The following is a 456,811-nucleotide window of genomic DNA, read 5'->3' on the forward strand; positions in this document are numbered from 1 at the left end:
CGCTACCTGACCCGTCGGGGCAAAGGGTTGGGCGTGCGCCTGGGAGTCAAGACGACAGGCTGCTCAGGGCTTGCCTACAAGCTCGAATATGTGGACGAGAGCGAGCCTGAGGACATCGTGTTCGAGAACCACGGTGTCAAGGTGCTGATCGACCCCAAGAGCCTGGCCTACATTGACGGCACTGAGCTGGACTTCGTGCGTGAAGGCCTGAACGAAGGTTTCAAGTTCAACAACCCCAACGAGCGGGACCGCTGCGGTTGCGGGGAGAGCTTCCGCGTCTGATCGCCCTTCGTTGATGTCACACCAAACCGCCAACGCGCTCTGTGCTGGCGGTTTTTTCTTGGATTTCTCTCTCGCCCCTGCGCATGAACCTGCAATCTGACGACTTCGAACTGTTTGGCCTCGCGCGCCGCTTTGCGCAGGAGCGCAGCGCCATCGACGCGCGCTGGAAGGATCTGCAGCGCGAGGCCCACCCCGACAAGTTTACCGCCCAGGGCGCTGCGGCACAGCGTGTGGCCATGCAATGGTCGGTACGCATCAACGAGGCGTACCAGCGGCTGAAGGACCCGATGCGCCGCGCCGCCTATCTGTGCGAACTGCACGGGACGCCCATCCGTGCCGAAGACAACACCGCCATGCCCGCTGCCTTTCTGATGCAGCAAATGGAGTGGCGCGAGGCGCTGGAAGACGCCCGCGCAGACAGCGAGCTGGACGCGTTGGATGATGAGGTGGCGCAAGCCCGCCGTGCCACGCTGGCGCAGTGCGAGCAACTCATCGACCAGCAGCAGGACTATGCAGGCGCAGCCCGCCAGGTCAGAGCCCTCATGTTCATTGCGCGATTTGCCGACGACATTGAGCGTCGCCGAGAGCAACTGGGACAATAGGGTGATTTTGTATTCCCAAAGGGCTCCCTCGCGTGTTGATGCGATGGCGGGCTCCACCACGTAGAGATCCGAAATTTCATGGCGCTTCTGCAGATTTCCGAACCTGGCCAATCTCCCGACCCGCACCAGCGGCGCATCGCAGTGGGCATTGACCTGGGTACCACCCATTCTTTGGTCGCAGCGGTGCGCAATGGTGTGTCCGAATGCCTTCCCGATGCCCAGGGCCGGGTGCTGCTGCCATCGGTGGTGCGCTACCTTGCCAACGGCGGGCGTCAGATCGGCTATGACGCCGTGGCGGCGCAAGCCCAGGATGCACGCAACACCATCGCCTCGGCCAAACGCTTCATGGGGCGTGGCCTGAAAGACGTGGCAGAGGCAGGAAAGTTGCCGTACGACTTTGTGGTCGCCAACGACGCTGGCGCGGGCGGCATGGTCAGTCTTGCTACGGTGGATGGCAACAAGTCACCCGTCGAGATCAGCGCCGAGATCCTCGCCACGCTGCGCTACCGGGCCGAAGACACCTTCAACGACGATCTCTACGGCGCGGTGATCACCGTGCCCGCGTACTTTGACGACGCCCAGCGCCAGGCCACCAAGGATGCGGCCAAGCTCGCGGGCATCAACCTGCTGCGTCTCATCAACGAGCCCACGGCGGCAGCGATTGCCTACGGCCTGGACAACGCCAGCGAGGGCGTCTACGCCGTGTATGACCTGGGTGGGGGTACGTTTGATATTTCCATCCTGCGCCTGACGAAGGGGGTGTTCGAGGTGATCGCCACGGGCGGCGACTCTGCCCTCGGGGGCGATGACTACGACGCCGCGCTGGCAGAGTGGGTACTGCAACAGGTGGGGCAACAGGCGGTCACGCCTGCCGACAAGTCGGCCGTGCGCATGGCGGCGCGCCAATGCAAAGAGGCGCTGACCGCTACTGATTTAGTAGCGTTCAAGGCAGATTTATCTAGCGCTTTCGTGCAGTTTGACGTCAAACGCTCGGATTTTGATGCCGTGACCGCCGATCTGACCGCCCGCTCCATGGCGGCTGTGCGCCGTGCCCTGCGCGATGCGCATCTGGCGCGCGATGAGGTGCAGGGTGTGGTCATGGTGGGCGGCTCCACCCGCATGCCGCAGGTGCAACGGGCCGTCGCGGATTTCTTCGGCAAGGAACCGTTGACCAATCTGAACCCGGACGAAGTGGTGGCTCTAGGGGCGGCCATCCAGGCCAACCAGCTGGCAGGTAACAACACCGCAGGTGACCTGCTGCTGCTGGATGTGATTCCGCTGTCTCTGGGCATCGAGACCATGGGCGGCTTGGTGGAGCGCATCGTCTCGCGCAACGAGACCATTCCCACCGCCAAGGCGCAGGACTTCACCACCTACAAGGATGGACAGACTGCTTTGGCCATCCATGTGGTTCAGGGCGAGCGCGATTTGGTGCAGGACTGCCGCAGCCTGGCGCGCTTTGAGTTGCGCGGTATTCCCCCCATGGCGGCAGGGGCTGCTCGCATCCGTGTGACCTTCACGGTCGATGCCGATGGCCTGCTGAGCGTGGCCGCCAAGGAGCAGGGCAGTGGGGTGGAGGCGCGCATTGATGTGAAACCGTCGTATGGCCTCACGGACGACGAAATAGCGCGCATGCTGCAGGACGGCTTTGCCACGGCTGCGCAAGACATGAAGGCCCGTGCCGTGGTCGAGGCCCGTGTGGACGCCGACCGCATGTTGATTGCTACGCAAAGCGCACTGGATGCGGATGGTGACGTGCTCAGCCCCAAGGAGCGGGCCGCCATCGACGCCCTGATGGTGGCCCTGCGCCACCAGCGCGACAGCGACGATGCAGCGGCTATCGAGGCCGCCACGGAAGCCCTGGCCAAGGGCACCGAAGCTTTCGCAGCCCAGCGCATGAACCGCGGTATCCAGCAGGCCCTGGCCGGCAAGAACGTCGCAAGCCTGTGATGCGCCCCTGCGCATCCCTCTGAACAAGAAGAAAACACCCCATGCCCGTCATCAAGATCCTTCCCCATCCCGAATACTGCCCTGCAGGCACCGAAATCACTGCGCCTGCAGGCACCTCGATCTGCGAAGCCCTGCTGGACAACCACATCAACATCGAGCACGCCTGCGACATGAGCTGCGCGTGCACCACCTGCCACGTCATCGTGCGCCAGGGGTTGAATTCGCTGAATGCGGCAGAAGAAGAGGAAGAAGACTTGCTGGACCGTGCCTGGGGCCTGGAGCCGCAGTCGCGCCTGTCGTGTCAGGCCATCCTGGCGCAGACCGATCTGGTGGTCGAAATTCCGAAGTACACGATCAACCACGCCAAGGAAAACCACTGATGTCCCGGCAAATTGTTCTGGACACGGAGACCACCGGCCTTTCGGCCGAGGGGGGTGACCGCATCATTGAACTGGGTTGTGTGGAGCTGCTCAACCGCAAGCTGACTGGTAACAATCTGCACCTGTACTTCAACCCGGGCCGTGACAGCCATGAAGATGCGCTGAAGGTGCACGGCATCAGCAATGAGTTTCTGAAGGACAAGCCCAAGTTTGCGGATGTGGTGGATGACATCCTGCAGTACCTGCAGGGCGCCGAGATCATCATCCACAACGCAGCGTTCGACGTGGGCTTCCTCAACAAGGAGCTGGAGCTGGTGGGGCGCCCGGCGTTTGGCACTTATGTGCAGAGCGTGACCGACACGCTGGCCATGGCCAAGGAGATGTACCCGGGAAAGCGCAATTCGCTGGACGCCCTGTGCGACCGCCTGGGCGTGGACAACTCGGGCCGGACGCTGCATGGTGCCTTGCTCGACGCCGAGTTGCTGGCCGATGTGTACATCAACCTCACACGCGGGCAGGACGCCCTGTTGATCACCGATGACGGCCATGACAGTGCCGACGGTGTGAAGGTGGCTGCCATTGATTTGCGTGGCCTTGCGCTGCCCGTGCTGCGGGCGAGCGAGCAGGAGCAGGCGGCGCATGCCGAGGTGCTCACACAGATCGACAAGGCCAGCGGTGGCAAAACAATTTGGAGAACTCTCCAATCGGCCTAAAAAGCTGTGCCATAATAGAAGGCTGTCGCAGCGACAAGGGTGATTAGCTCAGCGGTAGAGCACTGCCTTCACACGGCAGGGGTCACATGTTCGATCCATGTATCACCCACCAGTTGCTGCCAGACTTTTCGCAGCGGTATCTTTCTCCAAGGTGCTTGCGACGGGTGATTAGCTCAGCGGTAGAGCACTGCCTTCACACGGCAGGGGTCACATGTTCGATCCATGTATCACCCACCAATTTGAAAATCCCTGCAGGTTATTGACCTGCAGGGATTTTTTCTTTTTCGGTTCAAAACGGCCCTGCAGACCGCAAAACCGTCGTAGGGATCGATGATGGAGCTTTGCGGGGGGCTGGCGCGCTACATTTGTCCCTCGTACCTGCAACGCAGCATCCATGATCACCTTCCACAATCCCTTGCACCAGGGGCATGCGCCCGTCCACGAATTCTTCCGTGGCGAACGCGTGCCGTGTTTTGAAAAGCCCGCACGGGTGGACTATGTGGAGGAGGCCCTGCGTGCACGCGGCCACGCCATGGTGGCTCCTGATGTGAATTGCAGTGCCGTGCTGGAGCAAGTGCATGCACCGCGCTACCTGGCCTTTCTGCAGACCGCGTGGCAACAATGGCTGGCGCTGGACCCCGGCAACGCTGCGGTACAACCCTTTCCTTCGGTGTGGCCAGTGCGCACGCTGCGCAGCGATGTGGAGCCCGACAACTTCGTAGCGCGCCTCGGTCTGTATTCGATGGACAACGGCACCCCTATGGCGGCAGGCACCTGGGCCGCAGCCAAGGCCGGGGCGGACGCGGCGGCCAGCGCAGCGGCTCGCGTAGCGCAAGGCACGCGTGCCGCGTTTTGCTGCACACGGCCGCCAGGACACCATGCGGGCCCGGACTTCATGGGCGGCTATTGCTTTTTGAACAACGCCGCCGTGGCCGCACAGACCCTGCGCAACCAGGGCGCCCAGCGTGTGGCAGTGCTGGATGTGGACTACCACCATGGCAACGGCACGCAGAGCATCTTTTACGACCGCAGCGATGTGCTGTTTATCAGCATCCACGGCGACCCGCGCACGGAGTACCCCTTTTACCTGGGCCACGCCGATGAGACGGGCGAGGGGGTTGGCGGCGGTTTCAACCTCAATCTGCCTTTGCCCGCCGGCACCAGCGCGGCGACCTGGTTCGAAGCGTTGGAGAAGGCTTGCGCCCGCATCGCGGAGCACCGCGCCGATGGGCTGGTGATATCGCTGGGGCTGGATGCCTTCGAGGGCGATCCCATCTCGCGGTTTGCACTGGCTTCGTCAGATTTCACGCGCCTGGGCGAGCGGCTGGCGCGGCTCGGTCTGCCCACGGTGTTCGTGCTGGAGGGCGGTTATGCGGCGGCCGAACTGGGTACCAATGCCGTCAACGTGCTCGATGGTTTTGAACAGGCTGACCCGTCACTCGCCAGGTGAGGCATGGAGACACACGGATGATCGATACGGTGGATTGTGTGGTGGTGGGCGCGGGTGTGGTGGGGCTGGCAGTGGCCCGCGCGCTGGCGCTGCAGGGTAGGGAGGTGATGGTGCTGGAAGCGGCAGACGCCATCGGCACTGGCACCAGTTCGCGTAACAGCGAGGTGATTCACGCGGGGCTGTACTACCCCGCAGGGTCGCTCAAGGCCCGCCTGTGCGTGCGGGGCAAGGAATTGCTCTATGCCTACTGCGCGGAGCGCGGCGTGCCCCACCGCCGTTGCGGCAAGTTATTGGTGGCAACCTCTGCGGCGCAGCTGGACAGCCTGGAAGGCATCCAGGCGCGCGCCTGTGCCAACGGGGTGCTGGACCTACAACGCCTCAGCCGCGAAGAAGCCCTGGCACTGGAGCCCGCGCTGGCCTGCGTGGGGGCCTTGCACTCGCCCAGCACCGGCATCGTCGATAGCCATGCGCTCATGCTGGCGCTGCAAGGCGATCTGGAGCACGCGGGCGGCATTGTGGCACTGAATTCGACGCTAGCGCTAGCATCTATTGGTTCTGGTGCTATTGATTTGGAAGCGCTGGACGGAACGCGCCTGTGCGCTCGCACCGTGGTGAATGCCGCTGGGCTGCACGCCCCTGCACTGGCTACGCGATTTGCCGGTCTGGCCCCGCAGCATGTGCCCAAGGCGTTTTATGCCAAGGGCAACTATTTCACGTTGATGGGCAAGGCGCCTTTCAGCCGGCTGATTTACCCGGTGCCCGAGGCGGCTGGTTTGGGGGTGCACCTCACGCTGGACCTGGGCGGACAAGCCAAGTTTGGCCCGGACGTGCAGTGGGTGGATTCGCCTGACGATCTGCAGGTGGACCCCGCGCGCGGCGATGCCTTTTATGCCGAAGTGCGGAAATACTGGCCTGGTTTGCAAGATGGCGCTCTGGCGCCCGGCTATGCAGGCATGCGCCCCAAGGTCCACGGGCCGGATGCACCGGCGGCGGATTTTGTCATTCAAGGCCCCTCCGTGCATGGGGTGGCGGGGCTGGTCAACCTGTTTGGCATCGAGTCGCCCGGCTTGACAAGTGCCCTTGCCATTGCGGAGCATGTGGCTAAGCTGGTTTGATCTGCGGCAAGCCATTTGCAATCAGTAACCTCTTGCGTCCCCGTCCTACGAGGGGTTTCTGCGCGGATGGCTAAGATGAAGTTCAGTCCTCCACGTTGGCGTGCGGGATTTCCCATCACTTTTGGCACTACACAGAAAGGCTTGTATGACTGCTTCTGACACCACGACCACCCAGGGCGAACTGGAAAAGCTGGTTTCCGATCTGCGGGGGCTGTTGGCCAACAAGGATCTGGACGCAGTGCCCGAAATCAAGTTGCTTCGCCAGCGCCTGGACGACGGCATGCACAACGTGCGTGAATCTGCCGTTCGCGCCGCCCAGGATGCAGCACGCCAGGCCAAGGAAGCTGCATTGGCGGCTGACCGTTATGCCCATGACGAACCGTGGCGTGTGGCAGGTGCGGCGCTGGCTGTGGGCGCGTTGGTCGGTTTCCTACTGGCGCGCCGTTGATTGCCACTGATCCCTCGTCCCTTATGACGGCACAGCACAAAGGCGACAAGACATGAATTGGCTCTCGCTGCTGGGGCTGGAGGGCTTGGCCGCCCGCTGGCGCGCCAACCTTATCGAAGGCGCCATTGCCGCCGAAGACCGCATGGACCTGGCCCGCCTTGAATGGGCGGACCTTAAGCAGCGCCTTCAGCAATTGCTGGTGCTCACCATTCTGGTGGCCGGGCTCACGGTGGTGGCGCTCATCATGGTGTCGTTCGCCGTGCTGGTGCACTTTTGGGACTCGCCACAGCGCACGCTGGTGGCATGGCTGGTGGCTGGCGGGTGGGCTGCTGGCTGGGCGGCTGCCACGGTCTCGTTGGTGTCTGTGGCCCAACGTGCGGGCAGTGGTTTTGCACTGACGCGGCGAGAGCTGGCTCAGGATTGGCGTGACATCAAGGAGCGCTTGTGAGTACCCCACTTCCCACCACTACGTTGCAGACTGCGCCTGTGGCGCGGACTACCCCCACCGTGGAGCAGCAGCGCGTGCTCGACCGTATCGAACTGCAGCGTGAGCGGCTGCGTGCCCGCCGCGTAGCCCGCGCCCAGGCCCGCGCGCTCGCGGAGCAGGCTGGAGGCCCCACGGGCGGTGAGGACGCTTCGCTGGCACTGCGCGCCGCCCGGTTTGCGCGGGAGCATCCGCTGGCGGTGGCCGCCATGGCGGGCGTTGCACTGGTGGCTGGCCCGCGCAGACTGATTCGGTGGGCGGGTATTGTGCTGCCGATGGTGATGCGCCTGCGCCGCTGAACATGGCTGCGGGACAGGCCAGTAGCCCGGCTTGCCCGTTAGAAAAAGCAAAACGGAGCCCTGTCATCAGCGGCTCCTTTTTTCATGTGTCAGGCTTTGCGGCCCTCCAGGTCAGCGCAACGCCTTGATGGCTTCGGCGGCTTTTGCAACGAGCGCCGGGCCTTCGTAGATCAGGCCTGTGTAGATCTGCACGACATCCGCGCCTGCGCGAATCTTGCTCACGGCGTCGTCAGCGCTCAGGATGCCGCCCACACCAATGATGGGGAAGCCGCTGCCCAATGCGGCGCGCAGTTGCCGAATGACCTGGTTGCTGGCTTCCAGCACTGGAGCGCCGCTCAGCCCTCCCGTCTCTTCCGCATGGCGCATGCCCTGCACTGCGGTGCGGCTGATGGTGGTGTTGGTGGCGATCACGCCGTCCATGCCGTGGCGCTGCAGCGTCGCAGCGATGACGGCCACCTGGGCTTCGTCCAAGTCGGGGGCAATCTTCACAAAGACCGGAACGCGCCGCTGGTGCTGGGTGGCCAGGGCCTCACGCCGCTCGGCGATGGCGCCTAGCAGGGCATCCAGAGCGGCGTCGTTTTGCAGCGCACGCAGGTTCTGGGTGTTGGGCGAGCTGATGTTGACCGTGACGTAGTCGGCATGGGGGTACACACCCTCCAGGCAGATCAGGTAGTCGCTGGTGGCGTTATCGATGGGCGTGGTGGCGTTCTTGCCGATGTTCAGGCCAAGCAGCATGGGGCGCTGCTGGCGGGTCTGCTTGCGAAACTGCGCCTGCTGCACATTGCGCAAAAAGGCTTCCAGGCCTTCGTTGTTGAAGCCAAGGCGGTTGATGAGGGCGCGGGCCTCGGGCAGACGGAACATGCGTGGCTTGGGGTTGCCTGGCTGCGCCTTGGGGGTTACGGTGCCCACTTCCACAAAGCCGAAACCCATGGCCCCCAGCGCGTCGATGCAGCGTGCATTCTTGTCCAGCCCCGCCGCCATGCCCACGCGGTTGGGAAATTGCAGCCCCGCCAGGGTAATAGGGTCGTTCACCGTTTCGTTGCACCAGGCCCACTGCAGCGGCGTGCGCTGCCCGCGCGCGAGCATGTCCATGGTGAGTTCGTGGGCGGCCTCGGCATCCATGCCGAAGAGAAAGGGGCGGGTGAGGGCGTAGGGGATGAGGGACATGGAGGGATAATTCAGGATTACCCCCGATTTTCTCCCATGACGACCACCACTCCCCTGACCCAAGACGAACTCAAGACCCTGGTAGGCCAAGCCGCGCTGCAATACGTGGTGCCTGGCGAGATTGTGGGGGTGGGCACCGGCTCCACCGTGAACAAGTTCATTGATGCCCTGGCGGGCATGAAGGACCAGATCAAGGGCGCGGTGTCCAGCTCCGTAGCCAGCACGGAGCGCCTGAAGGCACTGGGCATTGCCGTGTTCGATGCCAACGAAGTGTCTTCACTGTCCGTCTATATCGACGGCGCCGACGAAATCGACGGCCAGGGCCACATGGTCAAGGGCGGCGGTGCTGCATTGACCCGCGAGAAGATCGTGGCAGCTCTGGCCGAACGCTTTGTGTGTATCGCAGACGAATCCAAGTTGGTGAAGGCTCTGGGCCAGTTTCCGTTGCCAGTGGAAGTGATCCCGATGGCTGCCAACCACATTGCGCGCCGTTTTGCGTCCATGGGTGGACAGGCCAGCCTGCGCCTCAAGGACGGACAGCCGCTGGTGACCGACAACGGCCAGCACATTCTGGACGTGAAGGGCCTGTCCATCACCGATCCGCTGGCGTTTGAATCCGAGATCAACCAATGGCCTGGCGTGGTGACCGTGGGGGTGTTTGCCCACCAGAAGGCGTCCGTGTGCTTGCTCGGCACGGCGCAGGGGGTGAAGACTACCGCCTATTGACGATTAGGGCGGTGGCTTGAGCACTCCCAAGCCCACTGTCTTTTGATGCAAAGTCAATGCAAAAGGGGCCTGTCAAGGCCCCTTTTTGCTGGGTGAACAAATGGTCTCACCACAGGTGGCTGCTATATGGCCCTGTCAGAACCGGATGCCTGCCGGATTGCTCGGCGTGGGACCATCATTCGCCGGTGGTGGTGGCGTGGGCCGCGCAGGAGCTTTTTGAGCGGCCGCTGGTGCCGCTTCTACCGGCTTAGCCGCGACCAGTGGTGCGGGCGCTGGCTGGCGATAGTTGCTGGGCAACTGAGATTGTTTGGGGTAGCCCGCCGCGTCGAGGTACTGGATCCACTCGGCGTCAGAAAAACCCACCAACTGTTGACCCCCGATGGTGCCAAAGGGCAGGCTGGAATTGCCGCTCAAGCGCTGTAGTGCCGCGATGTCTTCATTGCTGACCACAGTGCGTTCGGTGTAAGGCACACCGCGTGACGTGAGCAGGTTGCGCAAGCTGCCGCAGGGCGCGCAGTCGCTGCCGGTGTAGATGGTCACCGGGTACCGGTTGGCAATCTGCCGCAGTTCGTAGGGCAACGCTCCGTTGGCAGTCGCAGGGCTTGCCGGGGCGGCACTGCTGCGCGCTGGCTGGGCAGTAGCCTCGGCAGGGGGGCGGTCCGAAAAGGTCACCTTGCCATCCGGACCGACGATGCGATAGACCGCCTGCGCCTGAGCACCTACAGATGCCAAGGCCAACAACAAGGAGGCAGCTGCAGCAGGAGCGAACTTAAGACGGGGCATGTGGGTTCTCCTCATTCGTGTGGGCTGTGTTTGTTGTGGGGCAGTCTGCGGTTTGTTCGGTCTAAGCCTCAGGCGGTCAGCTCTTCTGCCATCCCCTGGTGGCGCAGCAGGGCATCCAGGCTGGGTTCTCGTCCACGGAAGGCTTTGAAGGATTCCATGGCGGGGCGGCTGCCACCCGCTTCCAGGATGGCCTCTCGGTAGCGCCGTCCCGTTTCGGTACTGGGCAAGCCATCGCTGCCAGCGGTTTCTTCAAAGGCGGCGTAGGCATCGGCGCTGAGCACTTCGGCCCACTTGTAGCTGTAATAGCCGGCCGCGTAGCCACCCGCAAAGATGTGGCTGAAGGTGTGGGCCGTGCGGCTGAAGGCGGGCGGCTGCAATACAGCCACCTCTTGCCGCACCTGGGTCAGCAGGGGCATGAAGTCCTGGGCCGGGTCGTGCTCGGTGTGCAGCAGCATGTCGAACAGCGCGAACTCAATCTGGCGCAGCGTCTGCATGCCGCTCTGGAAGTTCTTGGCGGCGATCATCTTGTCGAACAACGCGCGCGGCAGCGGCTCACCAGTGTCCACATGGGCGGTCATGTGCCGCAGCACATCCCATTCCCAGCAGAAGTTTTCCATGAACTGGCTGGGCAGCTCCACGGCGTCCCATTCCACCCCGCCAATGCCGGAGACATCGCGTTCGTTCACCTGGGTCAGCATGTGATGCAGTCCATGACCAAACTCGTGGAACAGCGTGATCACGTCGTCATGCGTCAACAGGGGTGGCTTGCCGTCCACACCGTCCGCAAAGTTGCAGACCAGGTGGGCGATGGGCGTTTGCAACACACCTGTGTCGGGGCGCTGCCAACGCGTGCGCACGTCATCCATCCAGGCGCCGCCCCGTTTCCCGGTGCGGGCGGGCTGATCGAGATAGAACTGACCCACCAGTTGGCCGTTGCGCTCGATGCGATAGAACTCCACCGCAGGGTGCCACACCGGAGCCGCGTCGCGGCGGATGGACACCTCAAACAGCGTCTCAATGATCTTGAACAGGCCTGCCAGCACCTTGGGGGCTGTGAAGTACGCCTTGAGTTCCTGCTCGCTGAAGGCGTAGCGGGCTTCCTTGAGCTTTTCAGAGATGTAGGGCCAGTCCCAGGGCTGCGGGTTGGTCAGACCCAGGTGTTCTGCGGCGAAAGCGCGCAGATCGGCCACGTCCTTCTCCGCATAGGGACGGGCGCGGCGGGCGAGGTCGCGCAGGAACTGGATGACTTCGGCGGGGGACTGGGCCATCTTGGGCACGACAGACACTTCGCCAAAGTTGGCATAGCCCAGCAATTGGGCTTCTTCCCGGCGCAAGGCCAGGATTTCGCCGATCAGCGCCGTGTTGTCGAACTTCTGGCCATCGCCCTCGGCCTGATCTGAGGCCCGAGTGACATAGGCGCGGTACAGCTTGGCACGCAGATCGCTGCGGGTGGCAAATTGCATCACCGGCAGGTAGCAAGGCATCTTCAGGGTGAGCTTGTAGCCTGGCTTGCCTTCCGCCTGCGCGGCCGCCAGAGCGGCTTGCTGCACATCGGCAGGTACACCATCCAGTTCTTCGGCGGTGGCGTAGTAGGCAAAGGCGTCGGTGGCGTCGAGCGCGTTCTCGCTGAACTTCTGGCTCAGCTCGGCCTGGCGTTCCTGGATCTGAGCGAACCGCTCTTTGGCGGCTCCGGTCAGTTCGGCGCCGCTGAGCACGAAGTTGCGCACCGCGTTGCGGTGGGCTTGGCGCTGCTCGGACGTCAGGGTGGCGGGGTCGATGGCCTTGTACTTGGCGTACAGGCGTTCGTCGGCGCCCAGGCGGGTCCAGAACTCGGTGACGCGGGGCAGGGCGGCGTTGTAGGCGGCGCGCAGCTCCGGCGTGTCCGCCACGCTGTTGAGGTGGCTGACGGCTCCCCAGGCGCGTCCGAGCTGTTCGGTGGCTACGTCCAGCACCTTGGCGATGGCGTCCCAGCGGGCAGGAAAGTCGGGCGCCGTGACGGTCTCCAGGGCCTGGTTGGCACGCTCCAGCAGCACATCAACCGCAGGGGCGACATCCTGCGGGGTGATGCGATCAAAGGCGGGGAGGTCGGAGAAGTCGAGGAGGGCGTTGCTCATGCGGGGTTAGATGGCGCCAGGCGGCGCAGGTTCAAGTTGCAAAGCGGCTGGCGTCTTCCCCGGGCGCTGTCAGCGCGCGGCGGTCCGCTCAGCGGCTTCGATGGTGTTCACCAACAGCATGGTAATGGTCATGGGTCCAACCCCGCCAGGGACGGGGGTGATCCAGCCTGCCACTTCCTTGACGCCGTCAAAGTCCACATCGCCACAGAGCTTGCCTTCATCATTGCGATTCATACCTACATCAATCACCACGGCGCCGGGCTTGACCATGTCGGCGGTCAGCACGTTGCGCTTGCCCACTGCGGCCACGATCACGTCGGCCTGCAGTGTTTGTGCCTTCAGGTCCTGCGTGGCACTGTGGCAGATGGTGACGGTGGCGTTCTGGCCGAGCAGCATGAGCGCCATAGGCTTGCCCACGATGTTGCTTCGGCCGATGACTACGGCGTGTTTGCCCTTGAGGCTGTAGCCGATGCTCTCCAGCATCTTCATGCAACCGTAAGGCGTGCAGGGCCAGAAGCCGGGCATGCCGGTCATGAGCGCACCCGCACTGGCAATGTGAAAGCCGTCCACATCCTTGGCGGGTGAGATGGCTTCGATGACCTTTTGCGCATCGATATGCTTGGGCAACGGCAGCTGCACCAGGATGCCGTGGATGGCCGGGTCGTTGTTGAGCGCTTCCACGCGGGCCAGCAGTGCGGCCTCGGTCATGTCGGCTTCGTACTTCTCGAGCACCGAGTGCAGGCCGCTGTCTTCGCAGGCCTTGACCTTGTTGCGCACATAGACCTGGCTGGCCTGGTTGTCACCCACCAGAACTACAGCGAGCCCAGGCGTCACGCCACGGGTTTTCAGCGCCGCAGCGCGTTGCGCCACCTCGCTGCGAAGTTGGCGAGAAAGGGCGTTGCCGTCGATGAGTTGGGCTGTCATGTCAGAAATACAAGTCAAAATGGCCGGTAGCGCTAGTGGAACATGCGCTGATAGCTATCAAAATAAGAGCGATCAGCCCTTGGGCGCGTTCTGTCCCAGGGCGATCTTGAGCAGGTCTGCCACAGTGTTGGCGTTGAGCTTTTCCATGATGTTGGCGCGGTGCGCCTCCACCGTCTTGATGCTGATGCCCAGGTCGTCGGCAATCTGCTTGTTCAGGCGTCCCGCCACGATGCGTTCAAGCACCTGCGCTTCGCGGCTGGTGAGCTTGGAGAGTAGGGCGTCGCGGCTGGCGGCCTGCTGATAACCGGCGAAGCTTTCGCGGGCGTGGTCCAGCATGCGTTCCACCAAGCCCACTAGCTCTTCTTCGTCAAAGGGCTTTTGGATGAAGTCCAGCGCACCCTTCTTCATGGTGTTCACGGCCATGGGTACGTCGCCGTGGCCGGTGATGAAGACGATGGGCAGCGGGGATTTACGCTCGATCAGGCGGTCCTGCAGCTCCAGGCCCGTCATGCCGCCCATGCGGATGTCCACGATCAGGCATGCCACTTCGCGCGGGTCGTAGCGTGACAGGAATGTCTCGGCCGAATCAAAGCAGCGCACCCGGTAGTCCTTGCCTTCCAGCAGCCACTGCAGGGAATCGCGAACTGCTTCGTCGTCGTCCACAACGTAAACAGTGCCTTTTTTCGGAATCAAGCTCATGCAACAGTCCTTGGGTTTTGTTCGTTTGCTACTGAATTTGTAGTGGCATCAGCAGGCTTGGCAAGCGGCAGCCAGAAGGAGAACCTGCAGCCTGTAACCTCCGAGCCATTGTAGAGGTTCTCCGCCTGCATCCGGCCCTGGTGCGACTCGACGATGCTGCGGCACAAATTGAGGCCCATGCCCATGCCTTCCTGCTTGGTGGAGAAGAAGGCTTCGAACAAGCGCTCCAGCACTTCCGGGGCCAGGCCCTTGCCGGTGTCCTGCACCGAGAACTCGACCACCTGGCGGTCATCGATCTGCTTGGGCACCACACGCAGTTCCACGCTGCGGTTGGGGGCCGGGCGGTCGGCGTGCTGGATGGCTTCGGCGCCGTTCTTCATCAGGTTGACCAGCACCTGCTCGATCAGGATGGTGTCGGCCATCACCTGCGGCAGGCGCGCGGCGACATAGTGCGTCAGGCGCACGTTGTGCCGGCGCAGTTCGATGTCGGCCAGTTCCACAGCTTCGTTGACCATCGAATGCACATCGGCCAGCGCGCGGTTGGGCTCGCTCTTTTTCACGAACGAGCGGATGCGCTGGATGATCTGACCCGCGCGCTGCGCTTGGTGGGCCGTCTTTTGCAAGGCCGTGAGCAGGGCCTCTTCGGTGAGCTGGCCGCTCTGGATGCGCGAGACCATGCCGCTGCAGTAGTTGTTGATGGCGGTGAGCGGCTGGTTGAGCTCGTGCGCCACGCTCGATGCCATTTCGCCCATGGTGATGAGGCGGCTGACCGACTGGGCGCGCTCAGCCTGTCGCTGTGCTTGCTCTTCAGCCAATCGGCGCGGGGTGATGTCCGTGGCAATCACCATCTGGGCCAGGCGGCCGTCCACCCAGTTCAGATAGCGCGAGCGCACTTCCAGCCACTTGCCCAGGTCGGGCAGGTAGATTTCGGCGTTTTCGCTGCGGGCGCTGGTCAGCGTGTCGGTGGGCAGGCCCATCAGGCCGTCCTCATCGTCCATACCGCTTTGCTCCTTGCCCGCCACCGGCACCACGCCGGCCTGAGCCACCAGCTGCAGATGTCCGCCGGTTTGTGAACCAAACCACTGGCGGTAGAGCTTGTTGGCGAACAGCAGTTCTTCGCTGCCCAGGGGGGCCACAGACACCGAGGCGTCCAGCGACTCCAGCACGATGGTGAAGCGCTCGTGCGACGCCGACAGTTGTTCGCGGATACGGTTGGGCTCGGTGATGTCGGTCATCGACGTCATCCAGCCCGTTTGCTGGCCATGGGCATCGATCAGGGGTGACACATAAAGGCGTGCGTCGAACAGCGTCCCGCTCTTGCGCTTGACGCGTACCTGGAAGCCGCCCGCCATGGTGTTGCCCCGCAGCTCGTCGCGCAGCTTGGCCTGCAGGGTTTCGTGGTCGGCCTCAGGCCAGTAGGGGAAGGGGGCCTTCAGGCCCACCAGCTCTTCCGCGCTCCAGCCCGTCATCTGGCAAAACGCGGCATTCACGTAACTGATGCGGCCTTCCATGTCGAGGGCGCGCATGCCGGTGAGGATGGAGTTTTCCATCGCCCGGCGGAAGTTGGTTTCGGCTACCAGGGCCTCTTGCGCCTGCATTCGGCGGCGGGTGTGGCGCCAGGTCGCGATCAGCATCCAGGCGGTCATGGCGCTCAGCGTCCCCACCAGCCAGAACAGGCCGCTGCCCACCACGCCGAGCGACGTGCGGTAAGCCTGCGCGCGCAGCACCAGGCCGTTGCCGACGGGAGAGACGGGCACCTCATACTCGTTGGCCTTGGGTGTCCAGGGCAACAACTGCGTGGCCTTGTTGCGCGGGCCCAGCGGCGTGCCCGCCAGCACCTGGTTCTTGCTGTCGAGCAGGGTCACTGCATAGCGCGCCAGCACTTCGGTGGGGGTGCCATAGCGCAGCAGGCTGTCGATGGAGTACTCACCCAGCACCACGCCGCTGAACTTGCCCTGGTTGTTGAGGGGCACCTGCAGCTGCAGCAGCGGGGCGGCGTCGCCCGTGGTGGCTGCCGGCTGGGCGTACACGGGTTGCTGCAGGTCCCGCGCCAGGCCAAAGGTGTCGGCCGTTTCTCCTGGCTTGAGCACTTCACCTGCAATGCGCAACTCGCCACTGGCCAGCGTGGGGGCGGCCTGACTCGCGCGGATACGTCGGCGGTCGTCGATCCAGGTGATGGCCTGCAGTTCCGGGTACTGGCTGATCAGCGCTTCGGCGCGGCTGATGAACTCGGCCTTGCCGAGGTCCTGGTTGGAGAGGTCGCGCGCGATGCGCATGAGCTGCTCTTGCCGTTCCAGCAGGCGCAGGCGCACCCGCTGCTGTGCGTATTCCACGTCACGCCGCAGGGCTTCTTGCTCGCGCTCGGCCTCTTCTGCGCGCAAATACCAGAACGCCGCCACGATGGCCGCCAGAAACATCAGCACCGCCGCCAGCGGGGCCAGTGCGGCAAACCGGTCTTGCCGGGTGGGCGACAAGCCGCGCCACCACTTGCGCCACCAGCGAATGGGCGCAGCCACGGTCGGGGCCGCGGGGGAGGGGGCGGTGGGCATCGAATCCATGCGTGGAGTGTAGAGGAGCCCTGGCGGGGTCCCAGTCTGCTGGGTCATGTGCATTTGCAGCAAATTATTGCAATATGAAATGCATAGGCACCATTTGAAATTGCGAAAAAATATGCGAAACTAGAGCCAACGTACTAAATTGCTGCCACACCTACAGGAGACAAAGCATGTCAGCTCAGCCCGACCCTCAGGCCGGTTTCGGCGTCGGTTCCGATACCGACCAGCAAGAGACCCGTGAATGGATGGACGCGCTGTCCGCCGTCATCGACAAGGAGGGCCCGGAGCGCGCCCACTTCCTGTTGGAACAACTTCTTGAACACGCCCGCCAGAGCAGCATCGATCTGCCGTTCTCCGCCAACACGGGCTACGTCAACACCATCGAGCCTGAAAAAGAGGCCCATTGCCCCGGCAACATCGCCATCGAAAAGCGCCTGCGCGCCTACATGCGCTGGAACGCCATGGCCATGGTGGTGCGCGCCAACCGCCTGAATCCTGCCGATGGCGGCGACCTGGGCGGCCACATCGGTTCGTTTGCTTCGGTGGCAAGCATGTTTGGCGCCGGTTTCAACCATTTCTGGCATGCCGAGAGCGAAGGCCATGGCGGCGACCTGCTCTACATCCAGGGCCACAGCGCCCCCGGCATCTATGCCCGTGCCTACCTCGAAGGCCGCCTGACCGAAGAGCAACTCGATAGCTTCCGCCAGGAAGTCGATGGCAAGGGCCTGTCCAGCTACCCGCATCCCAAGCTGATGCCCGAGTTCTGGCAGTTCCCCACGGTGTCCATGGGCCTGGGCCCGCTGATGGCCATCTATCAGGCGCGCTTCCTCAAGTACCTGCACGCCCGTGGCATCGCCAACACCGAAAACCGAAAGGTCTGGGTGTTCTGCGGCGACGGCGAAATGGACGAGCCCGAATCCCTGGGCGCGATCGGCCTGGCCGCGCGTGAAAACCTCGACAACCTGGTCTTCGTCATCAACTGCAACTTGCAGCGCCTGGACGGCCCGGTGCGTGGCAACGGCAAGATCGTGCAAGAACTCGAAGGCGAGTTCCGTGGCGCGGGCTGGAACGTGATCAAGCTGCTGTGGGGCAATGGCTGGGACGAGCTGCTGCGCCGCGACAAGAGCGGCAAGCTCAAGCAGCTGATGATGGAAACGCTGGACGGCGACTACCAGGCCATGAAGGCCAATGACGGCGCCTTTGTCCGCAAGAACTTCTTCGGCAAGTACCCTGAAACCCTCAAGCTCGTCGAGCACATGACCGACGAAGAGGTGTTTGAGCTGCGCCGTGGTGGCCATGAACCCGCCAAGGTGTACGCAGCCTTCCACGCCGCCAACGAGCACAAGAACCAGCCCACCGTGCTGCTGGTCAAGACCGTCAAGGGCTATGGCATGGGCAAGGCCGGTGAAGGCAAGAACACCGTGCACCAGACCAAGAAGCTGTCGGACGAAGACATCAAGTACATCCGCGACCGCTTCAACATCCCGATCCCTGACAGCCAGTTGGCCGAGATCCCGTACTACAAGCCCGCCGACGACACGCCGGAAATGCAGTACCTGCACGAGCGTCGCAAGGCCCTGGGCGGCTACCTGCCGCACCGCCGCGTAAAGGCTGACGAGAGCTTTACCGTGCCCGCGCTGGACACCTTCAAGGCCATCTTGGAGCCCACGGCCGAAGGCCGCGAAATCTCCACAACCCAGGCCTATGTGCGCTTCATCACGCAACTGCTGCGCGACCAGGCCCTGGGCCCGCGCGTGGTGCCCATCCTGGTGGATGAGGCGCGTACCTTCGGTATGGAAGGCCTGTTCCGCCAGATCGGCATCTACAACCCCAAGGGCCAGATGTACACCCCGGTCGACCGCGACCAGGTGATGTACTACAAGGAAGACAAGGCCGGCCAGATCCTGCAGGAAGGCATCAACGAAGCCGGCGGCATGGCCAGCTGGATCGCTGCCGCCACCAGCTACAGCACGAACAACCGAATCATGGTGCCGTTCTACGTGTACTACTCCATGTTCGGCTTCCAGCGCATTGGCGACCTGGCCTGGGCGGCGGGTGACATGCAGGCGCGTGGCTTCCTCTTGGGCGGCACTTCGGGCCGTACCACGCTGAACGGTGAAGGTCTGCAGCACGAAGATGGTCATAGCCACATCCTGGCCAACACCATCCCCAACTGCGTGAGCTACGACCCCACCTTTGCCCACGAAGTCGCAGTGATCATGCACCGTGGCCTCAAGCGCATGGTCGAGCAGCAAGAGAACGTCTTCTACTACATCACGCTGCTCAACGAGAACTACAGCATGCCGGGCCTCACGGCGGGTACCGAAGAGCAGATCATCAAGGGCATGTACCTGTGCAAGCCCGGCGCCGAAGGCGACAAGCGCGTGCAGCTGCTGGGCTCGGGCACCATCTTGCGTGAATCGCTGGCCGCGCAAACCCTGCTGGCCGCCGACTGGGGCGTGCAGGCCGACGTGTGGAGCTGCCCGAGCTTCAACGAACTGACCCGCGAAGGCCAGGACGTGGACCGCTGGAACCTGCTGCACCCGCTGGAAACACCCCGCGTGCCCTTCGTGGCGCAGCAGCTGGGCACCAGCACCGGCCCTGTGGTCGCATCCACCGACTACATGAAGGCCTATGCCGAGCAGATCCGTCCCTTTGTACCCAAGGGCCGCAATTACAAGGTGCTGGGCACCGACGGCTTTGGCCGCAGCGACTTCCGCAGCAAGCTGCGCGAGCACTTCGAGGTGAACCGCCACTACATCGTCGTGGCCGCCCTCAAGGCACTGAGCGAAGACGGCGTGCTGCCCGCCACCAAGGTGGCCGAGGCGATTGCCAAGTACGGCATCAATGCTGACAAGATCAACCCGCTCTACGCATAAAACGAACGGAGACAGAACAATGGCATTGGTCAACATTCAAGTCCCGGACATCGGGGACTTCGACGAAGTGGGCGTGATCGAGCTGCTGGTCAAGGTGGGCGACACCGTGAAGGCCGAGCAGTCGCTCATCACCGTCGAATCCGACAAGGCATCGATGGAGATCCCCTCCAGCCATGCGGGCGTGGTCAAGGAACTCAAGATTGCGCTGGGCGACAAGGTCAAGCAGGGCTCTGTGATTGCGGTGGTGGAGTCCGCTGAGGCAGGCGCTGCGGCAGCTCCGGCCGCTGCACCGGCTCCTGCCGCGGCTGCTCCCGCGCCCGCCCCAGTGGCGGCGCCAGCACCAGCCCCGGCAGCTGCGGCCCCTGCGGCTGCAGGCCCGATCGAAGTGCGCGTGCCCGACATCGGCGACTTCAAGGATGTCGCCGTCATCGAGATGCTGGTCAAGGTCGGTGACACCATCAAGGTCGAACAATCCCTGTTCACCGTCGAATCCGACAAGGCCTCCATGGAGATCCCATCGCCCGCCGCGGGCGTGCTCAAGGAACTCAAGGTCAAGATCGGTGACACCGTCAACATCGGTGATCTGGTCGCTGTGCTCGAAGGCGCTGCCACCGCAGCGGCCCCGGCCCCGGCGGCAGCTCCCGCACCCATTGCGGCCGCTGCACCGGCGCCAGCCCCTGTGGCGGTGGCTGCCCCTGCAGTGGCTGTAGCCGCAGCAGCGCCCGCCGCTGCCGCAGCCTCGGTGCCCGCCCACCAGCCCGGCACCCCTACGGCAGGCCTGCCCCATGCATCGCCTTCGGTGCGCAAGTTCGCCCGCGAATTGGGTGTGCCCATCGACGAAGTCAAGGGCACCGGCCCCAAGGGCCGCATCACGCAAGACGACGTGGCTGCCTTCACCAAGCAAGTGATGGCAGGCGCCGTGCAGACCAAGGCCCAGGCGGCCAAGGCGCCCTCGGCAGCAGCCGGTGGCTCCGGCGTGGGTCTGGACCTGCTGCCCTGGCCCAAGGTGGACTTCACCAAGTTCGGCCCGGTGGAGCGCAAGGATCTCTCGCGCATCAAGAAGATCAGCGGCGCCAACCTGCACCGCAACTGGGTCGTCATCCCGCACGTCACCAACCACGACGACGCGGACATCACCGACCTCGAAGCCTTCCGCGTGCAGTTCAACAAGGAGAACGAGAAGAGTGGCGTCAAGGTCACCATGCTCGCCTTCATGATCAAGGCCGCCGTGGCCGCACTCAAGAAGTTCCCCGAGTTCAACAGTTCGCTCGACGGCGACCAGCTGGTGCTGAAGAACTACTTCCACATCGGCTTTGCGGCCGACACGCCCAACGGCCTCGTGGTGCCCGTCATCCGCGACGCCGACAAGAAGGGCATCGTCCAGATCTCGCAAGAGATGGGTGACCTGGCCAAGAAGGCGCGTGACGGCAAGCTGGGCCCAGCCGACATGACCGGCGGCTGCTTCTCCATCAGCTCGCTGGGCGGCATTGGTGGCCGTTATTTCACGCCCATCATCAACGCGCCGGAAGTCGCCATCATGGGCGTGTGCAAGAGCAGCCTGGAGCCCAAGTGGGACGGCAAGCAGTTCGCCCCGCGCCTGATGCTGCCGCTGTCGCTCAGCTGGGACCACCGCGTGATCGACGGCGCTGCCGCCGCACGCTTCAACGTGTACTTTGCCTCGCTGCTGGCGGACTTCCGCCGCATCGTGATGTAACGAAAGGCCAATACACACCATGGCAATCATCGACATCAAGGTGCCCGACATCGGCGACTTCGCCGAAGTGGCCATCATCGAAGTGCTGGTCAAGCCCGGCGACACCATCAAGGCCGAGCAGAGCCTGATCACCGTGGAGTCCGACAAGGCCTCCATGGAGATCCCCTCCAGCCACGCAGGCGTGGTCAAGGAGCTGAAAGTGAAGCTCGGCGACAAGGTCGCCGAAGGCTCGGTGGTGCTGACGCTGGAAGTGCAGGGCGCAGGTGCGGCAGCCCCAGCCCCTGCAGCCGCCCCAGCGCCTGCCGCTTCTGAGCAAAAAGCGGCTCCAGCGCCTGTGCCGCAAGCGCAAGCAGCTATCAATCCGGTAGCATCCAGCTTTGCAGGCTCCGCCGATCTGGACTGCGACGTGCTCGTGCTCGGCGGCGGCCCCGGCGGCTATAGCGCAGCCTTCCGCGCGGCCGACCTGGGCCTCAAGGTCGTCATCGTCGAGCGCTACGCCACCCTGGGCGGCGTGTGCCTGAACGTGGGCTGCATCCCGTCCAAGGCGCTGCTGCACGTGGCAGCCGTCATGGACGAAGTCAGCCACATGGCCGACTTGGGCGTGGACTTTGGCGCCCCCGCCGTCAACATCGACAAGCTGCGCGGTCACAAAGAGAAGGTCATCGGCAAGCTCACCGGTGGCTTGGCCGCCATGGCCAAGATGCGCAAGGTGACCACCGTGCGTGGCTACGGTGCTTTTGTCGGCGCCAACCATCTCGAAGTGGAAGAAACCACCGGCACCGGCCAGGAGAAGACGGGCACCAAGAAGGTCATCGCCTTCAAGAAGGCCATCATCGCCGCCGGCAGCCAGGCCGTGCGCCTGCCCTTCATGCCCAACGACCCGCGCGTGGTCGATTCCACCGGCGCCCTGGCGCTCAAGGAAGTGCCCAAGCGCATGCTCATCCTGGGCGGCGGCATCATCGGCCTGGAAATGGGCACCGTCTACAGCACCCTGGGCGCACGCCTCGATGTGGTGGAAATGATGGACGGCCTGATGCAGGGCGCCGATCGCGACCTGGTCAAGATCTGGCAGAAGATGAACGCCAAGCGCTTCGACAACATCATGTTGAAGACGAAAACCGTCGGCGCCGAGGCCACACCCGAAGGCATCAAGGTCACCTTCGCGCCAGCGGAAGAGGGCGGTACCGCCCCCGAGCCGCAGGTGTATGACCTGGTGCTGCAGGCCGTGGGCCGCACGCCCAACGGCAAGAAGATTGCCGCCGAAAAGGCTGGAGTGGCTGTGACGGACCGTGGCTTTATCAATGTCGATATCCAGATGCGCACCAACGTGCCGCACATCTTCGCCATCGGCGACATCGTGGGCCAGCCCATGCTGGCGCACAAGGCGGTGCATGAGGCGCATGTGGCGGCAGAAGTCATCGCCGGCGAACTGCAAGGCAACAAGGAGCTTTCATCCGCCGCCTTCAACGCCCGTGTGATCCCGAGCGTGGCCTACACCGACCCCGAAGTGGCCTGGGTGGGCCTCACCGAAGACCAGGCCAAGGCGCAAGGCATCAAGGTCAAGAAGGGCCTGTTCCCCTGGACGGCCTCAGGCCGCGCCATCGCCAATGGCCGCGACGAGGGCTACACCAAGCTGCTGTTCGACGATTCCCCCGAGGCCCACGGCCACGGCAAGATCTTGGGCGGCGGCATCGTGGGTACCCACGCGGGTGACATGATTGGTGAGATTGCCCTGGCCATCGAGATGGGCGCCGACGCAGTGGACATCGGCAAGACCATCCACCCGCACCCCACGCTGGGCGAGAGCATCGGCATGGCGGCGGAGATTGCGCATGGTTCCTGCACGGATGTGCCACCGCAAAAGAAGTGAGCCGATGAGCTGCTGAAAATGCTACTGATTCAGTAGCTGGCCGCGCAGATTCCGTAAGGGCTGCGCGGCTTTTTTATTGCTGATGTGGGAATGCTCCTTCGCTATGGCCTGCACTGTAGCTACGCCAGCAGCGCTTGCACCGCAGCCCGCGCCTTGCCCGTGAGGCGTTGCGCAGCCAGCACTTGGCGCACGTTATCGGGCAGGGGCAGGTGGTGGGCCAGTTGCAGCTCAAGCATCAACTCCAGCAGCGGTGCGCAGTCTTTGCGCGGGGCCTCGGGTTGGGTGATGGCCATGGCGCACAGCAGGGGGTACACCCCCAGTGGCAGACTGGCATGGCTTTGGGCCACGGCGGCCAGGCTTTTGGCCAGGCGCGGGCCTTTGGGCAGTGGCGTGGCCCATAGCGCAGCCAGCAGTTCAGCCAGTGCCTGCACGCTGACCCGGCCTTGCAGCAAGCACTGGGCCGTGGCGTCTATGGCCAGGGCGGTTTGCCCTGGCTCTTTGCCAGCAAGGGCCGCGCAGATCATCAACTGGCCCATGGGCGTGAGCGGGTCGGTGGATTGCAGCAGCACGTCCAGGTAGGCGCGGTTTTGCCAGCAGGCTTCAGACCAATCCAGGTTGTTGCCTAGCGCGAGCGCTCCTTGGGCGTAGAAGGCATCCAGCGCGCAGGGGCGCAGCCATGCGAGGCAGTGAATGACAGCGGCATCGCGTTCCTCGTAGCACTGCTCGTACGTGAGGAGTCTGTCCGTCAGCGCGTTGGATACATCGCTCCCTGCCACAGATGTCGAGGGGTGCTCGGCCACTGCAGGGTTTGCGTGCACATGCAGATCGTGAAACACATACTCCTCGCCTCTGCTGCTGACTGACCATCGCAAATCCAGCCCGGCTGCGGCGGGTGCCGTGCTTTGTGCCGCACCTTGGGCTGGGGGGCAGCGCATGTGCGCCAGTGCCAGGTCGTCCGCTTGCGGCAGTGCCCTCGCCTGCGCGTAGAGCGCCAGCCGCTCTTGCAGAGCCTGTGGGCTGACTAGGCCCCCCTGATGGGTGGGGGCAGACAGAGTCGGCAGGCCACGCCCTTGCTGCGCCAGTGCCACAAGGCTGCGGGCGCGCCAGGCCACAAAGTTGGCATTGCTGGCCCACAGGCCAGTGGCGGGGGCTTGGTCCAGCGGTGGCTGCACCGCTTGGCCCAACGCGCAGGCCATCAGTTGGGCCAGGGCAAACGGCAGGGGCTTGTCTCGCCAGGTGAATCGCTTGGCGCGCTTGTGCAGCGCTGCAAACGCTGTGTGCTCGCTGGCAGGCAGGGGGGCCATGCGCACCAGGGCATCGGCTGCGCGTTCCCAGGCTTGCATGTCGGCGGGGTTTTCGAAGGAGTAGGCGAGGGTGTCTATTAGCTCTGCCAGCGTGGTGATGGGCGGGATGGATCGGCTGGGGTCTAGTGGATCAGCCGCTTGGTCGGGCGGTACAAAGGCTTTGGGCGCATTCGCCATTACGGGCGGGGGCGTGCTAGCGGGGGCTTTGTCTGCCGCTTTACCGCTCCCACTGAGCAGTGCTTTTAACGCAGCCTGGTTGGAGGCTGCTACCAGTGGCACATAAGCGCTGGCTGCGTCCTGGCCGTCGCTGTCCAGCCCCCAGCGCTTGAGGCAGGCCAGCACTTTCTTTTGCACATCGGCAGCGCTGTGCGCAAGCGCAGGCACGGCCTGGGCGCTCACGCCGTGGGCGGCTGCGGGGTCGGCCTTGGCGATCTGGTCCAGCAGATCCAGCGCGGCCAGCACATGGGCCTTGGTGGCCGAGTTGAGCACGGGCTGCAGGGCGTCCTGCAGAGATTGCTGACTCACCACTCCGGCCTGGTACAGCTCAGCCACGGCTTGCACCGCCAGGGTGACGGTGGGCGCAATGCGGCTGTGGCACAGGGCAAGGTAGCGGTCGGCATACGGGGCCATTTCTGCCGCGCTGGGAGCCAGGCTGGCGTGAAAGCGCGAGAACCAGCCGGATTTGAACTGCGGCCAGTCACAAGCGAGGGCGCCCAGGGTTTTGTCCAGCAACTGGTCGCGGGTGTACACGCCGCGCTCGCACAGCGTCAAAAACGCAGTGCTCCAGTGCAGTGCGGGGTCATGGCAATACTTTTCTACGGCGGCAAAGCTGGTGTCTGATGCGCCCTCACGCTCAAACAGGCGCAGCAGCACGCTCGCCAAGCCGGGGTCGGCATCCACATGCTGCAGCACCAGGTTGCTCTCCTGGCGCAGGTCGCCAAAGAACAGGCTGTCCAGGTATTCATCGGTATCGGGCCGGGGAATCAACCCCGCCACCACGGCTCGTTGCAAGTGCCTGCGGCGCTCCCATTCGTTGTCGCCGCGAATCTGGCTTTGCAGTGCCTGCCCCTGGGGCAGATGTGGCTTGTAGCGCTGCTGGAAGGCGGTGATGTCCTGGATACCGATGTGCATCCAGTAGTCGGCCAGCGGCAGTTCAGCGTTGCACATGAAACGGGCCATGTCCACCGCCCGAAACAGGCGGTTGGCGTGCGCGGGTTCGCAGGCATCGACCCAGGTTTTGCCGTCGGGTGCGCGTTTGCGAATCAGCTTCCAGCGCTCGAACAGCATGGCTTGCACACCGGGCAAAGTAGCGGCTTTTTCTGTGGCAGACATTGCATCAACCAGATCCATCACTCCGGTGATATCCCCCGCCAGAAGGCGGAGGCCCAGTGGGGTGCGGTAAAAGTCTTTGTTTAGTGTGTCATCCATGATCGTTTCCCCCTCGTGTGTGCAACGCAGCGGCCTGGGCTGCCAGCACATGTTTGCATGGCCCGCGCTCGCCCTGATGCTTGCCAAACCAGGGGCAGGTGCAGCGCAAGGTGCCGCTTTGCTCGCGCACGTGGTAGTGCACGTCGCCGCTGTGTACCAGGGCTTCCAAGGGGTTGGTGCTGCGCAGTTGCACCGCCCCGGCATCCAGCAAGGCGCGGGCATCAGCCAGCCGCGGGTTCAGGTCTTCCAGCAAGTCGGGTTCAAAAGGCAGCTCGCGGTGGAAGTAGGCGGCATGCGCCAGGTCATATCCCACCAGCCCCATGGCACCCAGCACCTGCAATGAGCGCTCGACCGCGGTGCCCGGCCAGCCCAGCAGTTGCGCCAGCGTGTCGCTGGGCAACACGTCTTGCCAGTGCAGTTGCGCACGCAAGGTGGATACCGCGTATTGCCCGCCCTGCTGCACCAGCGCATGCAGCGCCTGCCCCTCGCCCGAGAAGCCGCGCCACACTTCGGCGCTGAGCACCAGCGTCAGGCGCATGCTGCCAAAGTCCACGCACCAGGCGCTGGCCTGGCCTTGCGGGTCGGCGTACACGCTCAGGGTGCGCGCCTGGGGCAGCAGGGCTTCCAGAATGCGAAGGCGGCTGCTGTCGGTAAAGCGCACACCTCCTGCGCTGGGTTGTGCCGTGGTGCGCAACCCCTGCGGACCGCCCACCACCCACAGCGGCGTTTTGCTGGTGGGTGCCTTGGGCAGGCTGCGCAAAAAGCGCAGCGCAGGCACAGCATCCACCTGCAGCACCCGCTGCATGGCGGCTTGGTAGGCTTGCACGGCAACCATGCTGCGCAGCCAGCGCAGGGGCAAGTCCACTTTTTTCTCCAGCACCTGGCTGCCGCCAGAGCGCATGGCAAATTCAGAGCGCCCCACGGAAAGGGCCAGACCGTCAGCGTCACGCACACGGGCCAGCGCGGCACGCATGGGGGCATTGAAATCCACGTTGGTGGTGCCCTTGCCCACGATGTCGCCAGCGTACGAGGCAGGCTCCAGATCCACACGGATATAGGTGCTGCAGCAGCCCGAGAACCCCTCCAGCCGCAACATGCCTGCCCCTGCGGTGACCACCGGGTCGGCCAGAGCCACAGCTTTCGCCACCGTGTTGGGTGGGGTGAAAAACCGTGACCCGACCAGCAGATGCACCGCGCTGAGCAGTTGGGCGGCAAGGTGCGGCTGGTGCAAGCGCCCTTCAAAAAAATGAGGATGCTCTACCGCACCGGGCGAGGAGGTTGCCAGCCGAAGCTGGGGCGCGGCGTGCAGATCCACCGCCGAGGGTTCGGCATAGCGGTAGGTGTGCGCAAAGTGGGTCATGCCGAGCATTGTCTACACATGGACTACAAACCGACGGATGGTCCTGCGCCGCGTCCATCTGTCCATCTGATGACCCAGATCATGCTTGTGGTTCAACCATGTCTCGAAGTCCATCAACCTCGGCAAAATGGGTTGCCTCGAAAAAAGCAATCCATCGCCGGAAGGTTGATTCCGCCCAAAAGTGCAGGTGCCGTGACCTGAACGCCCGAACCTCACCATGGCCGTCAAGAAGTTTCCGAAAGCTCCCGCCCATCCTGAGCGGATATGTTGGGGTTGCAATCTCTACTGCCCGGCCAAGGACATGCGCTGCGGCAATGGATCTGACCGTACACAGCACCCTGCGGAGCTGTTTGGCGAAGATTGGGAGGAGTGGGGCTTGGGGGCTGAACCTGAACCTTCATCACCTCCCCACGAGGGCGAGGCGACTCCATATCGTGCGCCTGACCGATAGGCGTTCATTCAGGCCTGTCAGCCCCCTGCCTTGGTGCCCATAGCCAAGGCGCCGCGTGCGCTGCAAAGACCCATTCAAAAGTCGTGGAAAATAGAGGGCTTGCTCTCGCCGCCCGCAGAGCAGCGCCCCTACGGCCTTCTAACCCTTTTGCTCCCCTGAGCCTGTCCATGTCAGACGTCAACTCCTCCAAGATCTCTGTCGAGAAAATCGGCGGCACTTCCATGACCGCCTTTGGCGATGTGTTGCGCCACATCGTGCTGCACGACCCCAAGCGCATTAACGGCCGGATCTATGTGGTGTCCGCCTACTCGGGCGTGACGAACCAGCTGCTGGAGCACAAGAAGACGGGCGAGCGCGGCATCTACGCCCTGTTTGCCGAAGGCAAGGGTTACCAGGATGCGTTGACGCAGCTGGCTGCCAGCCTGAAAAAGCTCAACGCCGGCTATGCCGACCTGGGGCTGCCGCTGGATGTGGCCGATGCCTTTATTGACCAGCGCATTGCCCAGGCACGCGAATATCTGAACGCCATGCAGCACGTGCTGGCCAGCGGCTACCTGAGCCGCAAGGACGTGCTGCTCGCGGCGCGTGAAGTGCTGGCCTCGATTGGCGAGTCGCACAGCGCGTTCAACTCCGTCGAGATCCTCAAGGCCAATGGCGTCAATGCACTGCTGATGGACCTGGCCGGTTTTGACGACAACGAAGCCTGGACGATTGACGAGCGCATTGCCAACAGCTTCAAGGGCCTGGACCTGAGCGACAAGGTGGTGGTGGCCACGGGCTACACCAAAGGCACCGAGGGCATCATGCGCGAGTTCGACCGGGGCTACTCCGAGGTCACCTTTAGCAAGATCGCCGTGGAAGTTCGCCCCGCCGAGGCTGTGATCCACAAGGAATTCCACCTGTCGTCCGCCGACCCCAACCTCGTGGGGCTGGAAAACGCCATTGTGGTGGGCGCCACCAACTACGACGTGGCCGACCAGCTGGCCGACGTGGGCATGGAAGCCATCCACCCCAAGGCCGCCAAGCCCATGGAGCTGGCCGGCATCCCGATCCGCCTGAAAAACACCTTTGAGCCCGACCACCCCGGCACGCTCATCACCAAGGACTTTGTGGGCGAGCGCGCGCGCGTCGAGATCGTGACCGGCACCGACAAGGTCACGCTGATCGAAATCCACGACCCCAGCATGGTGGGTACCGTGGGCTTTGATGCGGGCCTGATGAACGTGTTCTGCAAGCACGATGTGAGCTACATTCTCAAGGCGACCAACGCCAACTCCATCGCCCATCTGGTGTGGGACAACCAGGTCACACCCGAGCTGGTGGCCGAGCTGCAGAAGGACTACCAGGTCGTGACGATCAAGCCCAGCGCGATCGTGTGCACCATTGGCTCCAACATCGGCATCCCTGGCGTGCTGGCCAAGGCCGCGCAGGCGCTGGCCGATGCGCGCGTCAACGTGAACTGTGTGTCCCAAACCCTGCGCCAGGTGAACATGCAGTTCGTGATCGAACGCGAGGACTACAAGACCGCGATCAAGGCGTTGAACATGGCGCTGTGCGTGAACTCGGGGACCCCGGTTCCTCGCGTGTGATGGGATGGCGGTGGGCGTGCCTGCCGCTCTGCTTTTCTCTCGGGCCTTCGCGCAAGGCCTGCCCAGTAGCCCGCCATGTGCGGGCTTTTTATCGCCTGGATATTTCCGTCAGCCCGCGCCCAGCAGTCTTTCGAAAAGGTCCGTTCCGCCCATCTGCCCCCCCTTGAGCATCAGCTCCAGCCCGTGGCGCGATGGGTCTGTACTGTGCGCGCGGCTCAGCGTGACCCCGGGGCAGACCGTGGTGTGGTACGACAGCCCCCACAGATGCAGTGCCTGCACGGCGTGGCTGGAGGTGTCGCCCCCCGCAATGCCAACGCGCCGCAGCGGCGTGCCGTTGTCGGCCTGCGCCTGCACCACGCGGGCGACCAGGGCCGCACTGGCGGGGGCGACGGCCGCTGAAGCACCACCGGACGGGGCAGAAGCGCCGTCCGTGGGCCCGGTGTAGGCCAGCACGTGATGGCCCTGCTGCAGCCTGGCGCATATTGCGCGTTGGGCGGCCTGGGCGTAGTCGGTGTCATGGGTCAGCCGGTGCGCGTCCACCGGGATGCGCTGATAAGACGTTGCGGCCTGGACCTGTGCCGCTGTGATGGGTGACAGGCTGCCCGCCCAGGCGAACACGGGGCTGGGCGATGGTGCCAAGGCAGGGGCAGGTGGGCTGACCTGCGCCCCCCAGCACGCGATCAACGCCTGGGCCACGGAGCTGGGCCCCACGGCGAGCAGGCGGGCGCGCTGGGCTTGCTGCCACAGCAGGCGCCCCACGCTGACCAGCTGGTCTGCACTGGTCAGGTCCAGCAGCGTAGGCACGAATGGCGTGTCGGACACCCCGGGCACAGCGGTCGCGCCATGGCCCGGCAGGGTGTTCAGAGAGCCGGGCAAGGCGTCTGCTTCGTACAGCGGGTAATGCAGTGCCGTGATGCCTTGCAAACCCTGCTGCGCCAGGTGCACCCGCAAGTCGGCTTCTGCCATGGGGGTCACCGGGTGCCGGTGCATCGTCGGGTGCCGGTCAATGCGGTAGACGGTTCCCCCCGTGCCGGCTGCGGCAAACAGGTTGCTGAATGCGCAGTATCTGCCCAGGCTGGGCTGGCCGCCGAGGATGGGCACCCAGCGGTTGTCCACGCTGGGGTGAAGTGTTTCGATGGCGCAGGCGATGTTGCCGACATGCGGAGCGCTGTCGAAGGTGGAGCACACCTTGTAGTGCAAAACGGTGGGCGCGATCTGCCTGAAAAAACGGGCCACGGGTGCCAGTTCTGCGCGCATGGCCTCGGGCGGCATGGCGCGTGCGGCGCCCGCAATGCCCACAGCGTCTAGCCGCCCGGCCGCTGCCAGGGCCTCGGCGCTGGGCACGCCCAGGAACAGCATCGAGCGCAGACCCGCCTGGGCCAGCACGGCCAGCGTGTCGGTGGCACCGGTGAAGTCGTCGCCATACCAGCCGAACAAGGGGGCCGTGGTCGTCATGGTTTCGTCACTTCTTGCCGAAGAATTCGATGGCCCGGCGCAGCTCTGGCGCGTGTGCAGCGCGCTCCGCCAGGGTTTCGTTTTTCTGCACCGCGTCCCAAGCCTGCTGCAGGCTGGCCACGCCAGCGGCCGCGCCATCGGGGTGGGCTAGAATGCCGCCACCGGACATGAACAGCAGGTCGTTGCTGCGCACGCTGTCCCAGGTGGCGGGCGCGGTGCCGGCCCATTGGCCGTTGGAGAAGGCGGGCAGCACGCGGTCGTCCAGCCCTTCGCACAGCGGGGCCAGGGTGTCGTGGGCGGACTCGATCACTTCCTCATCGGTTTGCGAGAACTTGCCCTGCAGACCGTGCACGTGCATGTGGTCCACACCCGCCAGGCGCCACAGCGTCTGCCAGGCGTTGAACGAAAACCCCAGCAGCGGGTGGCGCGACAGGGCGCCGTAGCCATTGCGGTGGCCGTGCAAGGCCAGCTGTGTGTGGCGGCGCAGGGTCTGCACTGCGGAGTAGCCGCACCAGTTCAGGCTGACCATCACACAGCTGCCACCCTCGGCGGCAATCAGATCGGCATGGCGGCGCATGGCATCGGTTTCGTCGGTGATGTTGAACGCCACCATCACGAGCTTGCCGGTCTTGTCCTGGTGGGCCCGCACACGGCGCATCACGGATTTCACGCGGTCGGCCAGCGGGGCGTGCACCGGGTTGGCGCACACCTCGTCATCCTTGATGAAGTCCACCCCAGCGGCGCACAGGCGGCCCGCCAGTTCACCGGTTTCTTCTGCCGATAAACCCACGTTGGGTTTGATGATGGTGCCGATGAGCGGGCGGCCCTGCACGCCGGTCAGCGCGCGTGTGCCTGCAATACCTTGGCGGGGCATATCAAACTGCTCGCGGTAGGCGCGCGGCAGTTTCATCGACTCCAGTCGCAGGCCGGTGACCTCGCCCAGGTCGAACAGGTTGCCCGACACCGTGGCCGCCAGCGTCGGCAGATTGGCGCCGATGTTGCCGCACGGAAAGCTCACGCGCAGCCGGGCGCGCTGCCAGGTCTGCGGCGTGCCGAACATGCCGCGCCGCTGCATCCAGCCGTTGGGCAGCGAGGGAGTGGGCGCCACGTCCAGCAGCTCGATGGATTCGACCGTGGCGCGGGCGCGTTCGCGCAGCGCATCGGTCTCGCCCTCCACCCGGGTGAAGGTGCCACACGATTGCTCGCCCGCCAGCACCTCGGCCACGTGGGCGGGGTCCAGCGGGGTTTCGATCAGGTAGGTGGCTTCAAAGCGGTCTGGGGACATGGGCGGAATGCACTATGGTTTTGATAGCTGCTAGCGCTTTATCAATAAGCGCTAGAGGGCTATTTGGCTCGAAATCAGATCTTGGAGAGGTCTGGGAAGGGCCGCACCGGGTCGGTCTTGCCGTCCCAGGTTTCGGACTCGGCGCGGATCAGGTCGAACATGCGGCCTTTGGGGCCGGCCACTTCCGACAGCTCGATCACCGTGCCGGGGTGGTATTCGGTGTCGAAGTACACAAACCGGCCCTTTTCGCCCACCTCGCCACTCATCACCGCCTTGAAGCCCTGGGCGGTCAGGCGCGCCAAGTCCGCGTCGTAGTCGCTGGTCCAGTAAGCCACGTGCTGCAGCCCGGTGCGCCCGGCCTGCAAAAAGTCGCGGTACATCGAGGGCACGTCGTTGCGGGTCTGGATCAGCTCGACCTGCACGTAGCCCGAGTTGGCCAGCGCCACCGAGTTGTGCGGCTCGTACGACGTGCCCCGGTAAACGTAGTTCTTGATCGGAACCTTGGGGTTGTAGAACCAGGGGCCCACGCCCAGGGTCTTGCTCCAGTAGTCCATGGCGGCTTCGATGTCGTGGACCACATAGCCCAGCTGGCGGATGGCGCCGAAATGACGGCTCATAGAAATTCCTTTAGTGGTGATGCGGTGATGCGTCAGGGCAGGGCAGCGCTGAGCGGGGGCATTGCCCACCGCCCGTCACTCGCCTTTGCCTACGGTGCAGCGCTTACTTGGCGCCGTCGATGATTTCTTTGGGGATCGGCACGCCCGCGTACTTCAGGTGGATGTCGTTGAGCTTCCCGTTGGTCAGGTTGGTCTTGATCCAGCCGTTGACGGCTTTCATCAGCTCGGGTTGGCCCTTGCGCATGGCCATGCCCAGCTGGTAGGACTGCAGGATGAACTTGGTCTCGAACTCGCGGGCGGGGTTCTTCTTGGCAATGGCCGCGATGATGGGCGGCGTGATGGCCACGATGTCGGCCTGGCCCGTGGCGGCAGCGGTGATGGAGGCGGATTCATCGTCAAAGCGCACCACCTTGGCCTGCGGCGCGCGCTCGGTCAGGATCTTGTCCTGCGGGCCGCCGCGCGTCACGGCCACGGTCTTGCCGGCCAGGTCGTCGATGCTGGTGAGCTTGAGGCTCTTGGGCGCGCCCACGGCCGCCTGGATGGCGCCGTAGGGCATGGAGAAGTCCACGGCCTTCTGGCGCTCGGGCGTGATGGAGAGCGACGAGATGATCAGGTCCACCTTGTTCGACAGCAGGTTGGGGATGCGCGCGGAGTTGGTGGTGTTGACGATCTCCAGCGTCAGGCCCAGGTCCTTGGCCAGCAACTCGGCCGCTTCCACGTCCGAGCCCACGGGCTTCATCTTCTCGTCCACATAGCCATAGAACGGCGCGCCAAAGTCGATGCCCACGCGCAGTTTGCCTGCGGACTTGATCTCGGCCAGGTCTGCCATGGCGGGCAGGCACAGGGCGGCTGCGGCGGTGGCGAGCAGGGCGCCGCGCAGGATGCGGGTGCGGGAAGCGGTCATGTGAAATGTCTCCTAGTGGTTTTTGGCAAGGGAATCAAAAAAGAAACGGATCACAGCCCGTGCGACAGAAAGTCGCGCAGCTCGGCCGTTTGCGGGTTCTTCAGCATGCCGCCGGGGCCTGTCTCCCAGACCTTGCCCTCGTGCATGTAGATCACGGTGTCGGCCACGCGCGCAGCAAATTCCATTTCGTGGGTGACCAGCACCATGGTCATGCCGCCCTGGGCTAGCGATTCGATGACGCGCAGCACCTCGCCGGTAAGCTGTGGGTCCAGCGCCGAGGTCACCTCGTCGAACAGCATGACCTGTGGCTCCATGGCCAGCGACCGGGCAATGGCCACGCGCTGCTGCTGGCCGCCCGATAGCTGCTCGGGGTAGGCCTGCGCCTTGTCGGCCAGGCCCACCTGCTGCAGGGTGCGTGCGGCAATGGCACGCGCCTGGGCGGCGGGCAGGTTCTTGACGGCCTTGGGTGCCAGCGTGATGTTCTGCTCCACCGTGAGGTGCGGGAACAGGTTGTAGCTCTGGAACACGATGCCCACGTCCTGGCGCAGCTGGCGCAGGTCGATGGCCGGGTCGTGCACCGCGTGGCCGCACACGTGGATGGTGCCGCTGTCGATGATCTCCAGCCGGTCGATGCAGCGCAGCGCCGTGCTTTTGCCCGACCCGCTCTTGCCAATGATGGCCACGACCTGGCCCTTGGGAATGGAAAACGACACGCCCTTGAGCACCTGGTTGCTGCCAAAGCGCTTGTGCACATCCTTCAGCTCAACGACGGTGGGCGCAGGCGAAGCCGCTGGCTGGGAGGGTTGCGCGGCAGCGTCTCGGGCGAGGTTCATGGTGTCTTCTCGTTTCATGCGGTGGTCACAGAAGGGGTGGCTGTGCCACGGTTTCCAAACTGCTGGCGCTGCTCCAGCTTGCGGCTCCAGACCGACAGCGGGTAGCACATCGCGAAGTACACGATGGCAATCAGCAGGTACACGGTGAACGGCTGGAAGATGGAGTTGTTGATGAGCTGCCCGGCACGCACCAGCTCGATGAACCCCACGATGGACGCGAGCGATGTGTTCTTGACGATCTGCACCATGAAGCCCACCGTGGGCGGGGTGGCAATGCGCACCGCCTGGGGCAGCACCACCAGCCGCATGCGCTGGGTGCGCGACAGGGCCAGGCATTCGGCCGCCTCCCACTGCGTGCGCGGCACCGATTCGATGCAGCCGCGCCAGATCTCGCCCAGGTAGGCGCTGACGTAAACAATCATCGCGATGCTGGCGGCCACGATGGCGGGCAGCTCCAGCCCCATGATGGACAGGCCGAAGTAGCACAGGAACAGCACCACCAGCAGCGGCGTGCCCTGGATGATCTGGATCCACGCAATGGTGGCCCAGCGCACCGCCTTGATGGGGCTGACGCGGCACAGCGCAATCACGCCCCCGGCAAGCCCGCCGCCCAGAAAGGCGATCAGCGACAGGCCGATGGTCCACAGCGCGCCGAACAGCAGGTACTGCAGGTGGTAGGCATTCAGTCCACCGTCGATCATTTGGCGCTCCTCAGTTTGCGTTGGCGCGTGAACACGATCTGGCCAAACAGCCACAGCCCGGCACGCATCAGCAGCGACAGCACCAGGTAGGCCACGGCGACCAGGATGTAGGCCTCGAAGGGGCGGAAGGTTTCAGACTGCACGCGGGCCGCGATGGCCGTGAGCTCCTCCACCGAGATCTGCGAGGTGATGGACGAGGCCAGCATCAGCAGCACGAACTGGCTGGTGAGCGCCGGGTAGACCTTCTCCATGGCAGGACGCAGCACCACATGCCAGTACACCTGCCGCCGCGTCAGGCCCAGGCATTCGGCGGCCTCGATCTGGCCCTTGTGGATGGAGTCCATGCCGGCGCGCATGATTTCGCAGGTATAGGCCGCCACGTTGATCACCAGCGTCAGCAACGCCGCCGCAAACGCAGGCACCTTCCAGCCCAGGCTGGCGAGGCCAAAGAACACCAGGAACACCTGCACCAGCAGCGGCGTGTTGCGCAGCACTTCCACGTAGGCGCCACAGGCCTTGGCCACCCAAGGGGTGTGGCCGCGCCGGCCAATGGCCAGAAGCGTGCCGCCGACAAAGCCGAAGACGGTGGCCGGGAAGGACAGCAGGATGGTCATCCAAGCCCCTTGCAGAAACTGGGGCCAGTTCGCCAGCACGCTGGCAAAGTCGAATTCGTATTGCATGGAGCCGCAGCAGCGATCTAGCCCAGGCGGGCGGTGCAGGGCGAACGTCGGCGGAAGGAAGAAGGGCTATCAGGCATGGACTTGTCTCCTGTGCAGTCGGTCTGTGCCGCCGCAATCTAGGGTTTGTACTGATCGAATTTGATGCCTTTCGGCACCGAAGCTGCAGTGATACTATCCGCAGAATTCATCAAATACCAGCAAACAAGATGATGGATTTTGATTGGTTTTTATGTCCAAACACCCCCGCATCCCCGATATCGCCAAGTTGTCCGGCGTCTCCACCGCCACGGTGGACCGGGTGCTCAACCAGCGCGCGGGCGTACGCAGTGCCACCGTGCAGCGCGTGATGCAGGCGGCCATCAACCTGGGGTATTTGCCGCAGGCAGAGGCGCACGCCACGCTGCAGGCCCAGCCACAGCCCCTGCGTTTGATGGTTCTGATCCCCGAAGGCAGCAACCGCTTTTTGCAGATGCTGGGTGACGTGATCGGCTACGCGCAGGAGCACTGGGCACCGTTCAACGTGCGCTGCCAGGCGGCCTACATCGAGAGCTTCAACCCAGATGCTTTGGCCAAAGCGCTACTGCACCATGGCAAGCGCTGCGACGGCATTGCCTTCATGGCGCTGGAGCACCCCGTGGTGCGTGAAGCCGTGGCCCAACTGGCCGATCAAGGTGTGCCCACCGTCACGCTGATCTCGGACCTGTCGAGCTCGCGCCGGGCGGCCTATGTGGGCCTGGACAACCGCGCCGCGGGCCGCACCGCGGGCTACCTCATTGCCCGCTTCATGGGCCCGCTGGCGCACAGCCGCAACGCCCGCGTGGCGATGATCGTGGGCTCGCTGCGCTACCGCGCGCATGAGGAGCGCGAGGCAGGCTTTCTGCACTTGTTCGAAGAACAATTCCCTTTGGTGCAGGTGGTGGGCGTGCGCGAGGGCCAGGACGACGCCGAGCGCAACTACCAGCAGGCGCGCAGCCTGCTGGAGCAGCACCCGGACCTGGCCGGCATCTACAACATCGGTGGCGGCGCCGAAGGCATCGGCCGCGCCCTCAAGGAGGCTGGGTTGGAGCACAAAGTCGTCTTCATCGGCCACGGCCTCACGCCGGACACCCGCGCGCTGCTGATCGACGGCACCATGGATGCGGTCATCACGCAGAACCCGCTTGGCGCGGTGATGAACTGCGTGCGCATCTTTGCCAACCTGCGGGACGGGCGGGACGCCACGAGCGGTGTGGAGGCCACGCGCAGCCAAGTCATTTTTCGGGAAAACCTGCCCTAGCCAGTCTGGCCGATGGCGGGCCTACATTGCAGGCTTGGCAGCCTTCGGCAAGGGTGTCGGTGCGCTGCGGCGCCCGATCAGCATCACCCCCGCGAGCACCAGCGCCGCACCACCCATCTGCCACCAGGTCAACGGTTCATCCAGCAGCCAGACGCCAAAAAAGATCGTCAGGATGGGGCCTAGCGTGCCGATGAGCGCGGTCTTGGAGGCGCCAATGCGGCGGATGGCGGCAGAGGTCATGAACACGGGCAACACCGTGGAGAATACAGCCATGCCCAGCGCATGCAGGTAGACCGGCGCGGGCTGCACCAGCGCACCCGCAGGCTGCGACACCACAAAATGCAGCAGCGTGGCGCCCGTGGAGACCAGCATGGCCAGCGCTGTGAAGCGCGCCGCGCCCATGCGGCGTATGGCCGGCTCGCTGCCTGCCTGGTAGAACGCATACGACACGGCCGAGCCAAACACAAACCCTGCGCCCACCAACACGGCGTGCGAATCGCCCGCCACATGCAGGTCGTGTGCAAAGGCCAAGCCGATGCCCGCGTAGGACAACAACAGTGCACCCAGCTCCCGGCGAGATGCCCGCTTGCCCATGAAGAGCACGCCGATCACGATGGTGAGCGTGGGGTAGGTGAAGAGGATCAGCCGCTCCAGGCTGGCGGTGATGTACTGCAGGCCGATGAAGTCGAGAATGCTCGCGCCGTAGTAGCCCAGCAGGCCCAGTGCCACGATGGCCAGCCAGTCGCGCCCCGCCAGCGGGGCCAGGTTGCGGCTGGCGCGCCAGCCCACCCAGGCGAACACGGGCACCGAAAACGCCATGCGCAGGCACAGCAGGGTGACGGAGTCCACCGGCGCAGGCTGGGGTACGGCATAGGCCAGCTTCACAAAGATGGCTTTGAACGAGAAACCCAGCGCCGCGAGGATGGCGAGGGCGAGACCAAGGCGTTCGGAGGACCAGTTTTTCCAGGGCATGTGTCGGGTTGGCGCTTTTCGTACGGTTATGCCGAACGATTTGCGTACTTTGTATCGGGATGGTTGGCATCCTGCCTTTGAATGCTGCAAGGCACAATTGCTGATCCAGCAACCATGCGTTCGTTACTGACGAACGCCAGGGGCCCGCTTTGAACTACGACCTCACCGACCTGCGCCTGTTTGTCGCCATTGCCGAAGAGCGCAACCTCACACGCGGCGCCGCGCGTGCCTACCTGGCGCCGTCGTCGGCCAGCCACCGGCTGCGGCGGCTGGAGGAGGCGCTGAACACCTCGCTGTTTGAGCGCCAGACGCGCGGCGTGGCGCTGACCCGCGCGGGCGAGGCCCTGCTGCGCAACGCCCGCCAGGTGCTGGCCAGCATCGAGCAAATGCATGCCAACCTCTCCCCCTTTGCCACCGGCATTCGCGGCCATGTGAGCCTGTGGGCCAACACGCATGCCACCCACACCTTTTTGCCGGCTGACCTGGCGGAATTCCTCAAGCGGCACCCCCAGGTCAGCGTGAGCCTGGAAGAGCGCACCAGCGCCGAGATTGTGGTGGCGGTGGCCAGCGGCGAGATCGAGGTGGGTGTGCTGGCCGACAGTGGCACGGGCGCGGGTGTGGAGTTGTCACCCTACCGGCAGGACCGCCTGGTGCTCATCGTGCCCGCAGGCCATGCACTGGCAGGGCGTGGCCGCGTGGGCTTTGCCGAGGTGCTGGACCAGGCCTTTGTGATGCTGCACGCGGGCTCGGCCATCCACACCTTCACGACCAATGCCGCCGCCGCGCTGGGGCGGCACCTGGATGTGCGCATTCAGGTGCGCAGCTTCGAGGCCGTGTGCCGCATGGTGGGCGCGGGCGTGGGCATCGGCCTGGTGCCCCGGGGTGCGGCCCTGCAGGTGGCGGGCCTGAGCGAGCCGCCGGTGCTGGTCGAGCTGGGCGAGCCCTGGGCGCAGCGCGACCTGCAGATTTGCGTGCGCAATGGGACCGTTCTGACCGGCTTCGCCGCAGCCCTGGTCGCGCACCTGCGCCAGGGCGGTGGCGCCGCTGCTGCCTGATTGCCTGTTTGCAGGATCAGCCTGCGGCAATCTCTACCTTGGCCCCACCGGCCTGCAGCTTTTTGCGCAGCGCCTGTGGCGTGGCGGCGGGCACCACCAACGCGGCCAGTTCGCGCAAGGGGGCCACGCTGAACGGCGATGCCGTACCCAGCTTGTCGAGGGAGGCCAGCACCACTGTCTCTGCCGCCCGCTGGTGCAGGGCGCGCTTGACGGCGGCTTCCTCGAAGTCTCCCGTGGTCAGGCCGGCCTCGGCATGCACACCGGTCACGCCCATCAGGTACAGGTCGGCCCGCAACTGGCCTGCGGCCTCGACCACGCTGGCCCCCACATTCACCATCGAGTGGCGGAACAAGCGCCCCCCCAGCACCAGCACCTCCACTTGCGTGTGCGTAGCCAGCGCCACGGCCACGGCCGGGCTGTGCGTGACCACGGTGGCGCGCAAGTCCAGCGGCAGGTGCTGCACCACCTGCAGCGATGTGGTGCCTCCGTCCACGATCACGACCTGGCCGGGCAACACCAGCGCGGCCCCGGCGCGGCCCAGGGCGCGCTTGTCATCGGGGGCCAGCTGCTCACGCGCCTGCAGATTGCCCATGGCGGCCGAGGCGGGCAGGGCGCCGCCGTGCACACGCTGCAAGCGGCCCTCGGCCGCCAGCTCGCGCAGGTCACGCCGTACGGTGTCTTCCGAGATCCCCAGCTCCTCGCTGAAGGCCTTGGCCACGATCTGGCCGTCTTGCTGAAGTCGAGCCAGCAGCAGCTGTTTGCGTTGGGTGGTCAGCATGAAGGGTTAAATCCGGTGATTGCACGAAGTTGCATGTTTGTGCATGATATTGCGTAAATCAATCTTGTCAAAACCATGTACTTACCACCAGACCACACTGCCTTCCTGCAGGCGCCCGCCGTATGTCACCACCCAAGCCGGCCAAAAGGGAGCCTTGCATGAGCCGCGCCGTGCCCGATGTCCCCATCGCCGAGCTGAACGCCCGCACCGAGCATGTGAAGCTGCTGGATGTGCAAGTGCTCTCCGACAACTGGTATGTGCTGCGCAATGTCACCTGCTCACTGCGCAGGCGCGATGGCCATTGGCAGACGATGAGTCGCGAGGCCTATGACCGGGGCAACGGCGCCGCGCTGCTGTTGTTCGACCCGCGCCGCAGCACCGTTGTGCTCACGCGCCAGTTTCGGCTGCCCGCTTTTCTCAACGGCTGCGTTGACGGTTTGCTGATCGAGACCTGTGCGGGCCTGCTCGACGGCGACGACCCCGAAACCTGTATCCGCCGCGAGGCCGAGGAAGAAACCGGCTACCGCGTGCGCCAGCCGCGCAAGGTGTTTGAGGCGTACATGAGCCCAGGCTCGGTGACGGAGAAGCTGCACCTGTTCGTGGCCGAATACGAGCCCGGCGACCGCATCCGCAGCGGCGGTGGGCTGGAGGGGGAGGGTGAAGACATCGAGGTGATCGAGATGCCGCTGGCCGACGCCCTGGCGGGCATTGCCAACGGCACGATTCAGGACGGCAAGACCATCATGCTGCTGCAACATGTGGCCTTGGAGCTGCGAGGCACCGCCCTGTAAAAAGGCGGCGCCCGCAGGTCATCAGGGCCGCACCAGCCGCAGTGGCTCGCCCACCCGGGCCTTCACCATGTCGTCGCGGTGGAAGGGCAGGGTGTGCCAGCGCTTGGCCGAGAACTCGCGCATCTGGTCGTTGGCGTGGGGAGATGCGGGGTTGGTGGACTGGCCGTAGGTCAGGATGGCCTGGGCCACCGGGCCCTTGGCGTCGAAGGTCACGGTCTGCACATAGCTGGTGCCGTAGTCGATGCGCAGGCCTGCCTTGTTGATGGGCGCGGGTTCCTGGCGGCCCAGGTTGTTGAGCACGCCTTCAAACTCCTCGCCGCCGTGCAGCGCAATCGCTTCTTCGGTGATGGCGGGGCGTTGCACGCTGCCCAGCGTAGCGTCGAGCGTGTAGCCGCTGGCGCGGATGGCCTTGACGGCGCCGTCCAGCGCCTCCCACACCTTGGCAGCGGTGGTGGCGTCGTCCATCTTCAGGCCTGCCGGGGTGGCCACGGGTTGCGCAGGGTCGAAGGGCACGCGGTGCACGCCGGGGATGTTGCGCGCGGTGCGCCAGAACTCGCGGAACACATGGGCGCCGCGGGCATCGACGTTGTTGCGGCGGTCCCAACCCTTGAGGGCGGCGCAGCCGTCGCGGGATTCGGCTGTGGGCGCCTTGTCGCAGGCGGCCAGCAGGTCGGGCACCACCACCTGAGCCATGAAGTTGCGGTTCTCAAACAACTGGCCCTGAATGGCCTGCAGCGTGACCTTGCCCCGGCCGAGCATTTCAGGAATCTCGGCCAGCCCGGCGCGGGTGCGTGGCCGGGTCAGGCTGGCGTCGCCCACCAGGGGCGAGATGCCCTCAAACTTTTGGCCGGGGTGGGTGTAGACAAAGCTGTCGTTGCTGTTGTGCACCCAGTCGGTGCGGAAGGCCACCGGCATGCGGCCGATGGGGATGAGCCCCGGCACGGGTGATGCGCTGTCGCGGCGCCAATCGCAGTCGGCGCGTGATCCGTTCAGCACCACCAAGCCGGCTGCGGCGCGCAGTGCGGCGGCGGGCTGGCTGGGGGCGCAACGGACGAGTTGGGCGGCGTCCACGTCGGGCACCACGCTCACGTCGGCATACATGGCCTGGCCGCTGCGGTCGGCCGCCAGGGTGTTCACCCAGGGCAGGCCCAGGTTGGCGTGGGCCTTGTGCAGGTCTTGTACCGAGCGGGCGCGGGCAAAGGCCAGGGCTGCGTCCATCATGCGGGTGTTGCCGGTGTTGGCGTCACGCAGGGCGTAGGCGGTCTTGGCGTTCCAGGTCAGGCCCGCGCGGGGCACCACCACCAGCGGGCCCCAGCGGGTGGACCACACGGCGTGCTCCCGCATCTGCAGCTTGCCGTCCGGGCCGGGGACCTGGGCGCTGATCTTGCGGGCGGTCATCTTCTCGGGCTTGCCGTCCACCAGGTAGGTGGTGGGGTCGCCTTCGACCAGCGTCACTTCGTAGAACGTAAAGCGCTTGCCGGTGGACACCGTGTGCGACCAGGCCACGTCCTTGTTGAAGCCGATGGAGACCATCGGGTAGGTGCCGATGCCCACGCCCATCACGTCCATCTGGCCGGGGATGGTGAGGTGCATTTCATAGAAGCGGTTGGGGCCGCTCCACGGGAAGTGCGGGTTGCCCAGCAGCATGCCGCTGCCGTTGGCCGTCACATCCTTGCCAAAGGCCCAGGCGTTGGAGCCCAGGGGCGAGTCGAGCAGGCCCACGTCGCGCAGCGCCTGCGCGGCATCGGCCAGGTTCACTGCAGAGGCGGGCGCCTGCGCCGCCTTGGCGGCGGGCGGCTGGGCGCCCAGCATGCCGTCGGCCAGCGCGGCAATACCGGCCTGCACGGCCACCACCTCGGCCATGCGGCGGTATTGGGCCATGGTCATGGGTTGTATCCACGGCTTGCCCCGGCAGGCCTCGGGCAGGGTGGCGGCGTTGTCGGCCAGAAACCGGTTGTAGCCCGCCACATAGCCGCGCGCCAGGGCCTGCGTTTCGGCACTGGTCTTGGCCCACGCGCGCTCCAGCATGGCGTCGTCCATGTGGGCGGCCATGAACAGGTCGATCTGCGCGTTGGGGATGTAGCGGCGGCCCAGCAGTCCGATGGTCTGCGCGCCGAAGGTGCTGCTGCGCTGGCCGCGTGCGGTGACAAGCTGGTCTGCCGTCATGCAGACGTTGTCTTGCGCGTAGGCGTACGCCACGCCGTAGGCCAGGGATTCGGGGTCGTTGGCGGTGATGTGCGGGATGCCGTAGGTGGTGCGCTCAATGGCCACGCTGCGGTCTGTGCCTGCCGCGCCTGGCTGGCTGGCGCAGCCCGCCAGAAAGAGGGCGGCGCAGGCTGCAGCCAGGGTGGTCAGGGCCATGGAAAGGCTGCGGTGGGTTGAGGGTTCGTGCATGGGTGGGTGTCTCCGTTTGTGTGGGCTCGCAACGCAGGCAATGGCTGCGGGGCGCTGTCGTCGCACGGTCATGCTACTGCCCGGTAACACTGTCAAGCAGTGGTGGTTTGGCCACAAAGGGTGGCAAGATCGCCATCATGCTCATTGCCAAAACTGCACTGCCGTCCTGCCTGAACGTGGGCATCCTCTGGGGACACGGCAGCATTGCCAGCACCGCCGCCGCTGCAGTGGACGCCCTGCGCGCCATGAACATGCTGGCGGCGATGCGCCCCGGGGGCGCGCAGCCCGTGGTGCGCTGGTTCTGGCTGCGCATGCCCCAGGAGCGCGATGCCGCCCCGCCGCCGGTGCCCGGCGCAGACCTGGGCCCTGAGGCACTGGATGTGGTCGTCATCCCCGGCTGGCTGGTCCCCACCGGGCCGCAATTGCGCGAGATCAGTCAACGCTACAGCCAGCACTTTGGCGCCATGCTGCGGGGCCACCTGCAGCGGGGCGGGCTGGTGGCGGCGCTGTTCAACGGGTCCAGCCTGCTGGCGCACTGTGGCCTGCTGGCGGGGCGGAAGGCGGCGTTGCCCTGGGTGTTTGCACCGTCCATCGTGCTGCAGTCCAGCGAGAGCGGCGCCAAGACTGCCGATGTGGCGGAAGTGATCTGGCAGCGGGAGCGAACCTGGCAGCGCGATGGCGCCCTGTGGACCACGGCCTCGCTGCAAGACACCCCGGCGGCGATGCTGGACCTGCTGGCCCAGACACCGGCGGCCGAGCTGGCGCAGGCCGCATCGCACGCGCTGCTGTTCGACCCCCAGCGCCAGCTGACCGCCACTACGGCCATGGAGACCCCCACGGGCCACCCCCTGGCTGCGGGCGCGCTGGAGCAGGCGCGGCGCTGGCTGCAGGACCACCGCAACGAGCCATACAGCCTGGAGGCCACGGCCCGCGCCGCCGCCACCAGCCCACGCACCTTGCTGCGCTGGTTTGCCCAGGTGCATGGCGAAACACCGCAGGACTACCTGCACCGGCTGCGCATTGCCCAGGCCCAGGCGCTGCTGCAGACCACCTACCTCACGGTGGACGACGTGGCGCAGCAATGCGGCTACAACGACACGGGCAGTTTTCGTAAGGTGTTCACCCGCGTGGCGGAGGTGACGCCAGGGGCCTACCGCCAGCGCTTCAAGCTGCGCACATCGCGCAAGCAGTGGCTGGGGCGGCAAGGGCTGCCTGGTGACGAAGGGTCGGTGTAGGCAGGCCGACGGCATTCGCTGTCGCTGGTGGGTGTTTGCGCCAGCGCCGGCGGCGATAATGCTGTATTGCTATTGAATCAATAGCTGCTCAGGCATGATTTACTAGCGCTTGGTGCCGTTTTGATTCTCAAACTGTTTTTTGCCGCCATTCTTCTTCATGCAAGCCCTGCTCGACGCCATTGCCGCCATGCCCCTGCCCACCGACGCCCAGCGCGTCTTCCACGGCCGGGGTGGTTTGTTTCCGGGCTGCGAGCAGTGGGTGCTGGACGCGTACCCGCCGGTGCTGGTGCTGACCAGCTTTGCGCCAGCCAGCGAAGCCGAACTGGAGACCATTGGCGCTGCGCTGCAGGTGCGCTGGTCTCAAATTGCACCTGCGGGCGAGCCGCTGAACTGGGTGTTCCAGCATCGGGGCGAGGCCCTGCGCATTGAAGGGCGCAGCGAAACGCGCCTGATGGCCGGTGCCGTGCCCGACCCGCATGTGGTCACTGAAGCGGGCGTGCGCTACCGCGTGCATGTGCTGCGCGGCCAGAACCACGGCCTGTTCCTGGACATGGCCGCGGGCCGCCGCTGGGTGCACGACTACGCCGCCGCGCGTAGCCAGGACCGCTACGGCCTCAAGGTGCTGAACTTGTTTGCCTACACCTGTGCTTTTTCTGTGGTGGCGCTGCAGGCTGGCGCCAAACAAGTGGTCAATGTGGACATGAGCCATGGCGCCATTGGCATCGGACAGCAGAACCACCAGCTCAACGGCATCACCTCGGGCGCCACCTTTCTGCCGCACGACATCTTCAGCAGCTGGGGCAAGATCAACCGCAGTGGGCCCTACGGCCTGGTCATCGTGGACCCGCCCAGCTACCAGAAAGGCAGCTTTGTCGCCACCAAGGACTACGCCCGCCTGATGCGCCGTCTGCCCGACCTGCTGGCCCCTGGCGGCCACGCGCTGCTGTGCCTCAATGCGCCCGAACTGGGTCTGGCCTTTTTGCAGGACCAGATGCAGGAGCTGGCGCCTGATCTGCGGTTTGTGGAGCGTGTGGCCAATCCACCTGTGTTTGCCGATGTGGATCCGCAGCGCGCGCTGAAGGTGCTGGTGTACCAAGCGCCTGAACTGGCGGCGGCAGCCTAAGAGCGGCTGACAAAACTCAGCGAAGCGGTTCTGGCTAGGCGCTGTGTCGCAGGCAGTACGAGCAGTACGACAAGACACAGCAACGACGCTAGAAGAGTCTTGTTAGCCGCTCTAAAACACCCCCATCCCCAGCCCCGCCGCCATGGCCTCACCCAGCGCGCGGCAGCGCTCCAGGTCGGCCGCTGCAATCTGCTTGAGGGCCAGAATGGCCTCGGGCGTTTGCGCGTGGGTGCAGACGATCAGTGGGTCTGCCACAGGCCGCAGGCGCCAGCCGGTGGCAATCCGTGCGATCTGGCGGGCTGCGTTGGTGCCGTCGCTGCCAGCGCAGACCAGGCTGGCATAGGGGCGGCCATTGATCCGGTCGAGTGCGCCGTAGTAGGTGCGGTCAAAAAAGTCCTTGAGCAGCCCGCTAACAGCCGCCAGGTTTTCAGGCGTGGCAAACAGGTAGCCATCGGCAGCCAATACATCGGCTACCTGGGCCTCGGGTGCAGGCAAGAGCCTTACTGCCACCCCGCTGTCAGCCGCCTGGGCGCCAGCAAAGGCGGCCTCCACCATCTGGCGGGTGCCGCCGGTGTGGGAGTGGTAGACGATCAGCAGGGTTTTGGTGGCGTGCATGGCGCCAGCATAGAGGACATGCATGCGGGTTTCTCCCCGCGCTGCTTTGCGCCACACTGCGTATGCGGCGCAGGGTTCGCTGACAGAATGGAGGCGTTCTGCATCCTGCATTTTCCGATTCCATGCGTCTGACTTCCTCCGTGTCCCGCTGGCTGCACACCACGCGAGCGCGCCTGACCCTGCTGTTTGGCGGCACTGCAGTGGCAACCGGCCTGGCGGTGGGCTTGCTGGCCGACGAGTTGTTGACGCGCCAGCTCACGGACCTCAGCGGGCAGTCGCTCATGAACTCCAGCCAGCCGATTGCGCTGGCACTGGCCCAGGGCATGCAAGAGCGGGAGCGCGAGATTTCGCTGCTGAGCCACCTGCCCATGCTGACCCAGGGGTCGGGTTACGACCCGCAACTGCAGGCCCACCTGGAGCAGATCCGGCAGTCCTATCCGTTCTATTCATGGATCGGTGTGACCGACACCCAGGGCGTGGTACAGGTGGCGACGGGCAACCTGCTGCAGGGCCAGGATGTGTCCCAGCGGCCCTGGTTTGGCGCGGGCGGCCAGGGCCCCTACGTGGGCGATGCGCACGACGCGGTGCTGCTGGACAAGCTGCTGCGCTCGCCGGGCAGCCAGGTGCCATTGCGCTTCATGGACTATGCCTCGCCGGTGCGTGGTCAGGACTCGGCCTTCAAGGGCGTGATTGCGGCCCATGTGAACTGGGCCTGGGTGCAGGACATCATCCAGCGCGCCAGCCCGGCCTCGCCCCTGGCGAGTGGGCTGGAGGTCATGCTGGTCAACAAGGACGGCGTGATCAACACCGAAGGTGCGGTGGATCAGCCCCGTGCGTCCTTGCCCATCCTGCCGGAGCCCGGCGCTTTCCGCGTGATGTCGTGGGGCGGTGCGTCCCCGCAGCCGTACCTGACGGCGGTGGTGTCGGTGCGCGCGCAGACCGCCACCGACCTGGGCTGGCTGCTGGTCACGCGGCAGCCGCTGGAGATGGCCCTGCAGCCCATCAGCCGCCTGCACACCCTGCTGGCACTGTTGCTGGGACTGATGGCAGCGTTGCTCGCCGGGCTGGCCTACGCGGTGGCACGGCGATTCAGCCAGCCGCTGGAGCGCCTGGCCAAGGCCGCCCAAGAGGTGCAGGCCACCGGGCAAGTGGCCGCGCTCCATGTCGATGTGAAGACGCTGGAGTTTCAGCACCTGCGTTCGGCCCTGGAGAACATGGCGCAAGGCCTGCTGGAGGGGCGTGCCGCGCTGCAAAGCGCCAATGCCGTGCTGGAGCACCGTGTGGCCGAGCGCACGCAGGCCCTGCACCAGAGCGAGCAGCGGTATCTCTCCATACTGGAAGACCAGACCGAGATGATTTGCCGGTTTGACGCCAGCAACCGCATGACCTTTGTGAACGAGGCGTTCTGCCGGCTGTTCCACCTGCGCCGCGACGAGGTCGTGGGCCAGGTGTGGGCGCCCATCGTGCACCCGGACGACCTGTCCATGGTCACGCGGGCGCTGCAGGGCGTCAGCCCCGCGCAGCCCCTGGTGGTGGTGGAAAACCGCGTGGTGGCGGGCGATGGCGCCATCCGCTGGTGCCAATTCAGCAACCGGGCGCTCTATGACGACGACGGCCAGTTGGTGGAGTGGCAGTCGGTAGGGCGCGACGTGACCGAGCGCCGCCAGCTCGAAGCCGAACTGGCGCAGGCCTCCGAGCGGTTCCAGGACCTGTACGACAACGCGCCCTGCGGGTACTACGCGCTCGACCGCCAGGGCAAGTACGTGCACCTGAACCTGCTGACCCTGCAATGGCTGGGTCTGCCGCGCGAGGAGGTGATTGGCAAGCTGGGGCCGGCTGACTTTTTCGACGACGAAGGCAAGGCACTGTTTGCATCGTGTTTCCCGGTGTTCTTGCAGAACGGCAAGATCGGCCCGCTGGAGTTCAACCTGTGCGGCCGGGGTGGCGAGCAACGTCGGGTGAGCGTGTCGTCCACCGCCATCCTCAATGCGCAAGGGGACTACGTGATGAGCCGCTCCATCATGTACGACGTGAGCGAGCTGCACGCCGCGCGCCAGCAGCTGCACACCCTGAACCTGGAACAGCAGGCGATGCTGGACAACGACCTGATCGGCATTGCCAAGGTCAAGGACCGTGTCATCGTCTGGCGCAACCCCGCGCTGGAGCGCATCTTTGGCTATGCGCCCGGCACCCTGCAGGGGCGCACGACCGAAGAGATGTACGTGGACCAGGAGGACTTTCTGGCCTTTGGCCGCGACGCCTATGCGGTGCTGGCCTCCGGCCAGCACTACCGGCAGCAGCGCCGCATGCGCAAGGTCACGGGCGAGATCGTGTGGATCGACGTCAACGGGGTGTTGCTGGAGGGGCAGGGCGAATCGCTGTGGCTCATGCAGGACATCACGGCCATGAAGCAGTACCAGGAGCAGGTGGAGCACATCGCGTTCCATGATGCGCTCACCCACCTGCCCAACCGGCTGCTGCTGGCCGACCGCATGACCCAGGCCTTTGCGCTGAGCGACCGCACCCAGACCCTGGCAGCGGTGTGTTATTTCGACCTCAACGGTTTCAAGCCCATCAATGACCGTTACGGGCACGACATGGGCGACGAGGTGCTCAAGATCACCGGCCGCCGCCTGCTGGAGCAGGTGCGGGGCAACGACACGGCCGCCCGCATCGGGGGGGATGAGTTTGTTCTGGTGCTCACCGCCGTGAAGGACCCGGCCGAGGTGGACCAGGCGCTGTGCCGGGTGATGGCGGCCATTGAACAACCCATTGACCTGGGCGGGGGCCGCGTGGTCCGTGTGTCAGCAGCCGTGGGGACGGCGCTTTACCCCCGCGACGGCACCACGAGCTTCGAGCTGCTGCGTGCGGCGGACCAGGCCATGTACGCCGACAAGGGGCATGTGTCGGCCGAGCGCAGCTTGTGACCTTTCCTGGGCCCCACTGCACCAATACCTATCAGTCGCCCTGCATCAGCACCCCAGTGATGTAGTCCCACTCAGACGCCTCCACCGGCGTGATCGACAGGCGGCTGCCCTTTTGCAGCACCCGCATGTCCGCCAGTGCCGGGTGGGCGCGCAGCTCGGCCAGGCTGATCAGTCGCGTCTTGCGAACGGCCTGCACGTCCAGCAACAGCCAACGAGGGTTGTCTGCCGGGGACTTGGGGTCGTGGTAAGGCGATGTGGGGTCGAACTGGGTGGGGTCTGCGCGGGTGCCGCTGGCCACGCGGGCCAGGCCGGCAATGCCGGGCTCGGGGCAGCTGGAGTGATAGAACAGCACCCCGTCACCCACTTGCATCGCATCGCGCATGAAGTTGCGGGCCTGGTAGTTGCGCACGCCTGTCCAGGGCACAGTCGCGCCTGGCGCGGCCAGAGCGTCGTCGATGGAGCACTCGTCCGGCTCGGACTTCATGAGCCAGAACTGGGCGGGCCGAGCGCTGGGGGCGATGCTGGAGAGGGAAGGGGCAGTGACCATGCACGCATTCTGTCAAAGATGGAGCGGGTAATGGCAGGTGGCGGCGGGTCTGGAGGTGCTGCTGACGAATGGTGTTTGCTATACAAGTGATAGCTATTTGGGCATGTTCGACTAGCGCTTGTGGCCCAAAACACCACAAAAGACCCGTAAGCCCATCGCATGGGGCCCGCCACCCGCACAGGCAGATTGCGCAGTGCTGGAGCGCGCCGCAGAATCTGGCATGGCGAGGTTCGTAGCCTCCGTCTGCCGGCAGGTAGCCACTCACTCGGCATTCTCAGCCCGCCAGTTGGCAGCCTTTTCTTACGCCCGTTCATTCATGGCCAGACACTCATCCACACCCGCCGCGCAACGTACCCCCAGCTCGGTTGCAGGCAAGACCCAGCGCGCCGGCGGCTGGCTGCTGGGCCTGTTTGCCCTGCCATTTGCAGCCGTGGGCGTGGGCATGCTGCTGCTCAGCGTGCTGCCTACGTTGTACGACTGGGCGCGCATGCAGTGGTGGCAACCAGTTCCGGCCACGTTGGAGGCGGCACGCCTGGAGACCAGCCGCAGCAGCAAATCCAGCTCCTACACCGTCAAGGCCAGCTACCGCTACCAGGTAGCGGGGCGTGAGTACCAGGGGGACCGCGTCGCGATCAGTGGTGGGGGTGACAACGTGGGCGATTTTCAGGAAGCGCTGGGTGCGCGGCTGGAACAGGCGTTGCGCGATGGCGCGCCGGTCCAGGTGTGGGTCAGTCCGTCCGACCCGTCGGAGGCCGTCATTGACCGCAGCCTGCGGCCCGGCCTGCTGGCCCTGAAGATGGTGTTTGTGGTGGTGTTTGGCGGCGTGGGCGTGGGTCTGCTGGTGCATGTGCTGCGCCCCACCCGCGCCGCGCAGGGCAGTGCGGGCAGCAGCGGCCAGCCGCTAACGGCGGGCATGCCCGGGCGGGTGGAGCGCATACCCGGCGGGGTGGCCATGTACTTTCCGGCCGGCCGGTGGTGGGGACTCAAGCTGGCGCTGGCAGTGATGGGGGCCGTGTTTCTGACGGTCGGGGCGCTGGTGCCCTGGGAGCAGGAGTCCTCCGGCGAGGTCGGGCCGTGGCTGTTTCGCCTGCTGTTTGGCGGTGTGGGCGGTTTGGTGCTGCTGGGCAGTTTCTACGCCCTGGCCAACAGCCTGCGTGTGCAGCTGGACCACAACGGCCTGCGCACCGAGCGGCGTCTGCTGGGCCTGATGCTGCGCTGGCACCAGGTGCCCCCGCACGACATTGCCCGGCTGCGGGTGGTGGAGAGCTACACGGTGGAGAGCAACAGCAGACGCGACGTTTACTACCGCATCACAGCCGAGCTGCGGGGCGGGCGGCAGCTCACCATCGCCCAGGACCTGAAGGGGCGCGCCCAGGCCGACAAGCTGCTGGCGTCCATTGGCAGCTGGACCGGCTACGCCACGCGCTGAGTGCTGTGGTGCCGCTGAGACGACCTCAACCGGCCTTTCTGAAGGTGAGGTTGATGCGGTGCGCACCCGTCGACGGGTGGTGCGCCTCGGGCAAGGGCAGCACCCCATGAAAGCGCAACCGCGCCGGTCCGCCCCACACCACCACATCGCCGTGCAGCAGCGCAATGCGGCGGGTCTTGTCCGCCCGCTGCGCGCCGCCCCACAGAAACACCGCCGGAACGCCCAGCGACACGGACACGATGGGATGGGCGTAGTTGCCTTCGTCGCGGTCCTGGTGCAATGACAGGCGCGTGCCGGGGGCATAGCGGTTGATGAGGCAGGCATCGGGCGCAAAACCGGCGAAGCCAGCCGTTTCAGCTGCTTCGAGCGCCAGCTGGCGAAACAGCTGCGGCATGGCGGGCCAGGCCTGGCCGGTCTGCGGGTCGACAGGGTCATAGCGGTAGCCGCTGCGGTCACTCACCCAGCCCAGCGCGCCGCAGTTGGTCATGGCCACCGACATGGTCAGGCCGCCAGGGGTCACCAGGTGCCTGAAAGGCGCCTGGGAGGTGACCTGCTGCACCGCAGCCAGCAAGTCCGCCGCCTGCGCCAGCGCAAAGCCGCGCAGCACCAGGGCGCCGGGCTCCAGCACCTCGGGTGGCCGGGCGGGCTGGGGTGGGTCGTCGAACAGGCTGGCGGTCATGGCATCTGTCATCTTTGGTGAGGGGCTGCCTGCAACGGCTTTGGCGGTGACAACCTCATTCAGCATCATGAAAGATGATGCCCAGCGTGTGCCGCTGCCCGCTGCGCAAGCGGCTCACGCCATGGCGCATCTGCACGCGGTAGGGCCCGCGCGTGCCCTGCACGGGGCGGTGGTGCACGGCAAACACCACGGCGTCGCCGCGCGATAGCGGCACCACCTCGGCGCGTGACTGCATGCGTGGGCGCTGTTCGGTCAGCACGAACTCGCCGCCGGAGAAGTCGCGCCCCGGCTCCGACAGCAGGATGGCCACCTGCAGCGGAAACACATGCTCGCCGTACAGATCCTGGTGCAGGCAGTTGTAGTCGCCCGGCCCGTACTGCAGCAGCAGCGGGGTGGGGCGCACCTGGCCGGCGGCGTGGCAACGGGCGATGAAGTCGGCATGCTGCGCGGGGTAGCGCACGCCGATGCCCATCGCGGCGTTCCACTGGTTGGCGATGGTGGCCAGATGCTGGTACAGCGCCTCGCGCAGACCCGCCACCCGGTCAGGCAGCGGGTAGCTGAAGTACCGGTATTCACCCTGGCCAAAGCCGTGGCGTTGCATGACCACGCGGCTGCGAAACGTGCCCTCTGGCGCGTGCCCGTACATCCGGGCCAGCGCTGCGCATTCGGTGGCGTCCAGCAGTTGGTGCAGCACGGCATTGCCATGCTGGTGCAGGGCGTCGGTGGTGCTTTGCCAATCGATAGCGGCCGCGCGTTGGTGCCACAGGCCGTCCGCTGGCGTGCCGGATGTTGAAAGAGTCGAAAGAGTCGCCAAGCTCATGCCACCTTCTCCGCCGGCAGCGGGGCCGCCTCTACGTCGGACTCGCGCGCCAGCAGGGCACGTTTGCGCTCCACGCCCCAGCGGTAGCCCGACAGCGCGCCATCGCTCTTCACCACCCGGTGGCAGGGAATGGCCACTGCCAGCCCATTGGCCGCACAGGCCTGGGCCACGGCCCGCACGGCCTTGGGGCTGCCAATGCGCTGCGCCACCTCGGCGTAGCTGGCCGTCTGCCCGGCCGGGATGGCCTGCAGCACCCGCCACACCCGCTGCTGGAACGCGGTGCCGCGCACATCCAGCGGCAGGTTCAGCCCCAGGCCGGGCGCCTCGACAAACGCCACCACCTGCGCCACCAGGGCTTCAAATGCGGCGTCGCCGCCGATCAGGCGGGCCTGCGCAAACCGATCCTGCAGCTCGCGCAGCAGCGCATCGGGGTCGTCGCCCAGCAAGATTGCGCAGATGCCCCGGTCGCTCTGCGCCACCAGAATCGCGCCCAGCGAGCACTGGCCGATGGCAAAGCGGATGTCTTGCGACGCACCCCGCGCACGGTACTGGCTGGGCCGCATGCCCAGCACCTGGGCAGACTGTTCGTAAAACCGGCTGCTGGACTGATAGCCCGCGCCATAGATCGCGTCCGTCACCGAGTCCGTGGTCGGGCTGTCGAGCGCACTGCGCAGCCGTTGCGCACGCTGGGCCACTGCATAGGCTTTGGGGGTGAGGCCCGTGGCCTGTTTGAAGATGCGGTGCAGGTGCGAGGCACTCAGGCCCACACGTGCTGCCAGTGCATCGAGGGTGGGTGCCTCACCGGGCGCGGCGCTTTCGATGATGCGGCAGGCTTCCGTCACCAGCGCCGCGTGGTGCGACAGCGCGGTGGCCTGGCGCGGCTTGCAGCGCTGGCAGGGGCGAAACCCGGCGCGCTCCGCATCGTCGCAACTGGCATGGAACAGCACGTTCTCTGGCCGGGGTGTGCGCGACGCGCAGCTGGGGCGGCAGTACACGCCCGTGGTCTGCACCGAGTACCAGAACGTTCCATCGGCCCCAGTGCTGCGCGCCACCACCGCCGCCCAGCGCGGGTCGGCCTGGGTAGCGGCTGCCTGCGCGGCTTTGGTGTTGAGGCGGCGGCGGGTGGGCATGGGGGTGCTGCGGGGCAGAAAGGTGGACACGTTCATCATGGTGCACGGCTCACAAGGTGGGTTGCAATGCCATGCACTCTAGGGACGGAGGCCGTGGGGCGCACTCCGAAGCTTGCTTTTGAATTCTGCGCTTTTGCGCAAGGCTCCCCGCACGGATGAATTTGCTCACTTATTGATAGCTGCCAGCGCATGATTTACTAGCGCTGCAAGGTAAAAATGCCCAAAACTCAGGTTTCAGGTGGCTGCAGCGGCCGGGGCCGCCGTTTGCCCGTGCCACCCCAGCGCAGCGCGTCTTCGCCGGGGATGCCCAGCGGGTTGTTGGCCGGTTCGGCCAGGGGCGCGAGCAGCGCGTGCAGGTCGGCCTCGCTGAACTTGACTGCGCCTTCGGCATCGTGCCCCAGCACGCCCTGGGCCAGCGCGGCCTTGCGGGCCTGCAGCTCCAGCATGCGCTCCTCAATGCTGCCTTCCACCACCAGCTTGTAGACGAACACCGGCTGGTCCTGCCCGATGCGGTGGGCGCGGGCGGTGGCCTGTTCTTCGACGGCGGGGTTCCACCAGGGGTCCAGGTGGATCACGGTGTCGGCGGCCGTGAGGTTCAGGCCCAGGCCCCCGGCCTTGAGGCTGACCAGCAGGATGGGGGCGCTGGTTGCGTCCTGCGCCTGGAACTGCCGCACCACCGCGCCACGCTGGCGGGGTGGCGTCTGGCCTGTGAGGGTGAGGTAGGGCAGGGCCAGGGTGTCGAGCAGCTCGGCCGCCAGCGCCAGCATTTCGGTGAATTGCGAGAACACCAGCACGCGGCGGCCTTCATCGACCAGGGCGGGCAGCAGATCGGCCAGCAGATCGAGCTTGGCGCGTTCCATCGAGTGCGCCGTTTTCGTGGTGCCTTTGACGAGGCGTGGATCGCAGCAGACCTGGCGCAGTTTCAGCAGGGCATCGAGGATGGCGATTTGCGAGCCTTCAAAACCCTGCCGCTCCAGCGCACGGCGCACCTGTTTGTCGGCCGTGGTGCGCACGGCCTCGTACAGCTCGCGCTGCTTGCCTTGCAACTGCACGCGCAGGATGGTTTCGGTGCGTGGTGGCAGTTCGGTGGCAACGTCCTGCTTGCGGCGGCGCAGGATGAAGGGGCGCACGCGCTGCGACAGCAGCTGGGCGCGCAGGGTTTCGCCGTTTTCTTCGATGGGCTTGCGCCAGCGGGCGTTGAAGCTGCGCACATCACCCAAAAAGCCGGGCATCAAAAAGTCGAACTGCGCCCACAGCTCGCCCAGGTGGTTCTCCAGCGGCGTGCCGGTCAGGCACAGCAGGTGCGGGGCCTGCAGCTTGCGCAGGGCGCGGGCGCTGCGGCTGCCGGCGTTCTTCACCATCTGGGCTTCGTCCAGGATCAGCAGGTGAAAGGGCTGCGCGGCCAGTGCCTCCACATCACGCCACAGCAGCGGGTAGGTGGTCAGCACCAGGTCGTGGTCGGCGATGTGCCGGTAGCGTTTGCCGCGGTCGGCGCCATGCAGGGCCAGCACGCGCAGGCTGGGCACCATGCGCGCGGCCTCGGCCTGCCAGTTGAAGAGCAGCGAGGTGGGTAGCACCACCAGCGCCGGGCGGGTCAAACGCCCGGCCTCTTTTTCGGTCAGCACGTGGGCCAGCGCCTGTGCGGTTTTGCCCAGGCCCATGTCGTCGGCCAGGATGCCTCCCAGGCCCTGGGCGCGCAGGTATTGCAGCCAGGCCAGCCCTTCGAGCTGGTAGGGGCGCAACTGCACCTGCAGGCCCTGCGGTGCGGCCACCGGTTGGGGTGTGCCGATAGAGCGCAGGCGCTTGGCGAGGTGTGCCAAACCCACATCGCCCTGCAATTGCCAGTCGTTATTCCAGCCGTTCACCGTGCCCACGCGGTGCGCCAACACCAGCCCGGCGCGCAGGGCCTCGATGCGGCGGGCCTCCCAGGCGCCCAGGCGCAGCGGGTCGCCATCCTTCAGCTGTTTGCGGGTGGGGTCGGTCAGCAGGTCCACCATGGCGCCTACGATGGCCTTGAGCGGCCCGGCGGGCGCCTCGATGCGCTTGCCGCCGGGCGCACGCAGCGAAATGATGGCGATGTCGTCGATCGCGGCCATCTGCCGCGCGTTGAGCCAGCGGGCGTCGCGCCGCAGCAGGTCGGCCAGCATGGGGGCCAGGTCCAGCGTCTGCCCGTCGATCTCGATGCCCAGGCTCAGCAGCCAGGCGCCCTCGCGCTCGGGCAGCATGAGCTTTTGCACGGGGCGCTCGCGCGGGGCCAGCGGCCCGTCCACTTCCTTGCCCAGCAGTTCGCCGGTGTCGGGGGCGATCAGCAGCTTCCAGCGCTGCACGGGCACGCTTTCGTGCGCAAAGCCGGGGTGCACCACCACGCTCCAGCCTTCGGTGCGCAACTGGGGAACCACATCGGCCCAGAAGTCGCCGAAGTGCGCCTCTTGTGCCAGGGTCCACACAGGGCCCAGCGTGGCAGCGGCTGCGCGGTGGCGCCACTGCAGGCTTTTGGGGTCCACGGGGGTCAGGCCCAGGTCCCATACACGGTCCATGGCATCGGCCTCGGCCGCCAGGTTGCGCTGCATGCGCACCATCGGGCCACCGGTGTCGAACAGGTCTTGCACCGGGGCCGGGCGGGCGTTGAGGATGGAGGTGGGAGCGGGCGTCTGCCAGGTGGCGCCGCTGTCGGTGCGGTAGGTCCAGTCGATCTGCACCAGCGTCACGCTGTCACCGCGCGGGCCCAGCTTGCCCTGGGGCGCCATGCCCAGCAGGCCGTCGCCCCGGCCCAGGGTCATGAGGGTGATGCGTGGGCGGAAGTGGCCGGGGACAACGCCGTCGGGTGTGTCGGGTGTGTCGGGTGTGTCGGGTGTGTCGGGTGTGTCGGGTGTGTCGGGCGCCGCGCTGTGGCCCGGCCGGTGCCCGCCATCGCCCCGCAGCTGGGCCATGACCTGCGCGGCCTCGGCATCGGTCAGCGGGGGTAACTGCTGCAGGGCGGCGCTGTCAGCCCGGTTGCGCAGGGCCTGGGCCCATTGCGCGACCACGTGGGCACGGCCTGCAGGGGGCGTGGGTGGAACGGGCAACGGCGGCAAGCTGGGCATGGGCTGGCATTGTGCCCATGCGCAGTGCGGCGCTGGACGCTAAGCGCTGCGTTGGGTGCCCAGCGCCAGCGCAAACAGCTCGTTGCGAAAGTGGATGCCCAGGCGGCTGAACGCGCGGTTGCGGTAGGTTTTGACGGTGGGCAGGCTCAGGCCCAGGTCGCAGGCAATGCCTTCCTGCGTCATGCCTTGCAGCAGGCGGGCGCACACGTCCAGCTCGCGCTCGGTCAGCCCTGGGTGGGCGCGCAGCAGGCGTTCGCGCAGCGCAGGCAGGCTGTGGGACAGCGCGGGCACCGTGGCCTGCGCCGAGGGCTGCAGTGCGGGTTGCAGCACGCCGGGACGCTGTGCCAAGGCGATGTGTTTGCGGGTCAGCGCCAGCAGCACCGGGGCCATGCCCTCAAAGTCGCTGATCTGCCGGTCCTGAAACGGCTTTTGGTGCTGGTGGCGGTAGAAGTTGACGGCGAAGACCGAGCCATCGCTCTCGTGTTCCACCACCGACACCCGCTCGGCCACGCCATGGGCTTCGTACACGCGGGCGCGGTGTTCTGCGTCCACCTCGGGCGCGGTCAGGTGGCACAACTGGGTGGGTGCTTCGGCGGGGGCGGCTTCGTCCAGCGAGCGGCCCCAGGTGCGGTCGGTGCGGTAGGGGCCCGAGAGGTAGGCCCACCAGCAGTCCTGCGTGGTATCGGGAATGCCGTAACTGGCCGACATGAACAAGGTGGGTTTGCAATGGCGCCCGGTGCGGTACACCGACCACGACGCTGCGGGCAGCACGGGGGCCAGCTCTTGCAGCATGCCGCAGGCAAACCCGTCGTCGCCCAGCTGGTGAACCATGGCGCCCAGGGCCGAGCCCGTGAGGTTGGGCGTGGGGGCAATGCCGCTGCCCGAGGTGCTTGCAGGGAGCCAATGCCTCATGAATTGCGCGGGGTGTGCCGGGTGGGCGTTGTCATGGCTGTCATCTTCAGGGATGACAGGGGTCAAGCACCACGGGATTTACGCTAGGTGCAACCCCGCAAGCAGGCTGGGTGCAAGCCGTCCAGCATGCGCCATCCCCTTGCCAGACACCCGAAAGATGGAGCCCATGACCGAACCCGTGCCCTTTGTGGAACCCCGTTTGCGATTTTTTGCCGACCTGCGCGTGGAGGTGGGCGTGCCCCAGGAGGTAGGCCGCACCGTGCACGGCCTGCGCCGGCTCATCCCCATCCTGGGCGGGAAGGCCCAGGGCGACGGCTGGCAGGCCCGGGTGATGCCTGGCGGGGCGGATTTTCAGCTCATCGTGAGCGACACCCTGGCCGAGCTGGACGCGCGCTACACGCTGGAGGCGGATGGCGGCGACCTGATCTATGTGCAAAACCGCGCCGTGCGGTCCGGCCCGCCCGAGCTGATGGCCCGCCTGGTGCGTGGAGAGGTGGTGGACCCGGCACAGATCTACTTTCGCTGCAGCCCCCAGTTCGAGACAGCGTCTCCTGCGCTGCGATGGATTGGCGAGCGCATGTTCACCGGCACCGGGGCGCGGTTCCCGGACGCCGTGGCCATGCGGTTCTGGGAGCTGATGTAGCCGCACCGCAGTCCTGCTATTCCTTTTTTTGATGACCGACAGCACACAACAACACCCTGGAGACCTTGTCATGACCTCTTTTTCCACGCTCACCCGCACCTTGTCTCGTGGACTCTCCCGCCGCCATGCCCTGCGCAGCGTCTGCCTGGCAGCTACGGTGGTGGCGGGCCTGGCCCCTGCCACCGGCGCCCTGGCGCAGACGGCGGGCTACCCCAACAAGCCGGTGCGCATCATCGTAGGCTTTCCGGCGGGCACGGGGCCGGACATCGTGGCGCGGCTGCTGGCGCAAAAGCTGTCGGAAGGCTGGGGCAACCTGGGCGTGATCGTGGACAACAAGCCCGGCGCCGGTGGCCTGATTGCTGCGACCGAGGCCGCACGCGCCGCCCCCGATGGCTACACGCTGATGCTGGGCGAAACCGGCCAGCTCAGCATTGCGCCCAGCAGCTACAACAAGCTGCCATACGACCCGCAAAAGGATTTTGCGCCCGTGAGCCAGGTGGTCACCGCTGACTTTGCGTTGCTGGTCAACCCGCAAAAGGTGCCGTCGCGCAATGTGAAGGACTTTGTGGCCTGGACCCAGCAACAAAAGGGCCTGTTCCTGGCCACCTTTGGCGCGGGCACGCCGGGTCACTTCGGCGCCTTCATGTTTGGCGAGGCGGTCAAGCTCAAGCCCGAACCCGTGCACTACAAGAACACCACCGATGCGCTGGGCGGCCTGTTCAGCGGTGATGTGCAGGGCGTGTTTGCCAGCGTGGGCCTGGCCGCGCCCAACGTGAAGGCCGGCAAGCTGGTGGCGCTGGGCACCACAGGCGGTACCCGGTCCAACGCGCTGCCCGACGTGCCCACCATCAAGGAGCAGGGCTACCCCAGCCTGGAGTTCAACTCGTGGTTTGGCATCGTGGCCCCTTCCAAGACGCCCCCCGAGATCGTCGCCAAGCTGAGCGCCGACATCATCAAGGCCGTGCAGTCGCCCGAGGGCAAGGCCAAGATGGAAGAGGCCGGTTTCCGCGTAACGGGCACCAACCGCGAAGAGTTCGCCCGCATCATCGCGGCCGACACGGTGACCTGGGGCAAGGCCGTGGCCGCCACGGGCTTCAAGGCCGACTGAGTCGGTACGGGCCCGTTATCAAAGGGCGCAAAGCCCTGCGATAGCAGCAAGGCCCTTCGCCCTCCAAAAAATCTGCGCACCTTCTTCTGCGACGCCCTGACGGCCGTCGCCGGGCATTCCTGCGCCGATGGTTCAACCCCACAAGACCGATTCACCGAGGAGACCACCATGCCATCCCTGTCATTGGACACCCCCATCGCGCAACGCGTTGCGCTGCCCGCCGCCATGCTGCTGCCGTTATTGCTCAGTGCCTGCGGCGGCGGCAACGCTGTACTGGTGACCGAGAGCGCCAACCCGGCCGCCGCTTGCGCCGCATTGAGCACCAACGCGCAGCTCAGCAACACCAACTTGTCCACCAGCTATGTGCCGCCGGGCACGCGCCGCCCCGGTGGCGCTGCCACGGGCGACTTTTTGCCCGGGCATTGTGTGGTCACGGGGGCCATCAACCCGCGTGTGGGTGTGGATGGCAAGAACTATGCGATCGGCTTTCAGTTGAGCCTGCCCGACCGCTGGAACGGACGCTTTCTGTTCATCGGCGGAGGCGGCAACGACGGCATCCTGCGCGACACCTCGCTCAGCTCTAGCATTTCGGGCGGCACACCGTCGCCGCTGGGGCAGGGCTTTGCGGTGGTGTCCACCGATGCAGGCCATACCGGCACCAGCGCCAGCTTTGGCGCCGACCCGCAGGCGCGCACCGACCATGCCTACAACTCTTACGACAAGACGGCCGTGGCCTCCAAGTCGCTCATCAGCACGCGCTACGGCCGCAAACCGGACTACTCCTACTTCTCGGGCTGCTCAGGCGGTGGGCGCCAGGGCATGATGTTCTCGCAGCGGTTCCCAGACTACTTTGACGGCATCACCGCCGGAGCGCCCGCCATGCGCGTGTCCAGCGGCGCCACCGTCGCCGCGATGTGGAACACCATCCAGTTCAACGCGATTGCACCGCAGGATGCCAGTGGCAACCGCATCCTCTCCAAGGCCTTCAGCAACAGCGACCTCAAACTGGTGGCCACTGCAGTCAATGCCACCTGCGACGCCGCCGACGGCGTGGTGGACGGCCTGGCCCAGAACGTCAACGCCTGCAAGGCGTTTGACCCCAGCGTGCTGCAATGCACGGGCGGCAAGACCGACAGCTGCCTGTCGTCCGCCCAGGTGGGTGCGCTCAAGAGCGTGTTCGCCGGGCCCCGCAACTCCGTCGGCAAGGCGCTGTATACAGGCCAGCCTTGGGATGCCGGACTGGCGGCTCCCGGTTGGCGGTCCTGGACGCTGGGTAACTCGACCACGGCCACCCCCGACGCACGCTACATCACACTGATGGTGGATGCCCTGGTCAACGAGTTCTTCACACCGCCGGATCTCTCGTTCAACCCGCTGGCCTTCAACTTTGATACCGACCCTGCACGCATGGCCGCGTACTCTGCCGTCTACGACACCTATGCCGACGACAAACTGGCGGCCTACAAGCAGCGCGGCGGCAAGCTGCTGTTCATCCACGGCATGTCTGACCCGATCTTCTCGGCGTTTGACACGGTGGACTACTACGAACGTCTGGCGGCCAACAACGGGGGTGTGGCGGCGACGCAGAGCTTTGCGCGGACCTTCCTGGTGCCCGGCATGAACCACTGCTCGGGCGGTCCGGCCACCGACAACTTTGACTCGATCCAGACCATGGTGGACTGGGTGGAGAAGGGCATCGCACCGCAAAGCATTGCGGCCAAGGCGCTGCCCACCAACACCGACTTCCCCAACCGCACGCGTCCGCTGTGCCCCTACCCGCAGTTTGCCAAGTACAAGGGCTCGGGCAGTGTGGAAGATGCCAGCAGCTTTGTCTGCTCGGCGAGTTGACGCGCAGCCGGTACGGCGTCGCTACGAAGAAAAAAGGGCCCCAGGGCCCTTTATTCTTGTTGCCATCGGGCTCGGGGAGTCAGTGTTTCACCGCAGAGGCTGACGCCGGCGGCGGCAAGCGCAGTTGGGCCTGCTGCACCACACGGATGCAGTCACGCAGATGCTGCTCGCCCAGGTAGCGCAGGGTGGCGTAGCCGATGGTGGCCGCCACCGCCTGGCCTGCCAGGGGCACGTATTTGGCGACCTGCTTGGTGCTGAGGCGCAGCCCTACGGTCTGGGTGGCCCGCAAGACCAGCTCGCGGGTGATCAGCTTGCCGATGAGCACCGACCCCACCAAGCCCACCGCCTTTTGCACTTGCTCCCGCTTTTTGGGGTCCAGCTGGTCGATCTGCTCGGCTGTGAGGCCGAACTCAGCGTTGATCTGGGGGATCAGGCGGGAGAGCAGGGCGGCATCCACCGCCCAGTCCAGCCCCGGCACAGGCACCACACTGGCGGCTGCTGCCACCACCGCGCGGCGGTGCAGCAGCTTGCGCGCGCGGCGCACGGCCGCAGCCAGTTCAGGGTCTCCGGCAGCCATTTGCAGTGAGGTGGGCATGGGTGGCAATTTGAAAGAAGGTGGGTGGACGAATGTGGGTGTCTAAGAACAGGTTCTAAGCGTAAATGTGGGCAGCTCAGCGCGTTTTATAAAGTCTCAAGACTTGCCCTTGACCAGGCCATACACCACCAGCAGGGCGACGGCTCCAAGCACCGAGGCAATCCAGCCAGCGCTGTCCCCTTGCGCATACCAACCCAGGGCCATACCGACGTAGCTGGCAAGAAAAGAGCCTGCAATACCCAGCAGCGCCGTCATGATCCAGCCCAGCTTGTCGTCCCCGGGTTTGACGGCCCGGGCGATCAGGCCCACCACCAAACCAATCAGCAACATCCCCAGCAATGACAGCATGTTTTTCCCCTTGATAGTTGGTTCAGACGATGGAGTCACTTTACAGATCGGGCAGTCCAAATGCTGTCGGACAATGCCCCCTGTCAGCGTCCCGCCGGCAGGGATGTGGTGGGAGATGCGGCCGCCGAGGGATGCAAGGGGCGGTCAAAAAGGCAGCGATCAAAGCGGTAAGCGTGCAATTCCATCCCCGATATCTGGTGGTCGGTGCGTGAGCACACGTAGCGCCCAGTGGGCAGGCTGGTCCAGGCCGCCTCGGTGAGCAGGATCTCGTTGGCCATGGCAATGTCTTCGCCCAGTTTGCAGGCGCAGTTCATTTCGGGACCAAACAGGTCTTCGCGTGCAATCACCAGAGTGGGGCCAAAGCCAATGCCTGCGCTCACGTTCAGCGCCCGCTCGGGGGGGAGTACGGTGTTCATGGCGCTCAGGGCGCGCAGGGTGTCCAGGGCGGCCTCGAGCGCTTGCTCGGGCGTGGCGAAGACTGCAAACAGGTTGTCGGCCTCCTGCTTGATGACCTCGCCGCCGTTGCCCTCGATGGCCGGCCGCGCCGCCTGCTCCATCTGGTGGATCATCGCCAGGAAATGGATGATGCCGTGGCTCTGGGTGATGCGTGAGAAGCCGCACATGTCCAGCACCAGAATGGCCACGCTGCGCACAAACGCCTGTTCAATCGCGGCATCAATAACGCCGGTGCCGCTGGCAGGCATCTGGTTGCGCTCAGACAGCAGGCGCCTTAGATAGCCCTTGTCATGTGCAGCCGCTGCGTCGGGTGGCAGTGCGGGAGAGTGGTTCATGGCAATGCTCTGTGGGTGGTGTCCGACATGGTAGCGCGGCCGGTACTGGCGCTGAGCAGGTCACGCACGGGACTACAGTGGGGCATGCAAAGGGTGGTGGGTGCATGTCGCAATTGCAACCGCCGCAGACTTCATCAAGACAGAAAGGTGTACCGACCATGCTCACTTCGTCCTCCACTCCCCTCATCTCTGGCTCCGTCGCATCGGCCGGGGCCCTGCGCCGGTCATGGAGCCGATGGGTGGCGCGTCCGGCAGCCGTATTGTTGTCGGCCCTGGCCTTGGGCGGTGCGCTGTCGTTACCGGCCGCTGCGCAGTCCCAAAGCGACGAGGCCTCGCTGGCGCGGGGTGCTGTGCCTGACACCACCCCACAGCAGCGTTACCAGTCTGCGATTCGCGAAGCGGGTGGCGGGCTCAAGGTGAGCCTGGAGGAGTGCCGTGCCATGCCGACGGCTGAACGCAAGGGGTGTGAATCCGAGGCCCGGGCGCGCTATCAGGCCGATATGGCAGCTGCCAAGGCACTGCTGCGGGGCGATCCGTCTGCTGGGCCCGTCAATGTGACGGGTGGCCCGATCCGCAGCACGGAGACGGTGTACGTGGTCAAGCCTTGATCCCCACGGCTTGCTAGTGGAGCTAGCCGGGAGCGTTTCAGGGGTTACTTCTGCGCTTGGGGTGCCTGAGCGCTCTCGACACCCTCGCCGGGGGTCACGCGGCGAGCACCGTTGAAGCGGCGCGCCCAGTAGGCGATGCTCATGTCCTCCACCCGGATCTCAGAGCCGCTGCGGGGCGAGTGGATGAACTTGCCGTCCCCCACGTAGATGCCCACGTGGCTGAAGTTGCGGCGCATGGTGTTGAAAAACACCAGATCGCCGGGTTGGAGTTCTTTCTTGTCGATGACCTGGGTGGCGGCCGCCTGCTGATCGGCACGGCGGGGCAACAGCAGGCCCACGGTCTGTTCGTAGATGGCGCGCACAAAGCCGCTGCAGTCAAAACCGGTTTCGGCACTGTTGCCGCCGCGCTTGTAGGGTACGCCCAAAAAGCCCATGGCGTTGACCACCAGGTCACCCGCGTGGCCTGCCACGGTCTGGGCTTTGTCTGCCACCTTGTGGCTCACGTCTTCAAGTCGGGTGAGAAGCCCTTTGTCCGCGAGCAAGCGGTCCATATCGTCAGAATTGGTGCCCTGGGGCGCAGCATGCGCTGCGCTGGCGCAGGCAAGGATGAGGGTGCATAACCATCTGGACATGGGGGCGAAGGGTAACACGATATGGTTATTTATAAAAAATAATCGTTTTTACAAGCTGTTGATTTCATTCAGATAAATCGGTGGTTCCAGCCTTTTCACAGGCACCTGCAGCTCGCAAGATGTGCGCCAGATGGGGGCTGTACCGCGCTGGTGCAGGACGTAAAGCATGGCCCGGGAATACAAGGAGGTTGAAGGCATGGGTTGGACACCAAATCGGCCGGTAGCGCTGGTACGCAAAGCCCAGATAGCTCTGTTTTTGATAGTGACGGGCGCGCAGACCGTCACCCATGCCCAAAATGCGCCCGCCCCTGTGCCATCGGTGTCGCTGGTGCCCGTTGCCACCGGTCTCGTGCATCCCTGGGCGGTGGCCTTTTTGCCCGGCGGGCAGTTTTTGGTGACTGAGCGCCCGGGACGCCTGCGCGTGGTCAGTGCCACGGGACAGGTGGGGCCTGCGCTGGCAGGGGCGCCGCCGGTGGCAGCGGGTGGGCAGGGCGGCCTGCTGGACGTGGTGGCCGACAACGACTTTGCCCGCACCCGCCGTATCTACTTCTGTTTTGCCGAGCCCGCCGTCGGTGGCACGGCGGGCAACAGCACGGCGGTGGCGCGCGCCACCCTGTCGGCAGATGCCAGCAGCCTGCAGGACGTGCGCATCATCTTCAGACAGCGGCCCAAGGTCGAGAGCGCGCTGCACTTTGGCTGCCGCATTGCCCAGGCCAGTGATGGCAACCTGTTTGTGGCGTTGGGCGAGCGCTACCACCGCAAGGACGACGCCCAAAAGCTCGACAACCACCATGGCAAGGTCATCCGCATCACCCCAGACGGGGCAGCGCCGCCCGACAACCCCTACGTGAAACAGCCCGGCGCGTTGCCCGAAATCTGGAGCTACGGCCACCGCAACCCCCAGGGCGCCACCATGGGCCCTGACGGCAAGCTGTGGATGCACGAACATGGCCCGCAGGGCGGCGACGAAATCAATCTGCCCCAGCCTGGGCGCAACTACGGCTGGCCGGTGATCACCTACGGTGAGAACTATGGCGGCGGCAAGATGGGCGAAGGCACAGCGCGCGCAGGCATGGAACAGCCGCTGCACCAGTGGACACCTTCCATCGCCCCCTCGGGCATGGCGTTCCTGACCAGCACGCGCTACGGCACGGCGTGGCAGGGCAGCCTGTTTGTCGGGTCGCTCAAGTTTGGCGCCCTGCACCGGCTGGAGTTGGCGGGTGGCAAGGTGCAGAAGGAAGAGCGGCTGTTGCAAGGCAATGGCGAGCGCATCCGTGACGTGCGCCAGGGTCCCGACGGCCTGCTGTACCTGCTGACCGACAGCCCGCAAGGGCGCTTGCTGCGGTTGCAGCCTGCTGCGGCGCCGTGACCGGTTTTGCTTGACGCACATCAAGCAAGCCCGGAGATGAGAGCCCGACCCCGCTCACCCGGGGTGATCCCGCAGCCGGGGAGTGCTTTTTCGGTATAGGCTGGTGCAATGCACGCTGAGACCACCCCCTCGTCCCCTTCCGCTCCCTCTGTCAACCCGGGCGTCGCCTCGGCCGACCCCGCAGGCACGCAGCCCCGCTCCCAGCTGGCCTTGCGCCGCGTGGCCATCGACACCTGGCGCGAGAACGTCGCCTACCTGCACCGCGACTGCGCCGTATATCGTGCCGAGGGCTTCCAGGCCCTGTCCAAGATCGAGGTGCGCGCCAACGGACGCCGCATTCTGGCCACGGTCAACGTGGTGGACGACCTCGCCATCGTGGGCTGCAATGAACTGGGCCTGTCGGAAGACGCGTTTGCCCAGCTGGGCGTGGACAACGGCCACACCGTGTCGGTGGCCCAGGCCGAGCCGCCCGAGTCCATGGGTGCGCTGTTCCGCAAGATCGCCAGCGAGCGCCTCACGCGCGAGGACTTTGGCGCCATCGTGCGCGACATTGCCGACCACCGGTATTCCAAGATCGAACTCACCGCCTTTGTGGTGGCGTGCCACCGCAGCGAGCTGGACCGGGAAGAGGTTTTCTTTTTGACCGACGCCATGGTGAACAGCGGACGGCGCCTGGACTGGCACGAACCGCTGGTGGTGGACAAGCACTGCATCGGTGGTATCCCTGGCAACCGCACCACCATGCTGGTCGTGCCCATCGTGGCGGCGCACGGCATGTTGTGCCCCAAGACCTCGTCGCGCGCCATCACCTCGCCCGCTGGCACGGCCGACACCATGGAGGTGCTGGCCAAGGTGGAGCTGCCGCTGGAGCAACTGGCCGACATCGTGCGCGACTACCGGGGCTGCCTGGCCTGGGGCGGCACCGCCAACCTGTCGCCCGCGGATGATGTGCTGATTTCGGTGGAGCGGCCACTCTCCATTGACTCGGCCGGGCAAATGGTGGCTTCCATCCTGTCCAAAAAGGTGGCGGCCGGTGCCACGCACCTGGTGCTGGACATTCCCATCGGCCCCACGGCCAAGGTGCGCTCCATGCCCGACGCACAGCGTCTGCGCCGCCTGTTTGAATATGTGGCGCGGCGCATGGGCCTGTCGCTGGACGTGGTCATCACCGATGGCCGCCAGCCCGTGGGCAACGGCGTGGGCCCGGTGCTGGAGGCGCGCGACGTGATGCGCGTGCTGCAGAACGACCCGCGCGCGCCCGACGACCTGCGGCAGAAGGCACTGCGCCTGGCCGGGCGACTGATCGAGTGCGACCCCGATGTGCGCGGCGGCGACGGCTATGCGATCGCGCGCGATATCCTCGACTCGGGCAGGGCGCTGGCGCGCATGAACGCCATCATCGCCGCCCAGGGCAGCACGGGGTTCGACCACAATCACCCGGCGCTGGGTGCGCTGACGCTGGACGTGGTGGCACCCGCCTGCGGGGTGGTGGCGGGCATCGACAACTACCAGATCGCCCGCGTGGCCCGCCTGGCCGGTGCGCCCAAGGTGCCGGGCGCCGGGGTGGACCTGATGCACAAGCTGGGCGACACCGTGGCCGCTGGCGAGCTGCTGTACCGCGTGCATGCCAGCTACCCGGCCGACCTGGAGTTTGCGCGCCACGCGTGCGAACGCGACAGCGGCTATCGGCTGGGCACGGCCGACGAGGTGCCGCGCGTGTTTGTGGAGTTCTGACCATGTCTGCGTCACAAGCCTCCTGTCTGCTGTACTTTGACGATGAAGAAGCGCCCGCCTTGCGCCTGAGGCAGGCTGCGGGCCTGCCCGCCCAGGCCATCGAGCGCCACCGCTTCCCCGATGGCGAGCTCAAGCTGCGCCTGCCAGTGGACGACACGGGCCGCCTGCCGCCCCGCGCCGTGCTGCTGCGCAGCCTGCACCAGCCCAATGAAAAACTGGTGGAACTGCTGCTGGCCGCCCGTACCGCCCGCAGCCTGGGTGTGCAGCGCCTCACATTGGTAGCGCCGTACCTGGCGTATATGCGGCAGGACATCGCCTTCCAACCCGGCGAGGCCGTGAGCCAGCAGGTGGTGGGCGGGTTTCTGGCCGGGCTGTTCGACGCCGTCATCACCGTGGACCCGCACCTGCACCGCATCGACCGGCTGGAGCAGGCCATCCCTGTGCCGCAGGCCGTGGTGCTCAGCGGCGCCGAGCCGCTGGCCGACCTGATCGCTGAGCGCCGTCCGAATGCGCTGCTGGTGGGGCCCGACAGCGAATCCGCCCAGTGGATCGCCCAGGCCGCCGCCCGCCACGGCTTTGACCATGCCGTGTGCACCAAGGTGCGCCATGGCGACCGCAATGTCGCTATAGAGTTGCCCGCCCTCAACGCCCAAGGCCGGGCCGTGTTGCTGCTGGACGACATGGCCAGCACCGGCCGCACGCTGGCGCTGGCCGCCCGGCTGCTGCTGCAGGCGGGCGCCGCCTCGGTGGATGTGGCCGTGACGCATGCGTTGTTTGCGGGCGATGCGCTGCAGGCGCTTCGCGACGCCGGGGTGGGGGAGGTCTGGAGCACGGACTGCATTCCGCACCCGAGCAACGCGGTGGCGATGGCCGGACCGCTGGCGGGGGCACTGCGGTCGGTCCTGGCTGTGTAACCGGCGCCGCCGGGCACCGCCGGGCTGCGACAATGCGCCATTCCCCTGCGCCCCGTCCCGGCCAGCGCATTCCAGAACACGCACACGATCGAACACACCATGCTGCTTGACGCCACCGAATCCCAACTCGTCCTGGTCGATTACCAGGAGCGCCTGATGCCCGCCATCCACGAAGGCCCCGCCGTGCTGGCCAACGCCCGCCGCCTGGCCGAGATCGCCCGCATGCTGGACGTGCCCGTGTGGGGCACCGAGCAAAACCCCTCGCGCCTGGGAGCCAACGACGCCGCACTGCGCGCCCTGTGCCAGAAGACCCTGGCCAAGATGCACTTCAGTGCCGCCGAAGAAGGCCTGGGCGAATGGCTGCGCCCACCGGCCAAGCCCCAGGGCGGCAACGCACGCAGCCTGCCCAAACACTTGCAAAAGCCCGCACCGCTGGCGGCAGAGCGCGGCACCATCGTGATTGCCGGGTGCGAGGCCCATGTCTGCCTGCTGCAGACCGCGCTGGACCTGATCGACGACGAGTTTGAAGTGTGGGTGGTGACCGACGCCTGCGGCTCGCGCACCGAACGCAACCGCGACGCCGCCTTCGACCGCCTGGCCGGCGCAGGCGCTGAGCTGGTGACCACCGAGATGGTGGCGTTTGAATGGCTCGGCAGCTGCGAGCACCCGGCGTTCAAGGACGTGCTGGGGCTGATCAAATAATCAGTTTTGAGCCAAATTGGCTGCTAGCGCTTGATATTCAAGCGCTGGCAGCTATCAAAATCATAGTGATTGGAGTGAGTTTCGGTCAGGCGAAGTAGGGCACGGCCACTTTGACCAGCAACCCCACCACCGCACAGCCGCCCAGCAGCGGCATGACGCCCAGCTTGAAGCGGAAAAGCGCCACCAGCGCCCCCACGGCGATGACGGCCGATACGGCGTCAAAGCGGCCGCCAAAGCCCTGCGGCCACAGCAGGTGGTAGGCAAAAAACAGCGCCAGGTTCAGGATCACGCCCACCACAGCAGCCGTGATGGCCGACAGCGGCGCGGTGAATCCCAGCTTGCCGTGCGTGGCCTCCACCAGCGGGCCGCCCGCCAGGATAAAGATGAACGAGGGCAAAAAGGTCACAAAGGTCACGACCGCGGCCGCCGCCACGGCGCCTGCAAAGAGGGCGTCCGGCCCCCACACCTGCTGCAGCCAGCCGCCCACAAAACCCACAAACGCCACCACCATGATCAGCGGGCCGGGCGTGGTCTCGCCCAGGGCCAGACCATCGATCATTTGCGGGCCGCTGAGCCACTGGTAGTGCTCCACCGCGCCCTGATACACATAGGGCAACACAGCATAGGCGCCGCCAAAAGTGAGCATGGCCGCCTTGGTGAAGAACCAGCCCATCTGCGTGAGCGTGCCTTGCCAGCCCTGCGTAGCCACCAGCAGGCCCATGGCCGCCAGCCACAGCCCCAGCCCCGCCAACAATACCTTGACCAGGTGGACGCGGGAGAAGCGCGCATGGGTGGGCGTTGGCGTGTCGTCATCGATCAGGGCCGGGCCATAGCCCTGGTGGGCGTTGGCATGGCCGCCCCCCAGCGCAAACACGGCGGGCCAGCGCTGCGCGCCAAAGTAGCCGATCAGCCCGGCCGCCAGCACGATGGCCGGGAAGGGCGTGTCGAACGCAAAGATGGCCACAAACGACGCGGCAGCAATGCCCCACATCCAGCCGTTCTTGAGCGCGCGGGTGCCGATGCGGTGCGCCGCATGCAGCACCAGCGCCGTCACGGCGGGCTTGATGCCGTAGAAGATGCCCGCCACCACGGGCACATCCCCAAAGCGCAGATACACCCACGACAGCCCGATCAGGATGAACAACGAGGGCAGCACAAACAGCGCCCCTGCCACGATGCCGCCCCAGGTGCGGTGCATGAGCCAGCCGATGTAGGTGGCCAGCTGCTGCGCCTCGGGGCCGGGCAGCAGCATGCAGTAGTTGAGGGCGTGCAAGAAGCGGTTTTCGCTGATCCAGCGGCGCCGCTCCACCAGCTCGGCGTGCATGATGGCGATCTGGCCAGCCGGCCCGCCAAAGCTGATGAACCCGAGCTTGAGCCAGAACCAAAAGGCTTCGCGGAAAGGGACGGAGGTGGGGGCAGGGGACTGCGCTGTTTGCATGGCCCCGGAGTGTGACAGGCCGATGTGACGCTTGCCGACATATCCGTATTCCAACGGCACTTGGAACCCTGTGGGCAGAGAACAGGGTCCGCCACGTCAGTTTGCCGCAAGCCCGTCATGAATAATTATGAATTCAAAACCTGCTGTCCTGGCAGGGCGAGAGAGATGCCGAGGAGACACCCACAATGACCGCACACAGCACCTACGCCGACTTCTACCGCCAGTCCATCGACCACCGCGACACCTTCTGGAGCGAGCAGGCGAAGCTGATCGACTGGAAGACGCCGCCCCAGCAGGTGTGCGACTACAGCAACCCGCCGTTTGCCAAATGGTTTGTGGGCGGCACCACCAACCTGTGCCACAACGCGGTCGACCGGCACCTGCCCACGCGCGCCAGCCAGGCGGCGCTGGTGGCCATCTCGACCGAAACCGACACCGAGCGCAGCTACAGCTTTGCCGAACTGCACGCCGAGGTGCAGCGCATGGCGGCCGTGCTGCTGTCGCTGGGCGTGAAGAAGGGCGACCGCGTGCTCATCTACATGCCCATGATTGCCGAGGCCGCGTTTGCCATGCTGGCCTGCGTGCGCATTGGCGCGCTGCATTCGGTGGTGTTTGGCGGCTTCGCCTCGGGCTCGCTGGCCTCGCGCATCGAAGACGCCGAGCCAGTGGCCGTGGTCAGCGCCGATGCCGGGTCGCGCGGCGGCAAGGTGGTGCCCTACAAGCCGCTGCTGGACGAGGCCATTGCGCTGTCCAAACACAAGCCCGCGGCGGTGCTGATGGTGAACCGAGGCCTGGCGCCCATGCACCTGCAGGCGGGCCGCGACCATGAATGGGCGCCGCTGCGCGAGCAGCACCTGCACACCGTGGTGCCCTGCGAATGGGTCGAATCCACCCACCCCAGCTACACGCTGTACACCAGCGGCACCACCGGCAAGCCCAAGGGCGTGCAGCGCGACACGGGCGGCTACACCGTGGCGCTGGCGGCGAGCATGAAGCACATCTTTGATGCCAAGGCGGGCGATGAGGTTTTCACCGCCGGGCCGCCCCAAGGTGAAAACGCGGCCCCCTTGGGGGGCAGCGACCCGCGCGAGCGGCGGAGCGTGGGGGTCTTTTTCGCCACCAGCGACATCGGCTGGGTGGTGGGCCACAGCTACATTGTTTACGGCCCGCTGATCGCGGGCATGACCACCATCATGTACGAAGGCCTGCCCACGCGGCCCGACGCGGGCGTGTGGTGGAGCATTGTCGAGAAGTACCAAGTCACGCACATGTTCTCGGCCCCCACGGCGGTGCGGGTGCTGAAAAAGCAGGACCCAGCCTACCTCGCCAAATACAACGTCAAAAGCCTCAAGGCCCTGTGGCTGGCGGGCGAGCCGCTGGACGAGCCCACTGCCCAGTGGATCAGCGACGCGCTGCAGGTGCCCATCATCGACAACTACTGGCAGACCGAAACCGGCTGGCCCATTCTGACCCTGGCCAATGGCGTGGAAAAACAAACCACACGTTTCGGCAGCCCGGGCAAGGCCATGTACGGCTACGGCGTGAAGCTGATCGATGAGGCCACGGGTGAGGAACTGACAGGCCCCAACCAGAAAGGCGTGGTCGCCATCGAAGGCCCGCTGCCTCCCGGCTGCATGCAGACCGTGTGGCGCGACGACGCGCGCTTTGTGAACACGTACTGGAAGAGCATTCCCGGCCGGCTGATCTACAGCACGTTCGACTGGGGCATCCGCGATGCGGACGGCTACCACTTCATCCTGGGCCGCACTGACGACGTGATCAACGTGGCCGGCCACCGCCTGGGCACGCGCGAGATCGAGGAGAGCATTGCCTCCCACCCCAATATCGCCGAAGTGGCGGTGGTGGGCGTGGCCGACAGCCTCAAGGGCCAGGTGGCCATGGCGTTTGCCGTGGTGCGCGACGCCTCGGGCCTGACCGATGACGCCGCACGCCTCAAGCTCGAAGGCGAGGTGATGAAGCAGGTGGATCACCAGCTGGGCGCCGTGGCGCGACCGTCGCGCGTGTACTTCGTGACCGTGCTGCCCAAGACCCGCAGCGGCAAGCTGCTGCGCCGCGCCCTGCAGGCCGTGGCCGAGCGGCGCGACCCGGGCGACCTGACGACGATGGAAGACCCGGCTGCGCTGCAACAGGTGAAGGACCTGGTGGGCTGATTTCAACTCACCGCCGACCAGCAGGGCGGGCGCCGTGCTGGTCCTACCGAGTCACTGCGGTGGCTTGGCCACAAACGCCTGTTTGCCGTGCCGGTCAAACCCCGCTTGCTCGTAAAAATGCAGGGTGTGTTCGTCCTTGCGGCCCGTCATCAGCATGACCTTGTAGCAGCGCTCCCGCCAGGCATGTGCCAGGGTGTGCTGCAGCAGCGCGTGCCCCCAGCCCTGATTGCGATGGGCCGAGTGCGTCACCACGTTCTCGATGACGCCATAGGGGCGGCAGGCGCGCGTGAGGTTGGGGATGACGGTCAGCGTGCAGGACGAAACCAACTGGCCTTGATCCCACCCTCCAAAGTACCGAATGCGTGGGTTGGCGAGCGCCTCAGTCCATACGGCTTGCACCTCGGGTCCAGAGGGCAGCGGGTCGTCATGCTCGTGCAGGTGGGTGTACAGGCCAAGCAGAGGGGCAAGGTCTTCGGCGCGGAGTTCGCGGATGTTCAAGGCCAGCCTCCAGGGGACGAAGAGAATGCTTGGTTACTACCAAAATCATAGCTTCCGGCGCATATGGCACTAGCGCTTGGCAACGATTTCAGTGTTTTCAAATGGGCCGGTTGCGCTGCCACCCTGCAGGGGGCTGCCAATGGGGTGTCCAGCCGATGAAGTCCTCCAGCGGCATGGGCCGGGCGATGCAGTAGCCCTGCGCCTGCAAACAGCCCAGCTGCAGCAGCATCTGCCCCTGTTCGACGGTTTCCACCCCCTCGGCAATCACCCGGTAGCCGAACGAGCGGGCCAGGCCGATCACGCCCTGAACGATGGCCAGGTCGCCGGGGTCACCCATCATGCCGTGCACAAAGCTCTGGTCGATCTTGAGCGTGTCCATGGGCAGGCGGCGCAGGTAGGTCAGCGACGAGTAGCCGGTGCCAAAGTCGTCCAGTGCCACCGTCACGCCCATGGCGCGCAGGGCGTTCAGGGTGTCGGCCACGGCGCTCAGGTCGTACAGGGCGGCGCTTTCGGTGATCTCGATCTCGACCAGGTGCGCGGGCACGCGGGGGTGCCGCGCCAGGCAACCGGCCACCCAGTCGGCAAAGCCTGGCTGCTGCAGGTGCTGGGCGGCAATGTTGATGCTCAGCGGCATGGGCATGCCCCGATCCTGCAACTGCTCCAGCACCGTGAGTGCCGCCTCAGCCACCCATTCGCCAAAGCCGATCTCCAGATCGGTGCCCTCCAGCAGCGGCAAGAATTCGCCCGGTGGCACCAGGCCCCGCTCGGGGTGTAGCCAGCGCGAGAGCACTTCGGCGCCTACCACTGTGCCGCTGCGCATGTCCACCTTGGGTTGCAGGTACAGGGTGAACTGGGCTTGCGCCAGCGCCTCGCGCAGGTAGTGCCCCTGGGCGCGCAGCAGTTGCACGGCGCGCTCCTGGGCGGCGTCGAACTGGTGAAAACGGTTGCGCCCGGCCTGCTTCGCGGCATACATGGCCTGGTCGGCATGGCGCAGCAGGGTGTCGGCGTCGGCGTCGTCCTGCGGGAAGATGGTGTAGCCAATGCTGGCCGTGACGACCACGCGCTCGGTGTCCAGCGTGTAAGGGGCCGAGACGCTTTCCATCACGCGGCCCAGAATGCGCTCGCAGTCGGCCACCGACTCCAGCCCGGGCATCAGGATCACGAACTCGTCGCCCCCCAGCCGGGCCACCGTGTCCACCGGCTGCAGTGCGCGCGTGAGCCGGCCGCCCACCACCACCAGCAGGCGGTCGCCCGCGCCGTGGCCCAGGCGGTCGTTCACGGGCTTGAAACCGTCCAGGTCCAGGTAGGCCACGCCCAGCTGCTTGCCGGTGTCACGGGCCTGGGCCATGCATTCCTGCAGCTTGCGCGCCAGCAGCACGCGGTTGGGCAGGCCGGTGAGGGCGTCGTACAGCGCCAGGCGCTGCAGCATGACCTCTTGCTCGCGCTGTGGGGTCACGTCGATGGCCACACCCAGCATGCGGGCTGGCCGGCCTTGCTCGTCAAAGCCGACGATCTTGCCCAGGTTGCGCACCCAGCGCACCGGTTCGCTCGGCTGGTTCAGCCGCCAGGTGGCGTCGAACGGTGTGCCCAGGTGGGCGGTGTGGCGCGACAGCTCGGCGGTGATGCGGTCGATGTCGTCCGGGGCGATGGCCGTGGTCCATTGCACGGCCGCCGTGGTGTCGCCGGTCGCCGCCAGCCCGCGCATGGCGCGCCAGCGGCGGTCGCCTGTGACCAGGCCGGTCTGCAGGTCCCAGTCCCACAGGCCCAGCGAAGCGGCGGAGATGGTGAGCGACAGCAGGGCCTCGCGTTCACGCACCTGTACCTCGTTGCGCTTGCGGTCGGTGATGTCGTGCACCGAGAACAGCCAGCAGGGCTCGCCGTCGAACTCGGTGGCACGCATCGATTGCAGCACCGTGCGTCGGGGGCCATTGCGCACGTTCAGCGTCACTTCGTAGTCGCTGAGGTGGCCGGTCTGGCTGACCTGCTCCATCAGGCGTTGGCGGTCTTCGGCCGTGAAGATGCCCAGCTCCACGGCGGTGCGGCCAATGGCTTGCTCGCGGGGAATGCCCAGCATGTCGACCCAGGCGGGGTTGATGTCCACATAGCGGCCGTCGCTGCGGTGCGACAGGCCCATGGGGTAGGGCATGAGGTGGAAGATGCGGGAGAAGCGCTCCTCGGACTGGCGCAGGCGCTGGTCGGCGCGCTTGGCCTCGTCGATGTCCTGCATCACGCCGCGCACCTTGACCACGCGGCCGTTCTCGATTACCGGTTCGCCGCTTGCGCGCACCCACAGCAGATGGCCGTCGGCGTGATAGACCTCCATCTCCATGCTCCACTCGGTGCGCGAACGGATGCTCTGGCGGAATTTTTCGCGCAGCGCCTCGCGGTACTGCGGGGCCACATGGCGGTCGATGTAGTCGCTGGGCGGCGGCTGGTTGGGGGACAGGCCGTGGATGTCAAAACACACGTCCGACCAGTACACCAGTCCGCGCCCGCGCTCGTCCTCCCACGCGCCCAGCCGGGCCAGGCGGCCGGCTTGCTGCAACTGGTGGTACAGCGCCCGAAGTTCGTCGCTGGTGCGTTGGGCTTCGGTCATGTCGTGGAAAACGAAAACAAAGCAGTTTTCGCCATTCACAAGCACAGAGCGTGCCGACATCAGGCCCGGCACCTGCACCCCTTTGCTTTGCGCGACCAGGGGCAACCGGTCCACCTTGCCCTCGCGCTGGTAGGTCTCCAGCAGCCGCTTGCGCTCGTGCTCGTTGGCCCAGATCTGCAGCTCTGACGAGGTGCGGCCCAGAACCTCCTCGCGCCTGAAGCCCAGCAGCTCGCAGAACGCCGGGTTCACGTCGATGTAGCGCCCGTCGGCAATGCGGGTGATGCCTGCCGGGTCGGGCAGCGTTTGGTAGAAGGTAGTGTATTTGGCCTCGGCAGATTGCAGCGCCTCCTCGGCCTCCCGGTGGGCGGTGATGTCCACGTCCATGCCGATCAGGCTGGCCGGGCGGCCCTGGGCGTCGCGCTTGGCAACGGTGCCGCGCGACATCAGCCAGCGCCAACGGCCCTGGGTGTCCATCACGCGGAACTCGGCCTCGTAGCTTTCCTCCAGCCCGTCCATGGCGCGCGCCAGCTTGGCGGCATTGCGTTCGGCGTCCAGCGGGTGTCGCCGGGCGTACCAGCGTTGCCAGAGGTCGGGCGACTGCATGTCGGCACTGGTGATGCCATAGGCCTCGTAAAACCGGCCGTCACACGAAAACTGGCGCTCCACCACATCCCACTGCCAGCGGCCGCCCCCCAGGGCGTCCAGCGCCAGGCGCAGCTGGTGCTCTTGCTGGCCCAGCGTCTGCTGGATCTCGCTGCGCGCCAGCTCGGCGCGGGAGCGGGCGGCGATCACCAGCCAGCCAATCCCCAGCATCAACACCCCGGCGCCGTGGTGCCAGTGCAGGTTGCTGGTGCCTTCGGGGGCCGTGCCGGTGGCCGTGGTGAACAGCGACACCACCAGCGGCAGCGTGAGGGTCAGGCCCGCCAGCGGTGCCCAGTCGGGCCAGGCCCAGCGCCTGCCCAGGCTGCGCCAACCCCAGCCAGTGGCCAGTGCGCCCCCCAGAACGGAGGTGGCGGGCCAGGCGGCCGAAGTGTCGGTCCAGAGGGCGGCCTGCAAGGCCAGCAGGGCGGTGATGGCCGCCGCCGGCACGCCAAAGAACAGCGCCATGAACGCCGTGGCAGTGGGGTAGGCCACGATGTGCAGCTCTGGCGCGTTCCAGCGCAGGGCCTCAAAGGCGGCGATGGAGACCAGCCCACCCGCCACTCCGAGCAGGATCAGCGTGCGCCGGGAAGGGTGCAGCGACTCTTGTGGTGACAGCCAGACCGGCACCAGCAGCAGCAGCATGAGGGCCGTGCCTGCCAGCAGCGTGTTGTTACCCATGGCGTTTTCCTTGGGAGGCCTGGTGCCGCGAACACGCCTTGAAGGGGGCTGCAGGGGCGCTAACGACGGGCGGGCGACCCTGCGGGAGGAGCGGGGGCATTTCGCGACCCGTGTCGCATGGGGCTTTCCTCAGAAAGCGTGCACCCGATAAAAAAACCATGTGTCAAGTTTAGGCCTGTTCTGAGGCGGCCCGGGCGGGACGCAGTGTCCTGATAAGTCCGGTTGACAACAAGGTGCCACACACGATCACCAGCGCGCAGCCCACCATCCATGGCGTGATGCTCTCGCCCAGGAACAGCGTGCCATACAGCACGGCAAACACGGGGGTGATGAACGTGACGGCCAGCGCCCGGCTGGGGCCAGCGTGCTCGATCAGGCGGAAGTACAGGATGTAGGCAATGCCGGTGCACAGCACGGCAATGGCCAGAATGGCCGCCCAGGCGCGTACACCGGGCATCTGCGCCGGCCACAGCCACAGCGTGGGCAAGGCCAGGCCCAGCGCGGCGCCCAGCTGGCTGCCGGCTGCCGTGGCCAGCGGCGGCAGGCCCGACAGGTGGCGCCGTGCAAAACTGGCCGACACGCCATAGAACGCCGACGCCAGCAGGCAGGCCGCAATCGCCCAGTGGGCATCGTCGGTCTTGAACCCGGTGCCGGCAGGTGCGCGCCAGGCCAGCAGGGCCACGCCCACAAAACCCAGGGCCAGCCCCACCCAGCGCAGGCGGTTGATGCGGTCGCCCAGCCACACCCAGGCGATCAGCGCACCAAACAGCGGCACCGTGGCGTTGAGGATCGAGGTCAGGCCCGTGGCGATGTGCAGCACCGCCCAGGAAAACAGCGAGAACGGAATCGCCGAATTGATGACCCCCGCAAACAGGATGGGCCGCCAGTGCTGGCGCAGCGCAGGCCAGTGGCCCTGGCGCAGCATGATGGGCCACAGGAACACCGTGGCCAGCGCCACCCGCAGGCCAGCGGTGGGCAGGGGGCCAAAGTCCGACGCGCCCAGGCGCATGAACAGGAACGACGCGCCCCACAGTGCGGCCAGCAGGATGAATTCACCGATCCAGGTGGAGACGGGCCGGGTGGCGGGGCTATTCATGCAGTGGCTTTCATGGGAGGGGCGGCAGCGGCAAAAAGGGGTGCATTCTCCAGTGTCAGCAAAGCCCTCTTGCGATCGAGGCCGCCCGCGTAGCCTGTCAGGCTGCCATCGGCCCCCAGCACGCGGTGGCAGGGCACCACCACGCTCAGCGGGTTGCGGCCTACCGCCGCGCCCACGGCCCGCACGGCGCTGGGGTTGCCCAGTTGGCGGCCCAGCGCGCCGTAGCTGGTGGTCTGGCCCCGGCCAATCTGCAGCAGCGCGCGCCACACGGATTGCTGGAATGCCGTGCCGCCCGACAGATCCAGCGGCAGGTCGAAGTGCTGGCGCTCTCCGGCCAGGTACTGCTGCAGCTGGTGCGCGGCCTCTTGCAGCACGGGGTGATTGCCTAGCACCAAAGCCCAGGCGCTAGGGCCGTGCAGTTGGGCGGTGGGCTCGTGGCGCTGGCCTTCAAACCATACGCCCGACAAGCCGGTGGGGGAGGCGGCCAGCCGCACGGGCCCTAGCTGGGTGTCGGCCCGTGCCTGCACGGTGAGGGGGTGAAACTGCATGTTGAGAAGTCGCTAGAGAGTGATGAGTGCGTTTTGGGGCGAAATCGGCACCATGCGCTAGTGCCTATTGCCTGAGGTGCTATGGTTTTAATAGTTTCTGGGCGTCTGCAGGTGCAGGCGTGCCGGCACCGCTGCTGCCGGCGGCCCAGGCGCGCAGCACCGCATAGCTGCGCCAGGGGCGCCAGGCTTGCGAGGCTTCTTGCGCCGCGCGTGCCGGGTTTTTGTGCTGCTGCACCCCCAGCGCTTTGTGCAGCGCCACGTCACCGGCCGGAAAGGCGTCGGGCCAGCGCAGCACCCGCATGGCGATGTACTGCGCCGTCCAGTCGCCAATGCCGGGCAGGGCGCACAGGGCAGCAGTAGTGCTGGGCACGTCGGCGCCCGCATGCAGGGCCAGGGCGCCGCTGTCCACCGCGCGGGCCAGCGCCACAATGGCCGCCTGCCGTTGGCGCACGATGCCCAGCTGGCCCAGCGTGTCGCCATCGGCGCGGGCCAGGGTGGCTGCGGTGGGAAACAGCCGGTGCAGTTCAGGCCAGGGCGTGGCGATGGGCTCGCCCAGCCGCTCCACCAGCCGCTGGCCCAGCGTGCGCGCGGCTGCCACGGTGATCTGCTGGCCCAGCACAGCGCGCACGGCCAGTTCAAAGCCGTCAAACGCGCCGGGCACGCGCAGGCCGTCGCCGTCCGGGAAGTACGGGTGCAGCACGGCGTTGATGGCCGCCGGGTCGGCGTCCAGGTCCAGCATGGCACGCACGCGGCGGATGACGAGCGGCAGCACGGGGTACAGGCTGTCGCTGGTTTGCAGCAGCACCTGGTGGCGCGCCAGGTCAAAGCGGGCGCTGAACCAGCCGGTGGTTTCCGTAGGGAGGCCTGCGCTGCCCGATGCCGGATGCTGCAGGCGCACTGTGCGGCGCAAGGTGGCCTCCTGGGGCAGCACCCATTCCACCCCGTGGAACTGGCGCCGCTCAAAAAACGCCAGCAGCGCTGCCACATCGAACGGTGGCCGCCACGCCAGGCGCAGCGTGCTGCTGGCTCCAGGTCCGTCTGCGCGGACGGGCGCCGCTCCACGGCGGCGCAGTTGTGTGGGGTTGAGGCCATAGTGGCCCACAAAGGCTGCATTGAACCGCCGCACGCTGGCAAACCCACTGGCCAGTGCCACCTGCGTCACGGGCATCGCGGTGTCGGTGAGCAGCTGCTTGGCCGTGAGTAGTCGCCGCGTCTGCAGGTATTGCAGTGGCGATACGCCCAGGGCGGCTTCAAAAATGCGGCGCAGGTGCCGGTCGCTCACGCCCAGCCGCTCGGCCAGGCGGGCCACGGTGGCGCTGCCCTCGCCGGGGGCGGCCGGTGTGGGCCAGAGGTCGGGGGCATCCAGCAGGCGCACGGCCTGCTGCACCAGGATGCCGCTGGCGTCTTGCACCGACCACGCCATCGCCTGGGGGGCCAGCTCGGGCCGGCAGCGCAGGCAGGGGCGAAACCCGGCGCTTTCGGCCTGCGCTGCCAGCGCAAAAAACTGGCAGTTCTCGCGTCGGGGCGTGCGCACGGCGCAAACCGGGCGGCAATAGATGCCGGTGGAGGTCACGCCGGTGAAAAAATGCCCGTCAAACCGCGCATCGCGCGCCTGCAGCGCCAGGTAGCGGCCTTCGTCGGCCGCCGGGTCGGCGGTGGGATTGGAGGGCAGGGTGGGGGTCATGGGCCAGATCATAGGAGCCTGGTGCCAGGCCACTGGCCGTTTTCGGACCTGTGCCTTGGGCGGGTGTGGGGCTGGCGCCTGCGGCATCGACTGACAAATACCGGCGGGGCCGCCGCCTACAATGCAGCGGACTTTTCAACCCCATCACGAAAGGCCCCCCTGCGTGCAACCGACCCCCGCCATCTTCAAAGCCTATGACATCCGCGGCATCGTGCCGTCCACCCTGAACGAAGACGTGGCCCTGGGCCTGGGCCGGGCCTTTGGCACGGCAGCCCGTGCAGAAGGGCAGACCACCGTGGCGGTGGGGCGGGATGGCCGCCTGTCCGGCCCCGCGATGTCGGCGGCGCTGATCCAGGGGCTGGTGGAGGCGGGCATCGAGGTGATCGACGTGGGCCTGGTCACCACACCGCTGCTCTACTTTGCGGCCAGCACGCTGTGCACCAGTGGTATCCAGGTCACCGGCAGCCACAACCCCAAGGACTACAACGGCTTCAAGATGGTGCTAAACGGCCGCGCCATCTATGGCGACGAGATCCAGGCCCTGCGCCGCACCATGGAGCAGGAAAGCTGGCAGCTGGTGCCCGGCGGCTCGGTGCGCCATGTGGATGTGCTGCCCGCGTACCGCGAACGCATTGTGGGCGATGTGAAGCTGGCCCGCCCCCTCAAGATCGTGGTGGACTGCGGCAACGGCATTGCAGGCGCCTCGGCGCCCGCCATCTTCCGAGCTCTGGGCTGCGAGGTGACCGAGCTGTACTCCGAGGTGGACGGCAACTTCCCCAACCACCATCCCGACCCCAGCAAGCCCGAAAACCTGCGCGACCTGATCGAGGCCCTCAAGACCAGCGACGCCGAACTGGGCTTGGCCTTTGACGGCGACGGCGACCGCCTGGGCATCGTCACCAAAGACGGCACCAACATCTTCCCCGACCGCCAGATGATGCTGTTTGCGCAAGACGTGCTCTCGCGCGTGCCGGGTGGCGAAATCATCTTCGACGTGAAGTGCACCCAGCGTCTTGCACCCGCGATTGCGGCGGCTGGTGGCGTGCCGGTGATGTTCAAGACCGGCCATTCGCTGATCAAGGCGCGCATGAAGGAGACAAACTCTCCCCTGGGCGGCGAGATGAGCGGCCACATCTTCTTCAAGGAGCGCTGGTACGGCTTTGACGACGGCACCTATGCCGGCTGCCGCCTGCTGGAGATCTTGAGCAGGAGTGACGACCCCAGCGGCGTGCTGAACGCGCTGCCCACCAGCTTCTCCACCCCCGAGCTGAACGTAGCCTGCGCCGAGGGTGAACCGCACCGCCTGACGGCCGAACTGCAGGCCCTCGCGGCCGAAACCTTTGCCGCCCCCGCCTCCATCAGCACCATCGATGGCCTGCGCGTGGACTGGCCCGACGGCTTTGGCCTGATCCGCGCCAGCAACACCACGCCTGTGCTGGTGCTGCGCTTTGAGGGCCACACCCCCGAAGCCCTGGCCCGCATCGAGGCTGCCATGCTGGCTCTGCTGCACCGGGTCAAACCCGACGCCCATGTGGGCGCGGCCAGCCACTGACATTGCCTCCTGCACGCCCGATGCTTTCGCTCTCCACCCCCCTGTGTGTCGCCGCCGCCCAGACGCCGTCGGCGCCTGGCGATCTTCAGCGCAACCTGCAAACGCACCTGGCCTTCGTGCGGGCCGCTGCCCATCAGGGCGTGCAACTGCTGCAGTTCCCGGAGCTGTCGCTCATCGGCTACGAGCCTTCGCTCATGGCCGACCATGTGCTGACGGCCGACCACCCCGTGCTGGCAGCGTTGCGCCAGGCGGCCCAGAGCCATGGCATGGCGCTGGTGGTGGGTGCTCCGGCAGCACCGGTGGAGCCAGGCACACTGCCCGCCATTGGAGCCTGGCTGCTGGGGCCGGATGGCAGCGTGGCGCTGTACCGCAAGCGCCATCTGCACGACAGCGAAGAACAATTTGCCAGCGCGGGCTCGGACGACGCACAGGTGCAGCTGGTGGCGGGCGAGCCCACGGCACTGGCCGTGTGCGCCGACATCACCCACCCCGAGCATGCCCAGGCCGCCCGAGGCGCTGGCGCAGCGCTGTATGCAGCGGGCGTGCTGATTTCTGAGAAGGCCTACGCAGCGGAATCGGCCATGCTGGAAGGCTACGCGCGCGACCACGACATGGCCGTACTCGCGGCCAACTACAGCGGCACGTCCGGTGGCTACGTGAGTGCGGGGCGCAGCGCCTTCTGGGCGCCCGGTGGCCGCTGTGTGGTGGCTGCGCCGGATGACGCGCCCTGCATCGTCTGGGCTGCGCGCAGCGACAGCGGCTGGGCGGGTGGTGTGCTCAGCGTGTCTGTGCCCGCATGAACGTCGCGCGGGCTCTGTATTCGCTGCTGACCTGGAGCGCGCAGCCGCTGCTGCGCCGCAAGCTGCGCCGCCGTGCGGTGGCCGAGCCAGGGTACGCCCACGCGGTGGGCGAGCGCTTTGGCCGCTACCCGGCCCCCATCGACAGCCTGATGCCCCACAGCAGCACCGACCCGCTGGGCCGGTTTGTGTGGGTGCATGCGGTGTCGCTGGGCGAAACCCGGGCCGCCGCCATCTTGCTGGCTCAATTGCGCGAACAGCTGCCGGGCATGCGCCTGCTGCTCACCCACGGCACCGCCACGGGGCGGGCCGAGGGCGAAAAGCTGCTGCTGCCCGGTGACGTGCAGGTGTGGCAGCCCTGGGACACGCCGGGTGCGGTGGGGCGGTTTCTGCGCAAGTTCCGCCCGGCCATCGGCATCCTGATGGAAACCGAGGTGTGGCCGAACCTGGTGGCGGGCTGCCGGCAACGGCGCATTCCGCTGGTGCTGGCGAATGCACGCTTCAACGAGACATCGCTGCGCAAGGCTCAGCGCCTGTCGGCCCTGGCGCGACCCGCCTACGCAGGGCTCGCGGCCGTCTGGGCCCAGACCCAGGAGGACGCCACGCGGCTCGCAGCCATCGGTGCGCCGGTGCGTGGCGTGCTGGGCAACCTCAAGTTCGACGTGGTGCCCGACGCACAACTGCTGGAGCGGGGCCGCGACTGGCGCACCCGCACCGGCCGCCCCGTGGTCTTGCTGGCCAGCAGCCGCGAGGGCGAAGAGGCCATGTGGCTGGAGCAGATCCAGAAAATACGACAAAAATCGCCCCAAGCGCTAGTGGATCATGCCTCGGCAGCTATCAATAGTGAAGTGTCTGGCGATGATCTACCCCCCGTGCAATGGCTCATCGTGCCGCGCCACCCGCAGCGGTTTGACGAGGTGCACCAATTGCTGCAGCGCGCAGGCCTGTCGGTGTCGCGCCGCAGCACCTGGGCCGCAGCGCCCGGGAGGGCTGACGTGTGGCTGGGAGACTCCATCGGCGAAATGGCGCTGTATTACGGCTTGGCCGATGTGGCCTTGCTGGGTGGGAGTTTTGCACCGCTGGGCGGCCAGAACCTGATCGAGGCGGCCGCCTGCGGTTGCCCCGTGGTGCTGGGCCCGCACACCTTCAACTTTGCCGAGGCGGCCGAGCTGGCGTGCGCGGCAGGTGCTGCACAGCGGGTGCCTGACCTGGCGCAAGGGACAGCGGAAGCTGCAGCGCTGGCAGGGGATGCCCGCGCGCACGAAGAAGCCAGCGAGCGGGCTACCCGCTTTGCCGCCACGCACCGAGGGGCTGCGCAGGCCACAGCGCGTGCGATCGTGGCGATGGTGCAGCCCGAGGGCGGCCTGCACTAGGCTTCAGCAGCAGTTCACGCACCGGATGCACCCCGGCGCGGGGCGCAAGGCCCTATTACTTGGCCAGCAGTGCGTTGACCGCTTCGATGTCCTGCTGCGACAGCGTGCCCGCCGCCTGGCGCAGCTTGAGGCCGCCCAGCAGCACGTTGTAGCGGGCCTGGGCCAGGTCACGCTTGGTCTGATAGAGCTGGCTTTGGGCGTTGAGCACGTCGATGTTGATCCGCACACCCACCTGGTAGCCCAGCTTGTTCGCGTCCAGCGCGCTCTGGCTGGAGGCTTCGGCCGCTTCCAGGGCCTGCACCTGGCCCTGGCCGGACTGCACGCCGTAGAACGCGGCGCGCGTGGCCTGGGCCACGTTGCGGCGGGCGGTCTCCAGGTCGGCCTCGGCCTTGGTTTCGAGGGCCAGGGTTTCCTTCACGCGGTTTTGCACGGCAAAGCCGGCAAACAGGGGCAGGTTCAGCGCCACGCCCACGCTGGCGGCATTGCTGCGGGCCGTGACGCCGGGCGAGGTGATGGTGCCGTGCAGGTTGCGCGTGACGTTGTAGCCCGCCTGCAGGTCCACCGTGGGCAGGTGGCCGGTTTCGGCCTTTTTGGTTTCCAGTCGCGCAATATCCAGGGCAATGGCAGCCTGGCGCACGCCGGGCTGCTGGTCGCGGGCGGTGTCCACCCAGGTGGTGAGGTTGTCAGGCACCACGCTGGGCAGTTGCACGGGCAGGGCCAGGGGCAGGGGCTTGGTGCCGGTGATGCCGACCAGCTGGTCCAGCGCCAGGCGTTTCACGCGCAGGTCGTTTTCGGCAGCGATCTCCTGGGCAATCACCAGGTCGTAGCGGGCCTGGGCCTCACGCGAATCGGTCACCGTGGTGGTGCCGACTTCAAAATTGCGCTTGGCAGCGGCCAGTTGCTCGGACACGGCGGCCTTTTGGGCCTGCACAAAGGTGAGGGTGTCTTGCGCCGCCAGTACATCAAAGTAGGCTTGGCTCACCCGCACCAGCAGGTCTTGCGTGGCTGCGTCCAGCTGCGCCTGGGCCACGTCCACGCCGCGCTGGCCTTGCTCCAGCGTGATGCGGTTGGCGGGGCGGTACAGCGGCTGCGAGGCGTTGATGCCCACCGTCTGCGCCGTACCGGTGTTCTCGATCTTGGGTTTGCTCAGCTCCACGTTGGAGCGGGTAAGGCCCCCGGTCAGTGCTGCCGAAGGCAGCAGGCCGGCGCGGGCCTGGTCGGCCTTGCGGGCCGCGGCATCCAGCTGCGCACGCGCCGATTGCCAGGCCGTGTCATAGGTACGGGCGGATTCCACCAGCTCCAGCAGGCTCTGCGCCTGGGCGGGCGCAAACAGCGCTGCGCCCAGCGCCAGGGACAGGATGGACAGGGACAGGGGCCTAAACGGTGTCATCGGGGGGTCCTTCGGAAGAGTCTGCGAATCGAATCAGGGCGGGCAACGGCGGGCAGCATGGGGCCACAAGCTGAAAAGTGCGGTCCATCCAACCCCATGGCATCAGTAGCGCGGCACGGCCGGGTCGCTTTCGTGCGACCAGGCGTCGATGCCACCGGTGATATTGGCCAGATGCTCGAACCCGTGGTGCTGCAAGAACGAGGCCACGCGCAGGCTGCGGGCGCCGTGGTGGCACAGGCAGGCGATGGGACGCGCGGGGTCCAGCTCAGCCAGGCGCGCGGGCAACTCGCCCATGGGGATGGCCACCAGCTCGAACCCGTCGGCGCGCACACTGGCGGTCTGCAGCTCCCAGGGCTCACGCACGTCCAGCACCAGGGGCCGGCTGCCTTCCGGCGCGGAGGCAAACCAGGCAGACAGCTGGGCGGGGCGGACGTGATCGATCATGCAAAACTCCGAAGACAACCGAAGGGCAGGGGGTCAGAACGTGAAGCCAGAGGGCTCAGGGAAGTTCGCCAGGCGCGGCGCGATGGTGTCCCACGGCGATGTGGTCTCAAAGCGGTCGCCGGTGCGGCGGGTAACGGTGAAACGCATCACGGGCTCGCTGCCCACGATGGCGCCCAGGCGGCCACCGTCGCGCAGCAGGGCCAGCAGGTGGCTGGGCACTTCGGCCACGGAGCCGCTGAGCACGATCACGTCGAACGGGCCATCCGGGATGGCGTCGCGGGCACCGTCGCCCTGGCGCACGTCGGCGTTTTGCACACCGGCATCGCGCAGGTTCTCACGGGCCATTTCAGCCAGTTCTGCGTTGATTTCGAGCGACACCACGCGCTCTGCGCGCGCGGCCAGCAGGGCGGCCATGTAGCCCGAGCCTGCGCCGATTTCGAGCACGCGGTCGGTGGGCAAAACCCGCAGGTCTTGCAGGATGCGCGCCTCCACGCGGGGCTGCAGCATGCTGTGGCCCTTGCGGACGGCCTCTTCGGCGTCATTGCCCAGCAGCGGGACTTCAATGTCCATGAAGGCCATGCTGCGGTAGGCCGGGGGCACAAAGTCTTCGCGGCGCACCACGGCCAGCAGGTCCAGCACGTCGGCATCGAGCACGTTCCAGGGGCGGATCTGCTGCTCGATCATGTTGTAGCGGGCCTGGGCGACGGGGTCGCTAATGTTGGCGGACGTGTTCAGGGGCAGGTTCATGGGATTTCTCCGTGGGGCAGATGCAAGGCCGATCGGGACGATCAGGACAAACCTTCGATTTTAGGCGCTGCCGGGGCGCGTCCCATCTTGCGAAGGGCCCACTGGGCCAAGTCGTCCATGTAGCAATACACCACCGGCACCACCACCAGGGTCAACAGGGAAGAAGTAATCACGCCGCCAATCACCGCCTGGCCCATGGGCGCGCGCTGTTCCGAGCCTTCGGACAGCGCAAACGCCAGGGGCACCATGCCGAAGATCATGGCCAGCGTGGTCATGAGGATGGGGCGCAGCCGCACGCGCGCGGCCAGCAGCAGGGCTTCGGCGCGGGGCAAGCCGGGCACGGTCTGGCCCTGGTCGTTCACGTGCTCCTCGCGAGCGCGGATCGCAAAGTCCACCAACAAGATGGCGTTCTTGGTCACCAGGCCCATCAGCATCACCACCCCGATGATCGAGAACATCGACAGCGTGGAGCGGAACATCAGCAGCGCCAGCACCACGCCGATCAGCGTGAGCGGCAGCGAGGTCATGAGCGCCAGCGGCTGCAGGAAGCTCTTGAACTGGCTGGCCAGGATCATGTAGATGAAGATGATGGCCATGGCCAGCGCCGAGATGGCGTAGCCAAACGATTCGGCCATGTTCTTGGTGGAACCGCCAAACTGGTAGCGATAGCCGGGCGGGAAGGTCACGGTCTCCAGCGCCTTCTTGATGTCGTTCGACACTTCACCCGCCGAGCGCTGGGACACGTTGGCGTTCACCGCCACTTCGCGGGTCAGGTCGCGCCGGTTGATCTGGTTGGCGCCGGTGGATTCGGTGACGCTGGCGACCTGGTTCAGGCGCACGATGCGGGTGGTACCGTCGGCGGCGGCCAGGGCAAAGGGCAGGCGCTCCAGGTCGGCCGGGGTGGTGCGGGCCTCCGGCGCCAGGCGCACGTTCACGTCATAGGTCTGGTCGTCGGGTGCGCGCCAGTTACCCACGGTGGTGCCTGCCACCAGCGTGCGCAGCGACGCCGCCATGGGCGCTACCGACAGCCCCAGGTCCGACGCCACTTCGCGCTTCACATCCAGCGCAATCACGGGCTTGTCGGGCTTGGCACTGGTGTCCAGGTCCACCAGGCCCGGGATGCCGCGGATCTTCTCGGTAACGATTTTGGTCAGACGCTCGAGCTCGCGCAGGTCAGGCCCCTGCAGCGAGAACTCCACCTGCTTCTGTCCGCCCACTGCATCCAGCAGCCCCACATGGGTCACGGTGATGCCGGGCACGGTCTTGAGGCGTTCGCGCAGCACGTCCGACATCTGGTCCACGCTGCGGCTGCGGTCCTTGCGGTCCACCAGCCGCACATAGATGCTGGCGTACATCTTGCCCTGGGCGTTGCCGGTGTTGATGGTGGACAGCGTGTAGCGCACCTCGGGCATCTCGCGCAGGATGGCTTCCACCTGCTTGGCCTTCGCTTCGGTGGCTTCGAGCGACGAACCCACAGGGGTGTAGAAGTTCAGCGTGGTTTCCGAAAAGTCGGCCTTGGGCACGAACTCGGTGCCCAGCAGCGGCACCATGACCACGCTCAACACGAACACCACCAGCGCGATCACCATGGTGGCCAGCTTGTGCACCAGCGACCAGCGCAGGATGTGCTGGTAGCCCTCGGCCAGCGCATCGGTGGCGCGGTCAAACCAGCCGGTGACGCGGCCAATGGTCTTGTCGTAGAAGGTGACGGGCGCCGTCTTGTGGCCGTGCGCATGGATGCTGGGGTCGTGCCACACGCTCGACAGCATGGGGTCGAGCGTGAAGCTCACAAACATCGAGATCATCACCGCCGCGACGATGGTGATGCCGAACTCGTGGAAGAACTTGCCGATGATGCCGCCCATGAAGCCGATGGGCATGAACACCGCCACGATGGACAGCGTGGTGGCCAGCACCGCCAGGCCGATCTCCTGCGTGCCGTCCATGGCTGCCGCGTAGGCACCTTTGCCCATCTGCACGTGGCGCACGATGTTCTCGCGCACCACGATGGCATCGTCGATCAGCAGGCCCACGCACAGGCTCAATGCCATCAGCGTGATCATGTTGATGGTGAAGCCGAACATGTTCATGAACAGGAACGTGCCGATCAGCGCGATGGGCAGGGTCAGCCCCGTGATGACAGTGGAACGCCAGGAATTCAGGAACAAAAACACGATGAGCACCGTGAGGATGGCCCCCTCGATCAGCGTCTGGCGCACGTTGTTCACCGCCACGCGGATGGGGCGGGCACTATCGCCAATGGTTTCGAGCCGCACGCCGGGCGGCAGTTGGTTCTTCAGTTCCACCACGGCGGCGTTCAGGCCATCGACCACCTCGATGGTGTTCTCGCCCTGCGACTTTTGCACCGACAGCAGCAGCGTGCGCTGGCCGTTGTAAAGCGCCAGGCTTTCCACCTCCTGCGCGCCGTCGTTCACGCGGGCGACCTGGTCCAGGCGCACCGGCGCTCCGTTCTTGCGGGCGACGATGATCTTGCCGAAGTCCTCGGGCCGCTCCATGCGCGCGTCGATCTGCACCACGCGTTCCTGCGCCAGCGACCGGATCGCGCCCACGGGCAGGTCCTGGTTCTCGTTGCGCACGGCATTGGCCACCTGGTCGGGCGTCACGCCAAAGGCCTCTAGCGCCTGCGGATTCAGGTAGATATTGATCTCGCGCTTGGTGGCGCCCACCAGGTTCACCGCGCCCACGCCACGCACGTTCTCCAGGCGTTTCTTCAAGATCTGCTCGGCCCAGGTGGTCAGCTCCACCGCGCTGCGGTCCGATTTTTCGTCGGGCAACACGGCCAGGGACCACACGGCGCGGCTAGCCGGGTCAAAGCGCAGCACGCGTGGCTCCTTGACCTCGGTGCGCAGCAAGGGGCGCACGGTGGCCACCTTCTCGCGTACGTCCTCCGCGGCCTTGCGGCCGTCGATGTGGAGCTGGAACTCGATGATGACGACTGCCGTGCCTTCATAACTGCGGGAGGTGAGGGCGTTGATGCCGGCAATCGAGTTGACGCCTTCTTCGATCTTCTTGGTGACCTCGCTCTCGACGATTTCAGGCGATGCGCCGGGGTAGTCCACAGTAACCACTACGACGGGGAAGTCGATATTGGGGAACTGATCGACCTTGAGACGCTGGTACGAGAACAGGCCCAGCACGACGATGGCGAGCATCACCATCGTGGCGAACACGGGGTTTTTGAGGCTGACTTTGGTGAACCACATGGCGAGTCAGCCCGCTCAGGGTGTCGTGCGCGAGGCAGCTTGCGCGGGCGCAGGCGCAGAGGCCTGGGGCACGACAGCGGCCTGCGCTGCGGTCACGGGCGTGCCTTCGCGCAGCGAGCCCATGCGGCCCGCAATGACGGTGGTGCCCACGGTCACGCCATCCACCGCCACCAGGGTCTGTCCGTTGACCACGGCGCGGGCGCCGGTCTGCACCGGTGCATAGGCCACGCGGCCGTCCTTGACGGTCTGCAGGTAGGGGGCGGGCTTGTCGGTGCGCACAGCGTCCAGCGGCACGGTCAACACCTGGGCGCTGCCGGTGGTCAGCAGGCCTTGCACAAACAGGCCCTGGCGCAGGCTGGCGCTCTGGGACGGCTGGTCTACCCGCAGATAGACCGGCACCGTGCGGCTGCCCGCCTGCGCGCTGGGGTTGATGCGCACCACCGTCGCTTTCACCGGGGTTGCAGCGCCTTCCACCGTCAGTTGGGCCTTCTGGCCCACGCGCACGGCCAGCGAATCGGCGGGGGTGAGAAGGGCTTCGAGTTCCAGGCGGGACAGGTCCACCACTTCAATGATGCGGGCGTCCACAGGCACCCGCTCGCCCGGCTGGGCAAGGCGCTGCGCGACCAGGCCGCTGATCGGGCTCTTGAGCACGGTGTCCTCCAGCGCCTTGCGCGCCACGTCAGCAGCCGACACAGCGGCCTGGTAGCTGGACTGGGCGGCCTCCAGGCTGGCCTGCGAAGTGACCAGCGCGGTGGCGGAGATAAAGCCCTGGTCCACCAGCGCGCGGTTGTTGTTGTACTGCCGCTGGTTGATGTCCACCTGCGACTTGGCGGCATCGGCTTGCTGCTGGGCCTGGCGCAGCCGCGCACGGGCTTCAGTGGGGTCGATTCGTGCCACTTCCTGGCCCGCCTTGACGGTATCGCCTTCGCGCAAGGTCAGGCCCTGCAGCTCTCCCGCCACACGGACCTTCACCATGGCCGAATCCACCGCCCGCAAAGAGCCCGACACCGGCACCCCCAACGAGAGCTGGGAGGACTGCACGGTGACCACCTCATCGGCAGCCAGTTGCAGCGGTGCCTCGGCGCGCTGGGTAGATGCCTCGGCCAACGCCTTTTGCTGCGCCTGCCGCGCCGCCATGGCCCGCCACACGCCACCACCGAGCAGCACGACAACGATGGCCGCAGCCATCCAGGGAATCCAGCGTTTCATGGTCAGGAGGTGCGCGAGCGCTTGGCGGAGGGGGTGAGAGAAGAGGGGAAGGGCTGTTCGCCAGCCGACGGATCGTGACTGGCGCTTGTGCCGGCGGATGCCTCAGGGCGCACACACAGGCCGTGGAGGATGTTGTCCGCCTGGGTCTCGATGTACTGCTCGGGCGTCATCTCCATCGAGTCGGGCACGCAGGCGCCCAGCGAGTGTTTCCACAGCGTCAAAAAGATCATGGGCGCCAGCACCAGGTACACCGCGTAGTCCAGGTTCACCGGGCGGAACTCGCCCCGGGCAATGCCCCGCTCCAGGATGCGGCGGACCAGCGCCTGGCCGGGAAGGATGACCTCTTGCTGATAGAACTGGGCGATTTCGGGGAAGTTTTGTGCTTCGCTCAGCATCAGCTTGGTGATGCCGGATGCCTTGGTGGCGCCGATGCGCTCCCACCAGACCTGATAGCAATACCGCAGCACCTCGCTGGTGGTGCCCACAAAGCTTTCCAGCTCGTTGTTCCATTCGGCAAAGCGCCCGGCGATGTTCTCGCGCACCACGGCCTTGAAGAGTTCTTCCTTGCTGGGGAAGTACAGAAACAACGTGCCTTTGGACACTCCGGCGCGCGCCGCCACCTCGTCCACCCGTGTGGCGGCAAACCCCTTCTCGACAAACAGGTCGAGTGCGGCCTCCAGCAGCTCTCCCGGGCGGGCTTCCTTGCGGCGCTCGCGTTTGGTGCTGGTCGTGGCAGTGGAGGTTGGGGGGGGAGTGGTCAAACCGGCTATTTTTAATGACTGACTGGTTAGTAATGTAGCCAATGCCTGTAAGAGCGTCAATGCGGCCGTGCCCTGTGCCGCCAAAAAAGGCGCGTGTTGGGTGTCGAAGCGCCGTTGGCTGGCACGGCGGTTGCGTGCACTCGGTGCTGTGCACCGGCAACGCAAATGTCCTCAGCATGGCAAATTTCACTCCTAAATGTCTTATTGACAGGACATTAGAACTATTCCTAATATGACCTCCATGCCGTCCAACAACCTGCCACTCCCCAAGTACCACCAGATCTATCTGGTGCTGCGCGAGCAGTTGCAGGAGGGCCGGTTTGCCGATGGCCTGCCGGGCGAGCTGGCGCTGATGCGGCAGTTCGCCGTAGCGCGTGTGACGGTGCGCCGCGCGCTGGAGCTGCTGGAGGGCGAGGGCATGATCTCCCGCGAGCCCGGCCGGGGCACCCGGCCGGTCCCCCCCGCTGCGACCCACGCAAACGACGCAGGTGGCGACGGCGAAAACAGCCGGGCGCACCTGACCGGCCTGCTCGAGAACCTGGTCAGCATGGGCCTACGCACCTCCGTCAAGGTGCTGGATGTGGATACCGTTACCGCGTCCCGCGCGGTGGCCGGGGCGCTGAACATCGCAGTCGGCGATGCCGTGCAAAAAGCGGTGCGCGTTCGTAGCACCAAAGAGGGGCCGCTGTCGCATATCACCACCTATGTCCCTGCCGACATAGCGCGCCAGTTTGGGCGGCGTGAGCTGGCACGCAAACCCATTCTGGTGCTGCTTGAAGAATCCGGCGTCAAGGTAGGCCGCGCGCACCAGACTATTTCGGCCAAGCTGGCCGATGCCGTGGTGGCCAGGCACCTGGATGTCTCGGTGGGATCGGCGCTGCTGGCCGTGCGCCGCCTCATTTACGACGACCAGGAGCGCCCGGTGCAATGGCTGCACGGGTTGTACCGGCCAGACCGCTACGAATATGAAATGCAGCTGTCCCGCGTGGGCAGCATCGATGCCAAGGTCTGGGTCAGCAAAGAGCTGTCGGCCCAGTTCCACTGAATTCCATCCCCCACCTCAACCCTACCTACCTGCCAGGAGAATGCCCATGAGTACTCGCCGCCATTTCATGACCCAGTCGGCTGCCGCCGCGTCGGCACTGGCCTTCCCACTGGTGGGCGGTGCCCAGGCCAAGTCCGTCAAGGTGGGGGTGCTGCACCCCGTGACCGGGGCATTGGCCTATTCGGGCCAGCAATGCCGTGAAGGCGCGATGATGGCCATCGAGGACATCAACAAGGCGGGCGGCATCAAGGCCCTGGGCGGTGCCAAGCTCGAAGCGCTGCTGGGCGACGCGCAGTCGCAGCCCCAGCCCGGTGCCGCCGAGGTCGAGAAGATGAATGAAGCGGGCGTTTCAGCCGTGGTGGGGGCGTTTGCCTCGGCCATCTGCCTGGCCACCACGCAGGCCGCCGCCAAATACAACCTGCCCCACATCGTGGATGTGGGTGTGGCCGACCAGATCGTGGAACGGGGCCTGAAGAACACCTTCCGTTTTGGCCCGGGCTACAAGAAGTGCACTGAAACCGCCATGGCCAACCTGCATGTGCTGAACACCGCAGCCGGCAAGCCCGCCAAGACGGTGATGATCATCCACGAGGAATCGCTGTTTGGCTCAGGCACTGCCCAGCTGCTGTCGCGCGAACTGCCGGGCTACGGCTACGAAGTCAAGGAGGTCATCAAGCACGCCAATCCCACGCGCGATTTCAACAACATCGTGCTGCGCATGAAGGCGGTGAACCCGGACATCGTCATCCCCGCCAACTACTACAACGAATACGCGCTGCTGGTGCGCACCATGCAGCAGCAAAAGGTCACGCCCAAGGCCATCTATTCGGTGCTGGGCGGTGCGGCGTCGAGCTACAAGTTCGTCAAGGAGTTTCCGGACGCAGCCAACGGCATCATCGACTGCAACCACTGGTTCAACCCCAAGGACAAGCGCGCGCAGGACCTCAAGAAGCGCGTCGAGGCCAAGGGCCTGTTCTTCAGCTACGAGCTGTTCATGACTTACACCTCGATGTGGCTGCTGGCCGATGCGCTGGAGCGTGCCAAGTCGGCAGACCGCGCGGCGCTGATCGACGCACTGGAAAAGAGCACCTTTGCCGATCACATCATGCCGTACGGCCCCACCAAGTTCGTGGCCGGGCAGAACCAGGGCGCCCAGCCGCTCATGACCCAGGTGCTGAACAAGGACATCAAGGTCATCATCCCGCGTGACTACCGCGAAGCGGACCCACTCTTCCCGCTGAAGGCCTGACACCCACCACTTTTAAGCCTTGATGACGGGGGCTGCGGGGCGCCTCATACCGAGGCGCCAGGCCGCGCCTTTGCCTGAATGGCGCCCATTCCCTCCATGTTCGACCTCAGCATTCTCTTTCCGTCGGTCCTCAACGGCCTGACCACGGGCGCGGTGTATGCCCTCATCGCGCTCGGGCTCACGCTGATCTACGGCGTGCTGCACATCATCAACTTCGCGCATGGCGCGTCGCTGATGTTGGCGCTGTACGCGGTGTACCTGCTCAAGCAGCACTTCGGGCTGGACCCCTATCTGGCGCTGCCCATCCTTGTGCCGGGCATGTTTGCCCTGGGTTATGCGCTGCAGCGCCTGGTCATCAACCGCGCCAGCCATGGCAAGGACGAAAACATCCTGCTCGTCACGCTGGGCATTTCCATCGTGATGGAAAACCTCGCGCTGTTGTTCTTCAAATCCGACACACGCACCATCGACACGGCCTACACCCTCACCACCGTGGCGGTGGGTCCCGCCATGATCGCCTTGCCCAAGCTGGTCGCCTTTGCTGGTGCCCTGGTGGTGTCGGCCGTGCTGCTGTGGATCGTGGGCCGCACCGACCTGGGCCGCGCCATTCGCGCCGTGGCCAAGGAGAAGCACGGCGCCAAGCTCATGGGCATCAACGTGGACCATGTGTATGCCATGAGCTTTGGCATTGGCCTGGCCTGCCTGGGTGCTGCCGCCTGCTTTCTGCTGCCCGCGTATTACGTGAACCCCCAGGTCGGCAGCGGCTTTGTGCTGGTGGCGTTCACCATCGTGGTGCTGGGCGGCATGGGCAGCTTCACCGGCGCGCTGGTGGGCGGTCTGCTGATCGGCGTGGTGGAGTCGCTGGGCGGCCTGTACCTGGGTGAATCACTGGGTCAGATCGGCATCTTTGCCATCTTTATCGCAGTGTTGCTGTTCCGCCCGCAGGGCTTGTTTGGAGCCAAGGCATGAAGCAGCTTGCAAGCATTGGATTGTTTGTCGTCGTCGTGGCGGCCATCGCCGCGTTTTCCGATTCCGGCGTGTTGCTCAACTTCGTGATGATGTCGCTCTACGCGGCGCTGCTGGCGCAGGCGTGGAACATCCTCGGGGGCTTTGGCGGGCAGTTCTCGTTCGGGCACGCACTGTTCTTCGGAACGGGCGCCTACATCCAGGCCATTGCCCAGATGCAAGGGGGCATCAACCCCTGGATCGCATTGCCTATGGCGGTGGCTGGCAGCGCGCTGGTGGGGCTGTTCGTGGGCGGGCTGTCGTTCCGCTATGGGCTCAAGGGCTCGTACTTTGCGCTGGTCACGCTGGCTTTTGCCGAGGTGTTTCGCATTCTGGCGCTGTCGGTGCCGTTCACCGGGGCGGGCGTGGGGCTGATGCTGCCGCTCAAGGAGTCGCTTGGCAACATGCAGTTCGGCTCGCGCAAAGGCTTTGTCTTCCTGATCCTGGCGCTGGTCACGCTGGCGCTGCTGGTCAGCTGGTGGCTCAAGAACTCGCGCTTTGGCGCCTGGCTGCAGGCCGTGCGCGACAACGAAGACGCGGCGCGCGCCATTGGCGTGAATCCTTTCAACGTGAAGATGGGCGCTATCGCATTGTCGGGCGGTTTCATGGGCGCAGCCGGGGCGTTCTATGTGCAGGTGTTCCAGTACATCGACCCGGGCATTGCCTACGGTTCTGTCACGTCGGTGGAGGCCCTGGTGGCCGCCATCGTGGGTGGCATCGGCACCGTCTGGGGTCCTGTGCTGGGTGCGCTGGTGCTGCACATCCTGGCCGACGTCACGCGCAACCTGTTCGGCCAACTGCCGGGCATCAACATGGTGATTTACGGCGTGGTGCTGGTGCTCATCGTGATGTTCTTGCCCCGTGGCATTGCGGGCATCGGGCAGTCGGTGGTGGCGGTGTGGAAACGTTCGGGAGGCCGTCATGGCAAATGACCTGTTGCAGCTCAGCGGGCTGAGCAAATCCTTCGGCGGCCTGAAAGCCGTGCAAAACGTGAGCCTGGCGGTGCCAGAAGGTTCGCTGACCGCGCTGATCGGGCCTAACGGCGCGGGCAAAACCACGCTCTTCGCCCTCATGTCGGGCTTTGTGCGGCCCGACACAGGCACCGTGCGCTTTGCGGGCCAGGACATTACCGGCCAGGCCCCGCACCTCAACGCCCGACTGGGCATGACGCGCACCTTCCAGATCGTGCAGCCATTCGCAGCGCAGACCGTGCGTGAAAACATTGCCGTGGGCGCCCACCTCAAGGAGCCCAATCGCCGTGCCGCCCTGGAGTTGGCCAGCGAAGTCGCAGCCCGTGTAGGCCTGGCCCCGCAGCTGGACAAACCCGCGGCCGACCTCACGGTAGCCGGCCGCAAGCGCCTGGAGCTGGCGCGCGCCCTGGCCACCCGGCCGCGCCTGCTGCTGCTCGATGAAGTGCTGGCCGGCCTCAACCCCCAGGAGATTGCCGAGATGATTCCCGTGGTGCGCGGCATTGCCGATGGTGGCGTGACCGTGTTGATGATCGAACACGTCATGCAGGCCGTGATGAACCTGGCCGAGCATGTGTGGGTGCTGGCCCAGGGCCAGCTCATCGCGCAGGGCAACCCCGCGCAGGTCACCTCGGACGAGCGCGTGATCGAGGCCTATCTGGGCCACGGCACCGCCGCCCGTTTGCGCGCCGCCGCACCGCAGGAGGCTGCATGAGCACCTCTCCCTTGCTGGAAATCACCGGCTTGCGCGGCGGCTACGGCCGGGTGGAAGTGCTGCGGGGTGTGGATCTGCAGGTGCTGCCTGGCGAAACCGTGGCGCTGCTGGGCAGCAACGGTGCCGGAAAGTCCACGCTCAACAACGTGGTCTGCGGCATCTACAAGGCCTGGGCGGGCAAGGTGGTGTTTGATGGGGTTGACCTCAGCGGCGCCCACTACACCGAGGTCGTAAAGGCCGGCCTGATCCAGGTGCCCGAAGGCCGCAAGATCTTCCCCAACCTGAGCGTGATGGAAAACCTGGCGCTCGGCAGCTTCACCCGGGCCCGCGAGCGCCGGGCGGAGAACATCGACAAGGTGTTTGCCACCTTTCCGCGTCTGAAGGAGCGCACCCTGCAGCTCGCCGGCACCATGAGCGGTGGCGAGCAGCAGATGCTGGCCATTGGCCGCGGAATGATGGCCGAGCCGCGCCTGCTCATCCTCGACGAGCCTTCGCTGGGCCTGTCGCCCCTGCTGGTCGAAGAGATGTTTGGCCTGATCCGGCAGCTTCGCTCCACCGGGCTCGCCGTGATGCTGGTGGAGCAGAACGTGGGCCAGTCCCTCGAAATCGCCGACCGCGCCTACGTGATGGAGAACGGAAGCATCCGCTTCTCGGGCGCCCCCGCCGACTTGCTGCGCAGCGACGACCTGCGCAGGGCATACCTAGGGCTGTGATGCCTTCGCCCACCCCACAAGACAACGCACTACAGGATTGGAGACACACGCCATGACATCACGCCGTCACCTCTTGGTTGCACTGGGCACCGCGCCCGCCCTGTGGCAGGGCCCGCTGGCGCTCGCCCAAAGCAACTCCCCCATCCGCATCCTGGTGGGTGCCCCGGCCGGTGGCTCCACCGACACGTTGGCGCGCACCCTGGCCATCGAAATGGGCCGTCTGCTGGGCCGCACCGTCATTGTCGAGAACCGGCCTGGCGCGGGCGGCAACATCGCGGCCGACGCGGTGGCCAAGGCCGCGCCCGATGGCAACACCCTGCTGATGAGCTTCACCAGCCATGCCATCAACGCCAGTCTGTACAAGACCCTGCCGTTCGACCCCATCAAGGACTTCACTCCGCTCACCTGCGTGGCGACCTCGCCCTCGGTGCTGGTGGCCAACCCCGCTGTGCCCGCCAAGGATGTGCGCGAGCTGATCGCCCTGGCCAAGGCCAAGCCCGGCAAGCTCAACTTTGCCATCGGCGCCGTGGGCTCGTCCCTGCACCTTGCGGGGGACGCGTTCAAGATGCAGTCGGGTGCTTACATCGTGAACATTCCGTACCGGGGCACCGCGCCCGCGCTGCAGGATGTGCTGGCCGGGCAGGTGGAGCTGATGTTTGCCGCCGTGGGCAACGCCCAGGCGCAGATCCGCGCAGGCAAGCTCAAGGCGCTGGGGGTGACCAGTGCGCAGCGCCTGCCAGCCTTCCCGGATGTGCCCGCGATTGCCGAGGTGCTACCCGGCTATGAGTCCAGTGCCTGGTTCGGGCTGTTCGGCCCGGGGCAGATGAACCCGGAGCTGGCCAGGCGCATCAGCGACGCCGCGCGCCAGGCCATCGCCTCGCCCGATGTGAAGCGGCGCCTGGAGCACGAAGGTGCCGTGCCCGTAGGCAACAGCCCCGAGGAGTTTGCGCGTTTTGTGCATGCCGAGATTCCGCGCTGGGCCAAGGTGGTGCAGTTTTCCGGAGCCAAGCCCGAATGAGCCTCCCACTCAGCCCCCCGAGCACGCTAGCGCAGAAGCTCGTGGCCCGCGCCAGTGGCCGCGACCGCGTCACGCCCGGCGAGATCGTCAATTGCCGCGTCGATCTGGCCATGTTCCACGACTCGTCCGGCCCACGCCGGCTCAAGCCCATGCTGGAAGAGCTGGGCGCCCAGATCTGGGACAAGCGCCGCGTGGTCTTGGTGATGGACCACTACCTGCCCGAGCGCGACGACGAATCCCGCCGCATCGTGCGCATCGCCCGCGACTGGGCGCGCGAGCAGGATTTGCCCCATGTGTACGACGGCCAGGGCATCTGCCATGTGGTGGTGCCCCAGCACGGCCACATCCGCCCCGGCATGTTCTGCGTGGGCGGCGACTCGCATTCGCCCACGGGCGGCGCGTTTGGCGCCTACATGTTTGGCATCGGCAGCACCGAGATGCTGGGCGTAGTGGTCACCGGTGAGATCTGGCTGCGCGTGCCCCATACCCTGCAAATGCACTGGAGCGGCCAGCTGGCTGCGGGCGTGACCGCCAAGGACATGATGCTGCACATGATTGGCCGCTTTGGCATGAACGGCGGCCAGTACCAGGCCGTGGAATTTGCCGGACCCGCCGTGCAGGCGCTGGGCATGCAAGAGCGCATGACCCTGTCCAACATGAGCGCCGAGCTGGGCGCACAGGCCGGGCTGATTGCCCCCGACAACACCACCCGCGACTGGCTGCGGGCTGCGGGTGTGCCCGATGCAGATCTGCAGGGGCTGGATGCCTGGCGCACGGACGAAGGCGCTGACCTGACGCGCCACACCTTCGACGCCACCACACTCACGCCCCAGGTCGCCGCCCCGCACAGCCCCGCCAATGCCGCACCCGTGGCGCAGCATGCGGGGCAGGGCATCGATGTGGCCTACATCGGCGCCTGTACTGGCGCCAAGCTGGACGACTTGCGCGCCGCCGCCAGCGTACTGCGTGGAAAGCAGGTAGCCCCTGGCGTGCGCCTGATGGTGGCGCCCGCCAGCCAGCGCGACCAGGCCGCCGCCCAGGCCGAAGGCGTGCTGCAGGTGCTGCAGGACGCAGGGGCCGAGCTGTTTCCCACCACCTGTGGGGCCTGCGCGGGCTATGGCGACACGGTGGGCGACGCCACCAACGTTATCTCCAGCACGGCGCGCAATTTCAAGGGCCGCATGGGCTCGCCCACAGCGCAGGTGTACTTGGCCTCGCCGTACACCGTTGCGGCGTCGGCGCTGCGTGGCTGCATTACTGACCCCCGAGAGGTGCTGGCATGACGAGTATCCACCGCGTCTGGAAGTTGGGTGCCGACATCGACACCGACGTGCTGGCACCCGGCCACGCCATGAAGCACGGCATCGACGTGCTGGCGCGCCATTGCCTCGAATCCGTGCGCCCCGACTTTGTGGCGGGCGTGCGCAAAGGCGATGTGATCGTGGCTGGGCCCAACTTTGGCATTGGCTCGTCGCGCGAGCAGGCGGCTGCCGTGCTGGTGCGCCTGGGCGTGGCGGCGGTGATTGCGCCGTCGTTCAGTGGCCTCTACTTTCGCAACGCATTCAACCTGGGCCTGCTGCTGCTGACCTGCCCCGAGGGTGACGCCATCGAGGAGGGGGAGGGCATCACCCTGAACGAACAAACACCTTCGGTCACCACCGCCCACGGGCGTGTGCTGGCCTGCGACCCGATTCCCCCGTTTCTTTTGGACATGGTGCGTGCCGGTGGGCTGATGAACCAGCTGCGCGCCCGCTTTGGCAAGGAGCCCCTGCATGGCTGAACACACCCCCACCCCGCCGCCCATGGACCCAGTCATGGACCCGGTCACTCTGGCCGTGCTGCGCGGTCGGCTGGAACAGATCGCCGACGAGATGGACGCCACGCTGTATCGCAGCGCGTTCAATCCCATCATTGCCGAGGCGCACGACGCCTGCCACGGCCTGTACGACGCCACCACGGGCGACACGCTGGTGCAAGGCAAGTCCGGTCTGCCGGTGTTTGTGGGTGCCATGGCGTTTGCCGTGCGTGCGGCCATGCGGGCGGCGGGCGAGCGCGGCGGCATCACGGCGGGGGATACCTGGCTGTTCAACGACCCCTACGAGGGCGGCACCCACGCCAACGACTTCAAGCTGGTGCGCCCGTTCTTCCGCAACGGGCAGCTGTTCTGCTTCTTGGCATCGGCCGCGCACTGGCACGACGTGGGCGGCAACGTGCCCGGCAACTACAACCCGGCCGCCACCGAGTGCTGGCAAGAAGCGGTGCAGATCCCACCCGTGCGCATCGTGCGGGGCGGTGTGTTCGACGACGACGTGCTCGCCATCCTCAAGGCCAACACCCGCCTGCCCGACAGCCTGTGGGGCGACCTGAACGGCCAGCTGGCCGCGCTGGATCTGGGCGAGCGCCGCCTGCACGACCTGCTGGACCAGTATGGCGATGCCCAGGTGCAGCAGGCCATGGGTGAGCTGCGCACGCGTGCCGTCAAGCTCATGCAGTCGCATATTGCGGCGCTGCCGGACGGGCGCTACAGCTTCAGCGACATTCTGGACAACGACGGCGTGAAGGACGAGCCGCTGACCATCGCGCTCGACATGACCGTGCAGGGCGACCGCCTCACGCTCGACTTCTCGCGCACCTCGCCGCAGTGCGCGGGGCCGGTCAATATCTCGCGCGCCACGGCCATTGCGGCGTGCTATGTGGCGCTCAAACACTTGTTCCCTGATGTACCTGCCAATGCGGGTGTGCTCGATGCCGTGGACTTTGTGCTGCCCGAGGGCCTGGTCATCAGCGCCGCGCGCCCGCGCCCCGTGGGTGGCTACACCGAGACCATCCTGCGCATGATCGATGTGATCTTCAGCGCTACCGCGCAAGCTGACCCCAAACGCGCCATGGCCCAGGCCTACGGCACGATCAACGCGCTGTCCATCGCCGGGCTGCGCACCGATGCCGCGCGCAAGGGCCAACGCTGGGTGATGTTCAGCTTCTTCGGCGGCGGCCACGGCGGCCACAGCGATGGCGATGGCATGAGCCACGGCAACGCGCCCATCTCCACCGCCACCATCCCGCCGCTCGAAATCCTGGAGGCGGCGTACCCCGTGCGCTTCACGCAGTGGGCGTTGCGGCCCGATTCGGGCGGTGACGGCCAGCACCGGGGTGGCCTGGGCGCCATCTATGAGATTGAGCTGCTGGAACAAGACGCCGAGGTCTTCATATTTGGCGAGCGCGGCAAGGCCGCACCGCAAGGCATTGCGGGCGGTAGCGCCGGTTCCATGAACGTCTTCAGCTATGAAAACGATAGTGAATGGAAGCAGCCACCCATGCGCTCCAAGATGATTGGCATCCGCCTGAAGCAGGGCGAGCGCGTGCGCTTGGAGACCCCCGGTGGCGGTGGCTACGGTGCCCCGGCTGCGCGGGATGCGGCAGCGCGTGAGAAGGATCTGGCGATGGGCTATGTGAGCGCCCCCGCCGTAATGAAAGGCAAGGCATGAGCAGCGGCAAGGTTTCGGACAAGGCTTTGAACGAGGCATCCTATGTGGTGGGCGTGGACGTGGGCGGCACCTTCACTGACCTGTTTGTGCTGGATGAGCGCGACGGCAGCGCCCGCATCGTCAAGGTGCCCAGCACCCGGGGTGAGGAGGCGCGCGGCTTCATGAACGGCGTGGCGCGCGTGGCCGACTCGGCCGGGCAGATCGCCACCATCGTGCACGGCACCACCGTAGGCACCAATGCGCTGCTGGAGCGCAAGGTGGCGCGCACCGGCATCATCACCACGCGCGGCTTTCGCGACGTGCTGGAGATGCGCCGCCGCGACCGGCCCCAGACCTGGGGCCTGCGCGGCAGCTTCGAGCCCATCGTGCCGCGTAACCTGCGGCTGGAGGTGGACGAACGCGTGTTGGCCGACGGCACGGTGCACACACCGGTGGATGTGGAGCAGGTCAAGGCCCAGGCCCGCGCGCTGCTGGCGGCGGGCTGCGAGGCCGTCTGCGTGTTCTTCATCAACACCTACGCCAACCCTGCCAACGAGCAGGCCGCCGTGGCCGCCGTGCGCAGCGTGTGGCCCAACCCGCATGTGACGGCCGCCAGCGAGGTGCTGCCCGAAATCCGCGAGTTCGAGCGCTGCTCCACCGCCACGCTCAATGCATCCCTGCAACCCGTGGTGGGCAGCTACCTGGAGCGGCTGGAAGGCGACCTGCGCACGCAGGGCTTTGGCGGCGAGCTGCTCATCGTTCAAAGCAACGGCGGCGTGATGTCGCGCCAGACGGCCTGCGATGTGCCGGTGCGCACCGCGCTCTCGGGCCCGGCGGCGGGCGTGATTGCCTGCGCGGCCATTGCACGTGCGGCAGGCTTCCCCGATGTGATTACCGGCGACATGGGCGGCACCTCGTTCGACGTGTCGCTGGTGGCCAAGGGCGAGGCGGCGTTGGCCGCACAGACGGCCATTGAATTTGGCATGGTCGTGCGCTCGCCCATGATCCAGATCGAGACCATTGGCGCGGGTGGTGGCTCGATTGCCTCGGTGGATGCCAGCGGCATGCTGCAGGTGGGCCCCGAGTCGGCCGGTAGCATCCCCGGCCCGGCCTGCTATGGCCGGGGCAACACCCGGCCCACGGTCACCGATGCCAACGTGCTGCTGGGCCGTATCGCCGCCGACCGGCCCCTGGGCGGTGGCCTGCTGGCCGCCATGGACGCGCAAAAGTCGCGCGACGCCATCGAGACCCATGTGGCCCGACCCCTGGGCCTGGATGTGATGGCAGCCGCCGAAGCCATCCTCACGGTGGCCAACGCCAAGATGGCGGGCGCTGTGCGCGTGGTGTCCATCGAGCGCGGGCACGACCCGCGCCAGTTTGCCTACATGCCCTTTGGCGGCGGCGGCGCACTGCATGTGTGCGCCATGATGCGCGAGGTGGGCGTGGGCACGGGCATCGTGCCGCGCTACCCCGGCGTCACCTCCGCCCTGGGCTGTGTGATGGCTGACATGCGCCACGACGCGGTGCAGACGCTGAACAAACCCCTGGTCGACCTGGACGTGGCCGACCTGCGCCAGCGCGTGGCCACACTCGCAGCCACCTGCCAGCAGCGCCTGGACTCAGCGGGCGTGAAGTTTGTGGAGGTGCAGGAGGTCATTGCGCTCGACATGCTTTACGCCGGGCAGACACACACCGTGCAGGTGCCTGTGGCTGCCGATGCGCTGAGCCACGAGGGCATCCGCGCCGCATTCGAGGCCGCCTACCGCGCCGCCTTCGGCCGTGTGCTCGACGGCATTGCCGTGCGGGTGATGAACCTGCGCTACGCCCGTGTCGGCGTGCGCCCCAAGTTCGACCTGACGGTGCTGGCCCCGCAGACCACCACCGTGAACCCATCGCTGGGCGTGCAGCGCGTGTTCCACGCCGGCCGCTGGTGGGACGCTGCGCGCCACGCACGCCTGGACCTGCCCGTGGGCACCCGCATCGACGGCCCGGCCATCCTGGAGCAGCCTGACACCACCGTGTGGCTGGAGCCTGGCTTCAGCGCCACGGTGGATCCACTGGGCAATCTGCTGGTGCGGGCCGGGGAGGGGACGGCATGAGCCACAACACGATCGACCCGCGCCACACCGCGCTGGTCATCATCGACCTGCAAAACGACTTTCTGGCGCCGGATGGCGCCTATGCACGCGGCGGCGCGGTGAGCGCAGCCGCCCAGGCCCTGCCGCCCCGGGTGGCAGCGGTGGCCAAGGCGCTCAAGGCGGCAGGCGGCATGGTGGTGGGCAGCCAGTTCACCCTGTGGCCCGATGCGCAGGGCGAACCCATGGTGTCGCCCCACCTCAAGGCCTTGCGCCCGTTCCTGCGCCGTGGCGACTTTGCGCCTGGCAGCCCGGGCCAGGCCCATGTGGCCGAGATCGCACCGTGGGTGGACGTGTCGGTGTGCAAGGTGGCGTATTCGGCCTTCTTCAACACCCAGCTCGACTGGGTGCTGCGCCGCGCGGGCATCACCACCGTGGCGGTGTGCGGCATCGTCACCAACGGGGGCGTGGCCAGCACGGTGCGCGATGCGCACATGCGCGACTACCAGACGCTGGTGCTGGCCGACGGCTGCGCGGCCTTCAAGCAGGAAGTGCACGACACCTCGCTGGCCGACATGGCCAACGTGGCCCAGGTGCTGACATGCGCCGACTTTGCGGCCGCCGTGACTGCTGCTGTTGCGGCCCCTTCCGCAGGAATGCGTCAATGAGCACGCCCCGCATCTGCCATGCCGAGCACCTGCCCGGCACCGTGGCGCAAGACGCCCATGTGCCGGTGCTCATCGTGGGTGGCGGCGCCTGTGGGCTGACTGCGGCGCTGATGCTGCACGACGCCGGTGTGGACTGCGCCGTGCTGGAGCGCGACGCCACGCCGCTGGGCTCATCCGCTCTGTCATCCGGCTTTATCCCTGCGCCCGGCACGCAGGCGCAGCGCGCGGCGGGCATTGACGACAGCCCGGAGCGGTTTGCCACCGACATCAGCGCCAAGGCCAAGGGCAGGGCGGCGCCACACCTGGTGAAGGCTTACGCCCAGGCCATTGGCCCGGCGCTGGATGCACTGCAAGCGCGCCACGGCCTGCAGTGGCAGGTGCTGGATGGATTTCTGTACCCCGGCCACAGCGTGCGCCGCATGCACGCCACGCCCGAGAAAACCGGCGTGGGCCTGATGGGCCGCCTGGCCAACGCGGTGACAGCGGCGGACATTCCGCTGATCACCGAAGCCACCGTGCGTGAGCTGTGGGTCAACGCCCAGCAGCGCGTGATCGGCGTGGGCTACGAGCGGCCCGACGGCACGCTGGAGCACCTGGCCTGCGACGCACTCATCCTGGCCTGCAACGGCTTTGGCGGTAACCCGGCCATGGTGCGCGAGTTGCTGCCCGAGATGCGCGACGCGCTGTTCGCCGGCCACACCGGCAACGACGGCAGCGCCATCGCCTGGGGCCGAGAGTTGGGGGCGCGACTGGCCGACCTGGGCGGCTACCAGGGCCACGGCTCCTGGGCCATTCCGCAGGGCGCGCTGATCTCGTGGGCGTTGATGATGGAAGGCGGCATCCAGGTCAATGCGCTGGGCGAGCGCTTTCACGACGAGACACAGGGCTACTCCGAAGCCTCGGTGCATGTGCTGGCGCAACCGGGCGGCGTGGCGTGGAATGTGTTCGATGCGCCCATCCTCGCATTGGCGCGCAGCTTTCCGGACTTTGTCGATGCCGAGGCGGCCGGTGCCGTCAAGCACTGCGACAGCGTGCAGGCACTGGCGGCCACCATTAGCTGCGAAGAATCAAAATTGATAGCTACTCTCGCAAGCCTGACGGGCGGTGGTGGCCAAAATGAGGCAAATCACCGCACTTTTACCCGTCCACTGCAGGCACCGTTCTGCGCCGTCAAGGTGACCGGCGCGCTGTTCCATACCCAGGGCGGGCTGGACATCGACGCCCAGTGCCGCGTGCTCAGCCAGCACGGCCAGCCATTGCCCAATCTGCTGGCCGCAGGCGGCGCCGCGCGGGGCGTGTCGGGCGACGCGGTCTGGGGCTACCTCTCCGGCAACGGCCTGCTCAGCGCCGTGGCTGGTGGCTACATCGCTGCGCACACGGCGGCCGAACTGACCCGCCAGAAAGTTTGAAGACATGACCGCCTCATCGTTGAAAGAACGCCTTCACCAACCCCGCGCCATCCTGGCCCCCGGCGTGTACGACGCCCTGAGCGCCCTGGTGGCCGAGCAGGCGGGCTTCGAGGCGCTGTACCTCTCGGGCGCCTCCATTGCCTACACGCGTCTGGGCCGCTCCGACGTGGGCCTGACCACCTACACCGAGGTGGAAGACACCCTGGCCCGCATCACCGAGCGCGTGCGCACGCCCGTCATCGTCGATGCCGACACCGGCTTTGGCAACGCACTCAACACCCAGCGCACCGTGCGTGGCTTTGAGCGCGCAGGCGCGGCCATGATCCAGATCGAAGACCAGGGCTTTCCCAAGCGCTGCGGCCACTTGGATGGCAAGACGGTGGTGCCGGTGGCCGAAATGCGCGGCAAGCTCCACGCCGCGCTGGACGCGCGCCGCAGCGCCCACACGCTGATCCTGGCCCGCACCGACGCGCTGGCCGTCGAGGGCATCGACGCAGCCTTCGACCGCGCCGAGGCGTACCTGGAATGTGGCGTGGACGCGCTCTTCATCGAGGCCCTGCGCACCCCCGAGCAAATGGACGCCGCCTGCCAGCGTTTTGCCCACCGCATCCCGCTGCTGGCCAATATGGTCGAGGGTGGCAAGACACCGATCCAGAGCGCAGCCGAGCTCCAGCAACGCGGCTTTCGCATCGTGATCTTTCCGGGCGGCACGGCCCGCGCCGTGGCGCACACGCTGCAGGGCTACTACGCCAGCCTGCACACGCACCAGACCACGGCGCCATTTAAGGACCGGATGATGGACTTTGACGGCCTGAATGCGCTGATCGGCACGCCCGAGCTGATGGCGCAAGGGCGCCAGTACGAGTAATTCCGCTTCTAAGAGCGGCTAACAAAACTCAGCGAAGCGGTTCTGGCTAGGCGCTGTGTCGCAGGCAGTACGAGCAGTACGACAAGACACAGCAACGACGCCACAAGAGTTTTGTTAGCCGCTCTAAATCATCCGTGTCGTTGTTGCTTCGCCTTGCCGTGCTACAGCACTATCTGCGGCTTCGCGCCTAGACACGAATGATTTGGAAACGGAATAGCCGCCAAGCCGCACAGAGCCAATGCCCCCGCCCGCACTGCGGCGGGTGAGGGCGCGTACCATGCCTGCAACGTTCTTCCCCCGAACTGCATGGAGACCCACATGGCCCACAACCCACAAACCATCACCCTCGGCGGCGGCTGCTTCTGGTGCACTGAAGCCGTGTTCGACCGCGTGCGCGGCATCACTGACGTGGAAAGCGGCTACACCAACGGCCACACCATCAACCCCACCTACGAGCAGATCTGCCAGGGCGACACAGGCCACGCCGAGGTGGTGCGCCTGACGTTCGACGCCGACGAGATCAGCCTGGAAGAAATCCTGGAAATCTTCTTCCACACCCACGACCCGACCACCCTCAACCGCCAGGGCAACGATGTGGGCACGCAGTACCGCAGCGGCATCTACTACGACAACCCCGAACACGGCGAGATCGCCAACGCCATGATCCGCCAGATGTCACAAGACAAGCTGTTTGGCGCTGCCATCACCACCGAGGTGAAGCCACTGCAAAACTACAGCACGGCCGAGGCCTACCACCAGGACTACTTTGCCAACCACCCCAATGCGGGCTACTGCGCGTTTGTGGTGGGGCCGAAGGTGGAGAAGTTCAGGAAGACGTTTGCGCGGTATTTGAAGGGCTGACGCTGCGACGCAGAAGACCACCAGGGGCGGCATCTGGATCTTGATCTGTGGGTTCACCGATGGGTGGGTGAGCAAATTCCTCGGGGTGGACGCTTCGTGCGGGCATAATGCAACCCGATTGCGTTATGCGCAGTTCATCCGCACCACCCATGCCAATACCGTCCCCTCAACGTCTCCAGTCCTGGTCGCTTCCTCCCGGTATGCGCGCCACCCGCGCCACCAGGGCGTTGGCGGCGGTGTACCAAGCCCGGCCGGACGCAGCCCTGTCAGAGCCCGAGGTTGAGACGGCCCTGGCCCAAGCAGGTGTTGCCGTCAACAAGGTCACCGTCTACCGCATGCTCGACCGTTTTGCTGCCGCTGGGCTGCTGCACAAGCAGGTGGATGCCGGCCGTGTAACGCGCTACGCGCTGGCGCCGCAGGGGGAAGAAGGCGCCGCACCGCGCTTTGAATGCGACGACTGCCATCGCCAGTTCCGCCTGTCGCAGGGTTCGGCCAAGGTGCAAAAGGCCCTCCAGCAGGTGCTGCAGGCGCTGGCCACTGCAGGACATGAGAGTCTGGCAGTGGACGTTGCCGTGCACGGACGCTGTGCCGACTGTGCGCACCCGGCAGAGGGCGCCGCCGCATGATCCGCACGCGGGGGCTCTCCTACACCTATGCCACGGGCGGCGCGGCGCCACTGCGCTTTCCGGATGTGGACCTGCGCCAGGGCGGCACGCTGCTGCTGCGGGGGCGCTCGGGCACCGGCAAATCCACCTGGCTGGCGCTGATGGCGGGGCTGCGCGGTGCCAGCGGAGGTGACCTGTTTGTGGCGGGCACCCAGCTGGGCATGCAACGCGGGGCGGAGATCGATGCCTGGCGTGCCCGCAACATTGGCTTTCTGCCGCAAAAGCTGTACCTCAGCAGCGCACTCACCGTGGCGGACAACCTGGCGCTGGCGTACTTTGCGGCCGGGCTGCCGCGCGACGATGCGGCGATCCAGCGCGCCCTGGCGCAGGTGGGGGTCTCCGAGTTGGCCGCGCGCAAGCCGCATCAGCTTTCGGGCGGGCAGGCGCAGCGCGTGGCGCTGGCGCGGGCCGTGCTGCTGGCGCCGCAGGTGCTGCTGGCCGATGAGCCCACGGCCAGCCTGGACGACGAGGCAGCTGCGGATGCGCTGGCGTTGCTGCAGCAGAGCGCCGCCGTCTGCGATGCCAGCCTGGTGATTGCCACGCATGACCAGCGTGTGGTGCCCGCCCTGGCGGGTGTCCAGACCCTCGATTTGAATGAAATCGGCACGGAGCGCCGGTTGAATATGCCTGAGCAGCTATGAATTCAGGAGTATTCAAGCTCGCTCGCCTGTCCTGGCGTTACCTCTGGTCCCGCCCGCTGGCGGCCGTGCTCAACCTGCTGGTGCTCACGCTGGGCCTGGCCGCCATCACGCTGGTGCTGCTGGTGGCCACGCAGCTCGACAAGGCGTTCGAGCGCGACCTGAGCGGCATCGACCTGGTGGTGGGCGCCAAGGGAAGCCCTTTGCAGCTGATCCTGGCGGGCGTGTTCCACATCGACGTGCCCACGGGCAACATCCCGCTGCAAGAGGTGCAGACGCTGCAGAAGAACCCACTGGTGGCGCAGGTCATCCCGCTCAGCCTGGGTGACAGCTACCAGGGCTTTCGCATCGTGGGCACCACGCCGGACTACATCACGCACTACGCGGCCACGCTGGCCGAAGGCGCGCTGTGGCAGCAGCCCATGGACGCGGTGCTGGGCGCCAGCGTGGCGCGCGGCATTGTCAAGGCCAGCCACGCAGGTGCGCCGCTGGTCGGCGCCACCTTCATCGGCAGCCATGGCCTGGGTGGAGGAGGGCATGCGCACGGCGACCACCCCTATCGCGTGAGCGGCGTGCTCGCGCCCTGCGGCTGTGTGCTGGACCGGCTGATCCTGACCAGCACCGAATCCGTCTGGATGGTGCACGAGACCGCCACGGCCAACGATGCCGAAGACCTGGAAATTCTGAAGGAAGAGCGCGAGGTGACTGTGGCGCTGGTGCACTATCGCACGCCCATGGCGGCCATCACGCTGCCGCGCCTGATCAACGGCGGCACCTCAATGCAGGCGGCGGCGCCTGCCATCGAGGTCACGCGCCTGCTGCGCCTGCTGGGCGTGGGCGCCGACGTGTTGCGGGCCTTTGGCGGCGTGCTGCTGGCCGTGGCAGCTCTCAGTGTGTTCATCGCCTTGTGGAATGCCGTGCGCGAGCGCCGCGCTGACCTGGCCATGCTGCGCATGCTGGGCGCACCCCCGGGCCGCGTGGCCGGGCTGGTGCTGTGGGAGTCGCTGTGGCTGGCCGCGCTCGCGTCCATCCTGGGGCTGCTGCTGGGCCACGGCCTGGCGCAGGCCCTGGGCTGGGCTTTGCAGGCGCAAGGGTTGCTGCCGGTGACGGGCTGGATCTGGCTGTCCGCCGAAGTCGGGGTGCCGCTGCTGGCCGCCGGCGTGGCGGCCTTGGCGGCGCTGCTGCCCGCCATGCAGGCCTACCGTACCGATGTGGCCGACTTGTTGAGCCAGCCCTGATGCGGTCCCCGAGTTCTGACCTCCATAAACCCTCTAGCCACTCAACCTGAAAGTCTTTCCATGAAAAAACTTTTCGCTGCTCTCGCCCTGGCCCCCATGCTGCTCGCAGGTGCCCTGGCCCACGCGCAAGCCCACAACGACAAGGACACCCAGGAAGACATCGCCCGCCACCGTGCCATGGCTGCTGCCCACGAGGCCGCCGCCAAGTGCCTGGAGTCCGGCAAGGGCCACGACCAGTGCCAGAAAGACCTGCAGGCGGCGTGCAAGAACCTGGCCATCGGAAAATACTGCGGCATGAAACACGCACACTGAGCGCCTGTTTTTTTGATGCTCGTTCGCCCGGAGTCCCCGCCATGTCCTGCACCTTGAAACCCTTGCCCATCCCCGGCCTGATGGCTCGCGTGGCTTGTATTGCCGCCGCGCTGGTTCTGGCAAGCGGTGCGCACGCGCAGCAAGGCAGCGCCACCAAGCCCGCGCCGGGCGCTTTTGAGCGCGCCAAGGAAGGCGCGGCCGCAGCGCCAGTGCTGTCGTCGCCCCTGCCTGCGGGCGCTGGCACCGCCGTGCCAGCGGGGTCGGGTGCGGGCTACCACAGCCCCAACAGCCCGATTGCCCCGCTGCCCCAGCGCAATGACGTGGTGCCCTGGTCGGTGCTGACCGACCTGAGCAAAAAGACCACCAAGGACGGCATCCTGCCCGTGTTCAACGACGCCCAGAAGGGCATGGACAAGACCACGCAGCGCATCCAGGGCTTCATGGTGCCGCTGGACGCCAAGCCGACGCAGACGCACTTCATCCTCACCTCCGTGCCGCTGACCTGCTCGTTCTGCACGCCGGGCGGGCCCGAGAGCATGGTCGAGGTCAAGGCCAAGACGCCCGTGCGCTATTCGCTGGAGCCTGTGGTGGTCGAGGGCAAGTTCACCGTGCTGCCCAATGACCCCTATGGCCTGTACTACCGCGTGGTGGACGCTGTGCCGGTGAAATAATCGACGGCTTTTGCCCGCTGCAGCCTCTGCCGCAATCCTTTTCCCTTTCGTTCCTGACGTGACCCGCGCGCTTCTTCGTCCCCAGTACCTGCCGTCCGCCGCCCTGCGCAGCGCGGTGATGCGGCGCGTGGCGTTGGCGTGGCTGCTGCTGGCCCTGGTGGTAGTGCCCACGCTGGGGCGGCTGCACCAGGTGGTGCACGGAGGTGCGCTGGACCAGGCCCATGCCGGGCTGCTGGCCGCGCCGTCGTCGCTGCCCGGGCAGCCGACGTGGGCCCCAGCCCCCACTGCGCGGCCCGCTGCCACACCCGGCCACGGTCTGTGGCTCCCCTATCTGCTGGCCCACCACGCGCCGGTGGACTGCCTGTTGCTCGACCAACTGGCGCTGGGCGACGCATTGCAGGCCGCCCCGCTGGCGCTGCCCGTGGCCGATGCGCCACTGCCGCCCGCCATACACGCGGCGGGGCGAGCGAGCACACCCCACATTGCGCTGTTCCACGCGCGCGGCCCGCCGGTCGCCTGACGCGCAGCGCACCTCTAGGGACCCTCTGCACGAATCAAGCGGCAAGTGGGCGCAGCGGATCGGGAAGGGCAGCAAGGCGCAAAACGCAGCAATAGCGGTAGCTATTGCGAGTATTTGCAACGCGGCAGACCGCCCGAGCCCGCTGATGCACACGGCGCGCTGATTTGTGCAGAGGGTCCCTAGCCCCACCTTCTCAGCCGGCGTAACCGCTGTGTGCCTTGCAGGGCAACGCGGCGGTGTTGTGCCTGCTGGCGCAGGGCGCGGTATGCAAGCCGCTGTATGCAGGCCGATTTGGCGGCTGCCAGCGGCCGTACCACGGCGCGCAGCCCATCATTACTCCTGTTTTCATAGCTGCGAGCGCATATTTCACTATCGCTTGCAGCGGTTTTATTCATCAACCCGCGCCCAGGGCGCGGGTCGGCATGCGCAGGCGCGCTGGCACCGCCAGCGCCGCGCATGCCTTGTTGCAGGCCACCACCATGACCCACACGTTTTCTACCCACCGCTTTGTTTCCCGCCGCGCCCGTCCGGCCCTCCACCCCGTGGCCCTGGCAACCCTGCTGGCGTTGTCTGGCACCAGCGTTGCCACCCATGCGCAGACTGCGCCTTCGCCCGCTGCGGCGGCGGATGCCGCACCCAGCCTGCCTGCTGTCACCGTGTCGGCCAGCGGCCTGCAACTGGGCGCCAGCGACATGACCACCCCCGCCACCGTGCTGGAAGGCGATGAACTGGTGCGCCGCCGCGAGGCCACGCTGGGTGAAACGCTGAACAGCGAGCCAGGCATCACCAGCAGCCACTTTGGCGCCGGTGCCAGCCGACCCATCATCCGCGGCATGGACGGCCCGCGCGTCAAGGTGCTGAGCGATGGCGCCGAGCTGCATGACGCCTCCACCATCAGCCCCGACCACGCGGTGGTGTCCGAGCCGCTGCTGGCCACGCAGATCGAGGTGCTGCGCGGTCCCTCGGCCCTGGTCTATGGCAACGGCGCCGTGGGCGGCGTGGTCAACGTGCTGGACGGCAAGGTGCCCACCGCCATTCCGCAAAAGGGCTACGAAGGCAGCGCCGAGCTGCGCGCCAACTCGGGGGCGGGCGAGGGCGCCGGGGCCTTTTCGCTGACCGGCGGTGCGGGCAACCTCGCCGTGCATGTGGAAGGCGTGGCGCGGGATGCGGGCGACTACCGCGTGGGCAAGGGCTGGTCGGGCGGCAGCAAGGTGCTGGGCAGCTTCAACCGTACGGACACCGGCAGCGTGGGCCTGTCGTGGGTGGGCGACCAGGGCTACCTGGGGGCCGCCTACACCCGCCAGACCGCTAAATACGGCCTGCCTGGCCACAACCACAGCTTTGACGGCTGCCACACCCATGGCGACCACCTGCACTGCGGCGCCCACGCGGACGACGAAGCCGACGGCCATGACCACGACCATGACGCAGCGGCCGGCGATGTGCCGGTGGTGGACCTGCGCAGCGAACGCTTTGACGTACGGGGCGAGCTGCGCAACCCGTTTGCCGGCTTCTCGGCACTGCGGCTGCGCGCGGGTGTCACCGACTACAAACACGACGAAGTCGAAGACGGCGCCATCAGCACGACCTTCAAGAACAAGGCCTACGACACACGCGTGGAGCTGCAGCACGAGCCCATCGGGGGCTTCAAGGGCGTGATCGGCCTGCAGACCTCGCAGCGCAAGTTCAGCGCCGAGGGCGAGGAGGCCTATGTGCAGCCCACCGTGACCCGCAAGACAGGCCTCTTCGTGCTGGAGGAGTACCGCTGGAACGACTGGCGCTTTGAAGCCGCCCTGCGCCACGACCGCCAGACGGCCGAGGCCCAGACCAGCGGCATCGAGCGCAGCCACAACGGCACGTCGGCATCGCTGGGCGCGGTGTGGAAGTTCACGCCCGGCTACCAGGTGGGCACCTCGTTCACCCGCGCCAGCCGCGCCCCGTCGGCCGAAGAGCTGTACGCCCAGGGCCTGCACATGGCCACCAGCACGTATGAACGCGGCAATGCCGATCTGCGCTCCGAAATCTCGCAGAACATCGATGTCAGCCTGAAGAAGACCAGTGGCGACACCACCTTTGGCGTGAGCATCTTCCGCAACCGCATCAACAACTACATCTACGGCCGCACCCTGGACGAGCTGGATGGGCTGCAGCTGCTGCAGTACAGCCAGGCCGACGCCACCTTCACCGGCGTTGAAGGCCAGGTGCGCCAGCGCCTCACGCGCAATCTGGGCATCACTTTGTTTGGTGACACCGTGCGCGCCAAGCTGGACGGCGGTGGCCTGCTGCCGCGCATCCCGGCCACCCGCGCCGGTGTGCGGCTGGACGCCAACTGGCAGGCGTGGGAAGGGCAGGTGGAATGGGTGCAGGTGGCCCGCCAGAACCGCGTGGCCGACTTTGAAACCGCCACGCCCGGCTACGGCATGCTGAACCTGGGCGTGAGCTACAACGGCCAGTTCAGCAGCGGCACGCCCTGGCAGGTGTACCTGAAGGCCAACAATCTGACGGACCGCCTGGCCTATGCACACACCTCGTTCATCAAGACCGCTGCGCCGCTGATGGGCCGCAACATCACGCTGGGGGTGAAGGTGGCGTTCTGACAGTTGATGCCGTCGTGACGTGCGTGAGCCAGCGCGGGGGAGGGCGTTGCTGGCTCACGAACCTCCAGGCTCCTAACCAGCCGGACCAGGGAGGACTTGGATGCATGCCATACTTGGTTCACATGGTTGATTTTCCGATCCGTGAAGGCGCCGTTGCCTGAGTCCCCGTGATCGCGCACGCCCGATGCTGGAACGGGATTGACTGCCCGGCAGGCCGCCCCAAGTCGGCTGCGCGACACGTGAAGGACTTGTTCATCGCGGCCCTGCATGTCTCTGACCTGTTTTGCGATACCCCTGCATGCCCACCACTCCCGCGCCGTCCGCAAACCTGTTGCAACTGCTCCCCGAGGCGGTGGTGCAGACCGATGCGCTGTGGGAGATCACCTATCTGAACCCGGCGTGGCACAAGCTCACCGGCCATTCAGTGGAAGCCGCTCTGGGCAGGTCTTTGCTGGAGTTCGTGCATCCCGATGACATTGGCACCATGCGCTCAGGCATGCCGGTGTTCCGCCTGCGCTTTGCCGACGGGGACTACCGCTGGGTGCGTCTGCAGTTTCACCCAGAGACGGATGCGGCAGAGCGGGTGATCAGCCGCCAGGGTGTCCTGATCGAGATCACCGAGGTCACCGAGCAGGTGCTGGTGGAGGTGCGCCAGCGCTTTTTGCGCTTGCTGGAAACCATTGACGGTGTGGTGTGGGAGGCTGAAATTGGCGTGGGCAACACGTTTCTGAGCCCGCAGGTCGAACGCTTGTTCGGCTACTCCGTCGAGGAGTGGCGGGCCGACCCGGGCTTCTGGCGGGCGCATGTGCATCCCGATGATCTGGAGGAGGCCCTGCGCATCGACGATGCCGCTTACAACGCCACGCACAGCCATGCCTACGAGATGAGCTACCGGCTGATTGCCAAGTCGGGCAAGGTCGTGTGGGTACGTGACCTGTGCCGCGCGGTGGTCGAGTTGGGTCGACCGAACCGCATGATCGGCCTGATGATCGACGTCACCCAGCAGAAGAACACCGAAATCGAGTTGGTGCGCTCCGAAAACCGCTATTCGCTGGCGACGCGCGGCTCCAATGACGGCATCTGGTATTGGGACTTGCGCACGGACACCCTGCATGTGTCAGGGCGCTTTCTCCAGATCGTCGGGCTGGGGAGCCGCGATCATGTGTATGAGGGCGGCTGGCGCTTTCTGGAGCAACTCATCGACCGCGAGGATCGCGCTCGTGTGCAGGAAGCCTACAGCAGGCACCTGTCCGGAAACAGCGCGAAATTTTCGGTGGACTTCCGCGCGTTCCACGGAGCGGGGCGGCTGGTATGGGTCAATTGGCGCGGGCTCGCCGAGTTTGAAGACGGCGTTGCGGTGCGCATGGCGGGCTCGTTGAGCGATCTGGCCGAGCGTGGCAGCTCCTACGATGCGCTGACCAACTTGCCTGGTCGGCCATTGTTCCGCGACCGCCTTGCACAACTGATCACGCTGCACCAGGGCGACGGGGTGAACGGGGATGGAGTGCCCACGCGCGGTGGGGCCACGATGTTCGCTGTGCTGCTGCTGGACCTCAACGGGTTCAAGGCGGTCAATGACTGCTACGGACACCATGTGGGCGACCAGCTCTTACAGCAGGTGGCGCGGAGGCTCGAATCCTGCGTGCGGTCGGTGGATCTGGTCGCCCGCATGAGCGGCGACGAGTTCAATGTGCTGTTGGAGTCCATTGACCCCGCCGAAGCCAGCCAACGCGCCCAGCAGATTGCCGCCGCGCTTGCTGCGCCCTATGTGATTGGCGAACACACCGTGATCAGTGGCGCGAGTATCGGGTTGGTCAGCAGCGCGTCCAGGCTGGCGACGGTGGACGACTACCTGCGCGCGGCAGACACTGCCATGTACCGGGCCAAAAGTCAGTCACTCGGCGTGTGCGTTTTTCAGTAAGGCGCCGTATCCAGGCGCAGCTGCGGCGGTTAGTGGCTGGATCAGGGAACAATCGCCACCGATTTGACCTGTGCCCACACCGCGCTGCCGGGCGCCACGCCCAGCGCGTGCAAGGCCCGGTGGGTGACCCGCGCCAGCAAAAATGACTCGCCACAGCGCAGCCGCACCAGCGCTTGCGAGGGGTGCGCGTCGGGCGCGATGGAGTCGATCACACAGGGCAGGTGGTTCTGGATGCTCGTCTGCATGGGCTCCTGCACCGTCAGGCTCACGTCGCGGGCCAGCACGCGCAGCCGCACTGTCTGGCCCACAGGCAGGCCGCTGTCGCGCAGCCACATGGCGCCACCCGCAAAGCCCACGCGCGCCAGGTGCCAAGTAGTGTCCCGATCCAGCACCTGGCCGCGCAGCAGCGCGCCCGCGTCGTCGCCCAGCACCACCGGCAGTTGCACGGACGACATCACCTGGTCCACCGGCCCGGCGGCCTTCACCTGGCCTCCGTCCAGCACTACCAGGTGGTCGGCCAGCCGCGCCAGCTCGTCGGCGGAGTGCGTGACATACAGCATTGGGATGTGCAGCTCATCGCGCAGGCGCTCCAGCCAGGGCAGGATCTCCTGGCGCCGCGCCAGGTCGAGAGCGGCCATGGGTTCGTCCAGCAGCAGCAGGTGGGGGGAGGTTGCCAGGGCACGGGCAATGGCCACCCGCTGGCGCTCGCCGCCCGAGAGCTGACCCGGCCGGCGTTGCAGCAGGCGACTGATGCCCAGCAGCTCGATGGCGGCCTGCAGCGTGGCCTCCGCCTGCGCAGACCGGGCGCGCTTGAGGCCATACCGCAGGTTGCCCAGTACGTCCAGATGCTCGAACAAGCTGGCCTCCTGGAACACATACCCCAGCGCCCGCTGGTGTGTGGGCAAAAACACCTGGGCAGCATCGTCTTGCCACACCTCGCCGGCCACGGTCACCAGGCCAGGGCGTGCGCGCTCCAGCCCCGCCACACAGCGCAGCACGCTGGTCTTGCCCGAGCCCGATGCGCCGAACAGCACCGTGATGCCGCTGGCAGGCACGTGCAAGTCCACATCCAGTTCAAAGTCGGCGCGCGGCAGCGCGAGCCGGATGCGCAGGTCGCCGGGCGCACTCATGGCAGCACCCGCGAGCCACGGTTCTTGAGCAGCGCCAGACACAGCAGCACCACGAACGAGAACAGCACCATGCCGCCCGCCAGCCAGTGCGCCTGGGCGTATTCCATGGCCTCCACATGGCCGTAGATCTGGGTGGAGACCACCCGTGTCTTGCCCGGGATGTTGCCGCCAATCATCAGCACCACGCCAAACTCCCCCACCGTGTGGGCAAAACTCAGGATGGCTGCGGTGAGCAGGCCGGTGCGGGCCTGCGGCAACGCGACCGTGAAAAACGCATCCACCGGGCTGGCCCGCAAGGTGGCGGCCACCTCCATCGGGCGGCGGCCCATGGACTCGAAAGCGTGCTGCAGCGGCTGCACCGCAAATGGCATCGAAAACACCACCGAGCCCATCACCAACCCCGTAAAAGTGAACGACAGCAGGCCCCAGCCCATGGCCTGCGTGAACTGCCCCAGCGGCCCGGCGGGCCCCATGGCCACCAGCAGGTAAAAGCCGAGCACCGATGGTGGCAACACCAGCGGCAGGGTCATAAAGGCGCCCACTGGCCCCTTCCACCAGGACTGCGTTTGCGACAGCCACCAGGCCAGCGGCGTGGCGATCAGCAGCAGCACGAGGGTGGTGAGGGTGGCGAGCTGCAGGGTCAGCCAGACGGCTTGCAGTGCTTCAGGGCCCAGGGGCATGGAGGACAACGGCGGTGGCGGGGATGGGTGTGAGTATCTCAGTGCTCATAGCCATAGCCACGGATCACCGCCTGCGCCTTGTCACCCTTGAGATATTGCAGCAACGCGGCCGCCGCGGCATTGCCCTGGCCCTTATTCAGCAGCACGGCGTCCTGGCGCAGAGGGGAGTAGAGCGTTGCAGGGACAGCCCACACCGAGCCCTCCACCAGGCGGCCATCGGCCATCACCTGCGACAGGGCGACAAAGCCGAGCTGTGCGTTCTGGGTGGCGACGAACTGGTGCGTCTGGGCAATGTTCTCGCCCTGCACAAACTTGGGCCGCAGGGTGTTCAGCACGCCCAGATGGGTCATCACTTCCACGGCGGCGGCTCCGTAGGGGGCGAGCTTGGGGTCGGCCAGCGCGATCTTGTCGAAGGTGCCAGATTTGAGCACCTGGCCCTGGGCATCCACCAGGCCGGGCTGCTTGCTCCACAGGGCCAGCTTGCCCATGGCGTAGGTAAAGCGGCTGGCATCGACCGCCAGTCCTTCCTTGGCGAGCTTGGCCGGGGTTTCATCGTCGGCGGACAGAAGCACGTCAAACGGCGCGCCGTTCTTGATCTGCGCATAGAGCCGCCCGGTGGAGCCAAAAGCCAGCGTGGCCTTGTGGCCGGTGTCCTGCTCGAACAGGTTGGCAATCTTTTGCATCGGGGCCGTGAAGTTGGCCGCCACGGCCACCGACACCTCGCCCGCATGGGCCGAAAGCGCCACCGTCAAGCATGCAGCCAGGGACAACAGGAAACGCTTCACGATGACCTCGCTATTCTTCAATGGAATAGCGGGACTGTAGCATGGCCGGCGCTCCGCTATTCCACTGATGAACAGCGATGACGCAAGCACCTGCATCGCGCAGTTAACATGCCCGCATGAGCAATTCTTCCCTGCCCCTGGCGGATGTGCTGGGCCACGAGGTCACGGACAAACGCATCGACATCCTGCGCCGCATCGGCGAGGTGGGCTCCATTTCCGAGGCGGCGCGGGGCGCGGGCGTGAGCTACAAGGCCGCCTGGCAGGCGCTGGAGACGCTGACCAACCTGGCCGGCGTGCCGCTGGTGGAGAAAGTGGTGGGCGGCACCGGCGGCGGCGGTGCTGGGCTCACCCCCGCTGGCCAGCGGGTGCTGCAGGCCGCCCATGCGCTGGCCGCTGCGCGCCAGCAGGTGCTGAGCCAATTGAAGAGTGACGACGATGCAGCGACCGGCCGCGCCGCACTGGCGCTGCGCACCAGCATGCGCAACCAGTTTCCTTGCACCGTGGGCAAGGTGCGGTCCGTGGGCGGGCAAGTGCATGCGCAGCTGCTGCTGGCGGATGGACAGGCGCTGCACGCATCCATCACCCGGGTCAGCGCGCAGTTGCTGGGTTTGAAGGCTGGGCTGGGTGTGCTGGCGCTGTGCAAGGCAACAGCGGTTCAAGTAGCCCCAGACCGCGCCAGTCCGGCAGGCAATGCCTTGGCCGGGGTGGTGCGGAGCGTGGCCCGGGGCACTGCCCCCGAGGTGGTGCTGCAGCTGCCCAGCGGCATCCAGCTGGTGGGCTTTGCTGCTGCAGGAGTCAAGGTTCGAACCGGCCAGCAGGCCACCGCGGTTTTTGACGAATCCAGCATCGTCATCGCTGCGACTTCTTGAGGGTTGACCGCCCTCCAGCGCATTGGACAAGCAGGCCCGCGGGCCCCGCTACCGGCTGCGGTCGCCGTCGCGTACGGATTCGATGGCGCCGTTGTAGATGCGAACCACCCCCAGAAAGGTGCCTGGCCCCCGGTCGTACGTCCACTCTTCCATGGGCACACACTGGTTGGCCAGCACCGCTGCGGGGCTGCCGGGGCGGAAGGGCGTCACCACCCAACCCAGCTGCAGCATGGACACGCACACGCCCTGGCGGTAGATGGGGTCACCACATTTCTGGAGCAGGGTCACGGGAGAGTCGCCTTTGCCCACCAGCGAACCATTGCAGCGCAGGGACTGCGAGGCCTGGGCCGGCAGCACCGTGCACAGGGCCAGTGCGGTTGCCAGCAGTTGCAAGGTCTTTCGGCAAGTGCCTGACAGCGCGGGCTGGGTCAAAAGTGATCTCATGGCGGCGGATTCCAAAAGGCTGGACCTCACTGTACAGCGGCCCGCCGCAGAAGGACGAACCCGCCTTTCGCTTCGCTTTCATCGCCTGTCCGTAGAAGCACAGTGGCCCGGGCGTGCCGCAGGCGGCATGATCGGGGGATGAAACTGTTGTTGGTCGAGGACGATTTTGATCTGGCTGGCGCCCTGAGCCGCAGCCTGGTGGCGCGTGGGTTCGAGGTGTTGTGCTGTGCCGATGGCAAGGAGGCGCTGGCGGCAGCGCGGCGCACTGCGTTTGACGTGATCACGCTCGACTTGTCGCTGCCAGGCCTGGACGGGCTGGAGGTGCTGCGGCGCCTGCGCGATGGCGGCAGCACCACGCCGGTACTGGCATTGACGGCCCGCGCGGCGGTCACGGACCGGGTGGCGGGTCTGGAGGCCGGAGCCGACGACTACCTGGCCAAGCCGTTTGACCTGGACGAACTGGTGGCGCGGCTGCGGGCCCTCACGCGCCGCGTGGGGCGCGACGGGCAGTTGCGCTGCGGGGCGCTGTACCGCGAGCCGGGCAGCGGCGTGTTCTACAACGATGCCTTGCCGCTGGAGTTGTCGCAGCGGGAGTCCGAACTGCTGCGGCTGCTGATGTCGCGCGTGGATCGGGTGGTCAGCAAGGAAGAGCTGCGCACCCAGGTGTTTGCCAACACGGACGAGCAGGTGCAAGCCGATGCGGTGGAAGTGGTGGTGCACCGGCTGCGCAAGAAGCTGGTGGGCACCAACGCCGAGATCGTGACCTTGCGCGGCGTGGGCTACCTGCTGTGCGACGCCGACAGCATGGCCGCCCACAAGACGGACAAAGCCGAAAAATCCGACAAAGGCGGGGTGGCCCGGTGACGCTGCGCTGGTGGCAGCAGCGGCCTTGGAGGCCGTGTGGCGGCTCGTTGCAGCGGTGGCTGCTGGTGGGCTGGTTGGTGCCGCTGTGGGCGCTGGTGGCCGTGATCTGCGCGGTGCAATGGGCCTACCAGGCGCAGCATGACGCCGCTGCGCAGGACGAGGCCCTGCGCCAGGCGCTGGCGCATTGGCCTGCTGATCTATCAGTAGACCCGGCCACATCGTTGTCTGCCCAGCCAGCGCCCGGCGTCTGGTACCGCGAGAGCAATCTGGACGGCGAACGCCTGACGGGCAGCGCCGACCTGCCGCGTGTGCCCCCCACCGAGGCGGTACGTGACCCGGGTGCGGTGCACTTCTACCTGGCGCAGGTGGGCGACCGGCTGGTGCGGGTGGCCGTGACCTTGTACCAGCCCACCGTGGCGACGGGCAGGCAAGCTGCAGCTGCGCCCGTGGTGCGCCAGGTGGCGCGCCCGCTGGGCGAGCGCCTGCCCGGTGCGCGCAGCCTGCTGGGCGGTGGCTCGGGCCTGTGGTGGGTGCTTCTGCTGGCACTGGCGATGACCGCCGTGGCGGTGCTGCTGGCGCGGGCGGCGTCGGGATGGCTGCAGCATGCCGATGTGTCGCTGATGCGGCCGCTGAGCACCGACGCTGCGGTCACGGCAGAGCGCATCTACGAAGGCCCGTCAGAACTCGCGCCCGCCGTGCAGCATTTTGCCGAGCTGCAACACAGCCAGAGCCGCTGGATCGAGGAGCAGCGGCGCTTTCTGGCCGATGCCACCCACCAGTTGCGCACCCCCATGGCCGTGCTGCGCACCCAGCTGCAGGCCGCCATGGCGGGCGACATGCTGGTAGGCGATGCGCTGCAGCAGATGCTGCACACCGTGGACCGCGCCTCGGGCCTGGCCAACCAGTTGCTCAGCCTGAGCAAGGTGGAACAGCTCAAGCGCATGGGGGAGCTGCCCAGCGTAGACCTGAACGCGATTGCCCGCGAGGCCGTGATGGAGCTGGCACCGCTGATTGCGGCCAAGCGGCTCGATTTTGCGCTGGAGGGCCCCGATACGCTGTGGGCACCCGGCGACGCGGCGCTGCTGGGCGAGCTGATGCGCAACCTGCTGGCCAACGCCATCCACCACACGCCCATCCACGGGCGGCTGGGGGTGCTGCTGCGCGACAGCACGGGGCGGCGCGAGGTGCTGGTGTGGGACGAGGGTCCCGGCATCGATGACGCTGTGCGGCAGCGATTGTTCCAGCCGTTTTCGGCTGGGCAGGGCGGGGTGGGGCTGGGGTTGTCGATTTGCCGGCAGATTGCCGAAGCGATGGGCGCGCAGGTCACGCTGTTCAACCGCATGGACGCGGGGCAGGTCATCGGCGTGGATGCCGTCGTGGCATGGGAAGAATGAGATGCCCGTGACGCCCCCCTCCGAGACACCTGCCGCGCATGGCATCGAGTTCCGGGATGTCAGCAAGCGGTACGGCTCATCGCCCGACGCTCCACTGGTGGTAGACCACATCAGCTTCAGCGTGCCGCGCGGCACGCTCACCACCATCCTCGGGCCGTCGGGCTGCGGCAAGACGACCACGCTGCGCCTGATTGCCGGGCTCGAATCGCCCACATCGGGTCGCATCTTCATCGACGGGCAGGATGTGACCCCCCTCGGCCCGGCGCAGCGCAACGTGAGCCTGGTGTTCCAGAACTACGCGCTGTTTCCGCACATGAATGTCATCGACAACGTGGTCTACGGCCTGCATTTGTCGGGCCTGGGCAAACAGCAGGTGCGCGACAAGGCGCGCGCCATGCTCGACACCGTGGGCCTGCACGGCCTGGACCAGCGCAGGCCGCATGAGCTGTCGGGCGGGCAGCAGCAGCGCGTGGCGCTGGCCCGCGCGCTGGCGCTGGAGCCCGCCGTGCTGCTGTTCGACGAACCCCTGTCCAACCTGGACGCCCGCCTGCGCCGCGCGATGCGCGAGGAGATTCGCGCCCTGCAGCAGCGCCTGAAGCTCACTGTGGCCTATGTCACCCACGACCAGTCCGAGGCCCTCGCCGTCAGCGACCAGATCGTGGTGATGGACCGGGGCGCTATCGCCCAACGCGGCGCGCCCAGCGCGCTGTACGAGCAACCCACGTCCGAGTTTGTGGCCGGTTTCATGGGCGAGGCCATGCTGTTCGCAGCCCAGAACCACGCGCCCAGCCCGGGCAGCACCGCAGACACCGGGTATGCGCAGCTGGGCCCGCTGCGCGTACCGTCACCCGCCGCGCTGCCTACAGGCCCGGTCAAGATCGCCGTGCGCCCGGAGGCCTGGGTGATTGGCCCGGCCACATCGGCAGGCCTTGCCGCGCGGGTCATCCGCTGCACCTACCTGGGCAGCGTCATGGAATACACGTTTGCCAGCGCCCTGGGCGCCATTTTTGTGGTGTCGCCCCTGGTGGAGTTGCCGCTGGATGTGGGTGCCCCGGTCAGCCTGACGCTGGCAGACCATGGCGTATCCGTGGTGGCTGGATAAGGCGCGCGGCATTTGCCTGGTATGCGCACTGCATGCACCACACCGCTTTGTTAACCCCCTTTTTGATGAGCCATGCCTCTGGACTACACCGTCGCTGTTTTTGACCTGGACAACTGCCTGATGGATGCGCGGGCGGTGGGCCCCTTGTTCGAGCCCGCATTCGAGGCTGTGCGGCAGGCCAACCAGGGCGCGCTGAGCCCGCAGGCCCTGGACCAGGCGCTGCAGGCTTGCTGGTTCACTGCGTTCGACCTGGTGGCCCAGCGCCACCATTTCACTCCCGCGATGCGTGCGGCCGGGTGGCAGCAGTTCAGCCAGATGAAGGCCAGGCCGCCGCTGCAGGGCTATGCCGACATCGACCTGCTGCCTCGCATTCCGTTGCGGCGCTACCTGGTCACCAGCGGCTTTCGGCGCCTGCAGGACAGCAAGATCGATGCACTGGGGATCCGGCCCTGGTTCGAGCAGGTGCTCATCGACGCAATTGACGCACCACCCACCGGTGCCGGGCACGGCAAGCAGGACCTCTTTGAACAGATCCTGACCCGCGAGGGTTGTACGCCCCGCCAGATGCTGGTGGTGGGCGACAACCCCTTGTCCGAGCTGGCGGCCGGGCGCGCGCTGGGGGCCACCACCGTCCAGACCGTGCGGCCAGGTGTCGAGCCCTGGCCTCTGGCAGACCACCGGGTGGAGGGGCTGCAAGGGCTGCTGGCCCTGCTGTCGGCGGACGCGCCGGTCGCCGCAGCAGATACGCCCCCAGCGGGTGCAGACCAGAGGATTTGAAAGAAATCGGCGTCAAGCGCTAGTGGAATATGCGCTGATAGCTATTGAATATGTAGCAAATAATGGCTGTGCGGCGAGCGCACCACGCCGAATCGGCAGAGATGATGGGAGACAATCGGCGCCCACCCTTGCCGATCTGGCGCACTTTTCTCCGTGAACTCTCCTGTCTTCACCTCGCTGATCCCCGTCATCCTGTTCATTGCCATCGGCTTTTATGTGGGGCGGCGTGGCTGGATACGTGCCGAGTCCGTCAAAGACTTGGCCAACCTCGTGTTCATGGTGCTCACGCCCGCGCTGCTGTTCCGCACCATGAGCACGGTACACCTGGAAGACCTCAACTTCGGCCCCGTGGGCATCTACTTTGTGGCGTTTGGCGTGGTCTACGCTGCCACGCTGGCGGTGCAGGGCTTCAACACGCTGGGCGCCGCGCGGGCGCTGGCCAACACCTTCAGCAACACGCTGATGATCGGCGTGCCGCTGGTGGGCCTGGTGTTTGGCGATGCAGGGCTGGTCACGCTGTTCACCCTGATCTCGGTGCATTCGCTCATCCTGCTGACTGCGGCCACGGTGGTGTTCGAGCTGGCGGCCGCGCGCGAACACGCCGGGCGCCCGGGCGGCGTGCAGCAGCCCATGTGGCGCACCGTGCTGCAGGCCATCCGCAACGGCATCGTGCACCCCGTGCCTTTGCCCATCATTGCGGGTCTGCTGTTTGCACAGACGGGACTGGTGGTGCCCGAGGTGGTGGGCAAGCCCCTGCAGCTGCTGGGCCAGGCGCTGGGGCCGATTGCGCTGCTGCTGGTGGGGGTGACGCTGGCATTCACCAAGGTTGGCCACCAGTTCAAGGCTGCACTGCGCATTGCGCTGGTGAAATGTGTGGTGCACCCGCTGGTGCTGGCCAGCATGGGCTGGGCGCTGGGCCTGTCGGGCATGCCGCTGGCCGTGATGATCGTGGCAGCATCGCTGCCCGTGGGGGCCAACGTTTTCTTGTTCTCCCAGCGCTACCGCGTGGCAGAAGAAGAGGTGACCGCCAGCGTGGCGGTGTCCACCGCGCTGGGGTTGGTGACGATGCCAGTGGTGATTGTGGCGGTGACGCGATGGGTGGCGGGCTGAGCCGGCGGCCGCGACTCAGGGCGCCAGCCGCTCCCGTACCCAGTCGCTGCCATCGAGGCGGTAGCGCAGCCGGTCATGCAGACGGCTCTTGCGCCCCTGCCAGAACTCCCACTGGTCGGGCTTGAGGCGGTAGCCGCCCCAGTGCGGCGGGCGGGGTGGCTTGAGCATGAATTGCGCCCCGTACTTGGCCGCATTGGCCACCAGCACGCCCCGGCCTGCAATGACTTGGCTTTGGGGGCTGGCCCAGGCGCCGATGCGCGAATCCAGGGGGCGGCTGTGGAAGTATTCGTCGCTTTCCTCGTCGCTGACCTTCTCCACCACGCCTTCGATACGCACCACCCGCTCCAGCTCCACCCAGTGAAACTGCAGCGCTGCAAACGGGTTGCCCGCAATCTGGCGGCCCTTGCGGCTGTCGTAGTTGGTAAACCAGACAATGCCGCGCTCGTCATAACCCTTGATGAGCACGATGCGTGTGCTGGGCCGCAGGTCGCTGCCCACGGTGGCCAGGGTCATGGCATTGGGCTCGGGCACTTCGGCGCTGATGGCTTCCTTGAGCCACTGGTCAAACTGCTGCAGGGGGGCGGCGTGCGAGGCGTCTTCGTTGAGTTCGGCGCGCTCGTAGCTCTTGCGGAGGTCGGCGATGGAGTTCGTGGTCATGGTCACGATTGTGCATCCCCCGTACGGTGTCGCTTTGCGCCAGGACATGTGCAGTGGGTTTTGATAGTGGTCGAATTTGTATTCGTTTATATTCCTGGTTCCGATGAAACCCAAAGACGACGAGAAACAGCGCGCCATTGCCCAGGCCACCTTTGAACTGGTGGCCCAGCGCGGCCTGAGCGGCCTGACCCTGGCCGACATTGCCCGGGCAGCGGGTGTGGCCACGAGCACCCTGTACGTGTACTACCCGTCCAAGGACGAACTGATCAGCCAGCTGTACCAGGATGCCAAGACCGTGACGGCCGCGCGCATCATGGACGGGATAGAACTTGGCATGCCCTACCGCGCACGGGTGCGCCGCGCCTGGGGCAATCTGCTGCGCCATCGGCTGGATCAATACGCCGAGGTGGTGTTCCAGGAGCAGTACTACAACTCGCCCTGGTTCACCCAGGGCAACCGCGAATTTTCGACCCGGCTGATGGCAGGTTTTTTCGCGCTGATGGAAGAAGGCCAGCAGCAGGAGATCCTCAAGGCCGTGCCCATTCCGCTGCTCACGGCCAGCCTGGTGGGCTCGGTGCGGGAGACCGGCAACCTGATCCGCACCCAGGTGCTGCCCGATGACGAGGCCGTGCACCAAATGGCGTTTGGCCTGTGCTGGGACGCCATCAAGGCGTAAATCGTGCCGCTGCAGAAACTCGAATTTTGCGGTTTAATCGAATAGTTATTCTCTTAAAACAACAAAGCGGCTTGATGTCTGCCCGCGCCGCCCTACCGATTGCGCTGTGCTTTTGAGCGCTGACCTTCATCCCAAGGAGTCCCACGATGCCCACCCTCAATATCAACGGCAAAGACACGGCCGTGGATGCCGACGAATCCACCCCCATCCTCTGGGCCCTGCGCGACACGCTGGGCATGACCGGCACCAAGTTTGGCTGCGGCCAGGCGCTGTGCGGTGCGTGCACCGTGCACCTGAACGGCGCGCCGGTGCGGTCCTGCATCACGCCCATCTCTGCGGCGGCAGGCCAGAAGATCACCACCATTGAAGCCATTGCCGCCGACGACAAGGTGGGCAAGGCAGTGCACGCCGCCTGGGTCAAGCACGACGTGGCCCAGTGCGGCTACTGCCAGAGCGGCCAGATCATGAGCGCCACCTCGCTGCTCAAGGGCAAGAAGAAGCCCTCCGACGCCGACATCGACGCTGCCATGGCCGGCAACGTGTGCCGCTGCGGCACCTACGTGCGCATCCGCGCCGCTATCCACGACGCTGCCAAGACCCTGGCCTGATTGAAGGAGACCACCATGCACTTCGAACCCCATGCCCTGCAGGGCCAGGCACAACATTTCATGCCAAAACACCTCCAAGCGCTAGTGGATAAAGCGCAGGGCGCTATGAATTCAGGAGCTTTTGATGCGTCGGAAGGTGTGGCTCGCCGCACCTTCCTCAAGGTGTCGGCTGCCTCGGGCTTTGCGCTGGGCGCGTTTCCCCTGGTGTCTGCTGCTCAGGGCGCAGCCTCTGCGGCCCCAGCTGGCCTCAAGCCGCACGAACAGCCCTCCGCCTTTGTGCGCATCGATGCCGATGGCACCGTCACCGTCACCATCAATCGCCTGGACTTTGGCCAGGGCGTGCAAACCGGCCTCCCCATGATCCTGGCCGAGGAACTGGATGCCGACTGGAGCAAGGTGCGCAGCGTGCACGGCGACGCCAATCCGGCCTATGCCGACCCCGCATTTGGAATGCACCTCACCGGCGGCTCCAACTCCATCAAGAACTCGTACACCCAGTACCGCGAGCTGGGCGCTCGCACCCGGGCCATGCTGGTTTCGGCGGCGGCCGCCCAGTGGGGAGTGGACGCGTCGGCCCTGCGCACCAGCAACGGCTTTGTGGTCGGCCCCGGTGGCAAGAAGCTGGGCTACGGTGCGCTGGCCGAAGCCGCCATGAAGCAGCCCGTGCCTGAAAAGGTCGCACTCAAGGACCCCAAGCAATTCCGCCTGATCGGCAAACCCACCGGGCGGCTGGATGCCAAGGCCAAGTCGAGCGGCCAGCAGGACTACGGCATTGACGTGCGCCTGCCCGGCATGTTGACGGCCGTGGTGGCCCGCCCGCCCGTGTTTGGTGCCAAGGTAAAGTCCCTGGACGACAGCGCTGCCAAAGCCATCAAGGGCGTGAAGGCCGTGCTGCGCGTACCCACCGACCGGGGCGGCGAGGGCGTTGCCATCGTGGCCGACGGCTACTGGCCCGCCAAGCAGGGGCGCGACGCCCTCAAGGTGGAATGGGACACCAGCGCGGTCACCAAGCCCGACACCGCCGCGCTGCTGGCGCAGTACCGCGAACTGGCCGCCAAGCCAGGCAATGTGGCCATGCAGGCCGACATGGCGCCGCTGGCGGGTGCACCCCACAAGATCAGTGCCGAGTTCGTCTTCCCGTACCTGGCGCACGCGCCCATGGAGCCACTCAACTGCACCGTGAAGCTGGACGGCGACAAGGCGGAACTCTGGATGGGTACGCAAATGCCCGGCCTGGACGCGATGGCCGCCGCCAAGACGCTGGGCCTGCAGCCGCAGAACGTGAAGGTGAACACGCAGATGGCCGGTGGCGGCTTTGGCCGCCGCGCCATTCCCACCAGCGACTACGTGGTAGAGGCCTGCGGCGTAGCCAAGGCCGCGCGCACTGCAGGCATCACCGCGCCGGTGCGCACGCTGTGGAGCCGCGAGGACGACATCAAGGGCGGCTACTACCGCCCCATGCACGTGCACCGCGCCGAGATCGGCTTTGACGCCAAGGGCAAGATCCTGGCGTGGGACCACACCATCGTCGGCCAGTCCATCACCAAGGGCTCGCCGTTCGAGGCCTTCATGATCAAGAACGGCATTGACGCCACGGCCATCGAGGGCATGAAAGAGCCGTACGACGTGCCCATGAAGCTGTCGGTGCACCACCCGGATGTGAACGTGCCGGTGCTGTGGTGGCGCAGCGTGGGTTCCACCCACACGGCCTACGCCATGGAGACCCTGATCGACGAAGTGGCCCGCACCACCAAGCAAGACCCCGTGGCCTACCGCCTGGCCCTGATGGGCGACAAGCACCCGCGCCACAAGGCGGCGCTGCAACTGGCCGTCGCCCAGTCGGGCTACGGCAAGAGGAAACTGGCCGCAGGCCGCGCCTGGGGCGTGGCAGTGCACGAGTCGTTCGAGTCGGTGGTGGCGTATGTGGTCGAGGCCTCCGTCAAAGACGGAACGCCCAAGCTGCATAGCATCACCGCGGGCGTGCATTGCAACCTGGTGGTCAACCCCAAGAGCGTGGAAGCCCAGGTGCAAGGCGCCGCGCTGATGGGCCTGGGCACCTGCCTGCCCGGAGCCGCCATCACGCTCAAGGACGGTGTGGTGGAGCAGAGCAACTTCGGTGACTACGCCGTGCCCCGCATCACCGACATGCCGCAGGTGACGGTGCACATCGTGCCCAGCGCCGATCCGCCAAAGGGCATGGGCGAACCCGGCCTGCCACCGCTGGCTCCGGCGTTTGCCAATGCCATCGCGCAGATCACGGGCAAGACGCCGCGCGAGCTGCCGTTCAAGTTGGCTTGATAAGCTTGTTGGAATGAGAGCGCCGGGTTTGGGAAAGCCTGGCGCTTTTTTTATGACCTATCCATCTGCTTCAGGTTGGTGTCCACCATGGCATTGCTCTGGCTTTTTTTAGCGCGCAGCTTTCGGCCTAGCTCTAGCGGCAGAGAAATGACTGCAATGCACCCAATACCATCATTGAATGGGGCGTTGGAGACAACCAGAATTAAACGGCCATTTGCCTCCAATGCGGCGTTGATGCACTAATTGGCTTCAATGGTCCACCCGATGACGTGTGATTGAGGACTACTCGCGCACGCGCCTTCGGCGAGGATTTAGCTTCAGCTTTGGGCCCTGAGCGGTCTCTCAGTTGCGTGCCTCAAAGCGATCATTGAAAGATGCGTGTGAATTGCCTTGGGATGTTTGGTAGCCTAAGTGACCGGTACAGGTCCCCCCCATGACTTGACCTGGAGCCATTCAAGGCCGAATAAAACTATTCATTAGAGTTGCAAAAATTGTCCCCAAAGAACATGTCCAAATGACAATTTTCATCTGCAAGCAGGGCAAGCCTTCGTATTTTTTGCAGAACCGAGACAGGTATTTGAGGACACTTTCGTTTTCGTTTTGCAGCGGATATCGCACGAGCAGTATCAACAACCAGACTACAAGGATGGCAACAAAAATTAATAGTCCAAAGTGTTCAAGAAATAACTTCATCTCGGCCAGTGCAAGGGTGTGTGCGGGATATTTCGTGTAGAGCAAAGACAAACAGAGGTCACGGTCTACTTTGATTGAACAAGCAATCCACTACCGGCACAACTTTTAATTTGCAGCACGAGGAGGGGCGTGGAACAGAATGGGTCCCTCACTATATGGCTGTGATCAGCAAGAGCTGACTGCGACTGGAGTTTGTTAGCTGCAGACGGTCAGAGCGAAAGCGTTCGCTGTCCGGGGCTGAGGTGGCCGGGCATTGTTACGCGGCAGAGAGTTCGTTTCACGCTGGACGTTTTCACATCTAGATGGTCTACGCCGTTGCACTGTCTTGCCCGTCGTTGTTTAAGGTCTGCTTTCACCTGCCGACACTGACTGTTCCTGGCCGATAGTACGCATTTGTTTACCGTCACTGAATGACTGCAACACAGCTATAGCGGTTTCCCACCTCTCTCAACACCTTTGTAATCTGGAAAATGAAGACGCTTCAACCGCCGTGCTTGGAAAACATGCAAATCGGAGCAGAACCCATGGCCGATTCTGTTTTTAGACTGTGGAGATTATTTTGACGATCATCGCCCGTTGTGCGCGGTCGCCGATGGTGGGTGTTAAGCCGTGGGCTTGGCGCGCTCAATACTTTAGTTCTACCCCCAGATCGCCGAGTTTTTTCGCAAAAGAGTCCCTGCGTTTTGCAGCCTTTGCCGCCGTTTCTGTGGCGGCTTGGATTGCCTTGGGGCCCTTCTTCGCTGCCGCTTGGATCAGCCCGAATTTGTGAGCGGCATCTGCCTCGGCCCGCCTGAATGTGGCAATCAGTTCTGCATGTGCAATGGGTGGATTCACGGTAGACCCTCTATCAATCAGCGTTGTGATTATTCACTTTTGACGTTGGTGCGGAGCAAGGCCGTTCTCAGTTCGCGAGTGGCAGGTTTCGCTAGATCCACCTTCTGCACTGCCAGATCGAACGAAGAGCCTGGCTTGATGCTGGTGGGCAGTATTTTTTTGGCTGGCAGCTTGGCTGGGTAGGTGCCTTTACCCGGACACATGCGAACGGAAAACCCGAATTCTTCGAGCAGGCCTTTTGCATACAGCTCTGCCAACTGGTGAAACGATACGAAGGTGGAGCGTTTCCCGTCTTTGAGTCCGGGCTGGCTGACGTCGCGAACGAGCTCGAATTTGCCCAGCGAATCCCGCTGCGTATCGGTAAACGGGTGCAGCAAGAAAGTCTGGCGAACGCCATCCTTTTTAGACACCAAAGTGTGCTCGACGGTTATATCGGTTAGCAGCATATTTTTTCTATCTCCGCGAGTTGCGGTTTGCACGGCCACATCAGCAGGCGAGCCTCACCCGAAGTCGCTGATTTTGTTTTCAACCCCCGTTACCGGGGTGCGCAATGCGTGCAAAAATCACCCGAGGGGCGAGGACTTTAACTGAAGGGCCGCCCATGGCAGTTCCCTAGTGCACGGCAAACAAACCGCTTCGGGCCCAAAACTGCCTGCCAATGGTGGTCGAGTGAAGACCTTAAATCAGCGTAAGTCCGTCCGTGGCGCTGCAGTCCATTCCTATTGAATGAAAAGTGCTGCCAGCGCTTTGCAGATAAGCGCTGATAGCTATGAATTTTGAAGTGATCAACAAGGGGCGTTGGCGGCGCTGCCGTCACTTCATTTCAAACTGCGCTGATGGCACTTTGCGCGCTAGGAACCCACTGAGAAGTCTGTGCCGCAGTCCCTCAGCGTGTCCGCCGGTCCATGAGATGCTCTGGCCCCAGCGCTGCGCAGGTGGTAGCGCCCAGCATCGCCAGGTTGCGGTCCACCTCGGCGCGCAATAGATCAATGGCCGCTGTTACGCCCGCCTCGCCGTCCACTGCAGCGGCGTAGTTGAAGGGCCTCCCCACAAACACTGCCTGCGCGCCCAGTGCCAGGGCCTTGATCACGTCAGTGCCGCGGCGGATGCTGCCATCCAGCATCACCGTCATGCCGCTGCCCGCCTGCTCGACAATGGCGGGCAGCACGCGCAGCGGTGCCACCGCACCGTCGAGCTGGCGGCCGCCGTGGTTGCTGACGATGATGCCGTCCACCCCGTGCTGGCGTGCGAGGGCGGCGTCCTGCGGGCTGAGAATGCCCTTGACCACCAGCGGGCCGCGCCACTGGCGGCGGATGTGGGCGATGTGGCTCCAGTCAAAGTGGTCGCGTGCCGCAAAGTCGCGCTGCACGCGCGACGACAGGATGGGCGCGCCGCGCTCGGCAAACGAGTTTTCAAAATGCGGCATGCCGTGGCGTGCCAGCGTGCGCAGCAGCGTGCCCGCCAGCCAGCGCGGGCGCACCAGGCCGTCCCACGCCAGGCGCAGACTGGGGCGCAGCGGGGTAGAGAAGCCCGCGCGGATGTTGTTCTCGCGGTTGCCCGCCACAGGGATGTCTACCGTCACCACGAGGGTCTGCACGCCTGCAGCAATTACGCGCCACAGCAAGGCGTCGATGCGCTCGGGAGTGCCGGGCAGATAGGCCTGGAACCAGGTGCCGGGGGCGGCGGCCATGATTTCTTCAAGCCGGATGAGGGAACTGCCGCTCTGCACGGCCGGGATGCCCGCCGCTGCCGCCGCACGGGCCAGCACGATGTCGCCACGGTAGGCCGAGAGCGCCGCTATGCCCATGGGCGCGATGCCGAAGGGGCTGGCGTAGCGCTGCCCGAACAATGTAACGCTCTGGTCGCGCTCGGCCACGTTGCGCAGCACTCGGGGGACAAGGGCGATCTCGCGGAACGCCTGGCGGTTGCCGTCCAGCGCCTGGTTGTCCTCCGCTGCCCCGGCCACGTAGCCAAAGATAGGGCGGGGCAGCACGCGGCGGGCGGCGGCTTCGAAGTCGTCCAGCGAGAGCAGATCGGCCGTGCGGCCGCTGCGGCGCGTGCCGTTGAAAGCGCCCCAGGCGTTGGGGGCGGGTGGCTGGGGTGTGGAGGAGGGGGTGGACATGGCGTGGTTCCAAGCAAGAGCAGACGGGGCTGGAAAGCAGTGTCCTGAAATCGCAATAATCAAGAAAGCGAATTTATTACGAATGATTTGTTCGCCAAATTGAAAATATATTCATGACATGACCCTCAAACAGCTCGAAGCCTTCTACTGGGCCGCCACCTGCAGCAGCTTTGCCATGGCGGCCGAGCGGGTGCACCTGTCGGTGTCGTCCCTGTCCAAGCGGATTGCCGAGCTGGAGGCCTCGCTGGGTCAGGTGCTGTTTGACCGCGCCGGGCACCGCGCCGCGTTGACGGAGGCGGGCACACGGCTGCTGCCGCTGGCGGGTGGGTTGCTGCAGCAGGCAGACCGTTTGCAGCAGGAGATGGGCAGCACCACTGGCCTGCGCGGCCCCTGCCGACTCGGGGTGGGCGAACTGACGGCAATCACCTGGCTGCCTCGTTTGGTCGCGGCCCTGGCAGCGGCGCACCCGGCGCTGGAAGTGTCTGTGCATGTGGATGTGGGCGCTGCCCTTGCGGAGCGGCTGGACAAGGGCGAGCTGGATGTGGCGGTGATTGCAGGCCCCGCCAGCCGCAGCGCGCTGACGTCAGTGCCGTTGGCGCATGCGCGCTTTGCCTGGTGCGCAGGCCCCGCGGTGGCGCGCGGCCTGCACCAGATGGATGCCGACGCTGTGCAGTCGCACCCTCTGGTGACCCTGCCGCAGGGCTCGGGGGTGACCCATCTGATCGACGACTGGCTGCGACAGGCCGATGTGCGCCCGCCGCGCCGACTGGTGTGCAACCACTGGGGCGCGATTGTGGGCTTGCTGGCACAGGGCAGCGGCATTGGCTTGCTGCCCGAGGGCTGGGCGCAAGCCCTGTGCGAACGGGGCGTTCTGCAGCTGCTGACCAGCCCGGTGCCCCTGGGCTCGCTAGGCTACGCGCTGCACAGTCGGCGGGACGACCTGCGGCCCCTGGTGGGTATGCTGCACGGCATGGCGGCGCAGCACGCGGATTTCACGGGGGGGAGTGGCGCTTTCTGACGGCCTGATGGGCGGATGGCGGCCCTAGAATCGCGCCGACTGCAAGCCGCAGCCGCCGGTCCCCGGAACCTGTTCAAGCGCAACCCCATGCTCCAACCAAACTCGCTCCCCGTCGTTCTGGTGCTGGCCTCGGGCCGGGGAGCGCGTTTTGCCGCATCCGGCGGTGCGGTGCACAAGCTGCGTGCGCCCTTGGGGGCAAAAACCGTGCTGGAGCACACCCTGGATGCCGTACGCGCCAGCGGCCTGCCTTGGCACCTGGAAGACGCAGGCCACCCAGGCATGGGCGATTCCATTGCCGCCGCAGTGCGAGCCACGGCCGATGCGCCCGGCTGGCTGGTATTGCCTGGAGATTTGCCGCTGATCCGCCCGGAGACGTTATGCACCATGGCCGCCGCGCTGGCAGACCCGGACTGCGCCGTTGCCATGCCGGTGTACAAGGGCGAGCGCGGTCACCCTGTGGGATTTGCTGCCGCATGTTTACCCAGCCTGCTGGCGCTGACCGGCGAGCAGGGCGCCGCCAGCGTGGTGCGTGCGCAGGCGCAGCAGGGCAGGGTACGGCAGGTGGAGGTGGATGACCAAGGCACGGTGACCGACATAGACACCGTGCAAGACCTCGAGCGCGCCGCGCGGTTGCTGGCGACGCGCAGGTAGCGACGGCGAAGGCCGCTTTCCCTTTCTTTTACTTGGACGCGATCACCGCACAGGCCAGGCGCGGGCCTGCGTTGCCGGTGGGCTGGGTCTGGTAATCGTCGGGGTCACGGTGAACGATCAGGCCTTTGCCGACGATGTCGGTGGTCGGACCGCCCACACTGATGGATTTCGACACAAAGCTGAACGCGGCCACGCCGTACTTGTCGGCCTTGAGGCTGGGCAGGTCGCCGGTGTGGTGTTCGGCAGCGCCGTGGGCACCGTGGGGTTTGGCGGTGGGATTGAAATGTCCGCCGGTGCTCATGCCGTCGCCGCTGCTGCAGTCACCCTTTTCGTGGACGTGAAAGCCATGCTCTGCGCCCGGCTTGAGGCCACGCACCTCGCCAGACACCTGAACGCCATCACCCGTCTGCACGAACGTGACCGTGCCGTTGGCGGTATTGCCACGGGTGGGCTCCAACTTGGCGGTGGCGCGGTTGCCGGACAGATGGGAGGCACAACCCACCAGCGCCACAGCAGCCAGGGAACACAGTGCAAAAGCAAAACGAATCTTCATGACTCAAACTCCTCGGTGCGAATGAATGAACGCGGGATTGAACCCGATACAAAGGCGCAGTCTCGCAAGCCACTGCCCGCGAGTCCAGAAAAATGTGCACTATGACTCTTTTTGGGCCAGCGCGATCAACCGGGCCAGCGCCCGGTCATGGATGCCGTGCTTTCGCAACTCGTCATAAGTGGCCTGGGCGTAGTCCCGCGTGGTGCCGTAGCGCCCGCAGGCCTCATCAAAGATGCGGCGGTATTCATGGTCGGGCAGCTCGCCGGTGTGGTTGGGGCTTTTGCGCGACAGGGTGAACGCCAGCGCACTCACCGGCCCCTGGGGCGTGTGGCAGGTGAGCCAGCGCGGGTCATACACGCCGGTAGGCATCTCGCGCTGCCACAGGTTGATCATCACCTGCCGCGCATGGGCCTTGTCTATGCGGAACACCATGCCCCTGCAGCTGCCGCCCGACAGCATGCCGAATACGAGGCCCGGGCACTCCGGCGTGCCCCGGTTGATGCGGCTCCACATCTTCAGCGCCCGGTGCCAGCCGTGCACCTTGGCGGGGCGGCGCTCGGCATAGTCAAAATCCGGCCGCCAGATGAGCGAGCCATAGCCAAAGATCCACAGGTCCTGATGGCCGCCCCATTCCTGGAGGGCATGCTCCAGCATGGGCGCCGGGTCTCGCAGTGGGGCGGGCAGATTCGTCATGGCTTCACTCTACAATCGAAAGCTTTGCTGCAATCGGCCAGGGCCTTGTTTTCGCACTCTCTGCAGGGCCGGCCAACCACTTTTTTCATCACTACAGGGATCCTTCATGTCCAGCTCTGACGACGATAGCCAAGAACGTTTTGCCCTCGGTTTTCTCTTTGCACTGATTGCGTTGGTGATCTCCGTGGTGGTGGGCACCGTGGTGGTCAAGCGTCTGGGTGCTAAGGCCCCGGCACAGCCCGCAGCGGTGGTTGTGGACGCTGCTCCGGCCGCGCCGGTTGCCGTCGAAGAAGATGTTGCCAGCGTGCGCGTTGAAAACGGTGTGGTGAAGTTCTACTTTGCCACCGCCAAGGCCGAACTGGCCGCAGGCGCCAACGAAGCTCTGGCCGATGTAGTCAAGGGTGTGGCCGAAGGCAAGAAGGCTGTCATTTCCGGCTTCCACGACGCGACGGGCGACGCCGCCCTGAACGCGGAGCTGGCCAAGCAACGCGCAGTGGCCGTGGCCGAAGCGCTCAAGGCCTTGGGCGTGACTGAAGACAAGGTGGAGCTGAAAAAGCCCGAAGAAACCACCGCAACCGGCAGCAACGCCGAAGCACGGCGTGTGGAAGTGACGCTTGGCGCCCTGTAAGCGCTGCCTGTGTCCCCAACAAAAAACCCGGCAGTGCCGGGTTTTTTGTTGTCTAAATGGCCGCTTGCGCTAGTGGAACATGCGCAAGCAGCTATCTATTTGATAGTGGAAGTTACCGCAGCCCCTGCTGGCCGCCTGCGCCCTCGGCGCGCTGGATCAACTCGATCTTGTAGCCGTCGGGGTCGGTCACAAACGCGATCACCGTGGTGCCGCCCTTGACCGGGCCGGGTTCGCGCGTCACGTTGCCGCCCGCCGCCTTGATCTTCTCGCACGCTGCATACGCATCGGGCACACCCAGGGCAATGTGGCCGTAGGCGGTGCCCATGTCGTAGCTTTCCACACCCCAGTTGTAGGTCAGCTCGATCTCGGCCTGGCCGGGGTTGCCGCCCTCAAAGCCCAGAAAGGCCAGCGAGTATTTGTACTCGGGGTTTTCGGACTGGCGCAGCAGCTGCATGCCCAGAACCTTGGTGTAGAAATCAATCGAGCGTTGAAGATTGCCAACGCGCAGCATCGTGTGGAGGAATTTCATCCCTTCGATTGTGCAGGCAAGTCAAAAACCAGGCAGGTGGTGGTGGCGTGGGCGTACAGCGTACCGTCTGGCCCTACCAGGCGCGCCTCGGCCGTGGCCAGCTGGCGCCCGCAGTGGATCACGCGGCCCTCGGCACGCACCCGCTGCACCTTGGGCGTGATCGCCCTGACCAAGTTGATGCCCAGCTCGGCCGTGGTGTAGCCGCGCCCGGGCTCCATGCGGGTGTGGATGGAGCAGCCCAGGGCCGAATCAAGCAGGGTGGCAAACCAGCCGCCATGCACTGTGCCCATGGGGTTCAGGTGCTCCAGACGCGGAGTGCCTTGGAAGATCGCTGTGCCTTCGCCCACTTCGACGATCAAGAAGTCCAGCGTCTTGGCAATGGCCGCGTAGGGCAGCTCGCCGCGCAGCATGGCCTGCATTTGCTGCAGGCCGTTCAGGTGGGCAATCTGCTCGCGGGTGGCCACGCCCGGGCCGGGGCCTGCATCCAGCGTCGCGAGGATGTCGCGCTCCTGCGCCAGCCAGTGTTCGAGGTGATTGTTGGAGGTCATGGTGTGTCCGGGTTGTTGATGGGGGCGAAACTTTTAGATTGCATATGCAATTATTGCAGATACAATTAAAAGCATGCAAGCCAAACCGTCCACCCTGGCCCCCCTGCTGCCGCAGGGCTGCACCAACTTCAAGCTGCGCCAACTCATGCGCCGCGTCGCCAACCACTACGACGCCGAAATGGCGAAGTGCGGGCTCAAGACTACGCAGTATTCACTGCTGTCCCATGTGCTCAAGCTGGGTCCGATCCGCCCGGGTGACCTCGCCACCGAGATGAAGATGGATGCCTCCACGCTCACGCGCAACCTGCGCCCCCTGGTCGATGCAGGTTGGGTGACGCTGAAGGCAGGCATGGACGCACGCAGCCGCCTGGTGCACATCACCGATGCAGGCCGCGACAAACGCGCGGAGGCGCAGCGCCACTGGAAGGCCGCGCAACTTGCGCTGAATGAAGCGCTGGGTGTGGAACGCGTGATGGCGCTGCATGCACTGGTGGACGACTCACTCGATTTGCTGGCAGCGCTGCCAACGCAGGAGGCAGGGCATGACGAATAACACGACACCTCAAACCGCAGCCAGGTCTGCCGCGCCACTGGCCCTGTGGCTGGTTCTGCTGGCCGCAGCAGGCACCTTTGCGATGACGATGGGCACGCGCCAGACCATGGGCCTGTTCCTGTCCGCGCTCAACACCTCCACCGGATTGGGCATTGGCAGCATCAGCCTGGCGTTTGCGTTTGGGCAGCTGTGGTGGGGCCTGACCCAGCCGTTCGCGGGGGCTGTGGCAGACCGCATAGGCACGGGCCGTGTGATCTTGCTGGGCGTGGCGCTGGTGGCGCTGGGCACCTTCATCACGCCGTATATGACGACCACGGCTGGGCTGATCTTTGCGATTGGCGTGCTGGCTGCCGGCGGCGCGGGCATGGCGGGACCATCCGTGCTGATGGCGGCCACTGCGCGGTTGGTGCCGCTGCAAAAGCGCGGACTGGCCAGCGGCATCGTCAACGCGGGCGGCTCGTTCGGTCAGTTTGTCATGGCGCCCATCGCCATCAGCCTGACGGCCGCCGTGGGCTGGGCCAGTGCCATGCAATGGCTGGGCGTGCTGGTGCTGCTGGCGCTGCCGGCGGTGTGGGTGCTCAAGGGCAACTCCAACGCGTTGGCGGCGCAGGCGGCTGCTGCGTCCGGCCAGAAGGCGCTGACCGCGCGCGAGGCCATTGCCCAGGCGCTGGCCACGCCCAGCTACCGGTATCTGGCGGCGGGTTTTCTGGTCTGCGGCTTCCATGTGGCCTTCCTGGCTACGCACTTGCCCGGCGTGATTGCGGCCTGTGGACTGTCGCCGGAGATAGGCGGCTGGTCGCTGGCGGTGATTGGGCTGTTCAACATCGTGGGCAGCCTGGCCATGGGCTGGGCGGTGGGGCGCTGGCGCATGAAGTCGCTGCTGTCGCTGCTGTACGCGGTGCGTGGCCTGGCGGTGCTGATCTTCCTGTTTGCACCCAAGACGCCCGCCGTGGTGCTGATCTTCGCCGCCGTCATGGGCATCACGTTCCTGTCCACGGTACCCCCCACAGCCGGACTGGTCGCCAAGATGTTTGGCACAGCCAACATGGCCATGCTGTTCGGCATCGTGATGCTGTCGCACCAGGTGGGCGGCTTCCTGGGTGCGTACCTGGGCGGGAGCGTGTTCCAGGCCACCGGCAGCTATGACTGGGTCTGGTACATCGACATCGTGCTGGCCCTGGGCGCAGCGCTGGTCAACCTGCCTATCCGTGAAGCACGCCTAGCCCGGCCCGCCGCCACGGCCGCCTGAACGAACCAACACCCCCTCTCCAAGAAAGCCATCGACATGACGCAGTCCCCGGCCAGCCACGCCTCGACAACCACAAAGCCCCCGATCTACCTGGAAGACCTGGCGGTGGGCGACCAGTTCACCAGCGGCGAACACACCATGGACGAGGCGCAGATCACCAGTTTTGCCGCGCAGTTCGACCCGCAGCCCTTTCACCTGGACGACGCCGCAGCCCGTGACACGCTGTTTGGCGGCCTGGCTGCCAGCGGCTGGCACACGGCGGCCGTGACCATGCGCTTGCAGGTGACGAGCGGTCTGCCCATTGCGGGCGGCATCATCGGCGCAGGCGGCGAGCTGACCTGGCCCCGGCCCACACGCGCCACCGATGTGCTGCATGTGGTGAGCGAGGTGGTGCAGATCCAGCCCTCCAAGTCCAAGCCCGACCGGGGCATGGTCACGGTGCGCAGCGAAACCCGCAACCAGCACGGCGATGTGCTGCAGCTGTCTACCGTGCGCATCGTGGTGCCACGCCGGCCTGCAGCCGGTGGGGCAGGGGCCTGATGTGACCGAGGCCCTGAACCCGCGCACCCGCATGCTGCTGGAGGCGCCCATTGCGCCCACCTTGCTGCGGCTGGCCGCGCCCAACGTGCTGGTGATGCTGGCGCAGGCGGGCGTCGGGCTGATCGAGACCTACTTTGTCGGCCAGCTGGGCACCGATGCGCTGGCGGGCATGGCGCTGGTGTTTCCGGTCGTCATGCTGATGCAGATGACCTCGGCGGGCGCCATGGGCGGCGGCATTGCTTCTGCCATAGCACGCGCCCTGGGCGCAAGGCGGCGGGACGATGCCGACGCGCTGGTGCTGCATGCGCTGGCCATTGCGGCGGTGTTTTCGATGGTCTTTACCGTGGGCGTGGTGGGAGGAGGGCGCTGGCTCTACACCCGCATGGGCGGCACGGGCGACGCGCTGGATGCGGCGCTGGTCTATTCCAACTGGGTGTTTGCGGGCGCGTTTCTAGTCTGGCTGTTCAACACGCTGTCGGCCGTGATCCGGGGCACGGGCAACATGACTGTGCCAGCCTACGTCACGGTGCTGGGCGCGTTTGTACTGGTGCCGCTTTCGCCACTGTTCATCTTTGGCTGGGGCCCCATGCCGGGCCTGGGGATTGCCGGTGGCGCCATTGCGCTGATGGCGTATTACCTGATCGGCAGCGCAGTGCTGGCCGCATACCTGTGGTCGCCGCGCAGCCTGCTGCGGCCGTCGCTGGCGCACATCCGGTTTCGTTGGGTGCTGTTCAAAGACATCCTGCGGGTGGGTCTGGTGGGCACGGTGTCTACCGTCGCCACCAATCTGGCGATTGGCGTCACGACCGCATTGGTGGGTGGTTTTGGCACAGCGGCCATCGCGGGATACGGCACCGCATCGCGGCTGGAATACCTGCTGGTTCCGTTGGTGTTTGGCCTGGGCGCGCCGCTGGTGGCCATGGTCGGCACATGTATCGGCGCTGGCCAGCGCGAGCGCGCTTTGCGCGCCACCTGGATTGGCGCGGCCATGGCGTTTGTGATGGCCGAGGCGATTGGCCTGTGGGCGGCAGCCTTTCCCAACGCGTGGCTGTCCCTGTTCAACAGCGACCCCGCCATGCTGGAAGCGGGTGCGCTGTATCTGCGCACCGTCGGCCCCGTGTACGGTTTCTTCGGCCTGGGCCTGGTGCTGTACTTTGCCTCGCAAGGGGCAGGGCGCCTCCTCTGGCCAGTGATCGGCAACATCGTGCGCCTGGCGGTGGCTGTCACCGGCGGCTGGCTGGCGCTGCGCTGGGGCGGTGGACTGGCCGCCGTGTTTGCAGCGCAGGGGGCGGCGCTGGTGCTTTACGGCTTGGTCAACGCCTGGGCGATTGCTGGCGGCGCCTGGTTCGGTCCGGTGGGCTGGCCGCGCAGTACCACCCGGCTGCTGCAGCGCATGCCACAGGTCTGAAAGTGATGAAAACAGCTGCTAGCGCCAGTGAATCATGCGCTGGCAGCTATCAAAACAGGAGTGGCCAGAAGTGCGTCAGACCGGCACGGTGTAGTTGAGCGTCATGCGCCCGCCGTCCACAGTAACGATCTCGCCGGTCACATAGCTGGCCGCATCGCTGGCCAACCAGGCCACCACATCGGCAATCTCGGACGGCTCGCCCAGCCGCTTCATGGGCGTGCGGCTCATGATCTTGTTCTTGGCCTCATCGCTGGTCAGCACGGCCTTGGCGGCCAGCTCGGTGGCGATGGTGCCCGGCGCCACCGCGTTCACGCGGATGTTCTTGTCGGCCAATGCCAGCGCCATCACCCGCGTGAGCTGGTTCACGCCGCCTTTGCTCACGTTGTAGCTGGAGATATTGGGAATGGTCAGCACACCGTTGACCGAGCTCATGTTCACGATCGAACCGCCTCCCGATACCACCATGGCCCGCGCCACCGCCTGGCCGACCAGGAACGAGCCCTTGAGGTTGACCCGCAGCACCGCGTCAAAGTCGGCCTCGGTCACATCCAGAAAGTCTGCCGCACGAAAGATGCCCGCGTTGTTCACCAGCACGTCGATGCGCCCATGGGCCGCCAGGGTCTGGGCCACCAGTGCATCCACCTGCGATTTATCGCCCACATCGCAGCGCACATACAGCGCGCCCAGCTCCTGTGCCAGCGCCTGGCCACGCGCATCGTCCACGTCGACGATCACCGGCTTGGCGCCTTCGGCCGCAAAGCGGCGGACACAGGCCTCGCCAATGCCTTGGGCACCGCCGGTGACGATACAGACGCGATCACGAAGGCCGAAGTGGATGTGAGATGTGGAGGGGGTTTGTGTGGGCAGTGTCATGGGCGATGATGGTAGCGGCATGGACGGATGACAGAGGCCAGAGCGTCCAGATTGAGCGATGAGATACAGTCGTGGGACTCACCATTTAGTAGATAAATTCTGTAGTACTGGATTCGTGTTGCTTTTGAATTTCCTTAGGAAAAGAGGTCAATCGGGTTTTGTGATCGTTGCATATGTGTTCGGCGCTCCGGCGTTGCACTTCAAAAGCAACGCTGAAGCTGGCGCTAGGCTCGGTCTGAACGGTTTCTCCCAATGTCTGTTGCATTTCAGTGCGGCAGCTGCCTTCTGACCAATCACCGATAAGTCTTCAATTGATCGCTTCTGAAGCTGCCGGACTACCCATGGTTGTGACATTCCCGAGCAGGCTGCCGTTGCGGTCGGAGTGTTGCGAAGACACTCCCGTACTAGCAAAAATGCACTCCTATCGGAAGGTTTTTTGTTGGTGGAAATCGTTCTGCAAATAGCCGCAAAAAAACGCGAGGGGCCAGAGCTTTCGGTTGAGATCGAAAATTGAACGGTGCTCCAATCAGGCTACGTTTTATTCGACCGTACTACTCCTGCTGTGAATGATTTGTTCTCTTGGCCTGCCCCTAAGCGCCGGGCATCTGTGCTGGCAATAACGCTGGCCAGCGTTGCTTCCCTGAATCTTTCTTGGGCGCGGCTTCCGCAGTTCGACAGTTCGGCTCTGCTCACACCCGAGCCCACTTCATTTGCACAGTGCCCGCAATTCTTCGCAAATGAAACACCACCGGCTATCACCCACCGACCGCAGTTGCGTGAGCTTTGTTATCAGGCTTTTGCAGTTTTGCATTCGGGCAATAGCAAGACACCGGTGTTTGTAGCTCAGAGGCTGAATCGCGAGATGCTCGAAGGGGGAAATGAGAAACGGGCCAAGCGCTTCTTTGCGGACGCACGGTTGCCGAGCGGTGAGCGGGCGGAGCTGGAGGACTACAAGAACTCAGGCTACAGCCGCGGGCACATGGCGCCTGCCGGCGACATGACCACGCCCGCTGCGATGGCTCAGAGCTTCAGCTTGGCAAACATGGTTCCACAGAATGCCCAGCACAACGGTGGCGCTTGGAACAAGATCGAACAGGACACCCGGCACTATGTGAAGCGGGCCAAGGGGGATGTGTTTGTGATCACAGGACCAGTGTTCACGGATGCGGCGCCGCGCATTGGAGCCAATGGGGTGAAGGTTCCGACCTATCTGTTCAAGCTGGTGTACGACGCGACCACTCTGAGAGCCTGGGCTCACTGGCAAGAGAATCGCGAGGGCGAAACGGTGGGCCAACCAATCAGCTACCAGGAACTGGTGAAAAGGACGGGAGTGGAGCTTTTGCCAAGAAGTCCATTGCAGCGTTGACGTTGAATCAGTGTTGAGGACAGCCCTTGACACTGTGACTGCTTCAGACTGGTTGCGGACGACCGCCGCCAAGTTTGTGAATGGCCGCAATGTTTATCAACAGTCACTCGCACCTACGGTGTCCAGAGGACGGCAGCGCCGCCCATACAAGTCTCTCACCAGGGCGGAGCCTGCGGGATGTCACATTCAACTTGAGAACCAGAGAAACATGCCATCGACTTGCATACGCCGGCGACCTCTTGCGAATAAGGTATCAATCCAAATCGCCGTCATCTGCAAGGCGCGAACGCACCATCCGCAGTAAGCGTCGCCCCTTTTTGCATGGTTGATCGCAGTCGGTGAGGTAAACAAGCGCTGGGTGCCCGCGCTGCTGATGTGAAACATTGACTTTGTTCGATGAGCCAACACGCGGAACACCCTCTGCTGCGTGCGCCTTTGACTTCGCGAGCACATCAGCCGAAGCACTGGTCCGGTGGCGACAAAAAAGATATCAAGAAAGTTTGTGTTCATTGGAATACCAGCCCGGCGCTCACCGTCTACCCACATGAAGGAACCTGAAGGTCCCTCCGCTGGCCCCACCTCAACGACGCTTTCCAATCTCAGGATCAACCATGTTCAAGACCCTCGTACTTGCCGCCACCGCCTTGACTCTCGCCGCTGGCAGCGTCTCTGCCGCCCCTCTCGACGACGCCCGCACGCACTTTCAGGCCATCGCCTCGGGTGATACGCAGATCGTCATGCGCGCTTACGCCGACCAGGCTCAGCTGAACTGGGTGGGCGGTCCGCTGGATGGTACGTATGCCACCACAGAGAGCATCCGCGCCACCTGGGAGAAGTTTGGCAAAGCGGTTGGCCCCTTGAAACTCACCGTGGGCCAGATCGACGAGTCGGCCAACCCCAAGGGATCCACCGTGTCCGCCAACGTGGTGTTTGAGGGAAAGATGCCCATCAAGGTGCGCTATGTGCTGACCTTCCGCGAAGGCAAGATCGTCAGCGAAACCTGGCAGATCGACCCCAAGCTGGCCGTGGCCGCAGCCTACTGACATGGCAGACAAGTCATCAGCTTGACGAACCGCCAACGACTGCCATGAAACACCCCACCTCCTTGGCCAGCGTGCTTGTTGCAACGGCATCGCTCATGGCTCCGCTTGCGCAGGCGATGACAGCCGGCCCACCGGCCACGCTGGTCGGTGTCGGACTGGTCGATGGAAAGGGCCAGCCGTTCTGCGCCTGTCAGGCTGTTCAAAAGCCTGGTGAGCGCGCCAATGACCACTTCAAGGTCATGTGGCAAATCGTCGTGGAGTGACACCTGGCGATACCTCCAGAGCCCGCTGCGACCCAATTGGACTGCGCCGATGCACGAAGACACCCAATTCCTGGCCTGGCTGCCGCGCCTGCGCCGCTACGCGAGAGCGCTGGCGGGCAACCGCGAGGACGCCGACGATTTGGTGCAGGACACCCTGGAGCGGGCATGGACCAAGGCAGACAGGTGGCGCGGCGTGTCCGACATGCGCGCCTGGCTATTCAGCATGATGCACAACTTGTACGTCGATGGCGTGCGTCGGCCCAAGCTCAGCACCGTGACGATGGACGAAGACACCCCCGAGGTGCCTTTGGCACCCACACAAGGCGATCGGCTGGCGGTGCTCGACCTGCAGGCCGCGCTCGATCTGTTGCCTGTGGAGCAGAAAGAGGTTCTGTTGCTGGTCGCGCTGGAAGACATGGCCTACGCCGATGTGGCACTGACGCTGGGCATTCCCATCGGCACGGTCATGTCGCGCCTGTCGCGTGGCCGCGAGCGCTTGCGCGGGGTGATGGAAGGCCGTTCTGAGCCGGTGCGCTTGAAGGTTGTCAAATGAATCATCGAAGGGCTCGCCATGAACGCTGAACTTCCCCCGTCCACCAACGCGCCGGTCACCGAAGCCGAACTGCAAGCCTTCGTCGACGGCCAACTGCCCCCAGCCCGCAAACTTGACATTGAAAGCTACCTGGCGACCCGGCCCGCAGAGGCGCTGCGGCTTGAGGCCTATCGGGCGCAGAAGCGCGGACTGCATGCCTTGTTCGACCCTGTGCTGAACGAGCCGTTGCCACAACGCCTGCGGGCGTCTGCCCGACCTCGCATCGCCTCTCAAACCCCTTGGTACCTGCAACGCCTGGTCGCCGGGCTGGCCATTGCGGTCGTCAGTGGCGCGGCGGGGTGGGGACTGCGCGGCGGTTTGCCGACGTCTGGCACAGGCGACTCAGCGCAGCTGGCTGCGGTGACGGCGACGCCAGGTGCAGTCACGCGGGCGTCGACCAACGAATTCACGCAACGTGCCGCGGTGGCCCACGCGGTGTACAGCCCAGATGCCCGGCGCGCGGTCGAGATCGACGCAGCGAACGAGGACCAATTGGTGGCCTGGTTGTCCAAACGCATGGGCGCACCGATGAAGCCACCCCATTTGCAGGCCCAGGGCTACACGTTGGAGGGTGGGCGCTTGTTGCCGGGCGGGCAGGGGCCGGTGGCGCAGTTCATGTACCGCAACGAGGGGGGCAACAAGCTCACGCTGTATGTGTCCAACGACGTCGGTGACATTGGAAGTGCCGGTGGATGGAGCCCGGCGGTAAGAGCTGAACCAACCAATGACACCGCCGCCTTCCGTTTTGCTCAAGAGGGCGCAATCAACGTCTTCTACTGGGTCGACGGACCGTTTGGCTACGCGCTGTCATCCGATGCCGACCGCAGTGTGTTGGCCCGGGTGTCGACCGAGGTGTACCGGCAGTTAGGCGTCTCTCGCTGAGGGGCCCTGAGGCCAGCCCGGTGCTGCCGTTGTTTGCTTGCGGCATGGAATCAAACGCGGCGCAGCGCGCTCTTGATCGTTTAGGCGCTGTTACACCACCTTCGTTTTCTTCAAGGTACTGCCCACGCAAGGGCAGACCGTCTTGTTTTCTGTCTTGCTCTTCTGCAACCCATCAACTCAAAGGCATCCATGAGTACCCAACGCCGCGACATCCTCAAGTTTTCCCTGGCAGCGGCCACCGCCGCAGCGTTGCCCGCCGGCCCGAGCCTGGCCCAGGCCCAGACCCCGACGCCCGCACCAACACCAGCAACAACGCTGGCGCCCGGCACAGCGGGCAGCAACATCGACCCGCGTGACCGCGTCTTCATCACCAACGAAGACTCCAACACCTTGGTGGTCATCGACCCCAAGACCAACACCGTCGAGTCGACGATCAACCTGACCAGCTTTGACGAAGACCCTCGTCCCCCGTTTCGCTTTGTGACGGCCGGCGTGGCGCCAACGCACGCGGCGATGGTCCACAAGCCGCTGTACCACGGCTGTATCGATGCGCACGGCGCGGTGCCGTCGCCCGATGGCCGGTTGCTGGCCACCAGCGGGCGCGGCTCCAGCAACATTTATCTGATCGACGCCGAGCAGCGCCGCGTCATCGGCAACACACCCAACCCTGCGTCTGGGCCCACCACCAACCCCGAGCGCCTGAGTAGTGGCCTGCTGCTGGGCCGCGAACCGCACGAGCCCACTTTCACGCGCAACGGCCGCGAGCTGTGGGTCACGCTGCGCGGTGAAGACCGCATTGCCATCGTCGGCGTCGATCGTGCCGTTCGCCAGCTCAAGGGGGCCGACAGCCCGGGCTCCAGCGCGGTTCGCCAATACCTGCCCACGCTGAGCGGCCCGGCGCAGGTGTGGTTCAACCGTGAGGGTACGTTGGCCTTTGTGGCCAGCCAGAAGGTGTCGAAGATCGACGTGTTCCGCGTCAACCCCGGCGCGGATGGCCACAGCCAACCGCAGCGGCTGACCACGCTGGACATCAGCGCACAGGACAAACCCGGCTTCACGCCCTTCATGAAGACCACACCCGACGGTGCCGAGGTGTGGTTCTCGCACAAGCTGGCTGATGCGGTGTCTTGCCGCTCGACGCAGGGTGGCTTCGACCTGATCGACACCGTGCCACTCGGCATGGGCGCTCGGCCCAACCACGTTGAGTTCGTGCGCAATGCGCGCGGCAGCGTGGTCTATGCCAGCCTGGCGCGCATCGACGATGGTGGCCCCGGCGGCGTGGCGTCGAGCCCGATCGCCATCATCGACCGCAGCGCTCCGGGCGGACAGCGCAAGGTGGTGGGCACCTTCTCCAGCCGTGGCCGCGAGTCGCACGGGTTGTGGACCAACCCCGAGAACACGCTGCTGTATGTGGCCCACGAACAGGACGAGCTGCCCGGCACGCCCAACGCGGGCCAGACCGTGTGCAGTGCATTTGATGTGAGCGACCCGCTGCGCCCGACCTTCATTGCGCAGATCCCCCTGGGCAATCTGACGCTGCCCTCTGGCGCGCTGCGCAACAAAAAGAGCATCAACCTCGTCTACGTGCGTGTGGGCGAGAAGGGCCAGACGGCATGAGCGGCGCGCACACCAGCCACGGCGCCAGCGCCGCGCACACCAGCGCATTCCAGCGGGATATGGACGAATCGATGGCCCGCATGATGCAGGCCATGCACAGCCCGGGCTACGCAGGCCAGGCCGACCAGGACTTTCTGGCGATGATGATTCCGCACCACGCCGGCGCTGTGGACATGGCGCGGCTGGTGTTGCAGCATGGGCGCGATCCTGTCACCCGGCAGTTGGCCGAGGAAATCATTGCCGGGCAGACGGTGGAGATCCAGAGCATGCAACGCCGACTGCACACCCTGCAGCAGCGCACAGCCAAAGGTGCGGAAGCGGAATTTCCGTCGCTGGGTGGGACGCGGGGGCCTTGATCGACAGCCCTAGGGAAAGTACCGATGAGCGCCACGGAATGAACCAAGCCACGCAGCGCTCTTGATCACCATGCTGTTCCAGTCTGCCGAGTCCCGCTATAACCAATGGGTGCGTGAGCACTACCGTTTTTTGCTGCGCAGTGCGTGGGCGCTCACTGGTTCGCGCGCCATTGCCGAAGACGTGGTGCAAGACTGTTTTGCCAACGCCTGGAAGCACCGGGAGCAACTGCGCGACGCTGCGCTGGCACGGGCTTGGCTCTTTCAGATCATGCGCCGCGCCGCCTTTCGCCAGGCCGCACCCAGCATGCAGTCGCTGGACGATGAAGAGCAGCCCGAGCAAGCGGCGCCCGACGCGGGGCTGGACGACAAACTCGATGTCGTCAAGGCGCTCGCGCGCCTGGCGCCCATCCACCGCGAGGTGCTGGTGCTGTTTTATTTCGACGACATGCCCACCGCCCAGATGGCCGAGGCGCTGGAGATCGCGCCCGGCACGGTGTTGTCGCGCCTAGCCCGTGCGCGCGACGCTTTGAAGCTGGCCATGGGGGTACCTGCGACACCCAAGGCCGATGTCAACGTTACCCCGTTTCGCAGGACCAAGACATGAGCCCCGATACCGACGCGCCTTTCCTGCCCGACAGCGAATTCGATTTGCGCGCGCGCGCCGAGTTGGCGATCGCCTTCGAGGCCAGCGACGCACCGGCACACCTGTACCGAAAGCCGCAGCCGCTGCTGGCGCGACGCGGCTTGCAGCGTTTTCTGGCTGCGCTTTTGCTGGCCGGTGGCACCAGCGGCGGGGTGCTAGCCGTGCGACCGCCAGCGATGGTGCGCGACGCGATCGACCACGAATACCACGAGCGCAGCTTGCGGGGCAGTTTCATGGAGCAGCGCCAGTTGCTCATGCACCTGGGCATGCGGGACGCCAACGTGGTGCCCGGGTTTCCCCAACTCATGCGGCCATGCGATATCGAAGGTCACCTCGCTTACCACCTCACCACGTTCTTCGAGAAGGGCGGCATGGTGACGGTGTATGCCTTTGACCAGCCTGTGGACCTGCGCGAGGCCAGCGGCTGGTGGAGCAACGTGCACTGGAAGGTGATCCGCTCGCGCGAGGGCAAGCCCTTGTTGCTGGTGGCCCAGAAAAAGAAGGCACTGGCGGTCGCGCAGACGGCACTGCAGGCACCTCCCGTGTCCGGGCCAGGCTGAGGCACCGCGTCCCTGTCAACGAATCAACCGCGCACCCCTTTCACCCCAACCGGCGCACGACGCCCAACCACCGGAGACCCCAGAAATGAACCAACAACCCACCTCGCTCCCCCGGCGCCACCTGCTGGCCGGCAGCGGCGCTGCTTTGGCTGCCGTTGGTCTGGCCAGCTTTGGCCGCACCGCAGCCGCTGCTGGTGAGGCCGCGCCCGTCGCCGTGGCCGGTGCTGCCAAGCCTCTGCCAGCGTACGTGGGCTGGAAGGACCCGGCCAGCCTGATCGTGCACAGCAGCACCACCATTGAGACCAAGCGCAGTGTGTTCGGCACCAGCGTAATCACGCCGTCCGAGCAGCTCTACATCCGCAACAACCTGCCCGCGCCCGACGCCTCGATCCTGGGCAACCGCGATGCCTGGGAGATCAACATCGAGGGGGTGAAGAACCCGCGCAAACTCACGCTGGGCGACCTCAAGCGCATGGGCATCGAGACCACGGCAATGGTGTTGCAATGCTCTGGCAACGGACGCGGCTACTTCCCCAACAAGCCCAGTGGAACGCCTTGGCAAGTGGGCGCAGCAGGCTGTGTGGTGTGGAGCGGTGTGCCGGTGCGCTGGGTGGTGGATGCCCTGGGCGGCGTGGAGGCCGGCATGGCCTACCTCACCGGCACAGGCGGCGAAAAACTCCCCGATGGACTGGACCCCAAGAGCGTGATCGTGGAACGCTCGGTGCCTGCTGCCGCACTCGCCGATGCCCTGCTGGCCTGGGAAATGAACGGTGTGCCGATTTCGCTGGCCCACGGCGGCCCACTGCGCTTGATCGTGCCGGGTTACACGGGCGTGAACAACATCAAGTACGTCAAACGCCTGGCCTTCACCGCTCAGGAGACCGACGCACGCATCATGTCGCACGGCTACCGCATTTCACCGCCCGGCGCGAAGGGCGACCCGTCGCAGCCATCGGTGCAGGAAATGACGGTGAAGTCGTGGATCAACGGTCCCGGCACGGACGGCGCCCCGCTTAAAGCGGGTGACACACAGATCCATGGCGTGGCGTTTGGCGGCATGAACGCGGTGGCCAAGGTCGAGGTTTCTCTGGACGGCGGAAAAACCTGGCAGCTCGCGCGCATGGTGGGGCCCGACCTCGGCCGCTTTGCGTGGCGGCAGTTTGTTTTTGCGGCACGCCTGCCGGCGGGCCAGTTCACCCTGGCGAGCCGAGCCACCGACACCGCAGGCAACGTGCAGCCCGAACAACGCATGGAAAACGCGGGCGGCTACAACAACACCAGCTGGGCCGACCACGCCGTGAAAGTGAGCGTGGCATGAAGCGCACAATCCAAAAACACGCGTTGGTCGCTGCCCTGTTGTCGTTGGCATTCACAGTGCTGCCCGTGCACGCCGCCGACGATGCCGCGCAACTTCAACAAGGCAAGGTGTTGTTCGGCCAAGGCGCGGTGCCTGCCTGCGCCCTGTGCCATGCGCTCAAGGACGCGGGAGCCGAAGGCGCCGTGGGCCCCAGCCTGGACGAGCTCAAGCCCGATGCCAAGCGCGTGGCCACCGCGCTGCGCAATGGCATTGGGCAGATGCCGTCCTACAACGGCAAACTCAGTGATGTGCAAATTGCCGCCCTGGCGGCCTACGTGGCCAAGGCTTCGGGTGGATCAAAGTGATGGCTGGTTGGCCACAGCGCTGTTGCGCCAACTGACAAAAAGGACGGGATCACCTGCAAACAGCGATCCCGACTGAGTGGCTGACCCAGGGCGGGTCAGCCACTCACCATCACTTGCCTGGTTTGATGTCGGGGACCACCATCCAGCCAGCCCCCATCATCACAACCGCCGGGAACTTCTCGCCGGCCTAAGTCTTGCCCAGCATGGCCTTGTGCTCGCGGTAAACCATCAACGCTGGCGACACGCCCAGGTGATTGATCGCACCATGCTTGATGCTGCTGCAGTCTTGCTCGTCGAGCTTGCAGATCTCTGCACGCTGTTGTCAACTCTCTAGCAATGTCAACTGCGCGCCTGAAACCTGTCTCTGCGCATTACCACGATGCATGAATAGGAAAGATCGCAATCCGGCACGCCAAGGGCATTCACGTTGAAAACTCGAACGGCAGCAACCGCTGCTGAGCGGTCTCCGCGGTACGGCTAGTTCACTCTTACGCTCGCGCCACCGGCACATCCTCCCACCGCGTCGTGTACTGCGGCGTGCGCCTCTCTTGCTTCATCCCCCAGTCTTTGCCCTTGTTGGTGCCCCCCGTGGCGCCTGAATGCACGGTGCCCTTGCCGTAGCGGTGATTGAGCGTATCCAGCGCCACCATCAGCTGGGTGCGATCCCGGTGGTCTTCATCCTCCAGATCCAACTCGCCCTGCAGCACGCTGCCCGGCATCAGGTCCAGCAGCATCACCCCGGCCTTGGCCATCTTGAAGCCGGGCTCATAGATGCGCCGCATGCCAGCGGATGCGGCCCACACCAGCTTGCCGGTGTCGGCCGTCGGACGGCGCAGTGGTACCACGATGCTGCGGTTGAACCGGGGCCCGGGCCGGAACGGCGAGGTGTGGCAAAACACCAGCAGTTGGCTGGCCAGACTGCCTTGCTTGCGCAATTTCTCGGCCGCACGGCTGGCAAACTCGCTCACGGCCTCCACCAGCGGCGGCAGCTCGGTCACTGCCTGGCCGAATGCCCGCGTGCAGGCAATTTCCTTTTTGGGTGCTGGTGCATCGTCCAGGTCAATGCATTGCATGCCCTGCAGCTCGCGCACGGTGCGCTCCAGCACCACGCTCCAGCGCCTGCGCACCGTGGCCGGGTCCAGACGCGTCAGGTCCAGCACGGTATGCACACCACCTTCATGCAGCTGCGCCGCGATCTTGCGGCCCACGCCCCAGACTTCTTCCACCAGCGTGGCGGCCAGAACATCGTCCAGGTCCTGGGCGGGCAGGGCGGTCAGGTTGCACACCTGGGCCAGCTCGGCCGGGTAGCTGCCCGGTTTGCGCTCTGCCGTCTTGGCGATGTGGTTGGCCAGCTTCGCCAGCGTCTTGGTGTGACCGATTCCGATCCCGCAAGGTATGCCGGCCCACTGGTGGATACGGGCGCGGATGGCGTGGCTGCGGGAGGTCAAGTCGCCCCGCATACCCTGCAGCCCGATGAACGACTCATCGATGCTGTAAATCTCCTGCGAGGGCCCCAAGCCCGCCGCTAGGCTCATCATGCGGTTGCTCATGTCGCCGTACAGCGTGAAGTTGGCACTCAATGCCACCAGCCCGTGGGTCTCTTCCATGTGCCGAATCTGGAACCACGGCGCCCCCATCTTGATGCCCAGGGCCTTGGCCTCATTACTGCGGGCGATGGCGCAGCCGTCGTTGTTGCTCAGCACCACCACCGGGCGGCCGTTCAGGCTGGGTCGGAACACCCGCTCACAGCTCACGTAGAAGTTGTTGCCATCCACCAGCGCATACATGCCGGCCTCCGTCCATCAGATCAGGTGAGAAACAGCTTCACGCACCCACTCACCACGCCCCACACCTCAATGGTCTGGCTGTCGCGGGGGATGATGTCGGGATAGGTGGGGTTGGCGGCGCGCAGCTTGATGCGGCCGGCGCGCTGGTACAGATACTTCACAGTGCATTCGCCGTCCACAATGGCCACGACGATGCTGTTGTGCTTGGGCTTGATCGCACGGTCCACGGCGATGATGCTGCCGTCCTCTATGCCCGCGTCGCGCATCGAATCGCCCCGCACGCGCCAGAAGTAGGTGGCCTGGGGGTGCTTTACCAGCAGCTGCATGATGTCCAGCCGCTCCACCACGAAGTCATCGGCAGGCGATGGAAACCCCGCGCGCACGCTCACCCCGCATAGAGGCAAGGCCAGTGACTGCGCCGCCGTGTCGTACGGCACAGGTAGCGGGGAATTCCAAATACTGTACATATTTACAGTATAGCTCCCTGCTGCCAGAATGTTGCCATGTGTACCTACTACGAGGTCCCGGGCCGTGAGCAGCTGGTGCTGCACTTCGGTGACGTGCCCGAGGAAGAATGGCGCGACAAGATGAGCCCGCTCTACCGTGGGCCGTTCCTGTGGGCCAAGGGCGGGGCAGGGCGCGAGCTGGTGGTGGGCCAGTGGGGCATGATCCCGCCGCACTCTAAAACACACATCCCCACCGGCAAGGACGGCAAACGCATGAGCACCGTCAACGCCCGCCGCGAAGGCATGGCCAAGTCATGGACCTACGGCGGCCCTTGGCGCAAGGGACAGCGCTGCATCATCCCGGCGCAGCGGTACGTCGAACCCTACTGGGGCATCGGCAAGCACATCCCCTGGCAGTTCGAGCGCGCCGATGGCGAGCCCTGGGGCCTGGCGGGCCTGTGGAGCGAGTGGACCGACCCGGCCACGGGCGAGGTGCTACCCAGCTACTCCATGATCACGCAGAACTGCGACGACGTGCCGGTGCTAAATCTGATGCACCGGCCTGACCCCAAGCGCGCGCCCGACAAGCAGGATAAGCGCACGGTGGTGCCGCTGGAAAAGGGGGATTGGGATAGCTGGCTGCGCGGCACTATCGAACAGGCCGAGGCGCTGATCAAGGCTCCGCCGCTGAAGCTGTTTGTGCACCGGGCAAAGGATCCGACGCAACATCTGGAACTACCCGTTGGGCTTGTATGAGGTGTTTAAACGGGTGAACGCCCGGAAACGAAAAAACCGGCTTGCGCCGGCTTTTCCCCCGAGCAGCAGGTGGTCGAGCCACACAGCCATCACGGGGCAGTTGTTGCTAAAGATGTACCACATCAGCATCCTGCTTCCGTTGCAGTTTGGCCATTGCGCCTGCCGTTGAACCGCCTTTCCGCTTGCCATACCATCGGGGAAAGGCGCTGCATGACTACCACTCCTCAATTCGACAGCTACTTCTTTGGCGATGATCTCCTGACGGATGCACGTCGGGGCGTTGCCGAAGCCGTTGCGCAAACCCGTGCTGCGGGACTAAAGGTCGAAGGCTACGCAAGCCATCTCGAGCGACCTGATGCGGAAATAGGATCGTTGGGCACCCAGCCAAAGACGCACAACAAACCGGTTCTAGATGGCTCAGAGCAAGTTTGAGCGAGTCCACCAAACGGCGACGCTCAGCACTTCTTGAACTCCCCGTTTATTTCATTGAGCGAGGTTCTCCTCGCAGGGGGATGCCGAGCGGGCCACATCGAATTTCTTCCAACGGCAGCGTAGGGACGAGCGACCCTCACTTATTGAAATTCAACACCGAATTGACTTCAGCCATGATCGCTTCCATGAACCTTGGGGACAAGTCGGAGCTGCCACCGTTGGCGTAGCTCAGGATAAGGAGGGTCAGCGGATGCAATTCGAGCACGCCGGCGAGATCGTCCACTTTGTTCAAGGTCGGGCTCTTGAGGCCACGTTCCAAACTGCTTACATAGGTACGGCTCGATACAAGGCCAAAGTCTTCTTGAGAAAGGCCGCGTGAGTTTCGAGCGTTCCGCAGTCCCGCCGCGAAGTTATTCCTGTTGGGATGGATGTGTTTCATCCACTCCGATTAATTCGCCATGAAACCTATGGGACTACAATCTATAGGGTTCATTTTGAGACTTCGGGACAATAAAAATGCGCGCACCCACCGGCATAAGCCGGCTCGAAATGTTCAAGGCCGAGGTGACCGACAATGGCGCGGAAGCATGCCTCCCTCATGCACTGAGTACCCGTTGGCTTAGTGAGTTGGCTCAATCGACGGGATCGATGTTGGAGGGTAATGCAGCCGATTCTGAGGGTGATCTCGCGCTCGCTGCTGTTCTTAGCATCCTCGAGGCAAAGGGGTATATGGACCAGTTCCTTCAATCCAGCGAAGACGTCCAAGCAAAAATACTTGCCGACTATGAGTTAGAGCTTGCTCTAGAGCTGATGCACAGATGTACTGACATACGCTACGAAGCAGCGACACTTGAAACTATCTTCACCAATCGAGAATTGGTCACATGGCGCCACGGGGATACGCATGAAGCCGACCTTAGTGATCTACCCCGCGTGGGTTGACGCCCTGACGGCAACTGTAGAAGAGGGCGGGATCCTGTCCTACTGATCGTTGCCCACGAAGGTTGGCGAGAGCGAGCCTTCACGGGCAAGCCGGTCTCGAATATCCGCATATTGCTTATAGAAGCGCTGAAGCTTGGCTGTCCCACCGATCTCTGCCACAGCGTGAATCATGGCAAGGTGGCTGGCTATACGAGCAGCTTCATTCGACTCGAGTTCGCGTACGCGCTCCAGCGCTTGCCCGAGCTTGTCAGCTGCGACTGCGGTCCCAGATTTTTGTACCTGACCAAGTACCTTGCGCAGCTGTTTTTGCCGGGCTTGGTACTGCTCCAGCAACTGTCTTCGTTCCGGATGGCGGGTGATGCCAGAGGCATCTCGGATTGAGGTGTGAAGACGGGTGACGGCTCTGGCCGTCACATCTTCATTGCGGGATAGCAAGCCCTCCAAAACACTGATCAGCTCGGTGTGAGACGGGTCGAGAGTCCTACGTGCCACTAAGAACGCTCCTTCCTGATGGGGACTTTGACAGGTCAACACCGTCGGGAAAAACCTGACTACCTGGTGCAGTGGAGAGAAGCCTCTCCACTCCCTCTAACCGAACCTTTGCATGAGCAATCTGATTGTCACGTCCTACGGTACTGGCGGGACGGGCCTGTGCGGCCTCCATTGCAATCTTGAGTTTGCCGTGTAAGGCAAGAAGGTTTCGTCGGTTTGCAGGAAGGTCGGTCGCCGAAAGGTGAAGGCAGCCGGAGAAACACTCAAGATGTTTGGGGCAAGGGTCAACCGTAAACGAGTTCAGGCAGTGCCCATACGGTGTCGAATGGAAGCCATCGGCTTCCGCCGCAAGAAAGAGGAGGGCGGGCTCATCGCCTTCCTCCTGCAGTATGCGTTTGAACTCTCGGACGATAGGCCCTTGGGCACGACCTGCCTGGATCATCTTGGCGACTGTCGCAGCTTTGGAGTCTCCCAAAAATTCCTCCCAGGCGCCAGGCAGTTCAAGCTGATCCATTTCCTCGGCTAGGCTGCGGTGATCGTATTCGTAGCTTTGGGCAACGCTGCGGCGGTTGAACCTCTTGGTGATGATGGTGTCGGCGATGCCGAGCCTGAAGAGTTCTGAGTTCTGTAGGTGTCGAAATGAATGCGTCTTGAGCTTGAGTTGGCGATCTTCCTCGCTTCGACCGTAGACCTGGAAGAGCGAAAAGCGGTCGGTGCGGCTTTCATCGCCCAGGGCAGCCTGGAGAAGCGCTTCATCAGCCACCCCGACAGAGAAAGTCATCGCTGGATGAAGGATGGTATCGCCGCGCCCTGCACCCACTGCGCGCTTTGGCAAAAGGAATAGCATTTCCCATGGAGCGAGCTTCGTGCCGTTGTCCAACGTAAAAGGGGAGAGATCTGAGACTTTGGTAGGCACTGAGTTGTAGATGAACGACTCGACATCAGATATCCGCAGAAACTTATTCTGCACTCCACGCCCCGTAGCGGGATAGCCGATGCCATCTCTGAGAACAAGACCTGAGGCTCTGTTCTCCTGCGAAAAGTACCGGCTCACAGCAGCCGACAGTACGGTCTCCTTCCGTATCGAAGACGCAAGCTCTTGTAGATCCGACAAGTCCCACGACTGTCGATAACGCTCAACGCACTCCCGGACAGCGTACGAAGGCTTACCGGCCCACATTGGGTTTCCGGTGAGTCGGACGTACATTTCGACTGCGTTAACCAGTTGATCAGGCCGGTACATAGGAAAAAGGCGCCCTGTCTCATACTGTGCTTTCAGCGTGGCTCGCAAGGGGCTTGTCCAAGTCGCGACTTGTGCGAGAGTGCGTTCGAAATCATCGCGAAATAGATCAGGGACAAATTGCGTGGTTTCGTAGAGCGACTGAGTACCTTGCTTTTCTGCGAAGTGCCGGACCATCAAGGCCTCGCTGATACCCCCACTTTCGCCCGCGGGGCGTCCCTGCGTGTCCAGGTAAGTCCTTACGCGCCTCCAATCAAGGGGCAGTAGCGCGACCTCACCGACACGCATGCCTGTGAACAACAGCACTTTGACCATGGCAAAGCGGATCGCGTCGTTCAAGGTCTTTGGCTTCTCCGTGAACACTATGCGAACCAACTCCCAAAACGCCCTCTGCTCTGGCAGCTTTTGCTCAGCTTTGCGCTCTGAAAGAGTCCTGGCCAATCTGTCGTGCGTCAGATAGAACTTCGAGTGCTTCTCTTTCTGTTGTCTTGTGCGCTTGACTAAGCCCATCAAAGGGCAGGCATCGGCTAAGTGCAGTCGGTCCACCACCGTGCTCATAATTGCTTGAAGAACGATGGACGTCCCTTTGGCCGGCTGGCGCGCGTCTGCCAACTCGCAAGTCAGCTGCAAATCTTCAACGGTCACTTGCCAAGGCTCTTTGTCAGCAATAGCAGCTAAAAAACGAATCGCCAAGGAAGCAGCCGTGACGAACGGAATACTCTTTTTTCGGACAAGCAGGTATTCAAGCACCACAGCTTTCAGGAAGTCCTGCCACTCGGAAGAGATAGGACCGTCCGGACGCCGCGGCGTATCAGGAATGCGGGCAGCAATGTCGGAAAGTCCAGCGGGGTACAGGCTGAAGGTACGTAGAGCGGCAGTCCTCGGGCGCCCGTCCTTGGTAATTTCACGTAGATCCCAAGCCGTGCCAGGCAGGGCAATACCTCTGTCATCTAAAGGTATTACCCACGTAATTCCGTTCTGTGCTGCCAGCTCTTTCATCGCCCCAACGAAGGAGTCAAAGTTGTTGTTTCGTTCTAAGTCGGGAAGCGCACGATGCTCAAGTGAATAAGCCTTACTTCCCATCATTGCCCTCCAATTGATGGATAACGCCTTTTACTTCCTCGATAGCTTGACGAAGCTGCAGGTACGCTGGGGATTTCTCATCGCCTTCACCCGCGGTTCGGAATTTGTTCACAACACTCCGGAAGTCCTTTAGGACTTGTTCGTGAAGTGCAAGGTCTCGCACCGGCATAAACTTCGTGCAGCCATAGCAGGCAGTTACAGGGTTGTAAGGACATGAGGGCTGGCCGGTCTTGCAACCACCGATACCGGCTATTGGAATGCCATGAGGCACGCCTGCAATTTGCTGCTCCCCCTTGAGGTGCGCAAGCTCTTCATCAGAAATGAATCGATGGTCAGCAATTTTGGCTAGGGTTTGGAAAGTTTCGGATAGACCCAGCGCCTTGTTGACCAATTCAGCTTGGTTTGCTGAGGCTCGGAAGTACACAAGACCGGTCGTGAGCCTGGTATGTCCAAGCGCTGCCGCAACTTCTTCTTGGCTGGCACCCGCGTCCACCATGCGCTGGACCATCGAGTGACGTAGATCGTATGCAACTCTTCCCCGGCCGGGCAATATGACGTCTAGCTTTGAGATGAGCGAGGCACTGAGTGCCATTCGATTCTGAAACCCGAAGAAGTAGGCCGAACTGGGTGCATCGGACAGAAGCCCGTAGGTTGCAACTAACAAAGGCGCCCACTCCCGTTTGACCTTACGCAGCAGTGGAAGACGCGAAGCCTGGACGTCCTGTTGTTTAAGCGTTCGAAAGGTGAGGTAAACCGAGGGCAAGCCGCTTTCCTTGCTGACCCGAATTTCGCAGTCACGCTTGCGCAAAGTTCCCAGCTGCTTTGGACGCATACCGAACTGATACGAGCAGACTACTAGGGCCGCAATCCGAATGTCTGACCCAACCAGGGTCGTGACTGAGGCCGCTGCCTGGTCGATCCAGCGAACCAGCGCTACCTCCTCCTCGATTTCTAGGAAGCAATCTCCGGACCGCACCGCAGCGTAGACGTCTTTATGAGGAGACGGCAGCGTTGACACAAGTGCTTGATACCGGTGAGCCCAAGACCCGAAACCTACCAAGCAAAAAAAAGAGATGAATCGCTTGAAAACATTTATTGATTCGTAAGGCAAATCTGTAGTCAATGCCGGCCACTTTGCGCGCAACGCGACGGGTTCTGAGACCGCTGCGACTACAAGGGAGCTCTCAGGAATAACGCGTAAGCCCTTGTAGTAAGTGGCAACCGTAGCGGGCGCATAGTCCACAAGCGAGGTCAGCAGGAAAAGGCGAATCAGCGGCCGTACGCGCTCTCCGAAGGCCGCGAAATTCAGCATAACGTGACCCCCCGCATCGGCCAGCTCCACGCGTGAATGGGCCTCGTCGGTGTTCACAGAACACATTTTTTCGGAGTAATCATCCTCATAAACGATTACACGTGGGGGCAATGGAAGCCGAGCCACTTCTGCAGAGAAGTACTCATCCGAGCTCCACTGAGAGAGCGTGTGTGGCAAATTACTCATTGGGGCAAGCTCCGGAGTAGGGCAAGTCGGTCGTCGAGTTTGTCGTTCCAACTCTCGTTCAACTGTTCATCCAGTGCTGCTTTTGCGTAGTGGAGGGGCATGGTTGATCCCTTGGACCAGCCAAAAAAGCTCCGAAGATTCATCATCGCTTTGTCGGTGGGAACGTCAGCCGCTTGCATTTGGCGCATGCGAACCACCGCGCAGGTGTGTCGTAAAGAGTGAGGTCGCAGTCTGTCAGACCCGGTGAAGTCCAAGAGCTCAGCGCGTGCTCGGGCTGACAGCGCCTCTGTAAGCGGGTCAAATCCCTTGTTCACGGCGGCGAGCGAAAGCGGTAAACCCCGGACACTGCTCAGAAAGAACCCGTGGTCGACCCGACCCCTGTAGTTTTCAGAATACGTCTGGAACACTTCTGCGGTCTGGCGTGCGACCGGAATCGTGCGAATGGAAGCCTGTGTCTTGATGCCGGGGGCGTTTGCACGCGGGTCCTCTTCAGTTTCAACATTTCTGACCGAAAGCCTGAAGCTCAAGTCTCGCGTGCGCGGATGCCTCTCTGCTTTCAAGAAATCAGCAGGCAGTAACAGCGCCTCACCTCGTCGCAGTCCTTGAAAAAGCATGAGCGACACGACCGCAAGCATCCGCCACTGGGTCGCTTCCGACCGATAAGGATTAGTCGGGGACCCAGGTTGAAGAGCGTCTAAAAGCTCAGATACCACGCTTCGCGGTAGCGCTTTAGGCCTGAAGGTTTTCTTCGGTCGGTACGGGCGCAAACCCAAATAGAGGTTGTCTAAATGATTGACGCGGCCCATGACGGCCTCAAGCGGGTTGGCCTTGGCGGGGTTTTTTTCGAGCCGCATCAAGGTGTCTCTCACGAAGTGAAAGGCGGTGTTCCAACGGTTCAGAGTCGAGCCGTTAGGGTGCGGAACGTTTCGAAGCTTGACAAAGAAGGACTCCAGCAAGCTGCCGAGCGTGACCAAGTCCATGGCGCTCAGTGCATCGTCAAGATTCTGACCATGCTCTTCGACGTGCACGTACAACGCATTGATATGCGCCAGCTTCTGACCCAATGTTGAAGGAGCCAAGTCTGCTTCCCTAAACATTGACCACACGCTTGCCCAGAACCTGGGCATTGAAGCATCGTCAACCAGCGCTGGTCCAAGAGGAGTCTGTTTTATTAGCATCTAAAGCAACACGTTTACTACATAGTACGCGAACGATGTTGCGTTTCGGGGCTCGATAGAACAACACGCTCCAATAGTAGTCTTTTTAGATACGATGTATATTATGTAAAATATCAAATCTGCTTTCCAAGGGGCCTCTGCAGATCGGTGCTCCGTTTCAACGTCCCCCATTCCTCGCTGCACTAGATAGCCGCCGCCGGATCCCCGTACCGCGCCACCATGCTGCCAGCCCGCCTTGCGAATTCAAACGCAGCATGGGTACTCAAAAAGATCCGTCCCTCCAGCCGCTGGCCAAGTTCTGTGCCCCGCAAACGGTCAAGCACGGGTCCTTTCACCTCGGACAGCAATAACGCCGCCCCTCGCTGGGCCAGGCTCCGCTCCAGATCGGTCAGTACGCCCAATGCAGTCGTGTCGATCTGGTTGATGGCTGAGCACACCAGAAGCACGTGGCGCGTATCCGGTTGAGCGGCTACCAATTCCTCCACACGGTCCAGCAAAGCGTCCGAATTGGCGAAATACAGGCTTTCATCCACACGCACCGCAATCAGGCCGGACTCTGTGGTCACCGAGTGACGGGTCACGTTGCGAAAGTGCTCCGTGCCTGGCACGCGCCCCACCACCGCAATGTGCGGATGGCTGCTGCGCCACACCAATGTGCCGAGCGACAACGCCACTCCCATCAAAATGCCGACTTCCACGCCAAAAGCGACCACACCTCCTGCAGTGGCCAGCAAGGCCATGGCGTCGGCCTTGTCGTAGTGCCAGGCCTCGCGCAGTGTCTCCACATCGATCAGGGACACGACTGCCACGATGATGGTGGCTGCCAGCACGGCATGGGGAAGATAGTGAAACAGCCCCGTCAGTGCGGCAATCACCACACCCATCAGCACTGCAGAAATGACACCTGCCAGAGGCGTATTGGCCCCGGCCGCAAAATTGACGACCGAGCGCGCAAAGCCGCCCGTGACGGGGAAACCACCCGATAGTGCACTGGCAACGTTGGCAGCCCCCAGGCCCAGGAGTTCCCGGTTGGGCTGAATGCGCTGCTGACGCTTGAGCGCCAGCGATTGTGCCACCGACACGCTTTCCACAAAGCCCACCAGCGAGATCAACAGCGCAGGCAACCACAGCGAGCCCACAGATGCCATCGAAACCGCCGGCAACCCGAGCTGCGGCAGGCCTTGGGGAACCGTGCCCACAATGCTGACCCCCGCCGTCTGGTCCCAGCGCATGGCGGCGACCAAGGCGGTGGACACCATCACAGCGAGCATGGGCGCCAGCTTGGATGCGATATCCGCCAGGCGCGGACTGGCACCCAGGCGAACCAGCCATGGGGACAAGGACTTTCGCGCCAGCACCAGAAACAACACGCTGCCCGCACCAATCCCCAGCGTGACGAGGTTGGTCCCAGGCGCGGCGTGGATCAGCTGAACCACGGTATCAAAGACATCGGCGCCGCCCGCCTTCACGCCCAGCAGGTGCTTGATCTGCCCCACAGCAATGAGCACAGCCGAGCCAGAGATAAAACCGCTGATGACCGGATGGCTCAGAAAATGGGCCAGAAAACCCAGTCGCAAGACCCCAAACAGCAGCAACATGCCCCCGGACAGCAGCGACAGCAGCATGGCCAGCGACACGTAGGCGGGCGAACCAGCGGCGGCCAGGGGCTGCAGGGCGCTCGCCGTCATGAGCGAAGCCACTGCCACCGGGCCCACGGCCAGCGTCATGCTGGACCCCAGCGCGGCATAGGCAATGATCGGCAGGATGCTGGCGTACAAGCCCACCTCGGGTGGCAAGCCCGCCAGCAGCGCGTAGGCCAGGCTCTGCGGGATCAGCATCACTGTCACGATCACGCCGGCGACCATGTCGCCGGAGAGCCAGGACTTCTGGTAGTTGCGCACCCAGCCGGGGATGAAGTTCATGAGGGTTCCCGGGTGATCAGGACGCTTCGGCGTCCAAGTCCTGCGCCAGCCCAAACAGCTGTGCAGACCGGGCGCCTGAACGGCAAAACGCCAACAGGGGCTTGGGGGCAGCGATCAAGACCTTGTGCATGGCCTGCACCTGTTCTGGCGTGATGGAGCCACTGACCACGGGCAGATACACATACTGCAGCCCGGCCACTGTGGCAGCGCGCTCCATTTCAGGGCTGGTGGGCTGTGCGCCCCCCCCCTCCCCGTCCGGCCGGTTGTTGATGATGGTCTTGAAGCCCTGCTGGGCCAAAGAGGCAAAGTCCGTGGTGGCCAGCTGCGGCGACACAGCGAAGTCAGGGGTCAGGGCAATGATCTGCAGCGGCATATCAGCGGCCTCCGGTCTGTGTGGTTGGGGTACCGTGGGACATGCGCTCGGCCAGTTCAAACAGCCACATGCCCGCCAGCATGGCGATCACAAACACGATGGCTTTGGGCTGGCCCGCACCCGCCGAAACGATGGCTGGCCCCGGGCAAAACCCGGCGATGCCCCAGCCCGCGCCAAAGATGAGGCTTCCGACCACCAGACGGCGATCAATGTCGCGCGACGTGGGCAGGTGCATGGCGCCGCCCAGGAAACTGGTGGTCCGCTTCTTGGCCACGGCGAAGGCAAAGACGCCCACCGCAATGGCTCCGCCCATCACAAACGCCAGCGATGGGTCCCACAAGCCGGCCAGATCCAGAAAGCCCAGCACCTTGCCCGGGTCGGTCATGCCCGACACGATCAGGCCCAGTCCAAAGATCAGGCCCACCACAAACTCCGAAATACGATTTTTCATAGCGATCAAAGCTCCGATGAATGGGGATGCGTTCAGGCCAGCACGTGCCGGATGAGGAAGACGGTGACGAACCCTGCCCCCATGAAGGCTAGGGTGGCCACCAGGGACCGGGGCGACATGCGCGAGAGTCCGCACACGCCGTGGCCACTGGTGCAGCCCGATCCGTAACGGGTGCCGACACCCACCAGCAGGCCGGCGATCACCACCATGCCCCAGGTCGCATCAATGCGCGGCTGCGTGGGGCCGACCACCAGCCAGTAAAGGCCAGGCGCCACCAACATGCCCAGCACAAAAGCCAGGCGCCAGCCCATGTCGCCCGCGCGGGGGCGCAGCAGCCCTCCCACAATGCCGCTGATGCCCAGGATGCGCCCGTTGAGCAGCACAAAAAGCGCCGAGGCAAGGCCCAGCAAAACGCCACCGGCCAGGGCAGCCCAAGGGGTGAAATGGGTCCAATCGATCAGCATGGTTTGCTCTCCTGCGCAGGGCCACAAAATTGTTCAAACAGAACGTTCATCACCGCCAGGGCCTGGGGGCTGGCGATCTCGTAATAGATGTTTTTGCCTTCGCGGCGGGTGTTGACGAGGCCCTCCTCGCGCAATACGCCCAGCTGCTGCGACAAGGTGGGCTGGGAGATGCCGACCAACTCCTCCAGCTCGCCCACCCGCTTTTCGCCCTGCGTCAGCTGGCACAGCAGCAGCAGGCGGTCGGGATTGGACAAAACCTTCATCAAGCGGCAAGCGCTGTCGGCAGACCTGCGCAAGGCTTCCAGGTCCATTTGTGCTTCTGCGTGCATGGTGGCGCTCTCCTTTTCAAATTCGATGTTGATATTCTATTGACTAACAATCTATCTGTCAATAAACTATCAACATCGAAATTAAATACGGAGCCCTTCGATGAAACCCCAGATAGAAGCCTTCTTTGATGACGCCACCTGGACGGTGAGCTATGTGGTGTTCGATCAGCCTGGCGGCCACTGCGCGGTGGTGGATTCGGTGCTGGACTACGACCCGAAGTCGGGCCGCACCCGCACACGGTCTGCCGACAAGATCATCGCGTTTGTGCAAGGTCAGGGATTGACGGTGCAATGGATTCTGGAAACCCATGCCCACGCAGACCATTTGTCGGCAGCACATTACCTTCGCGACAAGCTGGGCGGAAAGATCGCCATTGGCGCGTCCATCACGCAGGTGCAGGACGTGTTCAAGAAGGTCTTTCATCTGGAGCCCGAGTTCCGTCCGGATGGCAGCCAGTTCGACCAGCTGCTGCACGACAACGAGGTGTTCCACATCGGCCAGCTGCAGGCCCAGGCGCTGGCAGTGCCCGGCCATACCCCCGCATGTATGGCGTACCAAGTCGGTGACGCCGTGTTTGTGGGCGACACCCTGTTCATGCCCGACGTGGGCACAGCGCGCTGCGACTTCCCCGGCGGCAATGCCCACACGCTGTACCAATCGGTGCGCAAATTGCTCAGTCTGCCGGCGGAAACCCGCCTGTTCATGTGCCACGACTACCCCCCGGCAGGGCGCGCCGTGGCGTGGCAAACCACCGTTGCCGACCAGCGGGCCAAGAACATCCATGTGCACGACGGAGTGAGCGAAGAGGCCTTTGTAGCGCTGCGCACCCAGCGCGACGCGACGCTGGAGATGCCCGTGCTGATCCTGCCCTCGGTGCAGGTCAACATCCGTGCGGGGGAAATGCCGCCGCCGGAAGCCAACGGCGTGACCTATCTCAAGATTCCCGTCAACGCGCTGTGACACGCTGCCGCATCCGCACCACCCTACCCACCGCAGGAACGCTGACATGAAAACAGCCCACGATCTCGTCACCGCCGCCAAGGCCCTGGTACAGGAGGTCCCACTGGACCAGGCAGACGAAGCCATCCGCACCGCCGACGTGCTGATCGATGTGCGAGAGGCGGACGAATACCAGGCAGGACACATCCCGGGCGCGATTCACGCATCGCGCGGGGTGCTGGAGTTCCGCCTCAGCAGCACACCCGAACTCAGCGCGCGTGACCTCAAGGTGGTGCTGTACTGCAAGACCAGCGGCCGGGCCGCACTGGCCGCGCGCGCCATGCACGACATGGGCTATCTGCAGGTGCAGTCCATCGCCGGCGGCTTTGACGCCTGGGTGGCTGCAGGCAAGCCTGTCGCGGCGCCTGCGTCCCCCTCATTCGACTGACCGGGCAGCGAGCGCATTCCGCGTTCGCTGCGCTTGTGCAAGCAGGGCCCATCCCGGGCCACAACCTCAGAGCAAGGAAATCATCATGAACATCAACGTAGGAACCGTGGACCGCGTGCTGCGCGTCTTGGCAGGCCTGGTCCTGATCGCACTGGCCGCCACCGGCACGGTGGGCTGGTGGGGATGGCTGGGCGTGGTGCCACTGGCCACCGGCCTGTTTCGCTTCTGCCCGGCTTACACGCTGCTTGGCATCAACACCTGTCCCATGAAGAAATAAACCGCCGACAGGCGCCGGCACACGCAGAGTCCGGTGCCCTCAAGGCACCAGCAAGGAACCATTCCATGAGTACGTTCGACCACACCAGCCTGATCCAGGGCATCAACGAAAGCCTGGCCACCTTCCGCAAGGCCCAGCCTGACGCCATGCGGGGCTTCGCGCAGCTTGCGCAGGCCTCGATGGCGGAAGGGGCGTTGACCAGCAAGCACAAGGAGCTGATTGCCCTGGCCATCGGTGTCACCCAGCGCTGCTCCGGGTGCATAGGTTTTCATGTCAAGGCGCTGCAAAAGCTCGGTGCTACCCGCGCAGAGCTGGAAGAAATGCTGGCTGTGTGCGTTTACATGGGCGGCGGCCCGGCACTCATGTACACGGCCGAGGCCCTGAAGGCCTGGGACACCATGGCTGCCGCAAGCGCCCCCGCCGCAGCCTGACGCAGCGGCCCTGCCATCCGTCCGCCGTCGTCGCGCGCTCGACAGCCCGGCGGGCCATCCGTCCAACCGCTGGCGATAAATCGGTTTACATTTTGGGCATCTATCCGCGAGACTGTTGCCAAAACAGGAGGGGGGTGTCCATGCAATCTCATTGTCGTCATGGGTTGGAACGGGTGTTGTCCAAGGCATGGGCCGCAGGGATCATCGGCGCGGCATTGCTGGCCGCGAGCAACGTGCTGGCGCTGGAGCCACCCACCGGCCCCGTCATCCTCACCATCGACGGCGCCATCACGCAGACCAACCGGGGCCCGCAGGCGCAGTTCGACATGAAGATGCTGGAGAAGCTGCCGCAGCACAGCTTCTCCACCCAAACCCCCTGGTACCCCAGCGCCGTCACTTTCACAGGCCCCCTGCTCCGCGATGTGCTGGCAGCAGTGGGTGCCAAGGGCACCAAGATCACGGCAGTGGCCCTCAATGACTACAAGACGGAGATACCGGCCGACGACGCCACCAAGCACGACGTGATCGTGGCGCGCCTGATGAACAACCGGCCCATGCCCATCCGCGAAAAAGGCCCGCTGTTCATCGTGTACCCGTTTGATACCAAGGCCGAGTTGCGCAGCGAGCTGTACTACAACCGGGCGGCCTGGCAGCTCAACGCACTGCACATCCGGTAGTAGCCCTCCCCGCCCCGGCCCACCCGTATGCTGCGCAGCCAACACATCCTGCGGCTCATCATTGCGGGGCTGGTGTTGGCCTATGTGGCCATAGCGGCGGTGCAATACAGCCAGTACCGCAGTGTTGAAGCCGTCATGCGGCGCGGTGATGTGAATGCGCTGTGGTCGTTCTTGCAGCTCAATGTGGAGTATGAAAAGCTCGACCACGCGCTGCACCAGTTCGAGCTGGACCCCACCAGCATCACGATGGACAAGCTGGAGCTGCGCTACGACCTGTTCCTGAGCCGGTTCAGCGCGCTGGAAAGCGGCACCTCGCGCACGCTGATGCAGGACGAGCCCATCTACAGCACTGCGCTGGCCGCCCTGCAGCGGTTTGTGGCAGCAGGCGACAGCTACTTTGGCGCCAGTGTCGACGCCACCTCCAGCCAGACCAACATGCGGCGCCTGCGCATCGAGCTGGATGGCTTGCGCGAGACGGTGCAAGAGCTGTCGCTCAGCGCTTCGCGCGTGTCGGCCCTGCTGGGCGACTCGCGCAACGCCGAGGTCAAGCACCAGACCTTGCTGACCACCGGGCTCACCGCCTTCCAGGCGCTGCTCACGTTTTTGCTCGCTTTTGCCATGGCGCGGCAGTTCTTACAGCGCGAAAAGGCCACGGCCCAGGCCATGGCAGCGCAGAGCGAGCTGGTCGAGGCCCTCAAACGCAACGAGGAGGTGCTGGAGGCGCGTGTGGCGGAGCGCACGGTGGAGCTGCAAAAGGTCAACGCGGCCCTGCGCGAACATGAGGACGAGCTGGAGATTGCCCGCGCCCGCGCGGAGGACGCATCGCAGATGAAGTCGGACTTCCTGGCCAACATGAGCCATGAGATCCGCACCCCGATGAACGCAGTGATCGGCATGAGCCACCTGGCCCTGGGCACAGACCTCACGCCGCGCCAGCGCGACTACGTCGAAAAGATCCAGCGCTCTGGCCAGCACTTGCTGGGCCTGATCAACGACATCCTCGACTTCAGCAAGATCGAAGCCGGCAAGCTCGAAGTCGAGGTCGTGGACTTTGACCTGCGCGGCGTGCTGGACAACGTGGCCAACCTAGTCAGCGACAAATGCGCCCACAAGGGCCTGGAGCTGCTGTTCGATGTGGACCCGGCCCTGCCCGATGACCTGCGCGGCGATCCGCTGCGCCTGGGACAGATCCTGGTGAACTACGCCAACAACGCGGTCAAGTTCACCGACACGGGGGAAATCATCGTGCGCGTCACCGAGACCTCGCGCGACGACACCGGTGTGCTGCTGCGCTTTGAGGTGCAGGACACCGGCATCGGCCTGACGACCGAGCAGCAGTCGCGGCTGTTCCGGTCGTTCGAGCAGGCCGACACCTCTACCACGCGCAAATACGGCGGCACCGGGCTGGGGTTGGCCATCTCCAAGAAGCTGGCCGGGCTGATGGGGGGCGAAGTGGGGGTACAAAGCCAGCCGGGGGCCGGCAGCACGTTCTGGTTTACCGCCCGTCTGGGGCTGGGCAACCCCAGCCATGCGCCCCTGCTGCCCACGCCCGACCTGCGCGGGCGGCATGTGCTGGTGGTGGACGACAGCGAGCAGGCCCGGCACATCCTGGGCGAGATGCTGGCCCGCATGAGCTTTACGGTCACCACGGCCTCTTCCGGAGAGGAGGCCGTGGCCCAGGCCCGCGCTGCCGAACAGGCCGGCCGCCCCTGCGAGATCGCGTTTGTGGACTGGAAGATGCCCGGCATAGACGGGTTTGACACCCACCGCGCGCTCGCCCAGCTGCTTCACCCACCCCACACGGTCATCGTGACCGCTGCAGGCCGCGACGACGTGCAAAGCGAGCTAGAACGCGCCGGGCTGCAACTGATGCTGTCCAAGCCCGTCAGCCCCTCGCAACTGTTTGACGCCGCCATGCAGGCACTGGGCGGACAGGCCTGGTCGTCCGACGGGCGTGCCGCACAGGCACCTCGGCGCGCTGCACACCTTTCTGCCATTGCGGGTGCACGGGTGCTGCTGGTGGACGACAACGACCTGAACCAGCAGGTGGGTGCCGAGCTGCTGAGCGGCGCGGGCTTGGTCGTGGATGTGGCCCAGAACGGGCAGGTGGCGCTGGACATGCTCGCCCAAACCCCTTACGACCTGGTGCTGATGGACATGCAAATGCCCGTGATGGACGGCCTGACCGCCACCCGGCACCTGCGCCAAAACCCCGCCTGGGCCCAGTTGCCCGTGCTGGCCATGACAGCCAACGCCATGAGCCGCGACCGCGACCTGTGCCTGGAGGCGGGCATGAACGGCCACTTGGCCAAACCCATCGACCCGGACGAACTGTTTGCCGCGCTGCTGCAATGGATTGCCCCAAGGGCCACCGGCGCGGCTGCGGCAGACCGCCTCAACGCCGAACTTCAAGGGCAGCCAGCGGGTGACGCAGATAACCCGCAAGCACCGCCCCACACCGCCCCCGCGCCTTCTGCCGATGACGCATTGCGCCGCATCCCAGGGCTGGATGTGACCGCCGGCCTGCGGCGCGTGCTGGACAAACGCCCCGCGTACGAGGGCCTGCTGCGCAAGTTTGTGGCGGGGCAAGCACATGCCGTACAGGCCACGCGCACGGCCCTGGCCGCCGGGCAGCACGACGAAGCCCAGCGCGCCATGCACACACTCAAAGGCACAGCCGGCACCATCGGCGCCAGTGCACTCGCTGCCCTGGCGCAACAGGCGGAAGAAGCCATCGCCCAGAAGACCTCACCCGAACTGACAGAGCCATTGCTGGAGCCCGTGGAAGCAGCATGCCGGGCACTGGTCACAGCGCTGCAGCAAGCCCTGCCCGCAGACGAAGTTGCTGACGCGGACACTGGTCCTGGCCTACAGATCGACGCATCGGCTGCGCGTGCACTGGTGGCGCAGCTCGACGCCCTGCTGTCAGACGACGATTCCGACGCCATCGAAATCTTCAAGGACTCCGCGCCCGCCCTGCAAACCCTGCTCGGGCCCGCGTATGGCCAGATGAAGCGGTCGCTGGACAGCTATGACTTTGTGGAGGCACTGGCCATACTGCGGCAGGCCCCCATCGCACACCATGATTACAAGGAGGACCCGGTTCATGAATAGCCCATTCGCACCCAGCGGCAAATGCACGGTGCTGGTCGTAGACGATACGCCCGACAACCTCTCGCTGATGAGCGACCTCCTGCGCACCGACTACAAGGTCAAACTCGCGCCCAGTGGTGAGCGTGCGCTGCAGATCGTGGCAGGCGACAGCAAGCCCGATCTGATCCTGCTGGACATCATGATGCCGGACATGGACGGCTACGAGGTACTGCGCCGCCTGCAGTTCAACCCCGACACTGAAGACATCCCCGTGATCTTCCTCACCGCCATGAGCGCGGCCGAGGACGAGAGCATTGGCCTGGAGCTGGGTGCGGTGGATTACATCACCAAGCCCATCAACCCCGCCATCGTGATGGCACGGGTGCGCAACCACCTGCAGCTCAAGCGCGCGCGCGACTTTCTGGCCCAGCACAACCATTTTCTGGAGCAAGAGGTGGCCAACCGCACGCGCGCCATGGCCGAGCTGCAGGACGCCACCATCCGCGCCATGGCCTCACTGGCCGAAACGCGGGACAACGAAACCGGCAACCACATCCGGCGCACACAGCACTACATGGAGACGCTGGCCCGCCACCTGCAAAACCACCCGCGCTTCAAGGACGAGCTGACCGACGACGCCATCGAGACCATCTTCAAGTCCGCCCCGCTGCACGACATTGGCAAGGTGGGCATCCCGGACCGCATCCTGCTCAAGCCCGGCAAGCTCACGCCGGAAGAGTTCGAGATCATGAAGACGCACACCACCCTGGGGCGCGACGCCATCATCGCGGCCGAGACGGGCACCACACAGGACAACCCGTTCTTCCGGTACGCCAAGGAGATCGCCTACAGCCACCAGGAGAAATGGGACGGCTCAGGCTACCCCGAGGGCCTGGTGGGCAACACCATCCCGCTGTCTGCGCGGCTGATGGCCGTGGCCGATGTGTATGACGCACTGATCTCCGAACGCGTCTACAAGCCCGCCTACTCCCACGAGCAGGCAGTAGAGATCATCCGCGACGGCCGGGGCAGCCACTTCGACCCTGACATGGTCGATGCCTTCCTGACCTTGTCCGAGGAGTTCCGGCGCATCGCCCAGCAGTTTGCCGACGCCGAACCCGCGCGGCTGGCCGAGGTGGACCGCCTGGCCGCCGATCTGCCCATGGAACGCATCGAACTGACTTCGCGCGAAGAGCCGCTCTGAGTGGCTGTGCACTGCGCGGGGGGCCTCAAGCGCTGTGGCTGTGCCCGTCCAAAACGGTGGTCGTTGTGCGATGCCCGTTTAGCCCCAGCTTGGCCAGCAGTTGCACATCGGCATCCACATCGGGGTTGCCCGTCACCAGCAGCTTGTCGCCATAAAAGATGGAATTGGCCCCGGCCATGAAGCACAGCGCCTGCACCGCTTCACCCATCTGCTGGCGCCCGGCCGACAGGCGCACGCGCGCCTTGGGCATGGTGATGCGGGCCACCGCAATCACGCGCACGAAGTCAAATGGGTCGATAGGTTCGCTGTCGGCCAACGGCGTGCCGGGCACGCGCACCAGGCTGTTGATGGGCACCGACTCGGGGTACGGCTGCAGGTTGGCCAGCTGCGCAATCAGGCCCGCACGGTGCACCGGCGCCTCGCCCATGCCCACAATGCCACCGCAGCACACGCTGATGCCCGCGTTGCGCACGTTCTGCAGCGTGTCCAGCCGGTCCTGGTAAGCGCGTGTGCTCACCACGTCGGTGTAGTACTCGGGCGCGGTGTCCAGGTTGTGGTTGTAGTAATCCAGCCCCGCGTCTTTGAGCGCCTGCGCCTGGTGCGATTCGAGCATCCCCAGCGTGGCGCAGGTCTGCAAGCCCAGGCCCTTCACCGCACCAATCAGCGCGCTAACTTTTTCAATGTCGCGGTCCTTGGGCGCACGCCAAGCGGCGCCCATGCAAAAGCGCGTGGCGCCAGCGTCCTTGGCGGCCTGGGCGGCACGCACCACCTCCTCCACTTCCATGAGTTTTTCGGCTTTCACGCCCGTGTCGAACTCGGCCGCCTGCGGGCAGTAGCCACAGTTTTCAGGGCAGCCACCGGTCTTTACCGACAGCAGCGTGGCCAGTTCGATGTCGCCTGCAGGCCAGTGCTGGCGGTGCACGGTTTGCGCCTCAAACAGCAGGTCCATCAAGGGCTTATCGAGCAGCCCCTGGAGGGCCTCGACCGACCACTCACCCTGCACGGTCGGCGCAGGGACGGGGCGATGGATCTGGATGGGCTGGGGGGCGGATGGGGTTGCATTGGCCATGGGTGGATTCCTTTCGAGAGCCTGCTGCTGCAAGCACCAGGGATTGCATCAGCGATCACATAAAGCGCCACATCACGGTGTTCCAAAGAGCCGCCCTGCGTCGCTATCGCCATGATTTTGAAGGAGATTTTGGTGCAATTGCCCTCAACATGGTCACAAAAGGTGCCACTGTTTCTAGGCCCGTAACTGCCCCGATCTTTCCGGACAAAAACGCAGAAAAAGGCGGCCGTTGGCCGCTGTAGAGCGCACGTTCAAACGGCGGCAAAAACCGCCCGCACAACATGCTTCCAACGGGCGGCTTTGGCTTTCATCTTGCAGCAGGGGCCCGCTTGCGCGGCCCGAAGTTAGACCAAGTTAGATGCGGGCCGGGCCCGGCTCGGACCGCGCTCTGACCACAGCGCCCGCAACCAGGCACGCCAAAGCCAGCCCGTCAGCCACCACAACGCGCTGCAAATGCGTGTTGAAGCCGCCGGTGGACCACGCCAGCAGCAGGAACGAGAGAACACTGACCGCGCCCACAGTCAGCCCCAGCCACTGGTAGGCAGGCTTGAACGCCGCCCCCATGCAGATACCACCCACAATGCCAAACAGCACGGCACGGTGGCGCAACAGGATGAGGGTGTTCGGATCAGAAGGGGTCGTGCCGTAGAGGCTGGCCAGTGGCGCAGCGCCGAACACGCCGAGCAACGGAATCAGGTGGATGGCACCTGCGACCAGCAGGGCCAGAGAAGCAATCTTTTTCATGGGCAGGCGACACCAAAGACAAGGTGCCGCTGTTGTAGCCCCCGTCGGGGTTGGCGACCATGACGTGCCCGGTCATGGACGCCGCGCGGTTCAGCGCCCCAGCATCTGCTCCAGCGCCTCGCGGATGGCGCGGGGCTTGTTGACCCCATCGTCGATTGCAGAGCATGTGGGGCTGCGCTCTACCTCCGGGCCGCTGGTGCCGACCCGAGCGAACAGGCGTTCGCAGTCGCAACGCAGCGTGGCCAGCGTCTTGCGAGACCGCTGGTGTTTCACTTCCGCCACCCAGCAGCGGTCTGCGCAGCCGCAGGACCGGTACTGCAAGGTTTCCCCCGCCCTGCCCCAATCGAGCGGATAGGCGCCAGTGCCGCCTGCGGCTCCGGCCCCTTGCCCTGCCAGCGCCAACACGAGCGCACACACCCTGGTGCCGACCCGAAGCGCACGCTGCAGTGAAAACACGGAATGCACGGGAGTTGGCGATCGCGCCGTTCAGCCCAGCGCCGCAATCACATCCGCCGGGGCCTGCACCAGCTCGATCAGCACGCCCTCACCGGCAATCGGAAACTCGTCATTGCTCTTGGGGTGCAAAAACGTGATGTCGTAGCCCGCAGCGCCCTTGCGGATGCCACCGGGGGCAAAGCGCACGCCCTTGGCGGTGAGCCATTCCACAGCCTTGGGCAGGTCGTCGATCCACAGGCCAATGTGGTTGAGCGGCGTGGTGTGCACGGCTGGCTTTTTCTCGATGTCCAGCGGCTGCATGATGTCCACCTCCACTTTGAAGGCGCCCTTGCCCATGGCCAGGATGTCTTCGTCCACGTTCTCGCGCTCGCTCTGGAAGGTGCCGGTCTGCTCCAGGCCCAGCATGTCCACCCACAGCGTCTTCATCCGCTGTTTGTCGGTGCCGCCAATGGCGACCTGCTGGATGCCCAGGACCTTGAAGGGGCGTGGGGTCATGCTCATGATTACTCCTGATTTGATAGCTGCCAGCGCATATTCCTCTAGCGCTATCGGCCAAAAAGACTAAAAAAGGGGCGCAAGGCCCCTCCAGATGGGCTGTCGGGCCCTTGGGATCACTGGAATTCCAGGATCACCTGATCGACCGCCAGCGACTCGCCCTTGCCCGCCACGATCTTGCCCACCACGCCGTCCTGCGCGGCGAAGAGGATGTTCTCCATCTTCATGGCTTCGATCACAGCCAGCTTCTCGCCCGCCTGCACCTTCTGGCCGGGCTGCACCGCCACATCTACCAGCAAACCGGGCATGGGCGAGAGCAGGAACTTGGACAGGTCTGGCGGCGCCTTGAAGGGCATCAGCTTGTGCAGGCGGGCGCCCAGCGGCGACAGCACCAGCGCGTCGATCTGCGTACCGTTGTGTGCAATGCGCAGCGCGAGCGGGTTCTTGCCCACACCGCGCTCCACCTGGGCGGTGAAGCCCTGGCCGTTGCATGCGCCCTGCACCCGGATCTGACCCAGCGTAGCGTTGCTACTGATCTGATAGCTGTTGCCGCCTACAGAGACTGAGCTAGAGCCCGATTTGTCTTCAAAGTCAGAGACCGTGACTTCGTGGTGCTGGTTCTGCCCTTCGGCGCCCAGCGTCACCACCACAAACTGCTCGCCTACCTTCACCTCGTGGCCGGCCAGCTGACCGCTGATGCCCGAGGCGCGTGCGCGGTAGCGGCGGTTCATGTAGGCGGCCAGTGCCACCAGGAACAGCGGGTCGCTGTGCGGCACGTCTTCGGCGTGGAAGCCCTTGCCGTAGTTCTCGGCAATGAAGCCGGTGTTGAAGTCGCCCGTGACAAACTTGGGGTGCGCCAGCAGCGCGGCCTGGAACGGGATGTTGCTGCTGATGCCGCGAATCACAAAGCCGTTGAGCGCAGCGCGCATCTTTGCAATCGCGTCATTACGGTCCGTGCCGTGCACGATGAGCTTGGCGATCATCGAGTCGTAATACATCGGAATCTCACCGCCCTCGTACACGCCCGTGTCCACCCGCACGCCCAGCTTCTTGCTGGTGTCGGACTGGAACATGCTCTCCTCCGGCGGCTGAAAGCGCACCAGGCGGCCGGTGGACGGCAGGAAGTTGCGGAAGGGGTCTTCGGCGTTGATGCGGCACTCGATGGCCCAGCCGTCGCGTTTCACATCCGCTTGGCTCAAAGGCAGCTTCTCGCCTGCGGCCACGCGGATCATCAGCTCCACCAGGTCCAGGCCGGTGATGCATTCCGTTACCGGGTGCTCCACCTGCAGGCGGGTGTTCATTTCGAGGAAGTAGAAATCCTGGTCCTTGCCGACCACAAATTCCACGGTACCTGCAGACTGGTACTTCACGGCCTTGGCCAGCGCCACGGCCTGCTCACCCATGGCCTTGCGCGTGGCGTCGCTGATGAAGGGCGACGGTGCCTCTTCAATCACCTTCTGGTGGCGGCGCTGGATGGAGCACTCGCGCTCATTCAGATAGATCACATTGCCGTGGCTGTCGCCCAGCACCTGGATCTCGATATGGCGCGGCTCCTGCACAAACTTCTCGATGAAGATGCGGTCGTCGCCAAAGCTGTTGCGGGCTTCGTTCTGGCAACTGGCAAAGCCTTCAAACGCTTCCTTGTCGTTGTAGGCCACGCGCAGGCCCTTGCCACCACCGCCGGCCGAGGCCTTGATCATCACAGGGTAGCCAATGCCCTTGGCGATCTCCACCGCCTGCTCAGGGCCCGCGATGGCGTCGTTGTAGCCAGGGATGGTGTTGACCTTGGCCTCGTTGGCCAGCTTCTTGGACGCGATCTTGTCGCCCATGGCCGCAATCGAATGCGCCTTGGGGCCGATGAAGGCAATGCCTTCGTCCTCGCAGCGCTTGGCAAAGGCTTCGTTTTCAGAGAGGAAGCCATAGCCGGGGTGCACGGCTTGCGCGCCGGTCTGCTTGCAGGCGGCAATGATCTTGTCAGCCAGCAGGTACGACTCGCGCGAGGGCGCAGCGCCAATGTGCACGGCCTCGTCGGCCAGCTTGACGTGGCGGGCTTCCTTGTCGGCGTCGGAATAGACGGCCACTGTCTTGATGCCCATCTTGCGGGCAGTAGCGATGACGCGGCAGGCGATTTCGCCACGGTTGGCGATCAGGATTTTCGTAAACATGTTCTTATGCTCCTTGTCCGCTCACAGTGGGATGTTGCCGTGCTTGCGCCATGGGTTTTCCAGCTTCTTGTCGCGCAGCATCACCAGCGACCGGCAGATGCGCTTGCGTGTCTCATGCGGCAGGATCACGTCGTCGATAAAGCCGCGTGCACCGGCGACAAACGGGTTGGCAAAGCGCTGCTTGTATTCCGCCTCGCGCGCGGCCAGCTTCACGGGGTCGTTCTTGTCTTCGCGGAAGATGATTTCCACCGCGCCCTTGGCGCCCATCACCGCAATCTCGGCGTTGGGCCAGGCCAGGTTAACGTCGCCGCGCAGGTGTTTGGAGCTCATCACGTCGTACGCGCCGCCGTAGGCCTTGCGGGTGATGACGGTGATCTTGGGCACCGTGCACTCGGCGTATGCGTACAGCAGCTTGGCGCCGTGCTTGATGATGCCGCCGTATTCCTGGCTGGTGCCGGGCATGAAGCCGGGCACGTCCACAAAGGTGACCACGGGGATGTTGAACGCATCGCAGAAGCGCACAAAGCGCGCAGCCTTGATGGAGCTCTTGATGTCCAGGCAGCCGGCCAGCACCAGCGGCTGGTTGGCCACGATGCCCACGGTCTGGCCTTCCATGCGGGCAAAGCCGATGATGATGTTCTTGGCGTACTCGGGCTGCAGCTCGAAAAAGTCCCCATCGTCCACCGTCTTGAGGATCAGCTCCTTCATGTCGTAGGGCTTGTTGGGGTTCTCGGGCACCAGGGTGTCCAGGCTCAGGTCCATGCGGTCGGCCGGGTCGTTGCTGGGGCGCACCGGGGCCTTTTCGCGGTTGTTGAGCGGCAGGTAGTTGTACAGGCGGCGCAGCATCATCAGCGCTTCCACGTCGTTCTCAAACGCCATGTCGGCCACACCACTCTTGGTGGTGTGTGTCACGGCGCCGCCCAGTTCTTCGGCCGTCACTTCTTCGTGCGTCACGGTCTTCACAACTTCCGGGCCGGTCACGAACATGTAGCTCGAATCCTTGACCATGAAGATGAAGTCCGTCATAGCGGGCGAGTACACGGCGCCACCGGCGCTCGGGCCCATGATCATGCTGATTTGCGGAATCACGCCGCTGGCCAGCACGTTCTTCTGGAACACGTCGGCATAACCGCCCAGGGACGCCACGCCTTCCTGGATGCGCGCACCGCCCGAGTCGTTGAGGCCGATAACCGGCGCACCAACCTTCATGGCCTGGTCCATCACCTTGCAGATTTTTTCGGCATGCGTTTCGCTGAGCGCGCCGCCGAACACGGTGAAGTCCTGGCTGAAAACGAACACCAAGCGGCCGTTGATCATGCCGTAGCCCGTCACCACACCGTCGCCGGGGATCTTGTTGTCCTCCATGCCAAAGTCGGTGCAGCGGTGTTCGACGAACATGTCCCACTCCTCGAACGTGCCGTCGTCCAGCAGCAGCTCGATGCGCTCGCGCGCGGTGAGCTTGCCCTTGGCGTGCTGCGCATCAATGCGCTTTTGCCCGCCGCCCAGGCGTGCCAGCGCACGCTTTTTCTCCAGTTGATCCAGGATGTCTTGCATGGTCGTCCTTTGGTGAATGGGTTGGTGTCTACTATTTATTTGATAGCTACCAGCGCATGATTGGATTGCGCTTGGAGCAGATTTCGTGCTGCAGTGGATGCCGCAATGCGCCCGGCGGCCACATCAGCCTGCATCTGGGGCAGCAGCTCTTTGACCTGCGGGTGCTGGCGAAACGCGAGCTTGAGGCCCGCGTCGATGCGCTCCCACATCCACGCCAGCGCCTGCTTCTCGCGCCGCGTGGCCAGGCGGCCGTTGGCGGTTTGTAGCTGCCGGAACTGCGTGACGGCGGCCCAGAAGCTGTCCACGCCCTGCCCCAGCAGCGCGCTGATCTGCACGACCTTGGAGTGCCACAGCGTCTCGTCGTGGTGTGCGTTCTCGGGGTTGCCGTGTTGGCTAAGCAGGCGCAGGCTCGACGTGATCTGCGCCTCGGCCCGCGTGGCGGCGTTCTTGTCGATGTCGGCCTTGTTGATGACCACCAAGTCGGCAATCTCCATCACGCCCTTCTTGATGGCCTGCAGGTCGTCGCCCGCATTGGGCAGCTGCATCAGCACAAACATGTCCGTCATGCCCGCCACCGCAATCTCGCTCTGGCCCACGCCCACGGTCTCGACGATGACCACGTCGTAGCCTGCGGCCTCGCAGACCAGCATGGCCTCGCGCGTCTTCTCTGCGACTCCGCCCAGCGTGCCGCTGCTGGGGCTGGGGCGGATGTAGGCCTTTTCGTGCACCGACAGGTGTTCCATGCGCGTCTTGTCGCCCAGGATGGAGCCGCCCGAGACGGTGCTGGAGGGGTCGATGGTGAGCACGGCCACGCGGTGTCCCTGGCCGATGAGGTACAGGCCCAGGGCCTCGATGAAGGTGGATTTGCCGACACCGGGCACGCCGCTGATGCCGAGGCGGAACGCCTTGCCCGTGTGCGGGAGCAGCTGGGTCAGCAGCTCATCGGCCTGCGCGCGGTGGTCCACCCGCGTCGATTCGAGCAGGGTGATGGCTTTGGACATGGCGCGGCGTTGCACCGCCGCCGTGCCATGCACCACCCCCTCCAAAAGCGCCGCAGGGGTCACGCCACCGCCTTGCGAATCTGCTCCAGCACATCCTTCGCGCTGGCCGGGATGGGGGTGCCAGGGCCGTAGATGCCCTTCACGCCAGCTTCGTACAAGTGCTCATAGTCCTGCGCCGGAATCACACCACCCACAAACACGATGATGTCGTCCGCGCCCTGGTCCTTGAGCGACTGGATGATGGCGGGCACCAGCGTCTTGTGGCCCGCAGCCAGCGTACTCACGCCCACGGCGTGCACGTCGTTTTCGATGGCCTGGCGAGCGCATTCCTCAGGCGTCTGGAACAGCGGGCCCATGTCCACGTCAAAGCCCAGGTCGGCAAACGCGGTGGCCACCACCTTGGCGCCCCGGTCGTGTCCGTCCTGGCCCAGCTTGGCGATCATCACGCGGGGGCGGCGGCCCTGCTCTTCGGCAAAAGCGTTGATTTCGGTCTTGAGTTTGTCCCAGCCTTCGGCCGAGTCATAAGCAGCTGCGTACACGCCGGTCACCTTTTGTGTGTCGGCGCGGTGGCGCCCGTAAACCTTTTCCAGGGCATCGCTCACCTCGCCCACCGTCGCGCGCAGGCGCACAGCCTGGATGGACAAGTCGAGCAGGTTGCCTTCGCCGCTCTCCGCTGCTGCAGTCAGGGCGTCCAGCGCAGCCTGCACCTTGGCAGCGTCGCGGGTGGCCTTGATCTTTTGCAGGCGAGCGATCTGGCCGTCGCGCACCTTCATGTTGTCGATCTGCAGGATATCGACCGGGTCTTCCTTGGCCAGCTTGTATTTGTTGACGCCGACGATCACGTCCTTGCCGCTGTCGATGCGTGCCTGCTTCTCCGCCGCAGCGGCTTCGATCTTCAGCTTGGCCCAGCCGCTGTCCACGGCCTGGGTCATGCCGCCCATGGCTTCAACCTCTTCAATGATCTTCCAGGCGGCGTCGGCCATGTCCTGGGTCAGCTTCTCCATCATGTAGCTGCCGGCCCAGGGGTCGATCACGTTGGTGATGTGGGTCTCTTCCTGGATGATGAGCTGCGTGTTGCGCGCGATGCGGGCGGAAAACTCGGTGGGCAGAGCAATGGCTTCGTCAAAGCTGTTGGTGTGCAGGCTTTGCGTGCCACCAAACACGGCCGCCATGGCCTCGATGGTGGTGCGCACCACGTTGTTGTAGGGGTCCTGCTCGGTCAGGCTCCAGCCGCTGGTCTGGCAGTGGGTGCGCAGCATCAGGCTCTTGGGGTTCTTGGCGCCTGTGGCCTTCATGATGCGACACCACAGCAGGCGCGCGGCGCGCATCTTGGCGACTTCGAGGTAGAAGTTCATGCCAATGGCCCAGAAGAAGCTCAGGCGCCCGGCGAATTCGTCCACATCCATGCCCTTGGCGATGGCGGTCTTCACATATTCCTTGCCATCGGCCAGGGTGAAGGCCAGTTCCAGTGCCTGGTTGGCCCCGGCTTCCTGCATGTGGTAGCCGCTGATGGAGATCGAGTTGAACTTCGGCATGTTCTTGGCCGTGTACTCGATGATGTCGCCAATGATCTTCATCGACGGCTTGGGCGGGTAGATGTAGGTGTTGCGCACCATGAACTCTTTCAGAATGTCGTTCTGAATGGTTCCGGAGAGCTTGTCTTGCGAGACGCCCTGCTCTTCCGCCGCCACCACATAGCCCGCCAGCACGGGCAGCACGGCGCCGTTCATGGTCATCGACACGGACACCTTGTCGAGCGGAATCTGGTCGAACAGGATCTTCATGTCCTCGACCGAATCAATCGCCACACCGGCCTTGCCCACATCGCCCGTCACGCGCGGATGGTCGCTGTCGTAGCCCCGATGGGTGGCCAAGTCAAACGCCACCGAAACGCCCTGCCCGCCTGCGGCCAGGGCCTTGCGGTAGAAGGCGTTGGATTCTTCAGCGGTCGAAAAGCCTGCGTATTGGCGAATGGTCCACGGCCGCACGGCATACATGGTGGCCTGGGGGCCGCGCAGGTAGGGTTCAAAACCCGGCAGCGTGTTGGCATAAGGCAGGCTGGCCGTGTCTTCGGCGGTGTACAGCGGCTTGACGGTGATGCCATCGGGCGTGACCCAGTTGAGGGCGCTGACATCGCCCCCCGGTGCCGACTTGGCTGCGGCCTTGGCCCAGGCTTCCAGCGAAGACGCGGCGAACTCTGGGGCGTTGTTGGTGGGTTTGTCACTCATGGCAAAAGCTACTCCGAAGATGGCATGGGGGCGTCCAACACGGCGCACAGGCGGTGACCGCACAGGTGCAGTGGTGTGGCGGCGAGTTTACATCATTCATAATTATTGATTCAAAATATTCCGCCCAGCTTACAATCCACCCCATGTCTGCCCTCACCCTTACTCCCCGCGCGCTCTACGAAGAAGTGGCCGAGCAATTGCGCCAGCGCATCTTCCGGCGCGAACTGGAGCCGGGCAGCTGGATTGACGAACTCAAGATTGCCGAAGAATTCGGCATCAGCCGCACGCCCCTGCGCGAGGCGCTGAAGGTGCTGGCCGCTGAAGGCCTGGTCACGATGAAGGTGCGCCGTGGCGCCTATGTGACGGAGATGAGTGAAAAAGACCTGCGCGACGTGTACCACCTGCTCAGCCTGCTGGAAAGCGACGCCGCAGGCGTGGTGGCCGAGCGCGCCACCGACGCCCAGCTGAAAACGCTGCAAGACTTGCACGCCGAGCTGGAAGCCGCCGTGGCCGACCGCGAGAAGTTCTTTGCCATCAACGAACGCTTTCACATGCACCTGCTGGAGATGGCCGACAACCGCTGGCGCAGCCAGATGGTGGCTGACCTGCGCAAGGTGATGAAGCTCAACCGCCACAACTCGCTGTTCAAACAAGGGCGCATTGAAGACTCGCTGGGTGAGCACCGCGCCATCCTGGCCGCCATGGTGGCGCGCGACGCCAAGGCCACGGTCAAGGCCATGCAGGCGCACTTTGCGCAGGGGCTGGAAGCAGCGACCTGAGGTGCTGCGGGCCGTGCTGACCCGTACCCACGCGTCCACGATCATTCCGCAAACAGGAACGCACCATTTGCAACACATGGGGTGATCGCACACGGCCCGGCCCAGGTTGCGCTCGTTATCATCCCCCGGGTTTCCACCGAGGCCGTGGCGCCGCACGCCACAGCAGCCTCCACCGCCGAGTTTGATGACCTCTACCCCCGCCGATATCGCCAGCGTGCAAACGCTGCCCCAGCTCCTGGCCTACCGCGCCGCCCGTACTCCCCAGGCCGAGGCCTACCGTGCGTTTGACTCCTCCCGCCAAGCCTGGGCCAGCCTCACCTGGGCGCAGACCGCAGAGCGCGTGAACACCTGGGCCCAGGCCCTCGCCGCCATGCAGCTGCCACCGGCCGCGCGCGTGGCCATCTTGCTGCCCAACGGCCTGCATGCCATGTGCGCCGACCAGGCCACGCTGGCCACTGGTGGCGTGCCCGTGCCGCTGCACGCCATCGACAACCCGGGCAGCATCGCCTACATCCTGGCCGACTGCGAGGCCTCGATGCTCATCGTGAGCCAGGCCGAGCAGTGGGAAAAGATCCGCGCCGTGGGCACGCCGTTCCCAGCCCTGCGCGCAGTGGTGATTACCGATGACGACGACGCTTTCAAGCCCACCCCGGCGTCTATCGACAGCCCGGCAGTGGGCTCGCTCGCGCAGTGGCTGACGGGGGCGGGGCAAACGGGCGCACCTACAACCCGCATGGGCCCGCAGGCCGATGACCTGGCCGCCATCGTCTACACCTCAGGCACCACCGGCAAACCCAAGGGCGTGATGCTGACCCATCGCAACGTGGTCAGCGACGTGAAAGCCGTGCTGGAGCGCATTGCTCCCACGGTGGACGACGTGTTCCTGTCGTTCCTGCCGCTGTCGCACACCTTTGAACGCACGGGCGGCTACTACCTGCCGATTGCTGCAGGCAGTTGTGTGGCCTATGCGCGCTCGGTGGCCCAACTGGCGGAAGATCTGAAAACCATACGCCCCACTGTGCTGGTGTCGGTGCCGCGCATTTACGAGCGCATCCACGCCAAGCTCATCGAAAAGCTCTCGCCCACCCCGTGGAAGATGCAGCTCTACGAAGCCGCGCAGAACAAGGGCTGGGCCCGGTTTTGTGCCGCACAGCGCCTGCCCGCCCCCACGCCGGACGCCAGCAGCCAGGCCGCAGGCTGGATGGCCGCCCTGCCCTGGCCGGTGCTGCAGGCCCTGGTGGCCAAGCCGTTACTGGCCCAGTTTGGCGGCCGCGTGCGTGTGGCGGTGAGTGGAGGCGCCCCGCTGTCGCCCACCATTGCCAAGTGTTTTCTGGGTCTGGGGCTGCCGCTGATCCAGGGCTACGGCATGACAGAGACCGCACCCGTGGTGTCGGTCAACGCACTAGACGACAACGACCCCGCCTGCGTAGGCAAGGCCCTGCCCGGTGTGGAGGTGCGCATTGGCGACAACCACGAGCTGCAGGTGCGTGGTCCCATTGTGATGAAGGGCTACTGGAAGCGGCCAGAAGACACGGCCAAGATCCTGAGCCCCGACGGCTGGCTGGGCACGGGCGACCAGGCCGACATCGTGAACGGCCGCATTTACATCAAGGGCCGCATCAAGGAAATCATCGTCACCTCGACCGGTGAAAAGGTGCCCCCCGGCGACCTGGAACTGGCCCTGCTGGCCGACCCGCTGCTGGAACAAGCCTTTGTGGTGGGCGAAAACCGCCCCTTCATCGCCTGCGTGGCCGTGCTGAACGCAGGCGAGTGGCAGCGCCTGGCCGCCGACCTGGGCCTGAACCCCCAGGCGGCGGACAGCCTGAACCACCCCAGCGTGCACCGCGCCGTGCTGGCGCGCATCGAAAAGAACACCGCCAGTTTTGCCCGCTATGCCGTGCCGCGCACGGTGCATCTGACGCTCGATCCATGGACGATTGAAAACACCTTCATGACCCCCACGCTCAAGCTCAAGCGCAACAACCTGATGGCGCACTTTGCCGAGGCGATTGAGGGCATGTACCAAAAGCCGGGGCGTTGAGCCAGTCAAGACGGGCTCAGTGCACCAGCTCGCCTTCCCGCGCGTAGGCGGAACCAAAGCGGTTGGCCAGAAAGTCCGCAAGCACCACGGACTCCTGCCCGACAAAGCCCTGCTGCGGCAACTTGCCTTGCGCCACCAGGTCCAGCGCCGTGCAGATGCCTGCGGCCGTGGTGAGCTGGATGGCGCTGAGCCGGTGCCCCGCCACCTCGGTGCCCACGATGTGGGCGGAATACGAATCCTGCACCAGCCGCCCGCCTTTGAGGCCTGACGCAGTGGCAAACACCACAATCACGTCCTGATCGGTGGTGGGGATGGCGGTTTCGAGAATGTCCTTGAGCAGATCGCGCCGGTCGCGCAAGCGCAGGTCATTCAGTAGCAGCTTGAGGATGGCGTTGTGGCCCGGGTAGCGGATGGACTGGTAGTCCACCTGCCGCGCCTTGCCCGCCAAGGTTTCTGTCAGCGTGCCCAGCCCGCCCGAGGTATTGAAGGCCTCGTATTCCACACCGTCCAGCGCAAAAGTCTCCAACCCCTCCAGCGCGGGCACCGTGGTGCGCACGCCGTCCACGATGGCCTCGCAGGGGTTGCAGTATTCGTTGATGAGGCCTTCGGTGCTCCAGGTCAGGTTGTAGCGCAGGGCACCCTGCGGGTAGCGGGGTAGCGCGCCTACGCGCATGCGCAGCGTGTGCAGGGTGTCAAAACGCCGGACCAGGTCGTTGCCCACGATGCCGATGAAGCCCGGCGCCAGGCCGCACTGGGGCATGAGCACGCTGCGTGCGTTGGCGGCCAGCGCGCGGATGGCCTGGGTGCTGGCCACATCTTCGGTCAGGTCAAAGTAATGCACGCCGGCGCTGGCGCACAACGTGGCCAAGGGCACAGCGCGGTGGAAGGGCAGTGCGTTGAGTACGGCAAAGCGGCCGTCGATGGCGGCTTGCAGACTGGCGTCGTCCACAGTCAACCTGGTGGAGATACCCAGCGCCGCCACCTCGGCCAGGCGAGCCGGGTCACGGTCTGCCACCAGGATGTCGTAGTCGCCGGACTGCTGCAGCAAGAGCGCCATCGCAAAGCCGATGTTGCCCGCCCCCAGGACGGTAATGGCGCGGCGGGCGGCGGAGTTCGAGGTAGTGGCAAAGGTGGTCATGGCAGCGCTCCCGGTAGTGCTCGCCACATGCAGCGACGAGGTGTTGGTGATGCCTTGATGCTAGGCAGCAGCACTGTCAATGTGTAGCTCTCAAAACGTCGAAAGTAGCTGTTTGTTTTGCCATAACGACGAATATGATAGGCGTTATGACTTTTCGAACGAAGCACCCATGACACAGCCCCTGGATGACACCGACCGGCAAGTGCTCAGCCTGTTGCAGGCCAACGCGCGCGAGGGCACGGCCCAGCTCGCCCGCAAGCTGGGGCTGGCCCGCACCACCGTGGTGGCGCGCATTGCGCGGCTGGAGCGTTCCGGGGTGGTCGCGGGCTATGGGGTGCGGCTGGGTCAGCGGCTAGACGCCACCACCGTGCGCGCCTGGTGCAGCATCAGCGTGCTGCCCAAGACAGCGCCCGCCGTGTTGCGCGCGCTGGAGGCGATGGTAGAGGTCGAAGAGGTGTCGGCCGTGAGCGGGCCGTTTGACTACCTGGTGTTCTTGCGTTGCACCAGCCACGAGCAGCTCGATACCCTGCTCGACAAGGTGGGCCAACTGGACGGCGTCCACCAGACGCAGACCAGCATCGTGCTCAGCCGCAAGATCGACCGGCGCAGTATTGGGTGACATCCCCCTGAGCGGCTGCGCCGCTTCCCCCTTCTCTCGATTCGCTGCACGAATCGGGAAGGGGGACGGTGCCCTCGCTGCGGGGCGGCCCTTTGCTCGGCCCCCTGGCTTGGGCCACGCCAGTCACGATCAGCGCGCCCGTAAAGGCGCTTGGATGCTCTTCTTCTTGAAGCACCCAGAGCTTATTCAACAGGCGCTAGGCTGCAGATCGCTCAGGCCTCGAACTGCGTCGGATTCTTGCCCCGGATGGGCGTGTAAAACGCCTTGATGCTCGCCATGTCGCGCTCCACATCGCCCGTGGGCTCAAACACCGGACCCAGCCCGCCGACCTTGCGGCCGTAGTCCACAAACGCCAGCACGATGGGAACACCCGCCTGCTGGGCGATGAAGTAAAAGCCCGTCTTCCAGTGCCGCGTCTTGCCCCGCGTGCCTTCGGGCGGCACGATGAGCTGCATGGGGCCGTCGGCATCGCGCATGGCCTGGGCCGAGCTGGCGACCAGGTTGTTGGCCTGGCTGCGGTCCACCGGTATGCCGCCCAGCCAGCGCATCACCCCGCCAAACGGCGCCTTGAACAGGCTGTGTTTGCCCATCCAGTACACCCGCAGTCGCAGCGAAAACGCGAGCATCAGCGTGTACGGCAGGTCCCAGTTGCTGGTGTGCGGCGCGGCGATCAGAACGCTTTTGGCAGCATGGGCGGGCAAGGCGCCTTCCACCTTCCAGCCGGTGACGTGCAGCGTAAAGCGGGAAAAAGCGCGCAGGAGCGTGTTGACAACCGGCGTGTCAAAAATGGTGTGGTGCATGGGAAACGGGTGACAGAACGGGGCCTGGAGCGCTGGAGCGGGTGAAAAACCCGGGCTGTGCAGGCATCGAAAGCGCCGCGAGTATCGCTGATCAGGGCAATGCCCCGCCTTGACGCAAGGCAAATGACCGTCGCCATCACATCCTTTCGCCCCATGCCAGGCGCTATTGTTGTGATAGCTGTTAGGGCAATAAAAATAGGGGCTAACGGGTGTTAGCGCCAAGTTTTCGGTAGCAGCGACTGCCATGCCAAATAAAGCTGGCGTTTGCACCCCACAGGTCCAGAATCCGCCCCCAGCAGGCCCGTGTTCTCACTGCCGCCCCATGCTGCAAGCCCAGCGCCCCACCACCCCGCCCTACCGCGACCGCAAGCGGTACGCATGGCTGCTGTCGCTGGTGGTGCCCTGCACCGTGGGCGTAGGCCCGGCGTTGATGGCCTGGACGGGCGATCCGCTGGCGCTGTGGGCGCCGGTGGCCTTTTTCTACCTCGTCGCTCCGTTGCTGGACTGGCTGCTGGGCGTGGACCAGAGCAACCCGCCCGAATCCGCCGTGCCTGCATTGGAAAACGACCGGTACTACCGCCGCATCACCTTTTTGCTGGTGCCGGTGCTGTGGGCGGCCTTCCTCTTCAGCGCCTGGTGGGTGGCCACGCAGCCCCTGCCCTGGCATGGCGTGCTGGCGATGGTGCTGACCACGGGCACCGTGGGCGGGTTCTGCATCAACCTGGGGCATGAGCTGGGCCACAAGAACACGGCGCTGGAGCGCTGGCTGGCCAAGCTGGTGCTGGCGCCCACGGCCTATGGACACTTCTTCATCGAACACAACCGGGGCCACCACCGCGACGTGGCCACCCCGGCCGACCCGGCCTCGTCGCGCATGGGCGAGTCCATCTACCGCTTTGTGCTGCGCGAGATGCCCGGCGCCGCACGCCGCGCCTGGGCGCTGGAGAAAGACCGCCTGGCCCGCCAGCACCTGCCGCTGCTTACATGGCACAACGAGATCCTGCAGCCCGCGCTCATCACGGCGCTGCTGTGGGCCGGGCTGGCGCTGTGGCTGGGTGTGGCGATCCTGCCGTTTTTGCTGGCGGCGTCGTTCTGGGCCAACTTTCAACTGACCTCGGCCAACTATGTCGAGCACTACGGGCTGCTGCGCCGCAAGGACGCCAGCGGCCGCTACGAACCTTGCCGCCCCCAGCATTCGTGGAACAGCAACCATGTGTTCTCCAACTGGGCCCTGTTCCATCTGCAGCGGCACTCCGACCACCACGCCCACCCGCTGCGCCGCTACCAGTCGCTGCGCCACTTTGACGAGGTGCCGCAACTGCCCATCGGCTACTTCGGCATGTTCACGCTGGCCTATGTGCCGCCCCTGTGGCGCCGTGTGATGGACCCGCGCCTGCTGGCCCAAGTGGGCCACGATGCCGCCCACATCAACATCGACCCGCGCCTGCGGGCCGCGATCGTGCGGAAATACGGGTTGCGCGACCTGGGTTAGGACAGCTGGACGGGGTGGCGACCGTTCACAGGACGTCGGCTGAGCCAGACACCTCGGCCCTTGCACTTCATTATTGATATCACGCAGCGCAATCAGCACTAGCGCCTGCATCTGTTTTGACTCAAAAACCTCCTGCGACACCTATAGCGCAGCCAGTGGGATAATCCTGGGCTCGCACCTGCAGCCCCGCAGCGCCCCCGACCAGAGAGGCCGCTCTGCTGCAGACCTTCCCTCCCCGCCTTCGCTGTTTGCCCGTGGAAACCACCCTGAGCCCCTGGCGCATGTCCATCGCCCCCATGATGGATTGGACTGATCGCCACTGCCGTTACTTTCACCGGCTGCTGACCCGCCAGACCCTGCTGTACACCGAGATGGTGAATGCGGGGGGCATTCTGTATGGCGGCACCGAGCGCCACCTGCGCTTCAACGCCGAAGAGCACCCCGTGGCCCTGCAGCTGGGCGGCAACGAGCCCGACAAACTGGCCCAGGCCGCCAGGCTGGGTGAGGAATGGGGTTACGACGAAATCAACCTGAACTGCGGCTGCCCCAGCGATCGCGTACAGCGCGGCGCCTTTGGCGCCAGCCTGATGAAGGCCCCCCAGCTGGTGGCCGACTGCGTGAAGGCCATGAAGGACGTGGTAAGCGTGCCCGTCACCGTCAAGCACCGCATCGGCATCGACAAGGTGGAGGACTACGGCTTTGTGCGCGACTTCATCGGCACCGTGGCCGAGGCGGGCTGCATCGTGTTCATCGTGCATGCGCGCAACGCGTGGCTGCAGGGCTTGAGCCCGAAGGAAAACCGCGACATCCCTCCCCTGCGCTACGAGGTGGTGCACCGCCTGAAGGCCGAGTTTCCGCAGTTCACCATCGCCATCAACGGCGGCATCACCACCGATGACGTGGTGCAGGAGCAGTTGCAACACCTGGACGGCGTGATGATCGGCCGCGAGGCGTATCACAACCCCTGGTGGCTGGCGCGCTGGGACCAGCTTTACTACGGCGGCGCTCCCTGCCCCCTGACCCGCGAGGAAGTGGAACTGGCCATGGTCGAGTACATGGAGCGCGAAGCCGCGCAGCATGGCACCCCCTGGCCCCACATCGCCCGCCACATGCTGGGCCTGCGCCACAGCCTGCCCGGCGCCCGCATCTGGCGCCAGGTGTGGAGCAACCATCTGCTCAAGGACCGCCCCGCGCGGGAGGTGCATGCGCTGGCAATGCAGGCCTATGCAAGTGGAACGTCCGAGGCAGAAGCCGCTCACGCGCAACCGGCGTTGTCGGTCTGAACTGAATCATCGACTGGTCGGAGCTGTAACGCAGGCGGTTATGAGCAAACGTGCGAATAGTCCGTCCACAGTGCAGGTGTGTTTGCGCCCGCCCGTCGCGGCTGATGGCTCACGGCTTGTTGCACTGGCCCAGCACAGCAGCACGCTGCACGCGCCTTGGACTTCGGCCCCTTCAACCCCGGAAGCGTTTGCCAGCGATCTCGCACAAATGAACCTGCCCACGCACCGGGCGATGTTGGTGTGTACGCCGGACCAGCATGATGACAGTGAGCAGATCGCAGGGGTCTTCAACCTTTCCCAGATCGTGATGGGCGACTTTTGCAGCGCCTACCTGGGCTATTACGTCTTTGCAGGGTTTGAGCGCCGGGGGCTGATGGGCGTGGGTTTGCGGCATCTGTTGCGCTATGCCTTTGGCACTCTGAAGTTGCACCGGCTGGAAGCCAACATCCAGCCCGGCAATGAAGCGTCCATCGCGCTGGTGCGCAGCTGCGGATTTCAGCAAGAAGGGTTTTCGCCCCGCTACCTCAAGATCAATGGCCGCTGGCGCGACCATGAGCGCTGGGCCATCGTGGCCGATTGAGTCAGAGAAGTTGTCTGCGCTCGCCAGACCTCCGTTACAGGGTGTCCACTGTCAAGATGACCGGGACTCCAACCGCGCCACCCACGCCGCCAGCGGCTCCGGCCGACCGAACAGGTAGCCCTGCAGGCACTCGCACTGGCTCTCAACGAGAAAATCGGCCTGGGCGCGTGTCTCCACCCCCTCGGCCACGACGCGCAGGTTGAGGTGGCGGGCCACCGAGATGATGGACTGCACGATGGCCGTGTCGTTGGGGTCGTCGGGCGTGTCGTCCACAAAGCTCTTGTCGATCTTCAGCTCGTAGAGCGGGAGCCGCTTGAGGTAGGCCAGGCTCGAATAGCCGGTGCCAAAGTCGTCGATGGAAAAGCGCACACCCAGCTGCACGATCTCGGTCATGCGGGCGATGGTGTCGTCCAGGTCTTCGATCAGCAGGCTTTCGGTCACCTCCAGGATCAGCAGGGCCGGGTTGGCGCCGGTGTGAGCCAGGATGTGGCGCACGCGCTCGACAAAGTCGTCCTGGCGAAACTGCCGCTCGCTCACGTTGACCGAGAGCGACAGCGCGTGTCCTGCCCCCTGCAGGCGCGCCAGGGTCTCGCAGGCCTGCTGGATCATCCAGTCGCCCATGCGCAGGATCAGGCCCGAGGCCTCGGCAATGGGGATGAAGCGGCTGGGCGGGACGTTGCCGCGCACGGGGTGGTCCCAGCGCATCAGCAGCTCGCCGCCCATCACGTTGCCGGCCGCATCCACCTGGTTTTGCACAAAGGCCGCCAGTTGGCCCAGCGCCTGCGCTTTTTTCAGGTCCTGCTCCAGCGCTAGGCGCTCCTGCACGTCGGCCTGCATGGCGGCTTCATAAAAGCGGATGCGGTTGCGGCCTAGATCCTTGGCACGGTACATGGCCGTGTCGGCCTCGCGCAGCAGGTCTTCCACACCCTCTCCCCGCTTGGGGAAAAGCGTGATGCCGATGCTGCCGGTGGTGCTGTAGAGGTGGGTGTCGATGGTGTACGGCGCCTCCAGCGCGGTACGCATTTCTTCGGCCACCAGCAGCGCGGCGCGCCCGGCGGACTCCATGTCCGACGCCACGTTGTGCACCAGCACCACAAACTCGTCCCCACCCAGGCGCGCCACGGTGTCGCCCGGGCGTTGCAATTGCGTGAGCCGCTGGGCCACCTGCATGAGCAGCATGTCGCCCACCGTGTGCCCCCGCGCATCGTTGATCTGCTTGAAATTGTCTAGGTCGATGTAGAGCACGGCCCCCACCTGGGCGGCCTTTTGCGCGTTGGCCAGCGCGTGTTCCATGCGGTCCAGCAGCATGCGCCGGTTGGGCAGGCCGGTGAGCGCATCAAAGTAGGCCAGCTGGTGTGAGCGCGCCTCGGCTTGCTTGCGCTCGGTGATGTCGCGCGACAGTGCGATGAACCGGGGTTCGTCGCCAGGCGCGGCACTCTCCTTCCGCGCAATCGACAACTCAAACCAGTGGGTCACGCCGCCCAGCTCCAGCCGGAACTGGTGGCCTGACGAATACCCGGTGTGGTGTGCCGCTTGCAGCGCCGCATGGCAGCCGGCAGCGGCCTCGGGCGGCACCACATCGCGCAGCAGTCGGCCCAGAAACATCTCGGGCGGCACCGTCAGCTCTCCCGATCGGGCCGAACGGTAGTGGTGAATGCAGCCATCCAGCCCCAGCTCGAACAGCAGATCAGGAATGGCGCTGAGCGTGCTTTCGAGGTCGTCGCGGGTGGCGCGCAGTTCGGCCGTCATGTCCCGCGCCAAGGCCACGGCACGCTCGCGCCCCGTGGCAAGCAGCCAGGTGAACCAAGCCAGGATCAGGCTCAGCACCGTGCCCAGCAGTGCCACCGGGTGGTGTCCATCGTCCTGAAAGCGCTGCACAAAGCCAGGCTGGGGCGCCATCTGCAAGGTCCAGCGCCGCCCTCCCAGCTCCAGCTCGCGACGCGCCTGCAGAGGCTGCCCACCCGCCCCCAGGGCCGGCGCCTTCAGGTTGCTGAACAGCTGCACACCTGCGGCGGCACCGGCGTCTCCAGCGATGGCAACGGGGGACACGGCACCCGCGCCCGGGGTGCTGTCGATGATCTGCAGGCCGATGTCGGCGTCAAATTCACGGGACATGCCGTGGATCACATCCTCCATGCGAAACGGCGCCGACACCCAGCCCGCCAGCCCTTGCCGCCTGCCCTCCACCGTGCCGTTGTCAGCGTCGGCGCGGTACAAGGGCATGTACATCACCAACCCCGGAGCTGCGTTTTGCATCAGGGTCAGCCGCCCCGACAGCGCCAGCGCTCCGGTGTCGCGGGCCCGGTCCAGCGCCTCCTTGGCGGGTGGAAGGGTCAGCACATCAAAGCCCAGGGCCTTGAGATTGGGGCCCTCCAGCGGTTCGATGTGGGTGATGGGGGCCATCAGTGCGCGCTCGCCGGGCGGGCGCACCGCATATTGGTCGAAGCCCCGCTGGCGCATGTCCTCCAGGTGGGCGTTCAGCGCATTGCCGGGGAACCGCAGGATCAGCGACACCCCCTGCAGCCCGGGCCGGGTGGCCTGCAACTGCAGCGCACTCACATAGGCCTGGAACTCAGCGCGGTCGATGCGCTCCGAGCCTTCAAAGTAGCCTTTGACCCCGCGCAGCACCACCTCGTAGGTCGCCATGCGGTCCTTGAGGTTGTAGGCGATCTGGTCGGCCGCCACCTCAAAGTTCTGCTCGCGCTTGGCCCGCGTGTTCTTCTCTTCGCTCTGCCAGTACAGAAAGGTCAGGCCCAAGGTCAGCAGCGCAATCAGCGGGGGCAGCACCACGGGCAACCAACGGTGGTTGCTCGTGCCAGCCACCCCGTCGGGCGCCCACGCCACCGGCCCCTGCGGTGCAGGCGCATCGGTGTGCGGAGCGGGTTCTGGTGTCATGGCATCCTGGGTGGTGGAGGCGCGTCGGCGGTACACAGGCTGTGGACCCGAGGGGCTGCACCATTATGAGCATCTGTCCTGCGCCGAAAAGGGGCATTTGCGCGCAAACTGCACACTGCTTGCGAACGCTGCACGGCTATGCTCGCACCCGCTGTGCGGCAGTCCCGTGCCTGCGCACCAGCTCTCACCAATCAACCCGGCAACACTCAACCCAAAGGCCTGGCATGGCATCGCTTGATTTCGATCTGGAGGAATCCCAATTTCGCAGCTGGTATGCGGCGCAAGCCGTAGCGCTGGAAGACGCCTGCGCAGCGCTCACGGCGCGCGTGGCGACCGTGGTGACCCAGGCGGGCGGCGTGGACATCACTAAGGTCGAGGGCCGGGTGAAGGATGTGGATGAATGCGTGCGCAAGTTCGTGCGCAAGTACCGGCCTGCGCTGGAAGAAAGCAACACGCCCTACGACATTCAGGCCTACATCACCGACCTGATCGGCGTGCGCGTGGTGTGCCTGTATGAAGACGAGCTGGAAAAGATCGCCCAGATCGTGCGTGCCCATTTCGCGGTCATTGATGTGACCGACAAGGTGTCGGCGGTGGAGAGCACCGAGGCGTCGTTTGGCTACAAGGGGCTGCACCTGGACCTGCGGCTGAGTGTGGCCGAACGCGACCTGCCGGAGCATGCGGCGTATGCCCAGTGGCCCTTCGAGCTGCAGGTGCGCACCATCATCCAGGACTCGTGGAGCGTGCTGGACCACAAGATCAAGTACAAAAAATCCATCCCGGGGCAGCTCAAGCGGCGCATCAACGTGCTGTCGGCCCTGTTCGAACTGGCCGACCGGGAGTTCCGCCAGATCCGCGATGCCACAGCGGCAGAACTGCTGCAGGCCCCGGACGAAACTGCCGAACCCGCACCCGACGCGGCCGCGGATTTGCAGGCCCCAGCCCGCGCTGCAGCCCCCAGCAGCGAGCTCAACGCCTTCACCTTCCTGAAAATCGCCACGCATTTCTTCAAGGACTTCGAGTTTGAACCGTCCAAGGTGGATGGTTTTGTGGACGACATCCAGGCCTGGTCGGCGGGCATGACGCGCGCCCGATTCAACAGCCTGATGCGGGAGACGATTGGCGTGGTCAAGCGCTACAAGCAGCACTTTGAAGACCAGAACCCCCAGGCCAGCTTCAACCCCTACACGGTGATCCGGCACTGTCTGTACCTGAGTAACAAGACCGCCTTCCGCCCCGCGCTGCGCAATTCGGCCCGCGAGTCGTTCGAGGCGTGGCTGAACGACAACGCAGAGTCCTAGCTGCAGGGATAAAGCCAAAATGGGCGCAAGCGCTAGTGTGTATTGCGCTAGCTGCTATCAATTTTGATGGCTATGGAGTGAGGTATGGCAGGTCCCTGAGGCACCACTGCACTGAAACGGGGCCCAGGATGGTTTGTCGCAAAGGCGACTAGACATTGGTGGTTTTACTCCATGCGCTTGTTACCAAGTGCTGCTATATTGCACTGCAACAAAACGGAGTTTCGCCCCATGCTGTACCACCTCTACGAAACGCAGCGCTCCTTGATGGAGCCCTTCACAGATTTTGCGCAGGCGGCTTCCAAGTTGTTCAGCAACCCGGTCTCGCCGCTGAGCCAGACCTCGGTGGCCCAGCGCATGGCCGCCGGCTACGACCTGCTCTACCGCCTGGGCAAGGATTACGAAAAACCTGCTTTCGACATCCACACGGTCGATGTGGACGGCATTGGCGTCGCCATCCATGAGCGGATCGAGGTGGACAAGCCGTTTTGCGAACTGCGCCGCTTCAAGCGCTTTTCGGACGACCCCGCCACGCTGACCAAGCTCAAGGGCCAGCCCGTGGTGCTCATCGTGGCGCCGCTTTCGGGCCACTACGCCACGCTGCTGCGCGACACCGTGCGCACCATGCTCAAGGACCACAAGGTCTACATCACCGACTGGAAAAACGCTCGCCTGGTGCCGCTGTCGGAGGGTGAGTTCCACCTCGACGACTACGTCAACTATGTGCAGGACTTCATCCGCCATCTGCAAGGCATCTACGGCAACTGCCACGTGATCAGCGTCTGCCAGCCCACGGTGCCGGTGCTGGCTGCTGTGTCGCTGATGGCCAGCCGCGGCGAGAAGACGCCCCTGACCATGACCATGATGGGTGGCCCCATCGACGCCCGCAAGTCGCCCACGGCGGTGAACAACCTGGCCACCAACCGCAGCTACGAATGGTTTGAGAACAACGTGATCTACCGCGTGCCGGAGAAATTCCCTGGCGCCGGCCGCCGCGTGTACCCTGGCTTTTTGCAGTACACCGGCTTTGTGGCCATGAACCCGGACCGCCATGCGTCCAGCCACTACGACTACTTCAAGAACCTGATCAAGGGCGACGACGCCAGCGCCGAGGCCCACCGCAAGTTCTACGACGAGTACAACGCCGTGCTGGACATGGATGCGGACTATTACCTCGAAACCATCCAGACCGTATTCCAGGACTACAAGCTGGTGAATGGCACCTGGGATGTGCGCTCCCCCGCCGGCAAGCTGGAACGCGTGCGCCCCCAGGACATCAAGACCACCGCCCTGTTCACGGTGGAAGGCGAGCTGGACGATATCTCTGGCTCGGGCCAGACCGAAGCCGCCCACGACCTGTGCAGCGGCATCGTGCGCAAGGAGCAGCGCCACCTGGAGGCCAAGGGCGCAGGCCACTACGGCATCTTCAGCGGCCGCCGCTGGCGCGACATCGTGTACCCCAAGGTGCGCGCCTTCATCCTGGAACACGAACTCCCCGCCAAGCCCGTGGCTTCGACTGCAGCCCCGGCAGCGCCCAAGCTCGCCAGCCCCTCGCCCGCCCCCGCCAAGGTGGCGCCGGTAGCCAAAACCACCACGGCCAAAGCACACAAAGCAGCCGCCAAGCCTGCGCCAGCCCGTGCTGCGTCCAAGTCCGCCGGTGCCACGGCGGTGGCCACACGCTGGGTACAACCGGCAGCCACCCCCACGGGGGCCGCCCAGGAGCCCACTGCCGACCTGAGCACGGCGCAGACCAGCGCTACGGCGGCGCCGTCCACCCGCAGTAGCGGCAAGAGCAAGGCGCGCAAGGCTTGAGCCACCCCGCTTCTGCCAGCACCGCCCCAGCCCACGCTGCCTTCACTGACCTCGCAGCGCGGATCGACGCCGCCCTGCCCCAGACGCAGTGCACGCGCTGCGGCTACCCCGACTGTGCAAGCTATGCGCAGGCCATCGCCCAGGGCGAGGCTGCCATCAACCAGTGCCCCCCCGGGGGCGCTGAAGGTGTCGCGCGCCTCGCCGCCATCACGGGCCACGCCGTGGTGCCTTTGAGTGCCGACCACGGCGTGGAGGGACCACGCACGGTGGCTTTCATTGACGAAGCGTGGTGCATTGGCTGCACCTTGTGCATCAAGGCCTGCCCCACCGATGCCATCGTGGGCTCCCACAAGAAAATGCACACCGTCATCGAGCCCTACTGCACAGGGTGCGAGCTGTGCATCCCCGTTTGCCCCGTGGACTGCATCCAGCTCGACAACGCTAGCGGTGGCGCGACCGGGTGGGCCGCATGGTCTGATGCATTGGCACTTCAAGCCAAGCAGCGCTACCAGCAACACCGCCAGCGGGTGCCGCTGGAAGATGCAGAGGAAGATGGATTCGGTGCGCAGGCCGATTCCACAACAACCGCCTTGTCATCAACCGCCTTATCGCGCCCGGCGGCCACTGCCGTGGCTGCTGAGGGCATGGAAGCTCGCAAGGCGGCCATTGCCGCCGCCATGGAGCGCGCGCGCCAGCTGCGTGAAAAAGGGTCGCGCTGAAAGCGACACCCTAAAAGCGACACCCAGGTCGCTGGATCAGCGGTAGCCTGTCTGCGGATTACCGTGCGGCCAGTGACTTGTACACGCCGCAGCCCACGTACCAATCGCCCACGCGGCTCACGTAAGACATCTTGGTTTGCACCGCACCGGTGGCCGGGTTGGTGATGTCGTACTCCACCCACCCTGGGGCGCGGTCCGCCTGCGTCACGATGTCGCTCACCAGCCGGTCGCCTGCAATGCCGGGGATGTCCTGCACGCGAGTACCCACCTTGGCCTGGTTGCCACCAAAGGCCAGGTAGGTGCCGCCAGCATCCAGCACAAACACATACATGTCGCGATCATGGTAGGGCTGCGTCTTGTCGGTGATGCTGCGCAGAAACTGGTCGCGCGAGGTGGTCTTGTGCAGCGCCACTGCCTTGTTCACCAGCGCCACCGCCTCGTCGGCCGTACCCTGCTGCAGCCGGAACGCCGCCACTGCCTGGGACAGGGTGGAGGCGCGGTGCTCCAGCGCCTCAGCCTGCGAAACGGCGTGGCCCACCATCTGGGCGTTGTGCTGCGTGATCTGGTCGAGCTGCTGCACGGCAGAACTGACCTCGCTCAAGCCCGTGCTTTGCTCGGCGCTGGAGCCGGAGATCTCGGTCATGCTGGCCGCCACACTGCGAATGCCGCTGGCCATGTTGGCGATGCCTTCGCCAGCCGACCGGATGAGACCCGCGCTGGCCTCCACCTGGTTGACCGAGGCGCCGATCAGTTCACGGATCTCGCGCGCCGCGTCGCCCGAACGCTTGGCCAGCGTACGCACCTCACCCGCCACCACGGCAAAGCCTCGGCCCTGCTCACCGGCCCGGGCGGCCTCCACCGCAGCGTTCAGGGCCAGGATATTGGTTTGAAACGCAATGCTGTCGATGACACCGATGATTTCGGTCATGCGGCGCGCGCTTTGCTGGATGGCCTCCACCGACTGCACGGCACGCGCCATGGCCTCGGCCCCGCTGTCGGCGGCCTTGCGCACCTCGGCGGCACGGGCATCGGCGCTGCGCGCGGTCTGCGCGTTGTTCTGCACGGCCGACGAAAGCTGCTCCACGCTGGCAGCCGTCTGTTCTAGATTGGCGGCTTGTTGTTCGGTGCGTTCAGCCAGGGAGCGGTTGCCTTGCGCCAGGCTTTGCCCCGCATGGGCCACCAATGCCGCGTTACTGCGAATGTCCGCCACCATGGAGGAGAGCGTGAGCACCATCCGGTCGAGCGACTGGGCCATGGACCCGACCTCGTCCCGTCCGTTGACACCCGCACGGGCCGACAAGTCGCCCCGCGTGGTCTGCTCCATCGCATGCGCCACGCTCTGCAGGTCGGAGACCAGCCCCATATACAAAGCGCACAGGGCATAAAGAACCACGGCACCGACCAGCATCACAGCCCACCACGGGGCATCCATGGCGGCCATCGCCAGGGCGCCCGCCATCAACACACCCAGCGTGATCAGTTTGCCCGGCAGGTGCCACCTGCGCATCCACCAGAGTCCGGGGCGCAGCGGTAGGAATCCAGACATCTTGTCTCCGTTATCGTTTTTGAAAGGGAGCCATGCTAGGTGTCCGCTCTTACGTCGGATTGACAACCCCATCCGGCGCGCGCGGGGCCCGCCTCAGCGCATTGCCCTGCCCATTGCCATGGCGTGGACGACACCTGGCACCACGCCTTGGGCGCACGCCCTTCGCCCATAATGTCGCTCCATGAATCCCCTGCTCTCCCATCTCCAGCCCTACCCCTTCGAGCGGCTGCGGCAACTCTTTGCGGGAGTCACCCCCCCGGCGGCCTACAGCCCCATCAGCCTGGGCATGGGTGAGCCACGCCATACTACACCGCAGTTCATCAAAGATGCACTCAGTAACAACCTGGGCGGACTGGCCAGTTACCCAGCCACCGCAGGCGAACCCAAGCTGCGCGAGGCCTTCACACAATGGATACAACAGCGCTATGCGCTGACCCTGGACCCGGGCAGCCAGGTGCTGCCGGTCAACGGTTCGCGCGAGGCACTGTTTGCGTTCGCGCAGACCATCATTGATCCCTCCCAAGGCCAGCCGTTGGTCGTCTGCCCCAATCCGTTCTATCAAATCTACGAAGGTGCCGCCCTGCTGGCAGGTGCCCAGCCGTACTACGCGGCCAGCGATCCCAGCCGCAACTTTGCGGTGAACTGGGACGCCGTGCCCGAGGCTGTGTGGCAACGCACACAGCTGCTCTTCGTCTGCTCGCCCGGCAACCCCACGGGCGCCGTGATGCCGCTCAGCGAGTGGAAGAAGCTGTTTGAGCTGAGCGACCGATACGGCTTCGTGATTGCCTCGGACGAGTGCTACAGCGAAATTTATTTCCGCGACGAACCGCCGCTGGGTGGCCTGCAGGCGGCGGCGCAACTGGGGCGTGGCCACTTCAAGAACCTGATCTCTTTCACCAGCCTCTCCAAGCGCAGCAACGTGCCCGGCATGCGCAGCGGCTTTGTGGCTGGCGATGCCGCGCTGATCAAGTCCTTCTTGCTCTACCGCACCTACCACGGCAGCGCCATGAGCCCCATCGTGCAGGCTGCCAGCATCGCCGCCTGGAGCGATGAAAAGCATGTGGTCGAAAACCGGGCGCTGTACCGCAAAAAGTTTGCTCAGGTCACGCCACTGCTGGCCGGTGTGATGGAAGTCGCCCTGCCCGACGCCGGTTTCTACCTGTGGGCCAAGGTGCCGGAAGCCCTTGGCATGGACGATGCCGAGTTCGCGCGCGCCCTGCTGGCTCAATACAATGTGACGGTGCTGCCCGGCAGCTACCTGGCCCGCGAGGCCCAGGGGAGCAACCCCGGCGCCCAGCGCGTGCGCATGGCCCTGGTGGCCGAAGCCGAAGAATGCGTGGAAGCCGCGCTGCGCATCGTGCAATTCATCCAATCCCGTACTGCCTGATCTGATCGACAACAACATGACCCAACAACTCCAAACCCTCATCGACAACGCCTGGGAAAACCGCGCCAGCCTCTCGCCCGCCGCCGCCCCCAAGGAGATCCAGGACGCCGTCGAGCACGTGATTGCCGAGCTGAACAACGGCAAGCTGCGTGTCGCCACCCGCGAAGGCGTGGGCCAGTGGACCGTGCACCAGTGGATCAAGAAGGCCGTGCTGCTGTCCTTCCGCCTGAAGGACAACGAAGTCGTCAAGGCTGGTGACCTGGGCTTTTACGACAAGGTACAGACCAAGTTTGCCCATCTGTCCGAAGAAGAAATGAAGGCCACCGGCGTGCGCGTGGTGCCGCCTGCTGTGGCCCGCCGTGGCAGCTTCATCGCCAAGGGCGCGATCCTGATGCCCTCGTACGTGAACATCGGCGCCTACGTGGGCGAAGGCACCATGGTCGACACCTGGGCCACCGTGGGCTCGTGCGCACAGATCGGCGCGGGCGTGCACTTGTCCGGCGGCGTGGGCATTGGCGGCGTGCTGGAGCCTCTGCAGGCCGGCCCCACCATCATTGAAGACAACTGCTTCATCGGTGCCCGTTCCGAGGTCGTCGAAGGCGTGGTGGTGGAAGAGAATTCCGTGCTGGGCATGGGCGTGTACCTGGGCCAGAGCACCCCGATCTTCAACCGCGCCACCGGCGAAATCAGCTATGGCCGCGTGCCTTCGGGCTCGGTGGTGGTAAGCGGCAACCTGCCCAAGACCGCCGCCAACGGCGCACCTTACAGCATGTACGCTGCCATCATCGTCAAGCAGGTGGACGCGCAAACTCGCTCCAAGACCAGCATCAACGACCTGCTGCGCGACTGATTGCGCTGCATGAGCGCGGCCTGATGGGCCGCCTTGCCGACAGAGACTGACAACAAGAGGGAAACACCATGAGCACGATGGAACGAATTCTTCGCCTGATGGCAGAGAAAAAGGCCTCCGACGTCTATCTGTCGGCCAACGCCCCCGCGCTGATCAAGATCAACGGCGAGTGCGTGCCCATCAACAACCAGATCCTGCCGCCCGACGCACCGCGCAACCTGCTGTCTGAAGTGGTCCCCCCGGACCGCATCGAAGAGCTGGAAGAAACCGGCGAACTCAACATGGGTGTGCCGCTCAGCGGTGTAGGGCGCTTCCGGGTCAGCGCCATGCGCCAGCGCGGCAGCTACGCGGTCGTGATCCGCTTCATCTCGCAGCAGATCCCCGAGTTCGACACCTTGGGTCTGCCCCCGGTGATGCGCGAGCTCATCATGGAAAAGCGCGGCCTCATCCTGATGGTGGGCGCTACGGGCTCTGGCAAGAGCACCTCGCTGGCGTCGATGATCGACACCCGCAACGAGGCGCTGACAGGCCACATCCTCACCATCGAGGACCCGGTCGAGTACCAGTTCAAGAACAAGAAGTCCATCGTCAACCAGCGCGAAATCGGCAGCGATACCCAGTCCCTGCAAACCGCCCTGAAGAACGCGCTGCGCCAGGCGCCCGACGTGATCCTGATCGGCGAAATCCGCGATCGCGAAACCATGTCGGCCGCCATTGCGTACGCGCAGTCGGGCCACCTGTGCCTGGCCACGCTGCACGGCAACAACAGCTACCACGCGCTCAACCGTATCCTGAGCTTCTACCCGGTCGAGGTGCGCCCCACCATGCTGGGCGACCTGGCATCGGCCCTCAAGGCCGTGGTGTCGCAGCGCCTGGTGCGCAAGACCGACGGCGGTCGGGTGCCTGCGGTCGAGGTCATGCTCAACACCAAGCTGGTGTCCGATCTCATCGAAAAAGGCGACTTCTCGGGCGTGCGCGAAGCCATGGAGAAATCCATGGCCGAAGGATCGCAGACCTTCGAAGAAGCGCTGGCCCGCCTCATCATGGACGCGCAGATCGACCGCAAGGAAGGCATGGCCTATGCCGATTCGCCCACCAACCTGATGTGGCGCCTGCAAAACGACTTTTCCCTGGCTGCCAATGCCGCCAAGGCCCAGAAAGAAGCACGCGATGCCCCCGACGATACACCGTCGTTCACCGAGATCGTGCTGGACGTTAAGCCGGCGGCATGATGTGACGCCGCACGAAGCGGCCTGCGGAACCCTTCCTCAAGGGGACGCCGTGCTCGGTGCCGAGCGTCTCTCGCACGGCGGCCCTTGCCCGGGCTGCGTCGTGTCGCTCCCCGTCTCCATGATCGCAGCGTGGCTGCGTGTCTCCATTTCCTGATTCTCATCCCATGTCCCGAACCCTGCACCTGGCCGAACAGCTCATCTCTCTGCCTTCCATCACACCGGAGGACGCCGGTTGCCTGGACCTGCTGGCCGAGCGGCTCGCCCCGCTCGGGTTTGTGTGCGAACGCCTGGACAGTGGCCCCGCCGACTTCCGCGTCAGCAATTTGTGGGCAAAGCGGCCAGTAGCGCAGGTGAATCATGCCTCAGCAGCTATCAAAACCGTAGTATTCGCGGGGCACACCGATGTCGTCCCCGCCGGTCCATTGGCCCAATGGAGCAGCGACCCGTTCGTGCCCACCCACAAGGACGGCAAGCTCTATGGCCGGGGTGCCAGCGACATGAAGACGTCTATTGCCGCCTTCGTGGTTGCAGTGGAAGAGTTCCTGGCCGCCACGCCGGCCCCGCTGATCGAGCTGGCATTTCTGCTGACCAGCGACGAGGAAGGTCCCTCCGTCGATGGCACCAAGGTCGTGGTGGAACAGCTCAAGGCGCGCGGCGAAAAACTCGATTACTGCATCGTGGGCGAACCCACCTCCGTCGAGAAAACCGGAGACATGATCAAGAACGGACGGCGCGGCACCCTGAGCGGCAAGCTCAGCGTGCGTGGTATCCAAGGCCACATTGCCTATCCGCAGCTGGCCCGCAACCCCATCCACCAGGCCCTGCCCGCGCTGACAGAGTTGGCATCCACTGTGTGGGACAACGGCAATGCATTCTTTCCGCCCACCAGCTGGCAAATCAGCAACATGCATGGCGGCACGGGCGCGACCAACGTGATCCCCGGGGAAGTGGTGATCGACTTCAATTTCCGCTTTTCGACCGAATCGACGGCAGAGGGCCTGCAGCAGCGCGTGCACGCCGTGCTCGACCGCCATGGCCTGGAATACGACCTGCGTTGGACGCTCGGCGGCCAGCCCTTCCTTACGACGCCCGGCGAGCTGGTGGGTGCTGTGCAGCAGGCCATCGCGACCGAGACAGGCATCACCACGGAACTGTCCACCACCGGAGGCACCAGCGACGGCCGTTTCATTGCGCAGATCTGCCCCCAGGTGATCGAACTGGGCCCCCCCAACGCCACGATCCACAAGATCGACGAGCATGTGGTGGTGGCCGATATCGAGCCGCTCAAGAACATTTACCGCCGCACGCTGGAGAATCTGAATGCAGCGGCAAGGGCTGGCGCATGAGCACCGTTCTGGAACTGATTGAGTCCGTCGCTGCTCGCCTGGATGCAGCCAAGGTAGCTTTTGGGCATGGCACCACCAACGCCTTCGATGAAGCAGCCTGGCTGGTGCTTTGGGCTCTGGGCCTGCCGCTGGATGAGCTTGACAGTGTTGAAGCCGTGCTCGTCACGGGTGAGCAGCGTGACGAAGTAGAGGCGCTTCTGAACGAACGAATCGCTACGCGCAAACCCGTTGCTTACCTCACCAATGAAGCCTGGCTCCAGGGCGTGCCCTTTTATGTGGACGAACGCGCCATCGTGCCTCGCAGCTTCATTGCTGAGCTGCTGGTGGACGGCAGCGTGGACGATTTCCTGAGCGACCGCACACGCCGGGTGCTGGATTTGTGCACGGGCAACGGCAGCCTGGCTGTGCTGGGGGCCATGGCCTGGCCCGAAGTCGAAGTGACCGGTGCCGACATCTCGGCCGACGCCCTGGCCGTGGCCCGCATCAACGTGGACAAACACGGTCTGCAGGACCGCATCACCTTGCAGTTGTCCGATGGACTGAGCGCCCTGCCCGGCCCTTGGGACCTGATTCTGTGCAACCCGCCCTATGTCAATGCCGACAGCATGGCCGCGCTGCCCAGCGAATACCGGGCTGAGCCCGAACTGGCTTTGGCGGGTGGCAAGGATGGCATGGACTTTGTGCGCCAGTTGTTTGCCGCAGCCCCCGACTGTATGACTGAGGACGCCGTCATCATTCTGGAGATCGGCAACGAGCGGGCGTACTTTGAGGCGGCATTTCCGCAACTACCGGTTTTCTGGTTGGAAACCAGTGCGGGAGAAGACCAGGTTTTGCTGGTAACGCGATCAGCGCTCATCGCAACCCCAATGTAGTGAGAATAGTTACAGATGGCACTCTTTTCTTTAAAAGAAAACTTTTCAGCACTCTGGAATAATGAACGACAAAATAATATCGACCTGCTCCGAGCAATCGCTGTTATCTCCGTTTTTATCCACCACGCACAACATGCATATGGTGGAAATTTCCCTTTTCTAGGTGACTACGGAGGGCAATTTGGACCTCAACTATTCTTTTTAATCAGCGGCTACCTAATTAGCGCAAGCTGCCAGAAACATTCGCTTCGCGACTATGCAATTCATCGAATTTTTAGAATTATGCCAGCATATCTGGCATTTTTCATAATAATTGGAATTATCACAAATACAGTCAATCTGCGCAGCATTCTTGAATTCCCTTGGCGTTTTTTTGCCAACCTGATTCTGTTACAGCAGCTATTTCCATCTGCGCTACTGACGTTCGATGTGCTACATGTAACATGGACACTAACAGTAGAAGTAATTTGGTATGTGTTAGCCCCCTTGCTTTTTTGGAAACAGCCTAAACTGCGTTTTTCCATTGTTTTTCTAAGCATATTTATTTCTACAGTATGGTCTCTTTTGGCAAGCCTGCGCCTCCTCGATGGACTATATCCGGAAATTATCAAATCCAATCCAGGATACTCTTATTTATTCATTGGAAATAATTTTCTTTCTCAATTTTGTTTTTTTGTTTTCGGAGCATGGCTCCAATCTCAGAAAAATGCACTATCCCAATGGAATCCATTAGCAGCATTGACATTTTTTTTGTTGATATTCATATTAAAACCTTATTACATGATTTTCAATCCGATCTTTATAACAGGTATCGGATTGACGTTTTTAATGCTGGGCGCCATCAATAGCGCCCCCATCAAAAATAGATTTATCTTTCTTATTTCCGAAACCTCATACTCAATATACTTATGTCACTTCCCAATAATTCTTTGGGTGCGCCATGGGATGGGGTTAGAGTCTGTGCAAGGCGTATTGGTTTCCATTCTTCTCACAATGACAGTCTCGGCAATAAGTTACCTGTGCATCGAGAAACCAGGCATGCGCCTAGGGCGTCGAATCGCTGAAAATCACCATCGTTCTCTGGCGTAAAAAATTTACTTAATTACGCTATCAAATAACGCAGTCCCGGGTGCTTAATTTACCCAAATAGTTATGATCACCCTCAAAAACGTTACCCTGCGCCGAGGCACGAAAGTCGTGCTCGACAGCGTGTCCACAACCATCAACCCTGGCGAAAACGTCGGGCTTGTGGGGCGCAATGGCGCAGGCAAATCCAGCCTGTTTGCGCTGCTCAGTGGCAAGCTGCACGAAGACGGCGGAGACTTTCACATCCCGTCGAGCTGGCGCATGGCCGAGGTCGCACAGAATATGCCCGAGACCGATCAATCCGCCACCAACTTTGTGCTGGAAGGCGACACGCGTCTGGCCGAGGTGCAGCGCCGGCTGGCCGAGGCTGAAGCCAGCGACGATGGCATGGCCATTGCCCATGCGTATTCCGACCTACACGATGCTGGCGCCCACGATGCCGTGGCCCGCGCCCAGGCGCTTATACTGGGGTTGGGTTTTCGGGTGAGCGAACTCGACCAGCCCGTCAACAGCTTTTCGGGTGGCTGGCGCATGCGCCTGCAATTGGCACGTGCGCTGATGTGCCCCAGCGATTTGCTGCTGCTGGACGAGCCTACCAACCACTTGGATCTGGATGCGCTTGTCTGGCTCGAAGCCTGGCTCAAGCGCTATGCAGGCACCATGATCGTGATCAGCCACGACCGCGAGTTTTTGGACGCGATAACCAACGTCACCCTGCAAATCCAGCAAGGCGAATTGAACCGCTACGGTGGTAACTACAGCAAGTTCGAAGAACTGCGCGCCCAGCAACTGGAGTTGCAGCAAGCCAGCTTTGCCAAACAGCAGGAAAAGATGGCGCATCTGCAGAAGTTCATCGACCGCTTCAAGGCCAAAGCCAGCAAGGCCAAGCAGGCGCAAAGCCGTGTCAAGCAACTTGAACGCATGGAGAAAATCGGACCTGTGCTGGCCGAGGCCGAATTCACTTTCGAGTTCAAGGAGCCAGCCAACCTGCCCAATCCGATGCTTGCCATCAGCGATGCGTCGTTTGGCTATGTGGACGAAGAAGGTACGCCCACCACCATTCTCTCGGGCGTCAACCGATCCGTGCTGGCTGAGCAGCGCATCGGTATTCTGGGTGCCAACGGACAGGGCAAGTCCACGCTGGTCAAGACCATTGCGCGCACCATGAAGCCGCTCGCGGGCAGCATCACGGAGGGCAAGGGGCTGAACATCGGGTACTTTGCGCAGCAAGAGCTCGATGTGCTGCGCCCCAGTGAAAACCCGCTGGAGCACATGATCCGTCTGGCCAAGGAGCTAGGGCCGGATGCCAAACAGCCGAGCCGTGAGCAGGATCTGCGCAGCTACCTGGGCAGCTTCAACTTCACCGGCGATATGGTCAAACAGGCCGTGGGCACCATGAGCGGTGGTGAAAAGGCGCGCCTGGTTCTGGCCATGATCGTCTGGCAGCGCCCCAACCTGCTGCTGCTCGACGAGCCTACCAACCACCTGGACTTGGCCACCCGCGAGGCGTTGGCCATGGCGCTCAACGACTTCGACGGCACCGTCATGCTGGTCAGCCACGACCGTGCACTGCTGCGCTCGGTGTGCGAGGACTTCTGGATGGTGGGCCGGGGCGTGGTCGGCCCGTTCGACGGAGACCTCGACGACTACCAGCGGTACCTGCTTGAAGAATCCAAGCGCCTGCGCGAAGAAGCACGGCTGGCCGAGCAGGCACAACAACAGGCCTCACAGGCTCCTGTTGCAGCCCCAGCCGTCGCACAGCCAACGTTGGCACCTTCTTCCGTGGCTGCGCCCCCACCTGCGCCCTCTTCCACCCCAGCACGCGACGGACGAGAGCAACGCAAGCTGGATGCCCAGACCCGTCAACAACTGGCCGAAAAGACCCGCCCGCTCAAAAAAGAGCTGGAGCAGATCGACAAGCGCCTGGCGGCCTTGAGTGCAGAACGCACCGCATTGGAGCAAAAACTGACGGAAACCCTGCCTCCCGCAGAGATCGCCGAATGCGGCCGACGCCTGAAAGCCGGGAGCGACGAAACGGAAAAACTGGAGGAGCGCTGGCTGGAAATTTCTTCTGCGCTCGAAGAAATTTCAGCGGCTTCTGTGGGATGAAGGTGTAAAGTCCTGTAAGTTTCTGCTGGAATTTTCAGGAATTTACCAAGCCATATATGAATGTATAGCTATAAAAAATGTAGCTATTTTTTGGACCAATCTACAGACTATTGCGGTTGCATTTTTTTGCGAAAGGCTGTCAACGAACCATGGACGGGCCGCGTTGTTGGTACATCACAGGAGTTTTCCACCATGAATACCACCGCAATCTTGTCCGCTTGGCCCGAAGACGAACGCGATCGCAAGCGCGCTCCCGCCCGCTTCTGAAGGCGCTGCAGCCCAGCCTCTGTTGTGCATAACGATGCCGCCGCGCAGCACATAACAAGCATAAACCGTACCAGAACAGGAAAAATGCAGGGGCCTACATAAACTCCGCATTTTTCAGACGGCCCTAGCAAGGTCAGATCCATCGATCGGCAGTCCTTGCAAAGCCCAACAAAAAACCCCGCGAAAGCGGGGTTTTTTGTTGGCTCAAGAGAAATGTGCCACTCTCAGCCCATGTGCAGGCCACCATTGACCGAGAAGTCTGCACCCGTGGCGTACCCGCCCTCTTCCGAGGCCAGCCAGGCGATGATCGAGGCAATTTCGCTCGGTTCGCCCAGGCGCTTGACCGGGACGGTGGCAACGATCTTCTCCAGCACATCCGGGCGGATCGCCTTGACCATGTCTGTGCCGATGTAGCCGGGGCTGACGGTGTTGACGGTGACACCCTTGGTGGCCAACTCTTGCGCCAGGGCCATCGAGAACCCGTGCATGCCCGCCTTGGCTGCGGAATAGTTGGTTTGACCTGCCTGGCCTTTTTCGCCGTTGACCGAACTGATGTTGATGATGCGACCCCAGCCTTTTTCCACCATGTCCGACACCACTTGTTTGGTGACGTTGAACATGCTGTTGAGATTGGTTTCGATCACGGCGTCCCAGTCTTCGCGGGACATCTTGAGGAACATGCGGTCGCGCGTGATGCCGGCGTTGTTCACCAGCACGTCGATGGTGCCGTGCTCTGCCTTGGTCTTGCCGAAGGCCTCCACGGTGGAATCCCAATCACCCACGTTACCGACGGATGCATAAAAGGTGTAGCCCAGTGCCTTTTGCTCGGCCAGCCACTTGGCGTGGTCCCGTGTCGGGCCGCAACCAGCGATGACCTTGAAACCTTCCTTGTGCAGGCGCTGGCAAATGGCGGTACCGATGCCTCCCATGCCACCGGTGACATACGCGACTTTCTGGCTCATGTGATTTCTCCTTGTTAGTGATTGGCTCAGGACCCACTCTACCGAAGAAATTGGGCGCTGCCGTGAAGGAAAACACTGAAGCCCTTTCCTTTTTGACATATCCGCATGCGTCACACCATTGACGCAAGACAAGCTTAACGATGGGTCACAGGAATGGTGCCTTCAGATGCACCAAAACCAGGCAGTCACAAAGCGTCTATTGAATGTTGTGCAGAAGAAAGACGCCCCCCGGAGGGAGCCGCTAGTGAGTAGGCGACTAGGCGTGCCGTGGCGCCAGCGGCAAGGATTCCCACCCCGGTTTGGCGAACAGATAGCCTTGCTGGTAGCGGACGCCCAGCGATCTAAGGTAGGCCGACTCTGCTGGGGTCTCAATGCCCTCGGCCACTATGTCGATGGACAAACGCTGGCATACCAGCACGATGCCGCACACAATCGCCTGACGCACCGGGTCCTGGTCGATGTTGCGAATCAGCTCCATGTCGATCTTGAGCACATGGGGCTGGAATTGAACCAACATGTTCAGCCCCGCATAGCCCGCACCAAAGTCGTCGATGGCCGTGATGAGGCCCTGGCGCCGGTATTCATTGAAGATGGACTTGAGGTGGGCGCCGCTGGTGACCTGCTCGCCCTCGGTCACCTCGAACATGATGCGGCTGTGCGGAAAGTCGAACTCCTCAGCCGCTTCCATGGTGGCGCGGATGCATGTCTCGGGTCGGTACACCGCATTGGGCAGAAAATTGATGCTCAGTCGGCAGTCTGGCAAGCTCGCCAGCCCAAGGCGCGACGCGAGTTCAATCGCCTTGACGCGGCAGGCTTGGTCAAACCGGTAGCGGTTGGTGTCATCCACCCACGACAGCACCGTCCCGGCCGACTCGCCCTCCACACCGCGTACCAGCGCTTCGTAGGCGAACGGACGATCCAACTCCAGATCCATGATGGGCTGGAACGCCATCGTGAAGTCGAACGGAAGCTGCGTCTTGTCACGACAGGATTGGCAGCCCATGGGTTCGAAGGGTTGGGCAAAAATGGTCACTGTCATGGCCAAACATGGTAACGCATCATTACAAACTTGCGGTCTGATGGTGCCGGTGCAGGGACAGCGTTTTTCGAGGCGCGCCGGTCTGGATCTGAGGGTGGTGATTCAGAGAAGGCTCTCTTAGACGCGATACAACACCCTCTGTAATTGGCTGCTAGAAACAACCAACAAAAAAAGGCCGCATGGACATGCGGCCTTTTGAGGCGGGGGTAGGTGGCACCTTCGATCAATGCATCGTCGGAACTACTCAGCTATCCCAAGCTGACGCTTAACGCTCAACCGCTAGCGACACGCCCATGCCGCCACCGATGCACAGCGCGGCCAGGCCCTTCTTGGCGTCACGGCGCTGCATTTCGTGCAGCAGCGTGACCAGAATGCGGCAGCCCGACGCGCCGATGGGGTGGCCGATGGCGATGGCGCCTCCGTTCACGTTGACCTTGGCGGGGTCAATGGCCAGTTCCTTGTTCACAGCGCAGGCCTGTGCGGCGAAGGCTTCGTTCAGCTCGAACAGGTCCACATCGGCGGCGTTCCAGCCTGCGCGCTGCAAGGCCTTGCGCGAGGCCGGCACGGGGCCCATGCCCATGGTGGCAGGGTCCAGGCCGCTGGTGCCAAAAGCGGCGATGCGCGCCAGGGGCTTGAGGCCAAGGGCCGCTGCCTTCTTGGCGCTCATCACCACCACAGCGGCGGCGCCATCGTTCAGGCCCGATGCGTTGCCCGCCGTCACGCTGCCCGCCTTGTCGAAAGCGGGGCGCAGGCCGGCCAGGGCTTCGGCATTGGTCTTGCGGTTGAGGTATTCGTCGGTGTTGAAGAGGATCGGGTCGCCCTTCTTTTGCGCCAGGCTCACACCGACGATTTCATCGACGAACTTGCCGGCATCCTGCGCTGCAGCGGCCTTTTGCTGGCTGGCCAAAGCCAGTGCGTCTTGCATGTCGCGGGTGATGCCGTACTGCTTGGCCACGTTTTCTGCCGTGATGCCCATGTGGTACTGGTTGTACACGTCCCACAGGCCGTCCACGATCATGGTGTCCACCAGCTTCCAGTCGCCCATGCGCTGACCGTCGCGCGAGTTGGGCAGCACGTGCGGCGCCAGGCTCATGCTTTCCTGGCCACCAGCCACGACGATCTCGCTGTCACCCCAGGCCACGGCCTGGGCGGCGAGCATCACGGCCTTGAGGCCGGAGCCGCACACCGCATTGATGGTGAGTGCGGGGGTTTCCTTGGCCACGCCTGCTTTCATCGAAGCCTGGCGCGCTGGGTTCTGGCCCACGCCCGCTGCCAGCACCTGGCCCATGATGACTTCGCCAATCTGGTCGGACGAGAGGCCTGCGCGGGCGATGGCTTCGCGGATCACGATGGCGCCGAGGTCGGCCGCGGGCGTCTTGGCCAGCGAGCCACCAAACTTGCCCACAGGGGTGCGAGTGGCCGAAACGATGACGATGTCTTCCATGGAATGTCCTTGTAGTGGTGAGTGGTGGTTCAGTGATTCTCGCAGCGACAAAAGTCAGGACTTTTGCGTATCAGGCTTTCTGCTTGACGTAGCGGCCGGGCGCGGGCTCGATGGCCTTGAATTTGGTGCCTTTGCCATAGGCCTTGGGCGCTGCAATCTGTTTGCCCGCATGGCTCTTGAGCCAGCCCGACCAGTCGGTCCACCAGCTGCCGGGGTGCTCGGTAGCGCCGTCCAGCCATTGGTCGAGCGTGCCGGGAAACTTGCCGTCGGCGCGAATCCAGTGGCTGCGCTTGCCCTTGGCGGGTGGATTGATCACGCCAGCAATGTGGCCTGACGCGCCCATCACAAAACGCTTCTTGCCTGGCAGCACCTGGGTGGACGCATAAGCGGCCGTGGCGGGAACGATGTGGTCTTCGCGCGAGCCATAGATGTAGACCGGCAAATCGAGATTGCCCAGGTCCAGCTTTTCGCCGCACACCGTGAGCTTGCCTGGTTTGACTAGGTTGTTCTCCAGATAAAAATTGCGCAGGTACCAGGCGTAGAACGGGCCGGGCAGGTTGGTGCTGTCGCTGTTCCAGTACAGCAGGTCAAACGGCGGCGGCGTTTCGCCCTTGAGGTAGTTGCCCACCACGTAGTTCCAGACCAGATCGTTGGGGCGCAAGAAGCTGAAGGTGGACGCCAGGTCCTGTCCCTTCATCAACCCGCCATGGCCCATCTGCATCTCGCGGAACTTGACGAAGGCCTCGTCGATGAACACATCGAGGATGCCGGTGTCGCTGAAGTCGATCAGCGTGGTAAGAAAGGTGGCACTGGCCACGGGCTCGTCGCCACGCGCCGCCAGCACAGCCAGCGCGTTGCTGAGGATGGTGCCCCCCACGCAAAAACCCAGCGCGTTGATCTGCTCGGCGCCGGTGATGTTCTGCACCACGTCAATGGCGGCCATGGCGCCGTCTTCCACGTAGTCGTCCCAGGTCTTGTGGGCCAGGCTGTCGTCGGGGTTGCGCCAGCTCACCACAAAGGTGCGGTGGCCTTGTTCGACGGCGTAGCGGATCAGCGAGTTTTCGGGCTGCAGGTCGAGGATGTAGAACTTGTTGATGCAGGGCGGCACCAGCAAAAACGGCCGCTCGTACACCTTGGCCGTGAGGGGCTTGTATTCGAGCAGCTGGAACAGTTCGTTCTCGTACACCACCGCGCCTTCGGTGGTGGCCACATTGCGGCCCACCTCGAACAGGCTTTCGTCGGTCATCGACACATGGCCCTGCGTGATGTCGTGCAGCAGGTTCTGCATGCCCTTGGCAATGCTCTCGCCCTTGGTTTCGATGGCTTTCTTCTGCGCTTCGGCATTGAAGGCGAGGAAGTTGCTGGGCGCCATGGCGGCCATCCACTGCTCCACGCCAAAGCGGATGCGGGCCTTGGTTTTTTCGTCGGCCTCGACCGCCTCGGCCAGGCCCATCAGCGTGCGGGCGTTGAGCAGGTAGGCAGCCGCAGAAAACGCCGCCACCGGGTTGCTGGCCCAGCCTTCGCCAGCAAAACGCTTGTCTTTGACCTCCGGGGTGCCCTGCAGGCCCTGGGCCCACAGCTCCTGCGCTTCCTTGAGGTATTGCTGCTGCAATGCCTGCAGCTTGGTCTGCGACAGCTTCAGGGGCGCTGCGGCAGGTACCTGCGCCCCCAGGTCCAGTTTCTGAAACGATTGCAGCGCCTGCGACCAGCTTTGCCCGAAAATCTGCTGGAACTGCTGGGCGCTCTCGGCCCAGGGTGATTCAGAAGTCATGCTCATTCCTCAATGGTTGGTCGCTCGCAGCGGCTGGGGCCTGATTTTTGTTTCGCGGGTTCATTGTTGCCCACCCCATGGGGCATGGCAACGAATTCAACGCTTTCAGTGCACACAAATCAATGTACCTCATCGTCATCGCCTGGACCTACGTCACGCTCATGATGGCGGTGGCCGAGGCCACCAGTCCACAGGGCACTGTGCTGGGCGCCGTCATCACGTTCGCGTTGTATGGCCTGCTGCCCATGGGCATTCTGGTCTACATCCTGGGCACGCCGTCGCGCAAGCGCAAGATCAAGGCGCGAGAGGCGGCCGAACAGGCCGCGTATGACGCGGAACAGGCCGCAGCTCTCATGGCCGATGCGGGTGCCGAACCCGCAACGTCAGCCGCGCCAGATGCAGGCGGCAAAACGCCCGCTGCCGCCGAAGGCAGCGCTGTCGCGGCGGTGCGAAAAGAACCGTGAGACCTGCGTGACGGTACACCACGGTGCGGTGCTGTCATTGCCGTAGATGGCGGTGATGCCCATGGCTTGCAGACGCAACCGGGCCAGCCCTGCCAGATCGCACAGGTACTTGCCCGGAGCATCGGGCCGGGCTACAAAGCACCGAGCAGCCGCAGGGCCCAGGGCACCCGGGGCGTCGCAGAACGCGGCACGCACCTCCGCCCCGACCTCGAAAGCTGTGGGGCCGATGCAGGGGCCCAACCAGGCCAGCGTGTGGGCAGCAAGCTCTGAAGTGACCAGAGAGGCTGGCGCCGACGCTCCGTTTTTGATAGCTACCGAGGCATGACGCACTAGCGCTTCATGGCAAAAATGCTTGAAAACCGATTCCAGCACGCCCTGCCCCGCGTGCCCGGCCAGTCCGCGCCAGCCGGCGTGGGCCGCAGCCACCACCAGGCCTGAGCGGTGCGCCAGCAACACGGGCAAGCAGTCGGCCACCATGATGGTGCAGACGGCGCCGGGTGCGCTGGCCACGCAGGCGTCAGCTTCTGTCCCGTCGGGGGTACCTACATCGAGCAGCGCCACGCCATCGCCATGCACCTGGTTCAAGAACACTGCACGCGCGCCCGGGGTGGTGGATTGCAAGGCGGACTGCACGATCTGCCGGTTGGCGGCCACCGCCTGTGGATCGTCGCCCACATGGGCGCCCAGGTTCAACTCGTCGTACGGTGCGTGGCTCACTCCGCCCGCGCGCGCGGTGCACAGCGCATGCACACCGGGCGGTGCAGGCCAGTCGGGTACCAGCCAGTCTGCGTGCTGGCCCTGTACCGACGATGCCACAGCCGTCACGCTTCGTTGTCCGGGCAGGCCGAGGGCTGCGCCTGCTGGAACGCGGGCAGTGCCATGCAGGCATCGAACGCGCTCATGGTGCGCGGCAGGCCATCCAGGCTGACCTTGAAGCGCTGGGCATTGAAGATCTGCGGCACCAAGCAGCAGTCGGCCAGTGTGGGCGTGTCGCCCCAGCACAGCACCGAGGGCGCCATGCCCTGCGCAGCGCGCTCTTGCGCCAGCAGGTCAAGCTGCCGCTCAAACGCCTCCAGCCCACTGCGCACCCAGTGGTGGTACCAGGCGTTCTTGGCATCCTCGTCCACCTTCAGTTCATGTACCAGGTACTTGAGCACACGCAGGTTGTTGATGGGGTGGATTTCGCACGCCACCATCTGGGCCAGTGCGCGCACCCGGGCCCGCGCCAACGGGGTGGCGGGGAGCAAGGCAGGCGTGGGATGGGTTTCGTCCAGGTATTCGATGATGGCCATGGACTGCGACAGCGCCGTGCCGCCATCGGTCACCAGCGTGGGCACCAGCGCGTCCCCGATGCGACCCGCGTAATCGGGCGCCCTGTGCTCGCCCTTGACCAGATGCACGGGCATGTAGTCGTAGGGCAGGCCCTTAAGCTGCAGCGCAATGCGCACGCGGAACGAGGCAGAGGAGCGGAAGTAGTTGTAGAGCTGCATGGCGGAGCGGTGCCTGGAGTCGGTCAAACAAGAAATTAAGCCCGTGCGGCATGGCGCCGACAGACCAGAGAAAGAGTGCGCCCGGCGGCCAAGGGCATCCCCGTCAGGCGCCCGAGGTGCCCGCCGGATCCTGGTGGTTGTAGACGACTTTGGAGAGCAGCACCATCAGGTCGGCGCTTTCCTGGGCGGTGAGCGGTGCCGTGAGGCGTTCCTGCACGCGCTGGGCGGCGTCGCGCATCTGCAGGGCGGCCACTTCGCCTTCGGGCGTGATCCACAGCAGCTTGCGGCGGCGGTCGCGGGTGTCGGGCTCGCGGCGGATCCATCCGCGCTTTTCCAGGCGCCCGATCACCGAGCCGGACGTGGCCGCATCGAACGCCACGCGGGCGGCCAGGGTGACCTGGTCCTCGCCCGGCTGGGCCAGCAGCTCGTGCAGGATGGCGAACTGCACCGGCGTCACGTCAAATCCGGCCGTCTCTTCCATGAAAAGTGCCACGGTCCGCTGGTGGGCGCGGCGCACCAGGTGGCCCGGCGTGTTGTGGAAATCGAAGCTCTTTGCCATGGGCGCGAGTGTAGCGCCCCCCAGCAGAGGGCCTGCGCCCATGGCACACTGCCACACTGCGGCGCGCACGGTACTGCGCGCGGTTTTTTGACAGCATTCCCAGAACCATTGAAAGGCAGACATGAGCTACGTGTTTCCTCCAGCCCCCGTGGTCAGCGTGCCCGTGGTGGGCAGCGGCGAACGGTTTCCGGTACATCGCATTTACTGCGTGGGCCGCAACTACGAAGAACACGCCAAGGAGATGGGCTTCACCGGCCGTGAGCCACCCTTCTTCTTCCTCAAGCCTGCGGATGCCATCGTGGTCGTCAACGCAGGCGAAACCGGGCAGCTGCCCTACCCCAGCCTCACGGCCAACCTGCACCACGAGATCGAGCTGGTGGTGGCCATTGGCAAGGGCGGCAAGAACATCCAGGCTGCTGACGCTTTCAGCCACATTTTTGGCTACGCCGTGGGCCTCGACATGACCCGCCGCGACCTGCAGAACGACATGAAGAAGCAGGGCCGCCCCTGGTGCATCGGCAAGGGCTTTGACGCCAGCGCGCCCATCGGCCCCATCACCCCGGCAGCGCAGGCAGGTGACGTGGCCAACGCGCCCATCTGGCTGCAGGTCAACGGCGCAGACCGCCAGCGCAGCACCGTGACCCAGCTGATCTGGAACATTGCCGAGACCATCGAGCACCTGTCGGCCGCGTGGGAGCTGCAGCCCGGCGACCTGATCTATACCGGCACCCCCGAAGGTGTGGGCGCCGTGGTGCGTGGCGATACGCTCGAAGGCGGCGTGGGCGGCCTCACGCCTTTGCGCCTGACCGTGGTCTGAGCACCACCGGGCGGCCCTGCCGCCCGGCCAGGCGAACGCAATGCTACGATTTTCATAGCTGGTAGCGCATATTGCACTAGCGCTACCAGCCCATTTGACCCTCAAACCCCTGCATGACCTACCGCAGCCCCATCAAACATTGCCGCGCCTGTGGCACCGCCGTGGTGTACCGCCTGCCGGACGACGGCGACACCAAGCAGCGCGCAGTGTGCCCCGCCTGCAACACGGTGCACTACGAAAACCCACTCAATGTGGTGGGCACGGTGCCTGCGCTGCCCGATGGCCGCATCCTGCTGTGCAAACGCAATATCGAACCCCGGTGGGGCAAATGGACGCTGCCCGCAGGCTTCATGGAACTGGACGAAACGACGGCCCAGGGCGCTGCGCGCGAGACCGATGAGGAAGCCGGTGCGCAGATCGAGATCGGCCCCCTGTTTAGCCTGCTGAACGTGCGCCGCGTGGGCCAGGTGCACCTGTTCTACCGCGCCACGCTGCTGAGCGACCAGTTCAACCCGGGCTACGAAACCATCGAGGCCCGGCTGTTTGCTGAAGACGAGGTACCCTGGGACGAGTTGGCGTTCCGCACCGTCAAGGAAACGCTAGAGTGCTACTTTGCCGACCGGAAGGCAGGCACCATGGGCATGCACTTCATCGACATCGAATAGGCGCCACCATGACGGTTGCCACCTCCACCGCATCGCTTGCCTCTACCCCCCAGGCCAGCACACCACCCGATGGCCTGCCCGCCTACCGCCTGCTCACGGGCCCCGATGACGCCAGCTTCTGCCGCCGCGTGAGCGACGCTCTGGCGCTGGGCTATCGGCTGTATGGCTCTCCGGCGGCCACCTTCAACGGGCAGACCGTGATCGTTGCTCAGGCCATCGTGTGGCCGGGCGTGGTGGACTGACAAGGGCCTGGTCGCCGGACGTCATCCGGCGGCGTGCAAAACCCGCGCTACGCCCACTCATTCGCCCCCCACCCGCTCCTCTGCGGGCACCGGTGGCGACACCGAGCCCGGTTGGTCGGTAGTGACCGGCGGCAAACCGCCCGCACCCGCAGGCCGGGGCGGCATGCCGGGCACCGGGGCCTGCTGCGGGTCGGTACGGAACAGCCCCCGGATCCAGTCGCGCATGGTGCTGAGCGAGCTGTCGGGCGGTGGCGGTGGGCTGGTGTCAAACTCGTCCACAAACCGGTCGTTGCCGTCGATCACCTTGTTGCGGATGGCCTGCTGCATGAACTCGCCCACCATGGGCAACGCACTGCGCGCGCCCTGCCCCCAGTAGTCGCTGCGCAGCGTGATGCGCCCGTCGTTGAAGCCGGCCCATGCGCCTGCCACCACACGGGTGTGCATCAGGATGAACCAGCCATCGGTGTTGTCTTGTGTGGTGCCGGTCTTGCCCGCCACGTCGGCCTGGATGCCATACCGCGTGCGGATGGCCGTGGCCGTGCCCCGGTCCACGGCACCGCGCATGGTGTTGCGCAGGGTCTGGGCAGCCCGGGGCTGGAAGACCTCTTCCGGCACAGGCTTGGCAAAGGTCTCCAGTACCTTGCCGTGGCGGTCTTCGATGCTGGTGATGAGCACGGGCTCCACATAGCGGCCCAGGTTCACAATGCTGCTGTAGGCCGAGATCATCTCCTTGAGCGTGACCGGGCTGGTGCCCAGCGCGAGGGACGGAACCTCCTCCAGCTTGGACTGCCGCACGCCCAGGGCGCGTGCCACTTCGGCCACGCGGGCCGGGCCCACCTGCTGCATCACCTGCGCGGTGATGGTGTTCTTGGACAGCGCGAGGCCATCGGCCAGCGTCATGGGCTGGTCGCTGGGCGGGCCGCCATCGGTGGGACGCCAGACGCGGCCGCCGCCCAGCGGGATTTCGACGGCGGTATCCATCAACGTGTCTTGGGGCGTGGCACCGTTGGCAAACGCAGCGCCATACACAAACGGCTTGAAGGTAGAGCCCGGCTGGCGGCGCGCTGCCTGCACGTGGTCAAACGGGTCTTGCGCAAAGTCGCGGCTGCCCACCCAGGCCAGCACATGGCCGGTGACCGGGTCTTGCGCCAGAAAGCCCGCCTGCACACGCGTTTTTTCGGCGCGCAGCTTGGCCATGAAGGAGGCGTCATCCATCAGCGCCTTCAGGGCGTCGTCAGGGGTGTCGCCCTTGTCCACGGCCGCGCGGTATTCGGCGCTCTCGCGCACCAGGGTCTGCACCAGCTCGTTCTTGGGGCCCCAGCCGTTGCGCTGCGACCAGGCCGTGTCCGCCACGCCTTGCAATTGGCGGCCCTGCCGTGCCACCGCCTGGTTGGCATAGGCCTGCAGGCGCGAGTCGATGGTGGTGCGGATCACCAGGCCGTCCGAATACAGGCTGTAGCCCTTGCTGTCGGCCCAGTCGATGAGCTGCTTGCGCAGCTGGATCGCAAAGTGCGGCGCCGGGCCCATCACCTCCGTCTGGCGTTCAAAGTTGATGCGCAGGGGGCGTTTTTGCAGTGTCTCGAACTGCTTGGCATCGAGCTTGCCCCGCTTGACCATCTGCGACAGCACCGTGTTGCGGCGGGCTTGCGCGCGCTCGGGGTTGAGCACCGGGTTGTAGTAGGCCGTGCCCTTGAGCATGCCAATCAGCGTGGCGCTCTCCAGCACATTGAGCTTGTCGGCCGACTTGTCGAAATAGGTGCGCGCGGCCATCTCGATGCCGTAGGCGTTGTAGAGAAACGGCACGGTGTTGAGGTAGGTCTCCAGGATTTCGTCCTTGGAATACGACGCCTCGATCTTGAGGGCGGTGATCGCCTCCTTGAGCTTGCGCGTGAGCGTGCGCGAGCGCCCGATTTCCTCCGGGAACAGGTTGCGCGCCAGTTGCTGGGTGATGGTGGAGCCGCCCTGCGGGTCGCCGCGCAGCGTCAGCACGACCGACGACGCCGTGCGCCGCCAGTCCAGCCCGAAGTGCTTGTAAAAGCGGTGGTCCTCGGTCGCTATCAGCGCATCAATCACGCTGGGCGAGATCTGGTTCAGCTCCACCCACTCGCGGTTGGCCCAGCGGTATTCGGCCAGCAGCTTGCCGTCGGCCGACATGAGCTGCGCCGGCAGCTCGCTCTTGGCCTTGCGGATGTCGCTGATACCGGGGGTGAAAGGCACGAGCGCCAGCGTGAACACCAGCAGCGCAGCGGGCACCGCCACCACCGTCCACAACAGCAGGCGCCGCACGGGCCGGGGAACCCAGGCCAACAGGCCCGCCATGCGGGCCCGGAAAGAAAGCAGCCACTTGTGCATCAATGAATCGCCGGGAAATAAGGGGTCGCTTCAGGACCGCCCCACCAGGGGCCGGTCAGGAAGGAAAAAGGGGATGGAGAACGCAAAAGCAGAGTCGGGCATGGTGCACCGTGCTCCGTCAGACACCTTGGCCTGACAACAGTTCCAGCATGCCGGCTTCGTCCAGCACGGGCACGCCCAGTTCCTGGGCCTTGACCAGCTTGCTGCCGGCTTCTTCGCCCGCCACCACGTAACTGGTCTTCTTACTGACGGAGCCGGCCACCTTGGCGCCTGCGGCTTCGAGCATGTCCTTGGCCGCGTCGCGGCTCAGGGTGGGCAAGGTACCGGTCAGCACCACCGTCTTGCCCGCCAGGATCTGCGGGGCACGCTCGGCCACCGGGCCTTCGGGCCAGGTCACGCCGCAGGCACGCAGCTGCTCGACCACTTCGCGGTTGTGCGGCTGTTCAAAGAAGGTGCGGATGGCCTTGGCCACGATGGGGCCCACGTCGTTGACGGCCAGCAGCTGCTCTTCCGTCGCATCCATGATGGCGTCGAGCACTCCAAAATGCCGCGCCAGGTCCTTGGCCGTGGCCTCGCCCACATGGCGGATGCCCAGGGCAAACAAGAAGCGCGGCAGCGTGGTCTGCTTGGATTTTTCGAGCGCCGCCAGCACGTTCTGGGCCGATTTCTCGGCCATGCGCTCCAGCGCAATCAGCGAGGTCAGGCCCAGTCGGTACAGGTCGGGCAGTGTGCGGATCACGTTGGCATCCACCAGCTGGTCCACCAGCTTGTCGCCCAGGCCCTCGATGTCCATGGCGCGGCGTGCGGCAAAGTGCAGGATCGCCTCCTTGCGCTGCGCGGCGCAGAACAGGCCGCCGGTGCAGCGGTGGTTGGCCTCGCCCTTTTCGCGCACCACGGCGCTGCCGCACACAGGGCAGGCTGTGGGCATGCGGAAGTTGGGCACATAGCCCGACCTTTGCCCGGGCATCACACCCACCACCTCGGGGATCACATCGCCCGCACGGCGCACGATGACGGTGTCACCCACGCGCACGCCCTTCTTGCGGATCTCGAACAGGTTGTGCAGCGTGGCGTTGGTCACGGTGACCCCGCCCACAAACACCGGCGCCAAGCGTGCCACAGGCGTGATCTTGCCGGTGCGGCCCACCTGCACGTCGATGCCTTCGATCTTGGTGGCCATCTCCTGCGCCGGGTACTTGTGCGCCACGGCCCAGCGCGGTTCGCGGGTCTTGAAGCCCAGGTCGCGCTGCAGCTGCAGGGAGTTGACCTTGTAGACGACGCCGTCGATGTCGTACGGCAGCGCATCCCGGCTCGCGCCCACTTGTTGGTGAAATGCTACCAATTCAGTAGCACCTACCGCAATCTGTACCTGCGCTGCGACCGGAAATCCCCAAGATTTCAGCGTCTGCAGCATCTCGTAGTGCGTGCGAAACACCGGCCCGCCCTCGGCAGGCGGCGTGATCGCGCCCAGGCCGTAGGCAAAAAAACTCAGGGGCCGCTGGGCGGTGATGTTGGAGTCGAGCTGGCGCACAGCGCCTGCGGCGGCATTGCGCGGGTTCACAAAGGTCTTGCCGCCCTGCTCCCGCTGGCGCTCGTTGAGGGCGTCGAAGTCAGCACGGCGCATGTAGACCTCGCCACGCACCTCTAGCAGCGGCGGCACGCCTTCTGGCAAGGTCAGCGGGATCTGGCGGATCGTGCGAATGTTGTGGGTCACTTCCTCGCCCACCTCGCCATCGCCCCGCGTGGCAGCCTGCACCAGGCGGCCGTTTTCGTAGCGCAGGCTCATGGCCAGCCCGTCGAACTTGGGCTCGGCCACGTATTCGATGGCAGGGTCGGCATCACTCAGGCCCAGCTCGCGCCGCACGCGCGCATCAAACGCCTGGGCGCCCGTGGCTTCGGTGTCGGTTTCGGTGTGGATGCTGAGCATGGGCACCGTGTGGCGCACGGGGGCCAGGCCCTCCATCACCGCACCAATCACGCGCTGCGTGGGCGAATCGGGGGTGACCAGATCGGGGTGCGCGGCTTCGAGCGCCTGCAGCTCGCGGAACACGCGGTCGTATTCGGCGTCGGGCACGGTGGGCTCGTCCAGCACGTAGTACTGGTGGGCCCACTGGTTGAGCTGGTCCCGCAGTGCTTTGATTTTGATAGCTGGCTGCGCTTGATCCACGGGCGCTGGGGCCGAAAAAAAATCCAAACTCTCGGTCATGGCCGCACCAGCGCTCAGCTGAACAGGCGCCGCGCCAGCACCGACCCTGCCGACAGATCCCGCCCATCGAGCTGGTCGTACAGCAGCTCCAGGTCGGCGGCAATTGGGTCCATGGCCATCGCTGGCAGCGGGGTGCCGTTCTGGTCGCAGAGCACGCCGTCCATGGCCTGGCACAGGGCGGCGGCCACGTCGCGCAGGCGGGCAAAGGGCTGCTCGGTGCGGTGGACCTGGGCGACGTCCAGGCTCAGGGTGATGTCGCGGATGGCGGACTGGTCCGGGTCGTCGGCCAAGGCGGCCTGGGTGTCGTAGCCCAGCGTGAGCAAGGGCGGCAGGCCCTGGGTGCTGGCAGGCAGCACCAAGCGGCCGGGCATGGCGCCGGGCACAAAGCCCAGGCGGGCGGCATTCTGCTGCACATAGCCGGGGCTCCACGCGGCCTGGCGGGCCCGCAGCATGAACATGAGCTGGGCATCGTGGTCGCTGGCGAACTGGTCCAGTTCACGGGCGCGGGCCACTTCCTGCAGCATGTCGGGGAAGTCGGGGGCAGCGTTGATGGCGTCGGCAAAGGCCTGGGCCTTCATCACGAATTCGGAGAACTCGATCTCGTTGAGCGCGCCCATGCGGTTGGCCAGTTGCACGCCCGCCTGGAAGGACTGGTAGCGCTGGCCGGGGGCCGGGGTTTCCCACTGCTGGGTGGCTTCGTTCAGGCCTTCAATGGCAAAGGGCTTGCTGCCTGCGCGGCGGGTGGGCGGCAGCGCGGCCAGGGCCGCGTCGCCGGACACCACTTGCTCGGGCTGTAGCGAGGCGATCACATCGATGAGCGGGTCCAGCCCCGGGCGGCGCTCGGGCGAAAACGGCGGCACGGGCAGTTGCAGGGCGTCGCCCGCGTCCACGGTGTGTTCCGACGGCTCCGGTCCTCGGTCCAGGCCGTGGAACTCGCCGGGGGGCATCGCACCGGCCGCGCCTGCATCAAAGCCGGGCTCTTGGCGCAATGCGGGTTCTGCCGCATGTTCACTGTCTTGGGGCAAGGCGCGCTTGGGCGCGTTGCGGCGCGAGGTCCAGGTGTTGTAGGCCACGATCAGGGCCAGCACCAGGCCACCGATGATGGCCAGACTCAGTTGCAATGTGCTCATGTTTGAATGAATGGGTTCAAGCGTCCACCATCGACAAAGCGGACTCCATGTCCACCGCCACGATGCGCGACACGCCCTGCTCCTGCATGGTCACGCCGATCAGTTGCTCGGCCATTTCCATCGCGATCTTGTTGTGGCTGATGAACAAAAACTGCGTGCCCTTGCTCATGCTGGACACCAGCTTGGCATAACGTTCGGTGTTGGCGTCGTCCAGCGGCGCGTCCACCTCGTCCAGCAGGCAGAACGGCGCGGGGTTGAGCTGGAAGATGGCGAACACCAGCGCAATAGCCGTCAGCGCCTTTTCGCCGCCTGACAGCAGGTGGATGGTCTGGTTCTTCTTGCCGGGCGGCTGCGCCATCACCTGCACGCCAGAGTCCAGGATTTCGTCGCCGGTGATGATGAGCTTGGCCTGGCCGCCGCCGAACAGCTCGGGGAACATGCGGCCAAAGTGCGCGTTCACGGTGTCGAAGGTGCCCGAGAGCAGCTGGCGCGTTTCGCCGTCGATCTTGCGGATCGCGTCTTCCAGCGTGTTCATGGCCTCGGTGAGGTCGGCGGTCTGCGCATCGAGGAACACCTTGCGCTCGCTGGCCAGCTTGAGTTCATCCAGCGCGGCCAGGTTGACGGCGCCCAGCGCCGTGATCTCACGGTGCAGGCGGTCGATTTCGCTCTGCAGGCCGCCGATGCGCACATTGCCCTCCTCGATGGAGTGCGCCACGGCTTCCAGATCGGCCTGGGCGTCTTGCAGCAAAGTGGTGTACTGCTCCAGGCCCAGGCGCGCGGCCTGTTCCTTGAGCTGGAATTCGGTGATGCGCTGGCGCAGCGGGTCGAGCGCGCGCTCCAGCTGCATGCGGCGCTCGTCGCTGGCGCGCAGCTTGGTGGTCAGGTCGTCGTATTCGCTGCGCTGGGCGGCCAAAGCCTTCTCGCGCTCCATTTTGAGTTCCAACGCGGCCTGCAGGCCGCCTTGCGCTGCGGCATCCGACAGGCGGGCAAGCTCATCGCGCGCACGCTGCTCTTCGTCGGCCAGGGCCTTGGCTTGCTGGGTAGCGGTTTCGATGGAGCGGTTGAGCTCGGCGCGGCGCGCCTCCAGGCTGCGCTGCGAGAACGTGGCCTCTTGCGCCTGGCGCTCCAGCGTGCGCTGCTGCTCGCGGCAGGCGGCCAGCTTGCGCTCCGCCTCGATGACCTTGTCGCCCAGCTGGGCTTCGCGCTCCTGGCTGTCGGCCAGTTGCATGTCCAACTCTTCAAAGCGGGCCTCGGCGGCCACGCGGCGCTCTTGCAGGTCGGCCAACTGGGCTTCAACCTCGGCCAGGTCGCCGTCGATCTGTGCGCTGCGGGCGCGGGTCTGCTCGGCGAGTTGCGTGAGGCGCAGGGTCTCGACCTGCAGCTCGTGCGCACGGCTCTGGGCCTCGGTCGCTTCGCGGCGGGCGGACACCAGGCGCTGCGAGGCGTCGGCATAGGCTGCCTCAGCGCGGACCAGGGCGGTGCGCGATTCTTCGGCGATCAGGGCCTGCGCGCGCAGTTCCTTTTCAAGGTGCTCGATCTCTTGCGCGCGGGCCAACATGCCGGACTGCTCAGAGTCCTGCGCATAAAAGCTCACGCTATGGGCGCTGACGGCATGGCCCGTGGGCACAAACACCGTCTCCCCAGGTTGCAGCTGGCTGCGGCGGGCCAGGGCTTCGTCCAGCGTGGGGGCGGTGTAGCACCCCTGCAGCCAGTCGGTGAGCACGGCGCGCAGGCCCGCATCATTCAGGCGCAGCAGATCGGACAGGCGCTGGTGCTGGGACGGCGCTTCGGGCTGGCCGGCTGCAGGCGCGCTGTAAAAGGCCAGGCGCGCTGGGGGCGCATCGTTGCCGCCGGAGCCCAGAAAACCGCGCACCATGTCCAGGCGCCCTACTTCCAGTGCCGCCAGGCGCTCGCGCAGTGCGGCTTCGAGAGCGTTTTCCCAGCCCTTTTCGATGTGGATGCGGCTCCACAAACCTTGCAGTCCGTCGAGGCCATGCTTGGCCAGCCAAGGGCGCAGCTTGCCGTCGGTCTTGACCTTTTCCTGCAGGGCCTTCAGGGCCTCCATGCGGGCCGACAGCTCGGCCTGGCGCGCACTTTCGGCGTTCACCGCCTGCTGGCGGGCACGGCGGTCTTCGTCCAGCTGGGGCACGGACTCCTGCAGTTCGTACAACCGTGCCTCGGTGGTTTCGGCAATCTCCTGCGCTTCTTCGAGTTGCTCGCGCAGGTTGGTCAGGCGGGCTTCGTCGGGTGCGGCCAGCGCGTTGCGGTCGGTGCGCAGGCGTTCAAAGCGGGCGTCCAGCTGGCGGCTTTGCTCGTCAAAGCTGCGCTGCTCGGCGGCCAGCACGCCAATCTGCTGCTGTACCTGCACGACGCTGCTGCGCTGCTCGGCCGTGCGGGCCTGGGCCTGGCGCAGGGCTTCTTCCAGGTCGGGCAGCTGCATGGCCTGCTCTTCGACCTGGGCGGCGAGCAGTTCGGCGCGCTCTTCGGCGTCCACACCGGCACCGGCCAGGTTTTCCAGCTCCACATCCGCATCTTCCTTGCGGGCCTGCCACTGGGCGATCTGCTCGGCCAGCTGCACCAGGCGTTGCTCCACGCGCTGGCGGCCTTCGACCACGTAGCGGATCTCGGCTTCGAGCTTGCCGACCTCGGCCGTGGCTTCATACAGCTTGCCCTGGGCCTGGTTGACCTGGTCGCCCGCAGCATAGTGGGCCTGGCGGATCGTTTCGAGGTCAGACTCGACCGCGCGTAGGTCGGCCATGCGCGATTCGAGGTCGTTCACAGCCTGCAGGCCATCCAGGCGCACCTTGTTCTGCTGCTCTTCGGCCTCGGCCCGCTTCAAAAACCACAGCTGGTGCTGCTTGAGCGTCGCGTCTGCATGCAGGGTGTTGTACTTGGCAGCCACTTCGGCCTGCTTTTCGAGCTTTTCGAGGTTGGCGTTCAGCTCGCGCAGGATGTCTTCCACCCGCGTGAGGTTTTCGCGCGTGTCCGACAAGCGGTTTTCGGTCTCGCGGCGGCGCTCTTTGTATTTGGAAACACCGGCGGCCTCTTCGAGGAACAGTCGCAGTTCCTCGGGGCGGCTTTCGATGATGCGGCTGATGGTGCCCTGGCCGATGATGGCGTAGGCGCGGGGCCCGAGGCCCGTGCCCAGAAACACGTCCTGCACGTCGCGGCGGCGCACGGGCTGGTTGTTCAGAAAGTAGCTGCTGGTGCCATCGCGGGTGAGCACGCGGCGCACCGCGATTTCGCCAAACTGGCCCCACTGGCCGCCCGCGCGATGGTCGGAGTTGTCAAACACCAGTTCCACACTGGCGCGGCTGGCCTGCTTGCGGGTGGTGGTGCCGCTGAAGATCACGTCCTGCATGCTCTCGCCGCGCAGCTCGCTGGCCTTGCTTTCGCCCAGCACCCAGCGCACCGCGTCCATGATGTTGGACTTGCCGCAGCCATTCGGTCCCACCACGCCAACCAGTTGCCCGGGCAGCATGAAATTGGTGGGTTCAGCGAACGACTTGAAGCCGGAGAGCTTGATCGAGGTAAGACGCACGGATCAGAAGGCGGATAAATGCAGGAGGGACGCGGCGGTCAACCAGGGCACCGGTGCGCAGTCCCGGCGTACAACACACCGGCAGGGCCGGGTGTGGGCAAGGCCGGAATGATACCGCGCCGCCTGCCTGGCCCTGGCGCTCAAGGGCCGCTGGAGGCGCCCGCAGGCCGGTTGGCACCAAAAATCCAGCCAAATCGGCCTGATGCGCTAGTGCAATATGGCTTTATTGCTATCGATTTTGATAGCCGAAGGCGACGACCATCAAGGCAGCACACACACCTGGTTACGCCCGCCCGACTTGGCCTTGAACAGGGCCTCGTCCGCGCGGGCCACTGCCTGGGGCAGGTGCTGCAGCGCGGAGATCTCGCACGCGCCAATGGACACGGTGAGCTGCTCGGGCTCGGTGATGTCCTCCACCGCGCGGCGCAGCTTTTCGGCCACCTTCAGCGCGTCGGGCAGTGCGGTCTGGGGCAGGCAGACCAGAAACTCCTCGCCGCCCCAGCGAATGATCTCGTCGCCGCGCCGCAGGGCATCGGTCAGCACCCTGGCCACTGCCTGCAGGGCTTTATCGCCCGCATCGTGGCCAAAGCGGTCGTTGATGCTCTTGAAACGGTCCAGGTCCATCAGCAGAATCGACGAAGCGGGCTCGAACAGGGAGGCCCGGTACACACGCCGGTCGATCAGGTCCACAGCGTGGCGGTTCAGCAGCCCGGTCAGCGCGTCGTGGTACGCGGCGCGCTGCAGCTCCTGGCGCTCGGCGGCCACGGTCATGAGTGAGCCAAACAGCTCGGCCAGCCCCGCAAACAGGCTCTCGCCGACTTCGTCAAAGTAGCCATCACGGTCGGCATACAGCACAAAGATGCCGCTGTAGCCATTGAAGGTGGAGGCAATGGGCAAGGCCAGCACGTGGTATATGCCGTGGTGGCGTGCCGCGTCGCGCCAGGGGCCAAATGGGGACAGCTGCGACACCGTGAAAGGGCCCGCAGACTTGCCCTCCAGCGTGGTGAAGGCAGGGCCGATGCGGGTGAGCAGGTTGCGCTCGATGTTCAGCGACTCGGCATAGGCGGCGGCTGGGCCTGCGTACACCTGCGGGCGGATGGTATGTGTGTCGGTGGGGCCAAACCAGGTCCAGGCCAGGCGGATGTGGCTGGTGACATCCACGATGGCCTGGCACACCCCGCGGATGATCTCCAGCTCGCTGCGCCCCAGGATCAGCTTGGCAGAGCGCTTGAGCAGCATCTCCGCAATCACCGAGCGCTCGCGCTGTGCGTCAAAGCCTTGCGGCAATGGCACGGATGCGGGAGGTGAAGGCTTTTTGAAGAACATGGAGGCGGTGGCGATCAAGCGCCCGCATCATAGGTCGCGCAGCCAGCCTGCGAATGCAAAGGGTCTACGGCGTCGCGTTGCCACCCGCCCCCTTCTCTGGCCCCACACGCCCGGGCCCGGCGCAGGGCCCACGCCATCAATGGCCTCCATCCAGGTTGCCATCCAGTGCACCGTTCGTGCGGCGGACCAGTGCCTCGAACTCGGCCACGGCCACAGGCGGGCTGAGCAGGAAGCCCTGCCATGCATGGCAGTGATGGCGTTCCAGAAACTCGCGCTGCGCCTCGGTTTCCACGCCCTCCGCGATCACGCGCAGGCCCAGGCTGGTGCCCAGGGCCACCACCGTGCGTGCGATGGCGGCGTCGTTGGGGTCGGTGAGCACGTCGCGCACAAAGCTCTGGTCGATCTTGAGCTGATCCAACGGCAGGCGCTTGAGGTAGCTGAGCGATGAATAACCGGTGCCAAAGTCGTCCAGCGAAAAGCCCACGCCGTAGCCTCGCAGCTGGCCCATCTTGTCGATGGTGTCTTCCACGTCCTGCAGCAGCAGGCCTTCGGTCATCTCCAGCTTGAGCTGGTGGCCGTCGGCCCCCGCCCCCGCGAGTGCGGCGAGCACCTGGGCTACAAAGCCCGTCTGGTGGAACTGCCGAGGACTCACGTTGACTGCCAGGCTCAGCGTGGCCAGGTCGGGCTGCTGGGCCCACGCGGCCAGGCGGCGGCAGGCCGCCTGCAGCACCCATTCGCCCAGCGGCAGGATCAGGCCGGTTTCTTCGGCCAGCGGGATGAAATGCGCGGGCGAGATGAAGCCGTCGCGCGGGTGCCGCCAGCGCAGCAGGGCCTCGGCGCCGATGATGCGGCCGTGGTCGATCTGGGGCTGGTAGTACAGCTCGAACTGGCCCTGGGCCAGGCCCACGCGCATGTCCAACTCTAGCGTAGCGCGGGCGCTGACCACGGCCTGCATCTGGGGGTCATAAAAGCGCAAGGTGTCGCGCCCCGCATTCTTGGCCTGATACAGCGCCAGGTCAGCGCGCTTGAGCAGTTCATCCACCGTCTCGCGTGTGCCGCTGTAAATGGTGACGCCCATGCTCAGCGAGCTGTGGTGCGCGTCGCCGTCGATCTGGTACGGCTCGCGCAGCACGCCCAAGATGCGCTGGCCCACGTCTTCGGCGCGTGCAGCGGCCTCTTCAGGGCTGTCGCCCAGGTCTTCCAGCACCACCACAAATTCGTCGCCGCCCTGGCGGGCCACGGTGTCGTCCTCGTGCACACAACTGCGCAGGCGGTGCGCCACCTGCAGCAGCAAGGCATCGCCCCGGTCGTGGCCCCGGGTTTCGTTCACCGTCTTGAAGTTGTCCAGGTCCAGCATCAGCAATGCTCCGCTGCGCTGGTGGCGCGCACTGGTGGCCAGCGCCTGCTGCAGACGGTCCATCAGCAGACGGCGGTTGGGCAGGCGGGTGAGCGGGTCGTAGTAGGCCAGCTGGTTGATCTCTTCCTCGGCAGCCTTGCGCTCGCTCAGGTCCTGCATGGTGATCAGGCGCCCGCCTTCGACAAAGATGCCTGAGATCTCCACCGGCTTGTATTTGCCGTCAGCGCAGCGAATGGTGTATTCGGCCAGCGGGATGATGCCCTGGTGCGAGGTATCCAGCAGCCGCTGGCGGATGGCCTCCCGCTCGGTGGCGTCGGGGTAGGCGCGCTGCCACCAGGTGTTGGTGTCGGGCACTTCCTCCTGCGTGTAGCCGCAGATCTGCACATAGCGCGCGTTGCGAAAGCTGATCAGACCGTCGTCCTGCACCAGGCACAGGCCCATGGGCAGGCGCTCCAGGATGCTGCGCAGGCGTTGCTCGTTGGCGCGCAGGTTTTCTTCCATGCGCTTGCGGCCGGTGATGTCCTGCACCACGGCAATGTGGTACCCAGGGGCAGAGCCCGAGGCCCACATGGACGACACGGTAAGGTCGCCCCAGACCTCGTGTCCATCCCTGTGAATGTAGCGTTTTTCCAGCCGGTATTCGGGGACATCCCCATTTTGTAAACGCCTGGCCTGGGCGAGGTCTGCCGCCACGTCGTCGGGATGGGTGAGGCTCTGAAAGGTCATGCCCACCAATTCCTGAGGGCCGTAGCCCAGGATGTCGGCGTAGCGCTGGTTGACGCGCACGAACTGGCCCGTGTCCGAGTCCACCTGCGCGACCCCCACCGTGGTCTGGTTGAAAAGCGCCCGAAAGCGCTCCTCGCTCTCGCGCCGCGCCTCGTCGGACAGCTGGGCACGCACCAGCGCCAACGTGCGCTGGCGCACCAGCAGGGCCACGGTGGACGCCAGCAGCAGCGACACCAGCGCCGCAGCCAGCCCGGCCAGCCAGGGCAAGCGGGTTTCAGAAGGAGTGAGGAACGAGCGGGTGGGGTAGAAGGTGAGCTGCCAGCGCCGGTCGTGCACCACCAGCATACGCACCAGGGGTCGAGCCTCCGGCAGGCCAGGGGCTGTCTGCTCCAGCAAGGGGCGCACGGTGTTGTCACCGGAGTTGGGGCGCACGGGGCCCAGGTCATCCATGGAGACCGCAATCCCGTTCAGAAACCCTTGGCTGCCCAGCCCCTGCACCAAGTCATACACCCGCAGCGTGGAGGCCACCGCCCCCACAAACCGCTGCTCGGCTGCACCAGCCGTGGGGTCGAACACCGGCACACGGATGACGATGCCCGCTCGGTGCGAGGATTCCTGCAGCAGGTCGAACGGGGCGGACACCACGGTCTGCCCGCTGTCGCGGCTGTAGCGCATCGCCGCCAAGTTGGTGGGCTGTGCGCTGATGTCCAGCCCCAGCACGCCCTCGTTGCCAAACATCGGCCAGAGGTATTCGGCCACAAAGTATTCGGGACGCTCACCGGGGGGGTGGATCTTGAACTGGGGCAAGCCTTCGGGGGACAGCGAAGTGTCGGCCCGCACCCGGGCCTCGTAGGCCTCGCGCTCGGGACCGGGCACCCAGCGTGTGAAGGACAGGTTGCGCACACCGGGGTACCGCTGGCCCACCTCCATCTCGCTGGCCGCGCGCTCAAAATCCAGGCGCGACAAGCGCGGGTTGGCGGTGAAAAGGCCCCGCAGCCCATTGACCACCTCGGTATGGCCTGCGATGCGCTGGCTCAGTGCGTCGGAAAACGCCCTGGTTTCCTGTGTGAAGCGGGCCTCCTCAATCTGGGCCATCGACGCAGCTTGGTGCTGCGCCAGCCACAAACTGAGCACCAGGCCCAAGGCAGCCACCCCAATGCCCGCCACCCAATGCCGATAACGGCTTTGGGGCGACTGCGCAGCCAGCGGGGAGGGATGGAAAGAAGTCAGAGACGCACCTTTGCGTTACCAGCCCCCAATGGGGCCGGAGGCCATGCAAGTTGCGCAGGATAGCGGCAATCCAGCCCCTGTGGAGCCAACATTTGGTTACGGCGAAAAATTTAAGAAAAAAGTGCCTCCAGCGCCACAGTGGCATGCCTGACAAGCTATGAATTGATGAGCATATTTCATAGTCCACGCACCCACGGGTTTACCCGATGGCTGCGCCCGTGGCCACCGGGTACGGCGCAAACCGGCTGTGGTTTTCGTTCACATCCAGCGCCCGTCCGATGGGCGGAAACGCGCGCTGCGGGCAGGCGTCGCGCTCGCACACCTTGCAGCCCATGCCGATCGGTACGGCGGCCTCGGGGCGTGCCAAGTCCAGCCCGCGCGAGTACACCAGCTGCGGCGCGTGGCGGATGTCGCAGCCCAGCGCCACCGAGAACTCCTTGCCCGGCACGCCCCACCCGCCCCCGCTGCGCGACACGGTGCGCGCCACCCACAGGTAAGCCCGCCCGTCCGGCATGCGCGCCACCTGCGGCACGATGCGCCCGGGCTGGGCAAAGGCCTCGTACACGTTCCACAGCGGGCAGGTGCCGCCGATCTTGCTGAAGTGGAAATGTGTGGCCGACTGCCGCTTGCTGATGTTGCCCGCGCGGTCCACGCGGATGAAGAAGAACGGCACGCCGCGTGCGCTGGGCCGCTGCAGGGTGGACAGGCGGTGGCACACGGTCTCGAAACCCACGCCAAACTGCTGTCCCAGACGGTCGATGTCGTAGTGGTGGGCCTCGGCCGCCTGCAAAAAGGCGGTGTAGGGCAATACCAGCGCCCCTGCAAAGTAGTTGGCCAGGCCAATGCGCGCCAGTGACCGGGCCTGGTCGCTGGACAAACCCGCGCCAGCGGCCAGGCGTTGCAGCTCGGCGCCCTGCTCCAGAAACGCCAGCTGCGTTGCCATCTGAAAAGCCCGCTGCCCCCGCTCCAGCCCGGCTGCGAGCTGCAGCACGCCGGTTTCGGACTGGAACACCCGCTGCGCCTGCCCCGGCAGGTCGGCCACGTCCACCACCCGCACGCCGTGGGCGGCCAGCAGGCGCCGGGCCAGCGCCTCGTCGGCACGGCCGGGCAGCAGGCCCCAGGCGGCGGCGCACTGCTCGGCAGCGTCGTCCAGCTCGGCAATGTGGTTCTGGCGCGCGAAGAAGAAGTCGCGCACTTCTTCATAGGCCATGGGCGGGTGGTGGGCCACGGCACCCTCCCCGTCCCGGTCGTTGCCCAGGGCGGCCAGGCGTTCGAGCGCCTGGCGGTGCCGCTGGTGCAGCGCAAGCAGCGTGCGCGCCACGGCGGGCATGCCAGCGGCCAGCTCTCGGATCTCGGCGAGCGACACGACATCGCCCGCGCCCTCCCCGCCCACACCCGCAGGCAGGTCGGCCAGCACCTCACGCAGGCCGGTGATGAGGCGCGCCTCGTCGTCGTCAGAGAACCGCTGCACATCCACGCCGAACACGGCGTTGATCTTGAGCAGCACAGGCACAGTGAGCGGGCGCTGGTTCTGCTCCAGCTGGTTCAGGTAGCTGGCCGACAGGTCCAGCGCACGCGCCAGCGCCACCTGGGTCATGCCGCGTTCTTCGCGCAGGCGGCGCAGGCGCACGCCCATGAAGGTTTTTTTCATCGTTTCTTTCGCTCTCCGGCCGCGCCATTCGTTCGCAAAACCAATCTGCAAATAATTCGCAAACTTTGCAAATTGCAGACACCACCTTCGCAATCATTCGCCAATTCAGTCCTTACAGAGGGGTGCCATTGTGCGTAAATTGCGAAGCATGACAACCCCTCAAGGCACCGTCGAACTGACGGAAATCGTCTTCCCCGCCGAAGCCAACCACTACGGCACGCTGTTTGGCGGCAACGCCCTGCAGCTCATGGCCAAGGCGGCGTTTCTGGCTGCGCGCGGTGCCGCAGCGCGCGACGTGGTGATGGCGGGCGTGACCGATGTGCGTTTTCTGGCCCCCGTGCCCGTGGGCCATGTGCTCACGCTGCGCGCCTGGGTCACCCGCATAGGGCGCAGTTCGCTCACCGTGTGCGTGACTGGCCTGGCCGCCACGCTGGGCTCGCCACCCGATGAGGTGCTGAAGGGAATTTTTGAAATGGTGGCGGTGGATGGCAAAGGCCGCCCCGCTGCCATCACCAGCGCATATGCAAACCAGGAGACCGCATGACCACCACCGTTGAAACCCCGGGCTTCAAGCCCAAAAAGTCCGTCGCGCTCTCGGGCGTGACCGCCGGCAACACTGCCCTGTGCACCGTCGGCCGCACGGGCAACGACCTGCACTACCGGGGCTACGACATCCTGGACATTGCCGAGGTCTGCGAGTTTGAAGAAATCGCCCACCTGCTGGTGCACGGCAAGCTGCCCACACGTGCCGAGCTGCGTGCCTACAAGGCCAAGCTCAAGGCCTTGCGCGGCCTGCCTCTGTCGGTAAAGCAGGCGCTGGAACAACTGCCCGCCGCCAGCCACCCCATGGACGTGATGCGCACGGGGGTCTCGGCGCTGGGCTGCGCGCTGCCTGAAAAGGACGACCACAACCTGCCCGGCGCACGTGACATTGCCGACCGGTTGATGGCATCACTGGGCTCCATGCTGCTCTACTGGTACCACTGGGCCAGCTCGGGCCGCCGCATCGAGGTGGAGACCGATGACGACTCCATCGGTGCGCACTTTTTGCACCTGCTGCACGGCACCCCGCCCAGCGCGGCCTGGGAGCGCGCCATGCACACCTCGCTCAACCTGTATGCCGAGCATGAGTTCAATGCCAGCACCTTCACGGCCCGCGTGGTGGCCGGCACAGGCAGCGACATGTATTCCGCCATCACCGGCGCCATCGGTGCGCTGCGCGGCCCCAAGCATGGCGGTGCCAACGAGGTGGCCTTCGAAATCCAGAAGCGCTACGACAGCCCCGACGAGGCCGAGACCGACATCCGCCGCCGTGTGGAGGCCAAGGAGGTCGTGATCGGCTTCGGTCACCCGGTCTACACCGTGAGCGACCCGCGCAACGTCGTCATCAAGGGCGTGGCTCGCAGCCTGTCGCACGAGGCGGGCAGCACCAAGATGTTCGACATTGCCGAGCGGCTGGAATCGGTGATGTGGGAGGTGAAAAAGATGTTTCCCAACCTCGACTGGTTCAGCGCCGTGAGCTACCACATGATGGGCGTGCCCACTGCCATGTTCACACCGCTGTTCGTCATTGCACGCACCAGCGGCTGGGCGGCGCACATCATTGAGCAGCGCATCGACAACAAGATCATCCGGCCGAGCGCGAACTACACCGGGCCCGAAGACCTGGCGTTTGTGCCGATCCAAGACCGCAAGTAAAACAACGCCCCCAGCCCCACGCCCCACGCCCATGAACACCCTGTATCGCAAGCCACTGCCCGGCACGCAGCTGGACTACTTCGACGCCCGCGCCGCTGTCGAGGACCTGCAAACCGGCGCCTGGGCCACCCTGCCCTACACCGCCCGCGTCCACGCCGAAAACATCGTGCGCCGCGCCGACCCCGCCACCGTCAACGACTGCCTGCGCCAGCTCATCGAGCGCAAGCGCGACCGCGACTTTCCCTGGTACCCCGCGCGCGTGGTGTGCCACGACATCCTGGGCCAGACGGCGCTGGTGGACCTGGCGGGCCTGCGCGATGCGATTGCCAAGGAGGGCGGCGACCCGGCCCAGGTGAACCCTGTGGTGCCGGTGCAGCTCATCGTGGACCATTCACTGGCCGTGGAATGTGGCGGGTTCGACCCCGAGGCGTTTGCCAAGAACCGCGCCATTGAAGACCGCCGCAACGAAGACCGCTTTCACTTCATCGAGTGGACGAAAAAAGCCTTTGCCAACGTGGATGTGATCCCGGCGGGGAACGGGATCATGCACCAGATCAATCTGGAAAAAATGTCGCCCGTGGTCCATGCCGACCGGGGCGTGGCCTACCCCGACACCTGCGTAGGCACCGACAGCCACACCCCGCATGTGGATGCGCTGGGCGTGATCGCCATCGGCGTGGGCGGACTGGAGGCCGAGAACGTGATGCTGGGCCGCGCATCGATGATGCGGCTGCCCGAGATGGTGGGCGTGGAGCTGACCGGCCAGCGCCAGGACGGCATCACCGCCACCGATGTGGTGCTGGCGCTCACCGAGTTTCTGCGCAAAGCCAAGGTGGTGGGCGCGTACCTGGAGTTCTTTGGCGAAGGCGCCGCCAAGCTCACCATTGGCGACCGCGCCACCATCTCCAACATGGCGCCGGAATATGGCGCCACGGCGGCGCTGTTCGGCATTGATGAACAAACGCTGGACTACCTGCGGCTGACCGGCCGCGAGGCCAGCCAGATCAAGCTGGTCGAAACCTATGCCAAAACCGCAGGTTTGTGGGCCGATGCGCTCGCGGGCGCCATGTACGACCGTACCCTGCGCTTTGACCTGTCTACCGTGGTGCGCAACCTGGCGGGCCCCTCCAACCCACATGCGCGCGTGGCCACGTCCGACCTGGCCGCCCGGGGTATTGCAGGCCCCTGGGCCCTGCCGTCGCCGGGCGAAGGCATGATGCCCGATGGCGCCGTGGTCATCGCTGCCATCACCAGCTGCACCAACACCAGCAACCCGCGCAACGTGATCGCGGCCGCGCTGCTGGCGCGCAATGCCAACCGGCTGGGCCTCACACGCAAGCCCTGGGTCAAGACCTCACTCGCGCCCGGGTCCCGCGCGGTGGAGCTGTATTTGAAGGAAGCCGGTTTGCTGACCGATCTGGAGGCGCTGGGCTTTGGCATCGTCGCCTTTGCCTGCACCACCTGCAACGGCATGAGCGGTGCGCTGGACCCAGCCATCCAGCAGGAGATCATCGACCGCGACCTGTACGCCACTGCCGTGCTCTCGGGCAACCGCAACTTCGACGGGCGCATCCACCCGTACGCCAAGCAGGCGTTCCTGGCCTCGCCGCCCCTGGTCGTGGCCTATGCGATTGCGGGCACGGTGCGGTTTGACATTGAAAAGGATGTGCTGGCGGTGGTGGATGGCCAGCCTATCCGGCTCAAGGACCTGTGGCCCAGCGATGAAGAAATCGACGCCGTGGTGAAGGCCGCCGTGAAACCCGCACACTACCGCGCCGTGTACGAGCCCATGTTCGCCATCCGGCACGACGATGGCCCGCGCGTGTCGCCGCAATACGACTGGCGGCCACAGTCCACCTACATCCGCCGCCCGCCCTACTGGGACACCGAGGGCATCGGCGCGCTGGCCGCCCACCCGCGCACCTTGCAGGGTATGCGCCCGCTGGCCATCCTGCCCGACAACATCACCACCGACCACCTCTCACCGTCCAACGCCATCCTGCCCGGCAGCGCGGCGGGCGAATACCTGGCGCGCATGGGCGTGCCGGAGGAGGACTTCAACTCCTACGCCACCCACCGGGGCGACCACCTCACCGCCCTGCGCGCCACGTTTGCCAACCCGCAGCTGGTCAATGAAATGGCCGTGGTTAATGGCAAGGTTCAAAAAGGCTCGCTGGCCCGCGTGGAGCCCGAGGGCCAGGTGATGCGCATGTGGGAGGCGATCGAAACCTACCTGCACCGCCGCCAGCCGCTCATCATCATTGCGGGCGCCGACTACGGCCAGGGCTCCAGCCGCGACTGGGCCGCCAAGGGCGTGCGGCTGGCGGGGGTGGAGGTGGTGGTGGCCGAAGGCTTTGAGCGCATCCACCGCACCAACCTGATCGGCATGGGGGTGCTGCCGCTGGAGTTTGGGGCAGGGGTCAACCGCACGACGCTGGGGCTGGATGGGACGGAGGTGTATGGCGTGGAGGGAGGCATGCAACCCCGTGCTGAACTCACCCTGGTCATCCGCCGCAAGAATGGTGAGGTCACCCGGGTGCCCATGACATGCCGCCTAGACACGGCCGAAGAGGTCTCCATCTACCAGGCGGGCGGCGTGCTGCAGCGCTTTGCGCAAGACTTTCTTGCCAAGAATACAGAACAAAAACAGGCTCTGGCACACGCCTAGTAAGCGCCATACGCTATCAAATTTGATATTTCTCCATGAGCATCTCCGCCGCACCACAGATTCGCATCCCCGCCACCTACCTGCGCGGCGGCACCAGCAAGGGCGTGTTCTTCTGCCTGGACGACCTGCCCGCCCCCGCCCAGCAACCCGGCCCGGCGCGCGACGCCCTGCTGCTGCGCGTGCTGGGCAGCCCCGACCCGTATGGCAAGCAGATCGACGGCATGGGCAATGCGTCTTCCAGCACCAGCAAGGCGGTGATCCTGTCGCGCAGCACGCGGCCGGGGCACGACGTGGACTATCTGTTTGGCCAGGTGTCCATCGACCAGCCCTTCGTAGACTGGAGCGGCAACTGCGGCAACCTCTCGGCGGCGGTGGGGCCCTGCGCCATCCACATGGGGCTGATCGATGCGGCGCGCCTTCCGCAAGACGGCACCTTTCCGGTTCGCATCTGGCAGGCCAACATCGGCAAGACCATCGTGGCGCATGTGCCCATGGCCCACGGACAGGTGCAGGAGACGGGCGACTTCGAGCTGGACGGCGTGACCTTTGCTGCGGCCGAGGTGGCGCTGGAGTTCATGGACCCGGCGGACGATGGGGAAGAAGGCGGCGCGATGTTCCCCACCGGCAATGTGGTGGACACGCTCGAAGTACCCGGCGTCGGCAGCTTTGCCGCCACGCTGATCAACGCGGGCATCCCCACCATCTTTCTCAACGCACAGGAGCTGGGCTACACCGGCACCGAGCTGCAAGGCGCAATCAATGGCGATGCGGCGGCACTCGCGCGCTTCGAGGCCATCCGCGCCCATGGCGCCTTGCGCATGGGGCTGATCCAGCAACTGAGCGCGGCCGCCACCCGCCAGCACACGCCCAAGATCGCGTTCGTCGCGCCGCCTGCAAGCTACACCACCGCCAGCGGCAAAACCATTGACGCCAAAGACATCGACCTGCTGGTGCGTGCGCTCTCCATGGGCCAGTTGCACCACGCCATGATGGGCACAGCGGCGGTGGCCATCGGCACCGCCGCCGCCATTCCGGGCACGCTGGTCAACCTGGCGGCGGGCGGTGGCGTGCGCAGCAGCGTGCGGTTTGGCCACCCCTCGGGCACCCTGCGCGTGGGGGCCGAGGCGGCGCAACTCAACGGCCAGTGGAAGGTGACCAAGGCCCTCATGAGCCGCAGCGCCCGCATCCTGATGGAAGGCTGGGTGCGTGTGCCTGCGGACACTTTTAAAGCAAAAATGGCCTGAAGCGCTAGTGATTCATGCGCCAGCAGCTATCAAATATATAGCTACTCAATTCACCGACCACAACATGAATACCAAACAACAACTCAAGACGCTGTCCCAGGCCCGCCGGGGCGTCATCGTGCCCGGCGCCTTCAACGCCCTCTCCGCCCGCGTGGTGGCCGACCTGGGCTTTGAAGCCCTTTACGTGACCGGCGCAGGCGTGACCAACATGTGGTTCGGCCTGCCCGACCAGGCCTTCATGGGCCTCACCGACATTGCCGACCACACGGCGCGCATCCGCGACGCGGTGGACCTGCCACTCATCGTCGACGCCGACACCGGCTTTGGCAACGCGCTCAACACCTACCATGCGGTGCGGGTGCTGGAGCGCGCGGGGGCCGACTGCATCCAACTCGAAGACCAGGTCAGCCCCAAGCGCTGCGGGCATTTCAACGGCAAGGATGTGATCGGCACCGACGAGATGCTGGGCAAGATCAAGGCGGCCGTGGACGCACGCCGCGACGCAGGCACCCTCATCCTGGCCCGCACCGACGCCTGCGCCACCCAGGGCTTCGAGGCTGCCGTGGAGCGCGCCCGGCGGTTTGAGGAGGCTGGCGCCGACATCCTGTTTGTCGAAGCTGTCACCACCCTCGACGAGATCCGCGCCCTGCCCCAGCGGCTGGCAGCGCCACAGCTGATGAACATGGTGATTGGCGGTAAGACTCCCATCACCAGTGCCGACGAGCTTGCCACCCTGGGCTATGGCCTGGTGCTGTATGCCAATGCGGCGCTGCAGGGCGCGGTGGCTGGCATGCAAAAGGCGCTGACGGTGCTGCGCGACCACCAGCGCATCGACGAAGACCCCGCCCTGGTGGCACCCTTTGCCGAACGCCAGCGGCTGGTGCGCAAGGCCGACTGGGATGCGCTGGAGGCCCAATACTCCAGCGGCAGGCCATAGAGCCGCAAGCGGTACGAATGGTGCAGACGGTTTAAACCAAGCAAACACTTGTCTCGTTTTTGCATTCGAGACAGCACAAGCGGATGGCCCGGAGCACAATGAGCAATTCCGTTACACCGTGCACGCCGCCTGATGCAAAGCATTTCTTCACTGAACCTGGCGAACTTGTTGCTGGACGCCGTCTGCATCGTTCAAACAGACAGCACGATCGTGTTTGTCAGTGCCGCGTTCGAACGCATCTTTGGTTACAAGCCCGAGGAAGTCATTGGCAAGCGCATGCTGGACATGGTGCACCCCGACGACCTGCCCGCCACGCAACGCCAGGCCCAGAGCGTGACCCAGGGCGAGCTGCAGCTGCAGTTTGAAAACCGCTATGTGCGCAAGGACGGCTCCATTGCCCACATCCGCTGGACAGCACGCTGGTTGCCCGACAGGCAAGTCCGGCTGGCCGTGGCCCATGACATCACGGAGCGCAAGGCCGCAGAGTCGATGCAGGCGGTGATCTACGCCATCTCCGAAGCCGCGCACACCACGCACAACCTGCAGGCGCTGTTCCAGCACATCCACCAGATCGTGGGCGGGCTGTTGCCAGCCACCAATTTTGCGGTGGCTCTGTATGACGCGCTGAGCGACCGGCTCAGCTTTCCGTACCACGTCAACGAGTACCTGCCAGCACCTGCGACGATGGCCCTGGCCGACGACGCCCGCTATGCCGAGGTGATCCGCGGCGGTGCCACCCTGCTGCTGACGCCGGATGCGCCCATGGCACACGCCCTTGGTGGCGAGCACCAACCCTTGTACTGGCTGGGCGTACCCTTGCAGACGCAGCGCGGGCCGCTGGGCGCGCTGGTACTGCAAAGCTATACCGAGCAAGGCCGCTACACCGACAAGGACAAGGAGCTACTGCAGTTCGTCTCCACCCAGGTCGCGGCCGCCATTGAACGCAAACAGATGTATGAGCGCCTGGAGCACATGGCGCAGTACGACCAGCTCACGCACCTGCCCAACCGCCAGCTGTTTCTGGACCGGCTCAAGACAGCCCTGGCGCGCGCGCGGCGCGAGCAGACGCTGCTGTCGCTGCTTTTCATTGACCTGGACCGCTTCAAGGAAGTGAACGACACCCTGGGCCACGCCATGGGCGACCTGCTTCTGCAGCGGGTGGCACAGCGGCTGCTCGAATGCGTGCGTGCATCCGACACCGTGGCGCGGCTGGGGGGCGACGAATTTGTGGTGCTGCTCGAAGGCGGCCAGGCCCGCGAGCATGCGAGTGCAGCGGCCCACAAGATCCTCGCGGCCTTTGGGCAGGACTTTGACCTGGAAGGCCAGCGCCTGTACATCCAGCCCAGCATCGGCGTGGCCATCTACCCCGAGCATGGCGGAGAAGAACACCGCCTGCTGGGCCATGCCGACGAGGCCATGTACCTGTCCAAGCGCAACGGCGGCAATCAGGTGCGGGTGGCGCTGGCGCCCTTGTGCTCCTGATACGCATGAAGCCCCCGACGCACAGGGACCGAACCGTGCAGCCGCCGTCCACGCCCGCGAGTAGCGCCTCTTTCAACGGGCAGCCCCAAGGTGTCAAAGCCGTCATGCTGCAGCTCGCCGTGCGCTTGGGCCTGACTGCCGTGGCCGTGCCAGTGGCGCTCGCGGTGACGCTGCTGCTCTATCCGGTGTGGTCATGGCTGGAGCGCACCACGGGCATCGAAAGCGTGGGCCACAGCGGGCCCGCCGGTTGGTGCTACCTGGCAGTCTGGGTGCCGATGGCTGCAGCCCTGCTTCTGCCTCCGCTGTGGAGGCTGGTGCTGGCACTTTGGCGTGGAGTTGAAGGCCCCGCGAACACCCCCCACTGAGCGCCTCCTGCAGGCCCTGAGGGCAACACCCAACCAGCCCCTGTCTCTGTGCATCCCTGGAACGCAGAGACTTAATCACCAGCGCCTTAGGGGTTCTTGAGCGCAGGCCGGTCGCCCCCAGCGGATCGTCGCACAATGCGGCCTTGCATCCGCAGGCCCTCGGCCGGATGCTCCGGCCCCTCTCCCGGCCCCTTCATCCCACCCGGCGCGCAGCGCCGCACACCCATGCTCTACAACGCCCTGAAGCTTGTCCATGTCTTGTCCATCATCGTGTGGGTGGGGGGCATGGTGTTCGCCCATTTCTTTTTGCGCCCCGCCGCGCAGTCGCTGGAGCCGCCGCAGCGCGTGCGGCTGATGCATGACGTGCTGAAGCGCTTTTTTGCGGCCGTCACTGCCGCTGTGGTGCTGGTGCTGGGTAGCGGCCTGTGGATGATCGGCCGCGCGGCCAAGCAGGCCGTGCAGACGGGCGGCGTGTTCTCCATGCCGCTGGACTGGACCATCATGGCCACGCTGGGCCTGGTGATGATCGCCATCTTTGGCCATATCCGCTTTGCACTGTTCCGGCGCCTACAGCGTGCCGTAGCGGCCTCAGACTGGCCCAGCGGCGCCAAGGCCCTGGGCAGCATCCGCAGCTGGGTGGGCGTGAACCTGGCGCTGGGTGTGGTGATCGTTGTGGTCACCCTGCTGGTCTAGCACCACCTGGCCCTCGCTCGCATTTCGTATTGATTGGATGGGCACGCAGGCTGCCGCCCCGCGCGGTAGTGCATACCGCGTGGCCCCAGGAGTTTTGACGTTGTTCCGTTTTTTCGAAAGCCGACTTCCCCCCTACCCCGCTGCCGAGCCGCACTTGCCGCCCAAGGCCTTCTTGGCCTTTGTGTGGGACTGCACCCGGGGCCTGCGGGGCTACGTGGCCGCCATGGCAGGCCTGTCTGCAGCCATTGCCATATACGAAGCCTTGTTGTTTGCGGTGCTGGGCGTGGTGGTGGACTGGATCTCCACCTCCGCGTCTCCGAGCACGCTGTGGGCCGAACGCAAAGCGGCGCTGATCGGCATCACCGTGCTGCTGCTGGCGTCGGTGGTGCTGGTCGCCTGGCAGACCAGCATCAAGCACCAGGTGCTGGCCATCAACTTTCCGCTGCGCCTGCGCTGGAACTTCCATCGCCTGATGCTGGGACAGAGCATGGCGTTCTATGCCGACGAGTTTGCGGGCCGCATCACCACCAAGATCATGCAGACCGCGCTGGCCGTGCGCGACATGATCTTCACCACCACCGACGTGGTGATCGGCATGGGCATCTACCTGGTCACCATCCTCGTGCTGCTGGCCGGGTTTGACGCGCGGCTGCTGCTGCCGTTTGCCGCGTGGATGGTGGCTTACGGCCTGGCCTGCTGGTACTTTGTGCCACGCCTGGGCCAGGTGGGCAAGCAGCAGGCCGATGCGCGCTCGGTGATGACCGGACGCATCACCGATGCGTACACCAACATCGCCACCGTCAAGCTCTTCTCGCACACGCGGCGCGAATCCGAATTCGCCCGTGCCGCCATGGACGCATTCAAGCTCACCGGCTACGCGCAGATGCGGCTGGTGAGCCTGTTCGAGATCGTCAACCAGCTGCTGGTGGTGGCCATGATTCTCGGCGCCTGCGGCACCGCCCTGTGGCTGTGGTCTGCGGGCGAGGTGGGTGCGGGCGCCGTGGCCGCCGTCACGGCCATGACACTGCGCGTGTCGGGCCACGCCCACTGGGTGATGTGGGAGATGACCACCCTGTTTGAAAGCGTGGGCACCATCCAGGACGGCATCAACACGCTGACCCGACCACGCACCGTGGTGGATGCCCCCGATGCCAAACCCCTGGTCGTGACCCAGGGCGAGGTGCGCTTTGAAGACATGAGCTTTGCCTACGGCAGCGGCCCCGACGCGCGCCCGGTCATCGATCGCCTCAACCTCACCATCCGCCCCGGCGAAAAGATCGGCCTGATTGGCCGGTCGGGCGCGGGCAAGTCCACGCTGGTCAACCTGCTGCTGCGCTTTCACGACGTGCAGTCCGGCCGCATCCTCATCGACGGACAGGACATTGCCCATGTCACGCAAGACAGCCTGCGCCGCCACATCGGCATGGTCACGCAAGACACCTCGCTGCTGCACCGGTCCATGCGCGACAACATCCTGTACGGCCGCCCCGATGCCAGCGAGACCGACCTGCACCAGGCGGCCGAGCGTGCCGAAGCGGCCGACTTCATCGCCACCCTCACCGACTTGCAGGGCCGCACCGGCTACGACGCCCATGTGGGCGAGCGCGGCGTGAAGCTCTCGGGCGGCCAGCGCCAGCGTGTGGCCATTGCACGCGTGATGCTGAAAGACGCGCCCATCCTGCTGCTGGACGAAGCCACCAGCGCGCTCGACTCCGAGGTGGAAGCCGCGATCCAGCAAAGCCTGGACGGCCTGATGAAGGGCAAGACCGTGATCGCCATCGCCCACCGCCTGTCCACCATCGCCGCCATGGACCGCCTCATCGTGATGGACGCGGGGCGCATTGTGGAAGAAGGCACGCACGCCCAGCTGCTGGGCCAGGGCGGCGTGTATGCCCGCCTGTGGGGGCACCAGAGCGGCGGGTTCCTGGGCGAATCTGAAGAGGACTGAGCCCTCAGAGGCAGACAGGCCTCCAGCCGCATGGGCGACACGCTGTCGCGCACGCGGCTGTGCCCCGGGTGTGTTGTCCCTACGGTGGCGGGTTTCAACCACCGGATGGAATCGCACCGATGATCAAAGTCACCGCCGTCTACCGCTGGCGTGAAGGCGCCACCTTCAACCACGACTACTACCACTCCGAGCACATGCGCATCGCCCGCGCGGCACTGCAGCCGCTGGGCCTGGTGCGGCTGGAAAGCGACCGCGTTCTCTACCCCGGCGAGCCGCGCCCAGGCCAGATCGTGGCGCTGACCAACGCGTTCTTCAGCGACCTGAAGCAGGCCCAGACGGCCGCCAAAGCGACGATGGCTGAGCTGTCAGCAGACATCCCCAACTACACCAACATCCAGCCCGATTCGTACTTTGCACAAGTGCTTGAGCACCCTGTAACCGCCTGACGGCCTCGCGGGTTTGCGGTGGGCGACCCACCCCTACCCACGTTCACGCAAGGCCTTGAACAGCAGGCCCAGGCACACGCCCATGCCCAGCAAGGGGATGGCGGCCAGCACCGCCACCACGGCACGCGCCAGGGGCGACCAGTCAAAGTCGCGCGCCGTGCGCCACGCGCCCAGCGCGGCGATCAGGCCCAGCACCAGCATGCCCATGCGGAAGCTGGCTCCGGGTTTGAAGAAAGCCATCAGCAATGCCCCGTTGGCCACACCAATGCACAGTGCCGCATGGCCCAGGTGCCATGCAAACGTGGAGGTGGAGCGTCCATAGCGGGCATCTTCATGGGCATCGCCCTCGTCGCCCTCGTCTTCCTCTTCGCTGTGATGCGTCGGGCCTGTGCGGCTGCGCGATGGGCTGGGCGCCTGCGAACGCGGAGTTTGTAGCTCTGGCGGCCTGGCTGTAGCTGGCGACGGTGGGGCGCCATCGCCCCGCCCCCACTCGCCTGCGGACAGACCCGCCGCTGCCGCTGCGCCCACCACCCGCGCGGCCGCCCCACCAGGAGCCTGAAGACTCGGGGCGAGTCCACGCTCTTGCAGCACGGCGCGCAGCCGCCCCGGCTCGCGCAGCGCCATCACCAGCGCCCGCACGGGCCCTTGCTCCTGTGGCTTGATGCGCATGTCGGCCACCTGCATGGTGGTGCCCCGTGTGTTGGCCAGCATGAACAGCGCCTTGGCCACCAGCGCGTCCTTGGGGCCGCCCTTGCCGCTTTCGACAAAGGTTCCCAGGTTGTAGGTGGCGTCGGCGTGGCCCGCCTCGGCCGCCTGGGCATACCAGGCGCGGGCCTGGGCCAGATTCACGGGGCTGCCATAGCGGCCGTGCTCGTCGCTGGTGCCCAGGTGAAAAGCCGCGTGCGGGTCCCCTTCGCGGGCGTACCAGGCTGGCAGGTCGCGCAGGGGGTTGCCAGTCCACACCAGGGGTGCTGCGGCACCTGACGTGGACGCAGCCGCAGAAGCCGCAGCCATGGGCGCCAGGCTGAGGCCGCCGGGCGATTCAGAGGCCTCCTGGGCCTGTTTCTTTTGCTGCACCCGCTGCCGCTGCTCTTGCGCAGCGGCGTTCCACTTGGCGGCTTGCTGCGCATCCGCCGGTCCACCCCAGCCGCGCTCGAACATCACGGCCAAAAGGCGTTTGGCGGGTTCATGGTCCCAGTTCGCCGCGCGCTGGCACCAGGAGCGTGCGTTCTCAAAGTTCGGTTGCTCCCAGCCGATCACGGTCTCCAGCGCCTGCAGAAACGCGGCCACCTCGTGGCCCTGGGCCGCTGCGGGCTCCAGTGCGTCTGCCGCTTCGATGCGCTTGCGCGAGTACAAGGCCAGTTGCTCGCTGCGGGCCACGGCGTCATCCACCGCCTTGCGCTCTTCGTCCACGATCTGCAGCAGTGGCTCGCCCGGGGCGGCCTTCAGCCGGGCCATCAGGGCCTGGATGCGGGCCTTGGCCTTGTCCGGAAAGCGCTCGTAGAAGGCTTGGGCGTCCTTGCGGTTCTCCGCATCATGCGCGCCCATGAGCTGTAGCGCAGCCGCCAGATCGAAATGCCTGCGCTGGCCCATGGTGCCAAATCGCAAGGCCCGGCCCAGGGCATACAGCGCATGCGGGTTGCCCCGCGCGGCCCAACGCCGGTACTCGGCCCAGGCCCTGGCGTCATCGCCTGCCTGCCGCGCCCGTGCCGCGTGGCGCACCTGCAGATCGGGCTCTTCCGGGGCATCGCCGTTGGCCAGGTAGTGCACGCCACTTTGCGGGTCATACAGGTTCAGGCCCAGGCGGGCCGCCTGCTCCCAGCCATCGTCAAACGGTGGCCCCCAGTCCGGAAAGCGGGTGTGGATGCCCACGCCAAAGGTCGGATCGGTGATGTCAGGGCCGCCCAAGTAAATGTCCCAGAACCCGGGAAAGCGCGGCTCGACGGCCTGGGCCCACGCTGCGTACTTGGGGTTCATCGGCACCTGGGGGCCTGCCTCCACGCGCTCGTACTGCGCGTCCGCCTCGGCCTTGGTCGTGGGCCATGGCCAATCGGCGGGCTTTTCCCAGATCTGGATGGTGTAGCTCACGAATCCCTCCTCGGATGCCGCTCCGATGCGGCTTGTTGTGGGTGTTGACGTTCGTCAATTGCGAGCGAATTCTAGAAGCGCACCCCGCTCGCCTGCATCGCAGGCACTTCTCTGTTTTGTCCAGTGATGTGCCTGCACCACACCCGGATGACGCTCCCGCTTTTTGGGTAAAAATGGGCTGTAGCGCTGGTATTTCATGCCCAATTAGCTCTTCTTTTTATAGCAAACCATGTCCACACCACCCCTTTCCGCCATGGCCCTTGCCATGCCTGTGCCCACCGGCGAGCAGCTCAAGGCCGCGCGCGTTGCGGCCGGGCTCAGCCAGGCGCAAGCCGCCGAACTCATGGGCTACCCGCTGCAGACTGGCAGCCGGGGCGGCGTGCAGTCGCGCACCTGGCAGGCGCTGGAGAGCATGACCGACGAGCGCAACATGCAGGGGCCGGTGTTTGCGATGTTTTTGTTGCTCACCGGACAGCATCCCGATCTCGTGCTCGCGCCACGTTCTCCGTCGGCGGACACCCCTGCAAACGCACCTGCACCCGGCCCGCAATAAAAAAGGCGGAACGGCCCGAAGGCTGTTCCGCCAAGTCTTTACAGGGAGCAAAAGGGGTCAGCGGGCGATCAATCCACCTTGATGTTGGCCGCCTTGATGACCTGGGCCCACTTGTCCACTTCGGCTTTCTGGAACGTGGCGATCTGGGCCACGCTCATGTCGGCGGGCTCCATGCCAAACCCCTTGAGTCGGGTCTGCATGTCGGGCTGGGCGAGGATCTTGCGGATCTCGTCATGCAAGCGGCTCACCACCGGGGTGGGCGTACCCGCCGGCACAAAAATCGCCTGCCAGGACTGCACCTCGAAGTCCTTGAGTTCGGCCACACCCGACTCCGCCACCGTGGGCACGTCGGACATGGAGGCCAGGCGCTTGGGCGACGTGACGGCAATGGCGCGCAGCTTGCCGCTCTGGATGTGGGGTGCAGCGACCACCGTGGTGTCAAACATCATGTCCACCTGGCCGCTGATCACGTCCTGGATCGCGGGGCCGCTGCCCTTGTAGGGAATGTGCGTGAACTTCACGCCCGACTTGTAGGCCAGCAGTTCCACCGCCAGATGCTGCGAACTGCCCGTACCGGCGGATGCAGAGGACAGGCCACCCTGCTTCCCCTTGGCGGCCGTCAGCACGTCCTTCAGAGTTTTGTAGGGACTGGCGGCGGACACCACCAGCACCACCGGGTTGGTGCCGATCAGCGTGACGGGGCTGAACGACTTGATGGGGTCGTAGCCCAGCTTGGGGTACAGGCTGATGTTGATGGCATGCGAGCTGACGGTGCCGCCCAGCAGCGTGTAGCCGTCCGGGGCCGAGCGCGCGGCCGCCTCCGAGCCGATGCTGCCTGCGGCGCCGCCCTTGTTCTCCACCACCACCGTGGTGCCCAGGGCTGTGCCCAGTTGCTGGCCGATCAGGCGAGCCAGGGTGTCGGTGGTGCCACCGGCGGCAAAGGGCACCACGTAGCTGATGGGTTTGCCGGTGGGCCAGGTGGTCTGGGCCATGGCGGGCAGCGCCATCAGCGCGCCTGCGGCTGCCAGGGCGACGGATTGGACCAGGGTTCTGCGTTGCATGTGTTTGTCTCCTTGGGGTAATGAAAAAAAAGGGCGATCTCAGGGCATGTCGACGATCTCGATCCAGTTGGGGTTCTTGCCCACTGGAACGCGGGTGGGTGCGCCGGGCAGGCCCGTGGCTGCGTCGACGGGGTGCAGGGCGACGTGGTGTGAATCCTGCCCCGCCGCGATCAGGAAGCGACCCGATGCGTCCACCGCAAAACCGCGCGGCGTCTTTTCGGTGGGCACCTGCCCCAGCGGTTGCAGCTGCCCCGTGGCGGCATCGACGCGAAACGTGCTCAGCGTGCTGGAGGTGCGCTCCGACGCATACAGCGTGCGGCCGTCGGGCGACAGGTGAATGTCGGCGGCCCAAGGCTTGCCGGTAAAACCTGCTGGCAATGTGGTGGTGCGCTGCAGCGGGCGCAGGGTGCCGCGCTCTTTGTCGTAGGCCATCACATGCAGGGCAGCATCCAGCTCGTCCAGCAAGTACAGGTGGCGCTGGTCGCGGCTCCAGACAAAATGGCGGGGGCCGGATTTTTCGGGCGCGACCGGCGTCAATGCAGGCTCGTGGGCGGTGAGCTTGCCTGTCTCGGCATCGAACTTCCAGGCCGAGAGGTGGTCCCCACCCAGGCTGGTAGCCAAGACATAGCGGTTGGCGGCATCCGCATGGATGGCATGCGCGTTGGGCGCGGTGGGGATGAGTTGCTGCACCGCCCCCACCACGCCATCCTTGCCAATGCTGTTGACCGTGATCTTGTGTCCGGGGTAGGAGGCTGCGAACAGCCAGCGCCCGGTGGCGTCGGTGTCGATATTGGCCATGCTGTCGGCCAACGGCGCCTCGCCCAGCTTGCGCAGCTTGCCACTCACCGGGTCAATGGCCAGGCTGACCACCCGAAACGGCTGTGAGCGCAATGCCACGTAGAGCACGCGCTTGTCCGGGCTGACAGCCATGGGCATGGCGGTGCCCCCCACTGCCATGGTGTCCACGGGCTTGAGCGTTCCGGCCGTGCGGTCCAGCTCCAGCACCGAGACATCCTGGCTGTCTGCGTTGGCCACGTACACCCACGTGGCGGCCTGCGCCGCCTGGGCGCCCAACACGGCAGCGACGGCCAGCGCCACGGGCGCGGCCCGGCGATGGATGCGGAATGGGAGGGTCATGCAATGTCCTTTGAGAGTGGCCGCACAGCGGCTGCCAAGCGCGCTGGCCATCGTGGTTGCTGGGGTTCGCTGCCTTGCTGGAGGCCACTTGGAGCGTGGTGAAACCGCTCGGGATTGCTCATTTGTGATATGTCGTCATACAACAAGGTTGGCATTCTGACCCAGGACAAACAGAGATGGAGAAAGGGATTACCCGAAGTGGCGCATGGACCAAAACGCCCGTAGATTGGCCTATCGGGGAGATTTACAGCCCAAAAATCTCAGTACAAACCCTGAAATTCCGTTGAATATGCCCACAACCCACGAGCAAGGGATTGTGTTTCCTTGAACCTGGTTGTACGATGACTAACAACATAAACACACGGAGACCTTCCATGAGCCTGCAACGTCGCGCAATTCTTCTGGCCTGCACCGCCGCTCTGGCTGCGGCATCCGCCACGGCCCAAACCGCTGACTGGCCCACCAAGACCTTGCGCATCGTGGTGCCCTACCCACCAGGCGGCAGCTCGGACATCATTGCGCGCTCCATCAGCCAGGCGCTGTCCGAGTCACTCAAGCAAAGCGTGATCGTCGAGAACAAACCCGGCGCCAATGGCAACCTGGGCGCCGACTTTGTGGCCAAGGCCGAGCCCGATGGCTACACCATGCTGCTGTGCGATGTGGGTGCACTGGCCATCAGCCCCTCGGTCTACACCAAGCTGTCGTTCGACCCGTCCAAAGACCTGCGCGGTGTGACCATGCTGGCCTACTCGCCCCACCTGCTGGTGGTGCACCCTTCGGTGCCGGTGAACAACCTCAAGGAGTTGATCGCCTACTCCAAGAAGAACGAGCTGAACTTTGCCGTGACGGCCACAGGTAGCGCCCCGCACCTGGCCGGCGTTGCACTGGAGCGCGCCAGCGGTGCACGTTGGCAGTACATCCCCTACAAGGGCGGCGTCACCGCCATCCAGGACACCGTGGCAGGCCAGACCCAGGTGCTGATGAACGGCATGCTGGCCACCCTGCCCCAGGTACAAAACGGCAAGCTCAAGGTGCTGGGCGTTTCCAAATCCACCCGCATGCCGCTGATCGGTGACGTGCCCACCATTGCCGAGCAAGGCGTAGCGGGCTACGAATCCGGCACCTGGCAAGGCGTGCTGCTGCCACGCGGCACGCCCGATGCCGTCGTGCAAAAGCTTAACAAGGCACTCATCACCGCCATCCGCGCGCCCGAGATCCGCTCGCGCCTGGCCGGCCAGGGCGCCGAAGTGGTGACCATGACCTCCTCCGAACAGGACCAGTTCTTCACCAAGGAACGCGCGCGCTGGGCCAGCGTGGTGAAGGCCGCCAACATCAAGCTCGACTGAGCGCCAAGCACACCCGTTTCATTCACATTTCTCTCCCGCTGCACTGATCATGACCCCTCAAGAACTCAAAACCATCATGGGCTCCGGCCTGCTCTCGTTCCCCATCACCGACTTCGACGAGCAAGGCAATTTCCGCCCCAAAACCTACATCGAGCGCCTGGAGTGGCTCGCCCCTTACGGTGCCAGCGCTCTGTTTGCCGCCGGTGGCACGGGTGAATACTTCTCTCTCTCGGGCCCCGAGTACAGCGAGGTCATCAAGACGGCGGTGGAGACCTGCCGGGGCAAGGTGCCGATCATTGCCGGCGCCGGTGGCCCCACCCGCACGGCCATTGCCCATGCACAAGAGGCCGAGCGTTTGGGCGCCCACGGCATCCTGCTGCTGCCGCATTACCTGACCGAAGCCGGGCAGGAAGGTCTGATCGCCCATGTGGAGCAGGTCTGCAAGAGCGTGAAGTTCGGTGTGATCGTCTACAACCGTGACCGCACCAAGCTCACGGCCGAGTCCCTGGCCATCCTGGCCGAGCGTTGTCCGAACCTGGTGGGGTTCAAGGATGGGGTGGGCAATATCGAGACCATGTCTTCCATCTACATGAAGCTGGGGGACCGCTTCTCGTACCTGGGCGGTCTGCCCACGGCGGAGGTGTATGCCGCTGCCTACAAGGCGCTGGGCACGCCGGTGTATTCGTCGGCGGTGTTCAACTTCATCCCCAAGACGGCGATGGAGTTCTACAAGGCGGTGGCCAGCGATGACACGGCCACGCAGCACCGGCTGCTCAAGTCGTTCTTCATGCCGTACCTGGCCATCCGCAACCGGGTGGAGGGCTATGGCGTGTCGATCATCAAGGCGGGGGCGCGCATCGTGGGCCATGACGGTGGGCCGGTGCGAGCACCGCTGGTGGACCTCAAGCCCAGCGAGATGGAAGAGCTCAAGGCGCTGATTGACGAGCTCGGGCCGCAGTAAGAACCGGCTGATTAAGGGCCTTTTCAGGGCCTGGTTTTCCAGGCCCTCTTTGTTTTCCAGTCCAAACCAGCACCCCGGGCCCGGCCGTGCACAGGCCCAGGGGCAGTCCTGGCACGCCCATTCCCAAACCATCAACACAACAACGGAGACAGACAAGATGTTCAAGAAAATCATTCTGGCCACAGCCGCCGCCGTCACCCTTGCCGCGCTCGCAGGTTGCGCCACCGGCGCTGTGTCCACCGGTTCCTCGGCATCGGCCGAGCAAGCTGTGGCAGCCGCCGCAGAAAAGCTGCGCGTGGCCATGATCGACCCTACGCCTGCGGCGCTGACGGCCTTGGTGGCCGACGACCTGAGCTACGGCCACTCCGGCGGCCGCGTGGACACCAAGGACAGCTTCATCGGTGACCTGATCGCCGGCAAGTCCGACTTTGTGACCATTGCCATCACCGACCAGAGCATCAAGGTCGTGGGCAACACCGCCATCGTGCGCCACACCCTCACGGCCGACACCAACGACTCGGGCAAGCCCGGCAAGGTGCAGATCAAGATCCTGGGCGTGTGGCAACAGCAAGGCGGCCAGTGGAAACTGCTGGCCCGCCAGGCTGTGCGCGTTGCGGCTTGATGTAAACACATTGGGGCGGCCGTGTGCCGCCCTTCGTATTTTTGGCACTGTTGCCCCACGAAACCATGACCACAGCCACCCGCCACCGCCTCCTGCAAATCGGCCGCCTGCCCCTCCCTGCACTGGAGGCCGAACTGGCGGCCCGGTACGACGTCACCTGCCTGGCAGACCAGGCCGATCCGCCTGCCTTTTTGGCGGCGCGCGGTACGGAGTTCACCGGAGTGGTAACCACTGCGGCCATTGGCCTGAAGGGCGAAGTCATCGCAGCCCTGCCCCGCCTTCAGGTCATCAGCAGCTTTGGCGTGGGTTTTGATGCACTGGACATTGATGCAGCCACTGCGCGCGGCGTGCAGGTGGGCTACACGCCGGGCGTGCTCAACGACTGCGTGGCCGACATGGCGTTTGCGCTGATGCTGGATGTGTCACGCCTCTTGGCCGCCAGCGACCGTTTTGTGCGCCGTGGCGAATGGCCGAAGACCCGGTATGCGCTGGGCACCCGCGTGTCGGGCAAGCGCCTGGGCATCGTGGGCATGGGCCGCATCGGCCAGGCCGTGGCCGAGCGCGCGAGCGGCTTTCGCATGGATGTGGGGTACCACAACCGCCGTCCGGCGCTGGATTGCGCACTGCCCTACTTCGAGTCGGTGACCGCGCTGGCGCAGTGGGCCGACTACCTCGTGCTCACCGTGGCCGGCGGCGCTGCGACGCGCCACCTCGTCAACCGCGATGTGCTGGAGGCCTTGGGCCCCCACGGCTATCTCATCAATGTGGCGCGGGGCAGTGTGGTGGACGAGGCGGCACTGACCGACGCGCTGGCCGAGCGCCGCATTGCCGGTGCCGGGCTGGACGTGTTCGAGAACGAACCCACCGTGCCCGCCGCGCTGATGGCGCTGGACAACGTGGTGCTGACACCGCACACCGCCAGCGCCACACACGAAACCCGCCGCGCCATGGCCGACCTGGTGCTGGAGAACCTGGAATCCTTCTTTGCAACCGGCGCCGTGCGGACGCCGGTGCCGGGCACGCCGGGCGCCTGAGCCGACCACTGCGCCCTGCGTAACGCTGCCCTCACAGGGAGGGCATGGGGCAGCTCAGCGTGTCACTTCACGCGGTCGCGTGAGATGTCCATGATCATGCGCGTGGCGAGGTACAGGCGCGGCACGATGGTGTTGAGCTGCACGTACTCCGCATCGTTGGAGTGCGCGCCGTAGCCCGACAGGCCCATGCCCTCCACCACTGCGCCCTTGGTCTTGAGCGCGGCAAACGCTGCATCGGTGCCGCCGCCCGTGGCTTTCTCCACCACGTTGAGCGACATGCCGAGCTCCTGATAAATCACCTTGCCGTAGCCCGCCACGCGGCGGGATGCGTCGTTCGCCTCCAGAGGCGGGCGGCGCACTTCAAACTTCACATCCACCTTGGAGGCAGGCAGCAGTTTGCTCTTGACCTTCTCTTGCAGGCTCTTCTCCAGCCCGTCAAAGTCCGCCACACGCAGCGCACGCGCATCGGCCTGGGCGGTGGCCTCGGCCGGGATCACGTTGCGGTTGGTGCCGGCCTTCGACACCGTCCAGTTCAGCTTGAGCCCTTCGTCGGTCTTGGACAAATCCTTCATCTGCAGCAGCTGGTGCGACAGCTCATACAGCGCGTTCACGCCATCCTCGGGCTTGGCTCCGGCGTGCGATGCCTTGCCCTGCACCGTAAGGTAAGCCGCCCCAATGCCGCTGGTGGCCAGGCGCAGCGTGCCGTCGGTGCCGCCGCCTTCGAACGACAACACCACGTCCTGCTCGGACGCCACACGAGTGATGGTGCTGCGCCAGCCGGGCGAGCTGATTTCCTCATCGCCGTTGATCAGCACGGTGAGCGTGCCGTAGTCCTTGAAATTGAGCTTTTGCAGCAGGGCCACGGTGTGGATGATGAGCGCGATGCCCTGCTTGTCGTCCGAGATGCCCAGGCCATAGGCCTTGTCGCCATCGATGCGAAACGGCTGGCCTTTGAGCATGCCCTTCAGGTACACGGTGTCCATGTGCGCGATGAGCATGATCTTCTTGCTGCCCGTGCCCTTGAACACGGCCTGCACAGCGGGGCCCACCTTCTCCGGGGTGTCGTCCAGGCGGTAGATATCGCTGGTCTGCAGCACATCCACCGTGCCGCCCAGTTGCTTGAGCTGGCCAGCAATGCGCTCGGCAATCTGGTTCAGCCCCTCGATGTCCTTGCTGCCCGACTCGATGTGCACCAGGTCACGCAGGGTGTCGAGCAGGGGTTGCTGTTCCTTCTGGGCCAGCGCATGGACATCGGCCACGGGCGCGGCCTGGGCCACGGCGGCGGCAAATGCCAGCGCCAGCGAGGCCATCAGGGGGCGGACAAAAGAAGGGACTGAATGCGGACGGTGCAGCGAGTGGTGCATGGTGCAAAGGCTCGGTGAAGGGATGAGGAAGGCCATTATGGAGTCTTGCAACGTCGATTTCAAACAACAAGTTTTTCTGCAATATCTCAACCAGACTCATCCCGTTGGCGCAAACACCTCGGGGCCCAGCCGCGACTTGCGGCCCCGGGGTTCAAACAGCCACATGCCATACAGCGGCAGAGACTCCGCCAGCCGAAGCGGCACCACCAGCGTGGACGCACCGCCCAGCAACGCAGGGTGCGGTACAACAGCCAGTAGGTCGGATTGCGCCACCAGGTGCAGCAGGCTGGCAAAGTCGGGGCAGCGCACGGACATTTTGGGGGCCGACATGCGGCGCACCCGGTGCGCTTCCGTCAACACATCCACCGGCCCGCTGACACTGGGCCCCACACAGGCCCACGCAGCGCCCTGCAGTTGCACCAGCGACTGGGCCCGGGCCAAAGGGTGGCCTTTGCGTGCATAGACCTGGGGGTGCAGCTCGTACAGGGGGCGCTCCACCACGTCGGGGTGCGCAAACTTGCGCGGCTTGGGGGCGATGACCGCATCAAAACGCCGCTGCAGCAGGCCTTCTAGCAAACTGCCCTCATCCGCCGTCGCCATCTCCAGGGAGCGCCGGGCGTTGGGCAAACACCAGCTGGCATACAGCAGCGGGCCGCAGACCAGCGCTGCTGAAGACGTGAGCCCCACCCGCAGCCGATGGCGGTCTGGCGCAGCCACCGAAGCGCGGGGCAGCGCCTCCACCCCTTGTGCCAGCGGCAGCGCCTGCGCGGCCACGGCCCGGGCCAGGTCGGTGGGCACATGGCGGCGCCCTTCGCGAACCACCAAAGGCTGCGCAAAGTGGGCTTGCAGTGCTTTCATGCCGTGGCTGATCGCGGGCTGCGACACGCCGCAGGCCTTGGCCGCCAAGGCAAACGAGCCTTGCTCGACGACCGCATGGAGGTATTGCAGATAGCGCAGATACATAAACAGCTCTTATGTATAAGCCGCCATTGTCTCTTGTCGCGCGGCGCGGACTTGGCGAAGCTACGCACTCCACTCCACGACCTTTGCAACGCCGCGTATGAGCCCTACCCCCATCGACACCGTCCGCACCTACCTCGCCCACTTGCACGCCAGCCACACTGATGGGCTGATCGCCTGCTTTGAAGACGATGGCGTGGTGCACTCGCCCTTTCTGGGCACCATGCGCGCGAGCGACTTTTTCAAAAAGCTCGCCCAGGCCTCCAGCGGCAGCGTGATCACGGTGCTGGATCTGTTTGCCTCCGCGCAGCCCAGCCAGGATGGATCGGTGCGCGTGGCGGCCTACTTCCGCTACGACTGGACCTTGAACGACGGCCGCGAGGTGACCTTCACCTGCGTGGATGTGTTCACGTTCGACGCGGGCAGCACCCGCATCCGCGACATGAACATCGTCTACGACACCCACCCGCTGCGCGAAGAGGTGGGCGACAAGTACGCGCCTGATCCGGTCACAGCAACTCCACGCCCTTGAGCGTGACGAAACTCGTCTCGCGCGTCACCTGCACAAAGTCCTGCAGGTACGGCTTGGCCGACAGGCTGGGCAGGCAGGCAGCATGCAGCTCGCCGCGCAGACCTTTGTCACCAGACCCCGCCACGATGGGCCGCGCCGTCACATACCCCCGGTCCAGGTAGCTCTGCACCGCCCACAGCGGCAGCGCCGCCACGCCGCGCCCGCTGGCCACCAGCTGCAGCATGGCCACCGTCAGCTCGGTGGTGCGGCGCGGGGGGCGCACACCGGCGGGCTCCAGCACCTGGCGGATCAGGTCCAGCATTTCGTCGGGCACGGGGTAGGTGATGATGGTCTGGTCGGCAAAGTCCTGCGCCACCAGGTGTGGCCGGGCCACCAGCGGGTGCGTGTTGGCCAGCAGCGCGCGGATCTCAAAGCCGAACAGCGCGTGGTAGTCCACGCCCGCCTCGTCGGCATCCACCTCCGACACGATGGCCACATCGGCCCGGCCCTGGTGCAGCAGTCCCACCGGGTCGGCGTGAAAGCCGCTCACGATGTCCAGCTCCACCTCGGGCCAGCGGGTGCGGAAAGCGTCCATGGCGGGCATCAGCCAGTCAAAGCAGGTGTGGCATTCCACCGCAATGCGCATCTGCCCGCCCTGCCCCAGCACCAGGCGGGCGATGTCGCGCTCGGCCCCTTCCACTTGCGGCAGCACGGCGTCGGCCAGCGCCAGCAGACGTTCGCCCACGGCGGTGAACTGGGGCGGCACCGATTTGCGCTCGAACAGCGGTTGGCCATAGCGGTCTTCCAACAGCTTGATCTGGTGCGACAGCGCCGACTGCGTGAGGTTGAGCAACTGCGCGGCCCGCACCAGGCTGCCGCTGTCGCGCAGGGCGACCAGCGTGCGCAGGTGGCGCACTTCCAGGATCGACTGGTTCATTATTAATATTCAAGTTGATCGACTAAAACTTTCGTTTGAATAATAAACGAGCCCGCGCGACCATCGGTGCCTTCATTGCATTGCTCCATTCAGAAGAAGGAAATCACCATGTCGCTCGCCGCAGTTTCGGTAACCGCCACCACCCGCCGCCCCGTGCTCACGCACACCCTGGGCTTTCCGCGCATGGGGGCGCAGCGCGAACTGAAATTCGCGCTCGAATCCTTCTGGCGGGGCGACAGCACCGAAGCCGAGCTGCAGTCCACCGCCGCCCAGCTGCGCCAGCAACACTGGCAGGCGCAGGCCGATGCGGGCCTGGGCTATGTCACGGTGGGCGACTTTGCGCTGTACGACCATGTGGCCAACCACATCCAGCTGCTGGGCTGCGAGCCCGCGCGTTTTGGCTTTGATGCCCACGCGCCCGAGCTGGCCCGCTACTTTGCGATGGCGCGGGGCGTGTCGGCCCAAGCCGCCGACGATCACGCGGGCTGCAGCGCCGGTTGCACTGCAAAGCACACCACCGGCCAACCCGCGCTGGAGATGACCAAGTGGTTCGACACCAACTACCACTACCTCGTGCCCGAGTTCAGCGCCCACACGCAATTCCACCTGGCCAGCGAGCGCCTGTTTGCCGAAGTGGCCGAGGCCCAGGCGCTGGGCCACCGCGTCAAGGCCGTGCTGCTGGGGCCGCTGAGCTTTTTGTGGCTGGGCAAATCCAAGACGACCGGTTTTGACCGCTTCAGCCTGCTGGAGCAGTTGCTGCCGGTGTACGAAACCGTGCTGGCGCGCCTGAAAGCCCAGGGCGTGGAATGGGTGCAGATCGACGAGCCCATCCTGGGCCTGGACCTGCCCGATGCGTGGCGCCATGCCTTTGAGCCCAGCTACTGGCAGCTGGCCCGCAGTGCGCCCAAGCTGCTACTGGCCACCTACTTCTCGCCGCTGGCCGAAAACCTGCGCCTGGCCTGCCAGCTGCCTGTGGCGGGCCTGCATGTGGATGCCGTGCGCGCGCCCGACGAGCTGGTGGGCGTGGCTGACTGGCTGCCCTCGCATAAGGTGCTGTCGGTGGGCATCGTGGACGGCCGCAACATCTGGCGCGCCGACCTGGATGGGGCACTGCAAAAGCTGCGCCCCGTGGCCGACAAACACCAGGGCGAGCTGTGGCTGGCGCCATCGTGCTCGCTGCTGCATGTGCCGTTCAGCCTGCAGGCCGAAACGCAGCTGGATGCCGAGGTGAAGTCCTGGTTGGCGTTTGCGGTGGAGAAATTGGACGAACTGCGCGTTCTGTCTACCGCCTTGTCGCAGTGCGAAGCGGCCGTGGACGACGAACTGCACGCCGCCCGCACCGCCCTGGCCGCGCGCCGCGCCAGCCCGCGTGTGCACCGCGCCACCGTGGCCGCCCGCATTGCCGCCGCCGCGCCGGGCGCCGACCAGCGCGCCAGCGCCTTCCCCGCGCGGCAAAAAGCCCAGCGCGCGCGCCTCAAGCTGCCGCTGCTGCCCACCACCACGATCGGCTCGTTCCCACAGACGGCAGAGATCCGCGCAGCACGCGCCGCCTTCAAGCGCGGTGCGCTCGACGCTACGCACTACCAACAGAAGATGGAAGCGGAAATTGCCCTGGCCGTGCGCAAGCAGGAAGCGCTGGGCATTGACGTGCTGGTGCACGGCGAGGCCGAGCGCAACGACATGGTCGAATACTTCGGCGAGCAGCTCGACGGCTTTGCCTTCACCGCCAACGGCTGGGTGCAGAGCTATGGCTCGCGCTGCGTGAAGCCGCCCATCATCTACGGCGACGTGGCCCGCCCCACGCCCATGACGGTGGCCTGGACGCAGTACGCGCAGAGCCTCACCGCCAAACCCATGAAAGGCATGCTCACCGGCCCCATCACCATCCTGCAATGGAGCTTCGTGCGCGACGACCAGCCCCGCGCCACCACGGCCGACCAGATCGCCTGGGCCATCCGCGACGAGGTGCGCGACCTCGAAGCCGCCGGCATCGCCATCATCCAGATCGACGAGCCCGCCATCCGTGAAGGGCTGCCGCTGCGCCGCGCGGGGTGGAAGAGCTACCTGGAGCGCGCCACGCGCGCCTTCCGCATCAGCGCCAGCGGCGTGCGCAACGATACGCAGATCCACACCCACATGTGCTACAGCGAGTTCAACGACATCCTGCCCGCCATCGCGGCCATGGACGCGGATGTGATCACGATTGAGACGAGCCGGTCGGACATGGAGCTGCTACAAGCGTTCGGTGCAAGCGCCACAGGTGGCGCGGGCGACTTCAAGTACCCCAACGAGATCGGCCCCGGCGTGTACGACATCCACTCGCCCCGTGTGCCCGGAGTGCAGGAGATGGCCGCACTGCTGGAAAAAGCCGCCGAGGTGGTGCCCGTGGAGCACCTGTGGGTGAACCCCGACTGCGGCCTCAAGACCCGGGGCTGGCCCGAGACCGAAGCCGCCCTGCGCCACATGGTGCAGGCCGCGCAGGAAGTGCGTGAGCGGTTGCTGGAAGAAGCGGCGCTGGCCTGACCGATCCCCGGCTCAGCCGGCAGCGCGCTTCATCTCGGCCAACTTGACCAGCACCTGCAGCGCGTGGTTCAGCGGCGTCGGCACCCCCAGTGCGGCGCCGCGCTTGACCACATAACCGTTCAGGTGGTCGATCTCGGTGGGTTTGCCCCGCGCCAGGTCCTGCGCGGTGGACGAATACTGGCTGGGCATGGTGCTGGCAATGCCACGCACCGCCGCCTGCACATCGCCCGGAATCGTCACCCCATCGGCCGCTGCCACCGCCAGGCATTCGGCCACGATGTCGGCAATCACCTGCGTCACGCCGGGCACCTGCACCAGCGGGCCATAGGGCTGCTGCGACAGGGCCGACAGCGCGTTGTAGGCGCTGTTGAGCACCAGCTTGGCCCAGAGCGCACCGCGCACGTTGTCTGACACCTGGGTAGGGATGCCCGCTGCCGTGAGCTGGCGGGCCACCTCGTCGCTGCGTGGCGAAGGTGCAATCACCAGCTCGCCCCGGCCATGGTGCACCACATGCCCTGGGCCGCCCATGGCGGTGGCGACATACACCACGGCGGCGGCCACGGGGGTGCAGGCGTCCAGCACCGCGCGCACGCGTTCGTCGTTGTCCACGCCGTTCTGCAAGGTCAGCACCAGCGCGCCGGGCGCGAGGTGGGGGCATATCTGCTGCGCCGCGTCTTCCGAGTCGGACGACTTCACGCAGAACAGCACCACGTCCGCGCCGTGCACCGCGCTGGCCTCGGTGCTGGCCGCCAGGGGCACCTGCACGTCCATCGCCGCCGTCTGCAGCCGCAGGCCGTGGTCACGCACCGCCAGCACATGGGCGGGCCGCCCGATGAGCGTGACGGCATGGCCCGCGCGGGCCAGCAGGGCACCAAAGTAACAGCCCACGGCGCCCGCGCCCATCACAGCAAAACGCAAGGGCGGGCAAATGTCCGAGGCGGTGGGCAGGGAGACAGAGGAATCAGCGGCAGCGGTCATGGCGGTGTCCCGGTGGGCAAGGTACGGAAGGGTCGAACAGCGAGGCGCCCCACTATATCGGTGACGGCCTGAGCTCCAAATATCAAGGCTTTTTGGATTGATGCGCTAGTCGAACATGCCTCGAAAGCTATCAAATACGTAGCAAACTGACTGTGCGTGAGATTGATCGCAGGGGCGCGCTTCGGTCGCATGCGCGAATTCCGGCACCGCAAACCGCCATCCGTTACACCCCGTCCGTGGGCCCCGCCCCAGCCCAAAGGCCCCTTTTCGGTGTCAGGAATTTAATCAATGCAAAGACAATAATTGTCTAGTCAATTAAATTCCTCACCCATGTCAGCCCCCCCCAAACCCAGCCAAGCCCCCGCGTTCTACAACGCCGAGCACTACGACCCCAGCAAGCTGGTGCCCGAAAACAGCGTCGGCTACCTGATGCGCAAGGTGATGTCGTCCATCCGCACGCAGGCCGATGCCCAGCTGTCGTTGCACGACCTGACCTACGCCCAGTGGCTGCCGCTGTTCAAGTTGTCGCTGTGCGAGACCGCCACCGTGGCCACCCTGGCGCGGGACCTGGAGACCGACCCGGCCTCCATGACCCGGTCGCTTGACCGCATGGAAGCCAAGGGTCTGGTGGTGCGGGAGCGCTCCACCGTGGACCGCCGCGTCGTGCAGCTCAAGCTCACGGCCGAAGGCCAGCGCATTGCAGCCCTGGTGCCCCCCGTGCTGGCCGATGTGCTCAACGGCCACCTCAGCGACTTCAGCCATGACGAGTGGCAGCTTCTGCTGTCCATGCTGCGCCGCATGCTGGCCAACGGCGAAGCGCTGCGCCAGCAGACCCCCTCACCCACCGAACCCGCAGCCGGTTGATCCCGCCCTGTTGCCCTGCCCCTGGAGATTTCCGTGACCGCCACTGCCCCAACTCCCCTGTCCACCCGCTCCGCCCTCGCCGCCCATCTGGCGGTGTCGGCAGTTGCCCTGGCCGCCGCGCTGCTGCTGGTGGGCTGCGCCAACCCAGGCCCGGCACACACGCCAATCGCGCAAACCACCCCGGCCGCCGCTGGTCTGACCGCCGCCACCACCGACGTGGTGGCCACCAGCCAGTGGTGGAAAGCTCTGGGTGACGAGCAGCTCAACACCCTGATCGACACCGCCCTGCAAGGCAACCCCAGCCTGGCCGTGAGCCGCGCCCGCCTGGAGCAAGCCGTGGCCCTGAGCCAGGTGCGTGAGGCCGCAAACGGCCCCCAAGCCACACTGGGCGTGGACGCCACCCGCCAGCGCTACACCGCCAACGGGCTGGTGCCCGCCCCCATCGCCGGCAACACCTACAACAGCGGCACCGTGCAAGCCACACTGAGCTGGTCGCCCGACTTCTTCGGCCAGCACGCCGCCGAGCTGCAGGCCGCCCTGGGCCAGGCCCGCGCCGCGCAGGCCGATGCAGCCGCCGCCGCCAACACCCTGGCCGCCCAGGTGGGCCGCAGCTATGTGGCCCTGGCCCGGCTGGTGGCCCAGCGCGACGTGGCCCAACGTGCGCTGGAACAGCGTGAAGAACAACGCAAGCTCACGCAAGAGCGCACCGCAGCAGGCCTGGACAGCCAGGTCGAACTGACCCAGGCCCAGGCCGCCGTGCCCGATGCCCGCACACAAATCGAAGCGCTGGACGAACAGATCACCCTGGGCCGCCGCCAGCTGGCCGTGCTGACCGGCCAGGCGCCCGACGCCCTGCCCCAGCTCACGCCCCGCCTTGCAGCCCTGCAACCCACCGCCGTGCCCGAGGTGCTGGGCGCCGACCTGCTGGGCCGCCGCCCCGATGTGGTGGCCGCCCGTTGGCGCGTGGAGGCGGCAACGCAAGGCGTGAACAGCGCGCGCAGCGAGTTCTATCCCAACATCAACATCGGTGCGTTCATCGGCCTGAACTCGCTGGGGCTGGACCGGCTGTTCAACGGCAGCTCCCGCCAGATGGGCTTGACACCCGCACTGCGCCTGCCGATCTTTGACGGCGGCCGCCTGCGCGCCCAGCTGGGCGGCCGCGCGGCCGAGCTGGATGCCGCCATCGCCCAGTACAACGGCGCCGTGCTCGATGCGGTGAAGGAAGCCGGCGACGCCGTGGCCTCCATCCAGTCGCTCACCCGCCAGCAGGCCTTGCAGGACGAAGCCGTGGCCAGTGCTGAAAAGGCCTACCGCTTTGCGCAGGAGCGCTACCGCGCGGGCCTGGGCAACTACCTGGTGGTGCTATCCACCGAAAGCCAGGTGCTGGCCCAGCGCCGCCTGGCCGTGGACCTGCGCGCGCGCCAGCTCGACACCCGCCTGGTGCTGATGAAGGCCCTGGGGGGCGGCTGGACCGACGACACGGCCGTGCTGCACACCGCCGCCGCACACTGACCGGCCCAGAACGCCACACCGCCCTCTTCAAAAACACATAACAACACATTCCTGAAAGACCATTGCCATGACCGCTAAGAGCGAACCCCTCACCGCCAACGAGTCCAACACCGCCCGCCGCCGGGGCCTCACCCTGATTGCTGCCGCCGTCGCGCTGGTGGCCATTGGCTGGGGCGGCTGGCACTGGGCCAATGGCCGCCATGTCGAGACCACCGACAACGCCTACGTGGCGGGCAACGTGGTGCAGATCACGCCGCAAATCGGCGGCACCGTGGTGTCCATCGGCGCGGACGACACCGACTTTGTGAAGGCCGGCCAGTTGCTGGTCAAGCTGGACCCCGCTGACGCCCGCGTGGCGCTGGAACAGGCCGAGGCCCAGCTGGCGCAGACGGTGCGCGAAGTGCGCACCCTGTACGCCAACAACTCCACGCTGAAGGCGCAGGTCAGCCTGCGCAGCGCTGACCTGGCCCGCGCCCAGGCCGATGCTGCCCGCGCGCAAGACGACGTGAACCGCCGCACCCCGCTGATGGCCAGCGGTGCCGTGGGCAAGGAAGAGTTCCAACACGCCACCGCGCAGTTAGCCGCCGCCAAGAGCACCGTGGCCGCCGCCCAGTCGGCTGTGCTGGCCGCACAAGAACAACTGGCCGCCAGCCAGACACAGACAGAAGGCACCTCGGTCGAGCAGCACCCCAATGTGCAGCGCGCCTCGGCCCGCGTGCGCGAGGCCTACCTGGCCGTGCAGCGTGCCCAGCTGGTCGCCCCGCTGGACGGCCACGTGGCCAAGCGCGGCGTGCAAGTGGGCCAGCGTGTGCAGGCCGGCGCCCCGCTGATGACGCTGGTGCCGCTGAACGACCTGTGGGTGGACGCGAACTTCAAGGAAAGCCAGCTCAAGACCCTGCGCATCGGCCAGACCGCCGAACTGGAAGCCGACGTGTACGGCACCAAGGTCACGTACCACGGCACGGTGACCGGGCTGGGCGCAGGCACTGGCGCTGCCTTTGCGCTGCTGCCCGCACAGAACGCCACGGGCAACTGGATCAAGGTGGTGCAGCGCGTGCCCGTGCGCATTGCGCTCGACCCCAAGGAAGTGGCAGAGCACCCGCTGCGCGTGGGCCTGTCGATGGAAGTCAAGGTGGACACCGCCGACCAGAGCGGCAAGACGCTGGCCGACACCCAGCGCACCACCCCCGTGGCCGCCACCGCCGTGTTTGACGAGCAGTTCAAGGCCGCCGACGACGAAGTGGCGCACATCATTGCCGCCAACCTGGGCCGCAGTGGCAAGTCCGCCGTGGCGGTGGCATCGCCCAAGGTGGGTAGCCAGCAGGCTGTGCAGGCCGTGCAAGCCCAGAAGCACGCATCAGCCCCCGTGCAACCTGCAGTGCAAGCCCCCGTGGTGCAGTGAGCGGGGTTGACCGAGCATGACTGCCGCCAACCCCACTGCTGACGCCGCAGGCCAGGCCCCCGCTCCGGCGGCGCCTGCTGCGGTGTCGCCCCCTGCGGCGCCACCCGGCCCGCCCGCTGCCTATCCGCCACTGCAGGGCACCGCCTTGCTGCTGGGCACGCTGTCCCTGTCGCTGGCCACGTTCATGAACGTGCTGGACTCGTCCATCGCCAACGTCTCCATCCCCGCCATTGCCGGCGACCTGGGCGTGAGCCCCGGCCAGGGCACCTGGGTCATCACCAGCTTTGGTGTGGCCAATGCGATCTCGGTGCCGCTCACCGGCTGGCTCACGCAGCGCTTTGGCGCGGTGCGCCTGTTCACCATGAGCGTGCTGCTGTTCGTGCTCACGTCCTGGCTGTGCGGCTTTGCGTCCTCGCTGGAGATGCTGGTCTTCTTCCGCGTGCTGCAGGGCCTAGTCGCCGGGCCGATGATTCCACTCAGCCAGACGCTGCTGCTGGCCAGCTACCCGCGTGCCTTGGCGGGCACGGCGCTGGCGCTGTGGGGCGTGACCACGCTGGTCGCGCCGGTGGTGGGGCCGCTCTTGGGCGGGTGGATCACCGACAACATCTCCTGGCCGTGGATCTTCTACATCAACGTGCCCGTGGGCCTGCTGGCCGGGGTGCTGACCTGGGGCATCTACCGCAAGCGCGAGACCCCCATCCGCAAGCTGCCGATTGACACCGTGGGCCTGAGCCTGCTGGTGCTGTGGGTGGGCGCGCTGCAACTCATGCTCGACAAGGGCAAGGAGCTGGACTGGTTTGCCTCGGGCGAGATCATCACCCTGTGTGTGGTGGCTGTGGTGGCGTTTGCCGTGTTCCTGGTGTGGGAGCTGACCGAGAAGCATCCGGTGGTGGACCTGAAACTCTTCAAGGGCCGCAACTTCACCTTTGGCGCGCTGGCGCTGTCGGTGGCCTACGCGCTATTCTTCGGCAACGTGGTGCTGCTACCGCTGTGGCTGCAGCAGTGGATGGGCTACACCGCCACCTCGGCCGGCATGGCGCTGGCGCCGGTGGGTGTGTTTGCCATCCTGCTCACACCGCTGGTGGGCCGCAAGGTCGGCCAGTGGGACCCGCGCCGCATGGCCACCGGGGCGTTCATTGTGTTCAGCACGGTGCTGTGGATGCGTTCGCAGTTCACGGTGCAGACGGACTTCATCCACATCCTGATCCCCACGCTGCTGCAGGGTGCGGCCATGGCGTTCTTCTTCATCCCGCTGACCACGCTGACGCTGGCCGGTGTGTCGCCGGACCGCATCCCGGCGGCGGCAGGGTTGTCGAACTTCGTGCGGATCACCGCCGGGGCCATGGGCACCTCGATTGCCACGACGCTGTGGGAAAGCCGCGCCGCCATGCACCACGCCCACCTGACTGAGGGGCTGGTGCAAGGCCAGGGCGTGTTTGCCCAGACGCTGGACGGCTTGATGGCCTCGGGCCTCACGCAAATGCAGGCGCTGGCGCAGATCAACCGGCTGATCGACCAGCAGGCCTTCACCCGCGCGGCCAACGACATCTTCCTGGGCTCGGCGGGCTTGTTCCTGCTGCTCATCGGGCTGATCTGGCTGACCAAACGCCCGGCGCGCACCGGCGGCGCGGGCGCGGCAGACGCTGCGGGCGCCCACTGAGCCCGTCCGCCGCGTGGCACGGCCTCGCGGCGGACACCTCAGACCAAAACGGCCGCAAGCGCTAGGGGATTATGCGCTGGTAGCTATCATTTTTGACATGGCGGCGCAGTGAGCCAGCGGGGCCGCGCCCCGCTGCAGTCCGCGCATCCCACAGCCGGTGTCGGAAATCCCTGACCGCGCGGCGGGCGCGGCACCTGCGGGCAGTTCGCGGGGTGCACCCCAACAATGCACTCACCGCAAACCACTCCAACAAGGAACTGCCATGTCACTCTCGCTGATTCTTCTGATCGTTCTGATCCTCATCCTGGTCGGCGCGCTGCCCACCTGGGGCCACAGCCGCTCGTGGGGCTACGGGCCCAGCGGCGGGATTGGCCTGGTGGTGCTGATCCTGGTGATCCTGCTGCTGATGGGACGGATATGACGGGTATCTGAACTCCCGGTACACGCCACACAGCGTCTGCCCAGGGGAAGTTTTCAAATGCACACAAGGGCCCTTTCGAGGGCCCTTTGTTTTGGGCGCTTTGTAGGGAGCGCGAGGTCTTGGGGCTACCCAGCCTCGGCCAGAAACGCCTAAATGATCAATTTGCAGCAAAGAGACAACCAAATTGATAATATTGCCCTTTTTAATCATTTATTTGATATAAACGATAAATACACAGCATCACCGCATCGCCCCAGACCATGCCTTTTGACGCCTCCCCCGTCCGCAACATGCGGCAGGTTCAGATTCGCCTGCTACAGGGGATCCTGCTGGCCAATGTGGGTTTTGAGCTGCTGTTGCTGGCGGTGGGCGCGACCGGGCTGGTCGTCACGCCTGGATCATGGACCCTCGCATTGGGCGGAAGCACCGCCTTCATGTTGGCGCTGTGGTGGGCACTGCGCCGCTGGCCGCAGGTGTATGGTCCCGTGGCGCTCATCCAGACCCTGATCGGGACGGCACTGTTCACCTATGCCCTGTGGCAACCCCTGGGGCATGAGCTGCGCGCCGTGTGGTTTCTGATTGGAGTGGGGGCTGCCTATCTGCTTCTGGGGCGGGCCGCCGGCGTTGGCTACACTGTGCTGACCTTGGCGTTGGTGCTGGGTAGCAACGGCATGCAGGGTGCACCGTACTCGCGGCACGCACTCATCATCTTCACGCTGGCACTGTCGCTCAGCAGTGTTTGCTTCTACGTATTTGTGGGTGAAGCGCTGCGCCTGTACCAGCACCTGTCCGAGCGGGACCAGCAGTACACCTTGCTGACCGAGGGCGCCGAAGAAGTCATCTGGCGGATCAACCCCGACATGACGGTGGCGTATGTAAGCCCCGCCGACGAACGGGCGCGCGGCGTACCCGCCCGCGACATTATCGGAAGGTCCATCTTCAAAGCCCTGACGCCCGAGGGAGCCGAATCACTCCGACAGGCTGTGCGCGAGCGGCGGCAACTGCTGACATTGCCCATGCGCTGTGCCAATGGCAGCGTGCGCTGGTTCGAGATGTCCAGCCGCCTGTACCGCGACGCTTCGGGCCAGCCCGCCGGTTACCACAGCATTGGCCGCGACGTGACCGCCCGGCGGGAGCTGGAGCAGGCACTGCAGGCCGAGCGCGAGCACCTGGAGGCCCGGGTCAAGGAGCGAACGGCGGCGTTGTCGGTCGCCAAAGAGGCGGCCGAGGCCGCGCTCAACACCAAGCGGGTCTTTCTGGCGAACATCGGGCACGAGTTGCGTACGCCCATGACCCTGATCCTGGGCATGACCGAGCTGGTGCGCAACCGCACGCAGGACGAACGCCTGAAGCCCATCCTGAACAACGTGATGGATGCGGCCACAGGACTCACGCGCATGCTCAACGACCTGATCGACCTGGCCGCGCTGGAAACACGCCAGGTGGCATTTCAGTTCGCGCCCCTGTCGCTGCCGGAGCTGGCGGCCGATGCCTTGCAGCTGCTGGAGCCGCAGGCGCGCCAAAAGGGGCTGCAAATGTTCATGACCATCGACGGCGAGGGCAGTACGGCCCGCCACGTGGGCGATGTAGACCGGATCCAGCAAGTGCTGGTGAACCTGCTGGATAACGCCGTGAAGTTCAGCCCTTCAGGCGCTATCCGCCTGGCCCTGGACACCGAGCAGGACACGCCGGACTCCACCGTATGGCGTCTGCGCGTCACTGACGAGGGCATCGGGATTGCGGCGGGCGATCAGCATCGCATCTTCACCCTGTTCGAGCAGGTGGACGGATCGACCACCCGCAGCTTCGAGGGCGCCGGGCTGGGGTTGGCGCTGTGCAAACGCCTGGTCGAGGGCATGGGCGGCAGCCTGGGTGTGGAGAGCGAGCCGGGCAAAGGCAGCAGCTTCTGGGTGTTGCTGCCGCTGCCCAAAGTGACCTGAGCGAGCCGGAACCCTGCAGTGCTGAGGGGCCGGTCAAGCAGTGTGCGTGCGCCGCTCGGCCAGGCCAAACGCTGACGACAGGGCAGCAAACTCGTCCTTGGCCACGGTGCCATCGGCGTTGCCCGCACGGTCCATCACCTGCAGCACGGCCTGCGCAAACGGGTCGTTGCCTGCCTGCTGGCCCTTGGTGCGCGCCAGACTCTTGAGGAATTCATCGCGGGTGATGACGCCGTCCTTGTCGGCGTCAAAGCCTGCGGTGATCTGCTGCTTCTGGTCGTCGGTGGCGCCAAAGCGCGTGAGCAGCGCCTGGAAATCGTCCTTGGACACCGCACCCGCTGCACGGCCACCGGGCTGTGCCGCTGTGGTCTGGCCCGATGAACGCCCCACGGCGTTCACCGTGCCCGCAGATGTCCCTTGAGTGGCCAGCACGCCCTGCCCCGCCATGCCCGCCAGCGTCTGCGCCTCGGGGCTGAGCGTGACCACAGCCGAGGGCTCGGGCGGCGCCGCCTCCCCCCCACGCCGCACAGACGCCTTGCCCGCGCCGCTGGAGGCTGCATTGAAAATCATCGACGCCACCGATGCGAGGCCAGAAATGAGAGGGGACATCGTCTTGAACTCCTGTAAGGCCACTGATTCCGGGACCACGTGCGTTCAGAGTCCCTAAGGTCACCCAAAGCCATGAGGGTAAGCGTCTACCGCTCAAAAAAAGGGCGGATCAGCACGGGCTAAGGGCGGTATTTCGACGCGTAACGCCCCCATCTAGCGTTGGACGAGGAGACCTCTGCACCGTCAAGATGGTTCAAATTCGCCACTGAGCGATCCCACCTGTTCGCCTTGGTGATGCAGCGTCGCAGCCTCGCGATTCTGCCCACGTACTTGCCCTCGATCATGCGGATGAAAGCCAGCAAGCCAGGCTGTGCTGGCTACTACTTCTGTACGGTAAAACAGCAGTCAGTCGGAGCCCCTTTAGCTCATAGTGTCGCACCGAATAGCCAGACGGTCATCCTGCCCCTCGGCAGACAAACTAAGATGCAGTATGGACGATGCAGCCCGCATGGCCATCGCCAAGGCACGGCCACCAAACACTGTCGGCCAAGGATTTAATGATTGGGCCGGCGGCGCACATAGCACCACGCGGATCTCGGAAGTGCAATTCCGAGCGAAACTCCACGCGGTGTTGGCAATACTTCATGCTTGCGCTCTAGCGCATATCTCGCTCCCAACGCTTGGCCCCCGGAGCCAAGCCCTGGAGTCAGACAAGCGTGGGCCTAAGGTTGTGCTGTGCTGCCTGAAGCTACCAGGCGCCTTTAGACCAGCAACGTAGGCGCCGGCAGGCCCACAAGGGTGACGTTCTGGGTGGTCGTCTGCATGTAACTGCTCAGTTCCACGAACACATCGTCGGCTGGCTGTATCAGCCCGGCGGCAACCTGGTATGCCGTGTCGCCGATCTTCAGCACTTCAATGCTACGCAATGTGTCCACATCGCCCGTCAGCTTGTTGCGGATCAGCACTTCATAGGTGCCTGCGCTCACATTGCGGTGCAAGGCAGCCTGAAAGTCGGTCACTGCGCCCATGTAGACGGCAATGTCGTTGCCTGCCCCGCCATCCAGCACATCATTGCCGCCGCCACCTATCAGTACGTCGTCACCTGCGCCCCCCAGCAGCGTATCGTCGCCAGAGTTGGGAGCCCAGCCGGTCTCACCCAGGGTCTGGTCCACCAGTTGAGTGTTTCCGGATGCGTCGGTGATACGGTTGGCGTTGGTGGCTGAGCGTGCAAGAACCAGCCAGATGTCCGACCAAGTGCCGCCGCCCAAGAGGTAGTTGACTCCCTGGCTCACCAGTGAGCTGGTGGCGCTACCGCTGCCCAACACATGGTTGATCACGGCAACCATCTGGCTTTCGAGCGATTGCGCAGTGACTCCGCTGGTACGAACCCACAGCGCATGGGCCATTTCACCCAGCTGTGCACTGGTGTAGCTGCCGTCGGCCAGTGCGCCCATTTCAGCCAGTGTAGGCAGGCGGTCCATCAGTGCCTTGACCAGCAGGGCAACATCCTTGGCGGTGTCGTAGTGGTCATACACCCAGGCAAAGCGGGAATCAGAGATGAGGCCCATGCCATTTGGCGTGGTCCATACTCCCGAGACAGTGATTCCGGCGCTGTCAGCCAGCGTTGTGCTGATGGGAGTGAAGCCTATCTTGAGTTGCCCTTGAGGCGTAAGCTGGAAAGTCCAGCGACCTGCATCGCTAGCACCGCCCTGCAGCAGGTCGTTGCCGTCGCCACCGTTCACCGTGTCGTTGCCGACGCCACCCACAACCCAATCATTGCCCTCGTCACCATAGAGCTTGTCGGCACCACCGTTGGATCCCACCACATCATCACCTGCCCCGCCGTGCAGGACGTCGTCTTCAGGGCCGAGCACAATGAACTGTGAGCTTCCATCGCCAATCACATAGTTCGCGCCACTTCCCCCTACAACCTTCGCGGGGCCAATGATGATGGCGAATTCCACGTTATCTAGCTGAAGGATTGTGCCTGCGGGTAATTGGCGAGCATCCACGACCAGCGCTTCTTGCCGATTGGGGTGCGCCGGGTCGTTTTCGCCAGTGCCCGTAGTTCCGGTGATCTTGATGGGACCGCTGTTTGGGGTGACAGTGCCGTTGAAGGTGATGGACCGAACTGTGACTTGGCGGGCATCGCTGACCCCAAGGATGAATGAGTCGATGCCGTCTTGAATGATGGAGTCGAGCGGAGAGCTGCTCCCGCTCCGAGCCTTGGCGAAGTCGATGAGCTGCTGGCGCAGCGAGATGTTGCCACCGCTGCTGCCCTCAGCCGTCATGCCGAGGCCAGCTGGCAGGCCCACCATCACCAAGGGCTCTCTGCCACTCAACACCAACGGAATGTCGGCCAGCGGCGAGGTAGTGTCTGTATCCAGCCGGTTGGCGGCAACCGGTGTGACTGTCAGTGTGGTGGTAGTGACGCCGTCGCTGCCTGTGCTGGTTGTGGAAATGACCGTAGCGCCATCCACTATCTGCGGTGTTGGTGCTGGATTAGGCGCCGGCGCTGGCACAGGAACATTGTTGGTAACGGTGGCTGCAGGGCTGATGCTAGCCGCATCGTTTCCGGCAGTGTCCTGTAATGCATTTGCGTCGTTGCCTCCTGTGGGGTCGTTGTAGGTCACGGTCACGGTCTCGCCGTTCGCTACCGCTGAAGCCAAGGTCAGCTCAACCTTGTTGCCATTGACGGCAACGCCCGTCACCCCCCGCGCCGAACCGCCGACCAAAACACTGAAAGCACCTATAGCCGCGCTGGTGTTAGACAAGATTTCATCGTAGGTCAGAATGACCTTGCTGCCGTCGGCACTGGTTGCAGCGCTTTGGAAAGCGGGGGCCATCGTGTCCTGCACAGTCAGCACAACGTCGTTGCCGTCACCCCCGACGTAGCTGATACGTACCGTGTAAACGTTACCCAAAGTCTGGAAGGTGGCGCCTTCCGCCAGCCCGCTGAAGGTGCCGACCACGGCGTCGTTGCTGTCGTTCTGAATCACCGTGAAGCTGTCACCCGCCGCTGCCGAGTAGCCGACGGTCGCCGTGAGAACCGTACCCGCTATCAGGTTCACGGTGCCGATTACATCTAACTGGTCGTAATTCGCTCCAGCCGTGGTCCCATTCAGGTCAAACCAACTTATGGCACCGCTGTTGAGGGTCAGATTGCCCGAGAGCGTCAATTTTCCTGCGCTATTGGCCAACGCGCCAGGCGTCAGGGTCCCCCTAACATCCAGGCCCGCCGCAGTCAGGGAGCCAGAGCCACCGATCGCGCCCGAATTCACCGTGACCGTCTTGGTTGCAGCCAAACCCAACAAGCCATTGACCCAGAAGCTGCCGCCATTGACATCCACACTGAAATCTTCCGAGCTGCAGGTACCCGTGAAATAGAGATTGCCTGTGCCACTCAGGCCCAAGACACCGCCATTCCCGCTGATGTTGCCTGATAACGTCAAACCATCGACATGGTTTATGGTGGCGTTTCCACTGACTGCTACGGCATTGTCAATGGTGGTTGCAGAAGTCACGTTCAGCGTCGTTCCCGCACTCAGCATCACGCTGCCAGTGCCTAGATTACTGTCACCTGTAACACTCAAGGTGCCCCCCGATACCGTGGTCACCCCGCTGTACAAGTTCGCGCCGGAAAGCGTCAGCGTGCCACTTCCCTGCTTGACGAGACCGCCCGTACCGCTGATGGTCCCGGAGAAGCTGGTGCTGGCGTTGCCGCTGGTGGTCAGAGTACTGGCTCCCAGGGATACCGCGCCGGCACCGGCCAGTGAACCGATGGTTTCGCTGGCATTGAGCGCCAGGGTGGCGCCGCTGGCCACCGTCACGGCCGTACTGTTGGCTACCGCCGCGCCACCGCTGAGCGCCAGGGTGCCGGCCGACACCGCGATGGCCCCAGTGTTAGTGTTGGTGCCCGAGAGCGTCAGTGTGCCCGCGCCCGTTTTGGCAAGGGCCCCACTCCCCGCCATCACACTGGAAAAGGCGACATCATTGGCATTGCTGATAGTCGAAGAGCCAATCAGGTTGACGTCCTGGCTAAGCGTCACCCCGCTGCCATTGATTTGCAGGGTAGTGCTGGACAAGATCAGCGCTCCCGACCCCAAGTTGCTTCCGTTATTGATCTCCACCACCCCGCTGCTGAGGGTGCTTGTCCCCGTGTAGGTGTTGGTCCCGGTGAAGATCATCCGGCTGTTAGGCCCCGGATTGGGAGTGATCGCCAAGTTGCGGCTCCCACCGCTCTCGGTGATGTTGCCGCTGAAGGTGACGATGCAGTTGCCCGCCGCGCCATTGATGACCGTGGCGTTGCCGGCCAGCACGATATCGTTGGTGGCGGTCATGGTTCCGACACCAAGGAAGCCCAGGGAGGCCCCGCTGGCCAGCACGATCTGACCCGTCCCCAGAGCCGTGGCCGAGTTGGCGACCAGGTAGCCAGCATCGACAGTCTGTGTGCCGCTCTGCGAGTTATTGCCGTACAGGGATAGAAAATAGGTCGAGCCGTTCTTGGTGATGACACCCGATCCACTGACATTACCCTTGAGGTTGATGTTATTGGACGCGGCGGTGAAAGTTGCACCGCTACCGCCGATCACCACATCGCTGCCCAGCGTGATCTGGTCGGCGCCCGCAGCGGTGGTCACGGTGGCGCCGTCCAGAGTCAGCGTACCCGTGCCGATGTGATTCACGGCGGCGCCGGCATTGGTGATAGAGCCACTGCTGTTGAGCGTGCCCGAGAGCGTGAGGGTGCCATTCGGGGCCTTGTTGAAGGTGGCCCCGGCGCTGCCGATCACGATAGCATTGGACAGTGTCTGTGCAGCCGCATTCGTGTCGGCCAGCGTGGCGCCATCCAGGGTCAGGGTACCGGAGGACAGGTGCCCGGGATCGGAGACGCGTAGCGTGCCACCATTCACGGTGATCGCGCCACTCATGCTGGCATTGTTACCAGTGTTGGCCAACACCAAGGCTCCCGCCCCCGTCTTACTCAGAGTACCGGCGCCCGCGAGCAGGCTGGAGATCGTGATCGTTCCCCCTGCGGTGTTGTGAAGGGTGAGGTTCTTGCTGCCATTGACGCTTAACGTGCTCCCTGTCAGGTTGAAACCATTGCCCGCCGTGGCATCCACCGTGACGCTATCCGTGACCGACAAGTCACCAGCCAGTGTCATCACGCCAGTGAAGCCGCTGGACAGCAGCAACGTGTCCGATCCCGTCTGGCTATTGGCAATGGCCACCGCTTCGCTAAAGCTCACGCCATCGCTCACATCGACCAAAGCACTATCGGTGGTATTGGTTACATAGACATTGCTGCTCGCAACCGTGACATCCGCGGTCGCACTCCCCGCACCATCAGAGAGCGTGAAGCGCACCGTCTCGTTACCTGCTGGCGTGTCGTTGCGGTAGGTGATGCTGCGGAGCACCGACTGGACCAGCAAGCTTGTCGCCGCCGTACCGGAACTGTTGAAGTTTATGTTGAGCACGCCACCCGAGTTGGAGAAAGTCGCGAAGGTCTGGCCGCCGGACTGCAGATTGCCGCCGCTGACCGTGAAGCCCGCAGCATTGAAGCCGAAGCTGTCGGCGGACCAGGCCGCACCCTGGCGCTGCACCGTAAGGCTGGCGCCTGCCCAGTCGCCGTGCCCCCCGTTGAGGGCGGAGAACTCGGCATCCAGAACTATGGCATTGCCGAAGACATCCAGCACAACGGTATTGCCCACGCCGGCCCAGGCAACCGTGTCGCCGCCGAGGTTGCCCATCTGCGGCGCACTGCTGAATCCGCTCACCCCGATGCCGTTGCCCATGGTGTCGGCGATCACGACCGCCGGGTCGGCGCCGGCATTCCAGTCCTCGCCGGCACCGAGGTTGTAAACCGTGCTGTCCACCGAGGTCGACCCATTCTGATTGAGCAGAGCATTGACGGCCGCCTTGTCGGTGGCGCTGAGCGTCAAGGTGAAGCTGGTGCTCGAGCTGATGTCGACATTGGCCGTATCCGTCAGCGTGTAGGTCGCGCCGCCCTCGCCCGTCAGCACGAACTTGTTGGCAACAATGTCGTTGTTGGCCCAGACCAGGGACTTGAAGCCCGTGCCGCTCACTGCCAGTGCGCCGGTCGTCGCGTTGTAGGTGGCCCCGGTGATGGCGGGCACGGAGACGTTGCCGACCGTGACGGGGTTGGTGGTGTCCGAGGTGTTGGTGTCGGCGACGACGCTGTTCCAGTCGTCTGCGGCGGTCAGGTTGTAGGTGCTGCCGCCGGTCGACGTTGTGCCGTTGCGGTTGAAGGCGGGCTCGATGGCAGCCTGGTCCGCCGCATTGAGCGTGATGGAGAAGGAAGTCGCGCTGGTGACCTCGACATTGGACGAGGTCAGCGTGCGCGTGACACCGCCGTCGCCGGTCAACATCAGCTTGGAGACCGTGATGTCGTTGTTGGCGCCGATGCTGCCAACCAAGTTGGTGCCGGTGACGGTCAGCACATGGGTGCTGGCGTCGTAGGTAGCCGAAGTGAGGGCGGGGGCGGTGACGTTGCTTACCGTCACGCCGTTGCCGGTCAGGTCGGACGACGCGCTGGCCGTGCTGTCCCAGTTGGCCGCGGCGGCCAGGTTGAAGACGGTGCCGCTGACGGCCGAGGTGCCATTGCGGTTGAGCAGGCCGTTGACCGCCAGCTTGTCCGCCGCATTCAGGGTAATGCTGAAGGCCGAGCTGCTGCTACTCGTCGTGTTGGGCGAGGTGAGCGTATAACTCTGGCCGCCCTGCCCGGTCAGCGTGAGCTTGCTGGCGTCGATGGCGTCCCCGACGCCCATGGCGCTCCCGGTCACCGACAGCACGCCGGTGCCGGCGTCATAGCTGGCGCTGTCGATAGAGGGCGTCGCGGGCGAGACGTTGATGTCGTCGATCTCCGGCGTGGAGGCACCGCTCCAGGAGAAGCGGATCTCGTCGACGCTGCTGAAGCTGCTGTCGAAAGTAAGCTGTCCCCAGGGGCCCGCCCCGACGTCCGTGTTGGCCGAAAAGCTGATGTGCCCGGCGCTGTCGCTGCTGGTCAGATTGACCACTTCGCCGGACACGACCAGCGAGCCATTGCGGTAGGCGCTGATCGTGACCGAGGAGGCGCTCAGCCCCGAGCTGCCGAGGACGAAGGAATTCAGCTGGAAGTCCGTGCCGTCCGTGGACTTCATGACGAAATTGCTCAGAGCATCGCCATCGAAGTTCCAAATGAAGGAACGATCAGAGCCCCCGCCGTCGGTGTTGATCGAAGTTGTCCATTCGCTCTGGTTGGGCGTGACCATGCGGCTGGAAGCACCCGCAGCTGTAAAGGTCCAGCCATGGATGGATACGCTGGTGGAGGCGACGTCGACCAAGCCGGCGCTGTCGAAGTTCTCGTAGTTGATGGCCAGCAGGCTGTTGTAGTGCACAACGGCGGAAGCATCAAAAACCGGAAGGGCCTCGATGGTCCCCACCTGGGTCTCCAGAGTCCAATTGCCTCCCAAGCGCGTAGACCCTGTCAAATCGGTGGATGCCGCGACATCGGCGTCTGTCAGTCCCGCCAGGGTGCGCACAAACTCCAGCCCTACCTCTCCCCGCGAAAGGTCGCAGGCATAAACCAGCATGTCGCCATCGGCTGTGAGCCCTTTGCCCAAGGCCGCCAGCGCAGCCTGGGTGTCGGGGCGTTCCAGCGTCGCCTGATTCAGCAGGGTGTTTCCTAGCCACAATTGGCCAGCGCTGCCATGGGCCACCACGTGCACAGCCGCTACGTCGCCGCGCTCTCCCAAGGCTGCACGCATCTGTGCCAGTCCATCTTCATCGGCATGCAGATAAACCACTTCGGTACCCGGCTGGAGGCCGTGAAGCAAAGTTACAGCGTCTTGCACGCGGCCGTCCACGAAGAGAATTTCGCGGAATGTGTTGGTGGATGGACTCCCCATAGTTTTCCCTTTTTGATTCGTTTTTTGAGCAAAAGTGTGCTAACTAATCAGAGAGCAAGGCAACTTTTGCGAGGCATACAGCCTAGGCTAAAGAAACATGCTACAGGCGAAGTACACCGCACTCTGTTCAGCCGCCCGGACTATTCCGACCACGCCATAGGACCCGACGCGAGGTGCGAACACAGCAGCCGCCTAGCAAGCAACGTGGGTGTCAGAGGCCCGCGTGGCCTCGAGCTAAGCGCCCAGACCTGATCAGGAGTTGTTGCTCCAAGGCCTGCGAGCCGCCCTGAGGTGGCAGATTTCTGTGGTGCCATTCAGAAAATTAACGTGAAAACCAACGCCGAATCACATCAGCGGCATAAGGCATCAAATGTGAAACCGAGAGTGAAAGTTAACAATTTGAAGCTGCGGTTTTACCCAAAGATTTATCACTTGTCACGTTTTGCTTTTGCACACACCCTGCGCTCGCCGCACCATCGCAAAACACCTAAGAAGGTCTGATACCAAGGGAGAAATGGCAGCAATCCCTTCAAGCAATCGCTTACTGAGCAGCCCCATAGTCTCTGCAGCTCTGTCGCTCATCTGTCCTGCTGATAATCAGGCCCGAAGGCGACAAATTCACCCTGCAGTTGCCCGGCGCACTGCCCTTCGCAGTGCAATACAGCCCCCTGCATGATGCGTCCGATGCCCTTGCGTTGCAGCATGCGCGCAAAGGGCTGCCATAGCCGGGCGGCTGGCGCCAGCGCCACGGCCGTGAAGCTGCCGTCAATCGGCATGAGGTAGTCCATGGTGTTGCGCTGGATCACCAGCCGGCTGCCCAGCCCCTCGGCCTTGAGCCCCAGGTGCAGCATGGACCAGGCCGCCAGAATGGCCATCGCCGAGGCACTGCCCCCAAACACGGTCTAGCGGTGGTTGATAGTGGGTGCCAGGGGCGCGCTCAGCACCACTTGCTGCAGCGATGCCTCCACCACGGTCACCTGCATGGCTTGGTACAGGGGAATGTGTTGGTGCAGGTAGGTTTGCAGTTCTGAAGGAGTCACAGGATTTTCCAGCGAAAAATGCCAGGCGCTGACCTTATCAAAACGCCGCACAGCGTCCACCATGGCGCAGCGCAGCCCTCAAAGATTGAATATCTCAGCCCCAACGGGGCGGCTTCAGAAGCCCGGGTCGCGGTGAATGATGTGGGCGACCTCAGCTCTTCCGTGCACCAGCCAGTGCCGCAGGTGCGCCGCCAGAAATGCAGGCCGCACATCAATGCCCTCCAGCTCGTCCGGCCCGAACCACGCAAACTCCAGCGCGCGCGAACCTTCGACGCCCGCATAGGCCCCCGGGCGCGACAACAACAGGCTTCCGGGCAACGGAGTAGCGTGCAGATACAGCCCGATCTCGTGGTACGCGGTGCCAGCGTACGTGAAGAAGTTTTCCACCACGCAGGCCAGCGCGCCGGGCTCCACGAGCTGGCCCAGCTCTTCCTGCAGTTCACGGACCAGGGCTTGTGCCGCAGTCTCCCCCGCCTCGATGCCACCGCCGGGCAACGCCCAGAAAGTGTCGCCCACCACCCGGTGCAGCAGCACGCGGCCTTCGCTCTGGATCAGCGCCGCTGCGCGTTGACGCACTTGAAACGGGCTGGGATGCGGCATGGGGTTCAAGACTCAGATCCCGATGGGTTCTTCACTGCCATCTTTTCCCCTCCGATATCAATCCAAAATGGCCTGTAGTGCTTATATTCAAAGCGCAAACAGCTATTAATACAGTAGCAAAAGCAGTTCACTGTCCATCCGCAGGCGGCAATAGCAACCCTTGCTGCGCCGCCACCGCTTCGCGCAAAAACGCCCACGTGGCCTGCATACGGGCCACGTGCTTGTTGTCGCCGGGCATGGACATCCAGAAGGTGCGCTGAAACCGTGCCACCCCGGGCAGCACGGGCACCAGCGACGGGTCTTGCGCCGCCACAAAGGCGGGCAGCACGGCCAGCCCCGCCCCCACGCGGGCGGCTTCGTACTGGGCCAGGATGCTGGTGCTGCGCAGCGCGAAGTGCGCGGGGCGGTGCAGCTCGTCCAGGATTTGCAGCTCCTTGCTGAACAGCAGGTCGTCCACGTAGCTGATAAAGGTGTGGCCCCGCAGGTCGTCGGGCGTGTGGATGGGGGCATGGCGCTGCAGGTAGCTGCGCGCTCCATACAGTTGCAGCACGTAGTCGGTGAGCTTGACAACCACCACCGCACCGCGCGCCGGCCGTTCCAGCGAGATGACGATGTCCGCCTCGCGGCGCGACAGGTGCACCAGCCGGGGCAGCGCCAGCAGGTCCACCACCAGGCCAGGGTGGTCCAGCGCAAACCGGGCCAGCTGCGGCGCCAGGATCAGGTTGCCGAAGCCCTCGGTGGTGCCAATGCGCACCAGGCCGTGCAAGCCCTGGCGCACGCCGGGTGTGGCGTTTTCCACAGCCAGAAAGGCGGCCTCCATGGCCTCGACCTGGGGCAGCAGTGCGCGCCCGGCCTCGGTCAGCCGGTGGCCGCCGGCCTCGCGCGCAAACAAGGCAGAGCCCACCTGCTTTTCGAGCGCCTGCAGGCGGCGCGCCACCGTGGTGTGGTCTACGGCCAGGCGGCGCGCGGCCCCTACCAGCGTGCCGGCGCGGGCCAGTTCCAGAAAGTAGCGCAGGTTGTCCCAGTCCATGGCGTCACCGGGCGCGCCGTGCAGCACGTCCGTCCAGCGGCTCGCTGGGCGCCCGGCTGAGCGCGTTGTTGCCCCGCACCAGCGTGCGCAGCATGTCCATGAACACCGCGCGCTGCTCGGGCGCCAGGGGTTCGAGCATGCGCTCCTGCGCACGCAGCATGCCGGGCTCCACCTCTTCCAGCACACGCTGGCCTTCGGGCGTGAGGGTCAGCAGCCGCACGCGCCGGTCTTCAGGGTGGGCGTTGCGCTGCATCAGCCCGCGCGACTCCAGCCGGTCAATCACGCTGCCAATGGTGGAAGTGTCAAAACCAATGGTGCGCGCCAGCGTGCGCTGGTCGATGCCGGGCTCGCGCCCCACGGCATACAGCGCGGCGTATTGCACAGGGGTGATGCCCGTGGCCTGGGTCTCCTCCAGAAACACGGCCACCGCAATCTGCTGCAGGCGACGGATATGGAAACCGGGAAGGTTGTCGATCTCTACGGACATGAATCTAGGGTTTCTACCGATCTTGATGCGGATCATTTTAGGTCCTACACTAATTATCAGTGTACTTTTGATATGTACACGACTTATTGATCCACGTCAGTGGCACAACGGATCGAGACAGCGGCAATGACAGTTTTGAACACTCCCACAGCACCCGTCCTGGTCGCTGGCGGTGGCATCGGCGGCGTGGCGGCGGCCCTGGCCCTGGCGCGCCAGGGCTATGCGGTCAAGGTGCTGGAGCAGGCCCCGCAGCTCGGCGAGATCGGCGCGGGCATCCAGCTGGGCCCCAACGCCTTTGCCGCGTTTGACGCCCTGGGCATTGGCGAGCTGGCACGGGCCCGCGCGGTCTACACCGACGAAATGGTGATGCACGACGCGCTGGACGAACGCCTGATCGGCCGCATCCCCACGGGCGAGGCTTTTCGCCAGCGCTTTGGCAACCCGTACGCCGTAATCCACCGCGCGGACATCCACACCTCGTTGTTGGAAGGGGCCAAAGCGCACGGCAACATCGAGACACTGACCGGCACGCGCATCGAGCGCGTGGAACAAACCGGCGACACCGTCACGGTGTACGACCAGCACGGCGTGGCACACCAGGGCCAGGCCCTGATTGGTGCGGATGGCGTGAAGTCCGTCGTGCGCCAGCAATACGTCGGCGATGCTGCCCGCGTGTCGGGCCATGTGGTGTACCGCGCCGTGGTGGAAAAGAACGACTTCCCCGAAGACCTGCGCTGGAACGCCGCAAGCATCTGGGTCGGCCCCAACTACCACCTGGTGCACTACCCGCTGCGTGGCGGCGAGCAGTACAACGTGGTCGTGACCTTCCACAGCCGCGAGCAGGAAGAATGGGGCGTGCGCGAGGGCAGCCGCGAAGAGGTGCAGAGCTACTACCGCGACTGCTGCCCGCGCGCCCACCAGCTGATCGACATGCCCAAGAGCTGGAAACGCTGGGCCACCGCCGACCGCGAGCCCATCGGCCAGTGGACGTTTGGCCGTGCCACCTTGCTGGGCGATGCCGCCCACCCCACCCTGCAGTACCTGGCCCAGGGCGCCTGCATGGCGCTGGAAGACGCGGTGACGCTGGGCGAGGCTCTCAAGCGCTGCCAACACGACTTCCCCCAGGCGCTGTCGCTGTACGAGCGCTCCCGCATTGCCCGCACGGCACGCGTGGTGCTGTCGGCACGCGAAATGGGCCGCATCTTTCACGCCCAGGGCGTGGAGCGCCTGGTGCGCAACGACCTCTGGAAGGGCCGCAGCCCCGAGCGCTTTTACGACGCGATGGAGTGGCTGTATGGCTGGAAGGTCGACAACTGCCTGGCCGACTGAGCCAGCCGGGCGCCCTGCCCCATCGATCTTCCCCCCTCCCCCACATTCAACCCAAGGAATTCCCATGAGCGCGATGGATCCCGTACCGTCCCCCGTTCGCCTGACCGCCGTGGCGGCCCACGGCCAGCCCGAGCCCACCCCCGCGCTGGAGCAGCTGTACCGCGGCTTTGAGCAGGAAATGCTGGTGCCGCTGTGGACGCAGATCGGCGACCTGATGCCCCCCCATCCGCAGAGCAAGGCCAGCGCCCACCTGTGGCGGTGGGACCGGCTGGTGCCACTGGCCGATGAAGCCGGTCGCATCGTGCCCGTGGGGCGCGGGGGCGAGCGCCGGGCCATCGCCCTGGCCAACCCATCCCTGGGCGGCAGACCATTTGCCACACCCACGCTGTGGGCGGCCATCCAGTACCTGATGCCGGGCGAAGACGCGCCCGAACACCGCCATACACAGCACGCGTTCCGCTTCATCGTGGAGGGCGAAGGGGTGTGGACCGTGGTCAATGGCGACTCGGTGCGCATGTCGCGCGGCGACTTCCTGCCCCAGGGCGGGTGGAACTGGCACGCCCACCACAACGCGGCCGACAAGCCCATGGCCTGGATCGACGGGCTGGACATTCCGTTCGCCTACTACACCGAGTCCCAGTTCTTCGAGGTGGGGCGCGACGCCATCAGCCCGGCAGAGCGCATCACGCCGGCGCTCTCGCGCTCCGAGCGCCTGTGGGCGCATCCAGGCCTGCGCCCGGTGTCGCAACTGCAGGACCAGCCCGTCACACCCATGCTGGCGTACCGGTGGGTGGACACCGACAAGGCCCTCAACGAACAACTGGCGCTGGAAGCCGAGGGCCACCCCGCCACGCTGAGCCCCGGCCACGCCGCAGTGCGTTACACCAACCCCACCAATGGCCGCGACGTGCTGCCCACCATCCGCTGCGAGATGCACCGCGTGCGCAGCGGCGCCACCACCCGCACGCGCCGCGAGGTGGGTTCGTCCGTGTTCCAGGTGTTTGACGGCCAGGGCACCGTGAAGGTGGGAGACCACCAGTGGCAGGTGCGCCGTGGGGACATGTTTGTGGTGCCGTCCTGGCAACCCTTCACGGCCCAGTGCGATGCCGGCCAGCCCTCGCTGGATCTGTTCCGCTTCAGCGACACACCGATTTTTGAGGCCGTGCATGCCTGGCGCGAACAAATCGAGCCTGCCTGACAACAACCCCGCCCCATTCATTCCTTGCAGCGTCTGCCCGCCCACGCGGGTGGGCCCTGTACTCCTCTTTGACCGGAAGCCCCGATGACTGCTACCTCTTACCTCTGGACCCCACCGCCTGTTCAATCGCTGCCAGTGCGCGGCAGCGCGCAGCGCCTGCCCATCCACCGCCTGTTCTTTGTGGGCCGCAACTACCACGCGCACGCCGTCGAAATGGGCCGCCCCGTGGACAAAAGCGTGGAGCGCCCCTTCTACTTCACCAAGGCGCCCCAGACGCTGACCGAATCAGGCGCCACAGTGGCCTACCCGCCCGAGACGCAGAACTACCACTTCGAGATGGAACTGGTCGTGGCGATTGGCAAGGCCGGGTTCCGCATCCCGGCCGAGCAGGCGCATGAGTACATCTACGGCTACGCCTGCGGCCTCGACATGACCCGCCGCGACCTGCAACTGGTGGCGCGCGACAAGGGCCGCCCCTGGGACCTGGGCAAGGACGTGGAGCAATCCTCCGTGGCCAGCGAGGTCGTGCCCATGCCAGGCCAGGTGATCGAGTCCGGCGTGATCGAGCTGTCGATCAACGGCGCGGTCAAGCAGCAGTCCAACGTGGACAAGCTGATCTGGAACATCCGCGAGATCATTGCTGACCTCTCGCTGTTCTACCACCTGCAGCCCGGCGACCTGATCTACACCGGCACGCCCGAAGGCGTGGGCGCCGTGGTGCCCGGCGACCACATCACCGGCCGCGTGGAGGGAGTGGGCGAAATCGCGCTGACCGTGGGCCAACCCGCATAAACCGAGGACCGCCCCATGAAGCTCTACAGCTTTTTCCGCAGCGGCACCTCGCACCGCCTGCGCATCGCACTCCACCTCAAGGGCCTCACGCCCGACTACGTGCCCGTGGACCTGCGCGTGGACGAGCAGGCACAGGCAATGTTCAAGGCCATCAACCCGCAAGGCCTGGTGCCTGCGCTGGAGATCGACAACGGCCAGGTGCTGATCCAGTCACCCGCCATCATTGAATGGCTGGAAGAGCGCTATCCCACGCCCCCACTGCTGCCTGCCGACCCACTGGCCCGCGCCCAGGTGCGCGCACTGGCTGCCATCGTGGGCTGCGATGTGCACCCCATCAACAACCGCCGCATCCTGCAAACCCTGCGCAAGCAGTTCGGCGCGGACGAGGCCGCCATCAACGCCTGGTGCGCCACCTGGATCACCGCCGGTTTTGACGCCATCGAAGCCCTGTTGGCCCAAGACACCACGCGCGGCAGCTACTGCTATGGCGGCACGCCCAGCCTGGCCGATGTGTACCTGATTCCGCAGGTCGAAAGCGCCCGCCGCTTTGGCGTGGACATGGCCGCCTGGCCGCTCATCCGCGCGGTGGACGCCGCCTGCGCCGAGCTGCCCGCCTTTGCCAGCGCCGCCCCTGCGGCTCAGCCAGACGCCTGACGCTGCCACGGCACCGCAGACACCACCGTCACACCCGCATTCATCACTACAACCAGGAGACAAACCATGCCCGCCTTCCCATCCGCCACTTCGGCGCCCCACCACCATGCCACCCTGGCCCCGCAGCGCGGCCTGCGCCGCCGTGCGCTCACCACCGCAGCACTGCTGCTGGGCGGCGCCAGCGCCACCGGCCTGGCCTGGGCCCAGGGCAGCGCGCCCGCCTTTCCCAACAAGCCGGTCACCGTGGTCACCGCCTTCGCCGTCGGCAGCGGCCCCGATGCGGTGCTGCGCCTGGTGGCCAACAAGCTGTCGGTGGCTTGGAAGCAAAGCGTGACGGTGGACAACCGCCCCGGCGGCGGCGGCTTCATCGCCATCGAAGCCGCGCGCCGCGGCGCCCCCGACGGACACACCCTGCTGCAGCTGGACAGCGAACACCTGTCCGCCCTGCCCCACCTCTACAAGCAACGCAACTTCCAGACGTTACAGGTCTTCGACCCGGTGGCGCCGCTGTTCCGCACACCGTTCCTGGTTGCGGTGCCCACGCAGTCCCCCTGGAAGAACATGGGCGACCTGATTGCGGCTGCCAAGAAGGGCCAGGGCGCGGTGAGCTACGGCTCGTGGGGCGTGGGCAGCCCCGGCCACCTGGGCGGTGAGTGGCTGGACCTGGTGGACGGCACACAAATGACCCATGTGCCGTTCCGCGAGGTCAGCCAACTGTTCACCTCGGTTGCCAATGGCGACCCGGCCTGGAGCCTGGCCAGCATTCCCTCCAGCCAGGGCATCTACAAGGCCGGCAAGATCCGCTACCTGGCCGTGGCGGGCCCACGCCGCATTGCGCAACTGCCCGACGTGCCCACCCTGGCCGAGGCCGGTGGCCCCGCGCAGGTGGATGTGAACTCGTTCGTGTCCCTGCTGGCCGTCAAAGGCGTTCCTGCACCGGTGCGCGCCCAGATCCACGCTGATGTGCTGAAGGTGCTGCAAGAACCCGAGGTGCGCGAGAAATTCAACACCTTTGCGTTCGAGCCCCTGTCGTGGTCGGTCGAAGAAATCCAGCGCCAGGCCGGAGTCAAGTCCGAGCAGTACAAGCTACTGATCCAGAAAGCCAATATCAGCCTGGAATGACGGCCAGGGGCACTGCGCCTGCACAACCTGCCGAATGACTCTCGCGCCCGCCTGGGGCCTTGCACCGTATATGCGGGCAAGGCCCCGGGCGGGCGCTGTGCCGTGAGGCCAGCGCAAGCAGGTTGGCGATGTGCAAATATGCAAAAACAAAGTGCAATTTTCTCTATTGCACCAGCAATTTCGCACAGCTAACATGGCGCAGTTCGAGGCACCTTGCCGCACCCCTGCACGCATTTTTTCCAGGAGACACACACCCATGAACGCACCTACTTCCCAGGCCGTGCTGGCCCCCACCGTCAAGCTGTTGATCGGCGGCCAGTTCGTCGAATCCAAGACCACCGAATGGCGCGATGTGGTGAACCCAGCCACGCAAGAGGTGCTGGCCCGCGTGCCCTTTGCCACGCAGGACGAAATCAATGCCGCCGTGGCCTCGGCCAAGGAAGCGTTCAAAACCTGGAAGAAGACCCCCATCGGCACCCGCGCCCGCATCTTCCTCAAATACCAGCAGCTCATCCGCGAAAACATGGCCGAGTTGGCCGCCATCCTCACGGCCGAACAGGGCAAGACCCTGCCGGACGCCGAAGGCGACGTGTTCCGTGGCCTCGAAGTGGTCGAACACGCTGCCAGCATCGGCAACCTGCAACTGGGCGAGCTGGCCAACAACGTGGCCGGCGGCGTGGACACCTACACCCTGCTGCAGCCCCTGGGCGTATGCGCAGGCATCACCCCCTTCAACTTCCCCGCCATGATCCCGCTGTGGATGTTCCCCATGGCGATTGCCACGGGCAACACCTTCGTGCTCAAGCCCTCCGAGCAAGACCCCATGGTGACCATGCGCCTGTGCGAACTGGCGCTCGAAGCCGGCATCCCCCCTGGCGTGCTGAACGTGGTGCACGGCGGCGAAATGGCCGTGAACGCCATCTGCGACCACAAGGACATCAAGGCCATCAGCTTTGTGGGCTCCACCAAGGTGGGCACGCACGTGTACAACCGCGCCAGCCTGAACGGCAAGCGCGTGCAATGCATGATGGGTGCCAAGAACCACGCCATCGTGATGCCCGATGCCAACAAGGAACAAACCCTGAACGCCCTGGCCGGTGCCGCCTTTGGCGCTGCAGGTCAGCGCTGCATGGCGCTGTCGGTGGTGGTGCTGGTGGGCGAGGCACAAAAGTGGATTCCCGAGCTGGTCGAGAAGGCCAAGACGCTCAAGGTGAGCGCTGGTGTGGAAAAGGGCACCGACGTGGGCCCGGTCGTGTCGTGTGCCGCGCTGTCGCGTGTGGAAGGCCTGATCGAGCGTGGCATTGCCGACGGCGCCAAGCTGGAACTGGACGGCCGCAAGCCCCAGGTGGCCGGCTACGAAAAGGGCAACTTTGTGGGTCCCACGGTGTTCAGCGGCGTCAAACCCGGCATGGCCATCTACGACCAGGAAATCTTTGGCCCCGTGCTGTGCCTGTCGGCCGCTGCCGACATTGACGAAGCCATCGAGTTCATCAACAGCAACCCCAACGGCAACGGCACCGCCATCTTCACCCAGTCGGGTGCGGCGGCGCGCAAGTTCCAGGAAGAGATCGACGTGGGCCAGGTCGGCATCAACGTGCCAATCCCTGTGCCAGTGCCGCTGTTCTCGTTCTCGGGCTCGCGCGCTTCCAAGCTGGGCGACCTGGGGCCCTACGGCAAGCAGGTCGTGCTGTTCTACACGCAGACCAAGACCGTGACGGCGCGCTGGTTTGATGACAGCACCATCTCGCATGGTGTGAACACGACGATTAGTCTGAAGTAACCCCCTGAGCGGCTGCGCCGCTTCCCCCTTTCTCTGCATCGCTGCGCGATGCGGAAGGGGGACGCCACCCGTGCGGCGGGGCGGCCCTTGCACGGTGGCACTGGCTTTGGGCCGCGCCAGTCATGACCACTGTGGTCGATGGTAAAAGAGGGGAATGCAATTTTTCAAGACGAAGAAGCGGGTATTGGCAATGGTCTTCAGCCTCGGTGCTGTTTGCGTGATGCTGATGAGTGCCGATGCCCACTCTCAGGCTGGTGCGGCCTGCAAGCCCGGTGGTACCGTGGAAGAAACCAACGCCTGCGCCGTGCAAGCCTTCCAGGCGGCCGATACGGAGATCGCCGTCCTCTACGGCGACGTGATGCGCGCGCTGTCGGCCCACGAGCGGCCCCAGCTGCGGCAGGAGCACACCGCCTGGCAGCGCGAGCGCACCACGCGCTGCAAGCAGGCCCAGCGCAGCAATGAATCACAACCCCAATGGCCGCGCCTGTACCACGAGTGCCTCACGGCCGAAACCCAGGCGCGCCGCAAAGGCCTGATGCGCTGGCTGACGCTGGACCACCCGTCCGCCAAGCCCTGAGCAAGGCCCCCAGAACAACAAAAAGCCAAGAGACAGAACACCATGGACTTTGAACTCACCGAAGAACAACGCGCCTTTGCCCAGACTGCGCGCGACTTTGCCCAGGCAGAGCTGGCACCCCACGCCGCGCACTGGGACGAAGAAGGCATCTTCCCCAAAGAAGCCATCGTCAAGGCGGGCGAGCTGGGCTTTTGTGGCCTGTACGCGCCCGAAGCCGCCGGTGGCCTCGCCCTGCCCCGGCTGGACGCCACCCTGGTCTTTGAAGAAATGGCGGCCGTGGACCCCAGCACCACCGCCTTCATCACCATCCACAACATGGCCACCTGGATGCTGGGCACCTGGGCCACACCCGCCGTGCGCGACCACTGGGGCCCGCTGCTCACCACTGGCGAAAAGCTCGCCAGCTACTGCCTGACCGAGCCCGGCGCGGGCTCCGACGCCGCCTCGCTCAAGACCCGCGCCGAGCTGGCGGGCAACGAATACGTCATCAACGGCAGCAAGGCCTTCATCAGCGGCGCAGGCAGCACCGACGTGCTGGTGCTCATGGCCCGCACGGGCGATGCGCAATCGGGCGCCAGCGGCATCAGCGCCTTTGCCGTGCCCGCCGACACACCCGGCATCAGCTACGGCAAGAAGGAACAGAAGATGGGCTGGAACAGCCAGCCCACGCGCACCATCAGCTTTGACAACGTGCGCATCCCTGCCGAAAACCTGCTGGGCCGCGAAGGCGAAGGCTTCAAGATCGCGATGAAGGGCCTGGACGGCGGCCGCATCAACATCGCCACCTGCTCGGTGGGCGCGGCCCAAGGCGCGCTCAACGCCGCCCAGCAGTACATGCAAGACCGCAAGCAGTTCGGCAAACCCATCGCCAGCTTCCAAGCGCTGCAGTTCAAGCTGGCCGACATGGCGACCGAACTCGTGGCCGCGCGCCAGATGGTGCGCCTGGCCGCCAGCAAGCTGGACGCTGGGGCACGCGACGCATCCACCTACTGCGCCATGGCCAAGCGTTTTGCCACCGACGCGGGCTTCACCGTCATCAACGATGCCCTTCAACTGCACGGCGGCTACGGCTACATCCGCGAATACCCGCTGGAGCGCCTGCTGCGCGACGCACGCGTGCACCAGATCCTGGAAGGCACCAACGAAATCATGCGCGTGATCATTGCGCGGCGCATGCTGGATGGGGATGCCACCGAGGCCATCCGGTAGCTACAAAATTCATAGCTATTCAGGCGTATTCCACTAGCGCTACCGGCATTTTTTGCTCTCACCATGCCCGCCCGCCCGCTGTCTGACGAAACCCTGCACCTGATCGACGCCGTGCGCACTGCGCTCGCGCACCGCAGCGATGTGGAGGAGCGTGCCCTGTTTGGAACGCACGCCTTCTTCGTGGACGGCAAGATGTGCGTCGCCGTCAAGGGCGAAGAGCTGCTGGTGCGTTTGCCGCCGGAGCGGCACGGCGAGTTGCAGGAGATGCAGAACACGCGCGAACTCTCTCCGGGCGGTGGGATGAAGGGCTACTTCTGGGTGGAGCCCAACGGCTTTTCCACTCGGGCGCAGTGGAGCTTCTGGATCGACGAAGCACTGGCCTACAACCCGCACGCCAAGGCGTCACTGCCCAAGAAAAAAAGGGATGCCGCCAAAGCCCGGCCAGCTACTGCCAAGAAAGTCGCAGCAACAGGTACGCGCGCGACAAGCGCTACCGCCAAGACCGCCAAGCCCCCTGCCAAAAAGCCCGCAGCCAAGAAGCACAGCATCTTCGAAGCCGACGACTGACTTGCCCCTACACCCCCACCCGGAGCCCCACCATGCCCCTTCGCATCGTCCGCCTTGGCACCCCGCGCGCCGCCGGGGAAGGCACCCGCATCGGCACCGTGCGCCGCCCGCCGCGTGGCGTGCCCAAGGCCGAGTTCGCCAGCCGCGACTACTACGACGTGTGGTACCCCCTGCTCTCCCCCAGCGCCGACCTCATGACCCAGGGCCAGCAGGTGCCCACCGGCCAAGAAGGCGACAAGGCGTGGGAGGCATTCGCCAAACAGTTCCGCAAAGAACTGGCCCAGCCCGAGGCAAGCCGCACGCTCGATTTGCTGGCCGCGCTGTCGCACCACAGCGCAATGTCGCTGGGCTGCTACTGCGAGGACGAGGCCCGCTGCCACCGGTCGGTGCTGCGCGCCGAGCTGGCGGGCCGCGGAGCAGACATCACCGATTGATTTCAGATGTTTTTTGGCTCAAGCGCTAGATGAATATGCGTTGGTAGCTATCAAATTCATACCAAACCCGAACCCCTTTTCTTTCACCATCACAACGACATCCAGGAGCAACACAGCATGAAAATCGCATTCATCGGCCTCGGCAACATGGGCGGCCCCATGGCACACAACCTGCACAAGGCAGGCCACGAAGTGCGCGCGTTTGACCTCTCGCAACCCGCCCGCGACAAGCTGGCCGCAGACGGCGTGCCCATCGCCGCCGACGCGAAGGCGGCAGTCGCAGGCGCCGAAGTCGTCATCAGCATGCTGCCCGCCAGCCAGCATGTGGAAGGCCTGTTCCTCGGCGCGGGCGAGCTGCTGGCCCAGTTGCCTGCGGGCACGCTGATCATCGACTGCTCCACCATCGCAGCCGCCACCTCCCGCAAAGTGGCCGAGGCCGCCAAGGCCAAGGGTGTGGCCTTTATCGACGCGCCCGTGTCGGGCGGCACCGGCGGCGCCATCGCAGGCACCTTGACCTTCATGGTGGGCGGCGACGCTGCCGACCTGGAACGCGCCCGCCCCGTGCTCGAAAAAATGGGTGCCAACATCTTCCACGCAGGCAGCGTGGGCGCAGGCCAAACAGCCAAGATCTGCAACAACATGCTGCTGGGCATTTTGATGGCAGGCACCAGCGAAGCCATCGCCCTGGGCGTCGCCAACGGCCTAGACCCCAAGGTGCTGAGCGAAATCATGCGCCGCAGCTCGGGCGGCAACTGGGCGCTGGAGAAGTACAACCCCTTCCCTGGCGTGATGGAAACCGCGCCTGCGAGCAAGGGCTACGCGGGGGGGTTTGGGACGGACCTGATGCTCAAGGACCTGGGCTTGGCGCAGGAGAACGCGATGGCGGTGAAGGCCGCCACGCCGCTGGGTGGCATGGCGCGCAATTTGTATGCGGCGCACAGCCTGGCGGGCCACGGCGCGCTGGACTTCTCCAGCATCATCAAGATGGTGCAAAAAGGCTGAAAGCAAATACGCTGAGGACCGAGGACTAGGGGCGCTGCTGATCTTTGCGGCCCCCTCATCCACCGAAGGCCTCACGCTGCACCCACCATGCCGACTTGCAGGTCGGCATTTTTTTGACCGCTATTTCGCCAGCAGGGTCTGGAGGAACTGCGCCTCAAACACCTCAGCAGGCACCGGCTTGCTCAGCAGGTACCCCTGGATCTCGTCGCAACCCAGCAGCGCCAGATGCCGGGACTGGTCCTCGGTCTCCACCCCTTCGGCCACTACCTTGAGGCCCAGCGAGTGCCCCAGGTTGACGATGGTGGACACCAGCGCCACGCCCTGCGGGCCTGAGGCCATGTTCAGGATGAAGGACCGGTCGATCTTGAGCGTGTCCACCGGCAGTTTGGCCAGGTAGCTCAGTGACGAGAAACCTGTGCCGAAGTCGTCGATGGCGATGGTGATGCCCATCTCGCGCAGCGCATGCAGGCTGGCGGTGCTGTGCTGCACATCGTCCATGACCATGCTTTCGGTGATCTCCAGCTCCAGCCCTGCGGCCGCCCCTGCGTCGTGGGCCACGGCGTCGCGCACCTCGGCAATGAAGCCCCGGTGCCGCAGCTGCAAGAACGACACATTGACGGCGACCCGCAGCGGCGCCAGCCCCGCCTGGCGCCAGCGCAGGTTGTCGGCCAGGGCCTGGCGCAGCGCCCAGCGGCCCACCTCGTAGATCAGGCCGGTTTCTTCCAGAATGGGGATGAACTGCGCGGGCGGCACCAGCCCCCGGCGGGGGTCGTTCCAGCGGATCAGGGCCTCGGCCCCGGCGATGGCGCCCGTGGCCAGGTGCTGCTTGGGCTGGTAATGCAGCACGAACTGGCCCTGCTCCAGCGCGTCGCGCAGGCGCCCCTCCAGGCTCAAGGCTTCGGCCACGCGGGTGTTCATCTCCGAGGTGTAGAACAACAGGCTGTCGGCCGAGGCTTTGGCCTTGTTGAGGGCTGCCTCAGCGTTGCGCAGCAGGGTTTCTGCATCGGCACCATCCATGGGGTACAGCGCGACACCGGCTTTGGCGGCCATGCGCAGCTCGGTGCCGCCCAGCACAAAGGGCGCATCAAAACAGGCGCGCATCAGGCCATCCAATGCCAGCGCCACCGAGCCCGCATCCCGCGCGTCGGTCACGGCGATGCCAAAGCTGTTGACGCCAATGCGCGCCACGTCGTACGCGTCGCCCGCCGCCTGCTGCAGCCGCTGCGCCACCTGCTTGAGCAGTTCGTCGCCCTCCTGGCGTCCCAGGGTGTCGTTGACAAAGCGAAACCGGCTGATGTCCATGAGCCCCATGCCGAGCAGCGTCTTGGCGCCTTCGCGTGGCCGCAGGTGCTGGCCGCTGCGCTCCAGGAACAGGGTGCGGTTGGGCAGGCCGGTGATGTCGTCGTAGTACGCCAGGTAGTTCAGCCGCTCTTCCTTGTCGAGGTGGTCCATGGCAAAGCCGATGTCCCCCGCCAGCTCGGTCAGCAGGTGCATCTCGTCATCGTCAAAGAACCCGGCTTCGTCGGCAAACAGGGCGATCACGCCGACCACCTCGTGCGCCACCAACAGGGGCAACACGGCCATCGACGCCACGCCGCGCGCGGCCAGCTCCTGGGGGACGAGGATGCGCGGGTCGTTCTGAATGTCCTCACACACCACGGACTGCCGGGTGCGCACCACGCTGGCGCTCAGGCTTTCGCCCTCTCTCGGGGTTTCGCTCAGCCACAATCGGCGACGCACATGCATGAGGAACTCCGCCCCGGCCCCGGCAAGCGCTACCGGCACCACCTCTTGCAGGGCGTGGTCCACGCGACCGATCCAGGCGATCTTGAACTGGCCGTGCTCCACCGCAATGCGGCAGGCCTCGCGGAACAGCTCGTCGCGCTGGCGCACCCGCACGATCAGGGTGTTGATGCCGCTGAGCACGGCATACACGCGGTTCAGCCGCTTGATGCGCCGCTCGGCGTCGCGGCGTGCCGTGATGTCCTCACCCAGGGCCGCCACCCCCGTCACCTGCCCACCCACGGAGCGCAGCACCGTGTTGTTCCAGTGCACCAGGCGCCGCTCGCCAGACCGGGTCAGGATCTCGTTGTCGTAGTGCCAGGCCGACGGCCGGTCGGCCAGCACGTCGGCAAAGACGCTGCGCACATCGCCCATCTCGGGCGGCACGAACAGATCGAACCAGTTGCGGCCAAACACTTCGTCGCGCTGCCAGCCCGTCAGCCGCAGCAGGTAGTCGTTGCAGTAGGTGATGCGGCCTTCACAGTCCAGCATCAGCGAGATCATCTCGACTTTGTCGAGCATGTCGTTGAAGCGGCGGTCGCTTTCGTGCAGTTCTTCTTCGGCGCGCTTTTCCTTGGTGATGTCCTGGATGGTGTTGAACCAGCGGCCCAGCTCGCCCCGGCCCGCTTCGTCCTCCAGGGGCTCCATCACCTGGCGCAGGTACAGCGGCTGGCCGTCGCCACGCACCACGCGGTAGGTAAAGTCCATGCGCGCGCCCTGGTGCGCCGCCTGCAGCGCGTGGCGGCGGAACATGTCGCGGTCATCGGGGTGCACCAGCGCCAGCCAGTCGCGGGCCGAGCGGGGCATGGCGCTCTCGTCCAGCCCCAGCATGTCAGGCAAGGTGTCCAGCCAGCTCTCAAAGGCGCCGTCAGGCCCGCTGATGACGTGGGATATCTTGGCCAGCGCCTGGGCCCTGCGCAGGCTGGCCTTGTTGGCGCGCAGGGCATCCACAGCCCGCTGGCGCTCTTGCACCTGCACCTGCAGTTGCTCGGCGTGCTGCTGGATCTCCTGGTACAGGCTGCCGTTTTCGTAGATGCGGCCCACTTGCGCGCCCAGGATGGCCAGGACTTTTTCATCGTCGGCGCTGAAGGCGTCCGCCCCCTGTTTGTTGGCCAAGCACAGCCAGCCGTAGGAGAACGACAGCGACACGATGGGCGCAATCACTGCCGTGTGCACCGGGGGATATCCTGCGGGCAAGCCCAGCGCCACGGGGTCACCCCCTGCATTAACAAGGCGGTGCGGCCGGCGTTCCGCCCGCAGCTGGCCCAGCAGCCCGTGCGACACCACGGGCAGATCAACAGGCCCGTTCTGCAGGGCCGGGTCCATGCCGCTGGTGCAGGTGATGGCGCCGTCGCTGTGCTTGCGCACCACGCACAGCACGGCGTACTGCGCGCCCACCAGCTCGCGGGCGCCACGGCACACATTGGCCAGCAGCACCTGCGGGTCGCGCTCTGAGGCCAGCTGCAGGTTCAGGTCGGTCAGTGCGGACAGGCGTCGGTTCATGGCTGCCAGCTCGGCCACGTTGCCGGTGAGCTTGTCCGTCATCAGCTGCAGGTGGCGGGTCTGAAAGCTGTGCTCCAGCGCCACCGAGGGCTGGTGGCGGATCTGCGTGAGCGCCTGTTGGATGGCCGCCAGAATGTCTTGCGGCTCGCAGGGCTTGAACAGCACCTGGGTCACGCCGCAGGCCTCGGCCAGACGCAGGGCTTCTTCCTCCTGGTAGTGCGCGCTGCAAAAGATCACCTGCGTGGCCGCCAGGCCATGGTCGGAGCGCAGTTGCCGCACGAACTCAAAGCCGTCCATGGTCGGCATCAGGATGTCGGAGATCACCAGGTCCGGCCGCTCGGCACGGACCAGGGCCAGCGCCTCGGCGCCATCGGCCGCCTCCAGCGCCTGGTGGCCGCTGTGCCCGATGAGCGTGACCACCAGCGCGCGGTTGGCGGGGAGGTCATCAACGACGAGGATCTTTGCCATGCTGTACGTGCTGGGGATTCAACCTGATTGAGGGGGTGTTTGCCGGGCACTGGCCAAAAACGCCTCGATCTGCTGCACAAAGGTTTCGGGCGTGATGGGCTTGGACAGGTGTTCATTAAAACCGACTTCGAGGGCCTTCTCACGGTCGCCCGGCATCGAGAAGGCCGTCACCGCGACCAGAGGCACCACCCGCCAGCGCGGGCTGGACCGCAGGCCCCGGGCCACTTCGTAGCCGTTCATCACGGGCATCTGCAGATCACACAGCACAATGTCCGGCCTCTCGGCCAGCGCCAGGTCCAGCCCCACGGCACCGTTCTCGGCGGCCAGCACCCGGTGGCCGGCAGCTTCGAGCAGATAGGTGACCAGCATGCGACTGGCGTCATCGTCTTCGATGACCAGAACGGTGGCGGGATGGGTGGTGGTGGTCGTCATGCCACATGCTCCGGCAATTGCAGGGTGAAGGTGCTGCCCAGGCCCTCGGTGCTGTCAAAACCCAGCGTGCCACCCAGGGCCTCGGCCAGCTTGCGGCTCAGGTGCAGGCCCAGGCCCGTGCCCTCGTGGTGGCGGCGGTCTGCACTTTCTACCCGCGAAAACGCCTCGAACAGGCGGGGCTGCTCCTGCAGCGGTATGCCCGGGCCGGTGTCCTGCACACGCAGTTGCACCGCGCGGCCGGTGGGCAGCTGCAAATCCTGCAGCACCACATCCACCCGCCCCTGTTGCGTGAACTTGATGGCGTTACCCACGAGGTTGATGAGAATCTGACTGAGCGCGCGCCGGTCGGTGAGCAGCAAGACATCGACCGGCGGCGTGTGCACCGCAAAAGCCAGGCCCTTGCGCCGTGCCTCCATTTCCAGTGTCGCAGACACTTCTTCGATCAGGGTCTTGCAGTCCACGGGCTCCAGGTTCAGCGTGACCTTGTTGGCGCTGAGCTTGGCCACATCCAGCAGATCGTTGATGAGCGACAGCAGGTGCTTGGCGCCCGTCTGCACGATGCGCAGCTGCTTGTCCTGCTCGGCATTCAGCGGCCCGGGCAGCTTCATGAGCAACGTGCCGGTGAAGCCGATGATGGCGTTGAGGGGCGTGCGCAGCTCGTGGGACATGCTGGCCAGAAAACGGTCTTTCACCAGGGCCGCGTTCTCCAGCTCCAGGTTCTTGTCACGCAGCACCTGCTCGATGCGCTTGCGCTCGGTCACATCGCGGATGGCGCTGGAGACAAACAGACCCTCCTCCGTCTCCAGCGGGCTCAGGCTGATCTCGACCGGGAACTCGCTGCCGTCCTTGCGCAGGCCGTGCAGCTCCAGCCCTGCCCCCATGGAGCGGGTGCGGGGTTCGGCAAAAAAATTGCGCCGGTGGTCAGGGTGTCGGGCGCTGAAGCGCTGGGGCACGAGCAACTCGATGGGCTGGCCCAGCAACTCGTCGCGGCTCCAGCCGAACAGTTTCACCGCCTGCGAGTTGACGAGGACGATGTGCCCTTCGCGGTTGACGATGACCATGGCGTCGGGCGCGGCCTCCAGCAGGTCCTTGAACTTCTGGTCCGCACGCTTGCGGTCGGTGATGTCGCGGATGGCACTCATCACCATGGTGCCCTCTTCGGTGTCGATAGGGCTCAGGCTGATCTCGACCGGAAACTCTCCACCATCCTTGCGCAGGCCGTGCAGCTCCAGCCCCGCGCCCATGGTGCGGGTGCGCGGCTGTCCGAAAAACCCGCTGCGGTGGCCCAGGTGGGCGCCGCGGTAACGGTGGGGCAGCAACACCTCCACCGCCTGCCCCAGCAGTTCAGCACGGGGATAGCCAAACACCCGCTCGGCCTGGGAGTTGACGAGCACGATGCGCCCGGTCACGTTGACCATCACGATCGCATCGGGGGTGGATTCGAGCAGATCGCGAAACCGCGCCTCCAGCAGCTTGGCGTCGCGCTGCACCTTGAGCTGTGTGACATCCTTCTTGCTCGACAGGAAGTACAACACCTGACCACTGGCATCGCGCACGGCCTTGGTCGATACATTGACATGCACCAGCGAGCCGTCCTTGCGACGGCGCACCGCCTCTTGCACCGAGGTACCCAGGCGCAAGGCCTCGGCTCGGAAAAGGTCCTCTTCGTGCGCGCGGCCCTGGGGCACGATGAGGTCGAGGACGGAGCGCCCCTGCACTTCGGCCTGCGAATACCCAAAGATCAGCTCGGCCGCAGGGTTCCACTCCAGCACCACGCCCTGGGACGACAGCACCAGCAATGCATCGGGGTTTTGCTCCCAGTACGCGGCAGAAAATTCAGTCGCCATGCAGCCCTCTCGCTCCGGGTGGGGCTGCATCGCAGTGCTGGCTGTGCCTGGGTGCGCCCTGCGTTGGCCCCGGTGTCGGTGTTTTTGGTGTGGGTGGTGAGGGCACACAGCACTTTCACCATGCTATGTACTCAAGCCACCCCTCGCCGCATTGCGTTGCCCCAGCTCCAAGACAGCAGGGGACAACGCAATGCGGCGAGAGCGCTGAACCATATTAGGGGGGAACGCGGCAAAACTCCAACACTGAAGTGCCAATACTGCAACCCGCAGCGATCCACGGCAAAGCGCAACAGCCATGCCCCAAACGGAAAGCCCCCGAACCCATCAAGGATCGGGGGCATCAACACGTCACCGGCCGCCCCGTGTGGGTGGCGGCGCTGTGCGGTCTTACATGTTGTCGATCATGACCTGTCCGAACCCGGAGCAGCTCACCTGGGTGGCGCCTTCCATCAGGCGGGCAAAGTCGTAGGTCACCTTCTTGGAGGCGATCGACTTTTCCAGCGAGCTGATGATCAGGTCGGCAGCAGCGGTCCAGCCCATGTGGCGCAGCATCATCTCGGCCGAGAGGATCTCGGAGCCGGGGTTCACGTAGTCCTTGCCCGCGTACTTGGGCGCGGTGCCGTGGGTGGCTTCAAAACAGGCCACCGAGTCGGACATGTTGGCGCCAGGGGCAATGCCGATGCCGCCCACCTGCGCGGCCAGCGCGTCAGAAATGTAGTCACCATTCAGGTTCAGCGTGGCCACGACTGAATACTCCGCCGGGCGCAGCAGGATCTGCTGCAGGAAGGCATCGGCGATGCTGTCCTTGATGGTGATTTCCTTGCCGTTCTTGGGGTTCTTGAGGCGGCACCAGGGGCCGCCGTCGATGAGTTCAGCACCGAATTCTTTCTGCGCCAAGGCATAGGCCCAGTCGCGGAAGCCGCCTTCGGTGTACTTCATGATGTTGCCCTTGTGCACGATGGTCACGCTGGGCTTGTCGTTGTCGATGGCGTACTGGATGGCCTTGCGCACCAGACGCTCCGTGCCCTCGATGGAGACGGGCTTCACACCCAGACCGGACGTGTTGGGGAAGCGAATCTTCTTGACCCCCATCTCTTCCTGCAGGAACTTGATGAGCTTCTTGGCCTTGTCGGACTCGGCTTCAAATTCGATGCCGGCGTAGATGTCTTCCGAGTTCTCGCGGAAGATGACCATGTTGGTCTTTTCAGGCTCCTTCAGCGGCGAGGGCACGCCCTTGAAATACTGCACGGGGCGCAGGCACACATACAGGTCCAGCTCCTGGCGCAGCGCCACGTTCAACGAGCGGATGCCGCCGCCCACGGGCGTGGTCAGCGGCCCCTTGATGGAGACCACGTACTCGCGCAGTACCTGCAGGGTTTCGTCGGGCAGCCACACATCGGGGCCATAGACCTTGGTGGACTTTTCGCCTGCGTACACCTCCATCCAGTGGATCTTTTTCTTGCCGCCGTAGGCCTTGGCCACGGCAGCGTCGACCACCTTGATCATGACAGGCGTGATGTCGAGGCCGGTGCCATCGCCTTCGATGAAGGGGATGATGGGCTCATCCGGCACATTCAGGGACATGTCGGCGTTGACGGTGATTTTCTGGCCTGCAGCAGGCACCACGATGTGCTGGTAGGTGGTCATGGGTGGGGAGTCTCCGGTATGCGCCGAGTCTGATTCGGTCGATGAGGGGCAAAGCGAGGAAAAGAGGCACCGCCACAGGCGTGGCAGTGTGGTTTCAAACCATTCTAATGACAAAAAATTTCGTCGAAGACCCTGTCAACGGGCCGCGCGCTGCTATCGTTGCGAATGGAGCCGTACGGAATTCGTCCGGCCCTTCAACCTTCGTTCACACTGGAAACGGCATATATGAAAAAACTCCTCGCTGTCCTCGTGGCCGGTCTGTTCACTGCTGGTGCTTTTGCACAGGCACCCGCAGCCGCCCCTGCCACCACCGCTCCCGCCGCCGCTCCCATGACGGCCCAGGCAGCAGCACCGGCCACCAAAAAGGTCGCCAAGAAAAAGACCGCCAAAAAGGTCGCCAAGAAGAAAACCGCCCACAAGGCAGCCTGAAACAGCTTTGCAAGGCCTGACGTACCTGCCACCAGGTCCTCGGGCCTTCACTGATTCAAAATCGCCCGCTTCTGCGGGCGTTTTCTTTGGTGGCGCAGACGCCCTGCGCACCGCTTGAACTTTTCGCGACCGCTGCAGTCCGTCCCTTGCGCAGTTGCCGCCCTTCGTGTTGTCTTTTTTGCCAGAAAGCCCCGCCCATGACCGCCTCACGCGCCCTCCCAGCCTTCCCGCTCGCCGCCCTGCGCGGGGCGACCGGTGTTCCAAGCCGCGCCCGCCGCGCCGTCGGGGCCTGGGGGGTTTGGCTGGCGGCATGTGCACTGGCCGCGCCCGCTGGGGTCGCCCAAGCGCAGGAAGGCCCCCAGATGAACCTGCGGCGCGTGGAACTAACCGCCGGCATGCACCGCATCGATGCCCAGGTCGCCCTCACCCCGCAGGAGCGCCAGACGGGCCTGATGTACCGCAAGGAAATGCCCGCGCACGAGGGCATGCTGTTTGTGTTTGAACAGCCCTCGCAGCAGTGCTTCTGGATGAAGAACACCTTGCTGCCGCTCACGGCGGCCTTCATTGCCGATGACGGCACCATCGTGAACCTGGAGGACATGAAGCCCCAGACACTGGATTCGCACTGTTCGGCCAAGCCCGTGCGCTACGTGCTGGAGATGAACCAAGGCTGGTTTGCCAAGAAGGGCATCAAGGCGGGGGCGAAACTCGGCGGGACCCCGTTTGCCCGGCAGTAATGCTCATGGCCGCTAACGCTATACTTTCAATAGCATCACAGGCATGATTCACTAGCGCATCCGGCCAAAAAGGTTTCAACTTTTCTGTAGCGCAACAAAAAACGGCCCGAGGGCCGTTTTTTGTTGTCAGTGCGATGTGGACAGAGCTCCACAACGCGACTGCCTGGAGCGATCAGGCGAAGTTGGCTTCAGCAAACTTCCAGTTCACCAGCTTGTCGAGGAAGGTTTCGACGAACTTCGGACGCATGTTGCGGTAGTCGATGTAGTACGCGTGTTCCCACACGTCCACCGTCAGCAGGGCCTTGTCGGCGGTGGTCAGGGGCGTGCCAGCGGCACCGGTGTTCACGATGTCCACACTGCCGTCGGCCTTCTTCACCAGCCAGGTCCAGCCCGAACCGAAGTTGCCCACGGCGGACTTCACAAAGGCTTCCTTGAAGGCGGCGTAGCTGCCCCACTTGGCGTTGATGGCGGCAGCCAGCGCGCCGGAGGGCTCACCGCCACCTTGGGGGGCCATGCAGTTCCAGAAGAACGTGTGGTTCCAGATTTGCGCGGCGTTGTTGTAGATGCCGCCGCTCGACTTCTTGACGATCTCTTCGAGCGTCATGGATTCGAACTCGGTGCCCTTTTGCAGGTTGTTGAGGTTCACCACGTAGGCGTTGTGGTGCTTGCCGTGGTGGTACTCCAGGGTTTCCTGGCTGTAGTGCGGGGCCAGGGCGTCGATGGCGTAGGGCAACGGGGGAAGGGTGTGTTCCATGGTGGTGTTTCCTCGTGGTTTGAAATTCTGGAATGCCGTCTGCAACGCGGGCTTTCCTGAGCAATGCAGTCGGACACAGCGCGAAGGGGGCATTGTAGGAACATCAGGTGACCTGTGCAGCATGTGGGCTCCCGGATTCCGCCCGCAGCGCCACAAACCGCCCATGTCCTACAGGCGGGCTGCCAGCCGCCCACCGTCCTGCACGATCCGGTTACAAAAGCCGGGGCTGCGACACCGTCACATCCACAGCCCCATCGGCCAGCGTGGCCCGCAGTGCGTCGCCCGGCTGGGCCTGGCGGATGCTGGTGACGGCCTGGCCGCTGGTGTCGGTCAGCAGCGCATAACCGCGCTGCAGCACCAGGCGCGGGTCCAGCAATTCCAGTCGCAGGGCGGTACGCTCCAGCCGCTCGGCGTTCTGCGCCACGCTGCGTTGCAGAGCCTGGGGCAATTGGGCCTCCAGCGCTTGTTGGCGCTGCGCCAGGCGCTGCATTTTCAGGAGCACCCCATGGCGCATGCGCTGCGCAAGGCGCGCCAGTTGCAACTGCTGGCGCGCCACCAGGCCCGAGGGGCGTCCCAGGCGGGCGGCGGCCTGGTCCAGGCGCTGGTGACGGGTATCGAGCTGGCGCTGCACGCCATCGCTGAGGCGGCCTGCGAGCAACTCCAGCGCTCCCAGCCAGACTTCGCGCGGCTGGGCCACCAGCTCGGCCGCCGCCGTGGGCGTGGGAGCGCGCAGGTCGGCGCAAAAGTCGGCGATGGTGAAATCCGTCTCGTGCCCCACCCCGCTGACCAGGGGCACCGGGCTTTGCACGATGGTGCGGGCCAGTTGCTCGTCGTTGAAGGCCCACAGGTCCTCGATGGAGCCGCCCCCACGCACTAGCAGAATCACGTCAATGGGTGGATTGGGATTCGAATCACCCCCCTGCGCCCGCCCCGCTTGCGCGAGCAGATACAGTTTTGATAGCGCCGCAATGATCGACGCCGGGGCGGCCACACCTTGCACCTGCGCGGGCACCAGCACCACCGGAATGTGCGGCACCCGGCGGCGCAACGCCGTCACCACATCGTGCAGCGCGGCCGCACCCGCCGATGTGACCAGGCCAATGCCGCGCGGCTGCAACGGCAGCGGGCGCTTGCGCGCCGTGTCGAACAGGCCTTCGGCGTCGAGCTGCGCCTTGAGGCGCAGGAACTGCTCGAACAGCGCGCCCTGCCCCGCACGCTGCATGCTCTCCACGATGAACTGCAGATCGCCCCGCGCCTCGTACACACCGAGGCGCCCGCGCACCTCCACCAATTCGCCATCGCGCGGCGAAAAGTCAAGCAGCGTGGCTGCGCGGCGGAACATGGCGCAGCGCAACTGCCCGTTGGCGTCCTTGATCGAAAAATAACAATGACCGCTGGACGCGCGCGAGAAGCCCGTGATCTCCCCGCGCACCGCGACAGGATTGAAGCGCGCCTCCAGAGCGTCAGCAATGGCGCGGCACAGCGCGCCAACTTCCCAGATACGGGGCGCCGCTGCTGGGCTTGAGCGGTCAAACATGAGAAATGGCGCGCGTTGGCGTGGCGCCCCCCATGCGAGTACTCCACAGTTTCGGGCCAGCGGGAGCCGCCTTAAAGCCAGACACCCCAATCGGCCGCAAAACACGAGAACACGTGCAAGCTGTTGATTTATATATGTTTTTCATTGCACAATTTTTCATCAATCTGTTGCAAGCACGGCGCGGAGCCACTTTGCGGGGCTGCGGATGTGGGTTGCCCACAAAGTTATCCACAGTTTTTGTGGGTGAGCGCAACGAGGGGAAGCATGCGCGATAACGTAACGGTTTGTGACGCAGTGGCCGCCACAAGCTGGGCCATAATCGCCGATTGCTTTCATCTGCGCGGAGAGAGATTTGCTGTCCATCATACAAGCCGCAGGCTGGCCCATCTGGCCCCTGATCGCGTGTTCCGTCCTGGGACTGGCACTGATTTTTGAACGTTTTCTGGCCCTGAAAACGGCCCGCGTGGCCCCCCCAAAACTTCTCGACGAAGCCATCACGGTGTCGTCCAAGGCCCTGCCCACCCCCGATGTGGTGAACCAGCTTGCCCAGAACTCGGCCCTGGGCGAAGTGCTGGCCAGCGGTCTGCGCACCCTCAACAGCAACCCCCAGTGCAGCGAAACCGACCTGCGCGCCGCGATGGAAGGTACAGGCCGCGCAGTGGCTCACCGGCTGGAGAAGTACCTGTCGGCCCTGGCCACCATCGCCTCGGCCGCGCCGCTGCTGGGCCTGCTGGGCACCGTCATCGGCATGATCGAGATCTTTGGTTCGCAAGCCGGCGGCGGCGGTGTGGGCCAGGCCATGGGCGGTGGCAACCCGGCACAGCTGGCACATGGCATCTCGATTGCGCTCTACAACACAGCATTTGGCCTGATCGTGGCCATCCCTTCGCTGATCTTCTGGCGCTACTTCCGGGCCCGCGTGGACGCGTATCTGCTCACGCTGGAACTGGCATCGGAGCAGTTCGTTCGCCACATCCTGCGCCTGCGCAAAGCCAAATAAGCGCCATGAACTTTCGCCCCCGCGCCAAGGATGAGCCCGAGATCAACCTGATCCCGTTCATCGACGTGCTGCTGGTGATCCTCATCTTTTTGATGCTCACCACCACCTACAGCAAGTTCACGGAGCTGCAGCTCACCCTGCCCGTGGCCGATGCCGAGCAACAGCGCGACCACCCCAAGGAAGTGATCGTGTCGGTGGCCGCAGACGGCCGCTACGCCGTCAACAAGACCGGCGTGGAAGGCAAGAGCGTGGATGCCATCGCCCAGGCGCTGCGCACCGCCGCCACCGCAGGCCGCGACAGCGTAGTCATCATCAGCGCCGACGCCATGTCGCCGCACCAGTCCGTGGTCACCGTGATGGAGGCCGCGCGCCGCGTGGGCCTCACGCAGATCACGTTCGCCACGCAGTCGTCCGCGTCGGGCCGCGCGGCCAGCCGCTGACGGGAATGGCCGCTTCCGGGCCGCAGCCGCCCCGGGCTTCGGCCCCGCAAGCCCCTCCGCCCTCCTCTGCCACGGCCGAACAGCGGCTGCAGAACATCTGGCAGTCCCGGGGTCCAGCGGCGTGGGCGCTCTGGCCCGTCTCTCTCATGTATGGCGCCTTGGTGGCCCTGCGCCGCTGGCTGTACCGCCGGGGCTGGCTTCGGTCCGAGCACCCGGGCCGCCCTGTCATCGTGGTGGGCAATGTGATTGCCGGAGGCGCCGGTAAGACCCCGGTGGTCATCGCACTCGTCAAACACCTGCAGGCGCGTGGTCTGCGCCCGGGCGTGATCTCGCGCGGCTACGGTCGCAGCACACATGACTGCCGTGCCGTGCAACCCGACAGCCCTGCCAGCGAGGTGGGCGACGAGCCGGCCTTGATTGCCCGCAGCGTAGCGGGGGGCGGCACGGTACCCGTGTTTGTGGCCCCACGGCGCATCACCGCCGCACGCGCGTTGCTGGCAGCCCAACCCGATACCGATGTGATCGTCTGCGATGACGGCTTGCAGCACCTCGCACTGCGGCGGGACCTGGAGATCTGCATCTTCAACGACCAAGGCATCGGCAACGGCTTTCTGCTGCCCGCAGGCCCGCTGCGGGAGCCCTGGCCCCGCCCCGTGGACATGGTGCTGCATGCAGGCAGCGCACCGCCGCGCGGCACCACAGCGCCGGCATTTGCCCTCCAACGCAGCCTGGCGCCCTATGCCGTGCAATCGGACGGCCACCACGTGCCACTGGCACAACTGCAAGGGCAGCCCCTGCATGCGGTGGCCGCTGTGGCCCGACCCGCCGAGTTCTTTGCCATGTTGCGCACCCAGCGCCTGACGCTGGAGCACACCGAGGCCTTACCCGATCACTATGATTTTTATAGCTGGCAGCGCATATCCGACCAGCGCTTACGGCTAGTTTGCACAGAAAAGGACGCGGTGAAGCTCTGGACGCGCCATCCGGACGCTCTGGCCGTGCCGCTGGCCACGCAGTTGGACCCGCGCTTTTTTGTTGCCCTGGATGACTGGCTGAACCAGATCAATCCCAGCCCAGGAGGCAAGAAGCCGCCGCTATCATCTGCCCCTGCCTGAACGAACCCACCCGGAAAGCTCCTCCCCCATGGACCCCAAACTGCTTGAACTGCTGGTCTGCCCCGTCACCAAAGGCCCTTTGACGTATGACCGCGAGGCTCAGGAACTCGTCTCGCGCAGCGCGCGGCTGGCCTACCCGGTGCGCGACGGAATCCCGGTGCTGCTGGAGAACGAAGCCCGCCCCCTGACCGACGAGGAACTGGAGCAGTGAGCGCCCCCGTAGTCCCCGCAGCCAACAACCCCTTTACCGTGCTGATACCGGCACGCATGGCGTCGAGCCGCTTGCCCGACAAGCCCCTGGCCGACATTGCGGGCCTGCCCATGGTGGTGCGCGTGGCCCAGCGTGCTGCGCAGAGCGCCGCAGTCCGCGTGGTGGTGGCTGCAGACGACGCCCGCATCCTGCAAGCCTGCGCAGCCCATGGTGTGGATGCCGTCATGACCCGCGCCGACCACGCCAGCGGCAGTGACCGGCTGGCCGAGGCCTGCACACAACTGGGGCTGCAGGGTGACGATATCGTTGTCAACGTGCAGGGCGACGAGCCCCTGATAGACCCCGCGCTCATCAATGCAGTGGCCGCCCTGCTGCAAGATCGAGATGGTCAATACGGCCAGCGCCCTGGAGCCAGCATGGGCACCGCCGCCCATACCATCGCGTCCCTGGCCGACTACACCAACCCCAACGTGGTGAAGGTGGTGCTGGACGCGCGGGGCCTGGCCCATTACTTCAGCCGCGCGCCCATCCCTTTTGGGCGCGACCATGCCGGCACGACCTGGTGGCAGGGTGCAGCACAGGCCGCCCAGCCCGGCGTGAAGGCACTGCAAGGCTTTGCACCGCTACGCCACGTGGGGATCTACAGCTATCGCGCGGGGTTTCTGCGGGAGTTTCCACAATTGGCGCCTGCGCCGACCGAGGCCATCGAGGCGCTGGAACAGCTCCGTGCACTGTGGCACGGCCACCGCATCGCCGTTCACCTGGCAGACGCGGCGCCGGGCCCTGGCGTGGACACGCCAGAGGACCTGGAGCGGGTTCGCGCGCTGTTTCGCTGACAGTTTTCAGGCGCCAACGATCCGCATTGGCATGCATGTTGGATGCATCCGGGGTCGCACAGATGACCCTTGCAGCGCTCCCATGGAGGCACCGACCTAGAAACGGTCACCCATGTAAGTCCGCGCAAGGTGGTCACATGCTATCCTCAACTGTAACGAGAGCACCGCATCCCGGGCGCACAGAACGGCTACAGGCGCCCTTCGAACGTCCCCGCCAGCGGCGCCACCCGATTTCTAACCTTCGAGGACATCCATGAGACTGATTCTGTTGGGCGCGCCTGGCGCCGGAAAGGGCACGCAAGCCACATTCATCTGCCAGAAGTACGGCATCCCCCAGATCTCCACCGGCGACATGCTGCGTGCCGCCGTCAAGGCTGGCACCCCCTTGGGCCTGCAGGCCAAGGCCGTGATGGACTCGGGCGCCCTGGTCAGCGACGACATCATCATCGGTCTCGTCAAGGAGCGCATCACGCAGCCAGACTGCGCCAACGGCTTCCTGTTTGACGGCTTCCCCCGCACCATTCCCCAGGCCGACGCCATGAAGGCAGCTGGCGTCAAGCTCGACTACGTGCTCGAAATCGATGTGCCCTTTGACGCCATCATCGAACGCATGAGCGGCCGCCGCTCGCACCCGGCCAGCGGCCGGACCTACCACGTCAAGTTCAACCCACCCAAGGTCGAAGGCAAGGATGACGTGACCGGTGAAGAACTGATCCAGCGCGAAGACGACAAGGAAGAAACCGTCAAGAAGCGCCTGCAGGTCTACAGCGACCAGACGCGCCCCCTGGTGGATTACTACAGCAACTGGGCCAAGGCTGAACCCGCCGCAGCGCCCAAGTACCGCGCCATCAGTGGTACGGGCAGCGTGGACGAGATCACCGCACGCGCGCTGCAGGCGCTGGCCAGCTGATGCAATGAACCAAGGGCCAAGATCCGCCTGACGCACGTTGGGCGCTCAAGGCTCCTGAAAGCGACGCACTGCACCAGGGCGTCGCTTTTTTCATGGGCCACCCTGCCGCACGGTGGCCGCGACAGCCGCCCGCTGCGGGCACATGCCTGGGCTCAGGCGGGGCTGGATCGCAGGCCGTAGGCCTTGCCGTCCACAAACAGGTATTCGGCGCGCAGCACTGCCTCGCCCTTTTCGTCCCGCAGGCCAAAGCCCACCACAGACACGGCCGTACCCGGCTTGATCTCTGGCACCTGCCAGGCCTGCATACGGGTCAACGGAGCCAGCTCAACCTCCCAGACGCGGTCCTTGCGGGTGGGCAGCACGGTTTTGGCCAGCAGTGCGCGCCCGTCCACCGGCGCGGTCTGTGCAGGCACAGGCCGCTGGGAAAGATCTGGAGGCAAACGGAGCGCAGCGGGCAATTCCAGCTCCAGCTCCGCATGCGGGTTTTGCCACCGTACTTTGCGCGCCGTGCCCTCCAGATACAGCGGTCGGTCCGCATCAAAACTGCTCCAGCCGTGATGCGCGTGTGCCCCCAAAGGCAAGGCACTCGCGGCGATCAGCACATGACGACGTTGCAAGCCCATAAAGACTCCCGTAGGAATAAAACCCGCTTCAAGGGGTCATATCAAAGGTACGCAATCCAGCGGCCACAGGCCACCACCGACAGCCAGATCACGGTGGACACCAGCATCTGCACGCGCGCCAACCCGTCCAGGCATGCAAGCGAACCGCGTGCATGAAACCACGCCGCGTTGCAGCCCGCAAGCATTAACAACAGCATCTTCAAGGTGAAGGCGCGGTTGCTGAGCAGCTCTGCAGGCTGGGTGGCAAACATCAGCAGCCCCGACGCTGCGGCCAATCCGAAGCCGCACAGCGCCACAGTGAGACTCAGCCGCGCGAGGTCTTTCACCGGCAGTGCCACACCACGTCCGAAGACCCGCAACTCCAGCAGCACCAGATTGCCCAGCAGCAACGCAATACCGATGATATGGACGACCTCCAGCGCGGGGTAAGCCCAGGCGTGTGTCTTGAGTGCGGTGAACACGGCTGCCGGCCCTTTTTAGATCAATGCATCCGCAGCAAATCCAGCATCAGGGCAACCCGCGCCTTGACCGGCGACAGGCCCTGCGAGGCGGGCAGCGCGTCCCCCGGCTTGGGCAGCACCTGCCCCTCCGCGCAGCGGGTGGAGCGCACCACCCGCACCCCGGCGTTCTGCGCGCGCACCAAAGCGGCCTCCAGATCGTGGTGAATCGTGCCATTGCCGGTGCAGGCCACCACCAGGCCCTGCACGCCCTCTCGCACCAGCGCATCCACCGCCCTGCCCGATGCCCCGGCATGATTCATGACGATTTCCACCCACGGCCAGGCAGCAGCATTAACTATATTATTGATAGCACCATCGGCATTTTCTACCTGCACCGCCGGGCTATTGCATGCCCAACGGACTACCCCCTCTTCCACCCAACCCAAAGGTCCAGCATCCCCCGAGCTGAAGGCATTGACGCGGTAAGGATGCACCTTTTGCACATACCGTGCGCCATGCACTTCACCCGCCGCAACAGCCAGCACACCGGTGGCACCTGGCACCAATACAGTTGCCACCGCGTCCAGCAGGTTCTGGGGGCCATCGGGGGTCAAGGCTGTGGCAGGCCGCATCGCGCAGGTCAGCACCACGGGTTTGGCGGCGTCCAGCACTTCGTGCAAGAACCACGCTGTTTCTTCCAGGGTGTCCGTGCCGTGGGTGATGACCACCCCCCTCACCTCCGAGTCATTCAGATGGTGGGCGCAACGCAATGCCAGCGTGCGCCACACCTCACTATCCATGTCCTTGCTGTCGATCTGCGCAACTTGCTCTGCAACCAAGGCGCCGCCTGCCAGAGCCTGCAGACCGGGCACGGCCGTCAGCAGTTGTTCCACGCCCACCTGCGCGGCGGTGTAGCCAATGTTGTCCCCCGCTTGGGCCGAGGTGCCCGCAATCGTGCCACCGGTGCCCAAAACCACAATTTTTTGCCCACTCACTTGCATACTCCGAAAAACTGGTGAAAAATACAGTTACTGGATTAAAAAACAGTTGTTCATCACTGTAACCGCCTGCACCGGAAACCACCATGCTCGACAACCCCAAACTCACCGCCCGCCAGCAGCAGATTCTGGATCTCATCCAGACCGCTATCGCACGCACCGGCGCGCCTCCCACCCGCGCAGAAATCGCGGCCGAGCTGGGTTTCAAGTCAGCCAACGCGGCAGAAGAACACCTTCAGGCTCTTGCCCGTAAAGGGGTGATTGAGCTGGTCAGCGGCACCTCACGGGGCATCCGCCTGCGCGGCGACACGGTGCGCTCCATCAACGCCGCGCGCGGCAGCCAGTTCAGCCTGCCCATCCCGGGCCTGTCGCAACTGGTCTTGCCTTTGGTAGGCCGGGTGGCTGCGGGGTCGCCCATTCTCGCGCAGGAACATGTAGACCAGACCTACAGCGTAGAAAACAGCCTCTTCCAGCACAAGCCCGATTACCTGCTCAAGGTGCGGGGCATGTCGATGCGTGACGCGGGCATCATGGATGGCGATTTGCTGGCCGTTCAATCCACCCGCGAAGCCCGCAACGGCCAGATCATCGTCGCCCGCCTGGGTGACGACGTCACTGTCAAGCGCCTTCGCCGTACCGCCAACGCCATTGAGTTGTTGCCCGAGAACCCCGACTATCCCGTGATCGTGGTGCAGCCGGGTGAGCCCTTTGAGATCGAAGGCCTGGCAGTGGGCCTTATCCGCAACACCATGCTGATGTAGCACGCGCTCAGGGGCCGCACCGTGGGTGGCGGGCGTTTGGTGGACAGATTCTGGTCAGTACACCAGCCCTGCGATGCGGGTCCCGTTGAGTGCCAACAACTTCCAAGCTATGTGTGATGAATCGGCGGAGCAGTTGCCTGCACCGCAGGGGACAGTCTCACGCTGCTTTTGAGAGATCCGGTACTCAGCCACTTTGCAATCCTGCCTATGTTCAACCCCCGACTTTCGGAGTTTTCACATGGGAATTGCTTTGTTCACCCTTTCTGCCCTGCAGAGCCCTGTTCGCAGCCTCAAAAAGCTGTTTGCCAGTGCGGAGCTAGCGTCTGCAGACAAGACGACCCTACCGGAGCAAGCAGAGACAAGAGAGTCCACTGAATTTGGGAATGCATCGCCCTTTATTTCCCAAAGACGGGCTGCAGACGTTGCAACACTTCATCGTGCTGAACAGCACCAAGGACAACGTGCTCCTCGCGGGAACTGGCCTTTTACGGCCAAACCACCTGCACGAGCGCCAGAAAGCCCTGCCCGTTTGCCCGACACGCAGCGCTCTTTTCTGCCAACACACATGGGCGGCAGCAAACGGCAAGCTTTCCTATCAGCGGTGGGTACGGCTTCCTGCGGCCCACGAACAACCAAAGTGCTGCGCCGGGCTTCTGACGCCGCAGGTACCGGACGCCTGGTGATTGCAGGCCGCATGGCAGATGTCTGCGCAGAGCTGGACCGTTTGGCGGCATCCGAGGCTGTCAGGGCCTGATTTACTGGACATTGCGAGCGGCCTAAGGTGGAAAACGCTACCTAATACCGCCCACGATGACGGCCTCCCCTTCACGTTAAGGAGCTAACTCCGATGAGGTGGTGTGAGGATTGCACCCAAAGCTTCAAGGCTGGTGCTGAGCCTTACCCGATCTTGATCGACACAAAACACTGACGCCAGCCTGCGCCAATCGTGCGGTCGTGCGGTCGTGCGGTCGTGCGGTCGTGCGGAGTAATAAGGCCATTTCTGGTTTTTCCGCAGCACTCCGTCACCAAAAACTGGAGGCTTTGGCATGCCCACAGGGCTTGGGGGGCTCTTCTCCGCGCCCACCAAGGCACAATGTCGGGATGAACATTGTGATCCTCGACGATTACCAGGATGCAGTGCGCAAGCTGCATTGCGCATCGCGGCTCGACGCATACACCGCCAAGGTCTACACCAACACGGTCAAGGGGCTGGGGCAGCTTTCGGTGCGTCTCAAAGATGCAGACATCATCGTGCTGATCCGTGAACGGACCCAGATCACGCGCCAATTGGTAGAGAAGCTCCCTCGGCTCAAGCTCATCGCACAGACCGGCAAGATTGGCAGCCACATTGATGTGGCGGCATGTACCGAGCGCGGCATTGCCGTGGCAGAGGGAGTTGGGTCCCCGGTTGCACCGGCTGAGCTGACCTGGGCCCTGGTGATGGCCTCCATGCGCCGGCTGCCCCAGTACATCTCCAACCTCAAACATGGCGCCTGGCAGCAGTCTGGTCTCAAGACCGCCTCGATGCCCGCCAACTTCGGGATTGGCAACGTGCTGAGGGGCAAGACCCTGGGCATCTGGGGCTATGGCCGCATTGGACAACTGGTGGCTGGGTACGGACGCGCGTTTGGCATGAACGTGCGCGTCTGGGGTCGAGAGGCATCGCGTGCGCAGGCGTTGACAGACGGCTACCAGGCAGCGGCCACACGGGAAGAGTTCTTCTCGCAATGCGACGTGATCTCTTTGCACCTGCGCCTGAACGACGAGACGCGCGGCATCATCTCGCTCGAAGACCTTTCGTGCATGAAGCCCACTTCGCTGCTGGTCAATACATCACGCGCAGAGCTGATCGAGCCAGACGCACTGATCGCGGCCCTCAATCGGGGTCGCCCAGGCTTGGCAGCGGTGGATGTGTTCGAGAGCGAACCCATCCTGCAGGGTCACGCCCTGCTCCGCCTGGAAAATTGCATTTGCACACCACACATTGGGTATGTCGAGCAGGACAGCTACGAGCTCTACTTTGGTGCAGCGTTTGACAACGTGGTGAATTTCATCAAAGGCACACCCACCAACATCGTGAACCCGGGCTCATTACAGGTGAGACGCTAGCGGCTGTCGGTCATCCACCAGCTCCAATTACGCGACTGGCTGTTGTACCTCACAACAAAAAGGCTTCCCGAGGGAAGCCGTTTTTGATGGCCGCGGGGCATCGAAATGCCCCACAGCAGCAAGCCACACTCAATTACAGAGGTGTCTTCTTGCCGTCCTTGTAGACGTACAGCGTGATGGCTGGGTTCTTCATTTCGCCGTTGGGCTCGAAGGCGATGGTGGAGGTCACGCCCTTGAAGTTGGCCTTGGCCAGTTCGTTCACGTACACCTTGGGGTCCACGGAATTGGCGCGCTTCATGGCGTCGACCAGCAGGAACGTGGCGTCATAGGTGTAGGGGCTGTACACCTGGAACTGGCCAGGGTACTTGGCGTCGTACTTGGCCTTCCAGGCGGTGCCGCCAGGCATCTTGGCCAGCGAGGAGCCGCCTTCAGCGCAGATCACGTTGGCCAGGGTCTTGGCGCCAGCAGCCAGCTTGGCGATTTCAGACGTGCAAACGCCGTCACCACCGAAGTACTTGACGTTGGCCATGCCCAGTTGCTCCATCTGGCGCAGCATGGGGCCGGCTTGAGGGTCCATGCCGCCGTAGAAGATGGCGTCGGGGTTCTTGGCCTTGATGGCGGTCAAGATGGCCATGAAGTCGGTGGCCTTGTCGGTCGTGAACTGCTCGTCCACCACCTTCATGCCCTTGGCCGTAGCGGTCTTCTTGAACACGTCGGCAACGCCTTGGCCGTAAGCCGTACGGTCATCGATGATCGCAACGGTCTTGAGCTTCAGCGTGTCCACTGCGTAGAACGCCAGACCAGCGCCGAGGGCGTTGTCGTTGGCGATGATACGGAACGTGGTCTTGTAGCCAGGCTTGGTCAGGTTGGGGTTGGTTGCAGCGCCCGTCACCATGGGGATGCCGCAATCGTTGTACACCTTGGAGGCGGGAATCGTGGTACCGGAGTTGAGGTGGCCGACAACGCCAACGACCTTGGAGTCGCACAGCTTTTGTGCAGCAGCAGTGCCCTGCTTTGGATCGGCAGCGTCATCTTCAGCTTGCAGCTCGAATTTGATCTTCTTGCCGCCGATGGTGACGCCTTGAGCGTTCAGCTCTTCAATGGCCATGCGGGCGCCATTTTCGTTGTCCTTGCCGTAGTGGGCTTGGGCGCCGGAAACCGGAGCCACGTGGCCGATCTTGACCACCTGCTCTTGTGCAGAGGCCACACCAGCAACAGCCGCGATAGCAGCAACCACGGTCAGTTTCAACTTCAATTGCATATCAAATCTCCAGTAAAGATAAACGCTGAGAATCTTCTTGTGTCTCAACGCAGGCGAACATATCGCAATTTACGGGCCAGATCATTAGGGAACACGATTAAACGCGAGAGAAACCACAGGGGAATACCCTGTCATCCCTTTGGCGCAGGCGGCGCACCGCTGGCCAACTCGTCTGCCACGGCTTCATACACCGCGTGCCGAACCACTGATTCGATCTCTTCGCGCAGGCGTGGCAGTACCGAACGCGTCTGCTCCTGCACCACTGTGGCGATTGCCTCGCGAAGGCGCTGATCGAGCACCACATCCACACGCTGCATGACGCGGTGCACCATGTATTCCTCCATCCCTTCGGGCAAGGCGCGGGCCGCAACAGGCGCGGACACTGGTGGCATCCCTACGGAAGTGGCAGCAGCGAAGGTTGATGGACGTTGCTGGGCAGGTGAAGCCACAGCGCGCGACGCTTGAGGAGAAACCACCGGTGGTGGCGCAACGAAGGGCGCCGCCGCAGGACGCGCCGCAGAGGCGAGTGCACTGGCCTGCGGCATCGCAGCGGGTCGCACGGTGGGCGGGGCTGCCTTTGCCAGCGCAGCCGACTGCGATGGAGAAAGAACTGTTGTGCGCGCTGCTGGATTCGTAGCGCCCGGCGCCGGGGACGCGGCGTCGGGCACTTGCACCACTTCGGTGAGCGTGGGCACGAAACGCGGAGGGGTCTTGGGTGGAAGCGCCATCAGCCCGCTTTCAGCACCAGATCGTGGCGGGTAATGGCATAGCCACGGGACGCGTAATGGCGCCATCGCGTACGCGCCTGGGCACGGTCGGTTTCGTCCTGGGCACTCACGACTTCCACCAGGCGGTCAAACCGGCCAAAACCCTCGGGCACTTCCGCATGAAGATTCAGCAAGACTTCGTGGTGCGGCGCCAAGCGTGCATCCTGCGCCAACAATACCGGCGAAGCCTGAACCAGCTCCTCGTCAGCATCGGCGTGGCAATGGGCCACAAAGTCCTGGGGGGCCATCAACCAGAGCATGCGGTCCAGCGTCTGGAGCGCATCCGCCGGCGCTGCGATGACCAGGCGGGCTCCGCTGCGCTGCACTTTGCGCGCGAACCGGCATGCATACGCCAGCTTGTCGGGCGCATTGAAGTGAAAGGCCACCTCGGTCATGGCACGGTCAGGCAGACTTGCTGCCAGCGGGCCGCTTAGCGGCAGGCTTGCGGGCAGTGCCCGTAGCCGCCTTGCTGGTCGCAGAGCGCGACGCGGACTTGGGGGCCTTTGCCGTACGGACCTGCGACCTGGACTGTTCGAGCACATAGTGCACCAGCAGCCCCACGGGCCGGCCTGTAGAACCCTTGGCCGCCCCACCTTTCCACGCGGTGCCTGCAATGTCCAGATGCGCCCACGGCATGTCGCCCACGAACTTTTGCAAGAACTTGGCAGCGGTGATGGAGCCACCCGCACGGCCGGCCACATTGCCCATGTCGGCAAAGTTGCTCTTGAGGCCGTCCGCATAGTCGTCATCCAGGGGCATGCGCCAGCAAAGGTCTTGCGCGGCTTCGCCGGCCGCCTGCAAAGACTCCGCCAGACCATCGTTGTTAGCGAACAGGCCGCTGCGCACGCCGCCCAGCGCGATCACGCAGGCACCCGTCAGTGTGGCGATATCCACCACCGCGGCAGGCTTGAATCGCGCGGCGTAGGTCAACGCATCGCACAACACCAGGCGCCCCTCTGCATCGGTGTTCAGAATCTCGATGGTCTGGCCGCTCATGCTCGTAACCACATCGCCCGGCTTGACGGCGCGCCCGTCGGGCATGTTTTCGCACGCCGGGATCAGGCCCACCACATTGACGGCAGGCTGCAACTCTCCCAGCGCGCGGAAGGTGCCCAGCACACTGGCAGCGCCGCACATGTCGAACTTCATCTCGTCCATCTCGGGCGCGGGCTTGATCGAGATACCGCCGGTGTCAAAGGTGATGCCTTTGCCCACCAGAACGATGGGCGCCTGGTCCTTGGCCGCGCCGTTGTAGCGCAGCTCGATGAAACGCAGCGGCTCTTCAGAGCCCTTGGCCACCGCCATGAAAGCGCCCATGCCCAGGCGCGCCACCTCTGCGGGGCCATGCACCTTGCACTGGATGCGTGGCAGCTTGGCGAGGGTTTTGGCCGCGTCAGCCAGCAGGTTGGGGGTGGCATGGTTGGCCGGGCGGTTGCCCCATTCCCGCGCAAACTCCACGCCAGCCACCAAGGCCACACCGCTGTCAAACCCGTCACGCGCGCTGGCCGCATCCGGCACGCCCACCACACAGCGGCTCAGGCTGCGTGCCTCCACCTTGGTTTTGGTGGTGGTGTACACATAGCTCACATCTGCCACGGCCTGAACAGCAGCGCTGACGGCCGCCGCAGGGGCCTCGCCCGCGAAACACAGCACCACGCGCTTGGTGTGTGGCGCCTTGATGGCGCCGCCCAGCGACTGCAGCGCCTGGCGCGCTGCGCGCGCCGAGCCGTCACCCAGGCCCACCAGCACCACGCGGCGGGCTGCGACGGCAGGCACCTGGTAGAGCTGCAGGTGTTTACCGGCTTTGGTGGTCAGATCTCCGTTCTTGAGCGCCAGGGCTGCCAGGGCGGACAGCGCATCCTTGCCGGGCTTGAAGCCCTCGGGAAGCATCACGATCAGCAGGTCGCATTTCTCCGAAGCTGCCGCAGCAAGTTCAAGGGTCTTGAGATCAAAGTTCATAATTGGTGTTTTCCTTCGAGCCAATGTTATTCGATTCATCCATCCGCAAGGAGCTGGCGCGCAGCTTCGGCGCGACCCTTGTGGTGCTGGTGACCGTGGTCATGACCATGATGCTCATCCGCACGCTGGGCCAGGCCTCCAAGGGCAGCGTCAGCCCGTCCGACGTGATGCTCGTCATGGGCTTCACCGTCTTGGGGCAATTGCCCACCATTCTCAGCCTCAGTCTGTTCATTGCGGTGGTCGGCACGCTATCGCGCATGTACCGCGACAGCGAAATGGTGATCTGGTTCGCCAGCGGGCGCGGCCTCATCAGTCTGGTGCGACCCCTGCTGCGCTTTGCCTGGCCGGTGATGGTGGTGATCGCCGTGCTGTCGCTGCTGGTGTGGCCATGGGCCAACTCCCAGATCCAGGAACTCAAGACCCGCTACGAGCAGCGCAGCGACATCGACCGCATCGCTCCGGGCGAGTTCCAGGAGTCGTCCAACGGCAGCCGCGTGTTCTTTATTGACAAGGACACCCCGGACACACTGGCGGCCAACAACGTCTTCATTGCCGCCAATGACGGCAAACGCGAATCCGTCACCTCCGCCCGCAGCGCCCGGCTGGAGACCCAGGGCGGTGAACGCATGGCCCTGCTGAGCGACGGCCAGCGCCTGGAGACGTCGCGGGACAAGCCCGGTGTGAAGATCAGCGAGTTCAGCCTGTACGGCACCCGCATCGGCAGCGCGCCCCCTGGGTCGGCTGAAGAGCAGGCGGTGAAGACACGCACCACCTACGACCTCGTAATGCAGCCGCTGCCCGCCTACCGCGCCGAGCTGGGATGGCGGCTGGGCCTTGCACTCGCTGCCCTCAACTTTGTGCTGCTGGGCCTGGCCGTGGCCAGCGTCAACCCGCGTGCAGCGCGCAGCACCAGCATGGTGTTCGCGCTGTTTGCATTCATCGTCTACTACAACCTCATGACCCTGGGCCAGAGCTGGGTGGGTGCCGACCGGCTGGGCCTGACCAGCTTCATGGTGATGCTGCATGGCGGCATGCTGGCAGCCTCGCTGCTGGTGCTGGCGGTGCGCCACAACCAATGGACGGTGCGCCGCCTCTGGCGATCTGCTGAGGCGAGAGGACAGTCCGCATGAAAACCATCCGCCGCCTGATTCACCGCGAGGCCCTGGGCGCCGTCACCTTCGTCACCGTAGGTTTTCTGGCCCTCTTCTTCTTCTTTGACCTGGTGGATGAGCTCCGCTGGGTGGGCCGTGCCGGGGAGGATGGCTACCAGCTATCGCACGCGTTGCTGTTTGTGGTGCTCAGCATTCCCAGTCACCTGTATGAACTACTGCCCATCACGGTACTGATTGGCACCATCTTCGTGATGGCGCGCCTGGCCCAAAGCTCGGAATTCACCATCATGCGCACCAGCGGCATGGGCCCCTGGCGCGCGCTGCGCACCTTGCTCACGCTCGGCGGCGTCTTTGTGCTGCTGACCTTCGCCGTCGGTGATTACCTAGCCCCATTGACCGACCGCACCGCGCAGCTCATCAAAGTGCGCTACCTGGGGCGGCTGACGGCGGGCGCCACAGGCGCATGGCTCAAAGAACGGCAAGAGGACCATTCCTTTGCCGTCAACGTGCGCGCACTCACCCCCAATGGCGGCATGCTGGACGTGCGCATCTTCGAGTTTGACGAGAAGGGGCGCCTGGCGTCGCAGACCCGGGCTGCGTCGGGGCAGTTCGGCACCGATGGATCGTGGACCCTGGAGAAGGTGCAGCGCAGTCACTTTGAACAACAAAGCGACAAGAACGAGGCCCGCGTGGAGCATCTGGAGAGCCCCTCCCTGCAGTGGCCGACCAAGATCAGCGCCGACATGGTGGCGGCGTCCCTGCTCAAACCCGATCGCATGGCCACGCTGGACCTCTTTCAGTTCATCCGACATCTGAACGCCAATGGACAGTCCGCGCAGAAGTACGAGATCGAGTTCTGGCGCAAGGTGTTCTACCCCTTGAGCTGTCTGGTGATGGTGGTGCTGGCGCTACCTTTTGCCTACCTGCATTTCCGCTCGGGCGGCATTGCGGGTTACGTGTTCGGTGGCGTGATGGCGGGTATCAGCTTCTTCTTGCTCAACAACGTTTTCGGCTATGCGGGCAACCTGCAAAACTGGTCGCCATGGCTGACAGCAGCGGCGCCCGGCCTGATCTATTCCCTGCTCTCGCTGGCGGCATTTGGCTGGCTGGTGCTGAGACGCTGACAATCTGACTTTGCCTCGCCCCATGACCCAAGCCATCGTCCTGTTTGCCCACGGGTCCCGCGACCCCTTGTGGCGCGCCCCTATGGAGGCAGTCGCAACGCGCATTGCGGCGCAAAGCCCTGGCCGCCAAGCTATCTGCGCCTACCTGGAACTGTGTGAACCCTCCCTGCCAGACGCCGTCCGGCAACTGGTGGACGATGGGGCCACCGCTGTCACGGTGGTTCCCATGTTCCTGGGCACCGGCAAACATGCCCGGGAAGACTTGCCCTTACTGGTGCAAGAGCTCCGCACCGCACATCCTGGAGTTCAATTCCATGTGCAGACAGCCATCGGAGAAGACCCCCGCATGACGGCACTGATGGCCGAGATCGCCTGCGAAAGCCCGCCGATCTGAAATTTCCGAGAGTGCGGCCCACTTGCTTAGACGATTGCAGCATAATGATGCAATCCTTTAGGCAATATTCGATATGAATCTGCACCAATTCCGCTTCGTTCAAGAGGCTGCGCGCCGCAACCTCAACCTGACCGAGGCCGCCAAGGCCCTGCACACCTCGCAGCCGGGCGTCTCCAAAGCCATCATCGAGCTGGAAGAAGAACTGGGCGTGGACATCTTTGCCCGCCACGGCAAGCGCCTCAAGCGCATCACCGAGCCCGGCCAGCATGTGCTCAAAAGCATCGAAGTCATCATGCGCGAGGTGGGCAACCTCAAGCGCATTGGCGAGCAGTTCAGCGCGCAAGACAGCGGCACCCTCAGCATCGCCACCACCCACACCCAGGCGCGCTACGTGCTGCCCGTGCCCGTGGCGCGCCTGCGCGAGGCCTACCCCAAGGTCAACGTGAGCCTTCACCAGGCCACACCGCACGAAGTAGCCCGCATGATCATCGACGAGGTGGCCGAGATCGGCATGGCCACCGAATCCCTGGCCGACTACCCCGAACTCGTCACCCTGCCCTGCTACGAATGGCAGCACGTGCTGGTCGTGCCCAACGATCACCCGCTGGCACAAAAGGAGCGCATTGGTTTGGATGACCTGGCCCATGAAGCCCTCATCACCTACCACCCTTCTTTCACCGGCCGGGGCAAGATCGACCATGCCTTTGCGGCGCGCAAGCTCACGCCCCGCATCGTGCTCGAAGCCATCGACTCCGACGTGATCAAGACCTATGTGCGCCTGGGCCTGGGCATCGGCATCGTGGCTGAGATGGCCATGCGCGATGACCCGGTGGGCGACCTCGCCGTGCGCCCCGTGGGCCACCTGTTCGGCCAGAGCGTGGCTCGTGTGGCCTTCAAGCGCGGCGCCTACCTGCGCAACTTTGTCTACAAGTTTGCCGAACTGCTCAGCGACCGCCTGAGCCGCGAGCTGATTGCCCGTGCGATGACGGGCCATGTCAACGACTACGAGCTGTGACCCCAGCTCGGACCCAAAACATCCCGACCCTTTCCACGTTTTCCACGCTGCAGCGCCATGACCCAAGCCACCGCCCGCACACCCGCCTTCCCCAGCAAGCTGCCCAACGTCGGCACCACCATCTTCACCGTGATGTCGGCGCTGGCCACCGAACACAAGGCGGTGAACCTGGGCCAGGGCTTTCCTGACTTTGAATGCGCGCCCGAGCTGGTGAACGCTGTCACCGCCGCCATGCAAGCCGGCCACAACCAGTACCCGCCCATGACCGGTGTGCCCGCCCTGCGCGAAGCCGTGGCCCGCAAGATCGAGGCACTGCACGGCCGCGCCTACAACCCCAACACCGAAATCACCATCACTGCGGGCGCCACGCAGGCCATCATCACCGCCATACTCGCCATCGTGCACCCGGGTGATGAGGTGATCGTGCTCGACCCCTGCTACGACAGCTATGTACCCAACATCGAGCTGGCTGGCGGCAAGGCCGTGCGCGTGCCGCTCACGCCAGGCACCTTCCGCCCCGACTTCGCCAAGATCAGCGCCGCCATCGCGCCGCGCACCCGCGCCATCCTCATCAACAGCCCGCACAACCCCAGCGCCACCATCTGGACGGCCGAGGAAATGCGCCAGCTCGAAGACCTGCTCGCCCCCACCGACATCCTGCTCATCAGCGACGAGGTGTACGAGCACATGGTGTTCGACGGCGCCGAGCACCAGAGCGCCGCGCGCTTTCCCGGCCTGGCCGCCCGCGCCTTCATCGTGTCGAGCTTTGGCAAGACCTTCCACGTCACCGGCTGGAAGGTCGGCACCGTGGCTGCGCCCGCAGCGCTGACGGCCGAGTTTCGCAAGGTGCACCAGTTCAACGTGTTCACCGTCAACACCCCCGTGCAGCACGGCTTGGCAGCCTACCTGCAAGACCCCACGCCCTATCTGCAGTTGCCCGCGTTCTACCAGGCCAAACGCGACCTGTTCCGCGAGGGCTTGGCGGGCTCGCGCTTCAAGCTGCTGCCCAGCACGGGCAGCTACTTCCAGTGCGTGGACATTTCGGCGATCAGCGATTTGAACGAGGCCGATTTCTGCCAGTGGCTCACCCGCGAGGTGGGCGTGGCGGCGATTCCGTTGTCGGCGTTTTATGGCGACGGATTTGACCAGCGCGTGGTGCGGTTCTGCTTTGCCAAGAAGGATGAGACGCTGCGCGCCGCGCTGGAGCGGCTGCGCAAGCTCTGATCCGCAGGGCCCTCCAGGGCTCTTACTTCGTCTGCCGCGCCAGCCACACCCCCGCAGCCGCCAGGGCCATCCCCGCCAACGCCCAGCCGCTGAGCGTCTCGCCAAACATGGCCCAGGCGATCAGCGCTGTGGTGGGCGGGGTCAGGTAGAACAGGCTGGCCACATTGACCGCGCCGCCCCGGCGGATGAGCAGGTTCAACAGGCTCACGGCCCCCAGTGAGAGCACAAGCACCAGCCAGCCCAGCGCAAACACAAACTCGCCGGTCCACGATATGGCCATGGATTCGGTGGCGTAGGCGACGACGGCCATGGCCACCGCGCAGGGCAGGTACTGAATGACCGAGCCCGTGCGCAAGTCGAACGAGGGGCAAAACCGCTTCTGGTACAGCGTGCCCGCCGTGATGCCCAGCAGCGCGACCACCGCCGGCAGCAGCATGCCCAGCAAAGCACCCGCCGGCACGGTAGCCACCTTGCCGGCCACCACCAGCGCCACGCCGGTGAAGCCCAGGGCCAGGCCCGCCCATTGGGCAGGCCGCACCTTCTCGCCCAGCAAAGCCCCGGCCACCAGGGCTGTCAGCAGCGGCTGCAACCCCACCACCAGCGCTGTAATGCCCGACGGCAGCCCGTGCCCGATGGCCATGAACACCCCGCCCAGGTACACACCGTGCACCAGCAGGCCCGACACCCCGATGTGCAGCCAGGCCCTGCCCGAAGGCGGCCACGGCGCATGCGCCACGGCGACCACCGCGAGCATGAGCACGATGACGATGGCAAACCGCAGCGCCAGAAAGGTCAGCGGCTCCACATACGGCAGCCCCAGCTTGGCGCCAATAAAGCCGGTGCTCCAGAGCGTCACAAACAGCAGAGGGACGAGGGAATCGAGCGGACTGGAAGCGCGGGGACGGAGCGGTGTGGCCTGGGTCATGGAGAACAGAAGCGTGATGCAGGGTGGGGATGATCGCAGCTTGCGAGCGCTTTTGCTGCAGGCCAATGTGAGCGTTCTCTAATGACCCGTTGGGAGAACGGACAGACCTCAAGGTGCGCCACACTTGCCGGGCGTGCTGACGCCCGAAACCGGTGCGAGAACCAGTAAACCCGCGCTTTAAGGCAAAACTCTGAATAGAAATGGTCTGTAGCGCTTGAATATCATGCGCATACAGCTATAAATTCAATAGCAAATTGCCATACATCTTTCTGCCAGCCAGACCTGGCGCCCGCGCATCTTGATGCGATCTTGATACCCCACACCGTACTCTTGCGCCCATCTTGATGCGGCCGTTCCTAGCATCGGTCCATGTCTCAAGGAGGACGCTATGGACTGGATATTGATGGCGGTGGGAGGCCTGCTCTGGCTGGCCGTCTATGGCTTGGCCAAGGGTTGCACGCTGCTGCAACGCCAAGCACAAGGGGGACGGTCATGACCAGCGGCTGGATGATTCTGGCGGCCGTGCTCGCCGCTGCGCTTTTGGTGTACCTGATCGCCGTGCTGCTGCGGCCGGAGGACTTTTCATGAGCACCGGTGCCTGGCTGCAATTGGCGGTGTTTTTGGCACTGCTGCTGGCGCTGGCTTGGCCGCTGGCGCGTTACATCGACACCGTGATGGCGGGACGCTTTGCCCTCGGGCGGCGGCTGGAAGGCCCGCTCTTCAGGCTGGCAGGCGTGCGGCCCGATGAGGAAACCGGCTGGCTGCGCTACGCGCTGGGCCTGCTGGTGTTCAATGGCCTGGGCGTGCTGGCCGTGTATGCGCTGCAGCGCTGGCAAGCGGTGCTGCCGCTCAACCCTCAGGGCATGGCTGCGGTGGCACCCGATTCGGCCTTCAACACGGCCATCAGTTTTGTCACCAACACCAACTGGCAAGGCTATGGCGGCGAGAGCACCATGAGCTACCTCACGCAGATGCTGGCGCTGACGGTGCAGAACTTTCTGTCTGCCGCCACGGGCTTGGTGGTGGTCATCGCGCTGGTGCGTGGCTTTTCAAGGCACTCAGCACAATCCATTGGCAATGTGTGGGCCGACCTGACCCGGGCCACGCTCTGGGTGCTGCTGCCCCTGTCGCTGGTGTTGGCGGTGGTGTTCGCAGGCCAGGGCGTGATCCAGAACCTGTCGCCTTACACGCCAGTGCAGACGCTGGAGCCTGTCCACTACGACGCCCCCAAGCTCGATAGCGCAGGCCAGCCGGTGCTGGACGCCCAGGGCGCTCCGGTCACCGAGCCCGCCACACAAACCACCCAGACGCTGGCCATGGGCCCCGTGGCCTCGCAGTTGGCCATCAAGATGCTGGGCACCAACGGTGGCGGCTTCTTCAACGCCAACTCGGCCCACCCGTTCGAGAACCCCTCGGCCGCGAGCAACCTGTTGCAGATGCTGGCGATCTTCCTGATCCCAGCTGCGCTGTGCCTGGTGTTTGGCCGCATGGCGGGCGATGAGCGCCAGGGCTGGACGATTCTGGCAACGATGAGTCTGCTCTTCGTGGTCGCAGTAGTGGCAGCCACCGCCTTCGAGCAGCAGGGCAACCCGCTGCTTTCATCGCTGGGTGTGGACCAGGCCGCCAGCGCCCTGCAGGCAGGCGGCAATATGGAAGGCAAGGAAACGCGCTTTGGCATCGCCACCTCGGCCCTGTTCGCCGTCATCACCACGGCGGCCAGCTGCGGCGCGGTAATTGCGATGCACGACAGCTTCACCCCCCTCGGCGGCATGGTGCCCCTCGTGCTGATGCAGATGGGCGAGGTGGTGTTTGGCGGCGTGGGCTCGGGCCTGTACGGCATGCTGGTGTTCGCCATCATGGCGGTGTTCATCGCCGGGCTGATGATTGGCCGCACGCCCGAGTACCTGGGCAAGAAGATCGAAACGCATGAGATGAAGCTCGTCTCCATCGCCATCCTCGTCACGCCCCTGCTGGTGCTGCTGGGCACGGCCGTGGCGGTGATGAGCGAGGCAGGCCGCGCAGGCCTCTCCAACCCTGGCGCACACGGCTTCAGCCAGGTGCTGTACGCGCTGTCTTCCGCCGCCAACAACAACGGCAGCGCCTTCGCTGGCCTGTCGGCCAACACCCCCTTCTACAACGTGCTGCTGGCCGTGGCCATGTGGTTGGGCCGCTTTGGCGTGATCGTGCCGGTGCTGGCCATGGCTGGGTCCCTCGCCGCCAAGAAGCGCGCTACCGCCACCGATGGCACCTTGCCCACCCACGGCCCGCTGTTTGTGGCGCTGCTGGCGGGCGTGGTGCTGCTGGTGGGGTTGCTGAACTATGTGCCCGCCCTCGCGCTGGGCCCGGTGGTAGAGCATCTCGTGCTCACACCCCGTTAAGAAATGGCTGGGAGATTGTGATGACTCGCAAAACATTGACCCTGTTTGACCCCGCCCTGGTACGCCCCGCGCTGCTAGAGGCTTTCAAGAAGCTGGACCCGCGCGTGCAATGGCGCAACCCGGTGATGTTTGTGGTGTACGTGGGCAGCGCCTTCACCACCGCACTGGCCGCCAGCAAGCCCGAGGGCTTCACCGCTGCCGTGGCGCTGTGGCTGTGGTTCACCGTGCTGTTTGCCAATTTTGCCGAGGCCATGGCCGAAGGCCGCAGCAAGGCCCAGGCGGCCTCGCTGCGCGGGCTGAAAAAGCAGACCTGGGCGAAGAAGCTGGACGGTCATTTCGACCGCACCACCCCGCGCACCGAGATGACCTGGCTGCCGCTGGAGGCCGCCCACCTGCGCAAGGGCGATGTGGTGCTGGTGGAAGCCGGTGACACCATTCCCGCCGATGGCGAGGTGATCGACGGGGTGGCGTCGGTGGACGAAAGTGCCATCACGGGCGAATCGGCGCCGGTGATCCGCGAATCGGGCGGCGACTTCTCGGCCGTGACCGGCGGCACCCGCGTGCTGTCCGACTGGATCGTGGTGCGAGTGGCCGTGAACCCTGGCGAGACCTTTGTCGACCGCATGATCGCCATGGTGGAGAACGCCAAACGCCACAAGACACCCAACGAGATCGCGCTGACCATCCTGCTGGTCGCGCTCACCATCGTGTTTCTGGGCGTGGTGGTCACGCTGCTGCCGTTCTCGCTGTTCAGCGTGCAGGCCAGCGGCGCGGGCGAGCCAGTGAGCCTGGTGGTGCTGGTGGCCCTGCTGGTGTGCCTGATCCCCACCACCATCGCGGGCTTGCTCAGCGCCATTGGTGTGGCGGGCATGAGCCGCATGATGCAGGCCAATGTGATCGCCACCTCGGGCCGCGCGGTGGAGGCTGCGGGCGATGTGGACGTGCTGCTGCTGGACAAGACCGGCACCATCACCCTGGGCAACCGCCAGGCCAGCCAGTTCGTGTCTGCGCCCGGCGTGACCGATGCGGCATTGGCAGACGCCGCCCAGCTTGCATCGCTGGCCGACGAAACCCCCGAAGGCCGCAGCATCGTGGTGCTGGCCAAGCAGAAGTTCAATCTGCGCGAACGTGACCTTTCCAGCCTGCAGGCGGTGTTTGTGCCCTTTACGGCGCAAACCCGCATGAGCGGAGTCGATCTGCCCGGCCCTCGCCTGCTGCGCAAGGGCGCGGCCGACGCCATCCGCAAGCATGTGGAAGCCCTGGGCGGGCGCTTCCCCACCGCCGTACAGACCGCAGTGGACGATGTATCGCGCCGTGGCAGCACCCCGCTGGTGGTGGCCGATGGCGCCCACGTGCTGGGCGTGGTGGAGCTCAAAGACGTGGTCAAGGGCGGCATCAAGGAGCGTTTTGCCGAGCTGCGCCGCATGGGCATCAAGACCGTGATGGTGACGGGCGACAACCGCCTGACGGCCGCCGCGATCGCGGCCGAAGCGGGTGTGGACGACTTCCTGGCCGAGGCCACACCCGAGGCCAAGCTGCAGCTCATCCGCAGCTACCAGGCCAATGGCCAGCTGGTGGCCATGACCGGCGACGGCACCAACGATGCGCCCGCCCTGGCCCAGGCCGACGTGGCCGTGGCCATGAACACCGGCACCCAGGCCGCCAAGGAGGCGGGCAACATGGTGGACCTGGACAGCAACCCCACCAAGCTCATCGAGATCGTGGAGACCGGCAAGCAGATGCTGATGACACGCGGCTCGCTCACCACCTTCAGCATTGCCAACGACATTGCCAAGTACTTCGCGATCATCCCGGCGGCGTTTGTCACCACCTACCCGCAGCTGTCGGCGCTGAATTTCATGCACCTGGCCAGCCCCTCGTCGGCCATCCTGTCCGCCGTGGTGTTCAACGCGCTGATCATCATCTTCCTGATCCCGCTGGCCTTGAAAGGCGTGGCCTACCGCGCCGTGGGTGCCGCCGCGCTGCTGCGCCGCAACCTGGCCATTTATGGGCTGGGGGGCATGGTGGTGCCATTCATTGGCATCAAGTTGATTGACATGGTGCTGGCCGCAGCCGGGTTGACCTGATCGCTGCCCATTCGCCAACACAGCGCCCTAATCACTGACAAGGAAAATCGTATGCCTATCCGTATTCCCCGCGACGACGTGCCCGCCAGCCCAGGCGGCCTGCTGCGCCCTGCCCTCACGCTGTTCGTCGTGCTGTCCATCGTCACCGGCCTGCTCTACCCGCTGGCCGTGACCGGTGTCGCACAAACGGCCTTCCCGCACCAGGCCAACGGCAGCCTCATCACCCAGGGTGGCAAGGCAGTGGGCTCCGAGCTGATCGGCCAGTCGTTCACCGAGCCTGGCCACTTCTGGGGCCGCCCATCGGCCACAGCGCCCATGCCCTACAACGCATCGGCCTCGGGTGGCTCCAATCTGGGCCCCACCAACCCGGCGTTGACCGATACCGTCAAGGCGCGCATTGAAGCGCTCCGTGCCGCCGACCCGGGCAACACCCGCCCCGTGCCCGTGGACCTGGTCACCGCGTCGGCCAGCGGGCTGGACCCACACATCAGCCCGGCAGCCGCGGCCTACCAGAGCGAACGCGTGGCCCGTGCCAGAGGCCTGCCCGTGGGACAAGTGCAAGCCTTGGTACAGCAGCACACCGACACCCCCTGGCTGGGCCTGCTGGGCGAGCCGCGTGTGAACGTTCTGGCCTTGAATCTGGCACTCGATTCGCTATCAAATAAATAGCTATCAGCGCAATTGATACTAGCGCTTGAGGCCTATTCGACATCAAATTGGTGGATACACTGTGCCCATGCAGGATCGCCCCGACCCCGACGCGCTGCTGCAGCGCATCCAGCAAGAGCAGGCCCAGCAGCAGCGCGGGCGGCTCAAGGTGTTTTTTGGCGCCTGCGCCGGGGTGGGCAAGACCTTTGCCATGCTGTCCGCCGCCCGGGCGGCGCAGGCGCAGGGCCTGCCCGTCACCATCGGCGTGGTCGAAACGCATGGCCGCACCGACACCGAGGCGCTGACCGCACACCTGCCGCGCCTGCCGCTGCGCGCCCTGCCCTACAAAGACCGCACCCTGCCCGAGTTTGACCTGGACGCCGCCCTGGCCTGGGGCGCCGCGCACCCCGGAGGCCTGGTGCTGCTCGACGAGCTGGCCCACAGCAACGTGGCCGGATCGCGCCACCCCAAACGCTGGCAAGACGCCGAAGAACTGCTGGCCGCAGGCATCGACGTGTGGTCCACCATGAACGTGCAGCACCTGGAGAGCCTGAACGACATCGTCAGCGGTATCACCGGCATCCGCGTGTGGGAGACGGTGCCCGACCAGTTTTTTGACGCTGCCGACGAAGTGGTGGTGGTCGACCTGCCGCCCGACGAGCTGCTGGCGCGCCTGAAAGCCGGCAAGGTCTACCTGCCCCAGCAGGCAGAGCGCGCCGCCGCCAACTTCTTTCGCAAAGGCAACCTGCTGGCCCTGCGCGAGCTGGCCCTGCGCCGCACCGCTGACCGTGTGGACGACGAAATGCGCGCCTACCGCCGCGCCAGCAGCACCAGCGCCGAGGCCGTGTGGCCCAACCGCGAGGCCCTGCTGGCCTGCGTGGGCACGGGCGACAACGCCGAAAAGGTGGTGCGCAGCTGCGCCCGCCTGGCCGCCCAGCTCGACCTGCCGTGGCACGCCGTGCATGTGGAAACGCCCGAGCAGCAAGGCCAGTCGGCCACCCTGCACCCGCAGGTGGAGCGCACGCTGAAAATCGCCCAGCAACTGGGCGCCGCCGCCTGCGCCGTGCTGCCCGCCGCGCAGCCCGCCCAGGCCCTGGTGCGCTACGCACGTGAGCACAACCTGGTGCGCATGGTGATGGGGCGCAGCACCCGGCGCTGGCCGTGGCAGGCCACGCTGGCCGATCAGATCGGACAACGTGCCAGCGACCTGGACCTGCTGCAGGTGGGCACACTGCCTAGCCGGGACGCCGCTACAAACCGGAAAGCCCCCCGCACCAGCACCGCAGCCCCCCGCGCTGCATTCTGGCCGGGCTACATCGCTGCCGCGCTGGCCTGCTGCATGGCCGCCGTCATCGCGACGCCGCTGGCCAATGTGCTGGAGCTGACCAACATCGTCATGCTGTTTTTGCTGGTGGTGGTGGGGGTGGCTCTCAGATTCGGGCGCGGCCCGGCCATCATGGCCGCGTTTCTGGGCGTGGGGTTCTTTGACTTTTTCTTTGTGCCACCCCGCTTCAACTTTGCGGTGAGCGACGCCCAGTACGTCGTCACCTTCGCCGTGATGCTGGTGGTGGCCCTGGTGGTGGGCCAGCTCACCGCCGGGCTCAAGGTGCAGGCCGAGGCCGCCACCGACCGCGAGCACCGTGTGCGCAGCCTGTACGACATGGCGCGTGACCTGTCTGCCGCCCTGCTGCCCGAACAGGTGGCCGAGATCGGCGCACGCTTTATCACGGGCGAGTTCAGCGCAGGCAGCACGCTGGTGGTGGCCGACGATGACAACCGCCTGCAAGTGCTGCCCGGAGGCACCGCCCCCGTGGACATGGCCGTGGCCCAATGGGCCTTTGAGCGCGGCGAGCCTGCGGGCCGGGGCACGGACACCTTGCACTCCAGCCCCACGCTGGTGCTGCCCCTCAAGGCCCCCATGCGCATCCGTGGCGTGCTGGTGGTGGCCATGCCCCAGGGCCAGGTGCCCGGGGTGGAGCAACGGCGCCTGCTGCAGACCTGTGCTTCGCTGCTGGCCATTTCGCTCGAACGCATCCACTACATCGACGTGGCGCAGAGAAGCACGGTGCAGATCGAGTCCGAGCGGCTGCGCAACTCGCTGCTCTCGGCCATCTCGCACGACCTGCGCACGCCGCTGGCGTCACTGGTCGGCCTGGCCGAATCGCTGGCCATGGTGCAACCGCCCCTGCCCGCGCACCAACAGGAGCTGACCAGCGCCATCCAGCAATCGGCCCAGCGCATGAGCGCACTGGTCAACAACCTGCTGGACATGGCCCGTCTGGAGGCCGGGGCCGTGCAACTCAACAAGGCCTGGCAGCCGCTGGAAGAAGTGGTGGGCAGTGCCCTGGCCGCCAGTGCCCCCGCCATCGCTGCGCACCGGGTCGAAGTGACTCTGCCCGACGACCTGCCGCTGCTGCAGATCGATGCCGTGCTGATGGAGCGCGTGCTGGTCAACCTGCTGGAAAACGCCGCCAAGTACACCCCCGCAGACACCACCCTCCACATCAGCGCGCAGCCCCAAAGCGACGCGGTGGCACTGACCCTCACCGATGAAGGCCCCGGCCTGCCCAAAGGCCGCGAAGAGTTGCTGTTTGAAAAGTTCGAGCGCGGCGCCCGCGAAAGCGCCACGCCCGGTGTGGGCCTGGGCCTGGCCATCTGCCGCGCCATCGTGCAGGCGCATGGTGGCAGCATCCGGGGCGATACGATCTTGAACGCTCAAGGCCAGGCTGCCGGGGCGCGCTTTACGCTGCTGCTGCCACGCGGCACACCGCCCACCGACCTGGGCGATGACGCCAACGCCTGACACCCTTGCATCCATGCCATGCCATGACCGACCTGCCCACGCACATCCTCATCGTTGAAGACGAAGCCGATATTCGCCGCTTTGTGCGCCTGACGCTGGAGACCGAAGGCCACACCGTGCACGAGGCCGCGACCCTGCAGCGCGGCCTGATCGAGGCCGGTACCCGCCGCCCCGACCTGGTGGTGCTGGACCTGGGTCTGCCCGACGGGGATGGCGTGGACTTGATCCGAGACCTGCGCACCTGGTCGGCGATGCCCATCATCGTGCTCTCGGCCCGCAGCGCCGAAGCCAGCAAGATCGCGGCGCTGGACGCAGGGGCCGACGACTACCTCGTCAAGCCCTTTGGCTCGGGCGAGCTGATGGCCCGCGTGCGCGCGCAGCTGCGGCGTAGCCAGCGGGCCTCCAGCCCAGAGGCGATACCCGTCATCCAGTTCGGCGCCATCACCGTGGACCTTGCCCGCCGCACGGTAGAGCGCCGCACGCAAAGCAATGGCGAAGGCGATGGCAGTGAGGCCCTGCACCTCACGCCCATCGAATACAAGCTGCTCACCTATCTGGCCTCCCAGCCCGACCGCGTCATCACCCACGCCCAGCTGCTCAAGGCCGTATGGGGCCCAGGCCATGCTGAAGACACGCACTACGTGCGCGTGCACATGGCCAACCTGCGCAAGAAGGTGGAGGACAACGCCTCCATGCCTCGGCACTTGCGGACTGAGGCGGGTATCGGGTACCGGTTCGTACCCTGACGCCAACTCACGAACTGCGTGCACCAGTGCAACGCAACGCACGCTCCCCCGCCACGCGCAGCCGCTCCTGCAGCGACGCGGGCGCCAGCACCTCAAACTCCACATCCAGCGCCATGAGCCAGAACACCAGTGCATCGCTGGCGGCGCATGCCAGCTGGCACTGCTGCCCGTTGGCCAGCGTGGTGACCACACCGGCAGACTGCGGAATGCGCCGCGCCATTTCTGCGTAGGGCGCGTGCAGCACCACCCGCGCCTGGTCGGGGTGCGGCGCCACGGTGATGGAGCGCGTTACGTAGGCCTTGAGGTCGCCGCCGTCCGGCCCAGGGCGCGGCACAAAATGCGCGCCAACTTCCGGCTTTGCCACCATGCGGTCGATGCGAAAGGTGCGCCAGTCGCCACGGTCGCAGTCCCACGCCACCAGGTACCAGCGCATGCCGGTATGCACCACGCCCTGCGGCTCTACCGAGCGCTGGGTAGCGCGCCCCTTGCCGTCTTCGTACGAAAAACCTAGCCGCAACTGGTCGCGGCAGGCCGACGCCAGCGTAGCCAGCAACGAGGCCTCCACCACCGGCCCCGTGCGGTCCAGCGGCAGGATGGTGGAGCGCAACGCGTCCACCTGCTCGCGCAGCCGCAGGGGCATGGCCTGCTCCAGTTTCACCAAGGCGCGCAAGGCGGGTTCTTCAATGCCGCCCACGGCACCTGCAGTGGCGGTGCGCAGCGCAATCGACACGGCCAGGGCTTCTTCATCGTCCAGCAGCAGCGGGGGCAGCGCCTGTCCGGCCCGAAACGCATAGCCGCCCGCCACACCGCTGCTGGCCTGCACCGGGTAGCCCAGCTGCCGCAGGCGGTCGATGTCGCGCCGCAGCGTGCGCGGGTGCACTTCCAGCCGCTCGGCCAACTCGGGCCCCATCCAGTGGCTGCGGGTTTGCAACAGTGACAGCAGGCGCAACAGGCGTGTGGACGAGGTGAGCATGCAGCCACTGTACTTTGAATCGAGGACCGAAATTGTCCGCAATGGTTCTTACAGTGGCTACACCTTTTCTTTCACCACAACCGAGGAGTTTTCCATGTCCATCGTTCTTTACTGGCACCCCATGTCCAGCGCCACCCCCATCGCCTGCGCCCTCACCGAACTGGGTGTGCCACATGAGCGCATCAAGATCGACATCCGCACCGGCGAGCAGCGCCGCCCCGACTACCTCACCCTCAACCCGAACGGCAAGGTGCCCACGCTGACGGTGGACGGCGCGCCCATGTTCGAAGCCCTGGCCATCCACCTGTGGTTGGGCCACCGTTTTGGCGTGGAGCGCGGCCTGTGGCCCGCTGGCGGCACGCCCGAGGCGTTGCAGGCGCTGTCGTGGTGCACTTGGTCGTATGTGACCTATGGCGCGCTCGTGGGGCGCCTGCACGTGGCCACCCAGGGCGAAGCGGTGTGGCGCAACACCGCCCAGGCAGAGGCCGTTCTGCGTCAGCTGAGCGAGTTGCTGGCCCTGCTGAACGCACGGCTGGCCCAGCAACCCTGGATGCTGGGGGCCCACTACTCGTTGGTGGATCTGGTGGTGGGCTCAGTGGTGGGCTATAGCCAGTACCTGGGCGCCCCTGTCAACGCACATCCGCATGTGCAAGCGTGGCTGGCCCGGGTGCAGGCGCGCCCGGCGATGCAGATCGAGGCCTAAGAGCCTGAGAGTCTTCTAGCCTCTGAGCGCGCAGTCGATCATGAGTGCTGTTACAGCAGCACGATGTCGTACTGCTCTTGCCCCATCGCGCTTTCGGCCTGCAGCGAGATGGGCTTTTTGATGAAGTCCGAGAGGCCAGCCAAGTGCTGGCTCTCTTCGTCCAGGAACAGCTCCACCACCCGCGCGGACGCCACGACGCGGAACTCACGCGGGTTGAACTGGCGGGCTTCGCGCAGGATCTCGCGCAGTATGTCGTAGCACACGCTGCGCGCGGTTTTGACGCTGCCCTTGCCCTGGCACACCTCGCAGGGCTCGCACAGCATGTGTGCCAGTGATTCGCGGGTGCGCTTGCGCGTCATCTCCACCAGGCCCAGTTGCGAGAAGGTGCCGGACGACATGGTCTTGACCCGGTCGCGGGCCAGCTGCTTTTTGAACTCCGACAGTACGGCCTGCTGGTGGTCGTCCCGCACCATGTCGATGAAGTCCACGATGATGATGCCGCCCAGATTACGCAGACGCAGCTGGCGCGCAATGGCCTGCGCGGCCTCCAGGTTGGTCTTGAAGATGGTGTCGTCAAAATTGCGCGCACCCACGTAGCCGCCGGTGTTCACGTCGATGGTGGTCAGCGCCTCGGTCTGGTCCACGATGAGGTAGCCGCCCGACTTCAGATCGACCCTGCGGCCCAGGGCCTTGGCCACCTCTTCGTCGATGGAGTACAGGTCAAAAATGGGGCGCTCGCCCTTGTAGTGCTGCAGCTTGCCGGCGGCTGCGGGCATGAACTCCTGCCCGAACGCGCGCAGGCGCTGGAACTGCTCCATCGAATCAATACGGATGGTCTGCGTGTGGTCGCCCACCAGGTCGCGCAGTACGCGCTGCAGCAGGTCCAGGTCCTGGTGCAGCAGCGACATGGCGGGCAGCTTGAGCGATGCCTCCTTGATGCGCGCCCAGGTCTTGCGCAGGTAGGCAATGTCTTCAGCCAGCTCGGCATCGGTGGAATCTTCGCCATTGGTGCGCAGGATGAAGCCGCCGCCACCGCCCGTGGACTTGTCGCCCACCAGCGCCTGCAGCCGCGCGCGCAGCGCATCGCGCTCGGCGGGCGGGATCTTCTGCGACACGCCCACATGGTCGTCCTGCGGCAAAAACACCAGCAGGCGACCGGCAATGCTGATCTGCGTGGACAACCGCGCACCCTTGGTGCCAATCGGGTCCTTGATGACCTGCACCATCAGCGCCTGCCCCTCGAACACCTGCTTTTCGATCGGCACCTGCGGCTCGTTCTTGCGGGCAAATGCGGGCGGCTCGCCATCGGGCTGGCGCTGCCATACGTCAGCCACGTGCAAGAAGGCGGCACGCTCCAGCCCGATGTCGATAAAGGCCGACTGCATGCCTGGCAGCACGCGCGAGACCTTGCCCAGGTAGACGTTGCCCACCAGGCCACGTTCCAGCGTGCGCTCCACATGCAGCTCCTGCACGGCGCCGTGCTCGACGATGGCCACACGGGTTTCCTGGGGCGACCAGTTGATCAGGATGTCTTGTTGCATGGCTCTGGAACCTGTTGTTCTTGCTTATAGCGGGAAGCCTGCGGCACGGAGCAGCTGTGCGGTCTCGTACATCGGCAGCCCCATGATGCCCGAATAGCTGCCCGCCAGGTGTTCCACATACGCCGCCGCCCTGCCCTGGATGCCGTAGGCACCCGCCTTGCCCAGCGGCTCGCCCGTGGCCACATACGCATCGATCTGCGCCGGGGTCATGGCAGCGAAAGTGACGCGCGATACCGACAGAGCGGTCAGCCGCTTGGCACCCACCTGCAGAGCCACAGCCGTGAGCACGCGGTGCTCGTGGCCTGCCAGTTCAGTCAGCATGCGCGCGGCATGGGCGGCATCGTCGGGTTTGCCGTAAATCGTGCGGCCCAGGGCCACGGTGGTATCGGAGCACAGGATGGGCGCATCCGGTAACTGGCGCCGCGTACGCCGGGCTACGGCTGCGTCGAGCTTGAGGGCGGTCACGCGTTCCACGTAGGCCTTGGGCGCCTCGCCGGGCAGCACCACTTCGATAGCCTCGGTGTCCTCGGCTTCGTCCCCGTCCACATTGGGCAGCAGCAGTTCGTGGCGCACGCCCAGCTGTTCGAGCAGTTGGCGTCGGCGGGGGCTTTGGGAGGCGAGGTAGATGAAGTCAGGCATGAACAGATTTTGAATAAAAATCAGCCCTAGCGCCTATCCATCAAGCGCTAGCAGCTATCAAAAAAATAGTAAATAGAGCCTGCAGCACGGGCACCCGCCTCATTCCCGGTGGTAGGGGTGCCCGGCATTCACCGACCAGGCGCGGTACAGCTGCTCAATGAGCAGCACGCGCACCATGGCATGCGGCAGGGTGAGGTCAGACAGACGAATTCGCTCGTGTGCCGCCTGCCGAAAGGCGGGGTCCAGTCCATCGGGGCCGCCGATGACCAACGCCACATCGTCACCGCCCAGCTGCCAGCCCTTGAGCCGTTCGGCCAGGGCCTTGGTGGTGAGGTTGGTGCCGCGCTCGTCCAGCGCCACCACGCGGGTGCCGCGCGGGATGGCGGCTTCGATGCGCTCGCGCTCAGCCGCGTAGAGCGTCTCCAGCGTCTTGGAGCCGCGCGGCTCGGTCTTGACGGCCTTGAGTTCGACCTTGAGTTCGGGCGGGAAACGCTTGGCGTAGTCGTCGTACGCAGTCTGCGCCCAGTCGGGCACCCGCTGCCCTACCGCCACGATCAGCAGCTTCATGGATCAATCTGGATGCGTGTGGGAGAGGCCGCTGCAGAACGCCCAGAATGAGCGCACTGCAGCGGAGCTGGATCAGCCCTTGCTGCGCGCAGGCGCCTTCTTGGCCGCCGGCTTGGAGCCCGATGCGGAAGCTGGCTTGGCGGCAGCGCGTGCAGGGGACTTGGCTGCCGGCGACTTCTTGGCAGCGGGCTTCTTGGCGCCAGCGGGCTTGACCACCACGGTCTTAACGGGGGTCTTGGTGGCGGGCTTCTTGGCGGCTACTGCGCCCGGGGTCTTGCTGGCTGGCTTGGCGGCAGACTTTGCAGGTGCAGCCTTGGCCGCAGTTTTTGCTGCAGGCTTCGGTGCTGTTTTGGCTGCAGTCTTCGCAGCAGTCTTGGCGACCGCCTTGACGGTGGCCTTGCCTGAACGGGCGGCCACAGTGGAGGTCGCGGCCTTCTTGGCGGGCGCCTTGCCTGCGGCCTTGGCAGCCTTCTGGGCCGACTTCTTCTCAGCCAGTTCGGTGGCGGCACTGGACTGGGGCTTGGCGGCGCCCAGCTTCAGGCGCACTGGGGTGTCGCCCCACAGTTCTTCCAGACGGTAATACTGGCGGATGGCGGGCTGCATGATGTGCGCCACGGCCGGGCCGCAGTCCACAATGATCCATTCGCCGTTGTCTTCGCCTTCGATGCGGGGCTTGCTGAAACCGGCTTCCTTCACCGCATCGCGCACGCTGGCGGCAAGTGCCTTGGTCTGGCGGTTGGAGGTACCCGATGCCACGATCACCCGTTCAAACAGCGGCGAGAGATGCTCGGTGTTGAAGACCTGGATGTCTTGCGCCTTGACGTCTTCCAGGCCATCAACGATGGCGCGCTGGAGTTTGGTGACGTCTTTTTTGGCGGCGGTTTCCGATTTGGTGGAGGTGGTCATCAGGCGGTGATTAGAGAGGGAATGGAATCAATATAGCGTGCAACGCAGCGCACAGCCAGCGGGCTGAGCCTTGGGTGTTGCGCGGGTGTTGTGCTGGGGCGCTGCAGCAGTGTGAGGTGTTCTTGGCCTCTTGCGCTGGTGTGAAAAGCGCGGGCAGCTATTGAAATTATAGCTTTTGCGCTTTTCACGGCTTTCAGGACGCAGGGACAGCGCCCTCCGCAAGCCAATCGCGTCGCACCAAAAAACGCTGCGTGAGCTCAGCTTCAGCCGAATCGGCGGCGTCAGAGCGCTGGTACGACCACGACACCAGCGGCGGCATGGACAACAGGATGGACTCGGTGCGCCCGCCCGACTGCAGGCCAAAGTGCGTGCCCCGGTCCCAGACCAGGTTGAACTCAACATAGCGGCCCCGGCGGTACAACTGGAAGTCGCGTTCGCGCTCGCCGTAGGGCGTGCCCTGGCGCTTCTCGACGATGGGCAGATAAGCGCTCAGGAACGCGTCGCCCACCGACTGCGTCATGGCCAGGCTCTGCTCAAAGCCCAACTCCGAGAAGTCGTCATAGAACACGCCCCCCACGCCGCGCTGCTCGCTGCGGTGCTTAAGGTAAAAGTATTCATCGCACCATTGCTTGAAGCGCGGGTACTTGTCGTCGCCAAACGGCGCCAGCGCGTCGCGGCAGGTACGGTGAAAGTGCACCGCATCCTCTTCAAACCCGTAGTACGGCGTGAGGTCCATGCCCCCACCAAACCAGCAGGTGGGCGCCTGCCCCGGATGGCCGGCGGCGATCATGCGTACGTTCATGTGCACCGTGGGCACATAGGGGTTGCGCGGGTGGAACACCAGCGACACGCCCATGGCCTCGAACGGTGCACCCGCCAGCTCGGGCCGGTGCTGCGTGGCCGAGGGCGGCAGTTGCGGGCCGCGTACGTGGCTGAAGCCACAACCGGCACGCTCGAACACGCGGCCGCCTTCCATGATCTTGGTGATGCCGTCGCCCTGCAGCGGCTCGCCGGGCGGCTTGCTCCAGGCATCGGCCAGAAAACGGGCACCGCCCTCGCCTTCCACGGATTCCAGCGCGTCGGTGATGCGCGCCTGCAGGCCCACCAGGTACGCGCGCACACGGGCCACCGTGTCGGCGGGGTTCAAAGTCTGGGCGTCTGCCATCAGCTTTTCAGGGCACGGAAGCCGATGTCGCGGCGGTACTGCGCGCCATCAAACTGGATGCCACGCGCCACGTCGTACGCACGTTGCTGCGCTTGCTTGACGCTGTCGGCCAGCACGGTAACGCACAGCACACGGCCACCCGTCACGCTCACCACGCCGTCCTTGAGCTGCGTACCCGCGTGGAACACCACGGCATCGTCCGCCTCAGCCGGCAGGCCGGTGATCGGGTCACCCTTGCGCGGGTTCTCCGGGTAGCCATGGGCGGCCATGACCACGCCCAGCGCGGTGCGGCGGTCCCATTGCAGTTCCATCTGGTCGAGCTTGCCGTCGGCAGCAGCGGCCATCACGTCGCTGAAATCGCTCTTCAGGCGCATCAGGATGGGCTGCGTCTCCGGGTCGCCCATGCGGCAGTTGAATTCGAGCGTCTTGGGCTGGCCCTTGGCATCGATCATCAAACCGGCATACAGGAAGCCGGTGTAAGGAATGCCATCCTTTTCCATGCCGCGGATGGTGGGCAGGATGATCTCGCGCATGGCGCGGGCATGCACGTCGGCCGTGACCACGGGCGCGGGCGAGTAGGCGCCCATGCCGCCGGTGTTGGGGCCTTCGTCGCCGTCCTTCAGGCGCTTGTGGTCCTGGCTGGTGGCCAGCGCCAGAACGTTCTTGCCGTCGCACAACACGATGAAACTGGCTTCTTCGCCTTCGAGGAATTCCTCGATCACCACACGCGCGCCGCCTTCGTTGTGCGTCACGCCATATTTGTTGTCCACCAGCATGAAGTCCACGGCGTCGTGGGCCTCTTGCAGCGTCATCGCCACCACCACGCCCTTGCCCGCTGCCAGGCCGTCGGCCTTGATGACGATGGGCGCGCCCAGGCGGTCCACAAAGGCGTGGGCGGCTGCCGGGTCGGTGAAGGTGTCATAGTCGGCCGTGGGGATGCCATGGCGGCGCATGAAGGCCTTGCTGAACGCCTTGGAGCTTTCCAGCTGCGCAGCCGCCTTGGTGGGGCCGAAGATGCGCAGGCCGTGGGCGCGGAACTCATCGACCACACCGGCGGCCAGCGGCGCCTCGGGGCCCACCACGGTCAGCGCGATCTTCTCGGCCTGGGCCCAGGTGCGCAGTTCGCGCACGTCGGAGATCGCCACGTTTTCGAGCTTGGGGTTCAGGGCCGTGCCACCGTTGCCGGGTGCCACATACACCTTGGTCACCTTGGGGGACTGGCTCAGTTTCCACGCCATCGCGTGTTCACGGCCGCCGCCACCAATCACAAGTACTTTCATAGGAGCCTTTGGTGAACCCGGCCCAGAGCGCTGCGCTGCTGGGTGGGGTTCGGGGGAATATCAGTCGGAAAACAGGTCAGGGCAAGAAAAAAAGCGGTGATCAACGGGTGCAAAGTCACAGCGCCGCGTTGTGGTAGACCTCCTGGGTGTCGTCCAGGTCTTCCAGTACGTCCAGCAGCTTTTGCATCTTGGCGGCGTCTTCGCCGGTCAGCTCGATGGTGTTTTCAGGCCGCATGGTCACGCCCGCCACTTCGGCCGTCAGGCCAGCGGCCTCCAGCGCGTTTTTCACGGCTTCAAAGTCGGCCGGGGCAGTCAGCACCTCCACCGCGCCGTCTTCGTCGGTCACCACGTCTTCGGCGCCCGCCTCCAGCGCCACTTCCATCACCTTGTCTTCGCTGGTGCCGGGGGCAAAAATCAGCTGGCCACAGTGCTTGAACTGGAAGACCACCGAGCCTTCGGTGCCCATGTTGCCACCATGTTTGCTGAACGCGTGGCGCACTTCGGCCACGGTGCGCACACGGTTGTCGGTCATGGTGTCGATCATGATGGCCGCGCCGCCAATGCCGTAGCCTTCGTAGCGGATTTCTTCGTAGGTCAGGCCTTCGGCGTTACCCGTGGCCTTGTCGATGTTGTACTTGATGCGGTCGGCGGGCATGTTGGCCGCCTTGGCCTTGTCCACCGCCAGGCGCAGGCGGGGGTTGGCAGACAGGTCACCGCCACCGGCACGGGCGGCTACAGTGATTTCACGAATGATGCGGGTCCAGATCTTGCCGCGTTTTTCATCCTGGCGCCCTTTGCGGTGCTGGATATTCGCCCATTTGCTGTGTCCTGCCACGAGAAGTCCTTTTGTATTGATTTAATCTAGTCGGTGGATTTTACTTTTTGCTGAACACAGGGAACCTCTGCACGCGTCGCGCGGAAAGTGTGCGCTGCGGGTCGGGATGGGCTGCCAGGCACAAAGCGCAGCAATAGCCGCAGCTATTGCGAGCATTTGTAACGCAGCAGACCGCCCGAGACCGCAGATGCACACGGCGCGCGACGCGTGCAGAGGTTCCCTCACCCCGAGGAAACCCGAAATGGCTGACCCCCTCCTGATTGCCAAGCACGACACCATCGAATGCCACCTGTTGCCCGGCCTGGCCAACCGCCACGGGCTTATCACCGGCGCCACCGGCACCGGCAAGACCGTGACGCTGCAAACCCTGGCCGAAAACTTCTCGCGCATTGGCGTGCCGGTGTTCATGGCCGACGTGAAGGGCGACCTGACTGGCGCCAGCCAGCCCGGGAAGATCGGCGACAAATTGGCAGCGGTGCTCAAAGAGCGCGGCCTGGATCTTCCAGAACCCTTGGCCTGCCCCACCACACTGTGGGACGTGTTCGGCGAGCAGGGCCACCCGGTGCGCGCCACGGTGTCCGACATGGGCCCGCTGCTGCTGGGCCGCATGCTCAACCTCAACGAGACCCAGCTGGGCGTGCTCAATCTGGTGTTCAAGATCGCCGACGACAACGGCCTGCTGCTGCTGGACCTGAAAGACCTGCGCGCCATGCTGCAGTACGTGGGTGACAACAGCAAGGAGTTCACCACCGAATACGGCAACGTCAGCGCCGCCAGCGTGGGCGCCATCCAGCGCGGGCTGCTTCAGATCGAGCAGCAAGGCGGCGACAAGTTCTTTGGCGAGCCCATGCTCAACATCCAGGACTTCATGCAGACGGTGGACGGCCATGGCGTGGTCAACATCCTGGCGGCGGACAAGCTGATGAACTCACCGCGCCTGTACGCCACGTTCCTCTTGTGGATGCTGTCTGAGCTGTTCGAGCAACTGCCCGAAATCGGCGACCCCGAGCAGCCCAAGCTGGTGTTCTTCTTCGACGAGGCCCACCTGCTGTTCAACGAGGCGCCCAAGGTGCTCATCGAGCGCATTGAGCTGGTGGTGCGCCTGGTGCGTTCCAAGGGCGTGGGCGTGTATTTCGTCACCCAGAACCCGCTCGACATCCCCGACAGCGTGCTCGCCCAGCTGGGCAACCGTGTGCAGCACGCGCTGCGCGCCTTCACCCCGCGCGATCAGAAGGCCGTGAAGGCCACGGCCACCACCATGCGGCAAAAGCCGGGCCTGGATATCGAAACCGCCATCACCGAGCTGGCCGTGGGCGAGGCGCTGGTGAGCTTTCTGGACGCCAAGGGCCGCCCCAGCGTGACCGAGCGCGTGTTCGTGCTACCCCCCGGCAGCCAGCTCGGCCCCATCACCCCGCAGCAGCGCCAGACGCTGATGGCCGGCTCGCTGGTGGCGGGTGTGTACGAAAAAATGGTGGACCGCGAGTCCGCCTACGAAAAACTCAAGGGCCGCGCAGCTGAAGCCGGCACGCAGGCAGGCAATGCATCGGGCGGTGGCAACGGCAAGGTGACCGCCGGCACGCCCGCCGAAGAAGGCGGCGGCCTGCTGGGCGGGCTGAACGATGTGCTGTTTGGCAGCACCGGCCCACGCGGCGGCAAACGCGACGGCCTAGCGCAGACCATGGCCAAGTCCGCCGTGCGTACCATGGGCACCACAATTGGCAAGGAGATTCTGCGGGGCGTGCTGGGCGGCATCTTTGGCGGCGGCAGCAAGCGCCGTTAACTCCGTTGGTATGGCGCCCGGCGTCATCGACCGGCGCCTCTCCCGCCCCCTGCGGCTTGCCTCTCTAGCAAAAGCACAGCACATGGCGCCTGTGACGGGTTGACGACACCCCGCAAGTCGTCACAAATCAGTCACATGGCTGCCGTGAAATCGCCATACACAACAACAAAAAGAAGGAGGGACGATGACACGGATCGAAAACGTTCTGCTGCGCTGGGGCGGCAAGGTCATGCTGCTGGCCATTGGGGTGTGGGTGGCAGCCATCCTCGGCATCTTTGCCGGTGCCTGGCGCCTGCGCTGGCCCTGGGTCCTGTACTTCATTGCCACCGTGATATTCACGGCGCTGGTGATCCAGTGGACCAACGCCGTGCGCCAGCGTTACATCCGCGAGGCTCCCCTGCCCCGCTTTCTGCAGCGCAAGCTGCGCGAGACCTACCCCCATCTGAGCACCCGAGACTGTGAGCTGGTCGAACGCGGCCTGCGCCAGTTCTTCATGGCCTGCCTGCGCAGCAACCAGCAGTTTGTGGCCATGCCCTCCAAGGCGGTCGATGCGCTGTGGCACGAGTTCATCCTGCACACCCAGGCGTACAAGCTGTGGTGCCAGAACGCGCTGGGGTTCTTCCTGCACCACACCCCCGCCGAGGCGCTGGGCCACAAGGCGCGCCACAACGACGGCCTGCGCCGCTGCTGGTACTGGGTGTGCAAGGAAGAGTCCATCGACCCCAAGGCGCCCAGCCGCCTGCCCCTGCTGTTTGCGCTGGACGCCAAGTTCGCGATTGCCGGGGGCTTCAGCTACGTGCCCGATTGCTCCGACATCGCGCGTAAGAGCGACGCCGGCGGCAGCGGCCGCGACAGCTACTGCGGCACCAGTTTTTCGGACGGCAGTTACAGCGGCAGCTCGGGCGACTTTGGCGGTGCCGAGAGTTCGGATGCGGGCAGTGACGGCGGCGGGGATGGCGGGGGCGACGGCGGCGGTTGTGGTGGCGGCGGGGACTGAGCGCCTGGTCCACCCACCCAATCGCCCCCGCTGGCGGCACAACGCTAGCCCCATTCACTCTCTTTTTGATAGCTACCCAGGCATGATGCACTGCCGCATGCAGCCAAAAGGGCCTGAAATCACGCCCAGTCACCCAGGCGACGACCGGGCCTGTGTCCACCGGTCTACAGTGGCACCCCATGAACACCCTCACCTGCTTTTCCCTCAGCATCACTGACCACGTGGCCCATCTGGTTCTGAACAAACCCGAGGCCATGAACACCATGCATCCCACCTTCTGGCGCGAGCTGGACACGGTGCTGGCCCAGCTGCACCAGGCGGGCGAGGCGCGGGCGCTGGTCATCAGCAGCACCGGCAAACATTTCAGCGCGGGCATGGCGCTGGAAACCTTTGGCGGCGCCATCACCATGGACGACCAGAGCCCCGAGGGTCGGGCCGCAATCTTCGACCTGCTGACCGACATGCAGGCCACCTTCACCCGCATCGACAACCTGCGCATCCCGGTGATCATGGCCATCCATGGCGGCTGCATCGGCGGCGCGGTGGACATGGTCACGGCGGGCTGCATCCGCTACGCCACGCAAGATGCGTTCTTCTGCATCCAGGAAATCAACATCGGCATGGTGGCCGACGTAGGCACGCTACAGCGCCTGCCCAAGCTCATCCCGCTGGGCGTGGTCAAGGAGCTGGCCTACACCGGCCGCCGCCTGAGCGCCGCCAAGGCCCTGAACTACGGCCTGGTCAACGAAGTGTTCGACACGCAGGAGGCCATGCTGGCTGCCGCGCTGCAGTGCGCCAAAGAGATCGCGTCCAAACCCCCGGTGGCCATCTGGGGCACCAAGCAGGCCGTGAACTACGCGCGCGACCACAGCGTGGAAGACAGCCTGCGCCAGATGGGCTGGCTGCAGGGCGCCATCTGGAGCAACCAGCATGTGCGCGAATCGGTCACGGCCATGAAGCAGAAACGCACGGGCGAGTTCCCCGCACTCACACCGCTGCAGCGGTTCAGCGAACTGGGTTGATGCGCTGAACAAGCACTGGCAGGCGAATCACGGTGGTCCCATCAACCCGCAGCGCGCGGCTGGTTCGGCAACGGAGCATCTGCCGGGATGGGGCAGACATAAGGCTGGCCACCTCGGCGCTCCAGCAATTCGGCCTTGGCCTGCCCGATCAGCTCCGGCTGCTCCAGCAACACAATCGCCGTGGCGGCCAGGATTTGCGCTGCGTGCACCATGCCCGCGTGTGCCAGCCCGGACTGCCCTTGCGACACCATCTGCCATGAATGCAACGGCGTGCCGAAGGCGTAGCAGGCCACCCAGGCCTGCACGGTGGGGGTGATCCAGCTCACGTCCGCCACGTCGGTTGAGCCGAACAGGGTTTCCTCGACGGCAGGGTCGTAGGCCGCGATGCCTTCGAAGATCGCCGGCACCTTGCCCCGCAGCACACTGGCCAGCGGGCGGCTGACCTGCTCGACATCGGCAGGGTCCAGCGTCGCCTGAAAATCCCCCGCCAGCTTGTGCTGCGCGGCATCGACCTTCAGCTGCCCCAGTGCCTGCATCTGCGCGTACATCACCTGGTTCAGCGTGCGGTTTTGCAGCAGGTTGGAGCAGGCCTTGTCGAACACGATTTCGACACGGCAATCCGTCATCAAGGCAGCACCACGCGCCACGTTCTGCACACGCTCATACAGCTCGGCGGCATCGCGGTTGTTGCGTGCGCGGATCAGGTACAGCACCTCGGCGCGCGCCTGCACCACGTTGGGTGAGAACCCGCCCGAGTCGGTGACCGCATAGTGGACCCTCGCATCCGCAGGCATGTGCTCGCGCATGTAGTTCACACCGACATTCATCAACTCCACTGCATCCAGGGCACTGCGGCCCAGGTGCGGCGAGTGGGCCGCGTGCGAGGCGCGCCCGTGAAAGACAAAACGCGCCTGCACATTGGCCAGCGTGGCCTGGCTCAGCACCCCGGTAAAGCTGCCCGGGTGCCACGTCAGCGCCGTGTCCACATCATCGAAGACCCCTGCGCGTGCCATGAAGGTCTTGCCCGAGCCACCTTCTTCGGCCGGGCAGCCGTAGAACCGCACGCGCGCCTGCTGGCCCGAGCGGCGCAGGTGCTCTTGCAACGCAATGGCGGCAAAGTGCGCCGCGGTACCCAGCAGATGGTGGCCGCAGCCGTGCCCGGCCAGGCCGGGGCTGTCCACGGACGGCTGGCACACCAGCGCACCGCTTTGCTGGTTGAGGCCCGAGAGCGCGTCGTACTCGCCCAGAAAGGCCAGCACCGGGCCTTCGTCGCCCCACTCCGCCATGAAGGCGGTGGAGATACCGGCCACGTCGCGCGTGATCCGAAAGCCCGCTGCGGCCAGCCCGTCGATGTGCAGCTGGGCAGACCCGCGCTCGGCGTAGCGCAGCTCGGCCAGGGACCACACTCTGTCGGCCAGCCCCGCCATCCGGGGCCTCTCACGGTCAAAAAAATCCTGCAGATCCTGAATCGATTGCACGGCAGCAGTCATCGCACCGCCCCTTATTCAGGCTTCACGCCCAGCTTGTCCAGCAGCGCCTTGTTGCGCTGGAGGTCAGCGGCGATCTGCGATGCAAATTTGCTCTGGTCCATCTCCACCGCTGTCGCCCCCATGGTCTTGAGGCGGCCTTGCACATCGGGCGAACGCAAGGCGCTGACGGCCGCGTCCTGCAGCCGCTTGATGACGGGCGCAGGCGTACCCGCAGGCACAACCAACCCGAACCAGCTCATCCCCAGCTCATTGAGGTCGGCGTGGCCCAGCTCCTTGAAGGTGGGCACATCCGGCAGCTCGGACACGCGGCGGTCGGCGGCCAGCACCATGGGCACCAGCTTGCCGCCCTTGATGTGCGGCATGGCCGAGGGCAGCTGGTCTGCCATCACCTGCACCATGCCTGCCAGGGCATCGTTGAGCGCGGGGCCGTTGCCACGGTAGGGAACGATCTGGATATCGGTCTTCAAGGTCTCGTTGAACGACGCCATCATGAGGTGGCCCAGCGTTCCGAGGCCGGGCACGCCCACGCTGTAGTCGCCGGGCTTGGCTTTAACCTTGGCCATGAAGCCCTGGAAGTCCCTGACGCCCATGCTAGGGTGCACCATGTAGACCGAGGGCAGGGTCACGAGCTTGACCACCGGTACCAGCTTGCCCTCCAGTTTGGCCGCGCGGGTGAAGATGGAAGGGTTGACCGTGGCCGTGCTCACCGTGGCCATGCCGATGGTGTAGCCGTCGGGCGCAGACTGGGCGATGGTCTCGGTGCCCAGCAGGCCGCCAGCACCCGCCTTGTTGTCCACCACCACCGATTGCCCCAGGCTGGCGCGCATGCCCTCGGCCACCACGCGGGCCACGATGTCGGTGGAGCCACCGGGGGCAAACGGCACGATCAGCTTCACAGGCTTGCTCGGGTAGTTGTCTGCAGCTTGCGCTGCCGGGGCTGCCACCAGCAGGGCGGAGGCAGCTGCGGCGCACAGTGTGGACACAACGGTCCGCCGTGCCAGAAACGAAGTCATTGTGGACATGGGTAGCGCTTTCGTGAATGGATGGATGGGTCTGGATCAGCCGGAAGGGCGCGGTGCGCAGGGCCACCGGGCATGCCTGCTACTGATATCGACTATAGGAATTTCAGACTCTCTGCAGGTCGCGGTATTCTTCGAAAGGTATAAGCCTTGTCGATAGCTCCGACGGGATAGCAACCATCGCAGTGGCGAATCACGCTGCTGCCGGATCTCTATCGCTTCTCCTTATTTGCCAGTCTGGACAGGAGCCCCATGGCCCTCTCAACCCCACCCACCGATTCCGACAACCTGGACGACCCCGCGCCCCCGCAAGGGCAGGTGCTCTATGCCCGCCTGGCCCGCCACGCGCGCCTGCGCCAGTTGCAGCTGCTGGTGGCGCTGCAGCAGTGCGGCTCCGTCCTGCAGGCCGCCGCTTCACTGCACATGAGCCAGTCCGCCGCCACGCAGGCGCTGGCAGAGATGGAGCGCATCCTGAGCGTGCGCCTCTTCGAGCGCCATGCGCGGGGCATCCGGCCCACGCTGGCGGGCCAGACGCTGGTAGACACAGCCCGCGGAGTGCTCGCCGCGCTGGAGGAAGCGGCAGAGTCTCTGGCCGCCATCCGGCGCGGCGCTGCCGCTGCACTGCGCCTGGGCGCCACCCCCGCGGCCACGCAGGCCATCCTGTCGCCCTTGCTCGCAGAGTTCTACAAAACCCAGCCCCGGGTGCACATCGACGTCCAGGAGGACTCAAGCCAACGGCTGCTGCCGCTCTTGCTCAACGGCGGGCTCGACGCGGTGTTCTGCCGCGAGCCGGTGCTGCTGCCAGCGTCGTACGTTTTCAAGCCGCTGCAGCCCGATGAACCGGTGATCATGGCCAGCACCCGCCATCCCCTGGCCAAGCGCCGGGGCATCGCGCTCTCGGCGCTCAAGGATTCACGCTGGGTGCTGCCCACCGCCACCATCGCCGTGCGCGAGATCTTCGAGCGTGAAGTGCTGGCGGCCCTGCCCGATGCGCTGCAGTTCCCGGTGTCGACCGTCTCGCTCCCCGTGTTCGCCAGCCTGCTGAACCAGCCCGATGCCGTGGCGCTGGTCCCCCAGAGCATTGCGCCCGTGCTGCCGTCGGGCGCGCAGCTGTGCCAGCTGGATGTGAAGCTGAGCAGCCCCCTCCCCCCGTTGGGCGTGGTGCACCGGCGCGAGCAAATACCCGCCATGCTGATCCGGATGCTCAAAAGCTGGCGCAACAAGTAGCGCGATGGCCAAGCCCCACACATGCCGTGCCGTTACCTACCGTCGCTGGCAGTGCTGCGCAGCTCTGCCATCACTACGCATTTGATAGCAAAGATCACCCAACCATCAATCGGTAGCGGCCATTCTTATGCCAACAATCTGCTTGACGGGCTATCATGTACCCACCAGGGGCAGGCTGCGCCCCGCAGCGAGGACACCGCTATGACCGAGCACACCGCTCCCCCACCCACCTACGACGATGTGGCCGCTGCCGCGCACCGGCTCAAGGGCATGGCGCACCGCACGCCCGTGCTGCGCTCCAGCACCGCCGACGAGCGGCTGGGCGCCCAGTTGTTCTTCAAGTGCGAGAACCTGCAACGCACGGGCGCCTTCAAGTTCAGGGGCGCATTCAACACCCTGGCCCAGTTCACCGACGAGCAGCGCGAACGCGGCGTGCTTGCCTTCTCGGCCGGTAACCATGCCCAGGCCATTGCGCTGTCGGCCCGGCTGCTGGACATGCCGGCCGCCATCGTCATGCCCGAGGACGCGCCCGCCTCCAAGATGGCCGCCACACGCGACTACGGTGCCCAGGTCGTCACCTACAACCGCTACACCGAAGACCGCGAGGCCATCAGCCGCCGCCTGGCGCTGGAGCGCGGCATGACCCTGGTGCCCCCATTCGACCACCCCCATGTCATCGCCGGCCAGGGAACGGCGGCCAAAGAGCTTTTTGAAGAAGTGCCCGACCTGGACTACTTGTTCGTCTGCGTCGGCGGCGGTGGCCTGCTGGCCGGCAGCCTGCTCGCCGCCGAGGCGCTCGCACCGCAATGCCGGGTGGTAGGGGTGGAGCCCGCAGCGGGCAACGACGGCCAGCAGTCGTTCAAAGCCGGGCATGTGGTGCAGATTCCCACGCCCCACACCATTGCCGACGGCGCACAAACCCAGGCGCTGGGCCAGCTCACCTTCCCCATCATCCAGCGCCTGGCCGACGACATGGTCACCGCCACCGACGAGCAGTTGGTGGAATCCCTGCGCTTTTTTGCCGAGCGCATGAAGATCATGGTCGAGCCCACAGGCGCCCTGGCCTTCGCTGGGGCCCAGCACGGCAATGTGGACATCCACGGCGCGCGCGTCGGCGTCCTTATTAGCGGCGGCAACGTCGATTTGTCGCGGCTGGCACGGTTTCTGGCAGACTAGCCCCCACTTTTTCAATCATCGCGCGGCAGAGCGCGCCGGTGCATCAGCGCAAAGGCCTCTGCCCTTCTCCTTTCAGGTTCCCCATGAGCAACGTCACCGTCATCACCCACCCCCTCGTCCAGCACAAGCTCACGCTGATGCGCAAGAAAGACGCCAGCACCAACAGCTTTCGCCGCCTGCTGGGCGAGCTGTCCACGCTGATGGCGTACGAAGTGACCCGCGACATGCCGCTGCAGGATGTGCAGATCGAAACCCCGCTGGAGACCATGACCGGCAAGATGATCGACGGCAAGAAGCTGGTGCTGGTCTCCATCCTGCGGGCGGGCAACGGCTTTCTGGACGGCATGCTCAACGTGGTGCCCGGCGCCCGTGTGGGCCACATCGGCCTGTACCGCGACCCGGCCACGCTGCAGCCCGTGGAGTACTACTTCAAGATGCCGTCCGAGATGGACGAGCGCGACATCATCGTGGTGGACCCGATGCTGGCCACCGGCAACTCGGCCGCAGCCTGCGTGGACCGCCTCAAAAAGCTCAACCCCCGCTCCATCAAGTTCGTCTGCCTGCTGGCGGCCCCCGAAGGTGTGGCCACGCTGCAAAAGGCCCATCCCGACGTGCCGATCTTCACCGCCGCCATCGACCGCGAGCTGAACGACCACGGCTACATCCTGCCGGGCCTGGGCGACGCGGGCGACCGGATTTTTGGCACCAAATAAGCGCACAACGATAGCGCCCATGCACCAGCCACCGCAGGGCTTGTCGCCCAGCGGTGGCTTTTTTTTCGTCCTCGGGGTTCACTGCGTTGCGTAACAGCCCATTGCGAGCCCTACCCTGGTGGGGTACCCCAGCCTGATTTCCGGAAGCGCTGCACGCACACACCATTTTTTTACCAACTGGTGGCTTTCCTCTGGCAGACTTGCCGCTGGTTTGCAGTTACATCGCCACCGACTGGCGCGCTCCTTGCTTGGTAGCAGCACACCCAACCTCCTTGTTTGCTTGTCTGAAGGAACCCCACCATGACCACTCGCCGCATCTTCACCGGACGCCTGCTCTGCACCTCCATGGCCCTCTCGGCCGCCATGGCGATGGCGCCCTCTTTGGCCTTCGCGCAGTCCAAGCTCAAGGTCGCGGCGATCTACACGGTGCCTTTTGAACAGCAATGGGTCAGCCGCATCCACAAGGCCCTCAAGGCTGCCGAAGCACGCGGCGAGATCGAATACAAGGCCAGCGAAAACGTCAGCAATGCCGACTACGAGCGCGTGATGCGCGAGTACGCCACCGGCGGCAACCAGCTCATCGTGGGCGAAGCCTTTGCGGTAGAAGCCGCCGCCCGCAAGGTGGCCAAGGACTTCCCCAAGACCTCCTTCCTGCTCGGCTCCTCCGGCAAGCCGCAGGCGCCCAACTTCAGCGTGTTCGACAACTACATCCAGGAGCCCGCCTACCTCAGCGGCATGGTGGCCGGCGGCATGACCAAGACGAACAAGATCGGCATGGTCGGCGGTTTCCCCATCCCCGAGGTCAACCGCCTGATGCACGCCTTCATGGCCGGCGCCAAGGAGACCAACCCCAAGGTCGAGTTCACCATCACCTTCATCAACAGCTGGTTCGACCCACCCAAGGCCAAGGAAGCCACCTTCGCCATGATCGACAAGGGCGCCGACGTGCTCTACGCCGAGCGCTTTGGCGTGAGCGATGCCGCCAAAGAAAAAGGCAAGCTCGCCATCGGCAACGTGATCAACACGCAAGAGCAGTACCCTGACACCGTGGTCGCATCGGCCCTGTGGCACATGGAGCCCAGCATCGACCGCGCACTCAAGCTGGTCAAGGAAGGCAAGTTCACCGCCGAGGACTACGGCCCGTATTCGATGATGAAGCACAAGGGCTCTGAACTCGCGCCCCTGGGCACGTTCGAGAAGAAGGTGCCTGCCGACATCGTCGCCAAGGTCAAGGCCAAGGAGGCCGACATCCTGGCCGGCAAGTTCACCGTGAAGGTGGACGACAGCCAGCCCAAATCGACGGCCAAGTAAGCACGGCGGGCGGCGGGCGCCCTGCCCGCTTGCCCTTTCTCTATTGCGTGAACAGGCCACTTTCACCACGCGGTGGCCTGTCTGTAGACACCCCCGCAATGAACCGCTGACAAGGCCCTCATGTCCTCACTCTCCGCCGCAAAAGCCTCGCTGGCTACCCGCTGTTCACGTCTTATGGGCGCTGTGACTCTGGCCGCCATGGTCGCAGGCTGCGCCGTTACAGCTCCCAGCAAGACGGCAGTACGGATGGACGACACCCCGCGCATCGCCGTCATCTCTGCCTTTGCGCCCGAGCTGACCGTACTGCTGCCCCAGGTGCAACAGCCCGCCAAGTACAGCATCAACGGCGTGGAGTTCACCACCGGCACGCTCGAAGGCAAGCCCGTGGTGGTGTTCCTGTCGGGCATCAGCATGACCAACGCGGCCATGAACACGCAGCTGGTGCTAGACCGCTTCACCGTGAGCCATGTGGTCTTCAGCGGCATTGCGGGCGGCGTCAACCCCAGCCTGCACATTGGCGATGTCACGGTGCCCGCGCAATGGGGCCAGTACATGGAATGGCTGATGGCGCGCGAAGACCAACCCGGCCAATACAGCGCCCCCGCCTGGATGAAAAGCGAGCTGACGATGCCCGCCTTCGGCATGATGCACCCGCGCCCCGTCGAAGTGCGCTCGGCCGCCCAGCCCAAGCTCTCCAAAAAGTTCTGGTTTGAAGCCGACCCCAAGATGCTGGCCACCGCCCGCAGCTTGCAGAACGTGGGCCTGGAGCACTGCCTGGCCGCCACCTGCCTGAAGCAGCGCCCGCAACTGGTGGTGGGCGGCAACGGCGTGTCGGGCCAGGCGTTTGTGGACAACAAGGCCTTCCGCGAATACGCCTTCAAGACTTTCGAGGCCAACGTGCTCGACATGGAAACCGCCGCCACCGCCATGGTGGCGCACAGCAACGGCGTTCCCTACATCGCCTTCCGGTCGCTGAGCGATCTGGCGGGAGGTGGCGAGGGCGAGAACGAAATGGGCACCTTCATGGGCCTGGCAGCCGCCAACTCGGCCAAGGTGTTGCGGGCGTTTCTGGCGGCCTGGAAATAGATGGACTCCCCCACCGACCCTGTCCTGCGTCTGTCGGGCATCACCAAGCGCTTCGGCAAGCTCGTCGCCAACGACGCCATCAGCCTGACCTTGGCACGCGGCGAAGTGCTGGCCCTGCTGGGCGAAAACGGAGCGGGCAAGTCCACGCTGATGTCCATCTTGTTCGGGCACTACGTGGCGGATGAAGGCAGCATAGAAGTCTTTGGCCAGCCCCTGGCGCCCGGCCAGCCGCGCGCGGCGCTGTCGGCGGGCATTGGCATGGTGCACCAGCACTTCACGCTGGCCGACAACCTCACGGTGCTGGACAACGTGCTGCTGGGCAGCGAGCCGCTGTGGCAGCCCTTCTTGCGCCGCAGCGAGGCGCGCGCCAAGCTGCTGGCCGTATCACAGCAGTTTGGCCTACCCGTAAGCCCCGATGCGAAGGTCGGCAGCCTCTCGGTAGGCGAGCGCCAGCGCGTCGAAATCCTGAAAGCCCTCTACCGGGGCGCCCGCATCCTCATCCTGGACGAACCCACCGCCGTGCTCACCCCGCAGGAGAGCGAGGCGTTGTTCGACACCCTGGCGCAGATGGTGGCGCAGGGCCTGTCCATCATCTTCATCAGCCACAAACTGGGCGAGGTGCTGCGCGTATCGCACCGCGTGGCCGTGCTGCGCCAGGGCCAACTGGTGGCCGAGGCGCCCGCACAGGGCACCACGCAGGGGCAGCTGGCGCAATGGATGGTGGGCCATGCGATTGAGGCGGCCCAGCGCCGCCCCGCCAAGAAGGTGGGCGAGCCCATCTGTACCCTCACCAACGTCAGCACTGCTCCCACAGGGCGCGACCGGCTGAATGATGTGTCCCTGATCCTGCGCGCTGGCGAGATCGTGGCGATTGCAGGCGTCAGCGGCAACGGCCAGGTGGCACTGGCCGATGTGTTGTGTGGCGTGCGCGCAGCCACCACCGGCCAGGTCACGCTGCGCGGCGCACCGCTGCAAGCTCGCCCCGCATGGCTGGTCAGCCAGGGCGTGGCCCGCATCCCCGAAGACCGCCACGCCGTGGGCGTGGTAGGTGATTTACCGGTGTGGGAGAACGCGGTGTCAGAGCGTCTGCGCGGCCCCTGGTTCGCGCACCCGTGGTTCCGCGCCTTCTGGGTCAAGCGCAGGGCGGCCCGCCAACATGCGCAGCGCGTGGCCGAGACCTTTGACGTGCGTGGCGGCGGGGCTGATGCACCCGCGCGGTCGCTGTCGGGCGGCAACATGCAAAAGCTCATCCTGGGCCGGGCGCTGATGCCGCCACAGGACGCAGCGGGTAACTCGGCCCCTGCGCCCCAGCTCATCGTGGCCCACCAGCCCACCTGGGGGCTGGACATTGGTGCAGTGACGTTTGTGCAGCAGCAGCTCATCAACGCACGCGATGCCGGGGCAGCTGTGCTGCTGATTTCTGACGACCTGGACGAAGTGCTGGCGCTGGGAGATCGCGTTGCGGTGATGCATGACGGGCATTTAAGCAAAGCGCGTCCCCCTGAAGAGTGGACGCGAGAAGCAATAGGGCTTGAAATGGCTGGATCACCGGTGGTTTGAGATATTTTTATGACTACAAATAGACCAAGAGTTTTTTATAAGTACTTCTCACAAAGTAATTACAGATTTCTTGAAAATCCTGCCTTTCGTTTTACACCTCACTCATCGTTTAACGATCCATTTGAAAACGGTCCATCAGAACCGGAGAGGCTTGACGAACTGACAAAAGAAGAGTTAATTGCACTAAGAGCCCCATTAAACGACGATCACTCAAAATCCCAAGCACTGATACAAAAGAGCATAAATAACCTTTTATTCAACCAACGCAAGGAATATACCCTAGAAGAGATGCGTGAGCACCAAGGCACTCTTTGCCTTTCTGAAACCCACGACAATTTGTTAATGTGGGCCCACTATGCATCAGATCACCAAGGGTATGTCACCGAATTGGATGCTTCGTACTTCTTTGAATTAGCTGATGATCCGGATAATGCATGGAGAGTTAATCTTGATAGGGTCCAGTATCGCGAAATGCGCGTACTAAATCAACCTGGGGATTGGTGGGAATATTTTTATGGAACCCACCATGAAATCGCCACCACCAAAAGTACACATTGGAGCTACGAACAAGAGTGGCGCATAGATCGGCCACTCAAAGATGCAGACAAAATATTAATCATCGATTCGAACCCAAATGTACGCCGGGATGATTTCGGCAACCCCTACCATCTATTCAAACTTCCAAAAAATATCTTACGAAAAATAATAATAGGGGCGCGAGCATCAAAATCCAATCTGGCATATATAAAGAAAACAATTAAAGCCGACAAAGATTTGAGCCATGTAGTCATCAAGCTCTCTATCCCTGACCCCATCGACTTCAGATTGCGCTTTATAAATATCAGCGTCGACGATTTGCCAGATCTCTGACACAAGAACCGATGAGACTCGAAAAACGCAACCACACCTCCCCCGCCGCCTACGTGCTGGCGCCGGTAGGTGCCGTGGTGTTCACATTGATCGTCAGCGCCCTGCTGGTGCTCTGGGCCGGCGCGCCCGTGGGGCAGACCTACGCGCTACTGCTGCAAGGCGCATTCGGCTCGGTGTTCGCACTGACCGAAACCCTCACACGCGCCACGCCGCTGATCCTGACCGGGCTGGCGGCGGCCGTGGCCTTCCGGGCGCGACTGTTCAACATCGGGGCCGAGGGGCAGCTCTACGCGGGGGCGCTGGCCGCCGTGGCCGTGGGCGGCATGCATGGGGGCACGGGGCTGGAATGGTCGCCGTCTGTGCTCTTCCCGCTGATGATGCTGGCGGCAGCGCTGGCGGGCGCCGCGCTGCTGCTGGGCCCGGCGCTGATGAAGGCGCGGCTGGGGGTGGACGAGGTGGTCACCACGCTGCTGCTCAACTTCATCATGCTGCTGCTGGTCTCTGCCCTGCTGGATGGCCCGATGAAAGACCCGCTCTCCATGGGCTGGCCGCAAAGCGTGGCGCTGCAGGGCGATCTGGAACTCTCCAAGCTGGTGCCGCAGACGCGGCTGCACACGGGCCTGCTGTGGGCCGTGTCGCTGGCGGTGATGCTGTGGGCGCTGCTGGCGCGCACGGTACCGGGGTTTGACATTCGGGCTGCCGGGGCCAATGCACGCGCTGCCGCCTTTACGGGCGTGCCCATCACCCGCACTGTGGTGCTGGTGGCCCTGCTCTCGGGTGGTCTCGCAGGCTTGGCAGGCGCTATCGAGGTGGCGGGCCGCACCAGCTATGTGACGCTCGACATGTCGCCCGGCTACGGCTACAGCGGCATCGTGATCGCCATGTTGGCCGGGCTGCACCCGCTGGGCGTGATTGCTGCGGGTACCTTTGTGGCGGGCGTGCTGGTGGGGGCCGACAGCATGAGCCGTGCGGTGGGCGTGCCGACCTACATTGCCGATGTGATCGTGGCGACCTCGCTGATTGCGGTGCTGGTGGCCGGGCTGCTGACGCAATACCGCGTGCGGTGGAAGTGAGGCAGCCATGACACGCCGTGCACACCACAATTTCAAGCCAAATCGGCCTGTAGCGCTAGTGAATAAAGCGCTAGCAGCTATTAAAATAGAAGCAAAACTCCACGGAGCAGCCGCATGACCGAACTGCTCGACATCCTCGCCAACCCTGCGTTCTGGATTGCCACCCTGCGGGTCGCCACCCCGCTCATCCTGGGCACCCTTGGGGTACTGCTGTGCGAGCGTGCAGGCGTGCTGAACCTGGGCATTGAAGGAATCATGGTTGCCGGGGCCTTCACCGGCTGGCTTACGGTGTATGCGGGCCATGGGCTGTGGACCGGGGTGCTGGTGGCAGCGCTCACCGGTGCGGTGTTTGGGCTGCTGCACGCGTGGCTCACCGTGGGGCTGGCGCGGTCGCAGCATGTGTCCGGCCTGGGCATCACGCTGCTGGCTACGGCGCTCAGCTACTACGGCTATAGGGTGAGCTTTCCCAAAGTGAACACGCCGCCCACCATTGAGCCCTTTGCTCCGATGGAGTGGCTGGGCATTCCTATCCTGTCGGCACAGACCCCACTCACGCTGCTGGCGCTGCTGCTGGTACCGCTGCTGGCCTGGGTGCTGCTGCGCACCCCGCTGGGCCTGGCCGTGCGCATGGTGGGCGAGAACCCGCAGGCGGCCGAGGGCCAGGGCATCTCGGTGGCGGCCACGCGCACGGGCTCCATCGTTGCGGGGTCGGCGCTGATGGGCGTGGCGGGGTCGTTCCTCACGCTGTCGGCGTTCAACGCCTTTTTCTTCAACATGATCAATGGTCGGGGCTGGATCTGCGTGGCCCTGGTGGTGTTTGCATCGTGGCGGCCCGGCAAGGCGCTGCTGGGTGCGTTGCTGTTTGCCTTTTTTGACGCGCTGCAACTGCGCCTGCAGCAGGCGGGTGATGCGTGGCTGCCGTACCAGGTGTATTTGATGCTGCCCTACCTGCTGTCCATCCTGGCGCTGGTATTGGTGGCGCGCAAGGCGGCTTATCCGCAGGCGTTGATGAAGCCTTACCGCAAGGGGGAGCGTTGATCGGACCACACCGCAAACTCGTTGCCGCTGGGCTCGGTGAAATGAAAGCGCCGCCCTCCCGGAAATTCGAACACCGGCTTGACCACATGGCCACCCGCCTGCTCAACCTTTGCCAACGTGGCTTCGAGGTCTGCGCTGTAGAACACCAGCAAGGCGCCGCCAGTAGCTGGGGTAGTGCACAGGCTGGCCTGAAAGAATCCACCGTCCAGCCCCTGGCCCGTGAAGGCCGTGTACTCCGGGCCGTAGTCCACAAAGGCCCATGCAAAGGCCTTTTCAAAGAACGACTTCGTGGCGGGCAAGTCGCGCGCGGCAAATTCGACGTAGTTCAGCTTTTCATGTTCGTTCATCGGATGACCCTTTGTTCTTGAGACCCCGCAGTGTGCCTGCACGCCCAGACGAATCTCTAAACTCTCCCACCATGCTCGATCTGCTCATCACCCACGCCACCCTGCCCGACGGCCGCCAGAACATGTCGATTGCCGTGCAAGGCGGTCGCATCACCGAAGTGACCGAAGGCCTGCAAGCCCCCGCACATGAGACGGTGGATGCAGGCGGCCTGCTGGTCAGCCCGCCGTTTGTGGACGCGCATTTCCACATGGATTCGACCCTGAGCTACGGCCAGCCGCGCGTGAACGAGAGTGGCACGCTGCTCGAAGGCATTGCGCTGTGGGGCGAGCTCAAGCCGACGCTGACGCACGAGGCCATCGTAGAGCGCGCCCTGCGCTATTGCGACATGGCCGTGGCGCGCGGACTGCTGGCCATTCGCAGCCACGTGGACACGAGCCACCCCAGCCTGCTGCCCGTGCAGGCCCTGCTGGATGTGAAACAGCGCGTGGCGCCCTACCTGGATTTGCAGCTCGTGGCCTTCCCGCAAGACGGCGTGCTGCGCGCGCCGGGCGGGCTCGACAACCTGAAACGGGCTCTGGATATGGGCGTGGACGTGGTGGGCGGCATTCCGCACTTCGAGCGCACCATGGCCCAGGGGGCCGAGAGCGTGAAGATCCTCTGCGAGCTGGCCGCCGAACTCGACAAGCGCGTGGACATGCACTGCGACGAATCTGACGACCCGCACTCGCGCCATGTCGAAACCCTGGCTTTTGAAACCCAGCGCCTGGGCCTGCACGGCCGTGTGACGGGCTCGCACCTCACCTCCATGCACAGCATGGACAACTACTACGCGAGCAAGCTCATCCCCCTGATGGCCGAGGCCGATCTGGGCGTGGTGGCCAACCCGCTCATCAACATCACCTTGCAGGGCCGCCACGACACCTACCCCAAGCGCCGGGGCATGACCCGCGTGCCCGAGCTGATGGCTGCGGGTCTCACCGTCGCTTTCGGCCACGACTGCGTGCTCGACCCCTGGTACAGCGGCGGCAGCGCCGACATGCTGGAGGCCGCGCACATGGGCCTGCACGTGGGGCAGATGACCAGCCAGGCTGCGATGCGGCAGTGTTTTGATGCGGTGACGGTGAACCCGGCACGCCTGCTGGGCCTGGAGGGCTATGGCATTGCGCCCGGCTGCCATGCAGACTTCGTGCTGCTGCACGCACGCACCCCTGTCGAGGCGATTGCGTTGCGGGCCACCCGCCTGGGCGTATGGCGGCGGGGCCAGCGGCTCGCCAGCAGCCCGGCACCCGTGGCGCAACTGCACCTGCCGGGGCGGCCCTGCAGCGTGGATTTCACGTCCAATTAGCGCCTGACGCTTATCCAACAAGCGCAACATGCTACAAATTCAATAGTATCCCAAGCATCTACGCCATGCGCGCAATCGTCTTGCGAAACCGCGCCAGCGCCAGGCTGAACAGCACCGCCCCAATGCCCAGCAGCCACACCAGCGACGGCCACACCACCGCCCAGCCCGCGCCCCGGTAGAGGATGGCCTGGGCCAGTTCGGTGAAGTGCGTGGTGGGCGCCAGCGCCATCACGTACTGCACCCACAAGGGCATGCTCTCGCGGGGCGTCATGCCGCCCGACAGCATCTCCAGCGGCATCATGACCAGCACCATCAGCAGCCCGAACTGCGGCATGCTGCGCGCCACCGTGGCCATGAAGATGCCCATGGACGTGGTGGCAAACAGGTGCAGCGTGGCGCCCAGCAGAAGCAGCGGCACCGAGCCCTCGATGGGCACGCCAATCGCCCAGCGGATCACCGCCGTGAGCGACACCCAGGTAGCAACCAGCACCACCAGCGCCATGGCCCAGACCTTGGCCAGCATGATCTCGCCCGGTGTGACAGGCATGACCAGCAGGTGCTCCACTGTGCCATGCTCGCGTTCGCGGATCAGCGCGGCGCCGGTGAGGATGATGGAGAGCATGGTCACAATGTTGATCAACTCCATCAGCGACCCAAACCACGCAGGGTTGAGCGCCGGGTTGAAGCGCGAGCGCACCGTCAGCTCGATGGGTTGCTCGGCCACGGTGCGGTCGCGCTGCACGAACTCCGCCACCTCCAGCTGCACAATCTGCTGCACCGCCCCATTGGCCGCAAACGCCTGCCCCATGCGCGTGGCGTCGATGTTGAGCTGAACCTGCGGCACCCGGCCTGCCAGCACATCGCGCTGAAAATGGGCGGGGATGTGCAGCACCAGCGTGAAGCGGCCAGCGTCCAGGCCCGGGTCCACCTCGCGCATGCTGATCATGGCGGGGCGCGTGAACTGGGGTGCGTAGAACGCGGTGGCGATGCGCTGGGACAAGGCCGAGTCGTCCTCATCCACGATGGCAATCGGCACGTGGTAGAGCGTCTCGGGCTGTGCCATGCCCGCCGAGTACACCGCCAGCGTGGTGGTGTAGACGATGAGGAACAGCATGGCCGGGTCGCGCCACAGGCTCCACAGCTCCTTGATGCCTAACCTGAAAATGTTCGACCAACGGCCTCGCAGCGCCATGTCAGGTCTCCTGCTTGCGTAGCAGCAAGATCGCAGCGCCGACGATGACCGGCACGGCCACCAGCATGGGCCAGAACTCGGCCTGCAAATCCTGCAGGCCCAGCGCCTTGTTGAACACGCCCCGGCTGATGGTGAACATGTGGCTGGCCGGATAGGCCTCTCCGAACCAGCGCGCAAAGCCCGTCATGGACGACACGGGGTTGATGAGCCCCGCAAACTGCACGGCCGGAATAATCGTGCCCACCATGGCAAAGAACATCGCCGCAATCTGGCTGCGCGTGACGGTGGAGGCCAGGAGGCCCATGCCCGTGGAGCACAGGCTGAATACCACGGCGGCCAATGTCAACGTGGCAAAACTTCCCGTCATCGGCACGCCAAACACCGTCACGGCCGCCAGGCACATGAGGCCAAAGTTGAACAGCGCCAGCAGCACATAGGGCAGCTGCTTGCCCAGCATGAATTCGGTGCGCGTGGTGGGCGTCACATACAGGTTGATGATGGAGCCCAGCTCCTTCTCGCGCACCACGGCCAGGGCCGTGAGCATGGCGGGCAGCATGAGCAACAGCAGCGGGATCACGGCGGGCACCATGGACGGCAGGCTGCGCACGTCGGGGTTGTAGCGGTAGCGCGGCTCCACCTCCAGCAGGCCCCGGGGCACCACGCCCGTGCGGCTGCGGCTTTGCTCCACCAGCCACTGCTGGTGCAGGCCCTGGGCGTAGCCGATGACGGTTTCGGCGCGCTGGGGCATGGCCCCGTCCACCCAGGCACCGATCTGCACCGGCTGGCCGCGTGCCACGTCGCGCGCAAAGCCGGGCGGGATCTCCAGCGCCAGCGATATCTCGGCGGAGCGCATGCGCGCATCCAGCTCAGCGTAGGTGGTGATGGGCGGCTGCTCGGTGAAGTAGCGCGAGCCCGCCAGGTTCAGCGTGTAGGTGCGACTCAGCGCGGTCTGGTCCCGGTCCAGCACGGTAAAGCGCAGGTTCTCCACGTCCATGCTGATGCCGTAGCCCATCACGAACATCAGGATCAGCGAGCCCAGCAGCGCCATGGCACCACGCACCGGGTCGCGGCGCAGCTCCAGTGCCTCGCGCCACTGGGTGCTGTGGATGCGGGCCAGGCTTTGGCGCAGGCGGGTGGGCCAGGTGGGAGTGTTGGGCACGGACACCGGCGATAGCGCAGTCGTGCCCGAAGCCGCCGCGGACACAGGAGCCTGGGCCGTGCCCGCAGCATCTTCCAGGTAGCCGATGAAGGCTTCTTCCAGCGTGGCGGCACCGCGTTTGGCCACGATGTCCTGCGGCGCTGCGCTCTCCAGCACGCGCCCTGCGTGCATCAGCGAGATGCGGTCGCAGCGCTCGGCCTCGTTCATGAAATGAGTGGAGATGAAGATGGTGACCTTGTCGCGCCGCGCCAGCTCCACCATCAGGCGCCAGAAGTTGTCGCGCGCCATCGGGTCCACGCCCGAGGTGGGCTCGTCCAGAATCAGCAGCTCGGGCTGGTGCACCATGGCCACGGCCAGCGACAGGCGCTGGCGCATGCCCAGCGGCAGCTTCATGGGCAAGGAACTGCGCACGGCCTGCAGGTCAAAGCGCTCCAGCATCGCCGTGACGCGCGCGGGCACCTCGGCCTCGGGCACGTGGAACAGGCGGGCATGCAGTACCAGGTTCTGCTCCACCGACAGCTCGCTGTACAGCGAAAACACCTGCGACATGTAGCCCACGCGCCGCCGTGTGGCCATGTCCTTGGGGTCCACCGGCTGGCCAAACAGCCAGGCCTGCCCGTCGCTGGCGGGCAGCAGGCCGGTGAGCATCTTCATGGTGGTGGACTTGCCGCAGCCATTGCTGCCCAGAAAGCCAAAGATCTCGCCGCGTTGGATGCGAAAGCTCACATGGTCCACCGCCACAAAATCACCAAACCGCATGGTCAGGTCGCGCGCCTCGATGGCGACGTTGGTGGCGGCGTCTGCCTGCGACCGGTCCAGCGGCGGAATCTGCACCGCCTGGTGACCCCGGCGCTTGGCCTCGGGCAGCAGGGCCACAAAGGCCTGCTCCAGCGAATCGTGCCCGGTGCGGGCCATCAGCTCGACCGGGGTGCCGGTGGCCATAATGCGTCCCTCGTCCATCGCCACCAGCCATTCAAAGCGCTGGGCTTCCTCCATGTAGGCCGTGGCCACGATCACGCTCATGTCGGGCCGCGCGGCGCGGATGCGGCCGATCAAATCCCAGAACTGCGCGCGTGCCAGCGGGTCCACGCCGGTGGTGGGCTCGTCCAGGATGAGCAGGTCGGGGTCGTGGATGAGCGCGCAGCACAGCGCCAGCTTCTGCTTCATGCCGCCCGAAAGCTTGCCCGCAGGCCGCGCCAGAAACGGGTGCAGGCCGGTACTGCGTGTGAGTTCATCAATACGGCGGCGCCGCTCGGCCGCGTCGTGCCCGAACAGGCGGCCAAAGAACTGCAGGTTCTCTTCCACCGACAGCGTGGGGTACAGGTTCTTACCCAGGCCCTGCGGCATATAGGCGATGCGGGGGCACACGCGGCTGCGGTGGCGGCTTTTGGCCATGTCGCCGCCCAGCACCTCCACCGTGCCCTGCTGCACCGCGCGGGCGCCTGCCACCAGCGCCAGCAGGCTGGACTTGCCCACGCCGTCCGGCCCGATCAGGCCCACCATGCGGCCGGCAGCCACCTCCAGGTCGATGCCATCGAGCGCCACCGTGCGCCCGTAGCGCTGGCCCACGCCACGCAGGCGAGCCACGGGAGTCGCGCTGCCAGGCAGGCTCACTGGTCGGCCTTGACGGCGAGGTTGGCAGGCCATTCCACCGCAGGGTCCACCCGCAGCCAGGCCACGCCGGGCAGACCGGTCTTGACCTGCTCCTGGTGGCGCAGCAGCAGTGCCTTGTCGATCTGGGCCCGCACGCGGAACATGAGCTTCTGGCGCTCGCTGGCGGTCTCCACCGTCTTGGGCGTGAACTGAGCGGTGCTGGCCACAAACGACACGGTGGCCGGGATCACAAAGCCCGGCGCGGCATCGAGCACGATGCGCACATCGCTGCCCAGCGCCACACGGCCCGCCACGGTTTCCGGCAGAAAGAAGGTCATGTACACATCGGTCAGGTCCACCAGCTGCAGCACGCGCGCGCCTGCGCCCACCACCTCGCCGGGCTGCACCACGCGGAACTGCACCCGCCCGTCGCGCGGGGCCTTGAGCTCGCTGTCGGCCAGCTCCACATCGATGCGGGCCAGCGTGGCCTCCAGCGCGCGCACGTTGGCCTCGGCGCTGGTCACCTGCGTGCGCGACGCGCCTATGCCCGCCTGCGCAGCCTTGGCCTGGGCTTTGGCAGCCGTCACGGCGGCCTGCTGGCTGCGCACCTTGGCGCGGTCGTCGTCAAGCAACTGGCTGGAGAAAAAACCTTCGCGCGCCAGCTGCTCAGAGCGTGGCAGGCGGCGGCGGGCGGTGTCGAGGTCGCTCTCGCGCTGGGCCACGACCGCCAGTGCAGCCTGGTAGTCGCTTTCGCGCTGGGCCACCTGTACCTGCGCGCTGCTGATGGCCAGCTGCGCCTGCTGCAGCCGGGCCACGGCCTCTTCGCGCTGGGCTTGCAAGCCGTCGATCTGCATACGGGCCACGGGCTGCCCCGCCTTCACGAAATCGCCCTCGGCCACCAGGATGTCCTGCACCCGGCCCGCGAGCTTGGTGGCCACGGCGATCTCGGTGGCCTCGATGCGACCGTTGCCGCTCACAAAGCCCGGGCCTGGCCCCTTGGACTGCCAGGGCGCCCACAGCACGACCAATACGGTGCCCAGCAGCAACAGCGCTGCGACGGCCGCATAAATTTTCCACTTGCTGCCCATGGCTCTGATCCTCTTTGGTGCGGAGGCAGAGCGCATTGGCAGTCACATCAGCGAAGGCGCCTCACCTCAAAAAGTATCGTAAGCGCAGGGCCCTCATGGGCTGCGCGCGGTCGGCCGCCTCCCTTGACTTGCATCAATTTGACTGCAATTGCGTGGGTCTTACGGCTGCGCTGCGGAGCTGGTCCAGCAGCTTCAGACGAGCGCAGCTTTAGTCTTCAGCGCCGGAACTACCCGCGCCCGTAAAAGGCCGACAGATGGTTGGCCAGGTGCATGGCGTGCGCCTGCTCGTACTGCGCCCGGGTCAAGGCGCCATAGGCAAAGTGGGGCTGCAGTGCACCGGTGTGGAGGGCAAAGTCCTGCACCGCCTGGCGCAGGCGCGCCATGGCGGCCGATGGGTCCGTGGTCTGCGCATCGAGCGCCGGGGCTCCCGGAATGGGCTCGGCCAGGTTGTGACTCATGCGGCCCCGCAGAGTAAACACCTTGAAAGCGGCGGCCCCCAGGGTGTTCTGAAACAGCGCCGACTTGGGCGACGGAAAGCCTTGCAACGAGTATTCAATGCTCTGCGCGCAATGCACCAGCGTCTGCGCCCAGGTCCAGGCCGTGGCGGGTTCCAGCGCGTGGACAGAGGCAGCATTCAGTCGCTCGGCCTCGCCCATGGCATCGTGCAAGGTGGCGAAGACCAGTCGTCGGTCGTTGCCCGGTTGGTGCAGAAAATAGCCCGCAGCGCCAGCGGCTGCGAGCGCCGCCCCGGCCCCGGTGGCCAGAAACGCCCTGCGGCCGGACAGCGCTGGCGACGCAGAGGGCGCGGGCTGGGTACCAGCGGATTGGGGGGCTGCAGCGTGGGCGTCGCTGGGGGCGCCAGGAGGGGTGGGGACTGCCATGGGGTTGTCTGCTTGCATCACCGGGGGCGGGGTGAAAAAGGCGATTGTGACGGGCAACATCGACTTTGTGACCCATGCCGCCACCGCCAGGGTCGGGCAGCCGACACAGCCCGCCACGGCGCAAGGCAGCTCCTATGCCGCCAGGGTGGTCCGCGTGGCAGGCTGGTTGGTGGTGGTAGCCGGGGCCAGGGGTGCAGCAGGGACCACGGTCATCTCCACGCGGTTGCGCCCCCGTTCCTTGGCCAGGTACATGGCCTCATCCGCACGCTGCAGGGCCGTGCCTGCGGACTCGCTGCCCGCGCACACGGTGACGCCGACACTCACCGTGAGCGCGATGCTGCGCTGCTCGGTCACCACCGGGTGGGCCTCCACCATGGCGCGCAGCCGCTCGGCCACCGCCACGGCGCCACCTGCCCCCGCATTGGGCAAGAAGATGGCGAACTCTTCGCCCCCCAGTCGGCCCATCACGTCTTCCTTGCGCAGGCAGCGCTGGGCCAGCATCACAAAATGGCGCAGCACATCGTCACCCGCGCGGTGGCCCCAGCTGTCGTTGACCTTCTTGAAATGGTCCAGGTCCATCACCAGCACGGGTAACGTCGTCTGCGTGCGCTGGGCGTTGCTGATGGCTTTGTCCAGCAGGGTCAGAAACGCGCGGCGGTTGAACACATTGGTCAGCGGGTCCACCTCGGCCAGGTGGCGCAGTTCGTTGGTGATGAACTCATTGGTGAGCATGAGCGCACCAAACGCCACCAGCACCAGCGCCAGGGTGGACTCCAGCACCACAAACTGCGACAGCGCAGCCACCATGCCCGTCTCGGGCTGCGCCCCATCGGCGGGCGCGGCCAGCTTGAACAGCAAAGGCCGCACCAGCAAGAACGCTCCATGCACGCCCACCGTGGCCGCAAACAGGTACCGTGCGGGCACCTTGTGAAAGCCGCCACGGGCCAGCGTGTGCGCGGCCGCAATGAACAACACCCCTGGCACCAGCCCCGTCAGCGCGATGCGTACCTGCACATTCGGCTTCACCAGGGTAAAAAACAAGGCAGTACCCAGCAGAAGCGCCAAGGCCAGTGCGGCAACACCGTGCCCCAAGGGCGCCCGTCCCATGTACTCGCGTGCGCCCAGCAGGCATAGGTATGCAGCCAACGCTACGGAAGACTGCGCCAGCACTACAGACAACGGCAGCGGCACATGGTCGCGCAGCAGCAGGTTGATGCAGAAGACGGTGGCGCAAAACAGTGCCTGCGCCCAGAAGCGAAGCCCGGGAATGCGTCTGTTGAAGAGCCACACCGCGGACAAAACGCCAGTGACCAGCGCTGCAAGAATGGCCGCGACGATAAGGAGGGTGGGGCTGTGCACAGAGGGTACAGACAGGCGATGGCAATGAGGCTCACAACGCGACGCCATCGCCCAACGCCCGGCTGCTAAGGCTTGAAGGCTATGCGATGACTGTCAACGTTAACAATGGTAACCGAGAGCCTTGACTGCCCCGCGACTCTTTTGCGGGCATCCATGCAGTGCTTGAGCTAGTGCCTGGAGCCTCTCAGGCCGCCCCCTCGCTCGGCCTATGGGCGCGCCTGTCAGCCCACCACGTGGCATTCGCGCCGCAGGAGCGCCAGTGCGTCGTGCATCTGGTAGTCACGGTCGCTGGTCAGCGTGGCCTGCGCGTCTTGCACAAAACCGGACCACAGGGCCAGGTAGTCTTGCTGGAAGGCGGCCGCCGCATGGGTGCGGATGAAGTCGGTCGCCAGCTCGGGCTGCAGGCCGGACTTGCGGATCTTGCGCACCAGGCTGGCGGCGGTTTTCTCGGTGAGCAGCGTCTTCTTGGGCGCACCGGCGGCCAGGCACAGAAACAGCGTGAGCAGGGAGTGCTCGTCCTCGTTGCCTGCGGTCGCCTTCGTCCAGGTCTTGCTGGCGGGCTGCGGAGGCTCGTCGTCTTCCTCCAGAGCGTCCAGGCTGCGGTGAAAGCTGTCCACTTCGGCCAGCGGGTCGTCCAGCAGGAAGTACCGCGCCCGAAAGGCGCCCATGGGGCGCAACAGGGTGCGCAGGGGCGCAGTGGACTGCAGCAGCTTGGGCAAGTCCGCCAGCACAGCAGCGCATTGGGCCTGTAGCACATCGCGCAGCTCTGCGGGCACACCAGCGGGCAAGCGCAGCGCCGTCGGCACAGTTGCCTTCTTTTTGCGCAGTGCCGTCACCAGCTTTTCAAACGCCGGGGCGCTGGGCCACTCACCCGCCGCCATGGCCTGGGGGTTCAGCGCCTGCATCAGCAGCCCTGTGCGGATCACCGCCTCGGCATCGGCACCAGCAGTTTCCAGCTCGTCGGTGTCCAGGTCGTATTGCGCGGCCAGCCATTCGGCGGCGGCGATGGCCTGGGCGATCTGGCTGCGGCGGGCCAGCTCCGCGCGGTATTCGGCATGGCTGCGCAGCGACCAGGCAGCCAGCAGCGGGGTTTCGGCATCGGCATAACCGGCCATGCCAAAGTTGCTGCTCTCGGGCATGGCGATCAGCCGCTTGAGCATGTCCGACCCGCCCTTGGAGCGCGACAAAAAGGAGTTGTCGCGCAACGAGACCGCTGCCTTGGCCAGGTCACCGTCGGTGGTCTCCAGCAGGTACAGGCTGATCAGGTTGACCATACGGTCCCGCGCTTTTTCCAGCTCGGGCCGCAGGAACTCACTGCCAAAGTAGCGCGCAATCTGCACCATGCCCTTGGGCGCATCGGTATGGATGGCCGCCAGCCGGTCGGCATCAATGATGCCGTGCTGCACGCCGTAGACCAGCGCCTTTTCAAAGAAAGGACGGGCGTCGTGCAGTTGCAGTGCCGAGCTTTGGGACATCATCAAATCGCGGATTCTTCGTCAGAGGCGCGGGCAGCGGGTGTGGCCTTGCCCCGGTCTGTCTCGCTGGTCTCGAACTTGCCGTCGTCTTCCTCGGCGGGAGTCTCGTCACCCTCTTCCAGGCCCAGGTCAAACGCACGGGCCTTGGCGCGCAGCACCAGCAGCATTTCAATGAACAGGTCGCGGCACTCGTAGCGCAGCAGCCAGGCCATCTGCATCCAGTCGCGGTCGGCCACCTCGTCCAGGTCCACGCGCGGCTGCACATAGCCCGAGGCCAGTAGCTCGTCGTCGCTCAGCGTGACACCGTAGTCTTCTGTCGCGTCAAACGTGCCGGTGCGGGCAAAGGCTTCGATGCGGCTCCACTTTTCCGCAAAGTAGTTGGCCAGGGCCTCGGCGCCGCCTTCCAGGTCGCCAATGGCGGTGAGGAATTCCACCGGGTCGGCATCGTCGCGGAAGACCACGGCGTTGACCATGTTGCGCAGGTGGGTGTGGGTGAGGTCTTTGTACTGCTTTTCCAGCACCATGGCGCGGGCAAACTGCTCGGGCGTGACCAGCATGTTGACCACGGACGCCTTGGAGTCGTCGTACTCACGCATCACGGCCAGGATGTCCTTGGGCGCGAGCTGGTCCAGCACCACCATCAGGGCGTTGTCACCCTCGGCATCTGCCAGCTCGGCCAGCGCGGATTCGGCGCCCACGATGTCACCGGCTGCGATGAGGCTGGTGGTTTTGGTGATCAGGGCCAGGTGTTGGTTGCTGCTGCTCATGGTCGTCATTCCTTGCGCTCAAAGCCCACGTCGGCCAGCCAGTTGGCGCTGGCCTCTTCGCGCGTGCGGCTGTTGTGTGGGTCCACCGCGTCGTCGGCACTCAGGGCGCTGTAATCGTCGTCGTGCTCGGCGGCGTCTTCGCTGTCCTCTTCGGCATCGCTGTCCCCATGGGCAGCGGCAGCGGGGGCCATGTGGGCGTGCTGCTGCAGGTATTCCAGGCCAGCAGCCACGGTCAGAAAGCGTGCGCCCTGGGGCTCGCGCAGCACCGTCTGCGCCAGGCTCTGCGCCCAGGGCTCCAGCGCCACGGCGTGGCCCAGGCTGTGCCAGTCGGGCAACTCATTCACGGGCAAGCTCAGCAGATGCTCCAGCGCCGCCGGTTGGGTGAAGCGAAAGCCCCGGTGGAACACCACGACCACCATTTCGGGGGCCAGTTCCATCATCTGCACCAGAAACGCCATCTCGTTGCGCTTTTCAGCCAGGCGCTTACGCAGCACGTCGTTGCCTTCGGAGTCCGACACCAGGTCGTCCAGCTCGGCCTGGTAGGCGGAGCGCAGGTCATAAAAATAGGGAGAAAGTTTCACAGGGCAGAAGGATGAGAAAGAATGCGCGCGCTGTAGGCCTGCCAGATCTCCTGGGCGGTCTGCAGCGGGTCGTCCAGCAGGTTGCGGCGGCGGTTGTCGTCGTAGGCCTGGCGGGCGTCGTCGTCCGACAGCACCTCGTAGGCCTTTTGCACTTCGGCAAAGCGTTGGGCCGCGTCGGGCGCGGTGTTGCGGTCGGGGTGGTAGAACGAGGCCTTCTGGCGAAAGGCCTTCTTGATGTCCACCAGCGACGCGTTGGCCGCCAGCCCGAGGGCTGCGTAGTGGTCAGCAGTCATGAAGCAATGGATGGGTCCGTCAAAGCAAAGGGTGGCCAGCCAAAGAAGGGCATGGGCGGAGTGCTGCGCGGCACCGTATCCAGTACCTGCGCCAGCGCCAGCCCGCTGTCATCAGCCACCCAGGCTCACAAACACGTTCTGCACGTCGTCGTTCGAATCGATGGCTGCCAGGAAGTTCTCCACCTCCTCCAGCTGTTCGGCCGTGAGGTTAGCGGGGTTCACCGGGTTCTTGGGCTTGTAGCCCAGCTTGGCAGTCAGCACCGTGAAGCCGTGGGCTGGCAGCGCGCGGCTGACCAGATCCAGGTCGGTAGGGTCCGTCCAGAAGACGGTGGTGCCTTCTTCGTCGCCGGCTTCAAAGTCCTGCGCACCGGCTTCGATGGCGGCCAGCTCGGGGTCGGCATCGGCGTTGGCACGCTCGGCTTCGATGATGCCCACGTGGTTGAAGTCCCACGCCACCGAGCCGGATGTGCCCAACTGGCCCTTGCGAAATAGCACACGCATTTCAGGCGCGGTGCGGTTCACGTTGTCGGTCAGGCATTCGACCATCACGGCCACCTGGTGGGGGGCAAAGCCTTCGTAGATCACGCGTTCGTAGCTGACGGCGTCGGCGCCCGTGCCGGAGCCCTTCTTGATGGCGCGCTCCAGCGTGTCCTTGGGCATTGATGCCTTGCGGGCCTGCTCGACCACGAGGCGCAGGCGCGAGTTGCTGGCCGGGTCGGCGCCGCCGCGTGCGGCCACGGTGATTTCCTTGACCAGCTTGCCAAACAGCTTGCCCTTGGCATCAGCCACCAGAGCCTTGCCTTTTGCTTTCCACTGCGCGCCCATGGGGGTTACCTTTGTGTGTGGGTTGGGGGGTATTTGCCGTGGGTCGCCCCGCGCGGCAAAAACCCTATAGTTTACCCGGCGCCCCAGAATCACCTCAGGCACACAACCCTGGCGCTGTCGTGACGGCGCCAAACCCGCTGCCAACGGCCCCGCCCTGCCCTCAGCAGCGTGTAATCTCGGCCAAACACCCACCCTCCCCTCAGCGCCCCCTATCCCATGCTCAACACCCTGTGGCTCGGCTTCTTCCTGACAGCGGCGGTGGCTGCGCTGGCCCAGTGGCTGGTGGGCGGCAATGCCGACATCTTCTCGGCCATGGTGCAGGCCCTGTTCCAGATGGCCAAGCTCTCGGTCGAGGTGATGGTGCTGCTGTTTGGCACGCTCACGCTGTGGCTGGGGTTCTTGCGCATTGCCGAGAAGGCGGGCCTGGTGGACGCGCTGGCGCGCTGGCTGGCGCCGCTGTTTGCCAGGCTCATGCCTGAGGTGCCGCGCGGCCACCCTTCGCTGGGGCTGATCACGCTGAACTTTGCGGCCAACGCGCTGGGGCTGGACAACGCGGCCACGCCCATGGGGCTGAAGGCCATGAAGTCGCTGCAGGAGCTGAACCCGCAGCCCGACACCGCCACCAACGCGCAGATCCTGTTTCTGGTGCTCAATGCCTCGTCCCTCACGCTGCTGCCGGTCACCATCTTCATGTACCGCATGCAGCAGGGCGCGCCCGACCCAACGCTGGTCTTTTTGCCCATCCTGCTGGCGACCTCCGCGTCCACCCTGGTGGGCCTGCTGAGCGTGGCCGTGGTGCAGCGCCTGCCGCTGTGGAGCCCCGTGGTGCTGGCCTACCTGCTGCCGGTGGCGCTGGTGCTGGGCGGCTTTATGGCGCTGCTGACCACGCTCAGCGCTGCGGCGCTGGCCTCGCTGTCGTCGCTGCTGGGCAACCTCACGCTGTTCGCGCTGGTGGTGCTGTTTGTGGCCTTGGGCGCATGGCGCAAGGTGCCAGTGTATGAGGCGTTCATCGAGGGCGCGCGCGAAGGCTTTGACGTGGCCAAAGGCCTGCTGCCCTACCTGGTGGCCATGCTGTGCGCGGTGGGCGTGTTCCGCGCCTCGGGGGCGCTGGGCTATGTGCTGGACGGCATCCGCTGGTGCGTGACCACGCTGGGCGCTGATGCCCGGTTTGTGGACGCTTTGCCTACCGCTCTGGTCAAGCCGTTCTCGGGCAGCGCGGCGCGCGCCATGCTCATCGAGACCATGCAGACCCAGGGCGTGGACAGCTTTGCCGCCCTGGCCGCCGCCACCATCCAGGGCAGCACCGAAACCACCTTTTACGTGCTGGCGGTGTACTTTGGCGCAGTGGGCATCCAGCGCGCGCGGCACGCCGTGGGCTGCGCGCTGCTGGCTGAGCTGGCGGGCGTGGTGGCTGCCATTGTTGTGTGCTACCGGTTTTTTGGGTAATTTTGGCTGGTAGCGCTAGTGCTATATGCCCAAGCAGCTATCAATTAGATAGCAAACAGGATATCAACCGCCAGCCGGCCCCGGAGCAGCCACCAGCTCCCACTCGGCCAGTTGCTCGTTGGTGGCGATCAGCCGCCCGACCAGCAGCTTGATGAAGGCCTTGTCAAAGCGCGACTGCAGATCCTCCGACGCCTCGCGCAGCGCGGGGTTGCGCACCTTGAGCACCAGCACCTCGGTTTCGGCCACGGCGGTGGCGGTGCGGATGCGGTTGTCGGGGCGCAGGTAGGTCATCTCGCCTAGGGTCACGCCGGGGCCCAAGGTGCTGAGGTTCCAGCCCTGGCGGCTGACGGCCACCTGGCCTTCGATGAGGATACAGAACGAGTCACCCGGCGTGTTCTCGCGCATCAGCACGGTGCCCTGCTCCAGCCGGCGCCAGCTGCCCAGGCGCATCAGCTCCCACAGGGCCACGTCGTGAAAGTCGGCAAAAAACGGCAGTGCTCGCAGGCGCGCAAAGCGCTCGGCCTCGGTGTCTTGCGACTTCTGGCGGGGCAGGCCCCGGTGCGCGGCCAGCAGCGCCTGGGCAAAGTCGGCCCAGGTGGCAAAGCGGTCGGCGGGCTGCTTGGCCAGCGCACGCAGCAGCACCTCGTCCACATGCGCTGGCAGCGACGCGCGCAGCAGGCTGGGCCGCGTGGGCGTCTCGTTGCTGATCTTGTAGAGCGTGGCGAAGTCGGTATCGCCATCAAATGGGCGCCGGCCGGTGAGCAGCTCGTACACCACCACGGCCAGCGAGAACATGTCGCTGTGGTGGGTGAGGTCCTGCTCGCGCACCTGCTCGGGCGACATGTACGACGGCGACCCCACCAGGCCGGACAGCTGGGTGGCATCGCTGCGCAGCGACAGGGCCGCGCCAAAGTCGGTCAGCTTCACATCGCCGCCGCGCGCCAGCATGAGGTTGGCGGGCTTGATGTCGCGGTGCACCAAGCCTTCGCGGTAAGCGTATTCGAGCGCGTTGCAGCACTTGAAGGCAATGTCCAGCACCTGGGGCACAGGCAGCAGGGTGTCCGGCGTCGCAAAGTCGGACAGTGGCTGGCCGTCCACGTATTCGAGCACCAGGTACGGCGGCAGCGCCTCTTCGTCCGCGTCCAGCAGGCGCACGATGTTGGGGTGGCGCAGGCGGCCCGACAGCGCGGCCTCGTTGCGCAGCAGCTTGCGGTAGCGCTCGGCCTGCTCGGGCACCTTCAGCAGGTGCGTGTGGGTCTGCTTGATGGCCACCTTGCGGCCCCGGAAGCCGTCCAGCCCCAGGTACACAATGCCGCTGGCGCCCCGCCCCAGTTCACGCTCGATGCGGTACTTGCCGATGTTGGCGGGCGGTGCAGAGGTGGCAGTGGCCATGGCGGGGCTCCCGGTCAGGGTGGGCAGTTCAGGTGGGGTCAGGCTCCGGCCAGCGCCTGCTCAAAGTCGGCCAGCAGGTCTTCCACCTCTTCCAGGCCCACCGACAGGCGGATCATGCTGTCGGCAATGCCCATGGTGGCGCGCACCGCGGGGCCGGCCTCCCAGAAAATGGTGTGCGCCACCGGGATGATCAGCGTGCGCGTGTCGGCCAGCCCCGTGGCCTTGATGGGCAACTGCAGGCGGTTGCACACGGGCAGGCACTGGTCGGGGTTGCGCAGCTCGAACGACAGCAGCCACGAGCCCGCCTTGAGGTGCTTGCGCGCAAAGGCGTGCTGCGGGTGCGAGGGCAGCATGGGGTACAGCACGCGCGAGACGGCCGGGTGTGCTTCCAGCCACTGGGCCAGCGCCAAGGCGGTGGCGCTGGTGCGGTCCATGCGCAGCGACAGGGTCTCCGCGCCCAGGGCCAGCTGGTGGGCGGCGTGGGACGACAGCGTGCCGCCCATGTCGCGCAGGCCCTTCTTTCGGATCTGTTGCAGCCCCCAGCCCTTGGCGTTGCCCGTGCGGTAGGCCGCAAAGATGTTGGGGTAGCCCGACCAGTCGTACAGGCCAGTGTCGGTGACGGCGCCGCCCAGCGCATCGCCCTGCCCGCCAATGCTCTTGGTGAGGGAATTGACCACAAGGCCTGCCCCCACCGTAGCGGCACGGAACAGGTAGGGCGATGCCACCGTGTTGTCCACCACGTACAGCACGCCCCGCTGCTGGCACAGCACGCCAATGCCTTCCAGGTCGGGGATCTGCGTGCCGGGGTTGGCAATGGTTTCGACAAACACCATGCGGGTGTTGGGGCGCAGCGCGGCAGCCACATTGGCCGCGTCGGTCACGTCCACCGTGGTCACTTCAATGCCCAGGTCGGCCAGAGTGCCAAACACGCTGTTGGTGTTGCCAAACACAAACTGGCTGGCCACCAGATGGTCGCCCGCCTTGAGCAGCGTGAGGAACAGCGCGCAGATGCCCGCCATGCCGGTGGAGAACACGATGGAGCCGTGCCCGCGCTCCATCTGCGTGATCTTGGCCTCCAGCGCCGCCGTGGTGGGCGTGCCCTGGCGAGCGTAGTTGAAGCCGCCCTTGGCCGTGCCCTGGAAGACGGCGATCAGGTCCTCGACCTTCTCGTAGCCGTACTGCACCGAGGTGTGGATGGGCTTGTGGATGGCCCCGTGCTCGGCGCCGCCCAGGCGGTCGGCGTGCACGATCTGGGTGGTGAAACTGTGGTTCTGCGGTGTCGTCATAAAAATCTGCGGCAATTTCTTTTCGTCTGCACGTGAGGCCTAGCGCTGCTAACTAGTGCATCCATGCAACTGGCTCTGCTAGGCCACCGGGTGCGCGCCCTTTTGGGGGAAGGCGGGAGGCCCATCAAGAGATGGCTCAGCGCTCCGGAGCAATGTGTTCAGCGTAATCGTACAAGGCGCCCAGAATCTCCTGCGCGCGCTCGTCGTCGGCCGTCTCCGAGAGTTCGTCGATTTCGGTGAACAGTTGCTCGACCGTGCGCGCACCGCCCTGCCCGTCAAACAGGCAGGCAGCGCGATGCGCCTCCCAGCGCTCCTGCTCCTCGGGCGACAGCGTCTGCGGAAAGTTGCGCGCCCGGTAGCGCCACAGCAGCTCGGCCAGGCGCGGGTCGTCAAAGTGGGCACGGGCCTTGGCCAGCTTGTCGCCGCTCAGGATGCGCAGGTCGTTCAGCAGGCGCCGGTCGTTGTTGCCCACAAACCCGCCGTACAGGTCCTGGTCCACATCGGGCGCTGGCTCTTGCGGGCGGGCAAACACCGCCGGCCAGATGCCGCTCATGTCGGGCAGCGCGCGCGCCATCTCGGCGTGTTGTGCGGCCTGGGCCAGGTCGATGCCCCAGCGCTGGGCCAGCGCGGGCGTGAGCGTGTTCACATTGCCCACCACCATGGGCGACTTGTTCAGGTGGATGGTCTTGATGGGCAGACGCGTGACCCCCTCGGGCAGCGCATCGACCTTGCTGAACATGCGTAGGCGAATGTCCTCCACATTCAGCGTGGCCAGCTCGCGCGGGTCGTGGGCCAGGTCCCAGGCGATCAGCTCGTTCTTGTTGGTGGGGTGGCTGGCCAGCGGCCACATCACCGCCAGGCAACCGCGCTCGGTGGGGAACATGCCCGACACATGCAAAAACGCCCGCGCGGTGGCCGTGATGGCAGGCAGGCGCAGCTCGGCGGCCACGCGGTCTTTCTTGTGAAGGCTGAGGGCAAAGTCGAACAGCTTCGTGTTGTGCTGGCGAATCAGCCGCGCCAGCGCAATGGTGGCGCGCACGTCCGACAGCGCATCGTGCGCGGCGTCGTGCTGCAGGCCGTTGGCCTTGGACAGGTGCTCCAGCTTGAAGCTGGGGGTCACGCCGTCCTCCTTCTTGGGCCAGGTGATGCCGTCTGGCCGCAGCGCATAGGTCATGCGCACCACGTCCAGCAGGTCCCAGCGGCCGCACTGGTTTTGCCACTCGCGTGCATAGGGGTCGATGAGGTTGCGCCAGAACATGAAGCGCGTGATCTCGTCGTCAAACCGGATGGTGTTGTAGCCCACGCCAATCGTGCCGGGCTGCGCAAACTCGGACTCGATGCGCGCGGCAAACTGGTGCTCGGGCACGCCCTGCTCCAGGCACTGCTGGGGCGTGATGCCGGTGATGAGGCACGACACGGGGTCGGGCAGATAGTCGTTGGCAGGCTGGCAGTACAGCATCAGCGGCTCGCCGATTTCGTTCAACTCGGCATCGGTGCGGATGGCCGCGAACTGCGCGGGCCGGTCGCGGCGCGTGTTGGCGCCAAAGGTTTCGTAGTCGTGCCAGAGAAAGGTGTGGGGCGCCATGGTCGGTAGGCTAACAGGGGGCTGCAGGCGGCGGCTTGCGCACGGCGGGCGGTGCGCAAGGCAATAAAGCCGCCACTGTAACCGTATTTTTCAGCGTTTTTGGCCGCAAGCGCTAGTGGAACATGCGCAAGCAGCTATCAAAAACATAGTAAGCATATTCACCGTACGGACTGATGCACATTCGCATCCGGCACACAGGCTGGCACGCGGGACAATGGCGCATGCCCAGTTTCATTGCTTCCCCTCGCCCCGTGGGGCGCTCCACCGCCCTGCCCCTCGCTGCCCAGCGCGCCCACGCCCCCGCAGGCGTTGCCGGAGTGGCTCTGGCAGCCGCCCTCGCCCTGGCGGGCTGCGCGTCAACCCCCAGCGCCACCCCCACACCCGCAGCCAAACCTGTGGCGGCGGCCCCTGCGGCCCCAGCTCAGACAGCTTCGCCCATACCAGCCGCCACACAGCCGCAAGCCAGCCCCGATGCTGACCACACCGCCGGCTTTGCCCAATGGCTGACCACCTTTTCGGCCCAAGCGCTGGAGGCCGGCATTCGCCCGGCCACCGTCCGCGACGTGCTCGGCAAGGCACAGTGGCTGCCCCGCGTGGTCGAGCTGGACCGCGCCCAGCCCGAGTTCACCCGCACCCCGTGGGCGTACCTGGACAGCGCCGTCTCCCCCCAGCGCATCGCCCAGGGACAGGCCCAGTTAGCGGCGCACAGCGCGGCACTGCAGGCCGCAGCCGCCCGCTACGGCGCACCGGCTAGTATCGTCACCGCCATCTGGGGCATGGAGAGCAACTACGGCAGCAACTTTGGCACCTTCCGCACGGTGGACGCACTGGCCACCCTGGCGTACGAAGGGCGCCGCCGCGCCTGGGCGCAGACCGAACTGCTGGCAGCGCTGCGCATCATCGACCAGGGCGACATCGCTGCCGACCGCATGATCGGATCGTGGGCCGGGGCCATGGGGCACACGCAGTTCCTGCCCTCGGTGTTTCTGGCCTATGCCGTGGATGCCGACGGCGACGGGCACCGCGACATCTGGGGCAGCGTGCCCGATGTGACCGCGTCCACCGCGCATTTCCTCGCCCGGTCCGGCTGGAAATCTGGCGAGCCCTGGGGTGCCGAAGTGCAGTTGCCCCCCACGTTCGACCACGCCCGCGCCGACCACGCCGTGCGCCAGACCACGGCCCAGTGGGAGACCGAAGGGGTGCGGTCCATCGACGGGACGCCCCTGCCCGACCTGGCTGGGGCCTCCATCATCACCCCTGCGGGTGCACTGGGCCCGGCGTTTTTGGTGGGCAACAACTTTCGCACCATCCTGCGCTACAACAACTCGGTCAACTACGCGCTGGGCGTGGCGCTGCTAGCGCGGCAGATCGACGGCGGGGGCCCGGTGGCAGCCCCGTGGCCCCGCGACATCGAACCGCTGTCGCGCGCACAGCTGCAAGCCCTGCAAGAGGCCCTGAACCGCAAGGGCTTTGCCGCAGGCACCCCCGATGGCGTGATGGGCCCCGCCACCCGCGCGGGCCTGCGCGGCTACCAGCGCAGCCTGGGCGTGGTGGCTGATGGGTATCCGACGTTGGAACTGCTACAAAAGCTGCAGGCGCCCTGAAGGCCGCACGGCACCTGCAGGTCGCCCGTGTTTTTCAGGGCTTCAACAAATCCACCAGAAAGCCTTGCACCGGCTGCCTTGCCGCCCGCAGGTTCAGCAGCGTGTGGGGCGCGCCGGGGATCAACACCACGCTGGCCTGCGGATGGTCTTTGAAGGCCCGGGCGCAATGCCCGCTGGCCGAGGCGTTGCCCAGCCAGGGGTTGGTGGGTGAAAAGAAGGGGTCGGTTGAGCTGATGACATTCAGCACCTGCTGCCCCGGCACCACGGCCGTGTCGGGCCGCTCCACAAAGTAGTTGTCCTCGCAGCTCCACGAAAAGATGATGCGGCCCGCAAATTCGGTGCCGCCGTACCGTGCCACAGCCGTCGCGCCCTCGCTGGTGCCAGCCAGCACCAGGCGCTGCATGTCCGCCCAGGGCTGGGTCTGCAAGGTCTGCAGGGCCAGGGTGATCTCCGACCGACGCAGCGCGTGGATTTTTTCGTACACCTCCTTGCTGGCGGGCGACTTGTAGGTCACGCGGTCAGGCAGCGCAAACGAGTCGGGCGCCACACTCGCAATGCCCAGGCTGCCCAGCCATTGCTGCCACTCGCCAATCGCCTTGAGCCCCAGGCCCGACGAGCCATGCAGGAACACCACCACGGGCACCTTGTTGCGCGTCGTGGTGGGCGCATCCTTGAACGCCCCCACATAGGCGGCGCCTCCGGTGGCCTGGGCGGGCAACACCAACTGCGCCCCGGCCATCACGCCTTTGGCAGACGCCTCGGTATGAGCCGTCGCCGTGCCCTTGACCTCCCCTGCAGGTGTTTGGGCTTGGGCCGCATGGAGGCCCAGAGACAACAGGATGGCAAGAGATAGGGCCGAGAACTTTTTCATGGTGCAACTCCTTTGGGGTTGCACTGTAGAAAGCGGCACAATTCCTGTCCAATGCATCAATTGGTGCAATTCATAGCCAAGCAGTATGAATCTCACCCAACGCCAGCTGCGCATGTTTGTGACCACCGCCGCCTTGGGCAACATCTCCCGCGCCAGCGAGGTATTGCACATCAGCCAGCCCGCGCTCACCCGCGCGCTGCAAGAGTTTGAGAGTCAGCTGGGGGTGGCGCTCTTTCTGCGCACCACCCGCCAACTGGCCTTAACGCCCGAGGGCGAGCGATTTCTGCCTGTCGCCCAGCGGTTGCTGCACGACCTGACGGAGGCTGCCGCCCTGATCCAGGGCGAAGCCACCGGCCAACGCGGCTCGGTCAGCCTGGCGGTGGGCGAGGCGTTTGGCTGCACCGTGCTGCCCGACATCCTGCAGTCCTTCGTTAAAACGCACCCCGGCGTGCGGGTGCGCGTGGTCAACGACAACAGTCAAGGCATCACCCGCCGCGTGGCACAAGGCGAGGTGGACTTCGGCATTGGCTCCCCCGTAGGCCGCACCGAGGCCCTGCGCTTCACCAAGCTGCTGAGTGCACCGCTGGGCCTGCTGTTCAACCCCGAGCTGCACCAGCTCAAGGCCTGGGTCCGTACCCAAGCCTTGGGCGACCTACCCCTGCTCAAGGAAAGCAGTGACACCAGCATCGTCAGCGTGCTGCGCGCCCAGGGCTCCGAACTGGTGGCACACATGGACCCTGGGGTGGAGGTCTCCAGCCTCGCCCTGCAACTGGCCATGGCGCGGGCTGGCGTGGGCATTGCGGTGATGTCCGCACTGGGCGCATCGCACCGGGACGCTGCCGACCTGCGCTTTTCGCCCCTGCGCCCTACGGTGCAGCGCGAAGTGTTTGTGATGCAGCAGCGGGACCGGGCGCTGTCAGTGCCGGCGCGGGGGCTGATAGAGGCGGTGGTTGCAGGGGCAACAGGCGCGCGGGTGCACCGGTTGGTGAAGTTTGGGGAGTGAGCCGGCCCCCTTAGGCTTGGCGCTCACAAAGAGCTGACGGGTTTCGCACCCCGATTGCCGGAATTACCCCATTGAGGCCAGCCTCCATGCAACTCTCAAGGGCTGCTTTACAGCGATAGCGGTCTTCCAGTCAGGTGGACACGGACGACCGCAATACGTGACTTCGCAGTCGTTGAAGACTCACAAGATATCAAGCTCGAAAAGTCTCTCTCACCTATCTACGACTGTGCGTTCGAACAGGTGAAGTAGGCGATTGCTCAAATCACGGCTCACGGCAGGAACACCGATGAGGCTGCAGCGCTCCTTGCCAAAATGACTGCGGAACGCGAAAGCACATGCGCTTCTTTCGAGCAGGTTCTGGCGGATGTAACGTCACCACTGAGGCGGGGCCTCTCGACAGTTGCTGAGGGGCTGACTTCAGCCATCCTTAGGCCGTCCATCAGCCACTCCGTTCTCTAGAGCGCCATATGACTTTCACGACCGCAGTTGCAGTGCACCAAGCATTGAGTTGGCGCTGTATCGATCAAGCCCTCCACCAACATTTCAGAGCAGCCCATAAGCTGCTGCGCTTGGATGTGTTGGAGGATTCTTCGCGTTGTTGCAGCAGCTTCTCTGCGCTGTCCACTTGTGGCGCGTTCACCGTTGTTGCCTTGTTGAAGTAGGCGTCCTTGCTCCTTCGGTCGCTCATCCGCCCACGGTTGATGTCAGCGTCCGACATAGCTCCCGCCCACTCGATCAGCCCTTCGTCGATGAAATAGTGGGAGCGGCACGGGAAACTCCAGTTTCCGATCGATGGTCTCAGCGACACCGACTCTCCATCAAAAATCAACCGCCAGTCGGTAGGCGACAACGGCGTCACCACTTCCTCGCCGCAGCCACAGGCGCACTTGTGGATAGCAGTTGCGCACTCGAGTGAAACGTAGATGATGCCCTGTTCCATCGTGTTGGGAATTTCCTCCACGAACACATGCGACATGCGCTGCGGCGGCTTCATTCCGTCACCTCGTCAGTGGTCAACAGATTCATGCTGGTGGAGTAGGTAGAGTGGTGCTCGCCCTCTTCGTCAGCATAGAACCCGCAGATCTTCTTCCACTTCACCACGGCCATGATTGCGTTCATAGCATTCAGGTCGGCGATCTGGATATTCTGGTTGTAGGCATCCTCTTCGTCTCGATCTGCCATGGGGATCCGCGAGGCGATGTGTTCCGTGCGATCAGGCGTGACCGTGGTCACCCGGCACACCGCCAGCAGTTGGTGAGCCTCGCCAGCGACCTCGACGCCCATGCCCACGTCGATAAATGAGGAGCCGTTTGCAACAAGTGCCGCCGCGATCATCTGACGCACGCTGCCCTTGTCCACGCAGATGAACACCATATCGAAGCCAAGGATGGCATTGATGTTGGTCTCGTCCACGTAGCAGTGATGGGCCACGATGCGAGCGTGCATGTTCGAATAGATGGCCTTGAACCACTCAACTTTGGGAGCCTTTGCTTCCAGCTGGGCCAGTGACGGCGCTCCTGGAGCCCGGAAGGCGTTGTGCTGCATGAACACGTCGCCATCGAACAGATGGATCTCCGTCGCTGGCGTTTTCGCCAACTGATCGAGCAAGTAAGACCCCGTTCCTCCCAGTCCAATGATGGCTACGCGGCGAGCAAGACGCATCGAGAGCGCCTGGATGCCCGCGCGGCTCGATGCCGTATCGACGTAGTGAAACACCGATTCGTCAGTTGATGCTGCCACCGGGCGAAAGGTCTGCGCCTTCAGGTCTGGATCGCGAGATCGCGCGGGAGCGCCGATCACCTCGATGTAGCGGGTCATCTTGTGGTGGTAGTCGGCGTAGCCATCGGCGGGCTTGTTCGAGAACGAGTGGTCGGTGACAATGCCACAGCCGAGATCGGTCTTGTTGCTCGCGTGCTTGATCTGCGCCATCTCCGTGCCGTTCAGATTGCACGGGTGTTCGCCCACAAAGTGAGCGACGTGGGAGTCTGGCCTGGCCGTGATGTCACCGGCCAGAGTCAGATTCGACACCAGGGTGCCCATCGCAGTTTCGCCGCGGGGGTTTACGTATGGGACCGAGTGAACAAGCAGATGGCCTGCCCGCACCTCGATCTCATACCCCTCGTCGCGAAGCCGCTTGAGGTCGGGGCTACGATTTATCAGTTGGAGTGACATTGAAGAGCATCCCGTCTTTGATGTAGACCGAACCGTTCTCGACCACCGTGCCCTGCGGGTTGCTGGCCGGACCGCGCTTGAAGCTCACCGTGTACACACGGGTTTCGGTCGTCGGCGCACCCGGGAAGGCCAGTTGCACAATTTCCTCGAAGGTCAGGATCTCAGCGTGGACCTGGTGAGGCCGGCTGTTCACCTTGACCGTAATCGTGCGCAGTCCGGTATAGAAGCGCTCCACGCCCGGCGACGAGAGGTCGAGGAGCTCGGTGTCGCCAATCAAGCGGTCCTGGCCGCCACGCACATCGAGCCAGACCACATAGGTGCCGAGGTCAACCCCCGCCAGCTTTTTCAGCGTCAGGCCCGAAATGCGCGTCGCGCCCCACTCGATCGTCTGGTCGTTGAGCAGCAGGCGGAAAGAACGGTCATTGCGGAACACCAGGAAGCGCTCAGCGCCAGCACTGCGCAGATCCACCGTTTGATCGGGCTGAACCTCCTGCAGCAGCCCCGCCAGGGTGACGAAGAACACCAGGTGCTCCACCGGGTCGGTGATGCCTGCCGCACTCAGGATCTGGCGACCGGTAGGAACCGGGTCATCAATCACCGCCGGGCGGAAGTTCAGTTGCTCGTCGCCGATCAACATGCCGTATGGGCCGTGGGCCCGGATTTCGCGTCCAGCAGCCAGCGCGTGCTGCACGTCTTCCACACCATCTTCAAAGTGTTTGGCCATGGGGCCCGTCCTTTCTACAACGCAAGGAATCTCGCGCCGTGCCGCTAATGTTAGTGAGCTTGCTAAGTTTGTCAAGCGTTTTTGAGCATGCTTGAAATATTTAGCAGAAACACTAGACTGTTGATGCCGGGCGACGGACGATGCCCGTTCGCCGCTGTCGGCAGTTACAGAGGAGACTGTGAAGCCAACACTGGGCCAGTACCTGGCATCCATCCGCCACGATCGCAAGATGTCGCTCAGGCAGGTGGAAGAAGCCAGCGGAAAGGAGATATCGAATGCGTATCTCAGCCAACTTGAGACAGGGAAGATCAGCAACCCAAGTCCCAACGTGCTGAACACGATTTCGGAGATCTATGAAATCGACTATGTCCAATTGATGGAACTTGCGGGTTACTTATCCCCCAACGCTGCACGCGATGCAACGCAGCGCCACGGACGAGTAGCGACGTTCGCGGAGCACAACTTGACCCCCGAGGAAGAGGGTGCTCTTTTGAAGTATCTGAAATTCTTGAGGATGGACCAGCCACCATGAGAAAAGAGGACGACAGCAGTTTGCGCCCCGACGAACTACGGGCAGTTGAAGAGCGCGCCAAGCAGTCGCTGAACAAGGCGGCCGCCTGGGGGCGTTTTCCGACGCCCGTGGACGATATCGTTTCGGCGGCCAAGCTGCGTGTCGCCCCTAAGGGTCTTTTTGATCCAGAACGCTTGCTGGCCTTCGCCAAGCAGCAAACTGCAAAGGCCTTCTTTGCGGTCAAGGCTGCGATATCGAAGGTCCTCGGGCTCTACGATGCGAATGAGCAAATCATCCACATCGATGAGTCCGTAGGCCCGAGCAAGCAAAAATTCCTGAAGCTTCATGAGACCGGACACCATGAGCTTCCCGCGCATCGGAAGATCTTCACGTTCTTCCAAGACTGTGAGAAGTCGCTAGCGCCCGAGATCGCTGATCAATTCGAGCGAGAGGCCAACAACTTCGCTCGCTTCGCCTTGTTCCAAGGCACTACCTTTCAACTCATGGCTGCGGATAGCCCAATGGGCATCAAGTCCCCCATGAATCTGGCGAAAAAGTTCGGCGCATCCAACTACGCTTCTGCTCGCGAGTTCGCACGAACCAATCATCGACCCTGCGTGGTCTACATACTCGAGCCAATCAAAACGCCACCTGGCAAACCCGCTTACGCCGAAGTGCGCAGGGTCGAGACGTCACCCAGTTTCGCAGCACAGTTCGGTTCCCCGGTTGATGTGCTTATTGACTCCGATCACGCGCTGTATCCACTTTTGCCAATCGGCAAGAAGATGACTGCGCCGACTTCACTGGTTTACAGCGACAAAAATGGCGATCACCATGAATGTTTGGGCGAGGCCTTCGACACTACGCACAACATTCTTCTGCTGGTATATCCGACGAAGTCGCTGACAGGATCGACCATCGCCGTACCAAGCCAGCTCGTTCTTCCGTAGTGCGTGGCTGCTACCGCCCCTGAAGCGGTGATCGCGATCCGGCCTTAAGGCTGATACCGCAGCACTACGTGATGCGAACCTACTTTCTCGAAAGACAGGTGTCGCCTTAAGCCGTCGCTCGCCTCTGCAGGTCTGGGTGACCGCAATCAGCCTGAAACGGTCATATCGCAGAACCCATCAAGTGACTTTTCAAAGCCGACAGCGCTGCCCGTCCATCAAGGGCAGCCGGGTTACAAGAACCACCCCTCAATGAAAATCCCGGCTCCTTTGCAGCGCCTGCCCCATGCGGCCCAGCAGCGGTGTCAAGTCCTTGAAGCGCTGTGCCACCAGGTGGCGCACCACCGCCGTACTGCCGGGTGCGCCAGCGCTGCATTGCCACACCCCCTCCACCGCCAGCAGCTGTGACCGCAGCAGCGCATTGCGCCATACATCGACCATGGCGGGCCAGACGATGACATTGACGGGGCCGGTTTCGTCCTCCAGCGTGACGAACATAGTGCCCTTCGCGGTGCCGGGGCGCTGGCGCACGGTGACGATACCGCAGGCGCGCACCTTGCGGCCGTGGGCGACGCTGTGCAGTTGCAAAGCGGTTTGCAGGCGCCAGCGGGCCAGGCGAGGGCGCAGCAGGGCCAGGGGGTGGCGGCGCAGCGTCAGGCCGGTGGCGGCGTAGTCGAACAGGATTTCTTCACCCTCGGGCGCCTCGGGCAGTTGCAGCGGGGCCTCGTGCACGGGCACGTCGCGCCACAGGGGCGGCGCGCTGTGCTGGGCAGCGGCGTCCCACATCTGCTGGCGCCGGTGGCCGGACAGGCTGGCCAGGGCGTCGGCAGCTGCCAGGGCCTGCAGGTCTTGCTGACTCAGTTGGGCACGCAGGGCCAGATCTTCGGTGCTGGCAAAGTCGGGGCCTGTGGCGCGGGCTTGCAGCAGGCGCTTGGCAGCGTCTGCGTGCAGGCTGCCAACCAGCCGCAGGCCCAGGCGCACAGCGGGCTGAGGCAGCGGCGGCGCGCCCAGGCCGCGTGCGGGGCGCAGCGGCTCGGGCTCGCCCTCCAGCGTGCAGTCGATGTCGCTCACGGTCACGTCGATGGGCAGCACGCGAATGCCGTGGCGGCGGGCGTCCTGCACGAGTTGCGAGGCGCTGTAAAAACCCATGGGCAAGGAGTTGAGCAGCGCCGCCAAAAAGCAGGCGGGCTCGTGGCACTTGAGCCAGCTGCTGGCATAGGCCAGCAGCGCAAAGCTGTGGGCATGGCTTTCAGGAAAGCCGTATTCACCAAAGCCCAGCATCTGCTGAAAGATGCGGTCGGCAAATTCGGCGGGGTAGCCCCGGTCTTTCATGCCTTGTTTGAGAGGCTCTTCAAAACGATGCACGCCGCCCTTGCGCTTCCAGGCGGCCATGGAGCGGCGCAGGTCGTCGGCCATGCCGGGGGTGAAGCCCGCCGCGATCATGGCGATCTGCATCACCTGTTCCTGAAAGATGGGCACACCGAGCGTGCGCGCCAGGGCGTCTTCCAGCTCGGTTTTTTCGAGTTGAAGTGGTTCACCCCTGCGCCGGCGCTCGCGCGCCTGCAGGTAGGGGTGCACCATGCCCCCCTGGATGGGGCCGGGCCGCACGATGGCCACCTCGACCACCAGGTCGTAGAACTGGCGGGGCTGCAGGCGGGGCAGCATGCTCATTTGCGCGCGGCTTTCGATCTGGAACACGCCCACGGTGTCGGCGGCGCAGATCATGTCGTAGGTGGCGGGGTCTTCGTGCGGGATGTCTTTGAGACCCCAGCGCTCGCCGCGCAAGGCTGCGCGCAGGTTGAGGCAGCGACGCAGCGCGCTGAGCATGCCCAGGGCCAGCACATCGACCTTGAGCAGCCCCATGTCATCCAGGTCGTTCTTGTCCCACTGGATGACGGAGCGGTCCTTCATGCTGGCCGGCTCCACCGGCACCAGCCGTGTGAGCTTGCCCTGGGTCAGTACAAAGCCACCCACATGCTGGCTCAGGTGGCGCGGAAAGTCTTTCAGCTCGGCGGCCAGCTCCAGCCACAGCCGGGCGGTGTGCGGGTGCAGCGACACGCCCACCGCCTGGGCCAGCTCCTGCAGTCGGTCGGTGGCAAAGGTCTCGTCAAACCAGTGGTGGTCTTTGGCGAACGCATCGACCAGCGCGGGAGCTACGCCCAGGGCCTTGCCCACATCCCGCAGGGCGCTGCGCGTGCGGTAGCTGGTGACCACGGCAGCAATGGCGGCGCGGTCGCGGCCGTATTTGTCGTAGATGTACTGGATGACTTCTTCGCGCCGGTCGTGCTCGAAGTCCACATCGATGTCGGGCGGCTCGCTGCGCTCCTTGCTGATGAAGCGCTCGAACAGCAGGTGGGTGTTCTCGGGCGGCACGGCCGTGATGCCCAGCATGTAGCAGACCACCGAGTTGGCCGCGGAGCCGCGCCCCTGGCACAGGATGCCCACGCTGCGCGCAAACCGCACGATGTCGTGCACGGTCAGGAAATACATCTCGTACCCGCAGTGCGCTATCAGGTCGAGCTCTTTGCGGATCTGGTTCAGCACCCTTTGGGGGGCGCCCTGCGGGTACTCGCCCTCCACGCCGGTCTGCACCAGCCAGGCCAGCGCCTGAGCGGGGGTCATGCCCTCGGGCACGGTCTCCAGCGGGTACCGGTACTGGATCTCACTCAGGCTGAAAGTGCAGCGCCCGGCCACGGTGAGCGTGGCCGCCAGCAACTCGGGCGGGTAGATGCCCGCCAGCCGCACGCGCTGGCGCAGGTGGCGCTCGGCATTGGGCTGCAGCGCAAAACCGCACTCAGCCACAGTGCAGCCGAGTTGGACGGCGGTGATCACGTCCTGCAGCGGCTTGCGCGAGCGGGCGTGCATATGCACATCGCCCGCAGCCACCAGCGGCAGCTGCAGCGCGGCCCCCACGCGCTGCAGCGTGGCCAGCCACAGGCTGTCATCGGCCGCCTGGTGCAATTCGACCGCCAGCCACACTTGTGGAGCATTTTGAGAGCCCAATTGGCTGGTAGCGCTAGTGATACATGCGCTGAGCGCTACAAAATCAGAAGCATCAAAGCGCTGGCGACAAGGTGCCAGCAGCAGCTCGCACCCCTGCAGCAAGTGCCAGGGGCTGTCCGCCGCCACACGGTATTGCCCCTTGGGCGCGGCGGCCCGGGCGGCGGTGATGAACTCGCACAGGTTGCCCCAGCCCCCGGCATCGCGGGCCAGGGCCACCAGCCGCAGGTCGCCCCACAAAAACTCGCTGCCCACGATGAGGTGCAGGCCACATTCCTTCGCCGCCCCCCAGGCGCGCACCACCCCGGCCACCGAGCATTCGTCGGTCAACGCCAGCGCCTGGTAGCCGATTTGGGCAGCACGCACCACCAGCTCTTGAGGATGCGATGCGCCGCGCTGAAAGCTGAAGTTGGACAGGCAATGCAGCTCGGCATAGCCTGGCAGCTCGGCCATGCCTGCGGCAGGTGCAGCGGCTGCAGGCACAACAGAAGCCTGCGGAGAATGTCGGTGCGTCAAACCCATGGACAACCACCCTGCCCGCTCAGCCAAAGATTCCGTGCAAGAACCAGCGGTGTGGCCGAGCCATCGCTGGCGAGCCCTCCAGCGCAGCCGTCAGGCGCTCGCGAAACACCCACACCAGCCCCGCCACGTCGTTGTAGGCCACAAAGTAATCGCGCAAGGCCAGGTCTGCGCAATGGGGTGCTGGATCCACCGCATCGTCCATGGCAGACCACCAGCCCGCCTCCAACCGGTGGGGCCCGGCCAGCAGGCGCAGGAGGCCGTGATGGCAAGGACGGTTGCCTTGCACGGCCAGCTGCCGGGGCGGGTTCAGCAGCCAGGTAGGCAGCAGGGGGGCATCCGGCGCAATGCCCTGCGGCACACGGCCCACAGCATGAGGACCTGCAGAACGGGCGGGCGTGCCCAGCCATTCTGCCGCAGGGCGCCACTGCTGCATGCGTTCGGGCCGGTGGTCGGCCAGTAGCACCGGGGCCACCACATGGTCCGCCCCCAAGCGGGCCGACAGGCGCTCCAGCAGTTGGTGCAGGGCCTCGCCGGGAGCGCCGGCGGACTCGGGGCTGCCATGGCTTGCTGGGTCGCGCCCACCCACCTCCCCCGGGGGCAGCAGGCTGGCACTGCGGTGCGGCAGCGGGGCCGATTCGAGCAGGCGCAACGTGATCTGGTGGACCGGGGCGGCCAGCTTGGTGCTCGCTAGGTTTTCGGCCAGCAGGCGCCGCAGGTGCGCCAGGTCGTGGGTGGCCTGAGCGGTGCGCACCTGCAGCGCCTGGGAGGCGGGCAGCACCACACCATCGATGCGCCGCAGGTCGTGGCGCCAGGCCAGCTCCAGCGCCAGCACGCCCTGCTGGCGCGCCTGCAGCCAGGCCTGCAGGGCTGTCAGGCTGCGGCTGGCGCTCCACAGCAGTGCGTCGGCCGACGCGGCCAGGGCGGGCAGCTCGGTGGTCAACACAAACTGCTCAGGCAGTTGCAGCCAGGCATGGGCCTCGGGGGCGTCGCCCAGGGCCTGGTCCAGCACCTGCAGCACGCCCGCGCCCAGGCGCCGCGCGACGCCAGCACGCGGCAAGGCCCGCAGCGCGCCCCAGGTGCGGCAGCCCATACGCTCCAGACTGGCCACATGGGGGCGCAGTGCTGTCAGCGTGTGCAAGGGCAGACTCTCTACCCTGCTCTGCGGTGGGCAGGGGCGCCCTGCCAGTGCCATGCGCAGCCTGGCATGGGCCACCAGGGCGGTGGGGCCTGTGCCCCACACCGTCGGCGCATGAAGCGGCAAAGCCGGGGTCTGTCCACAGGAAGGGGCAAGCCCTTCCGCGCTGCGGACGCGTGGAGGCGCAGCGCCCTCCCCTTCGCACCGGGCAGCAGCCTCGGCCCAGGCTTGCAGCACCAGGGCCTGCAGCGCCTCGCGCCCGCCCCACAGGCGTTCGGTGGTGGACACCTCCAGCAACACCGCCTCGCCATCGGCCAGTGCCACACGCGGCGTGAAACGCAAGGCCCACCAGCCAGCGGCGGCCTGGAGTGCGCCAGCACTTTTGTCCGTGCCCATACCCGTACCTGGCAAGGCGGCAGGCTCATCGGACCAGGGCAATGGCAGAGCGATCCAGTGCATGCCTGCTCCCTTCTGGCCGGCCTCCGGGTCGGCCTCCTGGCTGCTCTCCGGGCTGGCCTGGGGGCTGGACTGGAGGCACGTGGCGCGCCAGCGCCCCCGCCAAGGCCCCGGCTACACGGACGGACGCAGGCTGGCGCCCTGCCAGCAGAGCCCTGGCGGCTTCTTGCGCCGCGCGGCGCCGCTCAGCCTGCGCCACCAGTACCTGCGCCAACTGCGGATGGCAGCCCGGCAGGTGGAGCGCCTGCGCCAGCGGAGGCCCCCGGCGCTTGAGGATCTGCACCTGCATGCCAGGGGCAGCGGCGGCATCTCCTGGCAGGGCCAGCCCCTGCACTTGCAGCCGCAACTGGGCGGGCGACGCATGCGGCACTTGCTGCGCCTGCAACGAGGCGGCCACCGAACGAAACACCCACAACAATTGCTGCTGCTGGGCCGCCGCCAGTTGCAACCGCCGCAGTGCCGCAGGTTGCGCCTGGGGCAGCCAGGCCATGACGGCCAGCACGCCCTGGCAGCGCAGCGCCTGCTCGGCCGCCCACAAGGCGGCCATGGGGGAGTCGGCGCGCACCACACACACCCGCTCTGCGCGCAAGCCCTGCGATTGCAAGGCCGGGACAAAAGGCTCACAGGGCGGCGCCACCAGCACGATGGCCCCACTTTGTTTTGCCGTGGCCTGCACCAGCGCAGGCAGCAACAGTTGCCATTCATGCAAGCCCGCCAGGGGCTGCAGCACCTCGCTCAGGGCTCCCACAGGCCAGCCACCGCCCGGCAGTTCGGCATCCAGCGCGGCATACCCTGTGGGCAGCACACGCGGCGTGCCGGCCCCCAGCGCGTCGGCATGCCACACCCCAGCAATGGAGGCGGGCAAATGGGACGCAAGCCGCAAGGAAGGGCGTGGCGCAGGCATGGTCGTAGGGGATTCAGGCAACAAGAACACTGTAAATATAACCAGTATTTTGCTGCTTGGGTGGGTCTGAAGGCGAAGACCCACCCAGGACGCCGGTTTGCGAAAGCCGACGCAAGTCGGCCCACCGCCCACGCGTTCAGGGCGGCGCTGAGGGGGCGCTAGCAAGCACCGTCAACCGGGGCGCACTCTTGAAAGAGCCCCTCGGGTTGGTGGTGTCGATCCCAGCGTCGGTTTACAGCGTACGCATCGCCCAGTCGCACCAGTCCGCCACTGCCGCATCGGCAGGCGTGGCGCGGTCCGAGAGCTGGGGCCAGCGGCGGTGGCTGGCGTTCAGGATGCTTTGCAGCTGCCACAAGGCTTCGCGCCCCACCAGGGCGACCTCGGCCATGCCAATGGCGTCGCCTTGCAGCTGCGCCAGCAATTCCCCCTGGTGCCGGGGGTGTGAGCCCGCTTCGATCAAGGCCTTTTGCAATGCCATGAGGCGGGAATCGGCAAACGCAAAGGCGCTGCCTGCAGGAGACTTGGCCCCCGCGTCTGGGGGTAAGGCTGCCTTGAGCTGGTCCCAGTAGGCAAAGGCTTCGGCCAGCAACTCGATCTGGCGCGGGGCGTCGTTACCCAGGGGCATCAGGGCCGATTCGCGGACCACTTCTTCTTGTAGCAGCGGCAGGATGAACGCCACCAAGGCCGAAGGAAACTTGCGGTGGTTGAGCCGCAGCACCAGCGACAGCCGCTGTGCGGGCATGTCGTCGTATTTTTCGTAGAAAGCGGCCACCACCTCGGCCAGCAGCAGGATGCGGCCCATGGGCGTGATGTCGGCCCCCAGCAAGGCGCGCGGATAACCGCTGCCGTCCATACGCTCGTGGTGCTCCAGCACAGCGACCTCGGCGGCGCGTGGGTAGACTTGCGTGTCGCGGATCATGAGCATGGCCGAGATGGGATGGGCCACCAGGTGCTTGCGCCCTACCCCCACCACCTTGTGGTCCGGGTCGTCCCAGGCCGGGTCCATGTGCAGCACCCCCAGGTCATGCAGCAGCGCAGCGGCCGCCACCGTGCTGCAGTCGCGCTCACTCAGCCCGCTTTTGAGTGCCAGAAACACCGCCACGGTGGTCATCACCAGACTGTGCTGGAACAGCGTGGGCCGCTGGTCCCGCATCACCGTGAGCTTGCAGGCCATGGCAGAAGGCAATGGCAAGGAACGCAGGGGTGCCAGCAACCGGGCGCCTGAGCCCAATGCCTCGGCCAGCATGGCGGGCAGGGTTTCCTGCTCGATGAGCGTCTGGCCCAGGGCCAGCAGGGCCGGTACGTCCACCGGGTTTTCGATGGACAGATGGCGATCAATGGGTTCACGCAGCTTGTGCTGTACCAGGCGGTCGTACAGACGGCTGTCGATGCGTGCCCCCTTCTCTACCAGCTTGATGCCGTTATCGGTGTAGATGGCAGCACCTGCGACCACCGTACGCCGGTCGGCCATGTCGGTCAGCGCACGCAAGTAATGGGGGCTGTCAGCGTCCTCGGCATCCGCTGAAAGAAGAATATCGGTCATGCAAGCAACACAAATCGTTACTTCGCACTATATGGGGTTCTCTTGCAAGGCACTGACTCGCATGGCGCGATACAGACACGCAATCTTGATGCACATCAAGTGGCAGGCCCTGCTACCTGCACTTGTTTTGGCCGCATGGAACGCATTGCACGCCTCTATTCCCCTGCGCAAAACCTGCTTCCACCCAGGCTTTCCGGGGTGGAAAAGCCCCTTGTCACCCCAATGTCATTGTCCCAAATGGAAATCAGGGTTTCCATGAGGCAATGTCGCCGAAAGCCCATTTTTTGGCGCCCTCAGTCAGTCAGTCTTGGGTAAACCCTGAAAAGTTCCGTGCGGATTGTTCACAATACTGGAACAGTTAGTTCGCGACCCGGTGGTTTTTCTCTGCACCCCACCGGCGTACAGTTCACCCCATCGATGAGCCGAACCCGCAAGGCGACTCACCGAACCCGGTCCCAGGCAGCTTTCTTTGTTTTTGGCGCTTTGTTCCGGTTTTTTGAGCCGCTTCTTTAACTTCAAGGATTTCCATCATGAACAACACCGCACGTTTCCTCTCCATCGCCGCTGTCGCTGCTTTCGCTTCTTTTGGTGCCCAGGCTGACGAAGCCGATGCTTCGCAATTCGCCACCAAGTTCGAAACCAACCGCACCCGCGCTGAAGTGCAAGCCGAAGCCGCTACCGTGGCACAAACCCGCTCCATCGAACCCGCTGGTTCGCGTGTGGTGACTTACAAGTCCACGGCTGACCGTGCTGCCGTGCGTGCCCAGGCTGCTGAAGCCGTGCGTACCGGCCAGATTTCTTCGGGTGAGCGCGGCTGATTGACCAGGGGCGGCTGAATCTGCCGCTCTGGTTGCGCCGTATCTCTCAGTACCCAAGTCCCTCTTTTTCAAATTTTCCGGAGTTTCACCATGAACAAGGCTGTCCGTTTCCTGTCCGTTGCTGCTGTTGCCGCTTTCGCCGCTTTTGGCGCCCACGCTGATGAAGCCGATGCTTCGCAGTTCGCCACCAAGTTCGAAACCAACCGCACCCGTGCTGAAGTGGCTGCTGAAGCCGCTACCGTGGCCCAAACCCGCAGCCAAGAGCCTGCTGGCTCGCGTGTGGTGACCTACAAGTCCACCGCTGACCGCGCTGCTGTGCGGGCCCAGGCTGCTGAAGCCCTGCGCACCGGCCAGATCTCTTCGGGCGAAATCGGCAACGCGATGTAATTGCCACAGGCCCCGTGCGCACGGCATGGGGGCTTCGTGAAAGAGCTGTGCAAATGCAAAAGGCCGGGGCCCTGTGAAGGGCCCCGGCCTTTTTTGTGGCGCCACTACGATAGTGGCCCAACGCTCAGGGGATCAGCGTGACGCCGGTCTTGGCCTGGAGGGCCTCAAAGGTCACGCCCGGAGCCAGCTCCACCACCTTCAGGCCCTGAGGCGTCACGTCCAGGACGGCCAAGTCGGTGATGATGCGGTCCACCACGCCCACGCCCGTGAGGGGCAAGGTGCACTGGGGCAGGATCTTCAGGTCCTCGGTGCCGTCCTTCTTCTTGGCGACATGCTCCATGAGCACGATCACGCGCTTGACGCCCGCCACCAGGTCCATGGCGCCGCCCATGCCCTTGACCATCTTGCCGGGAATCATCCAGTTGGCCAGGTCACCCTTTTCGCTGACCTGCATGGCACCCAGGATGGACAGGTTGATCTTGCCGCCACGGATCATGGCAAACGACTGGTCGCTGCCGAAGATGGACGAGCCCTTGATGGTCGTCACCGTCTGCTTGCCGGCATTGATCAGGTCCGGGTTCACCTGGTCTTCGGTCGGGAAGGGACCGATGCCCAGCATGCCGTTCTCGGACTGCAGCCACACTTCCTTGTCACCGGTGAAGTTGGCCACCAGCGTGGGGATGCCGATGCCCAGGTTCACATAAAAGCCGTCTTCGAGTTCTTGGGCCGCACGGGCGGCCATCTGGTCTTGGGTCCACGGCATGGTCAGGCTCCTGCTTTCTCGGTGATCGTTCGTTTTTCGATGCGCTTTTCGGGGTTGGCATTGAGCACGATGCGGTGCACGTAGATGCCAGGCAGGTGGATGTCGTCGGGGGCCAGTTCGCCCACTTCCACGATCTTTTCCACTTCAACGATGCAGACCTTTCCTGCAGTGGCGGCGGCGGGGTTGAAGTTGCGCGCGGTGAGGTTGAAGCGCAGGTTGCCCGACTTGTCGGCCACGTCGGCCTTGACCAGCGAGACCTCGGGCACCAGGGAGCGCTCCATCACATAGGTTTCGCCGTCAAATTCGCGCAGCTCCTTGCCCTCGGCCACGATAGTGCCCACGCCAGTCTTGGTGAAGAAGGCCGGAATGCCCGCGCCGCCTGCGCGCAGCTTTTCGGCCAGCGTGCCTTGGGGGGTGAATTCCAGCTCCAGCTCGCCCGCTAGGTACTGGCGCTCGAACTCCTTGTTCTCGCCCACGTACGACGAGATCATCTTCTTGATCTGGCGGGTTTCGAGCAGCTTGCCCAGACCAAAGCCGTCCACGCCCGCGTTGTTGGAGATCACGGTGAGGTTCTTGACTGCCGAATCACGCAGCGCGTCGATCAAGGCTTCAGGAATGCCACACAGCCCGAAACCGCCTACAGCCATGAGTTGGCCGTCTGCAACCACGCCCTTCAGGGCTTCGGCTGCGGAGGGGAATATCTTGTTCACCACGATCTCCTTATGAATGGGATGCGCTACGATACTACGTACTTAAATAAGTAGTTTTCCGTAAAGATTAGCACTATGGAAGTGGATTACCGGCTCGCTTTTGACATGGCTCCCGTGGGGCTGGTGCTGTCGCGCAACCGCACCATGGTCGACTGCAACCGCCATGTGTGCGAGATGTTCGGTGCCTCACGCGAGGTGCTGATCGGCCAGTCGTTCCAGATACTTTATCCGAGCGCTGACGAGTACGAGCGCCTGGGCGCACACATGGAGCCCATCCTGAACGCCAAGGGCCACTATGCGGACAACCGCATCATGAAGCGCGCCAACGGCGAGGTTTTCTGGTGCCACGTGTCGGGCCGCGCACTCAACCGCAATGCCCCGCATGAATCCGGCATCTGGAGCTTTGAAGACCTCAGTTCGCAGCGCACCGTGAAAGCAGAACTCACGGGCCGTGAGCGCGAGGTGGCCGCACGCCTGCTGGAAGGCCTGACCTCCAAGGAGATCGGCCGGGCGCTGGAGATCAGCCACCGCACCGTGGAGATCTACCGCGCGCGCCTCATGCGCAAGTACAACGCGTCCACCGCAGCAGACCTGGTGCAAAAACTGCTCGCAGGCGGCTGAAGCGGGGCGGCCTGTGCGCCGCACCCACCAGTCGCGGGCCTGCTACTTGGCAGGTCCCGCAGGTCCGTCAATGACTTCGGCGGCAGTGCGAAACGCCTCTACCGCCGTCGGCAGGCCGCAATAGACGCTGGCGTGCAGCAGCACCTCCTGCAGTTCCTCGGCCGTGGCGCCATTGTTCAGCGCGCCACGCACATGGCCCTTGAGTTCGTGCTGCTTGCCCAACGCGATCAGCATGGAAACCGTGATGAGACTGCGGGTCTTGCGGTCCAGCCCGGGGCGCTGCCAGACATCGCCCCACGCATTGCGCGTGATGTATTCCTGGATCGGCTGCGTGAAAGAAGTGGCGTTGCCCAGCGCACGGTCCACAAAATCATCACCCATGACCTCCCGGCGGGTGGCCAGGCCTTTTTCGTAGTCTTTGGACGGGGTTGCTGTCACGCGCACTCTCCTTGAAAGGTTGAAACATCAAGGCCCGATGGTAGCGAGCAAGCGCAACGCCCCCGTCATGAAAACCACAGAACAAAAAGCCCGGCGCGTGCACTGCACACACCGGGCTCGATCAAGGCATGCTCAGCCCACCCCATGCCGCCTTTCAACGGCATGGAGCAGAAGCCCTTAAGGTCAGGCGCTGGCGCCGCCTGCGGCCAGGTCAAACCGGTCGAGGTTCATCACCTTGGTCCAAGCCTTGACGAAGTCCTGCACAAACACCGCCTGCGCATCGCTGCTGGCATAGACCTCGGCCAGCGCGCGCAGCACGGAGTTGGAGCCAAACACCAGGTCAGCCACCGTGCCGGTCCATTTTTTGGCACCGGTGCTGCGGTCCACACCATCCAGCACACCTGCTGCGCCCGCCGACTTCTGCCATTGGGTGCGCATGTCGAGCAGGTTCACAAAGAAATCATTGCTCAAGGTGCCGACGCGCTGCGTGAAGACACCATGGGCCGCCTGATCCACATTGGCACCCAGCACGCGCAGGCCACCCACCAGCACCGTCATCTCGGGCGCTGTCAGCGTGAGCTGGTTGGCGCGGTCCACCAGCAGCTCGGCCACGGCGCCTTCCAGGCCAGGGCGCACGTAGTTGCGGAAGCCATCGGCCACAGGCTCCATGACCTCGAAAGAAGGCACATCAGTCTGCTCCTGCGAGGCGTCGGTGCGGCCGGGGGTGAAAGGCACGGTCACCTCCTGCCCGGCATGCTTCGCTGCGGCCTCGACGGCGGCGCTACCGGCCAGCACGATCAGGTCCGCGAGCGAGATCTTCTTGCCGCCGGCCTGCGCGGCATTGAAGTCGCGCTGGATGGCTTCGAGCTGACCCAGCACCTTGGCCAGTTGCGCAGGCTGGTTCACGGCCCAGTCCTTCTGCGGCGCCAGACGGATGCGTGCGCCATTGGCACCGCCGCGCTTGTCGCCGCCCCGGAAGGTGGAGGCCGAGGCCCACGCCGTGGACACCAGTTCCGAAATGGACAGGCCCGATGCCAGCACCTTGACCTTGAGCGCGGCGATGTCCTGTGCGTTGACCAGAGCGTGATCCACGGCGGGAACCGGGTCTTGCCAGATCAGCACCTCGGCGGGGACTTCCGGGCCCAGGTAGCGGGCACGCGGCCCCATGTCGCGGTGCGTGAGCTTGAACCAGGCGCGTGCAAACGCGTCGGCGAACTGCTCAGGGTGCGCCAGAAAGCGGCGCGAGATCTTTTCGTAGGCCGGGTCAAAGCGCAGCGACAGGTCGGTGGTGAGCATGGTGGGCACCAGCTTTTTCGACGGATCGTGCGCGTGCGGGATCGTGGCCGCAGCTCCCTTGGCCGTCCACTGGTGGGCGCCCGCCGGGCTCTTGGTCAGCTCCCATTCGTAGCCAAACAGGTTTTCGAAGAAGTTGTTGCTCCACTGCGTGGGCGTGGTGGTCCAGGTGACTTCCAGGCCACTGGTGATGGTGTCGCCACCCTTGCCAGAGCCATGGCTGCTTTTCCAGCCCAGGCCCTGCTCCTCGATACCCGCGCCTTCGGGCTCCTTGCCCACCAGGGCCGCATCGCCCGCACCGTGGGTCTTGCCAAAGGTGTGGCCGCCAGCAATCAATGCCACGGTCTCCTCGTCGTCCATGGCCATGCGAGCAAAGGTGTCGCGGATGTCACGGGCGGCGGCGACGGGATCGGGGTTGCCATTGGGGCCTTCGGGGTTCACATAGATCAGGCCCATCTGCACGGCGGCCAGCGGGTTGGCCAGATCGCGTTCGCCGCTGTAGCGCTTGTCGCCAGCCAGCCAGGTGCTTTCAGCACCCCAATACACGTTTTCATCGGGCTCCCACACATCGGGGCGGCCACCAGCAAAGCCAAAGGTCTTGAAGCCCATGGATTCCAGCGCCACGTTGCCCGCCAGAATCATCAGGTCGGCCCACGAAATCTTGCGGCCGTATTTCTGCTTGACGGGCCAGAGCAGGCGGCGCGCCTTGTCCAGATTGGCGTTGTCGGGCCAGCTGTTGAGCGGTGCAAAACGCTGCTGCCCTGCCCCTGCGCCACCACGGCCATCGGCCAGGCGGTAGGTGCCCGCGCTGTGCCAGGCCATGCGTACAAACAGCGGCCCATAGTGGCCAAAGTCTGCGGGCCACCAGTCCTGCGAGTCGGTCATCAGCGCCCGAAGGTCGGCCTTCACGGCCGCCAGGTCAAGGCTCTTGAATTCCTCGGCGTAGTTGAAGCCCTCTCCCATCGGGTCGGTGAGCGGCGAGTTCTGGTTCAGGGGGCGGAGATTGAGCTGGTTGGGCCACCAGTCGGCATTGCGGGGGCCCGTGGGCGCGGCCTTGGTGTGGTCAAAGGGGCACTTGGCTTCTGTCGTCATGGGTCATCTCCTGTGAAAGCGCGTCGGCAAAACGTATCGACAGGACAGATGGTAGGAAGCAAACCATGACAGGTAAATTGAATCGATTGAATCGATTGAATAGTAAATTTCAATAAATCAAATTCATGTAGTGATGCGTTTGACCCATTCCTTGAAAACTTGTGCATGAAAGCGGTAGAGCTCGGCACGCGCCCGTAGTACCTGTCTATGAAGCTTCGGCATGTCAAACAATTTCGGAGTACACATCTCTTGCCGATAGAAGAAAAGGCGAGCCCAGTCCTACCAGACTACTGGCACTTGACTTGTATTCCGCTGAGCTTAATAGCGCTGTACCCTATGGTCCTCTCTGCGGCCAAAGTACCTGAACTACGCTGCACTCAAAAAGAGGGCTTTCCCGTTGCACGAGAGAACGGAGGTGTGATCAGTCGTTTTTCAATCACCAACATGCTGTCATAAAAATGGAGGCCAAACGCTGACTGCGTAAAAGGTGTCACCTGAAAGCTTTCTGGATCTTTGCTGTGCCATGCATGGAGCTGGTCAATCAGTTCCTTTGAATACTCGATAAAGGTGTTGGCCTTGCGATAGCCGCCCCCCCAATCTTTCCAATACGAGGTGTGAAGGTCTTCGCAAACATACAGGCCATCGCGGCGCACATGGTGGTATAGCTCCTCAAAGCTGATGATTTGCTGCGCCATGGTGTGCCCACCGTCATCTAGGACGATGTCAAAAGGGCCATATTTGGCCGCTAGGTCACGTAAGAATTCTCGATCCTCTTGGCTACCAATTTCGATGGTGATGCCCTCTTCTTCGAACGCCTTGCACGCCGGGTTGATATCCACGCCGATAATCTGAGCACGCGGGCCAAAGTAGTTCTTCCACATCTGCAGGCTACCACCGTGAAAGACCCCGATTTCCAGAAACTTGATGTCTCGTCCCCGGAAGGCTGCGAAGTGCTTTTCGTAGATGTCGAAATAATGCATCCACTTGAAGATCAGGCGGCCGCTGTTGCTGGCAAAGTAATCGAACAGGTCCGTGCCCGGCGCCGGCAATGCCATTGAGGCCGGAACATAGGGTGCAACAGCATGAGATGCCACTTGCGCAGGCAACGCTGCAGCCGGGGCCGGGCTCGTTTTTACGGCGGCCTTCTTGGCGCGGCTACGGGGCTTGGGTTCACTCATGGTGGGTCTCCTTGGTGTGTTTCGGTGTTTTGGGTTGTTTGATTCCGTTTTTAGGAGCAGGCAAGGCCTTGCTTTCCCGGCACCAGTCGCGCCAGACCTGGCGCAGCTTCTTTTCCAGATCGCGGGTCACGGTGGCGCCATCCATCAATGGCGATGCCTGTACCTTGCCACGCAGCCCAGCGCGCAGTGCCGCCAACGCAGGAATGTCTGCTGCCCAGCGCTGGGCAATTGCAAGGTATTCCTCTTGGGTATGCGCAACAAACCCCGGATGCCCCACCGTACTCATCATGGACGTTGCGGATCGGTGAATCGGGCTGGGACCAGACAGCGTGATGACGGGCACTCCCATCCACAACGCATGCGCCGTGACCGTAGCACCCGTGTACGGGAAGGCATCGAGCACGATGTCCACCTCATTGTGCGCCAGAAAATACTCCTTAAAGGGCTTGCGCGGCATCAGTCGCACCCGCTTCCATGGCACGCCACACGCACGGCAGGTCTTTCTGATACGGTCGTTCAGCACCGTGTCATCTTCCTTACCGCCGGTAGCCAGAAAGAGCTCAGCATCAGGGATCGCCTTGAGCAACTGGCCCCACAATTTGAATACTTTCGGGTTGATCTTGCCGAACGCATTGAACGATGCAAACGTGATGTGCCCGTTTTTCAAAGCAGGCAACTCGCTAACCGGCAGGTTTTCGGCCTCGTGCGAAGTTTTGTAGCACCAGCCGCTCACAATACGCAGCAGCTTTTCGGAGTGCAGGTGCTCAGTCAGCCCCGGCGGGTCCATGAAGGCATCCGTAATGCGCCAATCAATAGCAGATAGCCCCGTAGTGGTCGGCATCCCCAGGGTAGTCATCTGAATCGGAGCAGCCTTGCGCCCGAACATGTAAAGCCGGTGAAAGGCTGTGTGGTTCGACAGGTCGATCAGGATGTCGATGCCATCGAGCCGAATCATCTCCACCAGAGCCTCGTCCGACAGGTCCAGCGTCCAGCGCCAATGGTCGGCCATGCCCATCATCCGCTGGGTGATTGGGTCGCCCCCCTTTTGGTTGGCATAGCAGTACACCTCAAACTGCTCGTGGTCATGATGGGCTAGCAAGGGCTCCGAGAAGAAGGCCACTGAATGCTGGCGAAAATCGCCCGACACGTAGCCCAGTTTGATGCGTCGGCGTGCCGCAGGCTTGTTGTTAAACCGAAAATCCGCCGGCGGTGCGCGCCATCGGATAAAGCGCCGGTCCCACGACTTGTAGGCTTCGGCAATCTGCTCGGGCGTCAGCTCAGGGTCATAGTTGCTGCAGAACAGCACACCCGACATTGCATCCGGGTTTTCTGGCTCGGATTGCAGAATATCTCGGAACAATGCATTGGCACCAGAAATGTCACCGCGTTTGAGCAGCAGCGAGGCCCGAGGGTGACGCAACACAACCTCGGGCACATCGTGCGCCTGGGCATCGTCCAGCACGGCGCCAGCCTCGTCGTAGTCGCCTGCCTCCTGTAAAAACGCGGCCAGATTCAGATAGGCCTGCTCCCAATACGGGTCGCCCGCAATGGCGTCGCGCAGCAGTTGGCGCGCCTCATCGGGCTTGCCTTGGTCCTTGCGCAGCCCGGCCAACGTGGCCAACGCCTTGGCGTGGCGCGGGGCTGCGGCAATGCACTGCTTCAGGCACTCTTCCATGGCGGCTTTGTCGCGCAACGCCTGGTGAGACAGGGCAGCGTGGTACCAAGCCGTCTCGCACTTTTCATCCAGCACCGTGGCCTGCTGCAGGTAATATAGAGCCTCACCGGGGTTGCCAAGGGCCTGCACAGTGATACCCAAGTTCACCAATAGCGTCAGGTCGGTGGGAAAACGCGCATGTCCTTGTCGGAAAAACGCCAACGCCATCACCGGCGCAAATGCACCCTGCGCCTGAATACCCAGTTCCGCAAGGCCCTGTGCAGTGGCGTCTTCGGCCTCCAGCAAAGGGGACACCATGGCCTGAGCGGCAGTACGGTCGCCCATGTGGAACACGCATAGCGCAATGTCCAGACGCAGCGCGGGGCTATCAGGCAGCAGTGTCTGTGCCGCCTCGAACCAAGTCAGCGCTTCTGCCATACGGCCCATTCCACGCAAAGCTGCCCCCATAGTGCGCCGTGAAGCTGAGCTGTCGCGATCTTGCTCCACCAGCGTCAGCGCGGCTTCCAGCGCCTCGGGCCAGCGCTCCAGGCGCAGCAATGCGGTGGCCTGATTGTGCAGCGCGGGCACATTGGTCGGCTTCGCTTCCAGTGCCTTGCGTGCCTGCTCCAGCGCTTGCAGATACTCGCCCTGCATCAGCGCCAGCCCAGCCATGGCGTTTATAAAGCGCGCATCCTTTGGTTTAAGGTGCCAAGCAGTATTCAAATCGGCATAAGCCAAATCCCACTGCCCCCGCAGCATCGAGCACACACCCCTATAGAAAAGCGCTTCAGCGTCGTTGACATCCGCCTGCAAGCGCTGGACGATGGCCTCTTGGGCTTGCTCCAGTCGACCTTCGTCTATCCAGGCCTGCAGCGTTGTGGCGGACGCCGGAAGCGCCGCCTTCTGGGGGCCTACTCGACTCATTCAGCCTGCACCTTACCCAGTGCGGGATTCAGGCGCAGGGCTTTTGCGCGAGCTGCATCAGCCTGCTTGGCATCGCCCTGAGCCTGCAGGAGATGAGCTAAGTTGAACCAGGCCTCGGCATAGTCGGAGTCCAGCTCCAGTGCCTTACGCAGGCTCTGTTCTGCGGCCGGCTGGTCGCCCACGGCCTGCTGGGCCAGCCCCAAGTTGTTGAATACCTGCGCCACCCCAGGCAGGTGCTGCGCGGCAGCGGAAAAGGCCACCACCGCCTGGCGTGCTTCACCTCCCGCCAATGCCAGCACGCCCAATTCATAATGCGCCGGGCCCAGTGTGGGATCCAGCAGTGTCGCGCGGCGAAAGTACTGTCTCGCGGCCGCTGCATCACCTTGCCCCAGCAAGGCAAGTGCCAATAAATGGTGAGTACCAGCATCATCGGCCTTGTAACCTAAGGTTTGCTGAAAGCTGGCTACCGCGTCCTCCCACCTCTCCAAGCCCAAAAAAGCCCGCCCTCGCGATTGTGCGACGGCAGGCAGCAGGTCAGGTGCATCCTTCACATGGGCTAGGTACTGCAAGGCCTGCTTGGGTTTGTTTTGCGCCAAAGCACACAAAGCACGCAAGTGCCATCCGTACACTTGACTGGGTAGCACTTTGACAAGGCTTGCACAGAGCTTTTCAGCCTCCGCAAACCGCCCTCCGGTAAATGCCTGCCCCGCGAGAGCCAACACCTCATCTGGTGCTGACAAGGAAGCGACTGCGGATGTCTTTTTATTCATAATCTCGGCACCTTGCTCGAATGGGGTGAATAGCAACTACAAGTTTCACCGAAATATTCGGCACCGAAACGCAAAAAAGCTGCCTGTAGGCAGCTTTTTTTGAAGCACACAAATACCGTTTTACCAAATACGAATCATGCCCAACTGCCCTCCTCCAATGATTGGAGTGCCGCCCTGCGCACGAGCAGTATAAGCGGCTACACACTTGTTACGGTTAGAAAAGGCTGCGATTGCAGCTGAACTGTTTGCAGGATTGGTTGCCAAGCCCGCAACAGCCGCAGCCCCGCCTGAAATGGTTGCAAGGGTCGCCGAACCAGCATTCCATTCAGCCGATGCAATTGTTCCGGTCGCCGACGCAGTCCCTGCCCCAGACGTAAAGGACACCAGAGCGGTAGCCGCCAGCGCACCACTCGGAGTAGCCGCCGCGCTGAAAAAGCGCAGCTGCCCATCCGTAGCAACCTCAGCGTTGAACGTAACATTACAGGCCTGACTGGAAACAACTACGTTCTGCAAGAACGCAAGGCCGACAGACGCGTTGGCACTATTCAGGAACATCGCGCCGGTAGTGTCAGTAGCGCCGAAAGGCAGTGACAAATTAACCGTTTCAGCGCCACCTGCAGTCGCATTCACAGGCCCTCCAATGGCATATGCCCAAGTACTAGCAGAACCCGAGGCAGGCTGGAACAACTCCAGCATCAGGACATTGGCAGCTCCTGCGCCGGCACCATCACGGGCGATGGTGGGAACGAAAGCTACGTACTTACCGCCACCAGTAGCGTTGCCATAAAACATCATGCCGTAGTCGAAGGTCTGCATCTGGGCGCTAGCGCCCATGGAGGCGGCCATGAGGCCAAGCCCCGCCACTGTGCTGATCAAAGAATGCTTGCTCATGTGAAGACTCCTGTAAAAAAGGGGTGGCCAATAGAAACGGAACGCTGTCCCAGGGGCTGAAACATCGCCACCCACGGTGTGGCCAACACTGGCCTGTTTTCAACCCGTACGAGCATTATCGGCAGCCCCCCGGGAAACTGAAACACTAATTTACACCTGTTATTCTGCCCTGTTCCAAGACCCATTTGGCCGTCACTCCCCCAGAATCGGGGAGCCCCATACGACGCAAAGACAATGAAGACCCAACCACCAGCATCTGTCGTCGCCGAGAACGACCCCAAGAAAACCCCAGGAGAACTCATTGCACAGCTCCAGTCGACCGACCCAGCTCTGAGGCAAGAGGCTGCCGTGGCGTTAGCGAAACAGGCTAAAAACGACCCTCGTAACGCGCTCCTTCAACAGGGTATGGGCATCGCGGACGCACTGGCTGGCCGCTGGGAAGAGGGTCGCAAGCATTTTGAACAGGCCGTTGCGCTGGAGCCACGGTTTGCCTCTGCGTGGTCCAACCTGGGCAACATCCATAAGCTGCAAGGTCGTCTAAAAGAGGCTCGCCAAGCCTACGACAAAGCCATTGCCCTGCAACCCGACCTGTCCGACGCACACTACAACTTGGCATTGGTCGCCGAAGCAGAGGGTGACCTGGGGGCGTCCGAGGCGTCATTGCGCCGCGCGCTGCTGTTCCGCCCCGCCTACCCCGAGGTGCACAACAATCTGGGGCATCTGATGTTGAAAGCAGGGAAGGTGGAACAGGCGGTATCTCACTTCCGCCAGGCGCTGGTGTTCAACCCCGCGCTGCGCCCGGCCCGCAATAACCTGATTCTGTCCTTGTACCGGTTGTCGCGCACCCAAGAGGCGCAATCCGAGGTAGACCGCCTTCTGGAGCAAAACCCGGGTGATCCCCAGGTGCTGCGCATACAGGCAGCTGGCCTGGCCCAACTGGGGCGACTTGCAGACGCCGAGGCCATCAATCGCCAACTACTCGTGCAGGAACCCGATGCACCCGATCTCCAGTGGAACCTGGGAGAGGTCATGTTGCAACGAGACGACTACGAGGGTGCGATGGCATGCTACCGGGAGCTGCTCGCACGCCCCAACATACCGACCGCGCTGGCGCTGGGAGCCATGGGCAATGTGATGCTGGCGCAAGGCAACTACAGCGAGGCACGCAACCTGTACCAGCAAGCCCTGGCTACTGATGCCCGCCATCCCAGCCTGCTGCAGGGCCTGGCCCGCGCCCTACTGGCAGCCGGTGAAACGCGCCAAGGCCTGGAGACACTCCATCGCGCCGTGACCCTGCTGCCCAAAGCAGACGATGTGCATTCGCAATACTTGCTGGCGCTGCGCCTGGACTCGGCATGTTCCGAAGCGATGCACGCTGCAGAGGCGCAGCGCTGGCTGAAAGCCCACGCACCCAAATCAGCCGCCCCTCTCCAGCATCGCCTGCACAAGCAAGGAGAAGCTTTGCGCGTGGGGCTGCTGGTTGGCGATCTAGAAAAAGGCTCGGTGCCTGCAGCACTGGCAGCGCTGATGCCAGTGCTGGACCCTCATGAGATAGACCTGTACGTCTACCACGCCGCTCGGTCGGGCAATGCAGCACAGGCGTTGCAGGACATCGCACCTCATTGGCGACCCGTGTCCAGTCTTGGCGATACGGACCTGGTTCAACAGATGCGTGAGGACGGGTTGGACGTTCTACTTGACATGATAGGCCATGGCCCGGGGGGCCGGCTCCCTGCGCTGGCCCAGAGGGCAGCGCCGGTGCAATTGGGGTGGTTGGGAGAAGCATCAGAGGCGAGTTTGGCGATTTGGGATGGCACGCTTGATGACCAAGGCTCACCTGCCCCCTTAAAAGCTTGGCCTCCCTGGAGACCGCCTGCGGATGCACCAGATGTCAGTCCACTTCCAATGCTCACCATGGGCCACGCCACCTTGGGTGTACTCGCGCCGCTTGGCCACATCCAAGCCGAAACACTCGATGCCTGGGCCGAAATTCTTCGGGCCCAGCCCAGCGCACACCTGTTGATCGTGAGCCAGACAGCTGAGTCCGATACAGCGACCCGCCAGCGCATACAGCGCCTGTTGTTGCTCCGCGATATAGAGCCGGACCGCGTGCATATTGCCCACCGGCTGACTGCTGCGGAAATGTGGCAGGCGATGGCGCGCATAGACGTGGTACTGGACAGCTTTCCCCAACCCATGTCAGCAGAAGTCGTCCTGAACTGCCTGTGGATGGGCATACCCGTGATCACGCTCCACGGGAGGCAACCCTGGCAACAGCGCAACCGAAAACTGCTAGCGCAGATCGGATTGCAGGAACATGCTGTCAGTGACGTGACCCGCTACGTTGAGCAGGTGGTCTCGCTAATGCATCAGCCGGAGTCACTGGAGACACTTCGAGCAGCATTGAGGGCGAGATTGCAGCATTCCCCCTGCATGGACACCGCCGCATTCGCGCGCTCACTCACAGCGACATTGAAACAACGGATCGCCTACTAAGCTCTGTACGGACAACCTACGCCCTCATTGTGGAGACTGACTCGCGCCCTGCGTCTTGGGTGCTGGGCACTCGGCCGCCGCCCAATTGCCTATTTGGTGGTACACAATGTGACCACGCTCCACACCTTCCTTGTCGGGAGCCAGCACCACTTCCACGCGTCCATGAAAGGTCTTGCCCTGCGCTTCAAGCGTGCCTCGATACTGGGCATTTTCAGGAAGGCCCCGACACGCTAATTTGAGCGTGAGTGCATTATCCACCCATGCACCTCCTGCTTGAACTTGGCAGGCAGGCATTGATATCACCGCAATTCGGCCTTCTTTAATATCATCTTCAGTGAGGCAAACCCGCGTATTGCGGGGAAGCGCCATCATTTGGCCTCCAACCATTTCGGGGCGCGTATTGACCTGCCACAAACCTGGCTCCAGGGGTGTAGTGACGGTTTGTGCGCTGACACCAAATGCAAACGCAAGCGAAGAAACCGCCCAGAGCGCGCGATTGGCTTGAATAATCAGCATAGACACTCCTTGGCTATTGCTATTATTTTAGTAGCCTTAAGCTTTTTTGAAAGCAAGAGGTCAATGCGAGTTCAAAACTCAGCTGACACTGCGGGAGCGGCGGCCGGCTCAGCCAGAGTCGGTACCGAGCGAGGGCTTTGCCAAATTGAATTGACTAAACCCCATCAACAGTCCATTCAATAAAACCCTATCACCCCATGGATTCACGAAATAGGAGGCTGATTTAACGCAAGCGAGCCAGCGGCAGTCCAGGTGCCCCCATGTCAGCGCGCAGGATGCGACCATGGGTGGAGTCCGTGACATACACGGTAGTGCGCCCTGCCCCGCCAAACGCCAGATTGGTGGTGGAGCTGCCCGGCGCGCCGCGCAGCACCTGCACCGGCTCGGCGCGGTGGTTCAGCACCCACACATAGCCCAGGCCGGGGTTGGCCACCAGCAGGTGGCCTTCGGCGTCCACGGCCAGGCCGTCGGGGCCGCTGGGGCCATACGAGGTGAAGAACTGGCTGACCTTGGCCACGCTGCCGTCCGGCAGCAGCGGCACGCGCCACACGCAGTTGCCGCGCGTCACGGCCAAGTACAGCACACGGCCATCTGGCGACAAGGCCACGCCGTTGGGGCTGGGCACGTTGTGCAGCAGCAAGTCGAGCTGGCCGTTGGGTCGCAGACGGTACAGGCGGCCACTCGGGTCGTGCAGGCCGCTCTGGCCCTGGTCGGTGAAGTAGAGATTGCCTTCGGCGTCAAAGATCAGGTCGTTCACGCCCTTGAAGCGCTCGCTGTTGCGGCGCTGCAGGTACGGAGTGACCGCGCCTGTGGACACGTCCAGCTGCATCAGGCCGTTTTTGTAGTCGGTGATAAGCAGCGTGCCGGGCTTCAAAAACTTCAGGCCGTTGGGCTCGCCGTCGTACTCGGCCACCAGCGCCCATTCGCCGTGGGGGTTGATGCGGAAGACACGGCCCCAGGGGATGTCGCTGACGTAGAGGTTGCCCGCATCGTCAAACACCGGGCCTTCGAGGAACGAATCGGTGATGGTGCCGCCCCGGTTGGCATCGGCCCAGTCGCTGCGCTCGCGGCGGCGAAAGTGCTCGGGCATGGTGGTGAACAGGTCGAGATCGTGGACCTCAGGGGCTTGCAGCAAAAACATGGCGGAGGCTTTCGGATCGTTCAGTGAGGGTCGCTCAGGCAGCGGCATCAAAACCATACAGCCGCGCCGGGTTGTCGACCAGGATACGGTCCATGACCGCGTCGCTGCCAGCCCAGGCCTGCAGCAAATCCACCAGATCGGCATCGTTCACGGTGCCAGGCGTCTCGGTGGTGTGCGGCCAGTCGCTGCCCCACACCAAGCGCTCGGGCGCAGCCTGCACCAGCGCCCGGCCCAGCGGCAGCGTGTCGGCATAGCTGGGGCCATGCACGGTCGAGCGCATATAGGCACCCGAGAGCTTGACCCAGGTGTTGCCACCATCGAGCAGGCCGCGCACCACGCCATAGGCCTCAGCAGCAGGGCCTTGGGCCGGGTCGATGCGGCCCAGGTGGTCTATGACCAGAGGCACAGGCAAGGTGCGCAGCTGCGGCGCGAGATCGATGAGTTGCTCAGGGTGCACAAAAATCTGGATATGCCAGTCCGCGCAGTCCGGATGATCAGACACCTTGCGCGCCAGCGTGGCCAGCATGTCAGGTGTGGTGGTGCCCCAGGATTGGGGCGAGACAAAGTTGACCCGCAGCCCACGCACACGGCGTGCGGCCAGGTGGGCCAGTTCATCCGCGCTCACATCCTCGCCCACCACGGCCACGCCGCGCGCAGCGTCGCCCAGTTGGTCCAGCGCATCAAGCGTGCACGCGTTGTCGGTGCCGTAGGTGGATGGCGTGACCACCACCGCGCGCGCGGTGCCCAGGCGCGCCTGCAGTTGCCGATACGCCGCCACGGGGGCCACCGGCGGCGTGCGCGGCCAGTGGCTTGATGGTGCAAAGCGCGGATCAAAGATGTGCATGTGGCTGTCGCAAGCGCCGGGCGGCAACGGGCGCTGTGGGCGGTTCAGGCCCACGGAGTGGGGCACCAGGGTCATTGCTTTTCAATACCCACTTTGATCGCAACAGACTCCCACAGCTGGGCATCTGCCTTCAGCTTGTCTGCAAAGGCGGTTCCGCTGAGCACGCTGGGCACGGCGCCGAGGTCCGTGGCAAAAGTCTGCACATCCGCGCTGGCCATGGCTTTGGTGATTTCCTGGCGCAGTTTGCTCAGTACCGCCTCCGGCGTGCCCTTGGGAGCCCACAGGCCGGTGAAATTGACCACTTTGTAGCCCGGCGCACCCGCCTGGGCAAACGTGGGCACATCGGGCAAGGCCTTGAGCCGCTGTTCGCCGCTCACTGCCAGCAGGCGTACTTTGCCGCCACGCACCTGCCCCATCACACCTGGGGTCGATGCGATCTGGAAATCGATGGTTCCGCCCAGCAACGCCAAGGTGGCTTCTCCAGCGCCTTTGAAGGGCACGTGGGTTGCCTTGAGGCCGCTGGCACCCTGCAATGCTTCTGTGGCGAAGTGGGGCATGGTGCCCGCTCCGCCGGTGCCGTAGTTGAGCTTGCCCGGGTTGGCTTGGGAATACGCCACCAGATCGCCCAGTGTTTTGAACGGGGAGTTGGCGGCTACCACCACGGTAGTGGGGGCGAAGTTGAAACCGGCCACAGGCACCAGGTCGTTGGCGTAGTCCCAAGGCAGCTTCTTGAACACCTGGGGCAGGATGGAGTACGTGGTGTCATTGGCCAAGAGCGTGTAGCCATCGCCCGGCGAACGCGCCACCTGGTTGGCACCAATGGTGCCCGTGCCACCGGCCTTGTTTTCGACAAAGAAGCTCTGGCCGGTTTGCTCCGTGAGCTTTTGGGCAATGCGTCGGGTCACCTGATCGACCGCGCCGCCCGGTGGGTATGGCACCACGATCTTGACGGCTTTGTCCGGGTAGCCGGTTTGTGCCATGGCATGGGTCATGGCGAAGGTCAGCGCAAGGGCTGCGCCCAGTGAGGTGTGAATGCGTCGCATGAGAGTCTCCTTGTCGTTCAATCAGCTTTGAGGTCGAGCGCTTTGGCCATCTGGCTATACGTGGTCACCTCGCGGGCCACACGGCTTGCAAAGGCATTGCCGCAGACCGATTCGGCGTCCAGCCCCAGGCCGCGCAGCCTGTCGATGGCCGATGCGCTTTTGGCAAAGTCGGCAGCTGTGCGCTCCAGCGCCAAGGCGATGGGCTCGGGCAGGCCTGCGGGGGCCAGCACGCCGTACCACACGTCGGCCGCGTAGTTGCCACCGCCTGCCTCGGCAAAGGTGGGCACGTCAGGCGCCAGGGCCGAGCGCTGGGGCGCGCCCACGGCCAATGCGCGCAGCTTGCCACTCTGGATCTGCGGCAGCACCGAGCCTAGGGTGGCGAACGAACTGTCGAGCTGGCCGCCCATCAGATCCGTCACTACGGGCGCCGCGCCCTTGTAGGGCACGTGGTTGAGCTGCAGGCCCTGGGCGCGCGCAAACACCTCGGTGGCGAAGTGGCCTGAGCTGCCCACCCCAGCAGTGCCTGCCGTCACGCGGCCGGGCTCGGCACGGGCCTTGGCCTGGTAGTCGGCAAGCGTCTTTACCGGCAGACCGGGTGCCACCACCAGCACCGTGGGGCTGCTGGCCACCGTGCACAGTGGGCGGAAGGACTTCACCGCATCAAACTTGACGCGGCCCTGGTACAGCCCAGGAATCATCGTATGGTTGGTGGCGCCGAACAGCAGCGTGTAGCCATCGGCCGGTGCACTGGCCACGGCCTGCGCGGCAATGATGGTGCCCGCGCCCGGCTTGTTGTCGATGATGAACGGCTGGCCCAGGGCGCGGCTGGCGTGGTCGGCAAACGCACGCGCCACCACATCGGTGGGGCCGCCTGCGGCAAAGCCCACCACCAGCTTTACGGGCTTGGTCGGGTAGGCCGCGGCGCCGGTTTGAGCGTGGGCGGCGCCAGACGCTACCAGAACAATAGCTGCCAGCGCATGAGGGATGAGCGCCACAGGCATTTTTTGCTTCAACATGGTGAAGGCCCCTTCAATCCATGCGGATGCCGGCAGTGCGAATCACCTCGGCCCACTTGATGGTTTCAGTTTTCAGGAAGACGCTGAACTCCTGCGCGCTGGAGCCCAAGCCCTGCACGCCCAGTTCGGCAAAGCGCTTCTTCATTTCGGGGCTGGTCACGATGGCGCGGGTTTCTGCCTCCAGCCGCTCCAGCACGGGGCGCGGTGTGCCTGCGGGGGCGAACAAGCCGTTCCACTCGCTGACCTGGAAGCCGGGCACACCAGACTCGGCCACGGTGGGCACAGACTCCCAGCCCTCGGCGCGGCGGGGCGACGAAATGGCCAGCGCCCGCAGCTTGCCGCTTTTGACGAACGGGCCGCTGGCTGTGGTGGCGCTGAACATTACGTCCACCTGCCCGCCGATCAGGTCGGTGAGCGCAGGTGCACCGCCCCGATAGGGGATATGGGTAATGGCCACTTTCTGACCCTGCTTGAACAGCTCGCCCGCCAGATGCTGCGCGCCGCCGTTGCCCGCCGATGCGTAAGTCAGATGGCCCGGCCGCGCCCTGGCGGCCTTGGCCACATCGGCCACCGACTGGAAGGGTGAGTTGGCGGGCACCACCATGAGCAGCGGCACCTGCAGGACCAGCGAGATGGGCGCAAAGTCCTTGGCCGCATCAAACGACAGCTTGGGGAACAGGCTGGGGTTGACGGTGAAGGCCGTGGCATCGAGCAGCAGCGTGTAGCCATCGGCAGGTGCCTTGGCGACGACCGCAGCGCCAATCGTGCCGCTGCCGCCGGGGCGGTTGTCCACTACCACCTGCTGGCCCAGGCGCTGGCCAAGCTGCGTGGCCAGCAGGCGCGCGGTGTTGTCCGCATTGCCACCCGCAGGGTACGGCACCACCAGCTTGAGCGGCTTGTCAGGCCAAGCACCCTGGGCCTGCGCAGGCGCTGCGCCCAGCACACCCGCAGTGGCAGTCACTACCAAAACCATAGCTGCCAGCGCTTTATTCACAAGCGTTAGCGGCCTATTTGTTTTGAAAATTTGGATCATGTTGCTTGTCTCCGTGAGGTGCCGATGCCGCACCACGCTTCAGCGCGAGCGGCATCGGCCCCCTGGTTGTTATGGAAGAAATCGATGCTCAGGCAGCGACAGCACTGCGGGCCAGCACGGCCAGCAGGTTCTTCGCGGCACCCATGCCCATGTTCACATAGGCATCGCTCGTCACGCCGCCGATGTGGGGGCTGAGGATGAAGTTCTTCTCGCCTTGGAAGGGGTGGCCCGCCGTCATGGGCTCCACCGCAAAGCTGTCGAGTCCTGCCGCCATCACCTGGCCCGAGCGCACGGCGGCCAGCAGTGCATCCTCGTCGATCAGGCCGCCGCGTGCGGTGTTCACCACGATCACGCCGCGCTTGCATTGCGCCAGCGTGGTGGCGTTCAGCATGCCGCGGTTGTCGTCGGTCAGCGGGCAGTGCAGCGAAATGGCATCTGACTCGCGCCAGATCGTTTCCAGGTCCACCACCTGTACGTACGCGGGCAGGTTTTTTGCAAACGGATCGAAGCCGATCACGCGCATGCCCAGGGCGTCGGCCATCTTGGCAAAGCGCAGGCCAATCGCGCCCAGGCCCACCAGGCCTACGGTACGGCCGCCCAGTTCCAGGCTCTTGTGCGTGGCCTTGTCCCAGTGACCGGCGTGCATGCGCGCATCGAGTTGCACCACCGATTTGGCGCAGGCCATCAGCAGCGCCAGCGCCTGCTCGGCCACAGCGGCGGCGTTGGCGCCCACGGCGGCCACCACCTCAATGCCACGGGCTTTGGCGGCGACTTTGTCGATGGTGTCCGTGCCACTGCCGTGCTTGGAGATGACCTTGAGCGCAGGCGCAGCGTCCATCACCGTGGCGCCTACCTTGCCGTAGCGCACGATCATCGCCACAGGGTTGTGCGCGCGGCACAGGGCCACCAGGTCTTCTTCCGTCGGAGCCTTGCCTGCGTAGACGATTGCGTAGTCTGTCAGCAGGTCCAGGGCTTGTTGCGCCAGGTCGGCGCCAGTGACGATGATGGTGGGTTGGCTCACAGCGTTTCTCCTTCTTTCAGCACGCCAGCGGCACGCAGGGCGGCGGGCAGCCACTTCGCGGCGGTGTCGCCTCGGGCAATGGATTCGATGCGGGCAGCTTCGTCGGCCACCTTCTTGTCGGCCAGGGCCATCATGGCGGGGGCCTTCTCGCGCTCGATGACGACCACGCCATCGGCATCGCCCACCACCAGGTCACCGGGGTTCACCACCGCTCCACCGGCGCTGATGGGGTGGTTGATGCGGCCAGGCACAAATTTGGTAGGGCCTGCGGGGTTGAAGCCCGCGCTGAACACGGGAAAGTCCAGCTCCAGAATTTCCAGCTTGTCGCGGATGGACGCATCCACGATCACACCCGCCAGGCCGCGCTTCTTGCAGGCGCTGAGCATCAGCGTGCCCATCAGCGCGGCCGTCTGGTCGCCCTTGCCGTCGATCACCAGCACGTCGCCTGGCTGGGCCAAGGCGATGGCGGCGTGGATCATGAGGTTGTCGCCGGGGCGCACTTCCACGGTGAAGGCGGGGCCCGCCACCTTCATGCTCTGGTGCACAGGCGCGACGCGGCCATGCATGGTGCCGCGACGGCCTGCCACGTCGGCCAGGATGGCGGCTTGGTAGGTAGAGGCTTTGGCCACAACGTCCGGGCTGACGCGGTCGATGGTGCGGATGATTTCAGGGAGTTGGTTCATGGGATCGGTCCGGTTGAGGTAATGAAAAAGAAGAAGCAGCGGTTTGTTTTTGGACAGGTGCTTGGGCGATTCACCCGGCGTCTCTGGCCAGGCGCCGCGTCGCAGGCAGTAACAGCGGTACGACAAGACGCGGCAACGACGCCAGAGGCGGCGGGTGGGTTGCGGGTATCAGTCGGCCTTGATGTTTCCGTCTTTGATCACCTTGGCCCACTTGGCAGAGTCGGCCTTTTGCAGGTCGCCCAGCTGCTGGGGCGTGCCGCCCACCAGCGTCACGCCCAGCTTGTCGGCCAGAGCCACAAGGGCGGGGTCTTTCAGCGCGCCGCCAATCTCGCGGTTCAGACGCTGCACGATGGTGGCGGGTGTCTTGGCGGGGGCAAACACGGCCTGCCACTGCTCCACCACAAAGTCCTTGATCCCCGCCTCGCCCATGGAGGGCACGGCAGGCAGGGCCTTGAGGCGCTGGGCCGACGTGACGGCCAGGGCGCGCAACTTGCCCGACTGCACATGAGGCAGAGCAGCGGCGGCAGGGGCAAACATGAACTGCACCTGCTCGGCCAGCGTGTCTTGCAGCGCGGGGGTGTCGCCCTTGTAGGGCACATGGATGAAGCGCGCGCCGGTTTGCTGCTGCAGCAGCTCGCCCTGCATTTGCAAAATGGTGCCGTTGCCGCCCGAGGCAAACGCCAGCTTGCCGGGCTGGGCCTTGGCCGCGGCCAGCAGATCGGCCACCGTCTTGAACGGCTGGTTCGCGCCCACCACCAGGATGTGCGGGATGGTGCCCACGGTGATGACGGGCTCAAACGCCGTGATGTGGTCGTAGGGCAGCTTGGCCATGAGGTGCGGCGCAATCGCCTGCGGGCCGATGGACGTACCCAGCAGCGTGAGCCCGTCGGGCGCCGCCTTGGCCACATAGGCTGCACCGATGGTGCCTGTAGCCCCGGCCTTGTTGTCCACGATGACGTTGGTGGACAGGGCCGCGCCCAGCTTGAGGGCAATGTTGCGGCCCAGCACATCGGTGCTGCCCCCGGCGGGGTACGGCACGACCCAGGTGATGAGCTTGCCCGCAGGCCAGTCGCTCTGCGCCCACGCTGGCAGGCCAGCACCGGCCCAGGCCAAGGTGGCTAACAAGTGGCGGCGCTGCACGCCGTGCGTGGAAAGATGGGATGCCAAAGAGGTCATGGTGCAAGCCCTCAGACAAGGTTGGAGGTTGAAGAAGTCGATACCGGCGCAAAGCCGTAGAGCGCGGCCGGGTTGGTGACCAGCACGCGTCGCAGAGCGCCCGCGTCCACCACAGCGCACCAGCGCGCCAGGGTGTCGATCTGCAATGCGTCGTCAGGCAAGGGGTGCATGCCCGCGCTGGCGGTTGCATGGGGCCAGTCGCTGCCCCAGAGCACGCGCTCAGGCGCTGCGCGCAGGTAGCTGGTGGCCAGTGCATCCAGCGCGGGGTCGTCCACCGCATGGGTGGCGCTGACGATGTAGCCGCCCGAGAGCTTGACCCAGGCCCTGCCCTCGCCCAGCAGTTGCAGCAGCAGCGCGTGGGCCGGGTGCGTCCCGGCTTGCTCGGGTGCGATGCGGCCCAGGTGGTCAAACACCAGCGGCACCGGCACACGGCGCAGCACATCGCCCAGCGTGGCCAGCACATCGGGCGGCATCAGCAGTTGCAAGTGCCAGCCCAGCGGCGCAATGCGCTGGGCCAGGGGCACGATGGCATCGACCGTGCCGGTGACGCCCAGCGACAGATTGAGCCGCACGCCGCGCACGCCCGCGTCGTGCAGGGCCTGCAGCTGGGCATCGCTCTCGGTGCCATCGATCACGGCCACGCCCCGGGCCTGCTCGCCCAACGCGGCCAGCCCCTGCAGCATGCAGCGGTTGTCCGCACCGTAGGTAGATGGCGTGACCAGCACCGTGCGCTCGGTGCCCAGGCGCTGCTGCAGCGCGCGGTAGTCGCTGGCCGACGCATCGGGTGGCAACAACCTAGCGCCGGGCGCTGCCGGAAAGCGCTGGTCGTACACATGCACGTGGCAGTCGCATGCCCCCGCGGGCAGCGCGGTACGGGGCGGCGCCGTTCCCAGCGAGAACGGTACGGGCGCGGCAAGGCAATCGCGGGTCATGGCGATGGACTGTCAGCGGCGGATGGACGTGGCGGCTCGATCAGTCCAGGCTGGCGCCCGAGTCCTTCACGATCTTGGACCAGCGAGGCACTTCGGTGCGCAGCAGTGCCGAGAATTGCTCGGACGTTCCGCCCAGGATTTCGCCGCCTTCAGAGCGCAGCTTGTCGGCCACGTCCGGCTGCTTGAGGGCCTGGTTGATGGCCTTGTTGAGCTGCGCCACGATGGCTGCAGGGGTGTTGGCCGGGGCCAGTACACCGAACCAGGTCACGGCCTCAAAGCCCTTGAACCCGGACTCTGCCAGTGTGGGCACATCGGGCAACTGCGCCGAGCGCTGGGCCGAGGTGATGGCGATAACCTTGAGCTTGCCATTGCGTACATGGCCCAGCAGCGTGGGCACGGACGACATGTACAGATCGATCTGCCCGCCCATCAGGTCCGTCATGGCCTGGGCCGCGCCCTTGTACGGGATGTGGCGCAGTTGGATGCCAGCAGCGTTCTCGGCCAGTTCACCGGCCAAATGGGCCACGGTGCCGTTGCCCGAGTAGCCCAGCGTTAGCGCCTCGGGCTTGCCCTTGGAGGCAGCCACCACATCAGCAAAGGTCTTGAAGCGCGAGTTGACCGGCACGGCCATCACGATGGGCGAGGACGACACCAGCGCCACGGGCACCAGGTCCTTGAGCGGGTCGTAGGGCAGCTTCTTGTACAGCGTGGGGTTGATGGCGAGGTTGCTGGTCTGCCCCATCACCAGCGTGTAGCCGTCCGGATCGGACTTGGCCACGGCGTCCACCCCCAGGTTGCCGCCAGCGCCGGGGCGGTTGTCCACGATCACGCTCCATTTGTTCTGGTCGGCCACCTTCTGCGCCACGGCGCGGGCGATCATGTCCGTACCGCCGCCGGGTGGGAACGGAACAATCAGGCGTATGGGCTTGGCGGGATAGGCGGTTTGCGCCTGCACGGCGCCGTGGGGCATGCCCACGGCGGCGAGGCCCAGAAAGGCAGCGCACAGGCGCGCGCTCAAAGAACGTGAAAGCGATGAAAAAGCGATCATGGATTTGTCTCCGTTATGGTGGTTCGTCACACCGGTCTGCTAAGGCCTGTTCGGGCCCGGCGCCGTGGTGTGCGAATGTACGCACGCGTTTCAACCCATACAATGCAGTTGCATACAATGAAACGAATTGCGCCATGAGCAACCCACCCTCTTCGCAAGCGCGCCCTGCCCCGAGCAAGGCAGCCAAACTGAATGCCACCACTGCTGGGGCCGATGAAAGCGCAGACGCGCCGACCGAAGCGGCGACCAAGGACACCGGCGGCGTGATCGCCGTGACGCGTGCCCTGCAGGTGCTGGAGGCCTTTGCGCTGGGCGAATCCAGCCTGTCCCTGGCAGAGCTGAGCCGCCGCTGCAGCCTTCACAAAACCACCGTACTGCGTCTGGCCCGCACGCTGGCGCAGTCAGGGTTCATGGTGCAGCGCGAAGACGGCGACTGGCGCCTGGGCCCGGCCGCCGGCTGGCTGGGTGCGCGCTACCAGGCGGGCTTTGACGTGCAGAACGTGCTGGAGCCCGCGCTGCGTGAGCTGACCCTTGCCACGGGCGAAAGCGCTGCGTTTTACGTGCGTGAAGGCAATGTGCGCACCTGCCTCGTGCGCGTGGAAGGCCCGCAGGCGCTGCGCCACCACGCCCGCATGGGCGAAGGCCTGCCGCTGGACAAGGGCTCGCCAGGCCGCGTGATCCTGGCGTTTTCTGGGGAGCCGGGCAAGGCTTACGAAGAGATCCGCAAGAAGGGCTACCACTGGTCGATTGGTGAACGCGAACAGGGCGTGGCCACCGTGTCGGCGCCGGTGTTTGGCATGCACTGGCGGCTCATGGGCTCGGTGTGCATCTCAGGCCCGGCCTCGCGTTTGCCCGCAGAAAAGCTCGAAGCGCTGGCGCACACCGTGATCGCTGCGGCAACGCAGTTGTCCTATGCGCTGGCCGGCAGCTCGGCCGCGCCGGCCCATGCCCCCGTGCGGGCGACCCAGTGGCATCCCTGATACTTGCGTTCGTTATCCACCCCCTACAAAAACCCAGGAGACCACCGTGAGCCGCTACCCCTTCCCCGACCTGAGCACCCTGCCCGAGGACATCCGCGCGCGGATTCTTGAAGTGCAGGAGAAGGCAGGGTTCATCCCCAACGTGTTCCTCGCGTTTGCCCGCCGCACGGCGGAATGGCGCGCCTTCTTTGCGTACCACGATGCGCTCATGCTCAAGGAGGAAGGCAGCCTGACCAAGGGCGAGCGCGAGATGATCGTCACCACCACCAGCGCTGCCAATCAGTGCCTGTACTGCGTGGTGGCGCATGGAGCGATCCTGCGCATCTACGAGAAAAAGCCGCTCATCGCCGACCAGGTGGCCGTGAACTACCGCAAGGCGGACATCAGCCCCCGGGAGCGGGCCATGCTCGACTTCGCCATGAAGGTGTGCCAGAACGCCCACGAGATCGACGACGCCGATTTCGAGGCCTTGCACCCGCATGGGTTCGATGACGAGGACATCTGGGACATCGCGGCCATCACGGCGTTCTTTGGCCTGTCCAACCGCATGGCCAGCTTCGCCGGCATGCAGCCCAACCCAGAGTTCTATCTGATGGGGCGTGTGCCGAAGGCCAAGCCTGCGGCCTGATCCCCACCATGCGCGCCGCAGCAACGATCTGGCTCTGTGTGCTGGCCGCCCCCGCAGTGCAGGCTGCGGGGTTTGGGCCGCCAGAAGGCACGCTGCCCATTCACCCGTTGCCGGTGGCTGTGCCTGCGGGCGCACTGTCGCCGCTGCGGTCCTCCGCCCTCTTCCGCGAAGAGTCCAACGCCGGGGCGGCGCCCACGTACTACCTGGGCGCCGGCGTGGCCGGCTCGCGCCTGCAAATCCCCGACTCGCCCGGCGCCACGGCGTGGCAGGTGGTGCCCACGGCCGCTTGCGCGCGCCTGGAGCCCGTGCCCCCCGCGCTGCTGCGAACACCCGCCGTGCAGGCCGTCGTGGTGCAGCAAAACCCTCTGCCCATGGAATGCGCTGCAGCCTTTGAAGGCAGCTGCACCAGCCGCGACGGAAAGCTGCGCATCACCACGGCCTTCGAGGGCCATCGCCGCGCCGCGCGCGTGGGTGGCGGTTTTTTCGGCACCGAAGGCACCATCGACACCACCTTCTACACGGGCGTGCGCACGCTCAGCATCGAACACCTGCCCAGCCGTCTGGCGCTGCGCATGCAGGAGCGCCTGAACAACAGCAACGGCTACAGCGCCCCGCAGACGGCCATCCGCTATCTGCCGGAGCTGCAGCGCCTGCTCTTGCTGGGTGCCTCCGAGGCCCAGGGCATGCCCATGGCGCACTGCGTAGCCCTGCCGCCCGGTTGATGGTATCCATGGCCTTCTGGTCGCCACGGGGTGGCGCCCCCCTAACTACCCGTCCTCTAAGCCTCAGGCAGGCAAGCCAACGTCTTCCTGAAGCACCCAGGGCTGCTGCGCCCGCCACTGGTCCAACCAACCCGGCACCTGCTGCGCAGGCATGGGCCGCGCAATACCATACCCCTGGCCCAGCACGCAGCCCATGGCCAGCAGCTTGCGGCCGTGGGCCACGGTCTCTACGCCCTCGGCGATCACCTTGCGATTGAAGGCCTTGGACAGGCCGACCACGCCCTGAACGATCGCCAAATCATCCCGGTCATCGAGCATGTCACGCACAAAACTCTGGTCGATCTTGAGCAGCTCTGCGGGCAGCTTTTTCAGGTAGGTCAGCGACGAGTAGCCCGTCCCGAAATCGTCCAGCGCAAAACGCACGCCCAGCTTGGCACATGCGTGCATCAGGCCTGACACCTGGGCCATGTCTTGCAGCGCGCTGGTCTCCACGATCTCCAGCTCCAGCGCCGACGAAGGCACCGTGGGGTGAGCGGCCAGTGCCTGGCGCAGCTTGTGCACAAAGTCATCCTGCTGCAACTGCCGGGAGAACACATTGACGCTGACCGGCAGGTGCAGCCCCGCCGCCAGCCACTGCGCCATCTGCGACAAGGCCAGGTCCAGCACCCGCTCGCCAATCGCAATGGCCAGGTCATGGTCTTCAATCACCGGCAGGAACTGGCCCGGCGCCAGCAGGCCCCGTTCGGGATGCAGCCAGCGGACCAGCGCCTCCATGCCCACCACCTCGCCCGTCTGCATGTTGACCTGGGGCTGGTAGTACAGCACCAGCTGGTGCTGCGAAATGGCAGCGGCAATCTGGTCCAGGCTTTCGCGCTTGATGCGGATGGCGGCATCGCTGGCCACATCGAACAGGTGGAACCGGTTTTTGCCCGCCTGCTTGGCCAGGTACATGGCTTGGTCCGCATGCCGGATGAGCTGCTCCGAGCTGGAGCCGTCTTGCGGGTAGATGGTGACGCCGATGCTGGCGGAGACTTGCAAGGAATTGCCGCCCACCTGCAACGGCTCTGCGGCCACCTGCAGCAGCCGCAGCAGCAGGGGTTCGCAGTAGTGCTCGGTCGACAGGTCGGACATGACGGCCACAAACTCGTCCCCGCCTATGCGCGCCAGCGTGTCGCCATCGCGCAGTGCCAACCGCAGGCGCTTGGCAATCGCCACCAAAAACTCGTCGCCCGCCGCGTGGCCATAGCGGTCGTTGATGTCCTTGAAGCCATCCAGGTCCAGAAAGGCCACCGCCAGCGACTTTTGCCGCCGCACGCAGTGCGCCATCGCCTGCTGCAGCCGGTCGGCCAGCAGCACGCGGTTGGGCAGGTGCGTCAGCATGTCAAAGTGCGCCACCTCGGCCAGTTGCTCGTTGATGCGGCGCATCTGCGCGTTGGCGGCCTCCAGCTCGGCCTGGCTGCGCAGGCGCTCCGTCATGTCGCGAACGATCATGCTGCTGTATTGGCGGCCCTCGCTGTCTCCGTAGATGCTGGAGCTGATCTCGGCCGTGAATCGGCTGCCATCGCCCCGGACCATGGTCAGCAGGCCGGCCGCCTGCCCTATCTGCTCGCGCCGCCCGAGCAGCTCATGCAGCCGGGGATCGGTGGGGTCGGCCAGCCCCGCGCGCCCCCGGGCAATGATTTGCGCCTCGCTCAAGCCGAAGAGGCGGCACGCCGCCTGGTTCACGGCCAGCACGGTGCCATCGGGCGAGGTGAGCAGCACGGCGTCCATGCTGTTGTCAAACAGCGCCTGGAACTTGAGTTCGCGGTCCTGTAGCTGCGACGTCAGCTTGCGCCGCATGGTGATATCGACAAAGGTCACCACGATCTTGTCGAGCTGTCCATCGGCGGTGAACCACGGGTCGGCCCGGCTGAGCACCCAGCAGATGTCTGCATCCTTGCCACGGACGATGCCTCCCACTATCCCGTTGACGGGTTTACGGGTCGCAAGCACCCGCGAGGCGGGGTAGTCGGACACCGGCATCACAGCCCCTTGCTCGTTCACGAAGGACCAGGCCGGGTCGATCAGCTGCTTGCCGGTCATCTGCTCAAAACTCAGCCCCAGCAGCTTGCTGGCCTCGGCGTTGCAGCGCACCACGGCGCCCGTCGCATCGTGGATGACCAGGCCGGTCATCAGGTTGTCGATGAGGGACCGCTGCTCGGTCTCGCTCTCACGCAGCACCCGCTCCACCGCCAGCCGCTGCTGCTCGGCTTCGTGCTCACGGCGGGCGAGGCGCCGCGACACGAGCTTGATGAACACCAGCAACAGGGCCGTCAACGCCAGCGGCGTGTCGATGCTGCGGGCCCAGACCTGAAAGAACCGGATCTCGGGCTGCCCCACAAAGACGGTCGCAGGGAGCTTGTCGAGCCGGTGGAACAGGTTGATGAAGTTTTGCCCGTTCAACAGCGCATTGGGCCCCTCGACCCGGCCTTGCACCGGGAACTGGTGCTGCGTGAGATACCGTATCAGCGCCCCGTCCCGGCGTGTGCCGTACACCTCGTCTTTGGTGACCGTGGCGGGCACGGGATAGCGGGACATCAGGTAGCCGTCATCGCGCAGCACCCCCACGGTGATTTGCTGCACCAGCGGTGCGTCCTGCCAGAGCGACTCCAGAAAATCGACCGGAAACACGTCCGTCAGCACCGCCCGGGGCTGCCCTTGCGCGTCCCGCAGCACATGACGCAAGGTGAACACCCAGTCCTGGCCCTGCGCGTCACGCTGGGGTCGTCCCAGGTAGATGTCGTGAAGGTCCTTCGCGTCCCGCGCAAAGTCCTGAAAGCCGGATTGATCCGCCACATCGCGCTGGACGTTCCTGCCCGCCGTATGGGACGAGGCCAGTACCTTGCCGTTCATGTCGGTCAGGGAGATCTGGCGGACTTCGGGGCGGTGCTTACGGTAGTCCGCCAACAGTTGCTGAGCCAGCGCCAGGTTGTCGATGCCACCGGGGGAGACGGCCATCGTTTCTGCCAGGCCGAACATGCCGGCGCGTTTGGAGAGAAGGAAGGTGTCCAGCGTCCGAGTCAGCAGCATCAGGTTGGACTGCATGTGCTGCTCTTCCCGCTCCTTTACCTGGCCCCATTCGTCAAAGGCGTACAGACCCACCATCAAAAGAACCGACGCGATGACCAGATTGGTCACCTTGTGGATGCTGTTGGCAGCTGCGCTTGCTTGGATGGATGGATTCATTCAGAAAGCACAAAACGGCACGTCGGTGCCGGGTGGGGAGTCTCCTTCCCCGGCTCTATTCGTTTTCTTCGGTCGTCCTTCAGGCCATCCTAACAGGTAACAAATTGAACGAGGTTACCCGGCAAGCGCCACTGCAAGCCGCTGGGCCGTAGCGTGCACGCGGTCCAGATGGAGGGGTTGCACGTCGGCCGCAAACCAATCCACGCCAGCCCGAAAACTATGTTTTTGATAGCAACTCAGGCATGTGATACCTGCGCTACCGGCCAAAATGATCCCCAAACGGGTGCAGAAAACCCCCACCGAGGCAGGGGCCCGCCCTGCGGATCAACCAGCCGTCACCAGTGCCCGCATCCAGTCCGGCAGCGGTGCGGCCTTCTGCTGCGGAAAGTCCACCCAGATCGTTGTGGCGCCGCCCGCCGCACAAATCACGCCCGGCTGGTCCACGCGTTCCATCGTGCCCCAGGTCTCGAACGTGGTGCGGCCCGGGTCGCTCACGTAGAGCTTGAGCAGCACATCGGCCGGGTATTCGAGCTGCTTGTAAAAGTTGCAGAACGCATTGACGATGACCGGTCCTTGCCCGCGCGGGTCAGGGTTGCAGCCCACCGACACCATCCACTCGATGCGCGCGGTTTCCAGGTAGCGAAAGTACACGGTGTTGTTGACATGGCCCATTGCATCCATGTCACCCCAGCGCACCGGGAACCGCATCTCAAAGACCAGCTTCTTGACCTCAGGGATTTCGATTTTCATAGCCGCCCGTACCCCGGGGATCAGACCGCGAAGCCGTCGTCGGCAGCGATCACCGCGCCGTTCACAAAATGGCTTTGGTCGCTGGCCAGCATCACCAGCAGCGCATCCAGGTCCTGCGGCTGGCCCACGCGCTTGCGCGGCAGCATGTCCATGAGCTTCTTGCCCTGCTCGGTCTGCCAGTGGTGGTGGTTGATTTCCGTGTCGATATAGCCGGGGCAGATCGCATTCACGTTGATGCCGAACCGGCCCCACTCCAGGGCCATCGCCCGGGTCATCTGCACCACGGCGGCCTTGCTCATGCAGTACGCGCCAATTTGCGGCAGCACCTTCAGGCCCGCCATCGACGCGATGTTGATGATGCGCCCGCCGGTGAAGCTGCCCGGCGCTGCGCCGCGCGAGCGGGCCAGCATGCGCTTGCCCACTTCTTGCGCCACAAAGAAGGCGCCCTTCACGTTGGTGTCGAAAATGAAGTCGTAGTCCTCGGGCGTCACGTCCTGGATGCGCTGGGTGGTGCTCACGCCCGAGTTGTTCACCAGAATGTCGATCGACCCCATTTCGGTCTCGGCATGGGCCACGGCGGACTTGATGGAGTCGTGGTCGGTCACGTCCAACTCGATCACATGGGCGTCACCGCCCTCGCCTTCGATGCGCGCGCGCAGCTCCTTGAGTTTTTCCACCCGGCGGCTGGCCAGCACGACGCCTGCGCCCGCGCGGGCCAGGGTGCGGGCAAACTGCGCGCCCAGGCCGCTGGAGGCGCCCGTGATGAAGGCCACGCGGCCGGACAAGTCGATGCTGTATGCCATTTAGAGTCTCCCTACTGATCAAAATAGAACGGTCGTTCGATTGTCTATATTCCGTGAATACAATCAGTCGCCAGACAGACAGGGCGCGGTCGGCGCTCTGTAGAAAATAATCCATTATCAAACGCCCGACGAGAAGCCCATGACCAACGAAGAAATCCTCGCCCAATACGGCCCCCGCGAATCCATGGAATACGACGTGGTGGTCGTTGGCGGCGGCCCTGGCGGCCTTGCCACTGCGATCCGCCTGAAGCAACTGGCGGCCGAAAAAGGCCAGGACGTCTCGGTGGTGGTGCTCGAAAAAGGCTCCGAGCCCGGTGCGCACATCCTGTCGGGCGCCATCATGGACCCCAAGGCCCTGACCGAGCTGATCCCCGACTGGAAAAAGCGCGGCGCTCCGCTGAACCAGCCCGTCACCGACGACGCCTACATCTTCCTGAGCGAAAAGTCGGGCTTCCGTGTGCCCAACATGTTCCTGCCGCCGTTTGCGCAGAACCATGGCAACTACATCATCAGCCTGGGCAACCTGACCAAGTGGCTGGGCGAACAGGCCGAAGCCCTGGGTGTAGAAATCTTCCCCGGCTTCACGGCCGCTGAAGTGCTCTACAACGACAACGGCTCCGTCAAGGGCGTGGCCACCGGGAACATGGGCATCGGCAAGGACGGCGAGCCCACCGAAAACTTCCAACTGGGCATGGAGCTGCTGGGCAAGTACACCGTGTTTGCCGAAGGCGCACGCGGCCACCTGGGCAAGCAGCTGATCGCCAAGTTCCACCTCGACAAGGACCGCGACCCCCAAAGCTTTGGCATCGGCGTGAAGGAACTGTGGGAAATCGACCCCAAGAAGCACCAGCCCGGTTTTGTGATGCACACCGCGGGCTGGCCCATGGAGAACGACACCTACGGCGGCGCCTTTCTGTACCACCTGGAGGGCAACAAGGTGGCCCTGGGCTTCGTCACCGGCCTGGGTTATGCCAACCCTTACCTGAGCCCGTTCGAGGAATTCCAGCGTTGGAAGACGCACCCCAACGTCCGCTACTACTTCGAGAACGAGAAGGGCGAGATCACGGCCAAGCGCCTGTCGTATGGCGCGCGCGCCATCAACGCCAGCGGCATCAACGCCCTGCCCAAGACGGTGTTCCCGGGCGGCGCCCTGGTGGGCTGCAATGCGGGCTACCTGAACGTGGGCCGCATCAAGGGCAGCCACGCCGCCATCAAGACCGGCATGCTGGCCGCCGAAGCCGCCTATGACGCCGTGGTGGCAGGCCGCCAGCACGACGAGCTGACGGCCTACCCCGACGCCTTCGAGAAGAGCTGGCTGCACACCGAGCTGAACAAGGATCGCAACTTCAAGAACTGGTTCAAGTACGGCCTGACCACGGCCACGCTGATGAACGGCTTTGAGCAGTTCGTGCTGCGCGGTCACATCCCCTGGACGCTGCACCGCGACAAGCCCGACCACGCGTACCTGAAGCCCGCAGCCGAGTGCAAGCCCATCGTCTACCCCAAGCCCGATGGCAAGCTCACGTTCGACCGCCTCTCCAGCGTGTTCATCAGCAACACCAACCACGAAGAGAACCAGCCCGCCCACCTCACGCTCAAGGACCCGAGCGTGCCGGTCAACATCAACCTGGCCAAGTACGCCGGCCCCGAGGCACGCTACTGCCCGGCGGGTGTGTACGAGTTTGTGCCCGACACGACCAAGGGCGGCGATGCCCAGCGCCTGCAGATCAATGCGCAGAACTGCGTGCACTGCAAGACCTGCGACATCAAGGACCCCACGCAGAACATCGTGTGGGTCACGCCGGAAGGCGGCGGTGGCCCGAACTACGCGGGCATGTAAGCACCGTCAAAATGCATAGCGCCTTGCGCTTGAAGGGCCTGCACTGCAGGCCCTTTTTTGTGGAAATCCGCCCGATCTGCAGCGCAATCCCCCTCACGCGGCGGCGCGTGTGAGCTGAAACTGCCCCATCGCACCCGCCAGCCGGTTGGCCTGGTCCTTGAGGCTTTGGGCCGCTGCGGCGCCCTGCTCCACCAGCGCGGCGTTCTGCTGCGTCATGTGGTCGAGCTGGTCCACCGCCTGGCTCACCTGGCCGATCTGCGTGCTCTGCTCGCTGCTGGCCTCGTTGATCTCCGACATCAGCGTGGTCACACGCTCCACGCTTTGCACGATGTCGCCCATCGTGGAACCTGCTGTCACCACCAGCCGGGCGCCGTCACTCACCTTGTCCACGCTGGTGGAGATCAGTGCCTTGATCTCGCGCGCCGCATTGGCGCTGCGCCCGGCCAGGCCCCGCACCTCGCTGGCCACCACGGCAAAGCCGCGCCCTTGCTCGCCTGCACGCGCCGCCTCCACGGCTGCATTGAGCGCGAGGATGTTGGTCTGGAAAGCAATGCCGTCGATGATGCCCACGATGTCGGCGATCTTCTTGCTGCTGGCATTGATCTCCTCCATGGTTTTGACCACCTGGTTGACCACTTCGCCCCCCTTGCTGGCCACTTCGGTGGCGTTGAGCGCCAGCGCGTTGGCCTGGCGCGTGCTGTCGGCATTGGCGGCCACCATCTGTGCCAGCTGGGCAATGCTGGCCGCCGTCTGCTGCAGGTTGCTGGCCGCGTGCTCGGTGCGCATGCTCAGGTCGGTATTGCCCGCAGCCACTTCGGAGCTGGCGACATGGATGGATTCGCCGGAGTCACGCACCTCGGTCACCACGTAGTGCAGCGACTCGACCATCTTGTCCAGCGCGGTGAGCAGCTGGCCGATCTCGTCGGTGCGCTGGGTTTGCATGCGCACCGTGAGGTCGCCCCGTGCCACCACAGCGGCCGCCTCGGAGGCCTGGCGCAGCGGCAACACAATGGAGCGCCGCAGCAGCCAGCCAAACAGCGCCGACAGCGCTACCACCACCAGCACCGCCACGGCGCTGATCCATTGCGCACGGGACGCGTCGGCAATCATGCTGTCGCCCGCGTTCAGGGAGGACTGCTCCGACGCTGCGAGCAACTGGTCAATGGACCGCAGGTATTGGGTCAACGCGGCGGCGTGCTCCTGCAGCTCCTTCTGGCTGATGATCTTGGCTTCGAGGGCGTTCTGCACCAGCGCGTCCCGCAGCACGGCGTATTTCTGGCGCTCGGCCTGGGCCTGTGCCCACAGGGGCCTCGCGCGCTCACTGGAAGACGCCTTGGTCAGCGCTTCGTCAATGCGCTTGCGCATGGCGTCTTCGGCGGCGATCTGGTTGCGCATTTCGGCCACCAGGGGGAACACATCGGACGACATCGTGGCGCGCAACGCAATCTGGCCGATATAGACCGACTGGGTTTTCCAGTCACGCACGGTGCGCTCAATGGGCAGTTGCTCCGTGGTCAGCAACGTGGCTTGGCGGCTCGTGTCCTGCCCTGTGAGCCAGGTGGTGGCCCCCAGCAGCGCCACCGCAAAGCCCAGGATGCCAAAGCTGGCCGCCAGCTTTTGCCCCACGCTCAGAGTCCGGCGGCGCCGGGCAGGTGCTGGGCTCTGAGCGGCAGCGTCTGGCACGGCACGGCTGAACTCCGCGCCTGCTGGTGCGGCGGAGAAGGCGGCGCCGCCAGGCGCCCCGGATGTGGCGGGCAAATAGTTCATGAGCGTTCTCCTGTTTCATATCCCGCACCGTGCGGGGGTGGAAGCCGGTGGTGGCCAGCGCCGTGCACCGTGGGTCCTCGCTGACTCGCAGCACACAGCACCGGCCCCACCGGGTGGGTCAGCAATCCATCACGTCAGGACGTGACACATTCGCCAAAGCCGCCACCGCCGGGGGTGGCGATCTCGAACACATCGCCCGGCTCCATCAGTGCCGCGCCAATGTGGCCCAGCTCCTCCACCTGGCCGTTGGCACGCAGCACGCGGTTGGCACCGGGCTTGCCGGGCTGGCCGCCCGCCATGCCAAAGGCGGGGTTCAGTCGCCCGTTGGACAGGATGCTGGCCGTCATCGCCTCCAGGAAACGCACGCGCCGCACGCCACCGTCCCCGCCCGCCCAGCGGCCTGCACCGCCCGAGCCGCGCTGGATCTCGTAGCTGTCGAGCACCACCGGGAAGCGGAACTCCAGCACCTCGGGGTCGGTGAGGCGCGAGTTGGTCATGTGGGTCTGGACCACGCTGGTGCCGTCAAAGCCGCGCACCGCCCGGCCCGAGGCGTCCAGCACCGCACCTGCACCGCTGCCACCGGCAATGGTTTCGTAGTACTGGTACTGCGCATTACCGAAGGTGAAGTTGTTCATGGTGGGCTGGCTGCCCGCCATCACGCCCAAGGCGCCAAACAGCGCGTTGGTGATGCAGGTGGAGGTCTCCACGTTGCCCGCCACCACCGAGGCCGGAGGGTTGGGGTTGAGCATGGAGCCTTGCGGAATGATGACCTGCAGGGGCTTGAGGCAACCGGCGTTGAGCGGGATGTCGTCGTCCACCAGCGTGCGGAACACATACAACACGGCCGCCATGCACACGGCGCGCGGGGCGTTGAAGTTGTTCATCTGCTGCGGGCTGGTGCCTGCAAAGTCGATGACCGCGCTGCGCTCGGCCACATTGACCTTGACCGACACGCTGATCTGCGCGCCGTTGTCCAGCGGCAGGGTGAAGCTGCCGTCCTTGAGCTGCGTGATCACACGGCGCACGGACTCTTCGGCGTTGTCCTGCACATGGCGCATGTAGGCCTGCACAACATCCAGGCCAAACTGGTCCACCATCTTCGACAGCTCTTGCACGCCCTTTTCGTTCGCCGCGATCTGTGCGCGCAGGTCGGCCAGGTTCTGCTGCGGGTTGCGGCTGGGGTATGGCGTGGTGCCGCCGCCCGTGGCCAGCAGGGTGCGTACTTCTTCTTCGAGAAAGATGCCCCGGTCCACCAGCTTCACGTTGTTGATCTGCACGCCTTCTTCATCGATGCGCGTGGAGAACGGGGGCATGGAGCCCGGTGTGGTGCCGCCAATGTCCGCGTGGTGGCCCCGGCTGCCCACATAAAACGTGGGCTCGTTGCCCTCGGCCACGTACACCGGGGTGATCACCGTCACATCCGGCAGGTGGGTGCCCCCGTGGTACGGGTCGTTGAGCATGTACACGTCGCCCGGGTGCATCTTGCCCGCGTTCTCGCGGATCACGGTCTTGATGCTCTCGCCCATGGACCCCAGGTGCACGGGCATGTGGGGCGCGTTGGCGATCAGGTTGCCGGCCGCGTCGAATAACGCGCAACTGAAGTCCAGACGCTCCTTGATGTTCACCGAGTAGGCCGTGTTCTGCAATTGCAGCCCCATCTGCTCGGCAATGTTCATGAACAGGTTGTTGAACACCTCCAGCAGCACCGGGTCCACGGTGGTGCCTGCGGCGTACTGCACCTTGCGGGCGGTCACGCGGTCCAGCACCAAGTGGTCCAGGTCGGTCAGGCGCGCAGACCAGCCGGGCTCCACCACGGTGGTGGTGTTCTTCTCGGCAATGATGGCCGGGCCGGGGATCACGTCGCCGGGGTGCAGGTCCTCGCGCACCACCAGGGCCGCATCGTGCCAGGCACCGCCCGAGTACATCTGGACCACCTCGCGCTGCGGGTGCTTGCGGTGCGGGTGCACGGGCAGGCGCGGCTCGGCGGGGGCGTCACCGGCAATCATGGCTTCGACCGACACGGCCTCCACCACCAAGCCCTTGCCCGCCATGAGGAAGGCAAAACGCTGGCGGTAGGCGGCCTCAAAGGCGGCCTGGATGCCGGCCATGTCACCAAACGGCACGACCAGGGCCGAATCCGTGCCCTCATAGCGCACATGCACGTTCTGGCGCACCTGCACGGGGTTGGTGCTGACCTGCTGGCGCTCCAGCTCGGCCTGCGCGGCAGCGCCCAGCGTATCCAGGCGCTCGGCGATCAAGGGCAGAGATTCAGCCGCCAGCGGCATCTCCACCGCCTGCTCGCGGATCACTGTTTGGTCAGCCAGGCCCATGCCGTAGGCGCTGAGCACCCCCGCCAGCGGGTGCACAAAAACGCGCGACATGCCCAAGGCATCGGCCACCAGGCAAGCGTGCTGGCCGCCTGCACCACCAAAGCACTGCAGGGTGTAGCGCGTCACGTCATAGCCGCGCGCCACGCTGATCTTCTTGATGGCGTTGGCCATCTGCTGCACGGCAATCTGGATGAAGCCTTCGGCCACTTCTTCGGGCTTGCGCTGGGTCTGCGTCGCAATCTCTTCAAAGCGGGCGCGCACCGCGTCAGCGTCCAGCGTTTCGTTGGCTGCGGGGCCGAACACGCTGGGGAAATAACGGGGCTGCACCTTGCCCACCATCACGTTCGCGTCGGTCACGGCCAGCGGGCCGCCACGGCGATAGCTCACGGGGCCGGGGTTGGCGCCGGCGCTCTCGGGGCCCACGCGAAAACGGGCGCCGTCATACGCCAGCACCGAGCCACCGCCCGCCGCCACCGTGTGGATACTCATCATGGGAGCGCGCATGCGCACGCCCGCCACGTGGGTCTCGAACTCGCGCTCAAAGGCACCCGCGTAGTGGCTCACGTCGGTGCTGGTGCCGCCCATGTCAAAGCCGATGACCTTTTCGTGCCCGGCCAGGCCAGCTGTGCGCGCCATGCCGACGATGCCGCCTGCAGGGCCGGACAGGATCGCGTCCTTGCCCTGAAACGTGCCCGCGTCGGTGAGCCCCCCCGAGGACTGCATGAAGAACAGCTTGACGCCCGGCATCTCGCTGGCCACCTGCTCCACGTAGCGGCGCAGGATGGGCGACAGATACGCATCCACCACCGTGGTGTCGCCCCGGCTCACGAACTTCATCATGGGGCTGGTTTCGTGCGAGGTGCTGATCTGCGTGAATCCCACCTCCTGGGCGATGCGCTTGGCCGCCTGCTCGTGCTGCGTGTAGCGGTAGCCGTGCATGAACACAATGGCCACGCTGCGCAGCCCGCGACCATAGGCGGCCAGCAGGTCACCGCGCAAAGTGGCTTCGTCCAGGTTCTGCAGCACGCCACCGTGGGCGCCCATGCGTTCGCGGGCCTCGATGACTTCGGTGTAGAGCAGCTCGGGCAGCTGGATGTGGCGGTCAAACAGGCGCGGGCGGTTCTGGTACGCGATGCGCAGTGCATCGCGAAAGCCGCGTGTGGTGACCAGCAGCGTGGGCTCGCCCTTGCGCTCCAGCAGCGCGTTGGTGGCCACGGTGGTGCCCATCTTCACGCACTCCACCAGCTCAGGCGTGACAGGCTCGCCAGGCTTCAGGCCCAGCAGGTGGCGGATGCCCGTCACGGCGGCATCCTTGTACTGCTCGGGGTTCTCGGACAACAACTTGTGGGTGGTCAGGGAGCCATCGGGCCGCTTGGCCACGATGTCGGTGAAAGTGCCGCCCCGGTCGATCCAGAACTGCCAGCGTGGGGTGTGCGTTTGGGGTGTCATGGTGGTCATGTGTAGTGGCTCCGAGATAAAAAAATGGAAAGAGGTGGTGGCTATGTGGCTAGGCGATGGCAAGGTGGGCGGGGGCCAGCCTTTGCATGACCTGCCACACGGCAGGAATGGGGGGTGCGGTGGCCAGAGCCCGCTCCACAGGGCACCAGGGGCTTGCCAGCGAAGCGGCCCAGGCCATCACGGGCAAGATGTCGGCGGGCGGCAGGGTCTGCATGGTGTCGATCACGATGCGCAGCTCTTGCGCCAGGCGGTTGCCGGGGGCAAATCGCCAGTGGTATTGGCCGCCCGCCACGCAGACGGCGCGGTTTTCCTTGTCCGTCATGGCCGACAGCCACAGGCAGTGAAAGTCGGCGCAGGCCGGGGCTGGAGGCTCGGTCAGGCAGAAGGTGTAGGCGTTTTCGTAAGCGCGGCCAAAGTTGCGCACCAGGGTCTCGGCAATGGCCTCGCGGCCCAGGGTGCATGCTGGGGCCTGCTCGTCGCCCTGGCGCACTTCCATCTGCAGCAGCGCACCACCGGCAAAGGCTTGCGCAATGAGGTGCGGGCGATTGAGATCCTTGGCGCGCAGGTACATCTCGATGGTGTCCGAGGGTGTGTGCATGGTGCTTCTCCTGAAAGGCGTGCAGGAAAGGTCAGCGCTGCGTGTAGTACGGAATGAAGATCTGGTTGGCCTCGCTGCCCACCGAGCGCACCCACTCGCGCGAGAACCGTTCGCCCAGGCGCTTGAGTTCGGCATCAAAATCTGCTGGCGCACGATCCACCTTGATGCCCTTGCGCTGCAGCTCGGCCACCGACTCTTCGGCCACCGCAGCGCTCATGGCCCAGCCGCGCGTCTCGGCCTCAGCGGCGGCCTTCGTCACCGCCTGGCGTGTGGGTACAGGCAGTGCCTCAAAAGCCTGCTGGTTCACAAAAACGATGTTCTTGGGAAACCAGGCGTTGATGCCGTAGTACTGCTTGATCTGGCCCCAGACCTGGTTCTCGACCCCCGTGAGGGCCGAAGTGATCATGGAATCGAGCTTGCCAGCCGACAGAGCCTGGTTGACTTCCACCATCGGCACATCCACGGGCGTGGCGCCCAGCAGTTCGGCAATGCGCACAGTGCCGGGGTTGTAGGTGCGCATGCGCGTGCCCTTGAAGTCGGCGGACGAGCGCACGGGGCTGATCGAGAACAGCCCCTGCGGCGGCCAGGGCACGGCGTACAGCGCCTTGAGCCCCTTGCTGGCCATGTGCGCTTCGATCAACGGACGCTGCACGTCCCACATGCGCCGCGCGTCGGCATAGCTGCGCACCACAAAGGGCACAGCATCTGCCCCGGCGATGGGGATGTCTCGCACCAGGTTGGTCATGATGGTCTCTCCCGCCTGGGCCTTGCCCTCCTGCACGGCCTGGGGTATCTCGTTCAGCTTGAACAAGGCGTTGTGGGCATGGACCTCGATGCGCAGAGCGCCTGCCGAGGCACGTTCCACGTCTTGCGCAAACTGCACGAGATTGCGGGTATGAAACGACTCCGCGCGGTAGCCCGTGGCCAGCGTCCACTGGGTCTGGGCGTGCAGCACCGGGGCCACGGCGAACGCGGCCAACAACACCAAGGTCTTCATGGGGAACTCCTGTGCGGACGTTGCGGGCGTGGGTGCTGGGGGTCAGCCCTGCATCTGGCGGGGCAGCCAGAGCACGACATCGGGCACGAAGTACGTCATCACGACGGCCACGATCATCAGAGCGAACAAAGGCAGCGCCGTGCGTGCAATCCAGGTCACTTCGCGCCGCGTCATGCCCTGCAACACGAAGAGGTTGAAGCCCACGGGCGGCGTGATCTGCGCCATCTCGACCACCAGCACGATGAAGATGCCGAACCACACCAGGTCAAAGCCTGCAGCCTCCACCGTGGGCAGCAGCACCGCGATGGTCAGCACCACCATGGAGATGCCGTCCAGGAAGCAGCCCAGCACAATGAAGAACACGATGAGCAGCAGCATCAGCGCAAAGGGCGACAGGTGCAGCGCCCCGATGAACTCGGCCAGGTGCCGTGGCAGGCCGATGAAGCCCATGGCCAGCGTGAGGAACGCGGCACCCGCCAGGATGAGGCCGATCATGCAGTACACACGGCAGGCGGCGACCAGCCCTTCCTTGAAGCGCTCCCAGTTCAGCGAGCCCTCGATCTTGGCCAGGATCAACGACCCGGCGACACCCAGCGCCGCAGCTTCGGTAGCGGTGGCAATGCCGCTGTAGATGGCGCCCAGCACCACGACGATGAGCGACACGACGGGAATCAGGTGGCGGGAGGCATACAGCTTTTGCACAAAGCTGAGACGGGTATCAGGCGCCGGCACCTTGTCCTTGTTGAACAAGGCCCACACCACGATGTAGCCCATGAACAGCGCAGCCAGCATCAACCCCGGAATCACCCCTGCCAGAAACAGCTTGGAGATCGACACGTTTGCTGCCACGCCGTAGACGATCATGATGATCGATGGCGGAATCAGCAGCCCGAGCGTGCCCGCACCGGCCAATGTGCCCACGGAGATGTCTTCGGGATAGCCGCGCTGCTTGAGTTCAGGCAGCGTGATCTTGCCGATGGTGGCGCAGGTGGCGGCCGATGAGCCCGAGATGGCCGCGAAGATGGTGCAGCCCACCACGTTGACGTGCAGCAGGCGGCCGGGCAAGCGCTCCAGCCAGGGCGCGAGGCCCTTGAACATGCTGCTCGACAGCTTGCTGCGGAACAGGATCTCGCCCATCCACAAAAACAGCGGCAAAGCCGTCAGCGTCCAGCTGGAGGTCGACCCCCAGATGGTCAGCATCATGCTGTCGCCCACGGGGCGGTTGGTAAAAAACTCCATGCCTACCAGAGCCACTGCCAGCAGTGACAGGCCGATCCACAGGCCCGATCCGAGCACTGCGAACAGCACCACGATCAGACCCAAAGCGATGATGACGTCCATGATGAAGTCTCCTGGAACGGGTTATTCGGAACGTGCGGCTTCGGACACCGCCATGAAGGCCCTCCCCTGGAAGCGCAACACCAGCGCATGGGCAAACGCCAGCGCAAAACCAATGCAGCCCATGGCCATGCTGATCTGGGGAATCCACAGCGGCGACGCGTCGGCCGCAGGCGAGATGTCATGTGTGATGTAGGAGATCCACACCGAACGCACGGCATAGCAAGCGATGTACACGGACAGCACCAATGCGCTGACCAGGCAGAACCACTCGAAGGCACTGCGCCAGCGGGCGGGCAGCCTGTCCAGGATGAGCGTCACGCGGATGTGATCGCCGTTTTGCAGCGTGCTGGGCAGCGCAAAGAACAAGGCGGCGGCAATGGCGTAACCCGCGTAGGCGTCGAGTCCGTCGATGTTGAGGTGGATGACTTCGCGGGCAAAAACGCCCAGCGTGACTGCGCCGAACGCGGCCAGCATCGACAGGCCGGACAGCAGCATCAGCAGCCTGTAGAAATTTCGGACGAGCTTGTCCATGGCGTACTCCTGTAACGCTTGAAAAAGAGGGGGAGCGGTAATGAAATTGCGGGGGTAGCGCGCGGTGCGCTACCCGGCCCCGTGGAGGCCTTCAGGCATGTTCAGAAGTGACTACTTCTTGCGGTAGGCGTCGATGATGGCCTGCCCCTCGGCACCGGCCGATTTCACCCAGTCAGCTGTCATGGATTCGCCGATGCCCGCCAGCTCCTTCTTGATGCTGTCGCTCGGTTCGGCCACTGTCATGCCTTTGGCTGACAGTTCCTTGATGAACTCCTTGTCCACACGCTCGCTGGTGGCCCAGCCGCGTTCTTCGGCGGCGGCTGCGGCTTTGAGCACGGCATCCTGCAGGGGCTTGTCGAGGGCGTCAAAGGCCTTCTGGTTCACCACCGTGGCATTGCGCGGCAGCCACGCGCTGACGGGGTAGAAGTACTTGACCTGCTCATACAGCTTGGACTCCACGCCGCTGGCGCTCGACGTCAGAAAGTTCTGCACCGTGTTGGTCGCCAGGGCCTGGCCCAGCTCGGACAGCTGGATCGTCACGGGCTGTGCCTTGAGCAGCTGGGCAATGCGCGTGGTGGCAGGGTTGTAGGCGCGCATCTTGGTGCCCGCAAAGTCTGCGGGCGTGCTCACCGGCTTGAGCGAATACAGCGACTGGCCAGGCCATGGCACCGAGAACAGTACCTTCACGCCCTGGGCGGCGAGCAGCTTCTCTTGTGCGGGCTTGGCGGCCAGGTACAGGCGCTTGGACTCTGCATAGGTGCTCGCCAGGAAGGGGATGGAGTCCACGCCAAAGAGCGGGTTCTCGTTGGTGGCGCCCGACAGGATGAACTCGGCCGAAGGCACCTGCCCGGTCTGCACCGCGCGCTTGATTTCGTTGGCCTTGTACAGCGAACCACCCGGGTGCAGGGTGATCTTGAGCTTGCCGCCGGTGAGCTTGTCCACTTCATCGGCAAACTGCTGCACGTTCTGCGTCTGGAAGCTGTTGGCGCCGTAGCCGGTGGGCAGGTCCCACTTGACCTGGGCCTGGGCCGCACACACGCTGAGGGCAGCCGTCATACACAGTGCAAATTTTTTCATGGGGAGACTCCTGGGGTAAGCCGCTTAGAAGCTGGCGAGTTGGTGGTTGAGAAGGTCGGTGATCAGCATGCAACCCGGGGCATGGGTGATGCAGAAGGCTGGTTGGGCGTTGAGGATGGCGGACTGGGGTGTGACACCGCAGGCCCAGAACACGGGGATTTCATCGGGCAGCAGGGCTACGGTGTCGCCGTAGTCGGGCTTCGCGATATCGGCAATGCCGATGAGCGCGGGATCGCCGATGTGCACTGGTGCGCCATGCACGTTGGGAAAGCGCGAAGTGACCTGCACGGCACGGATCACATCCGCAGCGCGCATGGGCCGCATGGAGACCACCATGGCGCCTCCAAACGGCCCCGCCGCTTCGGTGGCAATGCTGGTGCGGTACATGGCCACGTTCTTGCCCTCGTTGATGTGGCGCAGGCTGATGCCGGCCTCTTGCAGCGCTGCTTCGAACGAGAAAGAACACCCGAGAACAAATGTCACCAGGTCATCGCGCCACAGGTCGCCAACATCGTCCACCTCCCGGACCATCTCGCCGTGGCGCCAGATGCGGTACTGCGGCAGGTCACTGCGAATGTCGATCCCGTCGCCCAGCGTGGGGAGCGTGAACTGGCCTGGCTCGCTCACCGCCAGCACGGGACAGGGCTTGGGGTTGCGCTGGCAAAAGCGCAAAAAATCTCCCGCCAGTACTTCGGGCAGGATCACCAGATTGCCCTGGACGCGTCCGTGGGCCAAGCCACTGGTATGCGACGACCAGAGCCCCTGGCGTATGACGCTGCGCACGTGGTGAGGGTCGTTGATCCCTTCCGAACCAAACACTGCGAGCGCTGTGTGTTGAGCTGAATCCACCGTTTTTCCTTGCATTGAGAAATGTCAATTGCATGACGTTGGGCAGATTGTGTTGGGGTGTGAACGACCCTGGCAAATTCAAAAAATTTCTATCACGTCATCGATTTTTTCCATGCACTCCATTGGGGAGAGGCGAACCATCTTGGTGCCAAGGGAAAACCCTGAGAGAAAATTTACGGGTAAACCCTGATGCTACCGGACCACTGAAATGCCGGAGAAAAAGGCGTATGCCGAGTGCGCCCGGGAGGGTGCTCGGAGACGTTTTTGACGGGATGCTCAGCCCTTGCGAGGGCGGCGGGCTGGCGCGGGCTGTTGCTGCTCGATGAAGTCCAGCGCCGAACGCACCACGGCCTCCATGGCGGGCGATGAAGGGTCTTCGCGGTAGCTCACGTGGATGGGCAGCGGCCGCAATGCCGTGTCGCACGCCAGGGCTCGCAAGTCAGGGAACGCCAGCAGGCGCTGCACTGCCAGACGCGGCAGCGTGGCCACGCCAAAGCCCCCTTGCACCAGCTGCACCATGGCCGAAATCGATGAGATGGTGTGCACGCAACGCGGCTCCACCTGGGCCTGGCGCAGCGTATCAAGCAGGGACACATGCGGCTGCGAGCCACGCTGGAAGGTCAGAATGTCAGCGCCTGCAAAATCTTCCAGCGCATAGCGGCGCTTGCGGTGCGTTTTGCTGTTGCCCACGAACACCATTTCCATGGGCGTCACCGCCTGGCTGCGGATGCCGTCCGCGGCCGCCGGCAGGGCTGCGAAAACGGCATCCAGCGTGCCGCGGCGTATCTGGTCGAGCAACACCGGGGTGGTCTCCACCGTCAGCTCCAGCTCCAGCAAAGGGTTGTCCTTGCGCAGCTGTTCCACCCACGGAATGAGCCATGAGTGCAAGACCGATTCGATGGCCCCCAGGCGGATCGACACCTCCAACGGTCCGCCCGATCCCATCTCGGACTTGAGCTGGCGCTGCAGCTCCAGCATGCGCTTGGCGTACACCAGGAACCGGGCGCCAGCCACCGTGAGTTTGAAGTGCTTGTCGCGCCGGTCCAGCAACAGCACGCCCAGCTCTTCTTCGAGCGCGGAGATGCGGCTGGACATGGCGGACTGGGTGAGAAAAAGCTTCTCGGCAGCGCGTGTCACGCTCTTGAGAGAGGCCACCCAGTAGAAGGCTTCGACAAAACGCAGGTTCATGGTTTTCTTCGGAAGGGCTGGGTGTGCTTTTACTCAAACAGCTCTGCGCACTGCCCAGACGGGCGCACTGCGATGGTGCGCGGTGTGGGAATCCACCCGCCTTTTTCCGGCAAACACCGCGCTGTAAAAGCCATTGTGCCGTCGCATTTCAAGGTCACAACGCAGAACTGCTCGCAGTTGGGGCGCTGGCCAAAAGTGCGTTGCCAGTTATCTGCAAGGAATCTGCGGCGTCTTGCCACGCCACACCACCGGCCTACCCGGTGAACAGGGGCAGATCTGCCTTCTTCAAGGTCCGCAGCACAAAGCTGGAGCGGCTGTGCCGTATGCCTTTGATCTTGTAGAGCTTCTCGCGCAGCAGGCGCTCGTAATCGCGGGTGTCCTTGACGACGATGCGCAGCAGGTAGTCGTAGTCACCGGAGACCAGGTGCGCCTCGATCACTTCGGGAATGCTGGCCAGTGTCTCGCCAAACTTTTCGAGCGTGTTGTCCGAATGGCTGTCGAGGGTGACCTGCACCAGTACCGTGTCGGCCAGGTCAAGGGACTGAGGATTGATGCGCACCGTGTAGCCCTGGATGACACCCGCCTCTTCCATCTTTTTGATGCGCCCCCAGCAGGGTGACGGGCTCAGGCCCACGGCCTGCCCTATTTCTTGCAGGCTGGCGCGAGCGTTGGCCTGCAAGACAGCGAGAATTTTTATATCCAGTCGATCCATCGGCCTGATTATTCAGCAAATCATTCAGATGCAGAAAATTATTCTGCATATCCAACAGAATGCGCCAAATTCAGCAAATTCATCTGCAGCACCCGGCGCATACTTCTTCCATCAAGGCGCTCTTACCGGAGCGCACAAATTGACAAGGCCCCGGCTGGTTACCGCCAGCACGGGGCCCTTGGCGATTCAGATCGCCTCCGTAGACTGAATAGCCCCTTGCATCCGTTGGCGGCATGCGGACTGCGTACAAACCTCGGTCGCCCCGCTCCGATGAGGTGTCGCCAATGCAACTGCAAACATGGGGTTGACCAGTTGATAAGCACGCTTACCAGCACAAACCCGGATGCCTGCGGCCATGCTGCACCGCCATAATTTGAGCGAGGCCAGGGGCGGCTCTGCCAGGAGCCCAAGTGCCCCATCCCCTGCCCCAACATCAACAGGAGACACCATGCAATTGACCAAACTCGTCGTTGGACTGAGCCTCGCGCTCGGCTTTGTGGCCACCGCTGCTGCGCAGACCACCATGCGCATCAGCATCTCGACGGCCCAGAACTCCCACCAGGGTGTAGCCATCGACACGTTTGCCAAAGAGGTCGAAAAACGCACGGGGGGCCGCTACAAGATCCAGACGTTCTACAACGGCGCCTTGGGCGGCGAGCGCGAATCGATCGAAGCCGTGCAACTGGGCACCCAGGAACTGGCCTTCAGCTCCACAGGCCCTGTGCCCAACTTTGTGCCCGAGACCAAGATCCTGGATGTACCCTTCCTGTTCCGCGACAAGGCACACGCCCGCGCAGTGCTGGACGGTCCTATCGGCCAGGACTTGCTGTCCAAATTCGACGCCAAGGGTTTCAAGGCACTGGCCTGGGCCGAGAACGGCTTCCGTCACATGACCAACAGCAAGCGCGACGTGAAGGAGCCCGGTGACCTGAAGGGCCTGAAGATGCGCACGATGGAGAACCCCGTGCACATTGCCGCGTACAAGGGCTTTGGCATCATCACCACGCCCATGGCATTCCCTGAAGTGTTCACGGCGCTGCAACAGGGCACCGTGGACGGCCAGGAGAACCCGCTGTCGGTCATCATCTCGGCCAAGTTCGACCAGGTGCAAAAACACCTCACCCTCACCGGCCATGTGTATTCGCCCTGCATCTTCGTGATGAACAAGGCAGCTTTCGACAAGCTTTCGGCAGCCGACAAGCAGGCCTTCATTGACGCAGCCAAGGAAGGCACCAAGGCCAACCGTGCACGTGTGGACGAAGACGACGCCAAGGGCGTGGCTGACCTGCGCGCCAAGGGCATGACCGTGATCGACAACGTGGACAAGGCCAAGTTTGTGGCGGCTCTGGCCCCTGTGAACGCCGAGTTTGAAAAGCAGTTCGGCAAGGCTGCCATCGACAAGATCCGCGAAGTCAAGTAATTTGGGTCTTTGCTATTACCTTTGTAGCTAATAACGCCCGTAGCCATTGCGCTATCGGGCGTTTTTATTCTGGAGCCATCGCTGGTTCTGATCACCTCCTACCTGCCCATGGTCGGCATCGCCCCATGAAAAACGCTTTTCTTACCTTTGAGCGATGGACCACCTTCATCGCCATGCTCGGCGCTTGCGCCATGTTGACCCTGGCCTCGGCCCTGGGCATGTTCCAGATCGTGACGCGCTTTGTGCTGGAGCAGCCCGCCGAATGGACCGAAGTGCTCATCCGCTTCAGCCTGATCTGGATGGTGTTCCTGGCCATCCCGGCCGCGTTTCGCCAGGGCGCGATGGTTAGCGTGGACGTTCTGTACCGCTGGAGCCCGCCACGCATCAAACGGGTGCTGGACTGGGTGGTCGCACTGGCGGCCCTGGCCCTCATCGGCATCATCATCTGGTACGGCTGGGACTACGCGCAACGTGGGGGGGTGCAGAGCATGGCCGGGCTGGAGTCCATCTCCATGTTCTGGGCCTACCTCGCCATGCCGGTGGGGGGGCTTTTTTGCATCGTCGGCATCATTGGCAACCTCATTGATCCCCTGCGCATGGAACTGGAGACTGCTCAATGAACGCCGCGCCGAGCCGCCTCAAGCCAGTGAACGGCCCCCTTGGGGGGCAGCGAGGACATGCAATGCCGAGCGTGGGGGTCCAACTATGAGTTTGGTCATGATTTCAACGATGGTGCTGTGCTTTGCACTCACCGTCTCGGTGGCCGTGTCCATCGGTTTGGCGTCCATCTTGGGCATCCAGGCCTCCAACGCGAACATGCTCATCTCCGTCAAGGAGATGTTCGGGGCCATCAACAAGTTTCCCCTCGCAGCCATCCCCTTCTTCATCCTCGCGGGCAACCTGATGGAGACCGGAGGCATCTCGCGCCGTCTGGTGGAGTTTGCCAAGAGCATCGTCGGCGGCGTGCAGGGTGGCCTGCCCATGACCTGTGTGCTGACCTGCATGATCTTTGCGGCCGTGTCGGGCTCGTCGGTCGCCACCACGTTTGCAATTGGCGCCATCCTGATTCCTGCGCTGATCAAGCATGGCTACCCCACCAGCTACGCCGCCGCGCTGCAGGCCACCAGTGCCGAGCTGGGCGTGATCATCCCTCCCTCCATCCCGATGATCCTTTACGGCGTGAGCGCCGAGGTGTCGATTGGTGAGCTGTTCATCGCTGGCTTTGGCCCGGGCCTGCTGATCAGCGGTGCACTGATGCTCTTCGTATGGGCGTACTGCAAGTACAAGGGCTGGGGCAAAAACGATGGCGATGGCCGCATGCCCTTTGGCAAGGCCACGCTGCAGGCGGGCTGGGCGCTGCTGATGCCCGTCATCATCCTGGGCGGCATCTATGGCGGTGTGTTCACCCCCACCGAGGCATCGGCCGTGGCCGTGTTCTACGCGTTGGTGGTGGGCATCGTCATCTACCGCGAGATCAAGCTCAAGGACCTGTTCGCCATCCTGCGCAAGTCGGCCATCTCGTCGGCGGTGATCATGTTCATCATTGCCAACGCCGGCTTGTTTGCATTCCTCATTACACGCGCGGGCGTGCCCGATGCCATCGGCCGATGGCTGGAGGCGGTGCTGCAGTCCCCAGCCCTCTTCCTGCTGGGCGTGAACGCGGCACTGTTCGTGATCGGCATGTTCATCGAGACCAGCGCGGCGATCATCGTGCTGGCCCCCATCCTCGCGCCTGTGGCCATGCACTTCGGTATCGACCCTGTGCACTTCGGCCTCATCATGGTGGTGAACCTGGCCCTGGGCATGATCACGCCCCCGTTCGGAGTGAACCTGTTCGCAGCCTGCACGGTGGCCAGAATCTCGCTGGACCGGATTATCAAGCACCTGCTGCCGTTCGTCGGCGTGATTCTGGTGTGCCTGATGATCATCACCTACGTGCCATCGATCTCGTTGGCACTTCGGGATCTGGTCTACGCAAAGTAGTTAGAATTGCTCGGTCAGGAGAGAGTGCTCCGTCTTGTCCATAAGACGCGCAGCACCGCCGAAGGCGCAGGCAGCAGCCGAACGCTCAGGCAAAAGGACTGGCAACCGCCCGCAGCGATGCGGGCGTTCCCTTGCTGGAGAGAGGTGGCCCCACAGAAAAGAAACTGTGTGCAGGCCATCCACCGAAGGAGCAAACCGCACGGCCAGCCAAGGCGCTGCGGTGAATCTCTCAGGTAAAGCGGACAGCAGGGCAAATCCCGTGACCACGCCGTGGTCGCGGCCCCCATTTGCCCCGGAGTCCGCCATGTCAGCCACCGCCCCCCTGCTCACCACGCCCCTGAACGCCCTGCACATCGAGTTGGGCGCTCGCATGGTGCCTTTTGCAGGCTATTCCATGCCCGTGCAATACCCCGCTGGCCTGATGGCCGAGCATGTGCACACCCGCACCGCCGCCGGCCTGTTCGACGTGTCACACATGGGCCAGCTCAAGCTCATCGGCGCCGATGCTGCCGCAGCGTTTGAAACCCTGATGCCCGTGGATGTGATCGACCTGCCCATGGGCAAGCAGCGCTACGGTCTGCTGCTGACCGACGAAGGCACGATCATGGACGACCTGATGTTCTTCAACCAGGGCGTGGTGGATGGTGAACCCACCCTGTTTGTCATCGTCAACGGGGCCTGCAAGGTGGGCGACATTGCCCATATCCAGGCCCGCATCGGCCAGCGCTGTAAGGTGGTGCCCATGCCCGACCACGCCCTGCTCGCTCTGCAGGGCCCACAGGCCGTCACCGCCCTCGCCCGCCTGGCGCCCGGTGTCGAAAAGCTGGTGTTCATGACCGGTGGCGCGTTCAGCATCGCGGGCTGCGACTGCTTTGTGACCCGCAGCGGCTACACCGGCGAAGACGGCTTTGAAATCTCCGTACCCGCCGCGCAGGCCGACACCCTGGCCCGCGCCCTGCTGGCCCAGCCTGAAGTCAAGCCCATCGGCCTGGGTGCCCGCAACTCGCTGCGCCTCGAAGCGGGCCTGTGCCTTTACGGCAACGACATCGACACCACCACCACGCCCCCCGAAGCCGCGCTGAACTGGGCCATCCAGAAGGTGCGCCGCACCGGTGGCGCGCGTGCAGGCGGCTTCCGCGGTGCCGACAAGGTGCTCGCACAGATCGACAACCCTGCCAGCCTGCCCCGCAAGCGTGTGGGCCTGGTCGCGCTGGAACGTGTGCCGGTGCGCGAGCACACCGAACTGCAGAGCACGGACGGCCAAAAGATCGGCGAAGTTACCAGTGGCCTGCTGGGCCCCACGGTGAATGAACCCGTGGCCATGGGCTACGTCACGCCAGCTTTTGCCGCCATCGGCACCCGTGTCAACGCCATCGTGCGCGGCAAGGCGGTGCCCATGGAAGTGCGCGCCATGCCGTTTGTGCCGGCCAATTACTACCGCGGCTGATTTCATCAGCGAAGCGCACAAGCTGCGCCCGCTTACATTGCAGATTCCTTTACTTTTTTCCTTTGCTTGAGGAGCTTCCCATGACGATCAAATTCTCCAAAGACCACGAGTGGATCAATGCCGCTGACGCTAACGCTTCGGTGGTGGGCATCACCGTCCACGCGCAGGACGCTCTGGGCGACGTGGTGTTTGTAGACCTGCCCGAAGTGGGCAAGAGCTTTGCCCAGGGCGAAGTGGCAGGTGTGGTCGAGTCCGTGAAGGCCGCCGCCGATGTGTACATGCCCGTCTCTGGCGAAGTGGTCGAAGTGAACGAAGCCCTGCGTGCCGACCCATCCCTTGCCAACAGCGACCCGCTGGGCGCTGGCTGGTTCTTCAAGGTCAAGCTGGCCGACGCGAGCCAACTCGACGCCCTGCTGGACGAAGCTACCTACACCGAGTTCGCCAAGAACGCCTGATCCCTGCTGACTCAGAGGGCATGGCGCCGGGCCATGCCCGGCCCGCCGCCCTGTCGCGTGCGCGCTCTATTCCCGGCACCGCCCCCAACCCGCTGCGACCTACGAGACTGCCCCATGCTGATGCAATCCGCCCCCCCCCTTGGCGCGCTTGAAAACGCCACCGAATTCCTGCCCCGCCACATCGGCATCGACGCGGCCGACGAAGCGCACATGCTGTCGGTGATCGGCGAGGCCTCACGCCGTGCGCTCATCGAATCCATCGTGCCGCGCTCCATCGCACGCAGCCGGGGCATGGACCTGCCCGCGCCGCTCACCGAAGCGGCGGCACTGGCAGAACTCAAGGCCATCGCGGGCAAGAACCAGTTGCTCAAGAGCTTCATCGGCCAGGGCTACTACGGCACGCACACGCCCGGCGTCATCCTGCGCAACATCCTGGAGAACCCCGCCTGGTACACCGCCTACACGCCCTACCAGGCTGAGATTTCGCAAGGCCGCATGGAGGCCCTGGTCAACTTCCAGACCATGGTGTGCGACCTCACTGGCATGCCGATTGCCAATGCGTCCATGCTGGACGAGGCCACCGCCGCCGCCGAGGCCATGACACTGGCCAAGCGCTCGGTCAAGAGCAAGAGCAACGTGTTTGTGGTGGCGGGCGATGCCCACCCGCAGACCATTGAAGTCATACAGACCCGCGCCAAGCCCCTGGGCCTGGAAGTGCGCCTGGCCAATTCGGCCGAAGAATGGAACACCCTGCTGGAAGGTGACTACTTTGCCGTGCTGGCCCAACACCCCGCCACCAGCGGCCGCATTGACGACCTGCGCGCCGACGTGGAAAAGGCCCATGCCAAGCAAGCTGCCTTCATCGTGGCGGCCGACCTGCTGGCGCTCACCCTCATCACGCCGCCCGGTGAACAAGGTGCCGACATCGTGGTGGGCACCACCCAGCGTTTTGGCATGCCCATGGGCGCAGGTGGCCCCCACGCTGCCTACATGGCCTGCCGCGATGAATTCAAGCGCTCCATGCCTGGCCGCCTGGTAGGCGTGAGCGTGGACGTGCATGGCAAGCCCGCCTACCGCCTGGCGCTGCAAACCCGCGAACAGCACATCCGCCGCGAAAAAGCCACGTCCAACATCTGCACGGCCCAGGTATTGCCCGCCGTGATCGCCAGCATGTATGCCGTGTACCACGGCCCCGAAGGCCTCAAGCGCATTGCACAGCGCGTGGCGGCCTACACCGCCATCTTGGCCCAGGGCCTGAAGCAGCTGGGCGCCCCAGTGCGTGAGCAGGCAACCTTCGACACGCTGAGTCTGCACACCGGTGCCGCTACCAAATCAATAGCTGCTCGCGCAGTGCAGATGGGCGCCAACCTGCGAATTTACTTTGAAGAGTACCTGTGCATCTCGCTGGACGAGACCACCACACGCGCCGACATCGAGCTGCTGTGGAAGATATTCGCCAAGGACGGCCAGGCGCTGCCCACCTTCGATGCGTTTGAAAAGGGCGTGGAGCCGCTGATCCCCACCGAGCTGCGCCGCGCAAGCAGCTACCTGACGCACCCGGTGTTCAACACCCACCATTCCGAAACGGGCATGTTGCGCTACATCCGCCAGCTGTCCGACAAGGACCTGGCACTGGACCGCAGCATGATCCCGCTGGGCTCGTGCACCATGAAGCTCAACGCCACCAGCGAGATGATCCCCATCACCTGGCCCGAGTTTGCCAACGTGCACCCGTTCGCCCCCGCGGACCAGCTGGTGGGCTACAAGGAGCTGGACGAGCAGTTGCGCGCCTGGCTGTGCCAGGCCACGGGCTACGCGGGCATCAGCCTGCAGCCCAACGCAGGCTCGCAAGGTGAATACGCTGGCCTGCTGGCCATCAAGGGCTACCACGAGTCGCGTGGCGAAGGCCACCGCAACATCTGCCTGATCCCCAGCAGCGCGCACGGCACCAACCCCGCCAGCGCCCAGATGGTGGGCATGCAGGTGGTGGTGACGGCCTGCGATGCCAATGGCAACGTGGACCTGGTGGACCTGAAAGCCAAGTGCGAACAACACAGCGCCAACCTGGCCGCTGTCATGATCACCTACCCCAGCACGCACGGCGTGTTCGAGACCAGCGTGAAGGAACTGTGCGCCCTGGTGCACAGCCACGGCGGCCGCGTGTACGTGGACGGCGCCAACATGAACGCGCTGGTGGGCGTGGCCGCCCCCGGCGAGTTTGGCGGCGACGTGAGCCACCTGAACCTGCACAAGACCTTTTGCATCCCCCACGGCGGTGGCGGCCCCGGCGTCGGCCCCGTCTGCGTGGTGGAAGACCTGGTGCCCTTCCTGCCCGGCCATGCCACAGCGGGCGTGGCAGGCGGCGTGGGTGCCGTCAGCGCTGCCCCTCTGGGCAACGCCGCCGTGCTGCCCATCAGCTGGATGTACATCCGCATGATGGGTGCCGAAGGCCTGCAAGCTGCCACCGAGACCGCCATCCTGAGCGCCAACTACATCAGCGCCCGCCTCAAGGACCACTACCCCACGCTGTACGCGAGCGAAAACGGCCATGTGGCCCACGAGTGCATCCTGGACCTGCGCCAGCTCAAGGACACCAGCGGTGTGATGGCCGAAGACGTGGCCAAGCGCCTGATCGACTACGGCTTCCACGCGCCCACGCTGAGCTTCCCGGTGCCCAACACGTTGATGGTGGAGCCCACCGAGAGCGAAACCCTCTTTGAGCTGGACCGCTTCATCGACGCGATGATCGCCATCCGCGAGGAAATCCGCCAGATCGAAGCAGGCAAGCTGCCTCAGGACAACAACCCGCTCAAGAACGCTCCGCACACCGCCGAAAGCCTGATGAGCGGCGAGTGGAACCGCTCCTACACCCGCGAAGCGGCCGCCTACCCCGTGGCCGCACTGCGCAGCAATAAATACTGGTCGCCCGTGGGCCGCGTGGATAACGTGTGGGGCGACCGCAACCTGAGCTGCAGCTGCATCCCGGTGAGCGACTACGCCTGACCCTGCCATAGCGACCCCGGTGGCGCGTCCGCTGCCGTGGCTCTTGGCCTTCCAAGCCCTGGCGCTCCCGTGCCCAGGGCTTTTTTCGTGGTGCCGCTCCCGCAGGCCGCGGCACGAACGCGCATAAGATCGCGGGCTGCGTTGTGATTCACTCTTTCAGGAGCCCCCTTTGCGAAACCTCTTGTGCCTCTTGCTCGCCACCGTTGTGATGGCCCCCGCCGCCATGGCCCAGACCTCCAAGCCCGTCACCACGGCCAGCGGCCTGGTTTATGAATCGCTCAAAGACGGCACGGGCGAATCGCCCAAGGCCACCGACACGGTCAAGGTGCACTACAAGGGCACGTTCCTCGACGGCAAGGAGTTCGACAGCTCCTACAAGCGCGGCGAACCCACCTCGTTCCCGCTCAACCGCGTGATCCCCTGCTGGACCGAGGGCGTGCAGCGCATGAAGCCCGGTGGCAAGGCCAAGCTGACCTGCCCACCTGCCATCGCCTATGGCGCGGCCGGTGCAGGTGGCGTGATTCCGCCCAACGCCACGCTGAACTTCGAGATCGAGCTGATCTCCGTCGGCCGCTGATCCCATGCTGCTGAAGGTCGGCGACCTCGCGCGGCGCACCGGCCTCACGGTGCGCACGCTGCACCACTATGACGAGGTCGGGCTGCTCAAGCCCTCGGGCCGGTCGGACGCAGGGTACCGCCTGTACAGCCAGGCCGACGTGCAGCGGCTGCATGGCATCCAGACCATGCGCCAGATGGGCCTGGCGCTCAGCGACATTGCCGAGCTGCTGGCGGGCGACGGGGTAGCACCCGAGCGCATCATTGGCCAGCAGATCCGCGCGCTGGACCAGCAGATCACCCAGGCCACAGAGCTGCGCGGGCGCCTGACCATGCTGCGCGACGGTCTCATGGCAGGTGCCGAGCCCGACATGGGCAACTGGCTCGAAGCGCTGGCGCTGATGACGACCTATGGCAAGTACTTCAGCACCACCGAACTCAAGCAGATCTTCACCAACTGGAGCCTGATCGAGGCCGACTGGCTCGTGGTCAAAGACCTGGTGCGCAGCGCCATGGACCGCCAGCTGCCCCCCGAGGCACCCGAAGTGCAGGCATTGGCTTACCGGTGGATGGCACTGATGCTGCACTGGATGGGGGGCGACCTCGATCTGCTGGAACGCTGGGGCCACATGTTCCGCACCGAGCCCAGTGCCCAGGGGCGCAACCATGCGCCGCCCGGTGACATGATTGCCTATGTGGAGGCCGCCATCGAGCTGCGCCTGGCGCTGCTGATGAAATACCTGACCCGCGACGACCTGCGTACGCTGGGCCATGTGCCGCACACCGCATGGGCTGCGTTGGAGCGTGACGTGCAACAGTTGCTGGACCGCAAGATCCCCCACCACCACGCAGACGCAGCGGCTGCGGCCCTGCGCTGGAACACGCTGTTCAACCAGCTGACCCGCAACGATGCGCAATTGCGCCAGAAACTGCTCACAGCGTCGGCCAACGAGCCGCTGTTGCAGGCGGGCTCGCCGCTCAGCGCGCCCGTGCGCGCCTACCTGCAGGCGGCGCTGACACAGGCGATGCCAACGCCCACTTTGACCGCTGCGGCTCCCGCACCCGAGGCGGCCACACCGTCGCCAAAAAGCCACTGAAAGTGCTTGACCCTCACGCAACGTGAGGCCTCACAGTCGGTCCCCATGAACGGATCGACACCCGCTTCCAGCAGCTCCTCCCCCACACGGCGGTTGCATGCGCTGGACAACCTGCGCGCCACCATGATGTGGCTGGGCATCGTGCTGCATGTCTCGGTGCTCTACATGAGCCGGCCATCGCCCCTGCCCTGGCACGACGATCAGTCCAGCCCCCTGGCGGACCTGCTGGTGGCGGTGATCCATGCCTTTCGCATGCCCTTGTTTTTCATCCTCGCCGGGTTCTTCGTGGCGGCACTGGTCCAACGGCACGGGCTGGCTGGCATGGTGCGCAACCGGCTGCACCGCCTGGGGCTGCCCTTTGCGCTGTTCTGGCCGCCGCTGTTTGTGGCCTGCGCTTTGCTCGGGCTGATGTTCCTGCACCGCATGGCCTATGGCACATGGGGCGTGGACCGCAGCCTGCTGCCCCAAGGCCCCAACGTGCCCCAGGGCCCACCCACCATGCACCTGTGGTTCTTGTGGATGCTGTTGTGGCTGGCGCTGCTGACGCCCGTGGCATGGACAGCGGTGCGAGCCTTGCCACACACGATGCAGCAGGCCCTGCAACGCAGTGCCCTCTGGCTGGGTGGCACGCCAACCGGTCTGCTGGCGCTCACCCTGCCGCTGGCCTGGATTGGCGCGGGCTACGACCACGGCATCGTCACGCCCAGCGGTTCCTTTCTGCCGCCGCTGGCGGAATGGATACACAACGGGCTGTTCTACGGCTTTGGGTTGTGCCTGTACGTGCACCGCAAGGCGCTGATGGCGCGCTACGAACGGCACTGGCCTGCGCTGGCGGGCCTGGGGTTGGTGGGCTTTCTGCTCACCGCGCTGCTGTCAGAAGTGCTGGCCCAGCCCGAGGCATCGGCCTTTGCACTGGTGCTGGTCACCGGGGCGTTCACCGACCTGCTGGCCGCGCCGGTATCGGCCACGCGCCACCTGCAGTTCTGGATGGCGCTGGCCTACAACAGCGCATCGTGGCTCTGGAGCTTTGCGCTGATCGGGCTGTTTCTGCGCCATGTCGGCCAGCCCCGCGCCTGGCTGGCCTACCTGGCCGACAGCTCGTACTGGGTGTACCTGGTGCACCTGCCACTCACGATCGGCCTGGGTGCCCTGCTGTACGGCCTGCCCGTTCCGGCCCTGGCCAAGATGCTGATCAACGTGCTGGCCACAACGGCCCTGTGCCTGGCCAGCTACCACCTGTTTGTGCGTTTTACCGCTGTGGGCCGCTTGCTCACGGGGCGCACGCACACCCGTCATTCTTTGGGAGACCTCGCTCATGCGACCTGATACCTCACCCCGTCCGGCCCCCTCACCCGACGCAGGCCCTGCAACCCCATCCGCAGACCCGCGCGCCGCGCTGCTGAAGGACCGCAACTTCCGATGGATGATTGGCGGCTCGGCCCTGTCCATGCTGGGCGACCAGTTCACGCTGATCGCGCTGCCCTGGCTGGTGCTGCAAATGACGGGCGACACACTGGTGCTGGGCACCGTGCTGGCCCTCATCAGCGTGCCACGCGCGCTGTTCATCCTGATCGGCGGCGCGCTGGTGGACCGCCATTCGCCCAAGCAAGTGCTGATGATCACCAAATACGTCAACCTGGTGCTGCTGGCCGCCCTGGCGGGGCTGGTGTTTGCGGGCACGCTGTCGCTGTGGATGGTGTACGCGCTGTCGCTGGGCATTGGGTTGGCCACGGCCTTCAGCATTCCGGCCGGCACGGCCATGATGCCGTCGGTGGTGGCACGCCCTCAGCTGCAGGCCGCCAACGGCATCAGCCTGGGCCTGCGGCAGCTGACGATGTTCCTGGGGCCCTTGCTCGCGGGGCTGCTGATTGCACTCTTTGGCGCGGGGGATGCAACCGGGGCGGCTACCGGTACTTCGACACATGCCAACGCCACCGGCATCGGCATGGCCTTTGCGCTGGATGCGCTGAGCTTTGCCGTGTCGGCATGGACGCTGTCCAAGGTGCAGCCCCTTGCAGGCCTTGCGGGTCTTTCGGCCCCCACGGCCGCACCACAGGCGGTGCTCGCCTCGGTGGCACAAGGCCTGGGTCACTTCTGGCGCGACAGCGAGCTGCGCACCTGCTTTTTGTACTGGAGCGCCATTGCCCTGTTCATCATGGGCCCCATCCACATCGCCATTCCGGTATTGGCCAGCAGCAGCCCGCAGCTGGGTGCTGCAGCCTTCGGCATCATCGTGGGCGCCCATGGTGCGGGCACGTTGCTGGGCATGGTGGTATCGGGCATGGTGCCCCGGTTGCGGTTTGGCGGCCTGGGCATGACCATCCTGGCGTTCGACGCCATCATTGGCGCGCTGTTCATGCCGATGGGCCTGATCACCGCCGTGTGGCAGGGCGCGGTGCTGATGCTGGTCATCGGCCTGCTCGGCGGATTCATGCAGGTGAGCGTGTTCACCTGGATCCAGCACCGGGTCCCGCCCGCCCTGCTGGGCCGCGCGATGAGCCTGTTCATGTTCATCTTCATGGGCCTGGCACCCATCTCGGCCGCCGTCACCGGCTGGGTGATGAAGAGCATCACGCTCACCCAGCTGTTTGCCGCCAGCGGAGGGACGCTGGTGGTGCTGGCCGCACTGGCCTTTGTGCTCACCCCCATGCGCCGCGTGACGGATGCAGCGCCCGCCACACGCTGAGGCTCCCACGCAAAAAAGGCTGGACCTCCGGTCCAGCCTTTTTCATGACGGAGGACGCGTGCCTCAGACTTCGGTGACGAACTGCTCGCGGGGGCGGCGCACCTTCTTCAGGTTCACCAGCCAGTCGCCTTCGTCGGCGCGGTAGCCCAGCGGCAAGATGGCAACGCTGCGCAGGCCGCGAGCCCGCAGGCCCAGGATTTCATCCAGCGCGTTGGGGTCAAAGCCTTCCATGGGCGTCGAGTCCACTTCTTCAAACGCCGCAGCGATCAACGCCGCGCTCATGCCGATGTAGGCCTGGCGGGCGGCATGCTGGAAGTTCACTTCGGCATCGCGCTGGGGGTAGCTGTTCAGCAGCATCTGGCGGTAGTTTTCCCAACCTTCGTTCTTGAAGCCGCGCTGGTCATTGGTCAGGTCGAACATCATGTTGATGCGATCGGCCGTGTAGTTGTCCCAGGCAGCAAACACCAGCAGGTGCGAGCCGTCGGTGATCTGGGCCTGGTTCCAGGCGATGGGCTGGATCTTGGAGCGCACGGCGGGGTCGGTCACCACAATGATCTCGAACGGCTGCAGGCCGCTGGAGGTGGGTGCCAGGCGGGCGGCTTCCAGAATGCGCTCCACCTTCTCTTGCGGCACCTTCTTGGCGGGGTTCATCTTCTTGGCGGCGTAGCGCCATTGCAGCTTGTTCAGCAGGGGTTGAGCGAGGGTGGTGTCTGTGGTCATGGCAGGGTCCTGAAAGAATGGGTGGATCGAGGGATGTATCGATGGTGGAACTGTAGGCACCCCACAACGGTTCGGTAAGCCCTGCCAAAGAAACGGATTGTTCGCAATTCATCAACAATCGGACCCAATGCGCATTGCCGCCGCGCTTTGACAATGTAGTCGCCATCGCGTGGCGCCAGATGGGCGGGCGTACACTTGAGAAAGCCTGGGCGAGCGCCCGGGCACGCCCCCGGCTGACCGCGCCCCTTCATGAGTGAACCCGACCTGTCTTTTCTGGACCCTGCAGGCCGCCAGCCCGCAGCTGCAGAGCACATGCCCCGCCCGCCTGCCAGCCCATCCCGCACGCCCGGCGCTTCGGCAGAGGGCCTGGTGGCTGATTTGCGCGCCTACCAGGCCGAGCTGGAAAACCAGAACAAGGTGCTGCGCTACAGCCAGGCCGTGGCCGAGAGCGCCTACGAGCGTTTCGAGACCCTGTTTGCCAGCGTGCCGCTGGCCCTCATGGTGGTGGACGACCACGACATGGTGGTGCAGGCCAACTCCATGGCGCACCGCTCGTTCCAGCCCACCGAGCGCGACCGGCCACTGACCGCGCTGATGCCCTTTGTGTGCCCGCAAGACGCCGCCCGTGTGCGCGAGGCCTTTGCCCAAGCGCAAGACCTGGGGCACAGCGAGGTCAAGGAGGTCGTGTTCCTCATCAGCGACGCCGCGCGCATCACCGGCGACCTGCACATCGCCCATATCGAGGCACCGCAAACCAGCGGCCCGCCGCTGTCGCAGTTTTTGTGCGCCGTGATCGACCAGGGCCCGCTGCTGGCCGAGCGCCAGGCACTGCAGCACAGCGCCGAGACGCTGCAACAGCGCAACGAGCAGATCCGGGCCAGCGAAAAGCGGCTCGAGGCCGTCATCAACTCCGCGCTGGACGCCATCATCTGCGTGGACCAGCACCAGCGCATCACCGTGTTCAACCCCACCGCCGCCGCGCTGTTCCAGTGCAGCGCCAGCGATGCGCTGGGCAGCACGCTCGACCGCTTTCTGCCCGATGCCGCCCAAGCCCTGGCGTTTGCCCAGCTCACCACGCAGGCCCTGCTGGGCGAGATGACAGCCCTGACCGCCAGCGGCAAGGAGCTGGCGGTGGAGGTGAGCGTGTCGTTCGAGCGCCATGCAGAAAGCGTGGGCGGCGGCGAGACCACCACCGTGTTCGCGCGCGACCTCACCGGTCGCAAGAAGGCCGAGGCGCACCGCAATGAACTGGAAGCCCAGCTGCGCGAGTCGCACAAGATGCAGGCCGTAGGCACCATGGCCGGGGGCATTGCGCACGACTTCAACAACATCCTGGGTGCCATCCTGGGCAATGTGGAGCTGGCCAAGGCCGACTGCGCCCCGGGTTCGCCCGTGCTGGAGAGCCTGCTGGAGATCGACAAGGCCGGCCGCCGCGCGCGCGACCTGGTGCGCCAGATCCTCACCTTCAGCCGCAACGAGCCCCCGCAGCGCTCGGCCGTGTCGCTGGCCGAGGTGGTGCACGACACCGAACGCCTGCTGCGTGTGACCCTGCCCCCGGCCATAGAGCTGCACATGCAGCTGCAAGCGGGCCTGCCGCCCGTGCTGGCCGACGCCACGCAGGTCGAACAGGCCCTGCTCAACCTGTGCACCAACGCCGTCCATGCCATTGGTGCCGAGCGCGGCAGCATCCATGTGGAGGCCGCCACGGTGCAACCCGACCAGCGCCTGACCGAGCGCCTGGGCCTCGCGCCCATCGACTACGTGGCCCTGACGGTGCGCGACACCGGCCCCGGCATGGACGCCGCCACGCTGGAACGCATCTTCGAGCCCTTCTTCACCACCAAGCCCGTGGGCCAAGGCACGGGCCTGGGCCTGGCGGTGGTGCACGGCGTGATGCGCACACACGAAGGTGGTGTGGATGTGCAGAGCACGCCGGGCCAGGGCAGCCGGTTCACGCTGTACTTTCCGGTAGCGACCGGCGCCACGGCCAGCACCCCAAGCAGCGCGGCGGCCGATGCGCCCGCCCACCCAGCCCCGCAGGCACAGCCCCCGGCCACCGAGGCTGCAGCGTCCGCACCCGTCCCCGCCGCATCGCCCAACACCACACCGGCCAAGAAGCACCACGTGATGTACGTGGACGACGACCAGGCCCTGGTCTTTTTGGTCCAGCGCCTGCTGCGCCGCCGGGGCTACGAGGTGAGCGGCTATACCGACCCCCACGAGGCCACGGCCGCGTTGCGGGCCGCCCCACAGGCCTATGACCTGCTGGTGACCGACTACAACATGCCCGGCTTTTGTGGTGTGGATCTGGTGCGCGAAGCCCGCCTCATCCGCCCCGACCTGCCCGTGGCCCTGGCCTCGGGCTACGTCACGGCCGAGATCGAACAGGCCGCGCTGGCCGAAGGCGCGCAGGCCCTGATCCACAAACCCAACGACGTGGAAGAACTCTGCGCGACGGTGCAGCGACTGATCGTGGGCCATGACCCTGCCTGAACCCGTGGCAGATGGCGTACAGGCGCTGTATGAAGACGAGGACCTGCTGGTGCTGTGCAAGCCCTCCGGCCTGCTGTGTGTGCCCGGCCGGGGCCCCGACAAGCAAGACTGCCTGAGCGCCCGCGCACAGCTGCGCTGGCCCGGCGCGCTCGTCGTGCACCGGCTGGACCAGGCGACCTCGGGCCTCGTGCTCATGGCGCGCCACATCGACGCGCAGCGCCGCCTGGGCCACGCGTTTGCCGAGCGCCTGGTGCACAAGCGCTACCAGGCAGTGGTGCAAGGCCTGCTGGGCCCTGTGGGTGGCGACTGGAGCGAGATCGACCTGCCCATTGCAGCCGACTGGGAGCGGCGCCCGCTGCGCGTCATCGACCGCGCTGTGGGCAAACCCAGCCTGACCCGATGGCGCGCGCTGGCGCACAACGCGGCGGCACAGACCACCCGCGTTGAGCTGGAGCCGCTCACCGGCCGCACCCACCAATTGCGCGTGCACCTGGCCGCCATCGGCCACGCCATCCTGGGCGACGCGCTGTATGCCGATGCCGCCACGCAGGCACAGGCGCCACGCCTGCTGCTGCACGCCAGCCACCTGGCCTTTGCGCACCCCGGCACGGGGGAGCCGGTAGCACTGGAGTGGGCGGCCGATTTCTAGCACAATTGCCCGCCAGTGCTTGTGAAACATGCGCAGACCGCTATCCATTCAATAGCAAAAGTATTTGCTGGTCACCGCCCTCCCGGCGGCACGGGGCGCGACATGGCCCACTGCACGGCCAGGATGCTTGCCAGCACCACCAGCATGCCCACCAGCGACACCCCCGTCATGGCCTGCCCCAGCAGCGCCCAGCCCAGCAGCACCGCCGTGACGGGGCTCAGCAGCCCCAGTGACGACACCGCCACCGACGGCAGCCGCGCAATGCCACGGAACCACAGCGCATACGCCACCAGCGCGCCTGCCAGGCTGAGGTACAGATAACCCGCGATATTGGTGAGGGTGAGTGCAGGCAAAGGCGGGTCCACCGCCCACGCCACCGGCGCCAGCATCACGCCGCCCGCCAGCAACTGCCAGCCGGTAAACGCCAGCACCGGCAAGTCAGACCGCCAGCGCCGCGACCAGAACGTGCCCGCCGCCATGCACAGCGTGCCCACCAGCGCGGCCGCCACGCCCACCATGTCCCAGCGCGCGCCGGGCGACAACAGCAGCGCCGCCATGCCTAGCACACCGAAAGCCCCCGCAGCCAGCGCCAGTGCGGGCGGGCGCCGGTGGTCCAGCGCCCAGGTCAGGCCCATCACCACCAGCGGCCCCACGGCGCCCACCACGGCCGCCACGCCGCCGGGCAACCGGTAGGCCGCCACAAACAGCAGCGCCTGGAACACGCCAATGTTCAGCGCCGCCAGCACCAGCAGGCGCCGCCACCCCACCCAGTCGCCCCAGGCCGGCCAACGGCGGCACCACAGCACCAGCAGCAAGCCCGCGGGCAAGGTGCGCAGCAGCGCGGCGGTAAAGGGCCGGTCGGGCGGCAGCAGTTCGGTGGTGACGATGTAGGTCGAGCCCCAGATGACCGGGCCCAGGGCGGTGCTCAGGGCATCCGCCCACGGGCGGTTCGAAGAGGCATGGGCGACAGCGGATGGATGGGCCATATTTATCTTCAATTCAAGATAAAACTCTACCATACAATCTTGAAATCAAGATACCTCGAAGCCCTTGAAAGGCTCTAGCCCCCCATGGCCACCCAACGCCAACCCGACGCCGTAGACGCCATCCTGGCCCAGTGGCAACGCGAACGCCCCGACCTGGATTGCAGCCCCATGGGCCCCATCGGGCGCATGAAGCGCTGTACGGACCTGCTGCAGCGGCGGCTGGATGAAACCTTTGCGGAATTCGGCCTGAGCGGGTGGGAGTTCGACATGCTGGCCACGCTGCGCCGCAGCGGCGCGCCCTACTGCCTGGCGCCGACCACGCTGTTTTCCACCCTCATGGTCACCTCGGGCACCATGACGCACCGCATGGGCAAGCTCGAAGCCAGCGGCTGGATCGCTCGCGTGCCCAATCCACAGGACGCGCGCAGCTCGCTGGTGCAGCTCACACCAGAGGGACTGGAGCTGATCGACCGGGCCGTGGAAGCCCATGTGGCCAACGAACACCGCATCCTTGCTGGCCTGAAGGCGGCCGACCTGCTGGCGCTCGATACACGGCTGGCGCTGCTGCTGGCCGCGCTCGAGTCACCCACGGGCCAGGAATAGAACCCGGCGCTGTGTACTGCGCAGTAACATGGCGGGATGCCTCAAAACCACCTCTACATCCTCACCGGCGCCTCGCGCGGCATGGGCCTTGCCATGGCCCAGCAGCTGCTGAAGAGCGGCAACACCCTGCTCTGCATCGCGCGCAGCGCCAATCCTGACCTCGCCACCGAGGCCAAGGCGGCGGGCGTCACCGTCGAACAATGGCAGCAAGACCTGGCGCAAGGCGAGCAAGCCGCGCACAAGCTGCAGGCATGGCTGGCAGCACAAGGCCCGCAGGCGTTTGCAAGCGCCACCCTCATCAACAACGCGGGCATGATCCCGCGCATCGCGCCGCTGTCAGACAGCGACGCGGACGACCTGGCCACCGCCTTGCGCGTGGGGCTGGAGGCGCCCATGCAGCTCACCGCCGCCTTCCTGGGCGCGACGGACGCCTGGACGGTGCCGCGCAAGGTGCTCAACATCTCGTCGGGCCTGGGCCGCCGGGCCATGGCCTCGCAGGCCGCCTACTGCGCCGCCAAGGCGGGCATGGACCATTTCACGCGCTGCGTGGCGCTGGACGAGGCCCTTAAGCCCCATGGGGCCAAGGTATGCTCGCTGGCTCCCGGTGTGATCGACACCGACATGCAGGTTCAGCTGCGCGGCGCCGACCCGGCCGCCTTCCCGGACCGCCAGAATTTCGCCAACCTCAAGACGGGTGGCCAGCTCACATCGCCTGCCGACGCCGCCACCCGCGTGCTTGCCTGGCTGGAGCGCGCAGACTTCGGCACCAACCCGGTGGCCGACGTGCGCGAGGCGTGAGCCCGATTACTCCTATTTTGATAGCTCCAACCGCATGATTCACTAGCGCTTGCAGCCATTTTGACCTGAATTTCTCTGAAAGGACCTCCCCATGACCCGTGAAGTCGTCGTCGTCAGCGCAGTGCGCACCGCCATTGGCACCTTTGGCGGCAGCCTCAAGGACGTGCCCCCCACAGAACTGGGTGCAATCGTCGTGCGCGAATCGCTCGCCCGCGCCAACGTGGAAGGCAAGGACGTGGGCCACGTGGTGTTCGGCCACGTGGTGAACACTGAGCCCAAGGACATGTACCTGTCGCGCGTGGCGGCCATCAACGGCGGCTGCGCCGAGGGCACGCCTGCGTTCAACGTCAACCGCCTGTGTGGCTCGGGCCTGCAGGCCATCGTCAGCGCCAGCCAGTCCATCCTGCTGGGCGACACCGACGTGGCCATCGGCGCCGGTGCCGAGAACATGAGCCGCGTGCCCTTTGCCAGCCTGAACATGCGCTGGGGCGCCCGCATGGGCGACACCAAGATGGTGGACATGATGATCGGCGCGCTGCACGACCCCTTCCACAACATCCACATGGGTGTGACGGCTGAGAACATCGCCGCCAAGTGGGGCATCAGCCGTGAAGACCAGGACAAGCTGGCCGTCGAGAGCCACAACCGCGCCGAACGCGCCACGCAAAACGGGCTGTTCAAGGACCAGATCGTGCCCGTCACCCTGAAGAGCAAGAAGGGCGACGTGCAGTACGCCACCGACGAGCACTTCCGCCCCGGCGCCACGATGGACGATCTGGCCAAGCTCAAGCCCGTGTTCCTCAAGGAGAACGGCACAGTGACCGCCGGCAATGCCTCAGGCATCAACGACGCCGCCGCCGCCGTGGTGCTGATGGAAGCCGGTGCCGCCAAGGCCCGTGGCGCCAAGCCCCTGGCCCGCCTGGTGGCCTACGCCCACGCGGGCGTGGACCCCAAATACATGGGCATCGGCCCTGTGCCCGCCACGCAGCTGGCGCTGAAGAAGGCGGGCCTTACCGTCAACGACCTGGATGTGATCGAAGCCAACGAGGCCTTCGCCGCCCAGGCCTGCGCCGTGACCAAAGACCTGGGGCTGGACCCCGCCAAGGTCAACCCCAACGGCTCGGGCATCTCGCTGGGCCACCCCATTGGCGCCACCGGTGCGCTTATCACGGTGAAGGCGCTGCATGAACTGCAACGCATCCAGGGCCGCTACGCGCTGGTGACCATGTGCATTGGCGGCGGCCAGGGCATTGCGGCGATTTTTGAACGCCTCTGACCTGCACTGACCTGCATGCGGGTGCGCACACTGCCATCGCCACCCGCGATGCTGCCACCCGCTATTGGCAATGCGAGCGCCACGGTCGATCAGCGATCATTGGCGCCCGCTGCCCCAGATCAGCCGGGCCACCGCAGCTGCACCCAGCGGCCTGGCGGCGGCCCGCACACCACTGAACCGACGGAGACACCCCTCACCATGATGCGCACCCTGCTTTCCTTCACCGCCCTCGCCTTTGCCCTGGGCACCACGGCCCACGCACAGGCGCCAGCGCCTGCGGCGGCCTACCCGGCCAAGCCCATCCGCCTGATCGTGCCCTTCCCGCCCGGCGGCGGCACCGACATCCTGTCGCGCCTGGTGGCAACCAAGCTCACCGAGAGCGCCAAGTGGACCGTGGTGGCCGATAACCGCGCCGGCGCGGGCGGCACCATCGGCATTGGCGAGGCCGTCAAGGCCGCGCCCACAGGCTACGACCTGGTCATGGGCCAGAAGGACAACCTCGTCATCGGCCCCTGGCTGTACAAGAACCTGCCCTGGGACCCCACCAAGGACCTGACCGCCGTGGCCCATGTGGCCTACACGCCCGTGGTCATTGCCACCAGTGCCAACTCCAAGTTCAAGACACTGGCCGACGTGGTGGCTGCCGCCAAGGCTGCGCCCGGCACCATCACCTACGGGTCGCCCGGCAACGGCACCTCCATCCACCTGGCGGGCGACCTGTTCGAGAAGGCCGCGGGCATCAAGCTCAGCCACATCCCGTACAAGGGCTCCAACCCTGCGCTGATGGATGCGCTGTCGGGCAACGTGGACTTGCTCATGTCCTCGGTGCCGTCGGCCATGGCCCAGATCAAGTCCGGCAAGCTGCGCCCGCTGGCCGTGACCTCGGCCAAGCGCAGTTCGTCCATGCCCGAGGTGCCCACCGTGTCCGAGTCGGGCTTCAAGGACTTTGATGTGAGCACCTGGTACGGCGTGTTTGCGCCCGCCGGCACACCGGCCACCGTGGTGAACATCGTCAACGCAGAAATCAACAAGCTGCTGGCCACCCCTGAAATGAAGGCCGCCATCCACGCCCAGGGCGCCGAGCCCGAGGCCATGTCGGCCGCTCAGTTCAACACCCTGCTCAAGACCGACTACGCCAAGTGGAAGGGCATTGTGGAAGCCTCGGGCGCAAAGATCGAGTGACCGCCTGAAGCGCACTCTGCAATAAAAAACGGCTCCGAAAGGAGCCGTTTTTGCATGGGGCAAGGACGCTCAGTCCCGCACCACCAGCACAGGGATGTGCACCACACCCAGCACACGCTGCGTGACGCTGCCCAGCACCAGCTTTTCCAGGCCACGGCGGCCATGCGAGCCCATCACGATGAGGTCGGCGCCAGTGCTCTCCAGCGCACGCAGGATGCCGTCGTGCACCGCATGACCCTCCCCCACCACGGTGGTGACCTGCACACCCGCATCGGCCATGGCCTGCTTGGTGGCATCCAGCGCTGCATTGGCCTCGGCCGTGGCGGCACTGATGTATTGGGCCTGTCCGTAGGCAAAGTCGGCACCCACGCCGGTGAAGGGATACGGGTCGATCACATACACCGCAGTGACGGCGCTGCCAAAGGTCTTGGCCAGGCCTGCGGCCTTGGAGACGGCCAGCATGGAGGTCTTGGAACCGTCGACAGGAACCAGAATGTGCTTGAACATGGTGCTTCTCCTTGGGTTGAATGGTGTGACGGGCTTGTGGCCCCACAGTGACCAGTGTGAACCGCCACCATACCCCGCATCTTGATTCGCATCAAATCGGATGCACTTCTGCCGCAGTGTTCAAGCCCCGGACGGCGCCTGCCCCACCACGTCAGCCCCCTGGAAGTTGCCCCGCCGGCAGGTCAC

Annotated in this window: 401 protein-coding genes, 2 tRNA genes, 1 pseudogene and 2 riboswitches (2 of these 406 running past the window's edge); of the genes and pseudogenes, 217 read left to right on the plus strand and 187 right to left on the minus strand. The window is 65.0% G+C overall.

What is annotated here, in order from left to right; translation table 11 throughout:
- The 12 genes from iscA to DNK89_RS01350 all read left to right on the plus strand — a co-directional run.
- On the plus strand, positions 1-282 hold the 3' portion of the coding sequence (gene iscA, locus DNK89_RS01295) for an iron-sulfur cluster assembly protein IscA (RefSeq protein WP_015013983.1). Its footprint begins 42 nt before the window's first position; only the last 282 of its 324 coding nucleotides appear in the window; its start codon lies beyond the left edge, outside the window; its stop codon occupies positions 280-282.
- Between the two features lie 83 nt (positions 283-365).
- On the plus strand, positions 366-884 hold the full coding sequence (hscB, locus tag DNK89_RS01300; RefSeq protein ID WP_110958590.1) for a Fe-S protein assembly co-chaperone HscB: 519 nt from the start codon (positions 366-368) through the stop codon (positions 882-884).
- A gap of 78 nt (positions 885-962) precedes the next feature.
- Positions 963-2,834, plus strand: a complete 1,872-nt coding sequence (hscA, locus tag DNK89_RS01305; RefSeq protein WP_110958591.1) for a Fe-S protein assembly chaperone HscA — start codon at positions 963-965, stop codon at positions 2,832-2,834.
- Between the two features lie 41 nt (positions 2,835-2,875).
- Positions 2,876-3,214, plus strand: coding sequence for an ISC system 2Fe-2S type ferredoxin (gene fdx / locus DNK89_RS01310; RefSeq protein ID WP_015013986.1), 339 nt, complete (start codon positions 2,876-2,878; stop codon positions 3,212-3,214).
- Complete coding sequence (dnaQ, locus tag DNK89_RS01315) at positions 3,214-3,927, plus strand: DNA polymerase III subunit epsilon (protein WP_015013987.1); 714 nt, start codon at positions 3,214-3,216, stop codon at positions 3,925-3,927. The genes fdx and dnaQ overlap by 1 nt, the downstream gene beginning before the upstream one ends.
- Before the next feature lie 37 nt (positions 3,928-3,964).
- Positions 3,965-4,039, plus strand: a tRNA-Val gene (locus DNK89_RS01320).
- A gap of 50 nt (positions 4,040-4,089) precedes the next feature.
- Positions 4,090-4,164, plus strand: a tRNA-Val gene (locus DNK89_RS01325).
- 157 nt (positions 4,165-4,321) lie between these two features.
- A complete protein-coding gene (locus DNK89_RS01330; RefSeq protein WP_110958592.1) occupies positions 4,322-5,377 on the plus strand; it encodes a histone deacetylase family protein in 1,056 nt (351 codons plus the stop codon).
- 17 nt (positions 5,378-5,394) lie between these two features.
- Entirely contained in the window at positions 5,395-6,492 is a 1,098-nt protein-coding gene (locus DNK89_RS01335; RefSeq protein WP_110958593.1) for an NAD(P)/FAD-dependent oxidoreductase, read from the plus strand.
- Between the two features lie 145 nt (positions 6,493-6,637).
- Entirely contained in the window at positions 6,638-6,940 is a 303-nt protein-coding gene (locus tag DNK89_RS01340) for a DUF883 family protein (protein WP_008904788.1), read from the plus strand.
- Between the two features lie 52 nt (positions 6,941-6,992).
- Positions 6,993-7,388, plus strand: coding sequence for a phage holin family protein (locus DNK89_RS01345; RefSeq protein WP_110958594.1), 396 nt, complete (start codon positions 6,993-6,995; stop codon positions 7,386-7,388).
- Positions 7,385-7,723, plus strand: coding sequence for a hypothetical protein (locus DNK89_RS01350; protein WP_110958595.1), 339 nt, complete (start codon positions 7,385-7,387; stop codon positions 7,721-7,723). The genes DNK89_RS01345 and DNK89_RS01350 overlap by 4 nt, the downstream gene beginning before the upstream one ends.
- A 111-nt stretch (positions 7,724-7,834) precedes the next feature.
- Here the strand turns inward: DNK89_RS01350 and DNK89_RS01355 are convergent, their stop codons facing one another.
- Positions 7,835-8,890: a quinone-dependent dihydroorotate dehydrogenase gene (locus DNK89_RS01355; protein ID WP_110958596.1), complete on the minus strand. Its 1,056-nt coding sequence runs from the start codon at positions 8,888-8,890 to the stop codon at positions 7,835-7,837.
- Positions 8,891-8,926: 36 nt separating this feature from the next.
- Between DNK89_RS01355 and rpiA the strand changes: the two genes are divergently transcribed.
- Complete coding sequence (gene rpiA, locus DNK89_RS01360) at positions 8,927-9,616, plus strand: ribose-5-phosphate isomerase RpiA (RefSeq protein ID WP_110958597.1); 690 nt, start codon at positions 8,927-8,929, stop codon at positions 9,614-9,616.
- 135 nt (positions 9,617-9,751) lie between these two features.
- Here rpiA and DNK89_RS01365 read toward each other — a convergent pair whose 3' ends face one another.
- The 5 genes from DNK89_RS01365 to DNK89_RS01385 all read right to left on the minus strand — a co-directional run bounded on the left by DNK89_RS01365 (position 9,752) and on the right by DNK89_RS01385 (position 16,694).
- On the minus strand, positions 9,752-10,399 hold the full coding sequence (locus DNK89_RS01365; protein ID WP_110958598.1) for a glutaredoxin family protein: 648 nt from the start codon (positions 10,397-10,399) through the stop codon (positions 9,752-9,754).
- A gap of 68 nt (positions 10,400-10,467) precedes the next feature.
- Entirely contained in the window at positions 10,468-12,513 is a 2,046-nt protein-coding gene (locus DNK89_RS01370; protein ID WP_110958599.1) for a M3 family metallopeptidase, read from the minus strand.
- A 69-nt stretch (positions 12,514-12,582) separates the two neighbouring features.
- A complete protein-coding gene (folD, locus tag DNK89_RS01375; protein WP_110958600.1) occupies positions 12,583-13,437 on the minus strand; it encodes a bifunctional methylenetetrahydrofolate dehydrogenase/methenyltetrahydrofolate cyclohydrolase FolD in 855 nt (284 codons plus the stop codon).
- 72 nt (positions 13,438-13,509) lie between these two features.
- Positions 13,510-14,136 carry a response regulator transcription factor gene (locus tag DNK89_RS01380; RefSeq protein ID WP_015013997.1) on the minus strand — a complete coding sequence of 209 codons (627 nt, stop codon included), beginning with the start codon at positions 14,134-14,136 and terminating at the stop codon, positions 13,510-13,512.
- Entirely contained in the window at positions 14,133-16,694 is a 2,562-nt protein-coding gene (locus DNK89_RS01385) for a PAS domain S-box protein (RefSeq protein WP_110958601.1), read from the minus strand. Before DNK89_RS01385 ends, DNK89_RS01380 begins: the two co-directional genes overlap by 4 nt.
- Before the next feature lie 167 nt (positions 16,695-16,861).
- Between DNK89_RS01385 and aceE the strand changes: the two genes are divergently transcribed.
- The 3 genes from aceE to lpdA are packed head-to-tail and all read left to right on the plus strand — an operon-like array spanning position 16,862 to position 23,154.
- Positions 16,862-19,570 carry a pyruvate dehydrogenase (acetyl-transferring), homodimeric type gene (gene aceE / locus DNK89_RS01390; RefSeq protein ID WP_110958602.1) on the plus strand — a complete coding sequence of 903 codons (2,709 nt, stop codon included), beginning with the start codon at positions 16,862-16,864 and terminating at the stop codon, positions 19,568-19,570.
- 19 nt (positions 19,571-19,589) lie between these two features.
- The gene (aceF, locus tag DNK89_RS01395) at positions 19,590-21,284 is read left to right on the plus strand and encodes a dihydrolipoyllysine-residue acetyltransferase (RefSeq protein WP_110958603.1); all 1,695 of its coding nucleotides are present in this window, start codon (positions 19,590-19,592) and stop codon (positions 21,282-21,284) included.
- A 19-nt stretch (positions 21,285-21,303) separates the two neighbouring features.
- Positions 21,304-23,154: a dihydrolipoyl dehydrogenase gene (lpdA, locus tag DNK89_RS01400; RefSeq protein WP_110958604.1), complete on the plus strand. Its 1,851-nt coding sequence runs from the start codon at positions 21,304-21,306 to the stop codon at positions 23,152-23,154.
- A gap of 119 nt (positions 23,155-23,273) precedes the next feature.
- Here lpdA and DNK89_RS01405 read toward each other — a convergent pair whose 3' ends face one another.
- Both DNK89_RS01405 and DNK89_RS01410 read right to left on the minus strand, forming a co-directional pair.
- The gene (locus DNK89_RS01405; protein WP_153064230.1) at positions 23,274-25,790 is read right to left on the minus strand and encodes a DUF6493 family protein; all 2,517 of its coding nucleotides are present in this window, start codon (positions 25,788-25,790) and stop codon (positions 23,274-23,276) included.
- An 88-nt stretch (positions 25,791-25,878) separates the two neighbouring features.
- Positions 25,879-27,246 (minus strand): SWIM zinc finger family protein, encoded by a 1,368-nt coding sequence (locus tag DNK89_RS01410; RefSeq protein ID WP_153064231.1) that lies wholly within the window; start codon positions 27,244-27,246, stop codon positions 25,879-25,881.
- A gap of 217 nt (positions 27,247-27,463) precedes the next feature.
- On the opposite strand from DNK89_RS01410, the gene DNK89_RS01415 reads away from it, so the two are divergent.
- The gene (locus DNK89_RS01415; protein ID WP_110958607.1) at positions 27,464-27,697 is read left to right on the plus strand and encodes a DUF3079 domain-containing protein; all 234 of its coding nucleotides are present in this window, start codon (positions 27,464-27,466) and stop codon (positions 27,695-27,697) included.
- A gap of 167 nt (positions 27,698-27,864) precedes the next feature.
- Positions 27,865-29,286, plus strand: coding sequence for an aspartate kinase (locus DNK89_RS01420; RefSeq protein WP_110958608.1), 1,422 nt, complete (start codon positions 27,865-27,867; stop codon positions 29,284-29,286).
- A 108-nt stretch (positions 29,287-29,394) separates the two neighbouring features.
- Here DNK89_RS01420 and DNK89_RS01425 read toward each other — a convergent pair whose 3' ends face one another.
- The 7 genes from DNK89_RS01425 to DNK89_RS01455 all read right to left on the minus strand — a co-directional run bounded on the left by DNK89_RS01425 (position 29,395) and on the right by DNK89_RS01455 (position 35,761).
- Entirely contained in the window at positions 29,395-30,741 is a 1,347-nt protein-coding gene (locus DNK89_RS01425; protein ID WP_110958609.1) for a four-carbon acid sugar kinase family protein, read from the minus strand.
- Positions 30,742-30,748: 7 nt separating this feature from the next.
- Positions 30,749-32,026 (minus strand): ribulose-bisphosphate carboxylase large subunit family protein, encoded by a 1,278-nt coding sequence (locus tag DNK89_RS01430; RefSeq protein WP_110958610.1) that lies wholly within the window; start codon positions 32,024-32,026, stop codon positions 30,749-30,751.
- A 74-nt stretch (positions 32,027-32,100) separates the two neighbouring features.
- Positions 32,101-32,643, minus strand: a complete 543-nt coding sequence (locus tag DNK89_RS01435; protein WP_110958611.1) for a VOC family protein — start codon at positions 32,641-32,643, stop codon at positions 32,101-32,103.
- Positions 32,644-32,746: 103 nt separating this feature from the next.
- Positions 32,747-33,547, minus strand: coding sequence for a transporter substrate-binding domain-containing protein (locus DNK89_RS01440; protein ID WP_110958612.1), 801 nt, complete (start codon positions 33,545-33,547; stop codon positions 32,747-32,749).
- A gap of 50 nt (positions 33,548-33,597) precedes the next feature.
- Positions 33,598-34,380 (minus strand): amino acid ABC transporter ATP-binding protein, encoded by a 783-nt coding sequence (locus DNK89_RS01445; protein WP_015014008.1) that lies wholly within the window; start codon positions 34,378-34,380, stop codon positions 33,598-33,600.
- A 14-nt stretch (positions 34,381-34,394) separates the two neighbouring features.
- Positions 34,395-35,081, minus strand: coding sequence for an amino acid ABC transporter permease (locus DNK89_RS01450; RefSeq protein ID WP_110958613.1), 687 nt, complete (start codon positions 35,079-35,081; stop codon positions 34,395-34,397).
- Positions 35,078-35,761 carry an amino acid ABC transporter permease gene (locus tag DNK89_RS01455; RefSeq protein WP_110958614.1) on the minus strand — a complete coding sequence of 228 codons (684 nt, stop codon included), beginning with the start codon at positions 35,759-35,761 and terminating at the stop codon, positions 35,078-35,080. The genes DNK89_RS01450 and DNK89_RS01455 overlap by 4 nt, the downstream gene beginning before the upstream one ends.
- A 229-nt stretch (positions 35,762-35,990) precedes the next feature.
- Between DNK89_RS01455 and DNK89_RS01460 the strand changes: the two genes are divergently transcribed.
- A complete protein-coding gene (locus tag DNK89_RS01460) occupies positions 35,991-37,037 on the plus strand; it encodes a LacI family DNA-binding transcriptional regulator (protein ID WP_110958615.1) in 1,047 nt (348 codons plus the stop codon).
- A 21-nt stretch (positions 37,038-37,058) separates the two neighbouring features.
- Here the strand turns inward: DNK89_RS01460 and DNK89_RS01465 are convergent, their stop codons facing one another.
- Positions 37,059-38,009 carry a DMT family transporter gene (locus DNK89_RS01465; RefSeq protein ID WP_015014012.1) on the minus strand — a complete coding sequence of 317 codons (951 nt, stop codon included), beginning with the start codon at positions 38,007-38,009 and terminating at the stop codon, positions 37,059-37,061.
- Between the two features lie 149 nt (positions 38,010-38,158).
- Here DNK89_RS01465 and DNK89_RS01470 point away from each other — a divergent pair, with 149 nt between their 5' ends.
- Complete coding sequence (locus DNK89_RS01470; protein ID WP_110958616.1) at positions 38,159-39,064, plus strand: LysR substrate-binding domain-containing protein; 906 nt, start codon at positions 38,159-38,161, stop codon at positions 39,062-39,064.
- Between the two features lie 16 nt (positions 39,065-39,080).
- Here the strand turns inward: DNK89_RS01470 and DNK89_RS01475 are convergent, their stop codons facing one another.
- Positions 39,081-39,842 (minus strand): DeoR/GlpR family DNA-binding transcription regulator, encoded by a 762-nt coding sequence (locus tag DNK89_RS01475; protein WP_110958617.1) that lies wholly within the window; start codon positions 39,840-39,842, stop codon positions 39,081-39,083.
- Positions 39,843-40,000: 158 nt separating this feature from the next.
- Here DNK89_RS01475 and DNK89_RS01480 point away from each other — a divergent pair, with 158 nt between their 5' ends.
- Positions 40,001-40,633, plus strand: coding sequence for an NUDIX domain-containing protein (locus DNK89_RS01480; protein ID WP_110958618.1), 633 nt, complete (start codon positions 40,001-40,003; stop codon positions 40,631-40,633).
- Positions 40,634-40,654: 21 nt separating this feature from the next.
- On the opposite strand, the gene DNK89_RS01485 is transcribed toward DNK89_RS01480, so the two are convergent.
- Positions 40,655-43,027, minus strand: a complete 2,373-nt coding sequence (locus tag DNK89_RS01485; protein ID WP_110958619.1) for a penicillin acylase family protein — start codon at positions 43,025-43,027, stop codon at positions 40,655-40,657.
- 137 nt (positions 43,028-43,164) lie between these two features.
- Here DNK89_RS01485 and DNK89_RS01490 point away from each other — a divergent pair, with 137 nt between their 5' ends.
- Both DNK89_RS01490 and DNK89_RS01495 read left to right on the plus strand, forming a co-directional pair.
- Positions 43,165-44,262 carry a GlxA family transcriptional regulator gene (locus tag DNK89_RS01490; RefSeq protein ID WP_238990653.1) on the plus strand — a complete coding sequence of 366 codons (1,098 nt, stop codon included), beginning with the start codon at positions 43,165-43,167 and terminating at the stop codon, positions 44,260-44,262.
- 157 nt (positions 44,263-44,419) lie between these two features.
- Positions 44,420-45,385, plus strand: a complete 966-nt coding sequence (locus DNK89_RS01495; protein WP_110959141.1) for a class I SAM-dependent methyltransferase — start codon at positions 44,420-44,422, stop codon at positions 45,383-45,385.
- Positions 45,386-45,496: 111 nt separating this feature from the next.
- On the opposite strand, the gene DNK89_RS01500 is transcribed toward DNK89_RS01495, so the two are convergent.
- Complete coding sequence (locus DNK89_RS01500) at positions 45,497-46,000, minus strand: flavodoxin family protein (RefSeq protein WP_110959142.1); 504 nt, start codon at positions 45,998-46,000, stop codon at positions 45,497-45,499.
- A 122-nt stretch (positions 46,001-46,122) separates the two neighbouring features.
- Here DNK89_RS01500 and DNK89_RS01505 point away from each other — a divergent pair, with 122 nt between their 5' ends.
- Positions 46,123-48,927, plus strand: a complete 2,805-nt coding sequence (locus tag DNK89_RS01505; RefSeq protein WP_110958621.1) for a PAS domain S-box protein — start codon at positions 46,123-46,125, stop codon at positions 48,925-48,927.
- Between the two features lie 31 nt (positions 48,928-48,958).
- Here the strand turns inward: DNK89_RS01505 and DNK89_RS01510 are convergent, their stop codons facing one another.
- Positions 48,959-49,474 carry an EVE domain-containing protein gene (locus DNK89_RS01510; protein ID WP_110958622.1) on the minus strand — a complete coding sequence of 172 codons (516 nt, stop codon included), beginning with the start codon at positions 49,472-49,474 and terminating at the stop codon, positions 48,959-48,961.
- A 316-nt stretch (positions 49,475-49,790) separates the two neighbouring features.
- Between DNK89_RS01510 and DNK89_RS01515 the strand changes: the two genes are divergently transcribed.
- A complete protein-coding gene (locus DNK89_RS01515; RefSeq protein WP_110958623.1) occupies positions 49,791-50,903 on the plus strand; it encodes a DUF3592 domain-containing protein in 1,113 nt (370 codons plus the stop codon).
- Between the two features lie 25 nt (positions 50,904-50,928).
- Here the strand turns inward: DNK89_RS01515 and alkB are convergent, their stop codons facing one another.
- The 5 genes from alkB to DNK89_RS01540 all read right to left on the minus strand — a co-directional run bounded on the left by alkB (position 50,929) and on the right by DNK89_RS01540 (position 57,527).
- A complete protein-coding gene (alkB, locus tag DNK89_RS01520; RefSeq protein ID WP_110958624.1) occupies positions 50,929-51,582 on the minus strand; it encodes a DNA oxidative demethylase AlkB in 654 nt (217 codons plus the stop codon).
- A 55-nt stretch (positions 51,583-51,637) separates the two neighbouring features.
- Positions 51,638-52,402, minus strand: coding sequence for a 2OG-Fe(II) oxygenase (locus tag DNK89_RS01525; RefSeq protein WP_238990654.1), 765 nt, complete (start codon positions 52,400-52,402; stop codon positions 51,638-51,640).
- Positions 52,399-53,532 carry a bifunctional DNA-binding transcriptional regulator/O6-methylguanine-DNA methyltransferase Ada gene (gene ada / locus DNK89_RS01530; RefSeq protein ID WP_110959144.1) on the minus strand — a complete coding sequence of 378 codons (1,134 nt, stop codon included), beginning with the start codon at positions 53,530-53,532 and terminating at the stop codon, positions 52,399-52,401. Before ada ends, DNK89_RS01525 begins: the two co-directional genes overlap by 4 nt.
- 227 nt (positions 53,533-53,759) lie before the next feature.
- Positions 53,760-56,615 (minus strand): DEAD/DEAH box helicase, encoded by a 2,856-nt coding sequence (locus tag DNK89_RS01535; protein WP_110958625.1) that lies wholly within the window; start codon positions 56,613-56,615, stop codon positions 53,760-53,762.
- Between the two features lie 39 nt (positions 56,616-56,654).
- Positions 56,655-57,527, minus strand: a complete 873-nt coding sequence (locus DNK89_RS01540; RefSeq protein WP_238990655.1) for a LuxR family transcriptional regulator — start codon at positions 57,525-57,527, stop codon at positions 56,655-56,657.
- A gap of 166 nt (positions 57,528-57,693) precedes the next feature.
- On the opposite strand from DNK89_RS01540, the gene DNK89_RS01545 reads away from it, so the two are divergent.
- The 3 genes from DNK89_RS01545 (at position 57,694) to DNK89_RS01555 (ending at position 61,126) form a co-directional block, all read left to right on the plus strand.
- A complete protein-coding gene (locus DNK89_RS01545) occupies positions 57,694-58,170 on the plus strand; it encodes a DUF3237 domain-containing protein (RefSeq protein ID WP_056062938.1) in 477 nt (158 codons plus the stop codon).
- A gap of 70 nt (positions 58,171-58,240) precedes the next feature.
- Positions 58,241-59,278 (plus strand): tripartite tricarboxylate transporter substrate binding protein, encoded by a 1,038-nt coding sequence (locus tag DNK89_RS01550; protein WP_203422172.1) that lies wholly within the window; start codon positions 58,241-58,243, stop codon positions 59,276-59,278.
- 168 nt (positions 59,279-59,446) lie between these two features.
- Entirely contained in the window at positions 59,447-61,126 is a 1,680-nt protein-coding gene (locus tag DNK89_RS01555) for a DUF6351 family protein (protein WP_110958626.1), read from the plus strand.
- A 79-nt stretch (positions 61,127-61,205) separates the two neighbouring features.
- Here the strand turns inward: DNK89_RS01555 and DNK89_RS01560 are convergent, their stop codons facing one another.
- The 3 genes from DNK89_RS01560 to DNK89_RS01570 form a co-directional block, all read right to left on the minus strand.
- A complete protein-coding gene (locus DNK89_RS01560) occupies positions 61,206-61,721 on the minus strand; it encodes a hypothetical protein (protein ID WP_110958627.1) in 516 nt (171 codons plus the stop codon).
- A 96-nt stretch (positions 61,722-61,817) separates the two neighbouring features.
- Entirely contained in the window at positions 61,818-62,069 is a 252-nt protein-coding gene (locus DNK89_RS01565; protein WP_015014032.1) for a GlsB/YeaQ/YmgE family stress response membrane protein, read from the minus strand.
- An 83-nt stretch (positions 62,070-62,152) separates the two neighbouring features.
- Positions 62,153-62,860: an adenylate/guanylate cyclase domain-containing protein gene (locus tag DNK89_RS01570; protein ID WP_110958628.1), complete on the minus strand. Its 708-nt coding sequence runs from the start codon at positions 62,858-62,860 to the stop codon at positions 62,153-62,155.
- 158 nt (positions 62,861-63,018) lie between these two features.
- Between DNK89_RS01570 and DNK89_RS01575 the strand changes: the two genes are divergently transcribed.
- A complete protein-coding gene (locus tag DNK89_RS01575; protein ID WP_238990656.1) occupies positions 63,019-63,468 on the plus strand; it encodes a hypothetical protein in 450 nt (149 codons plus the stop codon).
- A gap of 44 nt (positions 63,469-63,512) precedes the next feature.
- Here the strand turns inward: DNK89_RS01575 and DNK89_RS01580 are convergent, their stop codons facing one another.
- Positions 63,513-64,100 carry a C40 family peptidase gene (locus DNK89_RS01580; RefSeq protein WP_110958629.1) on the minus strand — a complete coding sequence of 196 codons (588 nt, stop codon included), beginning with the start codon at positions 64,098-64,100 and terminating at the stop codon, positions 63,513-63,515.
- 196 nt (positions 64,101-64,296) lie between these two features.
- Here DNK89_RS01580 and DNK89_RS01585 point away from each other — a divergent pair, with 196 nt between their 5' ends.
- The 4 genes from DNK89_RS01585 (at position 64,297) to DNK89_RS01600 (ending at position 68,819) form a co-directional block, all read left to right on the plus strand.
- Complete coding sequence (locus DNK89_RS01585; RefSeq protein ID WP_238990657.1) at positions 64,297-65,469, plus strand: PQQ-dependent sugar dehydrogenase; 1,173 nt, start codon at positions 64,297-64,299, stop codon at positions 65,467-65,469.
- Between the two features lie 108 nt (positions 65,470-65,577).
- The gene (locus DNK89_RS01590) at positions 65,578-67,203 is read left to right on the plus strand and encodes a thymidine phosphorylase family protein (RefSeq protein ID WP_370220769.1); all 1,626 of its coding nucleotides are present in this window, start codon (positions 65,578-65,580) and stop codon (positions 67,201-67,203) included.
- Positions 67,204-67,205: 2 nt separating this feature from the next.
- Positions 67,206-68,117, plus strand: a complete 912-nt coding sequence (locus tag DNK89_RS01595; protein ID WP_110958631.1) for a ribose-phosphate diphosphokinase — start codon at positions 67,206-67,208, stop codon at positions 68,115-68,117.
- A gap of 99 nt (positions 68,118-68,216) precedes the next feature.
- Positions 68,217-68,819, plus strand: a complete 603-nt coding sequence (locus tag DNK89_RS01600) for an isochorismatase family protein (RefSeq protein ID WP_056062923.1) — start codon at positions 68,217-68,219, stop codon at positions 68,817-68,819.
- Between the two features lie 85 nt (positions 68,820-68,904).
- Here DNK89_RS01600 and chrA read toward each other — a convergent pair whose 3' ends face one another.
- Positions 68,905-70,257, minus strand: a complete 1,353-nt coding sequence (gene chrA / locus DNK89_RS01605; protein ID WP_110958632.1) for a chromate efflux transporter — start codon at positions 70,255-70,257, stop codon at positions 68,905-68,907.
- Positions 70,258-70,442: 185 nt separating this feature from the next.
- On the opposite strand from chrA, the gene DNK89_RS01610 reads away from it, so the two are divergent.
- Entirely contained in the window at positions 70,443-72,428 is a 1,986-nt protein-coding gene (locus DNK89_RS01610; protein WP_110958633.1) for a propionate--CoA ligase, read from the plus strand.
- Between the two features lie 51 nt (positions 72,429-72,479).
- Here DNK89_RS01610 and DNK89_RS01615 read toward each other — a convergent pair whose 3' ends face one another.
- The 5 genes from DNK89_RS01615 to DNK89_RS01635 all read right to left on the minus strand — a co-directional run bounded on the left by DNK89_RS01615 (position 72,480) and on the right by DNK89_RS01635 (position 80,170).
- Positions 72,480-72,926 (minus strand): GNAT family N-acetyltransferase, encoded by a 447-nt coding sequence (locus tag DNK89_RS01615; protein ID WP_110958634.1) that lies wholly within the window; start codon positions 72,924-72,926, stop codon positions 72,480-72,482.
- A gap of 97 nt (positions 72,927-73,023) precedes the next feature.
- On the minus strand, positions 73,024-76,842 hold the full coding sequence (locus tag DNK89_RS01620) for an EAL domain-containing protein (RefSeq protein WP_110958635.1): 3,819 nt from the start codon (positions 76,840-76,842) through the stop codon (positions 73,024-73,026).
- Between the two features lie 169 nt (positions 76,843-77,011).
- Positions 77,012-77,938: a DMT family transporter gene (locus tag DNK89_RS01625; RefSeq protein ID WP_110958636.1), complete on the minus strand. Its 927-nt coding sequence runs from the start codon at positions 77,936-77,938 to the stop codon at positions 77,012-77,014.
- Complete coding sequence (locus DNK89_RS01630) at positions 77,935-78,486, minus strand: methylated-DNA--[protein]-cysteine S-methyltransferase (protein WP_110958637.1); 552 nt, start codon at positions 78,484-78,486, stop codon at positions 77,935-77,937. Before DNK89_RS01630 ends, DNK89_RS01625 begins: the two co-directional genes overlap by 4 nt.
- 79 nt (positions 78,487-78,565) lie before the next feature.
- Entirely contained in the window at positions 78,566-80,170 is a 1,605-nt protein-coding gene (locus DNK89_RS01635) for a DNA-3-methyladenine glycosylase 2 family protein (protein ID WP_110959147.1), read from the minus strand.
- Between the two features lie 163 nt (positions 80,171-80,333).
- Here DNK89_RS01635 and DNK89_RS01640 point away from each other — a divergent pair, with 163 nt between their 5' ends.
- From DNK89_RS01640 to DNK89_RS01650, 3 genes are read left to right on the plus strand one after another with little or no spacing between them, the layout of a single operon-like run.
- Positions 80,334-81,722, plus strand: coding sequence for a phosphomannomutase/phosphoglucomutase (locus DNK89_RS01640; protein WP_110958638.1), 1,389 nt, complete (start codon positions 80,334-80,336; stop codon positions 81,720-81,722).
- Between the two features lie 20 nt (positions 81,723-81,742).
- Positions 81,743-82,522: a carbon-nitrogen hydrolase family protein gene (locus DNK89_RS01645; RefSeq protein WP_110958639.1), complete on the plus strand. Its 780-nt coding sequence runs from the start codon at positions 81,743-81,745 to the stop codon at positions 82,520-82,522.
- Complete coding sequence (locus DNK89_RS01650) at positions 82,519-83,892, plus strand: 3-deoxy-D-manno-octulosonic acid transferase (RefSeq protein ID WP_110958640.1); 1,374 nt, start codon at positions 82,519-82,521, stop codon at positions 83,890-83,892. Before DNK89_RS01645 ends, DNK89_RS01650 begins: the two co-directional genes overlap by 4 nt.
- A gap of 55 nt (positions 83,893-83,947) precedes the next feature.
- Here the strand turns inward: DNK89_RS01650 and DNK89_RS01655 are convergent, their stop codons facing one another.
- The 6 genes from DNK89_RS01655 to DNK89_RS01680 all read right to left on the minus strand — a co-directional run bounded on the left by DNK89_RS01655 (position 83,948) and on the right by DNK89_RS01680 (position 91,667).
- Positions 83,948-85,282: a TolC family outer membrane protein gene (locus DNK89_RS01655; RefSeq protein WP_110958641.1), complete on the minus strand. Its 1,335-nt coding sequence runs from the start codon at positions 85,280-85,282 to the stop codon at positions 83,948-83,950.
- 102 nt (positions 85,283-85,384) lie between these two features.
- Entirely contained in the window at positions 85,385-85,726 is a 342-nt protein-coding gene (locus tag DNK89_RS01660; RefSeq protein ID WP_015014056.1) for a rhodanese-like domain-containing protein, read from the minus strand.
- Between the two features lie 33 nt (positions 85,727-85,759).
- A complete protein-coding gene (locus DNK89_RS01665) occupies positions 85,760-86,473 on the minus strand; it encodes a protein-L-isoaspartate O-methyltransferase (protein ID WP_110958642.1) in 714 nt (237 codons plus the stop codon).
- 41 nt (positions 86,474-86,514) lie between these two features.
- Positions 86,515-89,697, minus strand: a complete 3,183-nt coding sequence (locus tag DNK89_RS01670) for an efflux RND transporter permease subunit (RefSeq protein WP_110958643.1) — start codon at positions 89,695-89,697, stop codon at positions 86,515-86,517.
- A gap of 15 nt (positions 89,698-89,712) precedes the next feature.
- A complete protein-coding gene (locus tag DNK89_RS01675; RefSeq protein ID WP_110958644.1) occupies positions 89,713-90,906 on the minus strand; it encodes an efflux RND transporter periplasmic adaptor subunit in 1,194 nt (397 codons plus the stop codon).
- Positions 90,907-90,908: 2 nt separating this feature from the next.
- On the minus strand, positions 90,909-91,667 hold the full coding sequence (locus DNK89_RS01680) for a TetR/AcrR family transcriptional regulator (protein ID WP_110958645.1): 759 nt from the start codon (positions 91,665-91,667) through the stop codon (positions 90,909-90,911).
- A gap of 232 nt (positions 91,668-91,899) precedes the next feature.
- Here DNK89_RS01680 and DNK89_RS01685 point away from each other — a divergent pair, with 232 nt between their 5' ends.
- The 23 genes from DNK89_RS01685 to DNK89_RS01795 all read left to right on the plus strand — a co-directional run bounded on the left by DNK89_RS01685 (position 91,900) and on the right by DNK89_RS01795 (position 116,287).
- Positions 91,900-92,712 carry a GntR family transcriptional regulator gene (locus DNK89_RS01685; protein ID WP_015014064.1) on the plus strand — a complete coding sequence of 271 codons (813 nt, stop codon included), beginning with the start codon at positions 91,900-91,902 and terminating at the stop codon, positions 92,710-92,712.
- A gap of 46 nt (positions 92,713-92,758) precedes the next feature.
- Entirely contained in the window at positions 92,759-93,961 is a 1,203-nt protein-coding gene (locus tag DNK89_RS01690; RefSeq protein ID WP_110958646.1) for an ABC transporter substrate-binding protein, read from the plus strand.
- A gap of 96 nt (positions 93,962-94,057) precedes the next feature.
- A complete protein-coding gene (locus DNK89_RS01695) occupies positions 94,058-94,930 on the plus strand; it encodes a branched-chain amino acid ABC transporter permease (protein WP_110959148.1) in 873 nt (290 codons plus the stop codon).
- On the plus strand, positions 94,927-95,898 hold the full coding sequence (locus DNK89_RS01700; protein ID WP_110958647.1) for a branched-chain amino acid ABC transporter permease: 972 nt from the start codon (positions 94,927-94,929) through the stop codon (positions 95,896-95,898). The genes DNK89_RS01695 and DNK89_RS01700 overlap by 4 nt, the downstream gene beginning before the upstream one ends.
- A complete protein-coding gene (locus tag DNK89_RS01705) occupies positions 95,888-96,649 on the plus strand; it encodes an ABC transporter ATP-binding protein (protein ID WP_110958648.1) in 762 nt (253 codons plus the stop codon). Before DNK89_RS01700 ends, DNK89_RS01705 begins: the two co-directional genes overlap by 11 nt.
- Positions 96,646-97,362 (plus strand): ABC transporter ATP-binding protein, encoded by a 717-nt coding sequence (locus DNK89_RS01710; RefSeq protein WP_110958649.1) that lies wholly within the window; start codon positions 96,646-96,648, stop codon positions 97,360-97,362. The genes DNK89_RS01705 and DNK89_RS01710 overlap by 4 nt, the downstream gene beginning before the upstream one ends.
- Positions 97,363-97,414: 52 nt before the next feature.
- Complete coding sequence (locus tag DNK89_RS01715; protein ID WP_110958650.1) at positions 97,415-98,380, plus strand: tripartite tricarboxylate transporter substrate binding protein; 966 nt, start codon at positions 97,415-97,417, stop codon at positions 98,378-98,380.
- On the plus strand, positions 98,377-99,663 hold the full coding sequence (locus tag DNK89_RS01720; RefSeq protein ID WP_110958651.1) for a 3-isopropylmalate dehydratase large subunit: 1,287 nt from the start codon (positions 98,377-98,379) through the stop codon (positions 99,661-99,663). The genes DNK89_RS01715 and DNK89_RS01720 overlap by 4 nt, the downstream gene beginning before the upstream one ends.
- Positions 99,660-100,160 carry a 3-isopropylmalate dehydratase gene (locus DNK89_RS01725; RefSeq protein WP_110958652.1) on the plus strand — a complete coding sequence of 167 codons (501 nt, stop codon included), beginning with the start codon at positions 99,660-99,662 and terminating at the stop codon, positions 100,158-100,160. Before DNK89_RS01720 ends, DNK89_RS01725 begins: the two co-directional genes overlap by 4 nt.
- Complete coding sequence (locus DNK89_RS01730; protein ID WP_238990658.1) at positions 100,153-101,865, plus strand: hydantoinase B/oxoprolinase family protein; 1,713 nt, start codon at positions 100,153-100,155, stop codon at positions 101,863-101,865. The genes DNK89_RS01725 and DNK89_RS01730 overlap by 8 nt, the downstream gene beginning before the upstream one ends.
- A complete protein-coding gene (locus DNK89_RS01735; protein WP_110958653.1) occupies positions 101,862-103,943 on the plus strand; it encodes a hydantoinase/oxoprolinase family protein in 2,082 nt (693 codons plus the stop codon). Before DNK89_RS01730 ends, DNK89_RS01735 begins: the two co-directional genes overlap by 4 nt.
- A complete protein-coding gene (locus tag DNK89_RS01740) occupies positions 103,940-104,587 on the plus strand; it encodes a cysteine hydrolase family protein (protein ID WP_110958654.1) in 648 nt (215 codons plus the stop codon). The genes DNK89_RS01735 and DNK89_RS01740 overlap by 4 nt, the downstream gene beginning before the upstream one ends.
- Positions 104,584-105,996, plus strand: coding sequence for an FAD-dependent oxidoreductase (locus DNK89_RS01745; RefSeq protein WP_110958655.1), 1,413 nt, complete (start codon positions 104,584-104,586; stop codon positions 105,994-105,996). Before DNK89_RS01740 ends, DNK89_RS01745 begins: the two co-directional genes overlap by 4 nt.
- Before the next feature lie 4 nt (positions 105,997-106,000).
- A complete protein-coding gene (locus DNK89_RS01750; protein WP_110958656.1) occupies positions 106,001-106,864 on the plus strand; it encodes an oxaloacetate decarboxylase in 864 nt (287 codons plus the stop codon).
- Between the two features lie 318 nt (positions 106,865-107,182).
- Positions 107,183-107,725 carry a peptide-methionine (S)-S-oxide reductase MsrA gene (msrA, locus tag DNK89_RS01755; protein WP_110958657.1) on the plus strand — a complete coding sequence of 181 codons (543 nt, stop codon included), beginning with the start codon at positions 107,183-107,185 and terminating at the stop codon, positions 107,723-107,725.
- Between the two features lie 200 nt (positions 107,726-107,925).
- Positions 107,926-108,351, plus strand: a complete 426-nt coding sequence (locus tag DNK89_RS01760) for a transcriptional repressor (RefSeq protein ID WP_110958658.1) — start codon at positions 107,926-107,928, stop codon at positions 108,349-108,351.
- The gene (locus DNK89_RS01765) at positions 108,348-109,031 is read left to right on the plus strand and encodes an ATP-binding cassette domain-containing protein (protein WP_110958659.1); all 684 of its coding nucleotides are present in this window, start codon (positions 108,348-108,350) and stop codon (positions 109,029-109,031) included. The genes DNK89_RS01760 and DNK89_RS01765 overlap by 4 nt, the downstream gene beginning before the upstream one ends.
- Positions 109,028-110,266, plus strand: a complete 1,239-nt coding sequence (locus DNK89_RS01770; RefSeq protein WP_110958660.1) for an FtsX-like permease family protein — start codon at positions 109,028-109,030, stop codon at positions 110,264-110,266. The genes DNK89_RS01765 and DNK89_RS01770 overlap by 4 nt, the downstream gene beginning before the upstream one ends.
- 60 nt (positions 110,267-110,326) lie before the next feature.
- The gene (locus tag DNK89_RS01775) at positions 110,327-110,578 is read left to right on the plus strand and encodes a hypothetical protein (RefSeq protein ID WP_110958661.1); all 252 of its coding nucleotides are present in this window, start codon (positions 110,327-110,329) and stop codon (positions 110,576-110,578) included.
- Between the two features lie 41 nt (positions 110,579-110,619).
- Positions 110,620-111,249, plus strand: a complete 630-nt coding sequence (locus tag DNK89_RS01780) for a DUF3299 domain-containing protein (protein WP_110958662.1) — start codon at positions 110,620-110,622, stop codon at positions 111,247-111,249.
- Between the two features lie 58 nt (positions 111,250-111,307).
- Positions 111,308-111,769 (plus strand): hypothetical protein, encoded by a 462-nt coding sequence (locus DNK89_RS01785; RefSeq protein WP_238990659.1) that lies wholly within the window; start codon positions 111,308-111,310, stop codon positions 111,767-111,769.
- Between the two features lie 479 nt (positions 111,770-112,248).
- On the plus strand, positions 112,249-114,366 hold the full coding sequence (locus tag DNK89_RS01790; protein WP_110959150.1) for a TonB-dependent receptor domain-containing protein: 2,118 nt from the start codon (positions 112,249-112,251) through the stop codon (positions 114,364-114,366).
- 298 nt (positions 114,367-114,664) lie between these two features.
- The gene (locus DNK89_RS01795; RefSeq protein WP_110958664.1) at positions 114,665-116,287 is read left to right on the plus strand and encodes a sensor domain-containing diguanylate cyclase; all 1,623 of its coding nucleotides are present in this window, start codon (positions 114,665-114,667) and stop codon (positions 116,285-116,287) included.
- Between the two features lie 41 nt (positions 116,288-116,328).
- Here DNK89_RS01795 and modC read toward each other — a convergent pair whose 3' ends face one another.
- The 3 genes from modC to modA are packed head-to-tail and all read right to left on the minus strand — an operon-like array spanning position 116,329 to position 118,882.
- A complete protein-coding gene (gene modC, locus DNK89_RS01800; protein WP_110958665.1) occupies positions 116,329-117,417 on the minus strand; it encodes a molybdenum ABC transporter ATP-binding protein in 1,089 nt (362 codons plus the stop codon).
- Positions 117,414-118,097: a molybdate ABC transporter permease subunit gene (gene modB, locus DNK89_RS01805; RefSeq protein ID WP_110959151.1), complete on the minus strand. Its 684-nt coding sequence runs from the start codon at positions 118,095-118,097 to the stop codon at positions 117,414-117,416. The genes modC and modB overlap by 4 nt, the downstream gene beginning before the upstream one ends.
- 38 nt (positions 118,098-118,135) lie before the next feature.
- Positions 118,136-118,882: a molybdate ABC transporter substrate-binding protein gene (gene modA / locus DNK89_RS01810; protein ID WP_110959152.1), complete on the minus strand. Its 747-nt coding sequence runs from the start codon at positions 118,880-118,882 to the stop codon at positions 118,136-118,138.
- A 116-nt stretch (positions 118,883-118,998) separates the two neighbouring features.
- Here modA and DNK89_RS01815 point away from each other — a divergent pair, with 116 nt between their 5' ends.
- Entirely contained in the window at positions 118,999-119,751 is a 753-nt protein-coding gene (locus tag DNK89_RS01815) for a TOBE domain-containing protein (protein WP_110958666.1), read from the plus strand.
- 48 nt (positions 119,752-119,799) lie between these two features.
- Here the strand turns inward: DNK89_RS01815 and DNK89_RS01820 are convergent, their stop codons facing one another.
- Entirely contained in the window at positions 119,800-120,195 is a 396-nt protein-coding gene (locus DNK89_RS01820; protein ID WP_238990661.1) for a DUF2845 domain-containing protein, read from the minus strand.
- Positions 120,196-120,333: 138 nt separating this feature from the next.
- Here DNK89_RS01820 and DNK89_RS01825 point away from each other — a divergent pair, with 138 nt between their 5' ends.
- From DNK89_RS01825 to DNK89_RS01845, 5 genes are all read left to right on the plus strand, one after another.
- Positions 120,334-121,059, plus strand: a complete 726-nt coding sequence (locus DNK89_RS01825; protein WP_056644518.1) for a response regulator transcription factor — start codon at positions 120,334-120,336, stop codon at positions 121,057-121,059.
- Positions 121,060-121,106: 47 nt separating this feature from the next.
- On the plus strand, positions 121,107-122,453 hold the full coding sequence (locus DNK89_RS01830) for an ATP-binding protein (protein ID WP_238990662.1): 1,347 nt from the start codon (positions 121,107-121,109) through the stop codon (positions 122,451-122,453).
- Position 122,454: 1 nt separating this feature from the next.
- Positions 122,455-123,555: an ABC transporter ATP-binding protein gene (locus DNK89_RS01835; protein ID WP_110958668.1), complete on the plus strand. Its 1,101-nt coding sequence runs from the start codon at positions 122,455-122,457 to the stop codon at positions 123,553-123,555.
- A gap of 72 nt (positions 123,556-123,627) precedes the next feature.
- Positions 123,628-124,332, plus strand: coding sequence for an HAD family hydrolase (locus DNK89_RS01840; protein ID WP_110958669.1), 705 nt, complete (start codon positions 123,628-123,630; stop codon positions 124,330-124,332).
- A 153-nt stretch (positions 124,333-124,485) separates the two neighbouring features.
- Positions 124,486-125,442, plus strand: a complete 957-nt coding sequence (locus DNK89_RS01845) for an AEC family transporter (RefSeq protein ID WP_110958670.1) — start codon at positions 124,486-124,488, stop codon at positions 125,440-125,442.
- 15 nt (positions 125,443-125,457) lie between these two features.
- On the opposite strand, the gene pdxH is transcribed toward DNK89_RS01845, so the two are convergent.
- Positions 125,458-126,099 carry a pyridoxamine 5'-phosphate oxidase gene (gene pdxH, locus DNK89_RS01850; protein WP_110958671.1) on the minus strand — a complete coding sequence of 214 codons (642 nt, stop codon included), beginning with the start codon at positions 126,097-126,099 and terminating at the stop codon, positions 125,458-125,460.
- Between the two features lie 103 nt (positions 126,100-126,202).
- On the opposite strand from pdxH, the gene DNK89_RS01855 reads away from it, so the two are divergent.
- The 3 genes from DNK89_RS01855 to DNK89_RS01865 all read left to right on the plus strand — a co-directional run bounded on the left by DNK89_RS01855 (position 126,203) and on the right by DNK89_RS01865 (position 129,681).
- Complete coding sequence (locus DNK89_RS01855) at positions 126,203-126,775, plus strand: TetR/AcrR family transcriptional regulator (RefSeq protein ID WP_110958672.1); 573 nt, start codon at positions 126,203-126,205, stop codon at positions 126,773-126,775.
- 146 nt (positions 126,776-126,921) lie between these two features.
- Positions 126,922-127,383, plus strand: a complete 462-nt coding sequence (locus DNK89_RS01860; protein WP_110958673.1) for a (2Fe-2S)-binding protein — start codon at positions 126,922-126,924, stop codon at positions 127,381-127,383.
- A 15-nt stretch (positions 127,384-127,398) separates the two neighbouring features.
- Entirely contained in the window at positions 127,399-129,681 is a 2,283-nt protein-coding gene (locus DNK89_RS01865; protein WP_110959154.1) for a xanthine dehydrogenase family protein molybdopterin-binding subunit, read from the plus strand.
- Positions 129,682-130,998: 1,317 nt separating this feature from the next.
- Here the strand turns inward: DNK89_RS01865 and DNK89_RS01870 are convergent.
- From DNK89_RS01870 to DNK89_RS01880, 3 genes are all read right to left on the minus strand, one after another.
- The gene (locus DNK89_RS01870; RefSeq protein WP_110958674.1) at positions 130,999-131,208 is read right to left on the minus strand and encodes a hypothetical protein; all 210 of its coding nucleotides are present in this window, start codon (positions 131,206-131,208) and stop codon (positions 130,999-131,001) included.
- 29 nt (positions 131,209-131,237) lie between these two features.
- Positions 131,238-131,654, minus strand: coding sequence for a hypothetical protein (locus DNK89_RS01875; protein WP_110958675.1), 417 nt, complete (start codon positions 131,652-131,654; stop codon positions 131,238-131,240).
- 440 nt (positions 131,655-132,094) lie between these two features.
- Positions 132,095-133,330 (minus strand): alpha-hydroxy acid oxidase, encoded by a 1,236-nt coding sequence (locus DNK89_RS01880; RefSeq protein ID WP_110958676.1) that lies wholly within the window; start codon positions 133,328-133,330, stop codon positions 132,095-132,097.
- Positions 133,331-133,448: 118 nt separating this feature from the next.
- On the opposite strand from DNK89_RS01880, the gene DNK89_RS01885 reads away from it, so the two are divergent.
- Together DNK89_RS01885 and DNK89_RS01890 are read left to right on the plus strand one after the other, a co-directional pair.
- Positions 133,449-134,348, plus strand: coding sequence for a LysR family transcriptional regulator (locus DNK89_RS01885; protein WP_110958677.1), 900 nt, complete (start codon positions 133,449-133,451; stop codon positions 134,346-134,348).
- 87 nt (positions 134,349-134,435) lie between these two features.
- Complete coding sequence (locus DNK89_RS01890; protein WP_110959155.1) at positions 134,436-134,999, plus strand: NTP transferase domain-containing protein; 564 nt, start codon at positions 134,436-134,438, stop codon at positions 134,997-134,999.
- Between the two features lie 28 nt (positions 135,000-135,027).
- Here DNK89_RS01890 and DNK89_RS01895 read toward each other — a convergent pair whose 3' ends face one another.
- Together DNK89_RS01895 and DNK89_RS01900 are read right to left on the minus strand one after the other, a co-directional pair.
- A complete protein-coding gene (locus tag DNK89_RS01895; RefSeq protein WP_060983890.1) occupies positions 135,028-135,552 on the minus strand; it encodes a superoxide dismutase family protein in 525 nt (174 codons plus the stop codon).
- 99 nt (positions 135,553-135,651) lie between these two features.
- On the minus strand, positions 135,652-136,245 hold the full coding sequence (locus DNK89_RS01900; protein ID WP_110958678.1) for a gamma-glutamylcyclotransferase: 594 nt from the start codon (positions 136,243-136,245) through the stop codon (positions 135,652-135,654).
- Positions 136,246-136,351: 106 nt separating this feature from the next.
- On the opposite strand from DNK89_RS01900, the gene DNK89_RS01905 reads away from it, so the two are divergent.
- On the plus strand, positions 136,352-136,873 hold the full coding sequence (locus tag DNK89_RS01905; RefSeq protein WP_110958679.1) for an OmpA family protein: 522 nt from the start codon (positions 136,352-136,354) through the stop codon (positions 136,871-136,873).
- 112 nt (positions 136,874-136,985) lie between these two features.
- Here DNK89_RS01905 and gloA read toward each other — a convergent pair whose 3' ends face one another.
- A complete protein-coding gene (gloA, locus tag DNK89_RS01910; protein ID WP_110958680.1) occupies positions 136,986-137,402 on the minus strand; it encodes a lactoylglutathione lyase in 417 nt (138 codons plus the stop codon).
- Positions 137,399-137,950: a PaaI family thioesterase gene (locus DNK89_RS01915; protein ID WP_110958681.1), complete on the minus strand. Its 552-nt coding sequence runs from the start codon at positions 137,948-137,950 to the stop codon at positions 137,399-137,401. Before DNK89_RS01915 ends, gloA begins: the two co-directional genes overlap by 4 nt.
- Positions 137,951-138,023: 73 nt before the next feature.
- Here DNK89_RS01915 and DNK89_RS01920 point away from each other — a divergent pair, with 73 nt between their 5' ends.
- Genes DNK89_RS01920 through DNK89_RS01935 form a run of 4 tightly spaced genes read left to right on the plus strand, consistent with a single transcriptional unit; the run spans position 138,024 to position 141,700 of the window.
- Positions 138,024-138,503, plus strand: coding sequence for a MarR family winged helix-turn-helix transcriptional regulator (locus DNK89_RS01920; protein WP_110958682.1), 480 nt, complete (start codon positions 138,024-138,026; stop codon positions 138,501-138,503).
- Positions 138,493-139,752, plus strand: a complete 1,260-nt coding sequence (locus DNK89_RS01925; protein ID WP_110958683.1) for an MFS transporter — start codon at positions 138,493-138,495, stop codon at positions 139,750-139,752. Before DNK89_RS01920 ends, DNK89_RS01925 begins: the two co-directional genes overlap by 11 nt.
- 36 nt (positions 139,753-139,788) lie before the next feature.
- Positions 139,789-140,292, plus strand: a complete 504-nt coding sequence (locus tag DNK89_RS01930) for a MaoC family dehydratase (protein ID WP_110958684.1) — start codon at positions 139,789-139,791, stop codon at positions 140,290-140,292.
- A 31-nt stretch (positions 140,293-140,323) separates the two neighbouring features.
- Positions 140,324-141,700, plus strand: coding sequence for an MATE family efflux transporter (locus DNK89_RS01935; RefSeq protein ID WP_110959156.1), 1,377 nt, complete (start codon positions 140,324-140,326; stop codon positions 141,698-141,700).
- Positions 141,701-141,775: 75 nt separating this feature from the next.
- Here DNK89_RS01935 and DNK89_RS01940 read toward each other — a convergent pair whose 3' ends face one another.
- A complete protein-coding gene (locus tag DNK89_RS01940) occupies positions 141,776-142,573 on the minus strand; it encodes an SDR family NAD(P)-dependent oxidoreductase (RefSeq protein ID WP_110958685.1) in 798 nt (265 codons plus the stop codon).
- 562 nt (positions 142,574-143,135) lie between these two features.
- Here DNK89_RS01940 and DNK89_RS01945 point away from each other — a divergent pair.
- From DNK89_RS01945 to DNK89_RS01995, 11 genes are all read left to right on the plus strand, one after another.
- A complete protein-coding gene (locus tag DNK89_RS01945; RefSeq protein ID WP_238990663.1) occupies positions 143,136-143,939 on the plus strand; it encodes a DNA/RNA non-specific endonuclease in 804 nt (267 codons plus the stop codon).
- Positions 143,940-144,550: 611 nt separating this feature from the next.
- Positions 144,551-144,982 (plus strand): nuclear transport factor 2 family protein, encoded by a 432-nt coding sequence (locus DNK89_RS01955; protein ID WP_060986573.1) that lies wholly within the window; start codon positions 144,551-144,553, stop codon positions 144,980-144,982.
- Between the two features lie 44 nt (positions 144,983-145,026).
- Positions 145,027-145,245, plus strand: a complete 219-nt coding sequence (locus DNK89_RS24140; protein WP_060986574.1) for a hypothetical protein — start codon at positions 145,027-145,029, stop codon at positions 145,243-145,245.
- 49 nt (positions 145,246-145,294) lie between these two features.
- Entirely contained in the window at positions 145,295-145,798 is a 504-nt protein-coding gene (locus DNK89_RS01960) for an RNA polymerase sigma factor (protein WP_060986575.1), read from the plus strand.
- 18 nt (positions 145,799-145,816) lie between these two features.
- Entirely contained in the window at positions 145,817-146,719 is a 903-nt protein-coding gene (locus DNK89_RS01965) for an anti-sigma factor (RefSeq protein WP_066785942.1), read from the plus strand.
- A 189-nt stretch (positions 146,720-146,908) separates the two neighbouring features.
- Positions 146,909-148,336, plus strand: coding sequence for a YncE family protein (locus DNK89_RS01970; RefSeq protein ID WP_092699702.1), 1,428 nt, complete (start codon positions 146,909-146,911; stop codon positions 148,334-148,336).
- A complete protein-coding gene (locus tag DNK89_RS01975; protein ID WP_008904210.1) occupies positions 148,333-148,692 on the plus strand; it encodes a DUF305 domain-containing protein in 360 nt (119 codons plus the stop codon). The genes DNK89_RS01970 and DNK89_RS01975 overlap by 4 nt, the downstream gene beginning before the upstream one ends.
- Before the next feature lie 70 nt (positions 148,693-148,762).
- Positions 148,763-149,296 carry an RNA polymerase sigma factor gene (locus DNK89_RS01980; RefSeq protein ID WP_050813810.1) on the plus strand — a complete coding sequence of 178 codons (534 nt, stop codon included), beginning with the start codon at positions 148,763-148,765 and terminating at the stop codon, positions 149,294-149,296.
- A complete protein-coding gene (locus tag DNK89_RS01985; protein ID WP_008904212.1) occupies positions 149,293-149,895 on the plus strand; it encodes a hypothetical protein in 603 nt (200 codons plus the stop codon). The genes DNK89_RS01980 and DNK89_RS01985 overlap by 4 nt, the downstream gene beginning before the upstream one ends.
- Before the next feature lie 85 nt (positions 149,896-149,980).
- On the plus strand, positions 149,981-151,213 hold the full coding sequence (locus DNK89_RS01990; RefSeq protein ID WP_060987298.1) for a sulfite oxidase: 1,233 nt from the start codon (positions 149,981-149,983) through the stop codon (positions 151,211-151,213).
- Positions 151,210-151,557: a cytochrome c gene (locus DNK89_RS01995; RefSeq protein WP_110958687.1), complete on the plus strand. Its 348-nt coding sequence runs from the start codon at positions 151,210-151,212 to the stop codon at positions 151,555-151,557. Before DNK89_RS01990 ends, DNK89_RS01995 begins: the two co-directional genes overlap by 4 nt.
- Before the next feature lie 488 nt (positions 151,558-152,045).
- Here the strand turns inward: DNK89_RS01995 and DNK89_RS02000 are convergent, their stop codons facing one another.
- Both DNK89_RS02000 and DNK89_RS02005 read right to left on the minus strand, forming a co-directional pair.
- Positions 152,046-153,344, minus strand: coding sequence for a Y-family DNA polymerase (locus DNK89_RS02000; protein WP_110958688.1), 1,299 nt, complete (start codon positions 153,342-153,344; stop codon positions 152,046-152,048).
- Positions 153,345-153,364: 20 nt separating this feature from the next.
- Positions 153,365-153,811, minus strand: a complete 447-nt coding sequence (locus DNK89_RS02005) for a LexA family transcriptional regulator (RefSeq protein WP_110958689.1) — start codon at positions 153,809-153,811, stop codon at positions 153,365-153,367.
- A 36-nt stretch (positions 153,812-153,847) separates the two neighbouring features.
- Between DNK89_RS02005 and DNK89_RS02010 the strand changes: the two genes are divergently transcribed.
- The gene (locus DNK89_RS02010; protein ID WP_110958690.1) at positions 153,848-154,546 is read left to right on the plus strand and encodes an SOS response-associated peptidase; all 699 of its coding nucleotides are present in this window, start codon (positions 153,848-153,850) and stop codon (positions 154,544-154,546) included.
- Positions 154,547-154,756: 210 nt separating this feature from the next.
- Positions 154,757-154,978: a hypothetical protein gene (locus DNK89_RS24145; RefSeq protein WP_153064232.1), complete on the plus strand. Its 222-nt coding sequence runs from the start codon at positions 154,757-154,759 to the stop codon at positions 154,976-154,978.
- A 136-nt stretch (positions 154,979-155,114) separates the two neighbouring features.
- On the opposite strand, the gene DNK89_RS02015 is transcribed toward DNK89_RS24145, so the two are convergent.
- The gene (locus tag DNK89_RS02015) at positions 155,115-155,417 is read right to left on the minus strand and encodes a helix-turn-helix domain-containing protein (RefSeq protein WP_110958691.1); all 303 of its coding nucleotides are present in this window, start codon (positions 155,415-155,417) and stop codon (positions 155,115-155,117) included.
- Between the two features lie 77 nt (positions 155,418-155,494).
- Between DNK89_RS02015 and DNK89_RS02020 the strand changes: the two genes are divergently transcribed.
- Positions 155,495-155,920 (plus strand): hypothetical protein, encoded by a 426-nt coding sequence (locus DNK89_RS02020; RefSeq protein ID WP_110958692.1) that lies wholly within the window; start codon positions 155,495-155,497, stop codon positions 155,918-155,920.
- 39 nt (positions 155,921-155,959) lie between these two features.
- Here the strand turns inward: DNK89_RS02020 and DNK89_RS24150 are convergent, their stop codons facing one another.
- From DNK89_RS24150 to DNK89_RS02065, 9 genes are all read right to left on the minus strand, one after another.
- Positions 155,960-156,412 carry a hypothetical protein gene (locus tag DNK89_RS24150; RefSeq protein WP_153064233.1) on the minus strand — a complete coding sequence of 151 codons (453 nt, stop codon included), beginning with the start codon at positions 156,410-156,412 and terminating at the stop codon, positions 155,960-155,962.
- Positions 156,402-158,738 carry a hypothetical protein gene (locus DNK89_RS02030; RefSeq protein WP_153064234.1) on the minus strand — a complete coding sequence of 779 codons (2,337 nt, stop codon included), beginning with the start codon at positions 158,736-158,738 and terminating at the stop codon, positions 156,402-156,404. The genes DNK89_RS24150 and DNK89_RS02030 overlap by 11 nt, the downstream gene beginning before the upstream one ends.
- Positions 158,725-160,233, minus strand: coding sequence for a site-specific integrase (locus DNK89_RS02035; protein ID WP_153064235.1), 1,509 nt, complete (start codon positions 160,231-160,233; stop codon positions 158,725-158,727). The genes DNK89_RS02030 and DNK89_RS02035 overlap by 14 nt, the downstream gene beginning before the upstream one ends.
- Entirely contained in the window at positions 160,230-161,312 is a 1,083-nt protein-coding gene (locus tag DNK89_RS02040) for a site-specific integrase (protein ID WP_161958920.1), read from the minus strand. Before DNK89_RS02040 ends, DNK89_RS02035 begins: the two co-directional genes overlap by 4 nt.
- Positions 161,313-161,593: 281 nt before the next feature.
- Positions 161,594-163,333, minus strand: coding sequence for a SulP family inorganic anion transporter (locus tag DNK89_RS02045; RefSeq protein ID WP_110958697.1), 1,740 nt, complete (start codon positions 163,331-163,333; stop codon positions 161,594-161,596).
- Positions 163,334-163,349: 16 nt separating this feature from the next.
- Complete coding sequence (locus DNK89_RS02050; RefSeq protein ID WP_110958698.1) at positions 163,350-163,706, minus strand: TIGR01244 family sulfur transferase; 357 nt, start codon at positions 163,704-163,706, stop codon at positions 163,350-163,352.
- Position 163,707: 1 nt separating this feature from the next.
- Complete coding sequence (locus DNK89_RS02055) at positions 163,708-164,157, minus strand: YeeE/YedE family protein (RefSeq protein ID WP_015014119.1); 450 nt, start codon at positions 164,155-164,157, stop codon at positions 163,708-163,710.
- Between the two features lie 32 nt (positions 164,158-164,189).
- The gene (locus DNK89_RS02060) at positions 164,190-164,621 is read right to left on the minus strand and encodes a YeeE/YedE family protein (RefSeq protein WP_110958699.1); all 432 of its coding nucleotides are present in this window, start codon (positions 164,619-164,621) and stop codon (positions 164,190-164,192) included.
- A complete protein-coding gene (locus DNK89_RS02065; protein ID WP_060984746.1) occupies positions 164,615-164,950 on the minus strand; it encodes a helix-turn-helix transcriptional regulator in 336 nt (111 codons plus the stop codon). The genes DNK89_RS02060 and DNK89_RS02065 overlap by 7 nt, the downstream gene beginning before the upstream one ends.
- 100 nt (positions 164,951-165,050) lie before the next feature.
- Here DNK89_RS02065 and DNK89_RS02070 point away from each other — a divergent pair, with 100 nt between their 5' ends.
- From DNK89_RS02070 to DNK89_RS02100, 7 genes are all read left to right on the plus strand, one after another.
- Positions 165,051-165,911: an MBL fold metallo-hydrolase gene (locus DNK89_RS02070; protein ID WP_110958700.1), complete on the plus strand. Its 861-nt coding sequence runs from the start codon at positions 165,051-165,053 to the stop codon at positions 165,909-165,911.
- A 46-nt stretch (positions 165,912-165,957) separates the two neighbouring features.
- The gene (locus DNK89_RS02075) at positions 165,958-166,338 is read left to right on the plus strand and encodes a rhodanese-like domain-containing protein (RefSeq protein ID WP_108498613.1); all 381 of its coding nucleotides are present in this window, start codon (positions 165,958-165,960) and stop codon (positions 166,336-166,338) included.
- Between the two features lie 85 nt (positions 166,339-166,423).
- Positions 166,424-166,615 carry a DUF2892 domain-containing protein gene (locus tag DNK89_RS02080; protein ID WP_015014124.1) on the plus strand — a complete coding sequence of 64 codons (192 nt, stop codon included), beginning with the start codon at positions 166,424-166,426 and terminating at the stop codon, positions 166,613-166,615.
- 65 nt (positions 166,616-166,680) lie between these two features.
- A complete protein-coding gene (locus DNK89_RS02085; RefSeq protein ID WP_015014125.1) occupies positions 166,681-167,046 on the plus strand; it encodes a carboxymuconolactone decarboxylase family protein in 366 nt (121 codons plus the stop codon).
- A gap of 140 nt (positions 167,047-167,186) precedes the next feature.
- Complete coding sequence (locus tag DNK89_RS02090; RefSeq protein ID WP_110958701.1) at positions 167,187-167,723, plus strand: molybdopterin-dependent oxidoreductase; 537 nt, start codon at positions 167,187-167,189, stop codon at positions 167,721-167,723.
- A gap of 27 nt (positions 167,724-167,750) precedes the next feature.
- On the plus strand, positions 167,751-170,837 hold the full coding sequence (locus DNK89_RS02095; RefSeq protein ID WP_110958702.1) for a response regulator: 3,087 nt from the start codon (positions 167,751-167,753) through the stop codon (positions 170,835-170,837).
- A complete protein-coding gene (locus DNK89_RS02100; RefSeq protein WP_110958703.1) occupies positions 170,830-172,020 on the plus strand; it encodes a two-component system response regulator in 1,191 nt (396 codons plus the stop codon). Before DNK89_RS02095 ends, DNK89_RS02100 begins: the two co-directional genes overlap by 8 nt.
- A gap of 25 nt (positions 172,021-172,045) precedes the next feature.
- Here the strand turns inward: DNK89_RS02100 and bioB are convergent, their stop codons facing one another.
- From bioB to scpA, 8 genes are all read right to left on the minus strand, one after another.
- On the minus strand, positions 172,046-173,089 hold the full coding sequence (bioB, locus tag DNK89_RS02105) for a biotin synthase BioB (RefSeq protein ID WP_110958704.1): 1,044 nt from the start codon (positions 173,087-173,089) through the stop codon (positions 172,046-172,048).
- A gap of 354 nt (positions 173,090-173,443) precedes the next feature.
- A complete protein-coding gene (locus DNK89_RS02110) occupies positions 173,444-173,833 on the minus strand; it encodes a phosphopantetheine adenylyltransferase (RefSeq protein WP_110958705.1) in 390 nt (129 codons plus the stop codon).
- A 90-nt stretch (positions 173,834-173,923) separates the two neighbouring features.
- Positions 173,924-174,289 (minus strand): hypothetical protein, encoded by a 366-nt coding sequence (locus tag DNK89_RS02115; RefSeq protein WP_238990664.1) that lies wholly within the window; start codon positions 174,287-174,289, stop codon positions 173,924-173,926.
- 30 nt (positions 174,290-174,319) lie between these two features.
- Complete coding sequence (locus tag DNK89_RS02120) at positions 174,320-174,790, minus strand: VOC family protein (RefSeq protein WP_370220790.1); 471 nt, start codon at positions 174,788-174,790, stop codon at positions 174,320-174,322.
- Positions 174,791-174,900: 110 nt separating this feature from the next.
- The gene (locus DNK89_RS02125) at positions 174,901-176,949 is read right to left on the minus strand and encodes an acetyl/propionyl/methylcrotonyl-CoA carboxylase subunit alpha (protein ID WP_110958707.1); all 2,049 of its coding nucleotides are present in this window, start codon (positions 176,947-176,949) and stop codon (positions 174,901-174,903) included.
- A 21-nt stretch (positions 176,950-176,970) separates the two neighbouring features.
- Positions 176,971-178,503 carry an acyl-CoA carboxylase subunit beta gene (locus DNK89_RS02130; RefSeq protein WP_015014134.1) on the minus strand — a complete coding sequence of 511 codons (1,533 nt, stop codon included), beginning with the start codon at positions 178,501-178,503 and terminating at the stop codon, positions 176,971-176,973.
- Between the two features lie 35 nt (positions 178,504-178,538).
- A complete protein-coding gene (meaB, locus tag DNK89_RS02135) occupies positions 178,539-179,567 on the minus strand; it encodes a methylmalonyl Co-A mutase-associated GTPase MeaB (RefSeq protein WP_110958708.1) in 1,029 nt (342 codons plus the stop codon).
- Positions 179,564-181,732, minus strand: a complete 2,169-nt coding sequence (gene scpA, locus DNK89_RS02140; RefSeq protein WP_110958709.1) for a methylmalonyl-CoA mutase — start codon at positions 181,730-181,732, stop codon at positions 179,564-179,566. The genes meaB and scpA overlap by 4 nt, the downstream gene beginning before the upstream one ends.
- Before the next feature lie 143 nt (positions 181,733-181,875).
- On the opposite strand from scpA, the gene DNK89_RS02145 reads away from it, so the two are divergent.
- Positions 181,876-182,511, plus strand: a complete 636-nt coding sequence (locus DNK89_RS02145; protein ID WP_015014137.1) for a GntR family transcriptional regulator — start codon at positions 181,876-181,878, stop codon at positions 182,509-182,511.
- A gap of 184 nt (positions 182,512-182,695) precedes the next feature.
- Positions 182,696-184,552, plus strand: a complete 1,857-nt coding sequence (locus DNK89_RS02150; RefSeq protein WP_110958710.1) for a long-chain fatty acid--CoA ligase — start codon at positions 182,696-182,698, stop codon at positions 184,550-184,552.
- 16 nt (positions 184,553-184,568) lie between these two features.
- Here the strand turns inward: DNK89_RS02150 and DNK89_RS02155 are convergent, their stop codons facing one another.
- The gene (locus tag DNK89_RS02155) at positions 184,569-185,690 is read right to left on the minus strand and encodes a saccharopine dehydrogenase family protein (protein ID WP_110958711.1); all 1,122 of its coding nucleotides are present in this window, start codon (positions 185,688-185,690) and stop codon (positions 184,569-184,571) included.
- Between the two features lie 169 nt (positions 185,691-185,859).
- Between DNK89_RS02155 and DNK89_RS02160 the strand changes: the two genes are divergently transcribed.
- Complete coding sequence (locus DNK89_RS02160; protein WP_110958712.1) at positions 185,860-186,309, plus strand: Lrp/AsnC family transcriptional regulator; 450 nt, start codon at positions 185,860-185,862, stop codon at positions 186,307-186,309.
- Positions 186,310-186,521: 212 nt separating this feature from the next.
- On the opposite strand, the gene DNK89_RS02165 is transcribed toward DNK89_RS02160, so the two are convergent.
- Positions 186,522-187,109 (minus strand): lysophospholipid acyltransferase family protein, encoded by a 588-nt coding sequence (locus DNK89_RS02165; protein WP_110958713.1) that lies wholly within the window; start codon positions 187,107-187,109, stop codon positions 186,522-186,524.
- A gap of 322 nt (positions 187,110-187,431) precedes the next feature.
- On the opposite strand from DNK89_RS02165, the gene DNK89_RS02170 reads away from it, so the two are divergent.
- The 3 genes from DNK89_RS02170 (at position 187,432) to DNK89_RS02180 (ending at position 190,464) form a co-directional block, all read left to right on the plus strand.
- Positions 187,432-188,601 carry an alkane 1-monooxygenase gene (locus DNK89_RS02170; RefSeq protein WP_110958714.1) on the plus strand — a complete coding sequence of 390 codons (1,170 nt, stop codon included), beginning with the start codon at positions 187,432-187,434 and terminating at the stop codon, positions 188,599-188,601.
- A gap of 281 nt (positions 188,602-188,882) precedes the next feature.
- Positions 188,883-189,884 (plus strand): tRNA dihydrouridine(20/20a) synthase DusA, encoded by a 1,002-nt coding sequence (gene dusA, locus DNK89_RS02175; protein WP_255575838.1) that lies wholly within the window; start codon positions 188,883-188,885, stop codon positions 189,882-189,884.
- A gap of 40 nt (positions 189,885-189,924) precedes the next feature.
- The gene (locus DNK89_RS02180) at positions 189,925-190,464 is read left to right on the plus strand and encodes a GNAT family N-acetyltransferase (protein ID WP_370220795.1); all 540 of its coding nucleotides are present in this window, start codon (positions 189,925-189,927) and stop codon (positions 190,462-190,464) included.
- Positions 190,465-190,515: 51 nt separating this feature from the next.
- Here the strand turns inward: DNK89_RS02180 and DNK89_RS24945 are convergent, their stop codons facing one another.
- Positions 190,516-193,359: an EAL domain-containing protein gene (locus DNK89_RS24945; protein WP_110959159.1), complete on the minus strand. Its 2,844-nt coding sequence runs from the start codon at positions 193,357-193,359 to the stop codon at positions 190,516-190,518.
- Positions 193,360-193,583: 224 nt separating this feature from the next.
- Here DNK89_RS24945 and DNK89_RS02190 point away from each other — a divergent pair, with 224 nt between their 5' ends.
- The 3 genes from DNK89_RS02190 (at position 193,584) to rsxB (ending at position 197,188) form a co-directional block, all read left to right on the plus strand.
- Positions 193,584-194,660, plus strand: a complete 1,077-nt coding sequence (locus DNK89_RS02190; protein WP_110958717.1) for a GTP pyrophosphokinase family protein — start codon at positions 193,584-193,586, stop codon at positions 194,658-194,660.
- Positions 194,661-194,888: 228 nt separating this feature from the next.
- Positions 194,889-196,469 (plus strand): polyhydroxyalkanoate depolymerase, encoded by a 1,581-nt coding sequence (gene phaZ, locus DNK89_RS02195; protein WP_110958718.1) that lies wholly within the window; start codon positions 194,889-194,891, stop codon positions 196,467-196,469.
- Positions 196,466-197,188, plus strand: coding sequence for an electron transport complex subunit RsxB (rsxB, locus tag DNK89_RS02200; RefSeq protein WP_110958719.1), 723 nt, complete (start codon positions 196,466-196,468; stop codon positions 197,186-197,188). Before phaZ ends, rsxB begins: the two co-directional genes overlap by 4 nt.
- Before the next feature lie 58 nt (positions 197,189-197,246).
- On the opposite strand, the gene DNK89_RS02205 is transcribed toward rsxB, so the two are convergent.
- Positions 197,247-198,734, minus strand: a complete 1,488-nt coding sequence (locus DNK89_RS02205) for a methyl-accepting chemotaxis protein (RefSeq protein ID WP_110958720.1) — start codon at positions 198,732-198,734, stop codon at positions 197,247-197,249.
- 181 nt (positions 198,735-198,915) lie between these two features.
- Here DNK89_RS02205 and dapC point away from each other — a divergent pair, with 181 nt between their 5' ends.
- From dapC to DNK89_RS02240, 7 genes are all read left to right on the plus strand, one after another.
- Positions 198,916-200,121 (plus strand): succinyldiaminopimelate transaminase, encoded by a 1,206-nt coding sequence (gene dapC, locus DNK89_RS02210; RefSeq protein WP_110958721.1) that lies wholly within the window; start codon positions 198,916-198,918, stop codon positions 200,119-200,121.
- 16 nt (positions 200,122-200,137) lie between these two features.
- Complete coding sequence (dapD, locus tag DNK89_RS02215; protein WP_060987303.1) at positions 200,138-200,971, plus strand: 2,3,4,5-tetrahydropyridine-2,6-dicarboxylate N-succinyltransferase; 834 nt, start codon at positions 200,138-200,140, stop codon at positions 200,969-200,971.
- Positions 200,972-201,039: 68 nt separating this feature from the next.
- Complete coding sequence (locus DNK89_RS02220; protein ID WP_060987304.1) at positions 201,040-202,203, plus strand: PilT/PilU family type 4a pilus ATPase; 1,164 nt, start codon at positions 201,040-201,042, stop codon at positions 202,201-202,203.
- A gap of 164 nt (positions 202,204-202,367) precedes the next feature.
- A complete protein-coding gene (dapE, locus tag DNK89_RS02225) occupies positions 202,368-203,549 on the plus strand; it encodes a succinyl-diaminopimelate desuccinylase (protein ID WP_110958722.1) in 1,182 nt (393 codons plus the stop codon).
- Entirely contained in the window at positions 203,546-204,421 is an 876-nt protein-coding gene (prmB, locus tag DNK89_RS02230) for a 50S ribosomal protein L3 N(5)-glutamine methyltransferase (RefSeq protein WP_110958723.1), read from the plus strand. Before dapE ends, prmB begins: the two co-directional genes overlap by 4 nt.
- A 15-nt stretch (positions 204,422-204,436) precedes the next feature.
- Positions 204,437-205,510 (plus strand): acyltransferase, encoded by a 1,074-nt coding sequence (locus tag DNK89_RS02235; RefSeq protein ID WP_110958724.1) that lies wholly within the window; start codon positions 204,437-204,439, stop codon positions 205,508-205,510.
- A 63-nt stretch (positions 205,511-205,573) separates the two neighbouring features.
- Positions 205,574-207,616, plus strand: coding sequence for an ABC-F family ATP-binding cassette domain-containing protein (locus DNK89_RS02240; RefSeq protein ID WP_110958725.1), 2,043 nt, complete (start codon positions 205,574-205,576; stop codon positions 207,614-207,616).
- A gap of 491 nt (positions 207,617-208,107) precedes the next feature.
- Here DNK89_RS02240 and phbB read toward each other — a convergent pair whose 3' ends face one another.
- From phbB to DNK89_RS02260, 4 genes are all read right to left on the minus strand, one after another.
- Positions 208,108-208,845: an acetoacetyl-CoA reductase gene (gene phbB, locus DNK89_RS02245; RefSeq protein ID WP_056062618.1), complete on the minus strand. Its 738-nt coding sequence runs from the start codon at positions 208,843-208,845 to the stop codon at positions 208,108-208,110.
- Between the two features lie 256 nt (positions 208,846-209,101).
- A complete protein-coding gene (locus DNK89_RS02250; RefSeq protein WP_110959160.1) occupies positions 209,102-209,884 on the minus strand; it encodes an EAL domain-containing protein in 783 nt (260 codons plus the stop codon).
- Positions 209,885-210,149: 265 nt separating this feature from the next.
- Complete coding sequence (locus tag DNK89_RS02255; RefSeq protein WP_110958726.1) at positions 210,150-211,328, minus strand: acetyl-CoA C-acetyltransferase; 1,179 nt, start codon at positions 211,326-211,328, stop codon at positions 210,150-210,152.
- Positions 211,329-211,398: 70 nt separating this feature from the next.
- The gene (locus DNK89_RS02260; protein WP_110958727.1) at positions 211,399-213,099 is read right to left on the minus strand and encodes an alpha/beta hydrolase; all 1,701 of its coding nucleotides are present in this window, start codon (positions 213,097-213,099) and stop codon (positions 211,399-211,401) included.
- 122 nt (positions 213,100-213,221) lie between these two features.
- On the opposite strand from DNK89_RS02260, the gene DNK89_RS02265 reads away from it, so the two are divergent.
- A complete protein-coding gene (locus tag DNK89_RS02265; protein WP_110959161.1) occupies positions 213,222-213,563 on the plus strand; it encodes a hypothetical protein in 342 nt (113 codons plus the stop codon).
- On the opposite strand, the gene DNK89_RS02270 is transcribed toward DNK89_RS02265, so the two are convergent.
- The 3 genes from DNK89_RS02270 to DNK89_RS02280 form a co-directional block, all read right to left on the minus strand.
- Complete coding sequence (locus DNK89_RS02270) at positions 213,483-214,388, minus strand: polyphenol oxidase family protein (RefSeq protein WP_110958728.1); 906 nt, start codon at positions 214,386-214,388, stop codon at positions 213,483-213,485. The two genes, DNK89_RS02265 and DNK89_RS02270, sit on opposite strands and share 81 nt — an antisense overlap.
- The gene (gene maiA / locus DNK89_RS02275; protein ID WP_110958729.1) at positions 214,385-215,053 is read right to left on the minus strand and encodes a maleylacetoacetate isomerase; all 669 of its coding nucleotides are present in this window, start codon (positions 215,051-215,053) and stop codon (positions 214,385-214,387) included. The genes DNK89_RS02270 and maiA (DNK89_RS02275) overlap by 4 nt, the downstream gene beginning before the upstream one ends.
- A gap of 103 nt (positions 215,054-215,156) precedes the next feature.
- Entirely contained in the window at positions 215,157-215,612 is a 456-nt protein-coding gene (locus DNK89_RS02280) for a MarR family winged helix-turn-helix transcriptional regulator (RefSeq protein WP_043566498.1), read from the minus strand.
- Between the two features lie 121 nt (positions 215,613-215,733).
- Between DNK89_RS02280 and DNK89_RS02285 the strand changes: the two genes are divergently transcribed.
- The 3 genes from DNK89_RS02285 (at position 215,734) to DNK89_RS02295 (ending at position 217,336) form a co-directional block, all read left to right on the plus strand.
- On the plus strand, positions 215,734-216,429 hold the full coding sequence (locus DNK89_RS02285) for a fumarylacetoacetate hydrolase family protein (protein ID WP_110958730.1): 696 nt from the start codon (positions 215,734-215,736) through the stop codon (positions 216,427-216,429).
- A 113-nt stretch (positions 216,430-216,542) separates the two neighbouring features.
- Entirely contained in the window at positions 216,543-217,094 is a 552-nt protein-coding gene (locus DNK89_RS02290) for an NUDIX hydrolase (protein ID WP_015014179.1), read from the plus strand.
- A gap of 8 nt (positions 217,095-217,102) precedes the next feature.
- The gene (locus tag DNK89_RS02295) at positions 217,103-217,336 is read left to right on the plus strand and encodes a DUF1737 domain-containing protein (RefSeq protein WP_110958731.1); all 234 of its coding nucleotides are present in this window, start codon (positions 217,103-217,105) and stop codon (positions 217,334-217,336) included.
- A 57-nt stretch (positions 217,337-217,393) separates the two neighbouring features.
- Here the strand turns inward: DNK89_RS02295 and DNK89_RS02300 are convergent, their stop codons facing one another.
- The 7 genes from DNK89_RS02300 to DNK89_RS02330 form a co-directional block, all read right to left on the minus strand.
- Positions 217,394-219,688, minus strand: a complete 2,295-nt coding sequence (locus tag DNK89_RS02300) for a transglycosylase domain-containing protein (RefSeq protein WP_110958732.1) — start codon at positions 219,686-219,688, stop codon at positions 217,394-217,396.
- Between the two features lie 118 nt (positions 219,689-219,806).
- On the minus strand, positions 219,807-221,894 hold the full coding sequence (ligA, locus tag DNK89_RS02305; RefSeq protein WP_110958733.1) for an NAD-dependent DNA ligase LigA: 2,088 nt from the start codon (positions 221,892-221,894) through the stop codon (positions 219,807-219,809).
- A 14-nt stretch (positions 221,895-221,908) separates the two neighbouring features.
- Positions 221,909-223,024, minus strand: coding sequence for a cell division protein FtsZ (locus DNK89_RS02310; RefSeq protein ID WP_110958734.1), 1,116 nt, complete (start codon positions 223,022-223,024; stop codon positions 221,909-221,911).
- 16 nt (positions 223,025-223,040) lie between these two features.
- A complete protein-coding gene (smc, locus tag DNK89_RS02315; protein ID WP_110958735.1) occupies positions 223,041-226,565 on the minus strand; it encodes a chromosome segregation protein SMC in 3,525 nt (1,174 codons plus the stop codon).
- Between the two features lie 261 nt (positions 226,566-226,826).
- Entirely contained in the window at positions 226,827-227,858 is a 1,032-nt protein-coding gene (locus DNK89_RS02320; protein WP_238990665.1) for a diguanylate cyclase, read from the minus strand.
- A 169-nt stretch (positions 227,859-228,027) separates the two neighbouring features.
- The gene (locus DNK89_RS02325; protein WP_238990666.1) at positions 228,028-231,069 is read right to left on the minus strand and encodes an EAL domain-containing protein; all 3,042 of its coding nucleotides are present in this window, start codon (positions 231,067-231,069) and stop codon (positions 228,028-228,030) included.
- A 334-nt stretch (positions 231,070-231,403) separates the two neighbouring features.
- The gene (locus tag DNK89_RS02330; RefSeq protein ID WP_110958737.1) at positions 231,404-232,855 is read right to left on the minus strand and encodes a short-chain fatty acyl-CoA regulator family protein; all 1,452 of its coding nucleotides are present in this window, start codon (positions 232,853-232,855) and stop codon (positions 231,404-231,406) included.
- Positions 232,856-233,003: 148 nt separating this feature from the next.
- Between DNK89_RS02330 and DNK89_RS02335 the strand changes: the two genes are divergently transcribed.
- The 10 genes from DNK89_RS02335 to DNK89_RS02380 all read left to right on the plus strand — a co-directional run bounded on the left by DNK89_RS02335 (position 233,004) and on the right by DNK89_RS02380 (position 244,336).
- Entirely contained in the window at positions 233,004-233,399 is a 396-nt protein-coding gene (locus tag DNK89_RS02335; RefSeq protein ID WP_110958738.1) for an acyl-CoA thioesterase, read from the plus strand.
- The gene (gene prpC / locus DNK89_RS02340; RefSeq protein WP_060986540.1) at positions 233,396-234,553 is read left to right on the plus strand and encodes a 2-methylcitrate synthase; all 1,158 of its coding nucleotides are present in this window, start codon (positions 233,396-233,398) and stop codon (positions 234,551-234,553) included. Before DNK89_RS02335 ends, prpC begins: the two co-directional genes overlap by 4 nt.
- A 31-nt stretch (positions 234,554-234,584) precedes the next feature.
- On the plus strand, positions 234,585-237,221 hold the full coding sequence (gene acnD, locus DNK89_RS02345) for a Fe/S-dependent 2-methylisocitrate dehydratase AcnD (RefSeq protein WP_110958739.1): 2,637 nt from the start codon (positions 234,585-234,587) through the stop codon (positions 237,219-237,221).
- A gap of 41 nt (positions 237,222-237,262) precedes the next feature.
- Positions 237,263-238,465: a 2-methylaconitate cis-trans isomerase PrpF gene (gene prpF, locus DNK89_RS02350; RefSeq protein WP_110959163.1), complete on the plus strand. Its 1,203-nt coding sequence runs from the start codon at positions 237,263-237,265 to the stop codon at positions 238,463-238,465.
- A 64-nt stretch (positions 238,466-238,529) separates the two neighbouring features.
- Complete coding sequence (locus tag DNK89_RS02355; RefSeq protein ID WP_110958740.1) at positions 238,530-239,402, plus strand: oxaloacetate decarboxylase; 873 nt, start codon at positions 238,530-238,532, stop codon at positions 239,400-239,402.
- Positions 239,403-239,534: 132 nt separating this feature from the next.
- Positions 239,535-240,884, plus strand: a complete 1,350-nt coding sequence (locus tag DNK89_RS02360) for a bifunctional diguanylate cyclase/phosphodiesterase (RefSeq protein WP_110958741.1) — start codon at positions 239,535-239,537, stop codon at positions 240,882-240,884.
- Between the two features lie 35 nt (positions 240,885-240,919).
- Entirely contained in the window at positions 240,920-241,249 is a 330-nt protein-coding gene (locus DNK89_RS02365) for a hypothetical protein (protein ID WP_015014194.1), read from the plus strand.
- A gap of 225 nt (positions 241,250-241,474) precedes the next feature.
- Positions 241,475-241,942, plus strand: coding sequence for a CopD family protein (locus tag DNK89_RS02370; RefSeq protein ID WP_110958742.1), 468 nt, complete (start codon positions 241,475-241,477; stop codon positions 241,940-241,942).
- Positions 241,943-242,042: 100 nt separating this feature from the next.
- Positions 242,043-243,890 (plus strand): ABC transporter ATP-binding protein, encoded by a 1,848-nt coding sequence (locus tag DNK89_RS02375; protein WP_110958743.1) that lies wholly within the window; start codon positions 242,043-242,045, stop codon positions 243,888-243,890.
- 119 nt (positions 243,891-244,009) lie between these two features.
- On the plus strand, positions 244,010-244,336 hold the full coding sequence (locus DNK89_RS02380; protein ID WP_108625571.1) for an EthD family reductase: 327 nt from the start codon (positions 244,010-244,012) through the stop codon (positions 244,334-244,336).
- Positions 244,337-244,369: 33 nt separating this feature from the next.
- Here the strand turns inward: DNK89_RS02380 and DNK89_RS02385 are convergent, their stop codons facing one another.
- Positions 244,370-246,424 (minus strand): tetratricopeptide repeat protein, encoded by a 2,055-nt coding sequence (locus DNK89_RS02385; RefSeq protein ID WP_110958744.1) that lies wholly within the window; start codon positions 246,422-246,424, stop codon positions 244,370-244,372.
- A 253-nt stretch (positions 246,425-246,677) separates the two neighbouring features.
- Here DNK89_RS02385 and DNK89_RS02390 point away from each other — a divergent pair, with 253 nt between their 5' ends.
- Positions 246,678-246,977, plus strand: a complete 300-nt coding sequence (locus DNK89_RS02390) for a helix-turn-helix transcriptional regulator (RefSeq protein ID WP_238990667.1) — start codon at positions 246,678-246,680, stop codon at positions 246,975-246,977.
- 68 nt (positions 246,978-247,045) lie between these two features.
- On the opposite strand, the gene DNK89_RS02395 is transcribed toward DNK89_RS02390, so the two are convergent.
- Both DNK89_RS02395 and DNK89_RS02400 read right to left on the minus strand, forming a co-directional pair.
- On the minus strand, positions 247,046-248,038 hold the full coding sequence (locus DNK89_RS02395; RefSeq protein WP_110958746.1) for a tripartite tricarboxylate transporter substrate binding protein: 993 nt from the start codon (positions 248,036-248,038) through the stop codon (positions 247,046-247,048).
- A gap of 39 nt (positions 248,039-248,077) precedes the next feature.
- Positions 248,078-249,175, minus strand: coding sequence for a beta-propeller fold lactonase family protein (locus DNK89_RS02400; RefSeq protein ID WP_110958747.1), 1,098 nt, complete (start codon positions 249,173-249,175; stop codon positions 248,078-248,080).
- A 374-nt stretch (positions 249,176-249,549) separates the two neighbouring features.
- Here DNK89_RS02400 and DNK89_RS02405 point away from each other — a divergent pair, with 374 nt between their 5' ends.
- The 4 genes from DNK89_RS02405 (at position 249,550) to DNK89_RS02420 (ending at position 253,138) form a co-directional block, all read left to right on the plus strand.
- Entirely contained in the window at positions 249,550-250,521 is a 972-nt protein-coding gene (locus DNK89_RS02405) for a tripartite tricarboxylate transporter substrate binding protein (protein WP_110958748.1), read from the plus strand.
- A gap of 49 nt (positions 250,522-250,570) precedes the next feature.
- Positions 250,571-251,482, plus strand: a complete 912-nt coding sequence (gene kdgD / locus DNK89_RS02410; RefSeq protein WP_110958749.1) for a 5-dehydro-4-deoxyglucarate dehydratase — start codon at positions 250,571-250,573, stop codon at positions 251,480-251,482.
- Positions 251,483-251,639: 157 nt separating this feature from the next.
- Positions 251,640-252,104: a nuclear transport factor 2 family protein gene (locus DNK89_RS02415; RefSeq protein WP_110958750.1), complete on the plus strand. Its 465-nt coding sequence runs from the start codon at positions 251,640-251,642 to the stop codon at positions 252,102-252,104.
- A 65-nt stretch (positions 252,105-252,169) separates the two neighbouring features.
- Positions 252,170-253,138: a 2-hydroxyacid dehydrogenase gene (locus DNK89_RS02420; RefSeq protein WP_110958751.1), complete on the plus strand. Its 969-nt coding sequence runs from the start codon at positions 252,170-252,172 to the stop codon at positions 253,136-253,138.
- A 62-nt stretch (positions 253,139-253,200) separates the two neighbouring features.
- Here the strand turns inward: DNK89_RS02420 and DNK89_RS02425 are convergent, their stop codons facing one another.
- Both DNK89_RS02425 and DNK89_RS02430 read right to left on the minus strand, forming a co-directional pair.
- The gene (locus DNK89_RS02425; RefSeq protein ID WP_110958752.1) at positions 253,201-254,502 is read right to left on the minus strand and encodes a M20/M25/M40 family metallo-hydrolase; all 1,302 of its coding nucleotides are present in this window, start codon (positions 254,500-254,502) and stop codon (positions 253,201-253,203) included.
- Positions 254,503-254,598: 96 nt separating this feature from the next.
- Positions 254,599-255,465 carry a LysR family transcriptional regulator gene (locus DNK89_RS02430; protein WP_110958753.1) on the minus strand — a complete coding sequence of 289 codons (867 nt, stop codon included), beginning with the start codon at positions 255,463-255,465 and terminating at the stop codon, positions 254,599-254,601.
- 97 nt (positions 255,466-255,562) lie between these two features.
- Between DNK89_RS02430 and DNK89_RS02435 the strand changes: the two genes are divergently transcribed.
- Positions 255,563-255,994, plus strand: coding sequence for a nuclear transport factor 2 family protein (locus tag DNK89_RS02435; protein ID WP_110958754.1), 432 nt, complete (start codon positions 255,563-255,565; stop codon positions 255,992-255,994).
- On the opposite strand, the gene DNK89_RS02440 is transcribed toward DNK89_RS02435, so the two are convergent.
- Positions 255,972-256,910 carry a LysR family transcriptional regulator gene (locus tag DNK89_RS02440; RefSeq protein ID WP_110958755.1) on the minus strand — a complete coding sequence of 313 codons (939 nt, stop codon included), beginning with the start codon at positions 256,908-256,910 and terminating at the stop codon, positions 255,972-255,974. The two genes, DNK89_RS02435 and DNK89_RS02440, sit on opposite strands and share 23 nt — an antisense overlap.
- Positions 256,911-257,018: 108 nt before the next feature.
- Between DNK89_RS02440 and metE the strand changes: the two genes are divergently transcribed.
- Positions 257,019-259,433 carry a 5-methyltetrahydropteroyltriglutamate--homocysteine S-methyltransferase gene (metE, locus tag DNK89_RS02445; RefSeq protein WP_110958756.1) on the plus strand — a complete coding sequence of 805 codons (2,415 nt, stop codon included), beginning with the start codon at positions 257,019-257,021 and terminating at the stop codon, positions 259,431-259,433.
- 12 nt (positions 259,434-259,445) lie between these two features.
- On the opposite strand, the gene DNK89_RS02450 is transcribed toward metE, so the two are convergent.
- A complete protein-coding gene (locus DNK89_RS02450; protein WP_110958757.1) occupies positions 259,446-260,411 on the minus strand; it encodes a ketopantoate reductase family protein in 966 nt (321 codons plus the stop codon).
- A 330-nt stretch (positions 260,412-260,741) separates the two neighbouring features.
- Here DNK89_RS02450 and DNK89_RS02455 point away from each other — a divergent pair, with 330 nt between their 5' ends.
- The 6 genes from DNK89_RS02455 to DNK89_RS02480 all read left to right on the plus strand — a co-directional run bounded on the left by DNK89_RS02455 (position 260,742) and on the right by DNK89_RS02480 (position 268,210).
- Positions 260,742-261,275, plus strand: coding sequence for a MarR family winged helix-turn-helix transcriptional regulator (locus tag DNK89_RS02455; RefSeq protein ID WP_015014212.1), 534 nt, complete (start codon positions 260,742-260,744; stop codon positions 261,273-261,275).
- A 33-nt stretch (positions 261,276-261,308) separates the two neighbouring features.
- Positions 261,309-262,787: an efflux transporter outer membrane subunit gene (locus DNK89_RS02460; RefSeq protein ID WP_203422173.1), complete on the plus strand. Its 1,479-nt coding sequence runs from the start codon at positions 261,309-261,311 to the stop codon at positions 262,785-262,787.
- Between the two features lie 67 nt (positions 262,788-262,854).
- A complete protein-coding gene (locus tag DNK89_RS02465) occupies positions 262,855-264,189 on the plus strand; it encodes an HlyD family efflux transporter periplasmic adaptor subunit (protein WP_110958758.1) in 1,335 nt (444 codons plus the stop codon).
- 16 nt (positions 264,190-264,205) lie between these two features.
- Complete coding sequence (locus tag DNK89_RS02470; protein ID WP_015014215.1) at positions 264,206-265,849, plus strand: DHA2 family efflux MFS transporter permease subunit; 1,644 nt, start codon at positions 264,206-264,208, stop codon at positions 265,847-265,849.
- Between the two features lie 262 nt (positions 265,850-266,111).
- Positions 266,112-266,270, plus strand: a complete 159-nt coding sequence (locus DNK89_RS02475; RefSeq protein ID WP_007856361.1) for a DUF3309 family protein — start codon at positions 266,112-266,114, stop codon at positions 266,268-266,270.
- 260 nt (positions 266,271-266,530) lie between these two features.
- Positions 266,531-268,210, plus strand: coding sequence for a PAS domain-containing sensor histidine kinase (locus tag DNK89_RS02480; RefSeq protein WP_110958759.1), 1,680 nt, complete (start codon positions 266,531-266,533; stop codon positions 268,208-268,210).
- A 33-nt stretch (positions 268,211-268,243) separates the two neighbouring features.
- Here the strand turns inward: DNK89_RS02480 and DNK89_RS02485 are convergent, their stop codons facing one another.
- Together DNK89_RS02485 and DNK89_RS02490 are read right to left on the minus strand one after the other, a co-directional pair.
- Positions 268,244-268,816, minus strand: a complete 573-nt coding sequence (locus DNK89_RS02485; protein WP_110958760.1) for an EF-hand domain-containing protein — start codon at positions 268,814-268,816, stop codon at positions 268,244-268,246.
- A gap of 701 nt (positions 268,817-269,517) precedes the next feature.
- A complete protein-coding gene (locus DNK89_RS02490) occupies positions 269,518-276,660 on the minus strand; it encodes a DUF4347 domain-containing protein (protein ID WP_110958761.1) in 7,143 nt (2,380 codons plus the stop codon).
- Positions 276,661-276,987: 327 nt separating this feature from the next.
- Here DNK89_RS02490 and DNK89_RS24525 point away from each other — a divergent pair, with 327 nt between their 5' ends.
- Positions 276,988-277,161, plus strand: a complete 174-nt coding sequence (locus DNK89_RS24525) for a hypothetical protein (protein WP_203422174.1) — start codon at positions 276,988-276,990, stop codon at positions 277,159-277,161.
- Between the two features lie 77 nt (positions 277,162-277,238).
- Here DNK89_RS24525 and DNK89_RS02495 read toward each other — a convergent pair.
- The 4 genes and pseudogenes from DNK89_RS02495 to DNK89_RS02510 all read right to left on the minus strand — a co-directional run bounded on the left by DNK89_RS02495 (position 277,239) and on the right by DNK89_RS02510 (position 279,817).
- Positions 277,239-277,763, minus strand: a pseudogene (locus DNK89_RS02495) (YiiD C-terminal domain-containing protein).
- 51 nt (positions 277,764-277,814) lie between these two features.
- Entirely contained in the window at positions 277,815-278,300 is a 486-nt protein-coding gene (locus DNK89_RS02500; protein ID WP_238990668.1) for an NUDIX hydrolase, read from the minus strand.
- A 127-nt stretch (positions 278,301-278,427) separates the two neighbouring features.
- Positions 278,428-279,330, minus strand: a complete 903-nt coding sequence (locus tag DNK89_RS02505) for a LysR family transcriptional regulator (RefSeq protein WP_015014221.1) — start codon at positions 279,328-279,330, stop codon at positions 278,428-278,430.
- 4 nt (positions 279,331-279,334) lie between these two features.
- Complete coding sequence (locus DNK89_RS02510) at positions 279,335-279,817, minus strand: MarR family winged helix-turn-helix transcriptional regulator (protein ID WP_110958762.1); 483 nt, start codon at positions 279,815-279,817, stop codon at positions 279,335-279,337.
- A gap of 126 nt (positions 279,818-279,943) precedes the next feature.
- Here DNK89_RS02510 and DNK89_RS02515 point away from each other — a divergent pair, with 126 nt between their 5' ends.
- The 11 genes from DNK89_RS02515 (at position 279,944) to mmsB (ending at position 290,481) form a co-directional block, all read left to right on the plus strand.
- Entirely contained in the window at positions 279,944-281,146 is a 1,203-nt protein-coding gene (locus DNK89_RS02515) for a 3-hydroxybenzoate 6-monooxygenase (RefSeq protein ID WP_110958763.1), read from the plus strand.
- A gap of 64 nt (positions 281,147-281,210) precedes the next feature.
- Positions 281,211-282,344 (plus strand): cupin domain-containing protein, encoded by a 1,134-nt coding sequence (locus DNK89_RS02520; RefSeq protein ID WP_110958764.1) that lies wholly within the window; start codon positions 281,211-281,213, stop codon positions 282,342-282,344.
- An 84-nt stretch (positions 282,345-282,428) separates the two neighbouring features.
- Complete coding sequence (locus tag DNK89_RS02525; protein WP_110958765.1) at positions 282,429-283,136, plus strand: fumarylacetoacetate hydrolase family protein; 708 nt, start codon at positions 282,429-282,431, stop codon at positions 283,134-283,136.
- A gap of 15 nt (positions 283,137-283,151) precedes the next feature.
- Complete coding sequence (gene maiA / locus DNK89_RS02530; protein WP_110958766.1) at positions 283,152-283,790, plus strand: maleylacetoacetate isomerase; 639 nt, start codon at positions 283,152-283,154, stop codon at positions 283,788-283,790.
- A 66-nt stretch (positions 283,791-283,856) separates the two neighbouring features.
- Complete coding sequence (locus DNK89_RS02535; RefSeq protein ID WP_238990669.1) at positions 283,857-284,912, plus strand: tripartite tricarboxylate transporter substrate binding protein; 1,056 nt, start codon at positions 283,857-283,859, stop codon at positions 284,910-284,912.
- A gap of 256 nt (positions 284,913-285,168) precedes the next feature.
- Positions 285,169-286,692: a CoA-acylating methylmalonate-semialdehyde dehydrogenase gene (locus tag DNK89_RS02540; RefSeq protein WP_060985432.1), complete on the plus strand. Its 1,524-nt coding sequence runs from the start codon at positions 285,169-285,171 to the stop codon at positions 286,690-286,692.
- 190 nt (positions 286,693-286,882) lie between these two features.
- On the plus strand, positions 286,883-287,269 hold the full coding sequence (locus DNK89_RS02545) for a lysozyme inhibitor LprI family protein (protein WP_110958767.1): 387 nt from the start codon (positions 286,883-286,885) through the stop codon (positions 287,267-287,269).
- A 42-nt stretch (positions 287,270-287,311) separates the two neighbouring features.
- The gene (locus DNK89_RS02550) at positions 287,312-288,478 is read left to right on the plus strand and encodes an acyl-CoA dehydrogenase family protein (protein WP_110958768.1); all 1,167 of its coding nucleotides are present in this window, start codon (positions 287,312-287,314) and stop codon (positions 288,476-288,478) included.
- 63 nt (positions 288,479-288,541) lie between these two features.
- Positions 288,542-289,045, plus strand: coding sequence for a TfoX/Sxy family protein (locus DNK89_RS02555; RefSeq protein WP_110958769.1), 504 nt, complete (start codon positions 288,542-288,544; stop codon positions 289,043-289,045).
- A gap of 32 nt (positions 289,046-289,077) precedes the next feature.
- Complete coding sequence (locus tag DNK89_RS02560) at positions 289,078-289,479, plus strand: DUF488 domain-containing protein (protein ID WP_110958770.1); 402 nt, start codon at positions 289,078-289,080, stop codon at positions 289,477-289,479.
- 99 nt (positions 289,480-289,578) lie between these two features.
- Positions 289,579-290,481, plus strand: coding sequence for a 3-hydroxyisobutyrate dehydrogenase (gene mmsB, locus DNK89_RS02565; RefSeq protein WP_255575840.1), 903 nt, complete (start codon positions 289,579-289,581; stop codon positions 290,479-290,481).
- A gap of 120 nt (positions 290,482-290,601) precedes the next feature.
- Here mmsB and DNK89_RS02570 read toward each other — a convergent pair whose 3' ends face one another.
- From DNK89_RS02570 to icd, 4 genes are all read right to left on the minus strand, one after another.
- Positions 290,602-294,234 (minus strand): EAL domain-containing protein, encoded by a 3,633-nt coding sequence (locus DNK89_RS02570; protein WP_110958771.1) that lies wholly within the window; start codon positions 294,232-294,234, stop codon positions 290,602-290,604.
- 18 nt (positions 294,235-294,252) lie between these two features.
- On the minus strand, positions 294,253-294,666 hold the full coding sequence (locus DNK89_RS02575; RefSeq protein ID WP_110958772.1) for a response regulator: 414 nt from the start codon (positions 294,664-294,666) through the stop codon (positions 294,253-294,255).
- Positions 294,663-296,513, minus strand: coding sequence for a PAS domain S-box protein (locus tag DNK89_RS02580; RefSeq protein ID WP_110958773.1), 1,851 nt, complete (start codon positions 296,511-296,513; stop codon positions 294,663-294,665). Before DNK89_RS02580 ends, DNK89_RS02575 begins: the two co-directional genes overlap by 4 nt.
- Before the next feature lie 387 nt (positions 296,514-296,900).
- Positions 296,901-298,160, minus strand: coding sequence for an NADP-dependent isocitrate dehydrogenase (gene icd, locus DNK89_RS02585; RefSeq protein WP_110958774.1), 1,260 nt, complete (start codon positions 298,158-298,160; stop codon positions 296,901-296,903).
- 225 nt (positions 298,161-298,385) lie between these two features.
- Between icd and DNK89_RS02590 the strand changes: the two genes are divergently transcribed.
- Positions 298,386-298,589 carry a hypothetical protein gene (locus DNK89_RS02590; protein ID WP_110958775.1) on the plus strand — a complete coding sequence of 68 codons (204 nt, stop codon included), beginning with the start codon at positions 298,386-298,388 and terminating at the stop codon, positions 298,587-298,589.
- Between the two features lie 197 nt (positions 298,590-298,786).
- Positions 298,787-299,326 carry a DUF192 domain-containing protein gene (locus DNK89_RS02595; protein WP_110958776.1) on the plus strand — a complete coding sequence of 180 codons (540 nt, stop codon included), beginning with the start codon at positions 298,787-298,789 and terminating at the stop codon, positions 299,324-299,326.
- A gap of 172 nt (positions 299,327-299,498) precedes the next feature.
- Here DNK89_RS02595 and DNK89_RS02600 read toward each other — a convergent pair whose 3' ends face one another.
- Positions 299,499-300,080 carry a superoxide dismutase gene (locus DNK89_RS02600; protein WP_015014240.1) on the minus strand — a complete coding sequence of 194 codons (582 nt, stop codon included), beginning with the start codon at positions 300,078-300,080 and terminating at the stop codon, positions 299,499-299,501.
- Between the two features lie 211 nt (positions 300,081-300,291).
- Positions 300,292-301,617, minus strand: coding sequence for an exodeoxyribonuclease VII large subunit (gene xseA / locus DNK89_RS02605; protein ID WP_110958777.1), 1,326 nt, complete (start codon positions 301,615-301,617; stop codon positions 300,292-300,294).
- A 352-nt stretch (positions 301,618-301,969) separates the two neighbouring features.
- On the opposite strand from xseA, the gene DNK89_RS02610 reads away from it, so the two are divergent.
- From DNK89_RS02610 to adk, 6 genes are all read left to right on the plus strand, one after another.
- Positions 301,970-302,617: a MotA/TolQ/ExbB proton channel family protein gene (locus tag DNK89_RS02610; RefSeq protein WP_056062406.1), complete on the plus strand. Its 648-nt coding sequence runs from the start codon at positions 301,970-301,972 to the stop codon at positions 302,615-302,617.
- A 5-nt stretch (positions 302,618-302,622) separates the two neighbouring features.
- Positions 302,623-303,057, plus strand: coding sequence for a biopolymer transporter ExbD (locus DNK89_RS02615; protein WP_015014243.1), 435 nt, complete (start codon positions 302,623-302,625; stop codon positions 303,055-303,057).
- A gap of 5 nt (positions 303,058-303,062) precedes the next feature.
- Positions 303,063-304,172: a tetraacyldisaccharide 4'-kinase gene (gene lpxK / locus DNK89_RS02620; RefSeq protein ID WP_238990670.1), complete on the plus strand. Its 1,110-nt coding sequence runs from the start codon at positions 303,063-303,065 to the stop codon at positions 304,170-304,172.
- 28 nt (positions 304,173-304,200) lie between these two features.
- Positions 304,201-304,383 carry a Trm112 family protein gene (locus DNK89_RS02625; RefSeq protein WP_015014245.1) on the plus strand — a complete coding sequence of 61 codons (183 nt, stop codon included), beginning with the start codon at positions 304,201-304,203 and terminating at the stop codon, positions 304,381-304,383.
- Positions 304,380-305,219: a 3-deoxy-manno-octulosonate cytidylyltransferase gene (gene kdsB / locus DNK89_RS02630; RefSeq protein WP_110958778.1), complete on the plus strand. Its 840-nt coding sequence runs from the start codon at positions 304,380-304,382 to the stop codon at positions 305,217-305,219. The genes DNK89_RS02625 and kdsB overlap by 4 nt, the downstream gene beginning before the upstream one ends.
- A 253-nt stretch (positions 305,220-305,472) precedes the next feature.
- Positions 305,473-306,129: an adenylate kinase gene (adk, locus tag DNK89_RS02635; protein ID WP_015014247.1), complete on the plus strand. Its 657-nt coding sequence runs from the start codon at positions 305,473-305,475 to the stop codon at positions 306,127-306,129.
- A 152-nt stretch (positions 306,130-306,281) separates the two neighbouring features.
- On the opposite strand, the gene DNK89_RS02640 is transcribed toward adk, so the two are convergent.
- Genes DNK89_RS02640 through DNK89_RS02650 form a run of 3 tightly spaced genes read right to left on the minus strand, consistent with a single transcriptional unit; the run spans position 306,282 to position 308,193 of the window.
- Positions 306,282-306,752, minus strand: a complete 471-nt coding sequence (locus DNK89_RS02640; protein ID WP_110958779.1) for a DUF6152 family protein — start codon at positions 306,750-306,752, stop codon at positions 306,282-306,284.
- 41 nt (positions 306,753-306,793) lie between these two features.
- Positions 306,794-307,213 carry a hypothetical protein gene (locus tag DNK89_RS02645; protein WP_110958780.1) on the minus strand — a complete coding sequence of 140 codons (420 nt, stop codon included), beginning with the start codon at positions 307,211-307,213 and terminating at the stop codon, positions 306,794-306,796.
- Between the two features lie 20 nt (positions 307,214-307,233).
- On the minus strand, positions 307,234-308,193 hold the full coding sequence (locus DNK89_RS02650) for an asparaginase (RefSeq protein WP_110958781.1): 960 nt from the start codon (positions 308,191-308,193) through the stop codon (positions 307,234-307,236).
- Between the two features lie 83 nt (positions 308,194-308,276).
- Between DNK89_RS02650 and lexA the strand changes: the two genes are divergently transcribed.
- From lexA to DNK89_RS02660, 3 genes are all read left to right on the plus strand, one after another.
- On the plus strand, positions 308,277-308,951 hold the full coding sequence (gene lexA / locus DNK89_RS02655; RefSeq protein WP_110958782.1) for a transcriptional repressor LexA: 675 nt from the start codon (positions 308,277-308,279) through the stop codon (positions 308,949-308,951).
- A 383-nt stretch (positions 308,952-309,334) separates the two neighbouring features.
- Positions 309,335-309,634 (plus strand): hypothetical protein, encoded by a 300-nt coding sequence (locus tag DNK89_RS24490; RefSeq protein WP_162604232.1) that lies wholly within the window; start codon positions 309,335-309,337, stop codon positions 309,632-309,634.
- 418 nt (positions 309,635-310,052) lie between these two features.
- Positions 310,053-311,060: a D-2-hydroxyacid dehydrogenase family protein gene (locus DNK89_RS02660; protein WP_015014252.1), complete on the plus strand. Its 1,008-nt coding sequence runs from the start codon at positions 310,053-310,055 to the stop codon at positions 311,058-311,060.
- Positions 311,061-311,193: 133 nt separating this feature from the next.
- Here DNK89_RS02660 and DNK89_RS02665 read toward each other — a convergent pair whose 3' ends face one another.
- The 4 genes from DNK89_RS02665 to DNK89_RS02680 form a co-directional block, all read right to left on the minus strand.
- Positions 311,194-312,321, minus strand: coding sequence for a branched-chain amino acid ABC transporter substrate-binding protein (locus DNK89_RS02665; protein WP_060984712.1), 1,128 nt, complete (start codon positions 312,319-312,321; stop codon positions 311,194-311,196).
- A gap of 131 nt (positions 312,322-312,452) precedes the next feature.
- Complete coding sequence (locus DNK89_RS24680) at positions 312,453-312,704, minus strand: hypothetical protein (RefSeq protein ID WP_238990671.1); 252 nt, start codon at positions 312,702-312,704, stop codon at positions 312,453-312,455.
- 344 nt (positions 312,705-313,048) lie between these two features.
- Positions 313,049-313,483: a DNA polymerase III subunit chi gene (locus DNK89_RS02675; RefSeq protein ID WP_110958784.1), complete on the minus strand. Its 435-nt coding sequence runs from the start codon at positions 313,481-313,483 to the stop codon at positions 313,049-313,051.
- 7 nt (positions 313,484-313,490) lie between these two features.
- Positions 313,491-315,047, minus strand: a complete 1,557-nt coding sequence (locus DNK89_RS02680) for a leucyl aminopeptidase (protein WP_110958785.1) — start codon at positions 315,045-315,047, stop codon at positions 313,491-313,493.
- A gap of 23 nt (positions 315,048-315,070) precedes the next feature.
- Here DNK89_RS02680 and lptF point away from each other — a divergent pair, with 23 nt between their 5' ends.
- The 5 genes from lptF to DNK89_RS02705 all read left to right on the plus strand — a co-directional run bounded on the left by lptF (position 315,071) and on the right by DNK89_RS02705 (position 319,916).
- A complete protein-coding gene (lptF, locus tag DNK89_RS02685; RefSeq protein ID WP_110958786.1) occupies positions 315,071-316,177 on the plus strand; it encodes an LPS export ABC transporter permease LptF in 1,107 nt (368 codons plus the stop codon).
- Positions 316,174-317,283 (plus strand): LPS export ABC transporter permease LptG, encoded by a 1,110-nt coding sequence (gene lptG / locus DNK89_RS02690; RefSeq protein WP_015014258.1) that lies wholly within the window; start codon positions 316,174-316,176, stop codon positions 317,281-317,283. The genes lptF and lptG overlap by 4 nt, the downstream gene beginning before the upstream one ends.
- A gap of 22 nt (positions 317,284-317,305) precedes the next feature.
- Positions 317,306-317,677 (plus strand): sirohydrochlorin chelatase, encoded by a 372-nt coding sequence (locus DNK89_RS02695; RefSeq protein WP_110958787.1) that lies wholly within the window; start codon positions 317,306-317,308, stop codon positions 317,675-317,677.
- Between the two features lie 73 nt (positions 317,678-317,750).
- The gene (locus tag DNK89_RS02700) at positions 317,751-318,692 is read left to right on the plus strand and encodes a CysB family HTH-type transcriptional regulator (RefSeq protein WP_056062356.1); all 942 of its coding nucleotides are present in this window, start codon (positions 317,751-317,753) and stop codon (positions 318,690-318,692) included.
- Positions 318,693-318,749: 57 nt separating this feature from the next.
- Positions 318,750-319,916, plus strand: coding sequence for a pyridoxal phosphate-dependent aminotransferase (locus tag DNK89_RS02705; protein WP_110958788.1), 1,167 nt, complete (start codon positions 318,750-318,752; stop codon positions 319,914-319,916).
- A 22-nt stretch (positions 319,917-319,938) separates the two neighbouring features.
- Here DNK89_RS02705 and DNK89_RS02710 read toward each other — a convergent pair whose 3' ends face one another.
- The gene (locus tag DNK89_RS02710; RefSeq protein WP_110958789.1) at positions 319,939-320,841 is read right to left on the minus strand and encodes a DMT family transporter; all 903 of its coding nucleotides are present in this window, start codon (positions 320,839-320,841) and stop codon (positions 319,939-319,941) included.
- A 492-nt stretch (positions 320,842-321,333) separates the two neighbouring features.
- Between DNK89_RS02710 and kdpF the strand changes: the two genes are divergently transcribed.
- The 6 genes from kdpF to DNK89_RS02740 all read left to right on the plus strand — a co-directional run bounded on the left by kdpF (position 321,334) and on the right by DNK89_RS02740 (position 329,503).
- Positions 321,334-321,429, plus strand: a complete 96-nt coding sequence (gene kdpF, locus DNK89_RS02715; protein WP_056062349.1) for a K(+)-transporting ATPase subunit F — start codon at positions 321,334-321,336, stop codon at positions 321,427-321,429.
- A complete protein-coding gene (kdpA, locus tag DNK89_RS02720; protein WP_110958790.1) occupies positions 321,426-323,219 on the plus strand; it encodes a potassium-transporting ATPase subunit KdpA in 1,794 nt (597 codons plus the stop codon). Before kdpF ends, kdpA begins: the two co-directional genes overlap by 4 nt.
- 20 nt (positions 323,220-323,239) lie before the next feature.
- Complete coding sequence (gene kdpB, locus DNK89_RS02725) at positions 323,240-325,306, plus strand: potassium-transporting ATPase subunit KdpB (RefSeq protein WP_110958791.1); 2,067 nt, start codon at positions 323,240-323,242, stop codon at positions 325,304-325,306.
- 51 nt (positions 325,307-325,357) lie between these two features.
- A complete protein-coding gene (gene kdpC / locus DNK89_RS02730) occupies positions 325,358-325,975 on the plus strand; it encodes a potassium-transporting ATPase subunit KdpC (protein ID WP_108496989.1) in 618 nt (205 codons plus the stop codon).
- Between the two features lie 67 nt (positions 325,976-326,042).
- Positions 326,043-328,757, plus strand: coding sequence for a DUF4118 domain-containing protein (locus tag DNK89_RS02735; RefSeq protein ID WP_110958792.1), 2,715 nt, complete (start codon positions 326,043-326,045; stop codon positions 328,755-328,757).
- Positions 328,758-328,780: 23 nt separating this feature from the next.
- Positions 328,781-329,503 (plus strand): response regulator, encoded by a 723-nt coding sequence (locus tag DNK89_RS02740; protein WP_056062333.1) that lies wholly within the window; start codon positions 328,781-328,783, stop codon positions 329,501-329,503.
- A gap of 7 nt (positions 329,504-329,510) precedes the next feature.
- Here the strand turns inward: DNK89_RS02740 and DNK89_RS02745 are convergent, their stop codons facing one another.
- Positions 329,511-330,476 carry a YafY family protein gene (locus DNK89_RS02745; RefSeq protein WP_110958793.1) on the minus strand — a complete coding sequence of 322 codons (966 nt, stop codon included), beginning with the start codon at positions 330,474-330,476 and terminating at the stop codon, positions 329,511-329,513.
- Between the two features lie 94 nt (positions 330,477-330,570).
- Here DNK89_RS02745 and DNK89_RS02750 point away from each other — a divergent pair, with 94 nt between their 5' ends.
- On the plus strand, positions 330,571-331,179 hold the full coding sequence (locus tag DNK89_RS02750; RefSeq protein WP_110959168.1) for a glutathione S-transferase family protein: 609 nt from the start codon (positions 330,571-330,573) through the stop codon (positions 331,177-331,179).
- A gap of 50 nt (positions 331,180-331,229) precedes the next feature.
- Here DNK89_RS02750 and rng read toward each other — a convergent pair whose 3' ends face one another.
- From rng to DNK89_RS02785, 7 genes are all read right to left on the minus strand, one after another.
- The gene (gene rng / locus DNK89_RS02755; RefSeq protein ID WP_015014270.1) at positions 331,230-332,720 is read right to left on the minus strand and encodes a ribonuclease G; all 1,491 of its coding nucleotides are present in this window, start codon (positions 332,718-332,720) and stop codon (positions 331,230-331,232) included.
- Between the two features lie 24 nt (positions 332,721-332,744).
- Positions 332,745-333,359: a nucleoside triphosphate pyrophosphatase gene (locus tag DNK89_RS02760; RefSeq protein WP_110958794.1), complete on the minus strand. Its 615-nt coding sequence runs from the start codon at positions 333,357-333,359 to the stop codon at positions 332,745-332,747.
- Between the two features lie 99 nt (positions 333,360-333,458).
- On the minus strand, positions 333,459-333,926 hold the full coding sequence (gene rlmH / locus DNK89_RS02765; RefSeq protein WP_007858784.1) for a 23S rRNA (pseudouridine(1915)-N(3))-methyltransferase RlmH: 468 nt from the start codon (positions 333,924-333,926) through the stop codon (positions 333,459-333,461).
- 72 nt (positions 333,927-333,998) lie between these two features.
- Entirely contained in the window at positions 333,999-334,832 is an 834-nt protein-coding gene (rsfS, locus tag DNK89_RS02770) for a ribosome silencing factor (RefSeq protein WP_110958795.1), read from the minus strand.
- Positions 334,833-335,025: 193 nt separating this feature from the next.
- Positions 335,026-335,997 (minus strand): oxygen-dependent coproporphyrinogen oxidase, encoded by a 972-nt coding sequence (gene hemF, locus DNK89_RS02775; RefSeq protein WP_060987546.1) that lies wholly within the window; start codon positions 335,995-335,997, stop codon positions 335,026-335,028.
- Positions 335,997-337,277: a phosphoribosylamine--glycine ligase gene (gene purD, locus DNK89_RS02780; protein WP_015014274.1), complete on the minus strand. Its 1,281-nt coding sequence runs from the start codon at positions 337,275-337,277 to the stop codon at positions 335,997-335,999. Before purD ends, hemF begins: the two co-directional genes overlap by 1 nt.
- 115 nt (positions 337,278-337,392) lie before the next feature.
- Positions 337,393-338,112 (minus strand): YebC/PmpR family DNA-binding transcriptional regulator, encoded by a 720-nt coding sequence (locus DNK89_RS02785; RefSeq protein WP_015014275.1) that lies wholly within the window; start codon positions 338,110-338,112, stop codon positions 337,393-337,395.
- A gap of 241 nt (positions 338,113-338,353) precedes the next feature.
- On the opposite strand from DNK89_RS02785, the gene DNK89_RS02790 reads away from it, so the two are divergent.
- The 3 genes from DNK89_RS02790 to DNK89_RS02800 all read left to right on the plus strand — a co-directional run bounded on the left by DNK89_RS02790 (position 338,354) and on the right by DNK89_RS02800 (position 341,911).
- A complete protein-coding gene (locus DNK89_RS02790; RefSeq protein WP_110958796.1) occupies positions 338,354-339,892 on the plus strand; it encodes a helicase HerA-like domain-containing protein in 1,539 nt (512 codons plus the stop codon).
- 184 nt (positions 339,893-340,076) lie between these two features.
- Positions 340,077-340,889, plus strand: a complete 813-nt coding sequence (locus DNK89_RS02795) for a hypothetical protein (protein ID WP_110958797.1) — start codon at positions 340,077-340,079, stop codon at positions 340,887-340,889.
- A gap of 179 nt (positions 340,890-341,068) precedes the next feature.
- Positions 341,069-341,911: an enoyl-CoA hydratase-related protein gene (locus DNK89_RS02800; RefSeq protein ID WP_110958798.1), complete on the plus strand. Its 843-nt coding sequence runs from the start codon at positions 341,069-341,071 to the stop codon at positions 341,909-341,911.
- A gap of 41 nt (positions 341,912-341,952) precedes the next feature.
- On the opposite strand, the gene DNK89_RS02805 is transcribed toward DNK89_RS02800, so the two are convergent.
- Entirely contained in the window at positions 341,953-343,401 is a 1,449-nt protein-coding gene (locus tag DNK89_RS02805; RefSeq protein WP_370220826.1) for a M20 family metallopeptidase, read from the minus strand.
- 11 nt (positions 343,402-343,412) lie between these two features.
- Positions 343,413-344,414 carry a tripartite tricarboxylate transporter substrate binding protein BugE gene (locus DNK89_RS02810; protein WP_110958799.1) on the minus strand — a complete coding sequence of 334 codons (1,002 nt, stop codon included), beginning with the start codon at positions 344,412-344,414 and terminating at the stop codon, positions 343,413-343,415.
- Between the two features lie 258 nt (positions 344,415-344,672).
- On the opposite strand from DNK89_RS02810, the gene DNK89_RS02815 reads away from it, so the two are divergent.
- The 9 genes from DNK89_RS02815 to DNK89_RS02855 all read left to right on the plus strand — a co-directional run bounded on the left by DNK89_RS02815 (position 344,673) and on the right by DNK89_RS02855 (position 354,474).
- A complete protein-coding gene (locus DNK89_RS02815) occupies positions 344,673-345,647 on the plus strand; it encodes a LysR family transcriptional regulator (protein WP_110958800.1) in 975 nt (324 codons plus the stop codon).
- Positions 345,648-345,848: 201 nt separating this feature from the next.
- Complete coding sequence (locus tag DNK89_RS02820) at positions 345,849-346,823, plus strand: threo-3-hydroxy-L-aspartate ammonia-lyase (protein ID WP_110958801.1); 975 nt, start codon at positions 345,849-345,851, stop codon at positions 346,821-346,823.
- A gap of 83 nt (positions 346,824-346,906) precedes the next feature.
- Complete coding sequence (gene upp / locus DNK89_RS02825) at positions 346,907-347,536, plus strand: uracil phosphoribosyltransferase (RefSeq protein ID WP_056062295.1); 630 nt, start codon at positions 346,907-346,909, stop codon at positions 347,534-347,536.
- Positions 347,537-347,836: 300 nt separating this feature from the next.
- Complete coding sequence (locus DNK89_RS02830; protein ID WP_110958802.1) at positions 347,837-348,847, plus strand: BMP family protein; 1,011 nt, start codon at positions 347,837-347,839, stop codon at positions 348,845-348,847.
- 174 nt (positions 348,848-349,021) lie between these two features.
- Positions 349,022-349,933, plus strand: coding sequence for a 5'-methylthioadenosine/S-adenosylhomocysteine nucleosidase (locus DNK89_RS02835; protein ID WP_110958803.1), 912 nt, complete (start codon positions 349,022-349,024; stop codon positions 349,931-349,933).
- Positions 349,934-351,493, plus strand: coding sequence for an ABC transporter ATP-binding protein (locus tag DNK89_RS02840; protein WP_110958804.1), 1,560 nt, complete (start codon positions 349,934-349,936; stop codon positions 351,491-351,493).
- A 9-nt stretch (positions 351,494-351,502) separates the two neighbouring features.
- Entirely contained in the window at positions 351,503-352,363 is an 861-nt protein-coding gene (locus DNK89_RS02845) for a DUF2971 domain-containing protein (RefSeq protein WP_110958805.1), read from the plus strand.
- Between the two features lie 11 nt (positions 352,364-352,374).
- A complete protein-coding gene (locus tag DNK89_RS02850) occupies positions 352,375-353,436 on the plus strand; it encodes an ABC transporter permease (RefSeq protein WP_110958806.1) in 1,062 nt (353 codons plus the stop codon).
- A gap of 114 nt (positions 353,437-353,550) precedes the next feature.
- A complete protein-coding gene (locus tag DNK89_RS02855) occupies positions 353,551-354,474 on the plus strand; it encodes an ABC transporter permease (protein ID WP_110958807.1) in 924 nt (307 codons plus the stop codon).
- On the opposite strand, the gene DNK89_RS02860 is transcribed toward DNK89_RS02855, so the two are convergent.
- The gene (locus tag DNK89_RS02860; protein WP_110958808.1) at positions 354,453-354,821 is read right to left on the minus strand and encodes a VOC family protein; all 369 of its coding nucleotides are present in this window, start codon (positions 354,819-354,821) and stop codon (positions 354,453-354,455) included. The two genes, DNK89_RS02855 and DNK89_RS02860, sit on opposite strands and share 22 nt — an antisense overlap.
- 71 nt (positions 354,822-354,892) lie before the next feature.
- On the opposite strand from DNK89_RS02860, the gene DNK89_RS02865 reads away from it, so the two are divergent.
- Complete coding sequence (locus tag DNK89_RS02865; protein WP_110958809.1) at positions 354,893-356,167, plus strand: amidohydrolase family protein; 1,275 nt, start codon at positions 354,893-354,895, stop codon at positions 356,165-356,167.
- A gap of 58 nt (positions 356,168-356,225) precedes the next feature.
- Here the strand turns inward: DNK89_RS02865 and DNK89_RS02870 are convergent, their stop codons facing one another.
- The 10 genes from DNK89_RS02870 to DNK89_RS02915 all read right to left on the minus strand — a co-directional run bounded on the left by DNK89_RS02870 (position 356,226) and on the right by DNK89_RS02915 (position 367,380).
- A complete protein-coding gene (locus tag DNK89_RS02870; RefSeq protein ID WP_110958810.1) occupies positions 356,226-357,359 on the minus strand; it encodes an ABC transporter permease in 1,134 nt (377 codons plus the stop codon).
- 1 nt (position 357,360) lies between these two features.
- The gene (gene rbbA, locus DNK89_RS02875) at positions 357,361-360,165 is read right to left on the minus strand and encodes a ribosome-associated ATPase/putative transporter RbbA (RefSeq protein ID WP_110958811.1); all 2,805 of its coding nucleotides are present in this window, start codon (positions 360,163-360,165) and stop codon (positions 357,361-357,363) included.
- The gene (locus tag DNK89_RS02880) at positions 360,129-361,199 is read right to left on the minus strand and encodes an HlyD family secretion protein (protein WP_110958812.1); all 1,071 of its coding nucleotides are present in this window, start codon (positions 361,197-361,199) and stop codon (positions 360,129-360,131) included. Before DNK89_RS02880 ends, rbbA begins: the two co-directional genes overlap by 37 nt.
- Before the next feature lie 227 nt (positions 361,200-361,426).
- On the minus strand, positions 361,427-362,080 hold the full coding sequence (locus DNK89_RS02885; RefSeq protein ID WP_238990672.1) for a DUF1569 domain-containing protein: 654 nt from the start codon (positions 362,078-362,080) through the stop codon (positions 361,427-361,429).
- Positions 362,081-362,212: 132 nt separating this feature from the next.
- On the minus strand, positions 362,213-363,439 hold the full coding sequence (locus tag DNK89_RS02890; protein ID WP_238990673.1) for a GGDEF domain-containing protein: 1,227 nt from the start codon (positions 363,437-363,439) through the stop codon (positions 362,213-362,215).
- Between the two features lie 221 nt (positions 363,440-363,660).
- A complete protein-coding gene (locus tag DNK89_RS02895) occupies positions 363,661-364,917 on the minus strand; it encodes a hypothetical protein (protein WP_110958815.1) in 1,257 nt (418 codons plus the stop codon).
- Positions 364,917-365,681, minus strand: coding sequence for a hypothetical protein (locus tag DNK89_RS02900; RefSeq protein WP_110959170.1), 765 nt, complete (start codon positions 365,679-365,681; stop codon positions 364,917-364,919). The genes DNK89_RS02895 and DNK89_RS02900 overlap by 1 nt, the downstream gene beginning before the upstream one ends.
- Positions 365,682-365,686: 5 nt before the next feature.
- The gene (locus tag DNK89_RS02905) at positions 365,687-366,262 is read right to left on the minus strand and encodes a hypothetical protein (protein WP_110958816.1); all 576 of its coding nucleotides are present in this window, start codon (positions 366,260-366,262) and stop codon (positions 365,687-365,689) included.
- Positions 366,259-366,555, minus strand: a complete 297-nt coding sequence (locus tag DNK89_RS02910) for a DnaJ domain-containing protein (RefSeq protein WP_110958817.1) — start codon at positions 366,553-366,555, stop codon at positions 366,259-366,261. Before DNK89_RS02910 ends, DNK89_RS02905 begins: the two co-directional genes overlap by 4 nt.
- A gap of 111 nt (positions 366,556-366,666) precedes the next feature.
- Entirely contained in the window at positions 366,667-367,380 is a 714-nt protein-coding gene (locus DNK89_RS02915) for a YebC/PmpR family DNA-binding transcriptional regulator (protein WP_060984321.1), read from the minus strand.
- Between the two features lie 216 nt (positions 367,381-367,596).
- Between DNK89_RS02915 and DNK89_RS02920 the strand changes: the two genes are divergently transcribed.
- On the plus strand, positions 367,597-368,826 hold the full coding sequence (locus tag DNK89_RS02920; RefSeq protein WP_110958818.1) for a nucleoside recognition domain-containing protein: 1,230 nt from the start codon (positions 367,597-367,599) through the stop codon (positions 368,824-368,826).
- A 63-nt stretch (positions 368,827-368,889) separates the two neighbouring features.
- Here DNK89_RS02920 and DNK89_RS02925 read toward each other — a convergent pair whose 3' ends face one another.
- The 3 genes from DNK89_RS02925 to sbcB all read right to left on the minus strand — a co-directional run bounded on the left by DNK89_RS02925 (position 368,890) and on the right by sbcB (position 373,089).
- Positions 368,890-370,218: a protein kinase gene (locus tag DNK89_RS02925; RefSeq protein WP_110958819.1), complete on the minus strand. Its 1,329-nt coding sequence runs from the start codon at positions 370,216-370,218 to the stop codon at positions 368,890-368,892.
- 38 nt (positions 370,219-370,256) lie between these two features.
- Positions 370,257-371,504 (minus strand): cystathionine gamma-synthase family protein, encoded by a 1,248-nt coding sequence (locus DNK89_RS02930; protein WP_110958820.1) that lies wholly within the window; start codon positions 371,502-371,504, stop codon positions 370,257-370,259.
- A gap of 136 nt (positions 371,505-371,640) precedes the next feature.
- Positions 371,641-373,089: an exodeoxyribonuclease I gene (gene sbcB / locus DNK89_RS02935; protein ID WP_110958821.1), complete on the minus strand. Its 1,449-nt coding sequence runs from the start codon at positions 373,087-373,089 to the stop codon at positions 371,641-371,643.
- A 221-nt stretch (positions 373,090-373,310) separates the two neighbouring features.
- Here sbcB and DNK89_RS02940 point away from each other — a divergent pair, with 221 nt between their 5' ends.
- On the plus strand, positions 373,311-374,693 hold the full coding sequence (locus tag DNK89_RS02940) for a lytic murein transglycosylase (protein ID WP_370220833.1): 1,383 nt from the start codon (positions 373,311-373,313) through the stop codon (positions 374,691-374,693).
- A 34-nt stretch (positions 374,694-374,727) separates the two neighbouring features.
- On the opposite strand, the gene DNK89_RS02945 is transcribed toward DNK89_RS02940, so the two are convergent.
- The gene (locus DNK89_RS02945) at positions 374,728-375,564 is read right to left on the minus strand and encodes a dienelactone hydrolase family protein (protein ID WP_110958822.1); all 837 of its coding nucleotides are present in this window, start codon (positions 375,562-375,564) and stop codon (positions 374,728-374,730) included.
- A gap of 85 nt (positions 375,565-375,649) precedes the next feature.
- On the opposite strand from DNK89_RS02945, the gene DNK89_RS02950 reads away from it, so the two are divergent.
- Positions 375,650-376,567: a LysR family transcriptional regulator gene (locus DNK89_RS02950; protein ID WP_110958823.1), complete on the plus strand. Its 918-nt coding sequence runs from the start codon at positions 375,650-375,652 to the stop codon at positions 376,565-376,567.
- 523 nt (positions 376,568-377,090) lie between these two features.
- Here DNK89_RS02950 and DNK89_RS02955 read toward each other — a convergent pair.
- From DNK89_RS02955 to DNK89_RS02965, 3 genes are read right to left on the minus strand one after another with little or no spacing between them, the layout of a single operon-like run.
- On the minus strand, positions 377,091-377,561 hold the full coding sequence (locus tag DNK89_RS02955) for a DUF6527 family protein (RefSeq protein WP_110958824.1): 471 nt from the start codon (positions 377,559-377,561) through the stop codon (positions 377,091-377,093).
- A complete protein-coding gene (locus DNK89_RS02960) occupies positions 377,558-378,739 on the minus strand; it encodes a ThiF family adenylyltransferase (RefSeq protein ID WP_110958825.1) in 1,182 nt (393 codons plus the stop codon). The genes DNK89_RS02955 and DNK89_RS02960 overlap by 4 nt, the downstream gene beginning before the upstream one ends.
- Complete coding sequence (locus DNK89_RS02965) at positions 378,714-379,463, minus strand: multiubiquitin domain-containing protein (protein ID WP_110958826.1); 750 nt, start codon at positions 379,461-379,463, stop codon at positions 378,714-378,716. Before DNK89_RS02965 ends, DNK89_RS02960 begins: the two co-directional genes overlap by 26 nt.
- 178 nt (positions 379,464-379,641) lie before the next feature.
- Here DNK89_RS02965 and DNK89_RS02970 point away from each other — a divergent pair, with 178 nt between their 5' ends.
- The gene (locus DNK89_RS02970; RefSeq protein ID WP_110958827.1) at positions 379,642-379,995 is read left to right on the plus strand and encodes a helix-turn-helix domain-containing protein; all 354 of its coding nucleotides are present in this window, start codon (positions 379,642-379,644) and stop codon (positions 379,993-379,995) included.
- The gene (locus tag DNK89_RS02975) at positions 379,992-380,924 is read left to right on the plus strand and encodes an ImmA/IrrE family metallo-endopeptidase (RefSeq protein ID WP_110958828.1); all 933 of its coding nucleotides are present in this window, start codon (positions 379,992-379,994) and stop codon (positions 380,922-380,924) included. The genes DNK89_RS02970 and DNK89_RS02975 overlap by 4 nt, the downstream gene beginning before the upstream one ends.
- Before the next feature lie 246 nt (positions 380,925-381,170).
- Here the strand turns inward: DNK89_RS02975 and DNK89_RS02980 are convergent, their stop codons facing one another.
- The 4 genes from DNK89_RS02980 to DNK89_RS02995 form a co-directional block, all read right to left on the minus strand.
- Positions 381,171-384,374, minus strand: coding sequence for an error-prone DNA polymerase (locus tag DNK89_RS02980; RefSeq protein WP_110958829.1), 3,204 nt, complete (start codon positions 384,372-384,374; stop codon positions 381,171-381,173).
- Positions 384,375-384,462: 88 nt separating this feature from the next.
- Positions 384,463-386,037: a DNA polymerase Y family protein gene (locus tag DNK89_RS02985; RefSeq protein WP_110958830.1), complete on the minus strand. Its 1,575-nt coding sequence runs from the start codon at positions 386,035-386,037 to the stop codon at positions 384,463-384,465.
- Complete coding sequence (gene imuA / locus DNK89_RS02990; protein ID WP_110958831.1) at positions 386,000-386,938, minus strand: translesion DNA synthesis-associated protein ImuA; 939 nt, start codon at positions 386,936-386,938, stop codon at positions 386,000-386,002. The genes DNK89_RS02985 and imuA overlap by 38 nt, the downstream gene beginning before the upstream one ends.
- Positions 386,939-387,170: 232 nt before the next feature.
- A complete protein-coding gene (locus tag DNK89_RS02995) occupies positions 387,171-388,481 on the minus strand; it encodes an HD-GYP domain-containing protein (RefSeq protein ID WP_110958832.1) in 1,311 nt (436 codons plus the stop codon).
- Positions 388,482-389,011: 530 nt separating this feature from the next.
- Here DNK89_RS02995 and DNK89_RS03000 point away from each other — a divergent pair.
- Both DNK89_RS03000 and DNK89_RS03005 read left to right on the plus strand, forming a co-directional pair.
- On the plus strand, positions 389,012-389,299 hold the full coding sequence (locus tag DNK89_RS03000; protein WP_015012218.1) for a hypothetical protein: 288 nt from the start codon (positions 389,012-389,014) through the stop codon (positions 389,297-389,299).
- Between the two features lie 90 nt (positions 389,300-389,389).
- Entirely contained in the window at positions 389,390-389,686 is a 297-nt protein-coding gene (locus DNK89_RS03005) for a DUF4148 domain-containing protein (protein ID WP_110958833.1), read from the plus strand.
- 124 nt (positions 389,687-389,810) lie between these two features.
- Here DNK89_RS03005 and DNK89_RS03010 read toward each other — a convergent pair whose 3' ends face one another.
- Both DNK89_RS03010 and DNK89_RS03015 read right to left on the minus strand, forming a co-directional pair.
- Positions 389,811-390,449, minus strand: coding sequence for a 3-oxoacid CoA-transferase subunit B (locus tag DNK89_RS03010; protein ID WP_015014314.1), 639 nt, complete (start codon positions 390,447-390,449; stop codon positions 389,811-389,813).
- Between the two features lie 2 nt (positions 390,450-390,451).
- Complete coding sequence (locus tag DNK89_RS03015; protein WP_015014315.1) at positions 390,452-391,159, minus strand: CoA transferase subunit A; 708 nt, start codon at positions 391,157-391,159, stop codon at positions 390,452-390,454.
- Between the two features lie 75 nt (positions 391,160-391,234).
- Here DNK89_RS03015 and DNK89_RS03020 point away from each other — a divergent pair, with 75 nt between their 5' ends.
- Positions 391,235-391,780 (plus strand): LuxR C-terminal-related transcriptional regulator, encoded by a 546-nt coding sequence (locus tag DNK89_RS03020; protein ID WP_015014316.1) that lies wholly within the window; start codon positions 391,235-391,237, stop codon positions 391,778-391,780.
- 42 nt (positions 391,781-391,822) lie between these two features.
- Here the strand turns inward: DNK89_RS03020 and pcaC are convergent, their stop codons facing one another.
- The 6 genes from pcaC to DNK89_RS24160 all read right to left on the minus strand — a co-directional run bounded on the left by pcaC (position 391,823) and on the right by DNK89_RS24160 (position 400,020).
- Complete coding sequence (gene pcaC, locus DNK89_RS03025) at positions 391,823-392,218, minus strand: 4-carboxymuconolactone decarboxylase (protein WP_015014317.1); 396 nt, start codon at positions 392,216-392,218, stop codon at positions 391,823-391,825.
- A gap of 183 nt (positions 392,219-392,401) precedes the next feature.
- Positions 392,402-394,603, minus strand: coding sequence for a catalase/peroxidase HPI (gene katG, locus DNK89_RS03030; RefSeq protein WP_110958834.1), 2,202 nt, complete (start codon positions 394,601-394,603; stop codon positions 392,402-392,404).
- Positions 394,604-394,980: 377 nt separating this feature from the next.
- Complete coding sequence (locus DNK89_RS03035; protein ID WP_203422175.1) at positions 394,981-395,781, minus strand: class I SAM-dependent methyltransferase; 801 nt, start codon at positions 395,779-395,781, stop codon at positions 394,981-394,983.
- Positions 395,774-398,359, minus strand: coding sequence for a tetratricopeptide repeat protein (locus DNK89_RS03040; protein WP_110958836.1), 2,586 nt, complete (start codon positions 398,357-398,359; stop codon positions 395,774-395,776). The genes DNK89_RS03035 and DNK89_RS03040 overlap by 8 nt, the downstream gene beginning before the upstream one ends.
- Positions 398,356-399,129: a tetratricopeptide repeat protein gene (locus DNK89_RS03045; protein ID WP_153064237.1), complete on the minus strand. Its 774-nt coding sequence runs from the start codon at positions 399,127-399,129 to the stop codon at positions 398,356-398,358. Before DNK89_RS03045 ends, DNK89_RS03040 begins: the two co-directional genes overlap by 4 nt.
- 120 nt (positions 399,130-399,249) lie before the next feature.
- A complete protein-coding gene (locus tag DNK89_RS24160; RefSeq protein ID WP_153064238.1) occupies positions 399,250-400,020 on the minus strand; it encodes a hypothetical protein in 771 nt (256 codons plus the stop codon).
- A 234-nt stretch (positions 400,021-400,254) separates the two neighbouring features.
- Between DNK89_RS24160 and DNK89_RS03050 the strand changes: the two genes are divergently transcribed.
- Entirely contained in the window at positions 400,255-402,516 is a 2,262-nt protein-coding gene (locus DNK89_RS03050) for a tetratricopeptide repeat protein (RefSeq protein WP_110958838.1), read from the plus strand.
- Between the two features lie 24 nt (positions 402,517-402,540).
- On the opposite strand, the gene DNK89_RS03055 is transcribed toward DNK89_RS03050, so the two are convergent.
- The 11 genes from DNK89_RS03055 to DNK89_RS03105 all read right to left on the minus strand — a co-directional run bounded on the left by DNK89_RS03055 (position 402,541) and on the right by DNK89_RS03105 (position 412,969).
- On the minus strand, positions 402,541-403,032 hold the full coding sequence (locus DNK89_RS03055) for a DUF3617 family protein (protein ID WP_110958839.1): 492 nt from the start codon (positions 403,030-403,032) through the stop codon (positions 402,541-402,543).
- Between the two features lie 223 nt (positions 403,033-403,255).
- Positions 403,256-404,173: an SMP-30/gluconolactonase/LRE family protein gene (locus DNK89_RS03060; protein WP_110958840.1), complete on the minus strand. Its 918-nt coding sequence runs from the start codon at positions 404,171-404,173 to the stop codon at positions 403,256-403,258.
- 34 nt (positions 404,174-404,207) lie between these two features.
- Positions 404,208-405,092: an amidohydrolase gene (locus tag DNK89_RS03065; RefSeq protein ID WP_110958841.1), complete on the minus strand. Its 885-nt coding sequence runs from the start codon at positions 405,090-405,092 to the stop codon at positions 404,208-404,210.
- Entirely contained in the window at positions 405,089-406,060 is a 972-nt protein-coding gene (locus tag DNK89_RS03070; protein WP_110958842.1) for a tripartite tricarboxylate transporter substrate binding protein, read from the minus strand. Before DNK89_RS03070 ends, DNK89_RS03065 begins: the two co-directional genes overlap by 4 nt.
- A gap of 17 nt (positions 406,061-406,077) precedes the next feature.
- Positions 406,078-407,076 carry a tripartite tricarboxylate transporter substrate binding protein gene (locus DNK89_RS03075; protein ID WP_110958843.1) on the minus strand — a complete coding sequence of 333 codons (999 nt, stop codon included), beginning with the start codon at positions 407,074-407,076 and terminating at the stop codon, positions 406,078-406,080.
- Positions 407,077-407,089: 13 nt separating this feature from the next.
- Complete coding sequence (locus DNK89_RS03080; RefSeq protein ID WP_110958844.1) at positions 407,090-408,049, minus strand: tripartite tricarboxylate transporter substrate binding protein; 960 nt, start codon at positions 408,047-408,049, stop codon at positions 407,090-407,092.
- Between the two features lie 148 nt (positions 408,050-408,197).
- Positions 408,198-409,130, minus strand: coding sequence for an NAD(P)-dependent oxidoreductase (locus tag DNK89_RS03085; protein WP_110958845.1), 933 nt, complete (start codon positions 409,128-409,130; stop codon positions 408,198-408,200).
- Positions 409,127-409,813 carry an RraA family protein gene (locus DNK89_RS03090; protein WP_110958846.1) on the minus strand — a complete coding sequence of 229 codons (687 nt, stop codon included), beginning with the start codon at positions 409,811-409,813 and terminating at the stop codon, positions 409,127-409,129. Before DNK89_RS03090 ends, DNK89_RS03085 begins: the two co-directional genes overlap by 4 nt.
- Before the next feature lie 168 nt (positions 409,814-409,981).
- Positions 409,982-410,989, minus strand: a complete 1,008-nt coding sequence (locus DNK89_RS03095) for a tripartite tricarboxylate transporter substrate binding protein (RefSeq protein ID WP_110958847.1) — start codon at positions 410,987-410,989, stop codon at positions 409,982-409,984.
- A gap of 11 nt (positions 410,990-411,000) precedes the next feature.
- On the minus strand, positions 411,001-411,921 hold the full coding sequence (locus DNK89_RS03100; RefSeq protein WP_110958848.1) for an amidohydrolase: 921 nt from the start codon (positions 411,919-411,921) through the stop codon (positions 411,001-411,003).
- A 40-nt stretch (positions 411,922-411,961) separates the two neighbouring features.
- Positions 411,962-412,969: a tripartite tricarboxylate transporter substrate binding protein gene (locus DNK89_RS03105; RefSeq protein ID WP_203422176.1), complete on the minus strand. Its 1,008-nt coding sequence runs from the start codon at positions 412,967-412,969 to the stop codon at positions 411,962-411,964.
- A gap of 134 nt (positions 412,970-413,103) precedes the next feature.
- On the opposite strand from DNK89_RS03105, the gene DNK89_RS03110 reads away from it, so the two are divergent.
- Genes DNK89_RS03110 through DNK89_RS03120 form a run of 3 tightly spaced genes read left to right on the plus strand, consistent with a single transcriptional unit; the run spans position 413,104 to position 415,299 of the window.
- A complete protein-coding gene (locus tag DNK89_RS03110; RefSeq protein ID WP_238990675.1) occupies positions 413,104-413,949 on the plus strand; it encodes an IclR family transcriptional regulator in 846 nt (281 codons plus the stop codon).
- 46 nt (positions 413,950-413,995) lie between these two features.
- Complete coding sequence (locus DNK89_RS03115) at positions 413,996-414,577, plus strand: peroxidase-related enzyme (protein WP_110958849.1); 582 nt, start codon at positions 413,996-413,998, stop codon at positions 414,575-414,577.
- 8 nt (positions 414,578-414,585) lie between these two features.
- A complete protein-coding gene (locus tag DNK89_RS03120; RefSeq protein ID WP_110958850.1) occupies positions 414,586-415,299 on the plus strand; it encodes a hypothetical protein in 714 nt (237 codons plus the stop codon).
- Positions 415,300-415,362: 63 nt separating this feature from the next.
- Here the strand turns inward: DNK89_RS03120 and DNK89_RS03125 are convergent, their stop codons facing one another.
- From DNK89_RS03125 to DNK89_RS03135, 3 genes are all read right to left on the minus strand, one after another.
- Positions 415,363-418,524, minus strand: a complete 3,162-nt coding sequence (locus tag DNK89_RS03125) for an EAL domain-containing protein (protein WP_110958851.1) — start codon at positions 418,522-418,524, stop codon at positions 415,363-415,365.
- 324 nt (positions 418,525-418,848) lie between these two features.
- Entirely contained in the window at positions 418,849-419,274 is a 426-nt protein-coding gene (locus DNK89_RS03130) for a thioesterase family protein (protein ID WP_110958852.1), read from the minus strand.
- Positions 419,275-419,294: 20 nt separating this feature from the next.
- Positions 419,295-420,077: an SDR family oxidoreductase gene (locus DNK89_RS03135; RefSeq protein WP_015014335.1), complete on the minus strand. Its 783-nt coding sequence runs from the start codon at positions 420,075-420,077 to the stop codon at positions 419,295-419,297.
- A gap of 139 nt (positions 420,078-420,216) precedes the next feature.
- Between DNK89_RS03135 and DNK89_RS03140 the strand changes: the two genes are divergently transcribed.
- Positions 420,217-421,917 carry an electron transfer flavoprotein-ubiquinone oxidoreductase gene (locus DNK89_RS03140; RefSeq protein WP_110958853.1) on the plus strand — a complete coding sequence of 567 codons (1,701 nt, stop codon included), beginning with the start codon at positions 420,217-420,219 and terminating at the stop codon, positions 421,915-421,917.
- 93 nt (positions 421,918-422,010) lie between these two features.
- Here DNK89_RS03140 and DNK89_RS03145 read toward each other — a convergent pair whose 3' ends face one another.
- The 10 genes from DNK89_RS03145 to DNK89_RS03190 form a co-directional block, all read right to left on the minus strand.
- Positions 422,011-423,684, minus strand: coding sequence for a methyl-accepting chemotaxis protein (locus DNK89_RS03145; protein ID WP_110958854.1), 1,674 nt, complete (start codon positions 423,682-423,684; stop codon positions 422,011-422,013).
- Between the two features lie 134 nt (positions 423,685-423,818).
- Entirely contained in the window at positions 423,819-427,472 is a 3,654-nt protein-coding gene (locus tag DNK89_RS03150; protein WP_203422177.1) for a hydantoinase B/oxoprolinase family protein, read from the minus strand.
- A gap of 49 nt (positions 427,473-427,521) precedes the next feature.
- Complete coding sequence (locus tag DNK89_RS03155; protein ID WP_110958855.1) at positions 427,522-428,070, minus strand: hypothetical protein; 549 nt, start codon at positions 428,068-428,070, stop codon at positions 427,522-427,524.
- A gap of 31 nt (positions 428,071-428,101) precedes the next feature.
- Positions 428,102-429,067 carry a TRAP transporter substrate-binding protein gene (locus tag DNK89_RS03160; RefSeq protein WP_110958856.1) on the minus strand — a complete coding sequence of 322 codons (966 nt, stop codon included), beginning with the start codon at positions 429,065-429,067 and terminating at the stop codon, positions 428,102-428,104.
- A 42-nt stretch (positions 429,068-429,109) separates the two neighbouring features.
- Complete coding sequence (locus tag DNK89_RS03165) at positions 429,110-430,408, minus strand: TRAP transporter large permease (protein WP_110958857.1); 1,299 nt, start codon at positions 430,406-430,408, stop codon at positions 429,110-429,112.
- A 21-nt stretch (positions 430,409-430,429) separates the two neighbouring features.
- Positions 430,430-430,939: a TRAP transporter small permease gene (locus DNK89_RS03170; protein ID WP_110958858.1), complete on the minus strand. Its 510-nt coding sequence runs from the start codon at positions 430,937-430,939 to the stop codon at positions 430,430-430,432.
- A gap of 111 nt (positions 430,940-431,050) precedes the next feature.
- Entirely contained in the window at positions 431,051-432,016 is a 966-nt protein-coding gene (locus tag DNK89_RS03175) for a TRAP transporter substrate-binding protein (protein WP_110958859.1), read from the minus strand.
- A gap of 24 nt (positions 432,017-432,040) precedes the next feature.
- Positions 432,041-432,880, minus strand: coding sequence for a putative hydro-lyase (locus DNK89_RS03180; protein ID WP_110958860.1), 840 nt, complete (start codon positions 432,878-432,880; stop codon positions 432,041-432,043).
- A 261-nt stretch (positions 432,881-433,141) separates the two neighbouring features.
- Positions 433,142-434,053, minus strand: a complete 912-nt coding sequence (locus DNK89_RS03185; protein WP_110958861.1) for a LysR family transcriptional regulator — start codon at positions 434,051-434,053, stop codon at positions 433,142-433,144.
- A gap of 253 nt (positions 434,054-434,306) precedes the next feature.
- Positions 434,307-434,765, minus strand: coding sequence for an Lrp/AsnC family transcriptional regulator (locus DNK89_RS03190; RefSeq protein WP_110958862.1), 459 nt, complete (start codon positions 434,763-434,765; stop codon positions 434,307-434,309).
- Positions 434,766-435,213: 448 nt separating this feature from the next.
- Here DNK89_RS03190 and DNK89_RS03195 point away from each other — a divergent pair, with 448 nt between their 5' ends.
- The 10 genes from DNK89_RS03195 to DNK89_RS03240 all read left to right on the plus strand — a co-directional run bounded on the left by DNK89_RS03195 (position 435,214) and on the right by DNK89_RS03240 (position 447,411).
- Positions 435,214-436,185, plus strand: coding sequence for a TRAP transporter substrate-binding protein (locus DNK89_RS03195; RefSeq protein ID WP_110958863.1), 972 nt, complete (start codon positions 435,214-435,216; stop codon positions 436,183-436,185).
- A gap of 125 nt (positions 436,186-436,310) precedes the next feature.
- Positions 436,311-436,805 carry a TRAP transporter small permease gene (locus DNK89_RS03200; protein ID WP_110958864.1) on the plus strand — a complete coding sequence of 165 codons (495 nt, stop codon included), beginning with the start codon at positions 436,311-436,313 and terminating at the stop codon, positions 436,803-436,805.
- Between the two features lie 85 nt (positions 436,806-436,890).
- Positions 436,891-438,168, plus strand: a complete 1,278-nt coding sequence (locus tag DNK89_RS03205) for a TRAP transporter large permease (protein ID WP_110958865.1) — start codon at positions 436,891-436,893, stop codon at positions 438,166-438,168.
- A 5-nt stretch (positions 438,169-438,173) separates the two neighbouring features.
- Positions 438,174-438,279: riboswitch (glycine riboswitch) on the plus strand.
- Positions 438,280-438,292: 13 nt separating this feature from the next.
- Positions 438,293-438,424, plus strand: a riboswitch (glycine riboswitch).
- Between the two features lie 48 nt (positions 438,425-438,472).
- Positions 438,473-439,615: a glycine cleavage system aminomethyltransferase GcvT gene (gcvT, locus tag DNK89_RS03210; protein ID WP_110958866.1), complete on the plus strand. Its 1,143-nt coding sequence runs from the start codon at positions 438,473-438,475 to the stop codon at positions 439,613-439,615.
- An 80-nt stretch (positions 439,616-439,695) separates the two neighbouring features.
- Positions 439,696-440,070, plus strand: coding sequence for a glycine cleavage system protein GcvH (gene gcvH, locus DNK89_RS03215; RefSeq protein ID WP_108625643.1), 375 nt, complete (start codon positions 439,696-439,698; stop codon positions 440,068-440,070).
- A 114-nt stretch (positions 440,071-440,184) separates the two neighbouring features.
- The gene (gene gcvP / locus DNK89_RS03220) at positions 440,185-443,073 is read left to right on the plus strand and encodes an aminomethyl-transferring glycine dehydrogenase (protein ID WP_110958867.1); all 2,889 of its coding nucleotides are present in this window, start codon (positions 440,185-440,187) and stop codon (positions 443,071-443,073) included.
- Between the two features lie 208 nt (positions 443,074-443,281).
- The gene (locus DNK89_RS03225; RefSeq protein WP_082576793.1) at positions 443,282-443,650 is read left to right on the plus strand and encodes an FKBP-type peptidyl-prolyl cis-trans isomerase; all 369 of its coding nucleotides are present in this window, start codon (positions 443,282-443,284) and stop codon (positions 443,648-443,650) included.
- Positions 443,651-443,654: 4 nt separating this feature from the next.
- Complete coding sequence (locus DNK89_RS03230; RefSeq protein ID WP_110958868.1) at positions 443,655-444,725, plus strand: MerR family transcriptional regulator; 1,071 nt, start codon at positions 443,655-443,657, stop codon at positions 444,723-444,725.
- 45 nt (positions 444,726-444,770) lie between these two features.
- Positions 444,771-446,051: an acyltransferase family protein gene (locus tag DNK89_RS03235; RefSeq protein ID WP_110958869.1), complete on the plus strand. Its 1,281-nt coding sequence runs from the start codon at positions 444,771-444,773 to the stop codon at positions 446,049-446,051.
- Entirely contained in the window at positions 446,041-447,411 is a 1,371-nt protein-coding gene (locus tag DNK89_RS03240) for an MFS transporter (protein ID WP_110958870.1), read from the plus strand. The genes DNK89_RS03235 and DNK89_RS03240 overlap by 11 nt, the downstream gene beginning before the upstream one ends.
- A gap of 63 nt (positions 447,412-447,474) precedes the next feature.
- Here DNK89_RS03240 and DNK89_RS03245 read toward each other — a convergent pair whose 3' ends face one another.
- Positions 447,475-448,131: an NAD(P)H-dependent oxidoreductase gene (locus DNK89_RS03245; RefSeq protein ID WP_110958871.1), complete on the minus strand. Its 657-nt coding sequence runs from the start codon at positions 448,129-448,131 to the stop codon at positions 447,475-447,477.
- A 249-nt stretch (positions 448,132-448,380) separates the two neighbouring features.
- On the opposite strand from DNK89_RS03245, the gene DNK89_RS03250 reads away from it, so the two are divergent.
- Complete coding sequence (locus DNK89_RS03250; protein WP_110958872.1) at positions 448,381-450,624, plus strand: ATP-binding protein; 2,244 nt, start codon at positions 448,381-448,383, stop codon at positions 450,622-450,624.
- Positions 450,611-451,273, plus strand: coding sequence for an RluA family pseudouridine synthase (locus DNK89_RS03255; protein WP_110958873.1), 663 nt, complete (start codon positions 450,611-450,613; stop codon positions 451,271-451,273). Before DNK89_RS03250 ends, DNK89_RS03255 begins: the two co-directional genes overlap by 14 nt.
- A 71-nt stretch (positions 451,274-451,344) precedes the next feature.
- On the opposite strand, the gene DNK89_RS03260 is transcribed toward DNK89_RS03255, so the two are convergent.
- A complete protein-coding gene (locus DNK89_RS03260; RefSeq protein WP_110958874.1) occupies positions 451,345-452,259 on the minus strand; it encodes an EamA family transporter in 915 nt (304 codons plus the stop codon).
- 84 nt (positions 452,260-452,343) lie between these two features.
- Here DNK89_RS03260 and DNK89_RS03265 point away from each other — a divergent pair, with 84 nt between their 5' ends.
- From DNK89_RS03265 to DNK89_RS03280, 4 genes are all read left to right on the plus strand, one after another.
- Positions 452,344-452,862 carry a MarR family winged helix-turn-helix transcriptional regulator gene (locus DNK89_RS03265; RefSeq protein ID WP_110958875.1) on the plus strand — a complete coding sequence of 173 codons (519 nt, stop codon included), beginning with the start codon at positions 452,344-452,346 and terminating at the stop codon, positions 452,860-452,862.
- 36 nt (positions 452,863-452,898) lie between these two features.
- Positions 452,899-453,660 carry an SDR family NAD(P)-dependent oxidoreductase gene (locus DNK89_RS03270; RefSeq protein WP_110958876.1) on the plus strand — a complete coding sequence of 254 codons (762 nt, stop codon included), beginning with the start codon at positions 452,899-452,901 and terminating at the stop codon, positions 453,658-453,660.
- Between the two features lie 91 nt (positions 453,661-453,751).
- Positions 453,752-454,936, plus strand: a complete 1,185-nt coding sequence (gene bktB / locus DNK89_RS03275; RefSeq protein ID WP_110958877.1) for a beta-ketothiolase BktB — start codon at positions 453,752-453,754, stop codon at positions 454,934-454,936.
- A gap of 198 nt (positions 454,937-455,134) precedes the next feature.
- On the plus strand, positions 455,135-456,118 hold the full coding sequence (locus DNK89_RS03280) for a tripartite tricarboxylate transporter substrate binding protein (RefSeq protein ID WP_110958878.1): 984 nt from the start codon (positions 455,135-455,137) through the stop codon (positions 456,116-456,118).
- Between the two features lie 69 nt (positions 456,119-456,187).
- Here the strand turns inward: DNK89_RS03280 and DNK89_RS03285 are convergent, their stop codons facing one another.
- Both DNK89_RS03285 and DNK89_RS03290 read right to left on the minus strand, forming a co-directional pair.
- Positions 456,188-456,625, minus strand: a complete 438-nt coding sequence (locus DNK89_RS03285) for a universal stress protein (RefSeq protein ID WP_056067661.1) — start codon at positions 456,623-456,625, stop codon at positions 456,188-456,190.
- A 120-nt stretch (positions 456,626-456,745) separates the two neighbouring features.
- On the minus strand, positions 456,746-456,811 hold the end of the coding sequence (locus DNK89_RS03290) for a 2OG-Fe dioxygenase family protein (RefSeq protein ID WP_110958879.1). It continues 714 nt past the right edge of the window; only the last 66 of its 780 coding nucleotides appear in the window; its start codon lies off the right edge, out of view; it ends in the stop codon at positions 456,746-456,748.

Origin of the sequence: Acidovorax sp. ST3, from assembly GCF_003231145.1 — a bacterium.
Lineage (GTDB): Bacteria > Pseudomonadota > Gammaproteobacteria > Burkholderiales > Burkholderiaceae_C > Acidovorax.

What these genes read in the sequence shown, in the direction of transcription:
- DNK89_RS01925 (WP_110958683.1), top strand. Translation starts at nt 138,493, where the DNA reads ATGACGAATAACACGACACCTCAAACCGCAGCCAGGTCTGCCGCGCCA.
- DNK89_RS02220 (WP_060987304.1), top strand. Translation starts at nt 201,040, where the DNA reads ATGAGCACGATGGAACGAATTCTTCGCCTGATGGCAGAGAAAAAGGCC.
- DNK89_RS03245 (WP_110958871.1), bottom strand. Translation starts at nt 448,131, where the DNA reads ATGACCACAGACACCACCCTCGCTCAACCCCTGCTGAACAAGCTGCAA.
- DNK89_RS02590 (WP_110958775.1), top strand. Translation starts at nt 298,386, where the DNA reads ATGAAAAAACTCCTCGCTGTCCTCGTGGCCGGTCTGTTCACTGCTGGT.
- DNK89_RS02540 (WP_060985432.1), top strand. Translation starts at nt 285,169, where the DNA reads ATGAACGCACCTACTTCCCAGGCCGTGCTGGCCCCCACCGTCAAGCTG.
- DNK89_RS02575 (WP_110958772.1), bottom strand. Translation starts at nt 294,666, where the DNA reads ATGACGACCACCACCACCCATCCCGCCACCGTTCTGGTCATCGAAGAC.
- DNK89_RS02165 (WP_110958713.1), bottom strand. Translation starts at nt 187,109, where the DNA reads ATGCACCACACCATTTTTGACACGCCGGTTGTCAACACGCTCCTGCGC.
- DNK89_RS02285 (WP_110958730.1), top strand. Translation starts at nt 215,734, where the DNA reads ATGAGCTACGTGTTTCCTCCAGCCCCCGTGGTCAGCGTGCCCGTGGTG.
- DNK89_RS02180 (WP_370220795.1), top strand. Translation starts at nt 189,925, where the DNA reads ATGAGCAAACGTGCGAATAGTCCGTCCACAGTGCAGGTGTGTTTGCGC.
- DNK89_RS03180 (WP_110958860.1), bottom strand. Translation starts at nt 432,880, where the DNA reads ATGCAAGGAAAAACGGTGGATTCAGCTCAACACACAGCGCTCGCAGTG.
- DNK89_RS02940 (WP_370220833.1), top strand. Translation starts at nt 373,311, where the DNA reads ATGCCCAGTTTCATTGCTTCCCCTCGCCCCGTGGGGCGCTCCACCGCC.
- DNK89_RS01495 (WP_110959141.1), top strand. Translation starts at nt 44,420, where the DNA reads ATGCAAGCCCTGCTCGACGCCATTGCCGCCATGCCCCTGCCCACCGAC.
- DNK89_RS02800 (WP_110958798.1), top strand. Translation starts at nt 341,069, where the DNA reads ATGAACACCCTCACCTGCTTTTCCCTCAGCATCACTGACCACGTGGCC.
- DNK89_RS01405 (WP_153064230.1), bottom strand. Translation starts at nt 25,790, where the DNA reads ATGTCTGCCACAGAAAAAGCCGCTACTTTGCCCGGTGTGCAAGCCATG.
- DNK89_RS01440 (WP_110958612.1), bottom strand. Translation starts at nt 33,547, where the DNA reads ATGACCGCTTCCCGCACCCGCATCCTGCGCGGCGCCCTGCTCGCCACC.
- DNK89_RS02920 (WP_110958818.1), top strand. Translation starts at nt 367,597, where the DNA reads ATGCTCAACACCCTGTGGCTCGGCTTCTTCCTGACAGCGGCGGTGGCT.
- DNK89_RS03000 (WP_015012218.1), top strand. Translation starts at nt 389,012, where the DNA reads ATGAACAACACCGCACGTTTCCTCTCCATCGCCGCTGTCGCTGCTTTC.
- DNK89_RS01915 (WP_110958681.1), bottom strand. Translation starts at nt 137,950, where the DNA reads ATGACCTCCAACAATCACCTCGAACACTGGCTGGCGCAGGAGCGCGAC.
- DNK89_RS03070 (WP_110958842.1), bottom strand. Translation starts at nt 406,060, where the DNA reads ATGCGACGCATTCACACCTCACTGGGCGCAGCCCTTGCGCTGACCTTC.
- DNK89_RS03270 (WP_110958876.1), top strand. Translation starts at nt 452,899, where the DNA reads ATGCCTCAAAACCACCTCTACATCCTCACCGGCGCCTCGCGCGGCATG.
- DNK89_RS03155 (WP_110958855.1), bottom strand. Translation starts at nt 428,070, where the DNA reads ATGCACACACCCTCGGACACCATCGAGATGTACCTGCGCGCCAAGGAT.
- DNK89_RS01985 (WP_008904212.1), top strand. Translation starts at nt 149,293, where the DNA reads ATGAGCCCCGATACCGACGCGCCTTTCCTGCCCGACAGCGAATTCGAT.
- DNK89_RS01970 (WP_092699702.1), top strand. Translation starts at nt 146,909, where the DNA reads ATGAGTACCCAACGCCGCGACATCCTCAAGTTTTCCCTGGCAGCGGCC.
- DNK89_RS02705 (WP_110958788.1), top strand. Translation starts at nt 318,750, where the DNA reads ATGACCCAAGCCACCGCCCGCACACCCGCCTTCCCCAGCAAGCTGCCC.
- DNK89_RS02600 (WP_015014240.1), bottom strand. Translation starts at nt 300,080, where the DNA reads ATGGAACACACCCTTCCCCCGTTGCCCTACGCCATCGACGCCCTGGCC.
- DNK89_RS01960 (WP_060986575.1), top strand. Translation starts at nt 145,295, where the DNA reads ATGCACGAAGACACCCAATTCCTGGCCTGGCTGCCGCGCCTGCGCCGC.
- DNK89_RS24945 (WP_110959159.1), bottom strand. Translation starts at nt 193,359, where the DNA reads ATGACACCAGAACCCGCTCCGCACACCGATGCGCCTGCACCGCAGGGG.
- DNK89_RS02205 (WP_110958720.1), bottom strand. Translation starts at nt 198,734, where the DNA reads ATGTCTGGATTCCTACCGCTGCGCCCCGGACTCTGGTGGATGCGCAGG.
- gcvT (WP_110958866.1), top strand. Translation starts at nt 438,473, where the DNA reads ATGTCAGCCACCGCCCCCCTGCTCACCACGCCCCTGAACGCCCTGCAC.
- DNK89_RS02120 (WP_370220790.1), bottom strand. Translation starts at nt 174,790, where the DNA reads ATGAGCATGACCCCACGCCCCTTCAAGGTCCTGGGCATCCAGCAGGTC.
- DNK89_RS02130 (WP_015014134.1), bottom strand. Translation starts at nt 178,503, where the DNA reads ATGCAAGACATCCTGGATCAACTGGAGAAAAAGCGTGCGCTGGCACGC.
- DNK89_RS01425 (WP_110958609.1), bottom strand. Translation starts at nt 30,741, where the DNA reads ATGACGACCACGGCCCCCTTGTTCGGCTGGTATGGCGACGACTTCACC.
- dapE (WP_110958722.1), top strand. Translation starts at nt 202,368, where the DNA reads ATGTCCCGAACCCTGCACCTGGCCGAACAGCTCATCTCTCTGCCTTCC.
- DNK89_RS01995 (WP_110958687.1), top strand. Translation starts at nt 151,210, where the DNA reads ATGAAGCGCACAATCCAAAAACACGCGTTGGTCGCTGCCCTGTTGTCG.
- xseA (WP_110958777.1), bottom strand. Translation starts at nt 301,617, where the DNA reads ATGTTTGACCGCTCAAGCCCAGCAGCGGCGCCCCGTATCTGGGAAGTT.
- DNK89_RS01545 (WP_056062938.1), top strand. Translation starts at nt 57,694, where the DNA reads ATGACCGAACCCGTGCCCTTTGTGGAACCCCGTTTGCGATTTTTTGCC.
- DNK89_RS02985 (WP_110958830.1), bottom strand. Translation starts at nt 386,037, where the DNA reads ATGCACTGGATCGCTCTGCCATTGCCCTGGTCCGATGAGCCTGCCGCC.
- kdpC (WP_108496989.1), top strand. Translation starts at nt 325,358, where the DNA reads ATGCCTATCCGTATTCCCCGCGACGACGTGCCCGCCAGCCCAGGCGGC.
- DNK89_RS02815 (WP_110958800.1), top strand. Translation starts at nt 344,673, where the DNA reads ATGGCCCTCTCAACCCCACCCACCGATTCCGACAACCTGGACGACCCC.
- DNK89_RS02500 (WP_238990668.1), bottom strand. Translation starts at nt 278,300, where the DNA reads ATGCCGCATCCCAGCCCGTTTCAAGTGCGTCAACGCGCAGCGGCGCTG.
- DNK89_RS02910 (WP_110958817.1), bottom strand. Translation starts at nt 366,555, where the DNA reads ATGACTGCTGACCACTACGCAGCCCTCGGGCTGGCGGCCAACGCGTCG.
- DNK89_RS02845 (WP_110958805.1), top strand. Translation starts at nt 351,503, where the DNA reads ATGACTACAAATAGACCAAGAGTTTTTTATAAGTACTTCTCACAAAGT.
- DNK89_RS02325 (WP_238990666.1), bottom strand. Translation starts at nt 231,069, where the DNA reads ATGGCCCAGATTGAGGAGGCCCGCTTCACACAGGAAACCAGGGCGTTT.
- DNK89_RS02390 (WP_238990667.1), top strand. Translation starts at nt 246,678, where the DNA reads ATGGCCCTTGCCATGCCTGTGCCCACCGGCGAGCAGCTCAAGGCCGCG.
- DNK89_RS02615 (WP_015014243.1), top strand. Translation starts at nt 302,623, where the DNA reads ATGAACTTTCGCCCCCGCGCCAAGGATGAGCCCGAGATCAACCTGATC.
- DNK89_RS02830 (WP_110958802.1), top strand. Translation starts at nt 347,837, where the DNA reads ATGACCACTCGCCGCATCTTCACCGGACGCCTGCTCTGCACCTCCATG.
- DNK89_RS02510 (WP_110958762.1), bottom strand. Translation starts at nt 279,817, where the DNA reads ATGTCCGTAGAGATCGACAACCTTCCCGGTTTCCATATCCGTCGCCTG.
- alkB (WP_110958624.1), bottom strand. Translation starts at nt 51,582, where the DNA reads ATGACCGCCAGCCTGTTCGACGACCCACCCCAGCCCGCCCGGCCACCC.
- sbcB (WP_110958821.1), bottom strand. Translation starts at nt 373,089, where the DNA reads ATGGCGCCCCACACCTTTCTCTGGCACGACTACGAAACCTTTGGCGCC.
- DNK89_RS02155 (WP_110958711.1), bottom strand. Translation starts at nt 185,690, where the DNA reads ATGACCACCTTTGCCACTACCTCGAACTCCGCCGCCCGCCGCGCCATT.
- DNK89_RS01560 (WP_110958627.1), bottom strand. Translation starts at nt 61,721, where the DNA reads ATGCCCACCTCACTGCAAATGGCTGCCGGAGACCCTGAACTGGCTGCG.
- DNK89_RS01330 (WP_110958592.1), top strand. Translation starts at nt 4,322, where the DNA reads ATGATCACCTTCCACAATCCCTTGCACCAGGGGCATGCGCCCGTCCAC.
- DNK89_RS03130 (WP_110958852.1), bottom strand. Translation starts at nt 419,274, where the DNA reads ATGAAAATCGAAATCCCTGAGGTCAAGAAGCTGGTCTTTGAGATGCGG.
- DNK89_RS02280 (WP_043566498.1), bottom strand. Translation starts at nt 215,612, where the DNA reads ATGGCAAAGAGCTTCGATTTCCACAACACGCCGGGCCACCTGGTGCGC.
- DNK89_RS02125 (WP_110958707.1), bottom strand. Translation starts at nt 176,949, where the DNA reads ATGTTTACGAAAATCCTGATCGCCAACCGTGGCGAAATCGCCTGCCGC.
- DNK89_RS02760 (WP_110958794.1), bottom strand. Translation starts at nt 333,359, where the DNA reads ATGCCTGACTTCATCTACCTCGCCTCCCAAAGCCCCCGCCGACGCCAA.
- gcvP (WP_110958867.1), top strand. Translation starts at nt 440,185, where the DNA reads ATGCTGATGCAATCCGCCCCCCCCCTTGGCGCGCTTGAAAACGCCACC.
- rng (WP_015014270.1), bottom strand. Translation starts at nt 332,720, where the DNA reads ATGCAACAAGACATCCTGATCAACTGGTCGCCCCAGGAAACCCGTGTG.
- DNK89_RS02795 (WP_110958797.1), top strand. Translation starts at nt 340,077, where the DNA reads ATGACACGGATCGAAAACGTTCTGCTGCGCTGGGGCGGCAAGGTCATG.
- rpiA (WP_110958597.1), top strand. Translation starts at nt 8,927, where the DNA reads ATGACGACCACCACTCCCCTGACCCAAGACGAACTCAAGACCCTGGTA.
- DNK89_RS02435 (WP_110958754.1), top strand. Translation starts at nt 255,563, where the DNA reads ATGAGCCCTACCCCCATCGACACCGTCCGCACCTACCTCGCCCACTTG.
- DNK89_RS01840 (WP_110958669.1), top strand. Translation starts at nt 123,628, where the DNA reads ATGCCTCTGGACTACACCGTCGCTGTTTTTGACCTGGACAACTGCCTG.
- DNK89_RS01340 (WP_008904788.1), top strand. Translation starts at nt 6,638, where the DNA reads ATGACTGCTTCTGACACCACGACCACCCAGGGCGAACTGGAAAAGCTG.
- DNK89_RS02045 (WP_110958697.1), bottom strand. Translation starts at nt 163,333, where the DNA reads ATGAACTTCATCCCCGGCTGGGTGCGCAACTACCAGAAGTCCTGGCTC.
- DNK89_RS01670 (WP_110958643.1), bottom strand. Translation starts at nt 89,697, where the DNA reads ATGTGGTTCACCAAAGTCAGCCTCAAAAACCCCGTGTTCGCCACGATG.
- DNK89_RS03185 (WP_110958861.1), bottom strand. Translation starts at nt 434,053, where the DNA reads ATGAACCTGCGTTTTGTCGAAGCCTTCTACTGGGTGGCCTCTCTCAAG.
- DNK89_RS01990 (WP_060987298.1), top strand. Translation starts at nt 149,981, where the DNA reads ATGAACCAACAACCCACCTCGCTCCCCCGGCGCCACCTGCTGGCCGGC.
- DNK89_RS02335 (WP_110958738.1), top strand. Translation starts at nt 233,004, where the DNA reads ATGACAACCCCTCAAGGCACCGTCGAACTGACGGAAATCGTCTTCCCC.
- DNK89_RS03075 (WP_110958843.1), bottom strand. Translation starts at nt 407,076, where the DNA reads ATGTTGAAGCAAAAAATGCCTGTGGCGCTCATCCCTCATGCGCTGGCA.
- DNK89_RS02955 (WP_110958824.1), bottom strand. Translation starts at nt 377,561, where the DNA reads ATGAAGCCGCCGCAGCGCATGTCGCATGTGTTCGTGGAGGAAATTCCC.
- hscB (WP_110958590.1), top strand. Translation starts at nt 366, where the DNA reads ATGAACCTGCAATCTGACGACTTCGAACTGTTTGGCCTCGCGCGCCGC.
- lpdA (WP_110958604.1), top strand. Translation starts at nt 21,304, where the DNA reads ATGGCAATCATCGACATCAAGGTGCCCGACATCGGCGACTTCGCCGAA.
- acnD (WP_110958739.1), top strand. Translation starts at nt 234,585, where the DNA reads ATGAACACCCTGTATCGCAAGCCACTGCCCGGCACGCAGCTGGACTAC.
- DNK89_RS02055 (WP_015014119.1), bottom strand. Translation starts at nt 164,157, where the DNA reads ATGAAAAATCGTATTTCGGAGTTTGTGGTGGGCCTGATCTTTGGACTG.
- DNK89_RS02430 (WP_110958753.1), bottom strand. Translation starts at nt 255,465, where the DNA reads ATGTATCTGCGCTATCTGCAATACCTCCATGCGGTCGTCGAGCAAGGC.
- rlmH (WP_007858784.1), bottom strand. Translation starts at nt 333,926, where the DNA reads ATGAAGCTGCTGATCGTGGCGGTAGGGCAGCGGGTGCCCGACTGGGCG.
- DNK89_RS02835 (WP_110958803.1), top strand. Translation starts at nt 349,022, where the DNA reads ATGGGCGCTGTGACTCTGGCCGCCATGGTCGCAGGCTGCGCCGTTACA.
- DNK89_RS01975 (WP_008904210.1), top strand. Translation starts at nt 148,333, where the DNA reads ATGAGCGGCGCGCACACCAGCCACGGCGCCAGCGCCGCGCACACCAGC.
- DNK89_RS02480 (WP_110958759.1), top strand. Translation starts at nt 266,531, where the DNA reads ATGCCTTTTGACGCCTCCCCCGTCCGCAACATGCGGCAGGTTCAGATT.
- DNK89_RS02895 (WP_110958815.1), bottom strand. Translation starts at nt 364,917, where the DNA reads ATGATGTCCCAAAGCTCGGCACTGCAACTGCACGACGCCCGTCCTTTC.
- DNK89_RS02075 (WP_108498613.1), top strand. Translation starts at nt 165,958, where the DNA reads ATGAAAACAGCCCACGATCTCGTCACCGCCGCCAAGGCCCTGGTACAG.
- maiA (WP_110958766.1), top strand. Translation starts at nt 283,152, where the DNA reads ATGAAGCTCTACAGCTTTTTCCGCAGCGGCACCTCGCACCGCCTGCGC.
- DNK89_RS03170 (WP_110958858.1), bottom strand. Translation starts at nt 430,939, where the DNA reads ATGGACAAGCTCGTCCGAAATTTCTACAGGCTGCTGATGCTGCTGTCC.
- DNK89_RS01900 (WP_110958678.1), bottom strand. Translation starts at nt 136,245, where the DNA reads ATGACGAATCTGCCCGCCCCACTGCGAGACCCGGCGCCCATGCTGGAG.
- DNK89_RS01535 (WP_110958625.1), bottom strand. Translation starts at nt 56,615, where the DNA reads ATGCCCAGCTTGCCGCCGTTGCCCGTTCCACCCACGCCCCCTGCAGGC.
- DNK89_RS02860 (WP_110958808.1), bottom strand. Translation starts at nt 354,821, where the DNA reads ATGAACGAACATGAAAAGCTGAACTACGTCGAATTTGCCGCGCGCGAC.
- purD (WP_015014274.1), bottom strand. Translation starts at nt 337,277, where the DNA reads ATGAAAGTACTTGTGATTGGTGGCGGCGGCCGTGAACACGCGATGGCG.
- DNK89_RS01580 (WP_110958629.1), bottom strand. Translation starts at nt 64,100, where the DNA reads ATGTCCAGATGGTTATGCACCCTCATCCTTGCCTGCGCCAGCGCAGCG.
- icd (WP_110958774.1), bottom strand. Translation starts at nt 298,160, where the DNA reads ATGACCACCTACCAGCACATCGTGGTGCCTGCTGCAGGCCAGAAAATC.
- DNK89_RS02945 (WP_110958822.1), bottom strand. Translation starts at nt 375,564, where the DNA reads ATGAAAAAGTTCTCGGCCCTATCTCTTGCCATCCTGTTGTCTCTGGGC.
- DNK89_RS02255 (WP_110958726.1), bottom strand. Translation starts at nt 211,328, where the DNA reads ATGGAAGACATCGTCATCGTTTCGGCCACTCGCACCCCTGTGGGCAAG.
- imuA (WP_110958831.1), bottom strand. Translation starts at nt 386,938, where the DNA reads ATGCCTGCGCCACGCCCTTCCTTGCGGCTTGCGTCCCATTTGCCCGCC.
- DNK89_RS02680 (WP_110958785.1), bottom strand. Translation starts at nt 315,047, where the DNA reads ATGAACTTTGATCTCAAGACCCTTGAACTTGCTGCGGCAGCTTCGGAG.
- DNK89_RS03090 (WP_110958846.1), bottom strand. Translation starts at nt 409,813, where the DNA reads ATGAACCAACTCCCTGAAATCATCCGCACCATCGACCGCGTCAGCCCG.
- pdxH (WP_110958671.1), bottom strand. Translation starts at nt 126,099, where the DNA reads ATGACCACGAACTCCATCGCCGACCTCCGCAAGAGCTACGAGCGCGCC.
- DNK89_RS01385 (WP_110958601.1), bottom strand. Translation starts at nt 16,694, where the DNA reads ATGGATTCGATGCCCACCGCCCCCTCCCCCGCGGCCCCGACCGTGGCT.
- DNK89_RS02555 (WP_110958769.1), top strand. Translation starts at nt 288,542, where the DNA reads ATGCCCGCCCGCCCGCTGTCTGACGAAACCCTGCACCTGATCGACGCC.
- DNK89_RS01965 (WP_066785942.1), top strand. Translation starts at nt 145,817, where the DNA reads ATGAACGCTGAACTTCCCCCGTCCACCAACGCGCCGGTCACCGAAGCC.
- DNK89_RS02355 (WP_110958740.1), top strand. Translation starts at nt 238,530, where the DNA reads ATGAATACCAAACAACAACTCAAGACGCTGTCCCAGGCCCGCCGGGGC.
- DNK89_RS02975 (WP_110958828.1), top strand. Translation starts at nt 379,992, where the DNA reads ATGAGAAAAGAGGACGACAGCAGTTTGCGCCCCGACGAACTACGGGCA.
- DNK89_RS02960 (WP_110958825.1), bottom strand. Translation starts at nt 378,739, where the DNA reads ATGTCACTCCAACTGATAAATCGTAGCCCCGACCTCAAGCGGCTTCGC.
- DNK89_RS01815 (WP_110958666.1), top strand. Translation starts at nt 118,999, where the DNA reads ATGAGCAATTCTTCCCTGCCCCTGGCGGATGTGCTGGGCCACGAGGTC.
- DNK89_RS03005 (WP_110958833.1), top strand. Translation starts at nt 389,390, where the DNA reads ATGAACAAGGCTGTCCGTTTCCTGTCCGTTGCTGCTGTTGCCGCTTTC.
- DNK89_RS24140 (WP_060986574.1), top strand. Translation starts at nt 145,027, where the DNA reads ATGAAACACCCCACCTCCTTGGCCAGCGTGCTTGTTGCAACGGCATCG.
- kdpB (WP_110958791.1), top strand. Translation starts at nt 323,240, where the DNA reads ATGACTCGCAAAACATTGACCCTGTTTGACCCCGCCCTGGTACGCCCC.
- DNK89_RS03150 (WP_203422177.1), bottom strand. Translation starts at nt 427,472, where the DNA reads ATGACCACCATGACACCCCAAACGCACACCCCACGCTGGCAGTTCTGG.
- DNK89_RS01435 (WP_110958611.1), bottom strand. Translation starts at nt 32,643, where the DNA reads ATGAGCCGTCATTTCGGCGCCATCCGCCAGCTGGGCTATGTGGTCCAC.
- DNK89_RS02455 (WP_015014212.1), top strand. Translation starts at nt 260,742, where the DNA reads ATGTCAGCCCCCCCCAAACCCAGCCAAGCCCCCGCGTTCTACAACGCC.
- DNK89_RS03055 (WP_110958839.1), bottom strand. Translation starts at nt 403,032, where the DNA reads ATGCTGATTATTCAAGCCAATCGCGCGCTCTGGGCGGTTTCTTCGCTT.
- DNK89_RS02145 (WP_015014137.1), top strand. Translation starts at nt 181,876, where the DNA reads ATGTCTGCCCTCACCCTTACTCCCCGCGCGCTCTACGAAGAAGTGGCC.
- DNK89_RS02570 (WP_110958771.1), bottom strand. Translation starts at nt 294,234, where the DNA reads ATGGCAAAGATCCTCGTCGTTGATGACCTCCCCGCCAACCGCGCGCTG.
- DNK89_RS01460 (WP_110958615.1), top strand. Translation starts at nt 35,991, where the DNA reads ATGTCCAAACACCCCCGCATCCCCGATATCGCCAAGTTGTCCGGCGTC.
- aceF (WP_110958603.1), top strand. Translation starts at nt 19,590, where the DNA reads ATGGCATTGGTCAACATTCAAGTCCCGGACATCGGGGACTTCGACGAA.
- DNK89_RS01410 (WP_153064231.1), bottom strand. Translation starts at nt 27,246, where the DNA reads ATGACCCACTTTGCGCACACCTACCGCTATGCCGAACCCTCGGCGGTG.
- DNK89_RS03095 (WP_110958847.1), bottom strand. Translation starts at nt 410,989, where the DNA reads ATGACCTCTTTGGCATCCCATCTTTCCACGCACGGCGTGCAGCGCCGC.
- upp (WP_056062295.1), top strand. Translation starts at nt 346,907, where the DNA reads ATGAGCAACGTCACCGTCATCACCCACCCCCTCGTCCAGCACAAGCTC.
- DNK89_RS02035 (WP_153064235.1), bottom strand. Translation starts at nt 160,233, where the DNA reads ATGAGTAATTTGCCACACACGCTCTCTCAGTGGAGCTCGGATGAGTAC.
- DNK89_RS01715 (WP_110958650.1), top strand. Translation starts at nt 97,415, where the DNA reads ATGACATCACGCCGTCACCTCTTGGTTGCACTGGGCACCGCGCCCGCC.
- DNK89_RS01920 (WP_110958682.1), top strand. Translation starts at nt 138,024, where the DNA reads ATGCAAGCCAAACCGTCCACCCTGGCCCCCCTGCTGCCGCAGGGCTGC.
- DNK89_RS03080 (WP_110958844.1), bottom strand. Translation starts at nt 408,049, where the DNA reads ATGGTTTTGGTAGTGACTGCCACTGCGGGTGTGCTGGGCGCAGCGCCT.
- DNK89_RS02850 (WP_110958806.1), top strand. Translation starts at nt 352,375, where the DNA reads ATGAGACTCGAAAAACGCAACCACACCTCCCCCGCCGCCTACGTGCTG.
- DNK89_RS02405 (WP_110958748.1), top strand. Translation starts at nt 249,550, where the DNA reads ATGAGCCTGCAACGTCGCGCAATTCTTCTGGCCTGCACCGCCGCTCTG.
- DNK89_RS02625 (WP_015014245.1), top strand. Translation starts at nt 304,201, where the DNA reads ATGGACCCCAAACTGCTTGAACTGCTGGTCTGCCCCGTCACCAAAGGC.
- DNK89_RS02490 (WP_110958761.1), bottom strand. Translation starts at nt 276,660, where the DNA reads ATGGGGAGTCCATCCACCAACACATTCCGCGAAATTCTCTTCGTGGAC.
- DNK89_RS01500 (WP_110959142.1), bottom strand. Translation starts at nt 46,000, where the DNA reads ATGCACGCCACCAAAACCCTGCTGATCGTCTACCACTCCCACACCGGC.
- DNK89_RS02300 (WP_110958732.1), bottom strand. Translation starts at nt 219,688, where the DNA reads ATGCACAAGTGGCTGCTTTCTTTCCGGGCCCGCATGGCGGGCCTGTTG.
- DNK89_RS02580 (WP_110958773.1), bottom strand. Translation starts at nt 296,513, where the DNA reads ATGGCGACTGAATTTTCTGCCGCGTACTGGGAGCAAAACCCCGATGCA.
- DNK89_RS01825 (WP_056644518.1), top strand. Translation starts at nt 120,334, where the DNA reads ATGAAACTGTTGTTGGTCGAGGACGATTTTGATCTGGCTGGCGCCCTG.
- DNK89_RS02505 (WP_015014221.1), bottom strand. Translation starts at nt 279,330, where the DNA reads ATGGACTGGGACAACCTGCGCTACTTTCTGGAACTGGCCCGCGCCGGC.
- DNK89_RS03175 (WP_110958859.1), bottom strand. Translation starts at nt 432,016, where the DNA reads ATGAAAAAATTTGCACTGTGTATGACGGCTGCCCTCAGCGTGTGTGCG.
- DNK89_RS01510 (WP_110958622.1), bottom strand. Translation starts at nt 49,474, where the DNA reads ATGGTCACTGCCCCTTCCCTCTCCAGCATCGCCCCCAGCGCTCGGCCC.
- DNK89_RS02440 (WP_110958755.1), bottom strand. Translation starts at nt 256,910, where the DNA reads ATGAACCAGTCGATCCTGGAAGTGCGCCACCTGCGCACGCTGGTCGCC.
- DNK89_RS02060 (WP_110958699.1), bottom strand. Translation starts at nt 164,621, where the DNA reads ATGCTGATCGATTGGACCCATTTCACCCCTTGGGCTGCCCTGGCCGGT.
- phaZ (WP_110958718.1), top strand. Translation starts at nt 194,889, where the DNA reads ATGCTGTACCACCTCTACGAAACGCAGCGCTCCTTGATGGAGCCCTTC.
- DNK89_RS03110 (WP_238990675.1), top strand. Translation starts at nt 413,104, where the DNA reads ATGAGCAACCCACCCTCTTCGCAAGCGCGCCCTGCCCCGAGCAAGGCA.
- DNK89_RS02535 (WP_238990669.1), top strand. Translation starts at nt 283,857, where the DNA reads ATGCCCGCCTTCCCATCCGCCACTTCGGCGCCCCACCACCATGCCACC.
- DNK89_RS03205 (WP_110958865.1), top strand. Translation starts at nt 436,891, where the DNA reads ATGAGTTTGGTCATGATTTCAACGATGGTGCTGTGCTTTGCACTCACC.
- DNK89_RS02735 (WP_110958792.1), top strand. Translation starts at nt 326,043, where the DNA reads ATGCAGGATCGCCCCGACCCCGACGCGCTGCTGCAGCGCATCCAGCAA.
- bktB (WP_110958877.1), top strand. Translation starts at nt 453,752, where the DNA reads ATGACCCGTGAAGTCGTCGTCGTCAGCGCAGTGCGCACCGCCATTGGC.
- DNK89_RS01745 (WP_110958655.1), top strand. Translation starts at nt 104,584, where the DNA reads ATGAGCACGCCCCGCATCTGCCATGCCGAGCACCTGCCCGGCACCGTG.
- scpA (WP_110958709.1), bottom strand. Translation starts at nt 181,732, where the DNA reads ATGAGTGACAAACCCACCAACAACGCCCCAGAGTTCGCCGCGTCTTCG.
- DNK89_RS01355 (WP_110958596.1), bottom strand. Translation starts at nt 8,890, where the DNA reads ATGTCCCTCATCCCCTACGCCCTCACCCGCCCCTTTCTCTTCGGCATG.
- DNK89_RS01705 (WP_110958648.1), top strand. Translation starts at nt 95,888, where the DNA reads ATGGCAAATGACCTGTTGCAGCTCAGCGGGCTGAGCAAATCCTTCGGC.
- DNK89_RS01620 (WP_110958635.1), bottom strand. Translation starts at nt 76,842, where the DNA reads ATGGGTAACAACACGCTGCTGGCAGGCACGGCCCTCATGCTGCTGCTG.
- DNK89_RS01865 (WP_110959154.1), top strand. Translation starts at nt 127,399, where the DNA reads ATGCACTTCGAACCCCATGCCCTGCAGGGCCAGGCACAACATTTCATG.
- kdpA (WP_110958790.1), top strand. Translation starts at nt 321,426, where the DNA reads ATGAGCACCGGTGCCTGGCTGCAATTGGCGGTGTTTTTGGCACTGCTG.
- DNK89_RS03105 (WP_203422176.1), bottom strand. Translation starts at nt 412,969, where the DNA reads ATGATCGCTTTTTCATCGCTTTCACGTTCTTTGAGCGCGCGCCTGTGC.
- DNK89_RS01760 (WP_110958658.1), top strand. Translation starts at nt 107,926, where the DNA reads ATGCGCGCCACCCGCGCCACCAGGGCGTTGGCGGCGGTGTACCAAGCC.
- DNK89_RS01740 (WP_110958654.1), top strand. Translation starts at nt 103,940, where the DNA reads ATGAGCCACAACACGATCGACCCGCGCCACACCGCGCTGGTCATCATC.
- DNK89_RS02065 (WP_060984746.1), bottom strand. Translation starts at nt 164,950, where the DNA reads ATGCACGCAGAAGCACAAATGGACCTGGAAGCCTTGCGCAGGTCTGCC.
- DNK89_RS02550 (WP_110958768.1), top strand. Translation starts at nt 287,312, where the DNA reads ATGGACTTTGAACTCACCGAAGAACAACGCGCCTTTGCCCAGACTGCG.
- katG (WP_110958834.1), bottom strand. Translation starts at nt 394,603, where the DNA reads ATGACGACAGAAGCCAAGTGCCCCTTTGACCACACCAAGGCCGCGCCC.
- DNK89_RS02170 (WP_110958714.1), top strand. Translation starts at nt 187,432, where the DNA reads ATGCTGCAAGCCCAGCGCCCCACCACCCCGCCCTACCGCGACCGCAAG.
- DNK89_RS03135 (WP_015014335.1), bottom strand. Translation starts at nt 420,077, where the DNA reads ATGGCATACAGCATCGACTTGTCCGGCCGCGTGGCCTTCATCACGGGC.
- DNK89_RS02640 (WP_110958779.1), bottom strand. Translation starts at nt 306,752, where the DNA reads ATGGGCTTGCAACGTCGTCATGTGCTGATCGCCGCGAGTGCCTTGCCT.
- DNK89_RS02415 (WP_110958750.1), top strand. Translation starts at nt 251,640, where the DNA reads ATGTTCAAGAAAATCATTCTGGCCACAGCCGCCGCCGTCACCCTTGCC.
- DNK89_RS03035 (WP_203422175.1), bottom strand. Translation starts at nt 395,781, where the DNA reads ATGAGTGAACCCAAGCCCCGTAGCCGCGCCAAGAAGGCCGCCGTAAAA.
- DNK89_RS02805 (WP_370220826.1), bottom strand. Translation starts at nt 343,401, where the DNA reads ATGACTGCTGCCGTGCAATCGATTCAGGATCTGCAGGATTTTTTTGAC.
- DNK89_RS02930 (WP_110958820.1), bottom strand. Translation starts at nt 371,504, where the DNA reads ATGACGACACCGCAGAACCACAGTTTCACCACCCAGATCGTGCACGCC.
- DNK89_RS01505 (WP_110958621.1), top strand. Translation starts at nt 46,123, where the DNA reads ATGCGTCTGACTTCCTCCGTGTCCCGCTGGCTGCACACCACGCGAGCG.
- DNK89_RS02015 (WP_110958691.1), bottom strand. Translation starts at nt 155,417, where the DNA reads ATGAAACACATCCATCCCAACAGGAATAACTTCGCGGCGGGACTGCGG.
- DNK89_RS02080 (WP_015014124.1), top strand. Translation starts at nt 166,424, where the DNA reads ATGAACATCAACGTAGGAACCGTGGACCGCGTGCTGCGCGTCTTGGCA.
- hscA (WP_110958591.1), top strand. Translation starts at nt 963, where the DNA reads ATGGCGCTTCTGCAGATTTCCGAACCTGGCCAATCTCCCGACCCGCAC.
- metE (WP_110958756.1), top strand. Translation starts at nt 257,019, where the DNA reads ATGTCGCTCGCCGCAGTTTCGGTAACCGCCACCACCCGCCGCCCCGTG.
- DNK89_RS02420 (WP_110958751.1), top strand. Translation starts at nt 252,170, where the DNA reads ATGACCACAGCCACCCGCCACCGCCTCCTGCAAATCGGCCGCCTGCCC.
- DNK89_RS01860 (WP_110958673.1), top strand. Translation starts at nt 126,922, where the DNA reads ATGCCCACCCTCAATATCAACGGCAAAGACACGGCCGTGGATGCCGAC.
- DNK89_RS02360 (WP_110958741.1), top strand. Translation starts at nt 239,535, where the DNA reads ATGCAAAGCATTTCTTCACTGAACCTGGCGAACTTGTTGCTGGACGCC.
- DNK89_RS01750 (WP_110958656.1), top strand. Translation starts at nt 106,001, where the DNA reads ATGACCGCCTCATCGTTGAAAGAACGCCTTCACCAACCCCGCGCCATC.
- phbB (WP_056062618.1), bottom strand. Translation starts at nt 208,845, where the DNA reads ATGAGCCAGAAAGTCGCGTATGTCACCGGTGGCATGGGAGGCATCGGT.
- DNK89_RS01575 (WP_238990656.1), top strand. Translation starts at nt 63,019, where the DNA reads ATGCTCACTTCGTCCTCCACTCCCCTCATCTCTGGCTCCGTCGCATCG.
- dapD (WP_060987303.1), top strand. Translation starts at nt 200,138, where the DNA reads ATGACCCAACAACTCCAAACCCTCATCGACAACGCCTGGGAAAACCGC.
- DNK89_RS01930 (WP_110958684.1), top strand. Translation starts at nt 139,789, where the DNA reads ATGACGCAGTCCCCGGCCAGCCACGCCTCGACAACCACAAAGCCCCCG.
- DNK89_RS02090 (WP_110958701.1), top strand. Translation starts at nt 167,187, where the DNA reads ATGCAATCTCATTGTCGTCATGGGTTGGAACGGGTGTTGTCCAAGGCA.
- fdx (WP_015013986.1), top strand. Translation starts at nt 2,876, where the DNA reads ATGCCCGTCATCAAGATCCTTCCCCATCCCGAATACTGCCCTGCAGGC.
- DNK89_RS02520 (WP_110958764.1), top strand. Translation starts at nt 281,211, where the DNA reads ATGAGCGCGATGGATCCCGTACCGTCCCCCGTTCGCCTGACCGCCGTG.
- DNK89_RS01490 (WP_238990653.1), top strand. Translation starts at nt 43,165, where the DNA reads ATGCTCATTGCCAAAACTGCACTGCCGTCCTGCCTGAACGTGGGCATC.
- kdgD (WP_110958749.1), top strand. Translation starts at nt 250,571, where the DNA reads ATGACCCCTCAAGAACTCAAAACCATCATGGGCTCCGGCCTGCTCTCG.
- DNK89_RS02745 (WP_110958793.1), bottom strand. Translation starts at nt 330,476, where the DNA reads ATGCTCACCTCGTCCACACGCCTGTTGCGCCTGCTGTCACTGTTGCAA.
- DNK89_RS02675 (WP_110958784.1), bottom strand. Translation starts at nt 313,483, where the DNA reads ATGACCGAGGTGGCCTTTCACTTCAATGCGCCCGACAAGCTGGCGTAT.
- DNK89_RS02095 (WP_110958702.1), top strand. Translation starts at nt 167,751, where the DNA reads ATGCTGCGCAGCCAACACATCCTGCGGCTCATCATTGCGGGGCTGGTG.
- DNK89_RS01725 (WP_110958652.1), top strand. Translation starts at nt 99,660, where the DNA reads ATGACGAGTATCCACCGCGTCTGGAAGTTGGGTGCCGACATCGACACC.
- DNK89_RS01660 (WP_015014056.1), bottom strand. Translation starts at nt 85,726, where the DNA reads ATGATCGATCACGTCCGCCCCGCCCAGCTGTCTGCCTGGTTTGCCTCC.
- DNK89_RS02070 (WP_110958700.1), top strand. Translation starts at nt 165,051, where the DNA reads ATGAAACCCCAGATAGAAGCCTTCTTTGATGACGCCACCTGGACGGTG.
- ligA (WP_110958733.1), bottom strand. Translation starts at nt 221,894, where the DNA reads ATGACCGAGAGTTTGGATTTTTTTTCGGCCCCAGCGCCCGTGGATCAA.
- DNK89_RS01515 (WP_110958623.1), top strand. Translation starts at nt 49,791, where the DNA reads ATGGCCAGACACTCATCCACACCCGCCGCGCAACGTACCCCCAGCTCG.
- DNK89_RS01875 (WP_110958675.1), bottom strand. Translation starts at nt 131,654, where the DNA reads ATGCTGCTAACCGATATAACCGTCGAGCACACTTTGGTGTCTAAAAAG.
- DNK89_RS01645 (WP_110958639.1), top strand. Translation starts at nt 81,743, where the DNA reads ATGCTTTCGCTCTCCACCCCCCTGTGTGTCGCCGCCGCCCAGACGCCG.
- lpxK (WP_238990670.1), top strand. Translation starts at nt 303,063, where the DNA reads ATGGCCGCTTCCGGGCCGCAGCCGCCCCGGGCTTCGGCCCCGCAAGCC.
- DNK89_RS01710 (WP_110958649.1), top strand. Translation starts at nt 96,646, where the DNA reads ATGAGCACCTCTCCCTTGCTGGAAATCACCGGCTTGCGCGGCGGCTAC.
- DNK89_RS01525 (WP_238990654.1), bottom strand. Translation starts at nt 52,402, where the DNA reads ATGAGCTTGGCGACTCTTTCGACTCTTTCAACATCCGGCACGCCAGCG.
- modC (WP_110958665.1), bottom strand. Translation starts at nt 117,417, where the DNA reads ATGAGTGCGCCCGGCGACCTGCGCATCCGGCTCGCGCTGCCGCGCGCC.
- DNK89_RS02260 (WP_110958727.1), bottom strand. Translation starts at nt 213,099, where the DNA reads ATGACTTCTGAATCACCCTGGGCCGAGAGCGCCCAGCAGTTCCAGCAG.
- DNK89_RS02925 (WP_110958819.1), bottom strand. Translation starts at nt 370,218, where the DNA reads ATGGCCACTGCCACCTCTGCACCGCCCGCCAACATCGGCAAGTACCGC.
- DNK89_RS02515 (WP_110958763.1), top strand. Translation starts at nt 279,944, where the DNA reads ATGACAGTTTTGAACACTCCCACAGCACCCGTCCTGGTCGCTGGCGGT.
- DNK89_RS03060 (WP_110958840.1), bottom strand. Translation starts at nt 404,173, where the DNA reads ATGTTTTTGCTGCAAGCCCCTGAGGTCCACGATCTCGACCTGTTCACC.
- DNK89_RS02545 (WP_110958767.1), top strand. Translation starts at nt 286,883, where the DNA reads ATGGTCTTCAGCCTCGGTGCTGTTTGCGTGATGCTGATGAGTGCCGAT.
- DNK89_RS01595 (WP_110958631.1), top strand. Translation starts at nt 67,206, where the DNA reads ATGTCTGCGTCACAAGCCTCCTGTCTGCTGTACTTTGACGATGAAGAA.
- DNK89_RS01935 (WP_110959156.1), top strand. Translation starts at nt 140,324, where the DNA reads ATGCTGCTGGAGGCGCCCATTGCGCCCACCTTGCTGCGGCTGGCCGCG.
- DNK89_RS01735 (WP_110958653.1), top strand. Translation starts at nt 101,862, where the DNA reads ATGAGCAGCGGCAAGGTTTCGGACAAGGCTTTGAACGAGGCATCCTAT.
- DNK89_RS03240 (WP_110958870.1), top strand. Translation starts at nt 446,041, where the DNA reads ATGCGACCTGATACCTCACCCCGTCCGGCCCCCTCACCCGACGCAGGC.
- DNK89_RS01480 (WP_110958618.1), top strand. Translation starts at nt 40,001, where the DNA reads ATGAGCCGCGCCGTGCCCGATGTCCCCATCGCCGAGCTGAACGCCCGC.
- DNK89_RS03200 (WP_110958864.1), top strand. Translation starts at nt 436,311, where the DNA reads ATGAAAAACGCTTTTCTTACCTTTGAGCGATGGACCACCTTCATCGCC.
- DNK89_RS01980 (WP_050813810.1), top strand. Translation starts at nt 148,763, where the DNA reads ATGCTGTTCCAGTCTGCCGAGTCCCGCTATAACCAATGGGTGCGTGAG.
- lexA (WP_110958782.1), top strand. Translation starts at nt 308,277, where the DNA reads ATGCTCGACAACCCCAAACTCACCGCCCGCCAGCAGCAGATTCTGGAT.
- DNK89_RS01345 (WP_110958594.1), top strand. Translation starts at nt 6,993, where the DNA reads ATGAATTGGCTCTCGCTGCTGGGGCTGGAGGGCTTGGCCGCCCGCTGG.
- DNK89_RS01730 (WP_238990658.1), top strand. Translation starts at nt 100,153, where the DNA reads ATGGCTGAACACACCCCCACCCCGCCGCCCATGGACCCAGTCATGGAC.
- DNK89_RS02190 (WP_110958717.1), top strand. Translation starts at nt 193,584, where the DNA reads ATGGCATCGCTTGATTTCGATCTGGAGGAATCCCAATTTCGCAGCTGG.
- DNK89_RS02425 (WP_110958752.1), bottom strand. Translation starts at nt 254,502, where the DNA reads ATGCACCACTCGCTGCACCGTCCGCATTCAGTCCCTTCTTTTGTCCGC.
- DNK89_RS02010 (WP_110958690.1), top strand. Translation starts at nt 153,848, where the DNA reads ATGTGTACCTACTACGAGGTCCCGGGCCGTGAGCAGCTGGTGCTGCAC.
- DNK89_RS03020 (WP_015014316.1), top strand. Translation starts at nt 391,235, where the DNA reads ATGGAAGTGGATTACCGGCTCGCTTTTGACATGGCTCCCGTGGGGCTG.
- DNK89_RS24490 (WP_162604232.1), top strand. Translation starts at nt 309,335, where the DNA reads ATGCATCGCCCTTTATTTCCCAAAGACGGGCTGCAGACGTTGCAACAC.
- DNK89_RS03225 (WP_082576793.1), top strand. Translation starts at nt 443,282, where the DNA reads ATGGCCCCCGCCGCCATGGCCCAGACCTCCAAGCCCGTCACCACGGCC.
- DNK89_RS01590 (WP_370220769.1), top strand. Translation starts at nt 65,578, where the DNA reads ATGCACGCTGAGACCACCCCCTCGTCCCCTTCCGCTCCCTCTGTCAAC.
- DNK89_RS01430 (WP_110958610.1), bottom strand. Translation starts at nt 32,026, where the DNA reads ATGTCCCCAGACCGCTTTGAAGCCACCTACCTGATCGAAACCCCGCTG.
- DNK89_RS01780 (WP_110958662.1), top strand. Translation starts at nt 110,620, where the DNA reads ATGTCCTGCACCTTGAAACCCTTGCCCATCCCCGGCCTGATGGCTCGC.
- DNK89_RS02250 (WP_110959160.1), bottom strand. Translation starts at nt 209,884, where the DNA reads ATGACAGTGACCATTTTTGCCCAACCCTTCGAACCCATGGGCTGCCAA.
- DNK89_RS01790 (WP_110959150.1), top strand. Translation starts at nt 112,249, where the DNA reads ATGACCCACACGTTTTCTACCCACCGCTTTGTTTCCCGCCGCGCCCGT.
- DNK89_RS01955 (WP_060986573.1), top strand. Translation starts at nt 144,551, where the DNA reads ATGTTCAAGACCCTCGTACTTGCCGCCACCGCCTTGACTCTCGCCGCT.
- DNK89_RS01675 (WP_110958644.1), bottom strand. Translation starts at nt 90,906, where the DNA reads ATGAAACGCTGGATTCCCTGGATGGCTGCGGCCATCGTTGTCGTGCTG.
- DNK89_RS02790 (WP_110958796.1), top strand. Translation starts at nt 338,354, where the DNA reads ATGGCTGACCCCCTCCTGATTGCCAAGCACGACACCATCGAATGCCAC.
- DNK89_RS24160 (WP_153064238.1), bottom strand. Translation starts at nt 400,020, where the DNA reads ATGAGCAAGCATTCTTTGATCAGCACAGTGGCGGGGCTTGGCCTCATG.
- DNK89_RS02740 (WP_056062333.1), top strand. Translation starts at nt 328,781, where the DNA reads ATGACCGACCTGCCCACGCACATCCTCATCGTTGAAGACGAAGCCGAT.
- DNK89_RS01415 (WP_110958607.1), top strand. Translation starts at nt 27,464, where the DNA reads ATGGCCGTCAAGAAGTTTCCGAAAGCTCCCGCCCATCCTGAGCGGATA.
- gloA (WP_110958680.1), bottom strand. Translation starts at nt 137,402, where the DNA reads ATGAAATTCCTCCACACGATGCTGCGCGTTGGCAATCTTCAACGCTCG.
- DNK89_RS03100 (WP_110958848.1), bottom strand. Translation starts at nt 411,921, where the DNA reads ATGACCCGCGATTGCCTTGCCGCGCCCGTACCGTTCTCGCTGGGAACG.
- DNK89_RS01885 (WP_110958677.1), top strand. Translation starts at nt 133,449, where the DNA reads ATGACCCTCAAACAGCTCGAAGCCTTCTACTGGGCCGCCACCTGCAGC.
- DNK89_RS02650 (WP_110958781.1), bottom strand. Translation starts at nt 308,193, where the DNA reads ATGCAAGTGAGTGGGCAAAAAATTGTGGTTTTGGGCACCGGTGGCACG.
- DNK89_RS01610 (WP_110958633.1), top strand. Translation starts at nt 70,443, where the DNA reads ATGACCGCACACAGCACCTACGCCGACTTCTACCGCCAGTCCATCGAC.
- DNK89_RS01690 (WP_110958646.1), top strand. Translation starts at nt 92,759, where the DNA reads ATGAGTACTCGCCGCCATTTCATGACCCAGTCGGCTGCCGCCGCGTCG.
- DNK89_RS01835 (WP_110958668.1), top strand. Translation starts at nt 122,455, where the DNA reads ATGCCCGTGACGCCCCCCTCCGAGACACCTGCCGCGCATGGCATCGAG.
- hemF (WP_060987546.1), bottom strand. Translation starts at nt 335,997, where the DNA reads ATGGCAGACGCCCAGACTTTGAACCCCGCCGACACGGTGGCCCGTGTG.
- modB (WP_110959151.1), bottom strand. Translation starts at nt 118,097, where the DNA reads ATGCCCCTGGGCCCTGAAGCACTGCAAGCCGTCTGGCTGACCCTGCAG.
- DNK89_RS02400 (WP_110958747.1), bottom strand. Translation starts at nt 249,175, where the DNA reads ATGACCCTCCCATTCCGCATCCATCGCCGGGCCGCGCCCGTGGCGCTG.
- DNK89_RS03265 (WP_110958875.1), top strand. Translation starts at nt 452,344, where the DNA reads ATGGCCACCCAACGCCAACCCGACGCCGTAGACGCCATCCTGGCCCAG.
- DNK89_RS02295 (WP_110958731.1), top strand. Translation starts at nt 217,103, where the DNA reads ATGACGGTTGCCACCTCCACCGCATCGCTTGCCTCTACCCCCCAGGCC.
- DNK89_RS03280 (WP_110958878.1), top strand. Translation starts at nt 455,135, where the DNA reads ATGATGCGCACCCTGCTTTCCTTCACCGCCCTCGCCTTTGCCCTGGGC.
- kdpF (WP_056062349.1), top strand. Translation starts at nt 321,334, where the DNA reads ATGACCAGCGGCTGGATGATTCTGGCGGCCGTGCTCGCCGCTGCGCTT.
- DNK89_RS02965 (WP_110958826.1), bottom strand. Translation starts at nt 379,463, where the DNA reads ATGGCCAAACACTTTGAAGATGGTGTGGAAGACGTGCAGCACGCGCTG.
- DNK89_RS02595 (WP_110958776.1), top strand. Translation starts at nt 298,787, where the DNA reads ATGACCGCCTCACGCGCCCTCCCAGCCTTCCCGCTCGCCGCCCTGCGC.
- DNK89_RS01475 (WP_110958617.1), bottom strand. Translation starts at nt 39,842, where the DNA reads ATGCTGACCACCCAACGCAAACAGCTGCTGCTGGCTCGACTTCAGCAA.
- dusA (WP_255575838.1), top strand. Translation starts at nt 188,883, where the DNA reads ATGTCCATCGCCCCCATGATGGATTGGACTGATCGCCACTGCCGTTAC.
- DNK89_RS02050 (WP_110958698.1), bottom strand. Translation starts at nt 163,706, where the DNA reads ATGCCGCTGCAGATCATTGCCCTGACCCCTGACTTCGCTGTGTCGCCG.
- DNK89_RS02525 (WP_110958765.1), top strand. Translation starts at nt 282,429, where the DNA reads ATGACTGCTACCTCTTACCTCTGGACCCCACCGCCTGTTCAATCGCTG.
- DNK89_RS02020 (WP_110958692.1), top strand. Translation starts at nt 155,495, where the DNA reads ATGCGCGCACCCACCGGCATAAGCCGGCTCGAAATGTTCAAGGCCGAG.
- DNK89_RS02980 (WP_110958829.1), bottom strand. Translation starts at nt 384,374, where the DNA reads ATGGCCGAGCTGCCAGGCTATGCCGAGCTGCATTGCCTGTCCAACTTC.
- DNK89_RS02150 (WP_110958710.1), top strand. Translation starts at nt 182,696, where the DNA reads ATGACCTCTACCCCCGCCGATATCGCCAGCGTGCAAACGCTGCCCCAG.
- DNK89_RS02395 (WP_110958746.1), bottom strand. Translation starts at nt 248,038, where the DNA reads ATGCAACGCAGAACCCTGGTCCAATCCGTCGCCCTGGCAGCCGCAGGC.
- DNK89_RS02870 (WP_110958810.1), bottom strand. Translation starts at nt 357,359, where the DNA reads ATGGCGCTGCGAGGCCGTTGGTCGAACATTTTCAGGTTAGGCATCAAG.
- DNK89_RS01540 (WP_238990655.1), bottom strand. Translation starts at nt 57,527, where the DNA reads ATGAGGCATTGGCTCCCTGCAAGCACCTCGGGCAGCGGCATTGCCCCC.
- DNK89_RS03260 (WP_110958874.1), bottom strand. Translation starts at nt 452,259, where the DNA reads ATGGCCCATCCATCCGCTGTCGCCCATGCCTCTTCGAACCGCCCGTGG.
- DNK89_RS03065 (WP_110958841.1), bottom strand. Translation starts at nt 405,092, where the DNA reads ATGACCCTGGTGCCCCACTCCGTGGGCCTGAACCGCCCACAGCGCCCG.
- DNK89_RS02160 (WP_110958712.1), top strand. Translation starts at nt 185,860, where the DNA reads ATGACACAGCCCCTGGATGACACCGACCGGCAAGTGCTCAGCCTGTTG.
- DNK89_RS03045 (WP_153064237.1), bottom strand. Translation starts at nt 399,129, where the DNA reads ATGAATAAAAAGACATCCGCAGTCGCTTCCTTGTCAGCACCAGATGAG.
- DNK89_RS02100 (WP_110958703.1), top strand. Translation starts at nt 170,830, where the DNA reads ATGAATAGCCCATTCGCACCCAGCGGCAAATGCACGGTGCTGGTCGTA.
- DNK89_RS01655 (WP_110958641.1), bottom strand. Translation starts at nt 85,282, where the DNA reads ATGACACCGTTTAGGCCCCTGTCCCTGTCCATCCTGTCCCTGGCGCTG.
- DNK89_RS02470 (WP_015014215.1), top strand. Translation starts at nt 264,206, where the DNA reads ATGACTGCCGCCAACCCCACTGCTGACGCCGCAGGCCAGGCCCCCGCT.
- DNK89_RS03160 (WP_110958856.1), bottom strand. Translation starts at nt 429,067, where the DNA reads ATGAAGACCTTGGTGTTGTTGGCCGCGTTCGCCGTGGCCCCGGTGCTG.
- DNK89_RS01335 (WP_110958593.1), top strand. Translation starts at nt 5,395, where the DNA reads ATGATCGATACGGTGGATTGTGTGGTGGTGGGCGCGGGTGTGGTGGGG.
- DNK89_RS03040 (WP_110958836.1), bottom strand. Translation starts at nt 398,359, where the DNA reads ATGAGTCGAGTAGGCCCCCAGAAGGCGGCGCTTCCGGCGTCCGCCACA.
- adk (WP_015014247.1), top strand. Translation starts at nt 305,473, where the DNA reads ATGAGACTGATTCTGTTGGGCGCGCCTGGCGCCGGAAAGGGCACGCAA.
- DNK89_RS01585 (WP_238990657.1), top strand. Translation starts at nt 64,297, where the DNA reads ATGGGTTGGACACCAAATCGGCCGGTAGCGCTGGTACGCAAAGCCCAG.
- DNK89_RS02030 (WP_153064234.1), bottom strand. Translation starts at nt 158,738, where the DNA reads ATGATGGGAAGTAAGGCTTATTCACTTGAGCATCGTGCGCTTCCCGAC.
- DNK89_RS01380 (WP_015013997.1), bottom strand. Translation starts at nt 14,136, where the DNA reads ATGAGCTTGATTCCGAAAAAAGGCACTGTTTACGTTGTGGACGACGAC.
- DNK89_RS02310 (WP_110958734.1), bottom strand. Translation starts at nt 223,024, where the DNA reads ATGAGCACATTGCAACTGAGTCTGGCCATCATCGGTGGCCTGGTGCTG.
- DNK89_RS02370 (WP_110958742.1), top strand. Translation starts at nt 241,475, where the DNA reads ATGCTCTACAACGCCCTGAAGCTTGTCCATGTCTTGTCCATCATCGTG.
- msrA (WP_110958657.1), top strand. Translation starts at nt 107,183, where the DNA reads ATGGCCCACAACCCACAAACCATCACCCTCGGCGGCGGCTGCTTCTGG.
- DNK89_RS02240 (WP_110958725.1), top strand. Translation starts at nt 205,574, where the DNA reads ATGATCACCCTCAAAAACGTTACCCTGCGCCGAGGCACGAAAGTCGTG.
- DNK89_RS03230 (WP_110958868.1), top strand. Translation starts at nt 443,655, where the DNA reads ATGCTGCTGAAGGTCGGCGACCTCGCGCGGCGCACCGGCCTCACGGTG.
- DNK89_RS01630 (WP_110958637.1), bottom strand. Translation starts at nt 78,486, where the DNA reads ATGCAGTTTCACCCCCTCACCGTGCAGGCACGGGCCGACACCCAGCTA.
- DNK89_RS03120 (WP_110958850.1), top strand. Translation starts at nt 414,586, where the DNA reads ATGCGCGCCGCAGCAACGATCTGGCTCTGTGTGCTGGCCGCCCCCGCA.
- DNK89_RS01550 (WP_203422172.1), top strand. Translation starts at nt 58,241, where the DNA reads ATGACCTCTTTTTCCACGCTCACCCGCACCTTGTCTCGTGGACTCTCC.
- rbbA (WP_110958811.1), bottom strand. Translation starts at nt 360,165, where the DNA reads ATGGCCTGCCAACCTCGCCGTCAAGGCCGACCAGTGAGCCTGCCTGGC.
- aceE (WP_110958602.1), top strand. Translation starts at nt 16,862, where the DNA reads ATGTCAGCTCAGCCCGACCCTCAGGCCGGTTTCGGCGTCGGTTCCGAT.
- DNK89_RS01555 (WP_110958626.1), top strand. Translation starts at nt 59,447, where the DNA reads ATGCCATCCCTGTCATTGGACACCCCCATCGCGCAACGCGTTGCGCTG.
- DNK89_RS01685 (WP_015014064.1), top strand. Translation starts at nt 91,900, where the DNA reads ATGACCTCCATGCCGTCCAACAACCTGCCACTCCCCAAGTACCACCAG.
- DNK89_RS01600 (WP_056062923.1), top strand. Translation starts at nt 68,217, where the DNA reads ATGCTGCTTGACGCCACCGAATCCCAACTCGTCCTGGTCGATTACCAG.
- folD (WP_110958600.1), bottom strand. Translation starts at nt 13,437, where the DNA reads ATGACAGCCCAACTCATCGACGGCAACGCCCTTTCTCGCCAACTTCGC.
- prpC (WP_060986540.1), top strand. Translation starts at nt 233,396, where the DNA reads ATGACCACCACCGTTGAAACCCCGGGCTTCAAGCCCAAAAAGTCCGTC.
- DNK89_RS03250 (WP_110958872.1), top strand. Translation starts at nt 448,381, where the DNA reads ATGAGTGAACCCGACCTGTCTTTTCTGGACCCTGCAGGCCGCCAGCCC.
- DNK89_RS02560 (WP_110958770.1), top strand. Translation starts at nt 289,078, where the DNA reads ATGCCCCTTCGCATCGTCCGCCTTGGCACCCCGCGCGCCGCCGGGGAA.
- lptG (WP_015014258.1), top strand. Translation starts at nt 316,174, where the DNA reads ATGAAAACCATCCGCCGCCTGATTCACCGCGAGGCCCTGGGCGCCGTC.
- lptF (WP_110958786.1), top strand. Translation starts at nt 315,071, where the DNA reads ATGTTATTCGATTCATCCATCCGCAAGGAGCTGGCGCGCAGCTTCGGC.
- DNK89_RS02865 (WP_110958809.1), top strand. Translation starts at nt 354,893, where the DNA reads ATGCTCGATCTGCTCATCACCCACGCCACCCTGCCCGACGGCCGCCAG.
- DNK89_RS01695 (WP_110959148.1), top strand. Translation starts at nt 94,058, where the DNA reads ATGTTCGACCTCAGCATTCTCTTTCCGTCGGTCCTCAACGGCCTGACC.
- ada (WP_110959144.1), bottom strand. Translation starts at nt 53,532, where the DNA reads ATGCCCACCCGCCGCCGCCTCAACACCAAAGCCGCGCAGGCAGCCGCT.
- DNK89_RS02235 (WP_110958724.1), top strand. Translation starts at nt 204,437, where the DNA reads ATGGCACTCTTTTCTTTAAAAGAAAACTTTTCAGCACTCTGGAATAAT.
- DNK89_RS03140 (WP_110958853.1), top strand. Translation starts at nt 420,217, where the DNA reads ATGACCAACGAAGAAATCCTCGCCCAATACGGCCCCCGCGAATCCATG.
- DNK89_RS01570 (WP_110958628.1), bottom strand. Translation starts at nt 62,860, where the DNA reads ATGAACCACTCTCCCGCACTGCCACCCGACGCAGCGGCTGCACATGAC.
- DNK89_RS01890 (WP_110959155.1), top strand. Translation starts at nt 134,436, where the DNA reads ATGCTCCAACCAAACTCGCTCCCCGTCGTTCTGGTGCTGGCCTCGGGC.
- DNK89_RS02265 (WP_110959161.1), top strand. Translation starts at nt 213,222, where the DNA reads ATGTACCTCATCGTCATCGCCTGGACCTACGTCACGCTCATGATGGCG.
- DNK89_RS01775 (WP_110958661.1), top strand. Translation starts at nt 110,327, where the DNA reads ATGAAAAAACTTTTCGCTGCTCTCGCCCTGGCCCCCATGCTGCTCGCA.
- DNK89_RS03050 (WP_110958838.1), top strand. Translation starts at nt 400,255, where the DNA reads ATGAAGACCCAACCACCAGCATCTGTCGTCGCCGAGAACGACCCCAAG.
- DNK89_RS03285 (WP_056067661.1), bottom strand. Translation starts at nt 456,625, where the DNA reads ATGTTCAAGCACATTCTGGTTCCTGTCGACGGTTCCAAGACCTCCATG.
- DNK89_RS02880 (WP_110958812.1), bottom strand. Translation starts at nt 361,199, where the DNA reads ATGGGCAGCAAGTGGAAAATTTATGCGGCCGTCGCAGCGCTGTTGCTG.
- dapC (WP_110958721.1), top strand. Translation starts at nt 198,916, where the DNA reads ATGAATCCCCTGCTCTCCCATCTCCAGCCCTACCCCTTCGAGCGGCTG.
- DNK89_RS02005 (WP_110958689.1), bottom strand. Translation starts at nt 153,811, where the DNA reads ATGTACAGTATTTGGAATTCCCCGCTACCTGTGCCGTACGACACGGCG.
- DNK89_RS03145 (WP_110958854.1), bottom strand. Translation starts at nt 423,684, where the DNA reads ATGAACTATTTGCCCGCCACATCCGGGGCGCCTGGCGGCGCCGCCTTC.
- DNK89_RS03125 (WP_110958851.1), bottom strand. Translation starts at nt 418,524, where the DNA reads ATGAATCCATCCATCCAAGCAAGCGCAGCTGCCAACAGCATCCACAAG.
- DNK89_RS01720 (WP_110958651.1), top strand. Translation starts at nt 98,377, where the DNA reads ATGAGCCTCCCACTCAGCCCCCCGAGCACGCTAGCGCAGAAGCTCGTG.
- DNK89_RS02110 (WP_110958705.1), bottom strand. Translation starts at nt 173,833, where the DNA reads ATGAAAAAGATTGCTTCTCTGGCCCTGCTGGTCGCAGGTGCCATCCAC.
- DNK89_RS01820 (WP_238990661.1), bottom strand. Translation starts at nt 120,195, where the DNA reads ATGAGATCACTTTTGACCCAGCCCGCGCTGTCAGGCACTTGCCGAAAG.
- DNK89_RS03195 (WP_110958863.1), top strand. Translation starts at nt 435,214, where the DNA reads ATGCAATTGACCAAACTCGTCGTTGGACTGAGCCTCGCGCTCGGCTTT.
- DNK89_RS02885 (WP_238990672.1), bottom strand. Translation starts at nt 362,080, where the DNA reads ATGGCAGTCCCCACCCCTCCTGGCGCCCCCAGCGACGCCCACGCTGCA.
- rsfS (WP_110958795.1), bottom strand. Translation starts at nt 334,832, where the DNA reads ATGACCACCTCCACCAAATCGGAAACCGCCGCCAAAAAAGACGTCACC.
- dnaQ (WP_015013987.1), top strand. Translation starts at nt 3,214, where the DNA reads ATGTCCCGGCAAATTGTTCTGGACACGGAGACCACCGGCCTTTCGGCC.
- DNK89_RS01420 (WP_110958608.1), top strand. Translation starts at nt 27,865, where the DNA reads ATGTCAGACGTCAACTCCTCCAAGATCTCTGTCGAGAAAATCGGCGGC.
- DNK89_RS03190 (WP_110958862.1), bottom strand. Translation starts at nt 434,765, where the DNA reads ATGGATCGACTGGATATAAAAATTCTCGCTGTCTTGCAGGCCAACGCT.
- DNK89_RS24145 (WP_153064232.1), top strand. Translation starts at nt 154,757, where the DNA reads ATGACTACCACTCCTCAATTCGACAGCTACTTCTTTGGCGATGATCTC.
- DNK89_RS02085 (WP_015014125.1), top strand. Translation starts at nt 166,681, where the DNA reads ATGAGTACGTTCGACCACACCAGCCTGATCCAGGGCATCAACGAAAGC.
- DNK89_RS01485 (WP_110958619.1), bottom strand. Translation starts at nt 43,027, where the DNA reads ATGCACGAACCCTCAACCCACCGCAGCCTTTCCATGGCCCTGACCACC.
- DNK89_RS01880 (WP_110958676.1), bottom strand. Translation starts at nt 133,330, where the DNA reads ATGTCCACCCCCTCCTCCACACCCCAGCCACCCGCCCCCAACGCCTGG.
- gcvH (WP_108625643.1), top strand. Translation starts at nt 439,696, where the DNA reads ATGACGATCAAATTCTCCAAAGACCACGAGTGGATCAATGCCGCTGAC.
- DNK89_RS02000 (WP_110958688.1), bottom strand. Translation starts at nt 153,344, where the DNA reads ATGTATGCGCTGGTGGATGGCAACAACTTCTACGTGAGCTGTGAGCGG.
- DNK89_RS01365 (WP_110958598.1), bottom strand. Translation starts at nt 10,399, where the DNA reads ATGCCCCGTCTTAAGTTCGCTCCTGCTGCAGCTGCCTCCTTGTTGTTG.
- DNK89_RS03165 (WP_110958857.1), bottom strand. Translation starts at nt 430,408, where the DNA reads ATGGACGTCATCATCGCTTTGGGTCTGATCGTGGTGCTGTTCGCAGTG.
- DNK89_RS02900 (WP_110959170.1), bottom strand. Translation starts at nt 365,681, where the DNA reads ATGAGCAGCAGCAACCAACACCTGGCCCTGATCACCAAAACCACCAGC.
- DNK89_RS01765 (WP_110958659.1), top strand. Translation starts at nt 108,348, where the DNA reads ATGATCCGCACGCGGGGGCTCTCCTACACCTATGCCACGGGCGGCGCG.
- DNK89_RS02840 (WP_110958804.1), top strand. Translation starts at nt 349,934, where the DNA reads ATGGACTCCCCCACCGACCCTGTCCTGCGTCTGTCGGGCATCACCAAG.
- DNK89_RS01665 (WP_110958642.1), bottom strand. Translation starts at nt 86,473, where the DNA reads ATGAACCTGCCCCTGAACACGTCCGCCAACATTAGCGACCCCGTCGCC.
- DNK89_RS02330 (WP_110958737.1), bottom strand. Translation starts at nt 232,855, where the DNA reads ATGAAAAAAACCTTCATGGGCGTGCGCCTGCGCCGCCTGCGCGAAGAA.
- DNK89_RS02710 (WP_110958789.1), bottom strand. Translation starts at nt 320,841, where the DNA reads ATGACCCAGGCCACACCGCTCCGTCCCCGCGCTTCCAGTCCGCTCGAT.
- DNK89_RS01635 (WP_110959147.1), bottom strand. Translation starts at nt 80,170, where the DNA reads ATGACCCCCACCCTGCCCTCCAATCCCACCGCCGACCCGGCGGCCGAC.
- DNK89_RS02485 (WP_110958760.1), bottom strand. Translation starts at nt 268,816, where the DNA reads ATGTCCCCTCTCATTTCTGGCCTCGCATCGGTGGCGTCGATGATTTTC.
- DNK89_RS02665 (WP_060984712.1), bottom strand. Translation starts at nt 312,321, where the DNA reads ATGCAATTGAAGTTGAAACTGACCGTGGTTGCTGCTATCGCGGCTGTT.
- DNK89_RS01370 (WP_110958599.1), bottom strand. Translation starts at nt 12,513, where the DNA reads ATGAGCAACGCCCTCCTCGACTTCTCCGACCTCCCCGCCTTTGATCGC.
- DNK89_RS02810 (WP_110958799.1), bottom strand. Translation starts at nt 344,414, where the DNA reads ATGACTTCGTTTCTGGCACGGCGGACCGTTGTGTCCACACTGTGCGCC.
- DNK89_RS02995 (WP_110958832.1), bottom strand. Translation starts at nt 388,481, where the DNA reads ATGACCGATATTCTTCTTTCAGCGGATGCCGAGGACGCTGACAGCCCC.
- chrA (WP_110958632.1), bottom strand. Translation starts at nt 70,257, where the DNA reads ATGCAAACAGCGCAGTCCCCTGCCCCCACCTCCGTCCCTTTCCGCGAA.
- DNK89_RS03235 (WP_110958869.1), top strand. Translation starts at nt 444,771, where the DNA reads ATGAACGGATCGACACCCGCTTCCAGCAGCTCCTCCCCCACACGGCGG.
- prmB (WP_110958723.1), top strand. Translation starts at nt 203,546, where the DNA reads ATGAGCACCGTTCTGGAACTGATTGAGTCCGTCGCTGCTCGCCTGGAT.
- DNK89_RS01650 (WP_110958640.1), top strand. Translation starts at nt 82,519, where the DNA reads ATGAACGTCGCGCGGGCTCTGTATTCGCTGCTGACCTGGAGCGCGCAG.
- DNK89_RS01940 (WP_110958685.1), bottom strand. Translation starts at nt 142,573, where the DNA reads ATGACACTGCCCACACAAACCCCCTCCACATCTCACATCCACTTCGGC.
- DNK89_RS02950 (WP_110958823.1), top strand. Translation starts at nt 375,650, where the DNA reads ATGAATCTCACCCAACGCCAGCTGCGCATGTTTGTGACCACCGCCGCC.
- DNK89_RS02450 (WP_110958757.1), bottom strand. Translation starts at nt 260,411, where the DNA reads ATGACCGCTGCCGCTGATTCCTCTGTCTCCCTGCCCACCGCCTCGGAC.
- DNK89_RS01625 (WP_110958636.1), bottom strand. Translation starts at nt 77,938, where the DNA reads ATGAATAGCCCCGCCACCCGGCCCGTCTCCACCTGGATCGGTGAATTC.
- DNK89_RS01445 (WP_015014008.1), bottom strand. Translation starts at nt 34,380, where the DNA reads ATGAACCTCGCCCGAGACGCTGCCGCGCAACCCTCCCAGCCAGCGGCT.
- DNK89_RS01565 (WP_015014032.1), bottom strand. Translation starts at nt 62,069, where the DNA reads ATGCTGTCATTGCTGGGGATGTTGCTGATTGGTTTGGTGGTGGGCCTG.
- DNK89_RS02695 (WP_110958787.1), top strand. Translation starts at nt 317,306, where the DNA reads ATGACCCAAGCCATCGTCCTGTTTGCCCACGGGTCCCGCGACCCCTTG.
- DNK89_RS02465 (WP_110958758.1), top strand. Translation starts at nt 262,855, where the DNA reads ATGACCGCTAAGAGCGAACCCCTCACCGCCAACGAGTCCAACACCGCC.
- DNK89_RS01770 (WP_110958660.1), top strand. Translation starts at nt 109,028, where the DNA reads ATGAATTCAGGAGTATTCAAGCTCGCTCGCCTGTCCTGGCGTTACCTC.
- DNK89_RS02915 (WP_060984321.1), bottom strand. Translation starts at nt 367,380, where the DNA reads ATGGGCGCGCAGTGGAAAGCAAAAGGCAAGGCTCTGGTGGCTGATGCC.
- DNK89_RS02750 (WP_110959168.1), top strand. Translation starts at nt 330,571, where the DNA reads ATGTCCATCGTTCTTTACTGGCACCCCATGTCCAGCGCCACCCCCATC.
- DNK89_RS03010 (WP_015014314.1), bottom strand. Translation starts at nt 390,449, where the DNA reads ATGCCGTGGACCCAAGACCAGATGGCCGCCCGTGCGGCCCAAGAACTC.
- DNK89_RS01855 (WP_110958672.1), top strand. Translation starts at nt 126,203, where the DNA reads ATGAAACCCAAAGACGACGAGAAACAGCGCGCCATTGCCCAGGCCACC.
- DNK89_RS02380 (WP_108625571.1), top strand. Translation starts at nt 244,010, where the DNA reads ATGATCAAAGTCACCGCCGTCTACCGCTGGCGTGAAGGCGCCACCTTC.
- DNK89_RS01895 (WP_060983890.1), bottom strand. Translation starts at nt 135,552, where the DNA reads ATGAAGATTCGTTTTGCTTTTGCACTGTGTTCCCTGGCTGCTGTGGCG.
- DNK89_RS02290 (WP_015014179.1), top strand. Translation starts at nt 216,543, where the DNA reads ATGACCTACCGCAGCCCCATCAAACATTGCCGCGCCTGTGGCACCGCC.
- DNK89_RS01700 (WP_110958647.1), top strand. Translation starts at nt 94,927, where the DNA reads ATGAAGCAGCTTGCAAGCATTGGATTGTTTGTCGTCGTCGTGGCGGCC.
- DNK89_RS02855 (WP_110958807.1), top strand. Translation starts at nt 353,551, where the DNA reads ATGACCGAACTGCTCGACATCCTCGCCAACCCTGCGTTCTGGATTGCC.
- DNK89_RS02475 (WP_007856361.1), top strand. Translation starts at nt 266,112, where the DNA reads ATGTCACTCTCGCTGATTCTTCTGATCGTTCTGATCCTCATCCTGGTC.
- maiA (WP_110958729.1), bottom strand. Translation starts at nt 215,053, where the DNA reads ATGCAGCTCTACAACTACTTCCGCTCCTCTGCCTCGTTCCGCGTGCGC.
- DNK89_RS03255 (WP_110958873.1), top strand. Translation starts at nt 450,611, where the DNA reads ATGACCCTGCCTGAACCCGTGGCAGATGGCGTACAGGCGCTGTATGAA.
- DNK89_RS02820 (WP_110958801.1), top strand. Translation starts at nt 345,849, where the DNA reads ATGACCGAGCACACCGCTCCCCCACCCACCTACGACGATGTGGCCGCT.
- DNK89_RS01465 (WP_015014012.1), bottom strand. Translation starts at nt 38,009, where the DNA reads ATGCCCTGGAAAAACTGGTCCTCCGAACGCCTTGGTCTCGCCCTCGCC.
- DNK89_RS01905 (WP_110958679.1), top strand. Translation starts at nt 136,352, where the DNA reads ATGTCCAGCTCTGACGACGATAGCCAAGAACGTTTTGCCCTCGGTTTT.
- DNK89_RS02660 (WP_015014252.1), top strand. Translation starts at nt 310,053, where the DNA reads ATGAACATTGTGATCCTCGACGATTACCAGGATGCAGTGCGCAAGCTG.
- bioB (WP_110958704.1), bottom strand. Translation starts at nt 173,089, where the DNA reads ATGGCCAATGCAACCCCATCCGCCCCCCAGCCCATCCAGATCCATCGC.
- DNK89_RS01450 (WP_110958613.1), bottom strand. Translation starts at nt 35,081, where the DNA reads ATGATCGACGGTGGACTGAATGCCTACCACCTGCAGTACCTGCTGTTC.
- DNK89_RS02700 (WP_056062356.1), top strand. Translation starts at nt 317,751, where the DNA reads ATGAATCTGCACCAATTCCGCTTCGTTCAAGAGGCTGCGCGCCGCAAC.
- DNK89_RS01795 (WP_110958664.1), top strand. Translation starts at nt 114,665, where the DNA reads ATGCCCACCACTCCCGCGCCGTCCGCAAACCTGTTGCAACTGCTCCCC.
- DNK89_RS01455 (WP_110958614.1), bottom strand. Translation starts at nt 35,761, where the DNA reads ATGCAATACGAATTCGACTTTGCCAGCGTGCTGGCGAACTGGCCCCAG.